At 66.9% G+C, this 461,373-nt stretch carries 417 protein-coding genes, 2 tRNA genes, 1 other RNA gene and 4 pseudogenes (1 of these 424 only partly in view); 180 read left to right on the top strand and 244 right to left on the bottom strand.

All coding sequences use genetic code 11. From position 1 onward, the window contains the following. Positions 1 to 319: the start of an amidase gene (locus P9A17_RS19235; RefSeq protein ID WP_278040293.1), read on the bottom strand. The gene continues 1,145 nt to the left of window position 1, outside the view; 319 of the gene's 1,464 nt are visible here — the first part of the coding sequence; its start codon is at positions 317 to 319; its stop codon lies off the left edge, out of view. Here P9A17_RS19235 and P9A17_RS33235 point away from each other — a divergent pair. Beyond that, positions 318 to 716: a hypothetical protein gene (locus P9A17_RS33235; RefSeq protein WP_347403847.1), complete on the top strand. Its 399-nt coding sequence runs from the start codon at positions 318 to 320 to the stop codon at positions 714 to 716. The two genes, P9A17_RS19235 and P9A17_RS33235, sit on opposite strands and share 2 nt — an antisense overlap. Positions 717 to 734: 18 nt before the next feature. On the opposite strand, the gene P9A17_RS19225 is transcribed toward P9A17_RS33235, so the two are convergent. Then, positions 735 to 983 carry a hypothetical protein gene (locus P9A17_RS19225; RefSeq protein WP_278040292.1) on the bottom strand — a complete coding sequence of 83 codons (249 nt, stop codon included), beginning with the start codon at positions 981 to 983 and terminating at the stop codon, positions 735 to 737. Positions 984 to 1,091: 108 nt separating this feature from the next. On the opposite strand from P9A17_RS19225, the gene P9A17_RS19220 reads away from it, so the two are divergent. Beyond that, positions 1,092 to 1,595, top strand: coding sequence for a hypothetical protein (locus tag P9A17_RS19220; RefSeq protein WP_278040291.1), 504 nt, complete (start codon positions 1,092 to 1,094; stop codon positions 1,593 to 1,595). A gap of 12 nt (positions 1,596 to 1,607) precedes the next feature. Here P9A17_RS19220 and yaaA read toward each other — a convergent pair whose 3' ends face one another. The 6 genes from yaaA to P9A17_RS19190 form a co-directional block, all read right to left on the bottom strand. After that, positions 1,608 to 2,354 carry a peroxide stress protein YaaA gene (gene yaaA / locus P9A17_RS19215; protein ID WP_278040290.1) on the bottom strand — a complete coding sequence of 249 codons (747 nt, stop codon included), beginning with the start codon at positions 2,352 to 2,354 and terminating at the stop codon, positions 1,608 to 1,610. A gap of 26 nt (positions 2,355 to 2,380) precedes the next feature. Continuing rightward, complete coding sequence (locus P9A17_RS19210; RefSeq protein ID WP_278040289.1) at positions 2,381 to 2,965, bottom strand: NlpC/P60 family protein; 585 nt, start codon at positions 2,963 to 2,965, stop codon at positions 2,381 to 2,383. Positions 2,966 to 3,233: 268 nt separating this feature from the next. Further along, positions 3,234 to 4,367 carry an alkaline phosphatase family protein gene (locus P9A17_RS19205; protein WP_278040288.1) on the bottom strand — a complete coding sequence of 378 codons (1,134 nt, stop codon included), beginning with the start codon at positions 4,365 to 4,367 and terminating at the stop codon, positions 3,234 to 3,236. A gap of 1 nt (position 4,368) precedes the next feature. Beyond that, entirely contained in the window at positions 4,369 to 4,809 is a 441-nt protein-coding gene (locus tag P9A17_RS19200) for a response regulator (protein WP_278040287.1), read from the bottom strand. Beyond that, the gene (locus P9A17_RS19195) at positions 4,806 to 6,395 is read right to left on the bottom strand and encodes a sensor histidine kinase (RefSeq protein ID WP_278040286.1); all 1,590 of its coding nucleotides are present in this window, start codon (positions 6,393 to 6,395) and stop codon (positions 4,806 to 4,808) included. Before P9A17_RS19195 ends, P9A17_RS19200 begins: the two co-directional genes overlap by 4 nt. Further along, positions 6,392 to 7,567: a SpoIIE family protein phosphatase gene (locus tag P9A17_RS19190; RefSeq protein ID WP_278040285.1), complete on the bottom strand. Its 1,176-nt coding sequence runs from the start codon at positions 7,565 to 7,567 to the stop codon at positions 6,392 to 6,394. The genes P9A17_RS19195 and P9A17_RS19190 overlap by 4 nt, the downstream gene beginning before the upstream one ends. 252 nt (positions 7,568 to 7,819) lie before the next feature. Between P9A17_RS19190 and P9A17_RS19185 the strand changes: the two genes are divergently transcribed. Together P9A17_RS19185 and P9A17_RS19180 are read left to right on the top strand one after the other, a co-directional pair. Beyond that, complete coding sequence (locus P9A17_RS19185) at positions 7,820 to 9,034, top strand: acyltransferase (RefSeq protein WP_278040284.1); 1,215 nt, start codon at positions 7,820 to 7,822, stop codon at positions 9,032 to 9,034. Between the two features lie 60 nt (positions 9,035 to 9,094). Continuing rightward, entirely contained in the window at positions 9,095 to 9,784 is a 690-nt protein-coding gene (locus P9A17_RS19180; RefSeq protein WP_278040283.1) for a GDSL lipase, read from the top strand. A 154-nt stretch (positions 9,785 to 9,938) separates the two neighbouring features. Here the strand turns inward: P9A17_RS19180 and katG are convergent, their stop codons facing one another. Both katG and P9A17_RS19170 read right to left on the bottom strand, forming a co-directional pair. Beyond that, positions 9,939 to 12,137, bottom strand: coding sequence for a catalase/peroxidase HPI (gene katG / locus P9A17_RS19175; RefSeq protein WP_278040282.1), 2,199 nt, complete (start codon positions 12,135 to 12,137; stop codon positions 9,939 to 9,941). A gap of 37 nt (positions 12,138 to 12,174) precedes the next feature. Beyond that, complete coding sequence (locus P9A17_RS19170) at positions 12,175 to 12,639, bottom strand: Fur family transcriptional regulator (RefSeq protein WP_278040281.1); 465 nt, start codon at positions 12,637 to 12,639, stop codon at positions 12,175 to 12,177. A 78-nt stretch (positions 12,640 to 12,717) separates the two neighbouring features. Here P9A17_RS19170 and P9A17_RS19165 point away from each other — a divergent pair, with 78 nt between their 5' ends. Continuing rightward, entirely contained in the window at positions 12,718 to 13,011 is a 294-nt protein-coding gene (locus tag P9A17_RS19165; RefSeq protein ID WP_278040280.1) for a Dabb family protein, read from the top strand. Between the two features lie 106 nt (positions 13,012 to 13,117). Beyond that, positions 13,118 to 13,492, top strand: a complete 375-nt coding sequence (locus P9A17_RS19160; RefSeq protein WP_278040279.1) for a group 1 truncated hemoglobin — start codon at positions 13,118 to 13,120, stop codon at positions 13,490 to 13,492. Positions 13,493 to 13,497: 5 nt separating this feature from the next. On the opposite strand, the gene P9A17_RS19155 is transcribed toward P9A17_RS19160, so the two are convergent. Together P9A17_RS19155 and P9A17_RS19150 are read right to left on the bottom strand one after the other, a co-directional pair. Continuing rightward, the gene (locus P9A17_RS19155; RefSeq protein WP_278040278.1) at positions 13,498 to 14,256 is read right to left on the bottom strand and encodes a glutamine amidotransferase; all 759 of its coding nucleotides are present in this window, start codon (positions 14,254 to 14,256) and stop codon (positions 13,498 to 13,500) included. Between the two features lie 13 nt (positions 14,257 to 14,269). Continuing rightward, positions 14,270 to 15,376 (bottom strand): ABC transporter permease, encoded by a 1,107-nt coding sequence (locus P9A17_RS19150; RefSeq protein WP_278040587.1) that lies wholly within the window; start codon positions 15,374 to 15,376, stop codon positions 14,270 to 14,272. A 45-nt stretch (positions 15,377 to 15,421) separates the two neighbouring features. Here P9A17_RS19150 and P9A17_RS19145 point away from each other — a divergent pair, with 45 nt between their 5' ends. Beyond that, positions 15,422 to 16,192: an O-succinylbenzoate-CoA synthase gene (locus tag P9A17_RS19145; RefSeq protein WP_278040277.1), complete on the top strand. Its 771-nt coding sequence runs from the start codon at positions 15,422 to 15,424 to the stop codon at positions 16,190 to 16,192. A 26-nt stretch (positions 16,193 to 16,218) separates the two neighbouring features. Here P9A17_RS19145 and aceA read toward each other — a convergent pair whose 3' ends face one another. From aceA to tenA, 5 genes are all read right to left on the bottom strand, one after another. Continuing rightward, a complete protein-coding gene (gene aceA / locus P9A17_RS19140) occupies positions 16,219 to 18,507 on the bottom strand; it encodes an isocitrate lyase ICL2 (RefSeq protein ID WP_278040276.1) in 2,289 nt (762 codons plus the stop codon). A gap of 36 nt (positions 18,508 to 18,543) precedes the next feature. After that, positions 18,544 to 19,173, bottom strand: coding sequence for a uracil phosphoribosyltransferase (upp, locus tag P9A17_RS19135; protein WP_278040275.1), 630 nt, complete (start codon positions 19,171 to 19,173; stop codon positions 18,544 to 18,546). 1 nt (position 19,174) lies between these two features. Next, a complete protein-coding gene (locus P9A17_RS19130) occupies positions 19,175 to 20,398 on the bottom strand; it encodes a URC4/urg3 family protein (RefSeq protein WP_278040274.1) in 1,224 nt (407 codons plus the stop codon). Beyond that, positions 20,395 to 21,627: a GTP cyclohydrolase II gene (locus tag P9A17_RS19125; RefSeq protein ID WP_278040273.1), complete on the bottom strand. Its 1,233-nt coding sequence runs from the start codon at positions 21,625 to 21,627 to the stop codon at positions 20,395 to 20,397. Before P9A17_RS19125 ends, P9A17_RS19130 begins: the two co-directional genes overlap by 4 nt. Before the next feature lie 62 nt (positions 21,628 to 21,689). After that, on the bottom strand, positions 21,690 to 22,388 hold the full coding sequence (tenA, locus tag P9A17_RS19120; protein ID WP_278040272.1) for a thiaminase II: 699 nt from the start codon (positions 22,386 to 22,388) through the stop codon (positions 21,690 to 21,692). A 103-nt stretch (positions 22,389 to 22,491) separates the two neighbouring features. On the opposite strand from tenA, the gene P9A17_RS19115 reads away from it, so the two are divergent. The 3 genes from P9A17_RS19115 (at position 22,492) to ripD (ending at position 24,539) form a co-directional block, all read left to right on the top strand. After that, entirely contained in the window at positions 22,492 to 23,175 is a 684-nt protein-coding gene (locus P9A17_RS19115; RefSeq protein WP_278040271.1) for a DUF899 family protein, read from the top strand. Positions 23,176 to 23,218: 43 nt separating this feature from the next. Beyond that, positions 23,219 to 23,716, top strand: coding sequence for a thiol peroxidase (gene tpx, locus P9A17_RS19110; protein WP_278040270.1), 498 nt, complete (start codon positions 23,219 to 23,221; stop codon positions 23,714 to 23,716). A 196-nt stretch (positions 23,717 to 23,912) separates the two neighbouring features. Beyond that, a complete protein-coding gene (ripD, locus tag P9A17_RS19105) occupies positions 23,913 to 24,539 on the top strand; it encodes an NlpC/P60 family peptidoglycan-binding protein RipD (protein ID WP_278040269.1) in 627 nt (208 codons plus the stop codon). Positions 24,540 to 24,665: 126 nt separating this feature from the next. Here ripD and P9A17_RS19100 read toward each other — a convergent pair whose 3' ends face one another. Further along, positions 24,666 to 25,622 (bottom strand): oxygenase MpaB family protein, encoded by a 957-nt coding sequence (locus tag P9A17_RS19100; RefSeq protein WP_278040268.1) that lies wholly within the window; start codon positions 25,620 to 25,622, stop codon positions 24,666 to 24,668. Between the two features lie 119 nt (positions 25,623 to 25,741). On the opposite strand from P9A17_RS19100, the gene P9A17_RS19095 reads away from it, so the two are divergent. Both P9A17_RS19095 and P9A17_RS19090 read left to right on the top strand, forming a co-directional pair. Then, positions 25,742 to 26,335 (top strand): TetR/AcrR family transcriptional regulator, encoded by a 594-nt coding sequence (locus P9A17_RS19095; protein ID WP_278040267.1) that lies wholly within the window; start codon positions 25,742 to 25,744, stop codon positions 26,333 to 26,335. 330 nt (positions 26,336 to 26,665) lie between these two features. Beyond that, positions 26,666 to 27,805, top strand: a complete 1,140-nt coding sequence (locus P9A17_RS19090; RefSeq protein WP_278040266.1) for a PE-PPE domain-containing protein — start codon at positions 26,666 to 26,668, stop codon at positions 27,803 to 27,805. On the opposite strand, the gene P9A17_RS19085 is transcribed toward P9A17_RS19090, so the two are convergent. Beyond that, positions 27,802 to 28,509, bottom strand: coding sequence for a CPBP family intramembrane glutamic endopeptidase (locus P9A17_RS19085; RefSeq protein WP_278040265.1), 708 nt, complete (start codon positions 28,507 to 28,509; stop codon positions 27,802 to 27,804). The two genes, P9A17_RS19090 and P9A17_RS19085, sit on opposite strands and share 4 nt — an antisense overlap. Before the next feature lie 9 nt (positions 28,510 to 28,518). After that, positions 28,519 to 29,061 carry a YdcF family protein gene (locus P9A17_RS19080; RefSeq protein WP_278040586.1) on the bottom strand — a complete coding sequence of 181 codons (543 nt, stop codon included), beginning with the start codon at positions 29,059 to 29,061 and terminating at the stop codon, positions 28,519 to 28,521. Positions 29,062 to 29,218: 157 nt separating this feature from the next. Between P9A17_RS19080 and P9A17_RS19075 the strand changes: the two genes are divergently transcribed. Beyond that, a complete protein-coding gene (locus P9A17_RS19075) occupies positions 29,219 to 29,767 on the top strand; it encodes a hypothetical protein (protein WP_278040264.1) in 549 nt (182 codons plus the stop codon). Positions 29,768 to 29,770: 3 nt separating this feature from the next. On the opposite strand, the gene P9A17_RS19070 is transcribed toward P9A17_RS19075, so the two are convergent. Further along, the gene (locus tag P9A17_RS19070; RefSeq protein WP_278040263.1) at positions 29,771 to 30,205 is read right to left on the bottom strand and encodes an MOSC domain-containing protein; all 435 of its coding nucleotides are present in this window, start codon (positions 30,203 to 30,205) and stop codon (positions 29,771 to 29,773) included. Between the two features lie 311 nt (positions 30,206 to 30,516). On the opposite strand from P9A17_RS19070, the gene P9A17_RS19065 reads away from it, so the two are divergent. Then, positions 30,517 to 31,812, top strand: coding sequence for a hypothetical protein (locus P9A17_RS19065; RefSeq protein WP_278040262.1), 1,296 nt, complete (start codon positions 30,517 to 30,519; stop codon positions 31,810 to 31,812). A 31-nt stretch (positions 31,813 to 31,843) separates the two neighbouring features. Here the strand turns inward: P9A17_RS19065 and P9A17_RS19060 are convergent, their stop codons facing one another. Further along, complete coding sequence (locus tag P9A17_RS19060; protein WP_278040261.1) at positions 31,844 to 32,596, bottom strand: alpha/beta fold hydrolase; 753 nt, start codon at positions 32,594 to 32,596, stop codon at positions 31,844 to 31,846. 111 nt (positions 32,597 to 32,707) lie between these two features. Here P9A17_RS19060 and P9A17_RS19055 point away from each other — a divergent pair, with 111 nt between their 5' ends. Then, positions 32,708 to 33,589, top strand: a complete 882-nt coding sequence (locus tag P9A17_RS19055; protein WP_278040260.1) for a TIGR03854 family LLM class F420-dependent oxidoreductase — start codon at positions 32,708 to 32,710, stop codon at positions 33,587 to 33,589. Here P9A17_RS19055 and P9A17_RS19050 read toward each other — a convergent pair. Further along, complete coding sequence (locus tag P9A17_RS19050; protein ID WP_278040259.1) at positions 33,561 to 35,102, bottom strand: class I adenylate-forming enzyme family protein; 1,542 nt, start codon at positions 35,100 to 35,102, stop codon at positions 33,561 to 33,563. The two genes, P9A17_RS19055 and P9A17_RS19050, sit on opposite strands and share 29 nt — an antisense overlap. Positions 35,103 to 35,163: 61 nt before the next feature. Between P9A17_RS19050 and P9A17_RS19045 the strand changes: the two genes are divergently transcribed. Beyond that, positions 35,164 to 35,676: a DinB family protein gene (locus P9A17_RS19045; RefSeq protein WP_278040258.1), complete on the top strand. Its 513-nt coding sequence runs from the start codon at positions 35,164 to 35,166 to the stop codon at positions 35,674 to 35,676. Between the two features lie 46 nt (positions 35,677 to 35,722). Continuing rightward, complete coding sequence (locus P9A17_RS19040) at positions 35,723 to 36,118, top strand: DUF4267 domain-containing protein (RefSeq protein WP_278040257.1); 396 nt, start codon at positions 35,723 to 35,725, stop codon at positions 36,116 to 36,118. Here P9A17_RS19040 and P9A17_RS19035 read toward each other — a convergent pair. After that, positions 36,098 to 36,646 carry a class I SAM-dependent methyltransferase gene (locus P9A17_RS19035; RefSeq protein WP_278040256.1) on the bottom strand — a complete coding sequence of 183 codons (549 nt, stop codon included), beginning with the start codon at positions 36,644 to 36,646 and terminating at the stop codon, positions 36,098 to 36,100. The two genes, P9A17_RS19040 and P9A17_RS19035, sit on opposite strands and share 21 nt — an antisense overlap. Before the next feature lie 109 nt (positions 36,647 to 36,755). Continuing rightward, positions 36,756 to 37,094: a DUF3253 domain-containing protein gene (locus P9A17_RS19030; protein WP_278040255.1), complete on the bottom strand. Its 339-nt coding sequence runs from the start codon at positions 37,092 to 37,094 to the stop codon at positions 36,756 to 36,758. Between the two features lie 115 nt (positions 37,095 to 37,209). Between P9A17_RS19030 and P9A17_RS19025 the strand changes: the two genes are divergently transcribed. Next, on the top strand, positions 37,210 to 37,476 hold the full coding sequence (locus tag P9A17_RS19025) for a hypothetical protein (RefSeq protein ID WP_278040254.1): 267 nt from the start codon (positions 37,210 to 37,212) through the stop codon (positions 37,474 to 37,476). A 58-nt stretch (positions 37,477 to 37,534) separates the two neighbouring features. Here P9A17_RS19025 and P9A17_RS19020 read toward each other — a convergent pair whose 3' ends face one another. Continuing rightward, positions 37,535 to 38,494 carry an alpha/beta hydrolase family protein gene (locus P9A17_RS19020; protein ID WP_278040253.1) on the bottom strand — a complete coding sequence of 320 codons (960 nt, stop codon included), beginning with the start codon at positions 38,492 to 38,494 and terminating at the stop codon, positions 37,535 to 37,537. A 158-nt stretch (positions 38,495 to 38,652) separates the two neighbouring features. On the opposite strand from P9A17_RS19020, the gene P9A17_RS19015 reads away from it, so the two are divergent. Next, positions 38,653 to 39,987, top strand: coding sequence for an NAD(P)/FAD-dependent oxidoreductase (locus tag P9A17_RS19015; protein ID WP_278040252.1), 1,335 nt, complete (start codon positions 38,653 to 38,655; stop codon positions 39,985 to 39,987). A 6-nt stretch (positions 39,988 to 39,993) separates the two neighbouring features. On the opposite strand, the gene P9A17_RS19010 is transcribed toward P9A17_RS19015, so the two are convergent. From P9A17_RS19010 to P9A17_RS19000, 3 genes are read right to left on the bottom strand one after another with little or no spacing between them, the layout of a single operon-like run. After that, a complete protein-coding gene (locus tag P9A17_RS19010) occupies positions 39,994 to 40,770 on the bottom strand; it encodes a DUF6498-containing protein (RefSeq protein WP_278040251.1) in 777 nt (258 codons plus the stop codon). A 9-nt stretch (positions 40,771 to 40,779) separates the two neighbouring features. Next, positions 40,780 to 41,145, bottom strand: a complete 366-nt coding sequence (locus tag P9A17_RS19005; protein ID WP_278040250.1) for a S4 domain-containing protein — start codon at positions 41,143 to 41,145, stop codon at positions 40,780 to 40,782. Positions 41,146 to 41,171: 26 nt separating this feature from the next. After that, complete coding sequence (locus P9A17_RS19000) at positions 41,172 to 42,257, bottom strand: alpha/beta hydrolase (protein ID WP_278040249.1); 1,086 nt, start codon at positions 42,255 to 42,257, stop codon at positions 41,172 to 41,174. A 387-nt stretch (positions 42,258 to 42,644) separates the two neighbouring features. Between P9A17_RS19000 and P9A17_RS18995 the strand changes: the two genes are divergently transcribed. Next, the gene (locus P9A17_RS18995; RefSeq protein ID WP_278040248.1) at positions 42,645 to 43,079 is read left to right on the top strand and encodes a hypothetical protein; all 435 of its coding nucleotides are present in this window, start codon (positions 42,645 to 42,647) and stop codon (positions 43,077 to 43,079) included. Positions 43,080 to 43,082: 3 nt separating this feature from the next. Here P9A17_RS18995 and P9A17_RS18990 read toward each other — a convergent pair whose 3' ends face one another. After that, positions 43,083 to 43,949: an EamA family transporter gene (locus tag P9A17_RS18990; RefSeq protein ID WP_278040247.1), complete on the bottom strand. Its 867-nt coding sequence runs from the start codon at positions 43,947 to 43,949 to the stop codon at positions 43,083 to 43,085. Positions 43,950 to 44,041: 92 nt separating this feature from the next. Here P9A17_RS18990 and P9A17_RS18985 point away from each other — a divergent pair, with 92 nt between their 5' ends. Further along, entirely contained in the window at positions 44,042 to 44,251 is a 210-nt protein-coding gene (locus P9A17_RS18985; protein ID WP_278040246.1) for a hypothetical protein, read from the top strand. A gap of 21 nt (positions 44,252 to 44,272) precedes the next feature. Here the strand turns inward: P9A17_RS18985 and P9A17_RS18980 are convergent, their stop codons facing one another. After that, positions 44,273 to 44,608, bottom strand: a complete 336-nt coding sequence (locus P9A17_RS18980; protein WP_278040245.1) for a hypothetical protein — start codon at positions 44,606 to 44,608, stop codon at positions 44,273 to 44,275. Positions 44,609 to 44,720: 112 nt separating this feature from the next. Between P9A17_RS18980 and P9A17_RS18975 the strand changes: the two genes are divergently transcribed. Beyond that, a complete protein-coding gene (locus tag P9A17_RS18975) occupies positions 44,721 to 45,563 on the top strand; it encodes an alpha/beta hydrolase (RefSeq protein WP_278040244.1) in 843 nt (280 codons plus the stop codon). A 3-nt stretch (positions 45,564 to 45,566) separates the two neighbouring features. Here P9A17_RS18975 and P9A17_RS18970 read toward each other — a convergent pair whose 3' ends face one another. From P9A17_RS18970 to P9A17_RS18960, 3 genes are all read right to left on the bottom strand, one after another. Further along, positions 45,567 to 46,082: an FKBP-type peptidyl-prolyl cis-trans isomerase gene (locus P9A17_RS18970; RefSeq protein ID WP_278040585.1), complete on the bottom strand. Its 516-nt coding sequence runs from the start codon at positions 46,080 to 46,082 to the stop codon at positions 45,567 to 45,569. Positions 46,083 to 46,149: 67 nt separating this feature from the next. Beyond that, on the bottom strand, positions 46,150 to 47,028 hold the full coding sequence (locus tag P9A17_RS18965) for a phosphotransferase (RefSeq protein ID WP_278040243.1): 879 nt from the start codon (positions 47,026 to 47,028) through the stop codon (positions 46,150 to 46,152). After that, positions 47,015 to 47,611: a TetR/AcrR family transcriptional regulator gene (locus P9A17_RS18960; RefSeq protein WP_278040242.1), complete on the bottom strand. Its 597-nt coding sequence runs from the start codon at positions 47,609 to 47,611 to the stop codon at positions 47,015 to 47,017. The genes P9A17_RS18965 and P9A17_RS18960 overlap by 14 nt, the downstream gene beginning before the upstream one ends. 110 nt (positions 47,612 to 47,721) lie before the next feature. Here P9A17_RS18960 and P9A17_RS18955 point away from each other — a divergent pair, with 110 nt between their 5' ends. From P9A17_RS18955 to P9A17_RS18945, 3 genes are all read left to right on the top strand, one after another. Continuing rightward, positions 47,722 to 48,804 carry a phosphotransferase gene (locus P9A17_RS18955; RefSeq protein ID WP_278040241.1) on the top strand — a complete coding sequence of 361 codons (1,083 nt, stop codon included), beginning with the start codon at positions 47,722 to 47,724 and terminating at the stop codon, positions 48,802 to 48,804. Between the two features lie 218 nt (positions 48,805 to 49,022). Continuing rightward, entirely contained in the window at positions 49,023 to 49,487 is a 465-nt protein-coding gene (locus P9A17_RS18950) for an SRPBCC family protein (RefSeq protein ID WP_278040240.1), read from the top strand. A 27-nt stretch (positions 49,488 to 49,514) separates the two neighbouring features. Then, positions 49,515 to 50,366 (top strand): virginiamycin B lyase, encoded by an 852-nt coding sequence (locus P9A17_RS18945; RefSeq protein WP_278040239.1) that lies wholly within the window; start codon positions 49,515 to 49,517, stop codon positions 50,364 to 50,366. 3 nt (positions 50,367 to 50,369) lie between these two features. Here P9A17_RS18945 and P9A17_RS18940 read toward each other — a convergent pair whose 3' ends face one another. The 4 genes from P9A17_RS18940 to P9A17_RS18925 all read right to left on the bottom strand — a co-directional run bounded on the left by P9A17_RS18940 (position 50,370) and on the right by P9A17_RS18925 (position 53,814). Further along, the gene (locus P9A17_RS18940; RefSeq protein ID WP_278040238.1) at positions 50,370 to 51,179 is read right to left on the bottom strand and encodes an LLM class F420-dependent oxidoreductase; all 810 of its coding nucleotides are present in this window, start codon (positions 51,177 to 51,179) and stop codon (positions 50,370 to 50,372) included. 60 nt (positions 51,180 to 51,239) lie between these two features. Continuing rightward, positions 51,240 to 52,925 (bottom strand): GMC family oxidoreductase N-terminal domain-containing protein, encoded by a 1,686-nt coding sequence (locus P9A17_RS18935; protein WP_278040237.1) that lies wholly within the window; start codon positions 52,923 to 52,925, stop codon positions 51,240 to 51,242. Between the two features lie 43 nt (positions 52,926 to 52,968). Next, positions 52,969 to 53,127 carry a hypothetical protein gene (locus P9A17_RS18930; protein WP_278040236.1) on the bottom strand — a complete coding sequence of 53 codons (159 nt, stop codon included), beginning with the start codon at positions 53,125 to 53,127 and terminating at the stop codon, positions 52,969 to 52,971. Positions 53,128 to 53,205: 78 nt separating this feature from the next. Then, complete coding sequence (locus tag P9A17_RS18925) at positions 53,206 to 53,814, bottom strand: TetR/AcrR family transcriptional regulator (RefSeq protein WP_278040235.1); 609 nt, start codon at positions 53,812 to 53,814, stop codon at positions 53,206 to 53,208. 90 nt (positions 53,815 to 53,904) lie between these two features. On the opposite strand from P9A17_RS18925, the gene P9A17_RS18920 reads away from it, so the two are divergent. Continuing rightward, positions 53,905 to 54,270 carry a hypothetical protein gene (locus P9A17_RS18920; protein ID WP_278040234.1) on the top strand — a complete coding sequence of 122 codons (366 nt, stop codon included), beginning with the start codon at positions 53,905 to 53,907 and terminating at the stop codon, positions 54,268 to 54,270. A 71-nt stretch (positions 54,271 to 54,341) separates the two neighbouring features. Here P9A17_RS18920 and thiD read toward each other — a convergent pair whose 3' ends face one another. Both thiD and P9A17_RS18910 read right to left on the bottom strand, forming a co-directional pair. Next, positions 54,342 to 55,187, bottom strand: coding sequence for a bifunctional hydroxymethylpyrimidine kinase/phosphomethylpyrimidine kinase (gene thiD, locus P9A17_RS18915; protein WP_278040233.1), 846 nt, complete (start codon positions 55,185 to 55,187; stop codon positions 54,342 to 54,344). Between the two features lie 54 nt (positions 55,188 to 55,241). Then, complete coding sequence (locus P9A17_RS18910; protein ID WP_278040232.1) at positions 55,242 to 55,901, bottom strand: hypothetical protein; 660 nt, start codon at positions 55,899 to 55,901, stop codon at positions 55,242 to 55,244. A gap of 337 nt (positions 55,902 to 56,238) precedes the next feature. Here P9A17_RS18910 and P9A17_RS18905 point away from each other — a divergent pair, with 337 nt between their 5' ends. After that, complete coding sequence (locus tag P9A17_RS18905) at positions 56,239 to 57,537, top strand: hypothetical protein (RefSeq protein WP_278040231.1); 1,299 nt, start codon at positions 56,239 to 56,241, stop codon at positions 57,535 to 57,537. Between the two features lie 58 nt (positions 57,538 to 57,595). Here P9A17_RS18905 and P9A17_RS18900 read toward each other — a convergent pair whose 3' ends face one another. Continuing rightward, positions 57,596 to 58,147, bottom strand: coding sequence for a YaeQ family protein (locus tag P9A17_RS18900; protein WP_278040230.1), 552 nt, complete (start codon positions 58,145 to 58,147; stop codon positions 57,596 to 57,598). A gap of 189 nt (positions 58,148 to 58,336) precedes the next feature. On the opposite strand from P9A17_RS18900, the gene P9A17_RS18895 reads away from it, so the two are divergent. Together P9A17_RS18895 and P9A17_RS18890 are read left to right on the top strand one after the other, a co-directional pair. Continuing rightward, the gene (locus tag P9A17_RS18895) at positions 58,337 to 58,573 is read left to right on the top strand and encodes a YlcI/YnfO family protein (RefSeq protein ID WP_278040229.1); all 237 of its coding nucleotides are present in this window, start codon (positions 58,337 to 58,339) and stop codon (positions 58,571 to 58,573) included. Further along, positions 58,570 to 58,869, top strand: coding sequence for a type II toxin-antitoxin system PemK/MazF family toxin (locus P9A17_RS18890; RefSeq protein ID WP_278040228.1), 300 nt, complete (start codon positions 58,570 to 58,572; stop codon positions 58,867 to 58,869). The genes P9A17_RS18895 and P9A17_RS18890 overlap by 4 nt, the downstream gene beginning before the upstream one ends. Positions 58,870 to 59,179: 310 nt before the next feature. On the opposite strand, the gene P9A17_RS18885 is transcribed toward P9A17_RS18890, so the two are convergent. Further along, positions 59,180 to 59,635: a hypothetical protein gene (locus P9A17_RS18885; protein WP_278040227.1), complete on the bottom strand. Its 456-nt coding sequence runs from the start codon at positions 59,633 to 59,635 to the stop codon at positions 59,180 to 59,182. A gap of 290 nt (positions 59,636 to 59,925) precedes the next feature. Here P9A17_RS18885 and P9A17_RS18880 point away from each other — a divergent pair, with 290 nt between their 5' ends. Both P9A17_RS18880 and P9A17_RS18875 read left to right on the top strand, forming a co-directional pair. After that, a complete protein-coding gene (locus P9A17_RS18880; protein WP_278040226.1) occupies positions 59,926 to 60,162 on the top strand; it encodes a type II toxin-antitoxin system prevent-host-death family antitoxin in 237 nt (78 codons plus the stop codon). A gap of 20 nt (positions 60,163 to 60,182) precedes the next feature. Next, entirely contained in the window at positions 60,183 to 60,581 is a 399-nt protein-coding gene (locus tag P9A17_RS18875) for a type II toxin-antitoxin system VapC family toxin (protein WP_278040225.1), read from the top strand. Between the two features lie 562 nt (positions 60,582 to 61,143). Here P9A17_RS18875 and P9A17_RS18870 read toward each other — a convergent pair. Beyond that, the gene (locus P9A17_RS18870; protein WP_278040224.1) at positions 61,144 to 62,226 is read right to left on the bottom strand and encodes a GGDEF domain-containing protein; all 1,083 of its coding nucleotides are present in this window, start codon (positions 62,224 to 62,226) and stop codon (positions 61,144 to 61,146) included. Positions 62,227 to 62,415: 189 nt separating this feature from the next. Here P9A17_RS18870 and P9A17_RS18865 point away from each other — a divergent pair, with 189 nt between their 5' ends. After that, positions 62,416 to 62,661 (top strand): hypothetical protein, encoded by a 246-nt coding sequence (locus P9A17_RS18865; protein WP_278040223.1) that lies wholly within the window; start codon positions 62,416 to 62,418, stop codon positions 62,659 to 62,661. A 54-nt stretch (positions 62,662 to 62,715) separates the two neighbouring features. Next, on the top strand, positions 62,716 to 63,492 hold the full coding sequence (locus P9A17_RS18860; RefSeq protein ID WP_278040222.1) for an SDR family NAD(P)-dependent oxidoreductase: 777 nt from the start codon (positions 62,716 to 62,718) through the stop codon (positions 63,490 to 63,492). Here the strand turns inward: P9A17_RS18860 and P9A17_RS18855 are convergent, their stop codons facing one another. Together P9A17_RS18855 and P9A17_RS18850 are read right to left on the bottom strand one after the other, a co-directional pair. Further along, complete coding sequence (locus P9A17_RS18855; RefSeq protein ID WP_278040221.1) at positions 63,493 to 64,776, bottom strand: EAL domain-containing protein; 1,284 nt, start codon at positions 64,774 to 64,776, stop codon at positions 63,493 to 63,495. It lies immediately after the preceding gene. Between the two features lie 135 nt (positions 64,777 to 64,911). Next, on the bottom strand, positions 64,912 to 65,508 hold the full coding sequence (locus P9A17_RS18850) for a TetR family transcriptional regulator (protein WP_278040220.1): 597 nt from the start codon (positions 65,506 to 65,508) through the stop codon (positions 64,912 to 64,914). Between the two features lie 50 nt (positions 65,509 to 65,558). Here P9A17_RS18850 and P9A17_RS18845 point away from each other — a divergent pair, with 50 nt between their 5' ends. From P9A17_RS18845 to P9A17_RS18835, 3 genes are read left to right on the top strand one after another with little or no spacing between them, the layout of a single operon-like run. Next, a complete protein-coding gene (locus tag P9A17_RS18845; RefSeq protein ID WP_278040219.1) occupies positions 65,559 to 66,683 on the top strand; it encodes a hypothetical protein in 1,125 nt (374 codons plus the stop codon). Continuing rightward, entirely contained in the window at positions 66,680 to 67,657 is a 978-nt protein-coding gene (locus tag P9A17_RS18840; RefSeq protein WP_278040218.1) for a TIGR03617 family F420-dependent LLM class oxidoreductase, read from the top strand. The genes P9A17_RS18845 and P9A17_RS18840 overlap by 4 nt, the downstream gene beginning before the upstream one ends. Before the next feature lie 4 nt (positions 67,658 to 67,661). Beyond that, positions 67,662 to 70,028 (top strand): PEP/pyruvate-binding domain-containing protein, encoded by a 2,367-nt coding sequence (locus P9A17_RS18835; protein ID WP_278040217.1) that lies wholly within the window; start codon positions 67,662 to 67,664, stop codon positions 70,026 to 70,028. 6 nt (positions 70,029 to 70,034) lie between these two features. Here P9A17_RS18835 and P9A17_RS18830 read toward each other — a convergent pair whose 3' ends face one another. Then, complete coding sequence (locus P9A17_RS18830) at positions 70,035 to 70,316, bottom strand: hypothetical protein (RefSeq protein ID WP_278040216.1); 282 nt, start codon at positions 70,314 to 70,316, stop codon at positions 70,035 to 70,037. 102 nt (positions 70,317 to 70,418) lie between these two features. After that, positions 70,419 to 72,428 carry a phosphotransferase gene (locus tag P9A17_RS18825; RefSeq protein WP_278040215.1) on the bottom strand — a complete coding sequence of 670 codons (2,010 nt, stop codon included), beginning with the start codon at positions 72,426 to 72,428 and terminating at the stop codon, positions 70,419 to 70,421. A 142-nt stretch (positions 72,429 to 72,570) separates the two neighbouring features. Here P9A17_RS18825 and P9A17_RS18820 point away from each other — a divergent pair, with 142 nt between their 5' ends. Next, positions 72,571 to 73,560, top strand: a complete 990-nt coding sequence (locus P9A17_RS18820; RefSeq protein ID WP_278040214.1) for an NAD-dependent epimerase/dehydratase family protein — start codon at positions 72,571 to 72,573, stop codon at positions 73,558 to 73,560. Here the strand turns inward: P9A17_RS18820 and P9A17_RS18815 are convergent. Next, complete coding sequence (locus P9A17_RS18815; protein ID WP_278040213.1) at positions 73,557 to 74,150, bottom strand: TetR/AcrR family transcriptional regulator; 594 nt, start codon at positions 74,148 to 74,150, stop codon at positions 73,557 to 73,559. The genes P9A17_RS18820 and P9A17_RS18815 overlap by 4 nt on opposite strands. A gap of 84 nt (positions 74,151 to 74,234) precedes the next feature. Here P9A17_RS18815 and P9A17_RS18810 point away from each other — a divergent pair, with 84 nt between their 5' ends. Further along, entirely contained in the window at positions 74,235 to 76,481 is a 2,247-nt protein-coding gene (locus P9A17_RS18810; RefSeq protein ID WP_278040212.1) for a molybdopterin-dependent oxidoreductase, read from the top strand. Here P9A17_RS18810 and P9A17_RS18805 read toward each other — a convergent pair. Then, positions 76,474 to 77,316 carry a peptidoglycan-binding domain-containing protein gene (locus P9A17_RS18805; protein ID WP_278040211.1) on the bottom strand — a complete coding sequence of 281 codons (843 nt, stop codon included), beginning with the start codon at positions 77,314 to 77,316 and terminating at the stop codon, positions 76,474 to 76,476. The two genes, P9A17_RS18810 and P9A17_RS18805, sit on opposite strands and share 8 nt — an antisense overlap. Before the next feature lie 4 nt (positions 77,317 to 77,320). Beyond that, a complete protein-coding gene (locus P9A17_RS18800) occupies positions 77,321 to 78,001 on the bottom strand; it encodes a GAP family protein (protein WP_278040210.1) in 681 nt (226 codons plus the stop codon). Positions 78,002 to 78,125: 124 nt separating this feature from the next. Between P9A17_RS18800 and P9A17_RS18795 the strand changes: the two genes are divergently transcribed. Further along, a complete protein-coding gene (locus tag P9A17_RS18795; protein WP_278040209.1) occupies positions 78,126 to 78,593 on the top strand; it encodes an SRPBCC family protein in 468 nt (155 codons plus the stop codon). Here P9A17_RS18795 and P9A17_RS18790 read toward each other — a convergent pair. Then, the gene (locus P9A17_RS18790) at positions 78,590 to 78,829 is read right to left on the bottom strand and encodes a hypothetical protein (protein WP_278040208.1); all 240 of its coding nucleotides are present in this window, start codon (positions 78,827 to 78,829) and stop codon (positions 78,590 to 78,592) included. The genes P9A17_RS18795 and P9A17_RS18790 overlap by 4 nt on opposite strands. Before the next feature lie 289 nt (positions 78,830 to 79,118). On the opposite strand from P9A17_RS18790, the gene P9A17_RS18785 reads away from it, so the two are divergent. Continuing rightward, entirely contained in the window at positions 79,119 to 79,517 is a 399-nt protein-coding gene (locus P9A17_RS18785) for a nuclear transport factor 2 family protein (RefSeq protein WP_278040584.1), read from the top strand. A 31-nt stretch (positions 79,518 to 79,548) separates the two neighbouring features. After that, positions 79,549 to 80,370, top strand: a complete 822-nt coding sequence (locus tag P9A17_RS18780) for a PHP domain-containing protein (RefSeq protein ID WP_278040207.1) — start codon at positions 79,549 to 79,551, stop codon at positions 80,368 to 80,370. Between the two features lies 1 nt (position 80,371). Here P9A17_RS18780 and P9A17_RS18775 read toward each other — a convergent pair whose 3' ends face one another. Continuing rightward, positions 80,372 to 81,196, bottom strand: coding sequence for an alpha/beta hydrolase (locus P9A17_RS18775; RefSeq protein WP_278040206.1), 825 nt, complete (start codon positions 81,194 to 81,196; stop codon positions 80,372 to 80,374). Positions 81,197 to 81,244: 48 nt separating this feature from the next. On the opposite strand from P9A17_RS18775, the gene P9A17_RS18770 reads away from it, so the two are divergent. Genes P9A17_RS18770 through P9A17_RS18760 form a run of 3 tightly spaced genes read left to right on the top strand, consistent with a single transcriptional unit; the run spans position 81,245 to position 84,736 of the window. Further along, positions 81,245 to 82,570 carry a nucleotide disphospho-sugar-binding domain-containing protein gene (locus tag P9A17_RS18770; RefSeq protein ID WP_278040205.1) on the top strand — a complete coding sequence of 442 codons (1,326 nt, stop codon included), beginning with the start codon at positions 81,245 to 81,247 and terminating at the stop codon, positions 82,568 to 82,570. Further along, positions 82,563 to 83,765 carry a glucosamine kinase gene (locus tag P9A17_RS18765; RefSeq protein WP_278040204.1) on the top strand — a complete coding sequence of 401 codons (1,203 nt, stop codon included), beginning with the start codon at positions 82,563 to 82,565 and terminating at the stop codon, positions 83,763 to 83,765. Before P9A17_RS18770 ends, P9A17_RS18765 begins: the two co-directional genes overlap by 8 nt. Further along, positions 83,762 to 84,736 carry an SIS domain-containing protein gene (locus tag P9A17_RS18760; protein WP_278040203.1) on the top strand — a complete coding sequence of 325 codons (975 nt, stop codon included), beginning with the start codon at positions 83,762 to 83,764 and terminating at the stop codon, positions 84,734 to 84,736. Before P9A17_RS18765 ends, P9A17_RS18760 begins: the two co-directional genes overlap by 4 nt. Here P9A17_RS18760 and P9A17_RS18755 read toward each other — a convergent pair. Further along, positions 84,714 to 85,871: an ankyrin repeat domain-containing protein gene (locus P9A17_RS18755; RefSeq protein ID WP_278040202.1), complete on the bottom strand. Its 1,158-nt coding sequence runs from the start codon at positions 85,869 to 85,871 to the stop codon at positions 84,714 to 84,716. The two genes, P9A17_RS18760 and P9A17_RS18755, sit on opposite strands and share 23 nt — an antisense overlap. A gap of 164 nt (positions 85,872 to 86,035) precedes the next feature. Between P9A17_RS18755 and P9A17_RS18750 the strand changes: the two genes are divergently transcribed. The 6 genes from P9A17_RS18750 to P9A17_RS18725 all read left to right on the top strand — a co-directional run bounded on the left by P9A17_RS18750 (position 86,036) and on the right by P9A17_RS18725 (position 91,665). Next, positions 86,036 to 87,553 (top strand): HNH endonuclease signature motif containing protein, encoded by a 1,518-nt coding sequence (locus P9A17_RS18750; RefSeq protein ID WP_278040201.1) that lies wholly within the window; start codon positions 86,036 to 86,038, stop codon positions 87,551 to 87,553. 66 nt (positions 87,554 to 87,619) lie between these two features. Beyond that, positions 87,620 to 87,928 (top strand): hypothetical protein, encoded by a 309-nt coding sequence (locus P9A17_RS18745; RefSeq protein ID WP_278040200.1) that lies wholly within the window; start codon positions 87,620 to 87,622, stop codon positions 87,926 to 87,928. Between the two features lie 15 nt (positions 87,929 to 87,943). Beyond that, positions 87,944 to 88,756: a siderophore-interacting protein gene (locus P9A17_RS18740; RefSeq protein WP_278040199.1), complete on the top strand. Its 813-nt coding sequence runs from the start codon at positions 87,944 to 87,946 to the stop codon at positions 88,754 to 88,756. Between the two features lie 4 nt (positions 88,757 to 88,760). Continuing rightward, entirely contained in the window at positions 88,761 to 89,810 is a 1,050-nt protein-coding gene (locus P9A17_RS18735) for an iron chelate uptake ABC transporter family permease subunit (RefSeq protein ID WP_278040198.1), read from the top strand. Then, complete coding sequence (locus P9A17_RS18730; RefSeq protein ID WP_278040197.1) at positions 89,807 to 90,859, top strand: iron chelate uptake ABC transporter family permease subunit; 1,053 nt, start codon at positions 89,807 to 89,809, stop codon at positions 90,857 to 90,859. The genes P9A17_RS18735 and P9A17_RS18730 overlap by 4 nt, the downstream gene beginning before the upstream one ends. Then, on the top strand, positions 90,856 to 91,665 hold the full coding sequence (locus tag P9A17_RS18725; RefSeq protein ID WP_278040196.1) for an ABC transporter ATP-binding protein: 810 nt from the start codon (positions 90,856 to 90,858) through the stop codon (positions 91,663 to 91,665). The genes P9A17_RS18730 and P9A17_RS18725 overlap by 4 nt, the downstream gene beginning before the upstream one ends. Here the strand turns inward: P9A17_RS18725 and P9A17_RS18720 are convergent. Next, a complete protein-coding gene (locus P9A17_RS18720; RefSeq protein WP_278040195.1) occupies positions 91,649 to 92,593 on the bottom strand; it encodes a methionyl-tRNA formyltransferase in 945 nt (314 codons plus the stop codon). The genes P9A17_RS18725 and P9A17_RS18720 overlap by 17 nt on opposite strands. A gap of 134 nt (positions 92,594 to 92,727) precedes the next feature. Here P9A17_RS18720 and P9A17_RS18715 point away from each other — a divergent pair, with 134 nt between their 5' ends. From P9A17_RS18715 to P9A17_RS18700, 4 genes are read left to right on the top strand one after another with little or no spacing between them, the layout of a single operon-like run. Beyond that, positions 92,728 to 92,976: an MbtH family protein gene (locus tag P9A17_RS18715; protein ID WP_278040194.1), complete on the top strand. Its 249-nt coding sequence runs from the start codon at positions 92,728 to 92,730 to the stop codon at positions 92,974 to 92,976. After that, complete coding sequence (locus P9A17_RS18710; RefSeq protein WP_278040193.1) at positions 92,973 to 94,700, top strand: ABC transporter ATP-binding protein; 1,728 nt, start codon at positions 92,973 to 92,975, stop codon at positions 94,698 to 94,700. Before P9A17_RS18715 ends, P9A17_RS18710 begins: the two co-directional genes overlap by 4 nt. Continuing rightward, positions 94,697 to 96,469: an ABC transporter ATP-binding protein gene (locus P9A17_RS18705; RefSeq protein WP_278040192.1), complete on the top strand. Its 1,773-nt coding sequence runs from the start codon at positions 94,697 to 94,699 to the stop codon at positions 96,467 to 96,469. The genes P9A17_RS18710 and P9A17_RS18705 overlap by 4 nt, the downstream gene beginning before the upstream one ends. Positions 96,470 to 96,513: 44 nt before the next feature. Next, positions 96,514 to 119,166, top strand: a complete 22,653-nt coding sequence (locus P9A17_RS18700) for a non-ribosomal peptide synthetase (protein ID WP_278040191.1) — start codon at positions 96,514 to 96,516, stop codon at positions 119,164 to 119,166. Between the two features lie 70 nt (positions 119,167 to 119,236). Here P9A17_RS18700 and P9A17_RS18695 read toward each other — a convergent pair whose 3' ends face one another. Then, positions 119,237 to 120,121 carry an iron-siderophore ABC transporter substrate-binding protein gene (locus P9A17_RS18695; protein ID WP_278040190.1) on the bottom strand — a complete coding sequence of 295 codons (885 nt, stop codon included), beginning with the start codon at positions 120,119 to 120,121 and terminating at the stop codon, positions 119,237 to 119,239. 382 nt (positions 120,122 to 120,503) lie between these two features. Here P9A17_RS18695 and panD point away from each other — a divergent pair, with 382 nt between their 5' ends. Beyond that, the gene (gene panD, locus P9A17_RS18690) at positions 120,504 to 120,911 is read left to right on the top strand and encodes an aspartate 1-decarboxylase (protein ID WP_278040189.1); all 408 of its coding nucleotides are present in this window, start codon (positions 120,504 to 120,506) and stop codon (positions 120,909 to 120,911) included. Then, positions 120,911 to 122,215 (top strand): SidA/IucD/PvdA family monooxygenase, encoded by a 1,305-nt coding sequence (locus P9A17_RS18685; RefSeq protein ID WP_278040188.1) that lies wholly within the window; start codon positions 120,911 to 120,913, stop codon positions 122,213 to 122,215. Before panD ends, P9A17_RS18685 begins: the two co-directional genes overlap by 1 nt. A gap of 4 nt (positions 122,216 to 122,219) precedes the next feature. Here the strand turns inward: P9A17_RS18685 and P9A17_RS18680 are convergent, their stop codons facing one another. From P9A17_RS18680 to P9A17_RS18665, 4 genes are read right to left on the bottom strand one after another with little or no spacing between them, the layout of a single operon-like run. Further along, complete coding sequence (locus P9A17_RS18680) at positions 122,220 to 123,065, bottom strand: acyl-CoA thioesterase domain-containing protein (protein WP_278040187.1); 846 nt, start codon at positions 123,063 to 123,065, stop codon at positions 122,220 to 122,222. A gap of 32 nt (positions 123,066 to 123,097) precedes the next feature. After that, positions 123,098 to 123,613 carry a phosphate-starvation-inducible PsiE family protein gene (locus P9A17_RS18675; RefSeq protein WP_278040186.1) on the bottom strand — a complete coding sequence of 172 codons (516 nt, stop codon included), beginning with the start codon at positions 123,611 to 123,613 and terminating at the stop codon, positions 123,098 to 123,100. A 10-nt stretch (positions 123,614 to 123,623) separates the two neighbouring features. Continuing rightward, positions 123,624 to 124,106, bottom strand: coding sequence for a TspO/MBR family protein (locus tag P9A17_RS18670; RefSeq protein WP_278040185.1), 483 nt, complete (start codon positions 124,104 to 124,106; stop codon positions 123,624 to 123,626). A 60-nt stretch (positions 124,107 to 124,166) separates the two neighbouring features. Further along, entirely contained in the window at positions 124,167 to 125,555 is a 1,389-nt protein-coding gene (locus tag P9A17_RS18665; protein WP_278040184.1) for a cytosine permease, read from the bottom strand. Positions 125,556 to 125,601: 46 nt separating this feature from the next. On the opposite strand from P9A17_RS18665, the gene P9A17_RS18660 reads away from it, so the two are divergent. Together P9A17_RS18660 and P9A17_RS18655 are read left to right on the top strand one after the other, a co-directional pair. Then, positions 125,602 to 126,783, top strand: a complete 1,182-nt coding sequence (locus tag P9A17_RS18660; protein WP_278040583.1) for a P1 family peptidase — start codon at positions 125,602 to 125,604, stop codon at positions 126,781 to 126,783. A gap of 38 nt (positions 126,784 to 126,821) precedes the next feature. Further along, on the top strand, positions 126,822 to 128,270 hold the full coding sequence (locus P9A17_RS18655) for an MFS transporter (RefSeq protein WP_278040183.1): 1,449 nt from the start codon (positions 126,822 to 126,824) through the stop codon (positions 128,268 to 128,270). Between the two features lie 10 nt (positions 128,271 to 128,280). On the opposite strand, the gene P9A17_RS18650 is transcribed toward P9A17_RS18655, so the two are convergent. Next, positions 128,281 to 128,712, bottom strand: a complete 432-nt coding sequence (locus P9A17_RS18650; RefSeq protein WP_278040182.1) for an SRPBCC family protein — start codon at positions 128,710 to 128,712, stop codon at positions 128,281 to 128,283. 349 nt (positions 128,713 to 129,061) lie between these two features. Between P9A17_RS18650 and P9A17_RS18645 the strand changes: the two genes are divergently transcribed. From P9A17_RS18645 to P9A17_RS18630, 4 genes are all read left to right on the top strand, one after another. Then, a complete protein-coding gene (locus tag P9A17_RS18645) occupies positions 129,062 to 130,183 on the top strand; it encodes an ABC transporter ATP-binding protein (protein ID WP_278040181.1) in 1,122 nt (373 codons plus the stop codon). A 63-nt stretch (positions 130,184 to 130,246) separates the two neighbouring features. Then, positions 130,247 to 131,434, top strand: a complete 1,188-nt coding sequence (locus P9A17_RS18640; protein WP_278040180.1) for a spermidine/putrescine ABC transporter substrate-binding protein — start codon at positions 130,247 to 130,249, stop codon at positions 131,432 to 131,434. Between the two features lie 4 nt (positions 131,435 to 131,438). After that, positions 131,439 to 132,314 (top strand): ABC transporter permease, encoded by an 876-nt coding sequence (locus P9A17_RS18635; protein ID WP_278040179.1) that lies wholly within the window; start codon positions 131,439 to 131,441, stop codon positions 132,312 to 132,314. Next, complete coding sequence (locus tag P9A17_RS18630; protein ID WP_278040178.1) at positions 132,311 to 133,168, top strand: ABC transporter permease; 858 nt, start codon at positions 132,311 to 132,313, stop codon at positions 133,166 to 133,168. The genes P9A17_RS18635 and P9A17_RS18630 overlap by 4 nt, the downstream gene beginning before the upstream one ends. Here P9A17_RS18630 and P9A17_RS18625 read toward each other — a convergent pair. The 4 genes from P9A17_RS18625 to P9A17_RS18610 form a co-directional block, all read right to left on the bottom strand. Further along, complete coding sequence (locus P9A17_RS18625) at positions 133,165 to 133,512, bottom strand: hypothetical protein (protein ID WP_278040177.1); 348 nt, start codon at positions 133,510 to 133,512, stop codon at positions 133,165 to 133,167. The two genes, P9A17_RS18630 and P9A17_RS18625, sit on opposite strands and share 4 nt — an antisense overlap. A 20-nt stretch (positions 133,513 to 133,532) precedes the next feature. Then, positions 133,533 to 134,399 (bottom strand): EamA family transporter, encoded by an 867-nt coding sequence (locus P9A17_RS18620; RefSeq protein WP_278040176.1) that lies wholly within the window; start codon positions 134,397 to 134,399, stop codon positions 133,533 to 133,535. Positions 134,400 to 134,459: 60 nt separating this feature from the next. Then, complete coding sequence (locus P9A17_RS18615; protein WP_278040175.1) at positions 134,460 to 135,776, bottom strand: hypothetical protein; 1,317 nt, start codon at positions 135,774 to 135,776, stop codon at positions 134,460 to 134,462. A 79-nt stretch (positions 135,777 to 135,855) separates the two neighbouring features. Further along, positions 135,856 to 136,671, bottom strand: a complete 816-nt coding sequence (locus P9A17_RS18610) for an enoyl-CoA hydratase-related protein (protein ID WP_278040174.1) — start codon at positions 136,669 to 136,671, stop codon at positions 135,856 to 135,858. 48 nt (positions 136,672 to 136,719) lie between these two features. On the opposite strand from P9A17_RS18610, the gene P9A17_RS18605 reads away from it, so the two are divergent. Then, positions 136,720 to 137,640 carry a LysR family transcriptional regulator gene (locus P9A17_RS18605; protein ID WP_278040173.1) on the top strand — a complete coding sequence of 307 codons (921 nt, stop codon included), beginning with the start codon at positions 136,720 to 136,722 and terminating at the stop codon, positions 137,638 to 137,640. Here P9A17_RS18605 and P9A17_RS18600 read toward each other — a convergent pair. Continuing rightward, positions 137,628 to 138,332 carry an MBL fold metallo-hydrolase gene (locus P9A17_RS18600; protein WP_278040172.1) on the bottom strand — a complete coding sequence of 235 codons (705 nt, stop codon included), beginning with the start codon at positions 138,330 to 138,332 and terminating at the stop codon, positions 137,628 to 137,630. The genes P9A17_RS18605 and P9A17_RS18600 overlap by 13 nt on opposite strands. 71 nt (positions 138,333 to 138,403) lie before the next feature. On the opposite strand from P9A17_RS18600, the gene P9A17_RS18595 reads away from it, so the two are divergent. After that, entirely contained in the window at positions 138,404 to 139,375 is a 972-nt protein-coding gene (locus P9A17_RS18595) for a DoxX family protein (protein ID WP_278040171.1), read from the top strand. A 7-nt stretch (positions 139,376 to 139,382) separates the two neighbouring features. Here the strand turns inward: P9A17_RS18595 and P9A17_RS18590 are convergent, their stop codons facing one another. Further along, the gene (locus P9A17_RS18590) at positions 139,383 to 140,120 is read right to left on the bottom strand and encodes a DUF4333 domain-containing protein (RefSeq protein ID WP_278040170.1); all 738 of its coding nucleotides are present in this window, start codon (positions 140,118 to 140,120) and stop codon (positions 139,383 to 139,385) included. 78 nt (positions 140,121 to 140,198) lie between these two features. Here P9A17_RS18590 and P9A17_RS18585 point away from each other — a divergent pair, with 78 nt between their 5' ends. Beyond that, the gene (locus P9A17_RS18585) at positions 140,199 to 141,083 is read left to right on the top strand and encodes a hypothetical protein (protein ID WP_278040169.1); all 885 of its coding nucleotides are present in this window, start codon (positions 140,199 to 140,201) and stop codon (positions 141,081 to 141,083) included. Positions 141,084 to 141,086: 3 nt separating this feature from the next. On the opposite strand, the gene P9A17_RS18580 is transcribed toward P9A17_RS18585, so the two are convergent. Genes P9A17_RS18580 through P9A17_RS18570 form a run of 3 tightly spaced genes read right to left on the bottom strand, consistent with a single transcriptional unit; the run spans position 141,087 to position 145,007 of the window. Beyond that, positions 141,087 to 141,413 carry a YnfA family protein gene (locus P9A17_RS18580; protein ID WP_278040168.1) on the bottom strand — a complete coding sequence of 109 codons (327 nt, stop codon included), beginning with the start codon at positions 141,411 to 141,413 and terminating at the stop codon, positions 141,087 to 141,089. Positions 141,414 to 141,429: 16 nt separating this feature from the next. After that, complete coding sequence (locus P9A17_RS18575) at positions 141,430 to 143,448, bottom strand: primary-amine oxidase (protein ID WP_278040167.1); 2,019 nt, start codon at positions 143,446 to 143,448, stop codon at positions 141,430 to 141,432. 41 nt (positions 143,449 to 143,489) lie between these two features. Further along, complete coding sequence (locus P9A17_RS18570; protein WP_278040166.1) at positions 143,490 to 145,007, bottom strand: carboxylesterase/lipase family protein; 1,518 nt, start codon at positions 145,005 to 145,007, stop codon at positions 143,490 to 143,492. 73 nt (positions 145,008 to 145,080) lie between these two features. On the opposite strand from P9A17_RS18570, the gene P9A17_RS18565 reads away from it, so the two are divergent. Next, positions 145,081 to 145,785, top strand: a complete 705-nt coding sequence (locus P9A17_RS18565) for a hypothetical protein (RefSeq protein WP_278040165.1) — start codon at positions 145,081 to 145,083, stop codon at positions 145,783 to 145,785. Positions 145,786 to 145,807: 22 nt separating this feature from the next. On the opposite strand, the gene P9A17_RS18560 is transcribed toward P9A17_RS18565, so the two are convergent. The 8 genes from P9A17_RS18560 to P9A17_RS18525 form a co-directional block, all read right to left on the bottom strand. Further along, the gene (locus tag P9A17_RS18560) at positions 145,808 to 146,389 is read right to left on the bottom strand and encodes a hypothetical protein (RefSeq protein ID WP_278040164.1); all 582 of its coding nucleotides are present in this window, start codon (positions 146,387 to 146,389) and stop codon (positions 145,808 to 145,810) included. A gap of 27 nt (positions 146,390 to 146,416) precedes the next feature. After that, a complete protein-coding gene (locus P9A17_RS18555; RefSeq protein ID WP_278040163.1) occupies positions 146,417 to 147,514 on the bottom strand; it encodes an LLM class flavin-dependent oxidoreductase in 1,098 nt (365 codons plus the stop codon). Between the two features lie 8 nt (positions 147,515 to 147,522). Next, on the bottom strand, positions 147,523 to 148,536 hold the full coding sequence (locus P9A17_RS18550) for an ABC transporter substrate-binding protein (RefSeq protein ID WP_278040162.1): 1,014 nt from the start codon (positions 148,534 to 148,536) through the stop codon (positions 147,523 to 147,525). A 25-nt stretch (positions 148,537 to 148,561) separates the two neighbouring features. Continuing rightward, on the bottom strand, positions 148,562 to 149,314 hold the full coding sequence (locus P9A17_RS18545) for an ABC transporter ATP-binding protein (protein ID WP_278040161.1): 753 nt from the start codon (positions 149,312 to 149,314) through the stop codon (positions 148,562 to 148,564). Continuing rightward, positions 149,311 to 150,108 carry an ABC transporter permease gene (locus P9A17_RS18540; RefSeq protein ID WP_278040582.1) on the bottom strand — a complete coding sequence of 266 codons (798 nt, stop codon included), beginning with the start codon at positions 150,106 to 150,108 and terminating at the stop codon, positions 149,311 to 149,313. The genes P9A17_RS18545 and P9A17_RS18540 overlap by 4 nt, the downstream gene beginning before the upstream one ends. 92 nt (positions 150,109 to 150,200) lie before the next feature. Further along, positions 150,201 to 150,860 carry a hypothetical protein gene (locus P9A17_RS18535; RefSeq protein WP_278040160.1) on the bottom strand — a complete coding sequence of 220 codons (660 nt, stop codon included), beginning with the start codon at positions 150,858 to 150,860 and terminating at the stop codon, positions 150,201 to 150,203. A gap of 83 nt (positions 150,861 to 150,943) precedes the next feature. After that, positions 150,944 to 152,170, bottom strand: a complete 1,227-nt coding sequence (locus P9A17_RS18530) for an alpha/beta fold hydrolase (RefSeq protein ID WP_278040159.1) — start codon at positions 152,168 to 152,170, stop codon at positions 150,944 to 150,946. Positions 152,171 to 152,211: 41 nt separating this feature from the next. Then, entirely contained in the window at positions 152,212 to 152,562 is a 351-nt protein-coding gene (locus P9A17_RS18525) for a hypothetical protein (RefSeq protein WP_278040158.1), read from the bottom strand. Between the two features lie 123 nt (positions 152,563 to 152,685). Here P9A17_RS18525 and P9A17_RS18520 point away from each other — a divergent pair, with 123 nt between their 5' ends. Further along, the gene (locus P9A17_RS18520; protein ID WP_278040157.1) at positions 152,686 to 153,021 is read left to right on the top strand and encodes an RNA polymerase-binding protein RbpA; all 336 of its coding nucleotides are present in this window, start codon (positions 152,686 to 152,688) and stop codon (positions 153,019 to 153,021) included. Between the two features lie 10 nt (positions 153,022 to 153,031). Here the strand turns inward: P9A17_RS18520 and P9A17_RS18515 are convergent, their stop codons facing one another. The 7 genes from P9A17_RS18515 to cobN are packed head-to-tail and all read right to left on the bottom strand — an operon-like array spanning position 153,032 to position 162,085. Then, the gene (locus P9A17_RS18515) at positions 153,032 to 153,817 is read right to left on the bottom strand and encodes a polyprenol monophosphomannose synthase (RefSeq protein ID WP_278040156.1); all 786 of its coding nucleotides are present in this window, start codon (positions 153,815 to 153,817) and stop codon (positions 153,032 to 153,034) included. Then, positions 153,814 to 155,517, bottom strand: a complete 1,704-nt coding sequence (gene lnt / locus P9A17_RS18510) for an apolipoprotein N-acyltransferase (protein WP_278040155.1) — start codon at positions 155,515 to 155,517, stop codon at positions 153,814 to 153,816. Before lnt ends, P9A17_RS18515 begins: the two co-directional genes overlap by 4 nt. Then, entirely contained in the window at positions 155,510 to 157,054 is a 1,545-nt protein-coding gene (locus P9A17_RS18505; protein ID WP_278040581.1) for an amidohydrolase family protein, read from the bottom strand. Before P9A17_RS18505 ends, lnt begins: the two co-directional genes overlap by 8 nt. A 44-nt stretch (positions 157,055 to 157,098) precedes the next feature. Further along, positions 157,099 to 157,605 carry an FxsA family protein gene (locus tag P9A17_RS18500; RefSeq protein ID WP_278040154.1) on the bottom strand — a complete coding sequence of 169 codons (507 nt, stop codon included), beginning with the start codon at positions 157,603 to 157,605 and terminating at the stop codon, positions 157,099 to 157,101. Positions 157,606 to 157,655: 50 nt separating this feature from the next. Then, positions 157,656 to 158,063, bottom strand: coding sequence for a PPOX class F420-dependent oxidoreductase (locus tag P9A17_RS18495; protein ID WP_278040153.1), 408 nt, complete (start codon positions 158,061 to 158,063; stop codon positions 157,656 to 157,658). A 7-nt stretch (positions 158,064 to 158,070) separates the two neighbouring features. Next, on the bottom strand, positions 158,071 to 158,454 hold the full coding sequence (locus P9A17_RS18490; protein WP_278040152.1) for a PPOX class F420-dependent oxidoreductase: 384 nt from the start codon (positions 158,452 to 158,454) through the stop codon (positions 158,071 to 158,073). Between the two features lie 19 nt (positions 158,455 to 158,473). After that, on the bottom strand, positions 158,474 to 162,085 hold the full coding sequence (cobN, locus tag P9A17_RS18485; protein ID WP_278040151.1) for a cobaltochelatase subunit CobN: 3,612 nt from the start codon (positions 162,083 to 162,085) through the stop codon (positions 158,474 to 158,476). Between the two features lie 31 nt (positions 162,086 to 162,116). Between cobN and P9A17_RS18480 the strand changes: the two genes are divergently transcribed. Both P9A17_RS18480 and P9A17_RS18475 read left to right on the top strand, forming a co-directional pair. Continuing rightward, positions 162,117 to 162,926 carry a helix-turn-helix domain-containing protein gene (locus tag P9A17_RS18480; protein ID WP_278040150.1) on the top strand — a complete coding sequence of 270 codons (810 nt, stop codon included), beginning with the start codon at positions 162,117 to 162,119 and terminating at the stop codon, positions 162,924 to 162,926. 19 nt (positions 162,927 to 162,945) lie between these two features. Next, complete coding sequence (locus P9A17_RS18475) at positions 162,946 to 163,359, top strand: VOC family protein (protein ID WP_278040149.1); 414 nt, start codon at positions 162,946 to 162,948, stop codon at positions 163,357 to 163,359. Between the two features lie 248 nt (positions 163,360 to 163,607). Here P9A17_RS18475 and P9A17_RS18470 read toward each other — a convergent pair whose 3' ends face one another. Genes P9A17_RS18470 through P9A17_RS18455 form a run of 4 tightly spaced genes read right to left on the bottom strand, consistent with a single transcriptional unit; the run spans position 163,608 to position 167,168 of the window. Beyond that, entirely contained in the window at positions 163,608 to 164,579 is a 972-nt protein-coding gene (locus P9A17_RS18470; RefSeq protein ID WP_278040148.1) for a glycine betaine ABC transporter substrate-binding protein, read from the bottom strand. After that, a complete protein-coding gene (locus P9A17_RS18465) occupies positions 164,576 to 165,355 on the bottom strand; it encodes an ABC transporter permease (RefSeq protein ID WP_278040147.1) in 780 nt (259 codons plus the stop codon). Before P9A17_RS18465 ends, P9A17_RS18470 begins: the two co-directional genes overlap by 4 nt. Continuing rightward, positions 165,352 to 166,524, bottom strand: coding sequence for a betaine/proline/choline family ABC transporter ATP-binding protein (locus P9A17_RS18460; RefSeq protein WP_278040146.1), 1,173 nt, complete (start codon positions 166,522 to 166,524; stop codon positions 165,352 to 165,354). Before P9A17_RS18460 ends, P9A17_RS18465 begins: the two co-directional genes overlap by 4 nt. After that, positions 166,521 to 167,168, bottom strand: coding sequence for an ABC transporter permease (locus P9A17_RS18455; protein ID WP_278040580.1), 648 nt, complete (start codon positions 167,166 to 167,168; stop codon positions 166,521 to 166,523). The genes P9A17_RS18460 and P9A17_RS18455 overlap by 4 nt, the downstream gene beginning before the upstream one ends. A gap of 180 nt (positions 167,169 to 167,348) precedes the next feature. Here P9A17_RS18455 and P9A17_RS18450 point away from each other — a divergent pair, with 180 nt between their 5' ends. Beyond that, the gene (locus tag P9A17_RS18450) at positions 167,349 to 168,269 is read left to right on the top strand and encodes a TauD/TfdA family dioxygenase (RefSeq protein ID WP_278040145.1); all 921 of its coding nucleotides are present in this window, start codon (positions 167,349 to 167,351) and stop codon (positions 168,267 to 168,269) included. Between the two features lie 5 nt (positions 168,270 to 168,274). Here the strand turns inward: P9A17_RS18450 and P9A17_RS18445 are convergent, their stop codons facing one another. After that, positions 168,275 to 168,571 carry a hypothetical protein gene (locus P9A17_RS18445; RefSeq protein WP_278040144.1) on the bottom strand — a complete coding sequence of 99 codons (297 nt, stop codon included), beginning with the start codon at positions 168,569 to 168,571 and terminating at the stop codon, positions 168,275 to 168,277. 314 nt (positions 168,572 to 168,885) lie between these two features. Between P9A17_RS18445 and cobG the strand changes: the two genes are divergently transcribed. From cobG to P9A17_RS18420, 5 genes are all read left to right on the top strand, one after another. Continuing rightward, a complete protein-coding gene (gene cobG, locus P9A17_RS18440; RefSeq protein ID WP_278040143.1) occupies positions 168,886 to 170,010 on the top strand; it encodes a precorrin-3B synthase in 1,125 nt (374 codons plus the stop codon). 4 nt (positions 170,011 to 170,014) lie between these two features. Next, positions 170,015 to 170,641 (top strand): precorrin-8X methylmutase, encoded by a 627-nt coding sequence (locus tag P9A17_RS18435; RefSeq protein WP_278040142.1) that lies wholly within the window; start codon positions 170,015 to 170,017, stop codon positions 170,639 to 170,641. After that, a complete protein-coding gene (locus P9A17_RS18430; RefSeq protein ID WP_278040141.1) occupies positions 170,638 to 172,128 on the top strand; it encodes a precorrin-2 C(20)-methyltransferase in 1,491 nt (496 codons plus the stop codon). Before P9A17_RS18435 ends, P9A17_RS18430 begins: the two co-directional genes overlap by 4 nt. 74 nt (positions 172,129 to 172,202) lie before the next feature. Next, entirely contained in the window at positions 172,203 to 172,820 is a 618-nt protein-coding gene (locus P9A17_RS18425) for a TetR/AcrR family transcriptional regulator (protein ID WP_278040140.1), read from the top strand. An 11-nt stretch (positions 172,821 to 172,831) separates the two neighbouring features. Beyond that, positions 172,832 to 173,920 carry an aminoglycoside phosphotransferase family protein gene (locus P9A17_RS18420; RefSeq protein WP_278040139.1) on the top strand — a complete coding sequence of 363 codons (1,089 nt, stop codon included), beginning with the start codon at positions 172,832 to 172,834 and terminating at the stop codon, positions 173,918 to 173,920. Here the strand turns inward: P9A17_RS18420 and cbiE are convergent. Both cbiE and P9A17_RS18410 read right to left on the bottom strand, forming a co-directional pair. Continuing rightward, a complete protein-coding gene (gene cbiE, locus P9A17_RS18415) occupies positions 173,883 to 175,070 on the bottom strand; it encodes a precorrin-6y C5,15-methyltransferase (decarboxylating) subunit CbiE (RefSeq protein ID WP_278040579.1) in 1,188 nt (395 codons plus the stop codon). The two genes, P9A17_RS18420 and cbiE, sit on opposite strands and share 38 nt — an antisense overlap. Continuing rightward, positions 175,067 to 175,810: an SDR family NAD(P)-dependent oxidoreductase gene (locus P9A17_RS18410; protein ID WP_278040138.1), complete on the bottom strand. Its 744-nt coding sequence runs from the start codon at positions 175,808 to 175,810 to the stop codon at positions 175,067 to 175,069. Before P9A17_RS18410 ends, cbiE begins: the two co-directional genes overlap by 4 nt. 35 nt (positions 175,811 to 175,845) lie before the next feature. Here P9A17_RS18410 and P9A17_RS18405 point away from each other — a divergent pair, with 35 nt between their 5' ends. Then, positions 175,846 to 176,259: a TIGR03618 family F420-dependent PPOX class oxidoreductase gene (locus tag P9A17_RS18405; protein WP_278040137.1), complete on the top strand. Its 414-nt coding sequence runs from the start codon at positions 175,846 to 175,848 to the stop codon at positions 176,257 to 176,259. Here the strand turns inward: P9A17_RS18405 and P9A17_RS18400 are convergent, their stop codons facing one another. Further along, positions 176,260 to 177,390: a Xaa-Pro peptidase family protein gene (locus P9A17_RS18400; protein WP_278040136.1), complete on the bottom strand. Its 1,131-nt coding sequence runs from the start codon at positions 177,388 to 177,390 to the stop codon at positions 176,260 to 176,262. A gap of 114 nt (positions 177,391 to 177,504) precedes the next feature. On the opposite strand from P9A17_RS18400, the gene P9A17_RS18395 reads away from it, so the two are divergent. Next, a complete protein-coding gene (locus P9A17_RS18395; RefSeq protein ID WP_278040135.1) occupies positions 177,505 to 178,479 on the top strand; it encodes a 5'-3' exonuclease in 975 nt (324 codons plus the stop codon). Between the two features lie 22 nt (positions 178,480 to 178,501). Here P9A17_RS18395 and P9A17_RS18390 read toward each other — a convergent pair whose 3' ends face one another. The 6 genes from P9A17_RS18390 to P9A17_RS18365 form a co-directional block, all read right to left on the bottom strand. Further along, a complete protein-coding gene (locus tag P9A17_RS18390) occupies positions 178,502 to 179,314 on the bottom strand; it encodes a DUF4333 domain-containing protein (RefSeq protein ID WP_278040134.1) in 813 nt (270 codons plus the stop codon). A gap of 46 nt (positions 179,315 to 179,360) precedes the next feature. Continuing rightward, positions 179,361 to 182,126 carry an RNA helicase gene (locus P9A17_RS18385; protein WP_278040133.1) on the bottom strand — a complete coding sequence of 922 codons (2,766 nt, stop codon included), beginning with the start codon at positions 182,124 to 182,126 and terminating at the stop codon, positions 179,361 to 179,363. Then, positions 182,110 to 183,060, bottom strand: coding sequence for a twin-arginine translocase subunit TatC (gene tatC / locus P9A17_RS18380; protein ID WP_278040132.1), 951 nt, complete (start codon positions 183,058 to 183,060; stop codon positions 182,110 to 182,112). The genes P9A17_RS18385 and tatC overlap by 17 nt, the downstream gene beginning before the upstream one ends. A 70-nt stretch (positions 183,061 to 183,130) precedes the next feature. After that, positions 183,131 to 183,400 (bottom strand): Sec-independent protein translocase subunit TatA, encoded by a 270-nt coding sequence (gene tatA / locus P9A17_RS18375; protein WP_278040131.1) that lies wholly within the window; start codon positions 183,398 to 183,400, stop codon positions 183,131 to 183,133. Positions 183,401 to 183,430: 30 nt separating this feature from the next. Beyond that, positions 183,431 to 184,417 (bottom strand): YafY family protein, encoded by a 987-nt coding sequence (locus P9A17_RS18370; RefSeq protein ID WP_278040130.1) that lies wholly within the window; start codon positions 184,415 to 184,417, stop codon positions 183,431 to 183,433. After that, the gene (locus P9A17_RS18365; protein ID WP_278040129.1) at positions 184,414 to 185,394 is read right to left on the bottom strand and encodes a YafY family protein; all 981 of its coding nucleotides are present in this window, start codon (positions 185,392 to 185,394) and stop codon (positions 184,414 to 184,416) included. Before P9A17_RS18365 ends, P9A17_RS18370 begins: the two co-directional genes overlap by 4 nt. Positions 185,395 to 185,497: 103 nt before the next feature. On the opposite strand from P9A17_RS18365, the gene P9A17_RS18360 reads away from it, so the two are divergent. Then, entirely contained in the window at positions 185,498 to 186,085 is a 588-nt protein-coding gene (locus tag P9A17_RS18360) for a class I SAM-dependent methyltransferase (RefSeq protein ID WP_278040128.1), read from the top strand. On the opposite strand, the gene pafA is transcribed toward P9A17_RS18360, so the two are convergent. Continuing rightward, positions 186,078 to 187,436 (bottom strand): Pup--protein ligase, encoded by a 1,359-nt coding sequence (pafA, locus tag P9A17_RS18355; protein ID WP_278040127.1) that lies wholly within the window; start codon positions 187,434 to 187,436, stop codon positions 186,078 to 186,080. The two genes, P9A17_RS18360 and pafA, sit on opposite strands and share 8 nt — an antisense overlap. 104 nt (positions 187,437 to 187,540) lie before the next feature. Here pafA and P9A17_RS18350 point away from each other — a divergent pair, with 104 nt between their 5' ends. After that, on the top strand, positions 187,541 to 187,819 hold the full coding sequence (locus P9A17_RS18350; RefSeq protein ID WP_278040126.1) for a hypothetical protein: 279 nt from the start codon (positions 187,541 to 187,543) through the stop codon (positions 187,817 to 187,819). Further along, positions 187,816 to 189,420, top strand: coding sequence for an alpha/beta hydrolase (locus tag P9A17_RS18345; RefSeq protein ID WP_278040125.1), 1,605 nt, complete (start codon positions 187,816 to 187,818; stop codon positions 189,418 to 189,420). The genes P9A17_RS18350 and P9A17_RS18345 overlap by 4 nt, the downstream gene beginning before the upstream one ends. A 25-nt stretch (positions 189,421 to 189,445) precedes the next feature. Here the strand turns inward: P9A17_RS18345 and P9A17_RS18340 are convergent, their stop codons facing one another. From P9A17_RS18340 to dop, 12 genes are all read right to left on the bottom strand, one after another. Then, a complete protein-coding gene (locus P9A17_RS18340; RefSeq protein ID WP_278040124.1) occupies positions 189,446 to 190,240 on the bottom strand; it encodes an IclR family transcriptional regulator in 795 nt (264 codons plus the stop codon). 12 nt (positions 190,241 to 190,252) lie between these two features. After that, positions 190,253 to 192,100: a putative nucleotidyltransferase substrate binding domain-containing protein gene (locus P9A17_RS18335; protein ID WP_278040123.1), complete on the bottom strand. Its 1,848-nt coding sequence runs from the start codon at positions 192,098 to 192,100 to the stop codon at positions 190,253 to 190,255. Next, on the bottom strand, positions 192,075 to 193,598 hold the full coding sequence (locus tag P9A17_RS18330; RefSeq protein ID WP_278040122.1) for a GMC family oxidoreductase N-terminal domain-containing protein: 1,524 nt from the start codon (positions 193,596 to 193,598) through the stop codon (positions 192,075 to 192,077). Before P9A17_RS18330 ends, P9A17_RS18335 begins: the two co-directional genes overlap by 26 nt. Further along, positions 193,591 to 195,114 (bottom strand): amino acid permease, encoded by a 1,524-nt coding sequence (locus P9A17_RS18325; RefSeq protein WP_278040121.1) that lies wholly within the window; start codon positions 195,112 to 195,114, stop codon positions 193,591 to 193,593. Before P9A17_RS18325 ends, P9A17_RS18330 begins: the two co-directional genes overlap by 8 nt. 22 nt (positions 195,115 to 195,136) lie before the next feature. Next, a complete protein-coding gene (locus P9A17_RS18320; RefSeq protein WP_278040120.1) occupies positions 195,137 to 196,627 on the bottom strand; it encodes an aldehyde dehydrogenase family protein in 1,491 nt (496 codons plus the stop codon). A gap of 24 nt (positions 196,628 to 196,651) precedes the next feature. Continuing rightward, positions 196,652 to 197,776, bottom strand: coding sequence for an aromatic ring-hydroxylating dioxygenase subunit alpha (locus P9A17_RS18315; protein WP_278040119.1), 1,125 nt, complete (start codon positions 197,774 to 197,776; stop codon positions 196,652 to 196,654). Continuing rightward, on the bottom strand, positions 197,773 to 198,915 hold the full coding sequence (gene solA / locus P9A17_RS18310) for an N-methyl-L-tryptophan oxidase (RefSeq protein WP_278040118.1): 1,143 nt from the start codon (positions 198,913 to 198,915) through the stop codon (positions 197,773 to 197,775). The genes P9A17_RS18315 and solA overlap by 4 nt, the downstream gene beginning before the upstream one ends. 30 nt (positions 198,916 to 198,945) lie before the next feature. Then, the gene (locus tag P9A17_RS18305) at positions 198,946 to 201,387 is read right to left on the bottom strand and encodes an FAD-dependent oxidoreductase (protein WP_278040117.1); all 2,442 of its coding nucleotides are present in this window, start codon (positions 201,385 to 201,387) and stop codon (positions 198,946 to 198,948) included. 244 nt (positions 201,388 to 201,631) lie between these two features. Beyond that, entirely contained in the window at positions 201,632 to 202,372 is a 741-nt protein-coding gene (gene prcA, locus P9A17_RS18300; protein ID WP_278040116.1) for a proteasome subunit alpha, read from the bottom strand. Further along, a complete protein-coding gene (prcB, locus tag P9A17_RS18295; RefSeq protein WP_278040115.1) occupies positions 202,369 to 203,286 on the bottom strand; it encodes a proteasome subunit beta in 918 nt (305 codons plus the stop codon). The genes prcA and prcB overlap by 4 nt, the downstream gene beginning before the upstream one ends. Then, on the bottom strand, positions 203,283 to 203,477 hold the full coding sequence (locus tag P9A17_RS18290) for a ubiquitin-like protein Pup (RefSeq protein WP_278040114.1): 195 nt from the start codon (positions 203,475 to 203,477) through the stop codon (positions 203,283 to 203,285). The genes prcB and P9A17_RS18290 overlap by 4 nt, the downstream gene beginning before the upstream one ends. Before the next feature lie 105 nt (positions 203,478 to 203,582). Then, complete coding sequence (gene dop / locus P9A17_RS18285; protein ID WP_278040113.1) at positions 203,583 to 205,091, bottom strand: depupylase/deamidase Dop; 1,509 nt, start codon at positions 205,089 to 205,091, stop codon at positions 203,583 to 203,585. A 58-nt stretch (positions 205,092 to 205,149) separates the two neighbouring features. On the opposite strand from dop, the gene P9A17_RS18280 reads away from it, so the two are divergent. Genes P9A17_RS18280 through P9A17_RS18270 form a run of 3 tightly spaced genes read left to right on the top strand, consistent with a single transcriptional unit; the run spans position 205,150 to position 208,069 of the window. After that, entirely contained in the window at positions 205,150 to 206,313 is a 1,164-nt protein-coding gene (locus P9A17_RS18280) for a hypothetical protein (RefSeq protein WP_278040112.1), read from the top strand. Beyond that, the gene (locus P9A17_RS18275; RefSeq protein ID WP_278040111.1) at positions 206,310 to 207,470 is read left to right on the top strand and encodes a hypothetical protein; all 1,161 of its coding nucleotides are present in this window, start codon (positions 206,310 to 206,312) and stop codon (positions 207,468 to 207,470) included. The genes P9A17_RS18280 and P9A17_RS18275 overlap by 4 nt, the downstream gene beginning before the upstream one ends. After that, a complete protein-coding gene (locus P9A17_RS18270; protein WP_278040110.1) occupies positions 207,467 to 208,069 on the top strand; it encodes a hypothetical protein in 603 nt (200 codons plus the stop codon). The genes P9A17_RS18275 and P9A17_RS18270 overlap by 4 nt, the downstream gene beginning before the upstream one ends. A 13-nt stretch (positions 208,070 to 208,082) precedes the next feature. Here P9A17_RS18270 and ugpC read toward each other — a convergent pair whose 3' ends face one another. Genes ugpC through P9A17_RS18220 form a run of 10 tightly spaced genes read right to left on the bottom strand, consistent with a single transcriptional unit; the run spans position 208,083 to position 218,886 of the window. Then, positions 208,083 to 209,162 (bottom strand): sn-glycerol-3-phosphate ABC transporter ATP-binding protein UgpC, encoded by a 1,080-nt coding sequence (gene ugpC / locus P9A17_RS18265; protein ID WP_278040109.1) that lies wholly within the window; start codon positions 209,160 to 209,162, stop codon positions 208,083 to 208,085. Between the two features lie 11 nt (positions 209,163 to 209,173). Then, positions 209,174 to 210,112 carry a carbohydrate ABC transporter permease gene (locus P9A17_RS18260; protein WP_278040108.1) on the bottom strand — a complete coding sequence of 313 codons (939 nt, stop codon included), beginning with the start codon at positions 210,110 to 210,112 and terminating at the stop codon, positions 209,174 to 209,176. Further along, positions 210,109 to 211,002, bottom strand: coding sequence for a sugar ABC transporter permease (locus P9A17_RS18255; RefSeq protein WP_278040107.1), 894 nt, complete (start codon positions 211,000 to 211,002; stop codon positions 210,109 to 210,111). Before P9A17_RS18255 ends, P9A17_RS18260 begins: the two co-directional genes overlap by 4 nt. 29 nt (positions 211,003 to 211,031) lie before the next feature. Next, complete coding sequence (locus P9A17_RS18250) at positions 211,032 to 212,312, bottom strand: ABC transporter substrate-binding protein (protein ID WP_278040106.1); 1,281 nt, start codon at positions 212,310 to 212,312, stop codon at positions 211,032 to 211,034. A 13-nt stretch (positions 212,313 to 212,325) separates the two neighbouring features. After that, positions 212,326 to 213,639: an alpha-glucosidase/alpha-galactosidase gene (locus P9A17_RS18245; protein WP_278040105.1), complete on the bottom strand. Its 1,314-nt coding sequence runs from the start codon at positions 213,637 to 213,639 to the stop codon at positions 212,326 to 212,328. Then, complete coding sequence (locus P9A17_RS18240; RefSeq protein ID WP_278040104.1) at positions 213,627 to 214,580, bottom strand: DMT family transporter; 954 nt, start codon at positions 214,578 to 214,580, stop codon at positions 213,627 to 213,629. Before P9A17_RS18240 ends, P9A17_RS18245 begins: the two co-directional genes overlap by 13 nt. A gap of 34 nt (positions 214,581 to 214,614) precedes the next feature. Then, positions 214,615 to 215,595 carry a BadF/BadG/BcrA/BcrD ATPase family protein gene (locus tag P9A17_RS18235; protein WP_278040103.1) on the bottom strand — a complete coding sequence of 327 codons (981 nt, stop codon included), beginning with the start codon at positions 215,593 to 215,595 and terminating at the stop codon, positions 214,615 to 214,617. Next, positions 215,592 to 216,716, bottom strand: a complete 1,125-nt coding sequence (locus tag P9A17_RS18230; RefSeq protein WP_278040102.1) for an SIS domain-containing protein — start codon at positions 216,714 to 216,716, stop codon at positions 215,592 to 215,594. The genes P9A17_RS18235 and P9A17_RS18230 overlap by 4 nt, the downstream gene beginning before the upstream one ends. After that, positions 216,713 to 218,026: a D-tagatose-bisphosphate aldolase, class II, non-catalytic subunit gene (locus P9A17_RS18225; RefSeq protein WP_278040101.1), complete on the bottom strand. Its 1,314-nt coding sequence runs from the start codon at positions 218,024 to 218,026 to the stop codon at positions 216,713 to 216,715. The genes P9A17_RS18230 and P9A17_RS18225 overlap by 4 nt, the downstream gene beginning before the upstream one ends. Further along, positions 218,023 to 218,886, bottom strand: coding sequence for a class II fructose-bisphosphate aldolase (locus P9A17_RS18220; protein WP_278040100.1), 864 nt, complete (start codon positions 218,884 to 218,886; stop codon positions 218,023 to 218,025). The genes P9A17_RS18225 and P9A17_RS18220 overlap by 4 nt, the downstream gene beginning before the upstream one ends. Positions 218,887 to 219,005: 119 nt before the next feature. Between P9A17_RS18220 and P9A17_RS18215 the strand changes: the two genes are divergently transcribed. Continuing rightward, positions 219,006 to 219,821 carry a DeoR/GlpR family DNA-binding transcription regulator gene (locus P9A17_RS18215; RefSeq protein ID WP_278040099.1) on the top strand — a complete coding sequence of 272 codons (816 nt, stop codon included), beginning with the start codon at positions 219,006 to 219,008 and terminating at the stop codon, positions 219,819 to 219,821. 11 nt (positions 219,822 to 219,832) lie between these two features. Here P9A17_RS18215 and P9A17_RS18210 read toward each other — a convergent pair whose 3' ends face one another. Next, entirely contained in the window at positions 219,833 to 220,150 is a 318-nt protein-coding gene (locus tag P9A17_RS18210; RefSeq protein WP_278040098.1) for a hypothetical protein, read from the bottom strand. Between the two features lie 134 nt (positions 220,151 to 220,284). Further along, on the bottom strand, positions 220,285 to 222,141 hold the full coding sequence (gene arc, locus P9A17_RS18205) for a proteasome ATPase (RefSeq protein WP_278040097.1): 1,857 nt from the start codon (positions 222,139 to 222,141) through the stop codon (positions 220,285 to 220,287). A 147-nt stretch (positions 222,142 to 222,288) separates the two neighbouring features. Here arc and P9A17_RS18200 point away from each other — a divergent pair, with 147 nt between their 5' ends. Further along, on the top strand, positions 222,289 to 222,789 hold the full coding sequence (locus P9A17_RS18200) for a hypothetical protein (RefSeq protein ID WP_278040096.1): 501 nt from the start codon (positions 222,289 to 222,291) through the stop codon (positions 222,787 to 222,789). Positions 222,790 to 222,830: 41 nt separating this feature from the next. Then, a complete protein-coding gene (locus tag P9A17_RS18195) occupies positions 222,831 to 223,358 on the top strand; it encodes a hypothetical protein (RefSeq protein ID WP_278040095.1) in 528 nt (175 codons plus the stop codon). A 79-nt stretch (positions 223,359 to 223,437) separates the two neighbouring features. On the opposite strand, the gene P9A17_RS18190 is transcribed toward P9A17_RS18195, so the two are convergent. Next, positions 223,438 to 224,265, bottom strand: a complete 828-nt coding sequence (locus P9A17_RS18190) for a tRNA (adenine-N1)-methyltransferase (protein WP_278040094.1) — start codon at positions 224,263 to 224,265, stop codon at positions 223,438 to 223,440. 84 nt (positions 224,266 to 224,349) lie between these two features. Between P9A17_RS18190 and P9A17_RS18185 the strand changes: the two genes are divergently transcribed. From P9A17_RS18185 to P9A17_RS18175, 3 genes are read left to right on the top strand one after another with little or no spacing between them, the layout of a single operon-like run. Next, on the top strand, positions 224,350 to 225,213 hold the full coding sequence (locus tag P9A17_RS18185; RefSeq protein WP_278040093.1) for a RecB family exonuclease: 864 nt from the start codon (positions 224,350 to 224,352) through the stop codon (positions 225,211 to 225,213). Then, complete coding sequence (locus P9A17_RS18180; RefSeq protein ID WP_278040092.1) at positions 225,210 to 226,004, top strand: thioesterase family protein; 795 nt, start codon at positions 225,210 to 225,212, stop codon at positions 226,002 to 226,004. Before P9A17_RS18185 ends, P9A17_RS18180 begins: the two co-directional genes overlap by 4 nt. After that, positions 226,001 to 226,510, top strand: a complete 510-nt coding sequence (locus tag P9A17_RS18175) for a DinB family protein (protein ID WP_278040091.1) — start codon at positions 226,001 to 226,003, stop codon at positions 226,508 to 226,510. Before P9A17_RS18180 ends, P9A17_RS18175 begins: the two co-directional genes overlap by 4 nt. Here the strand turns inward: P9A17_RS18175 and P9A17_RS18170 are convergent. The 6 genes from P9A17_RS18170 to P9A17_RS18145 all read right to left on the bottom strand — a co-directional run bounded on the left by P9A17_RS18170 (position 226,494) and on the right by P9A17_RS18145 (position 231,842). Further along, a complete protein-coding gene (locus P9A17_RS18170) occupies positions 226,494 to 227,864 on the bottom strand; it encodes an FAD-containing oxidoreductase (RefSeq protein ID WP_278040090.1) in 1,371 nt (456 codons plus the stop codon). The genes P9A17_RS18175 and P9A17_RS18170 overlap by 17 nt on opposite strands. A gap of 3 nt (positions 227,865 to 227,867) precedes the next feature. Then, the gene (locus P9A17_RS18165) at positions 227,868 to 228,350 is read right to left on the bottom strand and encodes a DUF4126 family protein (protein WP_278040089.1); all 483 of its coding nucleotides are present in this window, start codon (positions 228,348 to 228,350) and stop codon (positions 227,868 to 227,870) included. A 68-nt stretch (positions 228,351 to 228,418) separates the two neighbouring features. Then, positions 228,419 to 229,264, bottom strand: coding sequence for an ATP phosphoribosyltransferase (gene hisG, locus P9A17_RS18160; protein ID WP_278040088.1), 846 nt, complete (start codon positions 229,262 to 229,264; stop codon positions 228,419 to 228,421). Between the two features lie 2 nt (positions 229,265 to 229,266). Beyond that, entirely contained in the window at positions 229,267 to 229,548 is a 282-nt protein-coding gene (locus P9A17_RS18155) for a phosphoribosyl-ATP diphosphatase (RefSeq protein WP_278040087.1), read from the bottom strand. 36 nt (positions 229,549 to 229,584) lie between these two features. Next, the gene (locus tag P9A17_RS18150; protein WP_278040086.1) at positions 229,585 to 231,057 is read right to left on the bottom strand and encodes a sugar porter family MFS transporter; all 1,473 of its coding nucleotides are present in this window, start codon (positions 231,055 to 231,057) and stop codon (positions 229,585 to 229,587) included. A 101-nt stretch (positions 231,058 to 231,158) separates the two neighbouring features. Further along, complete coding sequence (locus tag P9A17_RS18145; protein ID WP_278040578.1) at positions 231,159 to 231,842, bottom strand: HAD family hydrolase; 684 nt, start codon at positions 231,840 to 231,842, stop codon at positions 231,159 to 231,161. 82 nt (positions 231,843 to 231,924) lie between these two features. Between P9A17_RS18145 and P9A17_RS18140 the strand changes: the two genes are divergently transcribed. The 6 genes from P9A17_RS18140 to P9A17_RS18115 are packed head-to-tail and all read left to right on the top strand — an operon-like array spanning position 231,925 to position 239,348. Next, on the top strand, positions 231,925 to 233,835 hold the full coding sequence (locus P9A17_RS18140) for a solute carrier family 23 protein (RefSeq protein ID WP_278040085.1): 1,911 nt from the start codon (positions 231,925 to 231,927) through the stop codon (positions 233,833 to 233,835). Then, positions 233,836 to 234,336 (top strand): 2-oxo-4-hydroxy-4-carboxy-5-ureidoimidazoline decarboxylase, encoded by a 501-nt coding sequence (gene uraD, locus P9A17_RS18135; protein WP_278040084.1) that lies wholly within the window; start codon positions 233,836 to 233,838, stop codon positions 234,334 to 234,336. Then, the gene (uraH, locus tag P9A17_RS18130) at positions 234,333 to 234,656 is read left to right on the top strand and encodes a hydroxyisourate hydrolase (protein WP_278040083.1); all 324 of its coding nucleotides are present in this window, start codon (positions 234,333 to 234,335) and stop codon (positions 234,654 to 234,656) included. The genes uraD and uraH overlap by 4 nt, the downstream gene beginning before the upstream one ends. A gap of 12 nt (positions 234,657 to 234,668) precedes the next feature. Next, positions 234,669 to 235,835 carry an FAD-dependent urate hydroxylase HpxO gene (gene hpxO, locus P9A17_RS18125; RefSeq protein WP_278040082.1) on the top strand — a complete coding sequence of 389 codons (1,167 nt, stop codon included), beginning with the start codon at positions 234,669 to 234,671 and terminating at the stop codon, positions 235,833 to 235,835. Between the two features lie 4 nt (positions 235,836 to 235,839). Next, positions 235,840 to 236,664: an FAD binding domain-containing protein gene (locus P9A17_RS18120; RefSeq protein ID WP_278040081.1), complete on the top strand. Its 825-nt coding sequence runs from the start codon at positions 235,840 to 235,842 to the stop codon at positions 236,662 to 236,664. Next, a complete protein-coding gene (locus tag P9A17_RS18115) occupies positions 236,661 to 239,348 on the top strand; it encodes a molybdopterin cofactor-binding domain-containing protein (protein ID WP_278040080.1) in 2,688 nt (895 codons plus the stop codon). The genes P9A17_RS18120 and P9A17_RS18115 overlap by 4 nt, the downstream gene beginning before the upstream one ends. 49 nt (positions 239,349 to 239,397) lie before the next feature. Here P9A17_RS18115 and P9A17_RS18110 read toward each other — a convergent pair whose 3' ends face one another. Both P9A17_RS18110 and metH read right to left on the bottom strand, forming a co-directional pair. Beyond that, positions 239,398 to 239,976 (bottom strand): pyridoxamine 5'-phosphate oxidase family protein, encoded by a 579-nt coding sequence (locus tag P9A17_RS18110; RefSeq protein ID WP_278040079.1) that lies wholly within the window; start codon positions 239,974 to 239,976, stop codon positions 239,398 to 239,400. A 7-nt stretch (positions 239,977 to 239,983) separates the two neighbouring features. Continuing rightward, positions 239,984 to 243,757, bottom strand: a complete 3,774-nt coding sequence (gene metH, locus P9A17_RS18105; protein ID WP_278040577.1) for a methionine synthase — start codon at positions 243,755 to 243,757, stop codon at positions 239,984 to 239,986. A gap of 265 nt (positions 243,758 to 244,022) precedes the next feature. Between metH and P9A17_RS18100 the strand changes: the two genes are divergently transcribed. Then, entirely contained in the window at positions 244,023 to 244,901 is an 879-nt protein-coding gene (locus P9A17_RS18100) for a PAC2 family protein (RefSeq protein WP_278040078.1), read from the top strand. On the opposite strand, the gene P9A17_RS18095 is transcribed toward P9A17_RS18100, so the two are convergent. The 9 genes from P9A17_RS18095 to P9A17_RS18055 form a co-directional block, all read right to left on the bottom strand. Beyond that, positions 244,898 to 246,370, bottom strand: coding sequence for a DUF1254 domain-containing protein (locus P9A17_RS18095; RefSeq protein ID WP_278040077.1), 1,473 nt, complete (start codon positions 246,368 to 246,370; stop codon positions 244,898 to 244,900). The two genes, P9A17_RS18100 and P9A17_RS18095, sit on opposite strands and share 4 nt — an antisense overlap. Further along, the gene (locus tag P9A17_RS18090) at positions 246,370 to 247,257 is read right to left on the bottom strand and encodes an SDR family oxidoreductase (RefSeq protein ID WP_278040076.1); all 888 of its coding nucleotides are present in this window, start codon (positions 247,255 to 247,257) and stop codon (positions 246,370 to 246,372) included. Before P9A17_RS18090 ends, P9A17_RS18095 begins: the two co-directional genes overlap by 1 nt. Positions 247,258 to 247,284: 27 nt before the next feature. Further along, positions 247,285 to 248,523: a cysteine--1-D-myo-inosityl 2-amino-2-deoxy-alpha-D-glucopyranoside ligase gene (gene mshC / locus P9A17_RS18085; protein ID WP_278040075.1), complete on the bottom strand. Its 1,239-nt coding sequence runs from the start codon at positions 248,521 to 248,523 to the stop codon at positions 247,285 to 247,287. A 66-nt stretch (positions 248,524 to 248,589) separates the two neighbouring features. Continuing rightward, a complete protein-coding gene (locus P9A17_RS18080) occupies positions 248,590 to 249,384 on the bottom strand; it encodes a 3'(2'),5'-bisphosphate nucleotidase CysQ (protein ID WP_278040074.1) in 795 nt (264 codons plus the stop codon). A gap of 17 nt (positions 249,385 to 249,401) precedes the next feature. Then, positions 249,402 to 250,214 (bottom strand): SCO1664 family protein, encoded by an 813-nt coding sequence (locus P9A17_RS18075; protein ID WP_278040073.1) that lies wholly within the window; start codon positions 250,212 to 250,214, stop codon positions 249,402 to 249,404. Further along, positions 250,201 to 250,785 (bottom strand): DUF3090 domain-containing protein, encoded by a 585-nt coding sequence (locus P9A17_RS18070; RefSeq protein ID WP_278040072.1) that lies wholly within the window; start codon positions 250,783 to 250,785, stop codon positions 250,201 to 250,203. The genes P9A17_RS18075 and P9A17_RS18070 overlap by 14 nt, the downstream gene beginning before the upstream one ends. Positions 250,786 to 250,822: 37 nt before the next feature. Further along, positions 250,823 to 251,515 (bottom strand): histidine phosphatase family protein, encoded by a 693-nt coding sequence (locus tag P9A17_RS18065; RefSeq protein WP_278040071.1) that lies wholly within the window; start codon positions 251,513 to 251,515, stop codon positions 250,823 to 250,825. Continuing rightward, a complete protein-coding gene (locus P9A17_RS18060) occupies positions 251,512 to 252,342 on the bottom strand; it encodes an undecaprenyl-diphosphate phosphatase (RefSeq protein ID WP_278040576.1) in 831 nt (276 codons plus the stop codon). The genes P9A17_RS18065 and P9A17_RS18060 overlap by 4 nt, the downstream gene beginning before the upstream one ends. Positions 252,343 to 252,396: 54 nt before the next feature. After that, positions 252,397 to 252,708, bottom strand: a complete 312-nt coding sequence (locus tag P9A17_RS18055; RefSeq protein ID WP_278040070.1) for a hypothetical protein — start codon at positions 252,706 to 252,708, stop codon at positions 252,397 to 252,399. A 175-nt stretch (positions 252,709 to 252,883) separates the two neighbouring features. Here P9A17_RS18055 and P9A17_RS18050 point away from each other — a divergent pair, with 175 nt between their 5' ends. Genes P9A17_RS18050 through P9A17_RS18040 form a run of 3 tightly spaced genes read left to right on the top strand, consistent with a single transcriptional unit; the run spans position 252,884 to position 255,173 of the window. Continuing rightward, positions 252,884 to 253,858: a hypothetical protein gene (locus tag P9A17_RS18050; protein ID WP_347403846.1), complete on the top strand. Its 975-nt coding sequence runs from the start codon at positions 252,884 to 252,886 to the stop codon at positions 253,856 to 253,858. 14 nt (positions 253,859 to 253,872) lie between these two features. Continuing rightward, positions 253,873 to 254,112, top strand: a complete 240-nt coding sequence (locus P9A17_RS18045) for a DUF5703 family protein (protein ID WP_278040574.1) — start codon at positions 253,873 to 253,875, stop codon at positions 254,110 to 254,112. Next, positions 254,112 to 255,173, top strand: a complete 1,062-nt coding sequence (locus P9A17_RS18040; protein ID WP_278040573.1) for a quinone-dependent dihydroorotate dehydrogenase — start codon at positions 254,112 to 254,114, stop codon at positions 255,171 to 255,173. The genes P9A17_RS18045 and P9A17_RS18040 overlap by 1 nt, the downstream gene beginning before the upstream one ends. 15 nt (positions 255,174 to 255,188) lie before the next feature. On the opposite strand, the gene P9A17_RS18035 is transcribed toward P9A17_RS18040, so the two are convergent. Then, positions 255,189 to 255,725: a YbhB/YbcL family Raf kinase inhibitor-like protein gene (locus P9A17_RS18035; RefSeq protein WP_278040069.1), complete on the bottom strand. Its 537-nt coding sequence runs from the start codon at positions 255,723 to 255,725 to the stop codon at positions 255,189 to 255,191. 23 nt (positions 255,726 to 255,748) lie between these two features. Next, positions 255,749 to 257,083, bottom strand: a complete 1,335-nt coding sequence (locus P9A17_RS18030) for a M20/M25/M40 family metallo-hydrolase (protein WP_278040068.1) — start codon at positions 257,081 to 257,083, stop codon at positions 255,749 to 255,751. An 80-nt stretch (positions 257,084 to 257,163) separates the two neighbouring features. On the opposite strand from P9A17_RS18030, the gene P9A17_RS18025 reads away from it, so the two are divergent. The 7 genes from P9A17_RS18025 (at position 257,164) to P9A17_RS17995 (ending at position 264,290) form a co-directional block, all read left to right on the top strand. Then, positions 257,164 to 257,249, top strand: a tRNA-Leu gene (locus P9A17_RS18025). A gap of 43 nt (positions 257,250 to 257,292) precedes the next feature. Continuing rightward, positions 257,293 to 260,022, top strand: coding sequence for an AAA family ATPase (locus P9A17_RS18020; RefSeq protein WP_347403850.1), 2,730 nt, complete (start codon positions 257,293 to 257,295; stop codon positions 260,020 to 260,022). Between the two features lie 60 nt (positions 260,023 to 260,082). Next, positions 260,083 to 260,928, top strand: coding sequence for an alpha/beta hydrolase (locus P9A17_RS18015; protein ID WP_278040067.1), 846 nt, complete (start codon positions 260,083 to 260,085; stop codon positions 260,926 to 260,928). Next, entirely contained in the window at positions 260,925 to 261,758 is an 834-nt protein-coding gene (locus tag P9A17_RS18010) for an alpha/beta hydrolase (RefSeq protein ID WP_278040066.1), read from the top strand. Before P9A17_RS18015 ends, P9A17_RS18010 begins: the two co-directional genes overlap by 4 nt. A 25-nt stretch (positions 261,759 to 261,783) precedes the next feature. After that, entirely contained in the window at positions 261,784 to 262,485 is a 702-nt protein-coding gene (locus tag P9A17_RS18005; protein WP_278040065.1) for an SDR family oxidoreductase, read from the top strand. An 89-nt stretch (positions 262,486 to 262,574) separates the two neighbouring features. After that, positions 262,575 to 263,867, top strand: a complete 1,293-nt coding sequence (locus tag P9A17_RS18000) for an acyltransferase (protein ID WP_278040064.1) — start codon at positions 262,575 to 262,577, stop codon at positions 263,865 to 263,867. Positions 263,868 to 263,951: 84 nt separating this feature from the next. Further along, positions 263,952 to 264,290 (top strand): hypothetical protein, encoded by a 339-nt coding sequence (locus P9A17_RS17995; protein ID WP_278040063.1) that lies wholly within the window; start codon positions 263,952 to 263,954, stop codon positions 264,288 to 264,290. Between the two features lie 116 nt (positions 264,291 to 264,406). Here P9A17_RS17995 and P9A17_RS17990 read toward each other — a convergent pair whose 3' ends face one another. Both P9A17_RS17990 and P9A17_RS17985 read right to left on the bottom strand, forming a co-directional pair. Beyond that, positions 264,407 to 268,354, bottom strand: coding sequence for a bifunctional nitrate reductase/sulfite reductase flavoprotein subunit alpha (locus P9A17_RS17990; RefSeq protein ID WP_278040062.1), 3,948 nt, complete (start codon positions 268,352 to 268,354; stop codon positions 264,407 to 264,409). Positions 268,355 to 268,357: 3 nt separating this feature from the next. Then, complete coding sequence (locus P9A17_RS17985; protein WP_278040061.1) at positions 268,358 to 269,785, bottom strand: nitrate/nitrite transporter; 1,428 nt, start codon at positions 269,783 to 269,785, stop codon at positions 268,358 to 268,360. Between the two features lie 176 nt (positions 269,786 to 269,961). On the opposite strand from P9A17_RS17985, the gene P9A17_RS17980 reads away from it, so the two are divergent. The 4 genes and pseudogenes from P9A17_RS17980 (at position 269,962) to P9A17_RS17965 (ending at position 273,893) form a co-directional block, all read left to right on the top strand. Further along, positions 269,962 to 270,315, top strand: coding sequence for a molybdopterin oxidoreductase (locus P9A17_RS17980; RefSeq protein WP_278040060.1), 354 nt, complete (start codon positions 269,962 to 269,964; stop codon positions 270,313 to 270,315). A 31-nt stretch (positions 270,316 to 270,346) separates the two neighbouring features. Further along, positions 270,347 to 272,814 (top strand): annotated as a pseudogene (gene nirB / locus P9A17_RS17975) (nitrite reductase large subunit NirB). Positions 272,815 to 272,842: 28 nt separating this feature from the next. Then, entirely contained in the window at positions 272,843 to 273,160 is a 318-nt protein-coding gene (gene nirD / locus P9A17_RS17970; RefSeq protein ID WP_278040059.1) for a nitrite reductase small subunit NirD, read from the top strand. Positions 273,161 to 273,227: 67 nt separating this feature from the next. Further along, a complete protein-coding gene (locus tag P9A17_RS17965) occupies positions 273,228 to 273,893 on the top strand; it encodes an NADPH-dependent F420 reductase (RefSeq protein WP_278040058.1) in 666 nt (221 codons plus the stop codon). On the opposite strand, the gene P9A17_RS17960 is transcribed toward P9A17_RS17965, so the two are convergent. Beyond that, a complete protein-coding gene (locus P9A17_RS17960) occupies positions 273,850 to 274,482 on the bottom strand; it encodes a TetR/AcrR family transcriptional regulator (protein WP_278040057.1) in 633 nt (210 codons plus the stop codon). The two genes, P9A17_RS17965 and P9A17_RS17960, sit on opposite strands and share 44 nt — an antisense overlap. A gap of 96 nt (positions 274,483 to 274,578) precedes the next feature. Here P9A17_RS17960 and P9A17_RS17955 point away from each other — a divergent pair, with 96 nt between their 5' ends. Together P9A17_RS17955 and P9A17_RS17950 are read left to right on the top strand one after the other, a co-directional pair. Continuing rightward, on the top strand, positions 274,579 to 275,517 hold the full coding sequence (locus tag P9A17_RS17955; protein ID WP_278040056.1) for a metal-dependent hydrolase: 939 nt from the start codon (positions 274,579 to 274,581) through the stop codon (positions 275,515 to 275,517). After that, positions 275,510 to 276,652: a hypothetical protein gene (locus P9A17_RS17950; RefSeq protein ID WP_278040055.1), complete on the top strand. Its 1,143-nt coding sequence runs from the start codon at positions 275,510 to 275,512 to the stop codon at positions 276,650 to 276,652. The genes P9A17_RS17955 and P9A17_RS17950 overlap by 8 nt, the downstream gene beginning before the upstream one ends. On the opposite strand, the gene P9A17_RS17945 is transcribed toward P9A17_RS17950, so the two are convergent. From P9A17_RS17945 to P9A17_RS17920, 6 genes are all read right to left on the bottom strand, one after another. After that, the gene (locus P9A17_RS17945; protein WP_278040571.1) at positions 276,607 to 276,975 is read right to left on the bottom strand and encodes a molybdopterin-dependent oxidoreductase; all 369 of its coding nucleotides are present in this window, start codon (positions 276,973 to 276,975) and stop codon (positions 276,607 to 276,609) included. The two genes, P9A17_RS17950 and P9A17_RS17945, sit on opposite strands and share 46 nt — an antisense overlap. Before the next feature lie 218 nt (positions 276,976 to 277,193). Beyond that, entirely contained in the window at positions 277,194 to 278,153 is a 960-nt protein-coding gene (locus P9A17_RS17940) for an alpha/beta hydrolase (protein WP_278040054.1), read from the bottom strand. A 23-nt stretch (positions 278,154 to 278,176) separates the two neighbouring features. After that, positions 278,177 to 278,575 (bottom strand): universal stress protein, encoded by a 399-nt coding sequence (locus P9A17_RS17935; RefSeq protein ID WP_278040053.1) that lies wholly within the window; start codon positions 278,573 to 278,575, stop codon positions 278,177 to 278,179. Then, positions 278,572 to 280,113 carry a tripartite tricarboxylate transporter permease gene (locus P9A17_RS17930; protein WP_278040052.1) on the bottom strand — a complete coding sequence of 514 codons (1,542 nt, stop codon included), beginning with the start codon at positions 280,111 to 280,113 and terminating at the stop codon, positions 278,572 to 278,574. The genes P9A17_RS17935 and P9A17_RS17930 overlap by 4 nt, the downstream gene beginning before the upstream one ends. Beyond that, positions 280,114 to 280,629: a tripartite tricarboxylate transporter TctB family protein gene (locus tag P9A17_RS17925; RefSeq protein WP_278040051.1), complete on the bottom strand. Its 516-nt coding sequence runs from the start codon at positions 280,627 to 280,629 to the stop codon at positions 280,114 to 280,116. It lies immediately after the preceding gene. Between the two features lie 2 nt (positions 280,630 to 280,631). Beyond that, the gene (locus tag P9A17_RS17920) at positions 280,632 to 281,633 is read right to left on the bottom strand and encodes a tripartite tricarboxylate transporter substrate-binding protein (RefSeq protein ID WP_278040570.1); all 1,002 of its coding nucleotides are present in this window, start codon (positions 281,631 to 281,633) and stop codon (positions 280,632 to 280,634) included. Positions 281,634 to 281,734: 101 nt separating this feature from the next. Here P9A17_RS17920 and P9A17_RS17915 point away from each other — a divergent pair, with 101 nt between their 5' ends. Together P9A17_RS17915 and P9A17_RS17910 are read left to right on the top strand one after the other, a co-directional pair. Then, complete coding sequence (locus P9A17_RS17915; RefSeq protein ID WP_278040050.1) at positions 281,735 to 283,339, top strand: ATP-binding protein; 1,605 nt, start codon at positions 281,735 to 281,737, stop codon at positions 283,337 to 283,339. Continuing rightward, positions 283,332 to 284,009, top strand: a complete 678-nt coding sequence (locus P9A17_RS17910) for a response regulator (protein WP_278040049.1) — start codon at positions 283,332 to 283,334, stop codon at positions 284,007 to 284,009. Before P9A17_RS17915 ends, P9A17_RS17910 begins: the two co-directional genes overlap by 8 nt. Positions 284,010 to 284,012: 3 nt before the next feature. Here the strand turns inward: P9A17_RS17910 and P9A17_RS17905 are convergent, their stop codons facing one another. After that, complete coding sequence (locus P9A17_RS17905) at positions 284,013 to 291,566, bottom strand: Calx-beta domain-containing protein (RefSeq protein WP_278040048.1); 7,554 nt, start codon at positions 291,564 to 291,566, stop codon at positions 284,013 to 284,015. A gap of 700 nt (positions 291,567 to 292,266) precedes the next feature. On the opposite strand from P9A17_RS17905, the gene P9A17_RS17900 reads away from it, so the two are divergent. The 3 genes from P9A17_RS17900 (at position 292,267) to P9A17_RS17890 (ending at position 294,742) form a co-directional block, all read left to right on the top strand. Then, positions 292,267 to 292,569, top strand: coding sequence for a hypothetical protein (locus P9A17_RS17900; RefSeq protein WP_278040047.1), 303 nt, complete (start codon positions 292,267 to 292,269; stop codon positions 292,567 to 292,569). A 166-nt stretch (positions 292,570 to 292,735) separates the two neighbouring features. Further along, the gene (locus P9A17_RS17895) at positions 292,736 to 293,971 is read left to right on the top strand and encodes a cytochrome P450 (RefSeq protein ID WP_278040046.1); all 1,236 of its coding nucleotides are present in this window, start codon (positions 292,736 to 292,738) and stop codon (positions 293,969 to 293,971) included. Between the two features lie 39 nt (positions 293,972 to 294,010). Then, positions 294,011 to 294,742, top strand: a complete 732-nt coding sequence (locus P9A17_RS17890; RefSeq protein ID WP_278040045.1) for a type 1 glutamine amidotransferase — start codon at positions 294,011 to 294,013, stop codon at positions 294,740 to 294,742. Here P9A17_RS17890 and P9A17_RS17885 read toward each other — a convergent pair. After that, on the bottom strand, positions 294,724 to 296,073 hold the full coding sequence (locus tag P9A17_RS17885) for a TIGR01777 family oxidoreductase (RefSeq protein ID WP_278040044.1): 1,350 nt from the start codon (positions 296,071 to 296,073) through the stop codon (positions 294,724 to 294,726). The two genes, P9A17_RS17890 and P9A17_RS17885, sit on opposite strands and share 19 nt — an antisense overlap. Positions 296,074 to 296,152: 79 nt before the next feature. On the opposite strand from P9A17_RS17885, the gene P9A17_RS17880 reads away from it, so the two are divergent. After that, positions 296,153 to 296,803 carry a phosphoribosyltransferase gene (locus tag P9A17_RS17880; protein ID WP_278040043.1) on the top strand — a complete coding sequence of 217 codons (651 nt, stop codon included), beginning with the start codon at positions 296,153 to 296,155 and terminating at the stop codon, positions 296,801 to 296,803. A gap of 3 nt (positions 296,804 to 296,806) precedes the next feature. Here the strand turns inward: P9A17_RS17880 and P9A17_RS17875 are convergent, their stop codons facing one another. The 20 genes from P9A17_RS17875 to P9A17_RS17780 all read right to left on the bottom strand — a co-directional run bounded on the left by P9A17_RS17875 (position 296,807) and on the right by P9A17_RS17780 (position 317,916). Continuing rightward, positions 296,807 to 297,139, bottom strand: coding sequence for a DUF308 domain-containing protein (locus P9A17_RS17875; protein ID WP_278040042.1), 333 nt, complete (start codon positions 297,137 to 297,139; stop codon positions 296,807 to 296,809). Positions 297,140 to 297,181: 42 nt separating this feature from the next. After that, the gene (locus tag P9A17_RS17870) at positions 297,182 to 298,012 is read right to left on the bottom strand and encodes a DivIVA domain-containing protein (protein WP_278040041.1); all 831 of its coding nucleotides are present in this window, start codon (positions 298,010 to 298,012) and stop codon (positions 297,182 to 297,184) included. 214 nt (positions 298,013 to 298,226) lie between these two features. Further along, positions 298,227 to 298,517 (bottom strand): YggT family protein, encoded by a 291-nt coding sequence (locus tag P9A17_RS17865; RefSeq protein ID WP_278040039.1) that lies wholly within the window; start codon positions 298,515 to 298,517, stop codon positions 298,227 to 298,229. Positions 298,518 to 298,625: 108 nt separating this feature from the next. Next, positions 298,626 to 299,267 (bottom strand): cell division protein SepF, encoded by a 642-nt coding sequence (locus tag P9A17_RS17860; protein WP_278040038.1) that lies wholly within the window; start codon positions 299,265 to 299,267, stop codon positions 298,626 to 298,628. Continuing rightward, a complete protein-coding gene (locus P9A17_RS17855; protein ID WP_278040037.1) occupies positions 299,264 to 300,091 on the bottom strand; it encodes a YggS family pyridoxal phosphate-dependent enzyme in 828 nt (275 codons plus the stop codon). The genes P9A17_RS17860 and P9A17_RS17855 overlap by 4 nt, the downstream gene beginning before the upstream one ends. After that, positions 300,088 to 300,804, bottom strand: coding sequence for a peptidoglycan editing factor PgeF (pgeF, locus tag P9A17_RS17850; protein WP_278040036.1), 717 nt, complete (start codon positions 300,802 to 300,804; stop codon positions 300,088 to 300,090). Before pgeF ends, P9A17_RS17855 begins: the two co-directional genes overlap by 4 nt. 13 nt (positions 300,805 to 300,817) lie before the next feature. Next, entirely contained in the window at positions 300,818 to 301,993 is a 1,176-nt protein-coding gene (gene ftsZ / locus P9A17_RS17845) for a cell division protein FtsZ (RefSeq protein WP_278040035.1), read from the bottom strand. A 191-nt stretch (positions 301,994 to 302,184) separates the two neighbouring features. Then, positions 302,185 to 303,114, bottom strand: a complete 930-nt coding sequence (locus tag P9A17_RS17840) for a cell division protein FtsQ/DivIB (RefSeq protein WP_278040034.1) — start codon at positions 303,112 to 303,114, stop codon at positions 302,185 to 302,187. Further along, positions 303,111 to 304,520 carry a UDP-N-acetylmuramate--L-alanine ligase gene (gene murC, locus P9A17_RS17835; RefSeq protein ID WP_278040033.1) on the bottom strand — a complete coding sequence of 470 codons (1,410 nt, stop codon included), beginning with the start codon at positions 304,518 to 304,520 and terminating at the stop codon, positions 303,111 to 303,113. The genes P9A17_RS17840 and murC overlap by 4 nt, the downstream gene beginning before the upstream one ends. Next, on the bottom strand, positions 304,517 to 305,653 hold the full coding sequence (gene murG / locus P9A17_RS17830; protein ID WP_278040032.1) for an undecaprenyldiphospho-muramoylpentapeptide beta-N-acetylglucosaminyltransferase: 1,137 nt from the start codon (positions 305,651 to 305,653) through the stop codon (positions 304,517 to 304,519). The genes murC and murG overlap by 4 nt, the downstream gene beginning before the upstream one ends. After that, complete coding sequence (ftsW, locus tag P9A17_RS17825) at positions 305,650 to 307,161, bottom strand: putative lipid II flippase FtsW (protein ID WP_278040031.1); 1,512 nt, start codon at positions 307,159 to 307,161, stop codon at positions 305,650 to 305,652. The genes murG and ftsW overlap by 4 nt, the downstream gene beginning before the upstream one ends. 4 nt (positions 307,162 to 307,165) lie before the next feature. Beyond that, positions 307,166 to 308,611, bottom strand: a complete 1,446-nt coding sequence (gene murD / locus P9A17_RS17820) for a UDP-N-acetylmuramoyl-L-alanine--D-glutamate ligase (protein WP_278040030.1) — start codon at positions 308,609 to 308,611, stop codon at positions 307,166 to 307,168. 1 nt (position 308,612) lies between these two features. Then, a complete protein-coding gene (mraY, locus tag P9A17_RS17815; protein WP_278040029.1) occupies positions 308,613 to 309,692 on the bottom strand; it encodes a phospho-N-acetylmuramoyl-pentapeptide-transferase in 1,080 nt (359 codons plus the stop codon). Continuing rightward, on the bottom strand, positions 309,689 to 311,206 hold the full coding sequence (gene murF / locus P9A17_RS17810) for a UDP-N-acetylmuramoyl-tripeptide--D-alanyl-D-alanine ligase (protein WP_278040028.1): 1,518 nt from the start codon (positions 311,204 to 311,206) through the stop codon (positions 309,689 to 309,691). The genes mraY and murF overlap by 4 nt, the downstream gene beginning before the upstream one ends. Continuing rightward, positions 311,203 to 312,720, bottom strand: a complete 1,518-nt coding sequence (locus P9A17_RS17805) for a UDP-N-acetylmuramoyl-L-alanyl-D-glutamate--2,6-diaminopimelate ligase (protein ID WP_278040027.1) — start codon at positions 312,718 to 312,720, stop codon at positions 311,203 to 311,205. Before P9A17_RS17805 ends, murF begins: the two co-directional genes overlap by 4 nt. Positions 312,721 to 312,750: 30 nt before the next feature. Beyond that, positions 312,751 to 314,589, bottom strand: coding sequence for a penicillin-binding protein 2 (locus tag P9A17_RS17800; RefSeq protein WP_278040569.1), 1,839 nt, complete (start codon positions 314,587 to 314,589; stop codon positions 312,751 to 312,753). 92 nt (positions 314,590 to 314,681) lie between these two features. Then, entirely contained in the window at positions 314,682 to 315,686 is a 1,005-nt protein-coding gene (locus tag P9A17_RS17795; protein WP_278040026.1) for a hypothetical protein, read from the bottom strand. A gap of 2 nt (positions 315,687 to 315,688) precedes the next feature. Then, positions 315,689 to 316,804, bottom strand: a complete 1,116-nt coding sequence (rsmH, locus tag P9A17_RS17790; protein ID WP_278040025.1) for a 16S rRNA (cytosine(1402)-N(4))-methyltransferase RsmH — start codon at positions 316,802 to 316,804, stop codon at positions 315,689 to 315,691. Continuing rightward, complete coding sequence (locus P9A17_RS17785; RefSeq protein ID WP_278040024.1) at positions 316,779 to 317,213, bottom strand: division/cell wall cluster transcriptional repressor MraZ; 435 nt, start codon at positions 317,211 to 317,213, stop codon at positions 316,779 to 316,781. Before P9A17_RS17785 ends, rsmH begins: the two co-directional genes overlap by 26 nt. Before the next feature lie 301 nt (positions 317,214 to 317,514). Further along, positions 317,515 to 317,916, bottom strand: coding sequence for a DUF3040 domain-containing protein (locus P9A17_RS17780; RefSeq protein ID WP_278040023.1), 402 nt, complete (start codon positions 317,914 to 317,916; stop codon positions 317,515 to 317,517). Between the two features lie 216 nt (positions 317,917 to 318,132). On the opposite strand from P9A17_RS17780, the gene P9A17_RS17775 reads away from it, so the two are divergent. The 4 genes from P9A17_RS17775 to P9A17_RS17760 all read left to right on the top strand — a co-directional run bounded on the left by P9A17_RS17775 (position 318,133) and on the right by P9A17_RS17760 (position 322,229). After that, positions 318,133 to 318,723, top strand: a complete 591-nt coding sequence (locus tag P9A17_RS17775) for a GNAT family N-acetyltransferase (protein ID WP_278040022.1) — start codon at positions 318,133 to 318,135, stop codon at positions 318,721 to 318,723. Between the two features lie 36 nt (positions 318,724 to 318,759). Further along, entirely contained in the window at positions 318,760 to 319,449 is a 690-nt protein-coding gene (locus P9A17_RS17770) for a DUF3153 domain-containing protein (protein ID WP_278040021.1), read from the top strand. A 91-nt stretch (positions 319,450 to 319,540) separates the two neighbouring features. Next, positions 319,541 to 320,620: a bifunctional (2E,6E)-farnesyl/geranyl diphosphate synthase gene (gene idsA2 / locus P9A17_RS17765; protein ID WP_278040020.1), complete on the top strand. Its 1,080-nt coding sequence runs from the start codon at positions 319,541 to 319,543 to the stop codon at positions 320,618 to 320,620. A 4-nt stretch (positions 320,621 to 320,624) separates the two neighbouring features. Beyond that, on the top strand, positions 320,625 to 322,229 hold the full coding sequence (locus tag P9A17_RS17760) for an alpha-(1->6)-mannopyranosyltransferase A (protein WP_278040019.1): 1,605 nt from the start codon (positions 320,625 to 320,627) through the stop codon (positions 322,227 to 322,229). Here the strand turns inward: P9A17_RS17760 and P9A17_RS17755 are convergent. Then, complete coding sequence (locus P9A17_RS17755) at positions 322,150 to 322,554, bottom strand: Rv2175c family DNA-binding protein (protein WP_278040018.1); 405 nt, start codon at positions 322,552 to 322,554, stop codon at positions 322,150 to 322,152. The genes P9A17_RS17760 and P9A17_RS17755 overlap by 80 nt on opposite strands. A gap of 66 nt (positions 322,555 to 322,620) precedes the next feature. Between P9A17_RS17755 and P9A17_RS17750 the strand changes: the two genes are divergently transcribed. Beyond that, complete coding sequence (locus tag P9A17_RS17750; protein ID WP_278040017.1) at positions 322,621 to 323,844, top strand: protein kinase; 1,224 nt, start codon at positions 322,621 to 322,623, stop codon at positions 323,842 to 323,844. A gap of 23 nt (positions 323,845 to 323,867) precedes the next feature. On the opposite strand, the gene P9A17_RS17745 is transcribed toward P9A17_RS17750, so the two are convergent. From P9A17_RS17745 to P9A17_RS17735, 3 genes are read right to left on the bottom strand one after another with little or no spacing between them, the layout of a single operon-like run. Next, positions 323,868 to 325,268 (bottom strand): 3-deoxy-7-phosphoheptulonate synthase class II, encoded by a 1,401-nt coding sequence (locus P9A17_RS17745; protein WP_278040016.1) that lies wholly within the window; start codon positions 325,266 to 325,268, stop codon positions 323,868 to 323,870. A gap of 41 nt (positions 325,269 to 325,309) precedes the next feature. After that, positions 325,310 to 325,789, bottom strand: coding sequence for a polyadenylate-specific 3'-exoribonuclease AS (locus P9A17_RS17740; RefSeq protein ID WP_278040015.1), 480 nt, complete (start codon positions 325,787 to 325,789; stop codon positions 325,310 to 325,312). A 1-nt stretch (position 325,790) separates the two neighbouring features. Continuing rightward, positions 325,791 to 326,681: a hypothetical protein gene (locus P9A17_RS17735; protein WP_278040014.1), complete on the bottom strand. Its 891-nt coding sequence runs from the start codon at positions 326,679 to 326,681 to the stop codon at positions 325,791 to 325,793. Between the two features lie 84 nt (positions 326,682 to 326,765). Here P9A17_RS17735 and P9A17_RS17730 point away from each other — a divergent pair, with 84 nt between their 5' ends. Then, positions 326,766 to 328,052 (top strand): glycosyltransferase family 87 protein, encoded by a 1,287-nt coding sequence (locus P9A17_RS17730; RefSeq protein WP_278040013.1) that lies wholly within the window; start codon positions 326,766 to 326,768, stop codon positions 328,050 to 328,052. Here the strand turns inward: P9A17_RS17730 and P9A17_RS17725 are convergent. The 5 genes from P9A17_RS17725 to P9A17_RS17705 form a co-directional block, all read right to left on the bottom strand. Next, complete coding sequence (locus P9A17_RS17725) at positions 328,049 to 328,771, bottom strand: lysophospholipid acyltransferase family protein (RefSeq protein WP_278040012.1); 723 nt, start codon at positions 328,769 to 328,771, stop codon at positions 328,049 to 328,051. The genes P9A17_RS17730 and P9A17_RS17725 overlap by 4 nt on opposite strands. A gap of 108 nt (positions 328,772 to 328,879) precedes the next feature. Beyond that, complete coding sequence (locus P9A17_RS17720) at positions 328,880 to 329,284, bottom strand: hypothetical protein (RefSeq protein ID WP_278040011.1); 405 nt, start codon at positions 329,282 to 329,284, stop codon at positions 328,880 to 328,882. Continuing rightward, positions 329,281 to 330,540 (bottom strand): ArsA family ATPase, encoded by a 1,260-nt coding sequence (locus P9A17_RS17715; RefSeq protein WP_278040568.1) that lies wholly within the window; start codon positions 330,538 to 330,540, stop codon positions 329,281 to 329,283. The genes P9A17_RS17720 and P9A17_RS17715 overlap by 4 nt, the downstream gene beginning before the upstream one ends. Continuing rightward, positions 330,533 to 330,970 carry an SRPBCC family protein gene (locus P9A17_RS17710; protein ID WP_278040010.1) on the bottom strand — a complete coding sequence of 146 codons (438 nt, stop codon included), beginning with the start codon at positions 330,968 to 330,970 and terminating at the stop codon, positions 330,533 to 330,535. The genes P9A17_RS17715 and P9A17_RS17710 overlap by 8 nt, the downstream gene beginning before the upstream one ends. A 72-nt stretch (positions 330,971 to 331,042) precedes the next feature. Then, positions 331,043 to 331,432 carry an SRPBCC family protein gene (locus tag P9A17_RS17705; protein ID WP_278040009.1) on the bottom strand — a complete coding sequence of 130 codons (390 nt, stop codon included), beginning with the start codon at positions 331,430 to 331,432 and terminating at the stop codon, positions 331,043 to 331,045. Positions 331,433 to 331,531: 99 nt separating this feature from the next. Between P9A17_RS17705 and P9A17_RS17700 the strand changes: the two genes are divergently transcribed. Then, complete coding sequence (locus tag P9A17_RS17700; RefSeq protein WP_278040008.1) at positions 331,532 to 333,346, top strand: long-chain fatty acid--CoA ligase; 1,815 nt, start codon at positions 331,532 to 331,534, stop codon at positions 333,344 to 333,346. Here P9A17_RS17700 and P9A17_RS17695 read toward each other — a convergent pair whose 3' ends face one another. From P9A17_RS17695 to P9A17_RS17680, 4 genes are all read right to left on the bottom strand, one after another. Beyond that, positions 333,347 to 334,483, bottom strand: coding sequence for a glycosyltransferase family 4 protein (locus P9A17_RS17695; protein ID WP_278040006.1), 1,137 nt, complete (start codon positions 334,481 to 334,483; stop codon positions 333,347 to 333,349). Beyond that, positions 334,480 to 335,313, bottom strand: a complete 834-nt coding sequence (locus P9A17_RS17690; RefSeq protein WP_278040005.1) for a peptidase — start codon at positions 335,311 to 335,313, stop codon at positions 334,480 to 334,482. Before P9A17_RS17690 ends, P9A17_RS17695 begins: the two co-directional genes overlap by 4 nt. Then, a complete protein-coding gene (gene ripC / locus P9A17_RS17685) occupies positions 335,282 to 336,460 on the bottom strand; it encodes a peptidoglycan hydrolase RipC (RefSeq protein WP_278040004.1) in 1,179 nt (392 codons plus the stop codon). Before ripC ends, P9A17_RS17690 begins: the two co-directional genes overlap by 32 nt. Positions 336,461 to 336,610: 150 nt before the next feature. Further along, on the bottom strand, positions 336,611 to 336,844 hold the full coding sequence (locus tag P9A17_RS17680; protein ID WP_278040003.1) for a hypothetical protein: 234 nt from the start codon (positions 336,842 to 336,844) through the stop codon (positions 336,611 to 336,613). Between the two features lie 117 nt (positions 336,845 to 336,961). Here P9A17_RS17680 and P9A17_RS17675 point away from each other — a divergent pair. Next, positions 336,962 to 338,740: pseudogene (locus tag P9A17_RS17675) on the top strand (DEDD exonuclease domain-containing protein); the annotation flags it as partial. On the opposite strand, the gene trpD reads toward P9A17_RS17675, so the two are convergent. Continuing rightward, a complete protein-coding gene (gene trpD / locus P9A17_RS17670) occupies positions 338,678 to 339,706 on the bottom strand; it encodes an anthranilate phosphoribosyltransferase (RefSeq protein ID WP_278040567.1) in 1,029 nt (342 codons plus the stop codon). The pseudogene P9A17_RS17675 and the gene trpD sit on opposite strands and share 63 nt — an antisense overlap. Positions 339,707 to 339,817: 111 nt before the next feature. Here trpD and P9A17_RS17665 point away from each other — a divergent pair, with 111 nt between their 5' ends. From P9A17_RS17665 to P9A17_RS17650, 4 genes are read left to right on the top strand one after another with little or no spacing between them, the layout of a single operon-like run. After that, positions 339,818 to 340,429 (top strand): heme-copper oxidase subunit III, encoded by a 612-nt coding sequence (locus tag P9A17_RS17665; protein WP_278040002.1) that lies wholly within the window; start codon positions 339,818 to 339,820, stop codon positions 340,427 to 340,429. Between the two features lie 56 nt (positions 340,430 to 340,485). After that, a complete protein-coding gene (locus P9A17_RS17660) occupies positions 340,486 to 341,292 on the top strand; it encodes a cytochrome c (protein ID WP_278040001.1) in 807 nt (268 codons plus the stop codon). Further along, complete coding sequence (locus P9A17_RS17655) at positions 341,289 to 342,458, top strand: ubiquinol-cytochrome c reductase iron-sulfur subunit (protein WP_278040000.1); 1,170 nt, start codon at positions 341,289 to 341,291, stop codon at positions 342,456 to 342,458. Before P9A17_RS17660 ends, P9A17_RS17655 begins: the two co-directional genes overlap by 4 nt. Next, positions 342,455 to 344,116, top strand: coding sequence for a cytochrome bc complex cytochrome b subunit (locus tag P9A17_RS17650; RefSeq protein WP_278039999.1), 1,662 nt, complete (start codon positions 342,455 to 342,457; stop codon positions 344,114 to 344,116). Before P9A17_RS17655 ends, P9A17_RS17650 begins: the two co-directional genes overlap by 4 nt. A gap of 104 nt (positions 344,117 to 344,220) precedes the next feature. Here P9A17_RS17650 and P9A17_RS17645 read toward each other — a convergent pair whose 3' ends face one another. The 4 genes from P9A17_RS17645 to P9A17_RS17630 all read right to left on the bottom strand — a co-directional run bounded on the left by P9A17_RS17645 (position 344,221) and on the right by P9A17_RS17630 (position 347,409). Further along, positions 344,221 to 344,904: a DUF2561 family protein gene (locus P9A17_RS17645; protein ID WP_278039998.1), complete on the bottom strand. Its 684-nt coding sequence runs from the start codon at positions 344,902 to 344,904 to the stop codon at positions 344,221 to 344,223. Positions 344,905 to 344,919: 15 nt separating this feature from the next. Further along, complete coding sequence (locus P9A17_RS17640; RefSeq protein WP_278039997.1) at positions 344,920 to 345,801, bottom strand: MmpS family transport accessory protein; 882 nt, start codon at positions 345,799 to 345,801, stop codon at positions 344,920 to 344,922. A 183-nt stretch (positions 345,802 to 345,984) separates the two neighbouring features. Next, positions 345,985 to 346,407 (bottom strand): cytochrome c oxidase subunit 4, encoded by a 423-nt coding sequence (locus P9A17_RS17635; protein WP_278039996.1) that lies wholly within the window; start codon positions 346,405 to 346,407, stop codon positions 345,985 to 345,987. 18 nt (positions 346,408 to 346,425) lie between these two features. Then, the gene (locus tag P9A17_RS17630; RefSeq protein WP_278040566.1) at positions 346,426 to 347,409 is read right to left on the bottom strand and encodes a cytochrome c oxidase subunit II; all 984 of its coding nucleotides are present in this window, start codon (positions 347,407 to 347,409) and stop codon (positions 346,426 to 346,428) included. Between the two features lie 175 nt (positions 347,410 to 347,584). Here P9A17_RS17630 and asnB point away from each other — a divergent pair, with 175 nt between their 5' ends. Next, a complete protein-coding gene (gene asnB, locus P9A17_RS17625; RefSeq protein WP_278039995.1) occupies positions 347,585 to 349,516 on the top strand; it encodes an asparagine synthase (glutamine-hydrolyzing) in 1,932 nt (643 codons plus the stop codon). 182 nt (positions 349,517 to 349,698) lie between these two features. Beyond that, complete coding sequence (locus P9A17_RS17620) at positions 349,699 to 350,826, top strand: PE-PPE domain-containing protein (RefSeq protein ID WP_278039994.1); 1,128 nt, start codon at positions 349,699 to 349,701, stop codon at positions 350,824 to 350,826. Between the two features lie 40 nt (positions 350,827 to 350,866). Here the strand turns inward: P9A17_RS17620 and P9A17_RS17615 are convergent, their stop codons facing one another. Beyond that, positions 350,867 to 351,838 (bottom strand): carbohydrate kinase family protein, encoded by a 972-nt coding sequence (locus P9A17_RS17615; RefSeq protein WP_278039993.1) that lies wholly within the window; start codon positions 351,836 to 351,838, stop codon positions 350,867 to 350,869. A gap of 198 nt (positions 351,839 to 352,036) precedes the next feature. On the opposite strand from P9A17_RS17615, the gene P9A17_RS17610 reads away from it, so the two are divergent. After that, positions 352,037 to 352,708, top strand: a complete 672-nt coding sequence (locus tag P9A17_RS17610) for a hypothetical protein (RefSeq protein ID WP_278039992.1) — start codon at positions 352,037 to 352,039, stop codon at positions 352,706 to 352,708. A 1-nt stretch (position 352,709) separates the two neighbouring features. Here the strand turns inward: P9A17_RS17610 and P9A17_RS17605 are convergent, their stop codons facing one another. Both P9A17_RS17605 and P9A17_RS17600 read right to left on the bottom strand, forming a co-directional pair. Next, complete coding sequence (locus P9A17_RS17605) at positions 352,710 to 353,087, bottom strand: iron-sulfur cluster assembly accessory protein (protein ID WP_278039990.1); 378 nt, start codon at positions 353,085 to 353,087, stop codon at positions 352,710 to 352,712. 116 nt (positions 353,088 to 353,203) lie between these two features. Further along, positions 353,204 to 354,283: a glycerate kinase gene (locus P9A17_RS17600; protein WP_278039989.1), complete on the bottom strand. Its 1,080-nt coding sequence runs from the start codon at positions 354,281 to 354,283 to the stop codon at positions 353,204 to 353,206. Positions 354,284 to 354,343: 60 nt separating this feature from the next. Between P9A17_RS17600 and P9A17_RS17595 the strand changes: the two genes are divergently transcribed. The 3 genes from P9A17_RS17595 to P9A17_RS17585 are packed head-to-tail and all read left to right on the top strand — an operon-like array spanning position 354,344 to position 356,798. Next, positions 354,344 to 355,021, top strand: coding sequence for a DUF3043 domain-containing protein (locus P9A17_RS17595; RefSeq protein ID WP_278039988.1), 678 nt, complete (start codon positions 354,344 to 354,346; stop codon positions 355,019 to 355,021). Continuing rightward, on the top strand, positions 355,018 to 356,064 hold the full coding sequence (gene cobT / locus P9A17_RS17590; protein WP_278039987.1) for a nicotinate-nucleotide--dimethylbenzimidazole phosphoribosyltransferase: 1,047 nt from the start codon (positions 355,018 to 355,020) through the stop codon (positions 356,062 to 356,064). The genes P9A17_RS17595 and cobT overlap by 4 nt, the downstream gene beginning before the upstream one ends. 5 nt (positions 356,065 to 356,069) lie before the next feature. Further along, on the top strand, positions 356,070 to 356,798 hold the full coding sequence (locus P9A17_RS17585) for an adenosylcobinamide-GDP ribazoletransferase (RefSeq protein WP_278039986.1): 729 nt from the start codon (positions 356,070 to 356,072) through the stop codon (positions 356,796 to 356,798). Here the strand turns inward: P9A17_RS17585 and P9A17_RS17580 are convergent. Continuing rightward, positions 356,795 to 357,898, bottom strand: a complete 1,104-nt coding sequence (locus P9A17_RS17580) for a branched-chain amino acid aminotransferase (protein WP_278039985.1) — start codon at positions 357,896 to 357,898, stop codon at positions 356,795 to 356,797. The genes P9A17_RS17585 and P9A17_RS17580 overlap by 4 nt on opposite strands. A gap of 32 nt (positions 357,899 to 357,930) precedes the next feature. Further along, entirely contained in the window at positions 357,931 to 359,028 is a 1,098-nt protein-coding gene (gcvT, locus tag P9A17_RS17575; RefSeq protein WP_278039984.1) for a glycine cleavage system aminomethyltransferase GcvT, read from the bottom strand. 58 nt (positions 359,029 to 359,086) lie between these two features. Between gcvT and P9A17_RS17570 the strand changes: the two genes are divergently transcribed. Next, a complete protein-coding gene (locus P9A17_RS17570; protein WP_278039983.1) occupies positions 359,087 to 360,607 on the top strand; it encodes a leucyl aminopeptidase in 1,521 nt (506 codons plus the stop codon). 9 nt (positions 360,608 to 360,616) lie between these two features. Here P9A17_RS17570 and P9A17_RS17565 read toward each other — a convergent pair. The 3 genes and pseudogenes from P9A17_RS17565 to P9A17_RS17555 all read right to left on the bottom strand — a co-directional run. Continuing rightward, positions 360,617 to 361,000 (bottom strand): annotated as a pseudogene (locus P9A17_RS17565) (SDR family NAD(P)-dependent oxidoreductase); the annotation flags it as partial. Positions 361,001 to 361,097: 97 nt separating this feature from the next. Continuing rightward, on the bottom strand, positions 361,098 to 362,582 hold the full coding sequence (locus tag P9A17_RS17560; protein ID WP_278040565.1) for an SDR family oxidoreductase: 1,485 nt from the start codon (positions 362,580 to 362,582) through the stop codon (positions 361,098 to 361,100). Positions 362,583 to 362,619: 37 nt separating this feature from the next. Continuing rightward, complete coding sequence (locus tag P9A17_RS17555; protein WP_278039982.1) at positions 362,620 to 362,973, bottom strand: oxidoreductase; 354 nt, start codon at positions 362,971 to 362,973, stop codon at positions 362,620 to 362,622. Positions 362,974 to 363,132: 159 nt separating this feature from the next. Here P9A17_RS17555 and sucB point away from each other — a divergent pair, with 159 nt between their 5' ends. The 6 genes from sucB to P9A17_RS17525 are packed head-to-tail and all read left to right on the top strand — an operon-like array spanning position 363,133 to position 370,059. Continuing rightward, the gene (gene sucB, locus P9A17_RS17550) at positions 363,133 to 364,917 is read left to right on the top strand and encodes a 2-oxoglutarate dehydrogenase, E2 component, dihydrolipoamide succinyltransferase (protein ID WP_278039981.1); all 1,785 of its coding nucleotides are present in this window, start codon (positions 363,133 to 363,135) and stop codon (positions 364,915 to 364,917) included. Between the two features lie 12 nt (positions 364,918 to 364,929). Continuing rightward, entirely contained in the window at positions 364,930 to 365,841 is a 912-nt protein-coding gene (locus P9A17_RS17545; protein ID WP_278039980.1) for a TIGR01777 family oxidoreductase, read from the top strand. Positions 365,842 to 365,851: 10 nt separating this feature from the next. Beyond that, a complete protein-coding gene (lipB, locus tag P9A17_RS17540) occupies positions 365,852 to 366,550 on the top strand; it encodes a lipoyl(octanoyl) transferase LipB (RefSeq protein WP_278039979.1) in 699 nt (232 codons plus the stop codon). Next, positions 366,547 to 367,500: a lipoyl synthase gene (lipA, locus tag P9A17_RS17535; protein ID WP_278039978.1), complete on the top strand. Its 954-nt coding sequence runs from the start codon at positions 366,547 to 366,549 to the stop codon at positions 367,498 to 367,500. Before lipB ends, lipA begins: the two co-directional genes overlap by 4 nt. Further along, entirely contained in the window at positions 367,484 to 368,236 is a 753-nt protein-coding gene (locus tag P9A17_RS17530; RefSeq protein WP_278039977.1) for a DUF4191 domain-containing protein, read from the top strand. The genes lipA and P9A17_RS17530 overlap by 17 nt, the downstream gene beginning before the upstream one ends. Before the next feature lie 8 nt (positions 368,237 to 368,244). After that, positions 368,245 to 370,059: an amidohydrolase gene (locus P9A17_RS17525; protein ID WP_278039976.1), complete on the top strand. Its 1,815-nt coding sequence runs from the start codon at positions 368,245 to 368,247 to the stop codon at positions 370,057 to 370,059. Here the strand turns inward: P9A17_RS17525 and P9A17_RS17520 are convergent. Beyond that, on the bottom strand, positions 370,056 to 370,523 hold the full coding sequence (locus tag P9A17_RS17520) for an RDD family protein (RefSeq protein ID WP_278039975.1): 468 nt from the start codon (positions 370,521 to 370,523) through the stop codon (positions 370,056 to 370,058). The two genes, P9A17_RS17525 and P9A17_RS17520, sit on opposite strands and share 4 nt — an antisense overlap. Positions 370,524 to 370,665: 142 nt before the next feature. On the opposite strand from P9A17_RS17520, the gene glnA (P9A17_RS17515) reads away from it, so the two are divergent. Both glnA (P9A17_RS17515) and P9A17_RS17510 read left to right on the top strand, forming a co-directional pair. Then, entirely contained in the window at positions 370,666 to 372,102 is a 1,437-nt protein-coding gene (gene glnA / locus P9A17_RS17515; RefSeq protein WP_278039974.1) for a type I glutamate--ammonia ligase, read from the top strand. Positions 372,103 to 372,197: 95 nt separating this feature from the next. Continuing rightward, positions 372,198 to 372,755, top strand: a complete 558-nt coding sequence (locus P9A17_RS17510) for a DoxX family protein (protein ID WP_278039973.1) — start codon at positions 372,198 to 372,200, stop codon at positions 372,753 to 372,755. Here the strand turns inward: P9A17_RS17510 and P9A17_RS17505 are convergent. From P9A17_RS17505 to P9A17_RS17470, 8 genes are all read right to left on the bottom strand, one after another. Continuing rightward, the gene (locus P9A17_RS17505) at positions 372,752 to 373,615 is read right to left on the bottom strand and encodes a TIGR03619 family F420-dependent LLM class oxidoreductase (protein WP_278039972.1); all 864 of its coding nucleotides are present in this window, start codon (positions 373,613 to 373,615) and stop codon (positions 372,752 to 372,754) included. The genes P9A17_RS17510 and P9A17_RS17505 overlap by 4 nt on opposite strands. Next, positions 373,612 to 374,241, bottom strand: coding sequence for a PaaI family thioesterase (locus tag P9A17_RS17500; RefSeq protein WP_278039971.1), 630 nt, complete (start codon positions 374,239 to 374,241; stop codon positions 373,612 to 373,614). The genes P9A17_RS17505 and P9A17_RS17500 overlap by 4 nt, the downstream gene beginning before the upstream one ends. Positions 374,242 to 374,245: 4 nt before the next feature. Further along, positions 374,246 to 377,230, bottom strand: coding sequence for a bifunctional [glutamine synthetase] adenylyltransferase/[glutamine synthetase]-adenylyl-L-tyrosine phosphorylase (locus P9A17_RS17495; protein WP_278039970.1), 2,985 nt, complete (start codon positions 377,228 to 377,230; stop codon positions 374,246 to 374,248). A 24-nt stretch (positions 377,231 to 377,254) separates the two neighbouring features. Next, positions 377,255 to 378,595, bottom strand: coding sequence for a type I glutamate--ammonia ligase (gene glnA, locus P9A17_RS17490; RefSeq protein WP_278039969.1), 1,341 nt, complete (start codon positions 378,593 to 378,595; stop codon positions 377,255 to 377,257). 45 nt (positions 378,596 to 378,640) lie between these two features. Continuing rightward, positions 378,641 to 380,173, bottom strand: a complete 1,533-nt coding sequence (locus P9A17_RS17485) for an alpha/beta hydrolase (RefSeq protein WP_278039968.1) — start codon at positions 380,171 to 380,173, stop codon at positions 378,641 to 378,643. A 56-nt stretch (positions 380,174 to 380,229) separates the two neighbouring features. Next, positions 380,230 to 380,679 carry a GNAT family N-acetyltransferase gene (locus P9A17_RS17480; protein WP_278039967.1) on the bottom strand — a complete coding sequence of 150 codons (450 nt, stop codon included), beginning with the start codon at positions 380,677 to 380,679 and terminating at the stop codon, positions 380,230 to 380,232. Beyond that, on the bottom strand, positions 380,673 to 382,205 hold the full coding sequence (locus P9A17_RS17475) for an alpha/beta hydrolase (RefSeq protein WP_278039966.1): 1,533 nt from the start codon (positions 382,203 to 382,205) through the stop codon (positions 380,673 to 380,675). Before P9A17_RS17475 ends, P9A17_RS17480 begins: the two co-directional genes overlap by 7 nt. Positions 382,206 to 382,269: 64 nt before the next feature. Beyond that, positions 382,270 to 383,673: a wax ester/triacylglycerol synthase family O-acyltransferase gene (locus tag P9A17_RS17470; RefSeq protein ID WP_278039965.1), complete on the bottom strand. Its 1,404-nt coding sequence runs from the start codon at positions 383,671 to 383,673 to the stop codon at positions 382,270 to 382,272. Between the two features lie 159 nt (positions 383,674 to 383,832). Between P9A17_RS17470 and panB the strand changes: the two genes are divergently transcribed. Further along, positions 383,833 to 384,675 (top strand): 3-methyl-2-oxobutanoate hydroxymethyltransferase, encoded by an 843-nt coding sequence (panB, locus tag P9A17_RS17465; RefSeq protein WP_278039964.1) that lies wholly within the window; start codon positions 383,833 to 383,835, stop codon positions 384,673 to 384,675. On the opposite strand, the gene P9A17_RS17460 is transcribed toward panB, so the two are convergent. Beyond that, entirely contained in the window at positions 384,672 to 385,451 is a 780-nt protein-coding gene (locus P9A17_RS17460; RefSeq protein WP_278039963.1) for an enoyl-CoA hydratase-related protein, read from the bottom strand. The genes panB and P9A17_RS17460 overlap by 4 nt on opposite strands. Before the next feature lie 25 nt (positions 385,452 to 385,476). Beyond that, complete coding sequence (locus P9A17_RS17455; RefSeq protein ID WP_278039962.1) at positions 385,477 to 387,258, bottom strand: fatty acyl-AMP ligase; 1,782 nt, start codon at positions 387,256 to 387,258, stop codon at positions 385,477 to 385,479. A 162-nt stretch (positions 387,259 to 387,420) separates the two neighbouring features. On the opposite strand from P9A17_RS17455, the gene P9A17_RS17450 reads away from it, so the two are divergent. Beyond that, positions 387,421 to 388,953, top strand: a complete 1,533-nt coding sequence (locus tag P9A17_RS17450) for a CYTH and CHAD domain-containing protein (RefSeq protein ID WP_278039961.1) — start codon at positions 387,421 to 387,423, stop codon at positions 388,951 to 388,953. Positions 388,954 to 388,962: 9 nt separating this feature from the next. On the opposite strand, the gene rnpB is transcribed toward P9A17_RS17450, so the two are convergent. Then, an RNA gene (gene rnpB / locus P9A17_RS17445) (RNase P RNA component class A) lies at positions 388,963 to 389,365 on the bottom strand. A gap of 78 nt (positions 389,366 to 389,443) precedes the next feature. Between rnpB and P9A17_RS17440 the strand changes: the two genes are divergently transcribed. Next, positions 389,444 to 389,860: a helix-turn-helix transcriptional regulator gene (locus P9A17_RS17440; protein ID WP_278039960.1), complete on the top strand. Its 417-nt coding sequence runs from the start codon at positions 389,444 to 389,446 to the stop codon at positions 389,858 to 389,860. Between the two features lie 25 nt (positions 389,861 to 389,885). After that, on the top strand, positions 389,886 to 390,320 hold the full coding sequence (locus tag P9A17_RS17435) for a VOC family protein (protein WP_278039959.1): 435 nt from the start codon (positions 389,886 to 389,888) through the stop codon (positions 390,318 to 390,320). 9 nt (positions 390,321 to 390,329) lie between these two features. Here P9A17_RS17435 and P9A17_RS17430 read toward each other — a convergent pair whose 3' ends face one another. Both P9A17_RS17430 and P9A17_RS17425 read right to left on the bottom strand, forming a co-directional pair. After that, positions 390,330 to 391,613 carry an HNH endonuclease signature motif containing protein gene (locus tag P9A17_RS17430; RefSeq protein WP_278039958.1) on the bottom strand — a complete coding sequence of 428 codons (1,284 nt, stop codon included), beginning with the start codon at positions 391,611 to 391,613 and terminating at the stop codon, positions 390,330 to 390,332. Further along, on the bottom strand, positions 391,589 to 392,470 hold the full coding sequence (locus P9A17_RS17425) for a bifunctional 5,10-methylenetetrahydrofolate dehydrogenase/5,10-methenyltetrahydrofolate cyclohydrolase (protein ID WP_278039956.1): 882 nt from the start codon (positions 392,468 to 392,470) through the stop codon (positions 391,589 to 391,591). Before P9A17_RS17425 ends, P9A17_RS17430 begins: the two co-directional genes overlap by 25 nt. 125 nt (positions 392,471 to 392,595) lie before the next feature. Here P9A17_RS17425 and P9A17_RS17420 point away from each other — a divergent pair, with 125 nt between their 5' ends. Next, positions 392,596 to 393,135: a GNAT family N-acetyltransferase gene (locus P9A17_RS17420; protein ID WP_278039955.1), complete on the top strand. Its 540-nt coding sequence runs from the start codon at positions 392,596 to 392,598 to the stop codon at positions 393,133 to 393,135. A 2-nt stretch (positions 393,136 to 393,137) separates the two neighbouring features. Here P9A17_RS17420 and P9A17_RS17415 read toward each other — a convergent pair whose 3' ends face one another. Together P9A17_RS17415 and P9A17_RS17410 are read right to left on the bottom strand one after the other, a co-directional pair. Further along, positions 393,138 to 393,755 carry a class I SAM-dependent methyltransferase gene (locus tag P9A17_RS17415; protein WP_278039954.1) on the bottom strand — a complete coding sequence of 206 codons (618 nt, stop codon included), beginning with the start codon at positions 393,753 to 393,755 and terminating at the stop codon, positions 393,138 to 393,140. Beyond that, entirely contained in the window at positions 393,752 to 394,660 is a 909-nt protein-coding gene (locus P9A17_RS17410) for an NAD(P)/FAD-dependent oxidoreductase (RefSeq protein WP_278039953.1), read from the bottom strand. Before P9A17_RS17410 ends, P9A17_RS17415 begins: the two co-directional genes overlap by 4 nt. A gap of 46 nt (positions 394,661 to 394,706) precedes the next feature. Between P9A17_RS17410 and P9A17_RS17405 the strand changes: the two genes are divergently transcribed. Then, positions 394,707 to 395,294, top strand: coding sequence for an XRE family transcriptional regulator (locus P9A17_RS17405; RefSeq protein ID WP_278039952.1), 588 nt, complete (start codon positions 394,707 to 394,709; stop codon positions 395,292 to 395,294). Here P9A17_RS17405 and P9A17_RS17400 read toward each other — a convergent pair. From P9A17_RS17400 to P9A17_RS17390, 3 genes are read right to left on the bottom strand one after another with little or no spacing between them, the layout of a single operon-like run. Beyond that, the gene (locus P9A17_RS17400) at positions 395,285 to 396,364 is read right to left on the bottom strand and encodes a bifunctional RNase H/acid phosphatase (RefSeq protein ID WP_278039951.1); all 1,080 of its coding nucleotides are present in this window, start codon (positions 396,362 to 396,364) and stop codon (positions 395,285 to 395,287) included. The genes P9A17_RS17405 and P9A17_RS17400 overlap by 10 nt on opposite strands. Next, positions 396,361 to 397,098, bottom strand: coding sequence for a C4-type zinc ribbon domain-containing protein (locus P9A17_RS17395; protein WP_278039950.1), 738 nt, complete (start codon positions 397,096 to 397,098; stop codon positions 396,361 to 396,363). Before P9A17_RS17395 ends, P9A17_RS17400 begins: the two co-directional genes overlap by 4 nt. Further along, on the bottom strand, positions 397,088 to 398,224 hold the full coding sequence (locus tag P9A17_RS17390; protein ID WP_278039949.1) for a Nif3-like dinuclear metal center hexameric protein: 1,137 nt from the start codon (positions 398,222 to 398,224) through the stop codon (positions 397,088 to 397,090). Before P9A17_RS17390 ends, P9A17_RS17395 begins: the two co-directional genes overlap by 11 nt. Before the next feature lie 65 nt (positions 398,225 to 398,289). On the opposite strand from P9A17_RS17390, the gene P9A17_RS17385 reads away from it, so the two are divergent. Genes P9A17_RS17385 through P9A17_RS17375 form a run of 3 tightly spaced genes read left to right on the top strand, consistent with a single transcriptional unit; the run spans position 398,290 to position 400,311 of the window. Then, entirely contained in the window at positions 398,290 to 398,979 is a 690-nt protein-coding gene (locus tag P9A17_RS17385) for an HAD-IA family hydrolase (RefSeq protein ID WP_278039948.1), read from the top strand. Next, the gene (locus tag P9A17_RS17380) at positions 398,972 to 399,466 is read left to right on the top strand and encodes a low molecular weight protein-tyrosine-phosphatase (RefSeq protein ID WP_278039947.1); all 495 of its coding nucleotides are present in this window, start codon (positions 398,972 to 398,974) and stop codon (positions 399,464 to 399,466) included. The genes P9A17_RS17385 and P9A17_RS17380 overlap by 8 nt, the downstream gene beginning before the upstream one ends. Positions 399,467 to 399,468: 2 nt before the next feature. After that, entirely contained in the window at positions 399,469 to 400,311 is an 843-nt protein-coding gene (locus P9A17_RS17375; protein ID WP_278039946.1) for an SURF1 family protein, read from the top strand. Here the strand turns inward: P9A17_RS17375 and P9A17_RS17370 are convergent. Next, positions 400,265 to 401,218 carry a cobalamin biosynthesis protein gene (locus P9A17_RS17370; protein WP_278039945.1) on the bottom strand — a complete coding sequence of 318 codons (954 nt, stop codon included), beginning with the start codon at positions 401,216 to 401,218 and terminating at the stop codon, positions 400,265 to 400,267. The genes P9A17_RS17375 and P9A17_RS17370 overlap by 47 nt on opposite strands. A 64-nt stretch (positions 401,219 to 401,282) precedes the next feature. Here P9A17_RS17370 and P9A17_RS17365 point away from each other — a divergent pair, with 64 nt between their 5' ends. Continuing rightward, positions 401,283 to 402,992, top strand: a complete 1,710-nt coding sequence (locus P9A17_RS17365) for an amidohydrolase family protein (protein ID WP_278039944.1) — start codon at positions 401,283 to 401,285, stop codon at positions 402,990 to 402,992. Positions 402,993 to 402,995: 3 nt separating this feature from the next. On the opposite strand, the gene P9A17_RS17360 is transcribed toward P9A17_RS17365, so the two are convergent. Further along, positions 402,996 to 404,648 carry a thiamine pyrophosphate-binding protein gene (locus P9A17_RS17360; RefSeq protein ID WP_278039943.1) on the bottom strand — a complete coding sequence of 551 codons (1,653 nt, stop codon included), beginning with the start codon at positions 404,646 to 404,648 and terminating at the stop codon, positions 402,996 to 402,998. Between the two features lie 48 nt (positions 404,649 to 404,696). On the opposite strand from P9A17_RS17360, the gene P9A17_RS17355 reads away from it, so the two are divergent. Next, a complete protein-coding gene (locus P9A17_RS17355) occupies positions 404,697 to 405,305 on the top strand; it encodes a heme-binding protein (RefSeq protein WP_278039942.1) in 609 nt (202 codons plus the stop codon). A gap of 61 nt (positions 405,306 to 405,366) precedes the next feature. After that, the gene (locus P9A17_RS17350) at positions 405,367 to 406,230 is read left to right on the top strand and encodes a hypothetical protein (RefSeq protein WP_278039941.1); all 864 of its coding nucleotides are present in this window, start codon (positions 405,367 to 405,369) and stop codon (positions 406,228 to 406,230) included. Positions 406,231 to 406,637: 407 nt separating this feature from the next. On the opposite strand, the gene P9A17_RS17345 is transcribed toward P9A17_RS17350, so the two are convergent. The 3 genes from P9A17_RS17345 to P9A17_RS17335 form a co-directional block, all read right to left on the bottom strand. Continuing rightward, positions 406,638 to 407,090: a phosphotransferase gene (locus P9A17_RS17345; RefSeq protein ID WP_347403849.1), complete on the bottom strand. Its 453-nt coding sequence runs from the start codon at positions 407,088 to 407,090 to the stop codon at positions 406,638 to 406,640. A gap of 540 nt (positions 407,091 to 407,630) precedes the next feature. Further along, positions 407,631 to 408,419 carry an RES domain-containing protein gene (locus tag P9A17_RS17340; protein WP_278039939.1) on the bottom strand — a complete coding sequence of 263 codons (789 nt, stop codon included), beginning with the start codon at positions 408,417 to 408,419 and terminating at the stop codon, positions 407,631 to 407,633. A gap of 63 nt (positions 408,420 to 408,482) precedes the next feature. Further along, positions 408,483 to 408,872 (bottom strand): antitoxin Xre/MbcA/ParS toxin-binding domain-containing protein, encoded by a 390-nt coding sequence (locus P9A17_RS17335; protein WP_278039938.1) that lies wholly within the window; start codon positions 408,870 to 408,872, stop codon positions 408,483 to 408,485. A gap of 516 nt (positions 408,873 to 409,388) precedes the next feature. Between P9A17_RS17335 and P9A17_RS17330 the strand changes: the two genes are divergently transcribed. Together P9A17_RS17330 and P9A17_RS17325 are read left to right on the top strand one after the other, a co-directional pair. Further along, positions 409,389 to 411,713, top strand: coding sequence for an AAA family ATPase (locus P9A17_RS17330; protein WP_278039937.1), 2,325 nt, complete (start codon positions 409,389 to 409,391; stop codon positions 411,711 to 411,713). Positions 411,714 to 412,174: 461 nt separating this feature from the next. After that, positions 412,175 to 415,915 carry a hypothetical protein gene (locus tag P9A17_RS17325; RefSeq protein ID WP_278039936.1) on the top strand — a complete coding sequence of 1,247 codons (3,741 nt, stop codon included), beginning with the start codon at positions 412,175 to 412,177 and terminating at the stop codon, positions 415,913 to 415,915. Positions 415,916 to 416,931: 1,016 nt separating this feature from the next. Here the strand turns inward: P9A17_RS17325 and P9A17_RS17320 are convergent. Further along, the gene (locus tag P9A17_RS17320; protein WP_278039935.1) at positions 416,932 to 417,402 is read right to left on the bottom strand and encodes a hypothetical protein; all 471 of its coding nucleotides are present in this window, start codon (positions 417,400 to 417,402) and stop codon (positions 416,932 to 416,934) included. A gap of 324 nt (positions 417,403 to 417,726) precedes the next feature. Between P9A17_RS17320 and mobF the strand changes: the two genes are divergently transcribed. Further along, entirely contained in the window at positions 417,727 to 422,313 is a 4,587-nt protein-coding gene (gene mobF / locus P9A17_RS17315; protein ID WP_347403845.1) for a MobF family relaxase, read from the top strand. 57 nt (positions 422,314 to 422,370) lie between these two features. On the opposite strand, the gene P9A17_RS17310 is transcribed toward mobF, so the two are convergent. From P9A17_RS17310 to P9A17_RS17300, 3 genes are read right to left on the bottom strand one after another with little or no spacing between them, the layout of a single operon-like run. Further along, positions 422,371 to 423,114, bottom strand: a complete 744-nt coding sequence (locus P9A17_RS17310; protein ID WP_278039933.1) for a hypothetical protein — start codon at positions 423,112 to 423,114, stop codon at positions 422,371 to 422,373. Next, positions 423,111 to 425,546 carry a hypothetical protein gene (locus tag P9A17_RS17305; protein ID WP_278039932.1) on the bottom strand — a complete coding sequence of 812 codons (2,436 nt, stop codon included), beginning with the start codon at positions 425,544 to 425,546 and terminating at the stop codon, positions 423,111 to 423,113. Before P9A17_RS17305 ends, P9A17_RS17310 begins: the two co-directional genes overlap by 4 nt. Beyond that, the gene (locus tag P9A17_RS17300; protein WP_278039931.1) at positions 425,546 to 426,073 is read right to left on the bottom strand and encodes a hypothetical protein; all 528 of its coding nucleotides are present in this window, start codon (positions 426,071 to 426,073) and stop codon (positions 425,546 to 425,548) included. Before P9A17_RS17300 ends, P9A17_RS17305 begins: the two co-directional genes overlap by 1 nt. 210 nt (positions 426,074 to 426,283) lie before the next feature. On the opposite strand from P9A17_RS17300, the gene P9A17_RS17295 reads away from it, so the two are divergent. Together P9A17_RS17295 and P9A17_RS17290 are read left to right on the top strand one after the other, a co-directional pair. Beyond that, positions 426,284 to 427,525 carry a hypothetical protein gene (locus P9A17_RS17295; RefSeq protein ID WP_278039930.1) on the top strand — a complete coding sequence of 414 codons (1,242 nt, stop codon included), beginning with the start codon at positions 426,284 to 426,286 and terminating at the stop codon, positions 427,523 to 427,525. Then, positions 427,522 to 428,802: a hypothetical protein gene (locus P9A17_RS17290; protein ID WP_278039929.1), complete on the top strand. Its 1,281-nt coding sequence runs from the start codon at positions 427,522 to 427,524 to the stop codon at positions 428,800 to 428,802. Before P9A17_RS17295 ends, P9A17_RS17290 begins: the two co-directional genes overlap by 4 nt. A gap of 6 nt (positions 428,803 to 428,808) precedes the next feature. On the opposite strand, the pseudogene P9A17_RS17285 reads toward P9A17_RS17290, so the two are convergent. The 3 genes and pseudogenes from P9A17_RS17285 to P9A17_RS17275 form a co-directional block, all read right to left on the bottom strand. Then, a pseudogene (locus P9A17_RS17285) lies at positions 428,809 to 429,405 on the bottom strand (recombinase family protein). 163 nt (positions 429,406 to 429,568) lie between these two features. Then, complete coding sequence (locus P9A17_RS17280) at positions 429,569 to 429,931, bottom strand: hypothetical protein (RefSeq protein WP_278039928.1); 363 nt, start codon at positions 429,929 to 429,931, stop codon at positions 429,569 to 429,571. A 389-nt stretch (positions 429,932 to 430,320) separates the two neighbouring features. After that, positions 430,321 to 431,070 (bottom strand): Emopamil-binding protein, encoded by a 750-nt coding sequence (locus P9A17_RS17275; RefSeq protein ID WP_278039927.1) that lies wholly within the window; start codon positions 431,068 to 431,070, stop codon positions 430,321 to 430,323. Positions 431,071 to 431,592: 522 nt separating this feature from the next. Between P9A17_RS17275 and P9A17_RS17270 the strand changes: the two genes are divergently transcribed. Next, positions 431,593 to 432,369 (top strand): methyltransferase domain-containing protein, encoded by a 777-nt coding sequence (locus P9A17_RS17270; RefSeq protein ID WP_278039926.1) that lies wholly within the window; start codon positions 431,593 to 431,595, stop codon positions 432,367 to 432,369. 37 nt (positions 432,370 to 432,406) lie between these two features. Here the strand turns inward: P9A17_RS17270 and P9A17_RS17265 are convergent, their stop codons facing one another. Next, entirely contained in the window at positions 432,407 to 433,258 is an 852-nt protein-coding gene (locus tag P9A17_RS17265) for an alpha/beta fold hydrolase (RefSeq protein ID WP_278039925.1), read from the bottom strand. Between the two features lie 67 nt (positions 433,259 to 433,325). Then, positions 433,326 to 434,432, bottom strand: coding sequence for a hypothetical protein (locus tag P9A17_RS17260; protein ID WP_278039924.1), 1,107 nt, complete (start codon positions 434,430 to 434,432; stop codon positions 433,326 to 433,328). Between the two features lie 292 nt (positions 434,433 to 434,724). Between P9A17_RS17260 and P9A17_RS17255 the strand changes: the two genes are divergently transcribed. Both P9A17_RS17255 and P9A17_RS17250 read left to right on the top strand, forming a co-directional pair. Beyond that, positions 434,725 to 435,354 carry a TetR/AcrR family transcriptional regulator gene (locus P9A17_RS17255; RefSeq protein ID WP_278039923.1) on the top strand — a complete coding sequence of 210 codons (630 nt, stop codon included), beginning with the start codon at positions 434,725 to 434,727 and terminating at the stop codon, positions 435,352 to 435,354. A 65-nt stretch (positions 435,355 to 435,419) separates the two neighbouring features. Further along, positions 435,420 to 436,070, top strand: coding sequence for a PaaI family thioesterase (locus tag P9A17_RS17250; RefSeq protein ID WP_278039922.1), 651 nt, complete (start codon positions 435,420 to 435,422; stop codon positions 436,068 to 436,070). Positions 436,071 to 437,275: 1,205 nt separating this feature from the next. Here the strand turns inward: P9A17_RS17250 and P9A17_RS17245 are convergent. Continuing rightward, positions 437,276 to 437,449, bottom strand: coding sequence for a hypothetical protein (locus tag P9A17_RS17245; RefSeq protein WP_278039921.1), 174 nt, complete (start codon positions 437,447 to 437,449; stop codon positions 437,276 to 437,278). A gap of 385 nt (positions 437,450 to 437,834) precedes the next feature. On the opposite strand from P9A17_RS17245, the gene P9A17_RS17240 reads away from it, so the two are divergent. The 5 genes from P9A17_RS17240 (at position 437,835) to P9A17_RS17220 (ending at position 441,523) form a co-directional block, all read left to right on the top strand. Then, the gene (locus P9A17_RS17240; RefSeq protein ID WP_278039920.1) at positions 437,835 to 438,029 is read left to right on the top strand and encodes a hypothetical protein; all 195 of its coding nucleotides are present in this window, start codon (positions 437,835 to 437,837) and stop codon (positions 438,027 to 438,029) included. Between the two features lie 66 nt (positions 438,030 to 438,095). After that, positions 438,096 to 438,689: a hypothetical protein gene (locus P9A17_RS17235; protein WP_278039919.1), complete on the top strand. Its 594-nt coding sequence runs from the start codon at positions 438,096 to 438,098 to the stop codon at positions 438,687 to 438,689. A gap of 335 nt (positions 438,690 to 439,024) precedes the next feature. Then, a complete protein-coding gene (locus P9A17_RS17230; protein ID WP_347403844.1) occupies positions 439,025 to 439,837 on the top strand; it encodes a helix-turn-helix domain-containing protein in 813 nt (270 codons plus the stop codon). A gap of 5 nt (positions 439,838 to 439,842) precedes the next feature. Further along, complete coding sequence (locus P9A17_RS17225; RefSeq protein WP_278039918.1) at positions 439,843 to 440,025, top strand: helix-turn-helix domain-containing protein; 183 nt, start codon at positions 439,843 to 439,845, stop codon at positions 440,023 to 440,025. A 121-nt stretch (positions 440,026 to 440,146) separates the two neighbouring features. Next, the gene (locus tag P9A17_RS17220) at positions 440,147 to 441,523 is read left to right on the top strand and encodes a site-specific integrase (RefSeq protein WP_278039917.1); all 1,377 of its coding nucleotides are present in this window, start codon (positions 440,147 to 440,149) and stop codon (positions 441,521 to 441,523) included. Positions 441,524 to 441,531: 8 nt separating this feature from the next. Here the strand turns inward: P9A17_RS17220 and P9A17_RS17215 are convergent, their stop codons facing one another. The 5 genes from P9A17_RS17215 to P9A17_RS17195 form a co-directional block, all read right to left on the bottom strand. Beyond that, positions 441,532 to 442,374, bottom strand: coding sequence for a hypothetical protein (locus P9A17_RS17215; protein ID WP_278039916.1), 843 nt, complete (start codon positions 442,372 to 442,374; stop codon positions 441,532 to 441,534). 138 nt (positions 442,375 to 442,512) lie between these two features. Continuing rightward, a tRNA-Val gene (locus P9A17_RS17210) sits at positions 442,513 to 442,584 on the bottom strand. 46 nt (positions 442,585 to 442,630) lie between these two features. Continuing rightward, a complete protein-coding gene (locus P9A17_RS17205; protein WP_278039915.1) occupies positions 442,631 to 443,092 on the bottom strand; it encodes a peroxiredoxin in 462 nt (153 codons plus the stop codon). Positions 443,093 to 443,094: 2 nt separating this feature from the next. Then, a complete protein-coding gene (locus tag P9A17_RS17200) occupies positions 443,095 to 443,523 on the bottom strand; it encodes a DUF3052 domain-containing protein (RefSeq protein WP_278039914.1) in 429 nt (142 codons plus the stop codon). Between the two features lie 98 nt (positions 443,524 to 443,621). Beyond that, positions 443,622 to 444,197, bottom strand: a complete 576-nt coding sequence (locus P9A17_RS17195; RefSeq protein ID WP_278039913.1) for a hypothetical protein — start codon at positions 444,195 to 444,197, stop codon at positions 443,622 to 443,624. 146 nt (positions 444,198 to 444,343) lie between these two features. Here P9A17_RS17195 and aceE point away from each other — a divergent pair, with 146 nt between their 5' ends. The 7 genes from aceE to P9A17_RS17160 all read left to right on the top strand — a co-directional run bounded on the left by aceE (position 444,344) and on the right by P9A17_RS17160 (position 453,882). After that, complete coding sequence (gene aceE, locus P9A17_RS17190; protein WP_278039912.1) at positions 444,344 to 447,133, top strand: pyruvate dehydrogenase (acetyl-transferring), homodimeric type; 2,790 nt, start codon at positions 444,344 to 444,346, stop codon at positions 447,131 to 447,133. Positions 447,134 to 447,172: 39 nt separating this feature from the next. Continuing rightward, complete coding sequence (locus P9A17_RS17185) at positions 447,173 to 448,462, top strand: PucR family transcriptional regulator (RefSeq protein WP_278039911.1); 1,290 nt, start codon at positions 447,173 to 447,175, stop codon at positions 448,460 to 448,462. A gap of 142 nt (positions 448,463 to 448,604) precedes the next feature. After that, positions 448,605 to 449,525, top strand: coding sequence for an ACP S-malonyltransferase (locus tag P9A17_RS17180; protein WP_278040563.1), 921 nt, complete (start codon positions 448,605 to 448,607; stop codon positions 449,523 to 449,525). Between the two features lie 63 nt (positions 449,526 to 449,588). Continuing rightward, on the top strand, positions 449,589 to 449,888 hold the full coding sequence (gene acpM / locus P9A17_RS17175) for a meromycolate extension acyl carrier protein AcpM (RefSeq protein WP_003933335.1): 300 nt from the start codon (positions 449,589 to 449,591) through the stop codon (positions 449,886 to 449,888). Next, positions 449,885 to 451,135 (top strand): 3-oxoacyl-ACP synthase KasA, encoded by a 1,251-nt coding sequence (gene kasA, locus P9A17_RS17170; protein WP_278039910.1) that lies wholly within the window; start codon positions 449,885 to 449,887, stop codon positions 451,133 to 451,135. Before acpM ends, kasA begins: the two co-directional genes overlap by 4 nt. Before the next feature lie 48 nt (positions 451,136 to 451,183). Continuing rightward, positions 451,184 to 452,437, top strand: a complete 1,254-nt coding sequence (kasB, locus tag P9A17_RS17165; RefSeq protein WP_278039909.1) for a 3-oxoacyl-ACP synthase KasB — start codon at positions 451,184 to 451,186, stop codon at positions 452,435 to 452,437. A 14-nt stretch (positions 452,438 to 452,451) separates the two neighbouring features. Then, positions 452,452 to 453,882: an acyl-CoA carboxylase subunit beta gene (locus P9A17_RS17160; protein ID WP_278039908.1), complete on the top strand. Its 1,431-nt coding sequence runs from the start codon at positions 452,452 to 452,454 to the stop codon at positions 453,880 to 453,882. Between the two features lies 1 nt (position 453,883). Here P9A17_RS17160 and P9A17_RS17155 read toward each other — a convergent pair whose 3' ends face one another. Next, positions 453,884 to 455,422, bottom strand: a complete 1,539-nt coding sequence (locus tag P9A17_RS17155; protein WP_278039907.1) for a glycerol-3-phosphate dehydrogenase/oxidase — start codon at positions 455,420 to 455,422, stop codon at positions 453,884 to 453,886. Further along, a complete protein-coding gene (locus P9A17_RS17150) occupies positions 455,419 to 455,997 on the bottom strand; it encodes a TetR/AcrR family transcriptional regulator (RefSeq protein WP_278039906.1) in 579 nt (192 codons plus the stop codon). Before P9A17_RS17150 ends, P9A17_RS17155 begins: the two co-directional genes overlap by 4 nt. A gap of 20 nt (positions 455,998 to 456,017) precedes the next feature. Between P9A17_RS17150 and P9A17_RS17145 the strand changes: the two genes are divergently transcribed. Then, positions 456,018 to 457,598, top strand: a complete 1,581-nt coding sequence (locus tag P9A17_RS17145; protein WP_278040562.1) for an FAD-binding oxidoreductase — start codon at positions 456,018 to 456,020, stop codon at positions 457,596 to 457,598. Further along, entirely contained in the window at positions 457,595 to 458,485 is an 891-nt protein-coding gene (locus P9A17_RS17140; protein WP_278039905.1) for a diacylglycerol kinase, read from the top strand. The genes P9A17_RS17145 and P9A17_RS17140 overlap by 4 nt, the downstream gene beginning before the upstream one ends. 6 nt (positions 458,486 to 458,491) lie before the next feature. Here P9A17_RS17140 and P9A17_RS17135 read toward each other — a convergent pair whose 3' ends face one another. The 3 genes from P9A17_RS17135 to P9A17_RS17125 all read right to left on the bottom strand — a co-directional run bounded on the left by P9A17_RS17135 (position 458,492) and on the right by P9A17_RS17125 (position 461,029). Then, the gene (locus P9A17_RS17135; RefSeq protein ID WP_278039904.1) at positions 458,492 to 459,004 is read right to left on the bottom strand and encodes a DUF3145 domain-containing protein; all 513 of its coding nucleotides are present in this window, start codon (positions 459,002 to 459,004) and stop codon (positions 458,492 to 458,494) included. Between the two features lie 130 nt (positions 459,005 to 459,134). Next, complete coding sequence (locus P9A17_RS17130) at positions 459,135 to 459,959, bottom strand: serine hydrolase domain-containing protein (RefSeq protein WP_278039903.1); 825 nt, start codon at positions 459,957 to 459,959, stop codon at positions 459,135 to 459,137. Positions 459,960 to 459,970: 11 nt separating this feature from the next. Further along, positions 459,971 to 461,029, bottom strand: a complete 1,059-nt coding sequence (locus P9A17_RS17125; RefSeq protein WP_278039902.1) for a class I SAM-dependent methyltransferase — start codon at positions 461,027 to 461,029, stop codon at positions 459,971 to 459,973. Positions 461,030 to 461,140: 111 nt separating this feature from the next. Here P9A17_RS17125 and P9A17_RS17120 point away from each other — a divergent pair. Beyond that, positions 461,141 to 461,373: alcohol dehydrogenase catalytic domain-containing protein (locus tag P9A17_RS17120; RefSeq protein WP_278039901.1), on the top strand; the 233-nt coding region annotated here is incomplete at its 3' end.

The raw sequence follows: 461,373 nt of genomic DNA, 5'->3' as shown, positions 1-461,373 counted from the left end.
CGTGCGCCCGCAGTGCGCGCGAACCCATGGCCTCGTGAGCACCGGCCAGTGAGGCGCCAAGGTCTTTGAGCAAGAAGGGAACTCCCGCGAGCACTCCTGCATCACCGGTCCGCAGAATCCCGGATTCGTCGAGAGCGCGGGCTTGGGTGCGGGCCCGATCGAACAGGTCGGTGACGACCGCGTTGAGGGCGCGCCCCGCTTCCAGTCGGATGATCGCGGCGTCGAGGAGGTCGGCGGCGGTGACCTCACCGGCGGCTGCCAGCGCAGCCTGGCCGACCGCATCGATGTCTGACAGCGCGAACGCCGAGGATGTGTCCATGACGCGGATCATGCAGCCAGCAGGGGTCACCGGCAACTCGTCGGCTCAGCCTACGGCAGCGGAGTACCCCACGATCCCGATGGACACCGAGAGCGCGCATAACAGGAGGGTGCCAACGGCGAAGGGGCCACACGGTTTTTCGCCGGATCAGCGCGACGACGGTGACGATCAGTCCGACCAGAGGGATACCCGCCGCGGCTGCCAAGGACGTGAACACCGCCTCGACGGCGCCGTCGACGCTGCAGGTTTCCGGCGGGCAGTGGTCGAGGAACGCGAGGGAGAACACTCCGAAGAAGGCCGCGGCGGCGCCGAACAGGACCGTCAGCAGCAGGACGACGATCGAGACCACGAGGTCGGCGGCCGACCGCTGAGGTGCTGCCGGGGGGGCGGCGCGTAGCCCGGGTGTCCCATGGGGTCAGCGTTCCAGGCCCCGGCGGTACCTGTCGGCTTTCTCGGCGGCTTCGCGATCCTTGCGCACCACCGACTCGGTCATCTGCAGGGCGATGAGTATGTCGCCGAAGGTGATGAAGAGCCCCCACCAGTACATCCACCGCAGAGTGGGATCGGGCTGGGCGAGGAAGTATCCGAAAAGGAAGATCGGCCCGACGATGCCGAAGACGAACATCATCAGCTGTATGCGGGCGTAGACCCAGAATGTCGACATCGGGGCGAAGTGTCCCGCGTCCGCACAGGTGCGTCAACGGGAGCAGCTGCAGGCTGCCGACGCGAGCGTATTCGCCCGCAGTCTGACAACCCCATCTAGCCTTGCCCTATGCATCGCACCGCTTTTGCCGCCGCTGTTGTCGCCGCCTTGCTGAGCGCTGGACTGGTTGGCGGGAACCCCGGAATCGCGGCGGCAGAACAGGGCGCGACCGCGGCGCCGGTGTCCCTGCCGTTCAGCCAGATACAGCGCCGGTGCGACTTCAGCCAATTCCAGTACCGCGGCGGCGGGTATTACGCGCGCGCCACCGCCGACGTGCGGATCGCGGGTGGTGAGATCGTCGCCGATGTCGTGCTGGTGACCGGCGCGCCCAACACGCACTACGACGTCAAGCTGATCCAGATGCCCCGCGACTCGTCGCGCAGCTGCAACGCCGGCGATCCCGGGGTGTCCGTCGCGGGCCTCATGACCGATGCCGGGGGCACGGGCAGGACCACGGTGCGTGGCCCTATCGAGTCGTGGGCTACCGGGGTCTGGGCATCCGTCACCCGGCCGAACGCGTTCTCGCAGAACCCGGAGGAGTTCTACACCTCGGACATGATCATCGAGTTCTGAGCGCAGGCCGAGTCAGGCCGGCACGACGACGGTCAGGTGGTTGTCGCGTCGTTCGACGCGCATGTCGGCGCGACGCGCCACCGCAGCGACCGCCGAGGCATCGGCCGGTTCCGATCGGGTGCTGACGAGTGCGCGGGCCAGTCGGCCCTTGTGCGCTTTGTTGAAGTGGCTGACGGTGGTGCGCCGGCCATCGGGGTGCTCGGCCACGACGTCGACGGTGACGGCGCCGGGCACCTTGCCCAGTGCTGCGTAGGAGCCGGACCGCAGATCGATGACGACCTCACCCTCGGCGACGCCGGACAGGACGGGCTCGAGGTCGGGCTTCCACCGTGCCGCCATCGTCGGACGGCCCGGCAGTTTCGATCCGGCCGAGAGCCGGTAGGCGGGGATGCGGTCGTCCGCCCGGATCAACCCGAACAGCGCGGACACCACCGCAAGCCGGGACTGCGCCCGCTGCGCGGCGGCACCCCGCAGCGACCCCACGTCCAGGGCGTCGTAGAGGACACCGGTGTAGCGGTGGATCGCGGGCAGTGTCGGCGCCGAGCGCAGCGCCGCGTTGCGATCGATCTCGGCGTCCTGGGACGCAGAGATGCCGAGCGCCTTGCGGGAGGCCGGCCGGTCGGCGGCCAAAGCGACCAGATCGGCGACGACCTCGTTTCGTGTCGCGTTCAGCGCGGGTGAGCTCATCGAGTCCAACGACAGGGCCGGGCCGTCTCCGCCGGGACGCTTGGTCTCCGACGGCGGTAGCAGGACGATCACGGCACAGACGCTATCGCCCGCCCGGTCTAGGCCGGCGGGGGAGGCGGAAGCGGCATGCCGGGCGGAGGTGGGGGGATCGGCGCACCGATCGGCGGCGGGGGCAGCGGAGCGCCGGGGGGCAGCGGCATCTCCTGGCCGGCGAGGACGACCGGCGCTCCGGGCGGCGGAGGGGGCGCCATCGGTGGCGGGAGCTGGTTGATGGGCGGTGCCATCATCGGATCGGGCACGGGAGGAACGTTCGCGGGCATCGGCAGGAACATGTGATTGGTGAACTGGTCCTGGTAGGCCCCGCCGCCGCCGACCTTCACGCCGCCACCTTCGCCCGAGGACACCGGGGTGCCGTCGGGCAGCGTCACGGCGGTGTGGCCGCCGTTCCACCCGACGACGAGGGCGCCCGGTTGCGTGCCGTACTGGAAGCCGCGCGCGAGAAGTGCGCTTTCGATGTTTCCGGTGTGGAATCGGTCGCCGTAGACCGGCCTGCCCGTCGCGGCGTTGGTCACCCACGACACCAGACCGGAACAGTCTGTGCCGGCAGCAGTGTCTCCGCCGACCACGTATGGAGTGCCTGACACCTGGTTGACAAGTGTCAAGAGCGTTGCGATAGCAAACATGCGGCCGAACGCTAGCAGAGGGTCTCTAATACGGCCAAAATCTGTGACGGCACACACAATCCGTGCCGCGGGTTCAGGTGTGTCACGAAATGTGTTGCGCGCGGCGCGCATTGGGCGTAGGGGAAAACTTGCTCGCGCGGCCTGTCAAACATGCTGCATTGCAAACATTTTCGACACCGTCAGATCACAATCACGTACAGCTGCGACGTGGGTGTGCGATGGCCGACGGCTTTGCCGGAGGCGGTCGGGGGCCGGCCGGTGACGGCGGTCAGCGGTGCGCAAGAAGCAGGGGAACCCGCTGCTCGGCCGAAGTCAGCGAGCCGTGCTGACCTACCAGCGAAGATTCGACCGGCTCCACGGTGCGGCGCAGCATCCCCGCAGACCCCGTCGCGGCGGCCACGACGTTGCCGATCCGCGGGCGCACGGTGTCTGCCACACGTTCGCCGAACCACCCCGCCTCAATCGCTTCCTCGCCGGTGACCACCCAGGCCATATCGCCCAGGGTTGCGCGCCACGCCGCCAGCACATCCTCACGTGCGCCGGCACGCGTATAGATGTGACGGGCACGCACCTCGCCGGCGATCGCCTCGGCGCCCGCGTGAAGCACATCACAACTGTCGAGGTCGATCACGTGCTCGTCCACATGGACCATGCCGTGGTCGGCGACGACGGCGAGCAGCCCTCCGGCGGGCAGCCCATCGACGATGGACTCGACGAGCTTGTCGACCTGCCGAAGCTGCAGCCGCCAGGCATCCGAACCGGGGCCGTGCAGATGACCGACCAGGTCGAGGTCGGCGTGGTAGCCGTAGCAGAAACCCCGGTCAGCGATCACCGAGCCGATGGTTGCGGCCAGATCACCCATGGTGTGCACGCCGGCGTACGTGCCGCCTCGCAGCGCCGCCCGTGTCAGCCCCGAACCGGCGAACTGGGCGCCGGAGATGACGCTGACCGCGACCCCCGTGGACGCCGCTTTCTCGAAGACCGTCGGCCGCGGCTGCACCTCCTCAGGTACCGCACGCTCGCGCAGGTCGTCACCCCAAGGATGCGGACGCCAGCGCAGCGCATTGATCACCCCGACGTCCGGCAGGCGAAACGTCATGCCGACCATTCCGTGTTCTCCGGAGCGGCACCCCGTGCCGATCGCTGCCAGGCCAGCGGCCGTCGTGGCGGGAAAGCCGACCTGCAAGGTCGGCCCGCGCATGCCGGCGAGCACGGGCGCGTCGTCGATGTACGCGTCGAGCAGCTCAGCACCCAGCCCGTCGATGAGAAGCACACAGGCCCCGCGGGCGTCGTAGGGCAGTGGGATCCTCGGCTCGAAGCCTGCGACACCCAATGCCGCGAGTACCGACGGGGTGACGTCGGCCAGATGCGGCAGGGTCCCATCGGGGCGGGGCACGTCCATGTCAGAACTGGGGAAGCCGGACCACCTGCACGAAGAACTCGTCGATCTGACGCACCGCATTCATGAACTGGTCGAGGTCGACAGGCTTGGTGACGTAGGCATTCGCGTGCAGCTTGTAACTGCGCAGAATGTCTTCCTCGGCCGACGATGTGGTCAGCACGACCACCGGGATGTGGCTGAGATCGGGATCGGATTTGACCTGCTCGAGCAGTTGCCGCCCGTCGTACTTCGGAAGGTTCAGATCCAGCAGGATCAGGTCGGGTCGCGGGGCGTCCTGGTAGGCGCCGCGGCGGTACAGGAAGTCCAGACCTTCCTCGCCGTCGTGCGCGACGTGCAAGGTGTTCTTGATCTTGTTGTGCTCGAATGCTTCCCGCGTGATCAGCTCGTCCCCGGGGTCATCTTCGATGAGCAGGACGTCGATGGCGCGTTCAGCCGGTGTCATGGTTCCGATCCTTCCAGGACGGTGGCCGCGCTGTCATCCGCCGACACCGGCAGAGTGAACCGGAAGCGCGTGCCCTCGGTGTAGGCGGTGTCGATCCAGATGGTTCCGCCGTGGTGCTCGACGATCTTCTTACACAGGGCCAGGCCGATTCCCGTACCGCTGTAGGCGTCGCGTCCATGCAGGCGCTGGAAGATCACGAAGACCTTCTCGGCGAACTCGGGTGCGATTCCGATTCCGTTGTCGGTCAACGTGAACGACCAGTTCTGGCCGTCGTCGCCGTTGCTTGCCGCGCACTCGATGACGATGCGCGGTTCGACACCCTCGCGCCGGAACTTCACCGCGTTGCCAATCAGGTTCTGCCACAACATCGCCAGCAACGTCGGGTCACCCTTGACCATAGGCAACCCGTCAGCCGGCCGCTCGACGGACGCACCCGACTCCTCCAGCGCCGTCGCGAGGTTGCCCAGTGCGCCGTCCAGCGCGCCGTCGAGGGCGACCTCGGTCTCGGTCGAATTGAGCCTGCCGACCCGCGAGAACGTCAACAGATCATTGATGAGGATCTGCATGCGTTTGGCGCCGTCGACGGCGAAACCGATGTACTCGGTACCTCTTTCGTCGAGTTTGTCGCCATACCGCTTCTCCAGCAGCTGGCAGAACGAGGCTACTTTGCGTAAGGGTTCCTGAAGGTCGTGCGACGCCACATAGGCGAACTGCTCGAGCTCGGCGTTGGACCGGCGCAGTTCCTCGGCCTGCAGGTCCAGCGACTCCGTGGCGGCGCGCGACAGCTCGAGTTCTTCGACGATGCGCTGCCGCATGAACTCGACGTCGAGGCTGATGAGCCGGATATCGCGCGGTCCATGCGGGACGATGCGTTCGCCGAAGTTCCCACCAGCAATTCGCCGGCAGGCCGCGGCCAGGCTGTCCAGCGGCCGGACCAGCGCCCGGCGCAGCACAACGGCAAGGAGCGCGATGGTCACGCCGAATGCGACGAGCATCGCGATCAGAACCACGTTGCGCTGGGAGCGAGCCTGTTCCAGGTCGTCACCCGCACGCTGGCGAGCCTCGACCAAGTTGGCATTCTGAACTTCGAAAAGCGCACGCAGCCGGTCGAATTCGGTCTTGCCGACCGCATTGAGCTCGGCTGGGAGCGGTCCTGGGCGACCGGGCGTTACCGCGGCGATCGCCGGTTCCGCGTAATTCGTGCGCCAGGATCCCGAGGCCTCTTCGATCGCATCGAGGTTCTCGAGCAGGTCGGGGCGGTTCTGTTCGAGCAATCTGAGATCGGCGGACACCTGCTGCTCGACCGCGCCACCGTCTTGATAGGGGACCAGGAACTGCTGGTCCGCGGCGATCACGTAACCACGCACCGCGGTCTCCTGATCGCGCAACGCAGCCTGCAATTGATAGGCGGCAATGCGCGAAGGCCCGATCTGTTCGAGCAGTTGCGCCGTCACCTGGTCGGTGCGATTGAGCAACATCGCGACAGCAATGCCTCCGATCAGCACCACCAAACCCATGACCGACAGCACCAGGTATTGCCAGCCCTGCACTGTCAGGGCGCGCGCCCCCCGCTGATCGGGGCTCACGAGGGCAGCGTCCGTTCTACCCGGACGACGGCGATGTCGTCGCTGATGCCGCCGTCGGACGCGGCGCGTTCCTCGACCGCGTTGATCAGCGCGTCGACGAAGGCGCGGCCCGGCAGGTGCGCGATCGAGCGCGCCAGCTCCAGCAGCCCCGCCTCGCCGAGGCGTTCGTTGCCGCGGCCAATGTGCCCTTCGAAAAGTCCGTCAGTGAGCAGCACGAGACCCTTGCCGTGCGGGAGCTCGACCTGCTGAGGCAGCCAGTCCCTGCCGTGCAGGCCCAGCGCGGGACCACCCGGCGGCTCGACCCAGTCCACCGTGCCTCCACCGTGCAGCAGCATTCCCGGGTGCCCGGCGCGCACCGCGCTGATCATCGATCCCGAGGGCGGTATACGCAGGCTGAGCACCGTCGCGAAGATGCCCCGGCCGGCACGCTCGGCACGCAGAATCCGCTCCAGCTGGTTCATCCGGTCCGAGCCGTACAGCCCGGCGAAGGTCAGCGTGCGCCACGCGATGCGCAACGCCACGCCGAGCGCCGCCTCGTCGGCCCCGTGCCCGGACACGTCGCCGATCATCACGTGCACCGTCCGGTCCGGCGTCTGGACGAAGTCGTAGAAGTCGCCGCCGAGCAGGGCGTTCTCCCGGCTGGGCCGGTACTGGCTGACGATCTCGACGCCGGGGTTGTCGAGCAGCAGCGGCGAAGGCAGCAGGCCGCGCTCGAGCCGGGCGTTCTCCTGGGCCCGCAGCTGGCTCGCGTGCAGGTCCACGGCGGTCAGCTCGGCGCGCTTGCGCTCGATCGCATACAGCACGGCCCGCCGCAGCATCTCGGGGTCGACGCGGTCCTTGACGAGGTAGTCCTGCGCGCCCGCCGACACCGCCGAGACGCCGAAGTGCTCATCGTTGAGTCCCGTCAGCACGACCACGGGGATGGTGCCGTCCTGTTTGGCGATCCGGTTCAGGCCATCGATTCCGTCTGTGTCGTGCAGATGGAGGTCGAGGAGGATGCAATCGGGGCGGGCGACGGCGATCTCCTGCTCGGCCCTGGCCATCGACTCGGCCCAGATGACGTCGATCTCCAGACCGGCGTCGGCGATCATCTCTTCGACGAGGATCGCGTCGGCGCGATCGTCCTCGACGAGCAGCAGCGACAACGTGTCGCCGTCAGTCGGGACAAACATGTTCCCCGGCACCGTTACGGACCCGCGCCCACCGCGGGGGCCCAAATGTTCGATTGACAATTTCTGGAGAATACCTGGGCGTCACGCCGGTTGGGCAACACCACGCGCGGCGTTGCGGGCCGCTGTGGGGGTACGGGCGCTGGTAACCTGCGACCGGTCGCCGGTTTCGCGGGGCCTCCAGGGACCGGCCTTTCACTTGTCGCCGAAACTGCCGCCTGAAACTGCCTGGAAGCCGATCGAAATCTTGACGAAATGAGTCGTGTGCGCACCGGAGAGATCAGAGCTTTGTCCGGCCTGCGCATCGTGGCCGCGCTCTGGGTGGTGCTCTTCCACTTCCGTCCGATCGTCGCCGAGGCGGCACCGGGGTTCAGCAGCGCACTGGCACCGATACTGAATGCCGGCGCCCAGGGTGTCGACCTGTTCTTCATCCTCAGCGGTTTCGTGCTGACGTGGAACTACCTGGACCGGATGGGCGAGTCGTGGAAGACCCGCGACACCCTGAAGTTCCTGTGGCTGCGGCTGGCGCGCGTCTGGCCGGTGTACCTGGTGACGATGCACCTCGCGGCGGCGTTCGCCATCTTCACGCTCTACGTCGGCGGGTTTCCGCTGCCGCCCCCGGTCATCGAGTCACTCAACGCTTTGAACTGGCTCAAACAATTCTTCCTGGTGCAGCTGTGGTTCCAGCCGTACTTCGACGGTTCGAGCTGGAACGGGCCGGCCTGGTCGATCAGTGCCGAATGGCTGGCCTACCTGCTCTTCGGCGGGCTCGTGCTGATCATCTTCCGGATCGCGTCGGCGACCCGGGCGCGCGGACTCATCTGGCTGGCGGTGGCTGCCGCTTTGGCGCCCACGCTGCTGCTGCTCGCTCACGGCGTGTTCTACACACCGTGGAGCTGGCTGCCACGCATCGTCATGCAGTTCACCGCCGGCGCGCTGGCCTGCGCGGCGGTGCGCAAACTGGTGCTGTCCGACCGGTCTCGCAAGGCGGCTGGGTGGACGTCGCTGCTGCTGGGCGGAGCCATCGTCGGCGGCCTCTACCTCCTCGACACGTGGCCGCCGGGAGAGATGATCGATGCGGGCGGCCTCGTCGACGTCCTCTTCGTGCCGCTGGTGATCACGCTGTCGGTCGGCGCAGGCACGCTGCCCGCGCTGCTGTCCACGCGCGTCATGGTGTACCTCGGTCACATCTCGTTCGGGTTGTACATGGTCCACGAGATCGTGCACACCATGTGGAACTGGGCTGTGCTGCAGTTCAGCATTCAATTGGTCCCGAGTTGGTGGGCCAAGCTCGTCGTTCTCGGGCTGATCGTGTTCGCCGGAATCGCGTCTGCGGTGATGTATCACGCCGTGGAGGAGCCCGCCCGGCGGTGGATGCGGCGCATGATCGAGCCCGACGGAAGACGCGCCGGCGTACCTTCGGACTCGGGTCCCGGTAGGCTTCAGTCCGTCGCGGCACGGGCCGGCTGACGGTCCGGCTCAGCGGCGAGTCGTCGGGGCAATTGAATCCACCAATTCTAGGCTGGTGAAGTGAGTCGCGTTCTGACAGTTGCGGTTTCCCTCGCTGTGCTCTTCGGTTCCGCGTATGGGCATGTCCCCGAGGTTCAGCAACATGACGTGAAGTTCACAGACTTCGCACGTAATCGCGTCGCGGTGATCGGGGACTCCTACACCACGGGAAGCGACCAGGGCGGCAACGGTCCTGAGGGCTGGACGCCGCAGGTCTGGGAGGAGCTGACCGAGCACGGCATCGCGGTGACCCCGACGGTTGCCGCCGAGGGCGGCGCGGGCTACTGCACGCGGGGCAATCGCGGGGGCGTGTTCGAGGACCTGACGGTCCGAGCAGTCAAACCCGATGACGCGCTGGTGGTGTTCTTCGGGTCGCGCAACGACATGCAGGTCGATCCGACGAGGCTGTCGATCGCGATGTACGGCACGCTGCGGCTGGCGCGCCAGATCGCCCGTTCGGCCGAATTGCTCGTCATCGGGCCGCCGTGGCCGACGACGACTCCGCCGCCGGAGGTGCTGCGCATTCGCGACGTGTTGAGCTACCAGGCCGATCTGGCCGGGGCGACGTTCGTCGACCCGATCGCCCAGCGCTGGTTCGCCGGGAAGCCCGAGTTGATCGGCAAGGACGGCGTCCACCCGACCGATGCAGGGCACGCATACATGGCGGAAAAGATCGCGCCGCTGATCAGCTCGCGCCTGCACCCGTTCTAAGCCAGCTGGGCCGACGAAACCCGACTTCTGCAGCAGAAGTGCGAGTAGCCGTCGGCAAAACTCGAATCTCGTCGTTCCCGAGCGACGACCGCACAAAAAAAAGAGGCGCCCGGCGTACCGGGCGCCTCTTCTCTTGTGGGCTGTCAGTCGAGTCTTAGCTCACGTCGTAGCGGTCGGCGTTGGCCACCTTGGTCCACGCGGCGACGAAGTCCTTGACGAACTTCTCCTTGGCGTCGTCCTCGGCGTAGACCTCGGCCAGTGCACGCAGCTGCGAGTTCGACCCGAAGAGCAGGTCGACGCGGCTGGCGGTGTACTTGTCCGCGCCGGTGGCACGGTCCTTGCCGGTGTAGGTGCCGTCGTCAGCCGATGAAGGTCCCCACTTGGTCGACATGTCGAGCAGGTTGACGAAGAAGTCGTTCGTCAACGCACCCGGGTTGTCGGTCAGCACACCGAGCTTGGTGCCGCCGTAGTTGGTGTCGAGCACCCGCAGGCCGCCGATCAGCACGGTCATCTCCGGGCCGGTCAGGTTCAGCAGGTTGGCGCGGTCGATCAGCTCGTACTCGGCCGGCAACGGCAGACCCTTGCCGACGTAGTTGCGGAAGCCGTCGGCCTTGGGCTCCAGGTAGGCGAACGAGTCGACGTCCGTCTGCTCCTGCGTGGCGTCGCCGCGACCCGAGGTGAACGGCACCGCGACGTCGAACCCGGCCGCCGCGATCGCCTTCTCCAGACCGACGACGCCACCGAGCACGACGAGGTCGGCGAACGACACCGCCACGCCGGCCGAGCCCTGGATCTCCTCCAGCTTGGCGATCACCTGGGACAGCTCGTCGGTCTCGTTGGATTCCCAGCTCAACTGCGGCTGCAGCCGGATCCGGCCACCGTTGGCACCGCCGCGCATGTCGCTGTGGCGGTAGGACGCCGCAGCCTTCCACGCGGTCGAAACCAGCTGCGAGACAGTCAAACCCGAGTCGGCGATGGCGGTCTTGAGCGTCGCCACGTCGGCGTCGGACAGTGGGGTGCCCGCCGGGACGACGTCCTGCCACAGCCAGGTCTCCTTGGGCACCAGCGGCCCGAGGTAACGGACAACCGGGCCCATGTCGCGGTGCAGCAGCTTGAACCAGGCCTTGGCGAACTCCTCGGCAAGCTCCTCCGGATGATCCAGCCAGCGGCGGGTGATCTTTTCGAAGCCCGGATCCAGCCGCATGGTCAGGTCGGTGGTCAGCATGCCCGGATGCGTCCGGCCGTTGCCCTGTGCCGTCGGCACGGAGTTGGCCCAGCCGCCGTCCTTCGGACGCCACTGGTTTGCACCCGCGGGGCTCTGGAACAGCTCCCATTCGTTGCCGTAGAGGATCTCCAGGAAGCTGTTGTCCCACTTGGTCGGGGTGTGGGTCCAGGTGACCTCGAGGCCGGAGCTGACCGTCTCGTTGCCGGTGCCGGCGTTGGCCCAACCGAGGCCCTGTTCTTCCAGAGTCGCGGCCTCGGGCTCCGGGCCGTTCTCGACCTCGGTCCCGCCGTGGGTCTTGCCGAAGGTGTGGCCGCCTATGATCAGCGCGGCCGTCTCGACGTCGTTCATCGCCATCCGGCCGAAGGTCTCGCGGATGTCGGTGGCCGCCGCCAGCGGATCCGGATTACCTTCTGGGCCTTCGGGGTTGACGTAGATCAGACCCATGTGGCTTGCACCGAGCGGGTTCTCCAGCTTGGTCCGGTCGCCGCCCGCGCCGGCGTAACGCTCCTGGCTGCCCAGCCACTCGTGCTCGGCACCCCAGTAGACGTCCTCTTCGGGCTCCCAGTAGTCGGGACGGCCGAACGCGAAACCGGCGGTCTTGAACCCCATCTTCTCCAGAGCGCGGTTGCCTGCGTAGACCAGCAGATCGGACCACGACAGCTGCTTGCCGTACTTCTTCTTCACGGGCCACAGCAGGCGGCGCGCCTTGTCGAGGCTGACGTTGTCAGGCCAGCTGTTGAGCGGGGCGAAACGCTGCATGCCCTTGCCGCCGCCGCCGCGGCCGTCTGCCACCCGGTAGGTGCCTGCAGCGTGCCACGTCATGCGGATGAAGAACGGGCCGTAATGGCCGAAGTCGGCGGGCCACCAGTCCTGCGAATCGGTCATCACCGCATCGACGTCGGCGGCCAGCGCGTCGACGTCGAGGGACTTGACGGCTTCGCGGTAGTCGAAGCCGGGGTCCAACGGGTTGATGGCTTCGGGATCCTTCTGCAGGATCTTGAGGTTGACCGCATTGGGCCACCAATCGCGGTTGCTACCGCCCTCGACCGGGGGCTTGATCAGCATCGGACATTGAGCCTCCGTCGGCTCGGTCTGCGCCTCACCGATGGGGGGACTGGTCTCGGGCAACTGGCTTTCCTTCCGTGGGTGGTGCGTTGGGCTGTGATCACGGGTGTGATCGGGAAATTTCCTTCGGCGACGTGTCCGAGGCCGAGCACTGAGGGCAGACGCCCCAGTAGACGACCTCGGCTTCGTCGACGACGAACCCGTCGAGACTGCCGACGGGGTCGAACGGGATGAGACACGGCGCCTCGCCGACCGCGCAGTCGACGTCGGCGATGACGCCACAGGAACGGCAGACGACATGGTGATGGTTGTCGCCGACCCGCGACTCGTAGCGGGCGACTGACCCCGAGGGCTGAATCTTGCGCACCAGCCCGACGGTCGTCAGGGCCGCGAGTACGTCGTAGACGGCTTGCCGCGACACATCGGGGAGCGCCTCGCGAACCGCAGCGAAGATCGTGTCGGTGTCGGCGTGTGGATGCCCGCCGACGACCTCCAGCACGGCTACCCTCGGACGCGTCACGCGAAGGTCCGCGCTGCGGAGCACTTCCGCGTAGTCCGAGGTCACGTAGACGTTCTACCCCCTTTTCTGGACTGAGTCAAGAATTTAATCGGGCGGATTATCACCCACTGTTAGGGTTCGTCCGTGATCCGAAATGTGGTGCTCGCCAAGCTCAAGGCGGGATATGACGTCGACGAGGTCGAAGCGATCCAGGACGGCCTGCGGAGTCTGAATCTTCCGGGCACCGTCCAGTACACCGTGGGGACGGACGCCGGCCTGCGGGACGGAAACTGGGATTTCGTCATCGTCGCCGACTTCTCGGACGTGACGGCCTACCGCGGCTACGACGCGGACGCCGCCCACAACGAGCTGCGCGCCCGGCTGGCGCCGTTCGTCGATCAGATCGCCCGTGCGCAGCTGGAGCTTCCGGACTCCTGAGCCGGCGCCGTTCTCACCGCCTGGGTGGCGCGCCGGTGAGGACAAGTTAACGCGTTCGGAAACCTTCGCGTGAGCAGGCGTTACCGGACGCGACCACCCTCACGAGATGAGCGTCTTCGATCTGATCGGCGGGCCTCCCGCCGTCACCGCAGCTGTCGATGATTTCTACCGCCGATTGATCGCCGATCCCGCGCTGACCCAGTACTTCGACGGCGTCGACATGAGACGCCTCAAAGGACACCAGCGTTCGTTGATCGCCGCGGCGATCGGCGGGCCCGAGCCGTATCTGGGGCGGGCGATGGGGGAGACTCATGCGCCGTTGAACGTTTCACCCGAACATTTCGACAAGGTCGTCGATCATCTGGTCGAGACCCTCACCGATCTCGGGGTGAGCGGGTCGATCATCGAACAGATCGGCTCCAAGCTCGCACCGCTGAAGGACGAGATCGTCTCTCCCGGCGCCTCTGCCCGCGCCAGCTGACCGACCTACTCAGAGCGCGCGTAGCGGGCCGCGAACCTGCGCAGGATCGCCATCGAGTGCGTCACATCCCACTGTCGCGCAGCATCTTTGAGCTCTTCGGCGGTCTCGGGTGCGAAGTAGCCGTGGTTCTTGTAGGCGTCGATGCGCGTGCAGATGCCGTTGAGGTCGAGTTCGGGGTGGAACTGCGTGGCGTACACATTCGCGCCGACCCGGAACGCCTGCACGGGACAGTCGACCGAGCTGGCCAGCCGGACAACACCGTCGGGTAGGGCGGCCGCCGATTCTTTGTGGCCTCCGAACGCGTCGAACGTTTCGGGCAGCCCTGCGAACAGCGGATCCGCCCGCCCGTCGTCGGTGAGGTCGACGGTCATGCCGCCGACCGGTTCACTGTGCGCCCGGTCGATCACGGCACCGACAGCGGAACCCAAAGTGCCGACTCCGTAACAACATCCGAGAAACGGGAAGTCCTCGGCGATGATGCGGTCGAGCAGGACCGCGAGTTCGGCCTCGACGCGCACCTGGGTCGATGACTTGCTCGCGGGTTCGTCGCTGACGTTGTAGGGCCCGCCGCCGAGGATCACACCCGACCAGCGCGACAGGTCGACGTCACCGAGTTCGCGGTGGGTGAGGCTGATCCGGTGCATGCCGGCCTCGTCGAGGCCCGTGAAACGCATCATCGCCCGGTACTCGTCGTGGGCGGCTTCGTCCTCACCGCGGATCGACAGCAGCAGAAAAGGCGCTGTCGGTGGATCGGAGCCGGCCACCGCGTAACTGTAGCTACCCGGCCGGTGGTTGCGGCTTGCGATAGGCCACCATTTCGCGGGACAGCAGCCGGCGGATGCGGGGTTCGCGGCTGCACGCCACCGCGAAGACGGTCAGCAGGATCCAGCTCAGCATCGCGCTGACGAGCACCAACATGAATGCCGCCCACGCCCCGCCTGCGAGTTCCGTGGAGGCTTTGTATCTGGCCCAGAGGCGCCAGTAGATCATCAGGTTGACGGTCAATCCGACGCCGTAGGACAGCGCGAACGACAGCAGGAACGGCTTCCAGGTGCCGTCGTGCAGCCGAGCGGAGACCGGCTCGTGGCGCAGCGGATAGAGCACGGACAGCACGTTTCCGACGCCGAGCCAGATGAACACCATCGTCACCAACTGGTCGATCATCGGGACCGGATTGACGTCCTCGGTCACCGTCAGGAACCAGATCACCGGCAGCCCTGCCAGCGTCACCATGGCGGCCATCGCGAGGTTCTTCGCGATGAGGATGCGCCACAGCGGCTCGCCCCGCCGCAACATCGCGCGGACCCGCTCGGCCTCGAAGCACAGCGCATTGGTGCAGATCACGCTGCCCACCACGGCGGAGAACAGGTACAGCGTGAGCCGCCCCGCGCCGTCGTACCGGGTCATCCCGGTGACGTGATAGAAGGTCACCAGCGCGAGCGCGATCGCAAGCGTGATGACCACCCGGACCAGCACCGCACGGGGCCGGTCGGCGAACAGGTGCCGCGTCTCCTCGACGACGGGCGCCGCGAGCGAGCGCAGGCGCCGACCCCACCCCGCGGCGATCGCGATGCGGGCCGGGGCGCCGGACGCCTCCGCGGTGGCCCGCCGGGCAGCCGCCACGGCGATGACGGCTTCCGCAACCGCGGCCCGCGCAAGCCCTACCGCGACAACGGCATTCGCGGCGAATTGTTCGGGTGTCCTTGGCTCCGAGTCGGCGGCCGCAGCGGCGATGTCGTCGCCCCCGGGCAGCGCCGCGAGTTCGTCGCGCGCCTCGGCTTCGGCGCGAAACAGTGCCGCATCGTCGTCCCAGTCCGCCGCCGCGGCCGCCGCGTCGATGCGGCGCAGGGAGTCTGCGAGGTGGCGCAACTCGTCGATCGGCATGGCGCTCACTCAACCACGTCGGCGACGGACTAACTTTGTCCGGCAATGAGAACGCTGATCGATTTCGACGACGCACCGGTATTCGCCATCCCGACCGCCGACGGCGTCCTGGAAGGCGTGCTTCTCGACGGGCCGCAGGGCTGGGGCGAGTTCAGCCCGCCGCCGGATGCCGACGACGCGCTCGCCGCTCTGTGGCTGACCGCGGCGATGGAACCGAGCACGGTCGGATGGCCGGATGCGATGAGGGGCCGGGTGCCGGTCGCCGACCGTGCTGCCCGTGCGGTGGTCGAGGTCGACGACGTCGACGCCGCCGTCGCTCAGATCACCGGCCTGGGTGCGGTGGAGTTGGTGGAGCTCGTCTGCCGAGATCCTGCGCAGGCGCGCGCGGTTCGCGATCGCGTGGATGTCCCGGTGGCCGTCGACGCTTGGCTGCTGGCGGTGGATCCGCAGTGCGCTGACGTCGCCGCCCTGCGGTGCGGCGAACTCGGGGGAGTGCGCCGGGCGTTGCGCCGCGCCGAGAAGCTGGGGTTGCCCGCGGTGGTCGCGTTCACGGGCACGACGAGTATCGGGCTGGCCGCCGACGTCGCGTTGGCCGCCGCGCTGCCGGATCTGCCGTTCGCCTGCGGGGCGGTTCCCGGCTGGGTGGCCGACGCCGACATCGTGTCGGCGTCGCGGTCGCTGGTGCCGGTGGACGGGTTCCTGCCCGCGGCACCGATGCCCGCGGCGCCCGAGCGGCTGGAACAGTTCCGGGTCACCGACCCCGAACGGCTGCGGCACTGGCGCGAGCTGCTGCACCGCGCCGCTGCGTTGCTCTAGTGTGCGTCCAGCTAGAACCGAAAGGCTCAGTCCTGCTTGCTGATCAGGCGGGTCAGGGCCTCCCGGTCGGGCGCCAGCAGTTCGTCGATCCGCGGCTGATTCACGTCGGCCACGATGATCTCGCCGACCTCCTGGTAGACGTCGCTGAAGATGCCGTGCGCCTTCATCTTCTCGGTCTGATAGATGTTGTCCTCGGTCGGCGTCACGTAGTAGACGATCTCGGCCTTGAACCGGTGGATCAGCCAGAGGTGGATGACGTCCATCAGTCGCTTCTTGCGTAGCTGCTCGGCGAACGTGTTCTGGTCGCGGATCGTCAGGATGCTACGGCCGTGCCGGTCCTTGATCGGGTCGACGACGACATTGGCAAGTGGTTCGGTTCCTTCGCCCAGAATCTGGAGATCCAGGATGTCGGAACCCGCCCGCCGCGGACGCAACTGCACGTGCAGCTTCTCGGGCAGCTCGTAGTGCTCGCTCCACAGACCGAGCCATTCTTCGAGCAGCTTCTTGGGCACCTCGGTCTGGACGAGATGCTGATGCTGGGTGGAGCCCTTACCCATGGACTTGGTCGTCGCGGTGCGGCCCGACGACGCGGCCAGCGCCGCGTCGCTGCGCGGGCCGCCGACCAGTGTTTGCGGTGTGCGGTAAGGCGATTCGACGAGCCTCATCTTGCGTTGCAGGCGCGCCAGAGCGAGCATGCCCTCCTGCCGCAGCGAGGTCGCGAACTCCTCGGAGGCCACGCCGTCGACCTGATGCCCGCCGTAGGTGATGAAGTTGAAGACGAAACCCAACTTGCCGATCTCCTCGGGGAAGGCGCGCATCTCCTCGTCGGACATGCCCGTGGTGTCCCAGTTGAACGACGGAGAGAGGTTGTAGGCCAGCATCTTGTCGGGATACACCGCGTGGATCGCGTCGGCGAACTCCTTGGCGTCGGCCAGATCTGCGGTCTTGGTCTCCATCCACAAGATGTCGGCGAACGGCGCCGCGGCCAGCGACTTGGCGATCGCGTACGGAATGCCGCCGCGGACCTGGTAGTAACCCTCCGGCGTCTTGACCCGTTCGCAATCCCACGCCGGGTCGGCGCCGAGTTCCTTGGCCTTCTCCCGTGCGTTGTACAGCGGTGCGCGTTCGGCGAATGCCCGCCATTCGGCGACGCTCATCGCCGCCGGCTCACCTTCACGCTCGCGGAACTCCAGCAGTTCGGCGACGGCTTCGCCGTAGGTGTTCAGACCCGCGTCGTCCTGCCAGGCGTCGACGAAGCGTGACTCGACCTTGTCGAAGGCGGCGTCGACGGAGGCTTCCGTGCCGTCCTGCCAGGCGGACGCGGTCTCGTCGATCACGGCCAGCACACCTTGCCGCTCCAGCCACGCCTCGGCCGTCGCGTACTCGCCGTCGGGCAGGGCGTAGAGCAGGTGCCCGTTCAGTTCGGTGACACCCTTGTCGTAGAAGCGGCGCACCATCGCCAGGAAGCACGACTTGTAGGACGGGATCTTCAGGTTGGTCGCGCCCAGCAGGAACGGCTGATCCCGCTCGTCGGCGCGGCTGTCGATCAGGTTGGCCGCCTCGGCGTCAGTGCGCGCGACGATGATGCCGGGCACGCGCATGATGTCGAGCTGGAAGCGGGCGGTGTTGAGCCGCTTGATCTGTTCGTCGGACGGCACCAGCACCTTGCCGCCCTGGTGGCCGCACTTCTTCGTGCCGGGGCGCTGGTCCTCGATGTGGTAGCCGGGCACGCCGTTCTCGACGAAGCGCCGAATCAGGTTGCGCACGTGGGGATCACCGCCGTGACCGGTGTCCGCGTCGGCGATGATGAACGGCCGGTAATCGTATTGTGGCGCTGCCGCACGTTGTTCGGGGTCCATCTGCAACCGCAGGTACTGCTGATTGCGGTCGGCGGTCAGTAGCGCGCGCACGATCCCCGCCGCCTCCTCTGGGACCTGGCTGAGCGGATAGCTCGCCAGGTCGGGCCCTGGATCCTCGCTGATGGATCCCTTGGCCGAGGTCGCCCAACCGCCCAGATAGATGCCCTCGATGCCCATCCGCTTCATGACGACGGCCTGGCCGGGGGAGTACGGACCGAACGTCGTGATGCTGCGGCCGTTACTGAACAGCTCACGCAGATGCGGATAGAACGCGGTCGCCGCCTCGCGCGCGACCGGATAGTCGGCGGGGATCGTGCCGCGCTGCTCGGCGACCTGGCGCGCCGTGTAGAGGCGGATGATCCCGTCGAAACGGGGACTGTCGAAATATTGCTGAGTCTGCGCGACATCACGCTCGAACGGTGTCTGCGCCTGGAGGTCAGCTTCGGTGATGGCCATAACCCACCCTACGGCGGCAGTCCACCGACGGGTGAGCTATTTCGTGCCGAAGATGCGATCTCCGACGTCTCCGAGGCCCGGCAGGATATAGCCGTGCGCGTCAAGCTCTCGGTCGATCGCCGCGGTGTAGATCGGCACCTCCGGGTGAGCCTCGCTCATTGCGGCGATGCCTTCGGGGCACGTCAGCAGACAGACGTACTTGATCGACTTGGGCTGGTATTCGCGCAGCCTCTCGACAGCGGCGATCGCCGAGTTGCCCGTCGCGAGCAGCGGATCCACGACGATGACGTCGCGTTCCCGCAGATCGCCGGGCATTTTGAAGTAATACTCCACGGCGATAAGGGTTTTCGGATCCCGATACAGGCCGATGTGTCCCACACGCGCCGATGGAACCACGTCGAGCATGCCGTCCAAGATGCCGGTGCCGGCTCGCAGAATGGACACGAAGACCAGCTTCTTGCCGTCCATCACGGTGCCGGTGGTGGTCTCCAGCGGAGTCTCCACCTCGACCTCGTGGACCGCGACGTCGCGCAGCACCTCGTAGGCCATCATCGCCGAAAGTTCGCGGACCAATCGCCGGAAGCTGTTGGTGGATGCCTCTTTTCGACGCATCAGCGTGAGCTTGTGCTGAACCAGCGGATGGTCGACCAGATGTACGTGGTGCATGTCAGAAAACCGTCCCGTCACTGGTGATCGACAGGGGTGGCAGGCCCCCGCGCAGGCGCTGCGCCAGAACGCGCCCGGCATTCCACGTGCCGCCCTCCAGCACGCACGCCAGTGGCATTTTCTGCTCGTCGACACCCAGCTTGTCGCGCACCAGCGGTGCGAGCTCGTCGAGCAACGCCACCGTCAGCGCCCGCCACTCGACGACCAACTCGTGGCCCGGGTCCCATGTCTGACCGGCCGCCGACGGGTCGCGAAGCCCCAGCACGCCGCTGTCGAGGAGAAGGCCCCCGTTGCGGTACTCGGGCAGGCCGGTCAGTGCGTCGATGTCCTGCACGTCGACGCCTGCCCACACGAAGGGTTCGATCAGTGAGTACGTCAGCCACTGCGACAGCTTGTGGAACGGCATCCAACCCGCGGTGAGACCGGGCCCAGGCACCGCGTCGTGGCGCCAGCAGTCGCCGACCGCGACGTCGCCGATCATGTTGCGCGACGGCCAGATCGGCGCGAACGATGCCAGCACGCGGGTGAGGATGTGGTCGGCGCGCACGGTGCCGGACGCCGCCAGCGCGTCGAACAGCGCGCCGGGCCTGGGGTGGTCACTGAACACGTCGGGCTGCGCCGACAGCGCGTCACCCAGCCGGTGGAGCAGGCGCAGCCGGCCGCCCAGGCCGACCAAGGGGTTGTCGGCGGTGACCTGGAACATCGCCGCGAGGCGGTCGCCGGTCAGCGCCCGCAGGCCGTCCGCGTCGGCCTGCAACGGCCGGCCGGGGTCACTGGAGAACGCGCCGGAGACGAACCCGTGCCAGCTGGCGACGCCGAGCCCTTCCGAGCGGGCGAACGTCGCGCGGGAGTCGCCCCGCGTCTCGACGTATCCCCAGTCCGCGCCCGCGCCGGCGTCGAGCAGGACGCTGATGACCGTCAGGTCGATCATCGACCGCGCGCGCTCGGTGGCATCCGCGGAGCCGAGCAGCGTGTCCAGCTCGGCCTTGCGGTCGACTCCGCCGACCTCAAAGTGGCGCCACCTGCTGTGATACGGGATGTCCAGGTTCGGGAAGCGGTCCCGGGTGATGGTCGCGACCTCGGCGGCCGCACCGTCGAGTGCAGCGTCGTCGACCGTGAACCACGACGATTCGCCGCGGCGGGCGCGCTCGAGCAGCGCAACCGAACGCTCGCGGATGGCAGCCGTGGTGCGCAACTCCGCTGCCGCCTCGGCAGGCGATGTCATAACCGTCGGCCCTTGGCCTTCTTCAGCTCGTCGACATCGGGCACCTCGCCGGGCGTGTAGTAACCGGCCGCCATCTTCGCGTCGATCTCCACCTGGGCGTCGGCCGGGATCAGCTCGTCGGGGATCGAGACGCGCTCGCCGACCTCGATTCCCGATCCGGTGATCGCGTCGTACTTCATGTTGCTCATCGACACGAAGCGGTGGATCTTGCGGATTCCCAACCAGTGCAACACATCCGGCATGAGTTCTTGGAACCTCATGTCCTGGACACCGGCCACACATTCGGTGCGGGCGAAGTACTGATCTGCCGTGTCGCCGCCGACCTGACGCTTGCGGGCGTTGTAGACGAGGAATTTCGTCACCTCGCCGAGCGCCCGCCCTTCCTTGCGGGAGTAGGCGACCAGGCCGACGCCGCCACGCTGGGCGCCCTGGATGCATTCCTCGATCGCATGGGTCAGATACGGCCGGCACGTGCAGATGTCGGAGCCGAACACGTCGGAGCCGTTGCACTCGTCGTGCACGCGGGCGGTCAGCTCCACCGACGGGTCGGCGAGGTCGCGCGGATCGCCGAAGATGTAGATCGTCTGCCCGCCGATGGGGGGTAGGAACACATCGAGGTCCGAACGCGTCACCAGTTCGGGATACATCCCGCCGGTCTCTTCGAAAAGTACTCGGCGCAAGTCGGTTTCGCTGCAGCCGAACCGCGCAGCGACGCCGGGCAGATACCAGACGGGTTCGATGGCCGCCTTGGTCACCTGGGCAGCACCGGTGTCGAGAAGCACCGAACCGTCGGGTGTCAGCCGTGCTTTCGCGATCGCGTCGTGGACTTCGGGCAGGATCACCTGCGCTTTGGTGACCGCGATGGTCGGGCGGATGTCGACGCCTGCGGCGATCTCGCGGGCGAAGACGTCGGCGACCATCGCGCCCCACGGGTCGAGGCTGACGATCGCTTCGGGGTCAGACCATTGGGGGTGCGGGCCGAAGTCGTCGGTCGGTGAGGTGTTGGTCAGGTCGGCGCGATGCTCGCGGGACAGCTTGCCCGCGGCGACGGCGAGCGCCCGGTAGACGCCGTACGCGCCGCTGTGGGTGCCGACGACGTTGCGGTCGGCGCGCTTGGTGGTCGTCCCGACGACGGGGCCTCGCGCCTCGGGTGTGGGCGCGCCCCAGTGCAGTTCGGGTGCGTCGATGCCGCCGCTGTGGGACGTCAGTCTGATGTGCCCGCCGGCCATACCCCTCCTCGCTCGAAGGAATCCGCCAGCATAGCCCCGTGTCTGTCGCCGTGCCGGGCTGATCAGACCGGCCAGGCCTCGCGGCGGTGGGCGGCGTCGAAGAACATCCACTCGTAGCGGGATGTCGTCACGAAATGGGCACGGGCGGTGGCCTCGTCGGCGGCGGTGAGGGTGGGGCCGATCCGGTCTGCCAGCGTCAGCACCTCGGTGACGGTGGCTGCGAACTCGTCACCGCCGTAGCTGTCGATCCAGCGCTGATAGCGGGGGTCGGTCGAACCGCGCTGGAGAAGTTCGGCTCCCACCTCGGCGTAGATCCAGTAGCAGGGGAGTACCGCGGCGAGGCCATCGGCGAAGGTTCCGTCGTAGCCGGTGGCGAGGAGATAGCTGTTGTAGGCCTGCGTCGTCGGCGACACCGGCGCGGCGTCGACGGCTTCCGTCGACAGCCCCAGGGCGGGCAGCAGCTCGCTGTGCAGCGACAGTTCGACGTCGAACACCTCGGCGGCGTGCCTGGCGAACATCGCGGTGTCGGCCAGCGTCGGCGCCTTGGCCGCGACAACGGCCAGCGCACGCGCGTAGGTGCGCAGGTAGTGCACGTCCTGTGCGACGTAGCCGGCGAACACATCCGGTGCCAGGCTGCCGTCGGTCAGGCCCCCGATGAACGGATGCGCCAGGATCGCGTCGAAGATCGGGCCGATCTCGTCCCACAGCGAGGTCGTCCAGGTGCCCTGCTGTCGGGGACCGATGCGCGGTGCCACGGGCATTCGATGTTCCTTTCCGCGATGAGTATTGGGGGCCCGGCCGGTCAATAAGAAGACGAAGTCAATACAACGACCAAGCCGAACTACCTGCCGGAGGGTGACTCTAATGACCGATACGACTGTGACGCCGCCTGTCGTCGACGCGCAGACCTGGCGCGCGGCCCTCGACGAACTCCGCAAGCGTGAGAAGGCTGCAACACGGGAGCTCGACGCGATCGCCGCGCAGCGGCGGCGCCTGCCCATGGTGGAGATGCCGGACTACACCCTGACCGGCGCGGACGGCCCCGTCCGGCTGGTCGACATCTTCGACGGCCGCTCACAGTTGATCGTCTACAACCACATGTGGAACGACGGCGCGGAGTGGCAGTGCGGTGGCTGCACCGGTTACACGAGCCAGTTCGCGCGGCTGGATTTCCTGGCCAACTACGACGCGAAGTTCGTGATCGTGACGGCGGGTCCGATCGGGGAGGCGCTGGCCTACCGGGACAAGGTCGGCAACCTGATGGAGTGGTATTCGTCGTCGGAAAGCCCGTTCGCCGCAGACGTCGACGCTGCTCCGGGCACGGGTTTCGGGATGAACGTGTTCCTGCGTGACGGCGACACCGTCTACCGGACGTGGCACACCAACGGACGAGGGACCGAACAGCTGAGCTACACGTTCCCGTTGGTCGACGTGCTTCCGTTCGGCCGTCAGGAGGAGTGGCAGGACTCGCCGGAGGGCTGGCCGAAGAGCCCGACGTACTCGAAGTGGCTGGACTCGCCGGACGTCGCGCGCCTCTACGGCCCCTAGCCCCGCCGCGACGGGTGCGACCCCGCTTGGCAGGATGGTGCCCATGGCACAGATAACTTTGCGTGGAAACCCGATCAACACCATCGGCGAACTGCCCTCGGTCGGATCTGCAGCACCCGGCTTCGCTCTCACGGGAACCGATCTCGGCACGGTCGGCGACGACCAGTTCCGCGGTAAGCCCCTGCTGCTCAACATCTTCCCGTCGGTGGACACCCCGGTGTGCTCGGCCAGCGTGCGGAAGTTCAATGAGTCGGCGGCCTCCGGTGGCGTGACTGTGCTGTGTGTGTCGAAGGATCTGCCGTTCGCGCAGAAGCGTTTCTGCGGCGCAGAGGACATCGAGAACGTGACGACGGCGTCGGCGTTCCGCGACAGCTTCGGCGAGGACTACGGCATCACGATCGTCGACGGTCCGATGGCCGGCCTGCTCGGCCGGGCGGTCGTGGTGATCGGTGCGGACGGCAATGTCGCCTACACCGAACTGGTGCCCGAGATCGGCCAGGAGCCCGATTACGACGCCGCATTGGCCGCCCTCGGTTCGTGACGGGCGACACACCCTAGAGGGCGACGCGCCGGTGTAGGTCACCGTTCGATCCCGTTCCCGCATCTCCTTGATCCAGCGTCCTGCGACGACGGAATTTCACCACTTCAAGTGGTGTAGAAGTTGTCATAGTGACTGTTGTTAATCAATGAGACCAGCGTCGACACAAGGCGCTGGCTTGCGGAAAGCGGGAAGTGCAATGCGACGCGTCTTGGTCTTGGTCATCGGTATCGCCCTGTTGCTGGCGACGCCGGGCTTGGCGATGGCTCAGCCCGCGCGGTCGGCGACCAACCAGAAGGCGGTCGAGGCGGTCATCGCACGGGCGCTGTCGCAGCGCGGCGTGCCGTTCGCCTACGGCGGCGGCGGCGCTTCGGGGCCCAGCAAGGGCACTGTCGCGGCGCCCGAAGCCGACCCCGCCGTGCCGGATCAGGCCGCGATCGATGCCCAGTCACTGCAGGTGACGCCGGGGCTGAACCTGCCTGGTGTCGACGCCGATACCGCAGTGCCGTCGTTCCCGTCAGCACCGACGCCCGCCCCGCGCATCGAGGTCGTCGGATTCGACGCATCGGGTCTGATGGTCTACGCCTTCGCGGGCGTCGGCGTGAAGCTGCCGCGCTCGTCGGGCGAGATGTACAAGGTCGGCCAGAAGGTGGCCCCGGGCATGGCATTGCCCGGTGACCTGATCTTCTTCGGCCCCGAGGGCACGCAGAGCGTCGCGCTGTTCGTCGGCAACGGCCAGATGGTGGAGACCACCGACGCCGGTGTCGCGGTATCGCCGGTCCGCACCAAGGACATGACGCCGTACCTGGTGCGCATCATCGCTTGATGTTTCGCCTCCGGCTCAGGGCCTGATGTTTCGCCTCCGGCTCAGGGCCTGATGTTTCGCCTCCGGCTCAGGGCCTGATGTTTCGCCTCCGGCTCAGGGCCTGATGTTTCGCCTCCGGCTCAGGGCCTAAGGCTTGATCGCGCCCGGCACCTTGTAGGCATACGACTTCTTCTGCCGTTCCTTCATCTTCTCCAGGCACTGGTGGTGCTTGCGGGCGTGATAGGCCAGCGGGAAGTAGGTCAGCCGGTCGGGCAGGACGCGGTAGGCGGTGCGGATCACACGGTAGATCCGGTCGAGTTGCCGCTGCTCCTCGGCACTCCACGTGACGCCGAGCTTGGCGCGTAGCCGCGGATCGAGCAGTCCGACGATCGAGAGATAGTTGAGCCGGATCCCCGGCCGGGCCGCGGCTCGGGCCAGTGGGTGCAGCACCTTCGGCAGCGACGCCGGCAGGTCCGCCTTTCCTGCCTTCATCTCCTCGATCAATTGCAGCGCCTGCGGCGTCGCTTCCAGCTTGTCGATCCACGATTCGAAGTACTCGTCCATCTCGGCGACGGTCTCCGGGTAGCCCCGCATCGGCACGTGCAGCAGGCGGGCGAGCCTACGGTTGTCACGCAGGAGTTCGACCTTCTCGGACTCGGTGAACTCGCGGCCGATCAGCAGTGGTCCGCCTTGGGCCGTGACGATGTATCCGGTGGCGATCACCCATTGGTAGGACTGGGTGTTCAGCGCGCTGATCTGCTTACCGGTGACGGCGCTCTTCATCGTGATCGGCTTGTGCATCGCGCGGACCCGGTTGCCCTCGGCGACGGCCTCGGTCCCGCCGTAGGTCCACCGCAGCACGGAATCGATGGAGCGGATCGCCCGGCCGCCCGGATCCCCTTGGAAAGCCGCCGAATACCGACCGGTCACCTCGGCGATCACCGGCTCCATCGCCTGCATCATGAATGCGGCGCCGTCGACGATCAGGAAGGTCCATCGGCCGGTGTGTTCTGCGGTCAGCGAGTCCAGCGGGACGAGTTCGGCGGGGGCGTCGTCGATCAGCGCAACGGCGTCGTCGAGCACGGTGTCATCGGTGGCGGTCATGGCCGCGAAGCTAATATGACTCCAAGGTCGCATTCAAGTCGCGTCGAGGGAGCACAATGGTTGGCGAAAAGCGCAGTTCAGCTCGCCGCAAGTTGCCCCAGCAAGAAAGATCCCGTGAGATGGTCGCAAAAATTGTGTCCACGGCGGCCGGCCTGCTCCTGAAAACCGACCCTGAGCAGGTGACGACCAATCTCATCGCCGACACGGCAGGCATCAGCAAGGGATCCATCTACCAGTACTTCACCAACAAAGAAGAGATCGTCAACGCCGCGATCGAGCGGCTGGCAGCCCAGCAGGCCCCAGCGATCGAGGACATGCTGAGATCGGTGACGCTCGATGCACCCGAGATAGCGATGCAGTCCTCGATCGACATCCTCATCGACTTCACGATCGCCAACCGCCGACTGATCCGGTACCTCGCCGAACGCCCCGACCATGTACGCACATTCGAGAACATCTCCGGGCTCAACGCCACACTCCTGGCGATGGCCACCTTGCACATGGGCCACTACCGAGATCAGTACCGCGACGAGCTGAGCGCACGCGCCCTGGCGTGGTTGTTCTTCAACATGGCGGTCGCGACGACCCTCCGCTACATCGAGTCCGACGACCCGATCAGCCTCGACGAGCTGCGCAGCGGGCTCAAGTTCGCCTCGATGGGCCTGCTCGCCGGCACCCGCACCGAGAATGTCCCACTGCCCCAAAGTGGCTAGGAGACAACAGTTTTGACGATGACGACGATTACCGCGCTGAAATCGGCGAGCAAATGTACAGCAAACGCAAGCAATCGTCTTTGACCTGGCCGTCAATAGTTGCGCAAAGGTTCGCTGGACGTGTTGCATGGGCGGGGTCGTCCCATCGGTGGACCGAGACAGGACCTGCTGCCCGAATCCGGTCCCGGCTTATAGCCTGTACGCACGGTTTTCGTGGGGAGTCACGAGTTCTCGCTAAATATTGTGAGATTGACGGCCGTCCACTAATCTCATCTCGCCTGGACCACCCGACTTCCAGCGTTGCTGGACTCCCGACGTTAGGACCTGAACATGCGCGGAGCGCTCGCTGTGGTCGGCGCCGCTTCAGTTGCTGCGATGACGCTGTCGACGCCAACCCCGAATGCTCTGGCAGCAAATGTCCTGACGGTCACGGGCTATACATTCGGCGGCAAGATCGACTGGGAGATGGACGAGATCTTCCAGGGATCTTTCTGCTCCGATTCGTCGGGTAACTCGTGCACGTCCGTCGACTACAACTCCGGGGTGTCCGAAGGGGCCGAGGAAGACGGACTGCGGGCACTGAAAGCGGCGATGGGCACGACGGCACCGCCGACGGTGGTGGTGGGCTTCTCACAAGGGGCGACCATCGCGACCCACTGGCTCGAGGAGAACGCAGGCACGCCGGGCGCACCCGCCGCGGAGGACCTGTCGTTCGTGCTCGCGGCCAACCCGAAGCGCAAGTACGGCGGCATCCGGTCCACCTTCGTCGAGCCCACACCGGACACCGAGTACGAGGTGCTCGACATCGCCATCGAGTACGACGGCGCGGCCGACTTCCCGACCGACCCGCGCAACGTGCTCGCGCTAGCCAACGCGTTGGCCGGCTTCGCCTTCTTCCACATCCCCGGCTACAACAACATCGACCTCGGCGCCGAGAAGCTGGTGTGGAAAGAGGGCAACACCACCTACGTGCTGATCCGGCGCGAGAACCTGCCGCTGCTGGAACCGCTGCGTGCCCTCGGTCTGGACGCGCTCGCCGACCGTCTCAACGCCCCGCTCAAAGCGATCATCGACGAGGCCTACGACCGCGACTACCCCGGCCTCATCGACCCGGAGGATCACGACGACGCCATCGAGGCAGTGTTGTCGACCGAGGACGCCGACGGCGCTGAGGAGGCGGAGGACGATGCTCGCGAGCCGGCGCGTTTCACCGCGTTCGCGGGGACAACGGCGATGCCCGACGCGCAGGAGTCAGACGAGCTCGAAACAGATTCGCCGGCAACCGATCTCGAGGACGATGCCGACACCGATGCGGATGACGCCGGCGAGGACGCCAAGGCGGCGGACGAGTCCGACGCCGACCGCGGCACGACGAAGGCCGACGCCTCCAAGCCGAGCGCGTCCGACGATTCCGCGAGCGACGCCGACAGCGACTCTGGCTCGGACAGCTCGGACAGCTCGGACGATTAGGCGGGCATCGCGCCGGCGACGCTGAACATCAGCACCAGCCCGGGCAGCAGATTGGTCACCTGGTGGGCCACGATGCTCGCCGAGAGATTGTCGGCGTACAAGCGCGCCAACCCGATCGGGATCGCCACGACCAGCAGCAGCGGAGTCCTGGTCAGTTCGAGGTGTGCCACCGAGAACACGACTGTCGAGACCCCGAAGGCGACCCAGCGTCCCCACCGCTGGTCCAGGGCGCCCCACAACAGCCCGCGATAGACGATCTCCTCGCAGATGGGCGCGGCGATCGCGATCAGGACGAAAACCGCGACGGCCCAGCCCCAGGTGCTGCGCGCCCCGCCGAAAATCTCACCCGCCGCGGAGTTGGCGCCCTCGCCGACGATCTGCATCCACAGCATCGACGCCGGAATGGTGACGAAGAGGCCGACGATACCGAAACCGAGACCGATTCCCGCTGCGCGCCAAGACCATTGCAAACGCAGATCGATTCGCGGCCCGTTGCCGCGCACCTGGGTGATGACCACAGCGAGGACGGCGGCCAGCAGGCTCGGCACGCCGACACCCACAAGAATCATCGAGATATGTCCGGGCCCCTGGCCTCCGAAGAGAAGCGCCAGCAGCAGCGACGCCAACAGGTAGACGGCCTCCACGACGACGAAAGCTCCAAGGCCCCATCGGTGACGGCGCACCGGCTTCTGGTCGACGACCACGGCTCAACGCTAGGTGACGGGGACGAACGGGCTGAGCACGTCCTTCACGAACTGGGTCACGTTGGTCGACGGGTTGTTGTCAGGGAAGCTCACCGTCGCCAGAATGTTGCCTCCCGCGTCGGCGAAGTTTCCGTCCGCCCGGTCCTGATGCGACGACGACGTGACGAGGATGATTCCGGACGTGCCGGCGTTCTTGGCGAGCGGCACCGAGAACGCCGCGTTCTGCACGGTGCTGTTGGCGCGGTCTTCGACGATGATCCGTTCCTCGGGGATGCCGTAGAGCCGCAACATCTTGCGCATCTGCCCGGCCTCCGTGTTCCCGTTGCGCGGGTTTCCGCCGGTGACGATGATCGGGGACTGCGGGAACATGTGTCCGATGGCCATTCCGGCGAGCACGCGGGTGTGCAGGATCAGCCGCATCGTGCCGTCGGGTTTGAGGCCATAGCCCAGGATGACGATCGCGGGCTTCGTGAAGTCCTTGGACACCACCGGTGCCGCCTGCGCAGTGCCCGCGGACGCGCCGCCGACCGCCACCAGTCCGAAGGCGAGCATCACGGCGACAATCACCGATGCGAATCGTTGAGTCATCAATCGGTTCATCGCCGGGGGTGCACCAGACATTACGGTCGGGTCTCGAAGCGCAAACGATGCGTGATCATCGACGGCTGATATTCGCACGATCCGCGATCGCGTGGTCTGGTGGAAGGTGATGCCTTCCCTCCGAGAGTTCCGCACCCGTTCCGCTCTGGCCGGCCTCACCGCGGTCGCCGCGGTTCCGTTGTTCCTCGTCGCGGCGCCGCCCGCCTCCTCGGCCCCGGACTACGACAGTCGGGGCTACACCGATTCGACGGCCCGCTGCGCGGCGCCGGACGTGATGGTCGTCTTCGGGAGCACCGAAAGTTCCCGCGTGGCGATCTGCCGGGACACCGACGGCGACTACGAGTACCGCGGTGTCCGGGTTCGTGACGGCGCCCGCCTGATCGTGCCTGCGTCGCAGACCTCCGACGGCGCGTTCACCGCGACCAACGACGGCATCGACTACCTGGTGACCTCGAGTGCTCTGGTGGTCAGTGCGGGGGAGAAGGTACTGCGCGACGAACCGATGGTCGACTTCCACCGCGCGAGTTCGTCGGAGACACCGGCAGAGTCGTCGGCAGAGACCCCCACCGAGAGCGCGCCGCCATCGACGTCCACGCCGACATCGACGACGCCGCTGCCGCCACCGCTGCCCGCTGAAGTCGGCGGCGGCGAGGGCTGATCGTCACTGCTGGGGGAGTTCGACGTGAGCCCCGACCGTGATCGGCCCTGAAGTAAGTACCCGGCACACCGAACCGCCGCGCTGACTCATCGCCCTGGCCGCGCCGGGCGCTATCCAGTCGTCGAGCAGGCGGCACGGTGCAGCCATGCGGACGACTTCGAGTTCGACATCGCCGATCTGGAGGCGAGCGCCGGGGCGGGTCGGAATGTCTCCGCTGTCCACGGTCAGGTTGCGGCGCGTCGCGCCGAGGTCGATGGGGTGGCCGAGGTCGGCGGCGGCCCGCTCGAGCAGCTCGCGGGATTGGATGGTCACGTGCCGGTGCCTGGTGCCGTGGTAGCGATCGCCGACGAGGCCCTTACCCGCTTCGGCTTCGACCGATTCGACGGAACGCGTCGGGATCTTCCGGCCGGGCGCAACGTGGATGGCGACGATCTGCACGGCACGCCAGTGTAGGCGTCACCGTCGCTCACACCAGCGCGCTGACGGGGCCGAACGGCGCCCGGGCGTCGAAATGGCCACCGAAGTCCGGGGCAACCGTGCGAACGCGTGAGCGCGAAAGGCGTATCGGCGCGGATTCCGCAGTCGCCGAGGCACGAACTTTGCTGCACGTCCATAGAAAATTAACTGACGTGCTAGTTAGCAAAGCAACACATTATTAGAGAATGCCTCATATAGGTGGACAACCCATCTCGGGCCGGTTACGTTTCCACCGGTCGGGGCCACCTATAGCAACTTGGAGGGGGCGCCTCATGCCCACAGCAGCACGTACCTATATCACCGCCGGAGTCGCGCTCGTTGGGGCGGGTGTCATCTCGGCGAGTCCCGTGACGACCCCGCAACTGCTGCAGCAGCGAAGCCTTGACGTGGCCTTGGCCGCCGCCACACTCGCCTGCGGGCCCGGCGATGCCGGCGCGTTGTGCGACAGCCCGGAAGGCATGCCCGCCACAAGTACGTTCACGCCGACCGCCGACAGCACAAATGCTCTCAACATCCCCGCCAATCTGTTCATTGCTCTGGCAAATGTCCCGTACAACGTCCTTTTCGCGATGGGCGAGGGCAATGTGCAATTGGGGTCCGACCCCGAGGGCGACTTCAGTTTCCAGCCGACCTACGAAGGGGTCACACTGACCCAGCCCGAGGGCAACATCGTGGGCCTCGGCAGGAACCTGCGCTACACGGGCAACTGGTGGCTCTACAGCCAGACCAACATCCTCGGGACCGACCCGGCGGACCCGTCCCGCTACCAGGCGATCACGAATATCCTCGTCCCCTTCCCCGCGTTGTCCGTGCCACTGGGCAACATGTTCGCCGCCATCGCAGCCTCCCAGCTACCGATGGACGTCGGCTGCAGCGGAACCGGACCCGGCGCGTGCGACAACGTCGAGGGAATTCTCAGCAAAATGTTCGACCTTCGACACGTTGCCGCAATGTTTTCGCCCGAGGGCTACACGTTCCCGACCACGCGCGCGCCGATCACGTGCAGCGAGGACGGCCAGTGCTACGTCAAGGACGAGAACGGTCCGGAGGTCCCGTGGTCGGGTGAGACAGTGAAGCTGGACCCGGCGGCACCGCTCACGAGCTTCTACGACAGCCTGACCGAGACCCCCGACGTCAACGACATCAAGCCGGTGACACCCGAGTTCGCCGCCGAGAGCGTGACGAGCCTCGCCACCGGGGTGAACACGGCTTTCAACCCGTTCGTGCTCGGCACGCAGTGCGCCATCTGCGCCCCCTTCGTGCCGAATCCGGACAACAAGCCGATTCCGGGACCGGTCTTCGAGGATCCGGACACCGCGGCGACATCGGCCGCTGCGGACGAGGACCCCGTCGAGATCCTGCCGCTACCCGAGGACAAGAGCCCCAGCGGTCCCAAGCACCGCAAGCCCACAGCCACCAGCGAGGCGGTGAAGAACGTTCGGGAATCGATCAATTCGACGGTGTCGAAGGTGACCGACAGCTTCAAGAAGGCGACGTCGCCCGGTGCGGACAAGACCGCGGACGCCGGCAAGGACGACAAGAAGACCGACGCGGGCAGCCAGGACTGAGAGCTGTGGCGCCGGCCCCCGCCTGTATGCGTCACAGGTAGGGGTCGGCCCAGGCGCTGATGATGCGTGCTGCGCGGGCCGCCTGGTTCTTGCCGGTCAGCAGATGATCGGCGCCTTCGAGCGAAACGAAGTTTCTGGGGTGCCGCGCCGCCCGGAAGATGTCGCTGGCGTTGGCGATCCCGACGGTGTTGTCGGTGGGCGAGTGCATGACGAGCAGGGCTCGGCGCAGTGTCTTGATCCGCTCCCGCAGATCCGCCGAGCGGACGTCCTCGATGAAATGGCGCCGCAGCGTGAGGGCTTTGCCTCCGACCAGGAACTGCGCCTCACCGTCGGCTTCGATGCGGTGCACGAGGGCGTCGTAGTTGTGTTCGACATGAGCCGGCTGAAAGGGCGCCCCGATGCTCGCCAGCGCAGCCACCGAAGGACACCCGTGTGCTGCCGCGATGACGGCCGCTCCGCCGAACGAATGCCCGACGAGCAGGCGAACATCGTGACCGCTGCCGTTCATGAACTCCACGGCGCGGATGGTGTCTTCCACCTTGTGGGAGAACGAACCGTCGCCCCAATCTCCCTCGGAGTGGCCGAGGCCGAGGTTGTCGAACCGCAGCATCCCGATGCCCTCGCTGGCCAGCTGCTTGCAGACCCGGCTCGCGGCCGGGCAGTCCTTACCGAGGGTGAATCCGTGCGCGAACACACCCCACCCCCGGGTCTCGCCTTCGGGAAGGTCGATCAGCCCGGCGAGCTTCGGCCCGCTGCTGCTGGGAAAGGTCACGCGCTCTGCCACCCGCTCATCCTGTCATCGCCGCGGCCACGCCACGGCCGAGGTCAGAGGAATCCGTCCGACGGCACAGACGTTGCGTGTCAGGGTGGAACATCGACGCAGGAGGACTACCTGGTGAAGATCCGTTTCGGAGTGGGACTCGGTCCCGATGTCGCGCCCGAGCAGTTGGGTGCCGTCGTCGACGACCTGGAAACGTCGGGTGTGGACTCGCTGTGGCTCTCGGAGCTGGTGTATTCGCCTGCGGTGGAACCCTTCGTCGGCATGACTTACGCGCTGGCCCGGACCGAGCGGTTGAAGGTCGGCACCTCGGTGGCGGTCCTGCCGGGGCGCCACCCGGTGCTGGTCGCCAAACAGCTCGCGTCGCTGGCGGCGTTGGCGCCGAAAAGGGTCCTGCCGGTATTCGGTCTGCGCTCGGCGTTGCCCGCCGAGCGTGACGCGTTCGTGGTGCCCGACGGCCAGCGCGCAGCGGTTTTCGACGAGGCACTTCGCTTGCTGCGCAGCGCACTCGATGACGACAAGGCCACATTCCAGGGCGAGTTCTTCACCGCCCGGAACATCGAAGTGTTGCCGAAACCGGCGTCACGCCTGGATATTTGGCTCGGCGGCGCCTCCCAGCCCGGGTTCACGCGGATCGGCAAGTATGCCGACGGGTGGCTGGGAAGCTTCGTCACACCCGACGAAGCCCGTACCGCCGTCGCCGCGATTCGCGAGGCAGCGGCAGAGGCCGAACGTGTTGTGCCCGAAGATCATTACGGCATCAACCTGGCCGTCGGCGACGGGGAGCTGCCCGCGCCGGTCATCGCCGCGGTCCGCAAGCGGCGCCCCGACCTCGACCCCGACCAGTTGATCGCCAGAGACTGGACTCAACTGCACCGTCAGATCGACGGCTACCTCGACGCCGGGCTGACCAAGTTCGTCATCCGGCCCGCAGGAGGCAGCGGCATCGACACGTTCCTGGAGAAGTTCGTCAGCGAGCTCCTGCCCCGGGAGAACTGACCCACTCGCGCAACGCTTTTCGGTTGAGTTTGCCGCTGGGCAAGGTGGGGATCTGCTCGCTGGACGCGGTGACCCAGCGCGTCGGGACCTTGTACGACGACAACGCCTCGCGGGTCCGTCGCGCCACCGCATCGACGTCGACGCTGTCGGTCGCGGGCACCAGTACGGCGCACACCTCCTCACCGCGGTCAGGGTCGTCGACCCCCACGACGACGCACTGGGCGATGTCGTCGAAACCCTCGATCACCGCCTCGACCTCCAGCGGCGACACGTTGGCGCCGGACGTCTTGATCATCTCGCTGGTCCGGCCGACGTAGAACAGTCGAGGGTCGTCGGCCTTGCGGTAGACGCGGTCCCCGGTGTGATACCACCCGTCGGCGTCGAAGGTGTCGCCGCGCTCGCGCTTGTTGTACCCGGCCATCACCCCGACACCGCGCACGAGGAGTTCCCCGACAGCACCGTCGTCGACCGGTTCGCCGGCGCTGTCGACGATCGCCATGTCGGTGTAGGCGAATCCTCCTGCGGTCTCGGACATGGTGCGGTGCACCGGGAATCCGTCGGGGACGTTGGTCATCGCGATATCGAGCGGACCGTCGCGCAGCATCGGCGCTGCGGACAGATCACGGTCACCGAAGCTGGGGTGTTCACGCAGCCGCTGGGTGAACGCCGGCCAGCCGACAACCCCGGTCGCCCTCTCACGCTCGGCGAGGTCGAGCGCGATCTCTGCGTCGAGGCGGGGGAGCACCAGCAGGGTGATCGGCTGGTGGAGGGCTCCCATCGCCGCCAAAACGCCGCCGATCCAGAAGAACGGCATCGCGGACAGGATCACCGGGTCGGCGGGGGATCCGGTGACGGCGCGGATCGCGTCGGGCCAGGTCGACGTCTGGCGCACGAGGGTGCCGTGGGTGTGCAGCACACCTTTCGGGTCAGCGGTGGAGCCCGAGGTGTGCACCATGATCGCGAGGTCGGCCGGGGTGACCTCGGCTTCGGCGGCCGCCTGAATCTCCGCGCCGACGACCTCACCGCCGGTCGGTGTCGCCCACGACGGACCGTCTCCGCCGGTCAGCACGATGGTCCGCAGGTACGGCGCGCCCACGATCTGCAGCCGGGCGTCACGCTGCCCGCTCAACTCAGGGAAGGCCTGCTCGAACCGTTGCGCGACGTCGATGTCGAGAACCTTCGACGGGGCGACGAGCATAGCGAGGTCGGCCAGCCGAACGACTTTCGCGATCTCGGGCGGCCGGTACAGGGTGCTCATCGGCACCGCCACCGCCCCGATGCGCGACGCGGCCAACCACCACGTCACCCATTCCGTGCCGTTGGCGAAGAACAGCCCGACCCGCGTGCCTTTGCCCGCACCGTGGGCGAGCAGCCAGCACGCGAGTGCGGCGGAGCGGCGGTCGGCGTCGGCGTAGGTGAGCCGTTCGGTCTCGGTGACCAGGTAGGTGTGCTCACCGAACTCACGCGAGGCGCGGGCAAGGAGGGCCGGAACGGTCAGGGCGTCATGGTGCACCCGAAGATCTTCCCCAATGCCGCGCCTCCGGTGTCGGATTCCGGTGGCAGGATCGGCAGCCGTGACTGCAAGCCAACGCGCGACGCCTCCGATGAACAGCGACGAACACACCACGCTGGAGGCGTGGCTGGACTTCCAGCGGCACACGTTGTTGCTCAGGTGCGAAGGTCTCGACGACAAACCGTTGCGCCGGGCGTCGGTGCCTCCGTCGCCGCTGACCCTCCAAGGCCTCGTCCAGCACATGGCGGAGGTGGAACGGAACTGGTTCCGCCGTGTCCTCGCCGGTGAGACCGCGCCGCCCATCTTCGATCCGTCGGCTGACACCGAGGGCCACGACGGCGGTTTCGACGTCTCCGATTCCGTGCCGTTCGCCGAGGCGGTGGCGATCTGGCAGCGCGAGGTCGACGCGGCCCGCGCCAACTGCGCGAGGTACGAGCTCGCCCACGCGAGCCCGTTCATGGGCACCGAGGTGTCGTTGCGATGGATCTATCTGCACATGGTCGGCGAGTATGCCCGACACAACGGTCACGCCGACCTGATTCGCGAACGGATCGACGGCGCCGCGGGTATCTGACCGAATTCGCTACTGGCGGTGTCGATATCCGCGTAGGGTGCCCGTCATGGCCGTGGATCGCGCAGCCCTGATCGTCGGCGGCATTCGCCTCGCGTCGGGCGTCCAATTTCTCGTTGACCCGCTCCGGGCCAACAAGCTGTGGGGTGACCCCGACGAGCCGCCTCCCACGGCAATGCTGCTGCTGCGGTCGATGGGCTATCGCGACGCGCTGATCGGGGGCATGCTCATCGCCTCCGGTGCGCGAGGACGCAACACTCGCGGCTGGTTCCTGGCGTCCGGCGGCGCGGACGCGGCCGATCTGTTGGGTGGCATGAGTGTGCACGACAAATTGGGGCAGTCCCAGAAGCTCATCGGCCTCGGCGGTGCCATCGTCGGGATCGGGGTCGGTCTGTGGGGTTCGGCGCTGCGGCGGACGAAGAAATCACAGCCTGCGGCCGAGTAGCCACGCGTCCCCGTCCGCCTCGCCCGCTCCGATCACATCGAGCGCCGAGAAGGCCTGCAGGAGTTCGCCGCGTCGGGCCCGGAACGGCCCAGGGGAGGCGCCGACCTCGCTCAGCACGCTGATCGCGAGGATCCCCCCGACCGCCAGCCGCCCGATGATGTCGCCGTCGAGTCGAGGGTCGCGAAACTTGTTACACAGCAGCACATCCGCCGGGACGCCGGCAGGCAGCCCGTCGTCGAGATCGACCACCTGGAATTCACAGCACTCGGCCTGACCGGCATGCTCGGCGAGCCGCTTGCCCTGCGCGATCGCCACTGGCGATATGTCGCAGGCCCAGACGTCGAGGCCGCGCCGGGCCAGCCAGACCGCCGCAGCCCCAGGCCCGCAGGCCAGTTCGACAGCACGCCCGGCGGTGGGGAAGTGGTCGATGAACGGCCGGAATACAGCGGGCAGGGCGATATCGCCGCTCGGCACTGGTTCCCGTTCGGCGTAGCGCCGGTCCCAGCGCACCCTGTCCGCATCTGCCACCCGTGAAGCTTAGGCACGACGCTTACCTCGCCGTGCACCGAGAGTGCGCTCAGAGCGTGATCACGCGCTCGTAGGCGATCTGGTCGCACTCTCGCGGCCCGTGTAAGCCTCAGGCGCGCTTGCGGATTCGGATCGGCCCACGCCACTGCGCTTGCGGGTCAATGACTTTCCCGCGTTGCATGATGTCGACGACGCCCGACGCCGCCAACTCGCGAGCGAGTTCGCGGGCCTCGTCCATCAACTCGCGCCACTGCGCACCGCCGACTGCGCGGGCAGCGTCGGAAGGACACGTACTGCTGGCTACTCCGCGGTGTTCGGCCAGTGCACAGATCGATGCACGCAGCCGCTTGCGGACAGGTCCACCGCCCAGCGCTGTGCGCGCTGACGCAGCACCCGGGCCGTCGCCGTCGGCGATCCGCACCAGTTCGTTGTGCCGCGCGTCCGCCATAGACCCAGTGTGCGACAGCCCATGCACTGCTTCGGCGTTTACCGCGGTCGCTTTCGGGATAGTTCTCCTGCGAGCCCGCTGACTGCGGGTCGTCACCCGGATTGGAGTTCTCACGATGAAGTTGAGCCAGGTCCTCGCCAGCGCAGCCGTCTTCGGCGGTCTCGCCGCGGGCGCGATGGGAGTTGCTTCCACGGCTGCCGCGCAGCCCGGCTGGACACCGCCACCGGCTCCCCCTGCGGGCCCGAACGCTGGAACGGCGCCGGCAGGCGCACCGCCGAAGCCGATCGACCCGCTGTGGGCCAACGGCCAGCCGCAGGTGTGGGATGAAGGTTGGCAGCATTGGGGCGTCTGGCTGAATGGTGTGTTCGTCCCGACGTACTGACGTGTGATCGACACCCGGGCCACCGCAGATCTTGGGATCTGCGGTGGCCTTCGGGTTGTCAGGCGCCGAGCACCCGCTGGATGTCGGGCTTCATCGCCGAAAGCTGCGAACCCCAGTAGCCCCAGCCGTGTGTTCCGTTCGACGGGAAGTTGAAGACACCGTTGCCACCGCCGGCGGCCTGGTACTGACGCTGGAACTCCCGGTTGCTGTCCAGCGTGATCGCCTCGAGGAGCTGGCCTGGCACATCGCCGCCGCCCCCGAGTTCGCCGGGCTTGCCGGTGCCGCAGTAGACCCAGATCCGCGTGCCGTTGCCGACGAGGCGGCCGACGTTGACGGTCGGATCGTTGCGCAGCCATGCCGAGCTGCCGCCGAGTCCCCACATCGCGACGGAGTTGAAGCCGCCGGCGTCCCGCATCGCGATGCTGACCAGCAGCGGCCACACACCCTCGGACAGATTCAGATATCCCGATAGGGAGCCGGCATAGCTGAACTGGCCGGGGTGGTACGCCGCCAGGATCAGTGCCGCGCTGCCCGACATGGACAGGCCGACGACCGCGTTGCCGCTGGGAGAGATGCCTTTATTGGCCGCCAGGTACGCCGGTAGTTCCGAGGTCAGGAACGTCTCCCACTGATAGTTGTACGAGGCGCCGTTGCCGTTGGCCGGGCCCTGCCAGTTCGTGTAAAAACTCGACATGCCGCCGACCGGCATGACGACCGACAGTCCGGATTCGAAGAAGGTCTCGAAGGCCGCGGTCTCGATGTCCCAGCCGCTGTTGTCGTCCCTGGCGCGCAAGCCGTCGAGCAGATAGACCGCCCGCGGACCACCACCCTGGAATTTCACCGGGATGTCGCGGCCCATCGCCGGGGACGGCACCATCAGCGTCTCGACCGGCAGCCCGGGCCGGGAGAACGCCCCTGCGGTCGCCGATCCGCCCGCCACCGTGATGAGTCCCGGAATGAGCAGCGCCACCAGTGCGCCTACAGATATTCGTTGTGCCATACGTCGCAACAGATTCATGAAGTTGCCCGTCCTTCTTGGGCGCGCCCGCCGACGCGCATGCCTGGATGCGTCGCGGTCCGACACCCCCGAAATCGGTGTGCCGCATCGAGTACTTCGTCATGTGACGATTCGTCGTTACGGGAGGCTCCCATGAGGGAGCGACTAGCCTCGGCGTGGTGAGCCAAGGTCGACTCAAGGTGCTGATCGTCGGGGGTGGATTCGGTGGGCTGTTCTGCGCGCGCCGGTTGGCGGGAGCGGACGTCGACGTGACGCTGCTCGACCGGGCGGCGGGCCACCTCTTCCAGCCGTTGCTGTATCAGTGCGCGACGGGCACGCTCAGCATGGCGCATATCAGTCGCTCCCTGCGTGAGGAGTTCGCCGGGCACCGCAACGTCACGACGCTGCTGGGGGAGGCGATCGAGCTTGATCCGGCGGCACGCACCCTGACGGCGCGGCGACCCGACGAGACGACGTTCACCGTCGACTACGACGTGCTGGTCGTCGCGGCGGGAATGCAGCAGTCCTATTTCGGGAAGCCGCATTTCGCGGAGTGGGCACCGGGGATGAAGACACTCGACGACGCGATGTGCATCCGTCAGCGGTTGTTCACGGCGTTCGAGATCGCCGAGACGTTGCTGCCGGGGCCGGAACGCGATGCGTGGCTGACGTTCGCCGTGGCGGGCGGTGGGCCGACGGGCGTGGAGCTGGCCGGGCAGATCCGTGAAGTCGCGACGCGCACGCTCGCCAACGAGTTCCACAGCATCGAGCCCGAGGAAGCCAGGGTGCTTCTTTTCGACGGCGGCGATCGCCTGTTGAAGAGCTTCGCGCCGGACCTGAGCGATAAGGCCACCAAGGCACTCCGGAAGCTCGGCGTCGAGACCCACCTCGGCGTCCACGTGACCGATGTGAGCCGCGACGGTGTGTGCGTGACGCCGAAATCCGGTGGCCAGGAAGAGCGCTACGACGCGCGAACCGTCATGTGGACCGCGGGTGTGGAGGCGGTTCCGTTCGCACGGCATCTGGCCGAGGTGCTGGGCGCCGACACGGACAGGGCGGGTCGGGTCGCGGTGCAGCCCGACCTTTCGGTTCCGGGCCATCCGCGTGTGTTCGTGATCGGTGATCTCGCGGGCCGCGACGGGCTGCCGGGTGTCGCGGAGAATGCGATGCAGGGCGGGCTGCATGTGGCGTCGTGTATTCGCCGCGAGCTCGAGGGCAAGCAGCGCCGCGAGTACCGGTACCGCGATCTCGGCTCGGCGGCGTACATCAGCCGCGGTAAGGCGCTACTTCAGGTCGGCCCCGTCAAACTCGCGGGCTTCACCGGGTGGGTCGCGTGGGGGCTGCTGCACATCGCGTTCCTCACCGGCGTGAGCAACCGGATCAGCACGCTGACGACGTGGCTGGCGACCATCGCCCGGGCGAGCCGCTACCACCGCGCTTTCATGCTCGGCGGGTCCACGGCGTCCGAGCAGCGCTACACGTGGACGAGTTGCGACGAACCGAAATCCGACTGAGAGGCTTCAACGACGCGTCGGCTCCCAGTGCTCTTCGTTGCGCTCGCGCCGCGCACGTTCGTCGTCGCGGTCCTTGGCCCAGAAGTCTTCGAAGCGCTCACCCGGATGCACATTCGGGACCCGATTCATGACCCTGCTCAGCCACCGTGGCGGTCGCGCCGGCTCCCATTGCGGCAGAACGAAACTCAACGATGCCAGGCTCTTCAGGACGACGAAGACCCCGAACAGCGCGCTGGAGGCGCCGGTGATGGCGACGCCGAACATGCCGAAGATCAGTGTGAGATGGACGACGACGACCCGACTGAACCCGCGCTGGGCCGTCTGCTCGATCTGCCAGAACGACCACCTGCGCAGGCTCAGCAGGTCGACGGCGAAATCGACGCACATGAATGCGACGACGGCGGCGCAGCCGTAACCGACACTGCGCCAATTGATCTCGGCGAGCTCAGGTTGACCGTTGCGGCCCAGCAGGAACACGATCGCCGCGAGGAACAGCCCGTGCACGGCGGTGAAGATCAGGCTCGTCATGAGAAAGCCCGCGGCGAACGATGAGCTGGAAGGGCTTCGGCGGGTCGTGGCTGATGCCACGTATCGGTAATGCCCGCGCTTGGGCGCCCACCGGCGATGGACCATGATCCGGGCAGCGATGATCAGCGAGCCCGCCAGCGTTTCGAACCAGTACACGACGAGCGTCGTCGCGCCTGACCAGCCGTCGACGAACCACCCCAGCGCCGGGACGGCGATGATGGCCAGCGCGGCCAACAGATGGGCGAGGCGGATCACGGTGGGCGTTCAGTCCTGCCGCGCGCGCCACTTGTCGAGGGCGCGCCGGTCCCGTTTGGTCGGCCGGCCTGCGCCGCGGTCACGGACGGCGACGGGCACGAACACGGTGGGCGGCGGGGGTGGAGTCCTGTCGAGGTAGCACGTGACGGCGTCGGCGGCGCCAACCCGTTTCTGGATGATCCGGGAGACCTGGACGACCTTGGTGGTGTCCCCGACGCGGGCGCGGACTTCGTCCCCGGGGGACACCATGGTCGACGGTTTGGCCTGCCTGCCGTTGACCTTCACCTGTCCGCCTCGGCACGCTGACGCGGCGTCGGGGCGGGTCTTGGTCAGCCGAACCGCCCAGAGCCATCGATCGACACGGGTGGACTCCATGGCTCCATCATGACCTGTTGCGACTGTCAGGCGCGCAGATGCGTGTCGAGAAATGCCAGCAACGCGTCGAATGTGGGCGCGGGATCGGACCCCGTGACGGTGACTCCTCTTTCGGTGTGCTTGACAGCTCGCCCCGGCGAGTAGTTCGGGGCGAACAGATACGCATCGGTGTGGCCGACGTCGGGCAGCAGCGCGAGGGTGGCTGTCGCGCCGGCTTTCGCGTATGCGTCGAACAGGATCTCGGATTGATGGGAGGGCACCAGCGGATCGGCGGTTCCGTGCGCGATGAAGATCGGTGGGCTGTCCGCGGTCACATACGTTGCCGGATTTGCCTTTTCGACCGCAACGCGGTCGTCCTGGATGGGGAATCCCATGAGTTCGGACTCGGGGGAGTCCGGTGCGTCGTGTACCTCCCCGTCGGGCAGCCGATGGGCGTCCATCGCGAGGAAATCGGTCGGGCCGAACAGATCGATCACGGCGCGAACCGAACTGGGCTGTCCGGGGTTGCCGAGATCGCCCTCCAGTTCGGCGATCCCGGACGTCACGCCGGCCATGGTCGACACCCACGCGCCGCTGCTGTTGCCCATCGTCGCGAAGCGCTCGGGGTCGAGGCCGTAGTTCTTGGCGTTCGCGCGCAGGAATCGGATGGCGGCTTTGACGTCGTGAACCTGTCCCGGGAACTTGACCTGGCTGCTGCTGCGGACGTTGAGTCCGACGACGGCGTAGCCCCGCGGCACCCACAGGGTCGCCAGCTGTGGCGCATCGATCATGCCGCCCGCCGACGGGGGATCTTCGATGTCGACACCGTCCCCGTCGGCCAGCGCCTTGCCTTTGGTGTCATCGCTTTTGAACGCCGAACCCATCTGGAAGATGACGACTGGCACCGGTCCTGCCGCGGCCAGCGGCACATACAGGTCGAGGAGGTGGCCCCGCTCGGCGGGGGCCGCGTATTCGAGGTTGGTGTGGACCAGGAAATGCTCGGCGATGTGCGGTTCCCGCTGCCGCGGACGCTCGGTGAGGTCGGGACTCGTGCACGCGACGCCGCCCGCAAGGCCGGCGATCACGGCGAGGCCGCTCCTGAGGAATGCCCGTCGGTGTGGTGCACGTGTCATTGCAACCTCTTCCACACCGACGGGATACTAGGCGGCAAATCCTATTGCCACACCCCTACTACCGACGGTAGTTGCACCGCGAGCGCGCGTGTCTGCGCACCGGCGCGCCGCGAAAACCTGGCATTTCACGCACGCTCGCGGGCGCTGGCGCCGGTCCGCGAATGACCAGGTGCTCCTGCAGGTCATCGTCAGCGTGGGCACGTTCTACTCGCTGAAGGTGCCGGCTGAGCGGCGCGCCGAGGTCGACGCGCTCATCGCCGAACTGGAGATGGCGCACCAGCGCGCGACGTCGCAGTCCGGGCGACCCCCGAGCCGAAAGTTGGGATCGGTAGGGGCGTCCCGCGGGTGTGATGGAGGCCCAATGTCGCGTCGCGGAAAGGATTTACGATGAACCGGACTGTGCGGTTCGCCGCGGGTGTCGCTGCCGCCGCGGGTCTCGTGTTGTCGGGATCAGCGCTGCCGATCGCATCGGCGCAGGGCCCGAGCTATCAGGGCGGCAACTGCCCGCCGGGGTTGACGTGCACGCATTGGTGCCCGGGTGATCCGACGCCGCCTGGCGGACAAGTTCTTTCGTGGGACTGGAATGTCTGCCACGATTGGTACTGGGACTCCTTCGGCATCACCGACGTCACCACCAACACCATGTACCCGTGGTCGGGTGCACCTCGCCCTGCGGCGCCACCGCCGCCGTTGCCTCCGGCGGCACCTCCGCCGCCGCAGCCGCCGCCGATGCCGTTCTGCAGTCCGCGCGGATCGCTGATCATCATCCCGCCGATCTGCGACGAGATCGGTATCGATTGGCCGCCCGGTTCCCTGCGCTGACCGTCAGCCCACTTCCAGCGGTACCGCCATCTCACGACCTCCGGAGCGCGATGCCCCGATTCCGGCGGCCACCACTGCGGCAATCCCGAAAAGTCCTGTCACTCCGGGATTCTGGTCGAGCAGAAGAAATCCGACGAGGACCGCGAACGCCGGCTCCAGGCTCATCAGGATGCCGAACGTCGCGGTGGTCAGCCTACGCAGCGCCAGCAGCTCCAGGACGTACGGGATCACTGGCAGCAGTAGAGCCATGCCGAGGCCGATCAGGATCAATTGCGGTGTCAGCAGCGAGAATGCGAGCTTGTCGACGAAGCAGGTGGCGACCAGGCCTGCGATCGGCATCGACACGGCGAGCCCGTTGATGCCGGCGACCTCGTCACCAACGCGTTGGGTGAGAAGGATGTAGATGGCCCAGCAGACCCCCGCCATGACCGCCAGGAACGCACCTTTGGGGTCGATACCGTCACCGAAGGGTTCGCTCAGGAGCACCACACCGGCCGCGGCGAAAGCCGGCCACGCCAACCGATGACGTCCGCTTCCGTGGATCACGGCTAGCACCAGGGGACCGAGAAATTCCAGAGCCGTCGCGGTACCGAGCGACAGACGGTCCAGTGATGCCATGAAGAACAACGTTATGGCGGCGGTGACGCCGCCGAGCACCACGCTCATGCCGAAGGTGCGCCAGGTGAACGCCGACGGCTTCGGCCGGACGACGACCAACAGCAGGATCCCTGCCAATGACAGTCGTAGCCAGGCGGTTCCATCAGAGCCGATCTGGTCGATCAGTCCGACGGCGACGACCATGCCCAGTTGGATGCAGATCTGGGCGGCGATCGCCATCAGGACGCCGGCGCGGGCCTCATCCGTGGTCACACATGCATTCAAAGTGACAAGGGCCTGTTTCGTCTTGCCATTCGGCGAGCGATATCGTCCAGGGCGATCCCATAGCGCGATAGCGTCATGTCATGTCGAATTCCGGCTTCCCGATGCCCTGGTGGCAGATCGTTGCGATCACGGCGGCGTTCGCGGTCGCCGCCGGTGTCTGTCTTGGCATCCTCACGTCGGTGGCGAACCTGCCGACCGGCTGGGCCACCCTCGGTGTCGGCGCCACCGCAGGCGCCGTCGGCGCGTACCTGATCAACCGTCGCAGGATGGCAGAGCGCGATTCCCGTTAGACCCGGCAGAGCGAAAGTGTTTCAGCAGTACTGGTATTCGATGTCCCAGTAGTTGCCCGCCCATGTCGCCACAAAGGGACCACCGAGCGCCGGATCGGCGTCGTGGATCATCCCCGAACCTCCCGCCGGTGTGAAGCCCGGCGGGTTCCAGGTGATCGATTCGAACGTAGCCGGCATGTCGGGCGTGCAGTTGATCTGCTTGGCGATATAGCCGTCGGCGATCGCGAACTCCGCGTTGTCCTGTGTCTGCACCGGCGTGTAGGGATCCGCGGACGCGAGCGGCGCGGAAAAGACGCACGCAGCGATCACAGCGAGCGGCACCAGCCGGCCGGCCCGGCGGCGATGTGAAGCTGTCATTGGTGATTCCCCTCGTCTGCGGTTGGCTGGAGTATGCGCCGAAATTGTCGGCCGCGCCGGTGAATCAGTGGCGACCGCGATGAATTCTGTGAGTCCGCCGAGTCCAACCGATATGGGAGCAACACCGTCGCGCAGCGGCCGCTTTCCGATCAACGGCCTCAACGTCTACTACGAGGTCTACGGGAATCTCGACGCCGCTCAACCGGCTTTGTTGCTGATCCCGGGCGCGTTCATGTCGGCAGGCTCGATGCCGGAGTGGGTGACGCGATTCGCCGAACGACGCCCGGTGATCACCTTCGATCAGCAGGGCCACGATCGGACACCGGACACGTCGCGGGCCATGTCCTACGAGCAGTTCGCCGACGACGCCGCGGAACTGTTGCGCGCGTTGGGCGTCGAGCGTGTCGATGTGATGGGTTACTCGCAGGGTGGTGGCGTCGCTTTACAGCTGGCGATCCGGCATGACGACGTCGTGGGCAAGTTGGTGTTGATGTCGGCCACCTTCCACAGGGATGGCTGGCATCCGTCGCTACCCGAGTCGATGGCGCACCTCGATGCCGCGGCTTTCGCCGGGACCGAAGTCGAGCGTGCGTTCCGAGCCCACACCCCGGATGACGCAGCGTTCGGCGCTTATCTGGAGAAAATGAAGACACTCAACGCCGAGGATCAGGAGATTCCCGAAGCGCAGGTGCGCGGCATCCGAGCCAAGACGATGGTCATCGTCGGCGACGCGGATTCTGTGAACCTCGACCACGCGGTGACGTTGTTCCGGCTGCGCGGCGGAATCGACGACGAGGCGGCAACGACGGGACTGCTCCAGAAGACGCCCGCAGCGCGGTTGGTGGTGCTGCCCGCGATGTCACACATCGGGCTCGCGGGTGAGGCTGCGATTCTCGTACCGATGGTGACCGCATTTCTGGACGATGTCGCGCCGACGACGCCGGACCTCTTCTGAGGTTCAGCCTGTGGCGCCGAGGATCTTGATCGCGAAGATCAGCGAGTCGCCCGGCAGGATTCCGGCGCCGGGCTGGCCCTGCGGGTAGCCGTCGGCCGACGTCATCGCGACGGCGACGGTCGAGCCGACGTTCTGTCCGGCGATGGCCTTCTGGAACCCGGTCACGACACCGTCGAGCGGGAAGTCGACAGGGGCTCCCCGCTGGTAGCTGCTGTCGAATACGGATCCGTCACGTCCGTTGACTCCCATGTAGCAGACGGACACGGTCGCGGCGGGGGAGACGACGGGGCCGGTCCCGGCCTGCAGCGTGTGAACCTGCGTCTCGGCCACGCTGAACGGCGGGGTCACGGTGACGAGCGGTGCCGCGGTGTCGGTGGATCCGGTTACGGCGACGTCGCCGGTCGCGCCCGGAAGCGTCCACTCGGGTGCGGTATCGCTCGCTGGCGCCGCGGCCGGACAGCCCGCGGCCGGGGCTTGCGCCTGCGAAGACGGCACCGCCCCGGAGCCGCAAGCGGTCAGTGTCAAGGCGAAGGCGGCGAATGCGACGGGGGCAACCAGACGGGGCGATTTCACCGTCGCCACGGTACTAGAAGAGCTCCAGGGCCTCGGCGATCATGCGGTGGCCCTGCTGTTCGAACGGCTCATCACCGACCTGATAGGCCCATGCGGCCGTGCCGATCGCTTCGTGGACCGCGAACATCCGCCACTGATCCGGTGTTCTGGGGTCCCCGCCGTAGCCAGTGAAGAATGCATCTTCGAGCCGGGGGTCATCGCGCCACTGCTGAGCAGCAAGCCGGCAGAAGTCGCTGACCGCAGGGCGCCACGCGAAGCGACCGAAATCGATGACCTGGACGGTGCCGTCGTCGTCGATGAGCCAGTTCCGTGGCTGCCAGTCACCGTGAGTGGGGACGACGGTCATCGGGCGTGGCCGGTATCCGGCGAGAATCACCCGCAGGTCCGCGACGGTCCCGGGCGCGATTCGATGCGGTTTGTCAAGCCAGCCAACCGATTTCGCCACCGCGCCGGCATCCCAGCCGGAATCCTCGCGGTGTGATTGATCATGGAACGTCCGGGCTATCATGCCCGCTTGACGGTAGGTCTCGGGATCGAACTCAGCAGCGTCACCCGCCACCAAGTACCCGCGAAGGTGTTCGAGGACAAGGAGATTGGCGTCCCGATCGTGGTGAAGCAACCTCGCGGCGCGGCCGGTCTGCGCCAGACAGTCCGTGAATGCCAGGAACGCTGTGATCTCGCGGCCGATGTGATGGTTGGCCGGGCCGCCGGCTTTGACGACGACCCGGCCCCGTCCGGAATCCACGTCGAGAACCGCCGTGTCGCCGAGGTTCCAACTCATGTCGTCGCGAAGACGGGGATGGGGAAGCCACCCGGAGATCAGTGCGGCCTGCGCGTCACCGAGGCGTCCCCCATGCCACGACTGCACATGTGCCACACTATCGCCGGTCATCCGTGTGCAGCAGAGCATTGAGAAGTCCGTCGAATTGCGTTGGCGGACAATTGCTTTGCGGCGTGGCATTCAGAACGCGCAGCAGCAGAGTCCCGATCAGGGCGTTGGCGATCGCATCGAGGTCGGCGTCTGCGCTCAGGCACTCGTCGGCCACCGCGCCCCGCAACCGGAGCATCAGCCCACTGTGCTGCGGGGCGCTCAGTAGTTCGTAGAGCGCCTCGTTGTCGATCGGTCGCGCGGCGGCGGCGGAGATCAGCGCGCGAATGAGCGCCGCGTTGGTGGGTTCGGCAATGAATTCTGCGTGCTCGACGAGCCACGAGCGGAGGTCGGCAGCGAGATCGCCGGTGTTGCGTACCTCGAAGGATCCGTCACGCCCGTAGGCGTCGAGGACGGCGTCGGCGACGAGTGCCGCCTTGGACGACCAGCGACGGTAGAGCGACTTCTTGCCGACTTGCGCGTGCGCGGCGACGCGCTCCATCGACAGGTCGTTGTAGCTGCCGTCGGCGAGCAGCGCGCGGGTGGCCTCAAGGATCGCGTTGTCGATCTGTTTGTCGCGCGGTCTGCCGCCCGCCGTCCCGGCCATGGCGTGAGCTTAAGGCGTCATTCCGTGGCGCAGCGCCGACCTTCTGAGGTAGCTTGCCGATAGTAACGACACGGTCCGTGTCGTTACTGCCGGGTAGTCAACGAGAGGCGATGTCTGTGAGCGCGGTGTCGATGCCGACGAGCTGGGAAGAAATGACTCCGGAGTGGATGACGGCCGCACTGTCTGACCACCATCCGGATGCCGTGGTCGACGGCGTCACCGTGGCACTGCGCGACGACGGCACGAACCGGCGCGCCCGCCTGGCGTTGAGCTATGCGCAGGGGAGCGGCCCCGCAACGGTTTTCGTGAAAGCCGCCGACCCGGACCACAAAGATTTGATCCGCATGACCAGTGGCATGTTCCATGAACCGCGGCTGTTCATGTCGGGTGTCGACCTCGCGCTCGAGCATCCGACCGTCTATGCGGCACTGATCGACGAGGATGCCTACGACTTCCTCATGGTGATGGAGGACCTGGCGGCACGAGGCGCCGACCCGCGAGATTCGCTGCACCCGTTGACAGCTGAGCAGGCCGGGTCCGGAGTGCGCGCCCTGGGCCGGATGCACGGCCGCCACTGGGGGACACGGGTCCTGAATAACCCGGACCTCGATTGGCTCGAGCCGTTCCTGCCGTTCGACGGGCTCCAATATGCGCCGCTGCCGTCAGCACTGGAACGCCTCGACGACGACACGCCACCGGAGGTGTTGTCGCTGGGCATCGACGAACTCGTCGAATCGATCTGGAAGCCCTACATCCGCACGTTGACGACATCGCCGCAGACCCTGCTCCATGGCGATCCACACATCGGGAACACCTACGTCACCCCCGGGAACGAGGTCGGATTTCTGGACTGGCAGATGGCCCGACGCGGCAACTGGTCACTCGACCTCGGCTACTTCCTGCAAGGGGCGCTCACGACCGAGGACCGGCGCGCACACGAGGGGCAGTTGCTCGAGCAGTACCGCGATGCGCTCGCGCTGCCCGCCGACGAGATGCCGTCGCTCGATGAGGTGTGGACGCGTTACCGGGCCTCGGTGGCTCACGGACTCGCCCTGTGGTTGTGCACGGCAAGCGCCGATGGCGGGTTGTGGCAGCGCGTCGAGGTGGCCGTCACGCTGGCACAGCGGTACGCCAACGCGTACGGCGATCTCGACTCGGCGGCAGCCATCTCCGCCATAGGTGGAAATAGTTAACTTCTGACACAGCATGGCCAGATGCGGCATTGTGCACACGATCAGGCATGTATCTTCGCTTTCGGGCAATCCTCCCGGACCGCCGCCGCCACCTCCGCCGCCGTGCATTCCACTCATCAACTGCCTGCCGGGGCTGACGCACCCCTGATCGAGCACGGCACGTTCGCGTTCTGACGCCCGACGTTTCCGGCCCGACAAGTCTGGGCACGCCGGAGAGTATGAGCGACAACGACAAGGTCACTGTTGAACGTACGATCGCGGCACCGGTTGATGCGGTGTTCGACATCCTCTCCAACCCCGAACGGCATCAGGCGCTCGATGGCTCCGGGTTCATCCGCAGCGTGGATCACGCCGATCGCATCCAGAAGGTCGGCGAGGTGTTCACGATGAACATGCAGGGCGACCATATGGGCGGTGAATACAAGACCGATAACCATGTGTCCGGCTACGTGAAGGACAAGCTGCTGGCCTGGAAGACAGCGCCAGCCGGCGTCGAGCCTCCCGGGTGGGAGTGGCTGTGGGAGTTGGAGCCGCAGGGACCTGACAGCACGCTGGTGCGCCACACCTATGACTGGTCGAAGGTCACCGACAAGAAGCTTCTCGAGAAAGTGAAGTTTCCTTTGGTCACCGAGGATCAGTTGGCCGATACGCTCGCGCGTCTCGACGCCGAGACGTCGGGCTGAGCGAAGCGGGGCTGTTAGCGTCGTGGCGTGAGCCGGGCCCTCGACATTCCTCTGCCAGGCGGGCCGTACGCCTTGTGCCTGGGGCCCGACGGCGCGTGCTGGGTGACTCTCGTCCACAGTGGCGAGATCGCGCGCATCGCCCCGGACGGTGGGGTGGATGTCCATCCGGTGCATCCGGATAGCAAGCCCTCGATCATCGTCGCCGGCCCTGACGGCGCGCTGTGGTTCACGCGCAACGGTGACGACCGGATCGGCCGTATCACGGTGGACGGTGCGCGGCGTGACATCGAGTTGCCTGACGGCAGTGCACCTTTCGGTCTGTGCGTCGGACCCGCCGACGCGCTGTGGTTCACGGCCATGGGATCCGGGGCGGTGGGCCGAGTCGGGTTTGACGGTGAGGTAGACGTGGCGGCGGTCCCACGGGGACGGCCGTCGATGATCACCTCGGGTCCCGACGGCGCCCTCTGGTTCACTCTCAACGAGAGCAGCGCCATCGGACGGGTGGATTTGGCTGGAAATGTGAGCATCCGGCAGACCCCGACGCCGTCGGCGGGACCGGTCGGCATTGCTGCGACGCACGATGATGCGGTGTGGTTCACCGAAATTCGGGCCAACAAGCTCGGCCGTATACCGATGAACGAGGCAATCCAGGAACTGGATCTACCGGGAAAGCCCCACGCCGTCGTGGCCGATCAAGCCGACGGGGTCTGGGTCAGCCTCTGGGAGACCGATCAACTCGCCCATGTCAGCGCCGACGGCGAGGTCACGATGATCGACCTCCCGGCAGACAGCGAACCGCACGGACTCGCAATGGCCGCCGACGGTGCGCTGTGGGTGGCACTCGAGGCTGGCTACGTTCTGCGTCTGCCCACCAGCTAGCGGTCACCCGTTGTCGCGCCAGGCGAGCACGTCCTTGAGGGTCGCCAGATCGTAGTCGTCGTCGGCGGTGAGTTCGATCTGGAACAGCGTGACTCCTGCCTCACGGAAGGCGTCGGCGTTGTGCGCGTCCCCCCAGAGCGTCGAGCGTTCGATGTCGGCGCCGTTGCGCCCGAACGAATCTGCCAGTTCGTCCACGCGGTCACTGGCCCTGCGGAACGCGTCGAGGTCCGCGAAGGCGTGCCAGATGTCGGCGTGGCGGGCGATGGCGGGCAGGGAGCGCTTGGGCCCGGTGCCGCCGATGAGGATCGGTAGTTTGCGTACGGGCGGCGGGATCAGTGCAGCAAGGCGGTTCTCGATACGCAGGAGGCTCTCGTCGAACAGGTCGAAGCGTGAGCCGAAGGTCCCGAAGTCGTAACCGTAAGTGGTGTAGTCCTTTTCGTACCAGCCCGCACCGAGGCCGAGAATGAGTCGGCCGCCGCTGATGTGGTCGACGGTACGCGCCATGTCGGCGAGCAGGTCCGCGTTGCGGTAACCGACGCCGGTGACGAGGAGGCCGATCTCGGCGTGGGAGGTGATCTCGCCCCACGATGCGAGTGCTGTCCAGCCCTCGAAGTTGGAGACGTCGGGTTGCTCGTCGAAAAGGATGGGCTTGCCGTCGACGAGGGCTTTCATCGCCGGGCGGTGGAAGTGGTCGTAACCGAAGATCACGTCGGCACCGAGGTCGTCGGCGGCCACCACGGCCTGGCGCCAGGTTGCGTAGTCAGGGGTGCCGCCGGGCTGGATCTGCACGGCGACGCGAACGGGACGGGTCATGGGGGAATGCTCCTGAGTCGGGGGAGGGCGACTCTCGAGCCAAGTTCGCCGGCGCCGGGTTTATTCCAGGATCGCCCGGGCCGCGCGCTCGGCGATCAGCATGACCGGGGCGTTGGTGTTCCCCGACGTGATGGTGGGCATCGCCGACGCGTCGACCACACGGAGGCCAGCGACGCGGTATACGCGGCAGTCGGTGTCGAGCACGGTGTGGGGCGACTGCGGCACTCCGTGCGTGTCGAAGGCTCCCATCGCGCACGTTCCCACGGGATGAAAGATCGTCGTACCGAGTTCGCTCGCGGCCTGCTCGAGGTCTTCGTCGCTGACCAATTGCGCGCCTGGTAGCAGTTCTTCCGGGTGGTACCGGGCCAGGGGAGACGTGGCCATGATCTGCCGGGTCATCCGGAGACCGAGGACGGCGGCATGACGATCAGCGTCGGTAGACAGGTAATTGCAGTTGATCTTCGGGTAGGTCATCGGGTCTGCTCCGACGATGCGGACGTGCCCACGCGAGGTGGGTCGCAGATTGCACACCGACGGGGTGATCGCCCCGAACCGGTGCAGCGGTTCGCCGAACTTGGCCAACGACAAGGGCTGCACGTGCCACTCCAGGTCAGGACTGGCCAGCGCGGGGTCACTCTTGGCGAACGCGCCCAGTGTCGAAGGCGGCATGGTCATCGGCCCCGAGCGCAACAACAGGTACTGGATTCCCATGCCGGCGCGGGTGAAAAGGTTGCGGTACAGGGTGTTGACGGTCCTGGCGCCCCGGATCTTGTACACCGTTCGCAGCTGCAAGTGATCCTGGAGGTTTTCGCCTACTCCGGGTAGATCGACGGCCACCGGCACGTGATGCTGTGCGAGGAGCCCGGCCGGACCCAGACCCGACGCCTGCATGAGATGCGGCGACCCGATCGCCCCGGCGCTCAGGATCACCTCGCGGCGGGCCGCGACGTCGACGACGTGCCCGTCTTTGAGCAGTAACACGCCGGTGGCGCGGTGTGCGGCCGTGGTCCATGCACCGCGACGCTGACCGTCGTGAACCTGCTCATCCATCAGGAGCCGCAAGGCCTGGGTGTTGGTGTAGACGGTCAGATTCGGCCGGCGGGCGACCGGATGCAGGTAGGCATCGGCCATCGACCAACGGCGGCCCCGTTTTTGGTTGACATGGAAGTACGCACTGCCGGCGTTGTCGCCGCGGTTGAACTCGTCGATCGGGGCAATGCCCAACTGGGCCGCGGCGTCCTGCCAGGCGTCCAGGATCTGCCAGCGCACGCGCGGTCGTTCGACGCGGATCTCACCCTCGGCGCCGTGCCATTCGTCGGCGCCGCCGAAGTAGTCTTCCAACTCCTTGTAGATCGACAGCGTCTCGCCGGGACCATCTCGTCCGCCCCAGAGCCACCGATCGTCACCGGTGGCCTGGGCCCACAGCTCGTAATCGCTTGCCTGGCCGCGCATGTGGATCATGGCGTTGATCGACGAGCAGCCGCCGATCACGCGGCCCCGCGCGTAGTGAATGCTGCGGCCGGCCAGACCGGGGTCGGGTTCGGTTGTAAAGCACCAGTCGGTGCGGGGATTGGCGATCGTGTACAGGTAGCCCACCGGCACCTTGATCCAGAACCAGTTGTCTTTGCCGCCGGCCTCGATCAAGAGCACACGGTGCTCAGGGTTGGCGCTGAGCCTGTTCGCGAGCAGACATCCTGCGCTGCCTGCGCCCACGATGACAAAGTCGAATTCGGCGACTGAGCTCACGCTTCCTCCATGGCGATAGCGTGCCGTACTGGACTCAGCATGCTCACTCGGGGGAGCGATCGTCCTCCTCGTTACGGCGGCGCGCAGCCTCGATGATCTCGGGCGGGGCGGGCTTCTGCAGCCACGCTCGTATGCGCAACAAGCCGCCGGCAATGACGCCGACGGCGAATATCGCGACCAGGATCCAGAGCGTTGTGGACATTGCGCCATTGTCCGCCTGTGGCCCGTTGTTCGGGCTGACATCGCACGACAGCTGCGTGATCGACGCCTTCAGACGTTGTCACGGAGCGGCCAAACTCGTTGCGACGCCGCGCGAGACGTCCTTGGACAGGTCGGCGGCAGAGACCTCGCGCGCCGTGGTGAACATCAGCATCGCCGTGCCGCGCAGCAGCCCGATAAGCGCCACAGCTGTGGTGGCGGGATCTACGTCGGACCGGATCGAGCCGTCCGCCAGGCCAGTCCGGACGTGGTCTTCGAGAACATGCCGAAACGCCGCGTCGCGCTCGGCGAATATCGGCGCCAGCGAGGATTCGGCCCCTGCTGATTCGGCCCACAGCTTGAGGAAGGCCTCGGAGCGAGGGGAGCGCTGATGCATCCCGCCCAGGTAGGCGCGAACGAAGTCGGTCACCCGGTCGAGCCCCAGGACGGCGTCGCCGGGCACGTCGAACTGCTGCGTGTACTCGATGAGCGCCTTCAGTAGTTGTGCTCGGCTGCCGAAGTGGTGATTGACGATTCCGCGGCTGTAGCCGGCCGCCTCACCGACGGCGGCCAATGACACCGAGCGCGACCCGTGTACTGCGACCAGCGACGTAGCAGCATCCAGCACGCGCCGCTTTGCCTCCGCGCGCCGTTCGGCCTGGGTGCGCCTGAGCGGCCGCGCGTCGTCCATGACGGAGATCTTTCCTTGTGGGGGCGGCTTGTCGGTACCACTCGGTAAGTTGCGTGTTGTATAGCAAGTAACTTACCAACAGGAGCTCTCATGCCAGCCTTCAATACCGCCGACCTCGAGCAGTTCGTCGCCGAAGACCCGACCGGCCCGGTCGTGATGCTCAACCTGATCAAGTTCGCGCCCGGCGGCGCACAGAAGTATCTGCAGTACATCGAACGGTTCGACAGTTCCGGGGTGAAAGAGCGCTACGGCGTGACCGTCGTCTACGGGGGGACGGGGCACGCATCATTGGTGGGAGCCGAGGGTGGGGACTGGGACATGGTCGGATTGTTCCGGTACCCGAACCGTCAGCATTTCGTCGACATGATCAACGATCCGGACTACCAGCAGTTCGAGCACCTGCGGGCCGAAGCCGTGACGACCGTGGTTTTGCAGCCGACCACGCCGGCGCTGTAGGAAGCTCCGCATGCCACGCGGGGCCGTCGACGGCGGCCCCGTGTGGTCGATCCGGGCGAGCACAACCACACTCACCGCGACAATCTGGCCATGCCGTTCACCGGGCCGTGCCCACGGCCCAGGGGATAGGCGGAGCGGATGCACTCAGTGACCCAGAGCTTGCCGAATCGGACCGCTTCGGGAACGGGGTAACCGTGCGCCAGCGCGGCGGTGATCGCCGCGGCGAGAGTGTCTCCGGCGCCGTGGTCATGTCGGGTGTCGACTCGTTCGGTCGTGAAGCGATGGAACTCGTGACCGTCGAACAGAAGGTCAGAGCTCGTCGGCGAGCTCCGAAGGTGGCCGCCTTTCACTAGTGCCCATTTCGGTCCCAACGCATGGAGCGCGCGGGCTGCGGCGCGTTGGGTCTCGTCGTCGACGACGTCGATGCCGACGAGTAGTCGAACCTCGTCGAGGTTGGGCGTCACCAGCGTGGCCGCAGGGATGAGATCGTCCCGGATGGCGTCGACTGCGCTGGCGTGGAGGAACGGCTGACCGATGTTGGACGCGCATACCGGATCGACGACCAAAGGGACGGTGTCAACGAGACCCTCAGACCGCCACGTCGCCACGACGGTTCTGATGATCTCGCTGGACGGCAGCAGACCGGTCTTGGCTGCCTCGATGCCGATGTCGGAAGTCACCGCGCTGATCTGTCCGGCGACGACGTCCACCGGGATGTCGTGAACCGCGCTGACACCCAACGTGTTCTGCACCGTCACGGCTGTCACCGCCGCGCACCCGTGCACGCCCAGCATCGCGAAGGCGCGCATGTCTGCCTGCAGGCCCGCGCTGCCGCCGGAATCGGAGCCTGCGATCGTCATGACTCTTACGGGAGTGCGTCCCGGAGCGGTCGGCGGAAGGTCGTGGACGTCGGCCATGGGATTGATTGTCACAAGAAGTCAGACGGGATGGATGAGCGATCGGCTGCTGCCTCATTCATCAGGGGGATCGTGGCTCCGCTCGGCCGCTCGGAGCACGCGCCTGATCGCGGCCTTCAGGCCGCTTCTCGAAGGCCAGCCCCCTGCGGCAGCGGCCTCGGGCCACGTTCCACCATCGAAGGCGATCTTCGCCGCACGCTCGAGTCGCTCCCGGTTCGGACGATCCTTGGGTCGATTCGCGAGCGCGGTGAGCACCTGATGCGCGCGAACGCGACGGATGTACGCCTGCTCCCAATCCAAGATCGCCGCAGTCTTCGCCAGTTCACCCTGCGCGTACGACTCCCACACCGGGCCGCCTGTGACGTTGAGCGGATTCGTTGATTTCCTACCGCGATTGTCCGTGATCCATGCGGTGATCACATGCTCGTACGCCAGGACGATCCAGAGGTAGTTCTCCGATTCGAGCATGGTGCGCAGCGACATGTACGCGATGCGCCCAGTGGACACAGCCGTTTCGACGGTGATCAACTCCCATCGCTGCGGATCGAAGTCGGCCAGATACTCGAGGGGAACGTCGCGTTCGTCGAAACGTGATCGTGCATGGGGTATCTCGAGACCGAGCCCGGCCAACGCGTTCAACTGCTCGCGGGCCATGTCGAACAGCCGCGGCGGACCGTGCGTGGCATGAAATCTGAAGGTGCGGACTTTGGTCATAATCGGATCAGGGTGACAGTTGCCACCGACAAGTCGGGTACGCAGCAGTACACCATAATGGTGGCGCTTCCAACCGCGAACCGGTCCCGGTCAGCAAATGCGGCTATAACGCGGGCCGAAATTGTTGGGCATAAGCGTGATTCGTGAACTACGGCGGACGTGGGTAGAGGCTCCGAGGAAACTGCCCCGTTTCGCCGCCTGGAGGGCCAATCTCATTGCAACACAACTCCATTGACCTGACGATTGCGCGCATCCATTGGGCTTCTCGCGCGTCACCTGGCGCCGTCAAATCTGTGCAATCGTCGCCGTGGACCTCGGTGCGGTTGACAATGGGCAAATGACACCGGACCGAGTTGCCTTCGCGTCTATAGCCACACAGAACTGCGGCCTGGCGGCATGGGATGCCGACAGCCCGATCGTGACCACCGCGTTCGACTACCGCGAGATGGGCGTGACACTCGTTCGCGCTGCCGATCCGAGGCGCAAGACGATGCTGTGGCATCGACGGGTCCTTGGGCGCCCGTATCCGCCACGTCTGACCAAGGCCGGCACGCTGTGGCTCGCTAATTGCAGCCCCAAGGGCGTGGTGATGATGGAGCTGAACGCCGAGGGCACTCGCGTCGATTCGATCAAACTTGAAAGCGACCCGTTGGAGGAGTTGGGAGCCTACGTAGTACTACCCGATGGAATCGTGGCCCTGTGGATACCCACTACACCTGGCCGCGTCCTCCCTCAGACTCGACGGGATCGTCTGGCGAGGTTCTTACCAACAAGACGGGGCCGTTCCATGCCGCGACATCGTCACGCTCGGGTCGCTCGTCACGACAAGGACGGCACCACACGGTGGTCGACATCCCTTCCTCTGACGGATATTTCGTCTCCCGGTGCGGTGCATACCGGACAAAGTACTGAAGGGGAGTATCGGCCGATGCCGCCGTGGACTTCCCGAACGTTGGAGGCCGGCAGAGATCCGCTTCTCGTATCACGTTCGCGGATCGCCGCGACGGTCGCGTGCGCAAGCAGCGGCGTCGCGGTTACGTTCTTCGTAGCGCTCGCGACCGGTCAACGGCTCGGCGAGACTGCCCCGGGCCCATCGCATCTGAAGGCGATCGCCGGGCCCGGCGAGTTCCTACTCGGCTGCCAAGGCTATGGGGAATTCCGCACTGCGCATCACGATGCGACCGGCGCGGTGATAGGCAAGTGGCCGACTCATGCACAGATGCTGATCGACGCGGACGGCGCAATTTCCGGTCCGGAATCGGAGAACATTGTGCCTTCGCGATCGCATTTCGTTCGGTTTGGTTCCGATGGAACGGTTCAGCGTGGTCCGGCGCTGAGCGCCTATCGCACCACCTACCCGGCCCTCGACCGCGGCGGCACCGCAGTTTTCTGGCGAGACGGTGCGCTGCGCGCCGTCGACGCGGACATGAACATGCGCGAACTCTTTGTCACCGGGCACGGGAATGCGACCCCAAGCAGGGTGCTGCTACTCGGGGACGGCTACGTCGTGTTCGCGTTGAACGATCAGCTGGTAGTCCATCACGAACCGGGGTTGGAACCGCTGAATGACGGCGTCTGGCCATGCGGCGAAGGTGGACTGCGTGGTAATCCCGTTGCCTTCCTGCAGGATTCGTAGGCCAACCCGGCGCTTGGATGTCTGCCGGCAGCCCAACCACCACCTCGGGGTCAGACGTTCACTTCAATGGCTCGGGCGCGAAGCTGACATCGACGTCACCCACGGTCATCGTCACCTGACCTTCCATCACCATCACCTGCGCCGGGACTCGCCGCTCGACAGTCTGGGCCAGTTGCTGCACCGGTGCGTGCGGTATCTGAACCACCGACAGGTTCGGCAGGCCCACCACTTTGGGGCCAACAGTGCGCCACCAAGTGGTCACACCCGCGGCAAACGGGAACAGCAGCACCTGTTCGGCCTGGCTGACCGCCTTGCCCAGGACGCGTTCATCGGGCTGGCCGACATTGATCCACTCCAGGATCCGGCCTGTGTAGTCCGCGAGCCGCAAGTCCGGCACGCCGGGAGTGGACAGGCCCGGCCCGAACGCCAACTCACCGTCGACGTCGCCGAGGCGGTGTGCGCGCAGCCCAAACGCCAACAGCCGCACCACCATCCGCTCATCGGTTTCACTGGGATGACGGGCCACGGTCAGCGTGTGATCGGAGTAGTAACCGTGATCGACATCGGAAACGCCGAGCTCGACTTTGAATACTGTTGCAGAAAGAGCCACGACCTAGTGTCCACTCTGGGGAGACCATCGCGATCGTGGGTTATTGGCGCGGCGCCTGAATTCAGGCTGCTGGTAACCCGCCGTATTCCTCGTTGACGGTGGTTCCAAAGCAAGCGCGTTTGCTGAGGCGTCCATGCAGTCGACAACCAGCGGTAGCGATTCGCATCCCATATCGGTACCATCGCTGTTGTGAGCAAGCAGATCGCCGTTCGACTTCCGGATGAAGTCGTCGACTTTATCGACAGGGAAGTGGACCAGCGTCACGTCGAAAGCCGGGCATCATTTGTCCTCAAAGCGCTCGAACGTGAGCGACGCCGCCTGATCGCCGCCCGCGATGCGGCCATTCTCGCCAAGCACACGACAACAGATTATGACTTCGATGCGCTTGCTGCTCATACGTCAACCTTCGAGCTGGATATCGATTGAGACCAATTCACGTAGCCCAACTCGACAAGGCTCGGCCGGTTCTCATCCTGACTCGGGAACTCGTGCGGCCACACCTGACCAGAGTCACTGTCGCACCGATCACCGGAACAGTCCGCGGCCTGTCGACCGAAGTTCCAGTAGGTGCGCGCAACGGGCTCAAGAAGGATTCCGTCGTCAGCGTTGACAACATCGTCACGATCCCGGTCGCGGCACTGGGGCGTCAGATCGGGTTCTTCCTTCCTGATCAGGAAGAATTACTGACAACGGCCATTCAGCACGCCTTCGATCTCGACTGACGAGCAAGGATGACTGCTTTGCAGAGATCCAATGCTGCCCGCAGGGGGCATCGATTCCCAGGAGAGCATGAGACTGGGATGAACGAAGGGGACAAGGGGTTCGCCTCGAAATCACTTGAGCGAGTTATGAACACGGCCTATCCATACTGGTAACCCGCCGTATTCGATTCGGCCGTATTCCCGAAGCGCGAAGCTAACCCCAGAATGGGTGGAGACCTAACTCCGGCTGAGCGACGAGAGTCCTTGGAAGGCCTGGCAGTTCGGCGAAGTCGGCCAAAGAACGGTCGGACCCGGATCGTCGCGCAGGCCCTCAAGCCCTGTCTTGTGGGCGCATCCGCCACAGCACCTCGACCACGTGATACGGCCTAGGCTCCACACTCGCGGCCTGGCTGGAAAACAAGCCACCCAGCTCGAGCGCCACTTCGATGTCATCGACGAGGCAATGTTCGTTGACCACTTGCTCGTTCGCGACGCTATTGCAGGACAGAGGCGAGCAGTCAAACCCCCCGCCGAAGTCGCTGTTGACGATGTCGTAGCCGATCGGCGCGTATGTCGACAGATCGGGGCAGACAGATAAGCCCGGCCAGTCGTCGGCGGGCGACCATGGCTCACTGTTCCCGTCGTCGAATCGGACGCAGACCACCCAGTACGCGAACAGCGTGTACGCGTACCGCTCGGCCTCTGGCACCACGCTCCACGCCGCATCCTCGGTGTCGTGGAGCTCGGCGACGTTGTGGCTGCGGCACTCAAGCCGACCGGGGTGCACTCGGCGAGATGTGCTCGCTGACACTGCAGACGTCGCCGATCGGCGCGTGCGCGAGGAACTCTGGGCGCGCAGCGACCTTCCGGGCCAGGAAGCCGACAAAGGCAGACTCGAACATGTTCGGGGCAGAGGCTATCGCGTGGGCGGAAAGCTATTGCAACGTTGCCGAAAACGACGGGGAGGAGTGGTGGTCCGGCAAGCCGGATAGGCATCATTTCGTCTTCTCGCGTGTGAAACGGCGCACTCTAATTAGGTACGTTACCTTAACGTCTCACCGGTGATACACTCCGAATGTGGATGCAGTCACGGTGCGCGAACTGCGCAACAGCGGAGGCGACGTCCTGCGCCGTGTCGAGCATGGCGAACGCATCGTCATTACTCGGGACGGAACACCTGTTGCTGAGCTACGGCCGCTGCCTCGTTCGAGTGCAGGACCTGCGGAACTGATTCGTCGCCGAAAGAATCTTCCGCCGGTGAACCCGGATGCCCTCCGACGCGACATCGACAATCTCATCGACCCGTCGCTGTGACGCAAACCCAGAACCGGGGAATGTTTGATACCTCCACGGTCATCCTCTTGGGTCAGCTATCTGATCCAGCCGAGCTTCCGGACGAATCGGTGATCAGCGCGATCACGCTGGCCGAGCTGTCCGTAGGTCCACACATCGCCAACGACGATGCAGAACGCAGTGCACGGCAGCAGCACCTACAGCAGGCCGAGGCGGACTTCGACGTCCTACCGTTCGACGGCGATTGCGCCCGGGCGTTTGGAGCCGTAGCGGCGGCGCTACGCGCGTCAGGCCGCAAGCCGGCCGCGCGCGCCTACGACGCACTCATCGCGGCCAGTGCAATCGCAGATGGAGTGCCGCTGTACACGTGTAACCCCGACGACTTCACAGGAATCCCGCGACTGGAGCTGCGATCAGTCACACACCCGCACCACCAGTAGGGGTAGCGCTCAAAAGCGTTGGGAGGCAGCGCAATACCCAGCGTGCATTACTTGACATAATGTGGCTTATCGGTAAAACGTTGAGCTCGACGAACCGCCGGCCGACCGACTGAGCGACCATCGACCAGACCGTCCGCCGACCCTCCTCGCGCGCCGCCGTCCTACGGCCCGCCATCGGCGGACAACCTCGCCCGCAGCGCGCCGGTATTGCTCACCGCGTCGCGAGTGACGCGGACTCCAGGAATCCAAGGATCGCGCCGAGGCTGCAACCCGCATGGAGTCGCGCGAACCCCGCCCGACCACTGCCCACCCCGACTGGCCGGCCAGGATTACGTCACTGTGACAAATTGGAGCTGCCGGGCTGGACGTCGAAACATCCTGCACAGCAGAGCTTTCCGGCGCCAACCAGGCTCCGGCAGTCTTGCCGACACGCGACTGCCCACCGCGAAACCCTCTCGGTGCGTCGGCGATCAAGGTCGCCCCCACCCGGCTTCAAGCCACCCGATTCGTCACAGTGACGAATTCTCTTGCTTGGCAGCAACTTTGAGAACCTTCGAGTTCACTACCCAACTTTGACGCGGTCTCCACCGGCGCGCTTCGCAAGGTACATCGCCTGGTCCGAGCTGGCGAGAAGCCGTTCGGTGAGTCCGATCGTGTCGACCACGACGCCGGGTGGCACGGTGATCGATGCGACTCCGAAGCTCGCGGTGAACTCTGTGTGCGCTGCCTTGATCGCGTTGCGGACGTTCTCGGCAACGCGCACCGCGCCGGCTGTCTCGCACAGCGCGACGATCGCGAACTCCTCACCGCCGATCCGCGCGATCACGGATCCGTCGGGACTCTTCGCACGCAGCATCGCCGCAAGGGCTACGAGGACCTCATCGCCGGCGGCATGGCCGTGGGTGTCGTTGATGTCTTTGAAATTGTCGATGTCGATCATGGTCACGCACACACCCAGCGGCCCCTCGTCGGGCGTCGAGCTGACTAGTTGACGGACCGCCCGGATCAGACCTCGTCTGTTGGCAAGCCCTGTCAGCGGGTCGATGTCCGAGACGACAGCCGTTTCGGCAAGCAGATCGACGAGGGTTCGAACAGTCATCGGCACCACCGTGACCAATGACAACCGAAGCAGACCGTCGGCGAGGCCCCCTGCCACATCGCCTGTCATTCCCGCGCTCACAATGCCGGCGACGATCACAGAAGACGCCAGAGTCAAGATCGCCACCAGCTGAGGGAGGGTGTGGACGCATGCCACGTAGCTCGCCGAAAGCGCGAAAGCCAAAGTACCGATGGTCGGCTTGCCTTGGATCAGGTAAGGCACGCAACTGATCGCGATGCTGCTGTTGAGGACGACCACGATGACCTTCGACTGTTGGTGCGTCGGCCAGCCGACAAGCCACCAACATCCCAGCAGCAGCGCCAGCACCCCGCAGCCGACGGACACAAGTCCGCCGAAGCCCGACGCCCTGTGTGGGCTCAACGCCATCAGGATCGGCCACATACCGATCGCCAGCGACCCCAGGGCAATGCCCAGCCGGGTCAGGAGGCCATAACCGTTTGTCTCCACCAGCGCGACGACCCAGTCGTAGCGACCCGGCGCGCGCCACCACCCCGCCATGGCATCGAACACACCCGCACGGCGCACGAGCCTCCCCTCTGCTGCCCTCACCCCGGCACGCCTGAAACCCATTCTCGATGAGGTGCGCGTGTGAGATGTCGGTATCGGTCCGATCGGTTGGCGCGGCGCGGTTTCGGTGACGCCATACCGGACGGTTGAACTCTCCGCAGAACGGGGTACGTGCCCCTTTCGTAGGCTCGCCCAAGGAGGTACCCAGTGAGCGACATTTCGAACGCGGCGCAGAACACGCCGAGACACGACGACGAGGCGACCCCAGCTGCCGCCGAACCACCGGTCACCAACCACGCCGTCGTCGGCAAGGGCCGGTTGGTCGCCGCGGCAGCCGCTGCCGTGGCCCTCGGAGTCGCCTGGATCGCCTTCCGATTCGCCAAGGCTTCGGCCAAACGTCATCCCGCCGTCCGGGTCACCCGCGCCGGCATCCACGCCGTACGCGATCGCTGACGAAGACAGCGCAACCGTCGTCGAGCGCCAGAACAGCTGATCTAGACTCACGCCGTGGACGTCAACGGAACAAGCGCAATTGTCACTGGCGGCGCATCGGGCATCGGTGCCGCGACCTCCCGGCTGCTGGCATCCAAAGGTGCCCGCGTCGTCATCGCCGACCTGCAGGCCGAGCGCGGTGAAGCCTTGGCACACGAGATCGGCGGTGCATTCGTCAGTGTCGACGTCACCGACACTGCCCAAATCGAGGACGCCGTCAACACTGCCGTCGATCTCGGGCCGCTGCGGGCTCTCGTCAACTCCGCCGGAATCGGTTGGGCGCAGCGGACTATCGGCAAGGACGGCGAGTTCGCCTCGGCCCACAACCTGGACGCGTACAAGAAGGTGCTCGCGATCAACCTCGTCGGGACGTTCGACTGCATCCGGCTGGCGGCAACGGCGATGAGCCGTCTCGACCTCACCGATTCCGGCGAGCGTGGGGCGATCGTGAACATGACCAGCGTGGCGGCGTTCGACGGCCAGATCGGTCAGGCTGCTTACTCGTCGTCGAAGGGCGGCGTCGTAGGGATGACTCTGCCGGTGGCGCGCGACCTGTCCGCGTCGGGGATCCGCGTGAACACTGTGGCCCCCGGTTTGATCGACACCCCGATCTACGGCGAGGGGCCCGATTCGGAGGCCTTCAAGGCGAAACTCGGTGAGTCCGTGCTGTATCCGCGGCGCCTCGGTAAGCCCGAAGAGCTGGCGTCGATGGTCGTCGAACTGATCACCAACTCGTACATGAACGCCGAAGTCGTGCGCGTCGACGGCGGAATCCGGATGCCTCCCAAGTAATCAGCGGACAGCCACTCCGCGCCGATAGGTGGACGGCCTCCCGAACAGATACCCCTGCCCTAGGTCGACTCCGAGATCCCGGAGAGCCTCGACTTGTTGTGGGTCCTCCACCGACTCTGACACCGTGACGGCGCCGAGCTCACCGCCGAGGCGCACGATCGACGAGGCAAGTGCGCGCCTTACCGGGTCTGATTCGATGCCGTACGTCAGATCCCCGTCGATCTTGATGATGTCGGGACGCAAACGAAGAAGTTGATTGAAGCTGGCGAATCCTGCTCCGGCGTCGTCGATCGCGAGCCGGATGCCGGCGGCCCGCAAGGGCGCCAGCGCTTCGGGTAAGTCGTCGGGGAACGGCTCGTGTTCGGTGATCTCGACGACGAGCGGCGGGTCTACGGAGAGCAGAAGCTCTTGTACCGACGGTTCCATCGCCGTCAACGGACTCAAGTTGACGGCCACGAACGCGCAAGGCGGAAGGTCATCGATGCCGTCAATCAACCGTCGCAATGCGGCAAGCTCCAGCGAGAGGCTGCGTCCGAGGCGGCGTGCCGTGTCGAACCATTGCAGCGGACTGAGGTTGGCGCCAGCGGGAAATCGGCTCAGGCCTTCGAAGCCCACCGATTCTCCCGACCGCAGATCGACGATCGGCTGAAAGACGATGTCGAGGTTGGCCTCGTTTTTCAGAAGAGCATCCATGCGTTTGTGCAGCTGATCATGCTGTGCGACATCAGGAAGCAACAGCGAGGCCAAGAACTGTGCGGTTGAGTCGTCATCGGCCGCGTACGGGTTGTCTAGGAAATTGTCGAGCGATGACGAGAGCTCGGTATGTGCACTGATGAGGCCCGAAATGAACTTGCTGGTTTCTGTCATCGCGGCGATGTCGCGTTCGTCGAATTTGTTCGGCGTTGTGGCCGAGATCGACAACGCTCCGATGGCGGTATCGCGGTGCAGCAATGGAATCACCACCAGCGTGCGGATCCCCAACCGAGAACCGATGGCACGCACGTCGTCCCTTAGCGTCTTATCCGAAGGCGCATCGGCACTGACCTGCGGGCGTCCGGTTCTCACCGCCCTTCCCTGGAACGTGTCCTCGACGGGGAGTGTCAGGCCGAGCACCGATTCCACCAGCCCGTAGGCGGAAACCACCACGAATTCATCGTTGGGCGTGAGGATGCTGACTGCCGCGCCATCGGCCTTCGGCGTGAACAGGCACATCTGCTCGGCGATCCTGCGCATCAGTGCGCCTTTGTCGATCGACGCGTTCACCGCCGCGATCAGATTGCGCACGGCTCAGTTCCGTTCGCTCGTGGTGCGGTCATTGTCCCCGTCCGCGGTACGACTGTCGCCCGCTCCCCTCCCCAGGAAGAGCTGAACCTCGATCTCTCGTGAGAGTACGACCTATTCATCGCGTACAACGCCGAATCACGCCCGCCACTGCTCGACGATCATGGCGGTCATGGACTCCACCCACACCTCGTCGAGCGCGGCGTCGCGGCGCACCAGGATGCGGAAGATCGCCGTACCTGCCACGACCTCGGCGAGCAGCGGCAGGTGGTCACCACCCCGACGCTCCTGACCGAACCGTGATTCGAATGCAGTCAAGTTGCCGGTGAGCCGGGCGATCATCTCGTTGTGCAGGTCTTCGTCGGCGACCGTGTCGGCGATCAAACCCGGTAGTGCTACGCGCACTTCGGGTCTGTCGAACATCACGCGAATGGTCTCGACCATCGCACGGACGTCCCGGCGGACGTCCCCGGAACCGCCCGGCGGGGAATCGCCCCCCTCTGACAGCACCGCTTCGTGCACGAGGTGGACCTTGCCCGACCACCGGCGGTAGATGGCGGCCGTCGTGGTCCCCGCCCGCGCGGCGATCGCGGACAGCGACAGCGCCGAATAGCCCGTCTCGACGATCAGCTCCCGCGTCGCGGCGATGATCGCGGCGTCGATCTTGCCGTCACGCGGCCGCCCGGGCGCGGCCCGAGCGGGTTCCTTGCCATCGCCGCGATCATCTGCTGTCATGTTGCTAGTCTAATTCCGATGCAATGCGTATCGTATTTAATGGAGATTCTGTGAGCCTCAGCCCGCTCGACGAGTACCCGATCCACCAGACCCCGGCACCGATAGCCTCGCCGGACACGTCGGATCGCAACTTCTACGACCGTTCGTATTTCAACGTGCTCGACCGCGACGGTCGTTTCATGGCACTGACCGGCATCGGTTACTACCCGCGTCTCGGCGTCAAGGACGCCTACTTCCTGGTCCGGCGTGGTGACACCCAGACCGCAGTACATTTCAGCGACGCGATCGACGACGACCGTCTCAACCAGAACGTCAACGGCTACCGACTCGATGTTGTCGAGCCGCTCCAGGAGCTACACCTGACGGTGGCTGCGACGGAAGGGATCTCGGCAGACCTGACCTGGCGCGGCCTGTTCCCCGCGGCCCTGGAACGTAACCACGAGATGCTGACAGAACGTCGAGTGACGTTGCAGGCGTGCCGTTTTGCCCAGGTCGGCACCTGGGAGGGCTGGATCGATGTCGACGGTGACCGGCTGACGGTCGACCAGACGTCCAGCGTCGGGAGCCGCGATCGATCCTGGGGCATCCGGCCCGTCGGCGAACCGGAGCCCGCCGCCCGACCTGACACGGCCTTTCAGGGCATGTGGTGGCTCTACCTGCCGCTGGCATTCGACGACTACCAGCTGTTCCTGATCCTGCAGGAGGATCCGGACGGCCACCGAAGTCTGTACGACTGCACGCGGCGGTGGCGCGACGGCAGAGTCGAACAACTCGACGGGGTGCGCGCCACGATCCACTACACCCCGGGCACGCGTATCCCCCACGGCGCCCACGTCGAATTCATGAACCGGGCCGGCGACCGAATCCAACTCGATGTCGAGTCGAAGTTGTTCGCACCCATCGCGTTCGGCTCCGGCTATGGCGGCGACTCGACGTGGGCGCACGGCACCTGGAAGGGCGGGCCGTTCACCGAACGCGTCAGCTTCGACCTCACCGACCCCGCCGTGATGGCGGGGGCACCGTTCAGCCTGATCGATCACGTCGGCCGAGCGATCTGCACCGAAGCCGACGGCAGCACCCGGGAAGGCGCCGGCCTGTTCGAGCATGGCGTCATCGGTCCGCACCATCCGTCGGGGTTCTCCGACTGGACCGACGTCTCGGAGGCGACGGCATGAAGGTCATGACAGCCCTGTACGGGCCGACCGACGCGGTCGAACGGGCTGCGCTGCTGCGCGAAGCCGGCGCCTCTGGCGTCTTCACGTTCGAGGGGCCCTTCGACGTGTTCACCCCGCTGGTGTTGGCGTCGTCGGTCAAGGGGCTCGACGTGATGTCGAATGTCGCGATTGCGTTTCCCCGCAACCCGATTCAGCTCGCTCACCAGGCCAACGATCTGCAGCTGCTCACCGAGGGCCGCTTCATCCTCGGGTTGGGCACGCAGGTGCGCGCACAGATCGAGAAGCGGTACGGCGTCGCGTTCGATCGTCCGGTCGAGCGGATGAAGGAGATGGTGGGCGCGCTGCGCGCGATCTTCGCCTCGTGGAATCACGGTGAACGACTCGACTTCCGCGGCGAGTACTACCGCCACACCCTGATGACGCCGACGTTCGTTCCCGGACCGAACCCCTACGGTCCGCCCCCGATCTACCTCGGCGCACTCGGTCCGCGTCTGACCCGGGCCACCGCCGAATTGGCCGACGGCTTGCTGGTCATGCCGTTCGGATCGAAGCGCTTCCTGCACGAGGTCACCATGCCGAACGTGCGCGACGGTCTCGCCGGCGCCGGACGCCGAGAAGAAGACTTCGCGGTGGTGCCCGAGATCATCGTGTCCGTGGGTGAAGACCACACGTCGACGCGAATGTTGTTGGCGTTCTACGGTTCCACACCCGCGTACAAGCCCGTGCTCGATGCGCATGGCTGGGGCGATCTTCAACCGGAATTGAACGCGATGTCCAAACAGGGGCGCTGGCAGGAGATGGCGACGCTGATCGACGACGAGGTGCTGCACACGATCGCCGCGTGCGGGTCGCCGGCCGAGATCGCCGACCATATCCGCGACAGGGTGGCCGGCGTGTCCGACCGGATCTGCCTGTACCAGCCGGGGCCTATCGAGGTCACCGCGATGGCCGAGATCGTCGACGCGCTGAGCTGACGACATGGCACCGACGACAATCGAATTCGACGACGTCACCGATGACCGTTTCGGCGGCAAGGCCGCCGGGCTCGCCGAGTTGCGCCGCCTGGGACTCGCCGTGCCCGCGGGCTTCGTCATCGCCGACGCGTCCGCACAGGGCCCGCTGGATGCAGCGACGGACCGGTTCAGCCACATCGGCGCACCCGTCGCCGTGCGCTCCTCCGCCGTCGGCGAGGACGGCGCCGACCAATCCTTCGCCGGTCAGTACGACACCACCCTGGGCGTCGCCTCCGCGGACGAATTCACCGCCGCTGTCCTCCGGTGCGCCGAGTCCGTGAAATCCCAACGGGCGACGTCCTACAGCGGTCAGTCCACAGCGACGATGCACGTGGTCGTCCAGCAGATGGTCGATGCCCGCGCCGCAGGTGTGGTGTTCACCGCGGACCCGGCGACGGGCCGGCGCGACCTCATGATCATCGATGCGGTCGCCGGCCTCGGCGAAGCTCTTGTGGACGGTTCGGCCTCCCCCGACCATGTCGTTCTCAACGCCGACGGCAGCGTCGCCGTCCACGACATCGGCATCGCCCCGGTTCTTTCGTCAGATGACATCGAGGCCATCCGATCCGGAGCTCTGCGCGCGGCCCACCATTGGGACAGGCCAATGGATCTCGAATGGGCAATCGATGCTGACGGCACCCTGTGGTGGCTGCAGGCACGGCCGATCACCACGCTGCCCGGCGATCTCAACGAGATGGACTCGCCGGTGACCGGCACCGCCGACGTCTACACCCGCTGCAACATCGGCGAGATGATGCCGGGAGCTTTCTGTCCGCTCACCGCATCGGTGTCGGGATTCGCCATCGACTACGCCATGCAGATGACGCAGGTGGTGGCTCGGGCTCAACCGAGCTATGCGATGCCGTGGCTCCAAGTTGGTTACTTCTACGGCCACATGTTCCTGAATCTTACCGAGGGCACGGCGCTGAGTTCCGGCATCCTCGGCAACTCGCAGGAGCAGTTCTCCATGTCCATCTGTGGCCGCGTCGTGGACGAACTGGAAGCCAGGCCGCCACAACCTTTCACCCGCAGACTCGTCAACACGATCCGACTCACCACACATGCACTGTCCGCGGGCCCGGCGATTCGCCGGCTCGGCGACCAGATCGCCTCGTCGCCGGTCCCGACCAGTGACGACCCCCGAATTGTGCTGCGGCAATTGGAGTCCGGCGTCGACCTGTATCGCGAAGTCACGCTGACCCATGTCCGGTCCTCGTCCCGGGCTGCCGTGGCCGCCAACATCCTGGAAAGCACGCTGGTCAAACAGGCGGTCAAGAGCGGCCGCAGCGAGGAGGATGGCCAGGCCGAGGCGATGCGCCTCATGGCCGGGGCGTCGAACGTCGAAAGCGCCGAGATGGTCGACCAGCTCAACGCGGTCGTACGGGTCCTGGCGGCCGATGCGGCGGCCGCCCAGAGGTTCCTGTCCGCCGCACCGGCAGATGCGGTCGCCGAGTTGCGGGATGCAACACACGCAAGCGGTATCGCATTGCGGCAGTTCCTGATCCAGCACGGTCACCGCGGCTACCGTGAACTGTGCATGCGGGATCCGTCCTGGGCCGACGACCCGAGTGGACTCGGTTCGATGATGCAGGTCATGGTGCGGTCGGCGCTGGAGTCAGGGAACCGCGGCCCTGTTCACCGCCGGCCGGGCGAACCCGCCTCGGCGGCCATCCGATTCCTCGCCCGCCTGGCGCAAGGTGGAGCCCGTGGACGCGAGGAGACCAAGTCCAAGATGGCGCTGATGGCGCACAGACTCAAGCGCGGCTACCGTCATCTGGGCGACGTGCTGGCCCGCTGCGGCCGACTTCCCGACGCCGATCTGGTCTTCTTCTTCGACCGCGCCGAGCTGCCCCGTGTGGTCGGTGACGACGACATCGCCGAACTGGTGCAGCGCGCGCAGGCACGTCGCGATGCACTGCCGTATCAGGATTCGCTGGAGTTCGAGGACGTCTCCGTCGGTCGCCCCGCTCCGCTCGTCGCTTCCCCGCCTGCAGTGTTCGCCGACGACCAGATCGTCGGCCGGCCGGCGAGCCGAGGAACCGTGGAAGGCGTTGTACGCGTGGCGAAGTCGATCCAGGACGCGCGAGACGTGCGACGCGGCGAGATCCTGGTGGCGCCCGTCACCGACGTCGGGTGGACGCCGTACTTCACCGTGATCGGCGCACTGGTGACCGATATCGGCAGCTCGGTGTCGCACGGCGCCGTCGTGGCTCGCGAATACGGTCTGCCCTGCGTCGTCAACACTCTGATCGCCACGCAGGTACTCAGGACCGGGGACCGCGTACGGGTGGACGGCGACCGCGGCGTGGTCACCCGACTCGACGAACCTTGAGTCGACTTAAGGCACGCTCGGCGGGCAGCTCACCGACACTGATGCGACCGGCTTCGCCGACGTGTTCACGCCCGTCACGGTGCACAACGCCAACGGCACGTTCGCGGGTTTTCCTTCGTCCCAGTTGATCTGGACGTCATAGCCCTGTTCGGCGAGCGTGTAGACCTCGCCGACAGGCGTGCCGGCCAACCCCTCGGGAGGCGCGGCCTGCGCCGACGGCGCCAACGCCATGACCGCGGCGCCCGCCGCAATGAAGAACGCGGTCATCATTCGTCGGGTGCGCGCCATGTCGATCCCTTTCGCCAAGCCGACAGTGCGTCAACAGTAACCATGACCGTCGCGAGGTTGCCCGCCCAAAGCACTGTGGGTTAGCTGTGGCGTTCCTGGCCGCTAGCTTGTCTGGGACTGGCTGCGATTCCATTCGATCCAGCCGACCCCGGTACGTCCGTCGGCGGTCCGCACGGTCCCCCAGGCTCTCGGGAAGCGGCTCAACCGGCCGTCGGCGGCGGTCAACAGGACCGGCGCGTGGCCTCGGATGTCGATGGTGGCGGTGATATCGCCTGGCGCGTAATGGAGTTCGGCGGTCACCGGCAACTCGTCGCGGCCGAAGGTGGTCCGTGCAGACACCGTGGCCAGTTCGATCAGCGGTTCACCGGCCCGCTGGATATAGCCGGCGGACAGCGGAGACATGCCGGGGATCAGTATCTCGACACCGTGGATGTGGGTGCCGTCATCGAGATGGAATGCGCTCCAGACCCAGTCCATGCTCCACCAGTCGCGTGACGCCCACGAGTGGTCGCGCTGCCCGGCCACACTGCTGAACCGGTAGCTGCGACCGTCGGCGGTCACGGTGCCCGTCACCGTGCACGGAATCTCATACCGCGGCGAGACCCGGTACTGATAGGGCTGGCCGACGCTGGTCCACGTCAGCTCCATGGTGATGTCGACGGGACGGCCGCCGGCCTCGCCCCTGAGCAACCCCGCGGGGTCGTCGTAGGCCTGCCCGCTGCCCCGCAACGACACCGCGAACGTCTGCAACGCCTCCGTGACGACATGGTCGAGCTCGAGGCCGTCGCCGCTGACCCGGGTGTGGTCGGCGGGCAGCGGGGCTTCGAAATCGAGGGCCGCGATGGTCGGCATTCCCGGGCCGCACAGCAGGCCGTTGATCCACGCGTGTCCCTGGTTGGGAATCAGGCCGAGGCGGATCCAGCCTCCGACCTCCTGAGCCGGGTCGACAAAGTCGAAGTACCAGCTCTCGCTCCACAGCGGTTCGTCGGTGGCCTCATGTCGTCCTTCGTCATCCGCGTTGGGCTGCAACGGTTCCGGTGGTGACGGGACGGGCAGTACATCCAACGCGCCGGTGTCGAGGACGTGCTGGCAGTGTCGGGAGATCATCGTCATGAACATCTCGTCGCCTCGTTCGGTGCGTTCCACGAGCATCGGCGACACGATCGCCATGAGCACGCCGAAGAAGCTCTGATGCCGCACGCCTTCCCGAACATCGTCGACGCTGACATCCGATGACGGGCCGAGGGCTTCGTGATAGGCGGCGAGCAACGCGTCGTAATGGTCGCGGCGCACGTCGATCGGCAGCGACCCGCCGATGAAGTAGGCGACGTCGGTGAAGGCCGGCCCCCACGTGACGGTCTGCCAGTCGACGACGGTGAGGGGCCGTTGCGCCCCCTCGAGCCCGAACAGCATGTTGTCGAGCCGGAAATCGCCGTGGATCATGCCACGAGGCGCTCCGCTCTCGTTCTCGGCGGCCATGTAGGCGTCGAACGACTCGACCAGGCGTTCGCACACATGTCGGTGGTCGTCGGAGATCTGGTCGCGGTACCGCTCGATGTATCCCGCATAGAGTGCGGCGACCAGCCCCTGGTTCACCGGGGACTCCCGGTTCAGTGAATCCGCCCCGTCCGGCGCCTGATCGCCCAGCAGCGGCCCGTGCACGAGGCCGAGCTGCGTCATTGCGAGCATCGCCTGTTCGACTGTGGCGCCGCGTATTTCGTCACCGACGGTGGCCGGCGCGGCGTCGGCGAGCAACAGATCGAAGATGCCGGTCGCCGGGTCGTAGGCGGCGTGGTGGCACGGAGAGACGGGACCGCCGAGCCCCGGGGCGATGTCGGTGTAGAAGCACACCTCGCGTTCGTAGAGCCCCATCGCCAAGCCCGTTTGCCTGCTGTTCGGGTCGGCCGCGGCGACCTTGAGAACCACGGACTCCGGCCCCTGGTCACGGTCGGCGTAGGTCAGCGCCACGCGGTAGCACTCGCTCATCTGTCCCGTGCCGATGCGGTCGACCGTGAACGCGGTGACGGTCCCCTCGCCGATCGCCGATGTCAGCCATTCGGCGGTCAGATCGGTCGGACGTTCGATCAACTGCGGACGCGTCGAGGGGCACACCCGGCCAACGTATAGCAGCAATCCTCCCCCTACGGTCACATCGACGGAATTACTTGACGGCCGTCAACTGCGGCTGCGGGGTGGGCGATGCACCCCACGGCGACTGCGGGTAGCGTCCGTCGCGTCGTCGATGGAGGGGCACATGAAGGTACTGATCACCGGAGGTACGGGGTTCGTCGGCGCGTGGACGGCCAAAGCGGCCCAGGACGCCGGCCATCAGGTGCGTTTCCTGGTTCGTAACCCGGATCGGCTGACGACCAGCGCCGCCAAGATCGGCGTGGACATCAGCGATTACGTGGTGGGCGACATCGCCGACGGTGACACGACCGGCGCCGCTCTCGACGGCTGTGACGCTGTCATCCACAGTGCCGCAATGGTTTCCACCGATCCCAATCGTGCCGACGAGATGCTCCACACCAACCTCGAAGGTGCCCGCCACATTCTGGGCGGTGCCGCACGGGCCGGCATCGATCCGATCGTGCATGTCTCGAGCTTCACCGCGCTGTTCCGGCCCGACCTCGACGTGCTGCATGCCGATCTGCCGGTTGTCGGCGGCAGTGACGGTTACGGCAGGTCCAAGGCCGCGGTGGAGGCGTACGCGCGAGGTCTGCAGGACGGCGGCGCCCCGGTCAACATCACCTATCCGGGCATGGTCCTCGGCCCGCCCGCCGGTGACCAATTCGGCGAAGCCGCCGAAGGGGTGGAGGCGTCGGTGAAGATGCGCGGGGTGCCGGGGCGAAGCGCCGCATGGATCGTCATCGACGTGCGCGACCTCGCGGACCTGCACGTGGCGCTGCTCGAATCCGGCCGGGGGCCGCGCCGCTACATGGCCGGCGGACGACGTGTTCCGGTCTCTGATCTGGCGACGATGATCGGCGACGCAGCCGGCCAGTCACTGGCCGTCTACCCGGTGCCCGACATCGCGTTACGCAGTGCGGGAAGGCTGCTCGACGTCGTCGGACCGTACATGCCGTTCGAGACGCCCATCAATTCGGCTGCCATGCAGTACTACACGCAGATGCCCACCTCTGACGACGGCCCCAGCCAGCGCGACTTCGGACTCACCCAACGCGATCCCGCCGTGACGATCGCCGACACCCTCAACGGTCTCCGCGACGTCGGTCGGCTCTAGGCGAGCACGCCCCGCAGCACCAGGTCGGCCAGCTGCTCGGCAGCGGCGTCGATGTCGGTCACCTTGCGGACCACGACGGCGTACCAGGCCGCGCCGGCCATGACGTCCATGACGGTGTCGGCGTCCACCGTCGCACGGACCTTCCCATCCACTACACCGTCGGCGAGTTGGTCGGCCAGCTGACGCCTGGCCGCCGCCTCCAGCCTGTCGTTGATCAGCTTGCGCATCGCCGGCTCGAGCCGGAGATCGTGGAGCAACCCCGGAACTGCCTCGCGCACAACGGGATCGGCATACATGGCCAGCGCGCCGCGGCACAGCCGGGTGATCTCGGCGACGATGTCGTCCTCACACGGAGCAGGTCCCAGGTCAGGGAATGCGGCTTCGTGGATCAGGTGCGCCTTCGACCGCCAGCGGCGGTAGATGGCGGGGCGGCTCACCTTCGCGGTGGCGGCGATCAGGTCGATGGAGGTGGCCGAATATCCGCGCGTGACGAGCAGCTTGCGGGTCGCTTCGAGTACGGCGTCGTTGATGGCCGGGTCGCGTCGCGATCCGTGGTGCCGGCGGGGAACGGCAGCCGTCGGTTTGTTCACCGATACGTCCCCTTCCGCCCTTTCCGTCGTTACAGTGTGGCATAGCGAGTTGTCGATACAGTCAGTCACTGCAAAGGCGGTCTCATGCCGGAAAACACCATGCAGTTGGCGGCGACCGGCGAGGACGGCCTGCACCTCTACACGTGTCCGCTGTGCGAGGCGATGTGCGGCCTGGAAATCCGCGTCGAGGACGGCCACGTCGCCGGCATCCGCCCCAACAAAGACGACACGTGGAGTCGGGGGCACATCTGCCCGAAGGGCGCATCGCTCGGCGAACTGCACGAGGACCCCGACCGCATCCGTCGGCCGATGATCAAGATCGACGGGCAGTGGCAGGAAGTCGACTGGGACACCGCGTTCCGTCGCTGCACCGAACTGCTCGCCCCGGTCATCGAGAAGTACGGCATCGGCGCGGTCACGGCGTACACCGGAAATCCACTCGCCCATTCGTTCTCGCTGGCCCGCTACGCCGGCATCCTGCTCGGCCTGTCCGGAATGCCGGTGACGTACTCCCCCGGCACCGTCGACCAGTGGCCGAAAAACCTGTCTTCCCACCTTATGTACGGCGGCTGGTGGAGCTTCCCCGTCCCTGACATCGAACGCACCGATCTGCTGGTCGTGATGGGCGCCAACCCGGCGGCTTCGCAGGGTTCGCTGCTGGCGGCGCCCGACGTGATGGGACTGATCGGTGCAATCCGCAAGCGAGGCAAGGTCATTGTCATCGACCCGGTGAAGACCGCCACGGCGGATCGCGCCGACGAATGGCTGCCGATCACGCCGGGTACCGATGCCGCTCTGCTGCTGGCGATCTCGCACACCCTGTTCGATGAGGGCCTGGTGAGCCTCGGCACGGTCGAGCCGCATCTCGACGGCCTCGACGTGTTGCGCGACGTCGTGGCCGACTGGTCCCCCGAACGCGTAGCAGACACCACGGGCATCGGCGCCGACCGAATCCGCAGCCTCGCACGCGAGCTCGCCGGTACACCGCGAGCGGTCGTGTACGGACGGATCGGCACCTGCAACCAGGAATTCGGGAGCCTCGCGAGCTGGCTCGTCGACGTCGTCAACATCCTCACCGGCCACTTCGACGTCGCCGGCGGGTCGATGTTCCCGACCCCGACAGCTTGGACCATCACGCTGCAACCAATCCCCGGACTCGAAGACGGGCTGCCCGAATTCGGCCGCTACCGCACCCGCGTCCGCGGCGCCAAGGAGGTGCTGGGCCAGGTCCCTGTCTCCTGCATGGCCGAGGAGATCGCGACGCCGGGCGAAGGCCAGATCAAGGCTTTGATCACCGTCGCAGGCAATCCCGTGCTGTCGACACCGGCCGGGCACAAGCTCGACGAGGTGCTGCCCGGTCTGGATGCGATGATCTCGATTGACCTGTGGCTCAACGAGACAACGCGGCACGCCGACGTCATCCTGCCCGGGTGCTCACCGCTGGAGCAGCCGCATCACGACGACCTGATTCTCAACTTCGCCATCAACAGCATCGCCAACTACTCGCCGCCGGTGTTCGACAAACCCGACCCGGATGCGCCCGACGAGTGGGAGATCCTGATCAGGCTGACGGGATTGTGCACGGGTACACCGGCCGAAGACGTCGACGTCGCCGCCATCGACGACGGCTTCTTCGACTACATGTGCTTCACGCAGGGCCTTGACGGCGCCGAGATCCGCTCTCACTACGAGCACGGCGGTCCCGAACGCACGCTGGACTTGACGCTTCGCAGCGGCCCGTTTGGCGACCGCTATGGGGAGAACCCCGACGGGTTGACCCTGGACAAGCTCAAGGCGACGCCGAACGGGATCAACTACGGGCAGATGGTGCCGCGGGTCCCCGAAGTCCTCGGCACGTCCGACGGCAAGATCCGGCTGGCGCCGCAGTACCTGCTCGACGACCTGCCACGGCTGGCGGGCAGACTCACCCGCAAACCCGACGATCTGGTGCTGGTGAGCCGAAGGCATCTGCGCTCCAACAACTCCTGGCTGCACAACGTCGGTCCCCTGATGAAGGGGCGGGACCGCTGCACACTGCTCATGCACCGCGACGACGCCGACCACAGGGGGCTTGCGAGCGGAGATCTGGTGGCGGTCCGCTCGACAGGCGGATGCATCGAGGTGCCCGTCGAAGTCACCGACGCCATCAAACGCGGTGTCGTGTCCATGCCACACGGGTGGGGTCACGGCCAACCGGGCACCCGCCTGGGCATCGCGAACGGATCCCCCGGCGTCAACACCAACATCCTGTCTCCGCCGGACTTCCTCGACGAGCCGTCGGGGAACGGTGCGCTCAACGGCATCCCCGTCGAGGTGACCGCCGTCAGATGATCAGCCGCAGGGCCGCGGCCGTGGCGGGACCGACGATGCCGTCGACCTTCAATCCCGGTGTCCGGCGCTGGAATTCCCGCACAGCCGCCTCCGTGTCGGGCCCGAAGATGCCGTCGATCTCGAGGTTTCCGGCATACGCGGCGTAGGCGTACTTGAGTCGGCGCTGCAGTTCGGTCACCTGCGGGCCGCGAACTCCCCGGTACAGCAGAACATCGGTGTACTCGCCCACCGGAACCGGAGGTCGCGGCGTCGGCCCTGGCCCGACGGTGCCGATCCGCGCCGCGATGTCGCCGCGCAGCTCGTCCATGTCGATCGCCCCTGGATCCCATTTGCCTTGTGCGCGACCGGCATACTCTTTGTGCCCGATGGTGCGCGAAGCGGGTTGCCCGAGCCGGCGATTGATGGCGGCGCAACTGTCGACCATCGCGAAGTACTGTGCGTCGGGCCAGTTCCTGCGGTGCGGCGCGGTCGGGTTCGTCCCGGAGTTGGCGCACTCGATGCCGATCGTGTGCCAATTGCCCATGTTCGCGGGCAGCCACGGATACATACCGACACCGGCGTGCCATGCCACTCCGGCCGCCACCACGGTCACGGTGCCGTTGCGGGCGATGTGCAGCTGGGACAGCGGACCCGCGAGATCGGGACGGCCGTGGGCGATCGACTCGGCGGACGCCAGATTCGAACCGGTGTGATGAACCATGACACCGCGGATGTCCTTGAACTCACCATGGCCGCGTTGCCGCCAGCCCGGGAATTCGACGACGTCGAGGCCTTCGGCGCGCAACACATCGGCCAACCAGACGGGGTCGCCGCGCCAGCCGCTGGGCTGTGGCATGCCCCTATGGAAACACGACGATGAGACCCGTGGTCACGATGGCTACACCGAGAGCCGCGAGCACGGCCGCCGCAATCGCGGTCTGGTGCCGCACGGCCTTCAGGCGCACGGCAGTCATGACGGCGTCGGCGCGTTCGGCGGCGATCATGAAACCCACCACAGGGACGATCACCGTCGATCCGGCCAGGGCTGTATAGCCGCCGACCGCGGCCGCCGTGCCTGCGGACCCGAGTGCCGCCGTGCCGATGACGAGCCCGGCCGCCGCCGTCGCGACCATCACCTTCGGGTTGAGGATTGTCAGCGAGACCGCCAAGGCCGCTGCGACTGTCGGAGTGATCCGCGTCAGCCCGGACAACCACGCGACCGATCTCCTGGTGCGCCCACGCTTTGTCCATACGTATCCGGCCAGCACGATCAGCAGGACGCCGAGCCCGATGCGAAACCACGCACCCGCACTGCCGGTGGACCATTCGAAGTCGCCGAGCAGGTGCGGGGTTCCGATGAACACCGCGGTTGCGGCCACCAACGACCCGACCGAGCCGACCAGGTAGGCCAGGCTGGTGGCACGCGGCCTCGCTGCACCGAAGGCGAGCGCAAGCGGCGGCAGGATCCTGACCGGTGACCAGGCGACCATCACCGCCAGCGGTATGAGCTGGGCGAGCAGCGTGGACAGTTCGTCGGACATGGCGACGACACCATGGCAGATCCGCAACGCGGTGTCACGAATAATTTGCGGCGCGCGTGGAAATCGGGCGTTTGTCTCGACCCGGGCCGGGTAGCCGCGTCAGGTGGCGGAAGAACCTCATGAGATGTCCGGCTCCCCGATCGTGCAGCGCGAAACGACAGCGTCGCGGCAGCGGGTATGGGACGTGTTGGCCGACGGGTGGACCTATTCGCAATGGGTCGTCGGGAACAGCAGGATGCGCGCTGTCGACCCGGACTGGCCGCAGCCAGGCAGCGTCATCCACCACTCGATCGGTGTGTGGCCGGCCGTCATCAACGACACCACCGTCGTCGAATCCTGCACTCCCGAGCATGAACTCATCCTCATCGCCAACACGAGGCCGTTGGGCAAGGCGCGCATCACGCTGCGCCTGCACGACATGCCCGAGGGGGGTTGTCGTATCGAGATGGCTGAGGTGCCGGTGACTGCGCCGCTGAAGTGGTTGCCGGACTCCGTCGCACTGGCAGGGGTCTTTCCGCGCAATCGCGAGACCACATGGCGCCTGGCAGCCATCGCCGAAAGACGGACCGACGACGATGCGGACGACAATTAGGGCGGCTCGATCCCTGGCGCGCGTCGCGGATCCCCAGGCGACGGCTGCGCTCCCGCCTGAAGTTCCCGCAACCTCGCTTCGAGGATTTCGAGAACAGGCACGCGGGCGGCGTGGCCCGCCTCGTGGGTGAGGATGGTGTTCAGCTCGTCCTCGTTCAGCGCGCGGACCCGGTGAAGGAGATCGCCGATTGCGACCTGATCGAAGTCGGGAATCGGCAAGTCCGGCGAGCCCGTCATCGGTCAGCCCGCGGATCCGCGACGTCGTCGCCGCCACCCAGGTCGTTGACTGTCTTTCCGTCGGTACTCACGGAGACAGCCATAGCCGCCCGCCGCGAGGACTAAACCCTCGGGCCGAGTCACTGTATTGACATACACCGCAGGGCATTTCCGCATGATCGACGTGATCGGTCACCTCCATCACCGCGGAAGGCTGCGGGACCGACTGTCCACCCCGTGGTACGAAGCTATACCGTCGTCATATCGAGCAGGCACCGACGTCTGCCCGACAGCAGAGACGAGGTCAGCGATGCATCCATTCCGGCAAGCCGTCGAAGCACGCGACGAGGCCGCAATCGAAGCGCTACTGGCAGACGACGTGGTCTTCACGAGCCCGGTCGCCTTCAAGCCGTACCCAGGCAAGCCGATCACCGCAGCCATCCTCCGCGGCGTCATGCGGGTGTTCGAAGACTTCCGCTACGTGCGCGAGATCGCCGACAGCAACGGGCGCGACCATGCGCTGGTGTTCGAAGCCACCGTGGACGGCAAGAAGATCACCGGATGCGACTTCCTGCACATCGACGACGACGGTCTGATCAACGACTTCGTCGTGATGGTGCGACCGCTGTCGGCAGCCACCGCACTGTCCGATGCGATGGCCGCGCAATTCCCCCGCATCCAGCAAGAGGCGATTGAACTCAGCTCCTGACCGCACAGACCGCGTGCGACGATCTATGGCGATGCTGCCTTCAGACAATCACGTCCATACGCGGTGGTCATGGGACACCGCCGAAGCGTCGACGACCGAACGCCAATGCCGCGCCGCGATCGAACGAGGGGTGCCGGCGGTCGCATTCACCGAGCATGTGGATTTCACGGCTTGGTCCGGAGGAGACAGAACAGCGTCGCTTGAGGTCGGCGACCGGCCGGGTGTTCTCCCGCTCGACATCGCGGGCTACACCGCCGAGATCGCGCGCTGCCGCGACATGTTCCCGGAGCTGCGGATCCTGTCAGGCATCGAGGCCGGAGAGCCGCACTACTTCGCGGCGAGTGTCGCAAATGTCCTCGGCGCGGGCAACTTTGACAGGGTGCTCGGCAGCCTGCACGCAATTCCTTTGCACGGCAGGCTCGAATGGGTCGATGCGGCGCTGTTCGCCCGGATCGACGCCCATGATCTGATGGATCGCTACTTCACCGACATGGTCACACTCGTCGAAGACTGCGACGTCTTCACGGTGCTCGCACACTGCGACTACCCACGCCGGTACTGGCCCGCCGACCGCGCAGGCCCGTACCGGGAGGCAGATTTCGAGGAGCATTACCGCACGGTCTTCCGCGGCCTTGCACCGTCCGGACGCGCACTCGAGATCAACACCCGTTCGCCCCTGGCGTCGGTGGAACTGATCCGGTGGTGGTGGGAGGAAGGCGGCGACGCCGTGTCCTACGGCAGCGACGCTCACGTGCCCGAACGCCTGGGCGACCAGTTCGAGCTGGCGGTCGACATCGTCGAAGCGGCCGGATTCCGACCCGGCCGCGACCGCTTCGACTTCTGGCGACGCTGAGTCAGGAGCGGATGAACTCCAACAGGTCGGCGTTGATCACGTCGGCGTGCGTAGTCGGCATGCCGTGCGGAAAACCCTTGTACGACTTCAGGATTCCGTTGGCCAGCAGTTCCGCCGACAGCGGTCCGGCATCGGCGTACGGCACGATCTGGTCGTCATCGCCGTGCATCACCAGAACAGGAATCTGAATCTTCTTGAGATCCTCGGTGAAGTCGGTCTGGGAGAACGCGACGACGCCGTCGTAGTGCGCCTTGGCCCCACCCTGCATGCCTTGGCGCCACCAGTTGGCGATGATTCCCTCAATCGGCTCGACGCCGTCCCGGTTGAAGCCGTAAAAGGGTCCCGACGGTAGATCCCGGTAGAACGCAGCGCGGTTGGTCGCCACCTGCGCCTGGATGTCGTCGAAGACCGACTTCGGCAGCCCGCCGGGGTTGGCATCGGTCTGGACCATCAGCGGCGGAACCGCAGCGATGATCGCCGCCTTGGCGGCGCGGCTCTCACCGTGGCGTGCAAGAAAACGCACGACTTCGCCACCACCGGTGGAGTGGCCGACGTGCACCGCATCGTGAAGGTCGAGATGCTCGACGACTGCGGCGAGATCGTCGGCGTAATGGTCCATGTCGTGTCCGTCGGCGACCTGAGTCGAGCGACCGTGGCCGCGACGGTCGTGGGCGATGACACGGAAACCCTGAGCGAGAAAGAACATCATCTGGGTGTCCCAGTCGTCACCGGACAACGGCCAACCGTGACTGAAGACGATCGGTTGTCCCGACCCCCAGTCCTTGTAGAAGATCTCGACTCCGTCGCTGGTGGTCACCGTAGGCATAGCGCCGACACTACGCCTGAACTGCGGCGGAAGGGTACGTTCGCAACCATGACCTCGGCGACACAACCACCCCTGACGGTGATGTTCTGGCCCGAATCGGCGTACGGGCCGACCAATCAGTGCATCGGTCTGGCGTCGATCCTGCGCGAGCGCGGGCACTCGATCGTCTTCGCCGCCGAGAGTTCCTGGGCGGGCAAGCTCTCCGCGCTCGGGTTCATCGAAGAACTCGTCGATCTCGCCGAGCCTGCCGAAGGCGCAGCCGACGACGACCCGGGCAAGTTCTGGACCGACTTCATCGCCGAGACCTCCCCGGAGTTCCGCAAGCCGACCGTCGAGCAACTGTCCACCTTCATCCAGCCCACTTATCAGGCGCTGATCGACGGAGCCAAGTACTGCGAACCGCGCCTTCGCGAGATCATCGCCACACATCGACCCGACGTCATCGTCGAGGACAACGTGGTGCTGTTCCCCGCGCTGGCCACCGCCGGCGTACCGTTCGTCCGCATCGTCTCCTGCAGTCCACTGGAAATCCCCGGACCCGATGTGCCCCCGGCATTTTCGGGCCTTCCCAGTGCCGACCGCACCCAGTGGGACGGCTACCGGGCCGAGTTCGACCGCACGCACCGTGCGATGTGGACCGACTTCGACGCCTGGGTTCAGGCCCAGGGAGCCGCGGCGCTGCCGGACCTCGAGTTCATGCCACGCACCACTGCCGCGAACCTGTACGTCTACCCCACCGAGGCCGATTATCTCGACGTCAGGCCGCTCGACGGCACCTGGATCAGGATGGACTCCAGCGTGCGGGAGAACGACGAAGACTACGTCGTGCCTGTCGAAGTCGCAGACCGGCCGGCGGACAGCGCGCTGATCTACCTGTCGTTGGGCTCGCTGGGCGGGGCCGACGTGGGACTCATGCAGCGCCTGGTCGACGTACTGGGCGCCACACGTCACCGCTTCATCGTCAGCAAGGGTCCTCAGGCAGATCGAATAACTTTGCCGAACAACATGGTCGGGGCGCAGATGCTGCCTCAGACCACGGTGATCCCCCAGGTCGATCTCGTGATCTCTCACGGCGGCAACAACACGGTGACCGAGACGCTGCACTTCGGCAAACCTCTCATCATCCTGCCGCTGTTCTGGGACCAGTACGAAAACGCCCAGCGGATCGACGAACTCGGATTCGGCACCAGGCTCGACACCTACGCGTTCACCGACTCCGAGCTGACGGCCGCGGTGGACCGGCTGCTCGCCGACGAGGCCCTTCGCAGCCGGCTCGCCGCCATCGGGGAGGCCGTACGCTCCCGCGACGGACTGCGTGTGGGGGCCGACGTCATCGAACGGGTCGGGCTGGCACACCGGACATCGGTTGCCTGACACCGTCGACGCGCTCGACCTCGCCGACGGCTGCAGGCTCGCCGTCGTGGCCGAGGGTGACGATCTCGCCGCCGTGCCGATGGTCCGCGACAGCGACGGCTGGCGCCGTGCCGTGCCTGGCGATGGCGCGGCCGCGGCTCTGCTCGAACTGATTGCAGGCCAACACGGTCCGCTGTCCCGCGGGAACTTCAGAATTCGGCCGTGGGCGAGTCGACGCGCGGTGGGCGAACGTCCGATGGGCGTCGACCAGACCAATGAATCGGTAGTCGTCGGTGATGTCGCCGTCGTCAAATGGGCGACGCACCTGCAGGAGGGACCGCATCCGGCGCCCTCGCGAATCACCGCGCTGAACCAAGCCGGTTTCACTGGCATGCCCGCCCCGTGGGGTTTGATCACCTGGAGCCGAGCCGACGCCGACGAAACCGTCGTCGCCTACGTCGACGAGTTTCTCCCCGATGCGGTGGACGGTTGGACGTGGGCCGTCGACCTCGTAACGGGAGCCGCCCGCGGCGAGGATCCGGCGACGCTGGCTGCGACGATCACCGACGTGGGGTCGCTGATCGCTGATATGCACGCCGCGCTGCCTGCCTCGGCATCACATGCCTCGCCGGACGACGCCGCACGATGGCATCGGCAAGCACTCGATACACTCGAAATCGCCTGCGACCTTACCGATTCTATGAGCGGCCAGGTGCTGCGCACTCATCGGGATGCGGTAGCTGCCGAACTCGCCTGCCTCGGAGATCTGGCCGGAATGCCGGTGCTCGACGGCCACGGCGACCTACACGTCGGACAGATACTTCGAAGCGGAAACCGCCTGGTGGTCACCGACTTCGATGGCAACCCCGTGCTACCGGCGGCACAGCGCATCCTGCCGATCCCGGCTGTCCTCGACGTCGCGGGGATGGCACAGTCACTGGCCCACGTGTCCGTCGTCGCGCGCAAGTACGCCACGCTCGACACCGGCGCACTCGCCGCCGTCGAGACGGCGGTGCGCACCACGTTTCTCGACGCCTATCAACACCGCCTCGCAGCGCTCGGTTACGCCCGACTGTTCGACGCACGTCCGCTGCCGGCGTTTCGCCTTCAGCAGGTCATGCGCGAGATGATCTACGCGGCAAGACATCTTCCGCGGTGGATGTATGTACCCGATTCCGCTCTGCCCGCACTACTCGACGAAGGGGCGTCATCGTGAAGCCGAACGGATTCCTGGACGACCTACGGCGCAAGCCCGAGAGCCTCGGCAGACTCGCGAGCACGCTGACTGCCGGCAACCCGTGGTCGGATGTCGTACCACCCGGCACGGACCGCGTCGTCCTGATCGGTATGGGCTCATCGGCCTATGCCGCCGATGTGGCAGCCGCCCGCATGCGGGCGCGCGGTGTCGTCGCGACATCCGAACTCGCGTCGTCCCGCTTGCTCCCCGATTGGGGCACCGGCACATTGGTGGTCGCGACGTCGGCCAGCGGCGGTTCGGTGGAGACCCTCGACGCGGTGCAACGCCTCCCGGACGGGGTCGCTACCGTCGCGTTGACCAACACCGCGGATTCAGCGATCACGACGCGCACCGGCACCGTCGTGACGCTCGACGCCGGGAAGGAGGTCGGTGGGGTCGCATGCCGCAGCTACCAAAACACGCTGGCATTGTTGCTGGCGCTCGAATGCCACCTGGCCGGGGTGGACACCGAGGAACTTGCCGCGACGGTGAGTGCCTGCGCGGACGCCTCGACTTTCCTGCTGGAGAACGAATCTGATTGGTGTTCAGAAGTTTCCGATCTCGTCCTCGGGCCGCACGGTACCCACCTAGCAGCACCCGCGCATCGCTTGTGCTCGGCGAAGCAGGGCGCGCTCATGCTCCGCGAAGGCCCGCGCCGGCCCGCTGTCGGGTGCGAGACCGGCGACTGGAGCCATGTCGACGTCTACTTGACGAAGACGACGGACTATCGGCTTCTGGTCTTCGCGGGATCACAGTGGGAACCGCAGATGGCCGAGTGGACCGCCTCCCGCGGCAGCACCGTGGTCGGAGTAGGTGGCGACGTGCCGGGCGCCGGTTACACCCTCCGCTACCCCCACGATTCGGACGACGACGTCGCGCTGCTGACCGAGGTGCTGGTGCCGGAGCTGATCGCCGCCCGCGCCTGGCTCACGGCCGAGTCGCAGACCTGAGCAGGTCGGCGGCTTCGGTCTGGTAGGCGTGTTCTGCCCAACCCTGCGGCGTGGCATCGAATCTGGTGTCGACGATCGTCGGGTCGGCCCCTGATGCGAGGAGTCTGCGGATCAGGTCGAGGTCGCCGTCCCACGCGGCGTGGTGCAGGGGCGTGGCGCCATCGTCGTCGAGTGTGTTGGGATCGTCCGGGATTCGCGGTTCGGTCATCCGCGCACCCGACGTGTCGATGCCGTGGCGGGCCAGCAGATCCAGTCGTCGCCGGAATCCGTGGTCAGCGGCCCAGGTGATCTGTCGCTGCCACATCTGTTCCCTGGTTTCCATGGCCTCGCCGAGTCGTCGCTCCCACGGGCCGGGTGCGGCGTCGGCCAGACCGTGCGCGAAGAGCAGCTCCAGGTGAGAGTCATCGTCCCGGAACATCCTGTTGTAGAGCGTCTGCTGGTCGACGGGATGGGCGCCTCGTGCAAGCAGCAGCGACGCAAGGTGGGCGGCGGCTCGGTGTCGGGGCTGACGTCTCGGCCCTTGCTCGCCTTCGCCGAACACGCCGGTGAGCGCCGTGAACGGTGTCGACATGCCCCGCCACAGGTAGCCGGCGTCGGGATCAGCTCCGGCATCCAACAGAAGTGTTGCGGCAGAGGTGATCTCGTCGTTCGATCCCGCCGGGCTGCGCGCGTAGCAGAGGTACAGCAGCGCAGGCCAGCCGAAGGGGCCGCCGTGTGAGTTCGCGTCGTCGCCACGGGCGAGATGTCGCGCCAGCGCCTCCGGGTCGGCGGCCGCCGCGGCGGCCCAGATGTGCGAGTCGACCAATCCTGGCTCCGCGGCGAGGATCTCCGACGCAGCCGCCCAGCGCGGCGGCGCGTCGCTGTCGCTGTAGCGCAACACCGACAGCGAGCAAAACCGGTCCGCCGCCGAAAGTGCGGCCTCGTCGACGCGATCAGGGTCCACGCTGAGCGCGGCGGCGACGTCGAGGTAGCGCACCAATGCCGGCCAACCGGTGAAGCCGTAGCGCCGCGCGACCGTCCGTTGCGCTTCATGCAGGGCCATGGGCGCCGATCCCGCGGACCGCTCACGCTGCAACGCACGCGCCTCGCGGCGAAGGTGCTCGAGTGACGGATTGTCGGGCAACGTGCTGGCCATGACGGCCTCCTCTCAAACGCCCGGCGTCCGCGAGGTCGGGCCGAGAAGAGGTCGGCAACGATCATCGTCAATGCAGGGAAGCTGAGCTTCTTCGAGCGGACATCGGGCGATCCTGCGCGCCTGCGGTGAGCCTACCTGGGGGCTCCGAATTTGTCGGTGGTCGAATGTATGTTCGAAGAATGTCGACCGGGGAGCTGCAGGCGAAGGTTGCCGCGCTGCGCTCCGCGTTCGACGACGTGGCGGCCGGCGATGTCGACCTGTTGACTCGGCACGAGTTGGTCTCTGCCCTCGATGAACTCGAGGTGCTCGGCTGCCGGCTGCCGTCGGTGAGTCATCGCCTGCTGGCGCGGCTGCAGGTGGAGTCGACCCCGCAGCAGATGGGCGCCAAAACGTGGAAAGAAGTGTTGTCGGTGCGGTGGCGCATCTCCACTTCCGAGGCACATCGCCGCCTCTCTGAAGCCGCGGTCCTTGCGCCGCGCCAACCGATCACCGGGCCCGCCCTGCCGCCGGTGCTGCACGCGACCGCGGTCGCTGCGGCCCAAGGGTTGATCAACGCTGAACACGTCACCGTCATCAGTAAAGCCGTCGCCAAGCTCCCCGGATTTGTGGATGCGGCCACCCGGGAGCAGTTCGAAGTGAAACTGGTGCGGACCGCGGTCGGCAACGGACCCAAAGAGGTCAAAGACGCCGCCGAGTTGATGCTGTTCCTGCTCGATCAGGACGGTCCCGAGCCCGACGACACCGAGCGTGGCCGTCGGCGAGGCGTCACGATGAGTAAGCAGAAGCCCGATGGCACGACGGATCTGACCGCGACGTTGACCCCGGAACTGCGAGCGATGGTGGAAGTGCTGTTCGCCAAGTACGCCGCCCCCGGTATGTGTAACCCCGACGATCCCGAACCGTGTACCTCGGGCACACCGACACAAGAACAGATCGACAACGATCACCGCACCCTGTTCCAGCGCCAACACGACGCCTTGACCGCGGTCCTGCGGATCGCCCTGATGAGCGGCGACCTCGGCCAACTCAACGGCCTGCCGGTCACCGTCATCATCCGCACCACACTGCAAGACCTGGAATCTCGCGCCGGGGTTGGAGTCACCGGGGGCGGCACGAAGCTGCCGATCGCCGACGTCGTCAAAATGGCCGGTCACTCGAATTGTCATCTGGCGGTGTTCGACAAAGCCACCGGCTCCGCCCTGGACTTGTTCCGCGCACGACGCGTCGCGTCGCCGGCGCAGCGGATCATGCTGATCGCCCGCGACGGCGGCTGCACCAAACCCGGCTGCACCATCGGCGCCTACGGCTCACAAGCCCATCATGTGGTCACCGACTGGATCAAAGGCGGCAACACCAACGTCGACGAACTCGGCCTCGCCTGCGGGTCAGATAATCGCAGCGTCACCGACGGCGGCTGGACCACCACCATGAACGACCAACATGAGGTCGAATGGATCCCACCCGAACCCTTGGACACCGGACAGAACCGGATCAACAACTACCACGTTCCCGAACGCCTCCTGCGCCCCGAAGACACTGAACCCGAACAGCATTCGGCGCCAGTAGCAGACACCGGCGCAGTGGCAAGATCCGACAACGACCCCGAAGCCGAAGGCCCACACCCCGTCGACGACCCTGGCGAACCCGGCGGCCCCGCACCACCGGACAACCAGGTGGCCTGACGGCCGGGCATGTGGCCGACCGCAACCTCCTGACCAGCGGAGCGCCAAAGGCGTACCATCCCCGATGTGTGGACTGCACGAGTGGTTGCGCCGACCGGGTTGGCCCTGGTGACGCTCGGTCTGGCGCTGTTTCCACAGACGCCCGAGGCTTCGGCTGACGTCTGCGGCTCGGTCGGCGGACGCCATGTCTCGGTCAACGCCTGCGGCAACGTCGCCGACGCGATCGCGCCCTGGGTTCCCCCGCCCGCGGCGTACGCACCGCTGCCCGAGGATTACAACGCGGCTCCCCCGCCGCCACCTCCGCCTCCCCCGCCACCGAATGTGAGCGTGTGCGCCAACGTCGGAAGGCGGATCTCCGTCAGCGGGTGTATTTAAGCTAGCCTCACCTAGGTGTCGTTCTCGTATGCCTCAGTCGTCGAGACCGCCCAGCTGAGCATTCGCCTGCAACGCATCGTGCTGCAGATCGACGACGCCGCGGCTCTCGACGTCAAATGCGCTGGTGATTCCGCGGTCGCTGTCTATTTCTCCGCTGACGACCACCCCGACGGCGAGGGCCGCAACTACTCGGTGCGTCACCACGACGGCGCACGCATCACCCTCGATGTCGTATTGCATTCTCGCGGACCAGGAACCGAGTGGGCCTCGTCGGCGACCACAGGCGAGCGCGTCGTGCTGGACCACGCACGATCCTGGTACCGGCCGCCTCCAGACACGGACTGGCAGCTGATTGTCAGCGACCTTTCAGGGTTACCCGCAGCGGCCCGCATCATCGAGGAGTTGCCGAACCACATCCCGGCGACGCTGATCATCGAAGTCGCGGGGTCCGACGATCTCGCCTACCTCCCACACCGGTCCGGCCTGACCGTGATTTCGAGTATCAGCACGGGAAATGGTTATGCACCAAGCAATCTCGCTCAAGCTATCCGCGAACTCGACATGCCGGAAGGCCGCGGATACTGCTGGTTCGCCGGTGAGGCTGCCGAATCCCGGACGGTGCGCAAGTACCTCCGCGGTCTCGGCTGGACCATCGACCAATACGACATCACCGGATACTGGCGCGTCGACTCCGAGACCTGGGATGCGCGGTTCGCCGAGGTCGAGGACAAGGTCCTGCCGATCTACGAGCGGGCGCTGACCGACGGCAAGGGTGACAAGGTGGCCTTCGAGGAATTCGACGATGCCTGTGAGCGGATCGGCCTCTGACGCTGTGACCACACACGCCCCGCTCTCCCCCACGCCCGAGGCTGCGTCGCGGTATCCGACGCAGCGCGGCAAGGTGGTCGGCCTTGTCGTCGCGACAGCGCTGCTGGGCGTCATGTGCGTGGCGAGCCTGGCGATCGGCACCGAGAACGTCTCGCTGTCCACCGTCTGGACCGCCGTCACCGACTACCGCGACATCGGCAATGAGTGGATCGTCCACGACCTGCGCATTCCCCGGACAATCCTCGGCCTGCTCGTCGGCCTCGCACTGGGACTGTCCGGCACTCTCATCCAGGCGGTCGGGCGCAATCCGCTCGCCGACTCGGAGATACTCGGAATCAACTCCGGCGCTTCGCTGTTCGTCGTCAGTGCGATCGCTTTCCTCGGGCTCAACGGCATCTGGGCCTACATCTGGTTTGCGTTCGCCGGCGCCCTGTTCGCCATGGTCATCGTGTACTTCGTCGGGATGTCGGGGCGCGCCACCGCAACCCCGGTGCGGGTCCTGCTGGCTGGTGTCGCGGTGGGCGCCGTGCTTGAGGGCATCGGCTTCGCCGTGCGCCTGCGTTATCCGCGAGCCTTCGACAACATGCGGTTCTGGGACTCCGGAGCCCTCGACGGCCGTCCCCTCGACGTGGCGCTGGCGATCAGCCCGTTCATCGCGGTCGGCGCGATCCTGTGCCTTGTGGTGTCGCGCTCACTCAACATCACCGCCTTCGGTGACGAGCTCGCGAAAAGCCTCGGCGGCAATGTCGTTCGCACGCAGGTCCTCAGCCTGGTCGGTGTCACCCTGCTCGCCGGAGCCGCGACGGCGGGCGCGGGGCCGATCGGGTTCGTCGGCCTGATGGTGCCGCACGCGGTGCGACGGTTCACCGGGCCGGACTGGCGCTGGATCCTCGCCTACGCCGTGGTCGCCGCACCGGCGCTGTTGCTGGCGGCTGACATCGTCGGACGCGTGGTGATCCGGCCCTCCGAACTACCCGCCGGAATCGTCACCGCGTTCATCGGCGCACCGGTACTGGTCTGGCTGATCCGCAAGCGGGGAGCCGATCGCACATGACCACGACTCCCGTGCAATTCGGTCAGCGGCAATGCGTCGTGCGCGTCGGCTCGGTCGCGGTGCGCGCATCGTGGCGGGCCGTCATCGCGGTGACGGCCATGGTGGTCGGCGCCCTCGTACTAGCCATTGTGGCAATAGGTTTCGGCAAGTACCACGTAGCGCCCGCGGATGTCCTCGGTGTGCTGGTCGGTACCAACAGTTCGTTCGACCGGGTGGTGGTCCTCGAATGGCGTATGCCCAGGATGCTGATGGCGTTGCTCGTCGGCGCGGCGTTCGGGGTGTCGGGGGCCATCTTCCAGGCACTTACCCGTAATCCGCTGGGCAGTCCCGACATCATCGGGATCAACGCCGGCGCCTATACCGGAGCTCTGGCGGTCATGGTGACCGTCGGCAGCGGCTACTACGCGGTCGCGGGCGGCGCTCTGGCCGGCGGGCTGGCGACCGCGATCCTGGTCTACGCACTGTCCTACCGCAACGGGCTCGCCGGGTACCGCCTCATCGTCGTGGGCATCGCCGTCAGCGCGGTCCTCAACTCCGTCAACCAGTGGATCGTCATCAAACTCGACCACAACACCGCAGTCACCGCCGCTGTGTGGCAACAGGGTTCGCTGTCCGGCATGACGTGGGCGCAGGTGGTTCCGATGACGGTCTGCCTCGCGGTGCTCCTGGCCGCCCTGCTCGTACTGGGCCCGCAATTGCCGGTCCTGCAGCTCGGCGACGACGCGGCCGGCGCCCTCGGCGTGCATCCCGACCGTGCTCGGCTCGGCTATCTGGTGGTCGGTGTCGGCCTAGTCGCGCTCGCCTGCGCCGCCGCCGGACCGATCGCGTTCATCGCGCTCGCGGCGCCTCAGCTGGCCCGCCGGCTGACCGCGAGCCCAGGCGTTGCACTGGTGCCTGCGGCCGCGATGGGCGCCGTGCTGCTTCTCGTCTGTGACGTCATCGCCCAGAGACTGTTCGGCGACAACGCAATTCCTGTCGGCCCGGTGACCGTGTCACTGGGCGGCAGCTATCTCGTGTACCTACTGATCACCCAGGCTCGGCGGAGATGAATACCAACACCAGACTGCAGGCGTCGGAGCTGTCCATCGGCTACGACGAGACGACGATCGTCAGGGATCTGTCCGTCGACATCGCCGAAGAGAAGATCACCGTGATCGTCGGCCCCAACGCGTGCGGCAAGTCGACGCTTCTTCGCGGGCTCGCCCGGTTACTGAAACCTGCTGCCGGGCAGGTCATCCTGGACGGCACCGATATCGCGACGATGCACACCAAAGAGGTGGCGCGGCGGCTCGGCCTGCTACCTCAGACGTCGATCGCTCCGGAGGGCATCAGCGTCGCGGACCTGATCTCGCGCGGCCGTTTCCCGCATCAGAAGCTGTTGCGCCAGTGGTCCACCGAGGACGAGGCCGCCGTCGCCGAGGCGATGCGCTGTACCGGCGTCACCGAGCTGGCGGGACGCCTCGTCGACGAACTCTCCGGCGGTCAGCGCCAACGGGTCTGGGTGGCGATGGTGCTCGCCCAGCAGACTCCGCTGTTGCTGCTCGACGAACCCACCACGTATCTCGACATCGCCCATCAGGTGGAGTTGCTCGACCTGTTCGCGATGCTCAACAGGGAGCGCCACCACACTGTCGTGGCTGTGCTCCACGATCTCAACCACGCCTGCCGCTATGCCGATGAGATCGTCGTCATGAAGGCAGGAAGCATTGTGGCCCAGGGTGATCCGGCCACGGTGATCACAGCCGACCTGGTGAACAGCGTTTACGGCCTGCAATGCCAGATCATCGACGACCCCGAGACCGGCACCCCGCTGATCGTTCCACGCGCCTCACCGCACCTCACGGCGCGGCGGTGAGATAGCCGCCTCCACGACCGAAGTAGTCCATGGCTGGGCGGTCGATGCCGTCCTCGGTGCGCACCACGTCGAGCACCAATCCGCGGGACTGGCCGCGGTAGGCGTCCGCGCCCGCGACGATCACCATGCCACCGCCTTCCTCGATGAAGACGCGCCCGGGTGTACCCCCATAACAGCATTCCGAAACATGGGCTTTGATCAGGCGTAGCTTCTCTCCGCGGAAGTAGGTGTAAGCGTTCGGATACGGATCCGACAGCGCCCTGACGAACCGGTCGATGTCGGCAGCCGGCCAGTCCCAGTTCACCAGGCTGTCACCGTCGGAACGCTTATGGAAGAACGTCCGCTCCGCGAGGTCCTGGGCCACCGGTTCAGCGGTGCCGAACTCGAGCCCGTCCAGCGCTTCTTCCAGCACGTCGGGAACCAGATCCAGCGTGTCGAAAACCAAGCTGGTACCGGTACTTTCCGGCGTGATCTCCACGGCACGCTGCACCAGCACCGCGCCGGTGTCGAGTTCGTCGTCCATCAGATGCGCGGTCAGCCCCGTGTGGCTCGCACCGCTGATCAACGACCAGATCACGGGTGAAAACCCGGTGAACTTCGGCAGAAGCGAATCATGCAGATTCACAGTGCCATAACGCGGAATGCCGAAAAGGTCCTTCGGCAGTTTGGTGCGCCAGTTGTTGGCGACCATCACGTCGGGCGCCAAAGCGGCCACCCGGTCGGCCAATTCGGGTGTGGGCCGCTTGGCGAGAAACACCTCGATGTTCTCCTCGCGCGCCAGGTCTTCCACCGAATCGGCCCAAATCGATTCGTATACATGCTCACTCGTGGGGTGTGTGACAACGAGGCATACCTCATGACGAGACTTCAGCAGAGCCTGAAGCGTTCGATGTCCCCACGTTTGGTAACCGAACATCACCACTCGCACAGCAACCTCCCAGGTTCGGGCTAGCCCCCTGTGGTTAGCCTTCCCTTTGATAGCATGCCTTCCGGTCGTGGCGGGCCCCAACATAACTCACGTCACGCGACCTTGACGGGGCCCCGACGTACGGGAGGAAAGTTTTGTCCAGCAATCCTTTTGACGATCAGGACGGCCGCTTCTTGGTGCTGGTAAACGGCGAGGAACAGTACTCTCTGTGGCCGACATTCGCCGAAGTGCCGACGGGATGGCAAACAGCATTCGGTGGTCCTGACGGAACAGATCGAGACAGCGCATTGCGTTTCGTCGAGGAGCAGTGGACCGACATGCGTCCGCGCTCACTGCGGGAACAGATGGATCGCACGAGCGCCGACGCACTTTCGCAGACTTGAGCGCCAATGGCACTGACGCTGATGTCAATTGGAGCGGCGTCGGTGTGCTGCGCCGCGCGATCACCCGTCACTGGCGGCAGCTGAGTTCCGGCTCGGCGCTGATAGCCGTCCACCAACTGTGCGAGGTATCGGTGCCGGTACTGATCGGCATCATCGTCGATCGCGCCGTTGCCACCGGCTCGGTTCCGGCGATCCTCACCTGGATCGCCGTCCTGGCGGCGTTGTTCGTCGTGCTCACGGTCGTCTACCGCTTCGGTGCACGCCTGCTGATGGCCGCGATTGCCCAGGAAGGGCACCTCCTGCGCGTCGAACTGTCCCGCAAGATCCTGAACCCGCTGGGTATCAGCACGGAATACAAGGTCGGCGAACTACTTTCGATCTCGTCAACCGACGCCGATGAAACCGCTTATCTCCTCGACTACATTCCGCGCCTCGTCGGTGCCGTGGTCGCGACAATCGCTTGCGGAGCGGTACTGCTGACCATTGATGTGCCGCTGGGTTTGATGGTCCTCGTCGGCGTGCCGATCGTGATGGCCGCACTCCAGCTCACAGCTCCGCTGATCGCCAGGAGGGTGGAGGATCAGCAGGCCGAAATCGGCCGCGCCACCGCACTGGCGACCGACCTGATCAGCGGCCACCGCCCGTTGCAGGGCATCGGCGCGCAGCACAACGCGGCCGCCCGGTACCGGCTGGCCAGCCGCCGCTCCCTGACCGCGACATTGCGTGCTACCCGGATCGAGAGCGCACATGCCGGGGCAGCCGCGGCCGCCGGTGCACTCACCGCGATGGTCGTCGCCGTCGCCGCCGCCTACTTCGCCATCACCGGAGACCTCACGCTCGGCCAGCTCATCACCGTCATCGGCCTGGCCCAGTTCCTTGCCGAACCCTTCGAGGTCCTCGCCATCCTCCCGAGTTCCGTCGCCGAGGCACGTGCGAGCGCCAACCGTGTCGCAGCCGTGCTGCGCGCACCGACCCGGCACAGGGCCGAATCGCCATCCGGATGCCCCGACCAGGACCGAGGCAGCCTGGCTGTGCACGATGCCCAGCACGCCGGCCTCGATGGCCTGTCTCTGCGTGTTCGCCCTGGCGAGTTCGTCGCCGTTCTCGCCGCGGAGTCACGCGACGCGACAGCGCTGATGGATCTGCTCAGCGGGACCGAGCGGACGCCCGAACTCGGCACGGTGCTGGTCAACGGCAAACGCATCGGTGAGATCGATGACGGACGGCGCCGCAGCACCCTTGTCGTCGAACACCATCAGGGCGACCTGTTCAGCGGCACGCTGGGCTCCAATCTGTCCATCTCGGGCGCATCCGCTGACGGTGATGCCGTCCGCGGCGCCCTGATCGCGTCGTGCGCGCTCGACGTCGTCGAGCTCTACGCCGACGGGCTCGACCACCCCGTCGTCGAACGCGGTGCGAGCCTGTCCGGCGGACAGCGGCAGCGGTGGACGCTGGCTCGCGCGCTCGCCGCAGACCCCGACGTGCTCGTCCTGCACGATCCGACCACCGCGGTCGACGCGGTCACCGAGCAGGCCATCGCCGACGGTCTGCGCGGCCTCCGATCCGCGCGCGGGCGCACGACGATCGTGCTCACCAGCAGCCCCGCGCTGTTGGCCGCGGCCGACCGCGTCGTGCTCATCAGCGAGGGCCGCGTGACGGGCGAAGGCACCCACGACGCCCTCGTCGACGCGCATTCGGCCTATCGAGGCTTGGTGACGCGATGACGATCAGCGAATCGAGCACTCCTCCGGTCCTGCCTGTCGCGACGATGTCGCGCACGTGGTCGTGGCTCGTCGGCGATCTGCGCACACGCCGAACCCAAACCATCGCGACCGTTCTGGTCGGACTCGTAGCGGCCGCCGTGGCGACCGTGCCGATCTACCTGTTGGGCTCACTCGTCGACCGGGTGGACGCCGGGAGCACCGTCGACAGCCTCGTCGGCCTGGCCACCATCATCGGAGCGGCCGCTCTGATCGGTGGGCTGGGCACCGGACTGTCCCGATACCTGATCACGCGTCTCGGTGAACACGCGGTGGCCGACCTGCGGGAGGACGTCCTGCGCAGGGCGCTGCACCTGCCCGCGACGACCGTCGAGGAGAGCGGCCGGGGCGACCTGCTTTCCCGCGTCGGGCCTGACGTCGCCGCCGTCGCCAAGGCCGTGTCGCAGGTACTCCCGGACATGCTCAACGCCTTCTTCCTCGGCGTCGTCACCCTCGTGGGCATGGCCAGCCTCGACTGGCGGCTGGGCCTCGCGGGTGCACTGTGCATCCCCGCCTACGTAGCGGGGCTCTGGTGGTACCTGCCGCGGTCGGGGCCCATGTACGCCGAACAGCGGATCGCGCTGGCCCGCCGCGCACAGGCCACCGTCGAGTCGATCCAGGGTGCCAGAACGATCGATGCCTACGAGGTGCACGGCACACACCTCGACGGCATCGAGCGCGCCTCGGCTCGCGCCCGCGACATTGAGGTCGGCGTGTTCACCTTGTTCACCCGACTCGTCGGCCGTGTCAACCGGGCCGAATTCATCGGTCTGACAGCCACATTGGTTGTCGGCTTCCTTCTGGTGCGGGGTGATGCGGTGACCGTCGGTCAGGTCACCGCGGCAGCGCTGATGTTCCATCGGCTGTTCAACCCGATCGGCATGATGATGTACAACTTCGACGAGATCCAAGCAGGCGCAGCATGTCTGGCCCGCCTCGTCGGTGTGATCGATCTTCGGCCGCCCGTCGAGGCGGCACCAGGTACGACCCGCACGCCCGCAGGCGCGGACGTCGAGGTGCGGAACGTGTCGTTCTCCTACGGCACCGGTCCCGAGGTGCTCCACGACGTCACGCTGTCGATCCCGGCCGGAACCCGCTGCGCGCTGGTCGGCACCACCGGAGCCGGGAAGACGACGCTGGCGGCCGTCGTCGCCGGGCTGTACCTGCCGGACCAAGGGCAGAGCTTCATCGGCGGAGTACCTGTCGCCGACATCGGCGACGACGAACTGCGCACGTGGGTGGCAACGGTCACCCAGGAGGTGCACGTCTTCTCGGGCGCGCTGATCGAGGATCTGCGACTCGCCGCGCCCGACGCCGACGAGAAGCAGATCTGGTCCGCACTGGACCAGGTCGGTGCCCGTGGCTGGGTGTCGGCACTCGACGACGGTCTCGACACCCTCGTCGGCGAGCAAGGCACGTCGCTGACCGCCGCACAGGCACAACACATCGCGCTGGCACGACTGGTGCTCGCCGATCCGAAGGTCGTCGTCCTCGACGAGGCGACCGCAGAAGCAGGCAGCGCCAACGCCGCCGAACTCGAGAGTGCGGCCATAGCAGCCACCGCGGGGCGAACCACTCTCGTGGTCGCTCACCGGCTGACGCAGGCCGCCACCGCCGACCAGATCGTCGTGATGGACGACGGTCGCATCGTGGAGCGGGGCACGCACGCCCAGCTGGTAACGCTCGGTGGACGCTACGCCCGGCTCTGGAACGCATGGAGCGCGCACAACTGACGCGCTACCCGACTCACAACTTAAACGAAGGAGGCGTGGGGTACGTGACCGCGGACTCGCTGGACATCGCCGAATTGCTCGAGGAGTGGAACAACCGGTCGACGCCGGATCAGACGTCGACGGTGCCCGAGCTGTTCGCCGCACAATGCGCGCGGACACCGGACCACGTCGCGGTCGTCGACGGCGGCCGCAGCTTGACGTACCGCGAGCTCGGTGAGCGCGTTTCCCAATTGGCACAGGCGATCACGCGGACCGGCGGCGAATCGGAATCCATGATCGCCATCGGGGTGCCGAGGTCGGCCGAGATGGTCGTCTGTGTACTCGCCTCGATGGTCGCAGGGGCCGCGTTCGTGCCGCTGGACCCGGGCTGGCCCGCTTATCGGCGGTCCCAGGTGCTCACGGACGCGGGGGCGCGGGCCGCGTTGGTTGCCGGATCCGACAGCAGTGACTGGGGCGTCGACACCCTGATGGTCGATCTTGCGGACTGGCGGTTCGGCGACGAACCCGCAACGCCGCCGGCAGTTCTCGTGCAGGAAGCACAACTCGCCTATGTGATCTTCACGTCGGGTTCGACGGGCAAGCCCAAGGGCGCGATGATCCGCCACGAGGCGATCGCGGAGCGGCTGCTGTGGCAGCGCGACCACATCCTCGGGTTCGGCGAGACCGATGCATCGCTGTTCAAAGCGCCACTGTCCTTCGACATCTCGGTCAACGAGATCCTGCTTCCCCTGGTCAGCGGTGGACGCGTCGTTGTCGCGGAACCCGACGGAGAAAAAGATCCCGACTATCTGCTCGGGCTGATCCGCGATCAGCACGTCACGTTCGTCTACCTGGTGTCGTCGATGCTCGACACACTGCTCGAGCTCGACCGTCTCTCCGGTGACAGCGCGCTCGCTTCCCTGCGCCACGTCTGGTGCGGTGGCGAGGTTCTCACGCCCAGCCTTTTCACCCGGTTCCGCAGTCAGCTGTCGACCACGCTGTACCACGGTTACGGTCCCGCGGAGGCGACCATCGGTGTCTCCCATGTCATCTACCGCGACACAGCCGAACGCATCGCGACATCGATCGGGCGCCCGAATCCGCACACGCAGCTCTATGTGCTCGACGAGGACCTGCGCCCCGTCCCCCCGGGTGTCGGCGGGGAACTCTACGCGGCGGGTTTCCTGCTGGGCCGCGGCTATGTCAACGCCTCGTCCCTGACCGCGTCGAGGTTCGTCGCGAATCCGTTCGACGACAGCGGTTCCCGAATGTACCGAACGGGTGACCTGGCACGCTGGAGCGACGACGGATCGCTGGAGTTCCTCGGCCGCGCCGACAACCAGGTCAAGATCCGCGGCCGCCGGATCGAGCTGGAGGAGATCGAGTCCCAGCTCGGCGATCATCCCGCGGTCCGCCAGGCCGTCGTGACCGTGCACCGGCAGGGCAATGCCGATCAGCTCGTCGGCTACATCGTGGCAGCAGACGGTTTCGACAACACCACGGACCTGCGTGCAGAAATCGGCGACTGGAGCCGGTCGCGTCTACCGGAGTACATGGTGCCCACCCAGTTGATCGGAATCGACCGGGTTCCGTTGACCGCCAACGGGAAAACCGACCGGCGCGCACTGCCCTCCCCCAACGCACCTGTCGCGTCCGGCGGCGGCCGCGAACCCCGCACGCCGCGTGAGATCGTGGTCGCCCGCGCGTTCGCCGAGGCACTCGATGTGGAGACCGTCGGTGTCGACGACGACTTCTTCAGCCTCGGCGGCGACAGTATCGTCGCGATCCGCGTCGTGAGCAGAGTGCGCGCTGCGGGCTACGCGCTGCGGCCCCGAGACATGTTCGCCCACCGGACCGTCGAGGCGCTCGCTCCTCTACTCGTCGAATCAACGCCCGTCGAACCCGAGGTCACCGACGCGACGGGACCTGCGCCCGCGACGCCGATCCTGCAGTGGCTCGACGAGGTCGGCGACGCCGCGAACGCCTCGACGCTCAACGGCTTCTATCAGGGCATGGCGCTGGTCACGCCGGCCGGCCTCACGCCCGCATCGCTGCGAGCCGTCGTCGACGCCGTCGTGGCACGCCATCACCTTCTCTCGGCTACGAGCACCGGCAACGCAGCCGAGCTGCATATCCCGGACATTCCCGCTCAGACCCCGCTGCTCACAGGTGATCTCGACGAGGGTGTGGCGTCGATGCGGGATCGGCTGCTGGCGCTGCTCGACCCCGCAGCCGGTGTGCTCGTCGCCTTCGGATGGCTCACCGGCGGCGCCGGATCCGGTCGACTGGTGGTGGTGGCCCATCACATCGTCGTCGACGGGGTTTCTCTGCGCATTCTGGCCGACGACCTCGCCGAGGCCCACCGGCGCTTCACCGAAACCGGCACCGCAGACCTGGCGCCCGTTCCGACGTCATGGCGCTCGTGGGCCCGCCAACTCACCGACGCGACCACACTGGGGACGTTCGACGGCGACCGGAAGTTCTGGGAAGTCGCCAGCGGTGTGGCCGAAACGCTTTGGGGCGAACGCACATTGGATCCCTCTGTCGACACTGTTGCCACCGAGGCGACGCTGACCGTCGAACTCGGCGCATCGGCCACCGATGCACTGCTGACGCAGGTACCCGGCCGCATCCACGGTCACGTCAACGATGCCATGGTGGCAGCCCTCTACCTCGCATTGCGGGGCTGGCTCGACAGCCGCGGAATCGCCGACGACGGACCGCTCCTGGTCGAGATGGAAGGCCACGGCCGCGAAGGACAGGTTGTCGGGGACGTGGACCTCGCCGAGACCGTCGGCTGGTTCACCACCCTGTACCCGGTCGTCCTCCACGCCGACGGCTTCGACTGGCGTGCAGCACTGACCGACAGCACGGTGCTCGGGGCCGCGGTGCGCTCGGTGAAAGATCAACTGCGGGCGGTGCCGTCGCACGGAATCAGCTACGGTGCACTGCGCTATCTCAACCCGACCGGCAGCGCGCTCGCCGTCACGCCGCAGGTGCTGTTCAACTATCTCGGCCGATTCGATACATCCGACCGGCCGTGGGCCTTCGCCGAGGCGGGAACCGCGGTGCTCGAAGGACGCGATCCTGCGATGCCGCTGCCGCGCCTGCTCGAAGTCAACGCCGAGGCGGCCGAGTCGGAATCAGGCACCGTGCTGCGCGCGACATTCAGCTGGCCCTCCGGCGCCGTGGCCGAATCCGACGTCACACAGCTGGCTCACCGCTGGGTCGAGCTGCTGGAGACCATCGCGGTCAGCGACGCCGTCTCCGGTCACAGCACATCCGATTTTCCGCTCGTGGACCTCGCCCCTGACGACGTGGCCGAGCTCGAGCTGCATTACCCGGGTCTCGCCGATGTGCTCCCACTGACCCCCGCACAGCAGGGCATCTACTTCCACTCGACGTTCACGACCCGCAGCGACCCGTATGTCGTGCAACAGCTCGTCGACATCCGCGGCCCGCTCGACGTCGAGCGCTTCCAGCGCGCCACCGAAACCGTCGCCGCACGACACCGGTCGCTGTCATCGGCCTTCACCACGCTCGCCGACGGCACGCCCATCGCGGTGCACGCTGCGCCGGGGCCACCGGATTTCGATGTCGTCGACGCCGGCGCGATGAGCGCCGATCGCGCCGACACCGTGGTGACCCAGCGCGCCGACTGGGAGCGGCGGCGCCGCTTCGACCTGGCCACACCGCCGCTGACCCGCTACACGCTGGTGCGCCGCAGTGACGAGCTGCACACGATGATCCAGACGGTGCACCACATCGTCGCCGACGGCTGGTCGGTCCCGCTCGTACTCGACGATCTGCTCGCCGCCTACACCGGCACCGACTTCGCCGGGCCAGCACCAAAATTCGCCGACTTCGTCCAGTGGCTCGGCGATCGTGACGTCGCGGCAGACCGCGCGGCCTGGGCCCCCGTGCTCGCCGGCATCGACGGGCCGACGCGCCTCGCGGCCTCCGACGGGATACAGATCAGCCGCCCCGAGCGACGCGGCTTCGGCCGCAGGACCGCCACTCTGACCGACCGCGCCACGGTCGCCACCGTGGCCGCGAGCGCGGGCGTGACCGTCAGCACCATGCTGCACACGGCGTGGGGGTTGACCGTCGGCTCACTGACGGGCCGCGACGATGTCCTGTTCGGCACCGTCGTCTCCGGCCGCGGCGGCGAACTGAACGGCATCGACACGATGGTCGGCCTGCTGGTCAACACCCTCGCGCTGCGGATGAGCTGGGCGCAAGGCGATGCCGCCACCACCGTGGCGGCCAAGCTCGCCGCGACGGAGTCAACACTGCTCGATCACCACCACCTGCCGCTGACTGAAGCCCACAGGATCGCGGGTGTCGACGAGCTGTTCGACTCGCTGGTGGTCATCGAAAACCTCGGTGCCACCGCGCATTCCGCAGGTGAGCTGCACCTGGGCGACATCAGCGTGGTCGAGGCCCCGCACTATCCGCTGACCGCGATGATCACCGTCAGAGACTCGATCTCCGTCACCGTGACCAACGACCGCGAGCGCGTGTCGGATGATTACGCCGACACAGTCGCTCAGGCGTTCGCCGACGTGCTCACCGCGATCACCGAAACACCCGAAATGCCGTGCGGAAGTATTCGCCTCGCCGAACCCGTTGCCGTCCAGCCGGTTTCCGGTGGCACGGTCACGGCACTGATCGGCGATGCGATCGCCGCCCATCGGGATACCACCGCGCTGGTGTCCGACACGGGATCCCTCACGTTCGCCGAGCTCGAGGCTCGCGCCGCCGCGCTGGCCCATCGTCTCGTCGATGCCGGCGTGCGGCGGGGTGACGTGGTTGCGCTCGGTATGTCGCGGTCAACAGACCTGGTGGCCGGCCTGTGGGCCGTCGTGCTGACCGGCGCCGCCTACCTGCCCGTGGACCTGTCGTATCCGCGGGCGCGGATCGACTTCATGCTCGGCCACGCCCGGCCGCGTGCCGTGCTGGTCGACGAGCGGGGGCGTGAACGGCTTTCCGAGATCGCCGAAGGCACCGTTATGGTCGACGCCGACAGTGCGGACATCTCCGGTCCAGCGTTCGTCCCCGTCACCGTCGACCCGCTCGACGCGGTGTCTGTGCTCTACACCTCGGGATCGACCGGTGAGCCCAAAGCTGTGGTGGGAACCCATGGCGCACTGGCGAACCGGCTCGCCTGGGCCGTCGCGGACTGGCCGGCCGAGGTTCGGTTGGCGAAAAGCTCACTGTCGTTCATCGACGGCACCACCGAGTTGCTGGCCGGCTTGGCGGCCGGCGCCGTCACCGTACTGGCCGGCGACGACGCCGTGCGCGACGGTCGCCGCCTCGCGGCGCTGATCACCGACCACGGAGTAGGCCAGCTCGTCGCCATTCCGTCGTTGGCCGCGGCGCTGGCCGAGGAGAACACCGCGCAAGTTGGTGCGCTCCAGCGCTGGATCGTCAGCGGCGAGGCCCTCACGTCGGAACACCTCTCCGCATTGCGCACCGCATGCCCGGGCGCCGACGTCGTGAACTCGTACGGCTCGTCCGAGGTGACCGGCGACGTCCTGACCGGGGTCCAGCACCCGGACGTGATCACGCTGGGCACCGCGGTACCAGGTACCGGTATCCGGATCCTGGGCCACGGCCTCACCGATCTTCCCGTCGGCGTCATCGGCGAGATCTACGTCAGCGGAGCCCAATTGGCCCGCGGATACCTGCGCCGGCCGGGCCAGACCGCCACCCGTTTCGTCGCCGCCCCCGATGGGCAGCGGATGTACCGCACCGGTGATCTCGGCGCCCGACTGCCCGACGGCCGCGTCGTCTTCGCGGGCCGCTCGGATGAACAGCTCAAGGTCAACGGCCACCGCGTCGAGCCCGCCGAGATCGAGGCCGCGTTGCGCCGAAGGCCGGGCGTCCTCGAGGCCTGCGTCGTCGCCGACGGATCCCGCCTGACCGCTGCCGTCGTCACCGACGGTGCCGCCCAGGGCGATCTGCTGTCGGAGATCGCGGCCGAACTGCCGCGGCACCTGGTCCCCTCTACTCTGACTGTCGTCGACTCGATCCCGTTGTTGCCCAACGGCAAACGCGACTTGGCGGTGCTGCGCCGAATGGTGGCCGGGCCGCCCGCCACCGGTGCCGCGGTCATCGCTGCGGCCGACGAACACCAGCAAGCCGTCCTCGATGTGATGGCCGACGTGCTCGGCGTCGATGTGCTCAGCGCCGGCGCCGACTTCTTCGCCAATGGCGGTGACAGCATCTCCGCGATCCGGGTCACGAGCCGGCTGGCACGGCTCGGTCTGCACGTGGCGACCGAGGATGTTTTCCGCGGGCGCAGCGCCATCGGTGTGGCGGCACTCGCCGACCGCGCGCAGGAACCCCATGACGAACACGAGACAGCGACGCGCTTCAGCACCGTCACACTGTCCGACGAGACACTGCGGCAGATCACCGATGCCGAGGCCGTCGAGGACATCTGGGCCATGTCGCCGCTGCAGCAGGGCGTCTACTACCAGAGCACCCTCGACGACTCCGCCAGCGCAACCTACGTCGCGCAGAACACCTTCGACTTCGACCGCCCCGTGGATGTGGACGGGATGCAGCGCGCGTTCACCGCCATGCTCCGTCGCCACCCGCAACTGCGGGCAGGTTTCCGCACGGTCGAACATGTCGAGGACGACCCGGCACCTGACGCCACCGGCCTCGTCCAGGTCGTCGTTGCCGACCCGCCGTCGGCGATCACCGTCGTCGACCTCAGCGCGCACACCGACGATCTCGGGAGCGCCGTGGCGCGTGTTGCCGATGCCGACCGTGTCACGCCGTTCGACATCGCGCATCCGCCACTGCTCCGACTGAGCGTGATCCGGCTGCCCGAGGGCCGCGATCGCATCCTGCTGACCTACCACTTCCTGTTGTTCGACGGCTGGTCCCGCGAGCTGGTGCTTCGAGAGTTGTTCTCGCTCTACGGTTCCGACGGCGAGACCGGCGCGATCGAGCCGCACGGTGAGGTCGTCACCCGGTACCTGCACTGGATCGACGCCATCGGGGAGGCAGAGGCCGGCGACGCTTGGCGCGCGCTGCTCGCAGGCCTGGCCGGACCCACTCTGGCCAGCGGCGTCGCCCCGGGCCATCCCGACGCCTTCGCCGGCACCGAACCGGGGCGCATCGTCGTCCAGCTACCCGAGCAGACCACACGGCAACTTCACACCACGGCAACCGAACTCGGCGTCACCCTGAACTCGGTGATCACCGCCGCGGTTGCATTGGTCACCGGCTACCACGCCGGAACCTCCGACGCCGTGATCGGCACGACCGTCGCAGGCCGTCCCGGTGAAGTCGTCGGCATCGACGAGACGATCGGGTTGTTCCTCAACACCGTGCCCGTGCGTGTCGATCTGTCACCCGGGAGGTCCGCCGCCCACACCGTCAAAGCCATCAGCGACCAACGGGTGTCAATGATGCGCCACGACCACCTCGGTCTCGGTCAGATCCAGCGCGCACACGGGGAAACCGCTGCCGCACTGTTCGATTCACTGCTCGTACTCCAGAACTTCCTCGGCGACGACACCTTCACCGATCTGGAATCCGAGCACGGCATCGTCGGTGTCGAGTATCACGACACCACCCACTTCCCCCTCACCTGGGTGCTGACACCCGGCCGGGAACTGACGGTCAAACTCGAACACCGCGTGATCGGTGACCGCCGCGCACACGAGATGGTGTCGCAGCTGCTCGCCGTGCTGACGATGCTGGCGCAAGTACCCGACACCGAGCTCGGCGGTATCCCGCTGACGGACCGCGACCGTGCCGACGCGCTGGAGCGGCGCTGGTCGGCGACCGGGCGTCCCGTCGAGCCGGTCACGGTCGCCGAACTGCTGGCACGGCAGGCCGATGCGCACCCCGACGACGTCGCGCTCGTCTATGGCACAGAGCGGCTGACCTACCGAGAATTCGACGACCGGGTGTCACAGCTGGCGCGCCACCTGAGAAACAACGGCGCCAGGCCGGAAACGTTTGTGGCACTCGCCCTTCCGCGTTCCATCGACATGGTGGTCGCACTGTTCGCGGTGCTGCGCGCCGGGGCGGCGTACCTGCCGCTGGAGCTGGATCTACCGATCGAGCGGCTACGGACCATCATCGTCGACGCCGGTCCGGCGTTGCTTCTCACCACCGCAGCCAACACGGAACTGGCCGAATGCGGTCGGGAACACGACGCCACGGTCGTCTCGATCGACGATCCGGCGACCCGCGAGACGATTGCGACGACTGCGTCCACACCGCTGACCGAGGCCGAGCTCGGTGCGTTCGCGTCGGGGGCCGAGCGGCTGCAGCACCCCGCGTACCTGATCTACACGTCGGGATCGACCGGCACGCCCAAGGGTGTGCTCACCGGCTATGCGGGCCTGACCAACATGTACTTCAACCACCGCGAGGCGATCTTCGCCCCTACCGTCGCGCGGGCCGCGGGTCGCAACACGCACTCGGACACACTCAATATCGCCCACACCGTGTCGTTCTCCTTCGACATGTCCTGGGAAGAACTGTTCTGGCTCGTCGAAGGACACCAGGTGCATGTCTGCGACGAGGAGCTGCGCCGCGACGCGCCCGCCCTGGTCGAGTACTGCCACACCCACCACATCGACGTGATCAACGTGACGCCGACCTATGCGCACCACCTCCTCGACGCCGGCCTGCTCGACGGGCACACGCCGGCCTTGGTGCTACTCGGCGGTGAGGCCGTCAGCGAGCACGTCTGGACGGTACTGCGCGATCACCCCGACACCGTCGGCTACAACCTGTACGGCCCCACCGAATACACGATCAACACACTCGGTGGTGGCACCGACGACAGCACGACCGCCACTGTCGGAGCGCCGATCTGGAACACCCGCGGGTACATTCTGGACGCCGCGCTGCGCCCGGTACCTGATGGCGCCGTCGGCGAGCTGTACATCGCCGGCGCCGGTCTGGCGCGCGGCTATCACCGCCGGCCCGGCCTGACATCAGCCGCCATGGTGGCCGACCCGTTCGTCTCCGGCGGCCGTATGTACCGCACCGGCGACCTGGTGCGCCGCCGCGACTCGACCGGTGAACCTGGAATCCTCGACTACCTCGGCCGCGCCGACGACCAGGTGAAGATCCGTGGCTACCGGGTCGAACTCGGGGAGGTCGAATCGGTGCTTGCGGGCGCTGACGGCGTCGGCCGTTGCGCAGTCGTCGTCAGGTCGGGGTCGGGCACCCCACCCGTGAAGTCACTTGCCGCCTACGTCATTCCAGCACACGAGGTCACCGACAACGCTGAGTTCATCACCACCTTGCGTGACCATCTGGCGGCCAAACTTCCGTCGTACATGGTGCCGACACGCTACGGCGTCGTCTCCGAGCTGCCGCTGACCATCAACGGCAAGCTGGACGTGTCTGCTCTGCCGGAGCCCGTCGCCGCCACCGCGGGGCAGACGCGCGCACCGCGCGGTGAGCGCGAATCGCTTCTGCTGGGCATCATCTCGACTGTTCTGGACATCGCCGGCGTCGGCGTCGACGACGACTTCTTCAGCCTCGGCGGCGACAGCATCTCGTCGATCGCGGTCTGCGGCAGGGCCAGGAAGGCCGGGCTGCACATCACCCCTCGCGACATCTTCCGACGTCGGACCGTCGCGGCCCTGGCCGCGGTCGCCGAACTGACTGGGCAGGACGCGTCCACAGGACCGGACACCGGCGTCGGCACTGTCTCCCCCACCCCGATGCTGGCCGAGACAGTGCAGGCCGCCACCCCGCTGGCCAACTTCTATCAGTCGATGGTCGTCGGCACACCTGCAGGCATCACCGAGCAGCAGCTGGCCGATCTGCTCGGCGCGCTGCTGGTCGCCCATCCCATGCTGAGGGCGACGCTCGACGAGACACCCGGCGGCTGGACGCTCACCGTTCCCGAGTCCGCCTCGGCCACGGCGCCGGCACTGACGCGCGTCGAGGGCGCGCTGACCGAGCCCGACGTCGACGCGGTGACGGCAGCCGCGGCGGCCCGGCTCGTCCCCGCCGACGGCACCATGCTGCAGGCGGTCTGGTATGACACCCCCGGCGCCACAGGGCAATTGCTGCTCGTCATCCACCACCTGGTGATCGACGGAGTGTCCTGGAGGATCCTGACCGAAGATCTCGCGCGTGCGTGGCGCGAAGTCACCGCCGGGCGGTCGGCCCGGCTCGACGACGTCGCCACGTCGTTCCGGACGTGGGCCGACGCCATCACGACGACCGATCGGTTCACCTCCGAAGCGCCGTATTGGAACGACATCCTGTCGACCCCCGACCCCGATCTGGGCCGCCGCGCACTCGATCCGGCAGTCGACACCGCGGAAACCGTTCGCAACCTGACGATCTCATTTCCCGCCGAGGTCAGCGGACCGCTGCTGTCCGCAGTGCCTGCAGCGTTCCACGGTGGTATCAACGACGTCCTGCTGTCGAGTTTTGCTCTCGCGCTCGCAAAGTGGCGCGACTCGGGGTCCGGCGCCGTACTCCTCAACCTCGAAGGACACGGTCGCGAAGCAGAGCTGGTACCGGGCGCACTGGATCTGTCCCGCACCGTCGGCTGGTTCACGTCGATCTATCCGGTGCGCGTCGATCCCGGGATGCTGGAGTGGGACGACGTCATCGCCGCCGGGCCGGCCTTGGCGGCCGCGGTCAAGTCGACCAAGGACCAGCTGCGCGCGGTGCCGAACCGCGGCCTGGGCTATGGCGTGCTGCGCTATGTGGACGGCGCCGCGCCGGTACGCGGTCAGGCACCGCAGATCCTGTTCAACTATCTGGGTCGGTTCGCGGGCGGATCGGGCCGCGCATGGGAGCCCGTCGCCGGAATCGGCGCTCTCCGAGAGGGTGTCGACCCCACCAACCCTGCCGGCGCTCTCGAGATCAACGCGCTGGCCGAAGACGGACCGGGCGGGGCCGTGCTGACCGCGACGCTGGCATGGCCGGAAGGCCTGTTCGACGAAGCCGACGTCGAGGAACTCGCCGGGCTGTGGCGCGACGCGTTGGAAGCGCTGACCCGCTGCGACGCCTTGACGGGTCACACACCGTCTGATTACCCGCTCGTCCGCCTCACGCAGGCCGATGTGGACGCGCTGGTTCGGACGGGCCCGGTCGAGGACGTGCTGCCGCTGCTGCCGTTGCAGGAGGGGATGTATTTCCACAGCGTGTACGGCGAGGGCGTGGACACCTATCAGGTCCAGCAGATCGCCACGCTGTCCGGAGCGCTCGACGTCGACGTGCTGCGCGCAAGCATCGACGCCGTGGTGGCCCGGCACCAGGCGCTGCGGGCCAGCTTCCGCGAACTCGAGGACGGCACGGTGGCGCAGGTGATCTGGGCGCACACCCGTGTCGAATTCGAGATTTCGGATGGACCGCTGGACACCGTTGCACATCAACAACTCTCGCGGACGTTCGACCTCGCCGACGCCCCGCTGGTCCGCTACACGCTCGTGTCTCTCAACGACAACGAGCACCGGCTCATCCAGACGATGCACCACATCATCGCCGACGGCTGGTCGTATCCGGTGATCTTCAACGACATCGTCGCCGAATACAACGACACGGATGCCCCAGCCATCACCGCCACGTTGCGCGACCACATCGAATCGGTGTTCAGCGGAGACCGGGAGGCTGCTCGGCACGCGTGGTCGGCCGCACTGGAAGACGCTGAACCATCTCTGCTCTACGGAGAAATTGCCCACGAGGTCGGAGAGCACCGCAGCCATGTCCGGCGGTTGTCTGCCGACCTGACCTCATCGCTGACGCGACTGTCGCGTGAGCGCGGGATCACGGTGTCGACGGCGCTGCACGGGGCGTGGGGACTGCTGCTGGGCAGGCTGCTCGACAGGACGCGGGTGGTCTTCGGATCCACGGTGTCAGGCCGCGGCGGAGACCTCACCGGCGTCGAATCCGTTGTCGGGCTGCTCATCAACACCGTCCCAGTACCGATGACATGGGACGCTCGGACCACCATCGCCACCGCGTTCGCCGAACTGCAGGAGCAGCAGAGCGCACTGCTGGATGCCCAACAGGTGGGGCTGGCCGAGTTGGCGCGCCTGGCCGGCGTACGAGAATTCTTCGACACGATGGTGGTCGTCGAGAACTTCCCGGCGACCGGGGAACACCAGGATGGCCGCACCCTGACGTTCGAGGGGTTCACCGGCACCGATGCACCGCACTATCCGGTTGCCTTCGTCGCCTATCTCGACGAGCAGCTGACCGTCGAGATCAAGTACGACGCCACCGTCGTCAGCGAAGCCGAGGCGGGCCGGCACGCCGAACGGATCGAGCAGATTCTGGCTGCCTTCGTCGAACGGCCCGAGGCCGCGGTCGGCGCGCTCGACGTGCGCACCGAGGCTGAGCGCCGGTTCACCGCCGATTCACTGTCGCGGCCCGGCCCGGCCCGCACCCTCGCCCAGGCGTTCGCGACCGCGGCACAGCGGAACCCGGGTGCCGTCGCCGTCACCGCGGGCACCCAGACGCTGACGTACGCCGAACTCGACGAACGTGCCACAGCGCTCGCCCGCGCCCTGGCCGCGTCGGGGGTTGCGCCAGGGTCCCGGGTCGCCGTCGCGCTTCCGCGGTCGACGGATCTCGTCGTCGGCCTCCTCGCCGTCATCAAGGCCGGCGCCACCTACGTGCCGCTCGACATCGACTCTCCCGCCGCCCGGCTGAGCCACATCGTCAACGACTCCGCGCCGTTGTGCGTGCTGACCGACCGCGCCGATCGCTTACCGGGAGTGTCCGCTCCTGAGATGCTGATATCTGTTGCTGCACAGCAGCATTCAGTAATGTCTGCGCTTCCGGCTGCCCACCCCGACGATGCCGCCTACATCATCTACACCTCGGGGTCCACCGGCGCACCCAAGGGTGTCGCGGTGAGCCACCGCAACGTCGCGGCCCTGTTCGACAGTGCCGCCGAACGTTTCGACTTCCGCCCTGACGACGTGTGGACGATGTTCCATTCGGCGGCCTTCGACTTCTCGGTATGGGAGCTGTGGGGCGCCCTGGTGCACGGTGGCAGGCTCGTGATCGTCGACGGAGCCGACGCCCGCGACCCCGAACGGTTCGCGAGACTGCTCGAGACCGAGCGGGTGACGGTGCTCAACCAGACCCCGTCGGCGTTCTACCCGCTGATCGGGGCCGACCGACGCATCCAACCGGCGCTGTCACTGCGCTACGTCGTATTCGGCGGGGAGGCATTGGATCCCGGTCGGCTGACCGGCTGGTACGAGCGCCACGGCGACGGGCCCGACGCACCGCTGCTGGTCAACATGTACGGCATCACCGAGACGTGCGTACACGTCTCCCACCGCCCGTTGTCCGCGGCCGACGCGGCGGGTGACCGCCGCAGCGTGGTCGGTGGCCCGCTCCCCGGACTGCGTATCCATCTGCTCGACCGGCAGCTGCGTCCGGTCCCCGCCGGCGTGGTCGGCGAGATGTACATCGCGGGTGGCCAGGTGGCGCGCGGTTACGTGGGCAGGCCCGGACTGACCGCGGCGCGCTTCGTCGCGAATCCGTTCGACGCCAACGGCGAACGTCTCTACCGCAGTGGCGACACCGCGATGTGGACCCATGACGGCGAACTCGTCTACGTCGGCCGCTCCGATCAGCAGGTCAAGGTCCGCGGCTACCGCATCGAACTCGGCGAGGTCGAATCCGCGCTCGCGGCGCTCGACGGTGTGAGCAACGCGGCCGCGTCCGTGCAGACCGACGACAACGGCCGCACGACCTTGGTCGGATATCTGGTTGCAGCTGATGCGCTCGACATCGGCAAGATTCGCGCCGTCCTCGCCGAACGGCTGCCCGACTACATGGTGCCGTCGTCGTTCGTGCCGCTGGCGGAGTTGCCGTTGACCGTCAACGGCAAGCTCGACCGCACCAAGCTGCCCGACCCTACGGTCACCCTCGCGAACGAACCACACCCCGCACCTGCCGGCTCCGATACCGCCGCCCAGATCGCGGCGCTGTGCAGTGAGATCCTGCACGCCCCTGTCGGAGTCGATGACGACTTCTTCACGCTGGGCGGCGACAGCATCGTCGCCATTCAGTTGGTCAACCGTGCCCGGCGGGTGGGTCTGCAGTTCACCCCTCAGAACGTCTTCGTCGCGCGGACACCTTCCGCGCTGGCAGAAATCGCAGCGGCTCCGGCTACACCGGTTGCTCCCACCCAGGAACCGGCAGCCGAACCCGGCGAACTGCCTCCGACTCCGATCGTGTTGCGGCTCGCCGAACTCGGTGGCTCGATCCGCCGGTTCAACCAGGCCGAGCTGCTGTTGACGCCCGCCGGTCTGCAGGCCGGCCATCTCGATGCCGCGATCGCGGCCGTGGTCGGCCGCCACGACGCCCTCCGGCTGCGGCTGGTGCGACCGGTGCCCACACTGTGGACGCTGGAAACCGTAGCCGAACAACCGGTTTCCGTCACCCGGGTGGACGCAAGCCGATTCGGTGACGATGAGCTGGCCGAGGCGATCGCCCAGCATTCCGATGCCGCCGCCGACCGTCTCGATCCGGAGGCGGGCCACGTCCTGCGGGCTGTCTGGTTCGACCGCGGCACTGCCGACCAGGGCAGGCTGCTTCTTGTCGTGCACCACCTCGCCGTCGACGCAGTGTCGTGGCGGATCCTGATCGACGATCTCAGCGAGGCGTGCGTGCAGGCCCGGTCGGGTCGGGCTCCGACGATTCCCGCGGTGCCGACGTCGTACCGGTCGTACGCCCGCGCGGTCAACGAGAATGCGCAGCAGGCCGCCAGGCTCGCCGAATTCGAGCACTGGACAACCACACTCGCGCCCGGCGGTGAGCTCGACCCGTCGTCCGTCGCGATCGGCCTGACCGTCGGCGCCACCCGTGAGCACGAGATCGCACTCACGGTCGACGAGACCGCGCCGTTGCTGACATCCGTTCCGGCGATGGCCAATGCCGACATCACCGAGACATTGGTCACCGCACTGCATCTCGCCGTGGGACGGTGGCGGGCTGCACGCGGCGGATCGGCGGATGCTCCGCTCGTGCTCGACCTGGAACGCCACGGGCGGGACCGCTGGGGCGACGCGCTCGATCTGTCCCGGACGGTCGGCTGGTTCACCGCGATCGCACCGGTGCGTCTCGACGCGCTCGGTTCTGACGACACTCTCGGTTCAGACGGCACGGTCAGTTCGGACGACATGGTCACCGCGCTCGCGACAGTCAAGGAGACGCTGCGGGCGGTGCCCGACGGTGGTGTCGGCTTCGGCCAACTGCGCTACTGCAATTCACGGACCGCCGCGGCGCTCGCGCGGATGCCGGCCCCGCAGGTGTTGTTCAACTACCTCGGCAGGTGGAGCTCCGGCGGTGACGGGGACTGGCAGACGGCCCCCGAGGAGCCGATGCTGCGGACGGCACCCGATCCCGACCTGGGGACACCGTATCTGCTCGAGATCAACGCCCATTGCGACGACACCGCGGACGGACCACGGCTGCGCGCCGTGTTCACCTACGCAGACGGCGAATCGGCCGGTGAACTGACCCAGGACGCCGTCGAGCAGCTCGCCGGCCATTGGGCTGCTGTGCTGCGCGACTTCGCCGACGTCACGGGCAAGCCCGCGTCGTCGGTGCTGACTCCGTCGGATCTACCGCTGGTGTCGCTGACCCAGCAGCAGATCGAAGCCGTCCTCGCGGCGGTTACTGCGCCCGTGGAGACGATCTGGCCGCTGTCGCCACTGCAGGAGGGCGTCTACTTCCAGGCCCGGTACTCCCCCGCGGCCGTGTACATCGTCCAGAACGTGTTCGACTTCGCCGAATCTGTGGATGTCGATGCGTTGCGTAGCGCCTACTCGGCGGTGATGCGCCGCAACCCGGTGCTGCGGTCGGCGTTCTGGGCCGATGACGTCCCGGCGCCGGTGGCCGCGATCGTCGCGGATCCGGTGTGCGAACCCGAGGTCGTCGACCTGACCGGACTGCCCGAGAACGAGGTCGCCGCGCGGCTGCAGCAGCTCACCGACGACGACCGGCTGCGAACCTTCGACCTGTCCGATCCGCCGTTGGCGCGGTTCACGGTGGTGCGTACCGACACCGTCGACCGGTTGATCTTCAGCTATCACTTCCTGCTGCTGGACGGCTGGTCACGTGAGCAACTGCTCCGTGAACTGTTTGCGCACTACACCGCTGCGCGGCGCGGTGAACCCGTCGATCTGCCCGCGCCACACGCCCAGTTCACCGACTATCTGCGATGGCTGCGCGGGCGGGACACCGCCGCGTCGGCCGGTCGGTGGGCAGACGCACTCTCCGGCCTCACGGCACCGTCGCTGTTGGTGCCCGCCGCGGTCGGCACCGAGCCGGCGCTGGCGCTACGCCTGGAGTTCATGCTCACCGACGACGAGACGGTGGCACTGACCCAGCGTGCCCGCGTGTGCGGAGTGACCCTCAACGCCCTCATCTCGACCTCGCTGGCGCTGGTGATCGGCTATGAAACCGGCAGCGACGACGTGGTTTTCGGGTCTACCGTGGCTGGACGGCCGACGGACATCGACGGTATCGACGACGTCATCGGCTTGTTCCTCAACACGGTGCCGACCCGGGTTCGACTACATGCCCGGCGTTCGGCGGCCGACACGATGCGGGCGGTGCAGAACGACCGCCTCGAGCTGATGGATCACGAGTACCTGGGTCTGGGCGACATCCAGCGCGCAGTGATCGCCGGCGACCGCGACAACGGCCTGCTCGCCGGAGGCAGTCCGCTCTTCGACAGCCTGTACGTACTGCAGAACTTCCTCGACGACGACACGTTCACCGACATGGAAACCGAGCACGGGATCGTCGGCCACGATTCGATCGATGCCTCGCACTACCCGCTCACCTGGGTGGCCTCACCGGGAAAACGGTTGTGGGTCAAGCTCGAATACCGCCCCGACGTGGTCGAACGCGCCCGAGCCGAACGGCTGCTGGCGCGGCTACAGCAGGTACTGCTGCATCTGGCGGCCAGCGACGACAGCGATCCGCTCGGCAATACGCCGCTGATCCTGCCCGCCGAACAGTCCGGCCTGGAAGCACTCGGCACCGCGACACGTCACGCTCTCCCACCGCAGACGGTGACAGATCTACTGGCCGAACGCGCCGCGCTATCGCCGGACCTCACCGCGATGGTGTGCGGTCAGGCCACCATCGGCTACGGCGATCTCCAGACCCGGGTCAACCAGCTCGCGTGGACGCTGCGCGGCCGCGGCATCGGGCCGGGATGCACTGTTGCGCTGGCGATCCCGCGCTCCATCGATGCCGTGATCGCGCTGTTCGCCGTACTGCGCGCCGGTGCCGCCTACCTGCCGTTGGAACTCGACTACCCCGACGACCGGCTCGCCGTCATGCTCGAGGACGCGGGTCCCGTCGGTGTGCTCACCGCCCGCGCGGTGTCCGAACGCATCGCTGCGCTCGTCCCGCCCGACTGCCCGCTGACCGTCCTCGACGACCCCGCGACCACCGCGGAATGCGCTGCAGCGCGGTCAGACTGGGATGGTTACAGCCCGGGCAGCGCGGAGCCTGCCTATGTCATCTACACGTCCGGCTCGACGGGCAGGCCCAAAGGCGTCGTCACGCCGCACCGCGGACTGACCAACATGCACCTGAACCACCGCGAGGCCATCTTCGCGCCGGCCATCGCGAAAGCCGGTGGTCGTCGCCTGCGTATCGCCCACACCGTGTCCTTCTCCTTCGACATGTCGTGGGAGGAGCTGCTGTGGCTCATCGAAGGCCACGAGGTGCACATCTGCGACGAGGACCTTCGTCGCGACGCCGAAGCGCTCGTCGCGTACTGCCACGAACACCGCGTCGACGTCATCAACGTGACCCCCACCTATGCCGCGGTGCTCTTCGAGCAGGGACTGCTCGAAGAGGCCGGGCACCCGCCGGTGCTCGTGCTCCTGGGCGGCGAAGCCGTGTCCGCCGCGGTGTGGAACCGGTTGCGTGACAGTGACACCACCTACGGCTACAACCTGTACGGACCCACCGAGTACACCATCAACACACTCGGCGGCGGCACCGATGACAGCGCCACTCCGACCGTGGGACAACCGATCTGGAACACCACGGCACACATCCTCGACGGCTGGCTGCGCCCCGTTCCGGATGGAACCGCCGGTGAGCTCTACATCGCGGGTGCCGGACTTGCCCAGGGCTACCTCGGCCAGCCCGCCCTGACAGCGGGCCGGTTCGTCGCAGACCCGTTCGCGATACCGGATGCCGACGTCGATGCCCGCATGTACCGCACGGGCGACGTCGTCATCCGCAGGCCCGATGGCAATCTCGAGTTCCTGGGCCGGTCCGATGACCAGGTGAAGATCCGCGGTTACCGCGTGGAATTGGGCGACATCGAATCCGCGATCACCGCGCATCCGTCGGTCGCGCAGGCCGCGGTGATCGCCCGGCCCGACCCGAGCACCGCAGGCGGTCACCGCCTCGTCGGTTTCATCGTCCCGACCTCGACCGACCCCGGCGATCTCGTCGACGAACTGCGCGGCCACCTGAAAACCGTGCTGCCGGCGTATATGGTGCCGTCGGCCATCGGCGTCCTCGACCGATTGCCGTTGACGGACAACGGGAAGCTCAACGTGCGGGCGCTGCCCGACGTCGCCGCGTCCGACGTCCAGGACTCCGGGAGGGCCCCGGAATCAAGCAGGGAGCACGCCGTGTGTGCACTGTTCTCCGACATCCTCGGTCTCGAGGTGACCGGCGTCGACGCCGACTTCTTCGCCCTCGGTGGCCATTCCCTGTCGAGCATCAAACTCATCAACGGGATCCGGACGGCACTGGGCGCCGAGTTGTCGCTGCGCGACGTGTTCGACCACCCGACCGTGGTGGAGCTGGCGGCCCATATCGCAGGAGAGCCGGCGCAGACGACCTCGAATCGCCCGACGCTGACCAGTGGTCCCCGACCGGACATCGTGCCCGCCTCTGCGGCGCAGGAACGCATGCTGATCGTCGACCGGCTCGGTGAGACCGGAACGGCCTACAACTATCCGCTGGTGTTCACCGTCGGCGGCCAATTGGACGTCGACGCGCTGACCGACGCCCTCGGCGACGTTCTCGATCGTCACGAATCACTGCGAACGGTCTACCCCGAACGCGACGACGACTTCACCCAACTGGTGAAGCCCGCAGGGACCCACGTTCCCGTCGACGTCATCGACTGCACAGCAACAGAACTCGCCGCCCAGATCGAGCGCCAAGTACAGCATCGATTCGATCTCTCGACGGAGATCCCGTTGCGCGTCACGCTGCTACGGCACGACGACTCGTGGACGGTGGTGCTGCTTCTGCACCACATCGCGACCGACGAGTGGTCCGACGCACCGTTCCTGCGTGACCTCGACAGCGCCTACCTGGCGCGTGTCGAGGGCAGGACACCGGACTTCGAACCGCTGCCCGTCCACTACGCGGACTACACCCTGTGGCAGCGCGACGTGCTGTCCGCGGTGGCAGACCGACAACTCGAGTTCTGGCGCCGGCAACTCGCCGGTGCGCCCGACGAACTCGCGCTGCCCACCGACCGTCCGCGCCCGACCGTGCCGACGGGCGCCGGCGCGACCCTGCACCACAACCTCTCCGCGCCGACCGCAACCGCGTTGCGGCGCCTGGCCCGAGACCGCCAAGCGAGCATGCTGATGGTGCTGCACGCAGCCGTCGCCACGCTGTTGCACCGCCTGGGCGCGGGTACCGACATCGTCGCCGGCACGCCGGTCGCCGGACGCGACGAGGCAGTCCTGAGCGAGGTGGTCGGGCTGTTCGTCAACACCGTGGTGCTGCGGGTCGACGTCGCAGGCAATCCGACGTTCGCCGAACTCATCGCGACGGTCCGCGACTCGGATCTGGCTGCGTTCGCCCACGGCGACCTCCCGTTCGACCACATCGTGGAGGACGTGAACCCGCCCCGGATCGCGGGCCGCAACCCGCTGTTCAACGTCTTCGTCGGATACCACCGCCGCGACGGTGGCGACGCGTCCATGTTCGGCCGTCCCGCGCGGTGGAGCGAACCGCCAACGCATGCAGCGATGTTCGACCTCGGGTTCACCCTCATCGACGAGTCCGACGGCGGATCGATGAGCCTCATGGCGGAGTACAGCGGCGACGTGTTCGACGCCGAGACCGTGCAGACGATCACCGGGCGTCTGGCCGCGGTGCTCGATGCCGCAGCCGCCGACTCCTCCATCCGCCTGAGCGAGATCGCCATCCTCCGTGATGCGGAACGCATATCCGTTGTCGTCGACCGCAATTCCACCGACCACGAGGTCGAGGACCTCTGGTTGGGCGCCCTCGTGTCAGCGCAGGCGCGGCGCACCCCCGACGCAGCGGCCGTCATCTGCGAGGACGAGCGCCTCAGCTATGCCGAACTCGACGCGTGGTCGGACAGATTGGCCGGCAGTCTCATCGGTCGCGGCGCCGTCCCGGGCACCATCGTCGGAGTGAGCCTGCGCCGGTCGGTCGACCTGGTCGTGGCGCTGGTGGCGGTGGCCAAGACCGGATCCGCGTTCCTGCCGCTGGATCCCGAGTACCCCGCCGACCGGTTGCAGTACATGGTGTCCGATGCCCGCCCCTCGGTCGTCGTCGACGACGCCGGTACGGTCCGTTCGGCACGCACCGGCGTCCCACCCACGCCGCTGACGAGTGTCGAGACGGCCGCATGGGCGTACGTGCTCTACACATCAGGCTCGACCGGAACCCCGAAGGGCGTCGCGGTGCCGCATGCGGGCATCGTCAACCGCATCGCCTGGTTGCAGCACGCCTATCCGCTCGACGGGACCGACCGGATGCTGGTCAAGACGCCGATCAGCTTCGACACGTCCGTCTGGGAGATGTTCTGGCCGTTGAGCGCTGGGGCGGCCCTGGTGATCGCGCAGCCCGGCGGGCACCGCGACCCGGCCTATCTCGCCGACGTCATTCGCCGACACGGAGTCACGGCGGTCGACTTCGTCCCGTCGATGCTTGAGCTGTTCCTCGACGGCCCCGCCGCACGGGACTGCACGTCGCTCACCCGCGTCACGGTCGGCGGTGAAGCGCTCAGCGCGGACGTCGCACGGCATTTCGCGCGCACGTTCCCAGGCACGCCGCTGCACAACCTGTACGGGCCCACCGAGGCATCGGTCGACGTACTCGGTTGGACGGCCGACGACGGCCCGGTCTCGCTCGGCGTGCCCGGGTGGAACGTGCATGCCTACGTGCTCGACGAGTACCTCCAGCCGGTGCCCGACAACAGTCCGGGTGAGCTCTACCTCGCCGGTGTCCAGCTCGCCGACGGCTATCTCGGCCGGTTCGCGCTGAGCGCAGAACGGTTCGTCGCCAACCCCTTCCACAGCGGAACAGGCCACGGCGACCGGATGTACCGCACCGGAGATCTGGTCCGCTGGCGTGGGACGGATCCCGCGGCGCTCGAGTATCTGGGGCGCACCGACGATCAGATCAAGCTGCGCGGTGTCCGCATCGAACCGGGCGAGATCGAGACGGTACTCGCACGGCATCCGGCCGTCTCGTCCGCGCGCGTCATCGTGCATCAGGACCGGTTGGTGGCCTACGTCGTCTGTCCGGCAGGCTGTGACACCGAGGCGCTGCGGGACCACGCCGCGTCGTCGCTGCCGAGCCACATGGTTCCGTCCGCCTTTGTGACGGTCGAGTCGTTCCCCTTGACACCGAGCGGCAAGCTCGACCGCCGGGCGCTTCCCGCACCGGAGTACAGCACCGTCACGGGGCAGGCACCGGTCGACGACGAGCAACGGCGGGTGTGCGCGCTGTTCGGTGACATCTTGGGCCTCGGCACCGATACGGTCGACGATGTCAACGCGGATTTCTTTGCACTGGGCGGTCATTCGCTGCTGCTCATCCGCCTTGCGGCGGCCATCCGTCGCGAGTTCGGCGTCGAGATGCCGATCACCGAGCTGATGACCGCGCCGACGCCCGCCGCCGTCGCGGCCCGGCTGACGGGCAGCGGCGCAGCCGCGGACAGTCTCGCACCGGTCCTCGAGTTGCGCGGCGCAGGATCGGCGCCACCGCTGTTCTGCATCCACCCGGCCAGCGGTCTGGGCTGGCAGTTCGCCGGACTCAAACGCTATGTCCCCGAGCAGATCCCAATCTATGCACTGCAGTCGCCGACGTTGCGCGGAGCCGCGCAACCAGAATCGATCGCCGAGCTCGCGGCTGACTACGCCGACCGCATCGCCGACATCGCCCCCACGGGTCCGATCCGTCTGCTCGGGTGGTCGTTCGGCGGATCGGCGGCCATCCTGATCGCGCAGGAACTTCGCCACCGCGGCCGCGACGTCAGTTTCGTCGGGATGCTCGACACCCGCACCGACGCTGACCCACAGGAGAATTTCGACGCCGAAGCGGTCTTGGGCTCACTGTTGCGCGAGATGGGTTTCGCAGTCGCACCCGGGAAGCGGATGACGGTCCCCGATGCCGTCGCGCTGGTCCGGGACAGCGACGATGCGATCGCGGTACTGGACGACGAGCAGATCGCGGTGGTGATCGAGAATTACGTCGCGGCCGAACGACTCACCGCCTCGGCCGAGTACGGCAGCTACAGCGGCGACGTCTGGTTCGTGGATGCGGTGCAGCTCGAGATGGACCTGCAAGGGATCGCCTCGGAGGGCTGGAGAGCCCACGTGGCCGGCGAACTGCGGGTGGTGCGCGCCGACTGCAGGCATTCCGAACTCATGGACTCGGCGACCCTGGAGACGATCGGACCGCTTCTGGCGGAACAACTTCAGTGAGACAGGCCCCCCGACAAGACCGAGCCCCGCCAGCGGACCGGCGGGGCTCGGAAACGTATGTGGAGAGGTGTCAGGCGTTCGACAGGTCTGCGACCGGCCGACCGTTGACCGCGTTGGCGAGCTGCGGGGTCAACACATCCAGTGCGTACAGCAGTGCGTCCGGACCGCTGTAGGTCAGCGCACCACTGAGATTGGATTCGAAAGTGGTGTACAGGGTGCGGTCATCACGAACGACACCGAGCCTGGCGAATGCCGGCGATGCAAGCATCTGCTCCTTGGTGGCACCGTTGACGAAAAGCACGTCGCGGTCGAGCAGGTCCAGCTTCTCTTCGCTCACGTCGCCGTCCACGTCCTGAGTCTTGAAACCCAGCGCCGTGAACAGTGATCGGCGCGGATCGTTCTCCGGAAGCAGCCAGTGTCCACCGTTCTCCGGCCCGAAATCCACCACCAGGGTTCTACCGTCGAACTGCGGATTCGCCTTGCGCGCTTCGTCGATGCGGCCCTGCACCGTGGCAACCAGCTTCTCCGCCTCGTCCTGCTTGCCCAGCGCCTTACCGGTGGTGAGCAACTGGACGTCCCACGGGGTTTCCTCGTCGGCGTAGTCAGCCGACTGGATGACGGTCGGCGCGATCTGGGACAACCGGTCGTAGGTCTCCTGGTCGATGCTCTCGTAGATGGCAAAGATCAGGTCCGGCTTCGCCGCGGCGATCGCCTCGAAATCGATCTCATCGGCACCCCAGGTGGGCACACCTTTACCGTCCGTTGCCGCCTTGACCCAGGGGTAATTGTCGTACTCCTCGAAGAACTCTCGCGAACTGACGGGGACGACACCGAACGGCAGGACGAAGTCCTGATCGGTCCAACCCACCGTCACCACCCGGCTCGGATTGGCCGGCACCTCGGTCTCACCGAACTTGTGGGCGATCTTCACCGCATCGACCTGTGGACTGCTCACCTGCTCAGAACCGCAGGCGCTCAATACGCCGATGGCGAGAAGTAACGTCGCGACAATCGCGAATGCCCGATATCGCCCCCCATGTTGCTGCTTCACGCGCAAATCCCTTCATTAGGCGTCGTTCTTCAAGAACGTTGCGCCAAAACCTTAGCTTAGGCTGCCTTCACCCAGATTCACCCGCCTCGCTATTTTCTGGACAGTCAATACACAGCAATCTCCCAGTGGCATAAGTGGCACAACAACTTTGGCCCGTTGGCCCGCACCGGAGGCCTTGCGCGCCATCGAAAATAAGTTAGCCTTCGCTAAGCGACATCACTGATGCCGTCATGTCGGCGAGCGGACCTCACTACCCGCCGGGGCGGCAGCGAGCCAAGGAGGCCGGATGCAGCGAACATTGCTCGGAGGAAAGATCCATAGGGCCACGGTGACCCAGGCCGATCTGCACTACGTGGGATCGATCACCATCGACGCCGATCTGATGACATCGGCGGGAATCATCGAAGGCGAGCAGGTGCACGTCGTGGACATCACGACGGGCGCCCGCATCGTCACCTACGCCATCACCGGAGCTTCCGGTAGCGGCGTCATCGGAATCAATGGTGCTGCAGCACATCTGATCTCACCGGGGAATCTGGTGATCATCATGTCATTCCTGCAGATCGACGAATCCCGCGCTCACGACCACCAACCCAAGGTAGTCCACGTCGATTCCGACAACCGGATCGTGGCGCTCGGATCCGACCCGTCCCAGCCTGTACCCGGGGCTGTCAACCAGATGGCAGGAGCGTGATGACGACCAACGACGCGTTGTCCACCAACGGACATCATCAGATTCTCGACGTCGTGGGGGTCGGCTTCGGACCGTCCAACCTCGCGCTGGCGGTGGCGGTGCGGGAACACAATGAGACTGCCAGCAGGCCGATCACCGCCGAATTCGTGGAACTGAAAGATGAATTCGGTTGGCACACAGGTATGTTGCTCCCCGGCACCACGATGCAGATCTCGTTCCTCAAAGATTTGGTGACGCAGCGCAATCCAACCAGTGAATTCACGTTCCTGAACTATCTGACCGAACGGGGACGGCTCACCGAGTTCATCAACTACAAGACGTTCTTCCCCACCCGCCTCGAATTCCACGACTACCTGACGTGGGCGGCGGACAAGGTCGAGGCGTCGGTTCGATACGGTTCGCGCGTCACGTCGATCCGCGAGGTCGACGGCGTCTTCGAGGTCGAGATCTGCGGCGGACAGACCGGCAGCCTGCGTGCGCGCAACGTCGTGATCGCCGGTGGGATCGAGCCGCACCTGCCGCCGGGCGTCGTCCGTTCCCCACGCCAGATCCACAACCACGGTTTCCTGCACGACCTTGAGCGCCTCCCCACGCGCAAGCACAATCGCTTCGTCGTCGTGGGTGCCGGCCAGAGCGCGGCGGAGGTCTGCGCCTACCTGCACGATCTGACCTCCGACAACGAGGTGCACGGCGTGTTCGCCAAGTACGGCTACAGCCCCGCCGACGACAGCCCGTTCGCCAACCGGGTGTTCGATCCCGATGCCGTCGACGACTTCTATTCCGCCACACCAGGTGTCCGGCGCCAACTCATCGACTACCACCGCAGCACCAACTATTCGGCGGTCGACCTCCCCCTCATCGAAGACCTGTACGCCCGAGAGTACGCGGAGCGGGTCGCCGACGACCGGCGGCTGTTCCTGCGCGGAGCATCGAGCATCTGTGCCACCCAGGAGCACGACGACGGCGTCCGCGTCGACATCCTGCACCACCCCAGCGGCGAAATCGACCAGATCGATTGCGACGCAGTCATCTACGCCACCGGGTTCGCCCCGGCATCGCTGCACGGGATTCTCGGCGATCTCTATCCCGCCCTGGTGCAGGAGAACGGCCAGCCCGTCGTGACCCGCGACTATCGACTGACCACCGATCCTCCGACGGCCGGTTCCCTGTACATCCAGGGCAATACCGAACACACGCACGGCCTCACCTCGTCACTGCTGTCCAATATCGCGATCCGCAGCGGCGAGATCCTCGAGTCGATCGACGCCGCCAGGCTGGCACCGATGGCCCGCGCGGCAGGCTGATCCGTTACTCGTAGTTGATGTCCCCGACGCTGAAGCGGCGCGTCGAAAAGTCGATCTGAGCAGCGGGATTGGCGATTGCCGTCGTCAATCCCGCCCCGAAGGGACCGAGACTGTCGAACAGCGTCGCGGTGCCCACGGCGATGCCGTCGGCGGCGTGATGGGAGTCGGCCTGGATGCCGACCCAGTCGTCGACCGGCAACCGCGACAACGCCACCGTCAGGTCACCGTTGATGTAACCGACGCCGTCACTACCGAGGTTCGTCACGAGGCTGGTCGCCTCGGCGACCATCGCGGACCGCACGAACGGCGAATTCTGGTCATTGGCAACAACTCTGACCCCGTCGTTGAAGAACCGCTTGCGCGACGCATTCTGGTGCTCGGCCGGCGAGCGAGTCCACCCGACATCGTCGCTGCCCACGAACGGCAGGATGGTGTCGTCCGGCTGTGGCACCCCCCGGGAGCCCCCGAACGTCTGCTCTGAGCGCCACAGCGTCCCGGGAGGCGCGGCCGACGGCCGGTACTGGACGAGGGTGGCCCTGGCGACCGGGCGATCGTCCTGCATCACATCGCATTCCGCACTGCGAACACGGCGACCGTCGCGGACCACCCGAATGTCGAGGGTCGTCGGGACGTTACGAGCGGCGCGGAAGAGATCGACCGTCAGCCGGGCCGGGCGGAACTGCGGGGACCCGCACTCGCGCTCAAGAGCGCGCGCGGCCAACCCGACGATGGCGGGACCGTTCAGATGGTCCTCGCCCCAGTGGCTCTGCGCGTAGCGGCTCGGCGTGTACGTCCCGGCCGCCTCGGTGAAATACGCCGCGATCTCGGCGGCGTCGCTGCTGTGCTGCACCGTCTCAGTAGACCGCGCGACACGATCGATCTTTACGTCGGGGCGTCCGACTCGTCCTTGACAGCCTTCGTGCCCGCGTCTTCGTGGCCCGGACGGCGTCCCCTCAAGATGTACGCCGCCACAGCAAGGACCAGCACAACGGCGCCCAGCACGCCGATCTCGACCACGGCGCGCGCGAAGTTGGGCCCTTTCTCGAGCAGGGTCGCCGCCTCCACCGACAGCACGACGATCTCCTTGATCGCGGCGAGCATCCCGACGATGAGAAACGGTTCGACGACGATCTCGTGGGAGCGCAACGACGTCCGCACAGCGTAGAGCAACTCAACGAAGATGAAGATGAGCAGCAGTCCGTCGAGGATTTCCAGCATGATCGTGTTCGTCGGCGTATTGCGCAGGCGCAGCATCGTATTGAACTGGCTGACCAGCAGAGCGCCCGAACCGATCACGAGCATCACCGCGATCGCCCAATAGATGGCGTCTTCGAACACGCTCAGAATGCGATCGGCCAGCCGCTGCCGCTCCTCGGTCTCCTCCTGCTGCCCGGCCACGAGAGTCCCCTCAGCGGTTCAGCTGCCAGATCCGCGTCGACAACGCGGTGGCGAATCCACACCACGCGGGATAGAGCGCCAGCGCCGCCCCCGCCTTCGGGTCGACCGAGCCCGCCCTGCGTGCCAGGTCGGCACTGCTGACCGTCAGCGCACCGGACAGCAGTGCTGCAGCGCCCAGCTTCCGGCGGTTGAAGAACACCCAACTCCATCCAGCGTTCAGCACGAGGTTGACGGCGAGCGCGCCCGTGTATTTTCGGGCCGCGTCGGTGTCGCCGCGATCGTTCAACGTGTCCAGGGTGGATGCCGACACCGCGGCGATGTCGGAGTACAGGATGTTCCACGCGATCGGGAACGCCTGCCGCGGAGGCTGGAAGCCGGGCTTCTTCAGGCGGGAGTACCACGACGACTGCACGGCGGGCCGGGTCGCCAGAGCACCGGCCGCAGCCGCGGCGAACGAGCCGGCCGCCGTCTTGGCAAGGGTCGAGGGGCGCATGATCTTCCTTCCGACGCAGCCTTTGCGAGTGTGTCAATACCCCGATCCCGGGGCGGTGAATCAGAGAGCCGCAGCGCTTTTCCGGGTCAGCAACCGGTATCCACCGTAGAGCGTCGCAGCCACCAGACCGTTGACGAAGTACGCGATGTCGGCGCCATGCCACGCCAGCGCGACGGGACCCTGGATCAGGGTCGTGTTCATGAACGGGATCGCCGCGGCGTAAGCGACGGCGAAGGCGATCAGCGCGGCGACGCCGTCGTTCCTGGCGGCGGTCTCCACGGTGGGGTCGAGTGTGCGCCGGCCCGCCGCACGCAGCCGCCAGTCGATCACGACGACGGCGACGAACGCCGGAATCCAGTAGCTGACCAGCAGCAGCACATCCGTGAATCGCTGCGCGGTGTCCGCGGCGTGCAACCACAAGATGAGCACAAAGGCCAGCACGGTCACGATGACCGCGGACAGCGGGCGCCGCACCCGGACCCCGATGGTCTGCAGCGCCAGCGACCCGCTGTAGTCGTTCATCACGCCCGAGCCGATCGAGGCGACGGCGATCACCAGCAATGCCAGCCCGCCGATCAGTCCGCCACCCATCACCTCCCGCACGCCGTCGACGGTGTGCTCTCCGACCACACTCGCCGCAGCGATGCCGACGCCCTGCACGAAGACGTAGCCGGCGGCCAATCCGGCGGCGGTGAAAGCGAATACGCGCGTCGTCGACACCCCGGTGGGCAGATAACGGCTGAAGTCGGCGGCGTACGTGGCCCACGAGATGGACAGGCTGAACGCGATCGTCACCTCCAGGACGAACGCACCGACCAGATCCGGCCCGGTCACCGTCGCCGGGACGATGACCTCGTGGCCGCCGACCAGCTTGGCCGCGAATACCACGAACGTCACGAACAGCACCACGGTCAGCACCGCCTGCAGTCGGTGGATCAGCTCGTATCCGAAGAACCCGACCACCCCCTGCACCGCGAGCACGATCAGCACCGCCGACCAGAACGGGATGCCGAGCAGCGCCGCCAACGCCTCCCCGCCGAACAGCCCGACCAGGGCGTCCCAGGCGATCGACGAAAGCCATTGCAGCGCAGCGGGAACCACGACCGTTCCACCGAAAGCCATGCGCGCGTTGGGCAGCTGACCGGCCCCGGTGCGCGGCCCCCACGTGGACAGGTATCCCACCACCAAGGCACCGAGCACGGTGCCGATGATCATTGCCAGCATGCCCAGCCAGAAGCCGAGGCCGAAGACGATCGCGAGCGTGCCCGTGAAGATGCCCGTCATGTTGACCTGCGGTGCGAACCACACCGTGAACAGCCGGCCCGGGCTGCCGTAACGCTGCGACCCGGGGACCGGCGCGATGCCGTGCGTCTCGACCGACAGATCGCCCGCTCCGGACGGCCGGTGCCCACTGAACACGTCGTTCGAGGTTCCTTGCGACATGGCCATATTCGACCACGCGGCGCCGGGCTCGACCCCGGTGCCCTCCCGCAGCATGATTGCCGACGTGACCGAACCCGATTTCTCGACCCACACCCCCGACGGCCGGCCGCGCGCCCGCGGCGCCGGAATCGAGCTGCCGGGCACGCCCGGACGGCTCAACGCGCTGACCGACGTCCCCGGCGTCGAGGTCGGCGTCACGACTCTCGTCGACGGCAACGGACCGCTCGTTGTCGGACAGGGCCCGGTGCGCACCGGGGTCACCGCCATTCTGCCCCGCGGACGGGCCGGCGTCGGCGCGCCGTGTGCCGCCGGCTGGTACTCGCTCAACGGCAATGGCGAGATGACCGGGACGACGTGGATCGATGAGGTGGGATCGTTCAACCTGCCTGTCGTGCTGTCGAATACGCACGCGATCGGCGCCTGCCACACCGGCGTGGTGCAGTGGGCCAACCGGGTCGCACCGCGGCTGGCCCGGCAGTGGCTGCTGCCCGTGTGCGCCGAGACATGGGATGGCTACCTCAACGACATCAACGGTGGCCACGTACGGCCCGAGCACGTGCAGGCCGCACTCGACAGCGCGGACAGCGGACCGGTCGGCGAGGGCTCGGTGGGCGGCGGGACGGGGATGAACTGCTACGACTTCAAGGGCGGCAACGGGACTGCGTCGCGCCTGGTCCCGTACGGATCCCGCACCTATACCGTCGCCGCCTTCGTCCAGGCCAACTTCGGGTCGCGCGCCGAATTGACCATCGCGGGACATCACGTCGGACCGAGCCTGCTCGAGGACAATCCGCTCGACGGCGACTGGTTCGCCCGCGATCTCGACTGCGCTCCGCCGGGCGCGGGATCGGTCATCGCGATCGTCGCCACCGACGCACCCCTGCTGCCGGGCCAGTGCAAGGCGCTGGCGCGGCGGGTCCCGTTGGGACTGGCGAGAACCGGAACCGCCGGCAGCCACTTCTCCGGCGACATCTTCCTGGCCTTCTCCACCGCCGACGTACCGGACCTGGCCAGCGCCTTCCCCCTGGGCCCGGTCGACGACAACGAGATCGGCTCGATCGCCTTCCTGCCATGGGGACGGATGGACGATCTGTACACGGCGGTCGTGCACAGCGTCGAGGAAGCCGTGCTGAACGCCCTCGTCGTCAACGCCGACATGGTCGGCCGCGACGGGCACCGCTCCCCCCGGCTCCCCCTCGACCGGTTGCCGTCGCTGTTGGGCCAAGCGCCATAATCGAGGAGAACTGAAGGTGTACTAACGATCGGAGCGATGTGGGGCAGACGGTCCGGCGCCCCCGCCTCCTCGTCATCGGGCTGAGCATCGTCGTACTCACCGTCGCCGTCCTGCAGACCGCCGTGGTGCCGGTGCTGGGCGTGATCGCCGATCAACTCGGCGCCTCCACAGTGGCCGTCAGTTGGGCGGTGACGGCCAACCTGCTTGCCGCCGCCGCGGCGACACCGCTGATCGGGCGTCTCGCCGACCTGTACCGCAAGAAGCGGGTGCTGCTCGGGGTGCTGGCCGTCGTGCTCGCCGGCTCGATCCTGGCCGCGGTCACCTCGTCGCTGCCTCTGCTCATCGTCGCGCGGGTGCTCCAGGCCGCCTCGTTCGCGCTGTATCCGATCTGCATCGCTATCTTGCGCGAGGAGCTGCACCCCGACCGGATGGTGTCGGCGATGGCGGTGCTGTCGGGCACGCTGGGTTTCGGCGGCGGCACCGGGCTCGTAGTGGTGGGTCTGCTGATGAGCGGTGATGCCGGCTACCACAGGGTGTTCTGGCTGACCACCGGGTTCACCGTCGTCGTCATCGGCATCGTCGTCGGCCTGGCGCCGAACCGCCCGCGCAGTGGGACGGGATCGATCGACTGGCTGGGGGCCGTCGGCCTCGCAGTCGGCCTGTCCGCGATTCTGCTGGCCATCACCCAGGGCAATTCGTGGGGTTGGGGCTCCCCGCGGACGATCGCCGGCGCCGGCGGCGGGGTCGCGGTTCTCATCGCATGGTGGTTCTGGGAGCGGCGCGCGTCGCGTCCGCTGGTGTCCATCCGGATGCTGGCGCAGCGGTCGATGCTGCTGACCAACCTCGCGACGATCTTCGTCGGAATGGGGTTGTATTTCGCCTTTCTCGGTCTGACGCAGTTCGTCCAGATCGAGCGCAGCGAGGCGGGATACGGCTTCGGCGCAACGGTTTTGGAAGCCAGCATCGTCTTCCTGCTGCCCGGCGCACTAACCGGTTTCGTCGTCGCGCTCGTCAGTGGGCGCTTCATCGACCGTTTCGGTGCGCGGGCGGTGCTGATCGTCGCCGCGGTTGCGGGCATCGTCGGATTCCTGCTCATCGCGTTCGTCCACGACTCGGTGTGGCAGGTCATCGTCGCCAACATCCTGGCCAACGCCTACATCAGCCTCGGCTACGGCGCGCTACCCGCGCTGGTGGTCGGCAACAGCGCGGCCGGCGAGACAGGTGTCGCGACGAGCATGAACGCGATCGCCCGCACCATCGGAAGTTCGACGGCGGCAGCGCTGGTCGCGGTGCTGCTCGGGCGCACGACGGCATCCGGGGTGCCCTCGGAGAGCAGCTTCACGATCATTTTCGTCGGCGGAGCCGGTACGGCCGTGCTCGTCATCCTGCTCATCGCTGCGACTCGCCCGACCCGCAGGCACCCGGAAGCCGAGGAATCAGAGGAGGCGCGCTACGAATCGCGCGCGATGAACCACGAGTGGGGCTAAATGCCAGCCCTCAGCGCAGTTCGGCGAGATTGCGCACCGAGCGATCGACGTCGCCCTTGATGACGCGCGCAACGACATTTCCGACGGGGGTGTTGAGCAGTCCGCCCGACAAATCAGCGATCACGCGGAACTCGGAGCCGTCGCGTTCATCCGGTTCGACCTTCATCGTCAGTGTGATCTGCACGCCGCCGCGGCCCCTGCCGACGAGCTCGATTTCTTTCGGTTCGTCGTAGCGCGTCACGCGCCAGTGGATGACGTTGCGGAAACCTTTGACCTTGATCAGCGATGACACCTGTGTGTCGACGTCGATCTCGGAGGGCACTTCGCTCTTCCAACCGCCGAAGATGGTCAGCCATTCGTCGAATCGTTGAAGATCCGACGCCAGCTTCCACGCGCGTTCGGGACTCAGATCGGACGTCACCGCCACATCAACTGCCGCCATGCTCATCTCCCTACCCCAGGCATGCGTGGGCGTAAACAGCCCCGGTTCCACTGTGCCTGCTGCCACACTTGAGATCGCAACAACGTACGGTGCCGGCCGGGATGGTCAGGCGACAGTGCAGCGCGCCCTCCTCCGCGGATTCTCTCGATCACGGGTCCGTTAGACAGCGGATTCCATTGTGGAAATGTAAATTCGTTGCGGAATCGCTTGCGCGTGACCGCGCGATCCGCGAAGGTTTATCCACGGCCATGGAGGCTGCACCCGAGGAGGACCCGCCCTGACCGGCACACACACCACCGCTGCAGACACGACGGCGGCATCCGCGACCACCCGCGCCAAGGGCGGTCCGGTGATCGAGATCGACCATGTGACGAAGCGTTTCGGCGACTACGTCGCCGTCGCCGACGCCGATTTCTCGATCGCGTCCGGCGAATTCTTCTCGATGCTCGGCCCGTCGGGCTGCGGCAAGACCACGACTCTGCGGATGATCGCCGGATTCGAGACACCGACCGAAGGCGCGATCCGGCTCGAAGGCGCGGACGTGTCGAAGACCCCGCCCAACAAGCGCAACGTCAACACGGTCTTCCAGCACTACGCGCTGTTCCCGCACATGACCGTGTGGGACAACGTCGCCTACGGCCCGCGCAGCAAGAAGCTCGGAAAAGGAGAGGTTCGCAAGCGCGTCGACGAGCTCCTCGAGATCGTCCGGCTCACCGACTTCGCCGAGCGCAAGCCCGCCCAGCTCTCCGGGGGTCAGCAACAGCGTGTCGCGCTGGCCCGAGCCCTGGTCAACTACCCCAGCGCGCTGTTGCTCGACGAACCGCTGGGCGCCCTCGATCTCAAGCTGCGCCACGTCATGCAGTTCGAGCTCAAACGCATTCAGCGCGAGGTCGGGATCACGTTCATCTACGTGACCCACGACCAGGAGGAAGCGCTGACGATGAGCGATCGCATCGCCGTCATGAACGCGGGCAACGTCGAACAGATCGGGACCCCCACCGAGATCTACGACAGGCCGGCGACGGTGTTCGTCGCCAGCTTCATCGGCCAGGCCAATCTGTGGGCGGGCCGCCAAACCGGGCGCGCGAACCGGGATTTCGTCGAGATCGACGTGCTCGGCACGACGTTGAAGGCACGGGCGGGCGAAACGACGATCGAACCCGGCGGGCACGCGACGTTGATGGTGCGACCCGAACGCATCCGGGTCAGCATGGATGCCCCCACTGGTGACGTCGCGGGAGTGCGCGCGACGGTCTCGGACCTGACGTTCCAAGGTCCGGTGGTTCGCCTGTCGATGGCCGCACCCGACGAGTCGACGGTGATCGCCCACGTCGGGCCGGAACAGGATCTGCCGCTGTTGCGCCCCGGCGACGAAGTGTACGTCAGCTGGGCCACCGATGCGTCCCTGGTGCTGCCGGGCGACGACATTCCCACCACCGAGGACCTGGAAGAGATGCTCGACGACTCCTGATTTTCCATCACGCCCGCGCGACCCCATCCCCCTCCCTGGAGCCGACGAAAGGCCTGCATCGCCATGTCCCGTGAGATCAATCCCCAACTGTTGGCCCGGATGACGGCAAGCCGGACCTCGCGCCGCCGCTTCATCGGTGGCAGCGCGGCGGCGGCCGCCGGTTTGACGCTGGGCTCGTCGTTCCTGGCGGCGTGCGGCTCGTCGGACAGCGGCTCCTCAGGCAGCGGCAGCACGGATGACGGCGGCCCCGCCAGCGGCACGCTGCGGATCTCGAACTGGCCGCTGTACATGGCCGACGGTTTCATCGCCGCGTTCCAGACCGCTTCGGGCATCACGGTCGACTACAAAGAAGACCTCAACGACAACGAGCAGTGGTTCGCCAAGGTCAAGGAGCCGCTGTCGCGCAAGCAGGACATCGGCGCCGACCTCGCCGTACCGACGACGTTCCTGGCTGTCCGGTTGAACCAGCTCGGGTGGCTCAACAAGATCAACCACGACGCCGTGCCCAACATGAAGAACATCCGCCCCGACCTTCTCGAAGCGAGCGTGGACCCGGGCCGCGAGTTCAGCGCCCCCTACATGTCCGGCCTGGTCGGTCTGGCCTACAACCGGGCGGCGACGGGCCGCGACATCACGAGCATCAACGACCTGTGGGACCCGGCGTTCAAGGGCCGCGTGAGCCTGTTCTCCGACGCCCAGGACGGCCTCGGCATGATCATGCTGTCCCAGGGCAACTCGCCGGAGAACCCGTCCACCGAGTCCGTCCAGCAGGCCGTCGACCTGGTGCGCGAGCAGAACGACGCCGGCCAGATCCGCCGGTTCACCGGCAACGACTACGCCGACGACCTGGCGGCCGGCAACATCGCTGTCGCCCAGGCCTATTCGGGTGACATCGTGCAGCTGCAGGCCGACAACCCGGACCTGCAGTTCATCGTTCCGGAGTCGGGCGCGACGACGTTCGTCGACACGATGGTGATCCCGTACACCACCCAGAACCAGAAGGCCGCCGAGGCGTGGATCGACTACGTCTACGACCGGGTGAACTACGCCAAGCTGGTGTCCTACGTCCAGTACATCCCGGTGCTGTCGGACATGACCGAGGAACTCGAGAAGATCGATCCGGAATCGGCCAACAACCCGCTGATCAACCCGCCCGCCGACGTCCTGGCCAAGTCCAAGGGCTGGGCCGCGCTGACCGACGAGCAGACGCAGGAGTACAACACCGCGTACGCCGCCGTCACCGGCGGCTGACGCCATGGCAGGTGTCGCTTCCAGCAGCCGTCAACGGAGCAAGATCGCCCCGTATCTGATGGTGCTGCCGGCGCTGGCGTACCTCGCGATCTTCTTCGTGGTGCCGTTCTTCTCGCTGGCGCGCACGTCGCTGTCGGAGACCGCGGGGTCGGTGTTCATGCCGACGCTGTCGTTCGCGTGGGACTTCGGCAATTACGCCGAGGCGTTCACGCTCTACCGGGAACAGATCTTCCGGTCGTTCGGCTACGCGTTCGTCGCGACGATCCTGTGTCTGCTGCTCGCCTTCCCGCTGGCCTACGTCATCGCGTTCAAGGCCGGGCGGTTCAAGAACCTGATCCTCGGGTTGGTGATTCTGCCGTTCTTCGTGACGTTCCTGATCCGCACGATCGCGTGGAAAACGATCCTGGCCGACGAGGGCTGGGTGGTGCAGGCGCTGGGCACCATCGGGCTGCTTCCCGACGAGGGACGGCTGCTGTCCACCAGCTGGGCGGTGATCGGCGGGCTCACCTACAACTGGATCATCTTCATGATCCTGCCGCTCTACGTCAGCCTGGAGAAGATCGACCCGCGGCTGCTGGAAGCGTCCAAGGATCTGTACTCGTCCACGCCGCGCGCGTTCGGCAAGGTGGTCCTGCCGCTGGCGATGCCGGGTGTGCTGGCGGGCAGCATGCTGGTGTTCATCCCCGCCGTCGGTGACTTCATCAACGCCGACTATCTGGGGAGTACGCAGACGACGATGATCGGCAACGTCATCCAGAAGCAGTTCCTCGTCGTGAAGGACTATCCGGCGGCGGCCGCGCTCAGCCTCGGGCTGATGTTGCTCATCCTCGTCGGGGTGCTGTTCTACACGCGGGCGCTGGGCACGGAGGACCTCGTATGACGACGCAGGCCGGCGCCGCGATCGCCACCGCCGCGCAACAGGATCCGGCACCGAAAAAGGTTCGCACCGGGCCGAATTGGGGCGACCTGATGCTTCGGGTCGCCGCCGGGCTGGTGCTGCTGTATCTGTTCCTGCCGATCTTCGTCATCGTGTTGTTCTCGTTCAACAAGCCCGAGGGCAAGTTCAACTACACGTGGCAGGGCTTCACGCTCGACAACTGGCTCGACCCGTTCAAGTACCCACCGCTGACGGACGCTCTCGTCCTGAGTCTCAACGTGGCCGCGGTATCCACGGCGGTGGCGATCGTCCTCGGCAGCCTGGTGGCCATCGCGCTGGTGCGCCAGCGGTGGCGTGGCCAGCGTGCGGTCGACACGTTCCTGGTGCTGCCGCTGACGGCACCGGAGGTCGTGATGGGTGCAGCGCTGCTCACGCTGTTCCTGGACCTCAACACTGCTGCCGGCTACACGACGATCCTGTTGTCGCACATCGCCTTCGAGGTCAGCTTCATCGCCATGACGGTGCGCGCGCGGGTCCGCGGATTCGACTGGACGCTGGAGGATGCGTCACTCGATCTGGGTGCGAGCCCGGCCCGGACGTTCTTCAAGGTGACGTTGCCGCTCATCGTGCCCGGCATCGTCGCCGCGGCGATGCTGTCGTTCGCGCTGTCGCTCGACGACTTCATCATCACGTACTTCGTCAGCGGTTCGGAAGTGACGTATCCGCTGTACGTCAACGCCGCGGTGAAGGCCGCGGTGCCACCCCAGATCAACGTGCTGGCGACCGCCATCCTGGTGGTGAGCCTGGTGCTGCTCGCCTTCGGAACCCTGTGGCGGCGTAAGAAATTCGAGGGTTAGAGCGCCACCTTCACCGTGACCCGGCCCCGCTCGTTGCGGGTCGCGACGGCGTGGCCGGCGCGATCGGCGCCGTCGAAATTCATCAACGTCAGTGGCGCGCCGTCGCCGGAGAAGTTGCGCCACCAGGTCTTCGAGTCGGGCGCCATCACGGTGATGATCACGCCGTCGGAGGTCCGCCGGTAGTAGATCGGGGTCTGGAACGTCCGGCCCGATCGTCGGCCCTCGTACCGGATTTCGACCATGCCGCGGCGCACGAAGGGTCCGACGACCGGGGCATCGATCAGCCGGGCGACCACCGCATTGAAGAGGTCCACCGCGCGGGTTCCGTACAGTCCGCTCGCCATGACATCCACGGTAGCCGCGGCTACCCCACTTCCAGCGGTACGGGTGCCGCCCTGGACCCGCGGCGGGCGGCACCGACGCCCGCAGCCACCACGAAGACGATGCCGACGATGCCCGGCACACCGGGGGCCTGGTGCAGGATCACGTAGCCCAGCAGCATCGCGAGTGCGGGTTCGAGCGCCATCAGCGTGCCGAACGCCGCGGTGGTGAGCCTGCGGAGGGCCATCAGCTCCAGCGCGAACGGCACGACGGGTAGCAGGATGGCCAGCCCGAGGCCGATGAGCAGGATCTGCGGTGTCAGCACGTCGACGATTCCGGGGCCCACGATCAGTGAGGCGACCAACCCCGCGACGGGCATGGACACGGCCAGGCCGTTGATGCCGGCGACTTCGTCGCCCACGCGCTGGGTGAGCACGATGTAGAAGCCCCAGCACGCTGCGGCACACAGCGCATAGGCGACGCCGACGAGGTCGACGTTCCCGCTCCACGGTTGCGTGAGCAGCAGCACCCCGGCCGCCGCCAGTCCCGGCCAGACCCATCGGCCCTGTCCCCGCCCCCTGGCCACGGCGACGCCGAGCGGTCCGAGGAATTCCAAGGCGCTCGCGGTGCCCAACGGGATGCGGTCCAGCGCGGCCATGAACAGCACCGTGATCCCCGCGGTGACGACCCCGAGCAGTACACACATCAGAAAGCTGTTGCGGGAGAACGCAGCTCGACGGGGTCGGACGATGATCAGGAACAGGACGCCGGCCCACGCCAAGCGCAACCACGCCGCGCCCTCGACGCCGATGTCGTCGATCAGCCCGACCACGATCGCGAGCCCGAGTTGGACGCACACCATCGAGCCCACCGCCATGAGGGCTCCGGTGCGGGCCTGATCTGTTGCCATGACTGCAATTGAACGGGACACCGACCGTTGCGGTCCACGTGATTTTCTTAGACATACCGTTCATGAATCGTGAACGGTATGGGCAATCCTGTCGTGCCCGGCGAGTCGACGGACCAGCTCCCCGATGTCGAATCCGCCCCAGACGTTCAAGACGTTGACGAGCATCTGCAGCGGCGCGCGCACAGCCTCGTTGCCTTTGATGCGTGGGTCGGTTCGCGCGGTGTCACCGTCGAGATCGGGCACCCGGGAACGGATTCGGGCGGGTACGTCGAGCAACCACGTCACCCCCATCAACACCGCATACAGCGCCAACTGCGGGCGCAACAGATCGGGGTCGAGCTCCGGACCGCCCATGCCACGCACCTCGGCGCAGAACACTCGGAGCAGATCGTCGAGATGGGCGTTCCAGAGGCCGGTTTCGGCCGCCGACAGCGCACCCCACAGCGCCATCGCCACATTCATCTGACTCACGCAGCCCCAGTCCATCAGCCCGCACCGCAGCGTCTGGTCGGCGTCGCGCCAGAACCACGCGTTGTCGACGTTGGCGTTCCAGTGACACAACGCGATGTGGTCGGTCGCGCCGGCCAACAACCGCCAGATCGCCGGTTCGGCCGCCACCACGGCATGCGCCTCGCGCATCAGCCGGCCGGACAACTCCGGTGCGCCGACGCTGCCGGGAAACAGCCCCGGGTGCTCGGCGATGAAATCGACCAGGCGGGCCAGCTTGCGGTCGAGCTGATCGGCGGTCAGCACACGTCGCTGCCCCACCGTGGCGGCTTGCAGGTCGACCGGGAAGCGGTCGACGAGCGCGGCAGGCAGCACACCGGCACGATGAGCCCCCGCGAGCCGGGCGAGTGACACGACCACCGCCCGGTAATGCTCGAACTGCTCGGGCATCTCGTAGTCGAGGCATTTGAGGTACTGCGGCTCTATTCCCTTGGTGCCGAACGGTATCCGTTCACTGATCAACACCCCCGTCCCCGAATCGCGGTGATAGTCGGCGAACTGCGTGGCGGGCACCGCGATGGGGAAGCCGGATGCCCGAGTCAGCTCCGCGAACCGGACTTCGGATTCCATCTGCGTCCTGCCGGCATCGCGGGTCTCGTCGTCGAGATCGCGGGAGAACTTGACGAACAGTTCCGTGGCCAGGCCCGGATGCGGCTTCTCGTAGCGCACCGACATCAGCGCTTTGCGTCCGGTGCTGCCGCCACCGACTTCCTCGAACCGGTCGATGCGCGCGACGTCGTTGTCGGCGCCCAGCACACCCCACGCGCGAAACGCCTCGCCCAGGAATCGAATACCGCTGTCGCGCAGCGCGTCGGGATGGGCGGGAAACACCAGACCCGTCGCGTCCCCGCGGACCCATGATTCGTTCACGATCCCGCCAGTGTGTCAGCGCGCACCAGACCGCGGGGCATTTGGACGGGTCGCTTAGCGAAGGACCAATTCGTTGCACCTAGTCCTCGACGTCCGGCAGCGCCGCCCACTGCCGAGACACCGACGCCGTCCAGCGCGGGGCACGCCGCTCCTGGAACGCCGCCACCCCCTCACGCGCATCGGCGCTGCCCATCACCCGGTGGTGCAACGCCGTCTCTAGTTGCGCCACCTGACGCGGGCGGTAGCCGTTGATCATCGTGTCCCAGAGCAATCTCTTGCTCAGCGCCGCCGACATCGGGGCGACGTTGGCGGCGATGTCGCGCGCGATCGACATCGCCTCGCCGAGGACGTCGGCCGCGGGAACCACACGGGTCGCGATTCCCATCGCGGCGGCTTCGGCGCCGTCGAACGTGCGCCCTGTGATCAGGAGATCGGCAGCGACCGAGCCGCCCACCAGATGGGGCAGCGTCCAGTGCGACATGCAATCCCCGATGACGCCGCGACGTGATTGCGCGACAGCGTATTTGGCGCCGACCGCCATGACCCTCACGTCGGCCTGCAACGCGATCGTCAGCCCGATCCCGATCGCGTGGCCGTTGACCGCCGCGACGACCGGGGTGCGGAGCTCGAAAGCGGCGGGGTTCGTGGGCGATGCCGTGAACGCGTCATCGGCGGCCGCGAACGGACTCTCCTGCGCCGAGAAGTCCGCTCCGGCACAGAAGGAATCACCGGCCCCCGTCAGCACGATCGCGCGCACGTCATCGTCGTCGTCGCACTCCCGGTATGCGGCGTTGAGCAATGCGCCCATCTCGCCGGTGTAGGCGTTGCGGTGGGCGGGCCGATTCAGCGTGAGTACCGCGACGCCGTCGGTGACATCGACGGTCAGGTCGGTCATGTGGCGAACTTACCGACTCCGTTGCCTCCGACTGGGGACAATTCCCGCATGGACACACGGCGTCTGGAACTGCTCCTGGCCCTGTCGCGGCTCGGTTCGATGCGCGCGGTGGCCGATGAGCACCACCTCACGACGTCGACGGTGTCCCAGCAGATCGCTGCACTGGCTCGCGACACCGGCGCGCAGCTGATCGAACCCGAGGGCCGCCGTGTGCGTCTGACCCCTGCCGGCAGGCGCCTCGCCGATCATGCGGTGACGATCCTCGCGGCGGTCGACGGTGCGCGCCGCGACCTCGATCCCGACTCCGAACCCGCCGGCACCGTCCGCGTCGGCGGGTTCGCCACCGGCATCAGGGTGTCGCTGCTGCCGATCATCGCCGACCTCTCCGATCGCTATCCGGACGTCGACGTCGTCATCAGCGAGTACGAACCTATCGAGGCGTTCACCCTGCTCAACAGCGACGACCTCGACCTGGCGCTGACCTATGACTACAACCTCGCCCCGGCGTCACCCGCGGCGAGCCTCGAAGCCATGCCGCTGTGGTCGATCGGGTGGGGTCTGGGCGTGCCCTCGGACACCCCCGAGGCGGCCGGACTCACCGCGTTCGCCGACGCGACGTGGATCGTGAACTCCCGCAACACCGCTGACGAGACCGCGGTACGCACTCTGGCGTCGCTCGCCGGCTTCACGCCGACCATCGCGCACCAGATCGACAGCCTCGATCTGGTCGAGGACCTCATCGTCGCGGGCTACGGGGTGGGACTGCTCCCCCTCGGCAGGCCGACCGGCGCGGGTGTTTCCGTCCTGCCCCTGCACAACCCGGACGTGACCCTGACGGCATACGCGGTGACCCGGGCGGGCCGCTCGGCCTGGTCACCGCTGCGGGCAATCCTGGACCGGATGCGTCCTCCGCCCGGCGCGCTGAGCAGCCCTCAATGGCCCCGTCCGGAGGCTGATCACGGCAGCTGACGAGCCAGCCAGTCGGCCTGCCGTCGCACGAATGCCGGGTCGACGATCGCACCGTGGCCCGGAATGAAGACCGCGGACTCACCGCCGGCCGTCAGGATCCGCGCGAGTGTCGCCGGCCAGGCAGCCACGTCGGAGTGCTCGTCGATGCACGGGTCCGCCGACTCCTCGACCAGGTCGCCGCAGAAGACTGCCGTACGGTCCCCGTCGGAGACCACGGCGATGAGATCGTGGCCCGTGTGCCCTCGCCCCGGGTGGCTGACCGTCACCACCACGTCGTCCCCGAGCCCGACGACGGCCTCGGTCACCGCCAGCGGCGGCGCGCTCAGCACGGCCAGCGCCGCGTCCACCTCACTCGCATCGGCGCCGTGATCGACGGCATCGGCGCGCAGCAGAGTCTTGTCGTCCGTCATCGTCCGTACAACGTCGGCAGCACAGTAGGTACGGGCCCCCGCGAACACCGAATGCCCGAGCACATGGTCGAAATGGTTGTGGGTCAACACAACATGCCTGACCGTGCTGCCGGTGAGCGCCGCGACGTCGTTCGCCACCGCCCGCGCCTCGGCAAGCGTCGTACCCGTGTCGACAACGAGCGCTTCGCCGTCGTTGTGGACGACGCCGACGGTGACATCGCAGAACGGAAGCCGGCACCGCATCACGTGGGGAGTGACCCGTTCCCACACCAGCGACTTCATGCCAGGAAGGTACTCCGGAGCTGCGTTGATGCCGGGGTTTGCAGCCCCGTCACCTTGGGAACACAGGCCCCATGTTGATCCGACGTGTTGCGCGCCCGATGCTGTCCGCAGTGTTCATCTCACGTGGGGTAGAGGCCCTGCGTAGCCCGAAACCTGCGACTGACGCGACCCGCCAGACCCTTGAGGGGCTGAGCAAGTTGCCCGATCCCGTGGGCACGAACGTGCCGTCGAATGCCGAGACCGTGGCCCGGGTGACGGCCGCCGTCCAGATCGGCGGAGGTCTGCTGCTGGCCACCGGCCGTCTGCCCCGCTTTGCCTCGGCAGCCCTGGCATTGTCGGTCGTTCCCAGCTCCCTTGGCGGACATGCGTTCTGGAACGAAGTCGACCCCCAGCGCAAGACAGAGGAGCGGCGCGCCTTCGTCACCGACATCAGCTTGATCGGCGGCCTGATCATCGCCGCCGTCGACACCGAAGGCAAGCCGTCGCTGGGGTGGCGCGGCCGCCGCGCCGCCCGCAAGGTTTCCGAAGCAGTCTCCTCGGCGCTGCCGGCAGGCGCTTCAGCGAGCAGTTCGCTCGCCGACAGCGAGCTCGCCGAGAAGGTCGGCCACGGTCTGCACGTCGGCGCCGAGCGCGGGCGCGAGCTGGCGCACATCGCGGGCGAGAGAGGCTCCGAGTTCGCCGAGATCGCCCGGGACCGCGGCGGGAAGTGGGCAGAAATCGCCCGCGAGCGCGGCGGCGAACTTGCCGAGATCGCGCGGGAGCGCGGCAGCGAATGGGCCGAGGTCGCCCGCGACCGTGGCGGTGACTGGGCCGAGGTCGCCCGCGACCGCGGCGGCGACCTCGCCGAACGAGCCCGCGACCGCGCGCCGGAGCTCGCCGAGGTGGCCCGCGATCGCGGCGCCGACTGGGCCGACCTGGCCCGCGGGCGCGCCGAGCTGGCCCTCGACCGCGCCGCTGAACTCGCCGATACCGCGGGCAAAGAGGCCAAGAAGGTGAGCAAGGAAGCCAAGAAGCAGGCGAAGAAACAGAAGCGCCGGATCTAGCTGACGCTCAGGAGCGCGGTGCGTAACTGAAGTCGATCTTGGTGCCGTCGACGGTCGTGACTGTCACGGTGAACGCGGCGGCCTCCGGGCCGGCGATCACCGTGCAGTCCACGGTGTTTCCCGGTTTGCCCTGCAGATCGCCGGCACAGGTGGCCGAGTCCGGCCTCCTACCCAGATGGCGGGACAAATCGGTCAGCAGAGAGTCCTCCACCTCAGCCTTGGTGAGGATGGGCACCAGGTCGAAGTTCATCATGAGCCCATCGACGCGTGTCACCTCCGCGGTGCGGCGCAACGTGACGCCCGCTGTGGTGACATCGCACTGGGCGGCCTCCCCCATCGCGCCGATCAGCCCATCCAGACACGTCGCCTGTGAGTCGGGCCGAGTACCCGCGTCGTCGACCAGCCGAACCACGGCTCGCTCGAGCTGTTCTTTGGACAAGGCGGGCACCAGCTCGTAGTTGATCGTCGCGCCGTCCACGCTCGTGACGGTGACGATCGGTTCGAAGCTGTTGGTCGGGCTCATCACCACGTCGCAACGGGCTGTCTGGCCCACTTCGCCGACCAGAGGGTCCTTGCACGACACCGATTGCGGTCGTTCGCCGGCCTCGGCAAAACGTTCGGTGATGTCGGATTGCAGGTTCTCCGTCGTGACGGCGGGAAGGCCGTCGGAGATGTCCATGGTGCAACCGGCCGACGAAGCGGTCACCGCCGCGACGACGGCAATCGAGCGAGAGACCTTCCCCATGTGGGCAGTCCTGTCACAGGTAGGAAGTTTGCGCAGCACCCTAGCAGACGGTGCACCCGGTGGTGATTAACTGCGTGGATGCCCAGATCCCACACACTCGCCCGACGTCTGCACGACCGCCTCGAGCCGGTGCACGCCGTCACGTATTTCGCACCGGAAGCCAGAACCGCCCTCGACGGACTGGGCTACAAGGGTTTCTGGATGGGGTACTTCGCGGCGCGGTCAGCTCCGTTCGGGAGGGTTCCGGCCGAGGTCGTCACCGCCACGTTCTACAACTTCGCTCCGGCGCGGGTCGCGAAGTCGCTGCCTGCGGCGTGGGAGGTGGCCGGACCCGAGGCGGCGCTGACGGCGCGCCAGGAATCTGCCGTCGCAGCCCTTTCACGCTCCGGGGTCGGCGACGACGAGGCCTCGACGGTGGCCGATCTGGTCGAGAAAGCCGTCGCGGGCATCGAGGTGAGCGGGCGCCCGTTGTTCGCCGCCAACGCGGCGCTGCCGTGGCCCGAGGAACCGCTGGCCCGGTTGTGGCATGCGACCACTCTGCTGCGGGAACACCGCGGCGACGGCCATGTCGCGGTGCTCACCACAGCGGGGGTGTCCGGCCGCGAATGCAACGTGCTGCACGCCGCGGCCGGGCGGGTGCCCGCAGAGATGATCATGCGGGCCCGCGATTACGACGAGGCGGCATGGGCCCACCACCAGGAACAGCTGCGCCGACGGGGTCTGCTGGACGACGGCGGCGAGCTGACCGAGGCCGGGCGCGATCTCAAGCGCGACATCGAGGACCGCACGGATGCGGCGGCGCTGCCTGCCTTCGCCGCACTCGACGACGACGAGGTCCAGGCGTTGTTCACGGCGCTGACGCCGATCACGCGCAAGGTCGTCGACGCCGGCGACGTGCCCGCCGCGACACCTATGGGGCTCAACCGCGACGAGCTCGACGACGACAGGGCGCACCTGACCTGACGGTCATCGCGGGGCGTACATGATCAGGCCGACGCCGGCCAGGCACACGGCGGCCCCGGTGATGTCCCAGCGGTCGGGCCGGAACCCGTCGGCGATCATGGCCCAGATCAACGATCCGGCGACGAACACGCCGCCGTAGGCGGCAAGCACGCGGCCGAAGTTCGCATCCGGCTGGAACGCCGCGACGAAACCGTAGGCGCCCAGCGCGATCACGCCTGCGCCGACCCACAGCCAGCCGCGGTGTTCGCGGATGCCCTGCCACACCAGCCAGGCACCCCCGATCTCGAGGATTGCGGCGAGGATGAACAAGAGGACGGACTTGAGGACCACGCCGTCTAGGGTGCCATCAGTGGTGGGCGCTGGTGGTCGGCGTGTGGCAGGCGTCTGGTGGACTGCCGACGACGTCGAGGGCGGGGTTGCGGTCGAAGAACCCGAAAGGCTTGAGCCAGAACGACACCACGTCCACCGGCATGATGGGCCAGTCCTCGGGTCTGGTGATGTGGTGGATGCCGAACACATACCAGAGCACCACGTCGGTGTTCTCGATCGGGCGATCGGCGGCCGTCCAGCGTGACAGACCGGTGTCGCGGACCGATTGGTTGACGAATTCCCCTGCAGGCCAACGCTCGTCGGGCTGATGCGGAGTGACCCACAGCGTGTGGGCGATGACCCCGGCACGCTCGAGGACGGGTGACCCGGGCTCGAACATCGGCGGGATCGCCCCGGTGGGCACCAGCTTGTACGCCGGGTGCGCGCCCAGACCCGTCACGACGTTGGGGTTGACCACCTTCCACGCGCGCTGCGTCGCGAAGTTCACGTCCTGCTTGGCCTCCCCCTCGGTGCGCAGCGGGGTGTTGCGGACGACCAGCGACAGCCCGTGCGGGTTGTCCGGTCCGATCGGCTCGGCGAAGGACTCCGACATCACGACGGTGTTGCCGGAGCCGTCGACGTCCATATCGAGCCGGGCGACCAGGAAATGCTGGTGGAACGGTGCATAGGTGCGTTCATCGACCAACGTGCCGTTGGGATTTGGCGCTCCCGGGGGCAGCGGTGTGGTCACCATGATGCCGGTCGCGCGGACCTCGCATTCAATGTTGCCGTCCTGGTACAGCCGCCAGTACACCAGGTATTCGTAGTTCGCGACGGTGACGTGGAACGAGATCGTGAGCCGGCGCATCCGCCGGACCTCCGCGCCGATCTCGTGATCCACGTGCTTCCAGAGCACCGCGTTGTCTTCCTCGTGGATGCAGATCGCGTTGGTGATGGTGTACGGCTCGCCCTTGCTGTTGTGCAGGACCGCGTTCAGGTAGCGGATTTCACCGAGGCAGTCGCAGCCGAGCTCAAGTGAGGTCGTCATGAAACCCAGACCCCACTCGCCGATGTCGAATGCCGTGCGGCGGTAGTGATCCGGTGACGGGTCGCGGTAGGGCACGATCATCTCCGCGAAGGACATGCGGTGGGCGACCGAGCGTTCCCGGTCACCGTCGCGGTAGCGCACCGTGTGCAGGGTCATGCCCTCGCGGTGGTTGAATCCGACCCGCAGCGACCAGTTCTGCCAGCGCAGCAGGTTGCCGTCAAGGGTGAACGAGGGCCCCTCGGGCTGGGTGATGTGCAGTGGCTTGAGCGGTTCGCGGCCGGTCGACAGGAGGCGTTCGGGAATGTGGGACGGGACGTACTCGCCCATCACCTGCGGCGTCGCACCGCCTCCGACGAAGGGTCCCTCGTCCTCGACCCGCAGCAGCTGCATCGCGTTCAGGTCGATGACGCAGTGCAATCCGCTGACCAGCTGCGCGTACGGGTTGGCACCGGGTGCGGCCTTGACCCAGCTGTCCGACCAGCCGATGCGACGGTCCCGGTATTCCGGTGGGGCGACCGCATCGCCGTAGGTCCACGTGTCGAAGAAGACCAGGCTCATGTCCGTGATCCCGCGGCTGCCCAACGCGGCGATGACGTCGGGGTGGCTGCGCAGCAGCTGGTCGCACTCGACGAACTCATCGACCGTGAAGTTGGCCTGCACCCCGGGGACGTGCTCGAACACCTCGACGCGCCCGTCGGTCAGCGACACCACGCTCTTGTAGGTGGCGTTGGCCGATCGGTCGAAACAGATCACCTCCGCGCGGCGCGGCGGCGTCGGTCCGCCACCCTCGAAAGCTGCCAACTCAGCCTTCGACGGTTCGATCATCTCGATCGAGGCGAAGCGCCAGCCCAGATCCGATCCCGGTGTGCCGGAACCGGGCTCGACCCCGCGGTCACGTCGCAGAATCGCGACGACGGCGGCGAACTCGTCGGCGGTGAGCGGGTCCAGAGGAAACGCAGCCGCAGGCGGCAGATCACTGAGCGCAGACACCGGACAACGCAACCACATCGGCAGTGCGGGGGCACGCCGAATCGCCCAACTCGGCGACCTCAGCGCGCGGCGGGGACGAAACCCTCCCAGGCCAGCCGACGCTCCGAGTGCGGGTCCAGCTCGACACGCCTGCGCCGGTCCAGAACCAGTACCGCGCGCTCGTCGCCGGTGTAGAGCGGCCAGTCCTGTCCGGGCACGCCGTGGTCGGCGAATGCCAGCCACCGGCGCTGGACGTCGTCGGTCACCTTCCGTGCGCTGCGGGAGTCGATGCCGGCGGCCAGCAGCTTGCCGAACCGGGACCGGTACACGTCGAACACCGCGAGCAGTTCGGTGGCGTGGGTGGCGCCCATCCCGGACAGGCGCAGCGCCGCAGTGGCGTAGTCGTAGCGGTAGACGTAGGTCGGCGCCCACTGCGAATGCGCCTGCGCGATCTGCCACACCGCGGAGCCGAAGATGAAGTCTCCGCCGAACCGCACGCATGCGTCGGATGCGGGATAGCCGGGATATGCGGCCAGAATCTGTTGCCGCGCTTCGGGTTCCAGATGCCCGAGCAGTCGCTCGATGGCGGGTTCGGAGGTCGGGAGGAGCTTGAGGAAGCGGGTGAACAACCGCCCCTCGTCGGCGTTGGTGCCGACGATCAGAGGTACCCGGTGGGCCGTCCCCGAGCGCATCGCTTCGACGGGGTCCGCGGGCAGGTAGGGCGTACCGAACGTCGGACCGATCGCGAAGGCACCGAGCATGTCGCGCTGCCCCTCGAGGACCAGCCGGTCCATGGCGTCGACGAGATCGGCCGGGCGGGCCGACATCACCTTCCGGGCGCCGTCACCGTCGACTGCTCCCAGTTGCCGGGCGAATCGGGCCGCGTAGTCCTCGGCGACGTCGGCACTCCCTATCATCCCGCTGGCAGGGCTCTGCGAAATCGCGCGCGCGAAAAGGCCTTTGGCATCGGGAGTGGCCACCAGCGTGGCCACCGCATGCGCCCCCGCGCTCTCACCGAAGATGGTCACGTTGTCGGGGTCACCGCCGAACGCGGCGATGTTCTCTTGCACCCACCGCAGCGCCATCACCAGGTCACGCAGGAACAGATTGTCGTCGATGGTGACCTCGGGTGTCGACAGCGACGACAGTTCGAGGCAGCCCAGGGCGCCGAGGCGGTAGTTCACCGAGACGTACACGCACCCCTTGCGGGCCAGCGATGCGCCGTCGTACACGGGAGTGGCCGAGCTGCCCAGCAGATAGCCACCGCCGTGGATGAAGACCATGACGGGCAGCGGCTCCCCGGCCGACTCCCGCGAGTCCTCGGGCGCCACCACGTTGAGCGTCAGGCAGTCCTCACTGGTCGGCTGGTACTTCCCCGGCGCCAAGATGGTGTACATCCGCTGCTGCGGGGCGCAGTAGCCGAATCCGTGGCAGTGACGCACGCCGGGCCACGGATGCACCGGCTGGGGAGCGCGATACCGCAAAGGACCCACCGGCGGACGTGCGTACGGGATCGAACGCCAGCGGTTGACGCCGTCGCGGGTGAACCCCTCGACGGTGCCCGAGGCGGTCTTCACCCGGACGGTGTGTTCGTGCATTCTGCCGACGGTAGCGAACCTTTGCCCGGCCTGCCTGACCATCGAATCCGTGTCCGCTCGCTAACCTGGCCGAATGCGCCTGGCTGTTGTGATCGCGGTGAGCGCCCTGGTGACGGCCTGCTCCCAATCGGTGGGTGGCGAGGCCGAGTCATCGGAGTCTCCGGCGCCGACACCGACGACCGCCTCCTCACCTGCCCCGACTCCGTCGGCAACACCCGTCCCGGGCTCCGGCGCACCCGCCGCCGACGCCTCGATCGACGAGGTCATCGGGTGGGTCGAAGCGGCCACGCCGGTCGATGCGGGCGGCTTCCACGTCGCATTCCGCGATGGTGTGACGACCAGGCTCGGGGACGACATCGCCTTCGTCAGCCCCTCGGGGGCACCGCACAGCACAACGCAGTGCCTCACCGACGCACGGCTGGCCGACGGCGCGCTGACCTGCCTGCTCGAGCTCACCGATCCCGCGCCGCCCCCCACTCAGACCGAGGGCATGTGGAAGCCGGGATGGATCAGTTTCTCGGGGACGACCCTGACGGTCGGTTCTCTGCGCGGCGATCCGGGCCCGTTCGTCAACGGCACGGGCACCGAACTCGCCGCGGGACAGTCCATGGCCTTCGGCGACAACCGGTGCCGCAGCGATGCATCGGGCCTGTACTGCGTCAACTACGCGCATCGTGCGGCGGTGCGGGTCGCCGCCGACGGGATCGTGCCGTTCGGGTGTCTGGCCGAAGTCACGCCACCGGCGGACGTGACCGCCTCCATCGCGTACAGCTGCTGAGCGGCAGACGGCCGCTGACCCGCTACGTGGCGGCGTCCTGGCGCGCCTTCTCCCGCGCCTTGGCCGGATAGGTCAGCGTCATGCCCACGGCGCCGACGATCACGACCACCGGGATGACGGCCTTCGTGAGGTGAACCGTCGCGGGCGCCAGCGCGGCCAGGTAGCCGAGCACCGCGATCAGCGCGAAGACGAGCGCCCACATCAGCGTCAGAACCTGGTTGGTGCGCCGGAAGGCGGCCTGCTCCCAGTCCTGGCGCGGCGCGCTCGCCGGGGCGTACTGGGCGGTGAACGGCTCGAATGCCAACGACGCCAAGGCCATCACGGCGAGCACGCCACTGGACAGTGTCGTGGCGTAGGTGTCCATCCAGTCGCGGTCATGCGCTCCGAGGATCAGGCCGGCAATCGTGACGCCTGTGAAGAACACCACAGTGACGATGTCGAGGAGCCGGACCCCGGCGAAGCCGGCCGACATTCCCATGATCAACGTCGCGATCACGGCGCATATCGCCCCGAACATCCAGGTACTGGGTCCGTCGGCGACCACCCAGTAGATGATCCAGGGGACGAAACCGACGAACGGGCTGCGCTCGAACCATTCGTCCACGACGACAGCTTTACCAGAGAGGCGCGATCAGGCGACACCTTTGCGCTTCAGGATCGGCAGAACGCCCTCGGCGAACCAGTAGGCCTCTTCCAGGTGCGGATAGCCCGACAGGATGAATTCGTCGAACCCGAGCGAATGGTATTCGGAGATCAGATCCGCCACTTCCTGATGACTTCCGACGAGCGCGGTGCCGGCACCGCCACGGACCAGACCGACGCCCGCCCACAGGTTCGGGTAGATCTCCAGCTGGTCGATGCGACCACCGTGCAGGGCCGTCATGCGGCGCTGACCCTCGGACTCCGAACGGGCGTGCAGCTGGGTGGCATTGGCGATCTGCTCGGGTGACAGCCCGGCGAGCAGTTCGTCGGCGACCGCCCAGGCCGCCTCCGACGTGTCGCGGCTGATCGTGTGCAGCCGGATGCCGAACCGGAGCCGGCGGCCCCGCTCGGCGGCCAGGGCACGCACCCTGTCGATCTTCGCGGCCGCATCGCGTGGCGGTTCACCCCATGTCAGGTACACATCGGCGTGCTCACTCGCGACGGGCAACGCGGCCGCCGAGGAGCCGCCGAAGTAGATCTGCGGCAACGGATCCGGCGCCTCTGACACCCGCGCGTCGGCCACGTCGTAGAAGTGGCCCTTGAAGTCGAGTTTCTCCTGCGACCACACCGACTTGACGATGTGCAGGAATTCGGCTGTGCGGGCGTATCGCTCGTCGTGGCCCACCCAGTCGCCGAACCGGCGCTGCTCGAGGTCGTCGCCGCCGCTGACGATGTTGAGAAGCACACGTCCTTCGGAGAACCGCTGCAGCGTCGCCGCCTGCTGGGCGGCCAGCGTCGGCGGGACGAGGCCGGGCCGGAACGCGACGAGGAACTTCAGGCGCTCGGTCTCGGCGAGCAGTGCGGCCGACGTGAGCCAGGCGTCCTCGCACCATGTTCCGGTGGGCGTCAGCACACCTTCGTAGCCGAGGCGGTCCGCGGCGCGTGCGACCTCGGCCAGATACCGGCGTGTGGGCGGGCGGTATCCGGCCGGAACCGAGCGCTGAGACGAGGCGTGAGAGGCGCCGACGATGGAGCGGCTGTCGCCAGCGGTGGGCAGGAACCAGTGGAATCTCGCTTGAACAGGCACAGATCCTCCTACGTGCGGTTCAGGTACAGAGGCGCGAGCGTTTCGCTGTACCGCTGATCCACCCAGTTCTTGAACTCGGGGGCCTCGGCGATCTGACCGGACTCGGCGAACAGGTCCGCCAGTTCCTGCTCGGAGTCGACGAGTTCATCGGACAGGGCGAACGGCAGTCGAAGGCTGCGGCCCTGCGCTGCGGATGCCACCTCGGGGGTCAACCCGACTGACGCCGCGTATCTTTGGGCCCAAACGTCTGGATGGTCTCGCGCCCACTGCGCGGCCTTGGCGTAGCGCACCAGAAGGTCGCTGATGGCGGTGTTGCGTTTCGGGTCTGCCAGCGCCTGATCGGAGGCGATACCGAACCCCGCTCCGTTGGTGACGCCGGTCGCCTCGGCGATGCTGCGCACCGGGATGTCGGCCTCGGCCTGCGCGGTGTAGGGATCCCACACGGCCCACACGTCGACCTGGCGCTGGGTGAACGCGCCGAGCGCGTCGGCCGGTTGCAGGAAGACCAGTTCGACGTCGGCGGGGGTGAGCCCGTTCTTCTTCAGTTGCGCCAGGACGTTGCCGTGAGCCGAGCTGCCTTTGGCGAGGGCGATGCGTTTGCCCCGCAGATCGGTGATCGTCTGGATGGACGAATTCTGGTGCACGAGAAGCTTGTCGCCGCGACCGCTGCCGTCATAGGCCGAGACCACCTTGACTTTGGCCCCCGATGCGGCGCCGAAGATCGGCGGGGTGTTGCCGGTGATCGCGAAGTCGATCTTGCCCGCCGTGGCCGCCTCGATCTGTGGTGGTCCAGATGTGAAGGTGGAGAACGCGATTTTGTAGGGCAGGTCGTCGAGCGCCCCTGCGGCGGTCAGCAGCGCTTCGGTGCCGCCTTTCTGGTCACCGACGGCCAAGGTGAGGCCCGTCAGGTCGCTGAGCGGGACGGCGTCGGGTGCCTGCTGCGCGCCCGAGGTGTCCTCGCGGGTGACGCAGCCGGTGAGCAGCAGGCTCACCAGCGCGAGTACAGCGAGAAACCGAGACATGAAAGTCCTCTCGTGGTCCGGTGTTTCAGAGCGCCACGCCGAGCTTGTCCAGCAGCTCTGCGCGGTATCGGTCGGTGTGTCCCTCGCCCGGCGCCTGCCGCGGGTCGGGAATGTCGAGCGTGTGAACGACTTCGCCGTCTTCGAGCACCAGCACCCGGTCCGCCAGGGCGACGGCCTCGTCGACGTCGTGGGTGACCAGCAGGACACCGAAGCCGTGCTCGCGCCACAGATCGAGGAGCAGGTGGCGCATCGACAACCGGGTGAGCGCGTCGAGAGCACCGAACGGCTCGTCGAGCAGCAACAGCTCGGGCTGAGCCACAAGAGCACGCGCGAGTGAAACACGTTGCGCCTGACCACCTGACAGCGTCAGCGGCCAGGCACCGCCGCGGTCGGCGAGGCCGACGTCGGCCAGCGCTTTCTCGGCGCGGGCCCGCGCCTGCGCCTTCGGCAACCTGATGCGGGTCAGGCCGTAGCCGACATTGGTGCGCACGTCGCGCCATGGGAACAACCGAGGTTCCTGGAAGGCGATGGCCGGTGCGCCGGCGACGGTGCGCTCGCCGGTGTGGTCGGTGGACAGTCCCGCCAAGACGCGCAGAACTGTCGATTTCCCTGACCCGCTTCGCCCGATCAGCGCGACGATCTCGCCGCGGGCGACGCGGATCGAGACGTCGGTCAGCACATGGTGCTCGCCATACCACTTGTCGACGTTGCGCAGCTCCCCCGCCCAGGTCGCGCTCCGGGCGGAAACACTGTTGGGCGCTTGTGAAGTCATGGTCATGCGCGATACCTCAGGGCTCGGCGCTCGAAGGCACGCACGATCGCGTCGGTGCCGATTCCGAGCAGGGCGTAGACGATCAGGCCGAAGATGATGATGTCGATGCGCAGGAAGTCGCGCGCATTCATGATGAGGAAGCCGATCCCCTTGTCGGCGTTGATCTGCTCGGCGACGATGAGCGTCAGCCACGCGATCGCCAGCGACTGCCGCAACCCGACGAGAACCTGGGGCGCCGCACTGGGAACGATGATCGACCGGAATCGTTGCCAGAACGAAAAGCCAAGAACCTGAGCGGTTTCGAACAGCTTGGGGTCTACCTGGCGGATCGCCGAGAATGTGTTGAGGTACAGCGGGAAGCTGACGCCGAGAGCGACGAGCAGAACCTTGGGGACTTCACCGATTCCGAACCAGATGATGAACAACGGGATGAGGCCGAGGTGTGGCAGCGCCCGCACCATCTGCATGGGCGGGTCGATGGTGGCTTCGAACCATTTCGACAGACCGACGACCGTACCGAGTGCGACGCCGATGACCCCGCCGAGCACCAAGCCCTCGATCACCCGGAGCCCCGAGATGGCGAGTGCGTCGACGAGTTGGCCGTTCTCGACGAGCTCGAGGCCGGCTTCGGCGATCAGCGACGGTGCGGGCAGCACATCCTGCGGGATCAGCCGCAGCGCACTGCCGAGCTGCCACAGCGCGAGAAGCACGAACGGGGATGCCAGCCGGATCAGACCCCATTTGCGGTCCGTCCAGCGGCCTGCGGCTGCGGGTTTGCCCTGGGCAAGCGGAGCTGCCAGGTCGGTGGGACGTGTCGCGGTGAGGCGACGTTACGTACCACCGGTCCGGGAGCGAAGGGTTTGATTCTGGATGAGGCGAACAGCGGTTCGCCTCAGGGGAGCCGGAACGTCCCGGTCACCAGGGTGGGCGTCACTCTGACACCGTTGATGGTGGCGCGGCGGTTGGTTCCTGGCGGGAACTCGATCGCGCCCGCCGGGCTGAGCTTGCGCTTGTTCCGGACGTCGTCGCGCACCTCGGAGTCGCTGAGCCCGTCCAGATCGGATACGTCGATCTTGCCGTCTTCGTCGGCGAAGCCGCTGAACTGCACACCGACGGCGGACCTGTCGGGACGCACCACCCACGATGCACGCACGCCGTCGGATTCGGCGGTGTACATCCCGGCGTTACCGGTGACCGACGCCGCGGTGAACGTGTACTCGGTGCCGTTCATGACCACGTCGCCGGTGACATCCGTGCCGTCGAACTCGGCGTCGAGGGTGTCGCGGAACCGCGACGTGAGACCGATCGCGCCGTCGGTCTGAGTGCCGAAAAACCATGCCTCGTCGTCGGTTCCGTTGCAGGAGTACGCAGCAACCTCGGCGCCGTCGACACTGATGCCGATCGTCATGGTCCTGCCGTCGGCCGCGGTCATATCGGCCATGTAGCGTGCCGACTGCGGAAACGGCGACGCAGCCGACGCTTCCGGCGTCTGACTGCCCGCGCATGCCGACAGTGTTCCGAACGCGACGAGGGCGCTGACCGCGACAACCACGCAACGGGTGTGCTTTCTCCTGTCATCAGCATGGTCGGCGCCGACGCGACGCACATGGAGATTGTGTGGAGATTACGTGGAGATCAGACCGCCAGGAATGCCTGCACCTCGTCGCAGAAGACCCGCCATGCCGGTTCGGCACCGATGAGCAGGTGGTTATTGCTCGACAGAGCGACCAGCCGGGAGTCCGGGATCAGGGTCGCCAGTTCCTCGCCGTACCGCATCGGCACCCGATGGTCGTCGCGGGAGTGCAGGATCAGCGTCGGGCACTGCACCTGGGCGCAGAGGTCGCGAACGTCGATCCGCGCGAACTCTTCGAGGAAGTGCACGGCGTTCTCCGGTGACGTCGTACGCCGCTGCAGCTGGTCGAACGCGGCCCAGTCCGCCCGCGTCCCGTCGGGCAGGAACTGGGCGGCGAAAACCTGCCGGAACGCCGGATCGTCACGGCCCCAACCCACCCGGGCGAGGTCGAGATCCAGTGCCGCAGCCCGCTTCTCGTCGCCCGTCATGGCTCGCACGGCACGGCCCCTCGCATAGGCGCCGCACAGCACCAGGCTGCTGACGTTGTCGGGGTGACGCGCGGCGTAGGCGACCGCCACAGCTCCGCCCTGCGAGACTCCCAGTAATGGAAAGCGTTCCAGGCCAAGGGCTTCCACGACGGACTCCAGATCGGTCACCCAATCGTCGAAGGTGAACCCGTCGACCTCCCAGTCCGACAGCCCGCATCCGCGCTCGTCGTAGCGGATGAACTTGTGCTGCAGCGACATCTCCCGCACCCAGTGCCGCCACACGGGGCTTTCGATGTCGTAACCCAGGTGCGTCATCCAGTTCGCCGCGCGCACCAGCGGCGGTCCGTCGCCCGACACCGCATAGGCCAGCCGGACTCCGTCCGCCCCGCGGGTGAACGCGATGTGCTGCCGCGGCGCCTCGGGTTCGGGTCCGGGTTCGGGTGCCTGCGAAGAGACCTCGGCCTGCAGCCGGCCGACGAATTGATAACCGCGTCCCCGCACCGTGCGGATGTAGCGCTGGGATTCACCGTCGTCGCCGAGCGCGCGCCGGGCCGCCTTGATCCGGCTCGTCAGGGCGGCTTCGCCGACGAATCGGCCGCCCCAGACGCTGTTGAAGAGCTCCTCTTTACTGACGAAGCGCTCGTTGTTGCTCACCAGTTGGGTCAACACGTCAAACACCTGCGGTTCGACCCGGATGACGGTATCTCCGCAGCGCAGCTCGAAGCGGCCGGTGTCGAGGACGAAGTCATCCCAGCGCCACACCCGCGGAGGCGGCGAAATGGCGGAATCGGCGCTGGTCACGCGCTAAGAGTACCGACTGACGGGTCCGTAAGCCGTGGTACTCAGCGCCACCCGTCCGCGGCTCTGGCCGCCTGCATCACCGCGTCGCACAGCTCACGCAGTTCGGCCGCGCCCGCGCCTTCTTCGAGGGCGATGGCCATGTCCTCGGCCGCGCACCGCACCTGATACACGCGGTCGGAGAGCACCGACGCCTCCTCGGCCGACAGCACCACCGAATCGGACGGCACCGATGTCCCCTTGACCAGGGCGCGCTGTTCGTAGGCACGCTGGCGGCACGACTGCCTGCAGTATTGGCGGCGGCGCCCCATACCGGCGTCGGCCACTTCGCGGCCGCACCAGCGACAGGTCTGGGGACGCCGACGGGTGGCGGTCGCGGGGCTCAGCGAGGTCACGAGGCCGACTGTAGACGGGGAGAACTCAATATCCCGGTATCATCGTCGGTCGAGTCGGGAACTCTACGACGTGTGACCGCGTTGACTATCCCGGATGAAAAACGTTTGTAGAGGAGATTGACGATGGCTGATCGTGTTTTGAGGGGCAGCCGCCTCGGAGCTGTGAGCTACGAGACGGACCGCAACCACGACCTGGCTCCGCGTCAGGTCGCCCGCTACCGCACCGACAACGGTGAAGAGTTCGACGTCCCGTTCGCCGACGATGCCGAGATCCCCGGCACGTGGCTGTGCCGCAACGGTCTGGAGGGCACCCTCGTCGAGGGTGACGTTCCCGAGCCCAAGAAGGTCAAGCCGCCGCGCACCCACTGGGACATGCTGCTGGAGCGTCGTTCCGTCGAGGAACTCGAGGAGCTGCTCAAGGAGCGCATGGAGATCGTCAAGACCCGCCGACGCGGGTAGCCGCGCCGGGTCAGGCGTTGCCGCGCGCGCGATCGATGCGTGCGCGCATCCCCCACTGGGCGATCTTGACGATCGCCTCCCGGATGGTCGACCCATCCATCTTCGACACGCCGTGCTCGCGCTCGGTGAACGTGATCGGCACCTCGACGACGGTGAAACCCGCGTTGATGGAGCGCCACGTGAGATCCACCTGGAAGCCGTACCCCTTCGAGTCGACGGCCGCGAGGTCGATCTTCTCCAGCACCTCTCGCCGGTAGGCGCGGTATCCGGCGGTGATGTCGTGGATGTCGACCCCGAGCAGGATGCGCGAGTAGGTGTTCGCGGTGCGCGACAGCACAAGTCGCCGGCGAGGCCAGTTGCGGACGTAACCGCCGTCCACGTACCGCGAACCGATCACCAGATCCGCGCCGGCGTCGATCTCGTCGAGGAGGCGATACAGCTCCTCGGGGGCATGGCTGCCATCGGCGTCCATCTCCACCAGGACGGCGTACTGGCGGCTCAGACCCCACGCGAACCCGGCGAGGTAAGCCGCGCCCAGGCCGTCCTTGGACGTGCGGTGCATGACGTGGACGCGGTCGGGGTCGGCGAGGGCGAGTTCGTCGGCCAACTCGCCGGTGCCGTCGGGGCTTCCGTCGTCGACGATCAGCACGTGCACGTCGGGCGCCGAGTCGTTGACGCGGGAGACGATCGTCAGAAGATTGTCGAGCTCGTTGTACGTCGGAATGATGACCAGGGTCCGCGCGCTGGGACGGTCAGCCTGTTTGGCGCCGTCGTCGATGCCACCGGGGACGCTCATGTGGCTCCTTTGCCGTCATCGGTGGTCGATCGCCGACCCCTCAATCTTGCGGGCACGAATGCACCATTGTGCAGCATGGACCAGAGAACAGCCGAAACGCCGATGGCGATCAGCAGGCCCTCGACGTAGGGGCCGAAACGTGTGGCGGGCGTCATGGTCGTCTTCAGGCGGATCTGTTGATCGAGGTAGGCGGCCTCGAACCATCCCGTTCGGGCGATCTCGTGGCCGTCCGGGGCGATGACGGCACTGATGCCTGTGGTTCCCGCCACTACGACGTACCGGTCGTGCTCGACGGCCCGCAACTTGCCGAACGCGAGCTGTTGCTCGCTCATCGCCTGGTCGAAGGTGGCGTTGTTGCTGGGCACGGCCAGCAGTTGCGCACCATTGCGCACGGATTCTCGGGCCGCCCGGTCGAAGATGACCTCCCAGCAGGTGGTGATGCCGACCGGCACGCCCGCCGCCTGCACGACGCCGTCGCCGTCACCGGGAACGAAATAGCCTGCCCTGTCGGCGTACGAGGAGAGCTTGCTGAAGAACGACCTCCAGGGCAGGTACTCACCGAACGGCTGAACGATGCGCTTGTCGTGGCGGTCCGACGGACCGGTTTCGGGGTTCCAGACGATGACGGTGTTGCTGGATACCGGGTTGCTCCGGCTGTAACCGGGCGCGGCGACGACACCGCCGACCAGGATCGGTGCGTCGATCGCCGTGGCAGCTGCGGAGATCTCCTGTGCCGCATCGGCATTGGCGATCGGGTCGATATCCGAGGAATTCTCCGGCCACACCACCAGCATCGGCTGCTGTGCGCGGCCCGCCCGGACGTCCTCGGCCAGCCGCATCGTCTCGCGGACGTGGTTGTCGAGCACGGCGCGGCGCTGCGCGTTGAACTCCAGGCCGAGCCGCGGGACGTTGCCCTGCACGGCGGCCACGGTGACGGGCGGCTCGTCGCCCGCGCCGAGGCCGGCCTTGCGCACGTTGGGCCACGCGAGCGCCCCACCCAACAACACCAGCGTGATGCACAGGCCGGGTAGGACCACCGCCGGTGCAGCGTCCGCGCGCGCCGCCGCGTCCCGGCGCCACCAGGCGACGATCTCGAGGACGAGTGCGGCCAGGCTGAACGACATCAGCACCAGCGCGAAGGAGACCAGCGGCGCGCCGCCGAAGTACGCCAGCGGCAGCAGCGGGCTTCCGGTCTGGGAGAACCCGACCACGCCCCACGGAAACCCGCCGAACGGGACCGTCGACTTCAGCCATTCCTGCGCCGACCACAGGCCGGCGAACCACAGCGGCCATCCTGGCAGCCTGCGCACGGCGACCGCCACCAGCCCGAACAGCGCAGGGAACAGCGCCTCCATGAGGCTCAGCGCAAGCCACGGCACCGGCCCGACAAGGCCGCTGATCCAGGGCAGCAGCGGCACGTAGAACGCGAGCCCGAACAGCAACCCGTATCCGGCGCCGCCCGCGACCGTCCTCGCGCCGCGTGTCAGCACCCAGCCGAACAGGGCGAACGCGAGGATGCCGGCGAACCACCACCCGAACGGCGGGAAGCTCACGCACAGGGCCAGGCCGGCGACGATCGTGACGCTCAAGGCGGCCAGACGGTCGACGATCGCCTGACCGAGCCGACGCAGCCGAGGCGGTTTCTCCGGTTCGTCGGTCGCGGTTTCGGTGTCTTCGGTGTCGGCGACTCCGTCAGCCATGAAGGACGCGACCTCGGTGCACGGTCTGGAGACACTGCGGAAGCCGACCGGTCAGCGCTGGCAGCACCGGCACCCGCGACCGGGGATCGGTGGACCACCGCGCCACCGCATCGGTGGGTGCGCTGACATCGAACCCATCGGCATCCCAGACGGCGTAGCTGGCGGGCGCACCGGGAACGAGCGTGCCCATGAGTCCGTCGCGCACTCCCCCCGCGCGCCAGGCGCCCCGGGTCGACGCCGCGAACGCCGCGCGCGCCGAGATCGCGCTGCCGGGGGTGCGGTGAGTGGTCGCGGAACGAACCGTGGCCCAGGGATTCAGGTCGGTGACCGGGCTGTCCGAACCGAAGGCGAGAGGCACGCCTTGGGATGCTAACAGCGCGAAACGATTCAGCCCCGCGGCGCGGGAAACACCGAGGCGCTGGGCATACATGCCGGTTTCGCCGCCCCACAGCGCGTCGAAGTTGGGCTGCATGCTCGCGATGACACCACAGCTGCCGAGCTTGGCGGCCTGCTCCTCGGTCACCATCTCCAGGTGTTCGAGTCGGTGGCCACACCGCGCGACAGCGGCGACGCCGAAGCGGTCGACGACGGTTCCGAGCGCCGCGGTGACGGTGGCGACGGCGGCGTCCCCGATGACGTGGAATCCCGCGGTGACACCGGCTTCGGTGCAGGCGCTCAGATGCGCGGTCACCGCGTCGGCGTCGAGGTAGGCGTTCCCCCTAGAAGCCGCAGATGCCGCGCACCCGTCGGCGATGTCGGCGTAGGGCTCGTGCAGCCATGCGGTGCGTGATCCGATGGCGCCGTCGACGAACAGGTCGCCCGCCAATCCCCGGGCCTGCGTCACTGCCATCAGCTCGCCGGCCTCCTCGGCGGTGCCCACTTGCTCGCCCCAGTAACCGACGACCTCGACACCGTGGTCGAGAGTTCGCAGTTCCTGCCAGTCGTCGAGACCGCCGATGTCGGGTCCGGCACATTCGTGGACGGCGACGATGCCGAGCGCGGCAGCGGTGTCCAGAGCCGCGATCCTGGCGCGGGTGCGCTGCGTCGCGGTGAGGCGCTCGCGTGCAGCGCGGCGGACCCGGTGGTGTGCGTCGGCGGTCAGAGCCTCGCCGTCGGCGACGCGAGCGACCCTGCGCATCGGTGTCGATGCGGCAGCCGAATGCACGTCGACGCGCGCCAGATACGCCAGCCGATCCCCGACGGTGGCATCGACGTCCGCGGTGCTGGGCGCGGACTGCTCGGGCCAACCGGATTCGTCCCAGCCGTGGCCCCAGATGACGCCGTCGGGATGCGAGCGCGCGTAGTTGGCGAGCAACTCCAGGCAGTGCCGCAACGAGTTGGCGCCGCGCAGATCGAGGCCGGTGAGCGCGAGACCGGTTGACGTGGTGTGGACGTGGCTGTCGACGAAGGCAGGCGCGACGAATGCGCCGTCGAGGTCGGTGACGGTCGCATCGGGGAACTGGGCGCGTCCGATGTCGTCGCTGCCCAACCAGGCGACGGTCCCGTTGCGTACCGCCATCGCTGTCGCGTCGGGCATGGCCGGGCTGTGCACGCGACCGTTGAGCAGCAGCGCGGTGGTGGTCACTCCGGCTGGTGGCGCTGTTCGATGGCCGGCCGTGCCTGCACGCCGCCGTTGTCGACGTCATCGTGCACGTCGATCACCTCGCCGTCGACGTATTCACCGCGCACACGGCGTCCCGCGGCGGCCGAGCCGACCGTGCCGACCCCGACGATCAATGGGGCGCGCCGCGCCGCCATCGCGGTGATGACGGGGCGGGCGGCCGCCCGAGTGGGCGGAAGGAGAAGAAGAGCGCCGAGGACGGAACTGGCCACACCGGGAATCACGACGAGCACCGTACCGAGCGCGACGAGCACGCTGTCGGTGACCGCCCCCTGTGCATCGGCCAGGGTCAGCCCCTTCTGCAGACGCTGGATGTGGCGGCGAAGTTGTGACCCCGCCAGAGCGAGTCCGAGCAGGAACGCACCAGCCACCAGCAGGACGGTCCAGCCGAAGCCGATGGTGGAGATCAACCCCACCAAGACAGCCAGCTCAACCAACACGTAGACCAGGAACAGCCGCATCGCCATAGCGTGTCAACGAGCGGGCGGTGGCCGTGGTTCCTCGGGGCGAGCGGTTCCTAGGAAGGCAGTGGCTCGACCTCGATGGCGGCGTGCACCTTGTCGATGCCGCCGCGGACGATGGCCTGCGGGATCCACCACCAGGCATGCCACCAGTAGCGCCGCGTCACCATGTCGAACACGCGCCGCGTGTCCGATTTCGGCAAGTTGCGGGCGACGGCCTCGACGGGCTCGCCCTTGACCTTGCCCAGCACACCGCACTTTTGGATCGTCACGCGCGGGGTGTTGTTGATCCGCTTCGTCTTCCAGGAGCCGTCATCGGTGCTGATGAGCAGCTTCCCCTCGTGCGGAACTCCCCACACCGGGGTGGGTTTGGGCCGGCCGTCCTTGGTGAACGTGGTCAGCAACAGGTACTTCTCGCGGTAGACGTCCTGGAACGTCGGCTTCTGCACAGACTGGTCGGTCACAGCAAGGCTAATTAACCGGTTTGATCTCGATCGAAACGTTCTTCTCCATGCCGCCGCGCAGCTTGGAGAAGAAGTTGAACGTCTTTCCCAGCAGCCCGTAGCGCTTGCCGAGGGCGTCGTAGGTGGCTTGGTTGGCGGATTTGTCGAGCACCCGTGCCGTCGCCTCCACGGCGTCGCCCTTCGGATTGCCGCGACGGTCGCATTCGGCGATCGTGACGCGCGCGGTGTTGCGGATGCGTTTGACCTTCCAGGACTGTTCCTGGGTGATCGCGACGAGCCCGTCGCCGGACGGGACCGCCCAGATCGCGGTGGGCTTGGGCCGGCCGTCCTTGGTGAATGTGGTGAGCAGGATGTACTCGGACTTGGCGACGTCGGCGAAGGTCAGGGGCATGCGGCCAGGCTAATGCCGTTCAGCCCTCGAGGTCGCCTTCGGTTTCGAGCAGCACCTGCTTGAGCCCGTCGAGCGTGGCCTGCTCAGGTGCCGACCACATGCCGCGGCCCGCGGCCTCCAGCAGCCGCTCCGCCATTCCGTGCAGCGCCCATGGATTCGACTCCGACATGAACTTGCGGTTCTCGTCGTCGAGCACGTAGCTCTGCGAGAGCTGTTCGTACATCCAGTCGGCCATCACCCCGGCGGTCGCGTCGTAGCCGAAGAGGTAGTCGACGGTCGCGGCCATCTCGAACGCACCCTTGTATCCGTGTCGGCGCATCGCGGTCATCCAGCGCGGGTTGACGACGCGGGCCCGGAAAACCCGGGTGGTCTCCTCGCTGAGCGTGCGGGTGCGCACCGCCTCGGGCCGGGTGTTGTCGCCGATGTAGGCCGCCGGATCCTTCCCGGTGAGTGCGCGCACGGTGGCCACCATGCCGCCGTGGTACTGGAAGTAATCGTCGGAATCAGCGATGTCGTGCTCACGGGTGTCGGTGTTCTTGGCCGCCACCTTGATCCGGCGGTAGGCCCTGTTCATGTCGTCGGTGGCCGGGGCGCCGTCCAGGCCGCGGCCGTAGGCGAAACCGCCCCACGCGGTGTACACCTCGGCGAGGTCGGCGTCGTCACGCCAGTTGCGGCTGTCGATCAGCTGCAGCAGACCTGCCCCGTACGTCCCCGGTTTGGAGCCGAAAATTCTTGTGGTGGAACGTCTTTGATCACCATGCTCGGACAGGTCGGCCTGGCTGTGGGCGCGCACGTAGTTGTCCTCGGCGGACTCGTCGAGGCCTGCGACGAGCTGGACCGCGTCGTCGATCATCGTCACCACGTGCGGGAACGCGTCGCGGAAGAACCCTGAGATGCGGACGGTCACGTCGATGCGCGGCCTGCCCAGTTCGGCGAGCGACATCGCTTCGAGGTCGACAACACGGCGGGATGCGTCGTCCCAGATCGGCCGGACGCCGAGTAGCGCGAGGACTTCGGCGATGTCGTCGCCTGCGGTGCGCATCGCCGAGGTCCCCCACACCGATAGACCCACCGACTCCGGCCAGCGGCCGTAGTCGGCGCGGTAGCGCTCCAACAGCGAATCTGCCAGTCCGACACCGGTTTCCCACGCCAGACGGGACGGAACGGCCTTGGGGTCCACGGAATAGAAGTTGCGACCGGTGGGCAGCACGTTGACGAGACCGCGCAGGGGCGATCCCGACGGGCCGGATGCGATGAATCGTCCGTCGAGCGCGCGCAGGATCTGGTTGATCTCCTGCGCGGTACCCGCCAGCCGCGGCACCACCTCGGTGGCCGCGAACCGCAGGATCGCCGCCACGCCGTCATCGTCGGTCAGCGAGTCGACTGCGTCGGCGTCCCACCCGCTCTTCTGCAGTCCCGCAACGAGTTCGCGCGCCCGGGCCTCGGCGGCATCGACAGCCGTGCGGTCATCTTTACCGTCCTCGGCGAGGCCGAGCGCCTCCCGCAGGCCCGGCACCGTCTGCTCACCGCCGAACAGCTGGCGTGCCCGCAGCATCGCCAGCACGAGGTCCAGTTGCGCTTCACCGCTGGGTGTTTCGCCGAGAATGTGCAGTCCGTCGCGGATCTGGACGTCTTTGATCTCGCAGAGCCAGCCGTCGACGTGCAGCAGCATGTCGTCGAACACGTCCTCGTCGGGCCGGTCCTCCAGACCCAGGTCGTGGTCCATCTTGGCGGCCCGCATCAGAGTCCAGATCTGCTGCCGGATGGCAGGAAGCTTGCCGGGATCGAGGGCCGAGATCGTGGAGTGTTCGTCGAGAAGTTGCTCCAGTCGCGCGATGTCGCCGTAGGTTTCGGCGCGGGCCATCGGCGGGATCAGATGGTCGACGAGCGTGGCATGGGCGCGGCGTTTGGCCTGGGTGCCCTCGCCAGGGTCGTTGACGAGGAACGGATAGATCAGCGGAAGATCACCGAGCGCGGCGTCGGTGCCGCAGGCCGCCGACATGCCGAGCGTCTTACCCGGAAGCCACTCCAGGTTGCCGTGCTTGCCGAGATGCACGACGGCATCGGCGGCGAATGCGTTGGAGAATCCGCGGTCGAGCCAGTGGTAGGCGGCCAGATAGTGATGGCTCGGCGGCAGATCGGGGTCGTGGTAGATCGCGACCGGGTTCTCGCCGAAACCGCGGGGGGGCTGCACGATCAGCACGACATTGCCCGATTGCATTGCAGCGATCACGATCTCACCGTCGGGATCTCGGCTGCGGTCGACGAACAGCTCGCCGGGCGCGGGCCCCCAGTGCTCGGTCACCGCGTCCGCGAGCTCAGCGGGCAGCGTGGCGAACCATTCGCGGTAGTCCTTCGCGGACACCCGGATCGGGTTGCCCGCCAGTTGCTCCTCGGTGAGCCAGTCGGGATCCTGGCCGCCGCGCTCGATCATCGCGTGGATCAGCGCGTCGCCATCCTCGGCCTCCAGACCGGGAACGTCGCCGACGTCATAACCGGCTTCCCGCATCGCCTTCAGCAGCCCGATGGCGCTGGCCGGGGTGTCGAGCCCGACCGCGTTGCCGATGCGCGCGTGCTTGGTCGGGTAGGCCGAGAAGACGAGGGCGACACGCTTGTCGGCGGGAGCGATGGACCGCAGGCGGGCATGTCGCACCGCAAGACCGGCGACTCGGGCGCAGCGTTCCGCATCCGGCACGTAGGCGATCAGGCCCTCGTCGTCGATCTCCTTGAACGAGAACGGAACCGTGATGATTCGCCCATCGAATTCGGGCACGGCGACCTGAGTCGCGACGTCAAGGGGCGACATCCCGTCGTCGTTCTCATCCCACTGCGCTCTCGACGATGTCAGACACAATCCCTGCAGGATCGGAATGTCCAGCGCCGCAAGGTGAGCGACGTTCCACGTGTCGTCGGCGCCGCCGGCCCCCACGGCCGCGGGCGTCGCGCCACCGGCGGCGAGCACCGTGGTCACCAGCGCGTCAGCCGTGCTCAGCAGTTCGATCAGCGAGGCCTCGGCGGTTCGCAGCGAGGCGCAGAACACCGGAAGCGCTACTCCCCCGGCACTTTCGATCGCGTCACAGAGCGCTTCGATGTAGGCGGTGTTGCCCGCCAGGTGTTGAGCGCGGTAGTACAGGACCGCAACCGTGGGACCCTCCGCCGGGCGCTTGTCGGCGGGGACCGGACGGTCCAGGACACCCCAGCCCGGCGTGGCGACCGGTTCACCGAACCCGAAGCCCGTCATCAGCAGCGTGTCCGACAAGAACGCGTGCAGGTTCGCGAGGTTCTCCGTACCGCCCTGAGCCAGGTAGATGTGCGCCTGCAGCGCCACCCCGGCCGGGGTGGTCGAGTAGTTCATCAGGTCGGCGTCGGGCGCCTGCTCACCGCTGACGACCACGGCGGGCACACCGCTGGACCGCACCGTGTTGATGCCGTCCTCCCATGCGCGGTACCCGCCGAGGATGCGAACGATCGCGACGTCGGCGCCACCGAGCAGTTCTTCCAGTTCGCCGTCGACCAGGCGCGACGGATTGGCCCACCGGAAGCGGGCACCGCTCGCCCGCGCCGTGATGAGATCGGTGTCCGACGTGGACAGCAGCAGTACGGTCGGAGCCTGGCCGGCGGGTTCGGTCACCACCTATTCGTACCGGACTACGGTGGGTGCCATGAGCGCGGGAGGCGCCGTCGGCACCCCGGATCCGTCGCTGCGCGACGTGGTGTTGCGCTACGAGGGGTTCACTACGCGCTGCGGCGTTCCAGCCCTCTTCCGCGAGCTGGCGTGTTCTTTCGTCCCGATCATCATCGACCTCGACGAGGGCTGGACGGTGGCGCACCGCGAGCACATCGGCGCCGAACCGCTGCGGCTGCGGTCTTTCGTCGCAGGTCTGACCGACGGACCGGTACTAGTAGGCCATGACGGCTCGGCCCGATGCCTGCAGGTGGACCTGACGCCGCTGGGCGCCCGCCGCATCCTCGGTATGCCGCTGTCCGAGGTGGCCAACACGACGGTGCCGATCGAAGCCGTCCTCGGCGGGGAGGGCACGGCCCTGGTGCAACGCATCGGGGATGCGCCGAGCTGGTCCGAACGCTTCACGCTCGTCGACCGAATACTGATCGAACGGCTAGGCCGGGCTGCCGACATCGACGCGGGTGTGGTGTGGTCTCTGGGGCGCATCACCGCGAGCGGCGGCAGGGTCCCGATCGGCACGCTCGCCGAGGACCTGGGTTGGAGTCACCGCCGGCTCATCGCGCGCTACCGCGACGCCGTCGGGTTGCCGCCGAAGACCGTCGCGCGGATCGTCCGCTTCGAGCGCGCATCGGCGCGCCTACTCAGCGGCGATGAGCTGGCGGCGACGGCGACCGAATGCGGCTACTTCGACCAGGCACACATGGCGCGCGAGGTGCGCGAATTCGCGGGCATCACACCGACGGAGCTGCGCGGCACCGTCAATTCCGTACAAGACGCAACCGTCTGACGTCCATAACGTCGAGGCCATGACGACAACCCAGACCTTCGCCGGCGCGGTGCCGATCGTGCCGTTCACCGAACCACGCACGGCCATCGAATGGCTGTCACTGGCATTCGGTGCGGAACCGATCCTGATCGTCCCGCCCGAGCCGGATCAGCCTCTGCAGCACGCCGAGGTGAGCATCGGGACGGGCGTCGTGATGGTCGACGACGCCGATCGCGACAGCGACTTCGCGCTGCCGGGACCGGTGATGGTCTACGTCGTGGTGGAATCCGCCGATGCGGTGGACGCGCTACACGACCGGGCTGCCGCGGCGGGCGCCGACATCGTCATGGGCATCACCGACCAGGAGTACGGGTCGCACGAGTTCGCCGCCCGCGACCCGTACGGCAACATCTGGAGCTTCGGCACCTACCGCCCGCCTTTGGGCCCGGCGTGACGTCAGCCGTTCCAGCGGCTGTACCAGGTGTGCCCGTACGGCGACCCGAGGGCAGCGATCAGCAGGAAGACGACCGCCGCGAAAACCATGAGTGCGAGCATGGCCCGCTCCTTTCAACACCCCGTTGTTTGACACGAGTTCAGTAAGCGAGACGGTACCGCCGGTACTGCAAGAAATGCGTGTTCTGTGCGGGACGGAATAGGCCGCGCAGCGAAGTGACAACCGTCACATCGCATGCTGACAACGACCTATTCGGCGGTGACGAACCCTTTCTCGACCATCCAGTCCCTGGCTACGACGCTGGGGTCGCGGCCGTCGACGTCGACCTGCTTGTTGAGGTCGATGATGGCGTCGTTGGTCAGCGCGGCGGTCACCGGCGCGGTGACCTCGGCGATCTCGGGGTGCGCGTCGAAGAAGTCGCGCTTCATCGTCACCGACGGGTTGTAGTGGGCGAAGAACTGCTTGTCGTCGGTGAGCACGGTGAGGTTCAGCGCGGCGATGCGGCCGTCGGTGGTGAACACCTCTCCGAAGTCACATGCGGTGCCATCGGAGGTGGCCTGGTAGATGATGCCGACCTGCAGGATGGGGGTCTGCGCACGCGCCGGATCGAACCCGTACGCGGCCGCCATGCCGGGGAACCCGTCCTGGCGGGCCCGGAATTCCGTGTCGACGCACGTGCGCGCCGCAGCGGGGTCACGCAGGACAAGAGCCGCGTAGTCGGACAGCGTCCGCACCCCGGTCCGCTCGATCGTCGCCGGGCTGGCCGCCAGAGCGTAGGTGTCATCCATCGGTCCGGGCTCGAGCCACACCATGTCGTTGCGCTCGAGGTCCTCGTCACGCACCGCTTCGTACTGTTCGCGGGTGTCCGGGATCGGCTTCTCGTGCCCGAGATAGTTGATCCATGCGTTGCCGGTGAACTCGTAGGCGACGTCGACCTGGCCGGAAAGCTGTGCCTCCCTTGTACTTCGGGAACCGACGATGCCGGTGAGGTCACGCACATCGGCGCCGGCGGCGGCGAGGGTGAACTCCAGGATGTATCCCATGATCACCTGCTCGGTGTACTCCTTGGAACCGACGGTGATCGGGACGCCTTCCAGACCGGGGGTCGGCTGGATGGTTCCCGGACCGACGCGCAGCGGGACGGTACTCCCCGAACCGAGCCCGCAGCCTGCCAGCGCGAGCACCACCAGCAACGCCACTGCCGCAAGTCGTTTCGTCACCGCAATCCCTTCGGGCCGACGAAGAACTCCGCGAGCCCGCCCAGCCAGTCGACCAGCAGCGCCAGGCAGACCGCGAGCACACTGCCGAGGATCAAGGTGACGTTGTCCTGCAACTTGTATCCGGTGTCGATCAGGATTCCGAGTCCACCTGCGTTCACGAGGAACGACAACGTCGCGGTGCCGACGGCGAGCACGAGCGACGTGCGGAGGCCGGCGAGGATGTAGGGCACCGCGAGCGGCAGTTCGACACGCAGCAACAGCGCCTGCCGCGACATCCCCTGCCCGAGACCCGCATCGATCAGCGCGCGGTCGACCTGGTCGATGCCCAGGATCGTGCTCGACAGGACCGGCAGCAGCGAGTACAGCGCGATCGGCAGCACCCCGATCCAGAATCCGGTCTTGGCGGTGAAGAGGAACAGCAGGACCAGAAGACCGATCGCGGGCGCGGCCTGGCCGATGTTGGCGATGCCGACGACTATGGGGCGCAACACTTTTGCCCGCGGCCGGGTGACGAGCACCCCGAGCGGGATGCCGATGGCCAGCACGATCGCGGTGACGGTCGCGGTGAGCAGGAGATGCTGCCAGATCAGCGTTGTGACGTTGCCCGGATTGATGTTCTCCTGCTGGGTGGCGGTCAGTTCACGGTTGAACGCCCAGAAGATCACCGCGGCAGCGACGACGAGGACGAGCACGGGCTGGATGAACAACCGGGCCCGCTCGGCCGGGGTGGTGGCCGGCGCGCTCGTCGCCTCGCCCGTTTCGGTGGCGGTGCTCACGAGGGGGCGTCCCCGGCTCCGGTGGTGGCTTCGGCTTCCGCGCGAAGCCGCGTGATCGTGCCGATGAGCGTATCCAGCGTGACGACGCCTTCATACCTGTTGCCAGGCCCGGCGACGACGGCCGACGCGTGCTGTTCGGCGAGGATCGCCTCGAGGGCGTCTTCGAGGGTCGAATGCGTGCTGACGAGATCGAGATGTTCGACGGCGTCAGCCAGTGAGCTCGCATGCCGCAGCTTGCTCTCCCGCACCCAGCTGACAGGGCGCTGCCGGTCGTCGAGCACGACGGCCCAGTCGTGGTCGCTGCCCGCGATCACCGACCGCACGTGCTCGACGCTGTCGTCACGGTGTACCGACGGACGTTCTTCGAGCGCGACGTCCTTGACCCGCAGCAGGCCGAGCTGCTGCAGGGACGCACCGGACCCGACGAATCCGGCGACGGTGTCGTCAGCCGGACTGGCCAGGATGTTCTGCGGGGTGTCGTACTGCAGCACCGCGGACTGCTGCCCGAGGACGGCGATGCGATCTCCGAGCTTGACGGCCTCCCCGAAGTCGTGGGTGACGAAGACGATGGTCTTGCGCAGCTCGGACTGCAGCCGCAGCAGTTCGTCCTGCAGAGTGCTCCGGGTGATCGGGTCGACGGCCCCGAAGGGTTCGTCCATCAGCAGAACAGGCGGATCTGCGGCGAGGGCTCTGGCAACGCCGACGCGCTGCTGCTGGCCGCCGGAGAGCTGGCGCGGATAACGGTCGGCGTACTGCGAGGGTTCGAGGCCGACGAGGTCGAGGAGTTCGTCGACCCTGTCGCCGATCCGGGCGCGGTCCCAGCCGAGCAGCCCGGGCACGAGGCCCACGTTCTGCCGGATCGTCATGTGCGGGAACAGACCGGCCTGCTGGATCGCATAGCCGATGGAGCGCCGCAACTCGGTCGGCTTGATCGACAGCGCATCTTTGTCGCCGATCAGGATGCGGCCCGACGTCGGCTCGCTGAGCCGGTTGATCATCCGCATCGTCGTCGTCTTCCCGCAGCCCGACGGGCCGACGAAGATGACGATCTCCCCCGCCGGGATCTCCAGTGAGACGTCGTCGACCGCGGGCTGTTTCGCGCCCGGGTAGACCTTCGACACGTGGTCGAGTTCGATGCGCACGCCGGTAGGAGCGGATTGTCCTGTCATCGAATGCCTTTCGACGTTGTGAGCCGCCCGACGAGAACGAGGACGGCGTCGAGCGCGAGCGCGAGGATCACGATGAGCAGGGTTCCGCTCAGCGCCATCGGCAGGGCGGTGGGACTGCCCACTCGCGCCAGACCCGCGAAGATCAGATTTCCCAGACCGGGCCCTTTCACATACGCCGCGATCGCCAGCACCCCCATCGACATCTGGGTGCTCAGCCGCATGCCGGACAGGATCGCCGGCCACACCAGGCGCAGTTCGACCCGCCGCAGGGTGTCGAGGCGACTCATCCCGATGCCTCGCGCGGCGTCGGTCAGGGCCGGGTCGACGGCGTTGAGGCCCACGATGGTGTTGCGGACGATCGGCAGCAGCGAGTACAGCACGAGTGCGGCGACGCTGGGGATCACCCCCAACCCGAACAGCGGGATGAGCAGGCCCAGCAGGGCGAACGACGGCACAGTGAGGATGACGCTCGAGGTGGCGGTCGCCAGGTTGGCTGCCAGCGCGTTGCGGTAGGTCAGCACTCCGATCGCGACGCCGATGAGTGTTGCGATCAGCACGCTCTGCACCACGGCGCTGACGTGCTGGTAGGAGTCGAAGATGAGCTGCGGGTAGTGCGCAGAGACGTAATCCCACAGGGAGTTCACTGCTCTCGACTTTCCGTCGGCGTCGGTTCCAGCGCGCGTCGCACTCACACGCTGACGGCAGTCCTTACCCGATCTTGACCCGCCCGAAACGGCACCGATTCGATTCCCGCTGAATCTAAGGGTGTGCGGCGGGGCCGCCGAGGGGCACGGTGGCAGGTCTGATCGCGTGAAGGAGGACCCGTGTCATCACTCAATGTCGTCAAACTCGGCGCCCATATCGGCGCCCGCATCGACGGTGTCGACCTCGCCCGCGGCGTCGACGCCGCGACAGCGGACCAGATCAACGCCGCGCTGATCGAACACAAGGTGATCTTCTTCCGCGGGCAGCATGATCTCGACGACGATGGCCAACTGCAGTTCGCCCGCGCCCTGGGCACGCCGACGACGGCGCATCCCACCGTCACATCCCGCGGCGCCAAGGTGCTGCCCATCGACTCCCGGTACGACAAGGCCAACAGCTGGCACACCGATGTCACGTTCGTCGACCGCATCCCGAAAGCGTCACTGCTGCGGGCGATCACGCTGCCGCCGTATGGCGGAACCACGACATGGGCGTCGACCGAGGCGGCGTACGACAGGCTTCCCGCACCGCTGCGGGCGCTCGCCGAGAACCTGTGGGCGGTGCACACGAACACCTACGACTACGCCGGTGATGCCGACGCACGTCTGGAGGACCTCGCCGACACCGAGCGTCAGTACCGAGAGGAGTTCGTCTCCGATTACTACGAGACCGAGCATCCGGTGGTGCGGGTGCATCCGGAGACGGGGCGGAAGGTCCTGCTGCTCGGCCATTTCGTCAAGCACTTCGTCGGACTCGGCCAAGCCGAGTCAGCTGCCCTGTTCCAGTTGCTGCAGAATCGGATCACCAAGCTGGAGAACACGATTCGCTGGAACTGGGAGCTGGGCGACCTTGCCGTCTGGGACAACAGGGCCACCCAGCACTACGCCGTGGCCGATTATGACGACCAGTTCCGCCGCCTGTCTCGGATCACCCTCGCCGGAGACATCCCCGTTGATGTCCACGGCGACCACAGTCGGGTGATCAAGGGCGACGCGTCGACGTACTCCCAGGTTGTGGCGCCGGTTCGGCTCGCGAGCTGAGTGCCCTAGAGCCGATCCATCATCCGGGACATCAGCGCGTCCTCGATGAACGCGTGGTGCCTCGGGTAGTGCTTCGGCGTGACGAGATCGCCGGAGCGGGCGCCGGAGGTGAACGCCGCGCGCACCATCGCGAGATAGTTGCGCCGCACTTTCGGGCCGGCCAACGCTGCGGCCGAACCGATGAGGACCTCCTGCTCAGTGATGAGAGTCAGCTCCGCCGTGTTCGTCACCTCGACGGCACCGCCGGCGATGGCGGGCCGCGGGTCCGGTTTCGCTTCCAAATCGGATGCCAGATCAGTCATTTCAATCACTCCCCCTGATGGGATATTTCGGAGCCCGACCCCCCGCCGGGCTCCTGATGTCCACAAAACTACGAGGGGATCGCGGGGATGACACGGGTAACCGGGTACTCGAAAAGTCAGCTACCGCGCAGGCAGTTACGTGCCCACCCGGCGCATCTACCTGCACGTTCCGCTGAAGTGACGCTGACCAGTGGTTTTCCGATCTTGATTTTTGCGAAGCGCCGCAGTACGCACCGGACGGCCTCGCGCCGAGTGCGCTCAGCAACCAGATGGCACGGACCGGACCAGCTGCTGTGAGCGAGTACCGTGGACGGGTGGCCCGTTTACGCGACGACGATGCGTGTCCCGGTGCACTGCAGACGCATAGCGCCGCGGATGGCGAGTTGGCCAGGCTGCGCCTGCCCGGTGGTGTGATGACGGCGCACCAGATGGAGTCGATCGCCCTCGCCGCCATCGACTTCGCCGCGTCGACGCTGGAGCTGACCTCCCGCGGCAACGTGCAGATCCGCGGGGTCCGCGACCCCGCGGCCGTCGCTGACATTCTCTCGGCGGAGGGATTGTTGCCCTCCCCGAGCCATGAACGGGTGCGCAACATCGTCGCTTCTCCACTGTCGGGACGCAGCGGCGGGCTCTGTGACACACGTGAACTCGTCGCAGACCTCGATGCGCGCCTTCGGCAGGATCCGCTCCTGGCCAGGCTGCCCGGACGGTTCCTGTTCGGGATCGACGACGGGCGTGGCGATATTTCGGGCCTCGGCCCCGACGTCGGGATCCACGCCGTCGACAACGCCACCGCGGCACTGCTTCTCGCGGGCCGCGACTCGGGAGTGCGGGTGGCGATTCCGGACGCAGTCGGTCAAATGCTGGAAATAGCACGACGATTCGCCGAGATCCGCGGAAAGTCTTGGCGTGTTCGCGAACTCGAAGACACGGCGGCCCTTCTGGACGGGCTCAGGCCGACGGCGCCGGCCGGGAAGACGTGGCCGGCTCAGAGCCGCCCGCCGGTCGGCTGGATCGAGCAGAACGACGGACGCATTGCGCTCGGCGCGGCGATACCGCTCGGGGTTCTCGACGCCGAGGTGGCGCGCTACCTCGCCGCCGTGGAGGCGCCGATCACCGTCACGCCGTGGCGGTCGGTCGTGCTCTTCGACCTGGACGAGGGCGTCGCCGATGTGGCGCTTCGGGTCCTCGCTCCGCTGGGGCTCGTCTTCGACGAGGACTCGGCCTGGCTCTCACTCTCGGCGTGCACCGGCAGCCCGGGTTGTTCACACTCGGTGGCCGATGTGCGGGCCGACGCGGCGGCGGCGCTCGACACCGACGTGTCCGTGCACCGGCACTTCGTGGGCTGCGATCGCGCCTGCGGCAGCCCACCAATCGGTCAGGTTCTGGTGGCTACCGCCGACGGATACCAGGTCCGGGGGAACTCCCCCGTAGGGTGATCGGGTGCTCGACTACATCCGCGACGCCGCCGAGATCTACCGGCAGTCGTTTGCCACCATTCGCGCCGAGGCAGACCTCGCACGGTTCCCCGAGGACGTAGCCCGTGTGGTTGTGCGCCTGATCCATACCTGCGGTCAGGTCGACGTCGCCGATCACGTGGCGTTCACCGACGATGTCACGTCACGCACGCATGCCGCGCTGGCCGGCGGCGCCCCGATCCTGTGCGATTCCTCGATGGTTGCCGCGGGGATCACGCGGCTGCGACTGCCCGCCGACAACGAGGTCGTCTCGCTGGTGGCCGATCCCCGCGCGTTCGACCTTGCCGCCAAGCTCGGCACCACCCGCTCTGCGGCGGGCGTGGACCTCTGGGCGGAGCGGATCCCCGGTGCCGTGCTGGCCATCGGCAACGCGCCTACAGCGCTCTTCCGGCTGCTCGAGCTCGTCGACGAGGGCATTGCGCCGCCGGCGTCGGTGCTGGGCGGTCCCGTCGGCTTCGTCGGCTCGGCGCAGTGCAAACAAGAACTCATCGACAACACCCGCGGTATCTCCTACCTGATGGTCACGGGGCGCCGCGGTGGCAGCGCCATGGCCGCAGCAGCGGTGAATGCGATTGCGGCAGAAGACGAATGACCGGCAATAAGGCACGGCAAGGCACCTTGTGGGGTGTCGGACTCGGTCCCGGTGACCCCGAACTGGTGACCGTCAAGGCGGCCAGGGTCATCGGCGCGGCCGACGTGGTCGCCTATCACAGCGCCCGGCACGGCCGGAGCATCGCGCGCAGCATCGCCGAGCCCTATCTGCGCGGCGGACAGATCGAAGAACACCTCGTCTACCCGGTGACCACCGAGACCTCGGATCACCCCGGCGGCTACGCCGGTGCGATGGAGGACTTCTACCGGGAGTCCGCCGAACGGATCGCCGAACACCTGACGGCGGGGCGCGACGTGGCACTGCTGGCCGAAGGCGACCCGCTCTTCTACAGCTCCTACATGCACATGCACACCCGGCTGACGGAACGCTTCGACGCCGTCATCGTTCCGGGCGTCACGTCGGTCAGTGCGGCGTCGGCGGCGATCTCGACTCCACTGGTCCAAGGCGATCAGGTGCTGACGATCCTGCCCGGCACACTTCCCCAGCAGGAACTCCAGCGCCGGCTCGCCGACACCGACGCCGCCGTGATCCTCAAGCTCGGACGCTCCTATCCAGCAGTGCGGCAAGCACTTTCGGCGGCCGGCCGTCTCGGGGACGCCTTCTATGTCGAACGGGCGAGCACCGAACGGCAGCGGGTCCTTCCCGCCGCCGACGTCGACGACGGATCGGTGCCCTATTTCGCGTTGGCCATGCTCACCGGGGACCGCAAAGGGCCGACTGGCACCGGCACTGTGGCGGTCGTCGGCCTGGGTCCCGGCGACACGAACTGGATGACACCGCAGAGCCGCCACGAGCTCGGCGCCGCCACCGATCTGATCGGCTACGGCCCCTATCTCGACCGCGTTCCGCCTCGCGACGGGCAGCGCAGGCACCCCAGCGACAACACCGACGAGCCCGCCCGGGCCCGGCTGGCCTGCGAGCTCGCCGAGCAGGGCCGCACCGTGGCCGTCGTCTCGTCGGGAGACCCCGGGGTCTTCGCGATGGCGACAGCCGTCCTCGAGGAGGCCGAACAGTGGCCGAACGTCGACGTCCGGGTCATCCCGGCGATGACGGCGGCCCAGGCGGTGGCAAGCCGGGTCGGCGCCCCGCTCGGACATGACTATTCGGTGATCTCGCTGTCCGACCGACTCAAGCCGTGGGACGTCATCGCGCGACGGCTGTCCGCCGCCGCCGCAGCCGACATGGTGCTGGCGATCTACAACCCCGCCTCGAAGACCCGGACGTGGCAGGTCGCCGCGATGCGCGACCTGCTGCTCGAACACCGCGATCCCGAGACCCCTGTCGTCATCGGCCGGGACGTCTCCGGGCCGCGGGAATCGGTCACGGTGGTGCGCCTCGGCGAGTTGAACCCCGCCGATGTCGACATGCGCTGCCTGCTGATCATCGGTTCCTCACAGACCCGATGGCACCGGGCCTGCGGCACCGACCGAGTGTTCACACTGCGCCGATACCCCGAGGGCGGCTAAGTTGACACCTGTCTCGCTTTATTGACAGTTGTCAGAAGTGCGGGTTAATCTCGCGCGTGCAGCGAGGACTACCGGTGCGCTCGCCCACCGATCGGCGCCAACCGCAGAAGAGTGATCTGCGTCGTGTGGCGATCCTGGAATCGCTGGACCACCATCTGCGCGAATCAGGGTTCGACGCCCTCAACATTGCCGACGTCACGCGCCGCGCCGGCGTCACCCGGTCGGCGTTCTACTTCTATTTCGAGAACAAAGCCGCAGCGGTGGCGGCCCTGCTCGAGCCGATGTACGACGACGGCTTCCTGGCGGGAGACCTGCTGACCAGCACGGCACAACCGCCGCGTGAACGCATCCGCGGCATGCTTGAGAAGCTGCTCGACACGGTGGACCAACACCGCTACCTGTTGCAGGCCATGCTGGAGGCCCGCGCCACGAATGCGACGATCCGCGAAGTCTGGGACGAAGCCCGCGACTCGTTCGTGCCGATCGTGGCCGGCATGATCGGTTCCGAACGCGCAGGCAGCGCAGCTCCCGACGGCCCTCCGGCGGAGGTCCTCGCCAGCATCCTGCTGGAATTCAACGACCGGTTGATGGAGCGCTACACGACCGGTGGGCGCCTATCCCGTGACGAGCTCCTCGCAGGAGCCGAAACCATCTGGTTACGAACCATTTTCGCCAACGACGGCGTGAACTGAAAGGTGACTCTGTGACGATCCCCCGCAGCCCTGAAGACCTCACCACGCAGTGGCTGGGGTCGGTGCTCGGCACCGATGTCACCGACGTTGCGGTGACGAGCATCGGCACCGGACAGACCGGCGCCACCTACCGGGTTGCGGCGACCTACCCCGCCGACGCGCAGACACCCACTCCACCGGCGACTTTCGCGGTGAAGCTGCCCGCGCAGGACGACGCGGTGCGGGAACGGGTGGCGCTCGGCTACCTGTCCGAGGTGGAGTTCTACTCCGCCGTCACCAACCAACTCGCCATTCCGGTGCCCGGCTGCTTCCACAGCGACATCTCCTCGGATGGAACAGATTTCGTTCTCGTGCTGGCCGATATGGCACCCGCCGAACAAGGCGACCAGATCGCGGGATGCACACCCGCTGAGGCGGCACTGGCCGTCGAGGCGCTGGCGGGGCTGCACGGGCCGAGCTGGGGAGACCGGCGCTTCTTCGACCTGCCGTCGATCGTGATGCCCAAACCCGGCGACGAAGCGGCCGCAAAGGGAATGGGTGACGTCGCGGTGATGGCCGCCAACATCACGCTCGAGAAGCTCGGCGGCTCGGTGACCGACGAAGACCGCGACACGCTCGTCACGTCGATGAGCCTGGTGGCGCCATGGCTGATGGCCGAGCCGGACCGGTTTTCACTCATGCACGGCGACTATCGCCTCGACAACCTGCTCTACGACCCCGACCGCACCCGCGTCACCGTCGTCGACTGGCAGACGATGGGGATCGGGTTGCCCGCTCGCGACCTCAGCTATTTCACGGCGACCAGCCTCGCACCGGAGGACCGCGCGGCGGTGGAGCGCGATCTCGTGGAGCGCTACCACGCCGCCCTACGCACGCACGGTGTGACCGGCTATGACGTCGAGACGTGTTGGCAGGACTACCGACTCGGCGTCTTCCAGGCGCCGCTCATCAGCGTGCTGGGCTACGCCTTCGCCGCGTCGACCGAACGTGGTGACGAGATGGTGCTCACGATGCTGCGTCGGGGCTGCCGCGCCGTCCGCGAGCTGGAAGCGATCGAGCTCGTCAGGTCGTATGAGGCTTCGTCGCAGACCACTGCGTGACGGGCATCGCCGCGCGCCAGCCCGTGAAGGAACCGACCGCGTCGCCGGTGTAGTGCTGGAAACGCCGGAGCTCACCTCCGACGCGTGAATACCATTGCGCAAGAGTCGCTTCGGACTCCACCGTGACGGCGTTGGCGACCAGCCGGCCGCCCTCGGGCAGCTTGTCCCAACAGGCTTCCAGCAGACCTGGTTGGCTCACGCCGCCGCCGACGAAGATGACGCTCGGCGGCGGGCAGAAGTCGAACGACTCGGGCGCGTCGAACGTGGCTTCGATGCGAACACCGAACGCAGCGGCGTTCTCGATGATCCGGGGGCGCCTGGTCTCGTCGCGTTCGAAGGCGATCGCCCTGCACCCGGGGCCGCTCAGGCACCATTCGATCGAGACGCTGCCCGACCCCGCGCCGACATCCCACAATAATTCGCCGGGCCGCGGGCCCAGTGCCGCCAACGTCGCCGCACGGATCATCTGCTTGGTGATCTGACCGTCGTGGGCGAACGCATCATCGGGCAGCGCCCCGAACCGGCGTTCGTCCGGCAGATAGCGGACAGCCATCACGTTGAGGCTGTCGACGTCACCGGGAGGGCGGGCCGCCCACTCCCGAGCGGTCGAGGAGCGCCGCAACTCCCTGGACCCCCCGAGCTGTTCGAGGATCGTCAGTTCGGAGTCGCCGCGACCGGTCGCCGTGAGCAGCTTGGCGAGTTCCGCCGGTGACGATCCGTCGCGCGACAGCACCACGGCCTGGCCACCGCGGCGCACCGCGGCGGCGGCGTCCTTCGTCACCAAGCTGATGATCTCGGTGTCGTGCACCGGCCAGCCGACCCGCGAACAGGCGAGCGTCACCGACGACACGTGCGGAAGGACAGCCACACGATCCGCGCCCAGAAGGCGGATCAGCGTGCTGCCGATGCCATGCAGCAGCGGATCGCCACTGGCCACCACATGCACATCCCCGTCGCTGTCGTCCATGAGCGCCCGCAGCGCCGGAAGCATCGGGCTCGGCCACGCCCGCCGCGATGCGGTGACGGAGTCGTCGAGCAGATCGAGCTGCCGCTGTGAACCGTAAATGACGGTGGCTCTTGCCAATTCGTCCTTCGACGCAGCTGCAAGGCCCGCCATGCCGTCCGCTCCGATACCCACCACGACGATCACCTCGGCAACCTCCGCCACAGTGCACGCGGCATCATCCGGAACGCGCACGCCAACACGGCCAACGAGCCCGGGACCCACACACTGCTGCGCCCCTTGCGCAGCGCCCGCACCGTCGCATCGGCGACCTGCGCCGGCGTGCTCGACAATGGGGCCGGGGACATGCCCTCGGTCATCCGGCCGATCACGAACCCGGGCCGCACCAGCAGCAGTCGCACAGCAGAGCCGTGCAGCGCGTCGGTCAGCCCGCTGCAGAACGCGTCCAGCCCCGCCTTGGCGGACCCGTACACATAGTTGGCGCGGCGCGCCCGCACCCCCGCCACCGACGAGAACGCGACGACGGTCCCCGAACCCGCGCTACGCATCGTGTCGGTGAGCACCGTGAGCAGGCTGACCTGTGCCACGTAATCGGTGTGCGCGACGGCCGCCGCATGCGCGGCGTCAGTCTCCGCACGCGTCTGGTCGCCGAGGATCCCGAAGGCGAGCACTGCCGTACCGATCGGACCGTGGGCGGCGACTATCGACTCGACCAAGGCAGGGTGTGCGGCGATGTCGTCCGCGTCGAACGCGATGGTGTGCACCGCCGCGGCGCCGGCCTGCTGGAGTGCGGCCACCTCGCTGTGGAGGTCGTCGGGTCGGCGGGCGGCCAGCACCACCGTGGCACCCGGGGCCAGTCGCTGCGCCACTTCCAATCCGATCTCGCTGCGGCCGCCGAACACGACGAGCAGTTTGGTGTCTTCCACGGCGACGATTATCTCCTGCGCTAGCGTGGACGCCGATGGCCAAGTCAACTACGCGACTCACCAATGACGCGCTGGCGTTCCTCACCGAACGTCACCTCGCCATGCTGACCACGCTGCGGTCGGATCAGTCTCCACACGTCGTCGCCGTGGGTTTCACCTTCGATCCGACCACCCACATCGCGCGTGTCATCACCTCGGGCGGCACCCAGAAGGCCGTCAACGCCGATCAGCGCGGCGTCGCGGTGCTCAGCCAGGTCGACGGGGCGCGGTGGCTGTCGCTGGAAGGCAAATCGACGGTGCGCACCAGCATCGAAGATGTCCGCGATGCCGAACTGCGCTACGCGCAGCGTTATCGGACGCCTCGGCCCAACCCCAAGCGGGTCGTGATCGAAGTGCGTGTCGAGCGGGTGCTGGGCTCGTCGAGCCTGCTCACGCACGACGAGGACTGATCAGGCCTGCGGCACCACGATCAGGTCGTGGGGCCGGTTGTTGACCGACAGTGCGCCGTCGGCGGTGACGATCACGATGTCCTCGATGCGGGCGCCCCACTGGCCCGGGAAGTAGACGCCCGGCTCCACCGAGAAGGCCATGCCCTCCTGTAGCGGCAATGCGTTGCCCGCCACGATGTAGGGCTCCTCGTGGACCGAAAGCCCGATCCCGTGTCCCGTGCGGTGGACGAACGCGTCGGCCAGCCCTGCGGCGGCGAGCACGTCACGCGCGGCGGCGTCGATCTGCTCGGCGGTGACGCCGGGCCGAACCGCATCGACGGCGACCTGCTGGGCCCGCTGCAGCACCGCGTACCGGCGCGCCACCTCGGGATCGGGTTCGCCGATGCTGTACGTGCGCGTCGAGTCGGAGTTGTAGCCGGGGTCGTACGGGCCGCCGATGTCGACGACGACGATGTCGCCGGCGCGCAGTTCCCGGTCCGAACACTCATGGTGCGGGTCGGCCCCGTTGGGTCCTGACCCCACGATGATGAATGCGACTTCTGAATGTCCTTCGGCGACAATGGCTTCGGCGATATCAGCGGCGACGTCTGCTTCGGTGCGGCCCGGCACCAGGAATTCGGGCACCCGCGCATGCACCCGGTCGATCGCCGCGCCGGCTTTGCGCAGCGCGTCGACCTCTGCGGGGTCCTTGATCATCCGCAGCGTCCGCAGCACGTCGGTGGCGAGGATGGGCACCGCACCGAGGACGTCGGCCAGCGGCAGCAGGTGCAACGCCGGCATCGAGTCGGTGACGGCGACATGGTGCGGCCCCTCGCCCGGCAGGACGTCGGCCACCAGCCGGTACGGATCGTCGCCGTCGACCCAATCACGAACGGCGACACCGAGATCGGTGACCGCGGACTCCTTCAGCGAGGCCAGTTCGAGCCTCGGCACGATGATCGTCGGATCACCTGCGGCCGGCAGCACGAGAGCGGTCAGGCGCTCGAAGGTCTGCGCACGCGAGCCGGTCAGGTAGCGCAGGTCGTAGCCGGGGGTGATGACCAGCCCCGCGAGCCCCGCGGTGGAGGCCGCGGCCGCTGCGGCCTGAAGTCGCTGTGCGTACACGTCGGTGTCGAATCGGGCGCCCGTCATGCCGTCCAGGCTAATCGGGCACCCTGCGCCCCGGCGAGCAGACACAAACTCACACCAATCGCCGCAAATGCGTGTGAGTTTGTGTCTGCTCGCGGGAAAAGGGCACCTGGCAGGATGGCCCGCATGGCCCGCACGTCCAATGAAGCTCCGCTGGTCCTCCTCGACGGTGCGAGCATGTGGTTCCGCTCGTACTTCGGTGTCCCGTCGTCGATCACGGCACCCGACGGCCGGCCCGTCAACGCGTTGCGCGGCTTTCTCGACGCCGTCTCCACGGTCATCACCCGGGAACGCCCGCGTCGATTGGTGGTGTGCCGCGACGACGACTGGCGCCCGCAGTGGCGCGTCGACCTGATCCCGTCCTACAAGGCGCACCGTGTCGAGGAGGAGACCCCCGGCGCGAAGCCCGACGTGGAGGAAGTGCCCGACGACCTGAGCCCGCAGGTCGACATGATCATGGAGATCCTCGACGCGTTCGGCATCGCCACCGCCGGTGCTCCACAGTGCGAGGCCGACGACGTGCTCGGCACCCTCGCCAGCCGTGAGACCAGCGACCCGGTGGTCGTCGTCAGTGGTGACCGCGACCTGCTGCAGCTGGTTCGCGATGAGCCGGTGCCCGTTCGGGTCCTCTATCTCGGCAAGGGGCTGGCCAAAGCGATCAAGTGGGGCCCCGACGAAGTGTCCGAGACCTACGGTGTTCCGCTCGACCGCGCCGGGCCCGCCTACGTCGAGCTGGCTCTGCTGCGCGGCGATCCGTCCGACGGGCTACCCGGCGTCCCCGGCATCGGCGAAAAGACCGCGGCCACGCTGCTGGCACAGCACGGCTCGCTGGAGAACATCGTCGCCGCCGCGCAGGACCCGTCGTCGAAGCTGTCCAAGGCGCACCGCAACAAGCTGCTCGCCGCGTCGGACTACATCGAGAAGGCGGGGCCCGTGGTGCGGGTGGCCACCGACGCAGACATCAGCTGGTCGACCGACGGCGACGAGCTTCCGCTGGCCGCGCGCCACCCCCGCAAAGTCGCCGAACTGGCCGAGCGCTACGGCGTGTCGTCGTCGATCGGACGACTCCAGACCGCTTTAGACAAGCTGTAGCCAAGCTCTAGACAAGCCCCGGTTACTTCGGGCGGCCGACCTCGTAGGTACCGCTGTCGTCCTGGAATGTCACGGTGACCTGACGCTTCGTGCCGTCGATGCTGACCTCGCAGTTGAAGGTGTCACCCTTCTTCACCGTCGGGCTCACGCCGCCGTTGCACTTGACGTCGTTGACGTTCTGCGCGCCGTAGCCGTTGGACTCGTCGGTCAGAATCTGCTCGACACCCGTCTGCGCGGCGTTGACGTCGAGTTTGGTGGTCACGAAGAAGCCCGGCTTCCAGAAGCCCAGCACCGCCACGACCACGACGATGACGAGGACGAGAGCCCCCACCACGCCGCCGATGACCGCCATCGAACGCTTCGAGCCCCCCTCGGGTCCCGGCGTGAAGCCGGGCGCCCCCGGGAACTGGCCGTACTGGCCTGGCTGCTGGCCGTACTGGCCCGGCTGCTGACCGTAGGCGCCCGGCTGACCGTACTGCTGCTGGCCGTAGCCGCCAGGCTGGCTGTACTGGCCAGGCGGCGGATACTGGGGCGGGTTGGCCGCCGGATTGTATTCCGTCGGCTGCTGCTGCCCGTACTGATCCTGCGGATACTGCTGCGGCGAGTAGGTGGGCGGCTGCGTCGGCTGCTGGTACTGCGGGTACTGCTGCGGCGTGTAGGCCGGCGGCTGCTGCCATGCCGGCTGCTCGGAGCCGGGAGCCTGCTGGCCCGCGCCCGGTGTCGGGGGCTGCCAGCCCTGGGTCGCCGCCGCATCGCCCGCCGGCTGGTCCGCCCCCTGGTCAGGCTGCTGGCCTGGCCACGGCTGCGTCGGATCAGATCCCTGCGGTCCGCTCATTTCTCTCCTTGGTCATCTGCGGCTTCGAAGCTGCTGGCACCACACACTACCCGGCATCAACAGCTACGACGCCGCGCCGAACGTCGGCGATTGCGCGTTTCGCGGTCGCCCGCAAAGCCGCCGACGGCGCGGCATTGCGTACCTGGTCAGCCAGATCGAGCACCTGGCGGCACCACCGCACGAAATCGCCCGCGGACATCGTCGAACCCGTTCCTGCGGTGTCGCTGGCGGCCAGTGCCGCGGCCAGGTCGCCGGTGCTGGCCCACCGGTGGACGGCTGCGACGAAACCGTCGTCGGGTTCGCGACTCTGCGTGATGCGGTGGCGTTGCTCATCGCTGCGCAGTTCCGTCCACAACCTGCGCGTCTGGTTGAGTGCGCGGCGCAGTCTGCCGGTGGGGATCTCGGATCCGTCGCCGGGGCCGCGGCCGTCGCGGCGCGATTCGTAGAGCACCGATGAGAGCGCGGCCGCCAGCTCGGCCGGGTCGAGCTCATCCCACACGCCCGCCCGGAGGCATTCGGCGACGAGCAGATCACTTTCGCTGTAGATGCGGGCCAGCAGCCTGCCGTCGTCGGTCACGATCGGCGCACTCCCTTCGCCATCGGTCGCGATGAACCCGCGTTCCGTCAGCAGCACCACGATCCTGTCGAAGGTGTTGGCCAGGGAGTTCGTCGCGGCGGCGATCTTGGTGCGCAGCTGCTCGTTGTCCCGCTCCAGGCGCAGGTAGCGCTCGGCGACCCGGGCCTGCGCTTCGCGGTCGGGCAGGCCGTGGGCCCGATGTGCCCGGACGCGGTCCCGGAGCACGGCCAACTCGGGATCGATGTCCCGGTCGGGTTCGGCACCGCTTCTGCGTCGCTGCGCCGACGGCACATCGAGGCCGGCGGCTGCGGATCTCAGAGCCGACGCGAGATCGCGGCGGGCCCGCGGATTGCGGTGCTCGATGCGTTTGGGCAGCGTCATCTTGCCGACGGGTCCTGCGGCGCCCGAGAAGTCGGCCGACGAGATCCGCCCGGCCCATCGATGTTCGGAGAGCACGAGCGGGCGCGGGTCCTCGTCGTCGCGGGCAGGTTCGAGCACGACGGCCAGCCCGCCCCGCTTGCCGCTGTTGATCGTGATGATGTCGCCGCGGCGCAGCGATGCGAGCGCATCGTTGGTGGCCTGGCGCCGCTGCAGCCGCGATGCCCGCGATTGGGCGCGTTCCTTCTCCGTGACCTGGGCGCGCAACCGCACATAGTCGAGGATGGCGGCGTCCCGACCGCCCAACTCGGCTGCGATGTCGGCGAGCATCCGCTCACCCCGTTCGACGCCGCGGACCAGCCCGGTGACCGACCGGTCGGCCTGATACTGCGCGAACGACCGCTCCAACAGCTGATGCGCCTGCGTCGGCCCCATCTGGTGGACGAGGTTGATGGTCATGTTGTAGGTCGGGGCGAACGAGCTGCGCAGAGGGAACGTCCGCGTCGATGCCAACCCGGCGACTTCGGCGGGGTCGACGTCGGGGTTCCAGAGCGCCACCGCGTGGCCCTCGACGTCGATCCCGCGGCGGCCTGCCCGGCCGGTGAGCTGGGTGTACTCCCCCGGCGTCAGCGGCAGGTGCTGTTCACCGTTGTACTTCACCAGACGCTCAAGGACCACGGTCCTGGCCGGCATGTTGATGCCCAAAGCCAGTGTCTCCGTGGCGAATACAGCTTTGACCAATCCCGCGGTGAACAGTTCCTCGACGGTGTGGCGGAACGTCGGGAGCATCCCCGCGTGGTGGGCGGCCAGGCCGCGCAGCAACCCCTCGCGCCACTCGTGGTAGTCGAGCACGATCAGGTCGGTGTCGTTGAGATCGGCGGTTCGGCGGTCGATCACCTCCGAGATGCGGGCCCGCTCCTCGTGGGTGGTCAACCGCAGCGACGACCTCAGGCATTGTTTGACGGCGGCATCACAGCCGGCGCGGGAGAAGATGAACGTGATGGCGGGCAGGAGTTCGGCCTGCTCGAGGACGCTGATCACCTCGGGCCTGCCGGGAGTGCGGTACAGGTTGGGCGGTCGGCCGGAGCGGCCGCGGCCGCGGGGTTGCCAGTCGACGAGCCGCTCGGCTTCACGCCGATGTGCGATGTGGCGCAACAGCTCCGGGTCGACGAGTAGGTTGCGCGTGGCCGGGCCGGAGGCGCGGTAGTCGAACAGGTCGAGGAGCCTTCTGCCGACCATGACGTGCTGCCACAGCGGGACCGGCCGATGTTCGTCGACGACGACCGTCGTATCGCCGCGCACCGCCTTGATCCATCCACCGAACTCCTCGGCGTTGCTCACCGTTGCGGACAGGCTGACCAGGCGGACGTCATCGGGCAGGTGCAGGATGACTTCTTCCCAGACCGCGCCGCGCATCCGGTCTGCCAGGAAGTGCACTTCGTCCATGACGACGTAGGAAAGGCCCTGCAGCGCTGGGGAATCCGCATACAGCATGTTGCGGAGCACCTCGGTGGTCATGACGACGACGTCGGCGTCACCGTTGATGTTCTGATCGCCGGTGAGCAGGCCGATGCGCTCGGACCCGTAGCGGCGCACCAGGTCGTTGTGTTTCTGGTTGCTCAGCGCCTTGATCGGAGTGGTGTAGAAGCATTTTCGCCCCGCGGCGAGCGCCAGGTGGACGGCGAACTCCCCGACCACCGTCTTGCCCGCCCCGGTGGGCGCACAGACCAGCACGCCGTGCCCCTGAGCGAGCGCCTCACACGCGCGGCGCTGAAATTCGTCCAGTGCGAAGGGCAGCAGAGCGGTGAACGCCGCGATGCTGTCCGAAGACTCAGGGGACTCAGGTTGCGTCGTCATCGACCTTGAGCCGCGACGGAGTCGGCACGGCCGTGGGTGCCTCGATCGGTTCCGCGGCTCCGATGGGCCCGGCGACGTCGTCAGGTATCTCCTCAAGGGCTGCGCGGCGCGCCTTGCGCTTGTCGCTGATCCGGGCGATCTGGATCGCGACCTCCATCAGCAGCGTCATCGCCAGTGCCAGCGCCAGCATGGAGAAGGGATCCGAACCGGGCGTGACGAATGCGCAGAAGATGAACAGGCCCATGATCAGTCCGCGCCGCCACGCCTTGAGCCGCTCGTAGGTGAGGATTCCGACGAGGTTGAGCATGATGATCAGCAGCGGGAACTCGAAGCTGATGCCGAAGACCAGAAGCAGGTTGATCAGGAATCCGAAGTACTGGTCACCGGACAGCGCGGTGACCTGGACGTCGCTACCGACGGTCAGCAGGAACGCCAGCGCTTTGGACAGCACCACGTAGGCGAGGATCGCGCCGCCGATGAACAGCACCGCGCCGACCACGACGAACGCGACGGCGAAGCGACGCTCCTTGGCGTAGAGCCCGGGGGTGATGAACGCCCACAGCTGATACAGCCACACCGGGCAGGCCATCACGACGCCCGCGGTCATGCCGACCTTGAGTCGCAGCATGAACTGGTCGAACGGCGCCGTCGCCAGCAGCCGGCATTCGCCGTCGGGTGTGATCGACGCCCGCGCGGAATCCGGCAGGGCACAGTAGGGCCCCCTGAGCCAGTCGCCGAGGCTGGGCAGCCCGAGGAAACCGTGGCTGTACCAGAGAAATCCGAGGATCGTCGTCGCCAGCACAGCGATGACCGCGATCAGCAGGCGGGTGCGCAGTTCGGTCAGGTGGTCGACCAACGACATCGTGCCGTCGGGGTTGACCCGTGAACGACGCTGCCGGGGATCGAGTTTCTTGAAGAATCCGGGTGTCTGCACAGGGCTGCCTAGATGTTCACAGGCGCGAAATCACGAACGCGGCCGGTGGCCGCGTTCACCAGTCGAGCGATCAGGCCGGGCGTTTGTCGGCCGACGATTCGGCCGCAGTAGTGGACCCGGTCGACGGATCAACGACGCGCTCGGATGCGATCTGCGTCGGCTGCTCCGGCTGATCGGCCTTGGCCCCGTTCGAATCGGACTGCATCTCCTTGATCTCGGACTTGAAGATGCGCATCGACTTACCCAGCGAACGCGCTGCGTCCGGGAGCTTCTTGGCGCCGAAGAGCAGCACGAACACGGCAATGACGATCAGCCAGTGCCAAGGTTGTAGACCACCCAATTTGGTTACCTCCAGACGTCGCGAACCAGCTTACTCGCCCGGTGACTCGATGCCGACCCGATAGGCCTCCAGCGCTGCACCGGCCGATTGCCGGACCCTGTCGGCCAATTCGGCCGGTTCGAGGACCTTGACCGCCGAACCGAACCCGAGGACGAAGCGCGCCATCCACTGGTCGGAGGCATACGTCATCGCCGCCTCACAGGAGCCGTCGGGGAATTCGCGCAGCACCCGCAGCGGGTAGTAGTCGAACATCCACGCCGCCGACCGGTCGATCAGCAGCGTCGCCGTCGGCAGGGACGGATCTGCGGTGTCGGGGTCGAACAGGGACGTGTCCGGGCCGGCTTGCACGGCGGGCGGGGGCGGCAGCGACGGTTCGTCGAGGACCCGCGCGTCGACGATCCGGTCGAACCGGAACAGCCGCACCCCTTCCGCGGTACGGCACCATGCCTCCAGATAGCTGTGGTCGGCGACCAGCACCACGCGAATGGGGTCGACGATGCGGCTGGACAGCATGTCGTGGGAGGCCGAGTAGTACTCGATGGCCAGCGCGCGGCCGTTGCGCACCGCGGTCCGTACGGCTGCCGCGGCGTCACTTTCCACCGGTGCGGGTTCCTCGACCGCGGCTCCTTCGACGTTGTGGCCGACTGCGCCTGCCGCGGATTCGATCTTCGCGATGGCGCTGCGTGCGGCTTCGGGGTCGACCATGCCCGGCACGTCGACCAGCGATCTCAGCGCCACCAGCACACCGGTGGCCTCCGGCGATGTCAGCCGGAGCGGGTGGTCGATGCCCGCGGAGAACGTGACTTCGATGGTGTCTCCGGAGAATTCGAAGTCGATGAGGTCGCCGGGACCGTAGCCGGGAAGGCCGCACATCCACAGCTGGTTGAGGTCGTCGCGCAGCTGCTTCACGCTGACTCCGAGGTCGGACGCGGCCTCGGTGTAGGTGATCTTCGGGTTGGCCTGGAAGTACGGCACCATGTTGAGCAGCCGCACCAGCCGGGCACTGATGGCCGTCACAGGTGCGCCTCCAGCCTCGCGATGACGTCGTGGCGCAGCGATTCCGGTTCCAGCGCCAGAGCATCGGCGCCGTACCCGGCGACCTCCCTGGCGAGCCGGTCGAACATGCCGATGTCCACGGTGATCTCGTCCCCCGATCGCCCACCTATCACTTTCGGACCGACGACCGTGCCGCGGCGACGCAACGCGGTGGCGCGGCCGTCGGCAACCCACACTCTGGCCTCGCCCGTCGCGGGCCAGTCCCCCACGACCTTGGCGACGATGGCGCGCAGGTCGACACCGTCGGGCTTGGCCACCGTGCCGGCCGCGCCGATCGGAGTCACGTCGGCCCCGATGCGCGAGAGCCGGAACGTCCTGGTGTCATCGCGATCGCGGTCATGGCCGACGACATACCAGCGTCCCCGGTCGGTGACCACGCCCCATGGTTCCAGGGTGCGTGTCACGTACGGTTCGCTGCGCGCGGGACGGTACCGGAACTGCACGGCGCGACCGGAATCGATGGCGGACAACAGGATTCCGAGAACTTCCTCCGAGCCCCGCAATCCGGGCAAGACCGCGGTGGACGTGATGGCGATGTCGTCGGCGGCGGCGTCGATGTCGGCGCCTGCCGCCCGCAGCTTGAGCAGGGCCCCCTGCGTCGCGGTGATCAGCTCGGGCGATTGCCACAGTTGGGTGGCGACGGCGACGGCGGCCGCCTCGTCGGGGTTCAGTTCCACAGCGGGCAGCGCGTACGCCTCGCGGTTGATGCGGTACCCCTCCGCGGGGTCTGTCGACGACACCCGTCCCGTCTCCAACGGGATACCGAGGTCGCGCAGTTCGTTCTTGTCGCGCTCGAACATGCGCGAGAACGCCTCGTCGCTTGCTTCGTCCGAGTAGCCGTAGACCGTCTCGCGGATCCTGTCAGCAGTGATGAAGGATCGCGTCGACAACAGTGCGATGACAAGGTTCATCAACCGTTCGACTTTCGAGATCGCCACGGCTTAGAGCTTAGGGCGCTGCGGTGGTCCCGCAGCGCGGCCATCTCGGCGCGTGTCGGCACAATGGACCGGTGATGAGCGCTGGCGCGAAGAACAGACTGATATGAGCTCTCGATGGCAGCGGTCCGACCGGCCCCGGGGTGACGACTACGACGCGCGTTGGCAACGTCTGGTGGAGTCAGGCGCGAGTGTGCACGGCGAGGCCGACCTGATCGAGCAGCTGTTGCGGGGATCCGGCGGTACCACTGTGCTCGACGCGGGATGCGGAACCGGAAGGGTCGCAATCGAACTCGCAGCCCGCGGTTTCTCGGTCGTCGGAATCGACGCAGATCCCTCGATGCTGGGCACGGCACGGGCCAAGGCGCCGGAGCTGCGTTGGGTCGAGGCTGACCTGGTGACGACCGACGAACACGTCGCGGAAACCTTCGACGTCGTCGCGATGCCCGGCAACGTGATGATTTTCCTGGACCGCGGGACGGAGGCGACGGTCGTCGCCCAGCTTGCGGCGCGGCTGGCTCCCGGCGGGCTGCTGGTCGCGGGTTTTCAGCTCGTCTCGGGACGGCTGACGCTGGATCGCTACGACGAGATCGCGAGCGCTGCGGGCCTGGACCTCGTCGACCGGTGGTCGACGTGGGACCGGAAGCCCTTCGACGGCGGCGACTACGCGGTGTCAGTTCACCGGTTCACATAGAAGCGATGAGCCGCTTGACCCTTTCGTCCACCGAGCGGAACGGATCCTTGCAGAGCACGGTGCGCTGCGCCTGATCGTTGAGCTTGAGGTGCACCCAGTCGACGGTGAAGTCCCGGCCGGCTTCCTGGGCGGCGCTGATGAACTCGCCGCGCAGCTTGGCCCGCGTGGTCTGCGGCGGGGTGTTGACCGCCGCCTCGATCTCTTCGTCGGTGGTGATCCGGGCCGCCAGACCCTTGCGCTGCAGCAGGTCGAACACGCCGCGACCGCGCTTGATGTCGTGGTAGGCGAGGTCGAGCTGGCTGATCTTCGGATCGGACAGCTCCATGTTGTAACGGTCCTGGTAGCGCTGGAACAGCTTGCGCTTGATCACCCAGTCGATCTCGGTGTCGACCTTGGCGAAGTCCTGGCTCTCGACGGCGTCGAGCTGGCGACCCCACAGGTCGACGACCTGTTCGATGTTGGTGTTCGGTTCGCGGGTCTGCAGGTACTCGACCGCGCGGGCGTAGTACTCGCGCTGGATGTCCAGCGCGCTGGCCTGCCTGCCACCGGCCAGCCGCACGGGCCGCCGTCCGGTCAGGTCGTGGCTGACCTCGCGGATCGCGCGGATCGGATTGTCCAGGGAGAAGTCGCGGAACGCGACGCCTGCCTCGATCATCTCCAGCACCAGCGACGCCGAACCGACCTTGAGCATCGTGGTCGACTCGCTCATGTTGGAGTCGCCGACGATGACGTGCAGACGCCGGTACTTCTCGGCGTCGGCGTGCGGTTCGTCGCGGGTGTTGATGATCGGACGGGACCGCGTCGTCGCGGACGAGACGCCCTCCCAGATGTGTTCGGCGCGCTGGGACAGGCAGTACGTCGCCGCCTTGGGCGTCTGCAGGACCTTGCCCGCGCCGCAGATCAACTGGCGCGTCACCAGGAACGGCAGCAGCACGTCGGAGATCCGGGAGAACTCGCCCGCCCGCACGATCAGGTAGTTCTCGTGGCAGCCGTACGAGTTGCCCGCGGAGTCCGTGTTGTTCTTGAACAGATAGATGTCGCCGCCGATACCTTCGTCGGCGAGGCGCTGCTCGGCGTCGATCAGCAGATCCTCGAGGACCCGCTCGCCCGCCCGGTCGTGGGTCACCAGCTGGGTCAGGCTGTCGCATTCCGCGGTCGCATATTCGGGGTGGCTGCCCACGTCCAGATACAGGCGCGCACCGTTACGGAGGAAGACGTTGCTGCTACGTCCCCAGGACACCACCCGGCGGAAGAGATAGCGGGCGACCTCGTCGGGGCTCAGCCGGCGGTGGCCGTGGAACGTGCAGGTGACACCGAATTCCGTCTCGATGCCCATGATTCGTCGCTGCACCTCACCGAGACTACAAGTTGTCTGGCTCACAGGTCGGCCGGACACCCGGGTCAGGGCCTGTGGATAACTCGGTCGACCTCTCCTCGCGCCTGCAAGCATGAGCCATGGGGGAAATCGCACACGTCGATCTGGACCGGTTGCGGGCGTTGGCGGACAGCTTTTGGGGCGTCGCGGCCGACGTCGAGGGGATGTCGTGGCCCGAGCCTGGCGGCTACGACCTGCACGGCTCGGCCGTCGGCGCGGTACCGGCGGCGGACCTGATCGCCGAGCAGGTCGCCACGGTGATCGCGGGCCTGAACAGCTGGGCGATGGCCGCGCGTGCGTCGGCCGAGGCCTTTGCACACGCGGACGCCGTCAACGGGGATCGGTTCGCGGTGCGGTGAGCCGTCCCACCGTCTCTCTGGCGCAGCAGTGGAGGCCCGAGGCACTGCTGACGCTGGCCCGGGACTGGGACGCGGCGGCCAGACGCCTGCGCGGACGGGTTGACGACGCCGTCGCCGACGCGGACCGAAGTCACGACTATTGGACGGGTACCGCCGCCGACGCCGCGCGGGAGAGCACACGACTGATTAGTTCGGACGCGGCGCTGGTGGCGCGTCGTCTCGTCGTCGCGTCGGTGGCGGCGCGCGACGGTTCCGTGCAGATGGTTGCGGCCCGCGACGAGGTTCTCGCCGGGGTGGACGCGGCGCTGCGGGACGGGTTCGCGGTGGCCGATGACGGATCGGTGACGGTTGCGGCAGCGGCGTCCCCGTTGTTGGTGGTGCTCGCCGGCGGCGACGACGCGGTGGCTGACGAAATGCGCGGGGTACGGGCCGCCGAACTGGGCGTCCGCATCGTCGACGCCCTGGACCGGCTCGAAGCCGCCGACCTCGACGCGGCCCACGACATCACCGCGGCGTTGACCGAAGGCGACAGCCCCGCACCGCGAGCGGCGACGGTTCCCGCCGGCGCGTGGCCCGTGGAGGCGGTCGATGTCGTCGACGCATGGCCCGCGATGAGCCAGGACAGGATCGCCACCCAGATCTCCGCGATGACCCCGGACCAGCGCAGCCGGCTGATCGCGGACTTCCCCCGCCAGGTCGGCAACACCGACGGAATCCCCTGGGACATGCGGATGGCCGCGAACCGCATCAACATCGCGGCCGCGATTCTCGCCGAGACCGGCACCGACCCTGTGTCCCGCCGTCGCATCGCCTTCTACCGCAGCCTGCTCGGCGAAGTCGACGACCCCGCGGGCCGAGGACGGATTCCCCGGCAGATCGTTGCGTTCGACCCCGCAAGGGCCTCACTCGTCGAGGTCAACGGGAACCTCGCTGCGGCACGCAGTGTCGCCGTGCTGGTGCCCGGAGTGAACACGACGATCGAAGGTTCGGCCACGACGACGGCCACGGCACGCCGTTTCGTGTCGGGGTCGCGCGGCGAGGTCGCCGTCATCACCTATCTCGGCGGGCCGTTCCCGCAGGTTCGCGCACCGGCCGCCGTCCTGCACGCCGCGGACGCGCAGTACGCAGTGGACATGGCTCCGCGCCTCGTCGCGTTCAGCGAAGACGTCGATCGCCGCGTCGCCGACGGGGTGCCGGTGACGGTGATCGGGCATTCGTACGGCGGGTCGATCGTCGGGACCGCGGAGACGATGGGGCTCACATCGGACCGCACCCTGTTCGTGGCGGCGGCAGGGGCCGGTGTCGGTGTCGACGACCCCGGCGACTGGCACAACAGGAACCCTGATGTCCTACGGTTCTCGATGACCGCGCCGGGTGACTTCATCGAGCTTGTGCAGGGCATTCCCGGCGGGCCCCACGGTGCCGACCCCGACGAGATCCCCACCGTAATCCCTTTGCGGACAGGCTTTTACGACGATGGCGCACCGGTCGAGGGTTGGGAGGCCCACTCCGGGATGTTGAACAGGCCGTCCGATTCGTGGCGGACGATCCTTGCCGTCATCACCGGCGATTCGCAGACCGTGCGTCGTGCCGTGTTGTGACATCGCCGAGCGTGCGCTCGACGACTCAGTCGCGTGCGGTCCAGCCCAACTTGCGGCTGATCTCGTCGGCGGCCGCGATCGTCTGCTTGGCGACCTCTTCGAACCGGTCGGGAGCCAGCCGGTAGGAGGGACCCGAAACACTGAGCGCGGCAACGACTTGCGAGTGCACGTCGTAGACGGGTGCGGCCACAGCGTTCAACCCCACCTCGAGTTCCTCGCTCACGCTGGCCCAGCCGCGTTCACGGACAGCGGCGAGTTCGTCGGCCAGACCGGCGAGGTCACCGACCGTGTACTCGGTGAACGCGAAGATCGGCGCCGCGACGCGGGAGCGGACATCGTTGGGGTCCAGGCCTGCCAGCAGCACCTTGCCGCTCGACGTGGCGTAGGCCGGGCAACTCTGTCCGACCCAGGTTCGCAGGGTGATCTCGGCGGGGCCGATCGTCTCGACGATGTTGACGATCCGGTCCTGGTCGAGGACGGCAAGATTGGCGGTCTCCCCCACGTCGACACTGAGAACGTCGCAGGCGTCCTGGCCCAGCTTGACCAGATCGCTCTGACTTCCCGCCACGTGAGCCAGCCGCGGGATCGCGAAACCCAAACGGTACTTGCCTCGCTCGGACACCTGCTCGACGTATCCGCGCGCCTCCAGCACGGCGATCAGTCGCGACACCGTCGACTTGTGGACCCCGAGTTCGGCCGCGATCTCGGTGACCCCGGCCTGGCCGAGCTGGGCGACGATCTCCAGCACCGTCAACGCGCGATCCACTGATTGCACGGCGGCCGGCGGATCGCCCGGTGACGTGGTGTCGTGCTTTGCCATTACGTGACCAGCCTATACGCCGGTGAGTCCGACATTGCCGACACGTCGGCGCACCGCCGCGATCTCGCGCAGCCCGTCGCCGAGGAGGCTGCGGTTCAGGGGTGACAACTCCGACATCGTGATGATGTCGTTGGGCGTATGACCGGCGGCCAATTGCTCGACCTGGTGAGCCAGTCGGAGCCGCTGCGCCATCGCGAACACGTCGCACAGCGTGCGGGCGTCCGACTCGCTGAGTGCGCCGGATTCGGCTGCGGCCTCCAGCCTGGTCGGGGTGGACGCGGTTGTGACGCCCGCACTCAGGCCACCCCACCGAGCCAGATTGACGATCGGTGTCACGGCGTGGTTCTTCAGGTCGAAGGTGCCGCCGCGCCGCGACAGCACGTCGCGCAGCGAACGAGTCCGCACCTTGCCCGACAGCACGTCGAGCAGTTGCAGCCGCAACGCATTCGGATACTGCTCACGGATCCGATGGAATGCCCCGGGCACCGTGTGCAGGGCGGGGTCACCCCAGACCACGCGCGCGTCGATCAGCAGCGATGACATGATCAGCCCCTGATCGCGCAGCGGGTCGTCCAGCCACCCATGCGCTGCGCTACGCCAATCCGATTGCGTGCGAGAGAATCTCGGGGAGGAAGCGATCGCCCCGTTGCGATCCTGCGGCAGACCGCAGGCATCCAGCAGATCGTGCACCTCAGAGGCGATCGCGCGTAGGTGCGCGGTCTGACCGGCCGCGTCGTCGCGTAGCGACAGGGCACTGTCGACATCGGAGGACGGCATGGCCTCGCGACGGGCCACACTGCCGGAAATCAGCCAGGCGAAACCGTCGATGCCCGCGTTATCCGGCTGCGCGAGAACCAGTTCCAGGGCTCGACGGACCAGGCTGTCGATGACGACGGACAGGATGGCGCTGGTGGCGGTAGCTTTGGTGCCGTTGCGGAACAGTTCGACGGCCGTGGTGGTCACCCGCTGCCCGACCTGCTGCAGCTGCGTCGCATCCGCGGCCTGGGCGATCGAGCGGCGCAGCATGAAGCTCTGCCGCGCCGAGGCGGCCAGCAGATCGGCGTCTTCGAGCACTCCGACGACGGCGCCGCGGGGCGTCAGTACCGGCATGTGCCGCAGCCCGCATTCCAGCATCTCCATCAGCACGCTGTCGGCGGTGAGGTCTGTGGTGACCGTGCGGGCAGGAGCACTCATCACGCGCTCGATGGCCACGTCGACCGGGAGCCCCGCCGCCACCACACGCGTGCGCAGGTCCCGATCGGTGAAGATCCCGAAGTGCCCGTCCGGCAGGCGGATCAACGCATACGACACGTGGTTCTCGGTCATCTTGACGACGACGTCGCGCACCCGGTCCGACGGTGCGACCACCAGCACCTCGCCGTGGACGAGTTCGGCGACGGGCCTGCTGTCGGTGGCGGGCGCGATGGTCGGCCGGTCCGCCGCGCGGGTCCAGCCCGACGACGCCAGGAACGCCAGGCCCGCCGGCTTGGCGAACTGCGCACGCACCAGCGCACCGGGCAGTCTGATCAGCGTGCTCGGCGTCGTCGTGCGCGCTTCGAAATCCATGCCCGCGCCTGTCAGCAGTGGCATGTAGCCGAAGATGCCGCCCGCGGTGACGACGTCGATCAGGGCGCCGTCTCCGCTGGAGCGCAACGTGACAGCTCCGCGGCACACCATCCAGATCTCGTCGGGCACCCGCGCCGAGTAGTCGGCCACCACGACGCCGGCGGCGAGTTCTTCTATCGACGCTCCGGCCGCCAGCTCGGCCAGCTCGTCGTCCGTCGAGCCCTGGAACGGGGTGTGCTCGGCCAGGAACGCCGGAAGGTCTTGCCGCTCAGGTGGCTTTGATGAGGTCGGCACACTTCTCCGCCATGGTCATCACGGTGATGTTGGGGTTGACCGCAGGAAGTTTCGGCATGGCCGAGGCGTCCACGACGCGCAGGCCGGACACACCCTTGACCCGCAACTGGGGGTCGAGCACCGCCATCGGGTCGGCCACCGATCCCATCCGCGCCGTGGCCGCCGGATGGTAGACGGTGTTGTGACAGCGGTGGATGTAGTCGAGAAGCTCGTCGTCGGTGACCGCTTCGGGGCCCGGCGCGAGTTCGCGGGCCACCCACGGCGCCAGCGGCGTCTGCGCGCCAATGGTGCGTGCGAGCTTGACGCCGGCCAGCATGATGCGGTCGTCGTAGCCGTCGGGGTCGGTGAAGTAGCGGGGGTCGACTCTGGCGCGGTCGCGGAAGTCCCGTGACCGCAACCGCACCGTGCCGCGCGACCGACCCTGAGTGACGTTGGGAGTCAGGCAGAATCCGTTGTCGGTGGTCGGGTAGCCGTGGCGCAGCGTGTTCATGTCGAAGGGCACGCTGCCGTAATGCATCATCAGATCGGGCTGCGTCACGCCCTCGTCGATGGTGGTGAACAGACCGATCTCCCACCACTGTGTCGACGTCGTCACCATCGGCTGTGACGCTTCCCAGAACACCAGTCCTTCGACGTGGTCGTCGAGGTTGGCGCCGACGCCGGGCGAGTCGACACGCACGTCGATGCCGATCTCACGCAGGTGGGCGGTGGGCCCGATTCCCGAGAGCATCAACAGCTTCGGGGTGTCGATGGCTCCCGCGGTGACGATCACCTCACGGCGCGCGGACACCGTGTCGTAGCCGGTGAGGTCCGGCCGCTGGTAGCGAACACCGGTGGCCCGCAGCGCATCGTCGAACAGGATCTCCGAAACCCAGGAATCGGTGCGAACTTCGAGGTTCTTACGGGTGTCGAGGATCGGATGGAGGAACGCTTTCGACGTCGAGTTGCGGATGCCGTCCTGGCCGCCGTTGATCTGGAACCAGCCCGCCCCGTTGCGGACCGTCTCGCCCCGGTTGAATGCCACCGTCGGCAAGCCTGCGAGTGCGGCGGCTTCCAAAACTGCTGTGCCACAGGGATCATCAGGCGGTACATCACGCAGTAGAACGGTCTCGGTCAGTCTCGAGACCAGCGGGAGCACGTCGGCCGCACCCCACCCCGCCGCGCCCATCTCGACCCAGTCGTCGAGCGCCTCGGCGGGCGGGTGGAACGCGATGCAGGAATTGTGCGACGAGCACCCGCCCAGCACCTTGGCCCTGGCGTGGCGCATGAACGAGTTGCCGCGCTCCTGCGGTTCGACCGGATAGTCCCAGTCGTAACCGGAGTCCAGCAGATGCATCCACTCCGACAACACCAGGATCGCGTCGTCACCGACGTCGGACGGCCCCGCCTCGAGCAGACAGACCGTGACGTCCGGATCTTCGGAGAGCCGCGCCGCGAGCACACAGCCCGCGGTGCCGCCGCCGGCGACGACGTAATCGAAAGTTCCCGCGTCACCCACCGGAGACCGTTTCGGCAGCGTGCGACTTCAGCGTGCCGATGTGGTTGCGGCCCTTGAGGAAATACCACAGCAGGCCGGCTCCCAGGATGACGCCGATGTACAGGAACGCGCCCCACGTGAAATACCAACCCTCGCCGTAGACCGCGACGCGCGGCCAGGCGAGGTTCAGCGCCATCCCGACGCCCCACACCACGGCAACGATGTTGACGGGCAGCCCCCACTTGCCCATCGTGAAGTAGCCGCCCTCCTTGAGGTCCTTGGGCGGCCACTCACCTCGGAGCCGCTTCTTGAGCAGCGGGCCGGTCACCATCAGGTAAGCCAGGTAGATCATGATGATGGCGATCGAGGTCAGGACCGTGAAGATCTGAATGTTCGCGATGTTGATGACCAAGATGAGCAGCGCGAGGATGCCGATGGTGACGGCCGGGACGATCGGCGTCTGCGTCTTCGGATTGACCGTGGCCAGCTTCTCCCCGAACGGCAACGCGTTGTCGCGCGCCATCGCGAAGGTCAACCGGATCGCCGCGGTATGCACGGCCAGGCAGCACACCGTGACCGCGATGACGATGCAGACAAGGAAGATCTTGCCCAGCGGCCCCCACATCACCTGCTCGACGATGTACTGCAGGCCACCGCTGCTCGCCCCGAGCTCCGGGTCCTCCAGGTCCGGTGCGGCCATGACCGCGAAAACCAGGATGCCGCCGCCGATCACGAAGGACGCCAGGATGGCCCGGGCGATCGCTTTGGGTGCGGTGCGGCGGGGTTCGACCGTCTCTTCCCCCAGCGAGCTCGCGGTGTCGAACCCGTACATCACGTAGCCCGATGCCAGCGACGCGATGAGGAAAGCCCCCAGGTAGCCCATGCTCTCTCCGGCGCCGTATCCGTTGGTGGAGAAGAACACCTGGGGTCCACGTTCGACGTTGACGGCGAGCAGGATGACGATCAGGACCGCCGCGATGAGCTCGATGAACACGCCGCTGGAATTGATCATCGCCATCAGCCGCACACCGAGCGCATTCACGATGGTGGTGAACGCGATCAGAATCGAACCGAGCAGCACGGCGTTGGCGGCGTAGTCGTATGTGCCACTGCCGTCACCGATGATCTGGAAGCCACTCCACAATCGCGGGAGGTTGAGCTGGTAGGCCAGTGCCACGGCGGAGATCGTGACGATCGACGCGGTGAGCATCAGCCATCCCGATGTCCAGCCGACGATCCTGCTGGCGAGCTTCTTGCTCCAGTTGTAGACCGACCCTGCCACAGGGTATTTCGCGGCGAGCTCCATGAAACACAGTGCGACCGCCATCTGGCCGACGAAGACGATGGGCCATGACCACAGGTAGGCGGGCCCGGCGGTGCCGAAACCGAAGTAGAAGAGCTGGAACGTGCCGGTCAGGATCGAGATGTAGCTGACGCCTGCCGCGAAGCTCGCGAACTTGCCGATGCTGCGGTCCAGCGACTCCTTGTATCCGAAATCCTCCATGCCGCTGTCTGCGTGCGGCTGTTTGATCACCATCGAATTGTCCTTCCCCATCGTGCTAGTTCTTGAACCAGCCCGCGGCGGTGGGAGCGGTGTTCTGCCAGATATGTTTGAGCTCTTGGTATTCCGCGAGTCCTGACGGACCGAGTTCGCGACCGTTGCCCGACTTTCCGAAACCGCCCCATTCCGCCGACGCGGTGTAGTAGCCGAAATCGTTGAGCCACACCGTGCCGTGCCGCAGTGCCCGCACCACACGTTCGCCTCGCGCCGAGTCCGATGTCCGGACACCGGCGGCCAGACCGTATTCCGTGTCGTTGCCGAGGGTGATCGCCTCGGCTTCGGTGGTGAATCGTTCGACCGTCAGGATCGGACCGAAGGTCTCTTCCTGAACGATCCTCATCGACCGGTCGCACCGGTCGAAGATCGTGGGGAGGTAGAAGTAGCCGTTGGCCAGGGCCGGATCGTCGGGCCGCGCTCCCCCGCAGACGAGGCTGGCTCCTTCCGAAATTGCCAGCTGGACATAGTTTTCCACCTTGTCACGGTGTTGCTCCGAGACCAGCGGCCCGGTTTCACTGGCCGGATCCACACCGTCGCCCACGACGATCTTGGCGGCGCGGGCGGCGATCGCGGCGACGAAATCGTCGGCGATGGACTCTTCGACGATCAATCGTGTTCCCGCCGAGCAGACCTGCCCCGAATGCAGGAACACCCCCGTCAGCACGTGGTCGACGGCGGAATCGAAATCACCGGCATCCCTGATGTCGGCGAACACGATGTGAGGGTTCTTGCCGCCCAGCTCGAGCGCGACCTTCGTGACGTGCTCGGCGGCGGTTTTGGCGATGGCGCGGCCGGTGTCCAGCCCGCCGGTGAAGGAGATGAAGTCCACGTCGGGGTTGTCGGTCAGCGCCGAGCCCAGCGTGGCACCGCTTCCCTGAACGAGATTCACCACGCCCGGGGGCACTCCCGCCTCGTCGAGAAGGTGGACGAACGCGATCGTGGTCAGCGGGGTCACCTCGCTGGGCTTGGCGACCATCGTGCAACCGGCCGCCAGCGCCGGAGCGATCTTCCACGACATCTGCAGCAGCGGGTAGTTCCACGGCGCGATCAGGACGCAGACCCCGATCGGTTCGCGCACCACCCTGCTGATCACCGCGGAATCGCCGACATCGACGACACGATCGGATTCGGCGCCGACGAGTTTGGCGTAATACCGGAAAACCGATGTGACGTCGTCGATGTCGATGCGGCTCTCGGCGAGTGTCTTACCGGTGTCTGAGGTTTCGAGGCGGGCCAGCGCTTCCTTGTCCCGTTGCAGCAGATCGGCGACGCGGTCCAGCAGCGCGGCACGTTCCGTGACCGGCGTGGCACGCCACGTTCCTTCGTCGAAGGCCGCCCGTGCCGCGGCGACGGCGGCCAACGCATCGTCGGGGGTGGCTTCGTCGACGACTGCGGCAACCCCGCCGTGAGCCGGGTTGACGATGTAACGGGTCCCCCCGTCGGAGGCGTGACGCCACGCCCCGCCGATACAGAGGTCGGGTTCACCATCCATCGCCTGTCGAACCCTCCTCGCCGTCTAGACCGCGGTGGCGGCCAGACGGGACATTACCCAGTCATGGAACTCCGCGATGTGGTGTTCCGCCGGAACGAGGACGCCGCCCTGGCGATACGCCCGCGACGACATGGCCGGCTGGGTGCGTTCGCATGCCTCGAAATCCTGGACGTTGACCCGGTGGAAGAGCTCGACGGAGCGGGATACGTCCTGCTCGGAGTTGACGACCTCACCGGTGTAGAGCCAATCACACTCCACCACCGTGCGATCCGGGGCCATCGGGAACATTCGGTGGAAGATCACGTGATCGGGCACCAGGTTGATGAACACCGTCGGCTTCACGGTGATCGCGTAGTAGCGGCGATCCTGGTCCTCGGTGATCCCGGGCAGCCGTTCGAAACCCGCTGCGCCGTCGACGGTGAATCCGTCGACCTCGGAGCCGAATTCCGCACCGAGACCGACGTTGGCCTGGGCGGCCAGCCCGCGGGCGAATTCCGGGAGAACCCCGACCAGTTCGGGGTGGATCGAACTGCAGTGGTAGCACTCCATGAAGTTTTCGACGATCAGCTTCCAGTTCGCCGCGACGTCGTAGACGATCCGGTGCCCGACATCGAGGCCGCCGATGCCGTAGCGATTGATCGCATCCGAGTCGCCGAGTGTCTTCGTCGCCTCGGCCATCACGTCCTCGAACGGCGGAGGGGTGTCCGAAAGGCAGACCCACGCGTAGCCGAGCCATTCGGTCAGGGCCACCGGCACGAGCCCGTACCGGTACCTGTCGATCGGCGCCCCGGCGTCGTCGGTCAACGTCCCGATGTTCGGTGCAGCCATCAGCTTGCCGTCGAGCGCATACGTCCAGGAGTGGTAGGGGCAGCGCAGGCTCCGCTTCACCTGGCCTTCGGGTTCCGTGCACAGCTGCGCGCCGCGGTGCCTGCACACGTTGAGGAAGGCGCGCAGCAGTCCGTCGCGTCCCCGCACGAACAGCACGCTCTCGCGTCCGATCTGGACCTTCTTGAACTTGCCGGGCAGCGCGAGGTCCGAGGAGCGCACAGCGCAGAACCACATGTTCTCGAAGATGTGCTCCTGCTCGGCGGCGAACACGTCGGGGCTGTTGTACAGCTTCCCGGCGAGCGTGGGAAGGAGGGTATTCATGTCGTCACCAATCTGCGAGGGTCGAACAGCGAGATCGGGTGCGTCGTTGCACCTGTGATGGCGAGATCGGCGAGGATCTCACCCACCACGGGAACGAATTTGAAGCCGTGCCCGGAGAAGCCGCACGCAACAGTCACATTCGCACTGTCGGGGTGGCGGGCGATCACGAAGTGCTGGTCCGGGGTGTTCGAGTACATGCATGTCGCCGAGTGCAGACAAGGGCCGTCGAGTGCCGGAAGCAGTTCTGCTGTGCGCTCGCGCATTTCGCGGATCTCGGAGTCGTGCACCGATCTGTCGATGGTTTCGGGGGTGCATTCCACGCCCTTGCGGAAGAAGGCCACCTTGACGCCGCCTTTCGGTCCGTCGATGGCGGGAAAACCGTAGATCTGCATGCCGGAGGCGTTCTCGTCGATGAAGATCGGATGGTCGACGAACGGTTCGGTGCCGCCGACGGGATCGAGCCAGTAGAGCACCTGGCGTTCGACGGTGATCGGGATCCCGAAGTCCGCGAGCAGTTGCGGGGCCCACGCGCCGGGGCAGATCACGACCTGCCCCGCCGTGTAGGTGCCTGCTTCGGTACGCACCGTGACCCCACCGGATGTCTCGGACCACTCCAGTACTTCTTCACCGAACCGCAGGGTGGCGCCGGCCTTTTCGGCGAGGTCGAGGTGTGCCTGCACGGTGAGCTCGGGGCGGGCGAACCCGGCTTTTGCCTCATACAGCGCGACGTCACCTGGTTTCGGGGTGAAGTTCGGGAATCTCGACCGGATCTCGTTGCCGTCGAGCAGGTCGTGCGGCAGATTCCACTCCTGGCTGGCACGCAGGCTGCCCGCGACGGTCAGGCAGTCCGGCGGTCCGATGAACAGGCCGCCGGTCATGCGATAGACATCGCGTCCGCTGTCCTTGGCGAGCTCGTCCCACAGTTCGTATGCGCGCAAGAGCAGCGGCACATACGCCGGGTCCTCGAAGTAGGACTGCCGGATGATGCGCGAACCGCCGTGGCTGGAACCCTTGTCGTGGGCGGGGGTGAACTTTTCCAGGCCGAGCACGCGCTGCCCGCGGGCGGCGAGGTGGTAGGCGGCGGCGCTGCCCATGCCACCGAGACCGATGACGATGACATCGAAGGTCTGCGAAGTCATCTGCTGTTCTGCTCCTCGCGTCCGCACCCGCTACCTCTTGATCCGGGACATCTCGGGGTCCACCACAGGTTCGGCATGCACGACGGCGCGATGGGTTTCTCCCCGGTAGGCGACGCTGACGGCATCCCCGACTGCTACCGAGGACGGCAGCCACGCATAGGCGATGGTGCGGCCGATGGTCGTGGAGAAGCCGGCGCTGGTGATGTATCCGACGCAGCGGCCGCCGACAGATACCGGTTCCTTGCCGAGGACCACCGCGGCGGGGTCGTCGAACACGATGCTGCGCAGCACATTCTGTGGCTCAGTCGCTTGCTCCAACGATGTTTTGCCGACGAAGTCGTCTTTGGTCATGCGGACCGCGAAACCGAGACCCGCTGCGGCAGGTCGATGTTCGGCGGTCATGTCGGTCCCCCAGCTGCGATAGCCCTTTTCGATGCGCAGGCTGTTGAACGCGATGCGTCCGGCCGGGATGATGCCATGGGGAGCACCCGCGTCGGCGATGAGATCCCACAGTGCCGAACCGTATTCGGCGCCGGCATAGATCTCCCAGCCGAGTTCGCCGACGTAGGACACCCGCATCATCGTCACCGGGATCGCGTCGATATAGGTGTGCAGCGCGCGGAAATACTTGAACCCCTCATGGGACAGGTCGTCGGGGCACAGCGGAGCGATCACGTCGCGCGCTTTGGGACCCCACACCCCGAGACAGCATGTGCCGCCGGTGATGTCACGCAGGACCACATCGGCAGGTTTGCGACGCGCGAGCCAGTCGAAATCCATCGGCGAGTTGGCGCCGACCTGGAAGATCTCAGGGCCGAGCCGGGCCACGGTGAGATCGCTGCGGATTCCTCCGGTTTCGTCGAGCAGCAGCGTGTAGGTGACCGATCCGACGCTCTTGTCGACGTTGTTGGTGGTCATGGTCTGCAGGAAGGCCGCGGCGCCCGGACCCGAGACTTCGTAGCGGGTCAGCGGGGTCATGTCGTACATCGCGACACGTTCGCGGGTCCAGTGCGATTCGGCGATCGAGATCGGTGACCAGAACTTCGACGCCCACTCGTCGCGCGGCGGCACCGCGAGGCCGTCGTCGAAGAGTTGTTGCGCCAGAGCGGCATTGGATTCGAACCAGGCCGGACGTTCCCAGCCGCCACCCTCGTAGAAGAAGGCGCCGAGTTCGGTCTGGCGGGCATGGAACGGGCTGGTGCGCAGACCTCGCAGGGCGGTGCGGTACTGGTGGGGATGGATGACGTCGTAAACCTCGACGAATGCTTGCGAGCTGGTCTGCAGGACGAACTTGGGGCTGCGCGCGAGGTCTTCGAACCGGTACAGGTCGCACTCGTGGGTGTCGATCGAGGGCGTGCCGTCGATGATCCACTCGGCAGTGGCTTTGGCGACGCCCGCCGAATGCGTGACCCACACCGCCTCGGCGACCCAGAACCCGGCCAGCTCGCGGTGTTCGCCCATGATCGAGAATCCGTCGGGGGTGAACGAGAAGATGCCGTTGAAGGCCTCCTCGACCTTCGAATCGTCCAGTGCAGGAATCAGATCGGCAGCCGCACGCCAGGCGGGAGCGAAATCCTCTTCGGTGAACGGCATCATCGACGGCATCGGTTCACCCGCGGTGTCGGCCAGCAGGGTGGTCATGTCGACGGGCATCGGCTTGTGGCTGTAGGAGCCGATGCCGAGGCGGTCGACGTGCTCACGGAAGTAGAGGTCCTGGTCTTGATGCCGCAGGATCGGCAGGCTCGCTTCGGAGAGTTCGGTGTTGCGGCCGACGAGGTCGGGGATCTGGCCGGTCCGCGCATACTGGTGGGCCATCGGCACCAGCGGCAGAACGAGCCCGACCTGGCGCGCGAACTTTGCACCCCAGAAACCGGCGGCGCAGACCACGATGTCGGCGTCGATGACACCGTGGGCGGTCTGGACTCCCGTGACGCGACGGCCGTTGTCGAGGATGCCGAGCACCTCGGTGTAGGGCCGCAGGGTGGCGCCTCTGGCTTCGGCGCGCCGCGCCTGGGCCTCGGCCGCACGCAGTGCCTTGGCGAGGCCGTCGGCGGGGGTGTGGAATCCGCCAAGGATGCAGTCCCGGTCCACCAACGGATGCAGCCGGGCGCATTCCGCCGGTGTCAGCAGGTGGCCTTCGATGCCCCACGACTGGGCCCAGCCGGCCTTGCGGTGCAGGTCTGCCAACCGCTCAGGTGTGGTGGCGACCTCCAGGCCGCCGACGGGGTTGAACGCCCAGCCGCCGGGGTGATCGAGTGCGTTGAACTTCTCGACGGTGTACTTGGCGAACGCGGTCATGGTCTTGGACGGGTTCGTCTGGAACACCAGCCCGGGGGCATGCGAGGTGGACCCGCCGGTGACGAACAGCGGCCCGCGGTCGACGACGGTGACGTCGGTCCATCCGCGTGCGGTCAGTTCGTCGGCAAGCGACGTGCCGACGATTCCAGCACCGATCACGACGACTTTGGGCATGCTGCGACCGCTTTCGAGAAATGGTGGAGGTTTTAAACCTACTTTGTTGCGTATTGCGCAACGCGATGCGTTATGCGCAACAAAATCATCCACCTTCGCGATGTCCGACGCAAGGTGGACACGCAAAGCGGTTCCTGTGAGAGTCCTGCGCATGACGCGCACGAAAGCCGCGTCACTGAGCGTGCACTCAGGGCGGAGTTATCGCCGATCTATCACCATCCGCGCACACTCGGCGCGGAAGGAGTTACTCGGTGGAAGTACCGTCTCCGGACTCGCCGGTCTCCGTGGCCGGGAGCAGCGCCTCCAGCGCCGGCCCCGTGATCCGGCGGAACGCGCGCCGCGGACGGTTCGCGTCGAGGATCGCCACCTCCAGCGTCGACGGCCCCAACGTCCGAGGCTCGGCGCCGTTGCCGCCGGCGCCGAGCGCACCCACGGCGATCGACACAGCGTCGTTCAGGCTCGCGTTCTCGGTGTACGACTCGTTGAGCGCTGCAGCGATCGGCTCAGTGGTACCGCCCATGACGACAAAATGCGGCTCGTCGGCGATCGACCCGTCATAGGTGATCCGGTACAGCTCAGGCGCTTTGGTCTCGCCGTAATGGGCAACCTCGGCCACGCACAGCTCCACCTCGTACGGCTTGGCCTGCTCGGTGAAGATCGTGCCCAGCGTTTGTGCGTAGACGTTGGCCAGCTGCCGACCCGTCACGTCGCGGCGCGAGTACGCGTAGCCCTGCGTATCGGCGAACCGGATGCCGCCGCTGCGAAGGTTGTTGAATTCGTTGAACCGACCGACGGCAGCGAAGCCGACGCGGTCGTAGAGCTCGCTGACCTTCTGCAGTGACCGCGACGGGTTCTCCGCGACGAACAGCACACCATCGGCATACGCCAGCGCGATCACGCTGCGTCCGCGCGAAATACCTTTGCGCGCAAGCTCGGAACGCTCACGCATCGCCTGCTCGGGCGAGATGAAATACGGGAAGCTCACAGCGCGTCACCTCGAACGGGCTCGGCATCGGGCCCGAACGTGTCTGCCCGCGAACGACTTTGAATGATCTCGCGGCATACCGCGGCAATCTGCTGTTCGGAGATCTCGACGGCACCATCGGCGCCGATAACCACGGCCGTCGGGAAGATTCCGCGCACCAGGTCCGGCCCGCCGGTGGCGGAATCGTCGTCGGCCGCGTCGTAGAGAGCCTCGATCGCCACGCGCAAGGCGGAATCCGCATCGGTCACTTGGGAATACAGCTTCTTCATCGACGACTTCGCGAAGATCGAGCCGGACCCGACCGACTGATATCCCTCTTCTTCGAGGTTGTGACCACCCGCCGCGTCGAAGGACACGATCCGTCCGGCGCCGTCGGGATTGGGGTCGTCGAGGTCATAGCCGGCGAGCAGCGGCAACGCGATGAAACCCTGCAGCGCCGCACCGAGATTGCCGCGCACCATCGTCGCGAGCCGATTCACCTTGCCGGGGAACGTCAGCGCGACGCCTTCGAGCTTCTCGTAATGCTCCAGCTCCACGGCATACAACCGCGCGAACTCCACCGCGATCGCCGCGGTGCCCGCGATACCGGTGACGGTGTAGTCGTCGGTGATGTACACCTTCTGCACGTCGCGGCTCGCGATCATGTGCCCCTGGGTGGCGCGCCGGTCACCGGCCATCACCACACCGCCGGGGTACTTCAGAGCCACGATCGTCGTGCCGTGCGGCACGGCGTCCGTCGGCTGCCCCAGCGACCCCGCACCGAACGTGCCAGGCAACAGATGTGGCGCCTGATGCCGCAGGAAGTCGGAGAACGACGACGGATTCACCCCGCCATGTGACATGGCCGAGGCGGCACTGAAAGCGCCGGGAAGTGCGGACGGAAAGGCGGACTTATCTCGATCCGACCAGGTCACTGTCCGCCCTTCTGCACATACGCACGCACGAAATCCTCGGCGTTCTCTTCCAAGACGTCGTCGATCTCGTCGAGCAGATCGTCGGTCTCTTCGGCCAGCTTCTCCCGGCGCTCTTGGCCGGCGCCCGTGCTGCCGGAGAGGTCGTCGTCTTCGCCGCCTCCGCCGCCACGCTTGGTCTGCTCCTGGGCCATCGCTGCCTCCTGCTCAAGTCTCGTCACCCGTTGCGGGCATTCGACCGTGTCCCCCGGTCTCACCACACTACCGGGCATCGATGCGATTGCTGGGGATAGCTCGCCTCAGGTTGTCAGCTGTTCAACGAGTTCCACGGCGCTGTCGACGGAATCCAGCAGCGCACCGACGTGTGCCTTGCTGCCACGCAGAGGCTCCAGGGTGGGAATGCGCACCAGCGAGTCGCCTCCGAGATCGAAGATCACCGAGTCCCAACTGGCGGCCGCGATGTCGGCGCCGAAACGCCGCAGACATTCGCCACGGAAGTAGGCGCGAGTGTCCGTCGGGGGGTTGTCGACAGCATCGATGACCTGTTGCTCGGTAACCAGACGCTTCATCGAGCCGCGCGCCACCAGCCGGTTGTAGAGGCCCTTGTCGAGCCGCACGTCGGAGTACTGCAGGTCGACCAGATGCAGCCGAGGGGCATTCCAGCCGAGGTTCTCCCGGCTGCGGAAACCCTCCATCAGCCGGAGCTTGGCCGGCCAATCGAGCAGGTCGGCACACTCCATGGGGTCACGTTCGAGCAGGTCGAGAACATGGGCCCAGGTTTCCAGCACGTCGCTGGCGCGGGGATCGGGGTCGCGGCTGTCGACCAGTTTGGCCACCCGGTCGAGGTAGATCCGCTGCAGTGCGAGCGCGGTCATCTCCCGACCGTCGGCCAGCGCGACCGTGGCACGCAACGACGGATCGCGCGACACCACATGCACCGCGTGCACCGGCCGGGCCAACGCCAGATCGGACAGATCGATCCCGATCTGCGGCCCCTCCTCGATCACGTCGAGGACCAGTGCAGTCGTACCGACCTTGAGATACGTGGACGTCTCGGCAAGGTTGGCATCGCCGATGATGACGTGCAGCCGGCGATATTTATCGGCATCGGCGTGCGGTTCGTCGCGGGTGTTGATGATGCCGCGCTTGAGCGTCGTCTCGAGGCCGACCTCGACCTCGATGTAGTCAGAGCGCTGAGAGAGCTGGAAGCCGGGTTCGTCACCGGACGGCCCGATCCCGACGCGCCCGGAGCCGGTGATCACCTGGCGCGACACCAGGAACGGCGTCAGGCCCGCGATGACCGCCGAGAACGGCGTCTGACGGCTCATCAGGTAGTTCTCGTGGGTGCCGTACGACGCGCCCTTGCCGTCGACGTTGTTCTTGTACAGCTGCAGCTTCGCGGCCCCCGGCACCGACGCGACGTGACGTGCGGCGGCCTCCATGACACGCTCGCCCGCCTTGTCCCAGATCACGGCATCCATCGGGTCGGTGACCTCGGGCGCCGAGTACTCGGGATGCGCGTGGTCCACGTAGAGCCGGGCACCGTTGGTCAGGATCATGTTGGCGGCGCCGACCTCGTCGGCATCGACCACCGGCGGTGGGCCCGACGAGCGGCTCAGGTCGAATCCGCGAGCGTCGCGCAGCGGCGACTCGACCTCGTAATCCCACCGGGTGCGCTTGGCGCGCTGGATGCCCGCGGCCGCCGCGTAGGCGAGCACCGCCTGGGTCGAGGTGAGGATCGGATTCGCGGTCGGGTCGGTCGGCGAGGAAATGCCGTACTCGACCTCTGTTCCGATGATCCGTTGCATGACGACCAGCCTAAAGGTCCGCGCAGTTGGCACTCCCGCGTGGTGAGATTTACCCGCCATGAACTCCAAGAAAGCGGGGACTCCCAAGACCGCGGACCGTCTTGCAGCCGAACGCTGGTTTCTGCGGCACGGCCTGCCCGCCGTGCTGCGTCCCGGCGTCCTGGTGCAGCGGGTGTGGACACGGTCAGCGCCCGCGCTGGCGGGCCTCGCCGTGATGATGACGTTCTCGATGATCGTCGTCGGCGTGACCGGCAAGTACACCGTCGACATCAACGGGGCGCCCACACGCACCGAGTGGTTCGTCATCGCCGTCATCCTGCTCGTCCTGCCATCCGCCGGTGTCGCGGGTTGGCTGGTGTCGCGCACCGACGATGTGCGCGTGCGGGCCGCGGTGTCCGCGGCATCGGTGGGCATAGCGACCCTGGGCAGCGTCTACGCGGGCCCCAGTGCCCGCGTCTTCGCCAACTTGGTCACCGAGTTCGTGGTCGTGGCGCTGATCTTCGTCTGCACCGCAACGGGAATCGGAGCAATCCTGGGGTGGGCGGTCCGCATGACGCTGGGCAACCTGGCGTCCATCGGCAGCCTGCTCATCGGGGCGCTGCCGGTGATGCTGCTGACCGTACTGGTGTTCTTCAACGGACCAGTCTGGACGATGGCCGGGACCATCAGCCGCGGCCGACTGTGGCTCGGACTGGACTTCCTGATGCTGATCGCCGTCGCGTTCCTGATCTCGGGCACGCTGAGCCGCGTCCGACCGATCCTGCGGCCGGACGCGAAACAGCCCGACGACGCCGAACGGTTGACGGGGACACCGTTCGCGACGATGCCCGACCGGCCGCGCCGGGTGCCGTTGTCCAAGCCGGAGCGACTCAATGTGGTCTTCGTACTGGCGATGTCGCAGATCGTCCAGGTGCTGACGGTCTCGGTGGTGACGGGTCTGCTCTTCTTCGCCCTCGGCCTGATCCTGATCAGCCCGGAGTTGTTGGCCGCGTTGACATCCAGTGGATCGCCCGACGGCCAGTTCCTCGGGATGACCCTTCCGGTGCCCGATGCCCTGATCCAGATCACGCTGTTTTTGGTCGCCCTGACGTTCATGTACCTGGCCGCGCGCGCTGTCGGCGACAAGGAGTACCGGGCGCAGTTTCTCGACCCGCTGATCGACGACCTCCGGCTGACGCTCGTGGCCCGGGACCGCTACCGCACCGTGACGGCCGCGACGTGAGCTCTCGCAGGACACCGGAGCTTCGGGCGATCCACGACTGGTTCCTGCACCGGGGACTACCGCTGGTGCTGACCCGGCGCGTCCGCGCGCGCAACCTGATCCAGCGCTCGGCGCCGATGGTCAGCGCGGTCGGCGCGACCACCGCGGTGACGATGCTGCTGGCCGACGTGACCGGCGAGGCACCCGACTACGGGTATGCGGCGCGGCTGGGCGCGATCGCCGTCGTGCTCGTCGCGGCGCCGTTCGTGCTGGAGATCCTGCATCGACTGGGCACCCGCGCCGGTGAGTTGCTGCGCCGGTGGGCCGCCGTTCTGGTGATGACGATCTTCGTGGTGGTCATGCCGTTGACGGTGAGCGGATGGTCGGGTGCCGCAGCGGCCGAAGCGCCGATCTTCGTGGTCATCTCGGCGGTGGCGATCTGGCTGACCTACCTCGGCTTCGGCTCGATCGCGCTGTGGGCCTTCCGATTCGCCTGGGCGCAGCTGGGTGCGCTGGGCACGTTGATGAGCCGCGCGTTGCCACTGTTGATGTTGACGGTGGTCGTGTACTTCACCGGAGAGCTGTGGCAGCTGTCGGCCCGGATGACGCGGGAAAGACTGTGGCAGACAATCGGATTCCTCAGTGCAGTGGCGTTGCTGTTCATGATCGCCACCATCCGCGACGAGGTCAGGGCGTTGCGCCAGGACCGTTCCGAACAGCAGGACCCGGCGGCTCTCCTCGCCGGCACACCGCTGGAGTCGGTGCGCGCCGCCGGACACACTCCCCTGTCGCGGGCCGAGCAGGTGAACGTGGTCGCGGTCATGGTGGTGTCGCAGGCGATCCAGGTGGTGTTGTTCACGGCCGGGCTTTTCGCGTTCTTCCTGGCCCTGGGCATCATCGCCATCCCGGACGACGTGACGGTTCTGTGGTCGGCCGAAGAGATGTGCGCGGTCGGCGAACCACCTTGTGCGGGAACCTGGTTCGGAGTTCACATCCCGATACCGCAGACGGTCGTGCACACGTCGCTGTTCGTCGCGGTGCTCTCCGGGCTCTACTTCACGGTGAGCACCAGTGTCGACCCCCTCTACCGGCAGCGATTCTTCGAACCGCTGATCTTCGACGTCGCGGTGAGCCTGGCAGGCCGCGACGCATACCTGGAATTGGAGCGCAGCTCATGACCAACGTCTTCGACAAGCGGTACGGCGAGGTCCTTCTCGTGCACATTGACGAAAACGGACCGCAGGCAACCGTTTACAACACCTATCCGCTCAACGATTGTCCCGCCGAACTGTGGAGAGAGCTCGACGCCCAGGCCATCGCCGCCGAACACCACGCCGTCGCGGCCCTCCTCAACGGCCCCCGCTACTGGCTGATGAGCCACATCGAGAAAACCGGCGGCACCGAAACGGAGCGACAGACGTTCGGCGGCATCGAGATGCTGCGCCAGGCGACGGTGGCGTTGTCGTCGATGAACCCGGCGCCGTACTCCGTCAACCGGGTCGACCGGAAGGCGGCATTCGTGTTCGACGCCGGAACCCCCGTCTTCGAGCTCGTGGACTCAGACGGCCGCCACTGGATCATGCAAACCTACAGTCAGACAGTCGATCCCACGCTCACCCTCGACGACCTGGCCGGCCTCGCGGGCCGGCTGACACTGCCGGAAGGCTGGAGCTACCGGACCCGCACACTCGATCAGCCGGTGCGGGTGGACACCACGACGGAGAAGGCCAGCGTCCTGCAGGACGATCTCGCCAACAGCTACTCGCTGCGGCTGTGATGGACCGCGCCGTTCAGAGCGAGATCCGCTGTCTGCTGGCGCTCCTGGCTTCGCCGGTCTGAACGTCGAAGTAGCGGTGGTGCGCCGGCGGCAACGTGAGGCCCACGGGCGTGCCCGAATCGAGTTGCAGCCCTGCCGGTGCAGTCGCGATCACGCGCGTGTCGCCGACTAGTGCTGTGACGAGGCAGTGGCTGCCCAGCGGCTCGACGAGATCCACCCGAGCGGGCACCGCGCCGGGGTCGGTGGCTGAACAGATCTGCACGTGCTCCGGCCGCACACCCACGGTCACCGGGCCGTCGGGTTCTGCCACCGGCGCCACCTCGGAACCGGCGACGTGAAGCAGGCCCTCCCGGATGTCGGCGGCGAGCAGATTCATCGGTGGGCTGCCCATGAACGCGGCGACGAAGGTGTTGGCGGGCCGGTGATAGATGTCGTCGGTGGTGCCGATCTGTTGCACCTTGCCTTCCGACATCACGCACAGGCGGTCCCCCAACGTCATCGCCTCGACCTGGTCGTGCGTGACGTAGATCGACGTGACGGGGAGCTCGCGGTGCAGGCGCTTGAGGTCACCGCGGACCTGGTTGCGGAGTTTGGCGTCGAGATTGGACAGCGGTTCGTCCAGCAGGAACGCCTTGGGCCGGCGGACGAGGGCGCGCCCCATGGCGACACGCTGGCGCTGGCCGCCGGACAGTTCGCCGGGCTTGCGGTCCAGCAGGTTCCCGATCTGCAGCAACTCGGCGGTGTCGCGGACCCGGCGGTCGATCTCGGCGCGAGGGGTCTTGCGCTGCCGAAGTCCGTACGCCAGGTTCCGGTACACCGACATGTGGGGATAGAGCGCGTAGTTCTGGAACACCATCGCGATGTCTCGTTCGCCTGGCGACAGCGAGTTGACCACCGAACCACCGATGCGAATCTCACCTGAGGTGGGGGTGTCCAGTCCGGCGAGCAGACGCAAGGCGGTGCTCTTGCCGCAGCCGGAGGGGCCGACGAGGATCAGGAACTCGCCGTCGGCGACCGCGAGGTCGAGACTGTCCAGCGCGACCACACCGCCGGCGTAACTTCGTGTGACGCCCCGGAATTCGACATCTGCCAATGCTCTGCCCCTCAACCCTTGATGCCGGTACTGGCCACCGACTGGACGAAATATCTCTGCGCACCGATGAACACGAGCAGCATGGGCACCAGGCTCATCACGTTGGCCGCCATCAGCAGTGGCCATTTGACGCGGTGCGCGCCCTGGAAGTAACTCAGCCCCAACGGAACCGCCATCTGGTCCTGTGAGGTGATCACGATCAGCGGCCACAGGAAGTCGTTCCACGATGTCAGCACGGTCAATGCCGCCAATGTCGACAGCGCGGGCAGCGACAGCGGCAGGATCATCTTGAAAAGCACTCCGAGGCGCGATGTTCCGTCGACCCGCGCCGCTTCCTCCAGTTCCACGGGAACGGTCATGAAGAACTGTCTGAGGAAGAAGATTCCGAACGCGGTCGCCAGGTTGGGCAGCATCAGCGCACCGATGTGGTCGATGCCCAGCCCTTCCCAGAGGTTGTCGCCGAACCATTTCACGATCAGGAACACCGGGATCATCGTGACCTGGAACGGCACCATCAACGTCGCCATCAGCGTCACGAACAACACACCGCGACCGAGGAACCTGATCCGCGCGAACGCGTAACCCGCCAGGCTGCACACCACCAGGTTGCTCACCAGCACCACGGCGGTGACGAGCAGGCTGTTGACGAAGAAGTGACCGAAAGGCGCTGCGGCCCAGGCTTCCGAGTAGTTCTCGAAGCGCGGATCGGCGGGGAGGATGACCGGCGGGAACCGGTTGGCTTCGCCTTCGGTCTGCAGGGACGTCGACAGCATCCACAGCAGCGGCACGACCAGCAGGAACGACACCGGGATCAGCACCAGATGCCACGGGCTGAACCCCAGTCTCGGGCGCGGCAGCCCTCGCCGGCGCCGAGGGGGCGGCGCCGGCGAGGCGGCGTTCTCCGCCGCCGAGGTGAGCGGCGGAAGTTCGGAGAGCTCCTGATCTGTCATGAGTAGTGCACATAACGACGGGCCAGCCGGAATTGGACGGCAGTGATGACCAGGATCACGACGAACAACGCGTAGGCCATGGCCGCGGCGTAGCCGGCGTCGAACTGCACGAAGGCGCGGTCCCACAGGTAGTAGACGATGACCGTCGTCGCCCGCAGAGGCCCACCCCGGGTCGTGGCGTAGACCTCGTCGAAGAGCTGCAGCGCGTTGATGGTCAGCCACACCAGCAGGAAGAGGTTTGCGGGGCCCAGGAGCGGCACCGTGATGGTGCGGAACCGGGTGGCCGCAGAGGCACCGTCGATCGCTGCGGCCTCATGCAGTTCGGCCGGAACACCCTGCAGCGCTGCGAGATACACGATGACGGTGAACCCGGTCCACCCCCAGATCGTCATGGCGACGATCACGAACAACGCCTGCGACGGCGATGCGAGAAACGGTTGGGCAGGCAAGCCGACCGCCGTAAGGCCGGCGTTGACCAGGCCGTAGTCGCGGTCGGTGAGCCACAGGAAGATGATGCCCTGCGAGATCGTCGACACCGCCATGGTGACGTAGGCGGCGGTCCGGTACACCGAGATGAACCGCACCGAACGGTTCATCGCCGCAGCGACCAGCAGCCCGACCACCATGGTTCCCGGCACGAACAGAGCGGTGTAGACGATCGTGTGCTTGACCGACTCGAGGAACATCGGGTCACTCGCGAGCTTGCGATAATTGTCGAATCCCACCCAGGGGGTCTTCTCCGACAACAGATCCGAGTCCTGGAACGACAGTTGCATCGACATCAGCACCGGCAGCAGGCCGAAGATACCGATCAACACCGCGGCGGGGCTCACGAGAGACCACCCGCTGACCGTGTCCGAGCGGGTCACCCGCCCTAACAGATTCGGCACCTGCCCTCCCTCCCCTCGCTTCCGCCGGTCTACTTCTCCGCCAGCGCAGTGTCAGCGGCCTGCGCCGCGGAGTCCAGCGCCGCCTTCGGTTGCTGCTCACCGAGGAGCACCGCGACGATCGCCTGTCCGAGTGCCTCGGACACCGCTGGGTACTGCTCCACGGTCGGGCGCGCCTTCTGGACGTTCGCCAGGTTCTCGACGAAGACGCTCACCCCGGGCAACCCCTCGTCGAGTTGGGCCACGAACGCCTTGTCCTCTCCGACCGAGCTGCGGGTGGGCAGATCACCTGTGCCCAGCGAGAAGGCCTTGACCTGTTCTGGTGCGGTCAGCCATTGGACGAAATCCACCGCGGCCTTCTTGCGGTCGTCGCCGTTGTCGAAGACGACCCAGTTGTCCGGCCCCGCGATCGTCTGGTGCCCACCGGATGAGCCCGCGAAGGTCGGCATCACCTGGACGCCATAGTCGATGTCGGAGAGCGAGGACAGATCCCACGGCCCGGTGATGAGCATTCCGATCTTGCCGCTGTTCATCAGCTTCGGGCCGTTTTCGTTGGTGGTGTCCAGATACAGCGACTTGTCGTCGACGGCCATCTGCTGCAACACGGTCAGTGCCTTGACACCGGCCTCGGAGTTGAATGTCGCGCGCTCGTTGTCCTCTGACAACAGATCTCCGCCGGCCTCCCACAACATCGGCACGTAATGCCAGACGGTGTCCTCACTGCCGTCCGCGGGAATCAGCCAGCCGTACTGGCCCTTCGCCGGATCTGTGAGTCTGGCTGCAGCGGAACGGAAATCGTCCCACGTCCAGTTGGCGTTGGGCGGCTCGATGCCCGCCTCGGCGAACAACTGCTTGTTGTAGACGATGGCAAGGTTGTCCACCAGGGCGGGAACTCCGACCACTTTGTCGCCGACGGTCGCAGCGGCGCGCTCGCCCGGGTAGAAGTCGTCCCACTTCCACGCCGGATCGGACACCTGGTCGGACATGTCCACCAGTTGCGGGATCTGGGCGATGTTCGGCGACCACGAGCCGAACATGTAGGCCACGTCGGGCGCGCTGTCGCCGCGCACGGCGGTCAGCACCTTCTGCAGCACGAGGTCATTGCTCGAGTACAGCTCGCTGACCTCGACGTCGGGATGCTCTTGGTTGTACTGATCGATCAAGGACTTGAACACGGTGCCCTCGGTGTCCTGGAAACCATGCCACACGGCGATCCTGGTGGGTCCGGACGAGGAGCTGTCACTGCCACCGCAGGCGGCGAGGACGAGAGCCAGAATCGCACCGAGTGCGACGAGTAGGCGTTGACGGGTCACAGCAGATTCTCCTTCATGGGCGGGCACGCAGTTCTCGGGGCAGAAGGTCACCGTGGGCGGCGGTGAGGTCGTCGCAAAGCGCCCAGATCTGGTCCACGGTCAGCGTGGCCGCGGTGTTGGGATCGACCATGGCGGCAGCCCGCACCAGGCGGGGGTCACCGTCGAGGGCGGCCTGCACCGTCAGATCCACCGGACCGAGGAAGTTCCGGTTGAGTGCCGCGCATTGCGGTGGCAGGTCACCCACCCGCACGGGGTGCGCCCCCAATGCATCCAGCACAGTGGGCACTTCGACCGCGAGGCCGCGGGGCAGGTTGGTGATGAGGTCATCGTTGGCGACGTTGGCAGAGATCATCCGCATGGTTCCCGTTTCGAGCGAGTGGATGACCTGGGGCGCGTACTCGGTCGAGCCCCGGTCGATCTCGATCGTCTCGGTGTGGGCTAATTCGTCACGCAGCCGCCGGTATTCGGCCAGATTCGCCTCGCTGATCGACACGTATTCGCCGACGGCGAGACGCAGCCGTCGTATCTCGTCGGGGTGGCGCAGATACCACGGCACGTATTCGCTGCTGTGTTCACTGGTTTCGGTCGGGTAATAGCCGAGCCTGCGATACATGTCCACCCGGACGCGGCGGCGCAGCTCAGGGTCCGCCTCGATGCGTTCGTCCAACAGCGGATACAGACTCTGGCCGTCACGTTCCCACGAGAGCACCCAGGCCTGATGGTTGACTCCCGCCGACCAGTAGGACACCTCGTCGTAGGGCACACCCACGAGGTCGCACAGCCCGACCATCGTCCAGTACACCGAATGGCACAGGCCGAGGACCTTCAGATCCGGGGCGATGCGGTGCAGGAACGTGACATTCATCGCCATCGGGTTGGTGTAGTTCAGCAGCCAGGCGTCCGGGCAGACGTCCTGCATGTCCCGCGCGATTCCGGCCAGCACGGGGAAAGTCCTGAGCCCGCGGAAGATCCCACCGACCCCGATGGTGTCACCGATGGTCTGGTTGAGCCCGTATTTCGCCGGGATCTCGAAGTCGCGCACGGTTGCGCCGTGCATACCGACCTGGATGACGTTGATGACGTAGTCGGCGCCCTCGAGCGCCATGCGGCGGTCCGGGGCCACGACCACTTCGGGGGTGGCTCTGGTGGCCCGCGCAGTCGCGTGGGTGATCGCTTCGGCCGTCGCGAGACGTTCGGCGTCGATGTCGTGCAATACGACTCGTACCGATCCGAGTTCGGGGAACGAGAAGATGTCCCCGAGAAGTTCGCGGGTGAATTCGACGCTGCCCGCGCCGATGATGACGATCGTGGGTTTCACTTGTGCCACGCCCCGCTCACCGCCGAAGACTCCGGCACCGCGGGTGTGGGGGCTTCACCGCGCTTCTCGTCGCTGTAAACCATGAGGGTGGAGCCCACCAGCGCGAGCACGATACCCACCGCGCCGTAGGGCGACGGCAGAGTCTGGTAGGCGATCAGCGAGACGACTATCGTCAGTGCGGGCGCGAGCGCGTTCGTGGTGGGTGCCACGATGGTCGCCTTGCCCCGGCTCAGCGCCATCACCAGGAACAACGCGCCGACGGCATTCAGGATCTGGGTGCCGGCCGCCAAAGCCGGCGCCTGCCAGGGGAAGTCCAGTGGGATCTCGCCGAGAGAGAACAGCGCCACAGGGATGAGGACGACCGCACTGACGGCCATCCAGCCGAACGTCGTGGCGTCGTTCACGCCGATCGTCGCCGTCTTGCGCATGAAATACGCCTGCACGCCCCACGCGATGCAGATCAGGATCGCCAGCGGCAACCACGGCCCTGTCGACGCATCGTCCTGCGCCCCGGTGACGCTGAACAGCACGATGGCGGCCAGCGCCGCCACGAGCCCGACGGCGGCCAGCTTCGAAATCCGTTCGCGGAGCAGAACCATCGCCATGAGTACCGTGATCGCCGGGGAGATCGACACGATCGGGAAGATCAGGTAGGCGGGCCCCATGGTGAGGGCCTGGAAGAGCAGCAGCTGACCGCCTGCGCCGGTGAGACCGATCAGCAGGCCGTAGATCGCGGCCTGAGGTCGCCGGTCGAACTGTTGCCCGCGCAGGGCGAAAGCAGCTGGGATGATCATCGTCAACGCCCAGATGCTGTAGATCATCTCGTCGGGATAGCCGTACTTGGTCGCCGGGAGTGCCGAGAACGCACCCCAGACGCCCCAGAACAGGATCAGGAGTGCGGCATAGAAGATCCAGCTGCGGGCTCTGGTGTCGCGGGGAGCGTAGGTCACGGGAGGCTCACCTCATCTGTCTGGTGGGATCGAATCACGGTCGGCTGGCGGCGAGTTGGTGCACGGCGGGGGCGGACAACGGGTGACCGCTGCGTTTTGCCGCGTAGAGCGCCGCACCCGCTGCGGGGTCGAGCAGAGGGACTTGCAGGTCGTACTTGGCGGGCAGGTGCGCCAGTGAACGCCGGAACGACTCCAGGAAGCCGGAGTCACCGAACATGCCACCGGAGTAGGACACTGGGATCCGGTCGTGTTCGCCGAAACCGACTTGAACACGGGTTGTCTCGACGAGCACTGCGAGTTCGGTGGTCGCGGCAGCGAGGATGGTGCGTGCGGTGTCGTCGCCGCCACCGGCGGCCTCACACACGGTGGTGGCCAATGCGGCGATCGAACTCCGGTCGCCGCCCCACTGTTCGATGACGAGGCTCACCGCGTCCAGGTCGCCGGCGATCTGCAGTCGGCGTCTCATAAACTCGTAGAGCGGACCTCGCGGCGCCCGTCCGTCGCTCATCCGACTGAATGCGTTGAGTCCCTGTGTGGCAACCCAATACGCAGAGCCCTCGTCGCCGAACAGCTCGCCCCAGCCCCCGACGCGCCGCCCGGTGCCGTGGCGCTCGCCGTAAGCCATCGAGCCGGTCCCGCAGATGACGTTGATGCCGTCCTCGCCGGCCAGGGAACCTGCCCAGCCGCACACCATGTCGTTGTCACACGCATAGCGGTCGTGGCCGAGCACGCGCCCCGGCACGGCGTCGAGGTTCGCGATGTCGGCGCTGGCCTCGCCGTACCCCGGCAGGCCGAAGAAGGCGAAATCGATTTCCGACGCCGCTACTCCGGCTGCGGCGCAGACCTCGAAAACGCCCTGGCGCAGCACACTTTCGACGATGTCGAAGCTCTGGTTGAAGTAGTAGGAACTCGCCGCGGTGGCACGGGCCAGCAGGTGGCCGTCGCCGTCGACGACCGCGAGCGCGGTCTTGGACCCGCCACCGTCGACTCCGAGGTACAGGGACACGCCGCTCACCCCTCCATCGGATAGATCGTCACTCCCCGCACGACGCGACTCACTTCGCCTGCGGGGAAAGGATTATCGGGAGTCTTGCCGTACTCCAGCGAGGTGAACAGCGCAAGGTATTGGGCGAACACCAAATACGCAACCGCCACCGCCGAATCACCGAGTCCGGCGAGGCCGGGCACCACGACCACCGGGCCGGACGCGTCGGGCACCGGCTCGGTGCTGAGCACGACGACGCTGTCGCTGCCGAGTTGCTCACGGATCTCGGCGACGATGTCGAGGTCGTAGCGACGGGTATAGGGGTCGGTGGACAGGTACACCACGGCGAGGGTGTCCGAGTCGAGCACCGACTTGGGTCCGTGCCGGAAGCCGAGGGGCGAGTCGTAGTAGGTGACGACTTCGCCGGCGGTCAATTCCAGGATTTTGAGCGCCGATTCGCGGGCCAGACCGCCCAGCGGTCCACTGCCGAGGTAGACGAACCGCTGCCGCTTCACCTGCGCCAGCGCCCGGATGTCGGCCTGCCGGTCGATGACGTATTGGCCCGCGGCGGCCACCGCCTCGACATCGCCGGCAGTGGCGCCGCCGAGCAGCAGCAGGCAGGACAGCATCATCGAGGTCAGGCTCGACGTCATCGCGAAGCCGGTGTCATTGGTCTGCTCCGGCATGTAGACGACCAGCGACCTCGGGCGGCCGGTGTGCTCCCGCGCCAGCTGACCATCCCTGCCGCAGGTGAGCACGAGATGCCAGACGTCGTCGACGAGCGCGTCCGCCAATTCTGTGGTCGCGGTGCTCTCGGGGCTGTTGCCCGAGCGCCCGAACGAGATCACCAGTGTGGGAGTGCGCCTTTCGAGGTGATCGTGCGGATTGGCGACGATGCCCGTGGTGGGAATCGCCTCGACGCGACGTCGGAGGTTTCTGCGCAATGCGGGCGCGACGATGTCGCCCGCGAAAGCCGAGCTGCCCGCTCCCGTCAGGACGATCCGCAGATCGGGCACCCCGAGAACGTCCCGCAGGAACTCCTCGGTTCGGGCATCGGTGGCAGCCGCGACTTCACGCCACGCCGCCGGCTGCTGCCCGATCTCCAGAATCGTTGCGCCGCCGTCTTTCTGAGCAGGCGTGATGGTGGTCATTGGACTTCTTCCGTGTTCATACAAGCGCTGGCATAGGGACGGAGCGCGTCGCGGACGTGGTCGACGACGAGGGCGTGCGGGTCGCTGTCGAGTGTTCCGGCACGGATCCGCTGGTACTGGCCGGGCAGGTACTGACTGATCAGCGGCAGCGGAACGCTGATTCTGCGAAGGTTGTCCAGCAACGTCATTCGCGCCGCGTTGATTTCGGGGTCGGGCCAGTAGTAGCGCAGGCGGTCGCTGTAGCTGTACCGGCGGGCAATCTGCTCGGCGGCCGCGTCGTCGGTGCCGCCGTAGTAGGACGCCCAATAGCGAGGCTCGGCCAGCATGCGTTGTTCGACGACGTCGATCAGGTTCGACCGGGAAGCGGCATCGACGAGCTCGTCTTCGATGTGGGCGAGCGCGAAGAGCGCCTCCCGCATCGCAAATGTGAGGCCCGGGCCGACTTTCAGGATTGCCCAGTGGTCTTCCACGAGTTCGCGCAGCTGACCGCCGCGCTGGTAGTCGGTGGAGTGGGCTTCGAACACCAGGTTTTCCTCGTTGTCGAGAACACGCCGCAACTCGGCGGTCGCGGAGTGCACGTAGTCGATGACGGCGAGGTGGTCGAACTCCACTCCGGGTTGCACGACCAGAGCGATGATCCGGGGCCAAACCTGCTCCAAAGACCGTGCCGCGAAGGCCGATTTGTGCGCATCGAGCGTGCGACGGGCGTGGTCTGCGGGGGTCGGGGTGAGCGCGGTCAGAGTCTCGTGGGCACCGCCCGGAACGGGCACCTCCGTGCCGATCACATAGACCGGTCCGGGCAGACCGGCAGCGGCGGCGGCCTTCTCGGCGACCTGCAGTAGCCGCGCCGCGCGGTCCGCGACGACCTCGTCGGTCAGTGTCGACGGATCGTCGGCGCAGGACATGCTGCAGTCCAGGTGAATCTTCGTGTATCCGGCTTCCACGTAGGCCCGGACCAACACCTCGGCGTTGGCCATCGCATCGCGCGCGCACAGGTCTTGCCAGCGATTCGGGCCGAGATGATCACCGCCGAGAACGACTCTGCTGCTGGGGAATCCGCAGCGGTCGGCGATCTGATGGACGTGGTCGCGGAAGTCCGTGGGCCGCATACCGGTGTATCCGCCGAACTGGTCCACCTGATTGGAGGTGGCCTCGATCAGAACGTAACCGTCGTCGGCGGCGGCCTGCTCGATCGCAGCCTGGATCACGGTCGGATGAGCCGAGCACACCGAGTAGATTCCGACGGGTTCGCCAGATTTGTGCCGCGCGATCGTGTCCAGGAGCGGGTTGATCAGCTGTGTTCGACTCACCGCGGTGCTGCCTTCCCCGCGGGCGCCGCGGCCACGACGCGGCACAGGTCAGCCACGGTGTCGCTGACGGCAGCACGCCCGGCAGCCAGGTACGGGCGCGGGTCAGAAGATTCTTCGTTGTCGGCCAACACCTTTCGAACCCCGCCCGTGAACGCGATGTTGAGCGCGGTACCGACGTTCAGCTTCCGGATGCCCGCCTCGGCGGCGCGGCGCAGCTGATCATCGGACACCCCCGACGATCCGTGGAGAACGAGCGGGACCTCCACGCTTTCGGCCAGGCGGTGGATCAGGTCATGATCCAACTGGGCCTCGCGGGTCGTCATGGCGTGAGAGCTGCCCACCGCGACGGCCAGTGCATCCACTCCTGTCGCCGCGACGAACGCCGCAGCCTCGTCCGGGTCGGTGCGTGTCCCGGCCGCGTGGGCGCCCGCCTTACCGCCGATCTCCCCCAACTCGGCCTCCACCCACAGCCCGGCAGCGTGGGCCTGCGCGGTGACCGCGCGGGTGCGTTCGACATTGGCGTCGTAGTCGAGGTGCGCGGCGTCGATCATGAGCGACGTGGCGCCGAGCGCGGCAGCTGACGCGACCGCCTGATCGACGAGGGCCATGTCCTGCAAGTGATCCAGATGGATGCCCAGCGGGGCGTTCGACTGGGCGGCGATCTGCGCACAGGCGGCCAGCAGCGGCGCGATCCGGCGCCCGTGGAACGCGATCGTGTTCTCGCTGATCTGGAGAATTGCCGCGCCCCCGGCGGTTTCGACTCCCTCGGCGATGCCCTCGGCATGTTCGATGGTGATCACATTGAACGCGAGGACCGCACCGCCCGCACCTGCTGCGGCGGCGACGAGATCGGATGTCACGGCAAGGGTCACGGCGTCGGCGACCAATCGGTGTGATCTGGATGACCCATGGGTTGATCATGGGAAGATCGCTCATAGCGCGCAACAGAACGCGGCGAAACGATCAGGAAAACTGATCGTTGGCATCATTCACCGAGGAGCGACGAGCGTTGTCGATCAAACGCACCGACAGGATGCGGGAAGTGCTGTCACTGTTGCGTGACCGGGGCGATGTGGCGTCGCAGGAACTGTGGGAGAAGCTGAACGTCTCGCCCGCGACGCTGCGCCGGGATCTGAGTGAGCTCGAGGAGCAGGGACTGCTGGTTCGCACCCACGGCGGAGCCCGCGCCGTGGATCCCAGCGGCAACGAGATCCCCGTGCGGCTGCGCGATCACCGCATGGTGACCATCAAACGCCGCATCGCGCAGCACGCCGCGGCGCTTGTGCCCGCGGGCCCGCAGGCAGTTGCCCTGACCGGAGGTGTCACCACAGGCGAGGTGGCGAAGTCGCTCAAAGGCAGACCGAACATCACCATCGTGACGAATTCCCTGACGATCGCGGCGAATTGCGCAGTGGATGCGCACATGAAGGTGATCATGACCGGCGGCCTGGTGCGAGCCAATTCCCTGGAGGCCGTCGGGCCGATGTCCGAGCACGCATTCCAGGTGATCACGGTGGGCACCGCGATCCTCGGGGCCGATGGGATGTCGGCCGAAGTGGGTGCGACGACGTTCGACGAGGCGGAAGCGCGCACCGCAATTGCCATGGCCGCCAACGCTCAACGCGTTGTCGTCGCCGTTGACGGTTCCAAGATCGGGAAGGTCACGCTGGCCAAGATGGCGTCTCTGGAACGGCTCGACCACTTGGTGACCGACTCGACTGCGGACCGGGAACAGCTACGGCGGATCGCGCATGTGGGCGTGCGCGTCCACGTCGTCGACGTCGTCGATTTCTAATTTGCCTCGGATCAGCACTGATTGGGGCGGGCCACCTCAAGCTCGGGCGGGGTGTCGTCGGAGATCTCCTCGCCGGCCTCCGGCGACTGCGCGCACACCACCCAGTTGGTGAGGTTGAGCTGCTCGAAGGGCGGTCCTGACGACACGGACGTCTCCGGGCTGACGGCGCCGTTGCTGGCCTCGAGCACGGCGTCCGTCGCGCTCTGCAGCAGTTCGCCCTCGACGCTGGGCATCGTCCACTCGTCGGCCAGAGCCGGACTGGCGGCACCGACAGCGGTGGCGAACAACAGAGACGTCGCACCGATGAGGCGCGCGGCGTAGATCTTCATGGAACTCCCCGATCTTGATGGCTTTGGCGCGAAAAATACGCGTGGCCGATGTCGATCGGGGGTCGGTGGCGTGAACACTGTGCGCGATTCGGGCCCGGGACGAAATCGTCGCCCCGGGCCCGGATCACGCTCTGCTACAGGTACTGCCCGAGGTTGGACTCGGTGTCGATAGCCCGGCTCGCCGACGAACTCTTGCCCGTGACGAGCGTGCGGATGTACACGATCCGCTCGCCCTTCTTGCCCGAGATCCTGGCCCAGTCATCAGGATTGGTGGTGTTGGGCAGATCCTCGTTCTCGGCGAACTCGTCGACAATCGAGTCCAGCAGGTGCTGGATGCGCAGACCCGGCTGGCCTGTCTCCAGCACCGCCTTGATGGCGTTCTTCTTCGCCCGGTCGACGACGTTCTGGATCATCGCTCCGGAGTTGAAGTCCTTGAAGTACATGACTTCCTTGTCACCGTTGGCGTAGGTGACCTCCAGGAACCGGTTGTCGTCGATCTCGGCGTACATCCGGTCGACGACCTTCTCGATCATCGCCTTGATCGTCTGGCCCCGGTCACCCGAGAACTCCGACAGATCGTCGGTATGGATCGGCAGTTGCTCGGTGAGGTACTTGCTGAAGATGTCCTGCGCCGACTCGGCATCGGGCCGCTCGATCTTGATCTTGACGTCGAGGCGGCCTGGCCGCAGGATCGCCGGGTCGATCATGTCCTCACGGTTGGAAGCGCCGATCACAATGACGTTCTCCAAGCCCTCGACGCCGTCGATCTCACTGAGAAGCTGTGGGACGACGGTGGTTTCGACGTCGGAGCTGACACCCGTGCCGCGCGTGCGGAAGATCGAGTCCATCTCGTCGAAGAACACGATCACCGGGGTGCCCTCGGAGGCCTTCTCCCGCGCGCGCTGGAAGATCAGCCGGATGTGACGCTCGGTCTCACCGACGAACTTGTTCAGCAGCTCGGGGCCCTTGATGTTGAGGAAGTACGACTTGGCGTCGCGCGACTCTTCACCGCGCAACTCCGCCATCTTCTTGGCCAGCGAGTTGGCGACGGCCTTGGCGATCAGCGTCTTACCGCAGCCGGGCGGGCCGTACAGAAGCACACCCTTGGGCGGCCGCAGCGAGTACTCGCGGTAGAGCTCCTTGTGCAGGAACGGCAACTCGACGGCGTCGCGGATCTGCTCGATCTGGCGACCCAGGCCGCCGATGTCGTTGTAGCTGACGTCGGGAACCTCTTCCAGCACCAGATCCTCGACCTCGGCCTTGGGCACACGCTCGAAGGCGTAGCCGGCTTTGGTGTCGACGAGCAGCGAGTCGCCGGGACGCAGCTTGCGCGGCCGGTCGTCGGTCAGGTCGTCATCGGTGGCGTAGGAGCCCTCAGGGAGGTGCTCCGCGGCGACCAGAGGTTCGGCGAGCCAGACGATCCGCTCCTCATCGGCATGCCCGACGACGAGCGCGCGGTGGCCGTCGGTCAGGATCTCGCGCAGCGTGCTGATCTCGCCCACGGACTCGAAGGTGCCGGCCTCGACGACGGTCAGCGCCTCGTTGAGACGGACCGTCTGGCCCTTCTTGAGCTCCTTGGTGTCGATGTTCGGCGAGCAGGTGAGGCGCATCTTGCGGCCGGAGGTGAACACGTCGACCGTGTCGTCCTCCTGCACCGACAGGAGCACGCCGTAACCGCTGGGCGGCTGCCCGAGCCGGTCGACCTCCTCGCGGAGCGCCAGCAACTGCTGCCGCGCTTCCTTGAGGGTGTCCATCAGCTTGGCGTTGCGCGCGGCGAGCGAGTCGATGCGGGCCTCGAGCTGGTGAACATCTCGTGCACTGCGCAAACCGCTCTGGGGACCTACAGCATTTTCCAGTTGTTCCCGCAGGGCTGCTGCTTCCCGCCGGAGTTGTTCGAGCTCTGCCGCGTCTTCGCTGGACAGGTGATTTTCAGGCGATGCCCCAAAGGCTTCAGGGCCATCGCTGGCGTCTGGACGCTCGGACTCACTCATGCTGAGCTCCTTTCCCACACCCGATGTTGGTGCGGTAACAACTTCAACGCTACCGGCGATTCAGTCATTGTGTGTGCTCTAGGAATTCGACACACCAGCAACACTGTTAGCCTCTGTAGATCAGTTCGGCCGAACGGAAGGACAGCCGTGACCCTGAAATCCCTCGTTACCAGCCTGACCGCTGGGGCAGCAGCCGCCGCATTGGTCGGTGGTGCGGCCGCGGGTGTGACCTCGATTGCAATCGGCGCCGGGATCGCAGGTGCCTCACCTGCCGCGTTCACCGCGCCCCTGCCCGCCGCTCCGGCGCCTGACCTGCAGGGTCCGCTGGTGTCGACGCTGGCAGCGCTGTCAGGGCCGGGATCCTTCGCCGGGGGCAAGTCCTCCTACATCCAGGGGGGCCTCGGCCGCATCGAGGCGAGGGTCGCTGACAACAGCTATGCCAACGCCGCAGCGCAGGGGTACTTCCCGCTGAACTTCGTGGTCGCCGACATCGACCAGAACGGCCCCGTGGCCACGGCCAACGTCACCGCGACCGCGCAGACGGGTGCCGCCGCGACCCAGAACGTCATGTTCGTCGCCGGCCCGAGCCCCACCGGATGGCAGATCTCGAAGCAGTCTGCTCTGGGTCTTCTCAGCGCGGTCGGCTGATCGCTTTCCCCATTCGTGTCCTGAGCGCCGCCACAGTCATTGTGGCGGCGTTCGGGCTGAGTGGGTGTTCCTCGGACGAGCACCCGGCCGCCACACCGTCTGCGCCGGCCGCCGCCTCGTCCTCGACCGCTCATCCGGATCCGATCCCAGATTCCCCGGGTGGGCCACCGCTGCCACCGGCCAACGCGCTGACCGACGTGATGGTCCGGCTGTCCGACCCAGCCGTGCCGGGTGACCAAAAAATCACGTTGATCGAACGAGGCACGCCGGACGAGGCGCCGGGCCTCGATCGCTTCGCCATCGCGCTTCGCGACAACGCGGCGCTGCCCCTGACGTTCGAGGCCCGAGATCTCGCATGGTCTCAGTCGGCCCCGGGCAATGTCGTGGCGACCATGGTCATCAAGATGGCCAATCCCGACGGCGGGGAGTTCCGTTATCCGATGGAGTTCGCCCCCGCGGACGGTTCGTGGCGCCTGACCCGGCAGACCGCGGATCTGCTGCTCCAACTGGATGCCGAAACCCCACCGCCGCCGCCTCCACCGCCGCCCGCCCCGACTCCGCCGCGCTGACGTCGCGAGATCTGCACACGGGCTGTTGCGTGCCGGCACTGACGACCACCGAGCAGAACTCGGCGACACAGCGAGCGCGTCAGGGCAGCCGTTTCTTGCGTAGCGGAACCGGCGCCACCGCACCGGGAGCCAGCTTGCGGGCGCTGATCAGGAACGCCGTGTGTCCGCGCATCGTGTGCTCCGGGCGCACAGCCAGGCCGACCACATGCCAGCCGCGCTGCATGCTCTCCCACGACCTCGGCTCCGTCCAGCACTGCTGTTCCCGCAGCGCCTCCACGGTCTTGGACAGCTGGGTGACGGTGGCGACGTAGACCATCAGCACACCTCCCGCGACGAGAGATTGTGCGACCGTCCCGAGAATCTCCCACGGCGCCAGCATGTCGAGCACCACCCGATCCACCTCGGGACCGTCGTAGTCGGCCAGGTCGGCGATCACCAGGTTCCAGTTGGGCGGCGCTTCACCGAAGAACGTCTCCACGTTGCGTTGGGCGTGTTCGGCGTGATCCTCGCGGACCTCGTAGGAGGTGACGAGGCCGTCGGGGCCCACCGCGCGCAGCAGCGAGCACGTCAGCGCGCCGGAGCCCGCACCCGCCTCCAGCACCCGCGCGCCGGGAAAGATGTCGCCCTCGTGCACGATCTGCGCCGCGTCCTTCGGGTAGACGACCTGGGCGCCGCGCGGCATCGACATCACGTAGTCGACGAGCAGCGGTCGCAAGACGAGGAACTGGTCGCCGTTGGTCGACTTGATGACGCTGCCTTCGGGCAGCCCGACGACGCTGTCGAGCGAAATGATGCCGCGGTGGGTGTGAAACTCACCGCCGGGCTTGAGCAGCATCGTGTAGCGCCTGCCCTTGGCGTCGGTGAGCTGTACTCGATCACCCTCGGCAAACGGACCGGTTCTGCGCACGGTTGTTCAGCCTGCCAGTAGACGCGCCCGCGTTCGCGCCCGGGTTGCCGGGGAATGTCGGGCCGCAGTCCTACTGTGACAAACATGGACAAGCCGGTGAGACGCCCCGCGTTGTCGCCGTCGCGTGCCGCCGACTTCAAGCAGTGCCCGCTGCTGTACCGGTTCCGCGCCATCGACCGGCTGCCGGAGCCGTCGTCGACGGCGCAGGTGCGCGGCTCGGTCGTACACGCCGCCCTTGAGCAGCTGTACGCACTGCCCGCGGCTGAGCGTGTCCCCGAGAACGCGACGGCGCTTATCACTCCCGCGTGGGAGCAGATCGTCGCCGAGCAGCCCTCGCTGGCCGACGAATTCGAGCCGGAGATCCGGGCCGAGATGCTGGAGCAGGCCCGCACGCTGCTGTCGGGGTACTACCGGCTCGAGGACCCCACACGCTTCGACCCGCAGAGTTGCGAACAGCGCGTCGAGGTCGAGCTCGCCGACGGCACGCTGCTGCGTGGCTTCGTCGATCGCATCGACGTCGCTCCGACCGGGGAGATGCGCGTCGTCGACTACAAGACCGGCAAGGCTCCACCCGCCGCGCGGGCCCTGGCCGAGTTCAAGGCGATGTTCCAGATGAAGTTCTATGCCGTGGCACTGCTGCGCTCGCGTGGGGTGCTGCCGGCCCGGCTGCGGTTGCTGTATCTCGCCGACCAGCAGGTGCTGGATTACACCCCCGACCTCGACGAGCTCGAGCGCTTCGAGAAGACGTTGACGGCGATCTGGCGGGCAATCCAATCCGCCGGAGCCACAGGCGATTTCCGCCCCAGCCCGTCCCGGCTGTGCAACTGGTGTGCCCATCAGGCGCACTGCCCCGTATTCGGCGGCACTCCCCCGCCGTACCCGGGCTGGCCGCAGGTCATCGACGACGGTGACCCCGACACGGTTCTTCGGGCAGAGCCGGCCGCGTGATCGACTGCATGTTCCGCCGGGTGGGCACCGACGGTGAGTTCTCGGTCTTCGAGTCGACCGACGGAACCCGGAGCAACTGGGATCCCCAGATACAGCACGGATCCCCGCCGTTGGCCCTGCTGACCAAGGCGATCGAGGACCTCGCCGCCGGCACCGGACTCCGCGTCGGCCGGCTGACGCTCGACATCCTCGGCGCGATCCCGGTGACGACGGTGCGCGTGCGGGCCCGGGTCGACCGGCCGGGCAGCCGGATCGCGATGATGTCGGCCGAGATGCTGGCCGACCGGCCGGACGGACAGCGCCGCGCGGTCGCACGCGTCACCGCATGGTTGTTGGCGCCCAGCGACACTCGCGACGCGGTCACCGACCGGTACCCACCGCTCGTCGAGGGAGGGTCCTCGGCGGTCACACACGCGTGGCAGGGCGCGCCCGGCTATCTGGAAGCCATCAGCTGGCGCGGGCAGCCCGATCAGGACGGTGCGTCCGTCGCGTGGTTGAGTCCGATTGTGCCGCTGGTTGATTCAGAGCCGACGACGTCGCTGCAGCGCCTCGCGATGGTGGTGGACTCCGCCAACGGCATCGGTGCGGCACTGGATCCGGAGCTGTTCCTGTTCATGAACACCGACACCGTGGTTCATCTCCATCGCCTGCCCGCGGGCCAGGACTTCGGGGTGCGCGCCCGCGGGTCGATCGGTCCCGGCGGGATCGGGGTGACGACCGCCGAGCTCTTCGACCGCGACGGTTTCATCGGGACGTCGGCACAGACCCTGCTGGTGCAGCGCCGGGGATGATCGACGAGATAACTCGCCAGTTCGACATCGCGTGGGCGCTGACCGAATTGCACCTGGCCGCGCTCGGCGACGACGACTTCCTCTGGGAGCCTGCAGAACACTGCTGGACCGTGCGCCGCGACTCCGCCGGGCTGTGGCACGCGGACTTCGCCGACGTGGAACCCGATCCGATACCGGTGCCGACGATCGCGTGGTTGACGTGGCACATCGACTTCTGGTGGAGCGCGGCGATCGACTCGTTGAACGGTCAGGCGCCTGCATCCGCCGCTCACGTGACCTGGCCCGGGACTGGCGAAGCAGCCGTCGCGCGTATCCGCGAGCGTGCCGTTGTATGGCGAAATACGCTGCCTCGGTTGAAGTTAGCGGACCCCGCGACATTCCCGTGGGGCGCTGAGGCCGGACGCACCGTCGCCGACACCGCACTGTGGGTGACGGTCGAGTTGACCAAGAACGCCTCGGAGATCGGCCAGTTGCGGCTGCTGCGCGCGGCTACGTCAGCGGCTTGAGTTCCTGCAGCATCGTCGGAACGAGTTCGCTGACCGTCGGGTGGATGTGCATCGTGCGCGAGATCGCCGTGTAGGGCAGCTTCGCGGTCATGACGTCGAGAATCAGGTGCACGACCTCGTCGCCGCCGACGCCGAGAATCGACGCCCCGAGGATCTCCTCGGTCTCGGCGTCGACCACGATCTTCATGAAGCCCTGCGTCTCGCCCTTCTCCACCGCGCGGCCGACCCGAGTCATGGGACGCTTGCCCACCAACGCTTTTCGGCCCGACCTGCGCACCTCGTCGGCCGTCATCCCGGCACGCCCCAGCGGCGGGTCGATGTAGAGCGCGTAGGTGGTGACGCGGTCGCTGACCCGGCGCGGATCGTCGTCGAGCAGATTCGCGGCGACGATCTCATAGTCGTTCCACGACGTGTGGGTGAAGGCGCCCTTGCCGTTGCAGTCGCCCATCGCCCAGATGTGGTCGACGCTGGTCCGTAACTGATCGTCGACGACGACATAGCCGCGGCTGTCGGTCTCGACGCCCGCGAGCTCGAGCCCGAGGTCGTCGGTATTGGGTTGCCTACCGACCGCGACGAGCACGTGGCTGCCGACAATCGGCTCCGCGCCGGCGCGCGGTGTGACGGCAATCCCGTTGCCGTGCTTGGCGAAACTGATCGCGTCGGCTCCGACGACGACGGTGATGCCTTCGGCCTCGAGAATGTCTCTGATCGCCGCGGACACGTCTTCGTCTTCGCGGCTGGTCAGCCGGGGACCCTTCTCGACGACGGTGACCTCGGCCCCGAACCGCCGGTACATCTGGGCGAACTCGAGCGCGATGTAGCTACCGCCGATGACCACCAGATGCTCGGGCAGGACGTCGAGGTCGAGGATGCCGACGTTGGTCAGGTAGTCGACGTCGGCGAGCCCGGGCATGTCAGGGGCGACGGCGCGGCCACCGACGTTGAGGAAGATGCGGTCGGCTTCGAGTAGTTGGTCGCCGACGCGGACGGTGTGGGGACTCTCGAAGCGGGCGTGCCCGCGAATCAGCGTCGCGCCGTCCATCCCGTCGATCCAGGATTCGACTCCCTCGCGGTCGCCGCCGCTGATCTTGTCCTTGCGGGCTTTGACCGCGGCCATGTCGACGGTGATCTCGCCGGTGCCGATGCCGAATTCGGCGCCGCGGCGCGCGACATGGGCGGTATGAGCACTGGCGACGAGCGTCTTGGTGGGGATGCAACCGTAGTTGACGCACGTGCCGCCGACGAGCTTGCGCTCGATGATCGCGACAGTCTGCCCGGCGGCGGTCAGCCGCGCCGCGAGCGGAGGGCCGGCTTGCCCCGCGCCGATGATGATCGCGTCGAAGTGCTGGGTCATCGGTCAGACGAAGCTGACGAGGAATGCGACGAGGAAGCCGCCGGCGACGGCGACGGCGTCCTCGAGGAACGCGCCGGGCCGGTCGTTGCCGTTATTGGCCTCGAACAGCTTGGTGCGAAGCGCTGCGCCGGCCATCGTGCCGAGCACCGCACCCACGACGCCGGCTCCGGTGGCCGAGAACGTGTGAAAGAACGCGCTGCCGATGACGGCGCCGGCGAAGCCACCGGTGATCAGGCGCGTGCCGAACTGCACGGGAACTTTGCGACTCGGCGTCTTCGGCAGCTGGTCGGTGATCAGTTCCCCGACCATCAGGATGGTCAGCACCGTGACGGTGATCGGATGCGCCATCCACTCCGACCACTTGTCGGTGACGTCGATCCAGCCGAGCATCGCACCCCACGCCACCACAGCGGGGGCCGTCATGGCCCGCGAGCCCGCGATCACACCGATCAACAAGGCCAGTATCAGAGCCAGAACCTGCGTCATCGAACCTCCATGCGGTGGATGGACTTCGGCGACGCTAACACGGCGAACGACGCCGCGAGCGATCTAGATCAGAAGCGGCAAAACCGGATGTCGGAGGCCAGAATCGCCTTCGCGCCGATCGCGGCGAGCTCATCCATGATCGAGTTGACGTCCCTGCGGGGCACGAGGGCGCGCACGGCCACCCAGGCCGGGTCTGCCAGCGGCGCGATGGTCGGCGATTCGAGGCCGGGCGTGACCTCGGTGGCCTTCTCGAGCACCGTTCGGGGACAGTCGTAGTCGAGCATCAGGTACTGCTGGCCGAACACCACGCCCTGCACCCTGGCCGCGAGCTGATCACGGGCGGGATCGGGATCGGAGTCGGCCCGCTCGATCAGAATCGCCTCGGAATCACACAGCGACTCACCGAATGCCACCAGATGGTGCAGCCCGAGGGTGCGTCCCGATCCGACGATGTCGGCAATGACATCGGCCACCCCGAGCTGGATGGAGATCTCCACAGCACCGTCGAGGCGGATGACTGTGGCATCGATTCCTTTGTCGGCCAGGTCTTTACGCACCAGGTTCGGATAAGCCGTCGCAATCCGCTTGCCCGCCAGATCGCCGATCTGCCAGTCCCGGCCTGCGGGAGCGGCGTAGCGGAACGTCGACGAACCGAAACCGAGCGCCAACCGCTCCTGCACCGGCGCGTCGGCATCGGCAGCCAGGTCGCGACCGGTGATGCCGAGATCGAGTTCGCCAGAGCCCACGTAGATGGCGATGTCCTTGGGCCGCAGGAAGAAGAACTCGACGTTGTTCGCGGGGTCGACGACGGTCAGGTCCTTGGGATCGGTGCGGCGGCGGTAGCCGGCCTCCGACAGGATCTCCGACGCCGACTCGCTGAGTGCCCCCTTATTGGGGACGGCGACTCTGAGCACGATCAGAGCTTCCCGTACACATCGTCGAGGGACAGGCCACGCGAGAGCATCAGGACCTGGGTCCAATAGAGGAGCTGGCTGATCTCCTCGGCGAGGGCGTCGTCGCTCTCGTGTTCGGCGGCCAGCCACACCTCACCGGCCTCTTCGAGGATCTTCTTGCCGATGCCGTGCACGCCGCCGTCGAGTGCGGCGACGGTTCCGCTACCGGCAGGACGTGTGCGTGCCCGTTCGCTCAGCTCGGCGAACAGCGCATCGAAGGTCTTCACGTTGGGCAATTCTGTCACGCGAGGGCAAACGGATTGCCATCGCCCAGCGTGGGATCAGTGCGCCGCGGATTTGTCTCCGTGCAGGATCTCGCCGTGCATGTCCTCCAGCGACACTCCCTTGGTCTCCATGACCCACTTCCAGACGAACAGACCCGACAGAACGGCGCACAGCCCATAGAAGCCGTAGGCGAGGCCGAGGTGGTCCCGCAGGCCCGGGAATGTGACCGTGATCAGCCAGTTCGCGGCCCACTGCCCGGCGGCGGCCAGGCCGAGGGCAGCGGCGCGGATCCGGTTGGGGAACATCTCGCCGAGCAGCACCCACACCACCGGGCCCCACGACATGCCGAACGCGACGACGAACAGGTTCGCCGCGATCAAGGCGATCACACCCGATGCCCCGGGCAGGCTCGGCGTGCCGTCCGGGTTGACCGTCGCGTTGGCGAAGATCACCGCCATCGTGATCAGCGTGACCGCCATCCCCGAGGAGCCGATCAGCAGCAGCGGCTTGCGGCCGATCTTGTCGATCAGCGCGATCGCGATCAGCGTCGTCAACACGTTGATGACCGACGTGATGACGGTGTAGATCGCCGATTGGTCGGCACTGAATCCGACGGCCTGCCACAGCACGTTGCTGTAGTAGAAGATCACGTTGATGCCGACGAACTGCTGGAAGATCGACAGGCCCAGGCCGACCCAGACGATGCCGTAGATCCCGCCCGTGGGCTTGCGCATGTCCTTCCAGGACGGCTTGTCCTCGCGGTCGAGCGTCTCCTTGATGCGGGTGATGGTGATCTCGAGGTTCTTCTGACCGAGCAGCATGCTGAGCACGCGCCGGGCTTCCGGGATCTTGTGGCTGGCAACGAGATAGCGCGGCGACTCGGGGATCGTGAACGCCAGCACCCCGTAGAGGACGGCGGGCAGGGCCATGGCGAGGAACATCCAGCGCCACGCGTCGAGCCCGAGCCACAGTGGCTCGTTGGCTCCGCCCGCGAGCCACTGCAGCAGATAGTTGATCGCGAACGACAAGAAGATGCCCGACACGATCGCGAGCTGCTGCAGCGAGCCGAGTCTGCCTCGGATGCCCGGCGGCGACGTCTCGGCGATGTAGGCGGGCGCGATCACCGAGGCGACGCCGACACCGATACCGCCGACGATGCGGAACAGCACGACCGTCCACACCTCGTGCGCGAAACCGGTGCCGAAGGCACTGATGAGGAACAGCACCGCGGCGATCTTCATGACGGCGATGCGGCCGATCTTGTCGGCGATCCGGCCTGCGGTCATCGCGCCGGCCGCGGCACCGAGCAGGGCAGAGGCGACCGCGAAGCCGAGCTCGGCGTTGCCGATCCCGAAGTCCTCCTGGATGGAGTCCACCGCTCCGTTGATCACCGCGCTGTCGTAACCGAAGAGCAGGCCGCCGAGCGCAGCCACCGAGGCGATCCGCACCGCGGTCTTGCCGGACGAGAAGTCCTGGCCTTCCTCGAAGATTTCCGGGCTTTCCCCGACTGGACCACCCTGACCGGCCATGAGACGACCTTTCCCGCCACGTTGCGTGATACGAATCACATTCAAGCACTCGAGTCTGACAGCCGGGGGTGTTCCCGAAAGTGAGTGGGACTACTCGTCCGTCAGGCGCTTCGTTCGCGCAATTCGCGGTCGATCTCGGCGTAGATGCGGCGCAGATCGGCGACCCCGAGACCGGCCAGCGATTCGATGTGCCGCCGGCGCAGACCCCCGGGCACGGGGACGTCGTTGGGCACCACGAGCACGGCGCAACCGGCCTTCTCGGCCGCGGCGGTTCCCGTCACCGAGTCCTCGACGGCGAGACAGTCGGCAGGTGGCACCCCGAGAAGTTCGGCCGCCCGGAGATAGGGGTCGGGTGCGGGTTTCCCGCTGGGCACCTCGTCGCCGCACACGGTGATCGAGAAGTAGTGCCGCCCAATGCTGTTGAGCGCACGCTCAGCCAGCGGGCGGGCCGTGTTGGTCACCAGTGCCATCGGAGTACGTTCCGCCACAAGGGCTTCCAGCATCTCTCGGGCTCCGGCACACCACGGCAGGCCTTCGTCGAACAACCCCGCGGTGTGGTCGTGGAGCCAGCGGATCGATTCCGCCATCGCGGCCGGATCCAGTTCCAAACCGATTTCCGAGTAGACGGTCACCATGGTCTCTTCGGCCGAAGCCCCGACCAACGCCGTCCTCGTCTCCCGGCTCATCGCCGAGTCGTAGGACGCATACAGCGCGGAAAGTGACACATCCCACAGCTTTTCGGAGTCGACGAGCGTTCCATCCATGTCCCACAGCACCGCTCGCACGGAAGCCATTCTGTCATGCGGTTGTTACACCGCGCTAACCGTCCGCCGTGCGAAGCACTGTGACCTGCCTGATCCTTGACCGATGACGGCACCACCGAAGGCTTCGTCCGGTAAGGCCACCCGTGTCCACCCGGTCGACGAGGTCCTGCCGATCCCGAAGCTGGCCACCTACGGTTTCCAGCACGTCGTCGCGTTCTACGCCGGTGCGGTGCTGGTGCCGATCATCATCGCCGGCGCCGTCGGACTGTCCCAGGAAGAACTGGTCAAGCTCATCACAGCCGACCTGTTCACCTGTGGCATCGCCTCGATCCTTCAGGCCGTCGGTGTGTGGAAGATCGGCGTGCGACTGCCGTTGTTGCAGGGCGTCACGTTCGCCGGCGTATCGCCGATCATCGCGATCGGGCTCGCCAACGGTGGCGGCTCGGCCAGCATGCTGTACGTGTACGGCGCGGTGATCGTCGCCGGCGTGTTCACGTTCCTGATCGCGCCGATCTTCATCAAACTTCTGCGCTTCTTCCCCCCGGTGGTGACCGGGACGCTGATCACGATCATCGGGCTGTGCCTCGTGCCCGTCGGAGCCCTGGACGCGGTCACCAACCCACACACCCACGACGTCGATCCCACCAACATCCGCTGGTTCCTCTATGCGCTCGGCACGATCGCCGTCATCGTCGCGATCCAGCGCCTGTTCCGCGGCTTCCTGGCCACCATCGCCGTTCTGCTGGGCCTGGTGATCGGTTGCGCGGTCGCCTTTGCGCTGGGGGACATGAACTTCGACCGCGTCGGGGAAGCCTCGGCGATCGGGTTCACCCAGCCGTTCCTGTTCGGCATGCCCAAGTTCGATGTCGTCGCGTGCCTGACGATGATCATCGTGCTGCTGATCACGGCCGTGGAGTCCACGGGGTCGACCATCGCCACCGGGGAGATCGTCGGTAAGCGGGTCAAGGCCTCCGATATCGGCAACGTGCTGCGCGCCGACGGTGTGGCCACCACCATCGGCGGCATTTTCAACTCGTTCCCGTACACCGCGTTCTCCGAGAATGTCGGTCTCGTGCGCCTGACCGGCGTCAAGAGCCGCTGGGTGGTCGCCGCGGCGGGCGTCATCATGATCCTGCTCGGCTTCCTGCCCAAGGTCGCCGCCATCGTCGCGTCGATCCCGAACCCCGTCCTCGGCGGAGCCGCGCTGACGTTGTTCGCGACCGTCGCCGTCGTCGGCATCCAGACGCTCGGAAAGGTCGACTTCACCGACCACCGCAACCTGATCATCGTGACCACCAGTCTCGCGCTGGCGTTGTGGGTGACGTCCTATCCCGACATCGCCAAGGCCATGCCGACCGGTCTCGACCTGATCTTCGGCAGCGGCATCAGCATCGGCGCGGTCAGCGCGATCCTGCTGAACATCGTGTTCTTCCACACCGGCGGTCACGGACCGCGGGTCGCCGGTGGCGGTTCGATCACCCTCGACGAGGTCAACGCCATGACGAAGGAACGCTTCACCGAGGTGTTCGGCCATGTCGTGCAGGGTGTCCCGTGGGCTGTCGAGCGGGCGTTCGAGCAGCGCCCGTTCGCCGACACGAAGGCACTGCGCGAGGCGTTCCAGGACGCGGTGCTGACCGGGACCTCCGACCAGCAACTGGAGCTGCTCAACGCGTTCCACGACCTCGGAGCCGAGGACGAGACGGGCCAGATCCTGGCGGTCGACCATGTCGCGCTGTCCAACCTCGACGAGGACGACCACAATGATGTCGTGCAACTGGCCGCCGCGTACCGCGAACACTTCGGCTTCCCGCTGATCATCTGCGCCCGCGAGACCGAGCATTTCGACCGGGTGATCAAGAACGGGTGGTCACGTATCGACAACTCCCCTGCGGCCGAACGGGCGTTCGCCCTGATCGAGGTCGAGAAGATCGCCAACTACCGGTTCAGCGATCTGGTGGCCGACGCCAATCCGATTGCGGCGGCACGGTTCAGCCGACTCAACGAACTCCAGTAGATGGCCATTCTCGGAATCGAAGGATTCAATCGCCTCACCGAACGGCAGCGCATGCACCTGCTCTACGAGGTGTGTTCGTCACCGATCTGGGCGCGCCGCGTGCTGGCCGGCGGACCGTTCCGCGATGCCGACGCCCTGTTCGACCGCGCCGAACGCGTGCTGGCCGAACTCCCCGACTCCGCTCTGGATGCCGCGCTCGACGGGCACCCGCGCATCGGCGCCAGAGCCGACAACGCGAGCTCGGCACAGGAGCAGGCGCGGGTCGCTTCGGCCGACGATTCGGTGAAAGCCGAGCTGGCCGAGAAGAATCGAGCCTACGAGGAGCGGTTCGGCTACGTGTACCTGGTGTGCGCCAGCGGCCGCACCGCCGAGGAACTGCTGGCGATCCTGACCGACCGACTCGGCAACGACCCGGACACCGAGCGGCGCGTGATGCGCTCCGAACTCGGCAAGATCAACCGCCTCCGGCTGGACCGCCTGCTGTCAAAGGAGACCGCATGACCACGCTCAGCACCCATGTCCTCGACGCCGTGACCGGAACTCCCGCCGTCGGGGTCACGGTGACGCTCTCGGATACCGCGTCCGCTGTCCTGGCCACGGCGATCACCGATGACGACGGTCGCGTCAAGGCCGTGTCCGGTGCTCTGACGCCGGGCGTCTACCGGTTGTTCTTCGACACAGCAAGCTATTTCGCATCGATCGACGTTGCCGCCTTCTACCCCGAGGTGGTGATCGCCTTCGAAGTGACCGACGCCGATGCGCACTGTCACGTCCCGTTGCTGCTGTCTCCGTACGCCTATTCCACCTACCGCGGCAGTTGACGAGGAGCGCATGTGAAGGCAGTCATCATCGGGGCGGGCATGGGCGGTCTGACCGCGGCGATCGCGTTGCGCCAGATAGGGATCGAGACGGAGGTCTATGACCGGATCACCGAGAACAAGCCTGTCGGTGCGGCGATCTCGGTGTGGTCGAACGGCGTGAAATGCCTGAACTATCTCGGTCTGGAGGCGCAGACCGCCCGGTTGGGCGGCATCGTCGACTCGATGAGCTACGTCGACGCTCACACCGGTGAGACGATGTGCCGCTTCTCGCTGGAACCGTTGATCGAGGAAGTCGGGCAGCGCCCCTACCCCATCGCCCGCGGTGAATTGCAGCTGATGCTGATGGAGGCCTACGGTGCCGACGACATCAAGTTCGGCATGAAGATGGTCAGCGTCACGGACGGCCCCGAGGCGGCCACGGCCACCTTCGCGGACGGGACGACGGTGAGTGCCGACGTCATCATCGGCGCCGATGGCGCCAGCTCGATCACTCGCGAGTACGTCCTCGGCGGACCCGTCACCCGCCGCTACGCCGGGTACGTCAACTTCAACGGACTCGTCGACGTCGACGAGCGCATCGGGCCCGCCACCGAGTGGACGACCTATGTCGGTGACGGAAAACGGGTTTCGGTGATGCCCGTGTCGGACGGGAGGTTCTACTACTTCTTCGACGTCGTCGAGCCACAGGGCACCCCCTACGACAAAGGCAGCGCTCGTGAGGTTCTGCGCGAGCACTTCCGGGGCTGGGCCCCCGGGGTTCAGGTGTTGATCGACACGCTCGACCCGACGGCGACCAACCGCGTCGAGATCCTCGACCTCGACCCGTTTTACACCTGGGTGCGCGGCCGCGTCGCGGTGCTCGGCGACGCGGCGCACAACACCACCCCCGACATCGGCCAGGGCGGGTGTTCGGCGATGGAGGACGCGGTGTCGTTGCAGTGGGCGTTCAAGGATCGGCCGGGAGACCCCCAAGGAGCTCTGCTCGCCTACCAGGCGGCACGAGCCGACCGCGCAGGAGACCTGGTGTTGCGCGCGCGGAAACGCTGCGACGTGACGCATGCCAAGGACCCCGGTACCACGGCGCAGTGGTACGACGAGCTGCGAAACGAGGACGGCAGCAACATCATCCGCGGTATCGTCGGCAACATCATGGGCGGACCCGTCACCCCGATCAGCTGAATCCATGGACCTCAACACCGTCGAGTCGACACGCTCCCCAACCCGCCGCGATGACCTGTGGCCGCTGCAGCCGGGTGACTCGATTCTCGCCGGCGGAACCTGGCTGTTCTCCGAGCCTCAGCCGAATGTCCGGGCGCTGGTGGACATCACCCGGTTGGGGTGGACGTCGGTCACCGTCACCGACGACGGAATCGAGCTGGCCGCGACCTGCACTGTCGCCGACGTCTCGCGGCTGTCGCAGGAACTGGCGCGGGACCGGCCCGACTGGAACGCGGCCCCGCTGTTCCACCAGTGCTGTACCGCCCTGCTCGCGTCGTTCAAGATCTGGGCGACGGCCACCGTGGGCGGCAACATCTTCCTGTGCCTGCCTGCGGGGGCGATGATCTCGCTCACCTCGGCTCTGGACGCCGAACTCACCGTGTGGCGACCCGACGGCAGTGACTACCGGGTGCCGGTCACCGAGTTCGTCACAGGTGCCGGCACCAACGTGATGGGTGCGGGAGACGTTCTTCGTTCGGTGTGGTTGCCTGCCAGTGCATTACGGTCCACCACGGCCTACCGCAAAGTTGCGCCGTCACCGCTGGGCAGGTCCGGCATCGTCGTGATCGGTCGACGGGATGTCGGCGGCGGCTTCGTGCTTTCCATCACGGCGGCCACCGTGCGACCGTTCGTTTTCCGCTTCCCGGCGGCGCCCACCGAGTCCGAACTGGCGGCAGCGCACGCCGTTATCCCCGGCGATGCGTGGACTCGCGACGCCCACGGCGACCCCGACTGGCGGCGCGGGGTGTCGCTGGTCCTGGCCGAACAGATCCGTCGGGAGCTGACGTGAGCATCCGCGTCAACGGTGAAGAGACAGAGGGCGTTCCGGGTCCCGGCCAGTGCCTGCGCACCTATCTGCGCGAGCACGGCCGCTTCGAGGTGAAGAAGGGGTGCGATTCCGGCGACTGCGGCGCGTGCTCCGTCCTGGTCGACGGTCAAGCCGTGCACTCCTGCGTGTTCCCGGCGTTTCGCGCCGACGGCCGCGACGTCACGACCGTCGCGGGCCTCGGGACACCGGACGACCTGCATCCCATGCAACGCCGGTTCATGGACGCCGGTGGTTTCCAATGCGGCTTCTGCACAGCGGGAATGATCACCACGGCGGCATCGCTGCCCGACGAGCAACTGGCCGACCTGCCGCAGTCCTTGAAGGGGAACCTCTGCCGCTGCACCGGCTATCGCGCGATCACCGACGCACTGAGCGGCACGATCAACGTCGAGAAGTCCGGCGGGGTAGGCCGGTCGGTCGGTGCGCCGGCCGCGATGCGGGTGGTGACCGGGACCGAGCAGTACACGATGGACTTCACGCCGGTGGGCCTTCTGCATTTGGCGGTGTTGAAGAGCCCGGTGGCACATGCCCGGATCGCCGCCATCGACACCGCAGCGGCCGAGGCGATTCCCGGCGTCCGCCTTGTCCTCACCCACCGAGACAGCCCCGCCGTGCCCTTCTCGACCGCGCGTCACCAGAATCGGCACGACGATCCCGACGACACCTTCGTCCTCGACGACACGGTGCGCTTCGTCGGACAGCGGGTCGCCGCCGTGGTCGCCGATTCGGTGGCGATCGCCGAGAAGGCCTGTCGCGCCATCGAGGTCGTCTACGACGAGCTTCCTGCGGTGTTCGAGCCGGAGGCGGCCGCCGCTCCCGGAGCCCCATTGCTGCACTGCGACAAGGGAACCGACTCGCGCATCGCCGACCCGACCCGCAACCTCGTCGCCGAGGTGCACGGGGGCGTCGGTGACATCGCCGCGGGGATCGCCGCGGCGACCGCCACCGGAGGTGCGGTGGTGCAGCAGCGCTACACCACGCAGCGCGTGCAGCACACGCACCTGGAAACCCACGGTTGTACGGGGTGGCGGGACGACGAGGGCCGGCTGGTGCTGCGGTCCAGCACGCAGGTGCCGTTCCTCGTCCGCGACGAGTTGTGCCACCTGTTCGGACTCGAACGCGACGACGTCCAGGTTTTCACGCGCAGGGTGGGTGGCGGTTTCGGCGGCAAGCAGGAGATGCTGGTCGAGGACATCGTCGCGCTCGCGGTGCTCCGGCTCGGTCAGCCGGTGCGCTACGAGTTCACCCGATCCGACCAGTTCACGGCGGCTCCGTGCCGGCACCCCTACCGCATCGACGTGACCGCGGCGGCGGGGGCCGACGGTGTGCTGACCGCCTTGGCGGTCGATGTGCTGATGGACGCCGGTGCCTACGGCAACCACAGCATCGGCGTGATGTTCCACGGCTGCGAGTCGGTGGCGCTCTACCGCTGCCCGAACAAACGGGTGGACGCCCGCGCCGTCTACACGAACAACCTCCCGTCAGGGGCGTTCCGCGGGTACGGGCTCAGCCAGATGACCTTCGCGCTCGAATCGGCACTCGACGAGCTGGCGTTGCGACTTGACCTGGATCCGTTCGACTTCCGCCGCACGAATGTGGTTGTGCCGGGTGATGATTTCGTCGACGCGCACAACAAGTCCGAGGCCGGCGAGGATCTCACATATGGCAGTTACGGCCTCGATCAGTGTCTCGACCTGGCGCAGCAGGCACTGCGCGACGGCACCGGAGTGGCGGCGCCGGACGGTTGGCTGGTCGGCGAGGGGATGGCGGCGGCGATGATCGCGACGATTCCGCCCAGCGGCCACTTCTGCGACGCGTCCGTGACGACGACACGGGACGGCGGCTATCTGTTGGCCATCGGCACCGCCGAGTTCGGCAACGGCACCACCACGGTGCATGTCCAGCTGGCCGCCACAGAACTCAGCACCACCCCCGACCGCATCGATATCGCCCAATCAGACACGCGGGCAACAGGTTACGACACAGGAGCGTTCGGCTCGACGGGCACGGTCGTCGCGGGCAACGCGGTGATGCTGGCCTGTCGCGACCTGCGGAGCCAGATAGTTCACGCCGCAGCCGAGCTCACCGGTGTCGGCGCCCAGAACTGCACCCTGACGCCCCACGGAGTCCAGTGCGCAAGCCGGCTGGTGGAGCTCTCGGAACTGCCGCCACTGACCGGGCATGGCCGCCACAACGGCTCGCCTCGCTCGGTCGTGTTCAATGTCCACGGTTTCCGGGTTGCGGTGAATCCCCCGACCGGCGAGGTGCGCATTCTGCAGTCGGTGCAGGCCGCGGACGCAGGCACGGTGATGAACCCGGAGCAGTGCCGCGGACAGGTGGAAGGCGGTGTGGCGCAGGCGATCGGGTCCGCGCTGTACGAGCAGATGCTGATCGGGCCGGACGGCGTGGTGAGCACGCAAACGCTGCGCAACTATCACATCCCCCAGCTCGCCGATGTGCCCGTCACCGAGGTGCTGTTCACCGACACCTACGACCAACTCGGACCGCTGGGAGCCAAATCGATGAGCGAGTCGCCGTTCAACCCGGTCGCGCCGGCGCTCGCCAACGCGATCGCGCGGGCGTGCGGCGCCCGGGTCCGCGACCTGCCGATGACGCCGGCGCGGGTGTGGCGCAATCTTCCGTGATTCAGGCGTAGTTGGTCACGCTGACGTTGACCAACTACGCCCAAATCGCTCAAGAGTGACGCGGCGGGGGCAGCGGGTGATCGGGGTCGAGCGCCGGCAGGCCGTCGATGCTGTGGCCGTTGTCGCCGGTGATCCGCCGGGCGAACTTCTCGCCGTCCACCTTCGCGTGGAAGTCGTCGAGAACGGGCCGCTCGTCGACCAGGTCGTAATAGGGCACCGCATATCCGCAGGCGTCGGCGATCCGGTCGACGTCGACGACGATCGCCGACCGGGTCCCCGGATGCAGCTCGCCGAAATGCGGGAGCAGCCGGGAGAATTCGGCGTCGTCGGGGCGGACCACGCGCCCCGTTCCGTACAGCCGCAGGATCCGCGAATTGCGGTCGAAGGAGCAGAACATCAGCGTGATCCGGCCGTTGTCCCGCAGGTGCGCAATGGTTTCCGCACCGCTGCCGAACAGGTCGAGATAGGCGACGGTGTGCTCATCGAGTATCGCGAAGGTGTCGCGATATCCCTTGGGCGACAGGTTGACCCGGCCGCCGTCTGACGGGGCGGTGGCGACGAAGAACATCGCCTGCGCCCCGATGAACGCACGCAGCGACTCGTCGATACCCGCGAACACCTTCGCCACAGCGGACTCAGTCCTCCGGGTTGTAGCCCAGGTTGGGCGCCAGCCAGCGTTCGGCTTCCTGCAGCGTCCAGCCCTTGCGCTTCGCGTAGTCCGCGACCTGGTCCTGCGCCAGCCGTCCCACCACGAAGTACTGCGACTGCGGATGCGAGAAGTACCAGCCGCTCACAGCGGCTCCCGGCCACATCGCCATCGACTCGGTCAGCTCGATACCAGTCCGCTTCGTCACGTCCAAGAGGTCGAACAGCGTGGCCTTCTCGGTGTGCTCGGGGCAGGACGGGTAGCCGGGTGCCGGCCGGATTCCGACGTACTTCTCGGCGATCAGCGCCTCGTTGTCCAGTTGCTCGTCGGGCTGATATCCCCAGAACTCCGTGCGGACCCGCTGGTGCATCCGCTCGGCGAACGCCTCGGCCAGGCGGTCGGCGAGTGACTCCAGCAGGATCGCGCTGTAGTCATCGAGATCCGCCTTGAACTCCGCAATCTTGTCGGCGCTGCCCAGGCCCGCGGTGACGGCGAAGGCGCCGACGTGATCCGCCAGACCCGTGTCCTTGGGGGCGATGAAATCACCCTGGGACTTGTTCGGGACACCGTCGCGGTGCTCGCCCTGCTGACGCAGGTTGTACAGCGTGGTCAGCACCTCGGTGCGCGAATCGTCGGTGTAGACCTCGATGTCGTCACCGACGGCGTTCGCCGGGAAGAAACCGATCACCCCGTTGGCGGTCAGCCACTTCTCTTTGATCAGCGTGTCGAGCATCGCCTGCGCGTCGTCGTACAGCTTGCGGGCCGCCTCCCCCGACGCCGGGTTGTTGAGGATGTCGGGGAAGCGCCCCTTCATCTCCCAGGCGTTGAAGAACGGCTGCCAGTCGATGTACTCCCGCAGCTCGGCGAGGTCGTAATCGAGGAACTCCCGAACGCCGACCCCTTGCGCGGGCACCGGCGGCGCGTAGCCGTCCCACTCGATCGGCGTCCGGTTGGCGCGCGCCTTCTCCAGCGTCAGCATCGGCCGCTCGTTCTTCTGAGCGTGCCGTTCCCGCAGCGCCGCGTAATCGGCCGCGGTGGCCTCCAGCAGTCCCGGACGCTGCTTGTCGTCGAGCAGCGCGGCGGCAACCGGCACCGAGCGCGACGCGTCCTTGACCCAGACCACCGGACCGCTGCGACGCGGCGAGATCTTCACCGCCGTGTGCGCGCGTGAGGTGGTCGCACCGCCGATCAGCAGCGGGATCTCCAGCCCCTCGCGCTCCATTTCGACGGCGAAGTTGGACATCTCGTCCAGCGATGGGGTGATCAGGCCGGACAGCCCGATGATGTCGGCGTCGTGCTCCTTGGCCGCATCGAGGATCTTCTGAGCGGGCACCATCACTCCGAGATCGATCACCTCGAAGTTGTTGCACTGCAGCACAACTCCGACGATGTTCTTGCCGATGTCGTGGACGTCGCCCTTGACGGTCGCCATCACGATGGTGCCGTTGGTGTCCTTGGCTGCAGCCGTACCGTTCTGCTCCTTCTCCTTCTCGATGAACGGAAGCAGGTACGCCACGGCCTTTTTCATCACGCGCGCCGACTTCACGACCTGGGGCAGGAACATCTTGCCGGAGCCGAACAGATCACCGACGACGTTCATGCCGTCCATCAGCGGGCCCTCGATCACCTCGATCGGGCGCCCTCCCGCCTCGGCGATCTCCGCGCGCAACTCCTCGGTGTCGTCGTCGACGTGCGCGTCGATGCCCTTGACGAGTGCGTGTGTGATCCGTTCGCGGACAGGGAGGTTGCGCCATTCGGCCGCGACAGGGTCTTCACCCTTTTCCTTGGAGTTGAACCGCTCGGCGATTTCCAGCAGCCGCTCGGCGGCGTCCTCGCGACGGTTCAAGACGACGTCCTCGATGCGGTCCCGCAGCTCGGGGTCGATCGAGTCGTAGGGCACCAACGCACCCGCGTTAACGATGCCCATGTCCAGACCGGCCTTGATGGCGTGGAACAGGAACACCGCGTGGATCGCCTCGCGGACCGGGTTGTTGCCGCGGAACGAGAACGACACGTTCGAGATACCGCCGGAGATGTGCACTCCGGGCAGGTTCTCCTTGATCCAGGCGCAGGCCTCGATGAAGTCGATGCCGTAGGTCGCATGCTCCTCGATGCCGGTGGCCAGCGCGAAGCAGTTCGGGTCGAAGATGATGTCCTCGGGCGGGAAGCCGACCTCCTCGGTGAGGATCCGGTAGGCGCGCCCGCAGATCTCCTTGCGGCGTTCCAGGTTGTCGGCCTGACCCTGCTCGTCGAACGCCATCACGACGACCGCGGCGCCGTACTTGCGGCACAGCCGCGCCTCACGGATGAACTTCTCCTCGCCCTCCTTCATGGAGATCGAGTTGACGATCGGCTTGCCCTGGACGTTCTTCAGACCCGCCTCGATGACCTCCCACTTGGAGGAGTCGATCATCACCGGAACGCGGCTGATGTCGGGCTCGGCCGCGATCAGCTTCGTGAACCGGTCCATCGCGGCGATGCCGTCGATCATGCCTTCGTCCATGTTGATGTCGATGACCTGTGCACCGACCTCGACCTGCTGCAGCGCCACCGACAGCGCGGTGTCGTAATCCTCGGCCTTGATCAGGTTGCGGAACCGGGCCGAACCGGTGATGTTGGTGCGCTCACCGATGTTGACGAACAGCGAGTCGTCGGTGATGTTGAGCGGCTCGAGGCCCGACAGCCGGGTGGCCACGTCGATGCTCGGCAGTTCACGGGGAGTCTTACCCTCGACGACCTTGGCGATCTCGGCGATGTGGGGCGGTGCCGTCCCGCAGCAGCCTCCCACCAGGTTCACCAGACCGGCCTCGGCGAATTCGGCGATGTAGCCGGCCTGACGCTCCGGCGATTCGTCGTATTCACCGAATGCGTTGGGCAGGCCCGCATTCGGGTAGCAGGACACGAACGTGTCCGCGATCCGTCCCATCTCGGTGATGTAGGGTCGCATCTCCGGCGCACCCAGGGCGCAGTTGAGTCCGACGGCGAGCGGCTTGGCATGCCGGATGGCGTTCCAGAACGCTTCGGTGACCTGGCCGGACAATGTTCGTCCCGACGCGTCGGTGATGGTGCCCGAGATGATCACCGGCCAGCGGCGGCCGCGCTCCTCGAACAGCGTCTCGACTGCGAACACCGCCGCCTTCGCGTTCAGCGAATCGAAGATGGTTTCGATGATGAGGATGTCGGAACCACCGTCGACCAGCCCGTTGGCCGCTTCGAGGTAGGCGGCGACCAGCTGGTCGTAGGAGACGTTGCGGGCCCCTGGGTCGTTGACGTCCGGCGAGATCGACGCCGTCCGCGTGGTCGGCCCCAGAGCGCCGGCGACATAGCGGGGCTTGTCCGGGGTGCTGAACTCGTCAGCGGCCTTTCGGGCCAGGGCGGCGCCGGCGTAGTTCAGCTCGTAGCTGAGCTCGGCCATGCCGTAGTCGGACAGCGAGACCGCGTTCGCGTTGAATGTGTTGGTCTCCAGGATGTCGGCGCCCGCGTCGAGATACTCGCGGTGGATACCTTCGATGATCTGGGGCTGCGTCAGCGTGAGCAGGTCGTTGTTGCCGACGAGATCGCTCGGCCAGTCCTTGAACCGCTCCCCGCGGTAGCCCGCCTCATCGGGGCGGTCCCGCTGGATTGCCGTGCCCATTGCGCCGTCGATCACCACGATCCGCTGCCGCAGTGCTGCCGTCAGCTCGTCGGTGCAGTCGGGCCGGATGTTCGGCTCAAATGTTGCGGAACCGTGGTCCGCTTTCAGATCAGGGGAGGTCACAAGCATTCCTTCCATAACGGAAGGCGTCCTTGACTCTGCCGAGCGTGGCGGTCCCACGGGAGAACCAAGCCCCCGGTTAACCGTTGCAACGCCTCTCGACCTCAGAAAGTCTACGTCGTCACCCGGTCGGCGTCTGGACGCCCACATCGTCGCTGCGCTCCCCAGGTTAACCAGATAGCTGCCGGAGGTATTTCGTCGTCTGCCGGGCGCCGCGAAGTTGAGCGCGGGTCGATGCCCGTCATCGAGCCGATGCAGGGCTTACGCTGACCTTGTGACACCTTCGGATTTCGGCGGTCCGAAACCATCCGACCTGCCCGACCTGCGCGACACGATCATCGTCGCTGCGTTCGAGGGCTGGAACGACGCGGGTGACGCGGCCAGCGACGCGCTGGAGCATCTGGACGACATCTGGGAAGCCGAGACGATCGTCGAGATCAACGACGAGTCCTATTACGACTACCAGGTCAATCGCCCGGTGATCCGCCAGGTCGACGGCGTGACGCGTGAGCTGGTGTGGCCGTCGATGCGAATCTCGCACTGCCGTCCGCCGGGTAGCGACCGCGACATCGTGCTGATGCACGGTGTGGAGCCCAACATGCGGTGGCGGACGTTCTGCGCGGAGCTGCTGGCCATCGCCGACAAGCTGAACGTGCAGACCGTCGTCATCCTGGGAGCTCTGCTGGCCGACACGCCGCACACGCGGCCGGTTCCGGTTTCGGGGGCGGCCTACTCCCCCGATTCGGCGAAGACGTTCGGCCTGGAAGAGACCCGCTACGAGGGCCCGACCGGCATCGCCGGGGTGTTCCAGGACGCCTGCGTCCAGGCCGGGATCCCGGCCGTCACGTTCTGGGCGGCCGTCCCGCACTACGTCTCGCAGCCCCCGAACCCGAAAGCCACCGTGGCGCTGCTGCGCCGCGTCGAAGACGTCCTGGATATCGAGGTGCCGCTGGCCGACCTGCCCGCCCAAGCCGAGGAGTGGGAACAGGCGGTCACCGAGATGACCTCGGAAGACGACGAGATCGCCGAATACGTGCAGTCCCTCGAGGAACGTGGCGACGCCGAGGTCGACATGAACGAGGCGCTGGGCAAGATCGACGGCGACGCGCTCGCTGCGGAGTTCGAGCGCTATCTACGCAGGCGCGGACGCTAGACCTTCGCGGGGACCGGCGCCTTCCAGGTGCCGTTGAGCGCATCCGGCTTCGGCCAGTACAGCCGCAGCACCAGAGCGAACGGCCCCTCCGGCGCGGGCAGCCAGTTGGCTTCCTTCTCGATGCCCGGCGATTCGTGCTGGACGTAGAGGGTGTAGCCGCCGTCGGGATCGGGCACGAGGCTGGGCAGCATCTCCGAGTTGATCAGGTAGCGCTTCATCGGGTTTTCGACGAGCTGGCTGGCGGGCAGCTGGTACATCGTCAGCGACCAGAACGCGTTGACGGGCGGCAGCTGGCCCGACGGGAAGCGGTAGACGTATGTGTTCGTGCCGGTGAGCGGGGCACCGTCAGCGTCGTTGAAGGCGCCCGGGTAGACGGCTTCGGCCGCGGTGTTGCCGTAGATGCCGAGCACCGCCCCCGCCATTCGGTACAGGTAGTTGCCCTTCAGATCCTCGGCGGTGCCGAAGAATTGGGCCGAACCCAGTTCGCCGGTGTCGACCTTGTCCTTCTTGAACCCGTTGAATTCGGCCCACGCATCGGCCATCCCACCCTCGATCGCGGATCGCATCTCGGGGCTCAGCGCGTCGGCGTCGAAACCGATTTTTCCCCCGTCGCTTCGCTCGCCCCGGGTCCCGATGCCGATCGTGCCGAAACGCTCCCGCAGCTCCTCCTCGCCGGGCAACACCGGCGCGAACCGCATCGCGAAGTCGAGAATCTCGAAGAACTGCGGCGAGGTCTTCTGCTGATCCGCCGTCAGCGGCGGCACGAAGTCGATGGTGGGCGCCGGTGCAGGCGACGGCTGGTTGAGATACACCGACAGCGGGGCCGCCTGGTAGCCCGCCTGGATCTTCTCGACCTCTTCGAGATCCGACGGCCCCATCAGCTGGGTGCGGTACAGCACGAACGCCAGTTCGGTGTCCGACCGGATCACCTCGTTGATCCCTTCGGGCTTCTCCCCCTGCCAATTGGGTCCTGCGAGTAGGTATTTCCCACCACCGTTACCAGTGGTGCGACTACCGACGTAGGCCATGTTGAAGGTGTAGCCGTCGACGAACTGCAGTGAGTAGTAGCGGTCCTGCTGGATCGGCGGCACCGTCAGGACCAGCGGCTCGGCCCGCAGATCGGCGCCGAGGAACGAGTACGGCGTATCCGAGTTCGGGGTCTGGATCGCGGTGTCGGCCGGGGTGTAGACGCGGGCGGTGTTGTGGATCTCGTTCCAGCCGCCCTTGTACTCCGGGTCTTCCTTGTCGACGAAGTAGCTGTACTGCACGCGGTAGTTGTCGACCATCGGGAAGCCGTAGATGTAGGCCTCTTTCGCGATGGCGCGGGCTTCATCCGGGGAGACGGAATCTTCGGCCGCAGGCGGCACCGGCGACGAGCTGGTGTCGGCGTCGTTGGTCGTGGCGCCCGAGCAACCGGCCGTCAGGGCGACGGCTGCGACTAAAGCGGTCAGAACGCGCAAGTTGCGCATCAACGGTCCTCCAGATCCTTGGTGCGGGTACCCATCGAACGGCCGAGCGCGGCCACCTCGGCATCCATCCGCGGCAGCAGGTCCGCCACGAACCTCCGCACCGGCATTTCCCCCAGCGGCGTCGCGAGAACAGGTTTGAGCCACCTGATCGCCCCGACCCAGCCGGGGCAGTTGACCTGCCGCTTGCGTTTCTCGATCCCGGCCACGAACGCGTCCCCGCAAGCTTCGACGGATGTGGTCTGGTTCAGCGGGAACGGCAGCTTGCTGATCATCTCTCCGAACGTGGACAGGTCTTTGCGCGTGTCGCGGACCAGCGGGGTGTCGATCCACGACATGTGGGCGGATCCGACGTCGACTCCCCGGTAACCCACCTCCAGGCGCAGCGCGTTCGCGAACTGCTCGTTGGCGGCCTTCGCCGCGTTGTAAGCGGCCAGCCCCGGTGCCGCGGCGTAGGAAGCCAGCGATGCGACGATCAGCACGTAGCCGCGCCGTTCGAGCACCGCCGGCAGCGTCGCGCGCACGGTGTGGAAGACCCCCATGACGTTGACGTCCATCAACGTCCTGAAGGCGTTCGGGTCCACCTGCAGCACCGACCCGTAGGACGCGATCCCGGCGTTGGCCATCACCACGTCGATGCCGCCGAACCGGTCGACGGCGCTCGCCGCGGCGTCCTCCATGGCAGACAGGTCCCGCACATCGGCGATGAGCGTGTGCACGCGGTTTCCGCCCAGGTGCTCGCGGAGCTCGGCCAGCGGTGGCTCGTCGAGGTCGGTGAGCACGAGGTTGGCACCCTTGGAGTGCAGCTGCCGGGCGACCTCGGCTCCGACACCGCGGGCGCCGCCGGTGATGAAGACGGTTTTTCCGGCGACGGACCCGGCAGAAGGCATGGCCGAAACCTACCCCGTCACGGTGCGCTAGAGCTGAATTCCCAACAGCGCGTCGACGGCCGTTGCGACCGTTGCGCCGGCCTCAGCGTCGTGCCCGCCGTAAGACAGTGCGTCGGTGGCCCAACCATCAAGGGCGGCAAGCGCTTTCGGCGTGTCCAGGTCATCGGCAAGGTAGCGCCGCACCCGCGAGACGACATCGGCCGGATCGGGAGCACCGTCGAGCGCGGTGGCGCTGCGCCACCGGTGCAGGCGCTGCTGCGCCTCCTCCAGCACCGCCGGGCTCCAGTAACGGTCCTCGCGGTAGTGCCCGGCGAACAACCCGAGTCGGATGGCGGCCGGGTCGACGCCGTCACGGCGCAGCTGCGAGACCAGGACCAAGTTGCCGCGGCTCTTCGACATTTTGTGCCCGTCCCAGCCGATCATCCCGGCGTGGACGTAGTGGCGCGCGAATCGCCGCTCGCCGGAGACACATTCGGCGTGTGCGGCCGAGAACTCGTGGTGCGGGAAGATCAGGTCGCTGCCACCGCCCTGGATGTCGACGACAGTGCCGATGCGGGTCATCGCAATCGCCGCACACTCCACATGCCAGCCGGGCCGTCCGGGTCCGAACGGCGACGGCCAGCTCGGCTCGTCGGGCCGCTCGGCCCGCCACAGCAGCGCATCCAGCGGGTCGCTCTTACCGGGCCGGTCAGGGTCGCCGCCGCGCTCGCTGAACAGCGCCATCATGGTGTCGCGGTCGTAGCCCGACTCGTAACCGAACTGTGTGGTCGCCCCGGCGTGAAAGTAGACGTCCGGGTACTGCGGGTCGTCGACGACGTAGGCCGCCCCGGAGGCCAGCATCTTCTCGACGACCTCGATGACCTCGGCGATCGCCTCGGTGGCGGCCACGTAGTCGCGCGGCGGCAACACCCGGAGGGCGGCCATGTCCTCACGGAACAGATCGGTTTCGCGGTCGCCGAGTTCGCGCCAGCCGATACCGTCGCGTGCCGCCCGTTCGAACAGCGGATCGTCGACGTCGGTGATGTTCTGGACGTAGTGCACGTCGTGCTCGCCGTCGCGCCACACGCGGTTGACCAGATCGAAAGTCAGATATGTGGCGGCATGGCCGAGGTGGGTGGCGTCGTACGGGGTGATCCCGCAGACGTACATGGTCGCGGCGGGGCCCGCACTGACCGGCCGCACGTGACGGTCGGCGCTGTCATAGAGCCGCAGCTGCGGTCCCCGCCCAGGCAGCACCGGAACACTCGGCGCCGACCACGATTGCATAGCCTCGACTTTAGACATCGACGTGTGCGACAACGTCGACGGCTGATTCATTCCCGTCATCCCCGTTCAGTCGCGTTTCGGTCCCTGGCCGGGCCGCCCGTAGGTCGCCCAGATCACCTCGAGCAGCGGCGCGGCCACCTCCGGCCTGCACATCAACAGATCCGGCAGATAAGGATCGCGGCGGTTGTAGATCAGCGGGGATCCGTCGAGCCGGGTGGCGTGCAGTCCGGCCGCCCACAGCACACCGGCGGGTGCCGCGGAGTCCCACTCCCACTGCCCGCCTGCGTGCAGGTAGGCGTCGACGTCGCCGCGCACCACCGCCATCGCCTTGGCACCGGCCGACCCGATCCGGACGAGCTGGATGTCGAGCTGGTCGCGGATGCGCCACAACACTGCCGGCGGACGGTTGGAGCTCGCGGTGATGCGGATGGGCCCATCGGCGCGCGGTGGTGGCGGCGCGACGGTGTCGGTGCGGTAGACCTCCCCGCGCGCGGGCAGGGCGACGGCAGCGTCGGTCAGCGCGCCCCTGCCGTCGGCTCCTGTGCGCTGCCACAGCGCGATGTGGACGGCCCAGTCCGCGCGCCCGGGCATCGAGTACTCGTAGGTGCCGTCGACCGGGTCGACGATCCAGACGCGGTCGGCGTCCACGCGGGACACGTCGTCGACGGCCTCCTCGGACAGGATCGCGTCGTGCGGGCGCGCGCGGTGCAGCCGGTCCAGGATCAGGGTGTTCGCGCGCATGTCACCGGCGTCACCGAGGTCGTAGGGGTCGTAGAACCCGAGCTGTTCGCGCATCTCGAGCAGCAGCTCACCGGCCTCCTCGGCCACCGCGGCGGCCAGTGCTGCGTCGGTGAGTGTCACCGGGTCAGTAGAACACGTCAAAACGCGGGCCATGGGATCGGCCGTCGCCGGTCTGGTGTCGGCATCACCGGATTACGCAGCAGGGCAACGACTCTGGAACGCAGTGCGGCGATCTCGCGGGGCGTGATGTGGTTGCACAGTTCGGCACCCAGATCTGCGTTGAGCTTCGTGCCGAGTTCGGCTACGTCGCGCAGGGTTTCGTCGTCTACGGGTTTGCCCGCCCAGCCCCACAGCACGGTGCGCAGCTTGTCCTCCTCGTGCAGCGTCACGCCGTGGTCGACGCCGTACACGCCGCCGTCCACGCCGTGCAGCACGTGACCCCCCTTGCGGTCGGCGTTGTTGATGATCACGTCGAACACCGCGATCCGGCGCAGCCGGTCGTCGTCGGCGTGCACGAGGGTGACCTCGTCGCCTGCGTAGTCGTAGGCCTGCAGCACGGGCAGGAAGCCCGGCGGGACCTTGCCCGCCGGAACCAGATCGATCAGGTCGAGTCCGTCGCCCTCGGCGTCGGGGTCGTCGTCACCGGGCTGGTCCACCCAGAGCTGCAGCATGCCGGGTCCCGCGGGGCCGTCACGAATAATGGTGTACGGCACCACATTCCAACCCAGCGCAGCCGACACCAGGTAGGAGGCGAGCTCACGGCCCGCGAGAGTGCCGTCGGGAAAATCCCACAGCGGCGCCTCACCGCGCTCGGGCTTGTAGACGCAGTGGGTCGGCTGCTCGGACACACCGGGAATCGAGGCCTCACACAGGAACGTGGCGTTGCTCGCGGAGCGGATCCGCCCGATCACGGTCAGTTCGCCGCGCTGCAGGACCTCAGAGCTCGTCATCGTCGGACCCGGACAGCGCACCGCGCCGGTACCCGTTGGTTCGCACGCAGATGTGCCCTTCCGGGTCCAGCGGCTCTTCGCACAGCGGGCAGGGCGGGCGCCCCGCCGAAATGACGCGGTTGGACCGGGCGGCGAACTGGCGGGCCGACTCGGGGGTCAGGAACACCCGCACCGCATCGGGCCCGTCCTCGGCATCATCGAGGACGACCGACGCATCGAACTCGGTTTCGGAGACCGCCAGAAGCTCGACGACCACGGTCTGCGCCTCGGAGTCCCAGCCCAGACCCATCGTCCCGACCCGGAACTCGGCGTCGACAGGGGTCACGAGCGGGCTCAGGTCGTCGATCTCGCCGGTTTCCGGCGGGATCGGCGTGCCGAACCGGCGGTTGATCTCGAGAAGCAGCGCCGCGATGCGCTCGGCGAGCACGGCCACCTGCTGCTTCTCCAAGATCACCGAGATGACCCGCTTGTCGTGAACGGCCTGCAGATAGAACGTCCGGTTTCCCGGTTGGCCGACGGTCCCGGCCACGAAGCGGTCGGGTGTGCGGAAGACGTGGATTTCGCGGGACATGGCAGTTTCCAAAATACCGGGAAGGGTCAGGATCGCTTCATTCGGTGGAACCACCGACCACGGCGTCACCGCTTGGAACGTCTTCGGTCTTGGCCGGCGGCTGGCTCAGCATCGAGTTCAGCGCGGCCCCGGTGTGGTTGACGTGGATCACGAACGGCCGCACCGGCGTGTAGCGCACCACACTCACCGATGCCGGGTCGGCGTTGATGCGCTGGAAGCTGTCCAGGTGGCTGCCCAGCGCGTCGGCCAGCACCGATTTGATGACGTCACCGTGGGTGCAGGCGACCCAGAGCACGTCCGCTCCGTGTTCCTCGGCGAGCCTGCGGTCGTGTTCGCGCACGGCCGTCACGGCACGGGCCTGAACCGCTGCCAGACCTTCCCCGTCGGGGAACACCGCGGCGCTGGGCTGCTGCTGGACCACCGCCCAAAGCGGCTCCTTGACCAGCTCGCCGATCTTGCGTCCGGTCCACGACCCGTAATCGACCTCGACGATGCGGTCCTCGACGACGGGCGTCAGTTTCAGCGCGGCGGCCAGCGGCTCGACGGTGCGCTCACAGCGCAGCAGGGGCGACCGCACGATGGCTTTGATCGGTAGTGCGCCGAGCCGGTCCACCAGCTCGGCAGCCTGCTCGCGGCCGCGGTCGTCGAGGTCGACACCTTCCGAGCGGCCTGCCAGGGTGTGGGCGGTGTTCGACGTGGACCGGCCGTGGCGCAGCAGCAGAACCGTCATATCGCGGCGACCGTTCCGGTCGCGAGCAGGATCAGCACCACGGTGCCCAGGATGATCCGGTAACCGACGAACCAGTACATGCTGTGGCGCACCAGGAATCGCAGGAACCAGGCGACCGCCGCGTACCCGACGACGAACGCGATCACCGTCGACACGAGCAGCTGCGCACCAGTGGCACTCATGCCCTCACCGACCGGGTTGAACGCATCGGGCAGGGAGAACAGCCCTGAGGCGAACACGGCGGGAATCGCGAGCAGGAAACCGAACCGCGCGGCGAGCTCGCGCTCCATACCCAGGAACAGGCCGGCGCTGATCGTCGCCCCTGACCGTGACACGCCGGGCACCAGCGCGAGGCACTGCGCGAAACCGACGATCACGCTGTCCTTCCACGTGAGTTGTTCCACGGGGCGGGTCTGCCTCCCGACGTACTCGGCGGCGGCGATGACGAACGAGAACAGGATCATCGCGGTCGCGACGATCCAGAGATTGCGTGCGCCCGTACGGATTTCGTCCTTGAACAGCAGACCGACCACGCTGATCGGGATCGTGCCGATGATGACCCACCAGCCGAGCCAGTAGTCGGCGTTGCGCGCCCCCGCCTTGAACAGGCCCGCGAACCACGCTTTGACGATCCGCACGATGTCGCGGGCGAAGAACACGAGGACGGCGGCTTCGGTGCCGAGCTGACTCACCGCGGTGAACGAGGCGCCGGCATCGTCTTCGAAGAACACTCTCGATGCGATGGCCAGATGCCCTGACGACGACACCGGCAGGAACTCGGTGAGACCCTGCAGGATCGACAGGACGACGACCTGCAGCCACGACATCTCCAGCACCCCCGTCACGACGACGACCGTACCGTGACGGGCTGCAGGCGGCTGTTAACGGCTGTTTCGCGCCACCGGCTGGGCATCGGCGACGGCGTCGCGCACGGTGGCGACCACGCTGCGCTCATCCGTCATGTCGACGTCGGTGAGCTTGCGGCTCGCCACGGCCACGATGTCCTCTGCCTGCGGGACCAGGCCACGCAACCGGGGCCGGTAGACCTCGACGACAAGCTCTTGCTTCTCCATGTGGAACGAGAAGCTGCGCCCGTCGCCGAGCTGGCCGAAGCCGCTCGCGTGCAATCCGGTGGTGACGTCCTCAACGGTGAATCCCTGACCGGTGACTTCGCTGTCCGTCGCAAGGGTCATGGTATGGACCATACCGCCGTTGGTGCTGCGGGGCCTCCCGGACAGCGGTTATTTGTGGTTACGGCGTTGCATAGACTGACTCGCGATCGGATTTCGACCCCTTCGAATCGAGAGAAACGCGTTGCTGCCACACCCCTCCACCCCAGGTCAGACGAGCCGTCTGGGGGTTGCCGTATTGACGCTTGTGCTTATTGCGGGGTGTTCGTCGAATCCGGCCGACACGCCGCCGCCCACCATCGCGCCGGCCCAGGCCGCTGACTCGCCGGTGGTGGCCGGGACCCCGCCGGGTGTGATCCGGCCGCTCGGCGCGCCCGCGCAGTCCGCCGTCTTCGATGCGGCGACGTCGTCGCTGGTGGTGTTGACCGGCGAATCGGCCGTCACCGTGATGTCGTCGACGGGCGACCAGGCACAGGTCGAACTGGAGAGCGCCGCGACGTCACTTGCCGGCGACGGCCAGGGACACGCCTACCTGTCCACCCGGGGCGGCTATTTCCGCCTCGACATCGCCGCCGGTGACACCGAACGGGTGGGCGTCGACGGCGAGGACGGTACCGATTTCACGGCGATCGCCCGCCGGGCCGACGGCAAGCTGGTGTTGGGCAGCGCCGACGGCGCCGTTTACACCCTGTCCTCGGATAAGGCGGTCGGCGCGCGGCTGAAGATCTTCGCGCGGGTGGATGACCTTGTCACACAGGGCAATACCGCGGTCGTTCTCGATCGCGGGCAGACCTCGGTGACGAGCCTCAACGACGAAGGCACCAACTCCGAGCACGCCCTGCGGGCCGGCGAGGGCGCCACCACGATGGCCGCCGACTCCGCCGGGCGGGTGCTGGTCGCCGACACCCGCGGCGGAGAGTTGCTCGTATACGGTGTGAACCCGTTGATCCTTCGGCAGCGCTACCCGGTGCCGGACGCGCCGTACGGGCTGACCGGTTCGGGAGACGCCTCCGGGCTGGCGTGGGTCGCACAGACGGCGACGAACACTGTTGTTGGTTACGATCTGGCGACCGGCATCCCCGTTGAGAAGGCCCGATATCGAACCGTGCAGCAACCGAACTCGCTGGCATTCGACGATGCGTCTGGCACCCTGTATGTGGTGTCGGGGTCGGGAGCTGGGGTTCAGGTGATCGAGGGAGCTGGTTCATCGTGAGCTCTCGAGGCAGGATGCCCGCCGCGTGGAGCAAAGCGGTGGCGGAGGACTCTGCCGACTACGAGTGGATTCCGCTGCGGCTGCCGCCCGATGTCACGCGCGTGACCGCGTCCATCCGGCTCTCCATCGAAGCCGAGTACCGCGGCTGGGAGCTCAATCGGGTGCGGCTGTACACCGACGGCTCCCGGCGGGTGTTGCTGCGGCGCAAGAAGCGTGCAGGCGGACCATCCGGACCGGATCAGCCGGCGCTGTGATGTACGCGGCGCTGCGCAAGGCCTTCTTCCTGGTGCCGCCCGAGCGCATCCACACGTGGGTGTTCGCCGGGCTGCGTGCAGCCACGACACCCGACCCGCTCCGCCGTCGCCTGGCCCGGCGGCTGGCACCGCGGGATCCGGTGCTCGCCAGCACCGTTTTCGGGGTGCGGTTCCCCGGGCCGATGGGGCTGGCCGCGGGTTTCGACAAAGATGGTCTCGGCATAAACACCTGGGGCGCACTGGGTTTCGGCTACGCCGAAATGGGAACGGTGACGGCGCAGGCTCAGCCGGGCAACCCCGCCCCGCGAATGTTCCGGCTGCCCGCCGACCGGGCGCTGTTGAACCGCATGGGTTTCAACAATCACGGCTCGGCCGCGCTGGCCGACCAACTCACCCGCAGCTCCTCCGACGTGCCCATCGGCGTGAACATTGGCAAGACCAAGGTGACGCCGCCGGAGCGCGCGGCGCAAGACTATGCCGAGAGTGCCCGCCTGCTCGGCTCGCTGGCCGCCTACCTCGTCGTCAACGTCAGCTCCCCCAACACGCCCGGCCTGCGTGACCTGCAATCCGTCGAGTCGCTGCGCCCGATCCTGTCCGCGGTGCTCGCCGAGACGTCGACGCCGGTGCTCGTCAAGATCGCGCCCGATCTCGCCGACGGTGATATCGACGACATCGCCGATCTCGCAGTTGAACTCGGCCTCGCCGGGATCGTCGCCACCAACACGACGATCTCCCGCGAGGGCCTCCTGACGCCGGGCGTCGACGCGCTCGGCGCCGGCGGCATCTCCGGCGCCCCGGTGGCCCGGCGCGCGGCGGAGGTGCTGCGCCGACTGTACGCACGCGTCGGCGACCGGCTGGTCCTCATCAGCGCGGGCGGCATCGAGACCGCCGACGACGCGTGGGAACGCATCACCGCGGGCGCGTCTCTGCTGCAGGGCTACACCGGGTTCGTCTACGGCGGGGGCCTGTGGGCCAAGAACATCAACGACGGCATCGCAGAGCGCTTGCGCGCCAACGGCTTTGCGTCGCTGACGGATGCGGTGGGCTCGGCAGCGCGTTAGCTCTCCGCTCGCCGTCTAGTTCTGTTCGTACGTCCCCGTGATCAGCGCGCGTGCGATCGCGTGGCCGAACAGATTGAAGCCCAGATACGCCGGGGTGCCCTCGGCAGGGATCTCGAGCTTCTCCACGTCGACGGCGTGCACGGCGACGATGTAGCGGTGCACACCGTGGCCTGCCGGCGGGGCCGCGCCGATGAAGCGCTTCAGGCCCGCGTCGTTGGCCAACGTGACTGCGTCGCCGGGGAATCCGCTCGCGCTGCCGTCGCCAACACCGGCGGGCAGGTCGGTGACCGTCGCCGGCAGGTTGAACACGGCCCAGTGCCAGAAGCCCGACGCGGTCGGCGCGTCGGGGTCGTAGACGGTGACGGCGAAGCTGCGCGTCTCCTCGGGGAATCCCGACCAGCTCAGCTGCGGCGAGACGTCCGAACCGCCTGCGCCCATGATGCCGCTGACCTGGTCGTTGCCCCACGCCCCGCCGTCGGTGAACGACTCTGACGTCACGGTGAACGTGGGCAGCTCGGGCAGGAAGGAGTAGGGGTCGTAATCAAAGGCCATGAGAGGAGATCCTTTCGATCGATTTACGAGTTCAGCAGGAAGTGCTCGAGGACCTGCGCGCCGAACGTCAACGCATCGACAGGTACCCGTTCGTCGACGCCATGGAACAAGGCGGCGAAATCCAGATCGGGCGGCAGCCGCAACGGCGCGAAACCGAAGCAGCGAATTCCCAAGCGGGCGAAGTGCTTTGCGTCAGTGCCACCGGACAGCATGTATGGCACGGTGCGCGCGTCGGGATCGGTCGCCAGGATCGCGTTGTTCATTGCGTCCAACAGCTCGCCGTCGAACGGTGTCTCATACGACGGCAGGTTCGTGATCCACTCCCGCTTCACGTCGGGCCCGATGATCTCGTCGATCTCACGCTCGAACTCGGCGAGCCGGCCCGGCAGCACCCGGCAGTCGATGACGGCCTCGGCCGTCGCAGGGATCACGTTGGCTTTGTAGCCGGCCTTGAGCATGGTCGGGTTGGCGGTGTCGCGCAGCGTGGCGCCGACGATCCTGGCGATACCGCCCAGCTTGGCGACGGTGCCCTCGATGTCGGGCGAGGCGGGATCGAACGCGTGCCCGGTCTCCTCCCCGACCGCAGTGAGGAACTGCTCGACCGATTCCGTCATGACGATCGGGAACTGGTGCTTACCGAGCTTGGCCACCGCTTCGGCGACGGCGGTGACGGCGTTGTCGTCGTGCACCATCGATCCGTGCCCGGCGCGGCCCCGGGCGGTCAGCCGCATCCACAGCATGGCCTTCTCGGCCGTCTCGATCAGATACAGCCGGCGCTCGCCGCCGTCGGCGCGCGGCACCGTCAGGGAGAATCCACCGACCTCCCCGACCGCCTCGGTGACGCCCTCGAACAGGTCGGGCCGATTCTCGACGAGCCACTTGCACCCGTAGTTACCGCCCGCCTCCTCGTCAGAGACGAAGGCGAACACCAGCTCGCGCGGCGGCACCGTGCCGGAACGTTTGAAGTGCCGGGCGACGGCGATCATCATCCCGACCATGTCCTTCATGTCGACCGCGCCGCGGCCCCACACGTACCCGTCCTCGACGGCACCGGAGAACGGGTGCACGCTCCAATCGGACGCCTCGGCGGGCACCACGTCGAGGTGACCGTGCAGCATCAACGCGCCGCGCGTGCGGTCGGCGCCCTCCAGACGGGCGAACACGTTGGCCCGGCCCGGCGCGCCGGCCTCGATGTACTCGCACGCATATCCGACTTCGGAGAGCTGATCGACCACCCAGCGCGCGCATTCCGCCTCACCCATGGTGGTCGCGGGGTCGCCCGTGTTGGAGGTGTCGAACCGGATCAGGGCGCTCACGAGGTCGACGACCTCGTCGGCAGGCGATAGTGGACCACTCACATGTCCCTTTCTAACACTGCACCGTTCGCCTGGTTTGGGCCCGGGGCGGCTCATCCGTTAGCCTTAGGCGCTCACATCGGGTCCGAGTGGCGGAATGGCAGACGCGCTAGCTTGAGGTGCTAGTGCCCTATTAACGGGCGTGGGGGTTCAAGTCCCCCCTCGGACACTCTTCTCATGCCGACGATGTAGAAGTGGCTTAGTCTCCTCCCATCGCCGCACCCACGCACCCACTGCTAGGCCGCTCGGCCGAGACCCGCCGACTCAACGCGCTCCTCGCCGGAGCACGCAACGGCTCCGGGGGCGCGGTCGCCGTCCTCGGTGAGCCCGGCATCGGCAAAACCGAGATGCTCAACGCCCTCGCAGCCGACGCAGTCGGTCTCGAGGTCCTGCGCGTCGACGGATACGAGGCAGAATCGAACATCCCCTACGCGGCTCTACAGCGGATGGGCTTACTACTCACCGGCCACCTGGACGTACTGTCCCCACGGCACCGACAGGCTCTGCGGGTCGCGTGGGGTGTCGACGACGGCCCACCACCGGACCGCTTTCAGGTCGGGATGGCGACGCTGTCGCTGTTCGCAGCCGCCGGAGTCGCCAAGCCCACGCTGTGCATGGTCGACGACGCGCACTGGCTCGATCCCGAGTCGTTCGCGGTCCTGACCTTCGTTGCGCGCCGTTTGACAGCGGAATCCACCGGACTAGTTCTGGCAAGCCGTGAATCATCCGACGATGACGCGCATTTCGCCGGTATCGACCGTCTGGTCCTCAAGGGATTGGACAAGATGTCGGCCGTCGAGTTGCTGCGTTGCTGCGCACCCGAAATCGTCGACCCACTCGTTGCGACACACATCGTCGAGGCAACCGGCGGCAATCCGCTGGCACTGGTCGACCTCGCACACGAACTCGACATCCGACGCCATGCGGATCCATCGGCGCAAGACCTCATTCCAGTGGGGCGCCGGCTGGAAACCCACTACCTACGCGAAATCCGCTGCGTCGACGAGGAAGTGCAACGCTGGTTGGCCATCGCCGCTGCCGCGGCAAGTCCCGACATCCGGCTGATCACCGTGGCGGCAGACGCCGAGGGCCTGCCGGCCGGATGCCCTGCCGAGGCATCGCGTGCCGGCTTCGTCAGCTTCGGGGAGACCGTGCACTTTCGTCATCCATTGGTGCGCTCCGTCGTCTACTCCGCCACGCCCGGTGAGCAACGCCGCAAGATCCACGCGGGGCTGGCCGCGGCAGCAGCAGCGCTCGGTTTGCACGACTTGCAGGCATGGCACAGCGCCGAAGCCACCGCGGGACTCGACGACAATGTCGCCGATGCCCTCGAACGGTCGGCCGCGCGCGCCAGTCGCCGGGGTGGTCGGCTGTCGGCGGCGAGGCTGCTGTCGCGCGCGGCGGAGCTGACCGCGTCCGGCAGTATGCGTAACGGGCGACTGCTGTCGGCAGCCGAGGCAGCCTCCGAAGCCGGTGCGGCCCATCTGGCATCGCAGTACCTCGACCGCGTCCATGCGGCGCACCTCGATGACGTGCAGCGGGGCAGGTTGACACGAGTCCGGTCCTCCCTGGCGTTGTTTCTCGCAGACCCCGACATGCTGGTGCGGGCAGCCAGCGAAACTCTGAACGCAGCAGCGTGTTTCCACGGCGCCGACGCGGACAGCGAGCAGCGAGCTCTACTTCAGGCGTTCGAGATCATGCTGGTCTCGGAAAATCTGACAGAGGGTACCGATCTTCCCGAGATGGGCAGACGCCTCAAAGCCGGTGCCGGCGAGGGCTTTCGGGGGGACCTGTTGCGCGGCATCTCCGCGCTGATCTTGCAGCCGTTCGATGACGCCGTGCCCGTGATGCGTACCGCGCTGGACACTCTTTTCGGCCTTGGTGAGGGCGACCTGATCGAGTGCGGCTTCATCGGATTCGTTTTCACCACAGCCTTGTTCGATGTGACCGCGTCGGAGCGTTTTCTCGACCGCCTGGCCACCGCGGCTCGTGACCGCGGCGCGCTACGGGTGCTCGATTCGGTGCTGTGGGTCCGGTCGCTGTTTGAGATCGATCGAGGGAATCCCTCCGCTGCAGGAACATTCGTCAGCCAGGTGCGAGAACTGCGACGCGCGAGCGGGTACGACGCAGAGAACGTCGTCAACGTGTCCTTTTTGGTGTGGACCGGGCTGCCCACCGACCAGGTCGAGGCAATCAGCGACATCATCGGAAGCACCGGATTCGGAGGTGTCCAGTCGGCCGCGCAGTTGGCGCTAGCGATCCGCGAGATCGCCGAAGGCCGCTACAACGATGCCTATGAACGCCTCAAACACTTGGTCGCTCAGCCCTTCCTGCAGGTGACCGACCATATGCTGGCCGATTATGTCGAGGCCGCCCTGCGCAGCGACCACCTCGACGATGCGCACGCTGCCGGCACACGCCTCTCGCTGCTCGCCGAGGCGACCGGTGAGCCCTGGATCGTCGGCCTGGATGCCAGATGCCGCGCGTTGCTGGCCGACGACGCCCACGCCGAGGATCACTTCGTGCGCGCCATCGAACATCTCGGGAAGGTCGACGTCCCCGGCGACCTCGGCCGTGGTCACCTGCTCTACGGCGAATGGCTGCGCCGGCGGAAGCGTCGACGTGACGCCAGAGCGCAACTCCGTCGCGCGGCCGAGATCTTCGACCGAGTCGACGCCCCCGCGTTCCGCGGCCGCGCACGCGGCGAGTTGGCCGCGACGGGCGAGAGACCTCACGAGCGTGCCGTGGTCGGTGGCGTCGAACTGTCTCCTCAAGAGGTTGCGGTGGCCAGACTTGCCGCCGACGGCGCGACCAATGCCGAAATCGCTGCGACGCTCTTCATCAGCACCAACACCGTCGACTACCACCTGAGAAAAGTCTTCGGCAAGCTTGGAGTGTCGTCCAGGCGTCAGCTTGCCGAACGGTTCGCCCCACCTCACTGACCCTCACGACTACGTGCCGCACGTGGTTCGGCGCAACCTTGAGGCCGACACACTCGACTCATGCCCTTCATCACGACCGAAGACGGCGCCCAGATCTTCTATAAAGACTGGGGACACGGCGTACCGGTGATCTTGAGCCACGGCTGGCCGCTGAATGCCGACGCCTGGGACGCGACGTCGTTGTTCCTCGCTCGCAACGGATTCCGGGCGATCGCCCACGACCGCCGAGGCCATGGTCGATCCACCCAAACCTGGCATGGCAACGACATGGACACCTACGCCGACGACCTGGCCACCCTCATCAATGCGCTCGATCTGAAGAATGCGGTGCTGATCGGCCATTCCACCGGCGGTGGAGAGGCGGTCCGCTACATCGCCCGCCACGGAAGCGACCGGGTAGCGAAGTTGGTGTTGATCTCTGCTGTACCGCCGCTGATGCTTCAGGCTGAAGATAACCCGACCGGCTTACCCGCCGCGGCTTTCGACGCACTCCGCGAAGGTCTACTCAGAGACAGTGCACGGACCTATCGCGACCTCGCCGACGGGCCGTTCTTCGGCCACAACCGAAATGGCACCGTGTCCAAAGGAATTCGGGACGGCTTCTGGCTTCACAGCATGGCGTGCGGATACCGCGCCGCCTACGAGTGTATCGCCGCGTTCTCGGCCACCGACTTCCGGCCAGACCTCAACCAGGTCGACGTGCCGACATTGGTGATCCACGGTGATGACGACCAGATCGTCCCTTTCCTGGTCGGCGGTCAGCGCTCCGCCGGGCTGATCGCCGATGCGCACTTGATCGTCTATTCCGGTCGGGGACACGGACTTCCCGACACCGACCGGGACAGGCTGCACGCCGACATTCTCGCATTTCTCGCCCAACCAACTGAAAGTGATACCTTGCGATGACCGAACAGCGTTGCGACACCATCGTTTTGATCCATGGCCTGTGGATGACCCCGCGTAGCTGGGAGGATTGGAAAACCCGGTACGAGGCACTCGGCTACCGCGTGCTGACGCCGGGGTATCCGGGTTTCGAGATCGAGGTCGAGGGCCTACGCGAGAACCCCGAGATCATCGCCGAACTCACCGTCCCCCAGACCGTCGATCATCTGGCCGGCGTCATCGAGTCACTCGAGACGCCACCGATCATCATCGGGCACTCCTTCGGTGGCACGCTGACCCAACTCCTGCTGGCCCGCGGCCTGGGTGCAGCCGCCGTGGTGGTGGATTCGGCCCCGACCGAGGGCGTTCGGGTGACCCCACTCTCGCAGGCGAGATCGCTGTTCCCGGCATTGAAGAACCCGGCGAACATCCACAAGGCTGTCGGCTTCACCGAGGCCGAATTCCACTACGCGTTCACCAACACGCTGACCCGCGAGGAGTCCGACCGGGTGTGGAAGCGCTACGCGATCGCCGCGCCGGGAAGCTGGGTCTGGCATTACGGCCTGCTCGCCAATTGGCAACCGGGTCATCAGGACACCTGGGTGGACTATTCGGCCGACCGCGCTCCGCTGCTGTTCATCGCCGGCGAGAAGGACCACATCATGCCGCCATCGGTGAACAAGTCCAACGCCAAGCACTATCACCGTTCCCCCGCCGTCACCGAGTACTTCGAGTTCCCCGGACGCGATCACTGGACGTGCGGAGCTCCGGGGTGGGAGGAGGTGGCCGACCACGCGCTGAACTGGGCTGTGGGTTACGCCGACCTCGCCCCGCGCGGTCTGCACCAGAGTTGATCAGACACTCGCCGAGAGAAGAGAGATGGTTTCGATAGCAGATTCGGTCGCCGTGGTGACCGGCGGACGTCAAGGATTGGGAGCTGCGCTCGTCGACGCGCTGCTGGAGCGTGGAGCGACGAAGGTTTACTCGACCGGCCGGCACCACTTCACCGATCCGCGGCCGCGGGTCTCTCCACAGGTCCTTGATGTGCGCGACGACCGGTCGGTCGCCGAGTTCGCCGCTGTTGCCTCCGATGCGACGATCGTCGTCAACAATGCCGGCATCTCCCTGCCGGGTCCGCTGTTGTCGGCTGACCTGGCCGACGCCCGAGAAATGGTCGAGACAAACGTATTCGGGCCGCTCCGGGTGACTCGGGCATTCGCCACCACCTTGGCGACCAACGGAGGTGGAGCGCTGGTCAACATCGCGTCCGTGCTGTCGTGGCTGGCAGGCGCCGGCGCCTACGGCGCATCGAAAGCGGCGCTGTGGTCCCTCACCAACTCGCTCCGTCTGGAGCTGACGGGGCAGGGGACCCAGGTTCTCGGCGTGCATGTGTCGTTCATCGACACCGAGATGGTCGCCGGTATCGCGGTCGCCAAGACGGCGCCCGCCGAGGTCGCCAGGCGCATCGCCGACGCGCTCGAAGCCGACGCCTCCGAGGTCCTGGTGGACGAGGCGTCCAAGCAAACCAAGACCGCACTCGGCGGACCCGTGGAAAACCTCGTCATCGATCGTTTCTCGTAGCGACGGACACGCGGCGGACAGCGCCGCGCGTCGGCACCGTCCTCGGTTACCGTTCCACCAGAAGTGGACGCGCCGGGAAGGGGCAGCGCATGGATGGCACCGGAGCCCCTTCGCGCGCAATCGCACTCGATCTGTATCGATCGGCCGCCGTCATGCTCGTCGTCATCGGCCACTGGCTGCTGTCGGTCATGACCTACCGCGACGGCGAGTTCGGCCGGGACAACCCGTTGGTGCTGCTGCCGTGGACGCAGTGGCTCACGTGGGGCTTCCAGGTGGTGCCGGTGTTCTTCGCGGTCGCAGGCTATGCCAGCGCGGTGTCGTGGACCCGCCATGACCCGTCCACGTCGCGCCAGGAGTGGATCCGGCGCCGCGTGGCCCGCACACTCGGGCCCACCGCGGTCTACGCAGGCTTCATCCTCGTCGTGATGGGAGTGCTGCGGCTGGTCGGTATCGACGGATCGGTGCTTGAGCTCGGCGGCTGGGCGGTCGCCATGCACCTGTGGTTCCTCGCCGTCTATCTGATGGTCGTCACGCTGACGCCCATCGCCGTTGCCGCACACCGCCGCTGGGGCCTCGCCGTGCCGGCCGCGCTGGCGGCCTGCCTGGTGCTCGTCGATGTGGTCGGGATCAGCACCGGCCATCAGGAGATCCGGATGGCGAACTACTTCTTCTGCTGGGCGGCGATCTACCAGCTCGGAATCGCCTGGCACGGTGGCCTTCTCGGCCGTCGGAACCTCCTGGGTATGGCTGCGGTGGCGGCGGTGACACTACCGATGTTGGTGACGTGGGGTCCGTATCCGATCCCGATGATCGGGGTGCCCGGCGACCGGGTGGAGAACTCCGCTCCCCCGTCGCTGGCGCTGCTGGCGCTGGCGACGGCACAGATCGGAGTCTTGTTCGCCCTCGTGCCGCTGCTGAATCGTGCGCTGGCACGGGGTGTCTGGCCCCGGGTGATCGCGGTCGCGAACAACAACGTGATGGCGCTGTACCTGTGGCACATGCTGCCGGTCATCGTCGTGACCGTCATCGCGTACCCGGCGGGCCTGCTACCCCAGCCGCCGCTCGGCTCCGGCATGTGGTGGCTGGCACGGCTCGAATGGGAGCTGGTGCTCGCGGTGGTGACCGCCGCGTTGCTGTGCCTGTTGTTCTGGCAGCGGCGGGTCTTCGCCGCACCGGTGCCGACGTTCGCCGTGCCACTTCCCGCACCGGCGGCGGAAGCGATGCTCTATGCCGGTACCGGGGCGTGCGCACTGGCGCTGAGTCTCCTGTCCGCCAACGGATTTGCCCCGGGCGGGCGGTTCCCCGTCGTGGCGGTCGCGCTGTTCGTGGGCGGTGCGGTGCTCGTGGCGGCCCGGCCGAAAGTCACGTCGGTGAAGACATAGCGTGCTCATAGCGAGGGGAAAGTCGGCGCCTAGCCACGGCCCGTAAACCGGTACGGAACACATTTCCGACCCGAGGAGACCACCATGGCGCGTCGCCTGCCCATTGCCATTCTCAGCGGTGCTGCCGCGGCTGCGGCTTTCGCACTGACCGCCTGCAGCACCGCCACCGCCGGACCCCCGGCTCCACCTGCAGATATCACCCAATGCCTCATCGACAATGGTGTGCCCGCCGCCGCGGCAACTCCGCCGGAAGGCCGACCCGGTGGGCCGGGCGGACCCGGCGGACCCGGTGGACCGCCGCCGGGCGGATCCGATGCGGGCGAACGACCCATGCCGCCCACGCCACCCGCGCCTGCCGGCGTCGACCAGGACACGTGGACCGCGGCATTTGGAGCGTGTGCGCCGCACGGTCCGGCGCACTAGACCGAACCGAGCATTGGCGGGAACGCGGTAGCGGTGACGCAGCGAGCGTGCGTGAAATGCCAGTGCTGGCCGGCGTGCCGGTGCGCAGACACGCGCGCTCGCGGTGCAACGGAGGGTCAGTACACGTCGCGGACGTAGCGCTTCTCGGCGACCATCTCGCGCTTGTAGTCACGGGCCGCGTCCGCGCTCACCCCGCCATGCTTACGGATGATCTCAGTGAGTGCGTCGTCGACGTCCCTGGCCATCCTGGTGGCGTCCCCACAGACGTAGAAATGGGCGCCGTCGTCGAGCCAGCGCCACACGTCGGCGCCGTAGTCAAGCATCTTGTGCTGCACGTAGACGCGCTTGGGCTGATCCCGCGAGAACGCGAGGTCGAGCCGGTTGAGGAAGCCGTCGTCGACCATGTCCTGCAGGTCGTCGCGGTAGTAGAAGTTCTGCTCGCGGTGCTGGTCGCCGAAGAACAACCAGTTGGGCCCGCGGTGACCGAGAGCGCGGCGTTCCTGCAGGAAACCCCGGAACGGTGCGATGCCCGTGCCCGGCCCGACCATGATCATCGGCCTGTCGGATTCCTCCGGCGGCCGGAAATGCGGGGATCGCTGCAGGAACACCGAGACCGGGGTGCAGTCGGGCAGGTCGGCGAGATAGGTCGATGCCACGCCGCCGCGCGGGCCACCATCGGCGCCGCGGTAGCGCACGATCGACACGGTCAGCTGCACTTCGTTGGGGCTCACCAGCGGGCTCGACGAGATCGAGTACTGCCGCGGCGTGAGCCGCACCAGCACCTCCTGCCACAGTTCGGGGTCGGTGCGAATGCCGAACTCGCGCACCAGGTCCACCCCGTTGCGGTTGACCAGCCACTTGTCGAGTTCGCCGGGATTGTTGCGCAGCCGTTTGGCGGCGCCGGCGTCCGGGCAGTGTTCCGCGACGAACGTGACCAGGTTCGACGTCACCTTGCAGATGTCGTAGTGCCACGTCAGTGCCTCGCGCAACGACAGTTGTGCGCCGTCGACGATCACGGCCTCGGCACCGTGGAAACCAGTTGCGGACAGCCAGCTTTCGACGGCGAAGCCCGAGTTGACGACCGACACGCCCAGCGAGTCCCCGACCGAGTACGTCACGTCGTGCCCGCTGATGTCGAACCCGAACTGCCGCACCTCCTTCGCGGCGTCGGGCGGGGTCAGCCGGACGTTGCGGCACAACGGAGCATCGACGGGCCGGGCGCGGGTGAACAGCACAGGCGCTGCCGGCGCAGTGGTCGGCGTCGCGGCCGGCGCTGAACTCACCAGCCCGACAACCGAATCCGCCCACTGCGTCATCGGCTGGTCGTCATACGCCTCACAGTCGGCGCGGTCGAGCATCCGCGTCGCACCGAGATCGGCCAGGCGCGCGTCGAGCGATTTGGCATGGCCGCAGAAGTTGTCATAGGAGCGGTCGCCGATGCCGAGCACCGAGTACCGCACACCGTCGAGCGTCGGCGCATCCGGTGATTCCAGGCGCTCCCAGAAGTCGGCGCCGTTGTCCGGCGGTCCGCCGTCGCCGAACGTACTGGTGACGATCACGATCTCGCCGGCGCCGGTGAGATCGGCGAGGTCGACGTCGTCCATGGCGCGCAGCCGTGCACCGCTGAGTCGCTCACCCAGCCGCCCGGCAAACTCCTCGGCGTTGCCGGTCTGCGACGCCCACAGCACCAGCGGCCCCCCGCCGGCTTCGGTAGGCGTCTCAGGGTTCTCCAGTCTCGAATACCGTCCGGCCAGCAACCCGTCGACCCACAGCCGTGCACGGGCGCTGACAGGCGCGTGCGAAGGCAACACCGGGACGCCGGGCAGGCCGTCCTCGATGCCGGCGAGAAAACCGGCCACATAGATCTTTTCGTCGTCCGTCAGTTCAGGTTCGCCCGACACAACGGGAATCGGCGTCAGCCGCACCGCGCACACCTTGAACTCCGGTTGCAGTGAATCCGGGTCGACGGCGTCGTTGGTCAGCGCGTTGATCGTCAGATTCTCGCCGTGCTCGTCGTTCCAGTGGAACGGCACCCACGTGTTGCCGGGACGGACCCGGTCGGTGACGACGGCAGGCAGGACCGCCCGGCCGCGCCGCGTCACCAGCTCCACGTCAGTGCCGTCCGAGATTTGCAGCGCGGCAGCGTCGTCGGGATGAACCTCGACGAACGGTCCCGGGTTGAGCTTGTTGAGCTTGGCGACCTTCCCGGTCTTCGTCATCGTGTGCCACTGATGTTGCAGACGACCGGTGTTGAGGACCATCGGGTAGTCGCCATCGGGCAGTTCGGCGGCGTCGACGTGCGGGCGGGCGTGGAACACCGCACGCCGCGAGGGCGTCGCGAACGCCAGTCGTGGCGTATGACCGTCGGTATCGGTGTACAGGTCCTGGGACACACCGTCGTTGAGGTACCGGATCGGGTTGCGGTCCGGGGTTTCCTCCGCAGCGCAGGGCCACTGGACGGGCGCACCGCGCAGCCGCTCGTACGTGATACCGCGCAGGTCGTATCCCGTTCGCGGATTGTGGAATCGGCGGATCTCGTCGAAGATCTGCTCGCTCGACTTGTAGTCGAAGTCGTCGCCGAACCCGAGATGCTGCGCCACCCCGCAGATCAGCTCCCAATCCGGCCGGGCGTCTCCGGCGGGCGGGATCGACTGCTGCAGCAGCGTCAGTGTGCGATCGGAGTTGACCATCACCGAGTCCGCTTCGGCCCACAGCGTGGCGGGCAGCATGATGTCGGCATAGCGGTTGGTGGCGGTGTCGACGTAGGTGTCCTGGGTGATGACGAGCTCCGCGGCCTCCAGGCCGGTGATCACGGTGTCGCGATTGGCCACGCTGGCAACGGGATTGGTGCAGATGATCCAGGCGGCCTTGATGTCACCGTCGCCGATCTGACGGAACATCTCGACGGTACCGGGGCCGACCTCGGTACGGATGGTGCCGGGCTCGAGATTCCACTGCGTTTCGACGAACGCCCGGTCGTCGGCCGACAGCACCGCCCGTTGGCCGGGCAGACCAGGTCCCATGTAACCCATTTCACGCCCGCCCATGGCGTTGGGCTGGCCGGTCAGCGACATCGGTCCCGCCCCGGGCCGGCAGATCGCACCGGTCGCCAGATGCAGATTGCAGATCGCGTTGGTGTTCCACGTGCCGTGGGTACTCTGGTTGAGCCCCATCGTCCAGCACGAGACCCAGTCCCCCGCCTCGGCGATCATGTCGGCAGCGGTGCGGATGTCGGCTTCAGGGAGCCCGGTGATGGCGGCGACGCGGTCGGGCGAATAGTCGGCGAGAAAGTCCGGCATACCCTCCCAGCCTTGGGTGTGCTCGGCGATGAATTCCTGGTCGATGGCCCCGATCTCGACGAGCACGTGCAGGATGCCATTCAGCAGGGCCAGGTCGGTGCCCGGCCGGATCGGCAGAAAGAGGTCGGCTTTGTCGGCGGTGGCGGTTCTGCGGGGGTCGACGACGATCAGCTTGGCTCCGGCCTTGAGCCGGTCGGCCATCCGTAGGTACAGGATCGGGTGGCAGTCGGCCATATTGGAGCCGATGACGAAGAACAGGTTGGTGCAGTCGAAGTCGGTGTAGGAACCGGGCGGTCCGTCGGCACCCAGTGACTGCTTGAAACCGGTGCCCGCACTCGCCATGCAGAGCCGGGAGTTCGACTCGATGTGCACGGTACGCAGAAATCCCTTGGCCAGCTTGGTCGCCAGGTACTGCGCCTCGATCGACATCTGCCCCGACACGTAGAGACCGACCGCATCGGGGCCGTGCTCGTCGACGATGGCACGCAGTCGCGCGCCGGCCTCCGCCAGCGCGTCGTCGACGTCGACGGCCACCGGATCCGCGTCCCGTGACGGCCGCAGCAGCGCCGTCGTCAACCGCCCGTCGGTCGCGGCCATCATTTCGGCGTGGGTGGCGCCCTTGGTGCACAGCCGCCCGAAGTTGGTGGGGTGCAGCTTGTCTCCGGACACCCGGGCGATCACCGGAACGCCCGATGCGGGGTCGGTGCGGGTCTCGACGGAGATCCCGCACCCGACCCCGCAATAGGAACAGGCGGTTCGCGTCATCTGCTAACCGACGGCAACCGGTTCCGCGGTCGACCGGCCGATGTTCTCGCCGGCGTGCGCCCGATGTTCCTGAAGGCGCAGGAACACGAACCAGGTGACGAACGCGCAAACGACGTAGAAGGCCAGGAACACCCAGAACGCCATCGTGGCCGACTTCGCGTCGCTGACGTAGGAGGCCCGGAGCACGACGTTGATGAACACGCCGCCGAGTGCGCCGACGGCACCGGCGAATCCGATCAGCGCGCCGGACATCGCCCGCGACCACGCCGCCTTCTCGTCCTTGCTGAGGTCGTCGCGGCCCTGCGCCTTGGCCTCGAAGATCGACGGGATCATCTTGTAGGTGGATCCGTTACCGAGCCCGGACAGGATGAACAGCAGGATGAATCCGGCGACGTAGCCGAACATCTGGCCGCCGCTGGGGGCCCCTGACTGGCTGTCGTCGAGAACCCCGGAGGCGACCAGGATGCCTGCAGCGAACATCATCGCGACGAACACCCAGAGGGTGATCTTCCCGCCGCCGACGCGGTCGGCGAGCTTGCCGCCGAAGGGCCGCGAGATCGACCCGAGAAGTGGTCCGAGGAAGGCGATCTGGGCGGCGTGCAGGGATGCCTGCGCGGCGGTGTCCCCGCCGGCGAGGAAGTTGATCTGCAGCACCTGTCCGAACGCGAACGAGAAGCCGATGAACGAGCCGAACGTGCCGATGTAGAGGAAGCTCATCACCCAGGAGTGCTTGAACTTCATCGCCTCGACGAGCGCCCCGAGATTGGACTTCTGGTTGCGCAGGTTGTCCATGTAGGTGGCGGCGCCGAGAGCGGCGATGCTAATCGCGACGAGGTAGATGGCACAGACGATCTCGGGACGGGCATTGCCGAGCGTCGCGATGACCAGCAGACCGATCAGCTGGATGACGGGGACGCCGATGTTGCCGCCGCCGGCATTGAGGCCCAGCGCCCACCCCTTGAGCCGCTGCGGGTAGAACGCGTTGATGTTGGTCATCGACGACGCGAAGTTGCCGCCGCCGAGACCGGCGAACGCGGCGATCACCATGTACGTCGTGTACGACGCTGGGTTCTTCATGTAATACAGCGTCAGCACCGTGGGGATGAGCAGCAGCAGTGCACTGACGATCGTCCAGTTGCGGCCGCCGAACTTGGCGGGGGCGATCGTGTACGGGATCCGCATGAACGCGCCGACGAGAGTGGGCACCGCGACGAGGTAGAACTTGCCCGCCGCGTCGATGCCGTAGACGTCCTGCGGCATGAACAGGACCATCACCGACCAGATCGACCACACCGAGAAGCCGACATGCTCGGCGACGATCGACCAGATCAGGTTGCGCTTCGCGACGGCCTTGCCACCGGACTCCCAGGCCTCGACGTCCTCGGGGTCCCAATGTTCGATGTCGCGGTTGCGGACTGCGGTTGTTGCCATGCACATAGTGAAAGCCCAGGTCATTCCCTGTCCGTTGCACGTCGATGACCCTCGTGAAAACTCACCCTCACATCGCAGGTCAGCTCACCGTGAGGCTGCGCGACTGTGATGGCCGGGATCCATAGGCGACTTGCAGGGGAAACGAACCGGAAACACGCTGCTCCTAGCGTCGACCTATGTCAGACGCAAGCAGCCCCCGTTTCCTGCAAGGCGCCTACGACTTCGACGGATCCGGATACGACAAGCCGGTGCCGCTGGACCCGTCGTTGCGTTATGTGGTGCCCACGGGTGCCACCACCCAGCCGGTGTATTTCCGCGGCGGGAACTCGACGAAACAGATGGTCAGCGTCGTGCTGTACCGCGACGGCGTGGCGATGCGGTACTTCCCGATCGCCGCCAAGGGCGCCACGCACGTCGCGCTGCGGGTGGTCGAAGACCTGCTCGCCGACACGGTGCTCGAGCTCTACATCGCGGCGCCGGACGGTGCGAAGGGGACGGTGATCGTCGACCTCGGTCTGGTGGAGTTCTGATGAGCGCTCGCGCGAAGAAGCGAGGGAACTGATGGCTCAGCGCTTAGTCGTGGTGGGCAACGGGATGGCCGGAATCCGCGCCATCGAAGAGGTACTCGCGCGCGGGGGTGGGGATCACTTTGAGATCACCGTGTTCGGCGACGAGCCATACGGAAACTACAACAGGATCCTTCTGTCCAATGTGCTTGCCGGAGTGGACGACCCGACCGAGATCTATCTCAACGCCCTGGACTGGTACACCGACAACGGCATCGACCTGCGGGCCGGCGTACGCGTCGTGCGCTTGGACACGTTCGCCCACGTCGTGCATGCCGATGACGGCACCACGCTGCACTACGACAAGCTGATCCTCGCGACGGGCAGCCGGTCGTTCTTCCCGCCGATGGCCGGGTTGTGGTCGGACAACAAGACTTTGGCCGACGGCGTCTTCGGGTTCCGGACGCTAGACGACACGGCGACGATGATCTCCGAGGCCGCGAACCGAACCAAAGCCGTCGTGATCGGCGGCGGTCTGCTCGGCTTGGAAGCCGCACGCGGGCTGCAGAGCCGGGGCATGGCCGTCGACGTCGTGCACGCGGGGCCGACGCTGATGAACGCTCAACTCGACGATCCGGCCGGCGCGATCCTGCGGAAGTCCGTGGAGGACCTCGGGATCGGTGTGCACACCGAGAAGCGGACCACCGAGGTGGTCGTCGGCGACAGTGGCCGCCTTGAGGGCATCCTGTTCTCCGACGGCGCTCGCATCGACTGCGACATGTTGGTGATCGCGGCGGCATCCGGCCCAATGTCGGCTTGGCCCAACGCGCCGGCCTGACCGTCGAACGCGCCATCGTCACCGACGACCACATGCGCTCGATCGACGACGACGACGTCTACGTCGTCGGCGAGTGCGCACAGCACCGCGGCCAGGTCTACGGTCTGGTCGCACCGCTCTGGGAGCAGGCCAAGGTGCTGGCCGATCATCTGACCGGGTCCGATCTGACGTCGGCCTACCGCGGATCCCGCGTCGCGACGAAGCTCAAGGTCGCCGGCGTCGACGTCGCGTCGATGGGCGTCAAGGGGCCCGAGCATCCCGACGACGAGTTCGTCCAGTACTCCGAACCCAAACACGGCGTCTACAAGACCGTCGTGATCCGGGACGGAAAGCTGGTGGGCGCCACGCTCGTCGGCGATGTGTCGAAGGTGTCGTTCCTGACCCAGGCGTTCGACAGCGGGCTGCCGCTGCCCGACGAGCGGGTGGCGCTGATGTTCGACATCGGCACCCCGGACGTCGGCGTCGGTGTCGCCGAACTCGCCGACGATGCACAGGTCTGCAACTGCAACGGCGTGTCCAAAGGCGCACTGGTCTCGTGTGTGCAGGGCGGTGATACGTCGGTTGCGGGCGTGATGGCGAAGACGAAGGCGGGCAAGGGCTGCGGATCGTGCAAGGAACTCGTCTGCCAGGTCGTCGAGTGGGCGGCCGGCGGTGCCGTCACCGAGGATCCGTCGGCGTCATGGTATGTGCCCGGAGTTCCGTACGACAAAGCCACGCTGATGCACCATATCCGCGAGCTTGAATTGCATTCGGTGTCTTCGGTTTTCGCCGCACTCGCACCGGATGGCAAGGAGGATGCGGGATCGAAGATGGCGCTGGCGTCGTTGCTGGAGATGATGTGGGCCGACGAGTTCGTCGACGAGCGTGACGCCCGCTTCATCAACGACCGCGTGCACGCCAACATTCAGCGCGACGGCACGTTCTCGGTGGTGCCACAGATGAAGGGTGGCGTCACCGACTTTGCGCAGCTGCGCAAGATCGCCGACGTTGCCGAGAAGTACGAGATCCCGATGATCAAGCTGACCGGCGGGCAGCGCATCGACCTCCTCGGCGTGCGCAAGGAGGATCTGCCGAAGGTGTGGTCGGACCTGGACATGCCGTCCGGCTACGCGTACGGCAAGAGCTTCCGGACCGTGAAAACGTGTGTGGGAAGCGACTTCTGCCGCTTCGGAGTCGGCGACTCGACCGCGCTGGGCATTGCGATCGAGGAACGCTTTCAAGGTTTGGCGAGCCCGGCCAAGATGAAGCTGGCCGTGACGGGGTGTCCGCGCAACTGCGCCGAGGCGCTGTGCAAGGACCTCGGCGTGCAGGCCATCGACGGCGGCCAGTGGGAGATCTATGTCGGCGGTGCCGCCGGGGCACACATCCGCAAGGGAGACCTGCTCGCACGTGTCGACAGCCCCGAGGAAGTCATGACCTTGACCGGCCGGTTCCTGCAGTACTACCGCGAGGGCGCCAATTGGCTTGAGCGCACCTACAAGTGGGTGCCGAGGGTGGGCATCGAGCACATCCGGTCAGTGGTCGTCGATGATGCCGACGGGCTGGCGGCGGGCCTGGACGCGCGCATGCAGAAGTCGGTGGACGCGTACCGGGATCCGTGGCTCGACGGCCGCGAGCCGGCATCGGTGGGACAGTTCAAACCGTCGCTGCCGTTACTGCCGCTCCCCCAGGTGCCTGTGCGATGAGCGCTTGCGCGAAGAGCCGAGGGCAGCGATGAGTGTAGGAGTCGCGATCGACATCGGCCCGATCGACGAGATACCGGTCGGTGAAGGGCGCACGTTCGCCATCGACGGCACGCAGGTGGCGGTGTTCCACCTGCGGGACGGCTCGGTGCGTGCGGTCGACGCGGTGTGCCCGCACAAGGGCGGCCCGCTGGCCGACGGACTCGCCGACGGCTGCGTGGTGGTGTGTCCGCTGCACAATCACACCTTCGACCTGAGCTCGGGCAGCGAGGTCACCGGCGCGGACATGTCGGTGCGCAGCTATCCGGTCGAGGTTGTCGACGGCGCGATCCGGCTGACTCTCTCGTGAAAGAGACCCTGTCCCGGTCAGACGGGAATAGTCGCGGGATCCCCGCAGTTTGGTGACATGTCATGCAATGCACCAGACCGAGGGGATCGTCATGCGCTACGCCATCATCGGAGCGGGAAACATCGGTACGGCGGTCGCCCGTCAGTTCGTCCGCACGGGTATCGAGGTGGGGCTTGCCGCCTCGCGAGGCATCGACGCGGTCCGTCCAGTCGCCGAGAGGATCGGACCGCAGGTGACCCCTGTCGATGTGGCCGACGCCCTCGACGCTGACGTGGTAATCCTCGCCGTCCCGTTCGAGGCCGTCCGCGAGCTGGTCGGCCGGGTGCCCGATTGGCAGGGCAGGATCGTCGTCGACGCCACCAACGCGATCGACTACTCGGACTTCTCCCCCGCGGATCTCGGCGGGCGTGCGTCGTCGGACCTGGTGGGCGAGTGGGCGACCGGGGCGCGGGTGGTCAAAGCGTTCGGCCATACCTGGGCCAAGGTGCTCGCCCGCGAACCGGGTGACGGTCACGGCGGCAAGCGGGTGCTCTTCGTCTCCGGCAACGATCCGAGCGCGAACGACGAGATCGCGCAGTTGATCTCGCGGTTCGGCTTCGATCCGGTCGACCTCGGACGCAACTCAGAGGGCGGTTTGCTTGCGCAGTTCGGCGGACCGCTGACCACCAAGAGCCTTGTGTCACAGGCTATCAGCGGCGCGGGCCCCGCCGAGATGGATTTGGTTGCGCCGTGATCGCGCTACCGAGCCAGCGCCGCACGAAGTAACGCAGCTCGTCGGGTGAACGGGCCGGGTCGTTGGGTGCGACGAAGAACGACAACATAATTCGCAACGTGAACTCGACCAGATCTCGCAGTGCGGCGTCGTCGTATCCGTAACCGTCCCAGTCCACGTCGAAGCGCGTGATCATCCGCATGCCGAAGTCCTGCGCCAGCGCGGACGCGACCTCGCTCGGCCCCGCAGCCGAACTCGGCGCGGACAGCACGATGCCCAGATGCGGTGTCGTCGCGACGGCATCGAGGGTGAACAGGACGCCTTCGGTCATCGCATCGGAGGGGTCGTGGATCCCGCGGACATGGGCCGCCAGCCGATCGAGGAAGCCGTCGACCGAGGCGATCGCGGCCTCACGCATCAACTGATCGGCCGTCGGGAAGTACCGGTACACCGTCTGCCTGATCACGCCGAGCGACTCGGCGACATCGGCGATGGTGATGGCTGTGCCGGTTTCGGCGATCAGATCGACGGCGGCCGCGACGATGCGCCGGGCGGCCTCCTCGTCGGTGGACGGCGGATCACCACCCCAACCACGGCGTTTACGTGCCATCGTGCCCCGAACCGTAGCACGGCCGTTGACGTTCACCGGACCATCCGGTAATCATACATTAATCGATTTATTTGTATGATTTGAGAAGTGGGGCCGATGACCGACCTGATAGTGCGCAAGCTCCGATTCGCCTTCGCCAGCAGCCCGGTGCCGTTCGTCTGGAACGAGGCCAACCCGGCGTTCTCGTCGATGGCGAACGCCGTGTCCTTCCTGGCCATCGGCTTCGAGAAGATGATCGGCAGCATGATTCCCGAGGCGATGCCGCACATCAAAGACCCCGCGATCGCCGAGGAGGCCGACGCGTTCGTGCGCCAGGAGGGCCAGCACTCGATGGCGCACCGACAGCACGCCAAGGGGCTGATCAAGGCCTACCCGGAGCTGAAGAGCACCCTCGACAAGGTCATCGACGCCTTCGACGACATGACGGCGAACACCCCACTGAAATATCGCCTGGCCTACACCGCCGATCTCGAGGCGACGTTCACGCCGGTGTTCAAGCTGATGCTCGACCACGACGACACACTGTTCGCCCCCGGTGACGACCGGGTGGCGTCACTGTTCCTGTGGCACTTCGTCGAAGAGGTCGAACATCGCAGCTCGGCGCTGATCATCTACGACGCCGTCGTCGACGATCCGTGGTACCGGATGCGAGTGGCACCGTCGATCTTCAAGCACGTGATGGCCATCATCAAGATGGCCTCCGAAGACTTCAACAAGTACGTCCCGGTGACCGACCGCAAGGTGGACGCGATGTCGACGTTCCGTATTCATCGTCGTAAGAAGGCTCTGCTGCAACGTCTTCCGTTTGTCGACGCGCCGGATGACGGGCCGTTCGCGAACGCGTTCAGCCATCTGCCCCTGCGCGAACAGCTCGTCGCACTCAACGGCGTCGTGCGCAGCCAGATCCCCGGACACGATCCGGCGCAGGAAAAGCTCCCGGCGCTCGCGCAGGAGTGGTTCGATCGCTACGACGCCGGCTACGACGTGACCCAGTGGTACACCGGCTCCACCCAGAACGAGGACGCCCATGTCTGATCTCTGCACGCCCACCTTCGCCGATCTCGCAGCCCGCCTTGGCTTTTCCTGCGAGACCGCGGGCGGCCTCGTCGAGGTCCGCAACCCGTTCGCCCTGGAGAACTGGACCCTGCCTGTTCTGGAGCTCACCGTGATCGTCGGCGCCGCGCTGGCGCTGTGGTACGCGATCGTGCGACTGCGCAGAGACAACGACCCGACCAACATCGTGCTGTGGTTCGGGGCCATCGCCTACCTGCTCATCATCGAGCCGCCGCTGTACTTCCCCGGCGCGTTCGGCATCTCGGAGTACGTCGACACGATGTTCGCCCACAACGTGTTCACCGTCGAATTCCTGTGGGGCCGGTTGCCGCTCTACATCGTGGCGATCTACCCGATGATGGCCACGGTCGCGTTCGAGATCGTGCGCAGCCTCGGTCTTTTCCGCCGCTACGGAACGCTCGTGGGCGCGGTGTGCGTCGGGTTCGTCCACCACGCGTTCTACGAGATCTTCGACCACCTCGGCCCCCAGCTGCGCTGGTGGGAGTGGACGCTGGACCACCCGATGAACCAGCCGTTCTTCGATTCGGTGCCGCTGCCGAGCGTGGTGGTGTTCGCCGCGCTGTGGCCGATGTCGCTGGCGCTGTGCGTGCAGTTCTTCGTCGGTCGGCACGTCGATGAGGGCCGGACGTTCACCGGCGGACAGATCGTGGTGCGCACCATCGTGATCGGCATACTGGCGTCCATCGGGACCGCGATTCTGCCGCTCCCGGCCACGGTGGCCGCGGGCGTGTCGGGCAGTACGACGGTCGGCGGCGTGGTCTACGCCCTCGAGCTGGTGGTCATCGCGGTGGTCGCGATTCCGGCTGTCTTCACGCAGTGGCGCCGCATGCGCAGTGAAAAGTCCGATTTACCAAGATTTCCCAACCGTCCGATCTTCGTGTACGCCGCGGTGTACCTCGGGGTGATGGCGGTGCTGTGGGTGACATCGCTGCCCGCCTACCTCGACGCCGCCGACGGCGTCACCACGGCAGGCGATCCCGTGGGCAGCCTCTGGTACACCGTCGTGTGCTTCGCGATCTCAGGTCTGTGCCTGGCTGCCGCGGCGAGCGCTCAGATCGGCATCCGGTACCCGAAGAACTCGTTGTCCTCGTTGTAACCGCCGTATCCTTTGCCGACATCGGTGAAGGTCTCGACGAAGTCGACGGCTGCGATCCACTTGATCTGTTTGAAGCCGAGCTCCACTTCGTTGCGTAGCCGCAGTGGAGCCCCGTGGGTCTCGGTGAGCGGTTCCCCGTTCATCTCGTAGGCGAGCAGCGTCGTGGGTTCCCGCATATGGCTGATCTTGTGGCAGTCGTAGTACGGCCCCGCACCGGGTTCCGGACCGTCGGCCAGGGAGTAGAACACCGCCCAGCGTGCCGACGGGAGCGGCTTGACGAGCTCCACGATGTCGGACATCCGGACGCCACCCCATTTGGCGATACCAGACCAGCCCCGGATGCAGTAATGCTGGGTGAAGGTGCTGCGCCACAGCGATTCCGAGGACCAGCGTGAGCACGGCGAGCGGGATCAGCCACAGCATGCTGAACCAGCGCCTGCCGATCCGGACGGACGGCACCGAGGCTCGTTCGTCCGATAGCCCGCCAGCCCATTCGTCGAGGTTGACGGCCATGGCCGGACGCTTACACGTCAGGCGCTGGTCACGCCTTGAATCCGCCGAACCAGGCGATGAGGGTCTCGGAGAACAACTTCGGGTCCTGACCGTGCATCGAATGACCCATCATCGGGAACGATTTGTAGGTCAGCTGCGCGCCGCCGCCCTTGACCAGTTGTGTCACGCGGCCGGCTTGGACGTCGGTGCACGCGCCGATCAAGCCACCTGACGCCTCGTCGGTCATCCGGAAGTGGTGGGTGAACAGCACAGGCACCTTGACCTTGCTCAGCATCACGTGGTGGGGGCAGCTGGCGGCGAAAGTGCCTGTGATGAAAGCCTTTCCCCACTCGGGGTCATATTCGCGCAGATTCTGTGCCGGTTCGGCGGTGCCGACTACGAGCGCGACGTGCGCCTGCCAGTCGGCGAGTTCGTCGGGCACCGCGGCAACGAAGCCGTCCCAGTCACCGACCGTCCACTGGTCGCCGAGGTAGCGGGCCCACATCCCGAACAGCGGCCCGATGCTCTCGGTGATCGGCGGCCCGACGACGGGCGAGGTCTCCGAGCTGAAGAACGGCGGATCCTCCCAGCAGGCGGCGATCACCTGCCCCGGCCTGGCGAAGGCGGACAGCCACGCGCTGGCGAGCCCGCCCGACGACAGTCCGCTGATGAACGCGGGCCGCCCGATCACGCCGTCGAGAAATCGCACGAGGTCGTCGCCGACGTTGTCGAGCGTGTACCGATGCGGCGTACGGGTGGAGCGCCCCTGCCCCCGCAGGTCCACCGCGTGCACGTGGAAGCGCTCGGCCAGCAGCGGCATCGCGACTTCGTAACCCCACCACGATTCCGACTGTCCCGGGATCAGCAGCAGCGGCGGGTTGGCCGCGTCACCGGCGACGGCGTAGTTCAGCCGGACTTCCCCGGTGTCGAACAGCTGCTCGGGGTAGCTGTGATCGACGTAAGTGGCCTCTGGTGCGTGCGGTCCGAAAGCGCCTGCGTAACTTCCCATCACTTCAGGCTGTCACACCCGGGTCAGTCCTCGGCGGGCTTGACCGCCAGCACCGGCTTCGGGCATTCCAGGATCACCTTCTGCGCGACGCTGCCGAGCATGAGCTTGCCTACCGGGTTGCGGTGACGGATACCGACCACCAGCAGTTGCGCGTCGGGGTCGCTCATCGCACTCAGCAGCTCGGCTGCCGGATCCACCCCGACCGGCTGCCTCAGCTCGAACGCCACCCCGCACTCGGCCAGTCGGTTCTCGACGTCTCCGACCTCAGCCTGGCCGGCGAATCGCGCGTCGACGTAGGACTCCCCCGACGTCGCGTTGATGACCAGCAGCCTCAGGCCGCGAAGCTTGGCCTCGGAGATGCCGTGCTCGAGTGCCGCGTGCCCGTAGGGATCTGCGGTGTATCCGACGACGATCGTGGTCATGAGTGGCTGGCCTTCTCTTTCTGGTCCTTGTCGTCCTCAACCACCAGCAGCGTCTCTTCGCTGCGGTTCATCAGTCGCAGGATCAGCGGCGCCAGAAGCAGCAGCGCCATCAGCACGTAGGTGACGATCGCGACGGGCTCGGTGAACAGGCTCCCCCAGTCACCGCCGCCGAGCTGCAGGCTCTGGCGCAGCTGCCGCTCGATGCGCGGCCCCAGGATGACACCGATGATCAACGGCAGCACCGGAAGTCCGAAGCGGCGCATCATCAGCCCCATCAGACCGAAGATCAGCAGCAACGCCAGATCCAGCGCTTGCAGGTTCACCGCGAACGCGCCGAGCGTGGCGAAGAACAGGATGCCTGCGTACAGGTAGGGACGCGGCGTGCGCAGCAGCTTGGCCCACAGGGGCGCCAACGGCAGGTTCAGCACCAGCAGCAGGAAGTTGCCGATGAACAGGCTGGCGATCAGCGTCCAGATCAGCAGCGGTTCCTTGTCGAACAGCGTGGGTCCGGGCTGGATGCCGTAGGACACGAACGCCGTCAGCATGACCGCCGCGGTCGCGTTGGTGGGCAGACCCAGGGACAGCATCGGCACCAAAGTGCCTGCGGCCGAAGCGTTGTTGGCGGCCTCCGGCCCGGCGACACCCTCGATGGCGCCCTTGCCGAACTCTTCGGGGTGCTTGGAGAGCTTCTTCTCGGTGATGTAGCTCAGGAACGTCGGCAGCTCGGCGCCGCCGGCGGGCAGCGCGCCGAAGGGGAAGCCGAACGCGGTGCCTCGCAGCCACGGCTTCCACGACCGGCCCCAGTCCTGCTTGCTCATCCACGGGCGTCCGACGGGGATGACGTCGGCGGGGCGGCGGCGCAGATGCGCTGCGACCCAGAGTGCCTCGCCCACCGCGAAGACGGCCACCGCGATGACGACGATGTCGATGCCGTCGGACAGCAGCGGGATCCCGAACGTGGCGCGTGGCTGGCCGGTCAGCGAGTCGATGCCGACGAGGCCGATGGCGAGACCCAGCAGCAGCGAGATCAGGCCGCGGACCTTCGACGAACCGAGGACCGCGGTGACGGCGACGAGCGCGAACAGCATGATCGCCAGGTACGACGGGGCGCCGAGGGTGACGGCGAAGCGCGAGATCGCCGGGGCGAACGTCGCGAGCAGCGCGGTGCCGATGGAACCGGCGACGAACGAACCGATCGCCGCGGTGGCCAGCGCTTGAGCAGCTCGGCCGGCTTTGGCCATCTTGTTGCCCTCGATCGCGGTGATCACCGACGACGATTCACCGGGCGTGTTGAGCAGGATCGAGGTCGTCGAGCCGCCGTACATGCCGCCGTAGAAGATTCCGGCGAACATGATGAACGCCGCGCTGGGGCTGACGTTGTAGGTGATCGGCAGCAGCAACGCCACGGTCATGGCGGGCCCGATGCCGGGAAGCACGCCGACCGCGGTTCCCAGCAGCACGCCGATGGCGGCGTACAGCAGGTTCATCGGGGTGGCGGCCTCGGCGAAGCCCTGCAGGAGCCAGTCGAAGTTCTCCATTTACAGAATCCCATCCAGAATGCCTGCGGGCAGCGGGATTCCGAGCCCGGAGTAGAACGCATAGAAGCTGGCGACCGCCAGGACGGCCCCGATCACGATGTTGCGCACGTAGTGCCTGCTGCCCAGGATCGTCGCGCAGCCGGCGAAGAACAGGGCGCCCGCGATGGCCCAGCCGAGCGGATTGACGAGCACGATCAACAGCACGAACATGCCGACGAGCAGTCCGACGGTGCGCCAGTCGCTGGGCATGTCGGGATCGATGTCCTCACCGGCATCAGCCTCTCCGCGCGACCCGCGCGGGATCGCGACCGCCAGCACGACCGCCATGATGAGTAGCCCCACCCCGATGACAATCGGAAACAGCCGGGGGCCAACAGGATCCACCTTGGCCCAGTCGCCGGGCAGCGACACCGCGTCGAAGATCAGGAATGCGCCCACGATGACCATCACGGCGCACACGATGTACTGCGCGTAATCGGGCTTGCCCGACGTCTTGTCATCCAATTCGGTACTCATACTCACACCAGCCCGAGATCGGTCAGCGTCGTCTCGACGCGCTGGTCTTGTTCTTCGAGGAATCTCTCGAACGGTTCCCCGGTCATGAACGCGTCGCTCCAGCCGTTCGTCACCAGCGCCTCCTTCCACGCATCTGTGGCGTGCAACTCTTCGAGGACCTTGACCATCGTGTCGCGGTCCTCGTCCGAAATACCCGGCGGGGCAAGGATTCCGCGCCAGTTCGTGAAGGTCAGGTCGATGCCGGCCTCGGTGAGCGTCGGTGCGTCAACACCCTCGACGCGCTCCTCGCCCGACACCGCGAGCACGCGCACCTGACCCGACTCGATCTGGTCGACGTACTCTCCGAGACCCGACGTGCCCGCCGCGATCTTGTTGCCCAGCAGGGCGGTGAGCAGGTCACCGCCGCCGTCGTAGGACACGTAGTTGACCGTGGTGGGGTCCACGCCCACGGCCTTCGCCGTCTCCATCGGGAACAGATGGTCGGGGCCGCCGGGGCTCGAACCCCCGCCGACGGCGATCTTCGACGGATCCGCCTTCCACGCTTCGACGAAATCGCCGACCGTACGGAACGGCGAGTCGCCGGGGACGAGGATGCCTTCCTGTTCCTCGACGACCTTGGCCAGCGCGGTCGCATCCGAGGCACGGGCCTTCGATCCATTGGTGAACGTGGCGCCCACGACGCCGAGGCCCATCATCATCATCAGGTCGCCGTTACCCTGCTCGTTCATCAGGCGGGCCATGGCGACGGTGCCGCCGGCGCCGATGACGTTGAACACCTCGATGCGGCCGGTGATGTCGTCGTCTTCCATGATCTTGACGGCGGTGCGTGCGGTGAGGTCGTAACCTCCGCCGGGACTGTTGGGCACCATCATCCGCAGGCGGTGCAGACCGGTCTGCTCGCCGCGGGTCACCCCGCACGCGGTGAGCAGTAATGCGGCGATCACGGCGATGGTCAAGCCGGTGATCACCCTGGCAGTAGCTGGGCGCCTGCCGGATGCGAACATGTCGTCCCCAATCACTTGGTTGTGATGCTCAGCAATACTGGACCCAGGCAGTGACCTACGTCACTGATGTGGACGCAAAGGAAATATTGGTCATTAAGTACATGCGCAGCCTGGCCGGCCAGTTCCTGGTGTTCCAGCTCGTCGTCGTCGCGGTCGTGCTGGTCGCGGTGGCCGCTGTGTCGGTGACCCAGTCCGAAGGTGAGTTCCGTGAGGTCCGCGGTCAGCGCATGATCGCCGTCGCCGAGAACATGGCGTCGACCCCGATCGTGCGCGAACGCACCGAGCAGACGCCGGCCGACCCGTTCCTGGCGCAGACGCTGGCCCCCGAGGTCGACAGGGCGGTCGCACTGTCCGGTGCGAGCCTCGCCGAGATCCTCGGCCCTGACGGCACCGTCCGGGCGTCCTCTGATCCGTCCCGGGTCGGCGCCCGGATGGACCTCGGACCCAGCCGGGCCGACGAGGGACGCGCGTGGTTCGGTGACACCGACATCGACGGGACGCACAGCCTGGTCGGTCAGGTGCCGCTGCTGTCCACGGACGGCGACGTGCTGGCCGTCGCGTCGGTCAGCGAGCGATACCCGTCGGTGTGGACCTTGCTCAGCGGCGCGGGTGAAGGTCTGCTCGTCTACCTCGGGTTGGGTGCCGCGCTGGGACTGGTGGCGTCATGGCTGTTGTCGCGGCGGATCAAACGGCGCACCCGTGGTCTGGAGGTCGCCGAGATCGCGAGCCTGGCCGATCACCGGGAAGCGTTGCTGCACAGCATTCGCGAAGGCGTCATCGCGGTCAACAACGACGGGGAGATCACCTTGCTCAACGACAGTGCCCAGGATCTCCTCGGTGTTGCCGGCGGCGCCGTCGGGCGCCGGGTTGACGACGTCGGCATCGACCCGGCGGTGGTGTCGCTGCTGATGTCGGGCATGGAAGGCCGAGACGACGAAGCCGCCGAAGACACCGTCATCGCGACGCGGACGCGTGTGCTGGCGCTGAGCCGCCGCACGGCCACCAGTGGAGGCACCCGCATCGGGACGGTGACGACGATGCGCGACAGCACCGAGTTGGCCGCCCTGCAGAGTCAGCTGTCGTCGCACAAGAGCGTGACCGACACACTGCGTGCCCAGACCCACGAATTCGCCAACCAGCTGCACACGATCTCGGGCCTGGTACAGCTCGGTGAGTACGATTCGGTCCGTGACCTGGTGGGCACGTTGACGCGTCGGCGCGCCGAGATCAGTGACGCGGTGACACAGCGGATCTCCGATCCGGCCGTGGCGGCGCTGCTGATCGCCAAGACCTCCTTGGCCGCCGAGAGCGGCGTCGATCTGCGACTGGACCCGCAGTCGCATCTGGCGGCACTCGATCCGGCGATGGCGACCGACGTCATCACCCTGCTGGGCAACCTCATCGACAATGCGGTCGACGTGTCCGTCGGCGCTGCGGACGCCTGCGTGACCGTCCGCGTCGATGACGGGGCCGGGTTGACGATCTCGGTGTCCGATACGGGACCCGGTGTGCCCGAACACCTTCGCGAAGCGATCTTCGCGCGCGGTGTCACCTCCAAGACCGAGGTGCCGGGCGGGCGTGGCATCGGACTGGCCCTGGTGCGACTGGTCGCAGCCCAACACGGCGGCACGATCGATGTCAGTGACACCCCCGTCGGCGGAGCGGAGTTCCTGGTGCGGCTGGGGGCGGTGACCGGCCATGCGTGACGGCTCGCGTCGTGTTCTCGTGGTCGACGACGATTTCATGGTCGCCGAGATCCACCGCCGGTTCGTGGACCGGGTGGACGGCTTCGAGGCCGTCGGTGTGGCCCGCAACGGCGAAGAGGCGCTGACCGCGGCACGGGATCTTCGGCCCCACCTGATCTTGTTGGACGTCTACCTTCCGGACATGACGGGCCTGGATGTGTTGCACCGCTTACGTTCCGACGCCGACCGCGTCGACGTCATCATGATCACCGCGGCCCGCGAACTCGACACGGTGCGCGGGGCGCTCGACGGGGGCGCCGCCGACTACCTGATCAAACCCTTCGAGTTTCCTCAGCTGGAGGCGAAATTGCAGGCTTTCGCCGCCCGGGCGGATGCCCTGCAGTCGGCGGGCGGTGCCGACCAGAACCTGATCGACACGCTGTTCGGCGGCCCGTCCGTCGCGCCCGCGAAGGTCATGCCCAAGGGTCTGGGCGCCGAGACCGGCGAGCTGGTGCTGGCCGCCGTCCGCCAGGCCGGGGAGGTCTCCTCAGCCGAATGCGCTGACCTGGTTGGGATTTCCCGGGTCAGCGCACGGCGCTATCTCGAACACTATCTCGGTACCGGCGCTCTCGAGCTCCGACTGCAGTACGGCGTTGGCCGCCCGGAGCGCCGGTACCGGATAGCGGGTTAGGGCTCAAACGGTCGTCGGCCGGTTCACGATGGTCCCCGCCCCCGTCCCATCGGCGATGGTGGCACCGGTCGGGCTCGACAGCGTCACGATGAAGCTCTCGTTGCCTTCCATCTGGGTGTCTCCGAAGACGACCACGTTGATGGTCTTGCGGGTCTCGCCCGGCGCGAACGTCAGCGTGCCTGTCGTGGCGGCGTAGTCGCTGCCGCCGGTGGCGGTGCCGTTCGACGTCGCGTAGGCCACGGTCACCGCCTGGGTCGACGGGGCGGCCAGCGAGACCACGAACTGGGCGAGCACACCCGGGCTGCTGTCGTCGAAGTCGAACTGGATCTGCTCGAGGTAGGCCATCTTGTTGGCGTTGACGGTCTTCCAGTCATCGGCCAGGATCCCGCCGGTATCGGTCGAATTCGGGTTCCACGACCAGAACGTCCACGACATGTCCTGCGTGCCCGCCGGGATGTCGATGGTGCCGTTGTTGTCGAAGTCGCCGGACAGGTACGACGTGATGGCCTCGTACCAGATGACGTCCTTGGGATCGTTCATCCGGGTGCCGAACTCGCCGAGATAGATCGGGGCGATGTTCTGCTCGTAGATGTACCCCCAAGCCTGCTCGAACTTGTCCGGCAGCGCCGCACCGAAGTTCGCCTGCTGGAACCACGGCTGGTTGTACACCGAGTTCGGGTAATCGTGCGGCGAGTAGACCACCCGGTTGGGCACGTTCAGCACTATCGGACGGTCCTTGACGCCCATCAGATTGCCACCCCACCAATAGTTCTGGCCCTGGTAGGTTTCCACGCCTTCGACGATGATCAACCAGTTGGAGTTCACCGACAGGACGGCGTTGCCCGCGCGTTCGGCGGCGGCCGCCCAGTCGGTCGCTCCCCCGCCGCCCCACGTCCCGTTGTGGGGTTCGTTGTGCAGGTCGGCGCCGATCACCGTGGGATTGTTGACATATCGCTGCGCGAGCATCTTCCAGTCGGCGATCCACGCCGCCTCGGTGTAGGAACCCTCGTACCAGAGACCGTTGTTGTTCGGGCCGGCGCCCAAGCTGCTGCGGTGGTGGTCGAGGATGACGCGCATCCCGATCTCGCCGGCGTAGGCGACGATCTTGTCCATGATCTGCAACGAGGTCAGGCCGACCAGGTCCGGGTTCTTGGAGAAGTCGATCCCGTTGGGAGCCGCTGTGGTGTGCAGCATCTCGCTGGAATACGCGAGCCGGATGGTGTTGAAGTCCAACGCCGCCATCTGGTTCATCATGTCCTTGTAGCCGCGTGTCCACAGGCCGTGCGGCGCGAAGGTCTCGCTCTCCATGCCGAACCAGTTGACACCAGCGATCTGCACCGGATTGCCCGCCGAATCGAGGATCTGGTTTCCGGACGTCCTGAACCAGCCGGGCGCGACACCGGTTCCGGGGGCACCCTCGGTCACCGACGCATCGGAGATGCTCAGGGACACGTTGGCCGGGATGTCGTCGTTGGTGATCGTGCCGACAGCGGAGCCGTCGGAGATCGTCGCACCGGTGGGGCTCGACAGGGTCAGCGTGATCGTTTCGTTCGGCTCGGCCACGGTGTCACCGGTGATGGCGACCTGGATCTGCTGCGTCAGCACCCCCGGCGCGAACGTCACCGTTCCCGACTTGGCGGTGTAGTCGACGCCCGCGGTGGCGGTACCGTTCGAGGTCGCGTACGTGACCGTGACCGGCGTGGTCGATGACTTGGACAGCGTGACGACGAACGTCATCTGCGTTGTGCCGCTGTTGGATTCGTTGACCGTGGTGTCGGCGACCGAGACGGTCGGCGGCTGGGTGGGAGCGCTCTGCCCGTTGACCGTGAAATTGGTCGCCGTCGCCGCGCCGGATGCCTGAAATCCGAACGTGACTGTTTTGCCCGCCGCCACAGCCGGATTCCAGGCGGCGTTACGCACCACGTAGTGGTTGCCGACGCGGCTGACGATCTCGGCGTTCCAGATGTTGCTGATCTGGGCGGGGGTGTCGAATTCGACGGTCCAGCCGTTCAGCGCCGACGTGCCTGCCGTGACGGTCACCGTCGCCGTGAAGCCCGAACCCCAGTTGTCGTTGACCACCATGGCGGCAGACGGGTTGCCCGGTGTCGGGGCCACGTCGTCGTTGGTGATCGTGCCGGTGGCGGTGCCGTCGGCGATCGTCAATCCGCTCGGGTTCGAGAGCGTCAGCGTGAACGTCTCGTTCTGCTCGACGGCGGCGTCACCGAGGATCGTCACCGAGATCTGTTGGCTGGTCACGCCGGCGGCGAACGTCAGCGTCCCTGCCGTCGCGGTGTAGTCGGTGCCCGCGATCGCGGTCCCGTTGGCGGTCGCGTAGGCGATGCTCACCGGCGCCGTGGCCGCCTTGTCCAGCGTCACCGTGAACACCAGGTTCTTGGTGCCGGCGTTGCCTTCGGTGACCGAGGCGTCGGCGATCGTGACCTTCGGCGGAACCACCGGCGCCACATCGTCGTTGGTGATCGTGCCGATCGCCGAGCCGTCGGCGATGGTCATGCCGTTCGGGTTCGACAGCGTGATCGTGAACGTCTCGTTCGACTCCACCGCCGTGTCACCGAGGACGGCCACCGAGATCTGCTGGCTGGTCACCCCCGCCGCGAACGTCAACGTCCCCGACTTCGCCGTGTAATCACTGCCCGCCGTAGCCGTCCCGTTCGACGTGGCATAGGCGATGGTCACCGGCGCAGTCGGCGCCTTGTCCAACGTCACCGTGAACACCAGATTCTTCGACCCGCTGTTCGACTCGGTCGTCGTAGCATCCGCGATCGACACCTTCGGCGGAACCACCGGCGCCACATCGTCGTTGGTGATCGTGCCGATCGCCGAGCCGTCGGCGATGGTCATGCCGTTCGGGTTCGACAGCGTGATCATGAACGTCTCGTTCGACTCCACCGCCGTGTCACCGAGAACGGCCACCGAGATCTGCTGGCTGGTCACCCCCGCCGCGAACGTCAACGTCCCCGACTTCGCCGTGTAATCACTGCCCGCCGTAGCCGTCCCGTTCGACGTGGCGTAGGCGATGGTCACCGGCGCAGTCGGCGCCTTGTCCAACGTCACCGTGAACACCAGATTCTTCGACCCGCTGTTCGACTCGGTCGTCGTAGCATCCGCGATCGACACCTTCGGCGGAACCGTGGTCGGGTTCTGACCGACCGGGACGCCGTTGACGACGAAGTTGGTGGCCGTCGCCGAACCTCCACCCGGGGAAGCCTGGAAACCGAAGCTCAGGGTCTGCCCCGCCGCGACCTGCGGGTTGTAGGCGACGTTGCGCACCACATAGTGATTGCCCACCCGGCTGACGATCTCGGCGTTCCAGATGTTGCCGATCTGCGCCGGAGTGTCGAATTCGACTGTCCAACCGTTGAATCCGGTGGTCCCGGCCGTCACCTCGACGGACGCGGTGTAACCCGAACCCCAGTTGTCGTTGACGGTGTACTTGACCGCGGCACTGCCCGGCGTCGGGGTGGAGCCGTCGTCGTCGGTGATCGTGCCGACGGCGCTACCGTCGGCGATCGTCGCGCCCGTCGGCGAGGACAGCGTCACGGTGAACGTCTCGTTCGACTCTACGACGGTGTCGCCGATGATGTCGACGTGCACCGTGCGTGAGGTCACGCCCGGCGCGAATTCGATGACGCCCGACGACGCGGTGTAGTCGACGCCCGCGATCGCGGTGCCGTTCGACGTGGCGTAGCGCACCGTCACCGCCTGCGTGGACGGCTTGTCCAGCGTCACGGTGAACATGAAATGCGCGTGGCCGCCATTACCCTCGGCCACCGCGAGGTCGGCGATGGAGATCGCCGGCGGTGGGCCCGAAATGGGGTTGACCGTGCCGTAGTCGTTGAAGACCGAGCTGTAGCCACCGGCCGGAGTGGTCGTGCCTGAGGTGTTCGTCGTCGCCTGGCCCACATTGCCCGGGTAGTCACGGTTGATCGACCACATCGACAGCATTCCCAGGCCTTTGGCGCGGGCGAAGTTCTCCAGCGCCTGAGCATCGGAGACGGTGAAGACCTCGGTCAGGACGTCGTTGACGCCGAGCATCGGCGTGACGCCCAACTGGCTGTAACCGAACGTCTTACCGAATCCGGCGTACAGCGTGGCCAACTGGGCGTGGGTGGACTCGGCTGCAGCAATCGCGTAGGCGCCCATCGTCTTTGCGTTGGGACCGCTGGTCGGCGCAGCCGACTCGCCGTAGTCCATCGCCATGATGTTGACACCGTCGAGCTTGACACCCGCTTCGAGAGCCTTGCGCACGACGTTGATGCCGTCGGCCGTGAGTCCGGAGGGCAGCACGGGAAGCGTGTACCAGATCTCCAGCTCGGGCATCTGCTGCTGAAGCAGCTTGAGTGCCTGCGCATTCAGGGCGATCGACGCGGGCTCTGCTGCCGCCGCGCCTTCGATGTCGAAGTCGATGCGGTTGAGGTTGTAGGTGGTGACAACACCGGCGTATGCGGTGGCCAGCGCCTGCGCGCTGAGCCCCCGTGCCACGTACCACTGCGCCAGACTGGTTCCGGATGCACCGCCCAGCGAGATCATCACGTCGCCGCCGGCGGCCTGCAGCGCGGCGATCGACTGGTTGATCGCCTTGGCTTGATCGAACGTGGAATCCGGGGTCAGCGCGGACAATCCGGCCCACGCCAGCTTGCCCTCGGGGGTCGCCTGCAGGAATCCGAGCGTCATCAACGAGGTTCCACGCTGCTGCGCCAGCGCCAGCAGGTTCGGCACCGGCCACGCGCCCATGTCCACGTACGGCGCGAAAAATGCCTCACCCCAGAGCTCGTCACCGGGGTTACCGGAATTGAGGCCGCCGACGCCCGGAGTGACGACGGTGTCGTCGTTGGTGATGGTTCCGGTGGCCGACCCGTCGCCGATCGTCGCTCCCGACGGGTTGGACAGTGTCACGAAGAACGTCTCGTTCGGCTCGACGATGCTGTCACCGATGACGTCCACGTGCACCAGCTGGGATGTGACGCCCGGTGCGAACGTGATCGTTCCGGTGGTCGCGCTGTAGTCGACCCCGGCGATCGCGGTGCCGTTGGAGGTCGTGTACGTGACGGTCACGGTCTGCGTCGAGGCCTTGCTCAGCGAGGCGACGAACATGAAATGGCTGTGCTCACCGTTGCCTTCGGTCACCGACAGGTCGGCGATCGACACACTCGGTGGCGTGCTCGGCGTCTGATCGACATCGTCGTTGCGGATGGTGCCGACGCCGGTGCCGTCGGCGATCGTCGCGTTGACGGGTGCCGACAGAGTGAGGGTGAACTGCTCGTCGAGTTCGACGAGGGTGTCACCGTTGACCGTGACGTTTACCGTCTTGGACGTCTGGCCTGGCGTGAACGTCAGCGTGCCGACGGTCGGCGAGTAATCACCACCCGCGACGGTGGCGGTGCCGTTGCTCGTGCTGTAGCTGACAGTCACCTGCGCGGTGGACGTTTTCGACAACGTCACCGTGAAGGTCACCGTCGACGTACCGTTGTTGCCTTCCGACACGCTGCCGTCGCTGACGGAGATCCTGGGCTGCGTATTTGACTGTCCCGCACTGTAAATGAGGTCCGCCCACTTGGTGCGCGCACCGTCGTCGAGGGCGACGATATTGCTCGTCGTGAGCTCGCCGATCGCGACACCGGTCAGCGTGTAGGACTGGTTGTTGGCGGTGATGGCGATCTTGGTGGACCCGCCGACCTCCGTGACGTCGAACTCGTGGGCTTTGAACCAGCCGAAGTCGAGCTTGTCCTTGCTTGGGTCGAAGTTCAGTGTGGTGTGGCTGCCGTGGAGCCAGTCGATCTTGGTGGTGGTGCCGGACTGACCGGTGGGAGGCTGACCGTTGCCCGCGGCGGTAGGCCAGTTGTTGGTGCCCGCGTATGCGACTCCCTGGGGCAGCACCTGGGAATCGGGGACCGTGCCGATGCCGAGTTGCAGATGGAGCCGGTCCTCGCGGACCTGGGCGCTGTGGAACACGAAGTTCTTCGCGGTCAGCTGACTCTTGGTGACGCCCTGCAGGATCAGCGCCTGCCCGGTGCCGGCGTTGGAGATGACGACACCGTCGGGCGTGTCGTTCATGAACAGTTGCTCGCGGGTGCCGAAGTAGCGGAAGTCGACGACGTCGGTCGCGGCGTTGAAAGCCACCCGGTCGATCTGCCCGACCTCGTGGGACCGCGCGTAGACGGTGTTCGCCTTCGGCGTGATGCCCTGCTCCCAGGCGAGCGCACCGGAAAGGTCCTGGCGCAGATGGTCGTTGATGACCGGGGTGAAGCTGTCGATGGTGAGCTGGCTCAGTGAGACACCCTGCAGGACCGCGGTCTCGCCCGACCACGGATTGCGGAAGCCCACGCCTTCGGGCGTGTCGACGACGATGAAGTTGTGCACGGACACATCACCGAGGTCGAGCTTGTCCTTGGCGGGGTTGAACCCGACGATGTCGGCTCCGGACGTTGTGAGGTGGTAGATCGTGCCCGTCGTCGCGGCGGCGACCGAAGCGGTGGACACCTTGGCGCTCCTGAGCACACTGGGCTGCGAAGACGCCTGGGTGACAACCCCGTTGGAGTCGACAGTGACGGTCACCGGAACCTCGGACTTGATCGGGGTCACCGAGATGAGGTGGAAGCCGGCGTCGCGCACACCGATGACGAACGTGTCGGTGCCTGCACCGAGCGCCGGATCGACGACGTAGGTGAACTTCCCGGTGCTGTCGACCGTGACGGTGCCCAGCGTGGGTTTCTGTACAACCGAATAGACGAGCCTGTCCCCCTCGGGGTCGGTGGCAGTCAACACGCCGGACAGGACGCCGGGCGTGGTTTGGCTGGTCGATGTGAGCGCCGCCGACGGTCCGTTGTTGGCGAACAGCCGGTCCATTTCACGGCGGATCGCGCCCAAGACCACCGTCACGAATTCGAACGCGGGCAGCGGTGCGGTGCCGTCGCCCGCCGACGACCCGATGCCCAGCAGTCCCAGGAATTTCGAGACGATGTCGGCGAGACCCGTGGTGGCCGGGGTGGCGGTGGTCGCCGTCGGCTCGGACGCTGCGGACCTCAGCGACACCGCGACGACCTCATCGCCGGAATCGGCGGAGCCGGTGGCGGAATCGTCGGGATGGGTGGCCGCCACGGCCGACGACTCCGACAGATCGGCAGCGTCGGTGTCAGGCTCCGCCGTCTCGGACTCGGGATCGTCGACGGCGCCGGTCGGCTCGTCCTCGGCACGCGAACCCGTCGACGCGTGAGCCGGGTCGTCGACGACGACCTCATCGGAGTCGTCGGCGGGCTCGCCGGACTCCTCGCCGGCCTCCTCCACGTCACCATCCGCCTCGGGATCGACCGAATCCTCCTCGACCTCAGCAGGATCCGTCGCGTCGGCATCCTCGGCTTCACCCGCCTCGTCGTCGGATTCGGCGTCGCCGGCGTCGGCTTCGGCCCGCGCGGCGGCTTTCGCGCTGGTGGCACCCGATTCCGTGCTCGAGGTCTCGGTACGGGACTCGCCCGCGGCGCTGTCGTCGCCGGTCTCGGCAGCCGCAACCGCCGGGCCGGCCAGGCCGATGCCCAGCGCCACAGCTAATACTCCGACTCGGCCGACAAATCTTCCGTAGCCCATCAGCGACTCACTCCCTGTCCATTCTTCACCCCCACCGGCGGGGCCTGTGGCTAATCGCACCCAAAATCACGAATGTGAAATTGACGACTCCGAAATGCATGAAACACCACCCGTCGCGGATCGTCAAGCAAACCGGTGCGGCGCCCCGCGAATGGCACAAGCCGACGACAGGCAAACAGGCCAGAAATGCATTGTTAGTCGATTTACCTGTGTAAAGTTGCTTTACACAGGGCCTGCTCCCCCTACAGCGAACTATTGAAATCACCGGGCGACCAACCCTCCAGCGAGCACCACAGGCTTCGCGAATAGTCGATTGTCAAATCTCTTAACAATGGACCGAGTTGCGCCAACACTGACGACAGCGAACCTCGGGAACGTCCTCGATCGCGCAAACACGGGTTGTTGACCGTCGACAAACTAAGGGTTGGCTGGCAAACCTACCGACCTCCACGGGCGTCGAACGCACGTACGACCTTGCGCGCCGGCTCAGGAAATCCCACCGGCGTGGTACTGCCAAGCGACCGCGAGATCCTGCCACCGGAATTTCTGGGGTGAGCAGCGGGTTCAACCAGACAGATCACGAGATCTCACAACAGAACAGAGTCGAAACCGCGAGACACGCTCCACGGCTCCGACCCGACAAGGGAAGAGCACCACCATGAAGAAGTTCAGCATCACCACAGCCGCAGTAGCAGGATTGTCGGCAGCCGTTCTCGGCCTCGCCGCTCCTGCGCTCGCCGCACCGACCGGATCCGGTGACGCGCAAGCCACCATCAGTCAGCTTGAGGCCGAAGGCAACCGGGTCATCGTCAAGAAGCTGTCCGATACTCCGCTGGCACAGGCCAGCGTCGTCGGAATCAACCGGGGCGCCCCGCTTCGCGGCACCGTCCGGGATCACTTCGGAGACAACACGTACCAGAACACAGTCACTGGTTACGTCTACTACGTCAACGTCCAGTAGCTTCCCTGAGCAACAAGGCCACCTCGACGGAGGTGGCCTTGTTGTATCGGCCCGCACGTAGTCGGCTCGCCCGAACCGAAAAGTCGAGTAGTCGATCACCCTAGGCCCACGTCGCTGCGCGGCCGAAACTCGCAGCATCGGCCGACGCCGCACAGGGGGAACCAGCATGACCATCGATCAACTCACCACCGCGACAGTGTTCGGCTCCGGAGTCGACCCCCTGCCGTCCGTCGCCTACGAACACGCCACCAGCCCGGCCGAGGCGCACCGCCTCATCGGTTCGGCGCGTAGCCGATCACCCATCGCCATCGGCCCGCACGGCCCGGAAGCACTGAGCTACGACGCCGTGCGCACCGTCCTGCGCGACGATCGCTTCGAAATCCCCGAAGGGGTTGCCCTGACCGCGCAGGGCGTCACCTCCGGCGAGCTGTGGGACATCGTCGTCACCGGGCTCCTGAGCCTCAACGGCGAAGTGCACCATCGTCAACGGCGGCTCGTCGCCAAGGCTTTCACGCCTCGGGCCGCCGGACGCCTGCGCACGTCCTGCGCCGACATCATCGCCGAACTGATCGATTCCGTCGCCGCCGCGGGTCGATGCGACGTGGTTGCCGACATCGCCAGGCGCTACCCCGTCCCGATCATCTGCCAGCTGCTCGGTACCCGCCGCGAAGACTGGAACCTGTTGTCCGCGTGGGCTGATGACATCTTCAAGGTGTTCGACTGGAACGTCGTCAACGATGCGCCCGTGATCGTGGGAGCCTGGCGAGCACTGGAAGGCTACCTCGACGACATGGTCGCCAACCGCCGGGAATCGCTCACCGACGACCTGTTGTCCGACATGATGCGCGCCGAGATCGAGGGCGACCGGCTCAGCCACCAGGAGTTGCTGACCTTGGCCGCGACGCTGCTGATGGCCGGAACCGACACCACCCGAAACCAGCTCGCGGCCGCGGTCGACGTGTTCTGCGACCATCCGGATCAATGGTCGCTGCTGGCCAGTCACCCCGAGCTGGCGCCGACAGCCGTCGAAGAGGTCATGCGGTACTCACCGGTCATCTTCACCACACTGCGCGTCGCCGTCGAGGATGTGGACCTCGCCGGCCACACCGTGCCCGCGGGCACCTTGGTGATCGCGAACACCGCGTCCGCCAACCGGGATCCGGCCGTGTACCCCGAGCCCGACCGGTTCGACATAACGTGCGACGGCGCGACCGCGATGCTGACGTTCGGCGGTGGCGTGCACTATTGCCTCGGCGCACACCTCGCCCGGATCGAACTGGCGGAGGCGCTGACGACGATGGCGCGCCGGATGCCCAAGATCCGGCGCGACGGCCCGACGGTCTGGAAGCCCATCACAGGCATCAGCGGCCCGGCGACTCTGCCGGTCGCTTTCGGGGCCTGACCGGAGTGACGATGCGCCACCCACACCTCCGGCGGGATAATGGCCGACGTGGCATCCAAGGTTCTGTTTCTACTCAACGAGCATCTCGCGACCCCGGCCCTGCTCGGTGACGCCTTCGCCGAACGCGGATTCGACGTCGAGGAGTTCGAGGTCGTCCCCGCCGAGAAGGCGGACAACCCCGCGGGTGAGGTGACATTCCCGGATCCCACCGACTACGACGTCATCGTCCCGCTCGGCGCGACGTGGCCGGTGTACGACGAAGCGCTGCTCGACACCTGGGTCGCCACCGAGATGCAACTGGTGCGCGAGGCCGCCGACGCCGGAATCGCCTTGCTCGGCGTGTGTTTCGGCGGTCAGCTGCTGGCCCAGGCGTTCGGCGGCACCGTCGCGCGCGGTCCGCAACCCGAGATCGGTTGGTACGACATCCCCACCGACCGGCCCGACGTGGTGCCCGCGGGCCCGTGGTTCCAGTGGCATTTCGACCGCTGGACGCTGCCGCCCGGGGCAACCGAGATCGCCAGAACCGCCAATGCATCGCAGGCGTTCGTCCTCGGCCGCGCACTGGCGCTGCAGTTCCACCCGGAGGTCGACACCGACCTGCTCAAGATCTGGCTCGCCGCCGACAGCACCGGCGACGTCGGCTCCGTCGGGCTGGATCCCGACGAACTACTCACCCGCACAACGGAACTCGCCGGCGACACCGGAACGAGGATCCGGCGGTTGGTCGACGGGTTCCTGACCCATGTCGCAGGTCAGCCGCGCCCGAGCTGATGCGCCAGCGCGTCGGCGACATCGGGGTGCCGGAACGTATGGTCGACGCCGAACAGCTTCGCAGGAATCACCCGCTGGTTCGCAGCAGCCAGCTCGCGCGCACCCTGCTCCCCCAGCAGCAGCCGCGGTCCGAATGAGGGCACCGGAAGCACGGCGGGACGGTGCAGCACGCGGGCCAGCTCCTCGGTGTACTCGGAGTTTCGCACCGGATCGGGCCCGACCGCGTTCACCGGACCGCTGAGCCGAGCGTCATACAGCGCACGGTGATAGATGTCGACCAGATCGTCGAGCCCGATCCACGACAGCCACTGCCTGCCACTGCCCAGCCGTCCCCCCAGCCCCGCAGCGAACAGCGGGCGCATCAGACGCAGCGTTCCTCCGTTGGCCGACTGCACGATTCCGGTCCGCACCGTCACCACGCGCAGCCCCGCATCAACTGCAGGCGTCGTCGCCGCCTCCCAGTCGGCGACGACGTCGGCGAGGAACCCGTCTCCGCGGGTGCTGTCCTCGGTCAACTGCACGTCGCCGCGGTCGAAGCCGTAGAAACCGATCGCCGACGCACTGACGAACACGCGCGGACCGTCATCAGATGCCGCCGCAGCTGCGGCCAGCAGCCGGGTCGGCTCGATGCGGCTGTCCCGGATCGCGGCCCGGTGCCCGTCGGTGAACCGGCCCGCGATCGATGCCCCCGCCAGGTGCACCACCGCGTCCACACCGCTGAGCAGGTCGGCCGCCGGGTCCGGCGGGTTCCATTGCCGCTCGTCGTCCCCCGTCGCGGCGCCGCGGACAAGCCGGATCACCCGGTGGCCGCCGCTGGTCAGGAATGCCCGCAGCGCGGAGCCGACGAGACCGGACGATCCGGTCAGCGCGACGACCATCGGCTCCATCCCGGCCTCGGCTGCGCGGCGGTGCGCGGCGAGGTCGTCGGCGATCTGCCGGTGCCGGTACACGAACGTCGACCGCAGACCAGCGGCAGGGACGACGGCGTCCACCTCATCGTGCACCCGGGTCTGCGCGCCGACATCGGCGAAGGTGTGGGTGTGCCGCCACCCGCCGATCACCCGCGGCGGCCACGACGTCAGGCCGTGCGACGACAACTCGTCGGCGAAGCGACTGCCCGGAACGTAGGCGGCCGGATCGTGGCGCGCCACCCAGCGCAACCCACCCGGCAACCCGAGCACCGCGACACCGTCGGACAACGACTGCGCCTCCGCCACCACGGTCATCGGCTGCCACGGCGGCACCAGCCGGGGCATCGCGCCCGGACGGCTGAACCAGTCCCACACCACGTCACGCGGATGGTCGACGACGGTCTCGTATTCGATGCCCATGGCCCTCCCTGGTTCCGGGGTGTGTATTGCCCCATAATCGAACAGGTACTCACGCCGAGTACACCGCACGAGACGCGCCATGAAACACGTCACCAAAACGTTCCGAGATCGCCGCGAGGCCGGTCGGGTGCTGGCATGCGACCTCGCGCGGTATCAGGGCCGGGACCACCTTCTCGTACTCGGACTCGCGCGCGGCGGTGTGCCCATCGCGTCAGAGGTCGCGCAGGCTCTGCATGCCCCGCTCGGCGTCTGCATCGTCCGCAAGCTCGGGGTGCCGCAGTGGCCGGAACTCGCCATGGGCGCGATCGCCACCGGCGGCGGCGTGGTGCTGAACTCCGAGCTGTTGCGCAGCCTCGGCATCGGCGACGGCGATGTGCGCGACGCCATCACGCGCGAGACGGCCGAGCTGCGGCGCCGGGAACGCGTCTACCTCGGTGACCGCGAGCCGCTCTCCGTCTCGGGTCACACCGTGATCCTCGTCGACGACGGGGTCGCCACCGGCGCCAGCATGGTCGCGGCCGTGCGGTCCGTGCGGCAGGCCGGCGCCGCGCACGTCATCGTCGGCGTCCCGGTCGGTCCGCCGTCGGTGTGCCGGTCACTGGGCGACGAGGCCGACAGCGTGGTGTGTTCGACCATGCCGACCCACTTCCAGGCGGTCGGACAGGTCTTCGCCGACTTCCACCAGGTCAGCGACGACGAGGTGCGCGAGTTGCTCGCGGCCAGTGGCTGACAGTCAGTTCTTCGGGGGCTCGTCCGTGGTGGCCGGCGCGACGTCGACCGCAACCGTCTCGTCGTCGCCCGGCGCCTCGTCGTACTCGTCGGCGATCGGCGCCTCGTCCGGATAGTCCTCGTAATCGGGCTCGTCGTCTGCCGAATCCGCTGTGTCAGAAGCAGTTTCGGCAGTGTCACCCTTTGAGCGGTCCCGGATGGCGTCGACGATCAACAACACCACGCCGATGACGCTGGCGACGATGCACACCCAGGCGATGAGCTCGTTGCTGGTGACGACAGCCATCACCAGGGCAGCGAGACCGATGACGGCGAGAACGAGCGCGACGATCAGCATGGGCCCACCCTAGGCAGTGTCATTAGCGGAGGCGCAGGCGCCTCAGTTGTTGCCCCGGTTGAACTGGTTGAAGCCGCCGTCGTTGTTGGCACCCGAATCCACCGGCGCCGCGGAACCGCGCTGGCCGAGCTCTTCGAGCTGCGATTCCAGGTAGGTCTTCAAGCGGGTGCGGTATTCACGCTCGAACGTGCGCAGCTGCTCGAGGCGGCCTTCGAGCACGGTGCGCTGCTGGTTGATCGTGCCCATGATTTCGGAATGCTTGCGCTCGGCGTCGGCCTGCAGCGCGTCCGCCTTCTCCTGCGCCTGGCGCAGCTGGGTCTCGGACCGGTTCTGCGCATCGGCCAGCATCGCGTCCGCGCGCTGACGGGCCTCGGTCACCGTGGTCTCGGCGGTCTGGCGGGCCTCGGTGACCAACTGGTCGGCCTGGGCGCGCGCATCGGCGAGCATCTTCTCGGACTCGGCCTTGGCGCTGCCGGTCAGGCGATCCGCAGTGTCCTGGGCGAGGCCGAGAATCTTCGCGGCACGCATGTGCTGGTCCTCGGTCACCGACGCGGCCGGCGCCTGCTGTACGGGCGGGGCCTCGTAGACGGGCTGCGGCTCGGGCTCCGGTTCCGGTGCGGGTTCGGGCTCCGGCTCGTAGACTGGGATGGTCTGAGTCGGCTGGGCGGCACCGCCGCCGGCACGGGCTCCGGACAGCTCCTGGTCCAGCTCAGCGACCCGCTGACGCAGGTCGGTGTTCTCCTCGATGAGGCGAGACAGCTCGTTCTCGACGAGATCGAGGAAGGCGTCGACCTCGTCCTCGTTGTAGCCGCGCTTCCCAATGGGTGGCTTGCTGAATGCCACGTTGTGCACGTCGGCAGGAGTGAGCGGCATTGTCTGCCCCCTTGAGGTCTGGACCGTCAACTGATCACGAAGTGTAAAGCCTTGCTGGAACGTAACTGGCGTCCATCCTGTCACACGCGACCCGGCGGTTGCAGGAGAGGCCGATAATTAATACCGAAACTCAACTTTCCAGGTCGTGGCCACAAACGCCGGAATGGCCGATCTCAGGCCTTTTGCCCGCACCGACGTCGCGTCCGCGAGGACGTCAGACGGCGGCGCCGAAAGCCAGCTGCATACCGATGAACGCCACCAGCAGCAACACCATGATCGACAGGTCGAACCGAACCGCACCTATCGTGAGCTGCGGAATTATCCGACGAAGAAGTTTCACCGGCGGATCCGTCAGCGTCATGATGATTTCCAGCACAACAACTGTCGCGCCGCGAGGGTGCCAGTCACGACTGAACGAGCGGATGAACTCCACCACGACCCGGGCGATGAGAAGCAGCCAGAAAACGAACAGCGCGAAACCCAGGATTTCGAAGAAGAGCGCCAACGAAGCCGACCTCACTCAGGCAGATGTGTGACTTTGACAACAGGCCGCGCACGGCCGTGGCCGCAACAGAGTGCGACGAAGTCAGCCTACCCGGGGTGGCGCCCCTAGCTACTGGTAGGCGTAGAAGCCCGCCTCGGCGATCCGGCGACGCTGCTCGGCAGTGACGTCCACATCCGCGGGTGACAGCAGGAACACCTTGGTGGCGACCTTGTCGAACGAACCCCGCAGCGCGAAGGCCAGTCCGGCCGCGAAGTCGACCAGCCGCTTGGCGTCGGCGTTGTCCATCGACACCAGGTCCATGATCACCGGGGTGCCGTCGCGGAACCGCTCACCGATGGTGCGGGCCTCGCTGTAGTCCTTCGGGCGCAGCGTGGTGATCTTGGCCATCGGGCTGCCCGCCTCGAACAGTTCCGCCATGCCACGCGGATCCATCGCCAGCGCGCCGCGGGTCGAGCCCCTCATCGCGCCGAAACGCGGTGGGGTGCGGTCGAATTCGCGCGGCGTGCGCATCCGGGACTCGAACCGGGCGTCATCGAAGCCGCCGGCCATCCCGCCGCGGTAACCCGCGGGCTCGTCGTACTCGCGGCGGTCGTCGTAGCCGCGGGTGTAACCCTCATCGTCGAGACGATCCTCCCGGGGCCGGCGGTAGCCGCGGGCGGGGCCGCGGTCGTCGTCCTCGTAATAATCGTCTTCGTAGTCGTCCATCGGCGCCATACCGAAGTAGGCCTTGACTTTGTGCAGTGTGCTCATTGTTCGGACCCTTCGTACGGTGGCGCTGCCTGAGGTTTTTCCAGCGAATCTGTTGTCTGTGATGAAGGTGTGACTGGTGTGACTACTTCCGGTGACGTTAGCGGTCGGGGTCCCATTAACGCGGTACCGACACGCACACACGTCGAACCATGTTCCACCGCGGCTTCGAGATCTCCCGACATCCCCGCCGACAGCCCGAGACGTTGCTGATAGCTCCCCTGCAGCCGCGCACGCTCGCGTTCCAGGCGAGCGAACGCTTCGCCGGCATCCGAGTTCAGCGGCGGAATCGCCATCAGTCCCACGAACTGCAACCCCGGCGCGGCGTCGACCGTGGCACACAAATCGTCGATACGACCGGTCGCGTCGACGTCGATACCGCCCCGAGCCTCGTCACCGTCGAGGCTGAGCTGCAGATACACCCTCAGTGGCTCGGTGCGGCGCCCGTCACCCAGCGCCTCGGTGGCCGCCCGGTCCAGTGCCGCAACCACTTTCGGGCTGTCGACCGAATGCGCCGCGTAGGCCCAACCGGCCACCGAGCGCGCCTTGTTGCGCTGGATGCGGCCGACCATGTGCCAGCGGATCTGCCCGGGTCCACCCAACCGGCGGACCTCCTCCACCTTGGCCGCGGCTTCCTGGTCTCGCGACTCGGCGAACGCCGTGCAGCCGAGCCGGGTCAGCGCGGCGACGTCATCGGCCGGGAAGAACTTGGTGACGGGCAGCAGCTCGATTTCGTCGACATCGCGACCCGAGGCCGCCGCGGCTCGCTCCAGACGAGCACGGACTTCGGCGAGTGCCCGCGCCAGTTCCTCCTCCCGCTCCGTCATCGCCTCGGCTCCAGCCAGATCAGCGACGCGAGCCGCCCGGTGGGGGCATCTCGACGATGGCTGAACAGATTCCGATCCTCGACCGTGCACCGCGGATCGATGTCGATCGCGCGGACACCGAGCGACCGCAACTGCGCGGCGATGCCTGCTCGAAGATCCAGGCCACGAGTGCCCCGGGCCGTCGTCGTCAGGCTCCCGGGCAGTGCGAGCTCGACATCGGCGGCCATCTCTTCGGGCACCTCGTAATTGCGGCCGCTGACGGCGGGGCCCAACAGCACCGAGACGTCACCGGCTTTTGCGCCCGCGCCGACCATCGCCTTCAGCGCGTTCGCGACGATGCCGTTGGCGGCACCGACCCGGCCGGCGTGGACGGCGGCCACCACCCCCGCCCGCGCATCGGCCATCAACACCGGAACACAGTCCGCGGTCACCACGGCCAGCGCCAGCCGCGGCACCGTCGTCACCAGACCGTCCGTGGCGGCGACAGTGTCACCGTTGGCAGCACCGTGGTCGACGACGGCGACGGTGGCGCTGTGCACCTGGTTCATCCAGACGATGCCGTCGGTCTTGATCGCCTCGGCGAGCCGACGACGGTTGGCGGCAACGGCATTCGGGTCGTCGCCCACGTGATCGCCGAGATTGAACGTCGCGAACGGCGGCTTGGACACCCCGCCCGCACGAGTGGTGGTGACGCGCCGAACCCGGAATGTCACGACCGCACGCGGGTCAGTGGCGCATGAACGGCGGCACGTCGACGTCGTCATCGGAGATGCCGTCGTCGCCTCCGCCACCGATCCGGACCGTCGCGCCGTTCGTATGCCCGGCGGGCACACTCGCGGCGTCCGACGGCTCGAAGATCGACGAGTTCACCCGGCCGGCCTTGCCCGGCGCGATCGGCTGGGCCGCCGCGGCGGCTGCGGCCTGCGTCTCACCGGTCACCGGCTTGCGACCGGGTCCGGCAGCGTCGAAGCCCGCAGCGATGACCGTGACACGGACCTCGTCGCCGAGGGAATCGTCGATGACGGTGCCGAAGATGATGTTCGCGTCCGGATGCGCGGAGTCCTGAACCAGCGAGGCGGCCTCGTTGATCTCGAACAGACCCAGATCGCTGCCGCCCGCGACAGAGAGAAGCACGCCCTGCGCACCCTCCATCGACGCTTCCAGCAGCGGGGAGTTGATCGCGATCTCGGCGGCCTTGAGCGCACGGCCGTCACCTCGCGCCGAACCGATACCCATGAGCGCGGTGCCCGCAGAACTCATGACGCCCTTGACGTCGGCGAAGTCGACGTTGATCAGACCGGGGGTGGTGATCAGGTCGGTGATGCCCTGCACACCATTGAGGAGCACCTCGTCGGCGCTGCGGAACGCGTCCATCAGCGAGACCGCGGCGTCGCCCATCTGCAGCAGCCGGTCGTTCGGGATGACGATGAGGGTGTCGCAGCTCTCGCGCAGCGCCTGGATGCCGTTCTCGGCCTGGTTGCTGCGGCGCTTGCCCTCGAAGGAGAACGGCCGGGTCACGACGCCGACGGTCAGCGCGCCGAGCTTGCGCGCGATCGACGCCACCACCGGTGCGCCACCGGTTCCGGTACCGCCGCCTTCGCCGGCGGTCACGAACACCATGTCGGCGCCGCGCAGCAGTTCCTCGATGTCGTCCTTGGCGTCCTCGGCGGCCTTGCGGCCCACCTCCGGATCCGCGCCGGCGCCGAGGCCGCGCGTCGAGTCACGACCGACGTCGAGTTTGACGTCGGCATCACTCATCAACAGCGCCTGCGCGTCGGTGTTGATCGCGATGAACTCGACGCCTTTGAGGCCCTGTTCGATCATCCGGTTGACGGCGTTGACGCCACCGCCGCCGATGCCGACCACCTTGATCACTGCGAGGTAGTTATGCGGGGGGGTCATTGGGTGCCCTTCCTGCCTTCGATTGCCTGTCTGGTTACGGATAACCGCTGGAGCAAACCCTCAACCTCAACAAGAGGCTTAGAGTTATGTCAAGTTGTTCCGCGCAACCAGAACGGTAGGGCCGGGTCGCACACACGCCGAGCAGGCGCGCCGAAACGACACGACAAAATCATTTGGGAATCTGCGCGGCGCTACTTGACGGTCGGCAGATCGGGGCTGGACACGTCGTAGACCTGGCCCGGCTGGGTGAGCAGCGCGGCCAGCTTGAGCGCCTTCTCCTCGGTGCGGTCGGTCGTCCCCCACACCACGGTGCGGCCATCGATCAACGTCAGCGTGATGGCCGCCATCGACGGCGCCGACACCCGACCCACCTGGCTCGCGACATCCGGGCGCAGCGACGTCATCACCTGCAGCGCCGCCTCGGTCGCCGGATCGTTCGGACCGGGGTTCTCGGTGTCGAGATACGGGATGCCCGGCGGCGGCGGAGCCGTCGCGAAATCGACGCCGTCCTTGTCGAACAGGTGCACACCGTCCGGATAGTCCCTGACCACCACCGGCACCCGCTCGACGATCGTGATCCGCAACGTCGACGGATACTGGCGCTGCACCCGCGCCGACGCGACACGACGGATCTCGGCGATACGTTCGGCCACGGCATCGGTGTTCACCTGCAGCAGGGGCGTCCCCGGCGCCACGGCCGCGGCGGCCACCACCTCGTCCTGCGTCACTGCCCCGATGCCCGTGACGACGATGGTGCGGGCCGACATGATCGGCGTGAAGTAGAGCAGCAGGCCCAGGCCCACCACGATGACGGCGAGCACGGCGGTCCACATCAGGACTTTGAGCCCGCGCACCGTGCCGCGGCCGATGGTCCTGGTCTGCGGCTCGGCCTGGCCGAGCACCTTGCGCTTGGCTTCCCGGCGGGCATCCTCGATGGCGGTGGCCCTGGCCTGAGCAGCCCGGCGTTCCTCACGCTCGCGCCGCGCGCGCCGGCGCGGGCCCTCGGTGTCGGCCGGGCCTTCGGACGCTTCGCCGGCCTCGGGTGCCTCAGCGGCGGGTTCAGCGTCCTCGGTGGACTCCGCGTTGTCGGTCGGCCCCGCGTTCTCCGTGGGCTCGGTCATGCCCTGGCCTGTACCTCGGCGAGGATCTCCCGGCCCAGCAAGGTGACGTCGCCGGCGCCCATCGTCACGACCACATCACCAGGCCGCACAGCCGCGGCCACCCGCGCCGCCACCGCCGAAAAATCCGGGACATACGTCACCGGCGCGGACACCGCGTCCGCGACGGTGGCGCCGCTGATCCCGGCCAGCGGTTGTTCCCGCGCGGCGTACACGTCGAGCACGAAGACCTCGTCGGCGACGCTCAACGCCTCCCCGAATTCCGTCGCGAAAGTCGCTGTGCGCGAATACAAGTGGGGCTGGAACACCGCGATCGCGCGGCCGTCCCCTTCGACCGCGGCACGCAACGCGGCGAGCGTGACGCGAACCTCGGTCGGGTGGTGCCCGTAGTCGTCGAACACCCGGACGCCGTCGGCGGTACCGACCAACTCGAAACGCCTTCGCACACCGTCGAACCCGGCGAGGCCGTCGAGCACGGACTCCACACCCGCGCCCGCCTCACGGGCCGCAAGCAGCGCCCCCAACGCGTTGAGCGCCATGTGCCTGCCCGGCACGGACAACCGCACCACCCGCGGTCGAGCCTCGCCGCGCAGCGCGATCTCGGCGACCGCCCCCGTCCCCTGCTGGTTCCACTCCACGAGCGTCGCGTCGAGATCGCCTGTGCCGCCGTAGCGCAGCACCCGCACACCGAGCGCTTGCGCGCGTTCCCCCAGTGCTGCCGCCCCTGGATCGTCGACGCACACCACCAGCGCGCCGTCAGGCGAGATGCGCCCGACGAACCGGTCGAAGACCGCCGTATATGCCTCGACACTCCCGTAGAAATCTAGATGATCGGCCTCGATGTTCGTCACGACCACGATGTCGGGGCTGTACTCGAGCAGCGAGCCGTCGCTCTCATCGGCTTCGGCGACGAAGGTCGAACCGCTGCCGTGATGGGCATTGGTACCCGCCTGCCCGAAGTCGCCACCGACGGCAAACGACGGATCGAATCCACTGTGCTGCAACGCGACAATGATCATCGACGTCGTCGTCGTCTTGCCATGGGTGCCGGTGACCATCACCGTCGTGTCACCGGCCATCAGCTTCGCCAACACGGCAGGCCGCAAGATGACCGGAATGCCGCGCTCGCGCGCCTCGACGAGCTCAGGATTGGTCTTCGGGATGGCGGCGTGCGTCGTCACCACGACGGTGGGACCGCCGGCCAGCATGTCCAGTGCGGACGGATCGTGCCCGATCCGGACGTGCGCGCCGCGGGCGCGCAACGCGATCAGGCCGCGGGAATCCTTGGCGTCGGATCCCGACACCTGGCCTCCGCGGTCGAGCAGAATCCTTGCGATGCCCGACATTCCGGCCCCTCCGATGCCGACCATGTGGACCCGCTGCAATTCGTCGGGCAGGTCCGCCGTCATCGGCGTGCCTCACGTGCCACGTCGAGCGCGACCTCGGCCACCCGACGCGCCGCGTCCGGGTGTCCGGCCAGGGTCGCCGCTGCGGTCATCGCCGTCAGGCGGGCGTCGTCGTTGAGCAGACCCGGCACCGTATGCGCCACGAATTCCGGTGTGAGGGAACGGTCGTCGACGACGATGCCACCGCCCGCCTCGACCACGGGCAGTGCGTTGAGCCGTTGCTCGCCGTTGCCGATAGGCAGTGGCACGTACACCGCGGGTAATCCGACGGCACTCACCTCGGCCACGGTCATCGCACCGGATCGGCACACCGCCAGGTCTGCGGCGGCGTACGCCAGATCCATCCGGTCCAGGTAGGGCACCGCCACATAGGGCGGATCGCCGGGCCTCGGCGTGCGCAGATCAAGGGTGTTCTTCGGACCGTGGGCGTGCAGCACCGAAATACCGGCAGCAGCAAGACTTTCCGCGGCACCGGACACGGCGCGGTTGAGCGACTGCGCGCCCTGCGACCCGCCGAACACCAGCAGCACCCTGGCGTCGTCGGCGAACCCGAAGTGGGCACGCGCCTCGGCTCTGAGCGCGAGACGGTCCAGCGACGTGATCGCTTCGCGCACCGGCACTCCGACCACCTCGACACGACCCAGACCCGGATCGGGCACCGCGGAGAGCACCCGTTGCGCCGAGCGGGCGCCGACCTTGTTGGCCAACCCGGCGCTCGCGTTGGCCTCATGCACCACGATGGGCACGCGGCGCCGCGCGGCGAGGTAGGCGGGAAGGGCGACGTAGCCGCCGAACCCGATGACGACGTCAGCGCGGACGTCGTCGAGGATGCCGCGCGTCTGCCTGACCGCTTCGCGCACCCGCAACGGCAACCGGAGCAGATCGGCGGAGAGCTTGCGCGGCATCGGCACGGGAGTGATCAGCTCGAGGTGGTAGCCACGCTGCGGGACGAGCCTGGTCTCCAGGCCGCGCTGCGTGCCCAGCGCCGTGATACGGACACTCGGGTCGAGTGCGGTCAACGCGTCCGCGACCGCCATCGCGGGCTCGACGTGGCCTGCCGTGCCGCCGCCGGCAAGAACGATGGAGATCCCCCGGTCGCTGCGCTCCTGCCCCGCCGGGACCGATATCCCCGTCACCCGTAACGCTGACCTTCCAGTGTGCGGGCCCTCCGGCCCTGATTGCGCTGGGTATCACCGTAACCGCCGGAGGCTCTGCCCGAGCGCACCGGGTGCCGGGCAGGCTGGGGCTTACGGGTGCGCGGTTTCTTCTCGGCAGGTTTCGCGGCCGCCTTTTTCCCCGGGCGCTTGCGCAGCCGGTCCCGCGCCGCCTCGATCCGGGTGGGCACATACGGTGCCGGCAACGGCAACCGCAGGATGCGGTTCACCCGGTCGTCACGGCCGGCGCGCAGCGCGGCGACCGCCTCGGGTTCGTGGCGCGCGGCGTTGGCCATGATGCCGATCATCAGCAGCGTGGTGGCCGTCGACGTGCCACCTGCCGAGATCAGCGGCAACTGCAGGCCGGTGACGGGCAGAAGCCCGACGACGTAGCCGACGTTGATGAACACCTGGGACAGGATCCACAGCGTGGCCGTGGCAGTCAGCAGACGCAGGAACGGGTCCGCCGAGCGTCGCGCGATCCGCATGCCGGTGTAGGCGAACAACCCGAACAGCACGAGCAGGCCGGCGGCGCCGATGAAGCCGAGTTCCTCGCCGATGATCGCGAAGATGAAATCGTTGTGCGCGTTGGGGAGATAGTTCCACTTGGCAGTGCCCTGGCCGAGGCCGTCACCGAACACGCCCCCGTTGGCCAGCGCGAAGCGGGCCTGGCGGGCCTGGTATCCCGAGCCCTGGGCATCGGCGGACGGATCCAGCCACGACTGCACCCGCGCCGAGCGGTAGCCCGCGGACATCGCCAGGATCGCGCCGGTGACCAAGATCAACCCCATGGAGCTGAGGAACACCCGCAGTGGCAGGCCCGCATACCAGAGCAGGCCGAGCAGGATCACACCCATCGACAACGTCTGCCCGAGGTCGGGCTGGACCACGACGAGGGTCAGCGCGATCACCGCGGCGGGCACCAGTGGCACGAGCATCTCGCGCAGCGAGGCGTGTTCCATGCGACGCGCCGCCAGCAGATGCGCGCCCCAGATGGCGAGCGCGATCTTGGCCAACTCCGACGGCTGCATGGAGAAGCCGGCGACCACGAACCAGCCGCGAGAACCGTTGGCCACCTTGCCGATTCCCGGGATGAGCACGAGGACCAGCAGGAACACGCTGAAGACGAAGCCTGCGAAGGCGAACCGGCGCATGACTGCCACCGGTATCCGCAGCGCAACGTAGAAGGCGAGCAGTCCGATTGCGGTCCACAGCAACTGCTTGCCGAACACCGCCCAGGGCGAACCCTCGAAGTCGTAGGAGTACACGCCCGATGCCGACAACACCATGGTCAGGCCCATCGTGATCAGCAGGGCGGTGATGGCGACGATCAGGTGGAACGACGTCATCGGCCGGCTCAGCCACGCGCCGACCCGGGTGCGGGGAAGCGGGATCGAGGCGGCTGCGGCGGCCACCGGGACGCCCGACTGGCCGTCGTCGGTACCCGGGTTCGCGCGTCGGTTGCGCAGCCGACCGAGGATGTTGCTCACGGAGCTACGCGGTCGCTGCGCGCACGGCGGCGGCGAACGCGTCCCCGCGGTGGCCGTAACCTGTGAACTGGTCGAACGACGCTCCCGCTGGAGCGAGCAGAACGGTGTCGCCCGGTCTGGCCAGGCCCCTGGCGGCGTCGACGACGGCATCCATGACGGCGTCGGCCAGCGGCTGTGTCCCCACCTGAACAGCGCGAGTCACACGAGTAACACCTGACTCATTGTTCTCATACACCACAGAATCCTCCCCCGTCACCACCTCGACGACGGGGACATCCGGCGCGTGTCGCAATAAGGCATTCCTGACAACCGCGCGGTCCTGTCCGATCAGCACCGCACCGGCCAGTCGATCCGCGGTCGCGGCGACCAGCTCGTCGACCGATGCGCCCTTCAGCAGACCCCCGGCCACCCAGATCACGCGGGGATAGGCGTTGATCGACGCCTCGGCGGCGTGCGGATTCGTCGCCTTGGAGTCATCGACATACGTGATGCCGTCCGACACCGCGACCACGGCCGCCCGGTGGGCGCCGACCTGGAAGGTCGCCAACGCCTCGGCGATCGCCTCGGCGGGCACGCCGACCGCGCGGGCCAGCGCCGCCGCGGCGAGGGCGTCGAGCACCCCGACCGGGCCGGCCACCGGAATGCTGTCGGCCGCGGCAAGCACCAGACCGTCGCCGAACGCGTTGTCGACCAGCATCCCGCCGCGCACCCCGAGTTCGCCCGACGCAGGCTCGCCGAGACGGAACCCGACCTTGACCGGGGCGGGGGCGTCGCGCAACAGACGGGCGGCCACAGCGTCGTCGAGTCCGCCGACCGCCACCCGGCCCGTCAGCACCCTGGCCTTGTCTGCTGCGTAGGCGTCCATCGAGCCGTGCCAGTCCAGGTGGTCCTCGGCGACGTTGAGCACCACGCCCGCCTCCGGCCGCAACGACGGTGCCCAGTGCAACTGAAAGCTGGAAAGCTCGACCGCCAGGACATCGGAGGGCCGGTCCAACATCGACAGCACAGGGTCGCCGATGTTGCCGCACAGGACGGCCCGCATCCCGGCGGCCTCCAGCATCGCGAACAGCATCGACGTCGTCGTGGTCTTGCCGTTCGTGCCCGTCACCACGAGCCATCTCCGCGGCGGCCCGAACCGGCCGGACTGGTCGATGCGCCACGCCAGCTCGACATCGCCCCACACCGGGATGCCTGCGACGGCGGCCGCGGCCAGCACCGGCGCGGTGGGCGGGAAGCCCGGACTGGTGACGACGAGGTCGAAATCGCCGATGTGCGCGACGGCACCCGCCGGATCGATGACCTCGACGCCCTGCTGGGCGAACGCCGTCAGCGCCGTCGGGCTGTCGTCGGTCAGCGTCGCACGCGCGCCCAGCGGAGTAAGTGCGGCCAGAATTGCCTGACCGGTGACGCGGGCGCCGGTGACCAGGACCCTGGCGTTCGACAAGTCCATGTCAGGCCCCGACTGTGGTCAACCACTCGCTGTAGAAGAGCGCGACACCCAACCCGCACGCGATGGCCGTCAGCAGCCAGAACCGGATGATCACCGTCGTCTCCGCCCAGCCGACCAGCTCGAAATGATGGTGGAACGGCGCCATCCGGAACACCCGGCGACCCGTCGTCCGGAAGGCCATGATCTGGACGACCACCGAGGTGACCTCGGCGACGAACAGGGCGCCCAGGACGACGGCCAGCATCTCGGTGCGGCTGGTGACCGACAGGCCGGCGATGATGCCGCCGAGTGCCAGCGAGCCGGTGTCACCCATGAAGATCTTGGCGGGAGCGGCATTCCACCACAGGAAGCCGATGCAGGCACCCGCGGTGGCCGCGGCAATGATCGCCAGATCCAGAGGGTCGCGCACGTTGTAGCAGCCGACGCCTGGGCTGGTCGCGCACGCGTTGCGGAACTGCCAGAACGTGATCAGCACGTAGGCGGCGCACACCATCGCCATCGCACCCGCGGCCAGGCCGTCGAGGCCGTCGGTGATGTTCACCGCGTTCGACCAGGCACTGACGATGACGACGCAGAACAGCACGAACATGGCCGGCGCCAGCGTCACCGTCGCGATCTCGCGCACGTAGGACAGCTCGGCACTGCCGGGGGTGAGACCGTCGGCGTTGCGGAACTGCAACGCCAGCACACCGAACAGCACGGCCGCGACGAGGATGCCGACGGTCTTACCCGTCTTGTTGAGGCCGAGGTTGCGGGAGCGCCGCAACTTGATCAGGTCATCGAGGAAGCCGACGACGCCCAGTGCCGTAGCGAGCCCGAGGACCAGCAGGCCCGACGCCGACGGGCCCTTGCCACCCATGATGACGCCGACGAGGTGCGTGCCGAAGTAGCTGGCCCATATTCCGGCAATGATCGCGACGCCGCCCATTGACGGCGTGCCGCGCTTCTTGTGATGGCTGGGCGGGCCGTCCTCGCGGATCTCCTGCCCGAAGCCCTGCCGGGTGAACAGCCGGATCAGCACCGGGGTCAGCAGGATCGACACCGCCACCGCGATCGCGACGGCGATCAGGATCTGCCTCATCGGCCGCCCTCTCGGGTGCCGTCGGCGGCCAGCGCCTCGGCCAGAGCGCCGAGGCCCGCGGAGTTGGACGCCTTCACCAGGACCACGTCACCGGATTGCAGCTCGGCGCGAAGCAGCGCCAGCGCGGCGTCGGCATCGGCGACCGCAGTGGCCTCGGATCCCCACGACCCTTCCATGACCGCACCGTGCAGCATGGCGCTCATAGGCCTCCCGGTTCCGACGACGATGAGTCGAGAGACATCTAAGCGCACCGCCAGGCGTCCGATGCGGTCATGCTCGCTTATCGCGTCGTCGCCGAGCTCGGCCATCTCGCCCAGCACGGCGAAACTGCGGCGTCGTGTCGAGCCGTCCCGGCTCATCCATGCCAGCGCCTTCAGCCCGGCGTTCATCGAATCCGGGTTCGCGTTGTAGGCGTCGTTGATGACCGTCACCCCGTCGTCGCGGGTGCTGACCTGCATGCGGTGTTTCGACACGGGACCCGCTCCGGCGAGCGCCGTCGCCACCTGTTCCGGCGTGGCGCCGCACTCGAGCGCGATGGCCGCGGCGGTCAGCGCGTTGGACACCTGGTGATCGCCGTGCACGGCGAGGCGCACAGGAACCTGTGCAGTGCCGCTGCGGGTGTCGGCGTGCAGCGTGAAGCTGGGCCGGGCCAGTGCGTCGAGGACGACATCCTCGGCTCTGACGTCGGCGTCCATCCCACGACCGACCCGGACGACCCTGGCTTCCGTCACGTCGGCCATCGCGGCCACGACCGGGTCGTCGGCGTTGAGGATCACCACGCCGGATGCCGGAACTGCCTGCGGCAGTTCAGATTTCGTTGCCGCAATGGCTTCGCGTGAACCGAACTCACCCAGGTGGGCGGTGCCCACGTTGAGAACGGCGCCGATCGACGGCGGCGCGATCCGGGCCAGCGCGGCGATATTGCCGGGGTGACGCGCCGACATCTCCAGCACCAGATAGTCGGTGGATGCGGTGGCCCGCAGCACCGTCCACGGATGACCGAGCTCGTTGTTGAACGACCCCGGAGGAGCGATCACCTCCCCCAGCGGCGCCAGCACCGCAGCGATGAGGTCCTTCGTCGAGGTCTTGCCCGACGAGCCGGTGATGCCGACGATCGTCAGCCCGCCCGACACCAGCTCTGCGGCGACCGCCGCCGCCAGCCGTGCCAGCGCAGCCAGCACCGCCGCACCGGAGCCGTCGGCGTCGTGTTCGAGCACCCCGGCGGTGCCGCGCGACTCGGGATCGCCGGCCACCGGATCGACGACGATCGCGGGCACCCCGACCGGACGGGCGGCCAGCACCGCGACCGCACCCGAGGCGACTGCGGTGGCCGCGAAGTCGTGACCGTCCGTCCGTGCGCCGGGAAGGGCCAGGAACAGACCGCCCGGCGCCACATTCCTGGAGTCGAACTCGACCGTGCCCGTCACGCGGGTCCGGTCCGCCTCCTCAGGCGTGATGTCGGCGAGTCGGCCTCCGACGATCTCGGCGATCTGGGTCAGCGTCAACGCGATCACGATCGGCCCTCCAGGGCTGCCGCCAGCTCGACACGGTCGTCGAAGGGCCTCGTCTCACCCTTGCTGGTCTGGCCTGCCTCGTGCCCCTTGCCCGCGATCAGCACGATGTCACCATCGCGAGCCCAGGCCACAGCATGGTCGATCGCGGCGCGCCGGTCGCCGATCTCCACGACATCGGCCGCAGCGCCCGCGGTGCCGCCGATGATCGCGGCACGGATCAGCGCGGGGTCTTCGTCACGCGGATTGTCATCGGTCACGACCACCATGTCGGCAAGCTCGGCGGCCACCCGACCCATCGGCTCGCGCTTTCCGGCGTCGCGGTTGCCGCCCGCGCCGAAAACGACCGCCAGCCGTCCGGAGGCCTGCTCTCGCAGGGTCTGCAACACCGCCCGCAACGCCCCCGGCTTGTGGGCGTAGTCGACGAGCGCAAGGAAAGGCTGGCCCCGGTCCACCGTCTCCAGTCGGCCGGGCACCGTGGCATCCCGCAGCCCGGGCGCGGCCTGCTCCGGCGACACCCCGACCGCATCCAGCAGCGCCACCGCGAGCAGACAGTTGGCGACGTTGTAACCGCCCGGCAGCCCGATCTCGAGATCGTGGTGGACCCCCGCCGGATCGACGGCGAGAAATTCCTGCTTGCCGCCGGGTGCGGCACGGACCTGCTCCACCTGCCAGTCGGCGGGGCCCGTCGTGCTGACGGTCACGGGGTTCGCCGCGCGACCGGCCATCGCCTGACCCCACTCGTCGTCGACGCAGATGACCGCCGTCGCCGCGTGGGTCGGCGATCCCGGCTCGAAGAGGCGGGCCTTGGCGTCGAAGTAGTCCTCCATCGTCGGATGGAAGTCCAGATGATCCCGCGACAGGTTGGTGAACCCACCGGCCGCGAACGACACGCCGTCGGCCCGGCCCAGAGTCAGTGCGTGGCTGGACACCTCCATCACGACGGTGTCCACCCCCTGTTCGAGCATGACGGCCAGCAGAGCCTGAAGTTCGGGCGCTTCCGGCGTGGTCAGGCCGCCTGGCTGCTGGCGCCCATCGATCCTGACGCCGACGGTACCGATCAGTCCTGCGACGCGATCCGCGGCACGCAGCCCCGCCTCGACGAGATAGGTGGTGGTGGTTTTCCCGGAAGTGCCGGTGACGCCGATGACCCGCAGCCGCTGCGACGGCCGTCCGTACACGGCGGCAGCGACTTCGCCGAGCACCGCGCGCGGTTGCGGGTGGACCACGATCGGCACGCTCAGACCGCCGCACGCGGCGATCTCGGCGACGCCGTCGCTGTCGGTCAGCACCGCGACAGCACCCCGTCCGACCGCGTCGGCGGCGAAGCGGGCCCCATGGGCCTTCGCGCCGGGAAGCGCCGCGAACAAGTCACCGGACTGGGCGTTCTGCCCGCGCAGCGTGACACCTGTGACCCGGATGCCGGGCACCGGGCCCGCGTCGGCGGACGCCGCGGAGACCAAGGCGGCCAGCGCATCGAGGGACATGCCGACGGGATGGCTGGGGCGCAGATTCATGGCCATGACACAGTACCGACCGCCCTGAGGTCACCCCGCCTGAAGCGTCAGCCGTGCACCGGGATCGGCGGACAGCGGGACGTTCTCCCGCTGCAACAGCCACGAGGCGATGTTGTGGAACAGCGGCGCGGCGGACGATCCCGGCGACCCGTCCGCAGCGCGGTGCGGGGCGTCGAGCATCACGCCGATGACGTAGCGGGGCTCGTCGGCCGGCGCCATCCCGGCGAACGTGATCCAGTAGACGTCGCTGTAGTAGCAGCCGCAGGCCGGGTTGATCTGCTGCGCCGTCCCGGTCTTGCCCGCGATCTGGTAGCCCTCGACGGCAGCCTGCGGGCCGGTGCCCTGCTGGACGCCCATCGGGTCGCGTTGCACGACCGCGCGGAACATGTCGCGCACGGTGCGCGCCGTCTGGGCGGACACCACCCGGATACCTTCGGGGCGCGGCTCCGAGGTCGCAGTGCCGTCGGGCGCCACAGTTTCCTTGACTATGCGCGGCGGGATCCGGACACCGTCGTTGGCGATGGTCTGGTAGATACCCGTCATTTGCAGCAGGGTCATCGAAAGACCCTGTCCGATGGGCAGGTTGGAGAACGTGCTGCCCGACCACTGGTCGATCGGCGGGACCAGTCCGGAGCTCTCACCGGGGAGTCCGACACCGGTGCGCTGGCCGAGCCCGAACATCCGGAGCATCTCGGCGTACTTCTCCGGGCCGAGGCGCTGGGCCAGCATCAGCGTGCCGACGTTCGACGACTTCCCGAAGACGCCAGTTGTCGTGTACGGCATCGTGCCGTGCTCCCACGCGTCCCCGACGGTGACGCCGCCCATGTTGATCGAACCGGGAACCTGCAGCACCTCGTCGGGTGTCGACAGCTTGTTCTCGATGACGGCGGCGGCGGTGATCATCTTGTTCACCGAGCCGGGCTCGAACGGTGAGGACACCGGCAGATTGCCCAGCTGCCGGTCCTGCTGGCGGCTGACATCCTGCGCGGGATTGAAGGTGTTGTCGTTCGACATCGCCAGCACCTCACCGGTTTTGGCGTCGAGCACCACCGCGGAGGCGTTCTTGGCGCCGGAGGCGTCCTTGGCCATCTGCACCTGCTGCTGAACGTAGAACTGGATGTCGTCGTCGATGGTCAGCGTGACCGTCGACCCGTTGACCGCGTCATGGCGGTTGCGGTAACTGCCGGGGATGACCACGCCGTCGGAACCCCGGTCGTAGGTCACCGATCCGTCGGTGCCCGCGAGAACCGAGTCCATCGAATCCTCAAGGCCCAGCAGGCCGTGTCCGTCCCAGTCGATACCTCCGACGATGTTGGCGGCGAGCACACCGCCCGGATACTGGCGCAGATCCTGGCGCTCGGCGCCGACCTCGGGGAACTTCGTGGTGATCGCATCGGTGATCGTCGGGTCGACCGCGCGCGCCAGATACACGAACGTCTCGTTGCTGCGCAGCTTCTTGAGCAGCGTCGCGGTGTCGGGCTTGTTGCCGAGCCGCTTCGAGATGTCGACGGCGATCTCCCGAAGGCGCGCATCGGGTTCGGGCGCCTCGTCGGATTTGGCGCGCGCCTCTTCGAGCTGCTGGCGTACCCTGACCGGCTGGAAGGTCAGCGCCCGCGCCTCGATCGTGAACGCCAGCTTGTCGCCGTTGCGATCGACGATCGATCCGCGTACCGCCGGGTCGATGTCGGTGACCTTGAGCTGCCCGGCGGCTTGAGCGCGCAGCCCCTCGGCGCGCGGCACCTGGAGCGTGAACAGCTGCGCGGCCGCCACGACCAGAAGCAGGAAGATCACGGCGTTGCCGGCGCGATGGCGGAACACGAACGACGCACTGCGCAAACCGTTTTGGGGAAGCGGCTTCGGCTGCCGGATGCGCCGAGCCCGCGCCGAACGTTCCTGACTGGGGGACTTCGCCGCGTTCTTCGCGACAGCCTTTCCCGGCGTGGCCTTCTTGGGCTCGCGGCTCACCCGGGCGCTCCGGGAACCGGTGCCATCGGGGCGAGGGGTGCGGGCGCGACAGGGGCGACGAGGGCCGGCACCGGCACCGGCGCCACCGGAGCGGGCGCGACAGCGGCGGGCGCAGGGCCCGGAATCGGCAGCTGACCCGAGATCGCGTGCGGCACTTCGGTTCCCGGCACACCCGGAATGGCAAGCGGGCTCGCTGCTGGCGCACCGGGGACCACCGCGAGGGGCATAGTTGCCGACGGTATACGTACCGGCACCTCGCGCGGCTCTACGACACGCTGCGCGGGAGGAGCAGGCGGTGCCGGATCCGGAAGCGGTGCGTTGAGCGGTGGCGGCGGAACGCCTTCGGCGGGTTTCGGCGTACCGACCACGACCCAGTTGCCGGTGGCGTCCTGGACCAGATGCGCGGTGTCCCTGGACGGGATCATTCCGAGGCCGCGCGCGGCCTCGGCGAGTGCGGGTGCGGCCTGCGCCTGCAGCACGTCGCGCTCGAGCGCTTCCTTCTGCTGCATCAGCGCCTGGTTGAGCTCGCGTGCGCTTCCGAGCTGATACGACCGCTCGGCGGCGTCGGTGGACAGCCACAGCGTCACGCCGAGCCCGACGCCCAGCGCCGAGATGATCAGCACCACGAACGGCACACGCGCGACGAGCCGACGCGGATTCAGTTCGATGGACGCGAGCCGGACCAGGATTCGTTCGCGAAGTGGTGGACGAACGACCTTGGGAGCCTTGGCTTTCCGCGCTTTGGCGCGCGCCTTGGCCTGGCTGGCGCTCTTGGGGCGGGCCGGCGTGTCGACGGGTCGCGCGATCGGCGTCGTGCGCGGCGCCGAGCGCTGCGGACGCGTGTCGCGGGTCGCCTTGCGAGCACCACGCGGCTGCGCATCGACAGGGACGCGCTTGGCCTCGCGCGCTCCCCTACCCACGCGGCGGGTGGGCTTCTTGGCCGTGTCGCGCGAGCGCGACGCTGCGGTCGCCTTGGCGCGCGCTGGCTTCTTTGCCTTCATCGCTACTGTCCCCCAACTTTCTCGACTGCGCGCAACCGAACCGGGGCGCTTCGCGGATTACGTTCGATCTCTTCGGCGTCGGCACGTTCGGCTCCACGGGTCACTGCCACGAATTCCGGTCCGTACCCGGGCAATTCGACAGGCAGACCGGGAGGGGTCCGCGACGCGGTGGCGGCGGCGAACGCGGTCTTGACGATCCGGTCCTCCAGCGACTGGTACGCCATCACCGCGATCCGGCCCAGCGGACTCAACGCGTCGAGTGCCGCGGGGATGGCGAGTCGCAGCGACTCCAGCTCTGCGTTGACCTCGATGCGCAGCGCCTGGAACGTCCGTTTGGCGGGATGCCCGCCGGTGCGCCGCGCCGGCGCCGGGATGGCGTCGTACAGCAGCTCGACAAGTTCACCGGTGGTGGTGAACGGTGTCGTCGCTCGGCGCCGGACCACAAAGCTGGCAATCCGTCCGGCGAATTTCTCCTCGCCGTACTCGCGCAGCACGCGGGCCAGCGCCCGCTCGTCGTAGGAGTTGAGGACCTGAGCCGCGGTCAGGTCGGATCCGGAGTCCATCCGCATGTCCAGCGGCGCGTCGTTCGCGTAGGAAAAGCCGCGGTCGACCCGGTCGAGTTGCATCGACGAGACGCCGAGGTCGAACAGGATCGCGTCGACCTGGGTGTCCAACGCGCCGGCGATCCCGTCGTAGCGGGTCCGCACGAGAGTGACTCGTTCCCCGAACGGGGCGAGCCGATCGCCGGCGATCTGCAGCGCGTCCGGGTCACGGTCCAGACCGATCAGACGTAGACCGGGGAACTGGGTGAGGAAGCGTTCGGAATGGCCGCCCGCACCCAGGGTGGCGTCGACGAGAGTCGCGCCCGCACCGTCGGCGTTCGCGCGAGTCAGCGCCGGCGCGAGAAGTTCGACGCATCGGTCGAGAAGGACCGGGATATGAGGCTCGTCCACCATCACTGAACCCTGAGGGATTGGGGCGGCCCCTGCAGTGAGGTCCCTGCCCGAGAGAGTGGACCTGACGTCGGGGAAGTACGTCAGGGCCGGTTCGGGCAGAGGCCGCACGGCACGGGCCTGCGGGCCGGTGGCCAGATCAGAGGATGTCGCCGAGTGCTTCATCGCTGGCCGCGGAGAAGTTCTCTTCGTGAAGCTCCTGGTAGTCCTGCCATGCCTGGGCATCCCAGATTTCCAGGAACCCGATCGAACCCGTCACCACGCACTCCTTCGTCAGGTTCGCGTAGCGGCGGTGCTCGGTGGACAACGTGATGCGGCCTTGTGCATCGGGGTATTGCTCGTCGGTACTTGCGGCCAGGTTGCGCAGGTAGGCGCGAGCCTGGGGGTTACCGCGCTTGGCCTTCGCGGAGACCTCGGCGATCATCTCCTCGAACTCGGCCCTCGGATGGACAGCAAGGCTGTGATCTTGGCTCTTGGTGACCATCAACCCTCCTGCCAGCGCGTCTCGGAACTTGGCGGGCAACGTCAGTCGCCCCTTGTCGTCGAGCTTGGGCGTGTAGGTGCCGAAGAACATCTCGCCACCTCGCAGACCTTGCTCAAGCCTTGCTTGAACGGAGCCCCGGTCGCTCCGTTGTCCGCCACTTTACCCCACAATCCCCCACTTTGCTCCAAATAGCGGCGCGCGTTTCGCCCCTACACCCCACCATCAGGGCAATCATCATCACTCGTCCCGCGCGGCCGGTGGCGCAACGAATCGCCCCGCTTCTCAAAATCCCAGTTCACAGGCACAGGAAGGACCGATGGGAGCCCAGTGGGGCGATGTGGGGCAAAAAAAGGGACAGCCCTATGGGCTGCCCCGCCTGGAGAACGTCCGGTTACTCGTCGAACCGACGGCGGAACCGGTCCTCCATCCTGCTGGTGAACGAGCCACCGTTGCCTTTGGCACGCTTCTGCCGCTGAGCAGCGATGTCGTTGGGCATCTTGTCGCCCTTGCCCACCCGAGGCCCGGTGATGGCGAACACGACGCCGCCGAACATCACGATGAATCCGATCACCGACAGAATCGGGAAACTCCCGATCATCGTCGCCTTGAACGCCACACCCGAGACCAGCATCGCCAGGCCGAGCACGAACAGCGCAGCACCTTGGAGGCGGCGCCGCGTGGACGGTGCCCGCAAAGTCCCGCCTCGTACGCTCGACGCGAACTTGGGGTCCTCGGCATAGAGCGCGCTCTCGATCTGGTCGAGCATGCGCTGCTCATGATCGGAGAGTGGCATTCGTCCCTCCCTCTTGCCGTGGGGGCGTCGCAGTCGTTCAAAATCAGGGGTGCCCGCGTGTACGGGCACTTAACAGTAATGATACGAGCTGAATCTGAGCCGTACCACCTTGTTCGCCGCCCGATTCTATGACGTGCACCGCCGATGGGAGTCAGCGCCTCGCCTTCTTGATAATGGAGGCGGGCCGCACGATCCACTCGAGGGAGGGGCAGACACTTGGCGACACGTCTGATCGATCTGTCGCCAGGCGATATGCAGCAGCGACTCGGCGACGCGCTCGCCGTGTACGTCGACGCCATGCGCTACCCGCGCGGCACCGAGGACCAGCGAGCCTCGATGTGGCTCGAACACATCCGCAGGCGCGGATGGAAGGCGGTCGCCGCGATCGAGGTCCCCGACGGCCCCGAAGCCGGCGCACCGCCGGCCCCCGCTCCGATGCTCGGCATCGCCTACGGCTACTGCGGTGCGCCCGATCAGTGGTGGCAGCAGCAGGTGATCTCCGGTCTGAGGCGCAGCGGTGCAGACCGGGAGCGCATCACCGAGCTGATGAGCAGCTATTTCGAGCTCACCGAACTGCACATCCACCCCCGCGCGCAGGGCCGCGGTCTCGGGGAGGCGTTGATCCGCAAGCTTCTCGGCGACCGCACCGAAGCGCAGGTGCTGCTGTCCACTCCGGAAATCAACGGCGAAGCAAACCGGGCATGGCGCCTCTACCGCCGCCTCGGATTCTCCGATGTCATCCGCGGCTATCACTTTGCGGGCGACCCGCGCGCCTTCGCCATCCTCGGGCGCGCGCTCCCCCTCTAGATCTCCACGCGGGGCAGGATCTGGCACGATATCCAGGTGCTGAAACGTCATCGCACCCGCCGACGTCTGGTCGCGATGGTGTTGTTGCTGTTGGTGGTGGCGCCTTCGCTGATCGGCTGCGTCCGCCTGCGGGCCTCGATCACGGTGTCCCCCGATGACCGGGTGTCCGGCCAGATCGTCGCGGCGGCCATTCCGCGCGACGACAACGACAAGGGTCCGCAACTGCTCAACAATCTGCCGTTCGCGCAGAAGGTCGCCGTCTCCGAATACAGCCGCGACGACTACGTCGGATCGCAGGCGGTCTTCTCCGACCTGACGTTCGCCGAGCTCCCGCAGCTGGCCAGCATGAATCGCGACGCGGCCGGAGTGGACATCTCGCTGCGCCGCGCCGGCGACCTCGTGATCCTGGAAGGCCGCGTCGACCTCACGTCGCTGAGCGACTCCGAAGCCGACGTCTCGCTGTCCGTCGCCTTCCCCGGCGAAGTGACGTCCACCAACGGTGACCAGATCTCCTCGACGGTCGTGGAGTGGAAGCTCCGGCCGGGCGTGGTGAGCACCATGAACGCCCAGGCCCGCTATACCGATCCCAGCGCCCGATCGTTCACCGGTGCGGCGATCTGGCTGGGCGTCGCATCCTTCCTGGTCGCAGGCATCACCGGCTGGCTGGCTTACGCAAGCCGCGACCGGTCCCCACGGCCCGGCGAACCGCTGGAGCAGACGCGCTAGTCCTTACTTGCTCGTTCCGGGGTCACAGGCTCTACGCTGAACACCCGGGGGCCGTAGGAAACGAGACCACAGAAAGGGGTGCCCGCTGAGCGTGGATGCAGCGGCACCGTCGGCACTTGAGCTGGCAGCGGCCGTCACCGAACAGCTGCGTGATTATCTGCGCGAGCGCCGCCGAGACGCCGCGTACATCGGCGCGGATTACGCCGTCCTCACCGAGGCCGTCGAGGAATTCGTGCTGCGCGGCGGCAAACGGCTCCGCCCGGCATTCGCCTACTGGGGCTGGCGCGCCGTCGCCGGAACCGAGCCCAGCCCCGACGTCCTTCGCCTGTTCTCGGCGCTCGAACTCCTGCATGCCTGCGCCCTCGTCCACGACGACGTCATCGACGCATCGGCCACCCGCCGCGGGCTGCCCACCGTGCACAAGATCTTCACCGAGCGGCACCGCGCCAACAACTGGCACGGCTCGTCCGAGCAGTTCGGTCTCTCGGCGGCGATCCTGCTGGGTGACATCGCGCTGGTGTGGGCCGACGACATCGTCGCCTCCGCCGACATAGGCGTCGACGCGCACCGCCGCGTCCAACGGGTCTGGGCCGCCATCCGGACCGAGGTCCTCGGCGGGCAGTATCTCGACATCGTGAACGAGTCCAGCGGCTCCGAGACGGTCGCGTCGGCGCTGACCGTCAACATCTACAAGACCGCGTCCTACACGATCTCGCGCCCCTTGCAGCTCGGCGCGGCCGCAGCCGCCGACTGCCCGGAGATCCTCGAGGCGTTCCACGAGCTCGGCACCAGCCTCGGGGTGGCCTTCCAGCTGCGCGACGACGTCCTCGGCGTCTACGGCGATCCCGCGGTCACCGGTAAACCGTCCGGCGACGACCTCCGCTCCGGCAAGCGCACGGTGTTGCTCGCCGAAGCCATCGAGCTCGCCGAGAAGCACGATCAGATCGCGGCCAAGCTGCTACGCACCTCCGTCGGCACCGACCTGACGGATGCACAGGTCAAGGAGCTGTGCCAGGTGATCGAATCGGTCGGCGCGCTGGCCGCCGTCGAGAGCCGGATCGACACGCTGACCCGGCGGGCACTCCAGATCCTCAACAGCGCACCGATCGACGTCCAGGCCAAGGCGGGGCTCGCCGAGCTCGCGAGATTGGCCGCGAACCGGTCCGCCTAGGAGCATGACAACCCCCGCCGCTGCCCAGGCCCCGAAACCCGGCCTGTCGGACCGCTTCGTGACGCACCTGCGTCGCCTGCAGGCCTTCACCCTGTCCCCGGAGGCGCGGCCCGCACTCGTCGGCGCGCTGGGCGCGATCCTGCTCACCGCGGGCGGCCTCGGCGCGGGAAGCACCCGGCTCCACGACCCGCTGCTGGAGTCGTTGCACCTGTCCTGGTTGCGGTTCGGGCACGGGCTGGTGGTGTCGTCGCTCCTGCTGTGGGGCGGCGTCTCGCTGATGCTGATCGCGTGGCTGTGGCTGGGCCGGCGGGTGATCGATCGGTCAGCAACCGAATACACGATGCTGGCCACGACGGCGTTCTGGCTCACCCCGCTGCTGCTCAGCGTCCCGCTGTTCAGCCGCGACACCTACTCGTATCTGGCGCAGGGCGCCCTGCTCCGCGACGGGTTCGACCCCTACCTCGTCGGACCCGTCGACAACCCGAATTCCCTGCTGGACAACGTCAGCCCGATCTGGACGACGACGACGGCTCCGTACGGCCCGGCCTTCATCCTGGTGGCGAAGTTCGTCACAGTGATCGTCGGCAACGACGTCGTGGCCGGGACGATGCTTCTGCGGTTGTGCATGCTCCCGGGCCTGCTGCTGCTGATCTGGGCGGCACCCAGGGTGGCCCGCCATGTCGGCGCGAGCGGGGCCGCCGCGCTGTGGATCTGCGTGCTCAACCCGCTGGTGATCATCCATCTGATGGGTGGCGTCCACAACGAGATGCTGATGGTCGGCCTGATGATGGCAGGCATCGCGTTGTGTTTCTCCGGACGCAACGTCTCAGGCGTCACGTTGATCGCGGTGGCAGTGGCGGTGAAAGCCACAGCGGGACTGGCGCTTCCGTTCATGGTGTGGGTGTGGGCGCGCAGGCTGCGCGACCGGCGCGGATTCACCCCGTTGAAAGCGTTCGCCGCGGCCACCGCGGGATCCCTGCTCGTGTTCGTGGCGGTCTTCGCGGTGTTGTCGCTGGCCGCCGGCGTCGGGCTCGGATGGCTGACCGCACTCGCCGGTTCGGTGAAGATCATCAACTGGCTGACCGTGCCCACCGCCGTGGCGAATCTGGCCAACTCACTCATCGGTCTCATCACCCCGGTGAACTTCTACGCGGTGCTGGAGACCACCCGCATCGTCGGCATCGCGATCATCGCGATCTCCGCACCGCTGCTGTGGTGGCGGTACCGCCGCACCGACCGCGACGCCCTAATGGGCATCGCCCTGGTGATGGGCGTGGTGGTGCTGTTCGTGCCCGCCGCCCTGCCGTGGTACTACACGTGGCCACTTGCCGTCATCGCCGCCCTCGCCCAGTCACGGCAGTCCATCGCGGTGATCGCCGGCTTCTCGACGTGGATCACCGTCATATGGCGCCCGGACGGCGCGCACGGCATGTACTCGTGGGCGCACGTTGGACTGTCGCTGCTGTGCGCCGGTGGCGCGTGGTACTACCTCTACAAGAGCACGGCGCCCGACGGGCCGGACGTGGAGGTCAGTACGCCATCGCCTGAGCGCGGCGAACCACCTCACGAGCCTGATGCGAGTGCAACGCATCGACCGGGCGGGCGTTAGCCTGCCCCTCGGTGGCGCCGTCGCGACGGATCGTCAACGACGAATCCGGGGTGAAAAGCCACCGCACGATCTCGGTTTCGGTGTAACCGCCGTCATGCAGGACGACCAGTAGGCCGGACAGTGCCTTCGCCACGTGGCCGGTCGCGTCGAAGAACACCTGCGGCACCACCACGGTTCCGTTGCGTTTCACGGCGACCAGGTGCCCTTCGCGGAGATGCTGGTGCACCTTCGTCACGGCGACACCCATGAGTTGGGCCACCGCGGGCAGGTCGTACACCGCTTCGTCGGGATCGAGAACATCGTCGGCAGTCGGAATGCTGCTCATCGCACAGAGTCTAGGACCATACCGTGATGTTCGGCCCCGACTCTTCTCATGATGGAGCCTCGTACCATGAGTCCGATGGAGACCTACCAGCAGCCGAGCCCCCTCACGGGCGCAGTGCTGGACGGTCGCTACCGGGTGGACACGCTGATCGCGACCGGCGGAATGTCCGGCGTGTACCGCGGTCTGGATTTGCGACTGGATCGACCCGTGGCGCTCAAGATCATGGACTCGCGCTATGCCGGCGACGAGCACTTCATGACGCGTTTCCAGCGGGAGGCGCGCGCCGTTGCGCGCCTCAAGGATCCCGGCCTGGTTGCGGTCTACGACCAGGGTCTGGATGGGCAACATCCGTTTCTGGTGATGGAACTCGTCGAGGGCGGCACGCTGCGCGAACTGCTCCGCGAGCGTGGCCCGATGCCGCCCCACGCCGTCGCGGCGGTACTGCGCCCGATGCTCGGAGGGCTCGCCGCAGCGCACCGCGCCGGCCTCGTGCACCGCGACATCAAGCCCGAGAATGTCCTGATCAGCGACGACGGCGAAGTCAAGCTCGCCGACTTCGGACTGGTCCGCGCTGTCGCCGAGGCCAAGATCACATCGACGAGCGTCATCCTCGGCACCGCGGCCTACCTGGCCCCCGAACAGGTCGCCAACGGCGAGACCGACGCCCGCGGTGACGTGTACGCCGTCGGCATCCTGGTCTACGAACTGCTGACCGGGCGAACCCCGTTCGTCGGCGACACCGCGCTGGCAGTGGCCTATCAGCGGATGGATCGCGACGTCGCACCGCCCAGCACCGCGATCCAAGGCGTACCAAGGCAATTCGACGAGTTGGTGCTGTGTGCCACGTCGCGCGATCCGGACCGCCGGTTCGCCGATGCTGCCGAGATGGCCGACCAGGTCGACACGATCGCGCAAGAATTGGCGCTTCCATTTTTTCGGGTGCCCGCCCCGAAGAACTCGGCGTCGCACAATTCGGCGAGCACGGCCGGCGCCCACCTGGGGATGCAGGACACCACCGCCAACCTCGACAAGCCGCCCACCGCGCCGCACCGCAACACCAAAGTCTTCACCCGCGACGAACTGCCCGCCATCACCGACGATATCGATGACGACGACGAATACCCTTCGGAGGCAGGGCGATTCGCGGGAATCGACCTCGAGCAGTTCTACTGGGCGCGACAGCGTTCTCGACGGGCGCTGTTCTTCTGGGTGGTCGCCGTGATCACGCTGGCAGGTCTGGCCGCGGCCGGCGCGTGGACGCTCGGGGCGAACCTACCCAACCTGCTCTGAATCCCCGGTCGCTTCGCTCAGGCCTAATCGCGGAGCATCTCCGCGACCAAGAACGCGAGCTCCAGCGACTGCTGGGTATTCAGCCGCGGATCGCAGGCAGTCTCATAGCGGCCTGCCAGGTCGGTGTCCGAAATGTCTTGTGCGCCACCGAGACACTCGGTGACGTTCTCCCCTGTGATCTCGACGTGGATGCCACCCGGGTGTGTTCCGAGAGCGTGGTGCACTTCGAAGAAACCCTGCACCTCGTCGACAATCCGATCGAAATGCCGTGTCTTGTAACCGGTCGACGATTCGTGGGTGTTGCCGTGCATCGGATCGCACTGCCAGATGACACGGTGCCCCGAGGCCTGCACCTTCTCGATGATCGGCGGCAGGACATCGCGAACCTTGTGGTTGCCCATGCGGCTGACAAGAGTGAGCCGGCCGGGTTCGTTGTTCGGGTCGAGGCGTTCGACGTACTCGACGGCGAGCTCGGGCGACGTCGTCGGTCCGATCTTGATGCCGATCGGATTCGAGATCACCTCGGCGAACGCGACGTGCGCGCCGTCGAGCTGACGTGTGCGCTCACCGATCCAGACGTAATGCGCCGACAGGTCGTAGAGCTTGGCACTAGGGCCTTCGGCGTCCGCATCAGGAACGTCCATCCGCAGCATCGCGCGCTCGTAGTCGAGCACCAGGGCCTCATGGCTGGCGTAGATCTCGGCGGTCTGCAGATTGCGGTCGTCGACGCCGCAGGCACCCATGAAACGCAGTCCGCGGTCGATCTCCCCCGCCAGCGCCTCGTACCTGGCGCCGGCCGGCGAGGTCCGCACGAACTCCCGGTTCCAATCGTGCACCTTCTGCAGCGACGCCATCCCCGAGGACGTCAGCGCCCGCACCAGGTTCATCGCGGCGCTGGCGTTGGCGTAAGCGCGCACCAGACGCGACGGATCATGCTCGCGCACTCCGGCATCCGGTGCGAACCCGTTGATCATGTCGCCGCGATAGGACCGCAGGCCGAGTGCATCGATGTCGGCCGAACGCGGCTTGGCGTACTGGCCGGCGATCCGCGCCACCTTGACCACCGGCATGCTCGCGCCGTAGGTCAGCACGACGGCCATCTGGAGCAGTGTGCGGATGTTGGCGCGGATGTGGGGCTCGGTGTTGTCGACGAACGTCTCGGCGCAGTCGCCGCCCTGAAGCAGGAACGCCTTGCCCAGCGCGACATCGGCCAGGTGGGCCTTCAGCCGTTCGATCTCCGACGGCACCGTGACGGGAGGCACGCTCTCGAGCACCTTGCGCATCGCCGCGGCCTGACCCGGATCCCAGGACGGCTGCTGCAGCGCCGGCTTGGCGAGCGCGGCGTCGAGGCGCTGCCGCAGGTCGTCGGGAAGCGGCGGGAGCGCAGGCAGCTGATCGATGGGCACATCGACGGTCCAGTTCACCCGTTTATCGTAACTGCGCGGCAAAACCGCACGTCACGCGCTCACAGGCCGGTCATCAACCGGAAGCGCACCAGGTTGTGCTTCGCGTCGACGAGCGCGTCGTGGGCGTCGCGGGGACGCGGCGGCATCCGGGGTGAGCCGCGCTCCTCCCAGAATTGGCGCAGTTCGCGAGTGAACCGCGGAATCGCGGGCGGCAGGTCGGTCATCGGCCCCCACAGCTGGCACAGCACCACGTGGTCATACGCGCCGACCCACGCCCACAGTTCGATCGGCTCGTCACCGTCGACGCCGAAAAAATCCTCCAGCTCGGAGCGGATCTGCCTGCGCGAGCGCCACAGCGGCGACGCCGGCGACGGCAGCTTGGGCAGCACGTTCTTGCGCACCCAGCGGCCCGCCCGCTCGGGATCGAATTCCGTTGATATCGCGTAGTACTCGCGGCCGTCCTCGGCGGCGACCCCGATGGAGATCAACTCGATGGTGCGCCCGTTGTCGATGAACTCCGTGTCGTAGAAATACCGCAACTCATGAAGCTTTCTGCTCGGCCGGCTCGCGACCAGTCGGCGCGGGCGCTGCGTGGATCTCGCGGTCGAGTTCTTGGTCGACCAGCGCGTCGTCGGGAAACTTCGGCATTCCGGAGATCGCGTCCTGCAGCCACAGCTTGGCCTGCACGACCGGGCGGCGCAGCCAGCGCTCCCGTTCCAGTGCCTTGTGCATCTTGCGGGGCCGTTTCGTGTATCGCCAGCGCGCCCAGGGCGCGTGCGGCCGCGACAGCCTGATCGCTCCGATGAACAGCAGCGGCGTGATGAACATGCCGATCAGACCCGTCCACACCTTGCCCTTGAGCAGGACGATCACCGCCAGCGCCAGGATCAGCAAGGCGGCAACGACGACGACGGTGCGCATCCCCACGGTCGGGTCGTCCTCCCACGTCCCGGCGTCGAAGAACGACAGCGGATTCAGGCCGAGGATCAGCAGCCCGCACACCGCCACCGCGACGAAAACCGCGTCGACCGACGCGCGACCGTCCTCCGCCCAATAGACATCTTCCAGGTGCAGGATCAGGGCGAACTCGTCGAGGACCAGTGCGGCACCGACCCCGAACAGGATTGACGCGGCCGTGAACTCGGGTACACCCCCGTCGACCGCCATCGTGACCATCGACACCCCGGAGACCATGACCAGGACCACACCGATCACGACGTGGTGGATGTGCAGCCCGCCGCCGCCCGAGATGTTGCGCGGTTGCCACCACTTGCGGGGCGCGTCGCTGCCCGCTGTGCGGCGGATGTACCGCACGATCGTGCGGGTGATGGCGAACGTGACGATGAACGCGATGAGGCACCACATCAACGGTTGCCGGGACTCCGGGACATGCAGGGACAGGTCCCAGTCGAGGTCGAGGTCCGAGAGCACGCAGAAAACTTACGCCGACCTGCGTGTGTCGAGGACGGGATACCCGACGACTCGCCGGTCCGCCCCGATAGTCTGGTGCCCGACATGAGTAATCGGCGGTCGCCCGGCGGGGCTGGTTGGGGCCCAACGCTGGCCTGGCGGCTGTTTCAGATACTGACGCTCGCGGCGTTGGTTGCCGCCGCGTGGAGCCTGCTCGGCCACATCCCGTACCGCATCGACATCGACGTCTACCGCATGGGCGGACAGGCCTGGCTCGACGGCCGGCCCCTGTACGCCGACGGACAGATGTTCCAGACGCAGGGCGGCCTCGAGCTGCCGTTCACGTATCCGCCGCTTGCTGCCGTGGCTTTCGCGCCGTTTGCGCTGTTGTCGCTGAACGCCGCCAGCGTGGCGATCACGGCCACCACGCTGATCCTGCTGGTGGTGTCGACGGTCATCGTGCTGACGCGCCTCGATGTGTGGTCGACGACGTCGATCACCAGCGAGCCGGCCTGGATGCGCCGCTGCTGGCTGGCGGCGGCGATCGTCGCGCCCGCGGTGATCTACCTGGAACCGATCCGTGCGAACTTCGATTTCGGCCAGATCAACGTGGTGTTGATGACGCTGGTCATCGCCGACTGCGTGCCGCGCCGCACGCCGTGGCCGCGCGGCATGCTGCTGGGCATCGCGATCGCGGTCAAGCTGACGCCCGCGGTGTTCCTGCTGTACTTCCTGCTGCGCCGAGACATTCGCGCCCTGCTCGTGACGGCGGCCTCGGCGGTCGTGGCGACGCTGGCGGGGTTCGCGTTCGCGTGGCGGGATTCGTGGGAGTACTGGTTCGAGACCCTGCGCGACACCGACCGCATCGGCACCGCAACGCTGAACACCAACCAGAACATCGCGGGCGCGCTGGCCCGGCTGGGTGTCGGTGAGGGCCCGCGGTTCGTGCTCTGGGCGGCGCTGTGCTTCGCCGTCCTGGGGCTGACCGTGTGGGCGGCACGCAGAGCGTTGCGTGCCGAGCAGCCGGTGCTCGCGTTGCTCAGCGTCGCGATGTTCGGCCTCGTGGTGTCGCCGGTGTCGTGGTCGCACCATTGGGTGTGGATGCTTCCGACCGTGGTGGCGACCGCCGTCCTTGCGGTGCGACTGCGCCACGTCGCGCTCGGCGCCGTGTCCGCGATCGGGCTGGCCCTGATGGTGTGGTCGCCGCTCACGCTGCTGCCCGAACATCGCGAGACCACCGCCCCGCTGTGGAAGCAGTTGGTGGGTGGCTCTTATCTGTGGTGGGCGCTGGCGGTGATCGTCGTCATCGGCACGATGAGGGCCCGCACGCTCGGCAACGACGCCGCGGAGGCCGACGCGGCGGAACCCGCCGCGAAGGTGCTCAAGGCCTAACCGGCCGCAGACTCCGGCAGGCGGGCCGGCGGCGCGGCCACCGCGTCAGCTTTTCCCAGTTTGACGTCCGCGGCATAGAGGTCGACGTATTCCTGGCCGGACAGGCGCATCAGTTCGTACATGACCTCGTCGACAACCGCCCGCTCGATGAACCGATTTCCAGCGAGGCCCTCGAAGCGAGCGAAGTCCATCGGCGCACCGATGCGGATCGTCACCCGGCCGAAGCGCAGCCCTTTGCCCGGCGGGTTCACGTCATCGGTTCCGATCATCGCGACCGGAATCACGGGTACCTGCGTCTGCAGCGCCAGCCGGGCCAGGCCGGTCTTGCCCTTGTACAGCCGGCCGTCCGGCGAGCGCGTCCCCTCCGGATACATGCCGAGCAGCTTGCCCTGACCGAGAATCCGCTCGGCGGTGACCAGCGCCGCCTGCGCACTGTCAGCGTCGGTGCGGTCGATCGGCACCTGGCCGACGGCGGTGTAGAACCACGCCAGGAATCGCCCCTTCAGACCCGTGCCGGTGAAGTATTCCGCTTTCGCGAGGAACGTGATCCGGCGACGCACCATCAGTGGCAGATAGAAGCTGTCCATCACCGCCAGGTGGTTGCTGGCCAGGATGGCCGACCCGCCGGGCGGGATATGTTCCAGCCCTTCGATTTTGGGTCGGGCGATCAACGCCAGCAGCGGCCCCAGAAGGACGTACTTGAACAGCCAGTACCACATGGACCCTCCGGATGACCCGACCGCGGCGCGGTCAATATGCTCTGCGACAACTTTACCCACGGTGTGTGCATGCGACCACATAGCGGGCTGAGTAGTTCTACTCGACTGCTATTCGTCGAAACTCACCGGGATGTGCTCGTACCGTCCCGGTGGCGGCGGTGACGGCGGGCCGGGATCGTCGTCGGGCGCACCGCCGGGACCGGACGGATCCGGAGGGGGCGGACCGGGGGCGGCGGTGTCTGCCCCGGAGTCCATGGTGTCGACCATCGCCTTCACCAACGTCAGCAGCGCCACGCTGTGCTCGGCGACCACGTCGAGCAGCGGGTGCTGCTCACCCGAGATCAGCGCGGCCAGCGCGCAGACGGGGCACCACACCTGCTGGCACCGCCCGGGGCTGTTTCCCGCCGATTGCGCACGGGCGGCGGCGAGCCGGATCGCGGGATCGAGTTTGTCCAGGATCGACTGGGCGAGAGCTCGCAGTTCAGGCCCCAGATCGGAGTGCGCCCCACTCACCGCGGCCACACCTCCGGATTCGGTCGGAATCGCACCGTCAGCTCGCTACCGCGCAGTTGGGCGCCGGTGACGATGCACCGCCGCAACACCGACGCCAGGCGAACCCGGCGCCGCATCCCGCCGACGCCGACGATCAAGTCGTCATCGACCCTACCCAACGACAGTTCCGACGACTCGACCTGAGGCAGCTCCAGGCGCAGCCGGTACACCGCATCCAGACCGGTCCCCGACTCCCGGTCCACGATCGGCCGCAACGGCCCGGGCGGCGGCGAGCCGTCACGCCTGCGCGCGCACTCGAGCAGTTCGCCCAGCGCCTTGGGCCCGATCGGCTCGCCCGGCAGGTGGGGCACCATGACCAGCGCGACATCGCCGATGGCGCGGTCGAGGTCGTCGAGGACGGACTTCTGCTCGGAGATGCGCTCCGAGTACCAGTCGAACGCCGGGTGGGCGGGAAGATTACTGTATTCGAACGAATCGTCCTGCACCAGAATCTGATTCACGATGAGCTCGGCCACCTGCACGCCCATCAGGCTCAGCGTCCCCAGCGTGCGGACCGCCTCGGCGGCGACGACCCGTTCCGCGGTCATCACCAGGTGTGCACTGACCCGCGACCCGTCGGTGAGCAGAGTGCTCAGCTCTTCGGTGCCTGCGCCGATTCGCTCCAGCAGGCCGACGACCAGTGCCGTGCGGGGGTCGTCAGCACTGGACAGGCGACGATGACGTGGCCAGGCGCGTTCCAGGTAGAGCGCGAACGTCGCAGGCAACGTCAGCATGCGCATGGCGTCGGCGGTGGAGGCGCAATCGACGACGACGAGGTCCCAGCTCCCCGAGGTCGCGAGCTCCCCCACCTCGTGCAGGCCGAGCACCTCCTGGACGCCCGGCAACGCCGAAAGCTCTTCTGAGGCAATGTCTCCGACATCGGAATCGGGGAAGCGCTCGGCCAGCGGGCTCGCGATTTCGCGCCACCGGCCGGCGAGCAGCGCCAGCGTGTCGAGGGCCAGCGCGTCCAGATGGCCGCCACCGGATTCGGCGGTGTCGAGGTCGGCCAGCACCCGGGTGGGTTCGCGCCGCCCGGTCGGGACGAGGCTTACCCCGAGCACGTCTCCGATGGAGTGCGCCTGATCGGTGGACACCAGAAGGACCCGCATCCCGGCACGCGTTGCACGCACTGCCGTCGCGGTCGCCAGCGTCGACTTACCTACGCCACCCTTGCCGACGAACAGACTGATTCGGGCAGCATCCCTGCCCTCAATCAGCCTCGACTCGTTTCTTCAGGTCCTTCAGCGCGGTATCGGTCAGCCGCCGCTCGGCCTTGCGTTTGAGCAGGCCGATCATCGGGATGATCAGGTCGACCGACAGCTCGTAGGTGACGTCGGTGCCAGAACCCTTGGGCGCCAACCGATATGCTCCGTCGAGCGACTTGAGCAGCGTGCTCGACACCAGCGACCAGGTCACCGAATTGCGATCCGCAGGCCACTCGTAGGCCAGCACCATGTTGTCCTTGAGGACGGCGGCGTCGAGAAGCAGCCTGGCGACTTTCGGGAAACCTTCGTCGTCGGCTTCGAGAACCTCGGTCTCCTTGTACTCCGCGACCCAATCCGGGTAGGAGCCGATGTCGGCGATCACGTCCATCACCGTGGACGGATCGGCATCGATGTAGATGGTCTGCGCCGTCTTGTCTGCCACTGGAACCTTCCCCGCTATGGTCTGGTCGCTGGCCAGAAATCTACTCTTCTGAAATGGGGATGGCCCCGCACTTCAGGCCTGCCAGGACACCCCGACCGGACGACCGGCCTCCAGCCTGCGCTTGACCTCGAACGCCATGTCCTTGCCCGCCACGCGCCTGCGGTGGTTCAACTTGGGCAGGTTCATCTTGGCGAGTTCATGCGCCGCCGCCCCGGACGGCTCGGCATGCAAGAAATAGTGCAGCACGACCCCGTCGAGAACCTTCTCCAGCCAGATCTCCATGGTGCCGGTCACCGCGCCGGTGACCGTCCAGCGCTGCCCCGCCTCACCGCGGTCCTCGACCACGACCAATCGCAGGTCAGGCCACCACCGTGACCAGCTCGCCCGGTCCGCCACCGCCTCACCGACGGCCACGGGATCGGCGGCGATGAACGTCTCGTCGGCGATCTGGAAGCTGTTCATGACAGACAAGCTTCACACATGCCCGGCCGCAGCCCGGCAACGGACGACTACGCTGTACATCACATTACGGCCTGTAAAGCGAGAGGGTCTCCAACTCCGATGACTGCGCGTGAGTTCAGCATTGCCGCACCGTTCACCGTCGCCGAGCACGACAACATCGTCAGTGGTGTCTACTCCCACGAGCGAGACGACCCGGATCACGTGATCCTCCAGCGTCTGGTCGACGGCAACTGGGTCGACGTGACGAGCCGGCAGGCGGCCGAGCAGATCCGTTCGGCGGCACGGGGTTTGATCGCTGCGGGGGTTCAGCCCGGCGACCGGGTCGCGCTGTTGTCGGCGACGCGCTACGAGTGGCCGATCCTGGACTTCGCGATCCTGTCGGTCGGCGCGGTGACCGTGCCCATCTACGAGACGAGCTCGGCCGAACAGGTGCAGTTCGTGCTCAACGACTCCGCGGCCGTCGCCGCGGTCGCCGAGACGGATGCGCACGCGGCGCGCATCGAGGAGCAGCGCGACACGCTGCCGCAGCTGCGCAAGGTGTACGTCATCGACGGCTCAGGGACCCCGGCGCTGGAGGAGCTCGCCGAGGCCGGTGCGAGCGTGGACGCCGCCGCGGTCGACGAGCGTGTGGCCGCTATCAAGTCCTCCGATGCCGCGACGCTGATCTACACGTCAGGCACCACAGGCCGGCCGAAAGGCTGCCAGCTGACCCATTCGAACCTGCTCTACGAGATCCGCGGCGCCAAGGCCTGCTTCCCCGATCACCTCGCCAAAGGCGAGAAACTGCTGGTGTTCCTGCCGCTGGCGCATGTGCTGGCGCGTGCGCTGACCATCGGCGCCTTCACCAACGGGGTGACGCTGGGATTCACCAGCGACATCAAGAACCTGGTGCCGATGCTCGCGGTGTTCAAGCCGACGCTCGTGGTGTCGGTGCCGCGGGTGTTCGAAAAGGTGTTCAACACCGCCGAACAGAATGCCGAAAGCGGCGGCAAGGGAAAGATCTTCGCCGCGGCCGCCGAGACGGCGATCGAGTGGAGCAAGGCTCAGGACACCGGCGGTGCCGGTCTGCTGCTCAAGCTCAAGCACGCGGTCTTCGACAAGTTGGTCTACGGCAAGCTGCGCGCCGCGCTCGGCGGAAACTGTCACGCCGCGATTTCGGGCGGCGCGCCACTGGGCGCGCGGCTCGGCCACTTCTACCGCGGCGTCGGTCTGTCGATCTACGAGGGCTACGGCCTGACCGAGACGAGTGCCGCGATCACCGTGAACCGCGTCGGTGACCTTCGGGTGGGTTCGGTCGGCAAGCTGGTGCCCGGCAACAGCATGAAGCTGGGCGATGACGGTGAGTTGCTGGTCAAAGGCGGCGTGGTGTTCAACGGCTACTGGGGCAACGAGGAGGAGACCAAAGCCGTCTTCACCGGCGACTGGTTCCACACCGGCGATCTCGGCGCGATCGACAATGACGGCTTCCTGTCGATCGTCGGCCGCAAGAAGGAGATCATCGTGACCGCGGGCGGCAAGAACGTCGCCCCCGCCTTGCTGGAGGACCGGCTGCGTGCCCACCCGCTGATCAGCCAGGCGATGGCCGTCGGCGATCAGCAACCCTTCATCGCCGCACTGATCACGATCGATCCCGAGGCGTTCCCCGGCTGGAAAGACCGCAACAGCAAGGGTTCCGGCGCTTCGGTGGCCGACCTCGCCGACGATCCGGACCTGCGGGCCGAGGTCGAACTGGCCGTCAAGGATGCCAACCAGGCCGTGTCGAAGGCCGAGCAGATCCGCAAGTTCCGCATCCTGCCGGTCGACTTCACCGAGGACACCGGGGAGCTGACGCCGACGTTGAAGGTGAAGCGCAAGGTCGTCGCCGAGAAGTTCGCCGCCGACATCGACGCCCTCTACAGCAAGGCAGGCGACTAGCTAGAGCAGCCGGGCCAGCTTCTCGGCCTGACTGCTCCACTGCCAGTTGCCGACGGCCCACTGCCTGCCCGCGGCGCCCATCGCAGCGGCGTGGGCGGGGTCGGCGAGCAGATCGCCGACGGCGGCCGCGATCGCCCCGACGTCCTCGCCGTCGACGACGTGCCCCGTCTCGCCGTCGACAACGGTCTCCGGCGCCCCGCCGGACCGGCCCGCCACCACCGGCACCCCGGTCGACGACGCCTCCAGATAGACGATGCCCAGCCCTTCGACGTCGAGGCCTGATCCCCTGGTTCGGCAGGGCATCGCGAACACGTCGGCCATGGCGTGGTGGGCGGGCAGTTCGTCGCCGGGCACCCCGTCGGTGAACACGACGTGCTCGGCGACTCCGAAGTTGTGGGCGAGCCGATGCAGCGATGTCCGGTACGGGCCGCCACCGACGATGACGAGCGCCGCGCCGGGGACTCGCTGGCGGATGGCGGGCAACGCGCGGATCAACATGTCCTGGCCTTTGCGCGGCACCAGCCGCGACAGACACACCACGACCGGCCGGGTGCCGAGTCGGTAGCGGGCCCGCATCTCGGCGCGCGCAACCTCGTCGGGCACGAAGCGGTCGGTGTCCACACCGGGCGGCACATTCTCGAGCGCAGCCTTCGGCCCGAAGGCCGACGCGAACCGGCCGCGGGTGTAGTCGCTGATGTAGGTGACGACGTCGGTGTCATTGCCGATGCGCCGCAACGCCGTTCGAGCCAGCGGCAGCATCGACCAGCCCACCTCGTGGCCGTGGGTGCTGGCGACGACGCGCTGCGCTCCGGCCGCCCGCGCGAGCGGCGACATCAGTGCCAGCGGCGCCGCCGCGCCGAACCACACCGTGTCGATGTCATGCTCGGAGATCAGCCGGCGCATCCGCATCGCGACGGTGGGCTCGGGCACCATCAGGGTGCCGGGATGACGGACCACCGTGTAGCCGGTCGATGCAGCGACGCAGTCGTAGTCTTCGGCGCCCTTCCACTTCGGCGCGTAGACCGTCAGCGCATACTCGTCGGAGGCGACCAGGTGACCCACCAACGCCTCGAGGTACGACTGGATGCCACCGCGGCGGGGCGGAAAATCGTTGGTGACGAGCAGGATTCGTTTCACCGGCCGAGCACTTCGGACAGATCCACACCGAGAGCGGCCCTGGTCGCGGTCGCCATGTCGGCATGACCGTGCCCGCACGCCGCGATGTATAGCGCGCGCAGCTTCTCGGCACCGTAGGTGTCGGCGACATAGGTGGCGAACTCCCACGCGCGGTCGTAGGCGGCCGACCGCCCCGGTCCGGGGGTGGCCAGCTCGGCGTCGGTCGGCAGCGCGACGGGCGCCGCGGGCGGCGTGGGAGCGGGCGGGCGCCCGACGTAATCGGCAACGCCTTCGGTGAGCCACACCGGGGCGTCGGAGGCGGTGTCCGTCCTGGCCGCGTAGTGAAAGAGCTCATGGCGCAGCACTATTCGCAGATCGTCGTCGTTCATCGACGTCGCCCCCGGCGAGAACATGATCCGTTCAGCCGTGGTGGTGGCCGCGATGTCCGGTCCGCCGCCGGCCAGTGTGGCGAACTGTTCGGCGGAGCCTGCGACGACGATCGAGATGTCACGACGCCAGTCCGGTCCCCAGAACGCTGTGACCGCTTGGGTGGCGCCGGGCAGTTCGACGGCGATGCGGTCCAGCAATGCGGCTGCACCTGCGGCGCCTAGGTCGACAAGTTCCGCGGAGCGGCCGTCAGGGGTGGACACCGAACGGGTGCCGGGCAGCTGGGCGGGGCGGGCCTCCGAGGCCGGGGCTGCGACGGCAGGGCCCGGCGTGGCCAGCTGCGGACCGCTGACGAGGAATACCGCGCAGATCAGCTCGGCAGCGAGGACGGCTCCGATTCTGCGACGCGCGGTCTCAGTACCGGCGGACGCCTCAGTACCTACGAACGTTGTAGATCGGCGCATTGTCCACCGGAGCGACGCGCACCGGGGTGCCGTAGGTGGAGGCGTGCACCATCATGCCGTCGCCGATGTAGATGCCGACGTGTGAGGCGTCGGAGTAATAGGTGACGAGGTCGCCCGGCTGCATCTGGTCCATCGAGACGGACTGCCCGCCACGGGCCAGTGCCTGGCTCGAGTGCGGCAGCGAGATGCCTGCCTGCTGGAACGACCACATCACCAGCCCGGAGCAGTCGAACGCGCTCGGGCCGGACCCGCCCCACGAGTAGGGGGAACCGATGCGGCTCAGCGCCGCCTGGATGACGGTGTTGGCTGCCGGAGATCCGGGCGGAGCGATGTCGCCGGGTGGGATCGCGCCGGGCAGTCCCGGTGCCGGCGGTGCGCCCGGGGGCGGTAGGCCGGGAAGCGGGGGTGCGGCCAGGATCGCCGGATCCTGTCCGGGTGGCGGAGGCAACGGCGGCAGAGGTGCGGCGGCCGGAATCGGAGGCGGCGGAGGTGCGGCCGCCAACGCCTCGCGCTGGGTGGGCGTCAGGGCCTCATATTGGGCCTTCACGATCGCGATCTGGGTCTGCAGCTGACTCTGCTTGGACTGCAGATCGGCACGCACCGCGGCGGCCTGCTCGGCCGCGGTCTTGGCTTCAGCGGCCGATGCCGCCGAAGCCTGCTCGGCGATCTCGGCGCGCTGTCCGGCGTCACGGAAGGCCGTCATCTGCGCCTGCATCTCGGTGGCCATGACGCGCTGCACCGATAGCTGGTCGATGAGTCCCTGCGGCGAGGATGCGGTCAGCATCGCGTCGAAACCGGACGGGCGGCCACCCATGTACTGGGCTGCCGCGAGCCTGTCGACCTTGCTCTGGAAGTCGGACAGTTGCGCTTTAGCGGATTCCATCGAGGCGAGGTCACTCGCATGCTTGGACTCGGCGGCCTGCTGAACGACCAGCTTGCTGTCCAGATCCAGCTCCGCCGAGTGCATCGCCTCGGTGGTCTGCTCGGCCTGTCGAGAAAGATCGTTCAACTTTGCCAGCGCGTCCTCGGCGGGATCGGCGACGGCGTGTCCTGTGAGGACCGCGCCGATTACGGCCAGGCCCGTCATGGCCACGATGAGGGGTTGCCGGATACGGCGGGTGCTCCAATGCGCGCGGTCGAGCGTCAAGATTTCTGCGTCCTTCAACTGCCGTAACGAGCCGCCTCGAACTCACTTAGGTCTCGGATAGGTTACGAAACGGCAACGGCCTTGTCCAACGGAAGACGCAAATCTAGCAGCCCTCCCTGAGGAACGGAGGCCGTCGCTCGACGTGTGTCGTCACGCGACGCCGGTGTCACTCTGCCGGTGAATCGGCACCAGCCGCAGCCGGGGAGCCAAACCCACCTCGGCGAGGACTTCCAGGGCGCGACGCTCGTCGACGTGGAGCGTCTCCGGCACCCCGAGAAGCACGCTGACCACGCAATCCTGGCATCCGGGCCCCCGTACGGCGCAGTCGTCGCAGTCGATCTTCACTGTGCCGCCGTCGTCCGGCGGCCGCTGATTCTGTGCCATCGCACCTGTGTCCTCTCGATTGCAGTCGTCCGCACGGTATCGACGGCCACCGACAAGCCGGGGCGGGCTCGGCGCCGCTTCACCGGAGTTGTCACCGCGGGCGCCTACCTTCAGCACATGGGTCAGCTGAGCTTCTCGGACGTCGACCCATCCGCGGACCCGACGCTGCGCGAGACCACGTTCGTCGTGGTCGATCTGGAGACCACCGGCGGCCGGCCCTCCGGAGACCGTCACGACGCGATCACCGAGATCGGCGCGGTCAAGATCCGCGGCGGCGAGATCATCGGCGAGTTCGCCACGTTGGTCGATCCCGGTCGCGCGATCCCCCCGCAGATCGTCGCGCTGACGGGCATTACGTCGGCGATGGTGTACGACGCACCGAAAATCGAGGCGGTCTTGCCCGCCTTCCTGGAGTTCTCCCGCGGCGCGGTGCTCGTGGCCCACAACGCCAGGTTCGACATCGGATTCCTGCGCGCCGCCGCCGAACGCAACGACCTCCCGTGGCCCAAACCTCCGGTGCTGTGCACGGTCACGCTCGCGCGCCGGGTGCTGACCCGCGACGAGGCGCCGAGCGTGCGGCTGTCCGCGCTGGCGCAGCTGTTCAGCGCGTCGACCACCCCGACGCACCGCGCCCTCGACGACGCCCGCGCCACCGTCGACGTCCTGCACGGGCTCATCGAGCGCGTCGGCAACCAGGGCGTGCACACCTATGCCGAACTGCGGGCCTATCTGCCCGACGTGACGCCTGCGCAGCGCGGCAAGCGACACCTCGCCCGCGGCATGCCGCGAAGCCCCGGCGTCTACCTGTTCCGGGGACCGTCGGCCGAGGTGCTCTATGTCGGCACCGCGAAAGACCTGCGCCGCCGCGTCGGGCAGTACTTCAACGGCGCCGACCCGCGCACCCGGATCAAGGAGATGGCGTCGCTGGCGACGGCCGTCGACCACGTCGTGTGCGCCCACGAGCTGGAGGCTGGGGTGCGCGAACTGCGGCTGCTGGCCGCGCATGCGCCGCCGTACAACCGCAGATCCAAGTTCCCGCACCGGTGGTGGTGGGTGAGGTTGACCGACGAGGCCTTTCCCCGGTTCTCCGCGGTCCGCACCCCGCGCACCGAGAGCGTGGTCGGCCCGTTCCGGTCGCGCGCCGACGCCGTCGAGACGGCGTTCCTGATGGCCCGCTTCACCGGCGTGCGGACGTGCACGAATCGGCTGGGCCGGTCGGCCGTCCACGGCCCGTCGTGCCCGGAGCGCGAGGTGTCGCCGTGCCCGGCCGGGCGCGGCGTCGACGCCGCCGCCTACGGGGTCGCCGCAGAAGCCGCGCTCGCACTGATCGACGGTCGGTGCGGTCGCGCACTGGAAGCGGCGCTGGCCCAGATCGCCGACCTGGCGGAGCGGCATCGCTACGAGACCGCGGCGCGGCTGCGCGATCACACCGCCGTCACAGTCGATGTGCTGTGGCGCGGACAGCGCCTGCGCGCATTGACGGCGATCGGCGAACTCGTTGCCGCCCGCCCCGACGGTGACCGCGGCTGGCAGCTCGCCGTCGTCCGCCACGGTCAGCTCGCGGCGGCCGGGGTCGCGCCGCGCGGCGTGCCGCCGATGCCGGTCGTCGACGCCCTGACCGCGGCCGCGCAGTCCGTACTGCCCGATTCCGGCCCTCTCGGAGGCGCTTTGGTCGAGGAGACCGCCCTGATCGCGCGATGGCTGGCCGCGCCCGGGGTGCGGATCGTGCGCACCGACACGGGGTACTGCTCACCGATCGCCGCGGCGGGACGGTGGGCCGCCTGGTCGGCCACCGCGCGCTCGGCGCGGCTCGCCGCAGAACAGCTCGACGGGTCAGAGCTGTTGGGTGAACCGCACCCAACGCGCGAGCAGCTGTTCGGCCGCGCCGGAGTCGATGGCGTCCTTCGCCCGCGCGAGCCCGGACTCCCAGGCCGGGACCCACTGAGCGTCGCTGGATAGCCCGGCATGCGACACGAGCGCTCCAGCGGCATTGAGTACGACGGCGTCGCGTACCGGTCCCGCGGCTCCGGCCAGCACGTCTCGCGCCGACGCCGCATTCGACGCGGCGTCGCCCCCTCGCAGCGCCGAGATGTCGGCGCGCTGGAATCCGAACGCGGCCGGGTCGAATCGCAGTCGCTCCACCGTGCCCGCCTGCACCCGCCAGATCGTGCTCGTCGTCGTGGTCGTCAGCTCGTCGAGGCCGTCGTCGCCGTGAACCACCAGCACGCTCGAGCCCCGGGTCGCGAAAACCTCTGCCATCACCTCGGCGAGGTCGCCCCAGGCGCAACCGATCAGGCCCGCCCGCGGGGTCGCCGGATTCGTCAGCGGGCCGAGCAGGTTGAACACCGTCGGGACGCCGATCTCGCGACGGGCCACCCCGGCGTGCCGGTAGGACGGATGGAATTGCGGAGCGAACGCGAAGCCGATGCCGACCTCGGAGACGCAGCGCGCGACTTCGTCGGGACCCAGATCGATCCGCAGGCCCAGAGCTTCGAGTGTGTCGGCGCCACCGGACAGCGACGACGCGGCACGGTTTCCGTGCTTGACCACCGGGACACCTGCCGCGGCGACCACGATCGAAGCCATCGTCGACAGATTCACGGTGTTGGCGCCGTCCCCGCCGGTGCCGACGACGTCGACGGTGGCGGTCCCGATCGTGTCGGTCGGCACCCGGCGCGCGTGCTTGAGCATGATCTCGGCGAGCTCGGCGACCTCCGCCGACGTCGGCCGCTTCATCTTCATCGCCACGCCGAACGCGGCGATCTGGGCGGGCGTCGCGGCGCCGGTCATGATCTGGTCCATCGCCCAGGCCGCCTGCCCCGGCAGGAGGCCCTGCACCGTCGTCAATCTGCCGAGAATCATCGACCATGTCGGAGTTGGGGACGTAGGCGTAGGCGTAGTCACGAACGCGATTATGACGAATTGCTCCACCCGGGTGGAGTTCAACAACTACAAAGCGTCATACTTGCTCCTGTGACGAGCGCTGTAGGGACGTCGGGAACCGCAATCACGTCGCGCGTGCATTCGCTGAACCGGCCCAATATGGTCAGTGTTGGCACCATCGTCTGGCTTTCCAGTGAACTGATGTTCTTTGCTGGACTGTTCGCGATGTATTTCACCGCGCGTGCCCAGGCCCACGGTGACTGGCCGCCGGAGCCGACCGAATTGAACCTTGCGCTGGCAGTGCCGGTGACGCTGGTCCTCATCGCGTCGTCGTTCACGTGCCAGATGGGTGTTTTCGCCGCCGAGCGCGGCGACGTCTTCGGGCTGCGCCGGTGGTACACGCTGACCTTCGCGATGGGCCTCTTCTTCGTCCTCGGGCAGGCCTACGAATACGTTCACCTGGTCGAGCACGGCACCACCATCCCCGGCAGCGCCTACGGCACCGTCTTCTACCTGGCGACCGGCTTCCACGGCCTGCACGTCATCGGTGGTCTGATCGCCTTCATCCTGCTGCTGGCCCGGACGAAGATGAGCAAGTTCACGCCCGCACAGGCCACTGCCGCCATCGTCGTGTCGTACTACTGGCACTTCGTCGACATCGTGTGGATCGCCCTGTTCGCCGTCATCTACTTCGTCCGATGACCGACTCGCCGGCGCGTCCGATGCCGAACTCACAGCCCGAGAACAGAAGGGGTTCGATGACCAGCAAGTCGCGTAGGCGGCTTCGCCGCCGCGTCACGGCAGCGCTGCTGTTGCTGAGCGGATTGGTGATGGCCGGCGGTCTGGCAGCCACCCTCACTCCGACCCCGCAGGTGGCTGTCGCCGATGAGTCGGCATCGGCGATGCTGCGCACTGGTCAGCAGCTCTACGACACGTCCTGTGTGTCCTGCCACGGCGTCAACCTGCAGGGTGTCGCCGACCGCGGTCCCAGCCTGATCGGCGTCGGCGAAGCGGCCGTGTACTTCCAGGTCTCGACCGGACGTATGCCCGCGATGCGCAACGAGGCGCAGATCATGCGCAAGGATCCGGCGTTCGACCCGGAGCAGATCGATGCGCTCGGTGCCTACGTGCAGGCCAACGGCGGCGGCCCCGTCGTCCCCCGCGACGAAAACGGCCACGTCGCCGAACAGTCCCTGATCGGCAACGACGTCGCCCGCGGCGGCGACCTCTTCCGCCTCAATTGTGCGTCCTGCCATAACTTCACGGGTAAGGGTGGCGCGCTGTCGTCGGGCAAGTACGCGCCCGACCTGGGCCCGGCGACGCCGGCCCAGATCTACACCGCCATGGCGACGGGCCCGCAGAACATGCCCAAGTTCTCCGACCGTCAGCTCTCCCCGGAAGAGAAGCGCGACATCGTGGCCTACGTCCGCGAATCGGCGGAGACACCGACGCCCGGCGGCCTCGGCCTCGGCGGCTTCGGTCCCACGTCGGAAGGCATGGTCGCCTGGATCGTCGGAATGGTGGCAATCATCGCCGCCGCCCTCTGGATCGGAGCACGGGCATGAGTGCAAAGCCTGACGTCCCCAACCCGAGCGACGCCGAACTGGCGAAGATGTCGCAGGAGGAGCTGCTCGAGCTCGGCGGCAGAATCGACGGCGTCGAGACGATCTACAAGGAGCCGCGCTTCCCCATTCCCGGCACGAAAGCCGAGAAGCGTGCGGAACGCACCGTCGCGTACTGGTTCCTGCTGGCCGGATTCGCCGGTCTCGCACTGCTGCTGGTCTTCCTGTTCTGGCCGTGGGAGTACGTGCCCTACGGCGAAGAGGGCGAGTGGCTCTACTCGCTGGCAACACCGCTCTACGGCCTGACGTTCGGTCTGTCGGTCCTGGCGATCGGTGTCGGCGCGGTCCTGTTCCAGAAGAAGTTCATCCCCGAAGAGATCTCAATCCAGGATCGCCACGACGGTCGCTCCCCCGAAATCGACCGCAGGACCGTCGCGGCCAACCTCGGTGACGCGCTGGACGGCTCAACCATCAAGCGACGCAAGATGATCGGGCTCTCACTCGGTATCGGGTTCGGCGCCTTCGGCCTGGGCACCGCCATTGCGTTCATCGGTGGCCTCATCAAGAACCCGTGGAAGCCGGTCGTACCGACCGCCGAGGGCATGAAGGCCGTGCTGTGGACGTCGGGGTGGACGCCCCGCTTCCACGGCGAGACGATCTTCCTGGCCCGGGCCACCGGCAAGCCGGGCGAGTCGCCGTTCGTCAAAATGCGTCCCGAAGACCTCGACGCGGGTGGCATGGAGACGGTGTACCCGTGGCGTGAATCAGACGGCGACGGAACGACTGTCGAATCCGAGCACCACCTGACCGAGATCGCCATGGGCGTGCGCAATCCTGTGATGCTGATCCGCATCAAGCCGCTGGACATGACGCGCGTCGTCAAGCGCCGCGGTCAGGAGAGCTTCAACTTCGGCGAGCTGTTCGCCTACACGAAGGTCTGCTCGCACCTGGGCTGCCCGTCGTCGCTTTACGAGCAGCAGACCTACCGCATCCTGTGCCCGTGCCATCAGTCGCAGTTCGACGCGCTGCACTTCGCCAAGCCGATCTTCGGCCCGGCGGCGCGCGCGCTCGCACAGCTACCGATCACGATCGACCAGGACGGCTACTTGGTCGCCAACGGCGACTTCATCGAACCCGTCGGACCGGCATTCTGGGAGCGGAAGTCATGAGCCCACGTCCAAGCGCAGGCGAGATCGCCGGCAAGCAGGGTGATGCCATCGACTCGAGGTACCACCCCTCGGCCGCGGTGCGCCGCCAGCTCAACAAGGTCTTCCCGACGCACTGGTCGTTCCTGCTCGGTGAGATCGCGATGTACAGCTTCCTGGTGCTGCTGCTCACCGGTGTCTGGTTGACGCTGTTCTTCGACCCGTCGATGATGCACGTCACCTACGACGGTGTGTACCAGCCGCTGCGCGGTGTGCAGATGTCGCGGGCCTACGAGACCGCACTCGACATCAGCTTCGAAGTCCGCGGTGGCTTGTTCGTCCGGCAGGTCCACCACTGGGCGGCGCTGCTGTTCGCGGCGTCGATCATGGTTCACCTTGCCCGCATCTTCTTCACCGGCGCGTTCCGCCGCCCGCGTGAGGCGAACTGGGTGATCGGTTCGCTGCTGCTGATCCTGGCCATGTTCGAGGGCTTCTTCGGTTACTCGCTTCCCGACGACCTGCTGTCGGGCACCGGTATCCGCGCCGCCCTGTCGGGCATCACGATGGGCATCCCGGTCGTCGGCACCTGGATGCACTGGGCGCTGTTCGGCGGCGACTTCCCCGGCGAGATCCTGATCCCCCGCCTCTACGCGCTCCACATCCTGCTGATCCCGGGAATCATCCTGGCGCTCATCGGTGTTCACCTCGCGCTGGTGTGGTTCCAGAAGCACACCCAGTTCCCCGGCCCCGGCCGCACCGAGACCAATGTGGTCGGCGTGCGCGTCATGCCGGTGTTCGCGGTGAAGTCGGGCGCGTTCTTCGCGGTGACGGTCGGCATCCTCGGCCTGATGGGCGGTCTGCTGCAGATCAACCCGATCTGGGTCCTCGGCCCGTACAAACCGTCCCAGGTGTCTGCCGGTAGCCAGCCCGACTTCTACATGATGTGGACAGACGGCTTGATCCGGTTGTGGCCGGCGTGGGAGTTCTACCCGTTCGGACACACCATCCCGCAGGGCGTGTGGGTTGCCGTCGGCATGGGCCTGATCTTCGGACTGCTCGCGATGTATCCGTTCATCGAGAAGAAGCTCACGGGCGACAACGCGCACCACAACCTGCTGCAGCGTCCGCGTGACGCACCGACGCGCACTGCGGTCGGATCCGCCGCCATCGCGTTCTACATCGTGCTGACCTTCGCGTGCATGAACGACATCATCGCGCTGAAGTTCCACATCTCGCTGAACGCGACGACGTGGATCGGCCGCATCGGCATGGTCGTGCTGCCTGCGATCGTCTACTTCGTCGCCTACCGCTGGGCGGTGGCCCTGCAGCGTAGCGATCGCGCGGTGCTGGAGCACGGGATCGAGACGGGCATCATCAAACGTCTCCCCCACGGCGCCTACGTCGAGCTGCACCAGCCGTTGGGACCGGTCGACGACCACGGCCATGCCATTCCGCTGGAGTACCAGGGCGCGGCTCTGCCCAAGCGGATGAACAAGCTGGGATCTGCCGGTGCGCCCGGCAGCGGCAGCTTCCTCTTCGGCGATCCGATGTCGGAGCACGAGGCGATCACCGAGGCCGCACACGAGGCCGAGCACAAGGCGCTCACCGCGCTGCGCGATCACCAGGAGCGCAGCAGTGCCTCCAACGGCTCGTCGAATGGCTCGTCCAACGGGCATCACTGAGCCGGACAGTCTCGCGTAAACAATTCCGCCCCAGCCGATACGGCTGGGGCGGAATTGTTTTTACGTCAGCACTGCACGCCGCAAAGGCGCTCGACGGCTGAGACTCAGCGGTCCAGTTCGCCGCGCAGTTCGCGCAGGAAGTACCAGGGAATGGCGGCCATCCCCACCGTCACGACGCCGGCGACACCGTAGAGCACCCAGGAGACGGTGTCGCTGTCGACGGCCATCAGGTAGGTCGCGGCCGAGACCAGCAGTGTGGCGGCTCCCATCGCGCAGAACAGGGATGCGCCGGTGCGGAGCCAGATCCGGTCGACGGCCGGTGAATCAGCCGCGGCGAGCACGCCCGGCGACTGCAGGATCCGCGGCAGACACCCGCTGTTCGTGTCGACGACGGCGGGCGGGACACGCAGCTTCTCGGTCGGCGCGTCCCCTGTGCGGGCGGGGGTTTGTGCCCGCTCAGCGGCCTGTTGCGCCAGCCGTCTCTCCACCGCAGTCGGTTCGCTGTCGCCGGTGCGCCGAGCCCGCAGCAGCAGCGGTACGGCTGCGACGATCACCGCGGCCGACACCCCGATGATGGTGTAGAGGATCCACGGAGTGCCCGAGTCAGAAACTTGCGCTGCGCGGGTGTTGGCCAGGTCTACGAGCGCGACCGTCGCCGCGACGCCGGCGCCCAGGGCGGCCAGCCAGACGGCGACACAGCCTCCGAGGAGCAGCCGGTCGGTGCGGTCGAGTGCGCCGGCGTCGAAGCCGGGGCTCGGCCGGTTCGCGGTGTCGGTGAGTGGTGTCATCGGCGGTGAGGTGGCCTAACAGTTTGTCTGGGCGGCGTTACCGGTGTTGGAGGACAACACGGTTCCGTCGCTCGTGGTGATCGAACAGTTCAGCCGGCTTACCAGGAACAGGCTCGACGCCTGCACGGAGCCGACCTCGGACTGGGAGATCGGGGTGACGGTCAGAGACCACGGGATGTACACGTTGCGCTGGGTGCGGCTGCGCCCGGAGGCATCGATGTAGGTGACGGTGATGATGTCGCCCGGCGCTTTGGTCCCGGTCACCGAGTAGGTGACCTGGCGTGGTCCGGGTCGCGGCGTGGTGGTCGTCGGAGGCGGGGGCGCCTCTGTCGTCTGGGGCGGCGGGGGCGGCGCCTCGGTGGGCGGCGGTGGCGGCGGTGGCGGTTCGGTCACCGTGACGGTCTCAGGCGGCGGAGGCGGTGGCGGCTCCGTGGTGGGCGGCGGAGGCGGTGGCGGGGGTGGCGGCGTCGTCGGCAGGATCTCGTCCTGGATGGGCGGCGCCGGACGGGTGGTCGTCTCCGGGGTGGCGAGACTGTCGGTGTCGGTACGGGTCACCAGCACGGACACCGACACGACGAGAGCGATGGCGGCGACGATCGCGACGACGCCGACGACCCACGGCCAGCGTGGCGGGGCTGCGTCGGTGTCGGGTGTCGACTCGTAGTTGTCGTAGTCGTAGGGAACGATGTCCGAGCCGCCGGCGTAGGCGCTGCTGAGGAACTGTTCCGACTCCGGTGCGGAATACGCGCGCGAATAGAAGTCGGTATGGCCGGTGTCGGGGTTGTCGCCGCTTCCTGCGGAGACGTCTCTGGTGACGTCCGACGTGGCGTCGCCTGGCTCGTCATCTGGAAAACCAGAGCTGCCAGAGTCCCGCCCGGGAGGATTCGGCCCGCTCATCTACGTCTGTCCTTATCGACTGCTTCTCCGGCGCCGGAGGTTGCCGTGACGGCTCATGGCGCCTCGGCAACACTACCCAACGGCGACACCCGAACGGATCTCCCGAGGCGGGTTGCGGGCGAACCTCTGCCTGATTGTGACCTTGCCCCAAGCACAGGCGCCCCAAGCACGGCCGACAGCAGGTCAGTGCTTTTCGGGCCCCGTGTGGTACTCGAAGACCAGGCCGGACACCGTCGTCAGGATGAAGCACACGCCCGCCACGATCAGCCAGGGCAGCCACATCGCCATGCCGACCGCGGTGATGGAGCCCGACAGCGCGATCATGATCGGCCACCAGCTGTGCGGGCTGTAGAAGCCGAGCTCGCCGGCGCCGTCAGCGATTTCGGCGTCTTCGTAGTCTTCAGGCCGGGTGTCCAACCGCCGTGCCACGAACCGGAAGAACGTGCCGGTGATCAGCGTCAGGCCGGTCGTCAGGGCCAGCGCGGTGGTGCCCGCCCATTCGACGCCACCGGGGTCTTGGAACATGTGCGTCAGCACGGCGTACACGACGGTCGACAGCGCGAAGAACGCGGTCAGGAACTCGAACAGTCTGGCTTCGATATGCATGTGCTGTCTTGCCTTTCCTTACCTGTTCGCCTCGGGCACCTGCGGTGCCAGTTCGCCGCGGCGGCTGTCGAACGGTTTGGTGGTGACGGCCAGCGGATCCTGGTTGATCGCCTGCAGCGCTTCGGCATTCGTCTTTCCCGCCTCGCGCTGTTCGAGGTAGGCCTTGAAGTCGTTGGGCTCGACGACACGCAGTTCGAAATTCATCATCGAGTGGTACGTGCCGCACATCTCCGTGCATCGGCCGACGAAGGCACCCGTTTGCAGGATCTCGCTGATCTGGAAGATGTGGTCGGAGTTGTTCTCGACCGGGTTGGGCAGCACGTCGCGCTTGAACAGGAACTCCGGAACCCAGAATCCGTGGATGACGTCGGCGGAGGCGATCTGGAATTCGATGCGCTTGCCCGACGGCACGACCAGGACCGGGATCTCCGACGACGAGCCGAGGGTCTCGACCTTGTCGAAGTTCAGGTAGGTGCGGTCCTCGGGGTTGAGTCCGTGCAGCGCGCCGACCTCTTCGACGCCGTGGCTGTCCTTGCCCTCGGGGCGCGACGTCATGGCTTCTTTGCGCTCGTTGTCGACGCCGTCGTAGCTCAGGGTGCCGTCGGCGAATTCGACCTTCTGGTAACCGAACTTCCAGTTCCACTGGAACGCCGTGACGTCGATGACGACCTCGGGGTTGGGCTCCTTGTTCAGGATCTGCTCCTGCACCACCACGGTGAAGTAGAACAGCACCGAGATGATGATGAACGGGATGACCGTCAAGGTCAGCTCCAGCGGCATGTTGTAGCCGAACTGGCGCGGCATCTCGGTGTCGGTGGCCTTCTTGCGATGGAAGGCCATCGTCCAGAACAGCATCAGATACGTGATGCCGCCGACGACGAACGCGGCGATGACCGATCCGATCCACAGCTCGCGGTTCAGATGTGCCTCGGGGGTGATGCCGTTGGGCCATCCCAGGCCCAGGACCTCAGACCAACTGCACCCGCTGAGTAGCACTGTCATCCCGCCCAGGAGCAGGGACAATGCCACCAACTTCAGGCCGCGAGCGGACACGTTGGCGCCTCCTACTAAGTCGATTGACCGGCGGGCGGTCAGACGGCTGCACTGAATACTACGCAGCGTAGACCACGCCACGGCGCAGGCGCGAAGCGACCGCGCGATTGGGCATACTGGCGCGGTGTGCGGACTGCTTGCGCTGGTAACCGACCCGTCGGCTGAGGTCTCCCCCGGCGTCGTCGACGCAGTGTCGGGTGCGACCGCCCAGATGCGCCATCGCGGCCCTGATGAGCCCGGTACCTGGAACGACGCCCGCGTGGTGTTGGGCTTCAACCGGCTGTCGATCATCGACATAGCGCACAGCCACCAGCCGCTGCGGTGGGGACCAGCCGATCAGCCCGACCGCTACTCCCTGGTGTTCAACGGGGAGATCTACAACTATCTGGAGTTGCGTGACGAGCTCGCCGCCGAGCACGGCGCGGTCTTTCACACCGACGGCGACGGCGAGGCCATCCTGGCCGCCTACCACCACTGGGGCGCCGATGCGCTGCCGCGGCTGCGGGGCATGTTCGCGTTCGCCCTGTGGGACACCGTGGCCGAGGAGATGTTGTGCGCCAGGGATCCGTTCGGCATCAAGCCGCTCTACATGGCGACGGGGTCGGGCGGGACGGTGGTCGGCAGTGAGAAGAAGTGTCTGCTCGACGTCGCCGGCACGCTGGGCATCGACCTGACCATCGACGAGCGCGCCGTGCAGCACTACACCGTGCTGCAGTACGTCCCCGAACCCGAGACGTTGCATCGCGGCATCCGAAGGCTGGAGTCGGGCAGCTATGCCCGCGTGCGGCCCGGCGCCGAGCCTGTGGTGACGCGGTACTTCAAGCCCCGGTTCTCGGCGGTGCCGTTCTCGGTGGGCGCAGAGCAGGCCCGCTACGACGAGATCACCGCTGCGCTGGAAGATTCGGTGGCCAAGCACATGCGCGCCGACGTCACGGTCGGCGCGTTCCTGTCGGGCGGCATCGACTCGACCGCGATCGCCGCGCTGGCGATGCGCCACAACCCGCGGCTGATCACGTTCACCACGGGCTTCGAGCGCGAGGGCTTTTCGGAGGTCGACGTGGCGGTGGCGTCCGCGGAGGCGATCGGCGCCCGGCACGTGACGAAGGTCGTCGGCCAGGAGGAGTTCGTCGCGGCGCTGCCTGAGATCGTCTGGTATCTGGACGAACCCGTCGCCGACCCGGCTCTGGTGCCGCTGTATTTCATCGCCAAGGAGGCCCGCAAGCACGTCAAGGTGGTGCTGTCGGGCGAGGGCGCCGACGAACTCTTCGGCGGATATACGATCTATCGGGAGCCGTTGTCGCTCAAGCCTTTCGACTTTCTGCCGCGAGGCCTTCGCAAGTCGGTGGGCAAGATGGCGGGTCCGCTGCCGGAGGGGATGCGGGGCAAGAGCCTGCTGCACCGCGGTTCCTTGACGCTCGAGGAGCGCTACTACGGCAACGCTCGCAGCTTCTCGGACGCCCATCTGCGGGCCGTGCTGCCCAAGTTCCGCCAGGACTGGGTGCACACCGACGTCACGGCGCCGGTGTACGCGCAGTCGCAGGGCTGGGATCCGGTGGCACGGATGCAGCACATCGACCTGTTCACGTGGTTGCGGGGCGACATCTTGGTCAAGGCCGACAAGATGACGATGGCCAACTCGCTGGAGCTTCGGGTGCCGTTTCTGGACTCCGAGGTGTTCGCGGTCGCGTCGCGGCTGCCGTACGACCAGAAGATCACCCGGTCGACAACGAAGTACGCGCTACGCCGCGCGCTGGAACCCATCGTCCCGGCACATGTGTTGAATCGGCCGAAGCTGGGTTTCCCGGTGCCGATCCGGCACTGGCTGCGGGCGGGTGAACTCCTCGACTGGGCGTACGGGATGGTCAGCTCTTCGGGGGCCGGCGAATATGTAGACCTCGTCGCTGTCAGGACAATGCTTGACGAACATCGAAGCGGCACAAGCGATCACAGTCGACGACTGTGGACGGTGTTGATCTTCATGTTGTGGTACGCGATCTTCGTCGACAAGACCGTCACCCCTCGGATCAGCGAGCCGACCTACCCCGTCCAGCTCTAGTCCGGGGCCCGGCTGCCGAGAACAAGGGAATTCCCTGATTCCGTTCCAGCAAAGTGCGGCGTAGCGTTCAGTATCAGGATCAGCGGTAGCGCCGAAGGCACCTGGGGAGGGAGCCTTCGACGCCCGCGCTCTGCGATGTTGCAGGCCTGATCGTCTGTTCACTTTCAGAGGGGGATTCGACAATGGACCGTCACGCACAGCAGCCTCGTCAGCCGTGGGCGGCCCTCGCCGCGAGCGCGGCTGCGCTGTCACTGTTTGCTGCGCCGACCGCGGGCGCCGCCACGGTGCCCGCGGTGCCGGGCCCGGCCACCGTGTTGACCGTCTTCCCGTGGGAAGGGTCGATGAAGGACGAACTGCGCGGAACGCTGTGCCAGGCGCCGAACAACTGCGTTCGCGTTGATCAGTTCCTCTGGGATCCCAACGGAATCGCGACAATTGAAGCGACCATCGACGCCACGCCAGGAACCAAGATCGTGTTCTCTTACAGCGAGGGGGCCCGGACGGTCACCGACTGGCTGGTGGCGCACGCTGGCGACGCGGATGCCCCGTCGCCGGACGAGTTGTCGTTCGTCGTGATCGGCAACCCCACGCGCGCGTACGGCGGCTCGGACAGCGACGTGATGCCGCAAACCCAATACCAAGTGATCGACATCTCGCGCCAGTACGACTTCGCCTCCGACTTCCCCGACAATCCGCTGAACTTGTTGACGCTGCTCAACTCGTTGATGGCGTTCACGATCATCCACACCGATTACGAGAACGTGGACATGTACGACCCGGCCAACATCGTGTGGAAAGAGGGCAACACCACCTACGTCTTCGTGCCGACCGAAAACCTTCCACTTCTCCAGCCGCTGCGGAATCTGGGGCTGACCGACTTGGCGGACGCACTGAACGCACCGTTGAAGGAATTGGTGGAACGCGGCTACGACCGGTCCTATCTGCCGGCGGCCGAGGAGGAGCCGACGACACCAGAGCCGACGGACGTCCGCCGAGACTCCGGCGACATCGACAGCCTCGCTGCCGAATCAGAGTCGGACGTCGCCGACGACGACGACGTCGAAAAGCCCTCCACCTCTCCGTCCCGCGACGCCGACGAGGGCGACATCGAGACCGACGAAACAACGGTGTCGGAGGGCTACGCGAAGCACGCGAGCGGCACGCGCCATCAGAAGGCGAGCGCCCCCGCCACCGACGACGCGCCGGATGCGACCGCCGCGGACGCTGACGCCGAGACGGACGGCACCGCGACACGCAAGCAACACCGGGATGGCGACTCGTCGGGCGAGTCCAGCGACGGCGCCGTGTAGCCTTCAGGCGCTAAAGCGCCTCTCAGGTGCTCTGTCGGCGCTACAGCGCCTCGGCGATCTCCCGGCCTGCGTCGGCGCCATAGGCGTCGGTCAGCCGCTGCACCGCAGCGTCTTTGTCCCAGGTCCATTCCTGCGGACCCGGCGCTTCGAGGACCAGTGTCGCGACCAACGACGCGAGCTGTGCAGCGCGCTCCAGGGACAGGCCGGCGTCGCGGCCCGTCAGGAAGCCCGCGCGGAACGCGTCGCCGATTCCGGTCGGGTCTTCTTTATGGGTCTCGGGCACGACGTCGACGTGGACGAACGTGCCGTCGCGGCCGACGAGGTCGACGCCCTTCTCCCCGAGCGTGGTGACGCGCAGCTGAATCTGGCTCATCACCTCCGCCTCGGACCAGCCCGACTTCTGCAGCAGCAGATCCCACTCGTAGTCGTTGGTGAACAGGTAGGTGGCGCCGTCGATCAGCTTGCGGATCTCCTCGCCCGAGAGCCTGGCCAGCTGCTGGCTGGGATCGGCCGCGAAGGACAGTCCTAGGGCCCGGCATTCCTCGGTGTAGAGGAACATCGCATCGGGGTCGTTGGCGCCGATGATGACCAGATCCGGTGTGCCCGTTGCCTTGACGACGTCGGCGAGCTTGATGTTGCGGGATTCCGACATCGCACCCGGGTAGAAGGACGCGATCTGCGCCATGTCGACGTCGGTGGTGCACACGAAGCGGGCGGTGTAGGCGGTCTCGGAGACGAGCACGCTGTCGCAGTTGACGCCGTGCGAGGTGAGCCACTGCCGGTAGTCGTCGAAGTCGGCACCCACGGCACCGACCAGTGTCGGGTTGCCACCGAGCACACCCATCGCGAACGCCATGTTGCCGGCGACTCCCCCGCGGTGCATCACGAGGTCGTCGACGAGGAAGCTGAGCGACACCTTCTGGAGGTGGTCGGCCAGCAGCTGCTCCGAGAACTTGCCCGGGAAGCGCATGAGATGGTCAGTGGCAATCGATCCGGTCACCGCGATGGTCACGCAGTCTCACCCTTCGTCGTTTTCGGCATTTCGGCTTGCTCGTTCAAGCACGTCGTTTCAAGCATCGTCGCACGCAGCAGCGTTGGCAGGGGCACCGCCGGTGGTTGCGCTAACCTGCCTATGAACACCTGCCTATGAACACCTGCCTGGTCACTGTAGATGCCGCAGGATCCGACCGAACTTCCCGGGAGCACATCGATGACTGGTCCTTACCCGCCCCCGTATGGCGCTGGACCGGCCGGCCCCCACATGTATCCGGAGACGTACCCGCAGCAGGGATACCCGACTCCCGCGCAGCCTTATCCCGCCGGCGGCATCGGTGCCTCGTATCCCGGAACGCTGCCTCCGCCGGTGCCGTACCCGAAACGCAGCCGCAAGCCGTGGATCGCGATCTCGGTCGCGGCGGTGGCGATCCTGGCGGTCGTCGGGGTGATCACCGCGGTGGCGCTCAGCGGAGGACGTGAGGAGCAGGCCGCCACCGGCGCGCTGACGGATGCATCGGCGCAGGTCGCGATCCAGGATTACCTGGACGCGCTGTCCTCCGGTGACGACGAACGCGTCGCCCGCCACACGCTGTGCGGCCTGTTCGACGCGGTCAAGGAACGCCGGTCGGACCTGGCGCTGGCCGGACTGTCCAGCGATGCGTTCCGCAAGCAGTACGAGGAAGCCGAGGTGACCTCGATCGACAAGATGGTGCTGTCGTCGCCGACGCAGGCCCAGGTGTTGTTCACGATGCGGGTCATCCCGGCGAGCGGGTCATCGCGCAATCAGCCGCAGGAGGCCGACGAGCAGGCCGTCGCCCAGCTGATCTCGATCGACAACGAGATCCTGGTGTGTTCGTACCTGCCGCGGACGGCCGGGCAGTACTAGCTCAGTTGAACGAGTCGCCGCAGGCGCAGGAGCCGGTGGCGTTCGGGTTGTCGATCGTGAAGCCCTGCTTCTCGATCGTGTCGACGAAGTCGATGGTCGCGCCCTGGATGTACGGGGCGCTCATGCGGTCCACCGTGAGGCCGACGCCGTTGAAGTCCACGACCAGGTCGCCGTCGAGCGAGCGGTCGTCGAAGAACAGGTTGTAGCGCAGGCCGGCGCATCCGCCCGGCTGCACGGCGATGCGCAGAGCCAGGTCGTCACGACCCTCCTGGTCGAGCAGGGCCTTCGCCTTGGCAGCCGCGGCATCCGTCAGGGTCGCGCCGTGCGCCGCCTCGGTGGTCTGGCCAGCCTGCACAGCCGACTCGTCCTGAACAGTCATGGAATCTCCTGTGTGGATGTACGTGGGTGGGCCGGTCTCCCCCGCAGTCTCGGGTGGCCCTACAACATCAACGGTACCTGGTTCCGCCGCTATTCCTCATCTTCTCAAGCGCCGGGTCATCGCCAGGCCGCTGCCACCTCGGTGGCGAGTCCGGTGAGCTGGTTGGCCGCATCCTCGATCGCCTTCTCCACTGAACCGGCGTGGTCGGTGATCGAATAGGCCGATTGGATGCCGGCGGCCTGCAGAGCGGACTGTCCGAGCGTGACCTGGCCTGCGAGGACGAGGACCGGTATCTGGTTGGAGCGAGCACCCGCGGCGAGTGCGCTGACGACCTTGCCGTGCAGCGACTGGTCGTCGAAGCGGCCTTCCCCGGTGATGACGAGGTCGGCGGTGGCGACGTCGGAGCCCAGCCCGGTGTGTTCGGCGATGATCGCGGCACCGGATTCGCGGCGGCCACCGAGTGCCAGCAGCGCCGCGCCGATTCCGCCTGCCGCGCCGGCGCCGGGTTCGTCGGTGATCGACCGACCTGCGGCGGCGTTGAGTTCTTCGGCCCATGCGGTGAGCCGCGCTTCGAGCACTGCGACGGTTTCGGCGTCGGCGCCTTTCTGAGGTCCGAAGACGGCGGCGGCGCCCATCGGGCCGAGCAGCGGGTGTTCGACATCGCTGGCGACGATGAGGTCGACGCCGTCGAGTCGTTCGCGGGCGACTGTGAGCCCGCCGAGCGCTTCGATCATGGCGCGCCCTCCGTCGGAGCTGCCGCTGCCGCCGAGTCCGACGACGATGCGGCCGGCGCCGGCTTCCAGGGCTGCGGCGATGAGCTGCCCGACTCCCCTGCTGTGCGCGTCGAGCGCGGTGCGCACCGTCGGGGGGCCACCGAGCAGCGCAAGGCCGCACGCCTGGGCGCATTCGATGTAGGCGGTCACGGGCGGGTCGGCGTCGAGCACCCAGTGCGCCTCGACCTCGAGGTCCAGCGGACCGCTGACGGTCATCGTCCGGATCTCGCCGAGCCGGCTCGCCAGCACCTCGACGAATCCCGGGCCACCGTCGGACTGCGGGGCCAGCATCAGCGCATCGCCGGGACGCGACGTCCGCCATCCCTGCGCGATCGATTGGGCGGCCTGAACGGCGGTGAGGCTGTCCCCGAAACAGTCGGGGGCGATCAGCACGGTTCTCGGGGAGTTTTCGGCGCCTGCCACCACGGAAGACTATCCCGCGCGAATTGGGCCCGCCGTACGCGGAGAAGTAACCTGGGAGCCGTGAAGCTGCTGGGCCGCAAGAACGATGATGCCGGTGATTCCGGCGAGGAGTCCGTTCCCGTCACCGACACCGCCGAGGCGGCGGCGGCCGAACGCACCGCGACGGCGCCCAAGGGCAAGCCGACCCCGAAGCGCAGCGAGGCCAGCCGCAAGCGTGGCCCCGTCGCGCCGGCCCCGATGACGAGCGCGGAGGCAAGGAAGCGCCGCAAGGAGTTGCGCGGCCCGAAGCTGTCTCGCGAGGAACGCAAGGTCGAGCGCGCCGAACGTCGCTCCGACATGAACCAGCGCCGCGAGAAGATGATGTCCGGCGAGGACGCCTACCTGTTGCCCCGCGACAAGGGGCCGGTGCGCCGCTATGTGCGCGACATCGTGGATGCGCGGCGAAATCTGCTGGGCCTGTTCATGCCCGCCGCGCTGGGCATGATCTTCATCATGCTGGCGGTGCCGTCGGTTCAGGTGCAGGCGCTGATCTCGCCGGCGATGCTCGTGCTGGTGCTGATCATGGTGGTCGATGGCTTCGTCCTCGGCCGCAAGGTGAACAAGATGGCCGACGCCAAGTTCCCCGACAACACCGACACCGGTTGGAAGCTCGGTTTCTACGCGGCCAGCCGCGGGTCGCAGTTGCGCCGGATGCGCGCCCCCCGGCCTCAGGTCGAGCGCGGCACGCGCGTTGCGTGACGCCGCAGGTGGCCTACTTTCCTGACATTCCCGTGCCCGATCCCGACGCCGCCGCGGCGGCGCGGGACCGGCAGGCGGTGCTGACCAAACCCACGGGCGCTCTCGGTCGACTGGAGGAGCTTTCGGTGTGGGTGTCGGCATGCCAGGGCGTCTGCCCGCCGAAGCAGTTCGAGCGGGCCAGGGTCGTGGTGTTCGCCGGTGACCACGGTGTCACCACGTCGGGGGTTTCGGCCTATCCGGCGGAGGTGACGGCCGCGATGGTGGCCAACTTCGCGGCGGGTGGCGCCGCGGTGAACGTGCTGGCCGAGGTGGCCGGCGCCGGCGTTCGCGTCGTGGATGTCGCCGTCGACAGTGACGAATCGCTGTCTGACGCCTACAAGATCCGCCGCTCCAGCGGCAACATCGCGGTCGAGGATGCGTTGACGCCTGAGGAGGTGGTGGCGGCGATCGATGCCGGTCGCGCGATCGCCGACGAGGAGGTCGACGCGGGCGCAGATCTGCTCATCGCGGGCGACATGGGTATCGGCAATACGACGCCGGCGACGACGCTGATCGCCGCCCTGACCGATTCCGAACCCGTGGTCGTGGTCGGCCGGGGCACCGGTATCGACGACGCGGGGTGGTCGCGCAAGACGGCGGCGATCCGCGACGCACTTTTCCGGACCCGCAGGATCACCGCGGATCCTATTGCGCTGCTTCGCATTTGCGGTGGTGCGGATCTGGCTGCGATGACGGGATTTCTGGCGCAGGCCGCGGTGCGGCGCACGCCGGTGCTGCTCGACGGGGTCGTGGTGACGGCGGCGGCGCTGACCGCAGAGAAGCTCGCCCCAGGCGTCCGGCAGTGGTGGCGGGCCGGACACCGTTCCACGGAACCCGCCCATACGCTGGCTCTGCGCCAGCTCGACCTGACGCCCATCGTCGAACTCGACATGCGCCTCGGCGAAGGCTCCGGCGCGCTGGTCGCGCTGCCCGTGCTGCGCGCGGCGGTGGCCACGCTGGCGTCGATGGCGACGTTCGAGGAAGCCGGGATCACCGGAGAGTAGGGCCCGTGATCCGTTCCCTTACAGGCGCTTTCGCGTTCTCGACCGTTCTGCCGATGCCGTCCAGGCTCACCCCGAACGTCGGCCGCGGCGTGTTGACCGCGCTGCCCGTGGTGGGCGTGATGCTGGGTGCGGTGGCCGCGGGCGTGTGGTGGGTGGGCTCGCTGGCGTTCGGCGCGGGCAGCGTGCTGGCCGGTGCGGTCACGGTGGCTGTGCTGCTGCTGGCCACGCGCGGGCTTCACATCGACGGGCTTTCCGACACGACCGATGCGCTGGGCTGTTACGGGCCGCCCGAGCGGGCGCTGGCCGTGATGCGCGACGGCAGGGCGGGGCCGTTCGGGGTGGCCGCCGTCGCCGTGACGGTGCTGGTGCAGTCGCTGGCGTTCACCCAATCGGGGTGGCAGGCCGTGTTGGTTGCGGTGGTGGCGGGCCGGGTGGCTGTGGTCGTCGCGTGCCGGCGCGGGGTCCCCGCGGCGGCGGGCAGCACCCTCGGCGGATTCGTCGCGGGCACGCAGCCGCTGTGGGTGGTCGCGGCGTGGACCGTGGCGGTGGCAGGCGCGGCGACGCTGGTGACCGACCGCCCCTGGCAGGGGCCGCTGGTCATGCTGGTCGCCCTGGGGTGCAGCGCGCTGCTGGTCGCGCATTGCGTGCGCAGGTTCGGCGGGATCACCGGCGACGTGCTGGGTGCCGCGGTCGAGGTGACGACGACGGTCGTGGCGCTGGGCCTGGCCGTCTAGGACAGCCGGGTCATCCATCCGTGGGTGTCGGCGAAGGTACCGCGCTGGATCCCGGTCAGGGTGTCCCGCAGCGCCATCGTGATCTCGCCCGGTTCGCCGTCGGCGATGGTGAACTCGCCCTCACCGAACTTGACGTGCGACACCGGGGTGATGACGGCGGCGGTCCCGCACGCGAACACCTCGGTGATCTCGCCGGCGGCGGCCTTCTTCTGCCATTCGTCGACGTCGATCTTGCGCTCCTCGACCGCGAACCCCGCGTCAGTTGCCAACTGCAGCAACGAATCCCGCGTGATCCCCGGCAGCAACGAGCCGGACAGCTCCGGCGTCACCAGGCGGGCGGTGCCGCCGCTGCCGAACACGAAGAACAGATTCATGCCGCCCATCTCTTCGACGTAGCGGCGTTCGATCGCGTCCAGCCACACCACCTGATCGCAGCCGTGCGACGCGGCTTCGGCCTGCGCCAGCAGCGACGCGGCGTAGTTGCCGCCGAACTTGGCGGCACCCGTCCCGCCAGGAGATGCGCGCACGTATTCGTGGGACAGCCACACGCTGACCGGCTTGATGCCCCGCGGGAAGTAGGCGCCCGCGGGCGACCCGATCACCAGGTAGCGGTACTCGTCGGCGGGTCGGACACCGAGGCCGGGTTCGGTGGCGATGATGAACGGCCGCAGGTACAGCGACTCTTCACCACCCGCGGGCGGCACCCACTGTTCGTCGACGGCGATCAGTTGACGCAGCGACTCGATGAACACGTCGTCGGGCAGCTCGGGGATGGCCAGCCGGCGCGAGGAGTTGCGCAGCCGAGCGGCGTTGGATTCCGGGCGGAACGACACGATGGATCCGTCGGCCCACCGGTAGGCCTTGAGCCCCTCGAAGACCTCTTGCGCGTAGTGCAGGACGATGGCCGACGGGTCGAGCTCGATGGGCCCGTACGGGAGCACTCGCGCGTCGTGCCAGCCCTCACCGCTGGTGTAGTCGATCGACACCATGTGGTCGGTGTGAAACTTGCCGAACCCCGGATTCGCCAGGATCTCAGCGCGTACCTCGTCGCCCGCCGAATTCGCATTGCGATCAACGGTGAACTCGAGGCCAGTAGTCATGCAGGAGATTGTATAACCGGCCGGCCAGCGAATTACCGCGTGCGGGTGTCGACGAACGGGGGCTTGACCACGACGCATTCGACCTTGCGGCCCCGGACGTCGACGGCGACGGTGGCCCCGTCGGGGATGTCGGCTGCGGTGTCGATCAGCGCCAGCGCGATACCGACTTTCACAGTGGGAGAGAAGGTTCCCGACGTGGTGACGCCGACAGGAGTGTCCCCGGAGAGCACGGTCAGCTCCGGGCGCAGCACGCCCCGACCGGTCGCCTTGAGTCCGCGCAGGGTCCGGCGTGGCCCGGCCTCCTTCTCGGCGAGCAGGGCGTCGCGTCCCCAGAAGGCCTCTTTCTTCCATCCGATGGCCCAACCGGTGCGCGCCTGCAGCGGCGAGATGTCGAGCGACAGTTCGTGACCGTGCAGCGGGTAACCCATCTCGGTACGCAGCGTGTCGCGGGCGCCCAGGCCCGCCAGTTCGCCGCCCACGAACTTCACGGCCTCGACCAGCTCGTCGAACACGACGGCGGCGAGGTCCCACGAGGGCAGCAGTTCATAACCTTGTTCGCCGGTGTAGCCGGTGCGGCACACGCGGACGTCGACACCGGCGAACTGGGCGTCGGCGTAGCCCATGTAATCCATGTCGGTCGGCAGTCCCAGAGCTCCGAGGACCAATGCCGACTTGGGTCCCTGAACGGCGAGGACGGCACGCGATCGGTGTTCGTCGGTGATCGTCAATCCGGCGGGGGCGTGCTCCTGCAGGGCGGCGACGACGGCGGCGGTGTTGGCCGCGTTGGGGACGAGGAAGATCTCGTCGTCGGAGATGTAGTAGGCGATCAGGTCGTCGATGACTCCGCCGGATTCGGTGCAGCACAACGTGTACTGCGCTTTGCCCGGGCCGATGCGGCGCAGGTCGTTGGTGAACGCGGAGTTGACGTACTCAGCGGCACCCGGGCCTTTCACCAGCGCCTTGCCGAGGTGGCTGACGTCGAACAGCCCGACTGTCGTCCGGGTCGCGGTGTGTTCGGTGACAGTGCCCGCGTAGGACACCGGCATCAGCCATCCGCCGAACTCCGCGAAGCTCGCACCGAGCTCGCGGTGACGGTTCTCCAGGGGTCCGGCCAGCAAGTTGTCGGTCACGACCAACCACCCTAGTAGCGCGCGACGGTTTCGACCCTGATGGCTAGGGTGAATCCCCGTGAGCACCTCTGCCGGTTACCTGTCCCCTGCCGTCGCGGTCGCCAGTGCGCTGCCCAAGCGCCGGGTCGACTCGTCGGTCCTGATCGTCGCCGTGGTTTCCGGGGCCGACGACGGTGACCGGGCCACGGTGGTGGCCAACCCGTATCTGGACGCCGAAGCGGTGGGCGAGATCGAGGTCGCGCTGGAGGCGCTGGGCGCCAAGGGCGGCAACGAGTCGCTGACCCGCGTCGTCGTACCCGCACTGCCGGTCAGCAGTGTCCTGGCGGTCGGCCTGGGCAAGTCCCGCGACGAGTGGTCGGCCGAGACGGTGCGCCGCGCCGCCGGGGTGGCCGCCCGTTCGCTGTCCGGCATCGAGAACGTGTTCACGACACTGTCGGACCTCGACCTCGGGGCCGCCATCGAAGGTCTGGTGCTGGGCTCCTACCGGTTCTCGGCGTTCCGCAGCGAGAAGACCGCACCGAAGGACGCGGGCGTCCGCAAGATCACCGCGCTCACGCCCGACACCAAGGCGGCGACGAAGGAGGCCGCGACCCGCGCCGAGGCGATCGCGAACGCGGTCGCGACGGCCCGCGACTTCGTCAACACCCCGCCCAGCCATCTCTTCCCCGCCGAATTCGCCAAGCGCGCAAAGGCTTTGGGCGAGGACGCCGGTCTCGACGTCGAGGTGCTCGACGAGAAGGCGCTGGCCAAGGACGGCTACGGCGGCATCATCGGCGTCGGCAAGGGCTCGTCGCGCCCGCCCCGGCTTGTGCGCCTGGCCCACCGCGGCGGCGGGCGCAAGGGCAAGAAGGTCGCGCTCGTCGGCAAGGGCATCACGTTCGACACCGGCGGCATCTCGATCAAACCGGCCGCCAACATGCACCACATGACCTCCGATATGGGCGGTGCCGCGGCGGTCATCGCGACGGTGGTGCTCGCGGCGCGCCAGAAGCTGCCGATCGATGTCATCGCCTACGTGCCGATGGCCGAGAACATGCCCTCGTCGACGGCGCAACGGCCCGGCGATGTGCTGACGCAGTACGGCGGCATCACCGTCGAGGTGCTCAACACCGACGCCGAGGGCCGCCTGATCCTGGCCGACGCGATGGTGCGGGCATGCGAGGACGGGCCCGACTATCTGATCGAGACGTCGACGTTGACGGGGGCGCAGACGGTCGCGCTGGGTGCGCGCACACCGGGCGTGATGGGCAGTGACGAGTTCCGCGACCGGGTCGCCGAGATCTCCCAGGGCGTCGGCGAAAACGGCTGGGCGATGCCCCTTCCGGAAGAGTTGAAGGACGACCTCAAGTCCGCGGTGGCCGACCTGGCCAACGTCAGCGGATCGCGGTACGCGGGCATGCTGGTGGCCGGAACCTATCTGCGGGAGTTCGTCGCCGAGGGCGTCGAGTGGGCGCACATCGACATCGCGGCTCCGGCCTACAACTCGGGCGGGCCGTGGGGCTACACCCCCAAGGGCGGCACGGGGGTGCCGACGCGGACGATGTTCGCGGTCCTGGAAGATATTGCCGTGAACGGTTAGACACCGGAATTAGACGAAGTTGCCGCCGCGGGCGGTGCTGCGCAGCGCCTGCGGAAGCACATGCGCGACGCCGTAGACGAAGTGGGCTTCGGGGGCGACGGGGCGGATCGCCGTGTTGCTCTTCACCGCGGCGACGATCGCGTCGGCCACCTTCTCGGGTCCGTAGTGCCGCGCCGTGAATCCTTTGCGGGCCCGGGCGCGCAACTCCTCGCCGTCGCGTCCCTCGCCCAGTGAGAACCTGGTGGTGTCGACGATGTTGATGCTGATGAATCCCGGGCAGATGGTGGTCAGCCCGACGCCGAACGAATCCAGCTCTGCGCGAAGGCAATCGGAGAACATGAAGACGGCGGCCTTGGACGTGCAGTAGGCGTTCATGACGTTGACGGGCGTGTAGCCGTGGGGCTACACCCCCAAGGGCGGCACGGGGGTGCCGACGCGGACGATGTTCGCGGTCCTGGAAGATATTGCCGTGAACGGTTAGACACCGGAATTAGACGAAGTTGCCGCCGCGGGCGGTGCTGCGCAGCGCCTGCGGAAGCACATGCGCGACGCCGTAGACGAAGTGGGCTTCGGGGGCGACGGGGCGGATCGCCGTGTTGCTCTTCACCGCGGCGACGATCGCGTCGGCCACCTTCTCGGGTCCGTAGTGCCGCGCCGTGAATCCTTTGCGGGCCCGGGCGCGCAACTCCTCGCCGTCGCGTCCCTCGCCCAGTGAGAACCTGGTGGTGTCGACGATGTTGGTGCTGATGAATCCCGGGCAGATGGTGGTCAGCCCGACGCCGAACGAATCCAGCTCTGCGCGAAGGCAATCGGAGAACATGAAGACGGCGGCCTTGGACGTGCAGTAGGCGTTCATGACGTTGACGGGCGTGTAGGACGCCATCGATGCGACGTTGACGATGTGGCCGCCGGTGCCGCGGTCGCGGAGCAGCCTGCCGAACGATCGGCACCCGTTGACGACGCCGCCCAGATTGATGTCGAGCACCCTGTCGAATTCCTCGGCAGGGGTGTCGAGGAAGAATCCCGCGTGGCCGACGCCGGCGTTGTTGACCACGATGTCGGGGACCCCCTGTTCGGCGGTCACCTGCTCGGCGAACGCCTCGACGGCGGCTGCGTCGGCCACGTCGACGATGAAGGGGTACGCCTGGGCGCCTTCGGCCGCGACGAGGCGGGCGGTCTCCTCGAGTCCGGTGGCGTCGACGTCGCTGACCACCACGTCGGCCCCGTCGCGCGCAAAGGCCAGCGCCGTCGCGCGGCCGATTCCGCTGGCCGCGCCGGTGACGGCGACGAGCATGTCGCCGAACGCCTTTCGCGGCCGGCCGACCTGCGCGCGCAACAGTTCCCTGGCGGCCGGGGCGCCGTCGAGGTGGTCGACGAGCTGGGTGACCGCCCGCGCGAGCAGCTGCGGATGGGTCGCGGGCGTCACGTGTCCGTCGACGACGTCGCGGCGCCACAGGCGCGACGCCCACGCCGTCGTGTCGTCGTAGAGCCGGGAGCTGACGTACGGGTCACCGGTGGCGACGATCACCTGCACGGGGGTGTCGACGGGAACCGAGCCGGCGTCGGCGCGGGCGATGTTGGCGCGAATTGCTTTGCTGGTCAGTGCTTTCGGCGCCGCGACCGCGAGTCGCGCGAGCTGGCCGAGGCCGCCGGCGAAAGCGCGGGGGCGGTGCGGCCGGCTCAGCGTGTCGCGCAGATAGCGCGCGACGTGCTCGGGCGCGGGTCCCGATACGGCCGTGAACGAGGCGACGCGGTCTCTCGAGCCGGCGCGCGCCAGGTACTGCCAGACGGCCGCGGAGCCCCAGCCGTGCGCGAGGACGTGGACAGCGTCGCCTTCGATCCCGTCGAGCGCTGCCGCGACCTCACCCGCGTCGTAGCGCACGATCCGGAATCGTCCGGACAGCAGCTCGACCACAGGATCCCACACGCGTGGGTTGTCGGGATGCCCGTGCACCAGGACGAGGATGGGTTGCATGCTCACGGGCGCACAGGTTACTGCTGCGAGGTCGGCGCTAGCGGTCGAGTTCGTCCCGCGCGGCGCGCTTGCGTTCGATACGGCGACGGGCGTCGTAGTCGCGCATCCGCTGCGGATAGCCGACTTTCTGGACGTCGTAGACGGGGATCTTCAGGCGGTCGGACAGTCGCCGGGCGCCGGCGTCCCCGCCCGCCCGGCGCCGGGTCCATTCGCCGTCGGCGGCGACCAGGACGACCGTGACGTCGGTGACGGTCGTCTGAGGCTCGATGAACGCCTCCACGCCGGTGTGCGTGGCCACCCACTGCTGGAGGTAACGCAGGTCGGCCGCGGGATCACTGGTTGCTGTACCACCGCCACGGCGTCGACCGCGAAGCTTGTCGAACAGTCCCACCTGGGCTTGCTCCTTCCGGCCATCCCCTCGCCATCTTCCTTTCGATAGTGCCAGAGCTGCCAGTACACCCGTCCGCGACGAAACGTCACCGCGGACGTGACAGGATGGAACCCGACAGCTCAGATACCTCGACAGACCGTGCAAGGGAGCCACGAAACTATGGCCATCTCCGTCCAGATGCCCGCACTCGGAGAGAGCGTTACCGAGGGGACAGTCACCCGCTGGCTGAAGCAAGAGGGAGACACGGTCGAGGAGGACGAGCCACTGCTTGAGGTGTCGACCGACAAGGTCGACACCGAGATTCCCTCGCCCGCCGCGGGTGTGCTGAAGAAGATCGTCGCCCAGGAGGACGACACCGTGGAGGTGGGCGGCGAACTCGCCGTCATCGGTGACGCCGATGAGAGCGACGACAGCGGCAGCGACGACGGCGAGGACGAGCCGGAATCCGAGGACGCCGAGCCCGAGCCGGAATCCGAGCCCGAGCCCGAGCCCGAAGCAGAGGCTGACGAGGAGCCCGAGCCTGAGAAGAAGCCCGAGCCCAAGAAGTCGTCCGGCGGATCGAGCTCGTCGGGGTCGTCGACACCGGTGCTGATGCCGGAGCTGGGCGAGTCCGTCACCGAGGGCACGGTCACCCGCTGGTTGAAGAAGGTCGGCGACAGCGTCGAGGTCGACGAGCCGCTCGTCGAGGTGTCCACGGACAAGGTGGACACGGAGATCCCGTCGCCGGTGGCCGGCACGCTGGTGTCGATCACTGCCGAAGAGGACGACACCGTCGAGGTGGGCGGCGAGTTGGCCAAGATCGGCGACGAAGGCGCCGAGGCCGAGTCCGAGCCGGAACCCGAACCGGAACCCGAGCCCGAGCCGGAACCTGAGCCCGAGCAGAAGAAGCCCGAGGCGAAGCCGGCGGAAGAGGCCAAACCCAAGCCGGAGCCGAAGCCGGAGCCCAAATCGGAGCCCAAATCGGAGCCGAAGCCGGCCGCTGCCGAATCGTCTGCCGACGGCCCGTACGTCACGCCGCTGGTGCGCAAACTCGCCGGCGAGAACAACGTCGACCTCGCGTCCGTCAAGGGCACGGGAGTCGGGGGACGCATCCGCAAACAGGACGTCCTCGCCGCCGCCGAAGCCGCGAAGGCGCCCAAGGCCGAACCGGCAGCCGAGGCTGCGGCGCCTGCTGCCAAGAAGTCCGCGCCGGCACCGGCTCCCGAAGGGGCGCTGGCCCACCTGCGCGGCACCACGCAGAAGGCCAACCGGATCCGTCAGATCACCGCGAAGAAGACCCGCGAATCCCTGCAGACGACAGCGCAGCTGACCCAGGTACACGAGGTCGACATGACCAAGATCGTGTCGCTGCGGGCCAAGGCGAAGGCGAGCTTCGCCGAGCGCGAAGGTGTCAACCTGACGTATCTGCCGTTCATCGCGCGGGCCGTCATCGACGCGTTGAAGATCCACCCGAACGTCAACGCCAGCTACAACGAGGAATCCAAGGAGATCACCTACTACGACTCCGAGAACCTCGGTTTCGCCGTCGACACCGAGCAGGGGCTGCTCTCGCCGGTTGTCAAGAATGCCGGTGATCTGTCGCTCGGCGGGCTGGCGCGCGCCATCTCCGACATCGCGGCGCGGGCGCGGTCGGGCAACCTCAAGCCCGACGAGTTGTCCGGCGGCACGTTCACGATCACCAACATCGGCAGCCAGGGCGCGCTGTTCGACACGCCGATCCTGGTGCCGCCGCAGGCGGCGATGCTGGGCACCGGCGCCATCGTGAAGCGGCCGCGGGTGATCGTCGACGAGTTCGGCAACGAGTCGATCGGTGTCCGGTCGGTGTCGTACCTGCCGTTGACGTACGACCACCGTCTCATCGACGGCGCCGACGCCGGACGGTTCGTCACGACGATCAAGCGTCGCCTCGAAGAGGGTGCGTTCGAGGCCGACCTGGGGCTGTAGACAGCAGTGTCGTTGCCATCGGATTCTGTCGTCGCGATAGCGGGGTCATCCGGTCTGATCGGTACCGGGCTCGTGTATGCGTTGCGCGCCACCGATCACCGGGTCATCCGCCTTGTGCGGCGGCCGCCGTCGAACGCCGACGAGGTCTTCTGGAATCCGGCTACCGGCGAGTTCGACGCGACCGCTCTGCACGGGGTGGATGCCGTCGTCAACCTGTGCGGCGTCAATGTCGGGAAGAAGCGGTGGTCGGGGGCGTTCAAGCAGAGCCTGCGCGACAGCCGGATCGGCCCGACGGAGGTGTTGGCCAACGCCGTCGTCGAGGCTGGCGTGCCGGTGCTGGTCAACGCGAGTGCGGTCGGCTACTACGGCGATTCAGGCGCCACCCCGGTCGACGAGTCGGCCGGGCCGGGCCACAACTTTTTGGCCAGGCTCGCCATCGATTGGGAAGCCGCGGCGGGCGTAGCAGCCCATGCGGGCGTTCGGGTCGTGCTGACGCGGACCGGTCTGGTGATGGCGCCGTCGGGCGGGATGCTGAGCCGAATCAAGCCGCTCTTCTCGCTGGGGTTGGGTGCCCGGCTCGGCAACGGCAGGCAGTACCTGTCGTGGATCAGCCTCGAGGATCAGGTGCGGGCGCTGCTGTTCGCGATCTCGCACGACGAGCTGTCGGGACCGGTCAACGTGACGGGTCCGGCGCCGGTCACCAACGCGGAGTTCACGACGGCGCTCGGGCGTTCGGTGAACCGGCCGACGGCGTTCGTCGTCCCCGGGTTCGCGTTGCGGGCGGCACTCGGCGAGTTCGCCGACGAGGGCGTCCTGGGTGGTCAGCGGGCCATCCCGGCGGCACTGGAGCGGGCGGGTTTCGAGTTCCACCACAATACGATCGGTGAGGCGCTGGCGTTCGCCACGAACTCCAACCGTGAGTAGCGTCGAGAAGATGGCGGTATCGATCAGATCGCGCACCGACCCGGTGGCTGTGCGGGCGCTCGGGGTGCTGGAGTACCAGGCGGCATGGGATCTGCAGCGGCAGCTGGTCGACGAGCGCGTCGCGGGCGGGCCTGACCACCTGTTGCTGTTGCAACATCCTCCCGTGTACACGGCGGGCAAGCGCACCCTCCCCGAAGAACGCCCGATGGACGGCACGCCCGTCGTCGACACCGACCGCGGCGGCAAGATCACCTGGCACGGTCCCGGACAACTCGTGGGCTACCCCATCATCGGATTGGCCGAGCCACTCGACGTCGTGAATTTCGTTCGCCGCCTTGAAGAGTCGTTGATCACAGTGTGCGCGTCGTTCGGCCTCGAGACGGGCCGGGTGGAGGGCCGCTCCGGCGTCTGGGTGGCGGCCGACGGCCTGCGGCCGGCGCGCAAGGTCGGCGCGATCGGCATCCGGGTGGCGCGGGCGACGACACTGCACGGGTTCGCGCTGAACTGTGACAACGACCTGGGCGCGTTCGGCTCGATCATCCCGTGCGGGATCGCCGATGCCGGCGTGACATCGCTGACCGCTGAACTGGGCCGGACCGTCGCGGTGGAGGACGTGATCGATCGGGTCGCCGATGCCGTTCTGGACGCGCTCGACGGCCGCATCGCGGTCGGTGTCGCGCCGGCCGCGCGCGTAGAATCGGCCCAGTGAGTATCGCTCCTGACGGCCGCAAGCTACTGCGCCTCGAAGTGCGCAACGCCGAGACGCCGATCGAGCGCAAGCCGCCGTGGATCAAGACGCGAGCGAGAATGGGTCCGGAGTACAAAGAGCTCAAGGGACTGGTCCGCCGCGAGGGTCTGCACACGGTGTGCGAAGAAGCCGGCTGCCCCAACATCTACGAGTGCTGGGAAGACCGCGAGGCGACGTTCCTGATCGGCGGCGAGCAGTGCACCCGCCGCTGCGACTTCTGCCAGATCGACACGGGCAAGCCCGCCGACCTGGACCGTGACGAGCCGCGCCGGGTCGCCGAGAGCGTGCAGGCAATGGGCCTGCGCTACTCGACCGTGACGGGTGTTGCCCGCGACGATCTCCCCGACGGCGGGGCGTGGCTGTACGCCGAGACGGTCCGCCAGATCAAGGCGCTCAACCCGAACACCGGTGTGGAGCTGCTGATCCCGGACTTCAACGCGATCCCCGAACAGCTCAACGAGGTCTTCGAATCGCGTCCGGAAGTGCTGGCGCACAACGTCGAAACGGTTCCGCGCATCTTCAAGCGGATCCGGCCCGCCTTCCGCTACGAGCGCAGCCTGTCGGTCATCACGATGGCGCGCGACTTCGGTCTGGTGACCAAGAGCAACCTGATCCTCGGCATGGGTGAGACACCCGAAGAGGTCCGCACCGCACTGGACGACCTGCACAACGCGGGCTGCGACATCGTCACCATCACGCAGTACCTGCGCCCGTCGCCGCGCCACCACCCGGTGGAGAGGTGGGTTCATCCTGAGGAGTTCGTCGACCATCAGCGCTACGCGGAGGGCATTGGCTTCGCCGGTGTACTCGCTGGTCCGCTGGTCCGTTCGTCGTACCGCGCCGGAAAGCTGTACGCGCAGACGGTGGCCAGTCGGTCGGCCGTATCCTTGACCAATGGCGAAATCGCGTAACCCGGCCGAGGCCAAGGCGGCCAAGGCCGAGGCGAAGGCCGCCCGCAAGGCGGCATCCAAGCAACGGCGCAGTCAGCTGTGGCAGGCGTTCCAGATCCAGCGCAAAGAGGACAAACGCCTCCTGCCGTACATGATCGGCGCGTTCGTGCTGATCGTGGCGCTGTCCGTGGTGGGTGGCGTCTTCGCCGGCGGCTTCACGACGTACATGCTGATCCCGCTCGGGGTCGTGCTCGGCGCGCTTGTGGCGTTCATCATCTTCGGGCGGCGCGCGCAGAAGTCGGTCTACAAGAAGGCCGAGGGGCAGACAGGCGCGGCCGCGTGGGCGCTCGACAATCTGCGGGGTAAGTGGCGCGTCACCCCCGGTGTCGCCGCAACCGGACACTTCGACGCCGTGCACCGCGTGATCGGACGCCCGGGCGTGATCTTCGTCGGCGAAGGCTCGCCCGCCCGCGTCAAGCCGCTGCTCGCGCAGGAGAAGAAGCGCACCGCGCGACTCGTCGGCGACGCCCCGATCTACGACATCATCATCGGCAACGGCGAGGGTGAGGTTCCGCTGGCCAAGCTGGAACGGCACCTGTCCAAGCTGCCCGCCAACATCACCGCCAAGCAGATGGACTCGCTGGAGTCGCGCCTGGCCGCGCTCGGCACCAAGGTCGGCCCGGCGGCGATGCCGAAGGGCCCGTTGCCGCAGCAGGCCAAGATGCGTGGCGTGCAGCGCACCGTTCGGCGGCGCTGACACACCCGATGTGTCTCGCGTGCGAATGGGCTCCGCGCTTTGCCGCGTTCGGGCGCCGCGAGTCGGTGTCCCGCCGCACCGTCCTGCGGACTGCAGCCATCTCGGCGGTCGTCGTGACCGCCGCGGCCTGCGCGACGGAGCCGGCCTCCAGCTCTCCGTCCTCCTCGACTGAGACAGCTCCCGCCGATTTCGTCTTCCACAACGGCCGCGTCTACACGGTGGCCGGCTCCGTGCCGTGGGCCGAGGCCGTCGCCGTCACCGGCACGACGATCACCTGGGTCGGAGACAGCGCGGGCGCGTTGACGTTCGCCGGCCCCGACACCCAGGTGATCGATCTGGACGGCAAGCTGTTGATGCCGGGCTTCGTCGAGGGTCACATCCATCCGTTCCTCGGGTCGTTCCTGTCCACCGGCGTCGACCTCCAGGTACCGACCGGTCAGGACGCGCTGGACGCGATCGCCGCCTATTCCAAGGCCAATCCGACCGGCCCGGTGCGCGGATTCGGTTGGCGCGTGGACATGTTCGGGCCGCAAGGCCCCACCAGGACGGACCTGGACAAGGTGTTGCCCGACCGCCCCGGCTTCTTCTTCGCGATCGACGGCCACAGCATGTGGGCCAACAGCAAGGCCTTGGAGATCGCCGGTGTCAACAAGGACACCCAGGACCCGATCCCCGGGTTCAGCTATTACGTGCGCGACGAGAACGGTGAGCCGACCGGCTACGTGCTGGAAGTCGATGCGGTGCTCGGCTTGGTCGATGCGATCGAGCCGATATCGGCGGACTCGATGGAGCAGCTGCTGAGGGCATGGCTGCCGAAGGCGTCGACGGCGGGCATCACGTCGGTGTTCGACGCGGGCGTGCCTCCGGTCGGCGGTGACCAAGCCGCGCTCATCGCCTTGTACACGGACGTCGAGAAGCGCGGCGAACTTCCGTTCCGGGTCGTCGCGTCATACAGCGTGAAGTCACCGCCGGTCGACGACGCCGTCGCGCAGCTGACCGACATCCGCAACCGGATCTCCACCGAGCTGGTGAGCGTCGGCGCCGTCAAGATCATCGGCGACGGCACTCAGGAGGGTTACACCGCCTGGCTCATCGAGCCGTACGCCGACAAACCGGATTCGATCGGCGGTTCCCCCTTTACCGAGGACCAGTGGCGCCAACTGGTCTCCGAGGTCGACGCCGCAGGATTCGACGTGCATGTCCACGCCTGCGGTGAGCGCACCGCCCGGGTTGCCCTGGATTCCATCGAGGCGGCCATGGCGGCGAATCCGCCACGCGACCGCAGGCATACCGTGGCCCACCTCGTCTACGTCGAGGACCCCGACAGTCGCCGGTTCGGTGAGCTCGGCGTCATCGCGCAGTTCTCCGCGAATTGGATCTCCGCCGATCCCGACACGGTGCAGAATCTCGCCGCCCGGTACGGCAAGCCGCGTCAGGACCTCTTCTACCGCACCCAGGACGTGCTGAAGTCCGGCGGGCGGATCTCGCTGGGCACCGACTGGCCCGCCGCGGGCTACTTCTCGACCTACAAGCCGCTCGATTCGATCCAGATCGGCGTCACCCGGCAGTTGGTGAGCGTGCCGGACGCGGCTGTGCTCGCGCCCGCCGATCAGGCCCTCACCGTCGAGGAGGCCGTGCACGCCAACACGCTCGGCGCGGCCTACCAGATCCGGCTCGACGACAAAGTCGGGTCAGTCGAAGAAGGCAAGCTGGCCGATCTGATCGTGTTGGACCGCAACATCTTCGAGATCGACCCGCACGACATCCACACCACGACCGTCACGTTGACGATGATGAACGGCCAGATCCGCCACCAGGTTTAGCGCTTCACCACGGCGGTCTTGGTCGCCAGATCGTGCAGTCCACGAAGATCCGAGTCCGTGAACAGCGCCGGGATCACCAGGGTGATCAGCAATCCGCGGGCGAGCGCCCGCCCCGATCCGACGTGCTCGCGGTTGTCGACGGCAATCACTTTGAGTCCGAGGACGAGCTGGCCGGGGCTGAAGCCGAATAGGCGCACCGACAGGATGCCGAGGACGAGCCACACGACGAGCTGCGTGGTCTGCACGTTGGCGGAGCTGATCCACCCGAACGCCAAGGCAAGGCCGGCCAGACCCAGAGCCACCACCCAGTCGACGAGCAGTGCGGCGATGCGACGGCCGAAGCGGGCGATCGACCCGGGGCCGGTTTCGGGAAGGCCGAGACGCTCGCCTGGAAAGGTGGCCCGGTGGTCGGGATCGTTGGATTGCGTGGGTCCCGATAACCAGGAGCCGATCGTGCGGGCCATACGCCAAGGATATGCGTCGGCCGATAGTGTCAGGCACCGGTACAGACGGCATGCGTAACGTCCACGCAACATGCGGTTGACTGCCGTGCAACATCAGGTCCATACCGTCGCCAAGGGCTACCACGTCAAAGGAGAATAATCAGTGGCTGAAACGACCTCAGACGACATCTTCAAGCTGATCAAGGATGAGCAGGTCGAGTACGTCGACATCCGGTTCTGCGATCTGCCCGGTGTTGTCCAGCACTTCTCGATCCCCGCTTCGGCATTCGACGAGAGCGTGTTCGAGGACGGCCTCGCCTTCGACGGCTCTTCGGTGCGCGGCTTCCAGTCCATCCATGAATCCGACATGATGCTGCTGCCCGACCCCGAGACGGCGCAGATCGATCCGTTCCGCGCTGCCAAGACGCTGAACCTGAACTTCTTCGTCCACGATCCGTTCACGCGGGAGGCCTACTCGCGCGACCCGCGCAACGTCGCCCGCAAGGCCGAGAACTACCTGGCCAGCACCGGCATCGCGGACACCTGCTTCTTCGGCGCCGAGGCGGAGTTCTACATCTTCGATTCGGTCAGCTTCGACTCGCGTATCAACGGCACCTTCTACGAGGTCGACTCCGAGTCGGGCTGGTGGAACACCGGTGAGCCGCTCGAGGCCGACGGCAGCCCGAACCGTGGCTACAAGGTGCGCCCCAAGGGTGGCTACTTCCCCGTCGCTCCCTACGACCACTACGTCGACCTGCGCGACGAGATGGCCACCAACCTGCAGAACGCGGGCTTCACGCTGGAGCGCGGCCACCACGAGGTTGGCACCGCCGGCCAGGCCGAGATCAACTACAAGTTCAACACGCTGCTGCACGCGGCCGATGATGTGTTGCTCTTCAAATACATCATCAAGAACACCGCATGGGCCAACGGCAAGACCGTCACGTTCATGCCGAAGCCGCTGTTCGGTGACAACGGTTCGGGCATGCACGCCCACCAGTCGCTGTGGAAGGACGGCAAGCCGCTGTTCCACGACGAGTCGGGCTACGCCGGGCTGTCGGACATGGCACGCCACTACATCGGCGGCATCCTGCACCACGCGCCGTCGCTGCTGGCGTTCACCAACCCGACGGTGAACTCCTACAAGCGTCTGGTGCCGGGCTACGAGGCTCCGATCAACCTGGTGTACAGCCAGCGCAACCGCTCCGCCTGCGTGCGCATCCCGATCACGGGCAACAACCCGAAGGCCAAGCGCCTCGAGTTCCGCTGCCCCGACAGCTCGGGTAACCCGTACCTGGCGTTCGCGGCGATGCTCATGGCCGGCATCGACGGCATCAAGAAGAAGATCGAGCCGCTGGCTCCCGTCGACAAGGACCTCTACGAACTGCCTCCCGAGGAGGCCGCGAACATCCCGCAGGCGCCGACGTCTCTGTCGGCGGTGATCGACAAGCTCGAAGAGGATCACGAGTACCTCACCGAGGGCGGCGTGTTCACCGAGGACCTCATCGAGACCTGGATCTCCTACAAGCGGGAGAACGAGATCATGCCGGTGCAGATCCGTCCTCACCCGTACGAGTTCTCGCTCTACTACGACGTCTAAGTCGAAGCTGTACGAAACAGCCGGGCGCCTTCGGGCGTCCGGCTTTTTCGTGCCTCACCTGCGTCGTCGACGACGCGAATGGGTACTCCCGCGCCATGACGACCTTCGACGCGCGTCTCGCCAGCTTTTCCTCACCGGCATTGAGCATCTTCCGCATCGTGTTCGGCTTGGTCTTCACGCTGCACGGAACGATGAAGCTGTTCGGCTGGCCCCTCGGGCAGGCCGTCCCGGTCGGCACCTGGCCGTTCTGGTTCGCCGGTGTCATCGAGCTCGTTCTGGGCATCTTGATCACGATCGGCTTCTTCACCCGGATCGCCGCGTTCATCGCCTCGGGAGAGATGGCGGTGGCGTATCTGTGGCAGCACTGGGGCATCCTCGGCGGCGAGCAAGTCAAGTTCTGGCCGTTCGATCCGGCTGCCGGCGGCAACGGCGGCGAGGTGGCGCTGTTGTTCTGCTTCGCGTTCCTGCTGCTGGCGACCATCGGTGGCGGCGCCTGGTCGGTCGACGGCAGTCGGCAGGTCGCGGGCGGGTCGGGCGTGCGGCGCAATCGGGTCGTCACGGGGACCGCTGCTCCCCCGGTCACCGCAGCGCCGGCGGCCCAACCCGTGCGCCGCGGCGGGCTGCTGAGCCGGTTCCGCCGACCGCGGTACTAGTCGTCGTCTATCCGCAGATCCTTGCGGAACCGGCGCATCCCGTCGATCTTGTCGGCCAGGGATGCGTCGGGTCCGCTGTAGAACATCCACGGCATCGTGATGTTGCCGGTGATCCCGCCGGCTTCGGCGCGCGCGAAGTGCTCTGGCGTGAACGCATCGGTGAGCGGTGTGATGACCTCGAAATCATCCATGCTCAAGCCGTTTTCGGCACGCAGCGCGCGCACGAACGACACCCGCTCCAACGCGTGGTCGAGGGTGATCAGATCCCCGATCCACCCATCGTGGCGCGCGGCACGGCGTAGCGCGATGTCTGACAGCCCGCCGACGTAGATCGGGATCGGCGGCGGCGTCGGTTCCATCTCTAGGCGTGGCGCGGTGTAGAACTCGCCGGAGAACTCCGTCCAGCCCGGCGACCACAGGGCCTTCATCAACTCCAGCATCTCGTCGGTGCGCTTACCGCGTCGTTCGAACTGCTGTCCCAGCAGCTCGAATTCCTCGCGGCACCAACCCACTCCGATGCCGAGCTCCAGCCGGCCGCCTGCCAGCACCGCCGCGGTGCCGATCGCTTTGGCCGCCGAATACGGGTCACGCATGGCAGGCAGGTACACCGTCGTCACGAACTTCAGCCGCGATGTCACCAACGCAACGGCGCCGATCATTACCCACGGGTCCGGCCAGTCGGTGAACGCCTCCCAGCGCCGCTTACCGTCTTTGGTGTACGGGTACGGCGTCTTTAGCGTTTCCAAGTTGATGACGTGATCGGGGATCGCCATCCCGTCATAGCCGAGATCGTCTGCCGCCCTGGCGATCTCGACCGCCTCCCGGGTATCCAGGAACGCGGTCGACACATAGAACTTCATCCGGCGTCCCGCGCCCACGCGGGCGTGATGAACACACCTTCGGCTTCCACGGTCACCCCGTCGGCATCCCGCAGATATCCTCGCGCGAACGTCTTGACCCCTTCGGAGCGCTCGACGAAGGCCTCGGCCCGAACCGGACCCAGATGAGTGCCGCGGTGGTAACGCAACGTGATCGTGCCGGTGAACCGAGGCTGGGTCAGGCCGCCGCTGGCGACCTCTCCGAGGATATGGTCGAGGACCAGCGCCCCGATCCCGCCGTGTACCCACCCGGGCGGGCCCTCGTAGGCGGGCCCGAGCGTGAACTCGCTCCAGCAGCTGCCGTCGGCTTCGTGGTGGATGATCATCGGCGGCGCGATCGCATTGCGCAGTCCCACAGCCGGATTCGCCCACGCGACCGGACGCCCGGTGTCGGCGTGCCGCAGCGTCGAGCGGCCGGTGCGTTGTTCACGGCTCAGCAGTTCCTCGGCCGCCGCCAGATGCCCCATCGCTTCCTGCACCGTCGCGTCGTCGGCCTCGGTGTGGATCCCGACGTCGATGAGTCGGCGCAACGCATCGGTCAGCGGCTCGTAGCTGCTGCGCTGCCGCTCGAACTCGTCGGCACTGATCGCCTCGAAACTGAAGTCCACCTACTTAGCCTCCGAACACTCTGAGCACCACGGCTTTTGCCCGACGCGTCACCCGCAGGTAGTTGTCGAGGAACTCGCCGCCGTCTCCGCCCTGCCATCCGGCGGCCACCGCCACCGCGTTGAGCAACTTGCCGGGCCCGGGCAGCTGATCGGTGGGCTTGCCGCGGACCAGCACCAGCGCATTACGGGCGCGGGTCGCGGTCAGCCAGGCATCACGCAGCAGTTCGATGTCGCCCTCGGCGATGAGTTCGGCCGCGCCGATCGCGTTGAGGCTCTCCAATGTCGAGGTGGTGTGGAGTGCCGGAAGCTTGTGCGCGAAGCGCAGTTGCAGCAGTTGCACGGTCCACTCGATGTCGGCGAGTCCACCGCGGCCCAGCTTGGTGTGGGTCTTCGGGTCGGCGCCACGGGGAAGCCTCTCGGCGTCCACGCGCGCCTTGATCCGCCGGATCTCCTGCACGGTCTCGGCGGAAACCCCGCCGGCCGGGTACCGCGTCTTGTCGACCATCAACAGGAACCGCTCGCCCAGTTCCATGTCCCCGGCTACCCGATGCGCCCGCAGCAGTGCCTGGATCTCCCACGGCTGCGCCCACTGCGTGTAGTACGCCTCATAGGAGGCCAGCGTGCGAACCAGCGGACCGTTGCGGCCCTCGGGTCGAAGGTTGGTGTCGACCTCGAGCGGCGGGTCGGCACTCGGAGTGCCGAGCCGCGCGCGGACCTGCTCGGCCACGGTCACCGACCACTTCACCGCGACCGATTCCTCCACGCCCGCATGGGGTTCGCAGACGAACATCACGTCGGCGTCGGAGCCGTAGCCGAGTTCGCCACCGCCGAGGCGGCCCATCCCGATGACGGCAACCCTTGCGGGCGGATTGCCTTCGGGCGCGTTCGCACGGATCACCGCATCGAGTGCTGCCTGCAGCACGGCGACCCACACCAGGGTGAGTTGCTTGCACACTGCCGTCACATCGAGCATGCCGAGGAGGTCGGCCGACGCGATGCGCGCCAGTTCGCGGCGCCGCAGCGACCGCGCCGCTGCGATCGCCCGCATCGGGTCGTTGTGACGGGCCGCCGAGGCGACCAAAGACTTTGTCACGGTTTCGGTATCGACGTCACAGAGCTTCGGGCCGTTGGGACCGTCGGCATACAGCTGAATCACCTCGGGAACTCGCATCAACAATTCGGGCACATACGCCGATGTGCCCAGGACATGCATCAGTCGCTTCGCGACCGCGCCCTCGTCCCGCAGAGACGCGAGATACCACCGCGCGTCGGCAAGCTCGTCGCTGATCCTGCGGTAGTTCAACAGCCCGGCATCGGGGTCGGGGGTGTCGGAAAGCCAGTCCAGCAGGGTCGGCAGCAGCACCTGCTGCACGCGGCCTCGCCTGCCGGAGCTGCTGGTGAGCGCAGCCAGGTGTGTCAGTGCGCTCTGGGGCCCCTCGTAACCGAGCGCGGCGAGCTGCCGTTCGGCGGCGTCGGTACTCATGCCGTCCGAAATGCCCAGGGACGCTTCGCCGACCGATTCCAGCAGCGGTTGGTAGAACAGCTTGGCGTGCAGTCGCGATACCCGGTGGCTCTGCCGCTTGAGCTCTTCGCGGAGCACACCGAGCGCGTCGTGGCGGCCGTCGGGTCGCATGTGTGCGGCGCGGGCCAGCCAGCGCATCGACTCCTCGTCGTCGGCCTCGGGCAGCATGTGGGTGCGCTTGAGCCGCTGCAGTTGCAGTCGGTGTTCGAGCAACCGCAGAAACTCATACGACGCCGTCAGGTTCGCGGAGTCGTCGCGTCCGATGTAGCCGCCGTCCCCCAGTGCGGCCAGCGCGTCGACGGTGGACGCGACATGCAGCGAGTCGTCGTTGCGGCCGTGCACCAGCTGCAGCAGCTGGACGGCGAATTCCACGTCACGCAAACCACCTGTGCCGAGCTTGATTTCGCGCGTTCGCACGCCGGCGGGCACCAGCTCCTCGACGCGCCTGCGCATAGCCTGGACCTCGGGTACGAAGTCCTCACGATCCGAGGCCGTCCACACCATCGGCATCAGCGCCTCGATGTAGCGGCGTCCGAGGTCCATGTCGCCCGCGGCGGGCCTCGCCTTCAGCAGCGCCTGGAACTCCCAGGTCTTGGCCCACCGCTCGTAATAGGCGACGTGGGAATCGAGCGTCCGGACGAGCTGCCCCTGTTTACCTTCCGGCCGTAGCGCGGCGTCGACCTCGAAGAACGCATCAGAGGCCAACCGCATCATCTCGCCGGCGATCCTGGTCGCCAGCGCGAGACTGCTGTGTGCGCCGTCGTCGGTGACGAAGATGACGTCGACGTCGCTGACGTAGTTCAGTTCCCGCGCACCGCACTTGCCCATCGCGACGACCGTCAGCGCGGGCGCGGGCTTGTCCCCGCACACCGACGCCGTCACGACGCGAAGTGCCGCTGCCAGTGCCGCGTCGGCGAGATCGGAGAGGTGTTGGCCGACGACCGGGAACGGCAGGACGGGTTCGTTCTCCACGGTCGGGGCGACGTCGAGTGCGGCCAGGACGAGCAGGCGGTCGCGGTAGAGAGAACGCAGCGGCGGCACGGCGGCAGGCGTGGAACCGCTTGCCTTGTCGGCTTCTTCGGCGAACAGGTCCCTCAGTTCCTGCGCCGCCGGCAGCCTGACGTTGCCGGCGAGGAGATGCCACGATTCCGGGTTGGCGATCAGGTGGTCGCCGAGCGCCAGTGAGGTTCCGAGCACACCGAACAGTCGCCCGCGCAGTCCGCGGTCCTTGCGCAGGGCGCCGTCTAGTTCACCCCATCGGGGGCCGAGTGCCTCCGCCAGCCGCACGATCGCCTTGAGGGCGATGTCGGCGTCCGGCGCGCGGGACAGCGACCACAGCAGTTCGACGTGGGCATCGGTGTTCCATCCGAGCCCGGCAAGGTCGGCCTGCGCCTTGGGTTCCACGAGCCCGAGTCGACCGACGCCTGGCAGCTTGGGTCGCTGCGTCGCGGGTTTGGGCACGCTCATCAAGGTAGCGCGGAGCGCCCTTGCTCAGAGCGACAGGTAGGTCTTCAACTCGTACGGGGTCACGTGGCTGCGGTAGTTCTCCCACTCGCGGCGCTTGTTGCGCAGGAAGAAGTCGAACACGTGCTCGCCGAGCGCTTCGGCGACCAACTCGGAGTTCTCCATCTCGCCCAGCGCCACGCCGAGGCTGCCGGGCAGCTCCTTGTAGCCCATGGCCCGGCGCTCTTCCGACGTCAGGCTCCAGACGTTGTCCTCGGCCTGCGGCGCGAGGACGTAGTTCTTCTCGATACCGCGCAGACCGGCGGCGAGCAGCACCGCGAATGTCAGGTACGGGTTGCAGGCCGAATCGGGGCTCCGGACCTCGACCCGGCGCGAGGACACCTTGTGCGGCGTGTACATCGGGACGCGCACGAGCGCGGACCGGTTGGCCGCGCCCCACGACGCCGCTGTGGGCGCCTCGCCGCCGTGGACGAGACGCTTGTAGGAGTTCACCCACTGGTTGGTGACGGCGCTGATCTCGTTGGCGTGTTCGAGAATGCCTGCGATGAACGACTTTCCGACCTCGGAGAGCTGCAGTGGGTCGTCCGGGCTGTGGAAGGCGTTGGTCTCGCCTTCGAACAGGCTCATGTGGGTGTGCATCGCCGAACCGGGATGCTCGGCGAACGGCTTCGGCATGAACGACGCGCGCACGCCGTCACCCAGGGCGACCTCCTTGACGAGGTAGCGGAAGGTCATGACGTTGTCGGCCATCGACAGCGCGTCGGCGTAGCGCAGGTCGATCTCCTGCTGCCCGGGAGCGCCTTCGTGGTGGCTGAACTCGACGGAGATGCCCATCTGTTCGAGCGCATCGATGGCGTGGCGGCGGAAGTTCGGCGCCGAATCGTGGACGGCCTGGTCGAAGTAGCCACCGTTGTCCGCGGGGACCGGCGGGGTGCCGTCGTCGGGTCCGGGCTTGAGGAGGAAGAACTCGATCTCCGGGTGGACGTAGCAGGAGAAGCCGAGGTCGCTGGCCTTGGACAGCTGACGGCGCAGCACGTGCCGCGAGTCCGCCCACGAGGGGGATCCGTCGGGCATCGTGATGTCACAGAACATCCGCGCGGAGTGGTGCTTGCCGGAGCTGTCGGCCCACGGAAGTACCTGGAATGTCGACGGGTCGGGCCGCGCCACCATGTCGGCCTCGGAGACGCGGGCGAAGCCTTCGATCGAGGATCCGTCGAACCCGATGCCCTCTTCGAAGGCGCCCTCGAGTTCGGCAGGGGCGATCGCGACCGACTTCAGGTATCCGAGGACGTCGGTGAACCACAACCGGACGAAACGGATGTCGCGTTCCTCCAGCGTGCGCAGCACGAATTCCTTCTGCCGATCCATGGTCGAAGCCTAAGTTCCGCCTGTTAATTCTGTGTTACGGCGCTGCTAGCAGCGCAATCCGGTAGGCGGCTGCGTCATGTCCGTGAGGAACCGGACGATGGCGCTGTCGACACACGCGTCGCCGTTGAACACCACGGTGTGCTGGGCGCCGTCGAACGTGATCAGGCCGGCGTCCATCTGCCGGGCCAGATCGACGCCCGCCTTGTACGGCGTTGCCGGATCTCCGGTGGTGGACACGACGACGACCTTGCCCGGTCCCGGAGACGCTACGACGCCGACCACCGACGTCGGCGGGACCGGCCACATCGCGCAGGTGTCGCGCGGCGCGTACCCGGTGAAGGTCCCGTAGGAGACGAATGGGGCGACCTCGCGCGCGCGGCGGTCGGCCTCGGCCCACGTCGCGGGGTCAGTCGGGAAGTCGGCGTCGACACAGCGAATCGCCGTGAACGCATCCTGGCGGCTCTGGTAGTGCCCGTTGCGGTCGCGCTGCTGGTAGTCGTCGGCGAGCAGCAGCAGGTCACTGGGATCGGCGCCGCGCTGCAGTCCGAGCAGGCCGCTCGTCAGGTACGGCCAGAAGCGCGGCGAGTACAGGGCGCTCACGGTGCCGGTGATGGCGTCCTGGTAGCTGAGGCCACGGGGGTCCGCCGTGGCGGCAGGACGGGCGACCAGCGGGTCGACGAGCTGCTGGAAGCGCGCGACGAACTGGGCCGGATCGGTGCCCAACGGGCACCCGGCGGACTGGGCGCAGTCGGCCGCGTACTTGTCGAAAGCCTGTTGGAACCCGGCCATCTGGTTGAGGCTCTCGGTGACCGGGTCGAGGCTCGGGTCGACGGCGCCGTCGAGCACCATGGCGCGGACGCGGTCGGGGTAGCGGGCTGCATAGACCGCACCGATCTGCGTGCCGTACGAGAACCCGAGGTAGTTGATCTGCGCCTCGCCGAGCGCGTCCCGCACGACATCCATGTCCCGTGCGGCGGTCGCGGTGCCGACGCTGGCGAGGAAGTCGGCGCCCATCCGGTCCACGCACTGCGTGGCGAACCCGCGCATCACATCCTCGATGTGGGCCACGCCTGCGGGGCTGTAGTCGGCCAGGGGTTCGGCGCGGTAGGCGTCGAACTCGGCATCGGTGCGGCACCGCAACTGCGGGGTGGAATGCCCGACGCCCCGCGGGTCGATGCCGACGAGGTCGAATTGCTCGGCGATCGGTGAGCCCGCCAGCGCGGCGCCCATCGCGGCGACGGTGTCGACGGCGGATGCGCCGGGCCCGCCGGGGTTGACGATCAGCACACCGATACGCCGTCCGGTCGCGGGCACCCTGATGACGGCCAGGTGCGCTTGGGCCCCTTCGGGATTCGCGTAGTCGACGGGGACGTCGACCGTTCCGCACTGCGCAGAGGGAACCCGAACCGGGCCGACGGGGAAGAACTGGCTGCATGAACTCCATACCGGCACAGCGGAATACGGCTCATCGATGGCGACGGGCGCCGCCGACGCGGACGGTGACAGCGCCGTGAAGGCCAGAACGGGGAGGCAGACGAGCGCCATCACGGTCCGAACGGCGCGCAGCATGGCAGCCATCGTTGCATGGAACCGCGCCGCGGGTCGTCCCCCGGCACCCAACAGAGACCAGGCTGTTATCCGGCGTCGAGCTCGTAGGTGAACCAGGTCGACTTCTCGGCTCCGATCCCGTCGTAAAGCCGTTGCGCCGTCGTGTTGTCCGGCGCGGTCTCCCATACGAGCTTCTCGGCGCCACGGTCGCGGCACAGCTGCAGGCCGTGGGCGATCAGCGCCCTGCCGGTGCCTGTCCCCCGCGATTCGGGGGTCACGTAGAGGTCGTTGAGCACGCCTACGCGGGCGGCGTACAACGTCTGCCAGGTCCAGAAGATCGTCGCGAAGCCCAGGGCAGTTCCGTCCTCCCGCCGCGCGATCAGCTGCAAACCTTCATCGGGGTCGGCGATCAGTGCCCGCGACATCGCGGCGAGCTTGTCGTCGGCCGGGTCGACCTCGTAGAAGTCGCAGTACGCGCGCAGCATCGGGGCCAGCTCGGCAAGGTCGGCTTCGCCGACGACCGAGATCGTCAGCATCGGGTGTCCGGGGGCGGGACCGTCACGTCGACAAGGTAGCGCGTCGCGATGTCGTCGATGCAGGAATCGCCTTGCAGCGCAACGGTGTGCTGGGTGCCCTCGAACGTCACGAGGGTGCCGCCGAGCTGGCGGGCAAGGTCCACACCGGCTTGATACGGGGTGGCGGGATCGTTGGTCGTGGAGACGACGAGGATCGGGGGCAGCCCGGTCACACTGATCTCGTGCGGCGTGGTGGTGGGCGGGACAGGCCAGAACCCGCATGTCGACATCGGCGCCAGGCCGGTGAACTCGCCGTAGGACATGAACGGCGCGGATTCGCGGACGCGGCGGTCCTGTTCGACGAGGGTCGCCCGGTCGGTGATCGCCGGCTTGTCGACGCAGTTGACGGCGACGCGGACGTCGGTGCCGTTGTTGTAGTGCCCCTGCGCGTCGCGGCCCATGTAGAGGTCGGCGAGCGCGAGCATCGTGTCGCCGCGGCCCTCCTTGATCTCGGTGAGCGCCTGGGTCAGATGACGCCACAGTCCGGGGGAGTACAGCGGCAGGATGGTTCCGACGATGGCGTCGTTGTAGCTCAGGCTGCGGGGGTCGCTCGTCTCGGCCGGCGCATCGACGAGTGGCCACACCATCGACTGGTACACCTCGACGGCTTTGGCGGGGTCGGTGCCGAGCGGGCAGTCGGGATCGATGGCGCAGTCGGTGGCGTAGTCGTCGAACGCCTGCTGGAATGCGGCTGCCTGCCGCACGTCGGCCTCGACCGGGTCGGCGTTCGGGTCGATGGCGCCGTCAAGGATCATCGCGCGCACGTTCTGCGGGAATTCCTCGGCATAGCTTGCGCCGATCCTGGTGCCGTACGAGTAGCCCAGGTAGGTCAGCTTCTCGTCGCCGAGCGCCTGGCGCAGAGCGTCGAGATCCTTGACCACACTTGCAGTTCCGACGTTGGCGAGGAAATCCTCGCCGACCTTGTCGACGCAGCGCTGGACGAACTCCTTGGTGAGGTTCTCCAGATGTGCCACCCCTTCCGGGGTGTATTCGACGACGTTGTCGGCGCGAAGCCGGTCGTTGTCGGCGTCGCTGTTGCACCACACCGCGGGCGTCGAACTGGCGACCCCGCGAGGGTCGAATCCGACGATGTCGAACTTTTCGAGCACCTCGGCGGGCAGCGTCCCCGCCATCGATGCGGCCGATTCTTTGCCCGACTTGCCGGGCCCGCCGGGGTTGACGAGCAACGACCCGATCTTCTCGCCGGTCGCTTTGACCCGCAGCAGCCCGATCTGGGCGACGTCGCCGTTGGGATCGTCGGCGTTGTCCCAGTCCACCGGGACCGACAGCATGCCGCACTCGGCGCCGGCAGGAACACTCAGGTTGTCGGATGCGCCCGACTCACAGGGTCCCCATTCGATGGGTGTTCCGGGCCGCGGTACCGAGATCAGTGCGCTGCCGTCCACCACCTGGCTGCAGCCGGCGACCAGCAGCACCGGCAACGACAGGAGGAGGCCGGGCCGCACGACCGCGGTCTTGAACTTCATGGGATCACATGCTGCCATGGACGGCCATCTGCGCTGGCGAGGCGCGTGGCTAGCGGCCGGACGCTCAGCGCGTCGCGGCGAGCAACTCCTGCAGCGCGATGTCGAAGCCGTCGGCCATGTCCCACAGGTCGGGTACGAGTTCAGGGCAGGACACGATGCCGACGTCGAGGTTGCCCGACAGCGACATCACGGTCATGTTCAGACCGGACCCGTGGAAGATCGGCCCGAGGGGGTACATGGCCTTGACCTCGCAGCCCAACATGTACAGCTGTCCCTGCGGTCCGGGAACGTTGGAGATGACGAGGTTGTGGACGGGCCGGGCTCCGCTGAGCCTGCTGTTCGCGTAGACGCGCATCGCCACGCCGAACACCGCGGGCGCGGCGAACTGCGTCCAATCCTGCAGCAGGGTCGCCGAGATCGCCGAACTGTGCTGCTTGGCAACGACATTGGCGTCTGCAATGGCTCGGAGTCGCTTGGCTGGATCTTCGATGCTCGTCTCCAGCGTCGAGAACATGCCTGAAACCTGGTTGCGCCCAGGGCGATCAGATTTCTCGTGCACCGAGACCGGAACCATCGCCACCAGCGAGTTCTCCGGTAGCTGACCCCGTTCGAGGAGGAAGGAGCGCAATACCCCGGACACCAGTGCCATCACCACGTCGTTGACCTTGACGCCGAAGTAGTTCTTCACGGACTTGACGTCGTCGAGGTCGAGGTGGGCGAACGCGACGTTGCGGTGGGTGGTGACGTTGGCGTTGAACGGTGTCTTGGGAGCCATGAACGGCGGCTTCATCGCCTGGCCGCTACGGGCGCGTTTGACGGTGTCGATCACCGTCGTGAGCGTGCTGGGCACGACGTTGACCAGCTTGAGCGGCCTGGTGGCGAACCGGACGGCACCGCTGACCGCGATCTCCAGATCGCTTCCCCCGCCCGGCCCGTCAACCGGGTCGGGCGGCGGCGCGTCCGGCTCCGTGGTGCAGAGCTTCGACATCAGGTTCGCGCCGGTGACGCCGTCGACGGCGGCGTGGTGCACCTTGGTCATCACCGCGATGCGTCCGCCGTCGCCGTCTGCGTCTTCGCCGGGGGCGCCCCCGACGTTCTCGATCACCCACATCTCCCACAACGGGCGGCTCCGGTCCAGTGGCAGCGCCGCGATGTGCCCGCAGATCTCGGCGAGCTCGTTGCGGCCGCCAGGCGACGGCAGACCGATGCGGTGCAGGTGGCGATCGACGTCAAAGTCGTTGTCCTCCACCCACACCGGGTGATCCAGGTTGAACGGTGTGTCGGCGATCCGCTCTCTGAATTCGGGCATCGCCCTGATGCGCAGCGACAGTTGTTCGCGCAGCGCGTCGAACGTGTAGCCGCCGGGCATGGTGGACGTGTCCAGCTCGAGGATCGAGCAGACGTGTAGCGGCTGAGCAGCGGTTTCGAGGTAGAGGAAGCTGGCATCGAGACCGCTGAGCCGTTGCATGCGCCGATCGTATGCCCGGAAGAATCGGGTGTGAGGAAATCCACTTAACGCGCTGTTCAACTTCTGGTGACGTGGTGGCACACTTGTTGTGTCAGCGAACCCGGGGACCGATTTCGGCCTCGAGGATTCACAACGACCAAACCCGATGAGGGGACAATGATGTCTGAGCAGTCCGTTTATGGTGCTGTCGTCGAGACCTCCAAGCCGCGCCAGAAAGTGCGCACCCACCACCTTCACAAGTGGAAGTCCGAAGGCCACAAGTGGGCCATGTTGACCGCCTACGACTATTCGACCGCCGCGGTGTTCGACGAGGCGCAGATCCCGGTGCTGCTGGTCGGCGATTCGGCCGCCAATGTCGTCTACGGCTACGACACGACGGTTCCCGTGACCATCGACGAGCTGATCCCACTGGTTCGCGGCGTCGTCCGCGGCGCGCCGCACGCACTCGTCGTCGCCGACCTCCCGTTCGGCAGCTACGAGGCCGGTCCGCAGCAGGCGTTGGCCACGGCCACGCGCATGCTCAAGGAGACGGGCGCGCACGCGGTGAAACTCGAAGGCGGTGAGCGCGTCGCCGATCAGATCGCGGCGGTCAGTGCGGCCGGCATCCCGGTCATGGCCCACATCGGCTTCACCCCGCAGAGCGTCAACGGCCTCGGCGGTTTCCGCGTGCAGGGCCGCGGCGACGCCGCCGAGCAGACCATCCACGACGCGATCGCCGTCCAGGAAGCGGGGGCCTTCGCCGTCGTGATGGAGATGGTTCCGGCCGAGCTCGCCACGCAGATCACCGGCAAGCTGACGATCCCGACCGTCGGTATCGGCGCGGGACCGAACTGCGATGCGCAGGTTCTGGTTTGGCAGGATATGGCAGGCATGACCAACGGCAGGACCGCGAAGTTCGTCAAGCGGTTCGGTGCCGTCGGGGATGAACTGCGCCGTGCCGCGACCGACTACGCGCAGGAAGTCGCGACGGGCACCTTCCCCGCCGAGGAGCACTCCTTCTAGAGGAATTCCGGCTTGCGTTTGGCGAGGAACGCGTCGACTCCCTCACGGCCGTCGGCAGATTCGGCTCGCTGGGCGATGAGCCGGCCTTCGAGTTCCATCTGTTGTTCGAGGCCGTTGGAGAACGTGTCGAGCAGCAGCGCCTTGATGCCACCGTTCGATCCGGCGGACGTCTTGGCCATCGTCGCGGCGAGCTGATCGGTGCGCGCGGCGAGTTCGTCGTCGGCGACGACCTCGGTGACCAGTCCCCACTGCGACGCTTCGTCGGCCGACAGGGCGCGGTTGGTCAGCATCAACTCCTTCGTCTTGGCGATGCCGACGAGCCGCGGCAGGTAGTAGGACGCACTGCCGTCCGGGCTGAGCCCCACGCGGGTGTAGGCCATCGTGAAAGACGCGGACGCGGCGGCGAGCACCAGGTCGCCGGTGACGGCGAGCGAGAAGCCGGCGCCTGCCGCGGTGCCGTTCACGGCGGTGATGGTAACGGCGTCCATCCGCGCGAACGTCGAGATGGCGCGGTGCAGATCGTCGGCGACGCCTTTGATGTGCCGGCTACGGCTGGGTGCGGCGGCGAAATCCTTGAGGTCGCCGCCCGCGCAGAAGAACCGTCCGGACCCGGTGATGACGACGACCTTGGTGGTCGGGGTATCGCAGCGGGCGGCCGCGTCGGCCAGTTCCCGAGTCATCGTGCCGTTCATGCCGTTTGCGGCGTCGGGCCGGTTCAGGGTGATCCGGGCGACGGCACCGGTCTGATCGAGCGTGATGGTCTGGTAGTCAGTCACACCCCGGACTGTAACGCCCGCCGGTTCAGAGAGTTGCTTCGAGATAGCCCGTCCGGCACGCGCGGCGCGCCAGCTTGCCGCTACTTGTACGCGGAATCTTGCCCGCCGCAACGAGTTTGACCTCTTTGACGGGAATCGCGTGGCGCCGCGACACTTCGGCGCGGATGGCTTCCTGGATGGGCGTGGCGTCGGCGCGGCCGGAACCGGGCGCGCGCTCGGCGACGATGACCACCTCTTCGCGCCCGTTTCCGGGTACCGAGAATGCGGCGACGAATCCGGCCCGCACCGAGGGCGACGCCTCGGCCGCGGTCGCCTCGACGTCCTGCGGATAGTGGTTGCGGCCGTCCACGATGATGAGGTCTTTGATCCGGCCGGTGATGTAGAGCTGCCCGTCGAGGTACACACCGAGGTCGCCGGTGCGCAACCAGAATGCGCCCTCGTCGGAACCCTCGGCGTGGCTGCCGTGCAGCAGACGGGACTGCAGCTTGTTGTGGAACGTCAACTCGGTCTCGTCGGGCCGGCCCCAGTAGCCACGGCCGATGTTGTCGCCGTGCAGCCAGATCTCTCCCACCCGGCCGTCCGGCTGTTCCGACTCGCTTGCCGAATCGACGATGATGGCCCATTGGCTGCGCGCCACGGTGCCGCAGGACACCTGCACGGTCGCGTCGGGATGGTCTGCGTCGACGGGGACGGCGTGCCCGGCAGTCAGCTGCTTGCGGTCGAGGTAGACCGCCGCGGCCTCGGCCTCGCGGTCGGTGGTCGAGACGAAGAGCGTGGCTTCGGCCATGCCGTAGGACGGCTTGATGACGTTGGGTGCCAGTCCGTACGGGGCGAACGCGGCGTTGAAGGCTTCCACCGAGGCGATGTTCACCGGCTCCGAGCCGTTGATGAGCCCGGCGACGTTGCTGAGGTCGAGCGTTTCGTCGGCGGGCGGCAAGCCGCGCTGGGCGGCCAGCGCGAAGGCGAAGTTCGGCGCCGCCGCGAACGTCGGGCTGTCCGAGGCGCCGAGTTCACGAATCCACCGGTAGGGACGGCGCACGAAGGCCACGGGTGACATCAGGGTGATGTGCCGACCGGCGATCGCCGGGAACATGATCATCAGCAGGCCCATGTCGTGGAACAACGGCAGCCAGCTGACGCTGCGGATCTCCGGATCCAGTCCGACGGACAGGATCATCTGCAGGATGTTGGTACACGCCGAGCGGTGGGTGATCTCGACGCCGGCGGGGGCGCGTGTCGATCCCGAGGTGTACTGCAGGTAGGCGACGTCGTCGGTGTCCAACGGCGCGGGTTCGAAGTCCGCGCCCACCGAGTCGGGGACGGCGTCCACGGCGAGCACGCGCGGGCGCCGCTCGCGCGGCAGTTCTTTGAGGAAGGTTCGGACAGATTCGGCGGCCGATGTGGTCGTCAGCACCACCGTCGGCTGCGCGTCGGACAGCACCGCCTCGAGCCGCTCGGCGTGGCCCGGCAGTTCGGGGGCGAACAGCGGGACCGCGATCGCGCCGGCCTGGATGGCGGCGAAGAATCCCACGACATATTCGACGCCCTGCGGCGCGAGCACTGCGACGCGATCACCTGGTTGGGTGACCTGCTGCAACCGGGCGCCGACGGCCTTCAACCTCGTCCACAGCTGGGTCCACGTGAGCTCGACCGTGCGATCACGGTCGAAATCCAGATACCGGTATGCCGGTGCGTCGCCCTGCTCGGCGGCATTGCGATCCAGGAATGAGGTCAGCGTGATGCCGGCCGGAATCGCTATGGCGCCTTCGCGGTCGAGATAGTCGTCGAGCCCCATCCCTAGACTCATAAGAGAATTGTAAGAGAACATCGCAGAAATTCATGCAACCACGCGGTCGCGAGTCGTTTTTCGCCGGCGAGGCGCTGAATGCCGGCGCAGCCGACGGGCAGGCCGATTCATCTCTGTGTGGCAGGCTATGGTCCCCGAACCACGCCGAAAACAAAGGTGACCATGGCCCCTAAATCGCCCGAAACCTCCAGCTACACGGAGACCGAGCGCAAGTTTGAGGTGGTCGAGTCGACTGTCTCTCCGTCCTTCGACGGACTCTCCACTGTCGCCCGGGTCGAGCGGTCACCATCACAATCTCTGTCAGCTGTGTACTTCGACACGCCCGACCGAGACCTCGCGCGCAACAAGATCACGCTGCGCAGGCGCACCGGCGGCACCGATGCGGGATGGCATCTGAAGTTGCCGGCGGGCGCCGATACCCGCACCGAGGTGCACGCGCCGCTCTCCGATGACGAATCCCGGGAACAGCCCGAGGTGCCGGAGAGCCTGCGCGACGTCGTGCTGGCCATCGTCCGTGACCGCCCCGTCGCCCCGGTGGCACGGATCGACACGACGAGGATCGTCGAACTGCTGTACGCGCCGGACGGTTCGGCGCTGGCCGAGTTCTGCGACGACCATGTGACGGCGAGCGCCATCGGAGGTAACGAGCTGTATTGGCGGGAGTGGGAACTCGAGCTGCGGCCCGGCGCCGACGCCGCGACCTTCGACCGGCTGACCAATCGTTTGCTGGACGCCGGTGCGGCGCCTGCCGGGCACGGGTCGAAGCTGGCGAGAGTTCTCGCGTCGAGCAAACCGGAGTCCGAGGACGATTCCGAAGAGGGCGCCGTCGAGCCCGTTCCGGCTTCAACCGATCCGGCCCGCCGCGCCGTCGCGAAGAACATCGCCGAACTCATCGAGTGGGACCGCGCGGTGCGGTCCGATGTCTGGGATTCGGTGCACCAGATGCGGGTGACGACACGCAAGATCCGCAGCCTGCTGCAATCGTCGGAAGGCTCGTTCGACATCGGCGACCACGAGTGGATCCTGGACGAGTTGCGCGAGCTCGCCGGGGTTCTGGGCGTGGCTCGTGACGCCGAGGTGCTGGCAGAGCGCTACGAGCGCGCGCTCGACGGGCTGCCCGAATCGAACGTGCGTGGACCTGTGCGGGAACGCCTTGTCGAAGGCGCCAAGAGGCGCTACCAGACAGGATGGCGGCGATCGCTGACGGCGATGCGCACGCCGCGCTACTTCCGTCTGCTCGATGCACTCGAAGCGCTGGTCGCCACCGCCCCCCCCGCGGCGGCCGCCGGCGAGGAGCCTGCCGAGCTGACGATCGACTCCGCGTACAAGCGTGTCCGCAAGGCCGCCAAAGCCGCGCGGGCCGCCGCGAAGGATCCGGAGCTCGATTCCGACGAATCGAACGAAGCCCTGCATCGGATCCGCAAGCGCGCCAAGGCTCTTCGCTACACGGCGGCCGCCACCGGTGATTCGAAAGTGGCCGACCGCGCGAAAGTCATCCAGACACTGCTCGGCGATCACCAGGACAGTGTGGTCAGCCGCACGCACCTGAGCCGTCAGGCCGAGGTCGCGCACACTGCGGGTGAGGACACGTTCACCTACGGGCTGCTGTACCAGCTGGAGGACGACCTCGCCGCGCGCTGCGAGGAGCAGATCGAGGACGCGCTCAAAGCGCTGGACAAGTCCGTCAAGTCCTGACGCCGGGGGCGGATGAGCTGGCCTGTAAGCCGGATTCTGTTCCTTGCCGCCGTATCCGGCGGCAAGGCGGCGACCATCCATCTGGACACACCGTCGCCGGGTGCCTCAAGCGGCCTACCCGCAAGCTCGGGCGAGCAGCCCTCGAACGCTCGCGCAGCCGCGACCAGGTCGCGACCTTCTTGGCCTTGCTTCGGGTGGGGTTTGCCTAGCCACTCCGGTCACCCGGAATGCTGGTGCGCTCTTACCGCACCTTTTCACCCTTACCACCTCTTCGCCCGAAGACTCCGTGGTGGCGGTCTGTTTTCTGTGGCACTTTCCCGCGAGTCGCCTCGGATTGCCGTTAGCAATCACCCTGCTCTGTGAAGTCCGGACTTTCCTCGACACTGGGTGCCGCGGCCGCCCGGCCAGCTCATCCGCCCTAACACGGTAATGGTTCGGATGCCGATTGAGGTAATGAACGCCGCGCGTCTGCGCAGGCCATACTGAGCCCATGGCGCAAGCCCCTCCCGCGCGCTACCTGATGCGTGCCAAGGACTTCGTCGATGCGCGGTATTCCGAGGCGATCACGGTCGACGATCTCGCGGCGGCTGCGGGGTTGTCGCGGGCCCACTTCAGCCGGATGTTCACCCGAACCTTCGGTGAGTCGCCGCGCGCATATCTGCAGACCCGCAGGCTTGAGCGCGCCGCATCGCTGTTGCGCCACACCGACAGATCGGTCGCCGACATCTGTGTGATGGTCGGTCTGCAGAGCGTTGGCTCGTTCACCACCACATTCGCCCGCACGTACGGCATGCCGCCGGCCGCCTACCGCGCATCGATGCCGCCCGCGGCGGTGTATGCCCGTATCCCCAGCTGCATCCTGGCCCGCGACACCCGCAAGACAGCACACGCGGAGAAGACGGGCTGACCGTCACGGCCGTAGCGTCGTCGGCATGATCAAGATCGCAAGCGCCCATCTGTGGGTTCACGACCAGGACGTCGCCTGCAAGTACTGGACCGAGAAGGTCGGTATGGAAGTGCGCCAAGATGTTTCGCTTCCCGACGTCGACGGCATCTTCCGCTGGCTGACCGTCGGGCCTCCCGGCCAGGACGACGTCTCCATCGTCCTGATGGCGGTGCCGGGCGAGCCCGTTATGGACGAGGCCACCAAGAAGCAGGTCCTCGATCTCACCGCGAAGGGTTTCGCCGGCACCGTCTTCCTCACCACCGAGGACTGCCAAGCCAGCTACGAGCAGCTCAAGGCGCGAGGCGTCGAGTTCACCGAGGAACCCCATGAGATGCCCTACGGCATCGACTGCGGATTCCGCGACCCATCGGGCAACAGCGTGCGACTCACCCAGCTCGCCGAGATCCCTGCGGGCGCATAATTCCTCGACTCAGGCGGCTTCGAAGGTGACGAGGTCGATGCTGAGTTGGCCTTCGACGAGGCTGATCTTTTGGCGTACCGGCACCCCGGGCAGTGGCGGGGCCAGGGAGTGGTATCTGGCCCCGGTCGGGGTGAGGAACTCGGCGTGGTGGGCGCCGTCGCGCATACTCGTGCTCACCCGCCAGCCGGGTGCTTCTTTGGCGTAATTGCACGCCTCGCAGACGCCGAGTCCGTTGACCGCGCTGGTCTTTCCGCCGCCGCGGTCGGGGGTGGCGTGGTCGAGGTGGCGGATCGGGGCGTTGCAGTAGGGGGTGCGGCAGGTGCGGTCCCGCACCCTGATCAACGTGGCCAGTCCTGTCGGGAAGGTCCGCGACCGCGACTCCATCGCCACCAACTGCCCGCTGCGGGGATGACGGTAGAGCCGGCGCAGCGTCGCTTTGGCGTCCTTGTCGGCGACCGCATCACCGGTGAGCTGGCAGGCGAACCCGGCCGGGATCGGGCCGTAGCCGTCCAACCAGGCCGGCTCGGTGTCATCACCGGCCAGCGTCGTATCGGCCATCACCAGGTTCAGGCTCACATCCACCGGTACGGTCGCGCTGCGGCCCGTCACCCGCTCATAGGCGGTGTCGCACATGAACTGGCCTTGCGAGCGGCCATCGCCGTTCATGTCGGCTCCGCGTTTGAGTGCGGCGTACATGCCGATGCCCTGAGCCAGCGGCATCAGGAACGTCACGTACACCATGCCGTTGGGGGCAGGCCGAGTGGTGACATGACGGTCTTTGACCGCCTTGGTGTTGCGTTCCACCACCGCCGCGGCATCCAAACGTGCGGTGATCTTGGCGGCCTCGGCGGCGACCCGTCGGTCACCCCACCCCACCAACCTGGCCGGGTCCGCACAGAGTTCGGTGTCCAACTGCTGGCGGTCCTGCCGCGACAAACAAGCCGACTCGCGCACGATCAGCGTGGCCCGGCACTCCGAGAGCACCCCGGCCTCCAACGCCGCCAGCGTGTACGGCATCTCGTAGACCAGCGCGTTGGCGAACCCGAGATGCTGGTTGCCCTTGACCGGCGCGTCATGGCGAGCCAACGCAATCTCCGACGCCAGCCCTTTCCCCCGTCTCTTCGCGGCCAGCCCGGCAGCCTGCTCGGCCGCGGCACGCTTGGCCGCCCACAACGCGGTCGCTCGAGCCTGCGCGGCCGCAGCTTTCGACTTCAGCTCCTCGAGGTGCTCGACGAGGACCCGGAGTTCCTTCTCGGACGCCTCCGGATCTACTTCGAACAAATGTTCGACCACACACCTGACGCTACACCCAGCCCCCGACAAGTCGCTGCCCTGACGGTCTGCTCCAGCAGAACCGCGATCGTCGTTGGGCCGACTCCCCCGGGCACCGGCGTGATCAGCCCGGCTCGTTCGGCCGCGGCGGCGTACTCCACGTCCCCGATGTTGCCTGCGTTGTAGCCGGCGTCGATGACCACGGCCCCCGGTTTGATCCACTCGCCTCGTATCCGCTCGGGGCTCCCCACGGCGGCCACCACGAGATCCGCAGACGCGACGACCCGCGCCACATCGACCGTCTTCGAATGGCAATAGGTGACGGTCGCGTCGCGAGCAAGCAGCAGCATCCCCACCGGCTTGCCCAGGATCGGGCTGCGCCCCACCACCACGGCGTGCAATCCGGCGGGGTCGACAGCGTAGGCCCCGAGGAGATGCATGATCCCGGCCGGCGTGCACGGGTGAAAGCCGATTCCTCCCAGGGCCATCGATGCGAACGACGCCATCGTCACCCCGTCGACATCCTTCGCAGGGTCGATGGCCTCGAAAACGGCACGCTCGTCGACCTGCACCGGCATCGGATGCTGAACCAGGATGCCGTCCACCCCGGCGTCGGTGGACAGGCTACGCACCAACGAAACAACCTCGTCGGTGGTCACCGACGAGGGAAGGTCGCACCGTCGCGAGTCGAGGCCATGGGTACGGCACCGGTTCACCTTCATTCGCACGTACGTGTGCGAGGCCGGATCGTCACCAACCAGAACTGTTGCCAGACATGGCTTTTGTCCGGATTCGACTTCGAACGCCGCCGCTCGCGCGCGAGTGGCGGCGAGTATGGCGCCGGCGACATGCGTGCCGTCGATGATCGTTGCGGCCATGGCAGTGCTCCTCACAAGGTGAGGAGCACCCAGGCGGTCGATGCGTCCCGTGCGTCGCTTCCCGGTGGTGTCCCACCTGCGCCAGTCGCCATCCCGAATGCTACCGGTCATGTCAGGGTGGAGCCATGCTCGAGGTGTCCGTCGTCGAACCCGGCGAGCTCAGCGAATCCGACCTGACGATCGGCGAAGCCTTGGTGCGCAGGGCATTCGGTTCCGGCTTTCGATCACACGACTGGCTTCACGGCGTCGACGGCGTCCACGTGGTGATCAGCGACGGAAACGAGATGCTCGCTCACGCTTCGGTGGTGACGCGGATGCTGCGGCACAACGACAACGTGTTCCGAACGGGGTACGTCGAAGCCGTCGCCGTACGCGCCGACCAGCAGGGGCGGGGCCTCGGCCGACTCGTGATGGATCATGCCGAATCCGTGATCCGGGTCCGCCATGACCTCGGCGCCCTCAACGCGGTGAAGGCCGCCGAGGGTTTCTACGTCGCGCGTGGGTGGGTCCTCTGGGACGGTCCGACCCGTGCCGACGCCTCGTCCGGCACGGTCGACACCTACGACCCGGTCGACCTCATCTATCTCCTGCCCGCGAACGCGGCCGTACCGCTCGACACCGAGACTCCGCTGATCTGCGATTGGCGGCCAGGCGACCTCTGGTAGCTCTACAACCGCCGCAGCACGATCAGGTTGTCCAGCAGCACGCCGGTCTCCCCGTCCGGGCCCATGGCCTCGCGCTCGACGGCAGCGACGCGAACCTGCTCCCACTCCCCATCTCCGAGGTCTATCGTCGCCAGCACCTCGTCGACTCCGGGGAACACGTGATCGTGGATGTGTTTGGCCCACGGCGGTGCCGCACCGTGATCGACAACCACGAGGAGCCCGCCCGGTGCCACCGCCGACGCCGCCGCCGCGAAGATGCGCTCCCGATCGAGGTGCACCAGCGATTGCAGGAACTGCGCCGACACGAGGTCGAACGTGCCGTCGGGGAACGCTTCCGACAGATCGATCTGCAGCAGCGTCACCCGATCCGCGAGCCCGCGCTTGCCCGCCTCGTCGCGAGCGCGCCCCAATGCGGTGTCCGAAATGTCGACGCCGGTGACCTGCCACCCCTGCTCGGCAAGCCACAGCGAGTCACCTCCCTCACCGCAGCCCAGATCCAGTGCGCGGCCGGGTGCCAACGGCTCGGCGACCTCGGCCAGCCACCGGTTCACCCGTCCACTCCAGATCCGGTCCCGCTCGCCATACCGGTCTTCCCAGTGCTGTTTGACCTCGGATGTCATCTCTTCTCCTCCAGAAAACTTGCCACCACCGATGCCGCCGCGGCCGAACCGGCCGCGATCGACGCCGCAACCTGCGGCATCTGCGCACACACATCACCCGCCGCGAACACCCCGGGAACCGAAGTCCGGTACATCGCGTCGACCTCGATCATTTCGGCCGAAATCGGCCCTGCCGCAGCGAGGTTCACGCCCAGCTTGGCGGCCAGCGCGGACCGCTGATGCAGCGTGGTCGCGACCAGCAGGCCACCGCGGGCCAAACTCGTCCCGTCGGCGAACTCCACCGCCGCCAACGCCCCATCGTCCGACGACAGCCCAACGACCGCCCGCTCGTCGACCGTCACTCCGGCGTCCTTGAGATGAGCGCGCTGCTCTTCGGACAGCGACGCGGTCAGCAGCGCGACGTCGTCGCTCCAGCCGCGCAGCATTGTCGCCATGTGCACGCCGCGGTCACCGTCGGCCAGCACCGCCAACGGCTTGTCGCGGACCTCCCAGCCGTGACAGAACGGGCAGTGGAAGACCGAATTGCCCCACAGCTCAGCCAATCCGGGCACTTCGGGCGATTCGTACCGCATCCCTATGGCCAGCAGGATCCGGCGTGTCTGTACCGCCTTCCCGTCGGACAGTTCCACCGAGAAGCCGCCGTCACCGGCCGCCGCGGTCACCACTTCACCGTCACGCACCTCGACGCTCGGATAGGCGGTCAACTCCTGGCGGCCCCGTGCATAGAGCCGGGCGGGCGGCACGCCATCGAATCCGAGGAGTCCGCCGATGCCGTGCGCGGCAAGGTTGCTCGGTGCGCCTGCATCGACCACCAGGACGCGGCGCCGAGCCCGTCCCAGCACCAACGCGGCACTCAACCCGGCGGCCCCACCGCCGACAATCACGCAATCCCACATCTTGTCCATGACACGACCTTGCCCGGCTCAGCGCATTCTGCCAAGCTGATTTGCCATGAAGGCAAATGACGACGAGGAGGGTGTCGACGCGCGGGTGCGGCGCCGCCTGCGGGATCTTCGTGTACAACGCGGAATGACCCTTGAGGACGTCGCCACCCGCTCCAGCATCGACATCTCGACGTTGAGCCGTCTTGAGTCCGGCAAGCGGCGACTCGCGCTCGACCATCTCCCCCGGCTCGCCGCTGCGCTGTCGGTCAGCACCGATGAGTTGCTCCGCACGCCCGAGGTCGAGGACCCACGTATTCGCGGCCAGTCGCACACGCACAACCAGATCACATTCTGGCCCCTGACGGGTCAGGGCCCGGCGGGAGGATTGCACGCCCACAAGATCCGGATCAGCGCCCGAAGGCGCACCCCGCCGAAGGAACTCCCGGTGCACGAGGGCCACGACTGGATGTACGTGCTGTCAGGGCAGCTGCGTCTGATCCTCGGGGACCGCGATTTCACGATCAAACCCGGTGAGGCCGTGGAGTTCTCGACGTGGACGCCGCACTGGTTCGGGGCGGTGGACGGTCCTGTGGAGGCCATCGCGCTGTTCGGGTTGCATGGCGAGCGTGTCCACCTGCACACCGATCAGAGGTAGGCGGTCTGGTTCACCAGTCGGACCGAGGCCGCACCGTCGGGGTAGAACTCCGCGATCGACAGCGATGCGAGATCAAGATGCAGGCGGTACAGGATCGCCGGGCCGGCATCGAGTGCCATCCGCAGCAGCGTCTTGATCGGCGTCACATGCGAGACCACGAGTACCGTCTGCCCCGGATGGTCGGCGATGATCCGTTGCTGGGCCCGCAGCACCCGCGCTGCGACCGCGTCGAAGCTCTCGCCGTTCGGCGGCGGCACCGACGTGTCCCGCAGCCAGCGCCCGTGAAGTTCGGGGTCATGCTCGGAGGCTTCGCGGAATGTGAGCCCTTCCCACGCACCGAAATCCGTCTCGATCAGATCCTCGTCGACGGTCGCGTCCAGACCGAGCGCCTTGGCTGCTGCGCCCGCCGTGTCGTGGGCGCGCTGCAACGGTGACGTGAGGACGACGTCGACGCCACCCCGCTCCCCCAGATACCGTGCGGCCGCATCGGCCTGTCGCCTGCCGAGTTCGGTCAGCTCCGGATTCCCGCGGCCCGAGTAGCGGCGCTCCACCGACAGCGCAGTCTGCCCGTGACGCAACAGCAGCAGCCTGGTCGGCGCACCCTTGGCGCCCGTCCACCCCGCCGGGTTGGTGACGACTTCGGTTTTGGCAGAGGGCTTCTCGATACCGGCCGCCTCGTCCATCGCCTCGTTGGCGAGCCGGTCGGCGTGACTGTTCTGAGCGCGGGGAATCCACGTGTAGTCGATGGAGGAGAACTGTCGCGCGAGATTGGCCGCCTGCCGCTGCAGCGGGATGAGATCGGAATGCTTGACGCGCCACCGGCCCGACATCTGCTCGACGACGAGCTTGGAGTCCATGCACACCGCGACGTCGGTGGCACCGGCCCCGGCCGCGGCCTCCAGGCCCGCGATCAACCCGCGATACTCGGCCACGTTATTGGTCGCGGTGCCGATCGCCGACTTGGCTTCGGCAAGAACGGAACCGCGGTCCGCGGACCACACCACCGCCCCGTAGCCGGCAGGCCCCGGGTTGCCGCGGGATCCACCGTCGGCCTCGACGATCACCTTCACTTGCGGAAACCACTGACACGCAACAGGATCGCCGCGCACTCGGGGCACCGCACGACGTCGTCGTCGGCGGCCGCCGCGATCCGCGCCGACCCACCCTGGTCGATCTCGATCCGGCATGCGCCGCACCGACGACCCTGCAGAGGCGCCGCTCCGACGCCGGTGCGCGACCGCTGCCGCTCATAGAGCGTCACCAGTGCCTCGTCGATTTCCGATACCAACTCGGCGCGCCTGACCCCGGACTTTTCCATCAGGGCAGTCAGCTCGGCGCGGGCGTCGTCGCAGGCACGTTGGGCATCGGCGAGCGCACTCTGCAGTTCCTCGATAGCCGCCAGTTCGCGGTCCTGATCCGCAGCCAGCTCCTCACGCCTCTCCATGACCTCCAGCTGCGAATCCTCCAGGCTGGCCTGCCTGCGCTGCAGCGTCTCGAGCTCGTGCTGAAGGTCGTTGAGCTGCTTGGGGTCCACCGAGCCGCCGGCCAGGAGCGCGCGGTCACGGTCTTCTCGCTGCCGCACACCGTCGATCTCGGTCTCGAGCTTCGCCACCTGCTCGTCGATGTCGGCCAGCGCGATCTGCAACGCGGCGAGACGGTCGGCGGCCTCGCGGTGGAGCGCGTGGGCTTCCTCCACCGCCTTCTGCTCGGGAAGGTTCTTCGTACGATGCTCGGCCCGGCTGACCTCGGCATCCAACTCGGCCAGCTTCAGCAGCGAGTGTTGTTGGAAAACATCAGCTTTCATGTGGACATCCTTCGACATTCCATGGATCTGTACGCACGTCGGACACCGTGACCGGTAGCGACGCACCGAAATGCTTGCGCAGCAGCGCCGCGGCCTGATGGCACCACGGGTACTCGCTGGCCCAGTGCGCGACGTCGACCAGGGCGACGTCGGAGACTCGGCGGTGTTCGTCAGCGGGGTGGTGTCGCAGGTCTGCCGTCACGTAGGCCTGCACACCGGCCGCTGCCACCTCGGCCAGCAGTGAATCTCCCGCGCCTCCGCACACCGCGACACGTGACACCATCGCCGTGGGGTCGCCCGCCGCGCGGATCCCCCACGACGTCGCCGGCAGCCCGTCGCGTACGCGGGCGACGAACGCCGACAACGGTTCCGGCTGGGCCAGCGTCGCGATGCGTCCCAGTCCAACATCGCCCGGCGGCGTCTGCAACGCGATGAGGTCGAAGGCCGGCTCCTCGTAGGGATGTGCGGCGCGCAAGCCGGCGAGCACCGCGGCCCGCCGCGCCGCGGGCGCAACCATCTCGACGCGGTCCTCGGCCACGTGCTCGACGGCACCTACCGTGCCGATCGCCGGCGAGGCGCCGTCGCCGGGAAGGAATTGCCCCGTGCCTGGCACGCTCCAGCTGCACTGCGAGTAGTCGCCGATTTGGCCCGCACCCGCCGCGAACATCGCCTCCCGCACTGCGGCGGCACTCTCGGCCGGGACGAACACCGCCCACTTGTCAAGAGGCGGGCCTGCCGGAACCGGCGACAGCACCTCGGCGACGTCGAGACCGAGCGCGTCGGCCAGTGCGTCGGACACCCCCGGCGACGCGCTGTCGGCGTTGGTGTGCGCCGTGTACAGCGCCCGGCCCGTGCGGATCAGGGAGTGGATCAGCCCGCCTTTGGCTGTTCCGACCGCGACGGTGTCGACACCGCGCAGAAGCAGCGGATGATGCGCGAGCAGCAGCCCACGGTCGGGCACCTGGGCGGCGACGTCGGTGGTTGCGTCGACGGCGATCGTCACCGATTCGACGGGGTCTGCCGGGTCTCCGCAGACCAGCCCGACGGAGTCCCAACTCTGCGCCAAACGCGGAGGGTAGGCGGCCTCGAGCACGTCGATGATGTCGACCAGCCGGACAGGTGCCACCCCACGACAGTAGTGCTGCGGGGCCGCCGACCCGGGCAGCCACCCATCTCAGGGACAATGGACTCGTGACAGACACGCTGGACAGCACTCGCGGCACCGTTCCGGTGCGCCGCGGCGATCTGGTGCTCTTCGATCTCGACGGCACCCTGACCGACTCGGCCGAGGGCATCGTCGCCAGTTTCCGTCACGCTTTGCAGGCTGTCGGCGCACCGATTCCCGACGGGGACCTCGTCAGCCGTATCGTCGGCCCGCCGATGCACCTCACCCTTCAGAAGATGGGGCTCGGCGCGCAGGCCGACGCCGCGATCGCCGCCTACCGCGCCGACTACACGACGCGCGGCTGGTCGATGAACAGGCCGTTCGCCGGTATCCCCGCTCTGCTGTCCGACCTGCAGGCAGCCGGTGTCCGGCTCGCGGTGGCGACGTCGAAGGCGGAGCCGACCGCGCAGCGCATCCTTGCCCACTTCGACCTCGACTCCCGCTTCGAGGTCATCGCCGGAGCCAGCCCGGACGGGACCCGCTCGTCGAAGGCCGACGTCGTCGCTCACGCGTTGAGCCAGTTGGCGCCGCTGCCCGAGCGGGTCGTCATGATCGGGGACCGATCGCACGACGTCGAAGGTGCCGCCGTGCACGGCATCGGCACGATCGTCGTCGGCTGGGGATACGGGCACAACGATTTCACCGGTGGCGACGGCGGTGGTGCGCTCGTCCACGTCTCCGACGTTGCGGACCTGCGGGAGGTGCTGGGTGTCTGAACTGCTGCACGTCACGTTCATCTGCTCCGGCAACATCTGCCGCAGTCCGATGGCCGAGAAGATGTTCGCCCACCAGATCAGCGAGCGCGGGTTGGCCGACGTGGTCAGGGTGAGCAGCGCCGGGACGGGCCACTGGCATGAGGGTGAGCCGGCCGACCGGCGCGCCGGCCACACCCTGCGCGAGCACGGCTACCCAAGCGCGCACCGCGCCGCACAGATGAACGACGATCACCTGTCCGCCGACCTCGTCATCGCGCTGGGGCGCAACCATCTGCGCATGCTGCAACATGCGGGCGTGCCCGCCGACCGGCTGCGCCTCCTCCGTTCCTTCGATCCGCGGTCGGGCGCGCACGCCGACGACGTCGAGGATCCGTACTACGGCTCCCAGGACGATTTCGAGGTGACGTTCACCGTCATCGACGCGTCCCTGCCCGGGCTGCACGACTGGGTCGATCAGCAGCTGGCCGACACCGAGCAGGCCGGCTGACGATGCGCCGTCTGGCCTTTCTGCTCCGGCCGCAATGGCTGGCGCTCTACGTCGTCGTCCTCGCGTTCGCCTATTTGTGTTTCACGGTGCTCGCGCCGTGGCAGCTGGGCAAGAACACCAAGACCTCGCGCGAGAACTCCCAGATCTCCCGCTCCCTAAACGCAGAGCCGGTGCCGGTGACGACGGTTCTGCCGCAACAGGATTCGTCGGCCCCGGACGAGCAGTGGCAGCGCGTGACGGCAACCGGTCGCTATCTGCCCGACGGCCAGGTGCTGGCCCGGCTGCGGCTCATCGACGGTGATCCCGCGTTCGAGGTGCTGGCGCCGTTCGCGGTGGACGGCGGGCCTACCGTTCTGGTGGACCGCGGCTACGTGAAACCCGTCGAGGGTTCCGGGGTTCCGGAGTTCGACGCGCCGCCCGCCGGCACCGTGACGATCACCGCCCGGCTGCGCGACTCCGAAGTTCTTGCTCGGGACAAAGCGCCGTTCGAAGCCGATGGGGTGCAACAGGTCTACTCGATCAACATCGAGCAGATCGCCACGCTGACCGGCGTGCCGCTGGCCGGGTCCTACCTGCAGCTGACGGACGGTCAGCCCGGCGGGCTCGGGGTGATCCCACTACCCCACCTCGATGCCGGACCGTTCCTGTCGTACGGCATCCAGTGGATCGCGTTCGGCATCATCGCGCCGATCGGCGTCGGCTACTTCGTCTATTCCGAGCTCAAGGTGCGGCGCCGGGAGAAGGCTGTCGCCGATGCGGCGGCAGCTGCCGTCACCGACAGCGAGACCGTCGCACCGGTCACGACCGAGCAGAAGCTCGCCGACCGGTACGGCAAGCGACGCTGACCGCGAGCGCAGCCGCGAGCAATTGAACGGCCCGCGACAGCCGAACGGCGCGCGCCAGGTCGTCGACGTCGGGCACCCGTCCATCGCCGAGACTCGGCCGGATCTCCAGCTCGTGGGCGTACTGCGTGGGACCACCGAGACGCACACCGAGCGCTCCGGCGAACGACGCCTCGGCGACGCCTGCGTTCGGGCTCGGGTGCTTGCGGGCGTCACGGCGCCAGGCCCGCCACGCATCGGCAGGCGACCCGCCGACCACCGGCGCGCACGCCACCACGAGCAGGCCGGTGAGCCGCGCGGGCGCGAGATTGACGAGGTCGTCGAATCTCGCTGCCGCCCAACCGAACCGGGCATAGCGCGGCGACTTGCTTCCGATCATCGCATCGAGGGTGTTGGCGGCGCGGTAGACAAGCACGTCCGACGTACCCCCGATGGCGCCCCACACCAGCGGCCCGATCTGGGCGTCGGAGGTGTTCTCGGCGATCGACTCGAGCGCCGCGCGGGTCAGGCCCTCGGTGTCGAGCACCGACGGATCCCGCCCGCAGAGCGACGGAAGCAACCTCCGCGCGCCGTCGACGTCCCCAGCCCTGAGCAGGCCGACCATCTCGTCTCCGGTCCGGCACAGCGTCGTCCCGCCCGCCGCGACGAACGTCGCCGCCGCGACGCAGGCCGCCTCACCGAATGCGCCCCGATGACGCCCCGCCCGCTCGGCGGCCAGGCCCGCGGCACCGACGGCGACGAGCAGCGCCGCGGTGTGCCGCACACCCGCCCACCGCTCGTCGGCGTAGGTCCGGCGCTCCAAAGCCGCTGCACCGCTGCCGAAAACGGCCACCGGATGACCACGTCGCGGATCTCCGAGAACGAAGTCCGCGCCGACGCCTGCGGCGATGCCTAATGCACGAGCAAACACCCCGGCAGCGTCTCACAGCCCGAATTGCCCGAGCCCACGAGGTTGGAGATGACACACTGTGCGCATGGGCGACGTGATCCTGACCGCAACGACGATCATCACGATGAACGAGGACGCGCCCCGTGCGCGGGCGGTGGGGGTGTCCGGCGACAGGATCGTCGCGGTCGGCAGCGTCGACGAGTGCCGTGCCGCCCTCCCCGACGCCGAGGTCGTCGATACCGGCGCAGCCGTGCTGGCACCGGGTTTCATTGAGCCGCACAGCCATCCGTTGATCAGCGGGGTCGCCACCCAGGCACCGGCCAGGTCGATCGCCCCGTGGGACTGCCCCACCTGGGCCGACGTGCTGAAGGTCTTCGACGAGACGGTGGCCACCACCGATCCCAGCGAGCCGCTGTTGTTCGCCGGCTTCGACGCGCTCCTGCACCGTCATCCGAAGCCCGACGCCGCCGAGCTCGACGAGATCTTCGGCGACCGTGTCGCGCTGGTCGCCGACAACTCCGGGCACGGCATCTACTTCAACTCCGCGCTGATCCGCAGCTACGGCTGGGACACCAACCCGCCCGCCGACCCAGTCGCCTCGCACTACGGCCGCAACGCCGACGGGTCGCTCAACGGGCAGGGCTTCGAACTTCCCGTCCTGACCGCGGTGACCGGACCCATCATGGCCAAGCTCGGCAACCCGCTGGTGGCAGCGGCCCTCTACTTCGCGACGATGTCGCGCGGGGGCTACACGTCGACGTCCGACATGACCTACGAGCCGAAGTTCGCCGCCGGCTACGAGGCGCTCGCGGCGGCGCCGTCGTGCCCGTTGCGCGTCAGCATGTGGGAGGTGTCGACCTCCGATTCTTATTGGGAGCCACGCACTTTCACGGCCGGTGACGACTGGCTGACCAAAGCGGGTGTCAAGCTGTGGACCGACGGTTCCCCGTGGGTCGGCAACATCGCGATCTCGTTCCCGTATCTGGACAGCGAGGCGAACCGCACCGCCGGCATCGACCCGGCGACGGCGGGCGGCGTCGACTCGATGAACTACAGCCGTGAGCAACTCGACGCGATCCTCGACCGCGCCGTTCCCGCGGGTTGGCAGATGGCCTTCCACGCCAACGGCGACCTGGCGCTCGACCTCGCGCTCGACGCCTACGAGGATGCGCTGACCCGCCACAACCTGCTGGGCACCGACCACCGCTGGCGACTGGAGCACTGCGGGGCAGGCACCCGGGAGCATTTCGACCGCGCCGCGCGCCTCGGAGTGCATGTGTCGATGTCGCCGTTCCAGTACTACTACTGGGGCGATCTGCTCGACGGCGCGATCTTCGATCACGAGCACGGGTCCCGGTGGGCGGCGTTCAACGACGCGGTCAGCTCGGGTGCGTGCGTCTCGCTGCACAACGACGGTTCGGTGTCGCCGCCGACGCCGGTGGTCAACATCGCCACCACCGTCACCCGGCGCACCCGCGACGGCGGCGTGCACCATCCCGAGCAGGCGATCACGCTGGATCAGGCATGGCGCGCCCAAACCATCGACGCCGCGCGCACGCTGAGCCGCGACCATCTGGTGGGTTCGATCGAGGTGGGCAAGCTGGCCGACTTCGTCGAGCTGACCGCCGACCCGTGGACTGTCGACCCCGAACGGCTCATCGACGACGTGACCGTCGCCGGCACGTGGCTGGGTGGGCGCAGGATCAATCTCGACGAGTTCCTCGTCGCGCTCGGGGACGTCGACCACGCCGAGCACGCGCATCTCGCCGAACGTCCTGCCAAGGGCTGCTGCTGAGGCTCACGTGCTGTAGAGGGTGTTCGCCGCCTCGTGCAGCAGCTTCGGCAGCGGCGGGGATTCGTAAGTACCGGTGACGATCTCGATGTAGCACGCCCGGCCGCCGGACCCGGCGACCGTGAGAGCCTCGTCGAGTTCGCCGAGGGTGGTCACGCGCGGGGTGTACCAGTCCTCGCAGCCGAGCGCGTGAGGCAGCTCGGTGTAGTTCCATTGCGCGAGGTCGTTGTACTCGATGTCGGGGTCTTTGCAGAGCAGCCGCTCGATCAGGTAGCCGTTGTTGTTGAGCACGAAGACGATCGGTCTCAGGCCGTGCCGAGCGAACTGGCCGATCTCCTGCGCGGTCAGCTGGTGCGAGCCCTCGCCGGTGATCAGCACCAGCCGCTTGTCCGGGGCCGCGACGGCCGCGCCGAATGCCGCCGGGGTCGCCCAACCGATTGCGCCCCAAAGCGTTTGGTTGTGGTAGCGCGCGCCGCGCGGCAGCGTGGTGAACGCCAGCCCCATCGATCCCGTACCGGTTTCCCCAATGAGGATGTCGTCCTCCCTCAGGAAGGCCGCCCAGCGCGGGTACAGGGTGGCCGCGGTGATCGGCTCCGACCCTGATCCTGTCACGGGCCCGAGCGTCGGCAGCGGGATCTGGGGCAGCGCACGCTGCCGGTACGTGCGCCCGGCGAGTTCGGTGAGCAGGTCGCCCATCTCGACGTTCGGGTACACGGTCGTCCCGACTCTCGTGCGGTGCAGCTCGATGTCGATCGCGCGCGCCGGATCCAGCGTCGCGGTGAACGCGCCGGTGTTGAAATCGCTCGGAAGGGTGCCGAGGGAGATGACGACGTCGGCACTCTCGACGTATTCGCGGGCGGGTTCGTCCATCAGCTTGCCGTCGTACATGCCGACGAAGTTCGGGTGCGCCTCGTCGAGGACGGACTTGTCGGCGAACATCGTCGCGAACGGCAGGTTGGCGGCCTCGATGAACGTCCCCGCCACGTCCCGCAGACCGTGCCGGTCCACGACCAGGCCCGGCAGGACGACGCCCGTCCCCGCGTTGTCGATCGCGGCGGTGACCGCGTCGGCCGCCGCTGCCAGTGACGCCGGATTGCTGCCCGGCAGCGTGATCGGCTGGACCGGCGCGAAGACGGGTTCGTCGACGATGTCGGCCGGAAACGCCATGTAGACGGGACGCCTGTTGTAGAGCGCTTCGGCGATGAGCCGCTCCGTCTCGACGACGGCGTTGGCCGGAGTCATGATCGCGCTGGCGCCGACCACGGTGTCGGCCATCCTGCGGAACAGCTCGAATTCGCCGTTGCCGAGCGTGTGGTGCACGATCGCGCGGTGGGCCTGCGTGGCCAGGTTCGGCATACCGGTCAGGTGGAAGACCGGGACGTTCTCGGCGTAGGAGCCGGCGATCGCGCTGATGGCGCCCAGTTCACCGACGCCGTAGGTGGTGTTGACAGCGCCCACACCCCGCACCCGCGCGTATCCGTCGGCAGCGTAGGCCGCGTTGAGTTCGTTGCAGCAGCCGACCCAGTTGATTGTGGGGTGGGCGACGATGGCGTCGTTGAGCGGAAACGCGAAATCGCCTGGGACACCGAAAATATCGGTGACGCCGATTTCGCTCAGTCGGTCGAGAACGTACTGGATGACGGTCCGCGTCTCGGTCATGCCTTCAACCTAGCGATAGATCGCGCCGCGGACGGGTACCTCTAGCGCATGTTCAGCATCGCGAAACAGATCGTCGAAGGCGTCGGCGGATTGGTCGGTATCCGTAGCGGCACGGAGGAGCCCTTCTACGTCCTCGTGGAGTTGGTCGGCGATGTTGCGGTCCGCCGGTACGGACCGCGGATCGCGGCGCAGACGTCGGTGTCCGGGGACGAGGAGTCCGCGCGCAGCGACGGGTTCCGGCGCCTGGCCGGCTACATCTTCGGCGGCAACACCCGTCAGACCACGATCGCGATGACGGCTCCGGTGGCACAGCAGAGCGACAAGATCGCGATGACGGCTCCGGTCGCACAGTCGCGCGGAGCCGACGGCGAGTCGTTGATCCGGTTCTTCATGCCGTCGAAGTGGTCGATGGATCTGCTTCCCGAACCCGACGACGACCGGGTGGAGTTGGTCGAGGTGCCCGGTGAGACGTATGCGGTGCTCCGGTTCAGCGGGGACCGCAGCCCCGAGGCAGTCGCCGCGAAAACCGACGAGCTGCTGGAGGCACTGCGTGGCAGCAACTTTGCGCCCACCGGCGAGGCCGTCGCCTGGTTCTACGATCCTCCGTGGACGCTGCCGTTCCGGCGGCGCAACGAAGTCGCGGTGCCGGTGGCCTGATCAAGAACGGGGAAGCCGATAATGTCGCAACGATGCGGGGAGTCGGACACCACTGAGGCGTGTGCTCGCCCTGGCGGGCGTTGTGCTGATCGCCGCCGCCGGGTGTGGCAGCGCACCGGAACAGCAAGATTCGACACCGACTGCGGAGGCATCACAAAGCCCGAACTGGCCGTCCTCGATGGACGGCACCCGGTTCCGGTGGAGCGCCGCGCCCGGCATCGACCTGCTCAGCGGTCCCGCGGTGCCGCTGCGCGCCTACGTCGAATCCCGCGAGCTCGCCTCGAAGATGATGTCGATCACGGCGGCCTATCCGGGATTCGCACGCGCTGTGCCCTTCCCGCCGTGGCAGCCGCGGATGAATTCGCCGGCGGCCTACATGCCCGACGAACCCACTCCCTACGATCTGCGGTTCAAGGACACACGTCTGTTCGGCAACGACAACTACCGCATCATGGCGATCACCCCGCAAGGCGATGGGCTGCGCGCCGTCGTCTGCCTGTACCGGCCCTACCGGTACGCGTTGACCGATGACGGCAGGTACGAACTGTTCGGCTACGAGGACGGCAAACCCCACTCAGCGCCCTACATGCTGTCGGCCGTGGATTTCACCCAGGAGGATCCGCGTCACGGACCGAATCCCCCGCCGAATCCGACGGTGCCGCAGGAAGGCTCGCTGCCCGCTCCGGTTGACGATGTGTTCGGCGACTGGGTGTTCACCGCGCTCAGTGGGTCGTCGTTGAGCTGGTGGATCAACAACGGCGAGACCACCACCGAGACTCCGCCGGAGTACCACGAGCTCCTACAACGCTGCACCGCCGAGATGCCCGTGCCCGAGGATCAACGGGCCGATGTCGTCGCTCCGTATCGCGACACGCCGCCGCCGACACTGCCGGCCTACCCGGGTTGGCCCGCGCGAGTGCAGTGACACCGGCCGTGGTGGGCGCGGACGGTTTCGAACCGCCGACCGCTGGTGTGTAAATCCCGCCGGCTGGCGTCTCAGGCACTCGCGGTAGTCGCATAACTGTCCTTAAGTCCAGCTCAAGCGTCTCAGGCATGTCGTGCCGTCCGATTCTTCTGCACCCCTACTTGCGCGTCTTGGCACACCGGTGGCACACCCGGGGGTTCTTCCGTCGACGTTTCTTGCTGTGCGCGCCGAAGCGCGAACGCAGGACTCGCACTCGGTCCGGGCGACGAAGCGCTATGCACAGCGACCAGCGATTCCACGCCCACGAATGGCAAGATTGCGGATGGACCACCGCAGTCGAGTACGTCGATCTACGTCAATAAGGACTAGCTGTTGCTCTTGGAGGCGACGCCGCCGGACCCAAATGCTCAGTCGGAGACCAGTTCAAGCGCCTCAGCGATCATCTGGTGACCTTGCCTCTCAAAAGGCTCATCGCCGACCTGGTGCGCCCACGCCGCCGTGCCAATGGCCGCATGGATGGCTGCCATTCGCCATATCTCCGGCGTTCGAGGGTCCGGCCCGTAACCGGCAAAGAACACCTCTTCAAGGCGGGGGTCATGCTGCCATTGCTGGGCTGCGAGTCTGTTGAAATCACTCACGGCGGGCCGCCACGCAAATCTGCCGAAGTCGATGACCCTGACAACGCCGCTACCGTTGAGCCAATTCCTGGGCTGCCAATCGCCGTGAGTGGGGACGACGATCATCGGTTGTGGTCGGTAGTCCAGCAGCATCGTCCGCAACCGCACCTCGGCATCTGGCGCAGATCCTGTGCGGCTTATCAAGCCATGCAATCGATTTCGTGACTGTAGCGGCGTCGACATCGGTATCGATCCGCTGGGCTTGACCATGGAATGATCGGCACAGCTTGCCCGCCTGGAGGTAGGTGTCCGGAACAAACTCGACCTCATGGCCCTCGACCAACGACCCGTCCAATAGCCAGAACCTTGGCATCGCGGTCGTGGTGCAGCAGCTGCGCTGCTCGCCCGGCCCGCTCCAAGACACCGGTGACGCCCTGATGGGCCGTGATCTCCCGCCCGATGTGACGGTTGTCGGGGCCAGCAGCCTTCACGACCACCCGCCGCTACCGGTGTCAACGTCGAGTACGACCGTATCCACTAGGTCCCGACTCATGTCTTTCAGCAGACGCCCGGCCGGGAAACCAACAGGCGACCAACTCAGCCTGCCGATCACTGAGTCGACCACGATGCCACGCCCCCACCCCGCCACGGCATCGCCAGCGCTCCGCGATTCACACCCGCAAAACAGCATGCCATCGAAAAGCGCCAAGCTGCATCAGGTGGGTCGACTCCCGAGACCCCGAGAGGGTCAATTTTCAGAGACCGTTGACACCGTCATCGTAGTTAGAAGATTTGCATTCCTCGGAGTTTAGCCGCATCGACGAAGGGCTTGGTGTGACGGCCGATGTTGGAGGTGTCGATCAGCTCTAGCGGATCGGAGCCGGTCCCATCGTCTGTGCGCCGCAACCACATAGCGCAGTTGTCACCTAGCGTGGTTCCCCACTTTGAGGGGTAGATAACTCCGTGCGGACGCGCCCCGTCGTCCAGGACGATGGATTCTCGAATCCAGGTCGCGATGCCGGTAGTCAACTTTTTGAGGACTGCTGCGGAGCTGGTGAGTTCACTGAGCGTGAGCTCCTCGACACCGCATTCGGCCAGCAGCGTCGGGCCCAGCCATTCAGAAACGACGGATATCGAATTTGCACCGGTGACGTCGACCAACCAACCGTCCTGCGGCAGGCGGAGTTCGTACAAGGAACGCCCTTGTCTCCAGCCCTGCGAGATGGACCGGTAGGGCATCCCGCCGTGCGCGGGCAGCTCTCGTGCGACTTGCTCGGCGAATGTGCCCGCATCGTTTACGTCAACGTCGTCGAACAGTTCAGTCAGCCGCGTCTGTGGCGGATCGGGCCTGATGTACTCCAAGACTTCGACAAATGCGCCAGTCGCGGAGGTGCATCCGTAGATCGTCCGTCCCGGGGTGTCCCACCGCGACCAGTCCTCCACCGGGTGCTCTCCCGGAATTCGGGGTGGCGGGTTGATCGCACCATACTGCGTGCGGGCTACTCGGAAGATGGTTTGACCAGTGGAGGCGACGATATTGAGTCCCGTTGACGTGCAGATGGCCGCATCCATGAACGACACCTGCTCCTACCTCCCCCTACACAGCGATCGGGCTGAGTATAAGGAGACGCCAGGTCAAGAGTTGTATGTGTCGGTGATGAATGCGTCCGCGGCACGATAGACGGCCGGGATCATGTCTTCGCGCAGGAGCTCAGAAGGGGTAACCCCGTCCAGGCGCGGGTTGGCCGAGACAAGCCAGCTGCGGGCGACTTGGTCATTCTCGGCTTCCTCGATCAGCACGAACACCGTGTGCGCCGCCTTTAGGCGACGTGCCTTTTCAACGGAGGGTTCAGCGTGTGTGCTGTCCCCAGGAGGAGCAGCCCACCGAGCAGGCATCGCACGGCTCTTGGAACCCGCGATGTAGGCGGTCAGCGTCCGCCCGAGGCGGGCCAACAAATAGGCGACGACCTCGTGAGTGTCCATCCGCGCAGTGTCGTCACCAGCCTTGACCAACAGGTCAGACATATCGCGGAGCACCTCCTTAGTTCGCGAGTCTTTGACTATAACCACTAAAGAGGCTCCGAACATCCTCGAAGTGACCCCTTAGTGCTCCCTAATGTACCTCCGTTGACCGTCGAACTCGATCTCGACTTCGTCACATGTCGACGTGCCTAGTCAGCCAGCGTGGATGGACCGGTATCGGCGGCGACTACAAGTCGACTCGGAGACCGCCTTGCGGGAATAGCAACCGCCCTGCTCAGCGGCGTGCGAAGTACCGCCCTGCGAGCCCACCGTGGACTACCAGGTACTAGGCGCGGACGCGGAACGCGCCCAACCGACGAAAGTTCTGCGACGTTGCCGGACACCCTGTCGGGCCTCCCCGTTACCCTCCAATTGCCGTCGTCTTCTGGAGGATCCGTGCTACTGACTCGAGTGTTGGTTCGGTTTTATAGGTCATTCAATTATGACCAGGAAGCGAAGGTGGTTCGAGCTAAGGAGTACGACTGGGAGGTGATTCAGGGCCGCGGGTGGTTCCCGTTCGTGGAGATCGATATCGACCCCGAAGTTACCGCGGTGGTTGGCGCGAATGAATCAGGCAAGAGCCATCTCATCGGCGCAACGATACGCGCCCTGAATGGAACAAGTATTTCATCAGCGGATTTCTGTCGTTACTCGCGGCTGTACTCCGTTGAAGTCGGAGAGATTCGTAGCCCAGATTTCGGCGCGGAGTTCATGGTGACGACGCAGGACGACGTGGATGCCCTGCGAGCGGCGGGCGTAACGCTAGCTCTCGACGACCGCTTCATGCTATTGCGTATGGGGGGTGGGCAAAACATACTGATCCGGAAAGGTAGTGCACCCGTATCGCTCGATGACACCAAACTCGCCAGTGTGCAAGCTGTCTTGCCAAGGCCATTTCAGTTGGAGACCCGGGCGAAGATCCCGGATGTCATCTCGTTCGATTCTCTCCTGGGCCGGCAGCCTGGCCTTTTAAGCAGGAGGCGCGACCGATTCAACTTTGACGAAAATTTGCGCGCAGGTGGGATTTTGTCTTGGCCTCAATTAATCAGTGGCATTGCCGGTGTAGCAGCGCCGAGTGAGAATTCGGACGAAAATGAAGACGCGTCGGTGGCGAAGTCGGACCAGCTCGGACGTGACCTATTGCTCAATGTAGCGCGGATTTCCCAGAGCAAGTTCGTGGAGCTGGAAGGCGCGATTCGAGATGGCAAGGAGGGGCAGGTTGGTGCACTGATCGAGCAGATGAACCGTTCAATAGCACGCCATCTTAACTTTCGTCGTTGGTGGCGTCAGGATCGAGACTTCGAGTTGCGCCTCGCCCCGCGCGAACGAGAGGTCGCATTCACTATTCGCGATAAGACGGGCACGGACTATTCTTTCAGTGAGCGCAGCAGGGGGCTTACCTACTTTCTTGGCTACTTCGTACAGTTGCGAGCTCATGAGCGTTCACCGAAGCAGACCGAAATTCTGCTTATGGACGAACCTGATGCATATTTGTCGAGCGCCGCTCAGGCTGACCTTTTGAGGGTTCTGGATGAGTTCGCGCGACCAGAAGCGGGAGGACGTACGGACCAAGTGATCTATGTGACTCACTCGCCTTTTCTGATCAATAAGAACGCAGGTCACCGGATCCGAGTTCTCGATAAGGGGACGGACCAAGAGGGCACCCGACTCGTTAAGGACATCGTAAATAATCATTACGAGCCTCTCCGGACTTCGATCGGCGCTCACGTTGCGGAAACCGCCTTTATTGGTGGCAATAACCTGCTGGTCGAAGGCCCCACAGACCAGATCCTGCTTACTGGCGCCTTGGCGCTGCTGCGCCGGCGGGGCCTGCCGCCGAGCACACTAATCGATCTCAACGAGGTGACGATCGTCCCGTGCGCGTCCGCTAGCCATGTGCCCTACATGGCCTACCTGGCGCGCGGACGTGACACTCTCAAGCCTCCATGTGTTGCCTTGCTTGATGACGATGACGCAGGCCGCGAAGCAATTGTAAAACTGGCGCAAGGTGAGGCAGACCAACGGCGAATACTCCAGGATCGTCACATTGTTAATCTGGGCGATTGGGCGAAGGGAGCTGACATCACAGTGGCGCCTGAAGTGAACGTGACTGAGCCCGAGGACCTGATTCCAGTGGCCATTGCTGTCGAAGCCGCTCGATTCTACGCTCGTCGATTTTTGGGGATCCCTGCGCAAGATGTGACGTCGCTTCGAGCAGAACACGTGAATGCGGTCCTGGTAAGCAGCGGAGGCAGCATTTTCCCGGCTCTTCAAACCGCCTTCTCAAGCCAATTTGATTCAAAGAAGTTGCAGAAGGTTGGGTTCAGTAAGGAATTAGTGCATTACCTTGAGAATGCGGTTGCGGCCAGCCCAAGGCCTACGGGGTTGCTCACGTTCGAAAACAACTTCGCGGCGCTAATTGCTTACCTTCGGGATAAGCTTGACGATGCAGCGTCTTCCGAATCCAATGATCGCGACCTCGACCGCGCCGAACGAGTTATAAGGTCCTTCGTGCGTGATCACGCCGACGGAATGTCTCGCGACGCAGCAAGTAGAGTCCTACGCGATATTGAAGCGGTCCTCGAAGACAGCGACGAGCACGATCCAATCCGCCAGCGAATTAACGAACTCCGTAGACGCCACAAGTTGTCTACAGATCCGCTCCAGGCCGTCGACGACGGCGCAGGCTTCCTGGAGTCGCTGCCAGAGCTGTTGAAGCTGCCTCGGCTGTTCTTCCGCGACCAGCTCGGAGTCGAAAACGCCGCAGGCACGGCAAAGCGAGCAGCACCACAGCGAGAGCCTTCGAAGCGCGGGCCGACTACTGACGCCCCATCTCCGCCTTAAACGTCCTGCGGGCTCGGACTCGGCGCGGCTTTCGGCACCGCCTGAGACGTCCGCGTCGGTGAAGTGCGGAAATTCGTGGGCCCTTATTAGGTGCGACGACACAATCTGAAGATCGCGCTGCCCTCTAAATGATACAGAGGCCAAGACCGGCAATCGAGAGGACCGAATGTCCGACGTCTAGGTCGCGGACACAAGAATGGTACCCACGACAACGGGCACGGCCGACCCCGACCGCCGCACTGTCACCACCGGGGGTACCAGCGCAGAACGCACAATCCAGTGACACTGACGGCCCCCGGCAGCCTCAAGCGCAGCCGCGGCCAACTGGATCGATGTACATGTCGCCCAGGTGTCATCGACGAGCAAGACCTTCTTCCCCAGGACTCCGGACCGCCACTTGTCCGGCACCGCGAAGGGAGCGGCGTTGGCGACGCGCGAAACATTCACCGGACCAAATCCCCATGATGCAACACTTGGGGTATGACACCGGCGGCAATCGGCTCAAAATTGTGAGTGGACGTTATGGGGCCGGGAAGCCCGCGACTGAGCAGCCAGGTAACAGTTTTCGGTACCTGTACTGGCGTTTAAGTAACGGGGAGTTTCAGCAACTCTGCGGCGCTCTGCTGCGTCGTAAGTACCCGGGAGTCAACTGCTATCCGGTTGGGATGGCGGATAGGGGTGTAGATGCCCGCCGCGGGGACATCGTTTACCAGGTGAAATGGAGTTCAAAACTCCTGCAAGATCCCGCGAGCTGGCTAAGAGCCACAATCGAGGACGAAAGGGACAACCTGGTGCGCTTCGGCAAGCAGGGAGTTTCGGAGTACATCCTCATGACTTCGGTCGCCGGCACTACAACCGCGAATAACACCGGCACTATTCAGCGGCTTCAAATTGAACTGGACAAGTACACCGCAGAGTTCGGGATCAAGGTCGAATGCTGGTGGCAGTCCGACATTGATGCCGAGGTTGACGTGGCCCCCGACTCCATCAAGTTCTCGTACCAGGAGATGCTTGCCGGCTCCGATGCCATCCGGTACCTCATGGAAGGGTCCGGTGTCGACGCGCAGGCGGCTGAGATGAGAACAACCCTCGTCGCCATGATGGGTAGACAATGGACCGAAGACTCTAAAATCAAGTTCGCCCAACTCGATCTCAATCTCGTCGACTTGACTGAGCTATTTGTGGACGTCGAGGCGTCGCTTGTCGCCCAGCCGCTGAATGCCGCGGAACGCTTCTCGCGCCATCAAAACTATGAAGTCCACGGCTCACAGGGCGCTGCCCAGTACCTCCTTAGTACCACTGCACCGTTGACCTACTTGTTGGGCGTTCCAGGCCAGGGAAAGTCGACGCTCGCCCAATACGTCTGCCAATCTCACCGCGCAGCACTTATGCCAGGGGACATGTACGGCAAGGTCGAAAATCACCCCATACCGGCTACTAATCCACGCCTGCCGATTCGAGTTGACCTTAAGGATTTCGCCACCTGGCTCGGCGGGCGCGACCCCTTCTACACCGAAGACGACGACGTCGACCCAAAAGAGTCAAGAATAAAGCGAGACCAGCGCTCACTCATAGAGTTCCTCGCCGCGCTCTGCCGCAAGAAGAGCGGCGGACGAACTGTCACCGTCAAGCACGTCCACAGTGTTCTGGATCGGTACCCCTGCCTGCTCGTATTCGACGGCCTCGACGAGATTGCTGACGCCGGCCTTCGACTAAAGGCTGTACACGAAATCAACTCTCTAGCAATGGAAATGGGCGGTCAACATAAGGTTCGCACCTTCCAGTTCATCGTTACGTCCCGGCCAAATGCGTCGGGATTGGCCGAACCTAATCCTGAGATATTCCAAACGCTGCAACTGCAGGCTCTGTCGCCAGAACTGCAGAGTGTGTTTGTCGAGAGGTGGGCAGATCTCCACCAGATCTCAGGATCGGATAGAACAAAGCTACGTAAAGCGTTCCGGAGCAGGGCTGAAGCCGATCATGTCGCGCAGCTCGCCGACAACCCAATGCAACTCACAATCCTTCTGTACCTCATGCACAAGCATGGGGAATCGGCCCCGGTCGGAAGGACCGAGTTATACACGCACTACGTCGAGACGCTTCTCAGTCGCGAGATCAACAAGGACCAGATAGCGAAGGCACAGGCCAACCTCGTCCAGCAGGCGACTGCCTTTCTCGGTTGGCATATTCAGTCGGGCGTTGAAATCGAGCCAAGCATGGAGAGATTAACGAAGAAGGCGATCGAGAATGCAGTCATTCTCTACTTGCGGGAAATTGATGGCCCCTGGCAGGACGTCCCTGCGCTAGTATCCGCTGCGACAGACCGACTTTGGGCGTTATCCAGCAAGGTCGACGGCACCTTTGAGTTCGCGGTGCAACCGCTAAAGGAGTTCTGCGCTGCGCTCTTCTTGTCCGACTACGCCGGCCTCACATTGCCAGATGGGATACCGCGAGGGGAGATGCTCGCCGAGCTGATCGATCGGCCGTACTGGTTGAATACCGCCCGCTACTACGCCGGATTCGCGAAGGTGAATGAGCGAGCGGGCTTGAAGTACGGACTCGAGGAAGCGCTCGATCGTGGAGCTCACCCATTGCAACAACGTACAGCGACCTGGGCTCTCCTCAGTGATGGAATTTTCGCCCAAGCTACGCCTGTCCAACGCGACGTTACGAAGCTACTTACCGACCCGCTCAGTGTCCGGCTAATAGCTGACGGCTACGGCAGCTACACAAATTTTCCTCCCCTTGCTAACGGCAACGGCGGATCGCATCTCGCGGAGCATCTCAAGACCAGTCTAATTGCTTCCCCCGACAGTGCATTGAGTCGCCCACGGGCGATTGTGCTGCGGCACCACCTCCAGAGCGATTTCAGATCAGTGCATGAGTGGTGGCAACAGCATTTGCAGACAGCCATCGACAGCGGCGCTCAGGACGACTGGCTCCGAATAGGCTCCTCGCTAGACCTACCGCGGCTGATGGCGCCGCTGGCCGACGCACTGACCGCGGACTCACCCGTGTCGTCGAGACTGGCTCTCGGATGTGGCGCAACACCGAGCCCCGAAGGTGAGGTGGCGCGCGCTCTTCTACGAAACGTTCTGGACGGGCACTGCTCCGATGTCCGTACCTCAAGCACGTCAGAGGCCGGTGCTTTGCTCAAAGCGGCTCGGCCGCAATGGATGTTGCAGCTGCCCGACGACAACCGCCACGGTCCAACGATCGCGAACGAGCATCTCTGGATGAAGGAAAAGGACCGGAACACGCGTTCTTCGAGTTTCGGTCTGCTTGAACGATTTGATGGCGAGTACGCGCGCATCAAGCGGGCCGCGAACGCGCGGGCGCAGGGTCAGCAAGGGACAACGGAGCCGTGGCAGAACCTCGCTCGCGAGATCGCGAAGATGCACGGGCCGTGCTGGTTGGCCGCTGAGATTGCAGTCACGGGTGCTGCGAACAGAAAGGCTTCGCCACAAGGTTCCTTCGATCCCACCGGCACACCATTCGGGGCACAGGTCGATTACGGCACTTTGACGATGACAGTTCGTCGTCGCCCTGAACCGGCCTGGTGGCCGGAAACTTTCGACCGGTACTCCGACGAACTCTCACGACGCACGTGGAGCCTAGCGTTGATGGCCGCAGGTCCCGAGGACGTCGTAATAGCCCACCTTGGCAAGATCAACGACGTCCTCACCGACTTAGACGCCGACACGTACGCCGCCACCATGGCGTCGTCCAGCAGAATCGGTATTTCGAGTCTCGCACGCAGACTTTCGTCCGACTGCTTCGCAGCCGCTGCCAACCTGGCGCCACGAACACTCCTCATGCTTAGCCATTTCGCCTACGGGCTCGACAGTCACGATTCCATGTATGCGTTGTCTGATGAATTACTTCTCGACATGGCAGAGCTCTCGGGAGGCACCGCAGCGAACTGGCCGGTCGCGAGGGAACTAACGGGGCGAATGATCCTCCACCCCGACGAACATCTCATGCGTGGACTCAGAGACATCGGTCCGGAAAGCTGGGTTGAGGTGACACCGGACTTGGCTAACTTACCGCCGAACCTTGCTTCCAACATTCTCGGCGACCCCACGCTCTACCCGTCCGGGTGGTTGGGGGTTGCGGAGTACCTTCACTCACAAGGCAATGAGCCGGCACCCCTCCGGGAAGCGCTGGCGGACCGCAACTGGGTTCCGGCCTGGTCGCTGTAGATAGCAACTGCGACGTCGCGCGAACTTCGCCTCATACACACAACGCAACGGTGGATATCGTCGGAACCGAGTCGACACTTGAACGAGACACGGCGAGAGGACCGGCGCTAGCCGCAGTCCGCAAGTCCGGTGATTGGCCAGCACCGCATCTGCTGGACCCGCACAGCCGGCGTGCGCGCGCTGCCCGTGTGGTTCGACGCCAACACGGTGCAACCGCCCCGCAACGCGACGATCCTGCTGGGCGGCTAAAGACTTCTGCGCCACTCACCCTCAGTACGACACCAAACTCACCACAAAGCGGGCTGGTCGCCAAGCAGCGCCGCCGGCACCGCAGCGGCATCCCAGCCTCCTATAGCGCCACCGATCGCTCACGCCGTACACCGCGACTGTCGCAGCGACGCAACGCATGGCGACCACCACCGCGACGCATCCGCGCCATCCGCTCCATGTTGTAGCCCTGAGAGCCCGACACGACGTGCTGCTGCGCGTCGGTGTCAGCCACAATCTTCACGCACACCGGGTTGTCGCATTCTCGCAGCCCGAGCACGCCCCGCGGCGACGTATCCGGCGGCAATGGGGAGCGCGTGACGATGCGGACGCACACAGAACCCCACGCCGTCGCGGGTGAGGTAGAACCGTCCGTAGCCATCGGCGCCGATGGCCTCGGTTGACATGTTGCATCCGAAGGTGTTGGCCCGCAGACAACGTGGCTGTGGAAGCGCGCGATTTCGGCGGCGTGCACCTGCCAATTCACGACCAGCTGACCCGCGCTTCTCATGACTGCTGACCCCAGAACCGAACACCGACATATGGCCGCGCCGCCACTGCTCACGAAGCCGCCCCGGAGTGCCCTCCGCGGACCAGAAGCTGACCGCCGTGGACGGTGCTGCCTCACCGCGTGTTGGACCGCTCGACGCCGCCCGCTCGCGTCGCACCGCGAGCCACGCTGCGCGGCCGGGTGGTTACCGCACCTGCGCCCTAGGCCGGAGGCGCAGCGCCGCAAGCCATCTCCACCATCACGCCGAAGCTGTCCGCGGCCTGTCGGCCTCACCGTCGCCACGGCCCGGAGGCGAATCAGTCTGAGCACCACCGACGCCTAGTGCGTGCGAACCGTCGCTGCGAGCAGTCTTTTCGTTCTTCGAAGCATGCCCCAGCATCGTCCGAACAATGCCGATCCCGACGTCGGAGTTCTCAGCAATCGTCGTCAGCGTCTCACCACGGTCCTGCATGCGTGCGACCGCCGCGCCGGCCTTGGCCCGGTGGGTAGCCACCTTCTTGGCCGCTTCGGCCTCGACCTGCTCGCGCAGCAGGACGAGCCGCTCCTTCTTCCATAATTCAATTTCGACGATCTTGCCGACCTCGTACATGAACGTGGTCGCGTCTTTGACGTTCGCTTTGTCTCGCGCAGCGCGCGCTTCGTTAGCGCGCCGGTTCGCTTCCACGGCCCGTCGCCGGGCTTCCAACTTGGACGTTCCTGCTGCTGTCATGACCGGGACACTAGAACCGGACGTGGCCGATGCGCCACCACCACAGCCACATTGGCCACCCACCAAAATTCTTGGTCGCCGCCCTACCGCACCCCCGCACCCCGCTCACCATCCGTGCAGCCCGTGCCCTCACCGCTGCCGCACCGCCCACTCAGCTCACCCCCTCAAGGCCCCTTTCAGGACCCAAAGAAACGCCACACACCTTTTGCATTTAGGTCACGGTTTGGTAACGGCGGTCGGGAATGTTGGCTCTGGTGGTGGCTTCGGCAGGGCTGATCTTGAGACGGTCATGCGCATGCGGGCCGAGGGGTGCATGCGGCGGTGATGTCGATGCACAAGCTGACCGCCGGGGACGGTTACCTGTACCTGGTGCGCCAAGTTGCGGCCGCCGACAGCACCGAACGGGGCCGCTCCGGCCTGGCTGACTATTACTCGGCCAAGGGTGAATCACCGGGCCGCTGGATGGGCCGCGGCCTGGCCGCGTTGTCCGACACCGGAGCCCGTGAGGTCAGCGACGAAGTGCGCCAACAGGTGTGGGCCGTCGAAGGCGGATCGGTGGTCACCGAGGAGCAAATGAAGGCCTTGTTTGGGCTGGGTTGGCACCCCAACGCCGACAAGATTTTTGCCCATCTGTCCCCGCGATTGCGCGTTCAACCCGCGACCGCGGCCGCCCAGTTGGGCCGTAAGTACCCTGTGCGGGAGGAGCCCTCGTCGGAGTTCACCCGTCGTGTCGGGAAAGCGTTCCGCGCGCACAACATCGAGGCCGGTCTGGCGGGTAACGCCACCATCGACGATGACGTGCGGGCAGGCATCCGTACCCAGGTGGCCACCGAGATGTTCGCCGAGGAATTTGGCCGCGCCCCGGTCGATGAACGGGAGCTGTCAGGGTTCGTTGCGCGGGCTACGCGGGCGCGCACTACGGCGGTGGCCGGCTATGACTTGACGTTCTCTCCGGTGAAGTCGATTTCGGCGATGTGGGCGATCGCCCCGCCGGAGATAGCAGAGCAGATCGAGGCCGCTCACGAGGCCGCGGTGGCCGACGTGTTGGAGTGGCTGCAAGACAACGCCGCCTTCACCCGTGTGGGCACAAACGGTGTCGCTCAAGTCGACACCGAAGGGCTCATTGCCGCGGTGTTCACCCATCGCGATTCTCGTGCCGGGGACCCCGATCTGCACACCCATGTCGCGATCTCCAACAAGGTGTCTTACCTCGACCACAATGGGGTGCGCCGCTGGCTCGCCCTGGATGGTGACCCGTTGCACCGGCTCATCGTGGCGGCCTCGGAGATGTACAACACCCGCATGGAAGTTCACACCATCGACCGCCTCGATGTGGACTTCGCCGAGCAGTCCCGCGGACGCGGGAAACGAGCCGTCCGCGAGATCGTCGGGATGTCAGCGAAATTGATGACGCGCTGGTCCAGTCGCGGTATCGCGATCAAGGCCCGCACCGCCGAGTTGGCCAAGCAGTTTCAGCACGATCACGGCCGCGAACCCACCACCAAAGAGTCCCTCGCGCTGGCCCAACAAGCGACTCTAGAAACGCGCGAAGCCAAGCACGAACCGCGCTCACTGGACGAGCAGCGCCACACCTGGCGCCACCAAGCCGTCGAGGTCCTGGGCCACGATGGAGTAGAGCGCATGCTGGCCGGCGTCCTGACCGCCGAGCGCGGCCACACGACGACACCGGACATCACCGACGACTGGGTGGCGTCGCAGGCTGGCGCACTGATCGCCACCGTGTCCGAATCGCGCGCGACCTGGCAGCGTCATCACGTGCGCGCCGAAGCGCTGCGGGTCGTGCGGAATGCGGGTGTCGCACACGTGTCGCAGCTTGTCGAACGGCTCACCGCCGGCGCACTGTCCGAGGCGTTTTCGGTGCCCCATGCCCGCGTCGACGACGCCGAGTTGGGCGAGCCTGTCGCGTTGCGTCGCCGCGACGGTTCCAGCGTCTACAGCCGCCACGGAACCGCGACCTATACGAGCCGGGAGGTGCTCGCTGCCGAGGCTCGAATCCGCGCCGCGGCGCGCCAACTCGACGGCCGTGTCGCGGCCACTGCGGACGTGAGGTTGGCACTCGCGGATGCCGCCGCGCGCGGCAAACCCCTCAACGAGGGCCAAGCCGCTCTGGTGGCCCAGATGTCCCTTGGCGGCCGCCGCGTCGCGCTTGCGTTGGCTCCGGCGGGGGCGGGTAAAACCACCGCCATGGCGGCCCTGGCGCACGCCTGGCGCAGCTCCGGCGGACAGGTCCTCGGACTGGCCCCCACCGCGGCCGCGGCGATCACGCTCGGCGAAGACCTGGACGCGGCCACCGACACCCTCGACAAGTACGTGCATTGCACCAATGAGAACCACGCCGCGATCTACGGCACACCGGACTGGTTCGACCAAGTAGGACCTCAGACGTTGATCGTGGTCGACGAGGCCGGGATGGCGTCGACCGCCGGTCTGGACGCGATGATCAGCCACGCCCTCAGCAGAGGCGCGAGTGTGCGACTGGTCGGTGACGACGGCCAGCTCGCCTCCATCTCGGCCGGCGGGGTGCTACGCGACATCGCTACCTCCACCGGAGCCCTCACGCTCTCAGATGTGGTGCGGTTTCACTCCCGCGCCGAAGCTGCCGCGTCGCTCGCGCTGCGTGGCGGGGACCCCGCCGGGATCGGCTTCTACATCGACTCCGGCCGCATCCACATCGGCACCGAACAGACCGCCGCCGACGCCGCCTTCACCGCCTGGCAGACCGACCAGGACGCCGGCCGCGACAGTCTGCTGCTGGCTCCCACCAACACCGCCGTCAACGAACTCAACGCCCGCGCCCGCACCACCCGGCTGGCCGCGGCGCTCGAGGGAGACCCGCACGCGACGCCGGGCCGCGAGACCGTCCTGTCCGATGGCCTGACCGCCAGCGTCGGGGATGTCATCCGCACCCGGCGCAACGCCCGCCAGTTGCCCCTGTCGGCCACCGATTACGTCCGCAACGGCTACACGTTCACCATCGTCGACATCGCCACAGATGGGGCACTGAGGGCTCGCCACCGCCGCACCGGCCGCGAGATCACCCTGCCGGCGGACTACGTCACCGACCACGTGACCCTGGGCTACGCGGCCACCATCGACGCCGCCCAAGGCTCCACCGCCGGGCACGCCTGCCACGTCGTCGGTGCCGAACATCTGACCCGCCAGCACCTGTACGTCGCGCTGACCCGCGGCCGCTCCGAAAACCACCTCTACCTGTCGACTGCCGAAACCGACCCGCACCGCATCCTGGCCCCCAAGGCCACCCACCCCGACACCGCCGTCGATGTCCTGTCCCGGATCTTGGCCCGCGACGGAGCCCAGGTCTCGGCCACCACCACCGCCCGTCAGGCCGCCGACCCCAGCCGCCGTTTGGCCGCGGCCGCGGACATGTTCACCGACGCCCTCGGCGCCGCCGCAGAACACCAGCTCGGCGCCGGGGCACGCGAGCACCTCAACGCGCGCGCTGACTCACTGCACCCCGGTCTCACGACCTGCGCCGCGTGGCCGGTGCTGCGCCGCCACCTGGCCATCCGGGCACTTTCCGGTGATGATCCCAGCGACCTGTTGGCGGCCGCGCACGCCCGCGGCGGCCTCGCTGATGCCGCCGACCCGGCCGCCGTCTTGGACTACCGCATCGACCTCACCAGCGGCGGTGGCCGCGCTTCCGGGCCGCTGCGGTGGCTACCCGCCATCCCCACCCCCCTGGCCGAAAACCCGCACTGGGGTGACTACCTGCGCCGCCGCGAACACCTCGTCACCGACCTCGCCGACCAGATCCGCGACCACGCCCGCTCTTGGACCGCGCAGGCCGCACCCGCTTGGGCGCGGCCGCTGATCACCGCCAAAGCCAACCCCACCCTGACCGCCGAGATTGCCGTGTTCCGGGCCGCCACCGCCGTCGATGACGCCGACACCCGCCTCACCGGTGCCCCGCAGTACCCGGTGGCCACCCGCGCCATGCAAGACCTGCTGCAGCGCCACGGCATCGACGCCATCGCACACCACCGGCCCGACACCACACAGTGGCACGACCTGCTCGACGCGATCGACCCCCGTATCCGCGCCGACGAATACTGGCCCACCCTGGCCGGACAACTCGCAGAAGCCGCCCACACCAACGACATTCACCAACTGCTCACGCAGGCTGCACACAACGGGCCGCTCCCCGACGAGATGCCCGCCGCTGCCCTCTGGTGGCGCATCACCGACACCCTGACCCCCACCGCCACCGTGCCTGAACCGCAGCAGTCCGTCGAGCATGCATCCGATCGCGCACTCGTCGAGGTCCTGGCCGCAGCCCACCGCAACGGCGACCCACTGCGCCTGCCGACATCCCTGCCGACACCACCGCAACCCGATCCCGTCGCCGTCGCGCTCTCAGCGCCCTACGTCATGACCACCGTGGCGGCCGAGCGCTATACCCCCGACCTCGCCGAAGCGATCCACACAGCGGCCACCGAGGCCCACCGCCACCACGTCTGCGTCACCGCGACACCACAGCCCAACCGACTGAGCCTCAACCACCTCGCCGAGCAGATCGCCATCCACCCGCCAGATCAGCGCGGACCCGTCGTGGTCGTCGAGGACGCCGCGGCCGCCAACCCTGACGCGCTCGCGGCCGTGGTCACCGCCCTGGTCCCCGCGCACGGTCGGCTCGTCCTCGTCGACACCGGAGAGCCCGGCAGCGCCCGACGACTCCTGGATGGAGTCACCCTGCCCTGGGCTGGCAACACCCACCCTGCACCAGATATCGCAGACTCCGCGCTAGCGGCCACCGCCGACCACTACCGCACCATCGCCGCGACCAGCTGGCGACGGCTCACCACCCGACCCGGCCGCGACCGAGGACGCGACCGAACCCGAGACCAGGGCTACGGCCTCGACATCGACTGACCCCGACGTCGCCATCACCGCCACCTAACCCTTTGCGGCATCGTGTCTTTCGGGTGGTCAGGAACGCCTCGGCGTCGGCTGCCACTTGTGCGGCATGGCTGAGCACTCTGCGACGGCCTCGGGAAAGGTCTCACCTATTCGGCGCAAGAGCGGCTCGCAGTTATCTTCATCAAATCCAATGCAGGTCAACATCTTTAGGCGCGAGGCGATGATGTGCGGGAGTGTTGATGCGGGTACTTTGCGGTAGACGTCGGCCACCACCGCGTCGGCGTAGGCGTCGCGCATAGCGGTGTAGGCGGTTTCGAGGAGTTCCTGGACAACCGTGGTGTACCAGCCCAGTTTGAGTTGAAGTTCCGGGGTATCGATGTCATCACGTGAGGCCAGATAGTCCTCGGCATGGGTGAGTGAGTTACGCCAGCGGTCCTGATGGGTGACGCGGTAACGACTCCGCGGCTCTAGCCCCACTAGATACTGGACCGCTTCGACCTCTGATGGGAAGTGTGCCTGCGTTGTGGGCTGTTGCATATGTTGAGGTGAGCCACTATTCGGGCTAGGAGGTGAGGCCGTCACTCCCGCTACCGCCGCGGCAAGCCCTGTATGAACAGTCTCCAACGCGGCGGCATATGACGTCAGCGGCTGCACGATGTCCAGATCGGTGAGCTGGTCATTTGAGACGGCTGTTTGATAGGCGCGGGTCCACTGAGCTGCCAGGGCGACGTAATGCGCTAAGTCGGCATGGCGCAGGCCAAGCTCTAGGCCCTGGTACTCGGCGTCCACATAGGAGTGCTCTTCGATCGTCATCGCAGGCCCAGGTCATCTTCGACGCTGACCAGAGCCCTGACGATCACGTCGCGCAGATGAGGAGCGTCGCCGGTAGCGGCCGCGGCGAAACACATATCGGGCAGCGGCAACGGCCGCCTGGACCATCCGCCGATGTGCTCGGCGGTACGCGCAACCAGCCAATACGCCCGATAGACGGCCCGCTCCTGCAGAGTGTCGCCGGGATCAGCGGTGCAACCGTTGACGAACGCCGGCCGGAAGATCGCCGTGGTCGCGTTGAAACTCTTGGCGGCGGCGTCGTAGTCCGCCCACTGCTGCACGGTTGGTTCGCGGTCACCGCCCCCGGCCATCCAGACCTCGCGAATCGAGTCGGGGATGCCGCCGTCGACCGCCTGAGCCTGGGTGGTCGCCGAGCGCATCAGCGATGCGCTCACCCCCGCGACGATGCGGTCCTGAAAAATCGGGTCGGCGTCCATGACGCGCAGCAGCCGTGGATACACGTCGGGCCACAGCACCGCCAGGCGATGCTCATGCATGCCGTCCAGGACCGGAGCGGGGACCTCGACGCCCTGTTGCCGCCACGGGTTGGTCAGACGCGTGCAGGACGGCGGATGTTCAACCCCGGCATCCCGCAACACGTTGACCACGCCTGTCGTCGCGGCCGCGACCAGACGCCATCCCATCTCAGCACGCAACTTCGCGTACTCAATGAGGACACGCGCCGGATCCCCCCACCCGAACCAAAGTTGCCGAAAATGGTCGTCCACCAACGAATCTGTGGACAGCACCCGCACAGAGCGAGGAACGAACACCCCGGCCGGGATGTAGCTGGCTCCGTCATTAGAGGTGATGACGGTTTCCGTGCCGCTCGGTGAACGGAAGACTCCTACCGCCCATTCAATCGGATACTCGACCTCATGAGCCGCGTGCTGCAGCTTCCACGCCAGCTCCTTGGCCGCCGCCGCGTCAGCGGACTCGCGGCGCTCACGTGCCGCCGCCGTCTGGCCTGCGGCGACCACACTGGCCGGGATCAGCGTCGGGCCCGCAGCAGCACCCGTGGTCGACGGTGGAGCCGCCGCGGTGGGGGCGTTCGTTGAGCCGGGAGCGGCCGCCGGGATGGTCGGCGCTAGCGGTGGAACCGCCCCCGCTGGCGGTCCCATCGAACCGGGGGGAAGCATCATCGGTGCCCCTCCCCCGGTACCCATTCCCGCCCCGGCGGGAGCTGCGGCCGGAGCGGCCGGTGAAACCATGCCTGGCTGTGCCCCGGCCGGGGCCACACCGCCGCCCGAGGTCGCCGAGACCGGGGCCGCGTGCCCGCCGCCGGCCGATAAGGCCGGCGAGGGACTCGCCGGAGCCGGTGGGGGCGCCGCCGGCATTCCGCCGCCAAGACCGGAAGTGGTCGACAGTCCTTGATTGAACGCCGACAACCGCGCTCCGCTACCCGTGCCTGATCCCGCTGCCCCGCCAGCACTCGACAAACCGCTTCCCGCACCAGGCATTTGGCCTACATCACTACCCAGAGGATCAGAGCCCGCCCCCGGCATACCGCCGCTTCCCAGGCCGCCGGGCATCTTCGGAAGTCCACCACCGGAACCCATCCCCCCGCCACCACTGCCCAATCCACCCATCGACGGTGCACCACCGCCCAATGGGGAGGCTGCTGGCCGCGGCGAGGCAGCCCCCGGCGTCGCCTGAGTGATCGGACCCGCCGCCGTGAGGCCCTCGTCGCCTGCGGCCGTCTTGATTTCACCGGGACTAGCCCAAGGCTGGGTGCTCGGTGTGCCTGAGGCCGGATCCGTTGGCGCGTCGGCTGTAGCTTCGGGCGCGTCGGCCCCGGCTTCCCGTTTCTCGGTGTAGCGGTAGGGGTTTTTGTCCTGTTCAATGCCGGGCGACGTGTGGTCGACGGGCTGGACTGGTGGAGCAGCGGGAACATCGCCCCACTTCGTTAAAAGTTCTAGCGCCCTTGTATTTTCGGTACTCTTCTTGAACGAAGTATGCGATGCCATTGCTGCTGTCACGCCCGCCGAGGTCTGATATCGGGCTATGCCGTGGTACTGGGTCACCAGTGCTTCGGCTTCGCCGGGGAGCTTCGCGCTCGCGATCTTGGCATCCGCCTCGCGGACGAGCTGCTCTTGCCCTGAGCGCGTCTCGCGCAGCACCGTGGCGATATCCGCGCACTTATCTGCCGCCTTGGCGTGCCACTCGGCAATCGTCTTGGCTTCCTCGGCTAACACCGCGTTCACCCGGTGAACCTCGTCGAAGCCTTGCGAATCGGCGGCATCACGAAATCTCGCGCTATCAGTCACGATCTGCTGGTGGATTCCATCCCACGACGTCGCACCCGCTCGATAAGTCTGCTCCTGGGCATCCCAATGCGCGGCATCCGGTGGCTCCATGTCCGGCGTAACAATCAGCCGCCCATACGATCCCGCAGACCGCCCGACAGTAGGCATCAGCGCAACCCGCACTCGGCCGTGATGACATCGATCACATCGTTACCGCGGTCTAGTTCGCGAGCGGCCTCGTCCCAGTGCCGCATGTTCAACGCGTGCAACATGTCGATGTTGGCCGCCATCCAATCGTGCAGCGGTATCGCCGTCGACGCTGGTGTGGCGTCAGTCATCTGCGTACGCAGATACGAAACCGCAGCCGCACCGGTACGTTTCTCCGTCGCCAATGCGGCGAGGCTCTCCGGGCTTGTCCAGCTCTGCTCCAACGACGCGGCGCTAGCTCTGCTCGCCAACGCCGTCGAGCGCGCCACTTGGTCCCACGCGGTGCAGGCGGCCGCCTTCGCGGCTTCGGTTTCACTGCTGCTGTAGGTGGCCGGCGGGGGTGCGACGACGTTGACGGTGTGACGAGCGGGCTCCATCGGATGGGCCAGAGCCAGGCCGCTGGTCACTGCCGCGGCCGCGGCGATCACCAACGCTGCTGACACCACGGCCAGCCCAGTGCGCGGAGACCGCCGGTACCCCATGGTCATGACGCGACGGTATCGCGAGCAAGTGACACCGGGCCACCGCCGCGGGCGCATTCGAGATAGCGACTTTCCGCAGGTCTGTTGCCTATAGATAACACCCGGCAAATCACTGCAGGTGACAGGGGTGGGTCTAAAATGACGGGTTTAGACACACTGCGGGGTAGCTCGGCCGCCGTCAAACGTTGACGACGTGAAGGGCCATGGCGGTGACGGATGTTGGAAACGGTTGTGATGTCGTGGGGTGCCGTTAGCGTGGTGGCGGTGGACGGTGTGCAGGTACAAAAGAAGCTTGAGCTCTCGGCGGACGAGGACTTCATTCTGACGGCATGGCAATACCGGATGATGCAGCGCGATATCGCGGCGTCGGCTGGAGATTACCTCGCGGCAAAGCGGGACATTCGAAATAACTTCCGCATAGCCGCAGTCCAGGGCATTGAGAGCCGATCTGAAGACGTCTGGTCGCATCCAGTTGCTGAGGTTGTCCGTCGAATTGCGGCGTCTGGTGATGGTCCAGATCTTGAGGCGCTCGAAGATGCAGGCCCGGAAATCTCAGGTGTGGTCGCGAAACGGTCGCGGGCACTGCTGGTTCTGATCGATTTGTATGGTTTCGAGCCTTGGGTGGAGGGCAAGTGGGACAGCGGCGTGCGAGCCAGAACCCTGTCTGAGGCTCATCAGGCCCTGGACCAGCTGCACCCCGAAGATCTCGCGGCTGTGGAAACCGCTTATAGGGACGCAATCAAGAAGTTGTCGTCGGTGGGTTCATGGACGAAGTACGCGCTCTTGGCCGGTGCAGGACTAGGCCTGGGGCTACTGACCGGGGGGCTCGCCGCGCCCGCAATCGCAGGAATCTACGGTTCCCTCGTCCTTGGCTATTCAGGCGCGGTCGCGACCACTGCCGGCATGGCGGCCCTTGGCGGCGGGTCGATCGCCGCGGGAGGTTTCGGTATGGCTGGCGGCGCGGCACTGATTACGGGACTCACCGGTGTCGCTGGTGCAGGTGCCGCAACGCTCAGTGGTCGCATGTCGGGTATCACTCTCGCCTGCGTCGCGGCTGATGCCGTACGTTTGCACGTCGTCACCCAGCTTGTTTTGCGTGATGTCGATGGCAACGAGGAAGCCGCAAAGGCCGTCATTGTCAGCTTCCGTGAGCGTGTCGACAATCTGGGAAAAATTGTGGTGACGCTCAGTGAGCGGATCGAACAACTTCGTCTCCAGCTCGAATCGAAACAGGCGCAGGTTGATGCAGAGCGGGAGAAGCGGCTAGAGGCCGAAGACCGCCTGGCGCGTTTCCGCGCTGTCACTGACAAGCTCATTGAGCGGGTTACCGGCCCCGAGGACGCCGATCTTCAAGTGATCCTTGCCGAGATGGAAGAACTCAAAGACGAACGGGGTGCTGCGGAAAAGCTTGCTGAGGGGGTTGCCGCTCTCGCTGATGACCTCGAGGAAGCTGCATGAGCGCCGACCGCAGTGAGAGTGGCGACCCAAAGTTGGTGGTCGACGCTGATTTCGTGGAGAACCTTGACGCCCTGGGGCGAGATCTCGACGACGTTGAGGCGCTGGCGAGGGCGGCCCTGGCCGGACAACCGCTGGATCATGAACTAGCAAAGCGTGTGTCGCAGGCGCCAACTGCCCTCAGTTACACCGCGATCACTGAGCACAACCGCGAGCGCCGCCCGGCCGAGGCATGGGGTGAGGCCGATCTAAACGACATGATTGATCCCGTCGCCGCCGAGCAACTCACAACATGGCGGTCAGCGCAGCGAATTGACTGGGAGCCCAGCGATTTCGCCGTCGTCGGTATCGCAGGGTTTCTCGGCGCCCTCGCGAACCTCTACGACCATCAGATCGATTCGGCCGTTCTGGGTGGCCTGTCTTGGCTGAAAAGGACCGACTTTCTCCGTAGATGGGAGAAAGAGGCAGCGCGCCTGCCCATCGACTACACCGGACCAAAGTTCGGGGGACCCGCCCACCGAGTGCGATCAGCCGGCCACGATATCGGCCGCTTCCTCGAAGGACTCAACCAGATCCGCTCCGGCACATTCAGGGGCACCGTGTGGGAAGACGGCGAGCGCATCGCCGCAGTCGTGACCACAACCCGTTCTGGTCTGCCGTTCGTTCAGGCAACGGAGCTCCATCTTGCAGCCGCGTTGCTACTCAAGCACTGGGCAGCAGACTTCGTCACGCCTATGAGCCTTCCCCTCCCTGGCTGGTCGCTCCTCTACGACATGCCAGACCGAGACCTACGGAAATTCGCCCACGAGGCCTATGCAGGAACAAACTCTGGTGACGGTTTGAACCTGCGCTCGGGAGTGCTTACCCCTGGTCTCGGCATGTTTGCCACCGAACTGATCATTCGCACCCACACACATTTGATGGCCTATTGCGACGGAGGCAGTCCCCGGCTTTCCACGGCGGCTGCAGCCAAGCGCACCGAGATGCTGCTTGCCTCCCATGCCGTGGCTGGTGCGGCCACGCTGTCGAAGACAGTGGCCGCGGGTATTGCTGGCGAAACAATCCTGGCAGTGAGACATCTCAACGTTCCCGTGCTGGTTCGGGTCGGGATCTTGGCGCTCAAGGTACGAGCAGATGCCGCTGACCGCGCAACCGCTGAAGCGCCGTCGTGGATGCAGATTCTTGCTGACGAGGCATCGACGTGGACTATGCCCGAAGCGATCGCTATTGCCGATCTGCTCGCAGACTCTCCAAATGACCTGAGAGATGGCGCGGGCTGAGTCGACCTATCCCCCGCCGGCCTTCACAGCATGGCTGTCTACGGGCGCGGAGAGATACCGATACGCCGTCGCTCGGCTGATTCCGAACGCTTGGGCGAGTTCGTGAATGGGTTCTCCAGTCTCGGCGAGACGACGGAGCTGTTGCTGTCGCTCATGGGTGAGTTTGGCGGGCTTGGTGGCCGGTAGGCGACGGGCTCGCCTGGATTCACGGGAAGCTGCGCGGCGCTCGCGGCCGAGTTCGAGTTCCAGTTCGGCAAGGGTGGCCATGATGGCAGCCACCGCCCGGCCGGTCGGCGTGCCGGTATCTACGCCCTCGCGTAAGGCGCGCAACAGGATTCGACGCTCACCCAACTCTGCGATGGTGCGAGTGACTTCGGCGACGGAGCGTCCGAGTCGGTCGATGGCGGTGACGACAACAGCGTCACCCTCACGGGCGTAGTGCAACAGCGCCGCCAGGCCCGGCCGTTCAGTGTTCACCGCGCCCGAGAGCTTGTCGGTGAAGATGTGATCTGATTCGACGCCCTAGGCCGCAAGTGCGGCCAGTTGCGGATCAAGGTCTTGGCCCGCGGTGCTCACACGGGCATATCCGAGAAGTGCTGCCACTCCCCTACCGTCTCATTGGACTCTGACATCAAGGATTAGAGACACGCGGTGTGAGACAGGAAATGAGACAGCGCGACCTGGGGCTATGTGGTGGCGTGTTGCGGACGCTAAAGGTGTCTCTTTTCTCTAGAGACGAGACAGCTCTTAGCTCGATTGTGTCGGTTCAGCTGCAGCGTCTGAGTCCGCCGGGCTCGCATTGCAGGGGGTAGGGCTGGACTGGCACGGGAAGTGGTGCGGTGTAAGTGAGGGTGAAGGGTTGTTCGGTGAGGCTGGGTTGGGACCCGCACGCGCCGCTCTGGGATATTGACGCGGTTCCGTGCAGGGTTTCGCCGTCGAATCGGTAGGTGGTGAGCAGTGAGGCGGTTGTGCCGTCGGGGCAGGTGAGGCCCATGTAGTTGTCGTCGATGAACTGCCACCGTCCTCCGCTCAAGCGGGCCCGCCCGCTGCGGCTGGTGGAGGTGCTGATGTTCAGGCCGCATCCAATCGGCAGGTTCAATGGCTCGCGGAGGTCGCCGACGACCGGCACGCAGCTGGGCCATATGTCCCATGTCGCCGTGTCACCGTTTGACGCGCTGTAGGTGTAGACGCCTTGTGGCACGGTGTCCGCTGATGCGGGGGGTGCTGGTGCGATTGAGAGGCCGGTGACGACCGCGCAAGAGACCGCTACCGCTGCGGATTGGCGTAGCGCACTTCGGCTAGTGCGGTGCTTTGTGGGCGCTGCTCGGCTGTGGTCGTGCGAAAGTTCGCGACGGGCGCTCAGTCGTTGGTTGACCACCATCGTGGGCTCCTGATGAGGGTGTGGGCCAGGGGCGGCCGGATCGTCAGGCGGGCATACCGGCGGTGCACGGTCAACGGGGAGTGCAACCTCGGATCGAGGCGTGCCGGTCCTCGGCCCGAAGTTGCGACGGGGCTTCGCTACCGCGTTGTGGTTACAGCCGTCGCCGCGGGCCGCCCATCTGCAGGAGGTGTTGCAGATGAGGCGTTTTCGAGGGCTTGGCGGCGATAGAGGTAGCCGATCTGCGCGGCGACCAACGGCAGCAAGACGATGGGCGCAATCAGCCAGGCCACGTTGTCGTAGATGAAGATGATGGCAATGTCCCAGAATCCCTTGCGGACGTTGGCGAATCCGTTGCGCACTTCGCCCATGTAGTAGACGACGAAGATCGTGAGCATCGCCGACATCGAGGCGAAGCTCAACCACTGCAAGCGGATACGTTGGGCGATGTCGCCGTTGCCCGCCTTCCGGATTCTCCAGCCGGCGAACAGAAGGACAAGGGACAGCCCGACGACGGTGAGTTCCATGCCGTAAAGCGCGGGGTCGCTCTTGAGGTAGCGGGTGTCCACCTGGTTGTAGAAGTAGAAGAAGTACCCCCAACGGTCATCCGCGGTGAGGTCCATCTTCCCGAAGGCGTCGAGGATGAGCCACGGTAGTTCCCAGGTGATTTCGCTGCCGAATGCGGCGATGAAGCACCAGATCATCTGGAACTCGTTGGCCTTCTCCAGCTTGGTCCGGTTCTCGCCGGGGGCATCCCCCCACCACGCCGTGGCCAACGCGACGTAGAACGGGGTGACGAAGAACATCGACCCGATGTAGGCGGCGGCCGGCGAGTTCGGCACGAAGCCGGTTCCGACACCCACCACGAAGAAGATGATGGCTACCGTCATAACCGTGGTGCATGCGAGATAGATGCGTGCGCGCCGTTGCGCCACCGGCCGAGTGAAGTCATGTTGTTCGAGCACTGAGGACTGTCCTTCCCTTAAGGCCGGGCGCGCCTCGCGCCGGGCAGATGCCGATAGTCGTGTCACAACCCGATGACCGTGGTCTCACGTTGCGCGACGACGAATGAGCGATAATCGACCATCCCCCTAAACAGAACGACGGTTCTGCAAAATCTAGCACTCACAGTCTGTCGAGGCAACGGTCAACTGTCAGCGGGGTGCCGAGCGCACAATCCCGGTTACCTCGCCGTGGGATGTTGAAACCGAGCTCGAATACAGGTATTAAGCGCATGGATCGGCCTGGACAACCGGTGGTGCTGGGCGGCGAACGTCGCCCGCATTTCGAGAAATCCTAGATGCGTTGATTAGAACGGCTATTCTCGTTTATCGAACGCCTGGTACCGTCGGCGAGTCGATGCGACCGGGCAGTATCCGCTGAAATCGCCGATGATGAGGAGGTGGCCACCAGTGGCCCCACAGATACCCCCGGGTGCGGCGATGGACCGGACTCAGGAGCTGCTGAACCCGTCGTGGTCGGCTGCGCTGGAGGTCACCGACCACGGTTATGGCGATCTGCTCGGTGACGAGGAACCGCCGACGCGGCGGTTCATTCAGCGGCTGATGCGTACGAACTTGTATTCAGGGGTCTACCAGTTGGGGCGCACGGTGATTCGGCGGTTCGTCGATTCGACCTCACCTGCGCGGGTTGACGATCGCGCACGCATCGTCTCGGCGCTGAGACTGACACCTGGCTCCACGGTGGTCGACATCGGGTGCGGCCCGGGTTTGTTCACGAGCCTGTTCGGCGCCGCGGTGGGCGAGTCGGGCTTGGCCATCGGCGTGGACGCCTCCCATCAGATGCTTCGCGTGGCCAGCACCGATCACGCCAGAGACAACGTCGCCTATCTGCGCGGGGACGCCGAGAACCTTCCGTTCACCGATCACAGCGTCGAGGCGGCGGCCTGCCTGGCGGCGCTGTATCTGTTCAACGATCCGTTCCGGGCACTCGACGAGATGGCCCGGGTTTTGCGCCCCAGGGGCCGGCTTGTCATCTTGACCAGCTTGGCGCCGGGGGGTCACCGTGACGACCTGGGCAGCAAGGCGGTGGAGGCGTTCAGCGGATGCCGGATGTTCGGCCGCGACGAGATCGTCGACCATTTGCGCAGCCGCGGTTTCCTCGACGTCGACCAGCACACCGGCGGTTTGGCGCAGACCGTCACCGCCACCAAATCCGCGGTTCAGTAGATCGTCCACGCCGGGTCAAGGGCGACGTGGGTGTGCGCTACCTGGAGGCAAACAGTTCGGTGAGGAAGCTCTGCTGATCGATCATCACCTCGTCGAAATGCGTTCCGCCGGGCCACACGTCGAAATGGTCACTGTCGTATTTACGTACCTCCGCTGCGGCTTTCGCGGCCGCCCGCGCGGACGCCTGCGGTGGTGCGCTGCGGTCACGGTCACCGATCTGCACCAGCACCGGGCACCGGATGCGCGACGCCAGATGGGTGGGGCGGTAGCGCAGCAACTCGAAACCGATGGCCGCGTCGATCTGGTTGCACCAGGACGGGCCGGCGAGCGAGACATAGCGCTCATAGGCGTCGCCCAGATTGATCGCTGCATCGTGACCAGGTGGCGCGACGATCGGGAAGGTCACCGGCTGCCCACCTTGGGCGGTCGAAATGCGGCTCTTCACCCCGGCCAGGGTGCAGCGCGCCACCGATGACACCGTGCGATGACGCAACGCGAGCACCGCTGCGGCCCACCCATCCACCAACGGGGTCAGCGCGATTACCGCGGAGATGTCGGGGCGTTGCGCGGCCACCGACAGCACGTGCCCTCCGGCTAGTGAGACGCCCCAGAGTGCGACACGGAACTCGTCGACGCCGGGGAGTTGGCGGGCCGCCGTCACCGCCGCGTGATAGTCCTCGATCTGGTCGCGCATCGACACCGACTGCCGCGGGTGCCCGCCCGATCGGCCGAACCCGCGATAGTCGAAGGCCAGCACGTCAACACCGCTGGCGCACAGCATTTCCGCGAACTGGTGGAGTCCAGTGTCGGCGGTCGCGCCCACGCCGTGGGCCATCACCAGCACCGGCCGTCCCAGGGTTTGGGCGAGCTGATCGTGGGACGCCCTCATGTGCCATCCTCGGCACGCCCCGGTGCCGGACCGGAATTCGACGTCGATCACCGTCACAGCTGGCTGGTCACGATCCGGCGCCCGCCGGCGCTTCCTGGTGCATCTTCTTGCCCCACAGTCCGGTGTAGAGCGGCATGTCCAGATAGCTGCGCAGCCCGGGCGGCGCGGCGCACAATGCCGGGATCGCGTTGACCGCGTTCATCGCCGTCCCGATGATCCCGTCGCGCATGTGCTGGGTCGGGTCGCCGTCAGCGGGGGCGCGCAGACGCATCTCCAGCTCAAGGCTGGGTTCTCCGGTGATCTCGATGCGGTGCACGCCGTTGGCCTCGGCATGCTCGGCGGCGAAGTTGGGCTCCAGATCCGGTGCAGCCCACCACGTGACGTTCATCGCCATCACCGTCTCAGCGCCGGCCTTGTACTCCCAGCGCGCCTTCTGCCCCGCGATGGTGCCCGCCTCGAACGTCATCGCCGCGCACTCCACCCGACGCGGGGTGACCGCGTAGTCGACGGTGACGACGCGGTCGGTGATCTCGAAGCCCATCGCGTCGGCGATGACGTCGAGTGCGTCGTAGAGGAACCCGTCGAACATCTCGGCGAACACCGGTCGCTCGATGGTGCCATCGGCATCGGGAATCTGACCCCAGCCCAGCATCCCGAAGAACGCCGCAGACGGGTAATGCGACAGGTCAGCGGCCTCGAACATCTCCACGAAGTCGACGTGACTGTTGATCGAGGCCATCAGCAGCGGGAAGGCGGTCACGAACCCCGGGTTGTACCCACCACCGAACAACGACGCGCCCCCCGAGCGAGCGGCCTCCTCGATGCGCCCCCTGGCCTCGGGCATCCCCAACGAACCCAGATAGTCACCGCGGAAGAAGTTCGACGTCGTGACCACGTTGATGCCGGCTTCCAGGAATCGAACAATCAGGTCCAGGTCCGGCAGAATCGGCGTGTAGCAGATGCAGTCCGGTGCCAACCCGATCAGGGCGTCCAGGTCATCAGTGGCCAACACCCCGGTGGTCTCCCCGCTGCCGCACAACACACCGGCATCCACCCCAACCTTGTCCGGGCTGACGGCATACACCCCCACCAACTCCAGGTCCGGCCGGCGCCACATCACCTGCGCCGCGACCGCCCCCACGTTGCCGGTCGTCCATTGCACCACTCGCAGCATTGCGTTCCACCCATCCCAGAAAAATCGACCCACCCGAGCTTACGCAGAATTAGAATTCTGCATAGTAATACGTCGCAACACCCGGAAACTGGCGGTTACCATCCGCCGCAGCCACCGATAACAGGCTTGTGTACACGGATCTTGCCTCGACACACACGACTGTTGCCCTGAGCAGACGAAAGAGCGCACGGCAGCCGATGGCATGATCGGCTACTGTCGTGATCGATGGATTCTGCTGAAGATATGGAGTGTTCTGCACATGGGAGCAGCGAAATCAGGCGGGGTTCCGAGCATGCGCGATGCCCGACGCCAGATGTACCGCCAGCAGATCCTGATCGCCGCCGAATACGAATTCGCCCGCACGGGGTTCACCGAGTCCAAGGTCACCGCGATCGCCTCGGCCGCCGGCGTCTCGCTGGCTACGGTCTACAAGAACTTCGAGGGCAAAGACGAAATCTGGGACGTCCTGCACGCACAGCGGATGAACGAACTCGTCGACTCAGTCCGGGTGGTCGCCACGACCGTCACCTCGCCCCTGGAACGACTCACCCTGGGGGCACGTGCCCAGGTGGAGTTCTTCGCCGCCCACCCGAACTACCTGGCCCTGCACGTCAAAGAAGGTTTGAGTTGGGCCACCGCCATGGGCGGCGGAGACGCCGGCCGCGGCGGTCAACGCTCGACCTGGCGGGCCGGCCTCGAGATGCTGACCCACGGCGTGCAAGCCGCCATCGACGCCGGAGAACTGCCGCCACGCAAACCCACGATCGTCGCCGCACTGATGATCTCGGCACTGCAGGTCTGGCTGACCGACTGGTTCGTCAACGACCGAGACCGCCCCGCTACCGACGTGGCCGACGACTTCCTCGACTACCTCAACGCTGCACTACTTCACCCCGCAAAGAATTTCGTCGAGCGCACCTAACGACGCAGCCCCCAAGACGAAAACCCGCAAGCCGTGCGTTGCGCACCTCCACCGACAGGGACACCATGACCGACACCGCCCGCACTTCCAAGAGCATCACCCTGCCACCCACCGACACCAACGGCGCCGACTTCCCGTCCTACCAACCCGCCACCGCCAGTGCGGACTTCGCCAGCTTCATCGACGCCGCCCGCCGATTCCAGGACCTCGCCAGCTCCAGCGCCCCCGACGACGACACCTGGCGCGCAGCAACCGAACACCTCGACGCCGCCAACGCACTACTGCAACCTCACCAAGCCGCCGAAGGACACCCACCCGCAGGGCGAGCGCTCGAATTACCCGGCATGGGCAACCCCCTCCTACCGGCATGGAGCATCACCTCCGCCAGCCCCGAAGGCGTCACCCTGCACGGGCAATTCAGCAGGTTCTACCTCGGCGCGAACAACATCGTGTTCGGCGGGGCACTACCCCTGCTCTTCGACTGGACCTTCGCCATCGCCAACGCCGCCGCCGGCCGGCCGCTGAGCCGCACCGGCTACCTCCACCTCGACTACCGGAAACCCGTGCCCATCACCACCGATCTCACCGCGACCGGCCAGACAACCCACATCGACGGACGCAAAACCACCCTCCACGCCACCCTGACCGACCTCACCGGTTCCGTGCTTGCCGAAGCCGAAACCCTGACGATCGGCATACACGCCCACAACCGCTAGGAAGTCACACACGGCAACCGAACACTCGGCTGGTCTTCACAATTGGTTCGGTGTCTCGATTCTTTAGGAACGAGACAGTGGAGCGACAACCTAGGATTGTCTCCAGCCCTGGGGGACTCTCCGTGGAACGATCTCACGATGTTTTTCACACCGGGCTGGGCAGCCATACTGACAGTCGCCGGCACGCTCGGCGGCGTGGCCATTACTCAGGCAGCCAACTCCGCCGTCAGCTGGCAAACCACGCGCAGGCAATGAAATGACGCAATGATCGCCGCCGTCAGCGACGTGATTGCCGCCAGTCACGGCTGGGTGTACGCGGTGAGCGCGCAAGAACAAGACCTGTTACATGCGGTAGCGACCCGCGTCGCTAGTGAACAATTGCAGAGGCAGCTGGAATCTTTGCGCGCATCCGTCTATGCGGCCCAGCTTGAATACGGAAGAGCGATCGCGCGAGTCCGCCTTACGAGCCCAAAGCGGGTCGCGAGCGCAGCGGAGGACCTAACCGCCGCCTCCAGGATTTCGAAGCGACATGCCGGGCGAAGGTAGGTGCAGCACTGGACGGGCAGGGGGTGGCGGACTCGACGAAGCCCATCGACGTAAATCCTCACTTAAACAAGTTGGTCAAAGAGGCCAGGAAGGCAGCTGGGCACGGCCCGGCAGCTTGATGTCGGCAAAGCCCCCTCCTGACATCGGGATCAGTCGCGCCAGAAAGCTGCGCAGCAGAGTAGCCCGCACCGAACTAGCGTTCGCAGCATGAGAAATCAGATCAGCACCCAGTGGGTGCTCATCGAAGCAATTCGGGCTAATGACATTCTTTTCGATCAGGACTCCGAGTCCAGCTGGCGAGTCCAAAGCTGCCAACCACATCCGGTACAGCACTGGCGGCGTCTGGTGTCGGGTGAGCCTGGTTCGGGTCGATGCCTCGATGCCGAAATCGGTACATGGGTCCGTCGTGTGATCCGGTAGGCCGCCCGCGACTGGCCGCCGGTCCGCCACGTGTCGGCTTATGCGGGCTCCCCGATGAGGGGCCTGGGCGTGTTTTGGCATGAAAAAGCCTCGCGCGTCGAGATCGAGACTCGACGACTGCGAGGCGAAAGCCAGCGTGGTGTGCGCGTGGAGCCGCTGACGGGGCCGTCCGGCGCGCAGGCGGTTACGGCGGCATCGGCAGGTTTCTCCCGGCGTAGAGGGCGCTCATTTGAGGAGGGCTACCGGAGCCACTCGCGGAGCGCGGCCGCGGCGGCGGCGACGATCCCGGCGAACCCGCCGAGGATGGCCACGATGCGTTCTGACGGCTCATCGCGCCGGCAGAACACCGCTTGGTAGACCATCACCAGCACAGGCAGAATCCAGACCAGATTCCACGCGCCTGAGACGACCATATTGACCTCCTTGTGAGGTGTGCCAACAGAAAGTGCCCGGCCGGGGGCCGGGCACCAAAAAAGCCGGGAAGACCCGGCTTCGACGCGCAAACTAGCGCGCCCTCTCATGGGTTAAACCATGAAAAGATCAGTCCAGCAGTATATTTAGCGGCTGGATAACTTCCGGTACTGACTGTGTGCGCAGTTGCTTGATGAACCCGCAGCAGGGCGCGGGAGAGCAGGTTTCGCGGTAGCGACCGGATGTGGGCACAGTCGTGCTTACGCATCTGTGCGGCCAAGCGTGCCCGTATCGGGCTACGCGGGATGAAGAAGTCTGGGGAACGTGCTGGCGCTAAATGGATTTTGGGCGCACTAACGGCACTCCATTCACCGTACCCGCAGGTAGATGGGCCCGATTGGAGGCCAGCAGCCTGGGCGTGTCGCACTACTGCGTGAGCGAGCCGCTTCTGGCGCGCTGGATGTCCCGACTTCCCCGCGTCGTTTCGGTCAACTGCCCGACCTTGCGGTCCGAGATGACTTCGACAACCCACTCTCCGAGACGGAGTTGGACATGTGGGAGGGCCGCGCCGAGGAGGCCTGAGCGGGCCCGCGAGGTCGCGCCCGCATTTAGATCAGGCCGGGGGTCGCCGTCTTCGTCGAGCGCGATGTGCCGATCGCCGCGCTGAAGCGCGTCGAGCGCAAGGTCAATCGAGCGCGGACCATCACCCAGTGTTTGCAGGGCAAGGCGTGGCGGATGTCATTCAGCAGGGGTGGCTACAGGGTCGAACGCCTCGCCCGCGTTGAATTCGTCTTCGAGGCGGTCGCACAGGTCAGCGATCGCCTTTCGAATGAACCGCTGCTGGTGACCTATCCCGGTGTAGGGCCGCGTCCACGCAATAGTGTTGACCATTCGATCTTTCAATTCGATAGGCAACGACAGCAAGATGTCGGCGGACTCACCGCTAGGGCTGATCTGAGGCATCTACAAATCTTGCCTGCCCTTTACTCAGGCTCGCGCGCTGTTGCCAAATTCATCGACGCTCCCGTCAGGAACCACGCGGCTTATCCTTCAACTATGGCGGAAGACAACAGCGGCGTCGAAAGTCGGTCCACTCCGCCGCGCCAGTTCAGTCAGCGGATCGACATAGTTGTCCCGGCTGACTTCGATGAACCCTTGCCTCTCGAAGAGATCGAAGCTTGGGAAGCGCCTCGCGGGAAACCCCAGACCCAAGTGGCTAACGAAAGTCTTGGCGACGGCTAGCCGCTGACACCACGCAAAGCCTCCGTCACATACGGAGTCGAGGGCCCACGCCGCAGCCAGCATCTGGCGTAAGCGCAACACTCTGAACGATCACCTGTAAAAATCGTCGCAGAATTGAAGACGAGTGAAGACAGACGACGAATATGAGCCGAATGTGGCTCAGGTGTTGGACTGAGGCTCAAGCGTCGACATACGTTACGCCCCATGCAAGGTCACCTGCGAGAGACGCGGCTCGATCGTCGGAAACAGTCGATTCGATCAACGCCTCGTGCTCGTCGCAGCCCTGCCGTACAAGCCACTTTTGCGCGCGCCTCAGCTCCGACCCCTAACGGCCTATGAGCTGGAAAGCCCTTGACTGGGCAACTGATAGTGACATCGGCACACCGACGATGAAGCTCATCCTTATCCTCCTTGCCAACAAAGCCGACGAGCGATTCTCCTGCTTCCCCTCAGTCAAGACGCTCGCGGCGGAATCGGGAGCTGGAAGGAGCACTGTCCTCAACGCGCTCAATATGCTCGAGAAGGCAGGGCTCATCACGCGAGTCGCCCAGTATCACGAGTCCGGGGCGCAGCGTCCCAGCCGATATTTCCTGAATCATCCGCAGGCGCCACACGTGTTGGCCGGTCAAGATCCTGATCACCCGGGTCCAGATCCCGGACGGGGGCCGTCTCGGCGCAAGACCGGGGGGGTCCACCATTCGGACCCCCCGAGGGTCCAGCAACAGGACGCCTTTAATCCCCCAATAGAACCCCCATCCGAACCGACAAAACTGTTGCGACACCTGCCGAATCCGTGGCGGCTCAGTCATCAAGATGTAGTGCGACTTTCACCTGCAGTCGAGCGTGCCCTGGCATCGGGATGGACAATGCCGAGTCTGCAGGCTCATTTATCGCAGAACCCAGGCGGTGTCCGGAATGCCGCCGCGGTTCTGACCCGCCGACTTGCCGAACTCCCCCACCCACCCACGGCGTCGAATCGGAGTCGCGCGCCGTGGTGCGGGGAATGTGGAGACGATCGTTCACGAACCATCAGCATCACACTCCCTGACGGCACGGACGCAGTGCAATTCTGTCCTCGCTGCAGTCCCCAATCGCAGTCTCAGTCGACCAAGCCGCATATCTCAAGATTTCAAACAACTGAGGAGTAATACAAATGGAGAACAGCGTTTTCGACCAATTGCCGCTACTGCTCGCGGTCCCGCGTGCTGCCGCCATCCTGGGAATAAGTCGCGCCTCGGCCTACCGGCTTGTGGCCACAGGCGAGCTCCCGTCTCGGCGACTTGGCGGCCGCGTGTACGTCGTAACCGCGGAACTGCGTGACTTCGTGGCTGCCTGACCCCTCAGCGCGCATCCGAGGGCGGACGCACCTAGCGGGCCGCCCAGCAATGCTTACGGTGCAAGATCGACCTAGGCCACCGCCATTCCAAAGGACTAAGCGATGAGCAGTGACGCCAACAATGAATGAAGAGCCGCAACGACGCACACGCCGCGCCGAACCCATCTCCCGCAAGGTTGCCCGTAATGGCAGGGTCGCCTACACATTTCAGACTGACGTCGGTACCCGCCCCGACGGTAGCCGCGACCGGCAACGCTTCACCTACTCCACCCTGGCCGAAGCCAGACGCGAGTACCGACGCATCAGCACGGAGGCTGCCGCGGGCACATTCGTCAAACGTCATCAGGTCACAGCGGCCGAATTCTTGACCGAATGGCTCGACGGCCGCCGCGACGTTCGGCCTAACACCCTCGCAGGGTACCGATATTCGCTCAAACCGGTGATCGACCACCTGGGCGCAATCCCCCTGCAACACTTGAGGACGGCTGACATCGACGGCCTGGTGACGGTACGGCTCAGTGGTGCACCGGTGGCCCAGCGGGACAAGCGCGGGCGCCGCGCCGCGGAGGTCTTGACGCTCCTCCGGCAGCACGCTGACGGCCTGCAGTACAGCGACATTCAGGCCGCGCTGGGCAATCCCGGCATCAAAGCACTGGACCGGCTGGTCGCCGCCGGAGAGGTGTTGCGGCCCGGCCGTGGGCGCTACCAAGCCGCCAGCTCAGCCGATCCGGAACGCCCCAGCGTGTCGGGCGGAGTCAGTGCCCGCACCGTGGTCACCATGTTGGTGGTGCTGTCGTCGGCTCTGGACGATGCAATGAAGCAAGGCCTCGTGGCCCGCAATGTCGCGCGGATGGTCAAGCGCCCGGCAGTAGAGCACCACGAGATGGCTACCTGGACGCCCGAACAAGCGGCGAAGTTCCGCGACCATGTGCGCGACGATCGACTATTAGCCTGCTGGCTGCTGACACTGGCAGGGCTACGCCGGTCGGAGGTACTGGGGCTGCGTTGGTCCGATTGCGATTTCGCTGCGGGCACCGTGTCGGTGGCCCAGGGCCGCGTGGTCGTCGCTGGTGCAGGCACGGTAACCGGCGACCCGAAGTCGAAGCGGTCCCGACGCGCGCTGCCCATGCCCAGCGACGTAATGGTCGCGCTGAAAGCGCTGAAGATTCAGCAGGCCGAGGAACGGCTTGCGCACGGCGCGGGGCACCCCGATACCGGCCTGGTCGCACTCAACGCCGACGGCTCCCCCATTCGGCCGGAAACCTACTCCTTCGAGTTCACTCGGCAGGCGAACGCCGCTGGAGTGCCGGCGATCCGCCTGCACGACGTCCGGCACACCGCGGCCACCATGCTGCTGGACAGCGGGACCACACCATCTGCAACGGCCAAGTGGCTGGGTCATGACCCGGCCATCACGCTGCGGGTCTACGGACACGTTTACGACGACGCGCTGGCGGCAGCGGGCGATGCCCTGCTCGGCCGGTCGCGATCCACGTAGGACCGGGGTTATTCAGTCTCGTTGTCGGTCTGCTGACGCAATTCGTGAATGAAGTCGTACGCCGGACGGAAGTGTGGCGGCACCGGTCCTCCATCAGCCGCATCGCCGATATACGCCCCCACCTCGGCCTCGTAGAGCGCGCCTTCTACCACAAACTCCGTCACACGAACTGCCACAGGATCGCTGAAAGTGCCTACTGGCAGCGCGATCTCGTCGAGCTCGACAAGCGCGTTGATGTAATGCAACGTCTCGATAGCGACGACCGCTATGTGCGAGAACACGCCCACTGCGGCCCGATAACGCTCAGTGACGTCGAAGTAGCCCGTGCTGACTTCGTCGCCATGCGCAACGTCCTGATAGAGCCACGCATAAGCAAGGTCGACGTCTGTAAACCGGCCCCGCCCGGCCTCACCGTCCTCGCCAGCGACATAGCTACTCCAAAACGCACGCGTGTGCGAAGTGCGGTCGGTCGCCTCAGTCCACTCTTCCCGAATGTCTCGTGACGAGGCGCTTAGCGTCGGGTCATCCATATTCGTCAAGCGATCAAGGGCATCGAGGGCCTTCACCCAGAAGAGACGGTCTGACGCCAGGGTGAACGCGCGCACGCGGGTGGCCAGCGACTCGAACTGGACCTCGTCCGGCAACCGGGTTCGCAGTGTGGCGGTGCCGTCGCTGCGCACCTCGGCCTCGACTGGCACTCGCATCAGTTTCCGAAGGAGGTCGCCCGGCATCGGCTGTTCCTCACCTACCGCTTCGTCTAGAGCGAGCGGGTGCAGTGCGACGCGCCGAAGGCGGCGAACGAAGTCGGCCACCACAGCGGTGTCGTTGTCTCGCTGCCGTAGGGCGGCCATACCTACGACGGTAGGTCTCAGCGCCCACATGCAGAGTAGGAACGCCCCCCGGGCAGTTGGCACGCTCTTGGCACAGTGGGGGGCTTTGCGGGAGTGAGAAGTATCAGGAGTACGGAATTGGACCTGCAAAGACATCGGTGGGCGCGGACGGTTTCGAACCGCCGACCGCTGGTGTGTAAAACCAGAGCTCTACCCCTGAGCTACGCGCCCGATCCCGGGCAGGTTACCTGCATTGGCTGCCCATTCGGAAATTCGTTCAGCCCCTCAGCGCGGCCAGTGCCGCCGTCCAGCCGGCCTGATCGCGGGGCTCGCCCGGCTCCTTGCATTCGGCGAACCGCACCACACCGGACCGGTCGATGACGAAGGTGCCGCGGTTCGCGAAACCGGAAGCCTCGTTGAACACGCCGTAGGCCTGGCTGACCGCGCCGTGCGGCCAGAAGTCCGACAGCACGGGGAACGTGTATCCCCGATCGGTGGCCCAGACCTTGTGGGTGGGCGACGGCCCCACCGAGATCGTCAGCGTCGCCGTCTCGTCGTTGACGAAATCACCGAGATGATCCCTGATCTCGTCGAGCTCGCGCTGGCAGATCCCGGTGAAGGCGAGGGGGAAGAAGACCAGCACGACATCCTTGGCACCGCGAAAACCAGACAGCGTCACCAGCTGGTTGTTCTGGTCCTTGAGGGTGAAGTCCGGCGCGATGTCACCGACCCCGAGCACTGCTACCGCTGCTTCGTGATGGCCTTGGCCTTCGGTTGCACCAGGCGGCTCGCGATCCAGTCCCCCAGGTTGGCCGACGAGGTCTGCATCAGCCCGGCCGTCGGCGCCGACTCGGCGATCTCGGCGGGCTGCACATGGCCGGGTTTGCCGGTCTTGGGAGTGACGACCCAGATGACGCCGTCCTCGGCCAACGGCGTGATGGCGTCCATCAGCGTGTCCACGAGGTCACCGTCGGTGTCGCGCCACCACAGCAGCACCACGTCGACGACCTCATCGGCGTCTTCGTCGAGCAGGTCGGCGCCGCTCTCGTCCTCGATGGCGAACCGGATGTCGTCGTCGGTGTCGTCGTCCCAGCCCAACTCCTGCACAACCTGGTTTTTTTGGATGCCCAGCTTTTGGGCGTAGTTCGGGGAGTCACCCGCCGACACCACGGTCAGTCCTCCTTCAATTCAACCGGGCGCACTCTGCGCCCGGTCATTGATCTATCGTCGCATGCCCACGCCATACAGCAAGCCATCTAGCGGCAGGTTTATCGGTATGCCGCGTCGCAGCGGTCCAAAGCGGTGGTCTTGGCGTCGTTCAGCCGGGCGATCGCGTCGTTGAAGTCGTCTGTTCCGTAGTTCCCGGCGATCGCCGTCGCAACCCCGCGAGCGGCATCCACCCACGCGTTGAGCGAGTCCCGCAACTCCGGGGTCAGTGGGTCGGAGATGCTGCCTGCGACCAGGTCCGCGCTGTGGTTGAGGGCATCCACGGCCGGGCCGGCGGCCCGCAAGGCGTCGGCGGGGTTGGTGTTGAAGGCATCGACGTAGCTGTTGACGGCGCCGATGGCCTCCGCACTGCTGGAGCTCATCGCCTCGCACGACGTCCGCACCGCCTCTACGGTGAGCGTGGCCTGCCGTTCAGACTCGCGGGCACTTGAGCTGGCCGCCGACTCTTCGATGGACGCGGTCACGGACGCGCGATACAGCGGCGCATCCCCCGGAGCCACCGAGGCGTCACCGTCGGTGACATTCGTGCACCCGACGACAACCATCGCCAGCGCAGCGAACGTGCCTGCAACAGCCGCGGCGAGCCGCACACGGGCGCTCGGCCACCCCATCAGCACAGTCTGCAGACGTTACCGGGTCCGGGCCCACCCGCTAGTGCGTATCCGGCAGGATTAGACAAGGATGGAAGTCGCACGCCGAATGTGAAGTAACCCGCTGAGCCCAAGCGTGCGCGTATTTTCCACCGCCTAACAAGGAGCGGAAGTTGACCACCGAGTTCGTGCGCCAGGACCTGGCCCAAAACTCCAGCAGCACAAGCGATCACGATCGCGTCCGGGTGATCCGGGAAGGCGTCGCGTCGTACCTGCCCGACATCGATTCCGAGGAGACCGCCGAATGGCTGGAGTCGTTCGACCAGTTGGTTGAGCGGTCCGGACCGGCGCGGGCGCGCTACCTCATGCTGCGCCTCCTCGAACGCGCCAGTGAGCAGCGCGTCGCGATCCCCGCACTCACGTCCACCGACTACGTGAACACGATTCCGACGGAGTTGGAGCCGTGGTTCCCCGGCGACGAGGACGTCGAGCGCCGCTACCGCGCCTGGATCCGCTGGAATGCCGCGATCATGGTGCACCGCGCGCAGCGCCCGGGAGTCGGTGTGGGCGGCCACATTTCGACGTATGCGTCGTCGGCAGCGCTGTACGAGGTCGGCTTCAACCACTTCTTCCGCGGCAAGTCCCATCCCGGCGGTGGTGATCAGATCTTCATTCAGGGCCACGCCTCCCCCGGCGTGTATGCCCGCGCGTTCCTCGAGGGCCGCCTGACGGCCGACCAGTTGGACGGATTCCGCCAGGAGCATTCCCATCCCGGCGGCGGATTGCCGTCCTACCCGCACCCGCGCCTGATGCCCGACTTCTGGGAGTTCCCCACGGTGTCGATGGGGCTGGGCCCGATGAACGCGATCTACCAGGCGCGGTTCAACCACTACCTGCACGACCGCGGCATCAAGGACACCTCCAAGCAGCATGTGTGGGCGTTCCTCGGCGACGGCGAGATGGACGAGCCCGAGAGCCGGGGCCTGATCCAGGTGGGCGCCAATGAGGGCCTGGACAACCTGACGTTCGTCGTGAACTGCAACCTGCAGCGCCTCGACGGCCCGGTGCGCGGCAACGGCAAGATCATCCAGGAGTTGGAGTCGTTCTTCCGCGGCGCGGGCTGGAACGTCATCAAGGTGGTGTGGGGACGTGAGTGGGACACCCTGCTGCACGCCGACCGTGACGGTGCGCTGGTGAACCTGATGAACACCACCCCCGACGGTGACTACCAGACCTACAAGGCCAACGACGGCAGTTACGTGCGCGATCACTTCTTCGGGCGCGACCCGCGCACTAAGGCGCTCGTCGAGCCGATGACGGATTTGGAGATCTGGAACCTCAAGCGCGGCGGCCACGACTACCGCAAGGTGTACGCCGCCTACCACGCGGCGATGGAGCACAAGGGTCAGCCGACGGTGATCCTGGCCAAGACCATCAAGGGCTACACGCTGGGTAAGCATTTCGAGGGCCGCAACGCCACGCACCAGATGAAAAAGCTTGCGCTGCAAGACCTCAAGGATTTCCGTGACGCCCAGCGCATCCCGCTCTCCGATGAGCAGCTGGAAAACGATCCGTATCTGCCGCCGTACTACCACCCCGGCCCGGAGGCTCCCGAGATCCGCTACATGCTCGATCGTCGCCGCGCCCTCGGCGGGTTCCTGCCCGAGCGGCGCACCAAGACCAAGGCGCTGACGCTGCCGGGCCGCGACACTTACAAGGCGTTGAAGAAGGGGTCGGGCAAGCAGGAGGTCGCCACGACCATGGCGACGGTCCGTACCTTCAAGGAACTGTTGCGGGACAAGAACATCGGCTCGCGCATCGTGCCGATCATCCCCGATGAGGCGCGCACGTTCGGGATGGACTCGTGGTTCCCCAGCCTGAAGATCTACAACCGCAACGGCCAGCTGTACACGGCCGTGGATGCGGAGCTGATGCTGGCGTACAAGGAATCCGAGGTCGGCCAGATCCTGCACGAGGGCATCAACGAAGCTGGATCGACATCGTCGTTCACCGCGGTGGGCACGTCCTACGCCACGCACAACGAGCCGATGATCCCGATCTACATCTTCTATTCGATGTTCGGGTTCCAGCGCACCGGCGACGGGCTGTGGGCCGCGGCCGATCAGATGGCCCGCGGTTTCGTGCTGGGCGCAACAGCCGGGCGCACCACGCTGGTCGGTGAGGGTCTGCAGCACGCCGACGGCCATTCGCTGCTGCTGGCGGCGACCAACCCGGCCGTCGTGGCGTACGACCCGGCGTTCGCCTACGAGATCGCCTACATCATCGAGAGCGGCCTGGCCCGGATGTACGGGGAGAACCCCGAGAACGTCTACTTCTACATGACGATCTACAACGAGCCGTACGTGCAGCCCGCCGAGCCGGAAGGCATCGACGTCGAGGGGCTGTTGCGGGGTATCTACCGCTACCAGGCGGCTCCGGAGACGAAGTCGAACACGGCCCAGATCCTGGTGTCCGGCGTCGCCATGCCCTCAGCGCTGAAGGCCGCCGAGATGCTCTCCCAGGAGTGGGATGTGGCCGCCGACGTGTGGTCGGTGACCAGCTGGGGCGAACTCAACCGCGACGGGGTGGCCATCGAGAAGGAGAAGCTGCGCTACCCGGACCGGCCCACCGCCACCCCGTACATCACCCAGGTACTGGCGGACGCGACCGGACCCGTGGTGGCGGTGTCTGACTGGATGCGGGGTGTGCCCGAACAGATCCGGCCCTGGGTGCCCGGCACCTACGTCACGCTCGGCACGGACGGGTTCGGCTTCTCCGACACCCGTCCGGCGGCGCGGCGCTATTACAACACCGACGCCGAGTCGATCGTCGTCGCCGTCCTCGAAGGGCTTGCCCGCGACGGCAACATCGACATCTCGGTGGCCGTCGAGGCTGCGCGCAAGTACGAGATCGACGACGTGATGGCGGCACCGGAACAGACGTCTGATCCGGGCGTCGCCTGACCTGGAGGGTTCGCACAAAACCAGGCGTAGATTTTAGGGATGTCCGACAACAATCGGTTCATCCCGCCGAAGTCGACCGTCGAGGTGCTGGAGGTGGTCCCCGACTCCGTGCTGCGCAGGATCAAGCAGTACTCGGGCCGGCTGGCCACCGAAGCGGTCCAGGTCATGGGTGAACGGCTGCCGTTCTTCGCCGACCTGGAGGCATCGCAGCGGGCCAGCGTGCAGCTCGTCGTGCAGACGGCGGTGGTGAACTTCGTCGAGTGGATGCGCAATCCGCAGAGCGACGTCAGCTACACCGCCCAGGCGTTCGAGGTGGTGCCGCAGGATCTGCGCCGGCGCATCGCGCTGCGGCAATCGGTCGAGATGGTGCGCGTGACGATGGAGTTCTGTGAGGAAGTGGTGCCGCTGCTGGCCCGTTCCGAAGAGCAGCTGACCGCGCTCACGGCCGGGATTCTGCGCTACAGCCGGGATCTGGCGTTCGCGGCTGCCACCGCCTACGCCGATCAGGCCGAAGCGCGCGGCGCGTGGGACACCAGGATGGAGGCGAATCTGGTCGACTCGGTCGTGCGCGGCGACACAGGGCCCGAGCTGCAGTCCCAGGCGGCGGCGCTGAACTGGGATGCGACGGCGCCGGCGACCGTCATCGTCGGGCTGCCGCGTCCTGATCGGGTCGATTTCGTCGGTGAGGACGTCCACGAACTGGCCAGCCGCAACGGGCGTGCCGCGCTGTCCGACGTGCACGGCACCTGGCTGGTCACCGTCGTGTCGGGAGGACTGTCGCCGACGGACCGCTTCCTGGCCGAGCTGATGAGGGTGTTCGCCGACGGGCCGGTCGTTATCGGGCCCACCGCGCCGACGCTCACCGCTGCGCATCGCAGCGCCAGCGAGGCCATCGCAGGCATGAATGCGGTCGCAGGCTGGGCGGGTGCGCCGCGCCCCGTCGCGGCACGCGAGTTGCTCCCGGAACGCGCGCTCCTCGGCGACGTCACCGCAGCCGAGGCCCTCGACGCGGACGTGATGCGGCCTCTGGCGGACGCCGGTCCGGCCCTGATGGAGACCCTCGACGCCTACCTCGACTCAGGTGGCGCGATCGAGGCTTGCGCACGCAAATTGTTCGTTCATCCAAATACTGTCCGGTACCGCCTGAAGCGGATCGCCGACTTCACCGGCCGAGATCCCACCGTTCCGCGCGATGCCTATGTGCTGCGGGTGGCGTCCTCGGTGGGCAGATTGAACCGGCACGTCAGCTTATCGACGCCTGCGACATCAAGATCGGGGCAGCTCACCGGTGTTGCTTCGGTCACATCGACGGACGAACTCCGGGGTTGAGATGTTGCGGCGAGGTCTCGGTGACGTCGCATCACATGCAAATTTGTGGGCTCCCCACAAAAACCTAAGACGAGGTTCATAATCTCTTACACCGCGAAAATCCTCCTTCATAAGGTTCTCTTAAGAAGTGCCCGACAAGACTGTGCTCGCATTCCTTGCGCCCGGACAGGGCTCGCAGACCCCCGGCATGCTCGCCGAGTGGCTGGAGCTGCCGGGTGCGGCCGACCGCATCGCAGGATGGTCGGAGATCAGCGGACTGGATCTCGGGCTGCTCGGCACCACGGCTACCGCTGAGGAGATCACCGACACCGCGGTGACCCAGCCTCTCGTCGTGGCGGCCACGCTGCTCGCATTCGAAGAACTCAAGAAGCGCGAGGTTCTCACGGGGGAAGAGCAGATCGTCGCCGCCGGGCATTCGGTCGGCGAGATCGCCGCCTACGCCGTCGCGGGGGTCATCTCCGCCGACGAGGCCGTCGCGCTCGCCGCGACCCGCGGTAAGGAAATGGCCAAGGCCTGCGCGCTGGAGCCCACCGGGATGTCGGCGCTTCTCGGCGGCGACGAGGCCGAGGTGCTGGCGCGACTGGAAGCACTCGATCTGGTCCCCGCCAACCGCAACGCCGTGGGCCAGATCGTCGCCGCCGGTGCCGTCGCGGCCCTGGAGAAGTTGGCAGAGGATCCGCCGGCACGTGCCAGGATCCGTCCGCTGGCCACCGCAGGTGCGTTCCACACCCAGTACATGGCCCCGGCGCTCGACGAGTACACCCGCGTCGCCGACCGCGTCGATCCGGCCGACCCGTCCGTCACGCTGCTGTCGAACTCCGACGGCCGTCCCGTGTCGTCGGGAGCTGACGCCATGGCCAAACTGGTGGCCCAGATGATCCGGCCGGTGCGCTGGGATCTGTGCACCGAGTCCATGAAGGAGCTTGGTGTCACGGCGATCGTCGAGTTCCCGCCCGCGGGGACGCTGACCGGAATCGCCAAACGAGAACTTCGGGGAACGCCGACGCACGCCGTCAAGTCCCCCGCTGACCTGGACGGGCTCGCCGAGACACTGCGCGCCTAGTCCAGAAATATCCACAGCTCGATCACATCCAGTTGAAGTAACCAAGAAATAGAAGGAGCCATTGTGGGCGCCAGCCAGGAAGAAATCATCTCGGGTCTCGCGGAGATCATCGAAGAGGTCACCGGTATCGAGCCCTCCGAGGTGACCCCTGAGAAGAGCTTCGTCGACGACCTGGACATCGACTCGCTGTCGATGGTCGAGATCGCGGTGCAGACCGAGGACAAGTACGGCGTGAAGATCCCCGACGAGGACCTCGCGGGCCTGCGCACCGTCGGTGACGTCGTCGCCTACATCCAGAAGCTCGAAGAAGAGAACCCCGAAGCCGCCGCGGCCATCCGGGCACAGATTACGGGCGACAAGTGACCAAACCTTCCACTGCTAACGGCGGTTTTCCTAACGTCGTCGTGACCGCCGTCACGGCGACCACCTCGATCGCACCGGATATCGAGAGCACGTGGAAGGGCCTGCTGGCGGGCGAGAGCGGCATCCGCATTCTCGAAGACGAGTTCGTCGAGAAGTGGGATCTTGCGGTCAAGATCGGTGGGCACCTCAAGGAGCCCCTCGATCCCCTCATGAGCCGGCTGGAACTGCGACGCATGTCGTACGTCCAGCGGATGTCGAAGTACCTCGGTAACCAGCTGTGGGACAGCATCGGGCGTCCGGAGGTCGATCCCGACCGGTTCTCGGTCGTGATCGGCACCGGCCTCGGTGGTGGCGAGAAGATCGTCGAGACCTATGACGCGATGAACGAGGGCGGCCCCCGCAAGGTGTCGCCGCTCGCCGTTCAGATGATCATGCCGAACGGTGCGGCTGCCGTCGTCGGTCTGGAACTGGGCGCCCGCGCCGGGGTCATCACCCCGGTGTCGGCGTGCTCGTCGGGTTCGGAGGGCATCGCCCACGCCTGGCGCCAGATCGTCATGGGTGATGCCGACATCGCCGTCTGCGGCGGCGTCGAAGGCGGTATCGAAGCGCTGCCCATCGCGGCGTTCTCGATGATGCGCGCGATGTCCACCCGCAACGAGGATCCAGAAGGCGCATCGCGGCCGTTCGACAAGAACCGTGACGGCTTCGTCTTCGGCGAAGCGGGTGCGCTGATGGTCATCGAGACCGAGGAGCACGCGTTGGCTCGCGGCGCCAAGCCGCTGGCTCGGCTCATGGGTGCGGGCATCTCGTCGGACGCCTTCCACATGGTGGCGCCGGCGGCCGACGGCAAGCGCGCCGGTTATGCGATGCAGCGGGCGATGGAGACGGCAGGGTTGTCCCCCAAGGACATCCATCACGTCAACGCGCACGCCACGTCGACCTCGATCGGCGACGTCGCCGAGGCGAACGCCATCCGGGTCGCCGGAGTGGAGCACGCCGCGGTGTACGCGCCGAAGTCCGCTCTGGGCCACTCCATCGGTGCCGTAGGAGCACTGGAGTCGATCCTGACGGTGCTCTCACTGCGCGACGGGGTCATCCCGCCGACACTGAACTACGAGACGCCCGACCCCGAGATCGATCTCGATGTCGTCGCGGGCGAGCCTCGATACGGCGACTATCAGTACGCCATCAACAACTCGTTCGGTTTCGGTGGACACAATGTCGCTCTGGCCTTCGGGCGTTACTAAGAGAGCATTCAGCACCTAGAAGCACCCAGAAAGGACGCGCTGCGCAGTATGGCTTCGCCGACAACAGGTAATGGTTTGCCGGACGTCGTGGTCACGGGCATTGCCATGACCACGAGTCTGGCCACCGACGCCGAAGCCACCTGGCAGTCGCTCCTGGACGGTCAGAGCGGCATCCGTCTGCTCGGCGACGACTTCGTCGAGCATTTCCAGCTGCCGGTCAAGATCGGCGGACATCTGCACGAGGACTTTGAATCCGAGCTCAACAAGGTTGAACGTCGGCGCATGTCCTACGTGCAGAAAATGGCCACGGTGCTGGGCCGGCGGGTTTGGGAGAATGCCGGTTCACCCGAGGTCGACACCGAGCGGCTCCTCGTCTCGATCGGCACCGGCCTCGGTGGCGCCGAGGCTCTGGTGTTCGCCTATGACGGACTGCGGGAGCGGGGCCTTCGCTCCGTGTCCCCGCTGTCCGTGCAGATGTACATGCCCAACGGCCCGTCCGCGGTCGTCGGGTTGGAGCGGCACGCCAAAGCCGGTGTGGTGACCCCGGTTTCGGCGTGCGCCTCCGGTTCGGAGGGCATCGCCCAGGCGTGGCGCAACATCGTGCTCGGCGAAGCCGACATCGCGATCTGCGGTGGAGTGGAGCAACGCATCGAGGCGGTGCCGATCGCGGCGTTCGCCCAGATGCGCATCGTGTTGTCGAACAACAACGACGACCCCGCCGGCGCGTGCCGTCCCTTCGACAAGGACCGTAACGGCTTCGTCTTCGGTGAGGCGGGCGCTCTGCTGGTCATCGAGACCGCGGAGCACGCCAAGGCCCGCGGCGCCAAGCCGCTGGCGCGGCTCATGGGAGCCAGCATCACCTCCGACGGCTTCCACATGGTGGCGCCCGACCCCGACGGAGAACGTGCCGGCTACGCGATGACGCGTGCCATCCAGCTCGCCGGTCTCACGCCCACCGACATCGACCATGTCAACGCACACGCGACCGGCACCAGCGTCGGCGACGTGGCGGAGAGCAAGGCCATCAACAACGCGATGGGCGGCCACCGCCCCGCGGTATACGCACCCAAGTCGGCACTGGGTCACTCGGTCGGCGCCGTCGGCGCCGTCGAGTCGATACTGACAGTGCAGGCGCTGCGCGACGGGGTCGTCCCGCCGACGCGGAACTTGAAGAACCTGGATCCAGAGATCGACCTCGACGTCGTCGCAGGCGTTCCCCGGCCCGGCAACTACGAGTACGCCATCAACAATTCGTTCGGATTCGGCGGGCACAATGTCGCACTCGCCTTCGGCAAGTACTAGGACGCAGGAGAACCATGACGACGATTGAGAACCGCCCCGCCCCCGATGTGAACGAATCCGTCGACCCCCGCGACCCCCTGCTGCGGCTGTCCAACTTCTTCGACGACGACAGCGTCGAGTTGCTGCACGAGCGCGACAAGTCCGGCGTCCTCGCGGCCGCGGGCACCGTCAACGGCGTGCGCACCGTTGCCTTCTGCACCGACGGCACCGTCATGGGCGGCGCGATGGGCATCGAGGGTTGCAAGCACATCGTCGACGCCTACGACGTCGCGATCGAGGAGCAGAGCCCCATCGTCGGCATCTGGCATTCCGGTGGTGCGCGCCTCGCCGAGGGCGTGAAGGCGCTGCACGCGGTCGGTCTGGTGTTCGAGGCGATGATCCGGGCTTCGGGGTACATCCCGCAGATTTCCGTCGTCGTCGGCTTCGCCGCGGGCGGCGCCGCCTACGGCCCGGCACTCACCGACGTCATCGTCATGGCCCCGGACAGCAAGGTGTTCGTCACCGGCCCCGACGTCGTGCGCAGCGTGACCGGTGAGGACGTCGACATGGTCTCGCTGGGAGGCCCCGAAGCTCACCACAAGAAGTCCGGCGTGTGCCACATCGTCGCCGACGACGAGGCCGACGCCTACGAACGCGGTCGCCGCCTGGTCGGACTGTTCTGCCAGCAGGGTCATTTCGACCGTGCGAAAGCCGAAGCGCAGGACTCCGACCTGAAGGCGCTGCTGCCCGAGTCGGCTCGCCGCGCCTATGACGTGCACCCGCTGGTCGAGGCACTGCTCGACGAGGGCGTGCCGTTCGAGGAGTTCCAGTCGCGTTGGGCACCTTCGATTGTCGTCGGCCTGGGCCGGCTGGCCGGTCGAACGGTCGGCGTGATCGCGAACAACCCGCTGCGCCTGGGCGGCTGCCTGAACTCCGAAAGCGCCGAGAAATCAGCACGTTTCGTGCGCCTCTGCGACGCGTTCGGCATCCCGCTGGTCGTCATCGTCGACGTGCCCGGCTACCTGCCGGGCGTGGATCAGGAGTGGGGCGGCGTGGTCCGCCGCGGCGCCAAGCTGCTGCACGCGTTCGGCGAGTCGTCGGTCCCCCGCGTCACGCTGGTCACCCGCAAGATCTACGGCGGCGCCTACATCGCGATGAACTCGCGGTCGCTGAACGCCACCAAGGTGTTCGCGTGGCCCGAGGCCGAGGTCGCCGTCATGGGCGCCAAGGCCGCAGTCGGCATCCTCCACAAGAAGAAGCTGGCGGCCGCTGCACCCGAAGAGCGTGAGGCGCTGCACGAGGCTCTGGCTGTCGAGCACGAGAGGATCGCGGGCGGTGTGGATTCCGCGATCGAGATCGGTGTGGTCGACGAGAAGATCGATCCTGCACACACGCGGTCGCGGGTGACCCAGGCGCTGGCGGAGGCCCCGATGCGCCGCGGCCGCCACAAGAACATCCCACTGTGATCTAGCGGGCGGTGGCCAGCAACTCTTCGGCCGTCGCCTCTGCTTTCGCGCGGTCGTCTGCGACGAGCCCGATCCGGGTGCGGCGGTCGAGGATGTCCTCGACCGTGAGCGCACCCTCGTGGGTGACTGCGTACTCGAATTCCGCTCTCGTGACGTCGATCCCGTCGGCGACCGGTTCGGTGGGGCGCTCGCAGGAGGCGCGGGCGATGACGTTCGGCGCTTCCGCGCCGAACCGCGCCACCAGCGATCCCGGCAGCGGGGCCGGCGAGCGCAGTGTCGCAACGGGATTCGACGGTGCCCCGACCAGCGGCAGGTTCCGGGTGCGGCAGACGCCCGCGGTGAGCCCGCGCAGCTCAACCGTGCGGTTCACGACATCCTCGGCCATGTAGCGGTATTCGGTCAGCTTTCCACCGATGATGCTGATGACGCCCGACGGCGACTCGGTGACGGCGTGCTCGCGCGAGACGTCGGCTGTTCTGCCCGCACCGGCGTCGATCAGCGGCCGCAGTCCGGCATACGAGCCCTTCACATCAGCCGTGGTCAAGGCGGTGTTCAGGGCGGTGTTGACGGTGTCGAGCAGGAACGTGACCTCAGCCGGCGTCGGCTCGGGGACATCGGGAATCGGGCCGGGCGCGTCCTCGTCGGTCAGCCCGAGATAGACCCGGCCGAGCTGTTCGGGCATCGCGAACACGAACCGGTTGATCTCACCGGGGATCGGAACCGTCAGCGCCGCAGTCGGATTGCCGAATGCCGCGGCGTCGAACACCAGGTGCGTGCCGCGGCTGGGCCGCAACTTCAACGAGTCGTCGACCTCTCCCGCCCACACGCCGCAGGCGTTGACGACCGCGCGCGCGGACACTCGCAGGGATTCGCCGGTGAGGGTGTCCGTCAGTGTCACGGAGTCGCGAGACGCGTCCGACGCCGCGACGCGCGTCAGGATCCGCGCACCGTTCTGCGCCGCGGTGCGCGCGACGGCCGTGACCAGTCGCGCGTCGTCGATGAGCTGACCGTCGTAGGCCAGCAGGGCACCGTCGAGACCGTCGCGGCGCACCGTCGGTGCGAGTGCGACGGCGTGGGCCGCGTCGACGCGCCGCGAGCGGGGCAGTGTGGATGCCGGAGTTCCGGCGAGCCTGCGCAGGCCGTCGCCCGCGGCGAAGCCCACCCGCACCAGCGCCCTCGACGCGGCATTCATCTCGGGAAGCAGCGGAACCAGCTGCGGCATCGCGTGAACCAGATGCGGCGCGTTACGGGTCATCAGGATGCCGCGCTCGACCGCGCTCCTGCGGGCGATCCCGACGTTGCCGGTCGCCAGATAGCGCAGCCCTCCGTGCACGAGCTTGGAACTCCAGCGGCTGGTGCCGAACGCCAGATCGTGTTTCTCGGCCAGGACCACCGACAGCCCGCGTGTCGCGGCGTCGAGCGCGATGCCCGCACCGGTGATGCCGCCGCCGATCACGACGAGGTCGACGGACGCCCCGTCGGCCAGCGCGGCCAGCTCGGACGCACGCCGAGAGGCATTCAAAGCCGTTGCGCCACTCACGGTTTCAGGTATCCGTTCAGCGAGTGCGCGAGCTCGACATTGAGCGCGTCGCGGTCGAGGATCTTCTCCACCATCTGGGCGGACTGGATCGTCGACTGCGTGATGAGCAGGCACATGGCGCCCATCTGGAGGGGGTCACCCTCGCGCACACTGCCGTCGTCCTGGCCCAGCTTGATCGCGATGGCGAGCGAGTCGACGAGCAGCTGCTGGCTGGTGCCGAGACGCTCGGTGATGTAGACCATCGCCAGCGTGGGCGCATTGAAGATCACCGACATGACGATCTCGTCGCCGCGGAGATGTTCGGCGATCGCGACGACCCGGTCGACGAGGTCCTCTCGGCTGACCCCCACGTGCGGAACGGCTTCGAGGACACCGGAGATCCGGACGGTGAGCAGCTCGGCGATGACCCAGCGGATGTCAGGCCACCGACGGTAGATGGTGGGCCTGCTGACGCGGGCCCGGCGCGCGATCTCGGTCATGGTGGTGCGCTCCACGCCGAAGGCGAGGATGCACGCCGCAGCGGCGTCGAGAATGCGCTGCTCGACGCTCGCCTCTGAGTTACGGATTGACACCATCTGTAATACTGTAACGCATGATGCAATGGAACGCCTGGGGCGACCCCGAAGCAGCGAAGCCGCTCTCCCCCGGGATTCGGTCGTTGCTCGACCAGGCGCTCGGCATCGACGGCACCGGCGTCGATGAGCCCACCCGTGAACAGGTCCGGCTGCGGCCGTCCGCGCTGTCCAAGGCGGACCGCGATGGGCTGAGCGCGATCGTCGGCCCTGAACACCTGGCCATCGACGACGGAGCCCGGCTCCTGCGAGCCGGTGGTAAATCCACGCTGGACCTGTTGCGCCGCAGAGACTTCGGTGTCCAGGACGCGCCCGATGCCGTGCTGGTGCCCGGCAGCGAAGCAGAAATAGTCGAAATCCTGCGTTTCTGTGCCGACCGCAGCATCGCGGTTGTCCCCTTCGGTGGCGGCACCAGCGTCGTCGGCGGGTTGGACCCGACGCGCGGCGACTTCAAGGCCGTCATCTCACTGGACCTGCGCAGGCTCGACGAGGTGCACTCCGTCGACGACGTCTCCTGGGAGGCGGAACTCGGCGCGGGGCTGACGGGCCCCGAGGCAGAGCGCCTGCTCGGCGAGCGCGGATTCTCGCTGGGCCATTTCCCGCAGAGCTTCCTGTTCGCCACGATCGGCGGCTTCGCCGCGACCCGGTCCTCGGGTCAGAATTCGGCCGGCTACGGGCGGTTCAACGACATGGTGCGCGGGCTGCGCGCCGTCACCCCGGCGGGCATCCTCGATCTGGGCCGAGCGCCGGAATCGGCCGCCGGGCCGGATCTCCGTCAGCTGCTGATCGGCTCCGAGGGAACACTCGGGATCATCACCAGGGTCCGCGTCCGCATCCATCCCGTGCCGGAGGCCACCCGGTACGAAGCGTGGACGTTCCCCGATTTCGCGACGGGTGCCGACGCACTGCGCACGGTGGTGCAGACCGGCACCGGACCGACCGTGATCCGGCTCTCCGACGAAGCCGAGACCGGGGTCAACCTCGCGACCACCGAGAGCATCGGCGAGCAGACAAACCCCGGCGGTTGCCTGGCCATCACGGCCTTCGAAGGCACCGAAGCCCACGTTGCGAGCCGCCACGAGGAGACGCGGAACCTGTTGCTGGCCAAGGGCGGAACTTCGCTGGGCGAAGGCCCCGCAGAAGCCTGGGAGCACGGCCGGTTCAACGCGCCGTACCTGCGGGACGCACTGCTGTCGGCCGGGGCGTTGTGCGAGACCTTGGAGACCGCGACCAACTGGTCGAACGTTCCTGCGCTGAAAGCCGCCGTCACCGAGGCACTGACGAAGTCGCTGGAGGATTCCGGCACGCCAGCGCTCGTCCTGTGCCACATTTCGCACGTGTACCCGACCGGAGCTTCGCTGTACTTCACCGTCGTCGCGGCACAGCGCGGCAACCCGATTGAGCAGTGGCGCAAGGCCAAAGCCGCCGCGTCCGATGCCATGGTCCGCACCGGGGCGACGATCACCCACCACCACGCCGTGGGCGCCGACCACCGGCCGTGGATGCGTGACGAGGTCGGCGACCTCGGTGTCACGGTGCTTCGGGCCGTCAAGGCCGCGCTCGATCCGGCGGGAATCCTGAACCCGGGCAAGCTGATTCCATGACACGCGTGACGGTGCTGACCAACCCGGCCTCGGGTCACGGCAGCGCACCGCACGCCGCCGAGCGCGCGATCACGCAGTTGCACAGGCGCGGTGTCGATGTCGTCGCCATCGCGGGTCGCGACTCCGCCCATGCCCGGCAGCTCGTCGAGGGCGCGCTGGAACGGGGCATGGACGCACTCGTCGTCGTCGGCGGGGACGGCATCATCTCGCTGGCGCTGCAGGTGCTCGCGCAGACCGACATCCCGCTGGGCCTCATCCCGGCCGGTACCGGCAACGACCACGCGCGTGAATTCGGCATCCCCACCAAGGATCCCGAGGCGGCGGCCGACGTCATCGTCGACGGGACCGCTGACGCAGTGGATCTCGGCCGCATCTCGGGCGCCGATGGCACGGACCGGTGGTTCGGCACGGTGATGGCCGCGGGCTTTGATTCCCTGGTGACCGACCGAACCAACCGGATGACCTGGCCGCATGGCCGGATGCGCTACAACCTGGCGATGGTGGCCGAGATCTCGAAGCTTCGGCTGCTTCCGTTCCGGCTGTCGTTCGACGGGGGTGCCGAGGTCACGACCGAGCTGACTCTCGCGGCGTTCGGCAACACGAAGAGCTACGGGGGCGGGATGAAGATCTGTCCTGGCGCCGACCCGCGGGATGGCCTGCTGGACGCCACGATGGTCGCGTCCGCGTCGCGGACGCGATTGATCCGGCTGTTCCCGACGGTGTTCAAGGGCACGCACGTCGACCTGGACGAGGTGACGACGAAGCGGGCGCGGACGATCTCGGTCGACTCCCCCGGGATCAACGCGTACGCCGACGGCGAATACGTATGCCCGCTGCCGGTCGAAGTTTCGGCCGTCCCGAAGGCGCTGAAGATCCTGCGGCCGTAATCTACGTCAGCCGACTCCCCTGCTCAGCCAGCTGACCTCGGCGCCCTCGCCGCCGTCACGGTAGGCCTCCAGCGCCTCGTCCCACGCCGTCCCGAGCACCGTGTCCAGTTCGGCGGCCAGCATGTCCGCACCCGAGGCCATCAGGGTCCGCAGTCTCATCTCGCCGACCATCACGTCACCGTTGGCGCTCATCGCACCACTCCAGAGTCCGAGCTGCGGGGTGTGGCACCACCGGCTGCCGTCGACGCCGCTGCTGGGGTCCTCGGTCACCTCGAAGCGGAGCACCGACCACGAGCGCAGCGCGTTTGCCAGCTGTCCCCCGGTGCCGACGGGGCCGACCCAGTTGGTGACGGCGCGCAACTGTCCCGGCATGGCCGGCTGCGGGGTCCACTTCAGATTCGCCCTCGAGTTGAGGGTCGACGACAACGCCCACTCCACATGCGGGCACACCGCCGCGGGCGAGGCATGGATGTACACCACGCCTGTCGTCGCGTCGGCGAATTGGTTCGCTGCACGCATCCTCTACTCCTTCGGTTCCACGAGGGACGTCTTCCCCAACGACCTGGTGGTTTCCGAACGGATTCGAGCGCTGCATAGCAATGAAGTTGTGGCTTGCGGGTCTATTGTGCCTTGTGAGGCGCATGTTGCGCTAGTCCGCCCTAAACACTCTTAGGACTTCATCAGACAGGGCGGGCATCACCGAATGCGCCCACTCCCCGAATTTGCGGTCGGTCAACACGACGAGGGCCAGCATGGCCTCCGGATCGACCCACAGGAACGTCCCGGACTGGCCGAAATGGCCGAACGCGCGCGCCGAATTGGACGCGCCGGTCCAGTGCGGAGACTTGCTGCCACGGATCTCGAAACCCAGACCCCAGTCGTTCGGGCGCTGCACCCCGAAACCCGGCAGCACGCCGTCCAGCCCCGGGAACTGCACGCTGGTCGCCTCGGCGTGCATCTGCTCGGACACTGTCTCGGGCGCCAGCAGGTCGCTCGCGAACGCCACCAGGTCGTCGACGGTCGACGTCGCGCCATAACCGGCGGCCGCGGTGCCACCCTCGAATTCCGTATCGGTCATGCCGAGCGGTTCGAACACCGACTCGGCGAGATAGGCGGTGAACGGGATCGACGACTCGGCTTCGAGGACGTCGGCCAGCGCGGTGAAGCCGTAGTTGGAGTAGATCCGTCGGGTGCCCGGCTGGGCGAGCACCTTCGGCGAGGTCATCTCGTAGCCCCCGGCATGGGCGAGGAGATGACGAACGGTGGCGCCCGGCGGGCCCGCTTCGGTGTCGAGCTCGAGCGCGCCCTCCTCCACCGCGATCTGCGCCGCCCGCGCGACGAGCGGCTTGGTCACCGAGGCCAGCGGGAAACGTGCCCGGGTGTCACCGTGGCGTTCCAAAACGCCGGAAGGCCCGACCACCGCGGCTGCGGCAGTGGGGACCGGCCAGTCGTCAAGTGCATCGAGAGCGCTCATCGCGCTTGAGCCTACTTACGGGCGACGTAATAGAAGTTGATCGGATCGGAGTCGATCTCCCTCACCTCGACGTCATCGAATCCCGCCTCGGCGAGCATCGACACCGCGAGCTCGCGGCCCCAGCAGGTGCCCAGCCCGTCTCCGTCGAGGCCGAGCGACACGCTCATGCAGTGCATCGTCGACACCGTGTGCAGGTAGGTGGCCAGCGGCACACCGACGTTGTTCTCCACGCGGCTCGACGATTTGATGTCGACCATCAGGAACGTCCCTCCGGGACGCAGGGCGCGATGGATGTTGGCCAGCACGCGGGCCGGGTGGGCCTGGTCGTGGATGGCATCGAACGCCGTGATCACGTCGAAGGTGTCGGCCTCGCCGTACTTGGCGACGTCGGCAGCCTGGAAACGCACGTTGTCGAGTCCCAACCGCCGCGCCTCGCTGACACCGACGCCCAATCCCTCGTCGGAGAAGTCGATGCCGACGAAGCGGCTGGCCGGGAACGCCTGAGCCATCACATTGACGGCGTGCCCACTGCCGCAGCCGAAGTCGGCCACGTCAGCACCGGCGCGAAGGCGTTCGGGGAGGCCGTCTGCCATCGGGAGGATGCCGTCGACGAGCGCGGCGTCGAACACTTCCCCGCTCTGTTCGGCCATCAGCGTGTGAAAGCGCGGGTACTCGGCATACGAGAGTCCGCCACCGCGGCGGAAGCATTCGATCACCTTCTGCTCGACCTCGCTGAGCAGCGGGATGAACTGCGCCAGGCGGGCCAGGTTGTCCGGGCCCGCTGCCCGGGTCAGTACGGCGGCGCGTTGCGGTGTAAGCGAATACGTCTGGGCAGACGGGTCGTAGTCCACGATCTGGCTCGCGACCATGCCGCCGAGCCATTCGCGCACATACCGCTCGTTGAGTCCGGCGGCGTCGGCGATCTGCGTGCTGGTGGCGGGCGGCAATGTCGCCATCGTGTCGAAGAGTGCGGTCTGGTGGCCGATCGACAGCAGCAGCGCGACGCCGGCGTCGTCGATGGCGCCGGCGATGCGTTGCGCGAAGTCCTCGGTGGCCTCAAGCGTCGTCATGTGATCACGGTAGGCGGACCACGTTGTCCAGAAAATAGTCTGCCGAGACAGCTTGATGGACATCCGTATGGACACTGTTCCAACAAAGCATCGACCCATTAGGGTTGGGGCATGTCTCAGACTGTGCGTGGTGTGATCTCCCGGAGTAAGGCTGCCCCGGTGGAGGTGGTCGATATCGTGATCCCCGATCCCGGCCCCGGCGAGGTGATCGTCGACATCCAGGCATGCGGGGTCTGCCATACCGACCTGACCTACCGCGAAGGCGGCATCAACGACGAATTCCCCTTCCTGCTCGGCCACGAAGCCGCCGGCATCGTCGACACCATCGGCGAAGGCGTCACCAA

The sequence above is a fragment of the Mycobacterium sp. 236(2023) genome (genome assembly GCF_029623955.1).
Lineage (GTDB): Bacteria > Actinomycetota > Actinomycetes > Mycobacteriales > Mycobacteriaceae > Mycobacterium.
This window is presented reverse-complemented; position numbering and strand designations above follow the sequence as displayed.

What these genes read in the sequence shown, in the direction of transcription:
- P9A17_RS17300 (WP_278039931.1), bottom strand. Translation starts at nt 426,073, where the DNA reads ATGACCATGGGGTACCGGCGGTCTCCGCGCACTGGGCTGGCCGTGGTG.
- P9A17_RS18075 (WP_278040073.1), bottom strand. Translation starts at nt 250,214, where the DNA reads ATGACGAGCTCTGAGGTCCTGCAGCGCGGCGAACTGACCGTGATCGGG.
- P9A17_RS17935 (WP_278040053.1), bottom strand. Translation starts at nt 278,575, where the DNA reads ATGACCACGATCGTCGTCGGATACACCGCAGATCCCTACGGGCACGCG.
- P9A17_RS18460 (WP_278040146.1), bottom strand. Translation starts at nt 166,524, where the DNA reads ATGACAGGACAATCCGCTCCTACCGGCGTGCGCATCGAACTCGACCAC.
- mraY (WP_278040029.1), bottom strand. Translation starts at nt 309,692, where the DNA reads ATGAGGCAGATCCTGATCGCCGTCGCGATCGCGGTGGCGGTGTCGATC.
- P9A17_RS17805 (WP_278040027.1), bottom strand. Translation starts at nt 312,720, where the DNA reads ATGAATCTGCGCCCCAGCCATCCCGTCGGCATGTCCCTCGATGCGCTG.
- P9A17_RS17355 (WP_278039942.1), top strand. Translation starts at nt 404,697, where the DNA reads ATGTTCAGCATCGCGAAACAGATCGTCGAAGGCGTCGGCGGATTGGTC.
- P9A17_RS18780 (WP_278040207.1), top strand. Translation starts at nt 79,549, where the DNA reads ATGCTGCCTTCAGACAATCACGTCCATACGCGGTGGTCATGGGACACC.
- P9A17_RS18350 (WP_278040126.1), top strand. Translation starts at nt 187,541, where the DNA reads ATGGGGGAAATCGCACACGTCGATCTGGACCGGTTGCGGGCGTTGGCG.
- P9A17_RS17520 (WP_278039975.1), bottom strand. Translation starts at nt 370,523, where the DNA reads ATGGCCCGCACGATCGGCTCCTGGTTATCGGGACCCACGCAATCCAAC.
- P9A17_RS18270 (WP_278040110.1), top strand. Translation starts at nt 207,467, where the DNA reads ATGACCAACGTCTTCGACAAGCGGTACGGCGAGGTCCTTCTCGTGCAC.
- P9A17_RS17365 (WP_278039944.1), top strand. Translation starts at nt 401,283, where the DNA reads ATGGGCGACGTGATCCTGACCGCAACGACGATCATCACGATGAACGAG.
- P9A17_RS17265 (WP_278039925.1), bottom strand. Translation starts at nt 433,258, where the DNA reads ATGAGGGCGTCCCACGATCAGCTCGCCCAAACCCTGGGACGGCCGGTG.
- P9A17_RS17950 (WP_278040055.1), top strand. Translation starts at nt 275,510, where the DNA reads ATGTCTGATCTCTGCACGCCCACCTTCGCCGATCTCGCAGCCCGCCTT.
- P9A17_RS18600 (WP_278040172.1), bottom strand. Translation starts at nt 138,332, where the DNA reads ATGAAGTCGCTGGTGTGGGAACGGGTCACTCCCCACGTGATGCGGTGC.
- P9A17_RS18705 (WP_278040192.1), top strand. Translation starts at nt 94,697, where the DNA reads ATGACGATCAGCGAATCGAGCACTCCTCCGGTCCTGCCTGTCGCGACG.
- P9A17_RS17895 (WP_278040046.1), top strand. Translation starts at nt 292,736, where the DNA reads ATGACCATCGATCAACTCACCACCGCGACAGTGTTCGGCTCCGGAGTC.
- murC (WP_278040033.1), bottom strand. Translation starts at nt 304,520, where the DNA reads ATGACGGCGGACCTGCCCGACGAATTGCAGCGGGTCCACATGGTCGGC.
- P9A17_RS17450 (WP_278039961.1), top strand. Translation starts at nt 387,421, where the DNA reads ATGGCCCCTAAATCGCCCGAAACCTCCAGCTACACGGAGACCGAGCGC.
- P9A17_RS33235 (WP_347403847.1), top strand. Translation starts at nt 318, where the DNA reads ATGACGCGGATCATGCAGCCAGCAGGGGTCACCGGCAACTCGTCGGCT.
- P9A17_RS17325 (WP_278039936.1), top strand. Translation starts at nt 412,175, where the DNA reads ATGATGCAACACTTGGGGTATGACACCGGCGGCAATCGGCTCAAAATT.
- aceA (WP_278040276.1), bottom strand. Translation starts at nt 18,507, where the DNA reads ATGGCCATCACCGAAGCTGACCTCCAGGCGCAGACACCGTTCGAGCGT.
- P9A17_RS18920 (WP_278040234.1), top strand. Translation starts at nt 53,905, where the DNA reads ATGCCAGCCTTCAATACCGCCGACCTCGAGCAGTTCGTCGCCGAAGAC.
- P9A17_RS17375 (WP_278039946.1), top strand. Translation starts at nt 399,469, where the DNA reads ATGCGCCGTCTGGCCTTTCTGCTCCGGCCGCAATGGCTGGCGCTCTAC.
- P9A17_RS18060 (WP_278040576.1), bottom strand. Translation starts at nt 252,342, where the DNA reads ATGTCGTGGCTGCAGGTCGTCGTCCTGTCGATCCTGCAGGGTCTCACC.
- P9A17_RS18010 (WP_278040066.1), top strand. Translation starts at nt 260,925, where the DNA reads ATGACCGAACAGCGTTGCGACACCATCGTTTTGATCCATGGCCTGTGG.
- P9A17_RS18625 (WP_278040177.1), bottom strand. Translation starts at nt 133,512, where the DNA reads ATGGCGAGCGGACTGTACGGAACCCGCGCGGTGGACCTCTTCAATGCG.
- P9A17_RS19115 (WP_278040271.1), top strand. Translation starts at nt 22,492, where the DNA reads ATGACCGATACGACTGTGACGCCGCCTGTCGTCGACGCGCAGACCTGG.
- P9A17_RS18000 (WP_278040064.1), top strand. Translation starts at nt 262,575, where the DNA reads ATGGATGGCACCGGAGCCCCTTCGCGCGCAATCGCACTCGATCTGTAT.
- P9A17_RS18120 (WP_278040081.1), top strand. Translation starts at nt 235,840, where the DNA reads ATGGACCTCAACACCGTCGAGTCGACACGCTCCCCAACCCGCCGCGAT.
- P9A17_RS17395 (WP_278039950.1), bottom strand. Translation starts at nt 397,098, where the DNA reads ATGAAAGCTGATGTTTTCCAACAACACTCGCTGCTGAAGCTGGCCGAG.
- P9A17_RS18400 (WP_278040136.1), bottom strand. Translation starts at nt 177,390, where the DNA reads ATGACGGGCGCCCGATTCGACACCGACGTGTACGCACAGCGACTTCAG.
- P9A17_RS17215 (WP_278039916.1), bottom strand. Translation starts at nt 442,374, where the DNA reads ATGGCCGCCCTACGGCAGCGAGACAACGACACCGCTGTGGTGGCCGAC.
- P9A17_RS18985 (WP_278040246.1), top strand. Translation starts at nt 44,042, where the DNA reads ATGTCGAATTCCGGCTTCCCGATGCCCTGGTGGCAGATCGTTGCGATC.
- P9A17_RS17220 (WP_278039917.1), top strand. Translation starts at nt 440,147, where the DNA reads ATGAATGAAGAGCCGCAACGACGCACACGCCGCGCCGAACCCATCTCC.
- P9A17_RS17250 (WP_278039922.1), top strand. Translation starts at nt 435,420, where the DNA reads ATGACCGACACCGCCCGCACTTCCAAGAGCATCACCCTGCCACCCACC.
- arc (WP_278040097.1), bottom strand. Translation starts at nt 222,141, where the DNA reads ATGAGTGAGTCCGAGCGTCCAGACGCCAGCGATGGCCCTGAAGCCTTT.
- P9A17_RS19160 (WP_278040279.1), top strand. Translation starts at nt 13,118, where the DNA reads ATGAGCGTCTTCGATCTGATCGGCGGGCCTCCCGCCGTCACCGCAGCT.
- P9A17_RS19205 (WP_278040288.1), bottom strand. Translation starts at nt 4,367, where the DNA reads ATGGACGTGCCCCGCCCCGATGGGACCCTGCCGCATCTGGCCGACGTC.
- P9A17_RS17655 (WP_278040000.1), top strand. Translation starts at nt 341,289, where the DNA reads ATGAGTGCAAAGCCTGACGTCCCCAACCCGAGCGACGCCGAACTGGCG.
- uraH (WP_278040083.1), top strand. Translation starts at nt 234,333, where the DNA reads ATGACCACGCTCAGCACCCATGTCCTCGACGCCGTGACCGGAACTCCC.
- P9A17_RS17980 (WP_278040060.1), top strand. Translation starts at nt 269,962, where the DNA reads ATGTCAGACGCAAGCAGCCCCCGTTTCCTGCAAGGCGCCTACGACTTC.
- P9A17_RS17870 (WP_278040041.1), bottom strand. Translation starts at nt 298,012, where the DNA reads ATGCCGCTCACTCCTGCCGACGTGCACAACGTGGCATTCAGCAAGCCA.
- P9A17_RS17580 (WP_278039985.1), bottom strand. Translation starts at nt 357,898, where the DNA reads ATGACTACTGGCCTCGAGTTCACCGTTGATCGCAATGCGAATTCGGCG.
- P9A17_RS17890 (WP_278040045.1), top strand. Translation starts at nt 294,011, where the DNA reads ATGGCCGACGTGGCATCCAAGGTTCTGTTTCTACTCAACGAGCATCTC.
- P9A17_RS17940 (WP_278040054.1), bottom strand. Translation starts at nt 278,153, where the DNA reads ATGGGAAGTTACGCAGGCGCTTTCGGACCGCACGCACCAGAGGCCACT.
- P9A17_RS19075 (WP_278040264.1), top strand. Translation starts at nt 29,219, where the DNA reads ATGCCTTCCCTCCGAGAGTTCCGCACCCGTTCCGCTCTGGCCGGCCTC.
- solA (WP_278040118.1), bottom strand. Translation starts at nt 198,915, where the DNA reads ATGACTTCGCAGACCTTCGATGTCATCGTCATCGGTCTCGGTGGCATG.
- P9A17_RS17725 (WP_278040012.1), bottom strand. Translation starts at nt 328,771, where the DNA reads ATGTGGTACTGGCTGTTCAAGTACGTCCTTCTGGGGCCGCTGCTGGCG.
- P9A17_RS17650 (WP_278039999.1), top strand. Translation starts at nt 342,455, where the DNA reads ATGAGCCCACGTCCAAGCGCAGGCGAGATCGCCGGCAAGCAGGGTGAT.
- P9A17_RS18725 (WP_278040196.1), top strand. Translation starts at nt 90,856, where the DNA reads ATGAATACCAACACCAGACTGCAGGCGTCGGAGCTGTCCATCGGCTAC.
- P9A17_RS18995 (WP_278040248.1), top strand. Translation starts at nt 42,645, where the DNA reads ATGAACCGGACTGTGCGGTTCGCCGCGGGTGTCGCTGCCGCCGCGGGT.
- P9A17_RS18820 (WP_278040214.1), top strand. Translation starts at nt 72,571, where the DNA reads ATGAAGGTACTGATCACCGGAGGTACGGGGTTCGTCGGCGCGTGGACG.
- P9A17_RS18940 (WP_278040238.1), bottom strand. Translation starts at nt 51,179, where the DNA reads ATGACCCGTCCCGTTCGCGTCGCCGTGCAGATCCAGCCCGGCGGCACC.
- P9A17_RS17305 (WP_278039932.1), bottom strand. Translation starts at nt 425,546, where the DNA reads ATGCCTACTGTCGGGCGGTCTGCGGGATCGTATGGGCGGCTGATTGTT.
- P9A17_RS18875 (WP_278040225.1), top strand. Translation starts at nt 60,183, where the DNA reads ATGTTTGATACCTCCACGGTCATCCTCTTGGGTCAGCTATCTGATCCA.
- P9A17_RS17560 (WP_278040565.1), bottom strand. Translation starts at nt 362,582, where the DNA reads ATGCAACCCATCCTCGTCCTGGTGCACGGGCATCCCGACAACCCACGC.
- P9A17_RS19005 (WP_278040250.1), bottom strand. Translation starts at nt 41,145, where the DNA reads ATGGAGTCCACCCGTGTCGATCGATGGCTCTGGGCGGTTCGGCTGACC.
- sucB (WP_278039981.1), top strand. Translation starts at nt 363,133, where the DNA reads ATGGCCATCTCCGTCCAGATGCCCGCACTCGGAGAGAGCGTTACCGAG.
- P9A17_RS19200 (WP_278040287.1), bottom strand. Translation starts at nt 4,809, where the DNA reads ATGACACCGGCTGAACGCGCCATCGACGTCCTGCTCATCGAAGATGAC.
- P9A17_RS17495 (WP_278039970.1), bottom strand. Translation starts at nt 377,230, where the DNA reads ATGAGCGTGCCCAAACCCGCGACGCAGCGACCCAAGCTGCCAGGCGTC.
- P9A17_RS17680 (WP_278040003.1), bottom strand. Translation starts at nt 336,844, where the DNA reads ATGGCACAGAATCAGCGGCCGCCGGACGACGGCGGCACAGTGAAGATC.
- P9A17_RS19190 (WP_278040285.1), bottom strand. Translation starts at nt 7,567, where the DNA reads ATGTTTGTCCCGACTGACGGCGACACGTTGTCGCTGCTGCTCGTCGAG.
- P9A17_RS17885 (WP_278040044.1), bottom strand. Translation starts at nt 296,073, where the DNA reads ATGGGCATCGAATACGAGACCGTCGTCGACCATCCGCGTGACGTGGTG.
- P9A17_RS18230 (WP_278040102.1), bottom strand. Translation starts at nt 216,716, where the DNA reads ATGACCACCATCACGCCTGCTCAGAAAGACGGCGGCGCAACGATTCTG.
- P9A17_RS17255 (WP_278039923.1), top strand. Translation starts at nt 434,725, where the DNA reads ATGCGCGATGCCCGACGCCAGATGTACCGCCAGCAGATCCTGATCGCC.
- P9A17_RS18805 (WP_278040211.1), bottom strand. Translation starts at nt 77,316, where the DNA reads ATGCCACAGCCCAGCGGCTGGCGCGGCGACCCCGTCTGGTTGGCCGAT.
- P9A17_RS18545 (WP_278040161.1), bottom strand. Translation starts at nt 149,314, where the DNA reads ATGACCATGACTTCACAAGCGCCCAACAGTGTTTCCGCCCGGAGCGCG.
- P9A17_RS18065 (WP_278040071.1), bottom strand. Translation starts at nt 251,515, where the DNA reads ATGACGGTTCTGCTGCTGCGCCACGGCCGGTCCACGTCGAACACCGCC.
- P9A17_RS18550 (WP_278040162.1), bottom strand. Translation starts at nt 148,536, where the DNA reads ATGTCTCGGTTTCTCGCTGTACTCGCGCTGGTGAGCCTGCTGCTCACC.
- P9A17_RS18565 (WP_278040165.1), top strand. Translation starts at nt 145,081, where the DNA reads ATGCGCCTGGCTGTTGTGATCGCGGTGAGCGCCCTGGTGACGGCCTGC.
- P9A17_RS19130 (WP_278040274.1), bottom strand. Translation starts at nt 20,398, where the DNA reads ATGACATCGCCTGCCGAGGCGGCAGCGGAGTTGCGCACCACGGCTGCC.
- P9A17_RS17875 (WP_278040042.1), bottom strand. Translation starts at nt 297,139, where the DNA reads ATGCTGATCGTCGCGCTCGTTCTCGCCGTCATCGGTCTCGCTGCCCTG.
- P9A17_RS18150 (WP_278040086.1), bottom strand. Translation starts at nt 231,057, where the DNA reads ATGGCCGGTCAGGGTGGTCCAGTCGGGGAAAGCCCGGAAATCTTCGAG.
- murD (WP_278040030.1), bottom strand. Translation starts at nt 308,611, where the DNA reads ATGGACTTGTCGAACGCCAGGGTCCTGGTCACCGGCGCCCGCGTCACC.
- P9A17_RS17780 (WP_278040023.1), bottom strand. Translation starts at nt 317,916, where the DNA reads ATGCCACTCTCCGATCATGAGCAGCGCATGCTCGACCAGATCGAGAGC.
- P9A17_RS18070 (WP_278040072.1), bottom strand. Translation starts at nt 250,785, where the DNA reads ATGTCCCGCGAAATCCACGTCTTCCGCACACCCGACCGCTTCGTGGCC.
- P9A17_RS18305 (WP_278040117.1), bottom strand. Translation starts at nt 201,387, where the DNA reads ATGCCCAAAGTCGTCGTGATCGGTGCTGGAATCGTCGGCACGTCGCTT.
- P9A17_RS19065 (WP_278040262.1), top strand. Translation starts at nt 30,517, where the DNA reads ATGCCCACAGCAGCACGTACCTATATCACCGCCGGAGTCGCGCTCGTT.
- rsmH (WP_278040025.1), bottom strand. Translation starts at nt 316,804, where the DNA reads ATGAAGCACTCGGCGACATCCTCTGATCTGGCCACCGGCCCGCAGGCC.
- P9A17_RS18635 (WP_278040179.1), top strand. Translation starts at nt 131,439, where the DNA reads ATGGCAGGTGTCGCTTCCAGCAGCCGTCAACGGAGCAAGATCGCCCCG.
- P9A17_RS17485 (WP_278039968.1), bottom strand. Translation starts at nt 380,173, where the DNA reads ATGGCTGCCATGCTGCGCGCCGTTCGGACCGTGATGGCGCTCGTCTGC.
- P9A17_RS18975 (WP_278040244.1), top strand. Translation starts at nt 44,721, where the DNA reads ATGGGAGCAACACCGTCGCGCAGCGGCCGCTTTCCGATCAACGGCCTC.
- P9A17_RS19030 (WP_278040255.1), bottom strand. Translation starts at nt 37,094, where the DNA reads ATGGCGGACGCGCGGCACAACGAACTGGTGCGGATCGCCGACGGCGAC.
- P9A17_RS17295 (WP_278039930.1), top strand. Translation starts at nt 426,284, where the DNA reads ATGTTGGAAACGGTTGTGATGTCGTGGGGTGCCGTTAGCGTGGTGGCG.
- P9A17_RS19220 (WP_278040291.1), top strand. Translation starts at nt 1,092, where the DNA reads ATGCATCGCACCGCTTTTGCCGCCGCTGTTGTCGCCGCCTTGCTGAGC.
- P9A17_RS18515 (WP_278040156.1), bottom strand. Translation starts at nt 153,817, where the DNA reads ATGAGCGTCCCCGGTGGCATCGACGACGGCGCCAAACAGGCTGACCGT.
- P9A17_RS17915 (WP_278040050.1), top strand. Translation starts at nt 281,735, where the DNA reads ATGCGCAGCCTGGCCGGCCAGTTCCTGGTGTTCCAGCTCGTCGTCGTC.
- P9A17_RS19025 (WP_278040254.1), top strand. Translation starts at nt 37,210, where the DNA reads ATGAAGTTGAGCCAGGTCCTCGCCAGCGCAGCCGTCTTCGGCGGTCTC.
- P9A17_RS17525 (WP_278039976.1), top strand. Translation starts at nt 368,245, where the DNA reads ATGTGTCTCGCGTGCGAATGGGCTCCGCGCTTTGCCGCGTTCGGGCGC.
- P9A17_RS17130 (WP_278039903.1), bottom strand. Translation starts at nt 459,959, where the DNA reads ATGAGCGCTCTCGATGCACTTGACGACTGGCCGGTCCCCACTGCCGCA.
- P9A17_RS17360 (WP_278039943.1), bottom strand. Translation starts at nt 404,648, where the DNA reads ATGACCGAGACGCGGACCGTCATCCAGTACGTTCTCGACCGACTGAGC.
- P9A17_RS18325 (WP_278040121.1), bottom strand. Translation starts at nt 195,114, where the DNA reads ATGGTGATCAAACAGCCGCACGCAGACAGCGGCATGGAGGATTTCGGA.
- P9A17_RS18095 (WP_278040077.1), bottom strand. Translation starts at nt 246,370, where the DNA reads ATGCGCAACTTGCGCGTTCTGACCGCTTTAGTCGCAGCCGTCGCCCTG.
- P9A17_RS19185 (WP_278040284.1), top strand. Translation starts at nt 7,820, where the DNA reads ATGAGTCGTGTGCGCACCGGAGAGATCAGAGCTTTGTCCGGCCTGCGC.
- P9A17_RS18040 (WP_278040573.1), top strand. Translation starts at nt 254,112, where the DNA reads ATGTACGCGGCGCTGCGCAAGGCCTTCTTCCTGGTGCCGCCCGAGCGC.
- P9A17_RS17785 (WP_278040024.1), bottom strand. Translation starts at nt 317,213, where the DNA reads ATGTTCTTCGGCACCTACACGCCCAAGCTCGACGACAAGGGGCGACTG.
- P9A17_RS18500 (WP_278040154.1), bottom strand. Translation starts at nt 157,605, where the DNA reads ATGGCGATGCGGCTGTTCCTGGTCTACGTGTTGGTTGAGCTGGCTGTC.
- panB (WP_278039964.1), top strand. Translation starts at nt 383,833, where the DNA reads ATGTCTGAGCAGTCCGTTTATGGTGCTGTCGTCGAGACCTCCAAGCCG.
- ftsZ (WP_278040035.1), bottom strand. Translation starts at nt 301,993, where the DNA reads ATGACCCCCCCGCATAACTACCTCGCAGTGATCAAGGTGGTCGGCATC.
- nirD (WP_278040059.1), top strand. Translation starts at nt 272,843, where the DNA reads ATGAGTGTAGGAGTCGCGATCGACATCGGCCCGATCGACGAGATACCG.
- P9A17_RS17345 (WP_347403849.1), bottom strand. Translation starts at nt 407,090, where the DNA reads ATGTCGACGCCGCTACAGTCACGAAATCGATTGCATGGCTTGATAAGC.
- P9A17_RS18610 (WP_278040174.1), bottom strand. Translation starts at nt 136,671, where the DNA reads ATGACCGACCTGACCGTCGATGTCACCGACGGCGTCGCGGTACTCACG.
- P9A17_RS17635 (WP_278039996.1), bottom strand. Translation starts at nt 346,407, where the DNA reads ATGCATATCGAAGCCAGACTGTTCGAGTTCCTGACCGCGTTCTTCGCG.
- P9A17_RS18840 (WP_278040218.1), top strand. Translation starts at nt 66,680, where the DNA reads ATGAAGGTCATGACAGCCCTGTACGGGCCGACCGACGCGGTCGAACGG.
- uraD (WP_278040084.1), top strand. Translation starts at nt 233,836, where the DNA reads ATGGCCATTCTCGGAATCGAAGGATTCAATCGCCTCACCGAACGGCAG.
- P9A17_RS18965 (WP_278040243.1), bottom strand. Translation starts at nt 47,028, where the DNA reads ATGACCGGCGATAGTGTGGCACATGTGCAGTCGTGGCATGGGGGACGC.
- P9A17_RS18670 (WP_278040185.1), bottom strand. Translation starts at nt 124,106, where the DNA reads ATGCGCCCCTCGACCCTTGCCAAGACGGCGGCCGGCTCGTTCGCCGCG.
- P9A17_RS18660 (WP_278040583.1), top strand. Translation starts at nt 125,602, where the DNA reads ATGATTGCCGACGTGACCGAACCCGATTTCTCGACCCACACCCCCGAC.
- P9A17_RS18505 (WP_278040581.1), bottom strand. Translation starts at nt 157,054, where the DNA reads ATGCCCGACGCGACAGCGATGGCGGTACGCAACGGGACCGTCGCCTGG.
- upp (WP_278040275.1), bottom strand. Translation starts at nt 19,173, where the DNA reads ATGCACCACGTACATCTGGTCGACCATCCGCTGGTTCAGCACAAGCTC.
- ripD (WP_278040269.1), top strand. Translation starts at nt 23,913, where the DNA reads ATGCGACGCGTCTTGGTCTTGGTCATCGGTATCGCCCTGTTGCTGGCG.
- metH (WP_278040577.1), bottom strand. Translation starts at nt 243,757, where the DNA reads ATGCTTGTGACCTCCCCTGATCTGAAAGCGGACCACGGTTCCGCAACA.
- P9A17_RS17420 (WP_278039955.1), top strand. Translation starts at nt 392,596, where the DNA reads ATGCTCGAGGTGTCCGTCGTCGAACCCGGCGAGCTCAGCGAATCCGAC.
- P9A17_RS18630 (WP_278040178.1), top strand. Translation starts at nt 132,311, where the DNA reads ATGACGACGCAGGCCGGCGCCGCGATCGCCACCGCCGCGCAACAGGAT.
- P9A17_RS19100 (WP_278040268.1), bottom strand. Translation starts at nt 25,622, where the DNA reads ATGACCGCCACCGATGACACCGTGCTCGACGACGCCGTTGCGCTGATC.
- P9A17_RS17620 (WP_278039994.1), top strand. Translation starts at nt 349,699, where the DNA reads ATGGACCGTCACGCACAGCAGCCTCGTCAGCCGTGGGCGGCCCTCGCC.
- P9A17_RS18925 (WP_278040235.1), bottom strand. Translation starts at nt 53,814, where the DNA reads ATGGACGACGCGCGGCCGCTCAGGCGCACCCAGGCCGAACGGCGCGCG.
- P9A17_RS19210 (WP_278040289.1), bottom strand. Translation starts at nt 2,965, where the DNA reads ATGTTTGCTATCGCAACGCTCTTGACACTTGTCAACCAGGTGTCAGGC.
- P9A17_RS17125 (WP_278039902.1), bottom strand. Translation starts at nt 461,029, where the DNA reads ATGACGACGCTTGAGGCCACCGAGGACTTCGCGCAACGCATCGCCGGC.
- P9A17_RS18320 (WP_278040120.1), bottom strand. Translation starts at nt 196,627, where the DNA reads ATGGATGGTGAACCCGACCTCTGTATCGGCGGGGCGTGGCGTCACGCC.
- P9A17_RS17755 (WP_278040018.1), bottom strand. Translation starts at nt 322,554, where the DNA reads ATGAGCAGCATTCCGACTGCCGACGATGTTCTCGATCCCGACGAAGCG.
- P9A17_RS17440 (WP_278039960.1), top strand. Translation starts at nt 389,444, where the DNA reads ATGGCGCAAGCCCCTCCCGCGCGCTACCTGATGCGTGCCAAGGACTTC.
- P9A17_RS18570 (WP_278040166.1), bottom strand. Translation starts at nt 145,007, where the DNA reads ATGCACGAACACACCGTCCGGGTGAAGACCGCCTCGGGCACCGTCGAG.
- P9A17_RS18475 (WP_278040149.1), top strand. Translation starts at nt 162,946, where the DNA reads ATGACGACAACCCAGACCTTCGCCGGCGCGGTGCCGATCGTGCCGTTC.
- P9A17_RS17435 (WP_278039959.1), top strand. Translation starts at nt 389,886, where the DNA reads ATGATCAAGATCGCAAGCGCCCATCTGTGGGTTCACGACCAGGACGTC.
- P9A17_RS17245 (WP_278039921.1), bottom strand. Translation starts at nt 437,449, where the DNA reads ATGGTCGTCTCAGGCGCGTGGAATCTGGTCTGGATTCTGCCTGTGCTG.
- P9A17_RS18955 (WP_278040241.1), top strand. Translation starts at nt 47,722, where the DNA reads ATGTCTGTGAGCGCGGTGTCGATGCCGACGAGCTGGGAAGAAATGACT.
- P9A17_RS18520 (WP_278040157.1), top strand. Translation starts at nt 152,686, where the DNA reads ATGGCTGATCGTGTTTTGAGGGGCAGCCGCCTCGGAGCTGTGAGCTAC.
- P9A17_RS17530 (WP_278039977.1), top strand. Translation starts at nt 367,484, where the DNA reads ATGGCGAAATCGCGTAACCCGGCCGAGGCCAAGGCGGCCAAGGCCGAG.
- P9A17_RS18605 (WP_278040173.1), top strand. Translation starts at nt 136,720, where the DNA reads ATGGACACACGGCGTCTGGAACTGCTCCTGGCCCTGTCGCGGCTCGGT.
- P9A17_RS17275 (WP_278039927.1), bottom strand. Translation starts at nt 431,070, where the DNA reads ATGACGGTAGCCATCATCTTCTTCGTGGTGGGTGTCGGAACCGGCTTC.
- P9A17_RS18390 (WP_278040134.1), bottom strand. Translation starts at nt 179,314, where the DNA reads ATGAGCGGACCGCAGGGATCTGATCCGACGCAGCCGTGGCCAGGCCAG.
- P9A17_RS18755 (WP_278040202.1), bottom strand. Translation starts at nt 85,871, where the DNA reads ATGGCCAGCACGTTGCCCGACAATCCGTCACTCGAGCACCTTCGCCGC.
- P9A17_RS17995 (WP_278040063.1), top strand. Translation starts at nt 263,952, where the DNA reads ATGGCGCGTCGCCTGCCCATTGCCATTCTCAGCGGTGCTGCCGCGGCT.
- P9A17_RS17730 (WP_278040013.1), top strand. Translation starts at nt 326,766, where the DNA reads ATGAGTAATCGGCGGTCGCCCGGCGGGGCTGGTTGGGGCCCAACGCTG.
- P9A17_RS18790 (WP_278040208.1), bottom strand. Translation starts at nt 78,829, where the DNA reads ATGACGGGCTCGCCGGACTTGCCGATTCCCGACTTCGATCAGGTCGCA.
- P9A17_RS17310 (WP_278039933.1), bottom strand. Translation starts at nt 423,114, where the DNA reads ATGACGATCGAAGAGCACTCCTATGTGGACGCCGAGTACCAGGGCCTA.
- P9A17_RS17690 (WP_278040005.1), bottom strand. Translation starts at nt 335,313, where the DNA reads ATGCGCCGATCTACAACGTTCGTAGGTACTGAGGCGTCCGCCGGTACT.
- dop (WP_278040113.1), bottom strand. Translation starts at nt 205,091, where the DNA reads ATGCAACGGATCATCGGAACAGAGGTCGAGTACGGCATTTCCTCGCCG.
- P9A17_RS17705 (WP_278040009.1), bottom strand. Translation starts at nt 331,432, where the DNA reads ATGAACAGCTTCCAGATCGCCGACGAGACGTTCATCGCCGCCGATCCC.
- P9A17_RS18480 (WP_278040150.1), top strand. Translation starts at nt 162,117, where the DNA reads ATGAGCGCGGGAGGCGCCGTCGGCACCCCGGATCCGTCGCTGCGCGAC.
- P9A17_RS18260 (WP_278040108.1), bottom strand. Translation starts at nt 210,112, where the DNA reads ATGACAGATCAGGAGCTCTCCGAACTTCCGCCGCTCACCTCGGCGGCG.
- P9A17_RS19020 (WP_278040253.1), bottom strand. Translation starts at nt 38,494, where the DNA reads ATGAATCTGTTGCGACGTATGGCACAACGAATATCTGTAGGCGCACTG.
- lipB (WP_278039979.1), top strand. Translation starts at nt 365,852, where the DNA reads ATGGCGGTATCGATCAGATCGCGCACCGACCCGGTGGCTGTGCGGGCG.
- P9A17_RS17610 (WP_278039992.1), top strand. Translation starts at nt 352,037, where the DNA reads ATGACTGGTCCTTACCCGCCCCCGTATGGCGCTGGACCGGCCGGCCCC.
- P9A17_RS17335 (WP_278039938.1), bottom strand. Translation starts at nt 408,872, where the DNA reads ATGTCTGACCTGTTGGTCAAGGCTGGTGACGACACTGCGCGGATGGAC.
- P9A17_RS17640 (WP_278039997.1), bottom strand. Translation starts at nt 345,801, where the DNA reads ATGAGCGGGCCGAATCCTCCCGGGCGGGACTCTGGCAGCTCTGGTTTT.
- P9A17_RS17480 (WP_278039967.1), bottom strand. Translation starts at nt 380,679, where the DNA reads ATGCTGACGATCTCGGTCGTCGGCGAAGCCGACCTTGCCGAGCTGGCC.
- P9A17_RS17415 (WP_278039954.1), bottom strand. Translation starts at nt 393,755, where the DNA reads ATGACATCCGAGGTCAAACAGCACTGGGAAGACCGGTATGGCGAGCGG.
- P9A17_RS17955 (WP_278040056.1), top strand. Translation starts at nt 274,579, where the DNA reads ATGACCGACCTGATAGTGCGCAAGCTCCGATTCGCCTTCGCCAGCAGC.
- P9A17_RS17260 (WP_278039924.1), bottom strand. Translation starts at nt 434,432, where the DNA reads ATGCTGCGAGTGGTGCAATGGACGACCGGCAACGTGGGGGCGGTCGCG.
- P9A17_RS17990 (WP_278040062.1), bottom strand. Translation starts at nt 268,354, where the DNA reads ATGACGCGAACCGCCTGTTCCTATTGCGGGGTCGGGTGCGGGATCTCC.
- P9A17_RS18650 (WP_278040182.1), bottom strand. Translation starts at nt 128,712, where the DNA reads ATGGCGGCAGTTGATGTGGCGGTGACGTCCGATCTGAGTCCCGAACGC.
- kasB (WP_278039909.1), top strand. Translation starts at nt 451,184, where the DNA reads ATGGCTTCGCCGACAACAGGTAATGGTTTGCCGGACGTCGTGGTCACG.
- P9A17_RS17930 (WP_278040052.1), bottom strand. Translation starts at nt 280,113, where the DNA reads ATGGAGAACTTCGACTGGCTCCTGCAGGGCTTCGCCGAGGCCGCCACC.
- P9A17_RS18185 (WP_278040093.1), top strand. Translation starts at nt 224,350, where the DNA reads ATGGACAAGCCGGTGAGACGCCCCGCGTTGTCGCCGTCGCGTGCCGCC.
- P9A17_RS19150 (WP_278040587.1), bottom strand. Translation starts at nt 15,376, where the DNA reads ATGCCGATCGACGAGTTGCGCCACCTCGCAGACTCCCTGCGCCGCATC.
- P9A17_RS18595 (WP_278040171.1), top strand. Translation starts at nt 138,404, where the DNA reads ATGTTGATCCGACGTGTTGCGCGCCCGATGCTGTCCGCAGTGTTCATC.
- P9A17_RS17475 (WP_278039966.1), bottom strand. Translation starts at nt 382,205, where the DNA reads ATGAAGTTCAAGACCGCGGTCGTGCGGCCCGGCCTCCTCCTGTCGTTG.
- P9A17_RS18800 (WP_278040210.1), bottom strand. Translation starts at nt 78,001, where the DNA reads ATGTCCGACGAACTGTCCACGCTGCTCGCCCAGCTCATACCGCTGGCG.
- P9A17_RS17700 (WP_278040008.1), top strand. Translation starts at nt 331,532, where the DNA reads ATGACTGCGCGTGAGTTCAGCATTGCCGCACCGTTCACCGTCGCCGAG.
- P9A17_RS19225 (WP_278040292.1), bottom strand. Translation starts at nt 983, where the DNA reads ATGTCGACATTCTGGGTCTACGCCCGCATACAGCTGATGATGTTCGTC.
- P9A17_RS17840 (WP_278040034.1), bottom strand. Translation starts at nt 303,114, where the DNA reads ATGACCGAGCCCACGGAGAACGCGGGGCCGACCGACAACGCGGAGTCC.
- P9A17_RS17880 (WP_278040043.1), top strand. Translation starts at nt 296,153, where the DNA reads ATGAAACACGTCACCAAAACGTTCCGAGATCGCCGCGAGGCCGGTCGG.
- P9A17_RS18850 (WP_278040220.1), bottom strand. Translation starts at nt 65,508, where the DNA reads ATGACAGCAGATGATCGCGGCGATGGCAAGGAACCCGCTCGGGCCGCG.
- P9A17_RS17925 (WP_278040051.1), bottom strand. Translation starts at nt 280,629, where the DNA reads ATGAGTACCGAATTGGATGACAAGACGTCGGGCAAGCCCGATTACGCG.
- P9A17_RS18395 (WP_278040135.1), top strand. Translation starts at nt 177,505, where the DNA reads ATGGCCCGCATGGCCCGCACGTCCAATGAAGCTCCGCTGGTCCTCCTC.
- P9A17_RS19040 (WP_278040257.1), top strand. Translation starts at nt 35,723, where the DNA reads ATGGCCGTGGATCGCGCAGCCCTGATCGTCGGCGGCATTCGCCTCGCG.
- P9A17_RS17645 (WP_278039998.1), bottom strand. Translation starts at nt 344,904, where the DNA reads ATGACACCACTCACCGACACCGCGAACCGGCCGAGCCCCGGCTTCGAC.
- P9A17_RS17795 (WP_278040026.1), bottom strand. Translation starts at nt 315,686, where the DNA reads ATGAAGGCAAAGAAGCCAGCGCGCGCCAAGGCGACCGCAGCGTCGCGC.
- P9A17_RS18950 (WP_278040240.1), top strand. Translation starts at nt 49,023, where the DNA reads ATGAGCGACAACGACAAGGTCACTGTTGAACGTACGATCGCGGCACCG.
- trpD (WP_278040567.1), bottom strand. Translation starts at nt 339,706, where the DNA reads ATGATTCTCGGCAGATTGACGACGGTGCAGGGCCTCCTGCCGGGGCAG.
- P9A17_RS18750 (WP_278040201.1), top strand. Translation starts at nt 86,036, where the DNA reads ATGTATGTTCGAAGAATGTCGACCGGGGAGCTGCAGGCGAAGGTTGCC.
- P9A17_RS17900 (WP_278040047.1), top strand. Translation starts at nt 292,267, where the DNA reads ATGAAGAAGTTCAGCATCACCACAGCCGCAGTAGCAGGATTGTCGGCA.
- P9A17_RS18810 (WP_278040212.1), top strand. Translation starts at nt 74,235, where the DNA reads ATGCCGGAAAACACCATGCAGTTGGCGGCGACCGGCGAGGACGGCCTG.
- P9A17_RS17185 (WP_278039911.1), top strand. Translation starts at nt 447,173, where the DNA reads ATGTCCGACAACAATCGGTTCATCCCGCCGAAGTCGACCGTCGAGGTG.
- P9A17_RS18140 (WP_278040085.1), top strand. Translation starts at nt 231,925, where the DNA reads ATGACGGCACCACCGAAGGCTTCGTCCGGTAAGGCCACCCGTGTCCAC.
- P9A17_RS17240 (WP_278039920.1), top strand. Translation starts at nt 437,835, where the DNA reads ATGGGCCCGATTGGAGGCCAGCAGCCTGGGCGTGTCGCACTACTGCGT.
- P9A17_RS18045 (WP_278040574.1), top strand. Translation starts at nt 253,873, where the DNA reads ATGCCCGCCGCGTGGAGCAAAGCGGTGGCGGAGGACTCTGCCGACTAC.
- P9A17_RS19090 (WP_278040266.1), top strand. Translation starts at nt 26,666, where the DNA reads ATGCGCGGAGCGCTCGCTGTGGTCGGCGCCGCTTCAGTTGCTGCGATG.
- P9A17_RS18175 (WP_278040091.1), top strand. Translation starts at nt 226,001, where the DNA reads ATGATCGACGAGATAACTCGCCAGTTCGACATCGCGTGGGCGCTGACC.
- P9A17_RS18960 (WP_278040242.1), bottom strand. Translation starts at nt 47,611, where the DNA reads ATGGCCGGGACGGCGGGCGGCAGACCGCGCGACAAACAGATCGACAAC.
- P9A17_RS18055 (WP_278040070.1), bottom strand. Translation starts at nt 252,708, where the DNA reads ATGACCCTTGCGACGGACAGCGAAGTCACCGGTCAGGGATTCACCGTT.
- P9A17_RS18165 (WP_278040089.1), bottom strand. Translation starts at nt 228,350, where the DNA reads ATGACGCAGGTTCTGGCTCTGATACTGGCCTTGTTGATCGGTGTGATC.
- P9A17_RS18980 (WP_278040245.1), bottom strand. Translation starts at nt 44,608, where the DNA reads ATGACAGCTTCACATCGCCGCCGGGCCGGCCGGCTGGTGCCGCTCGCT.
- P9A17_RS18830 (WP_278040216.1), bottom strand. Translation starts at nt 70,316, where the DNA reads ATGGCGCGCACCCGACGAATGATGACCGCGTTCTTCATTGCGGCGGGC.
- P9A17_RS17320 (WP_278039935.1), bottom strand. Translation starts at nt 417,402, where the DNA reads ATGACAGCAGCAGGAACGTCCAAGTTGGAAGCCCGGCGACGGGCCGTG.
- P9A17_RS18445 (WP_278040144.1), bottom strand. Translation starts at nt 168,571, where the DNA reads ATGACTGATCTGGCATCCGATTTGGAAGCGAAACCGGACCCGCGGCCC.
- P9A17_RS17855 (WP_278040037.1), bottom strand. Translation starts at nt 300,091, where the DNA reads ATGACGGAGCGGGAGGAGGAACTGGCGCGGGCACTCGCCGAAGTCCGT.
- P9A17_RS17510 (WP_278039973.1), top strand. Translation starts at nt 372,198, where the DNA reads ATGACGACCTTCGACGCGCGTCTCGCCAGCTTTTCCTCACCGGCATTG.
- P9A17_RS18430 (WP_278040141.1), top strand. Translation starts at nt 170,638, where the DNA reads ATGACCGGCAATAAGGCACGGCAAGGCACCTTGTGGGGTGTCGGACTC.
- P9A17_RS17965 (WP_278040058.1), top strand. Translation starts at nt 273,228, where the DNA reads ATGCACCAGACCGAGGGGATCGTCATGCGCTACGCCATCATCGGAGCG.
- P9A17_RS17750 (WP_278040017.1), top strand. Translation starts at nt 322,621, where the DNA reads ATGAGTCCGATGGAGACCTACCAGCAGCCGAGCCCCCTCACGGGCGCA.
- P9A17_RS17160 (WP_278039908.1), top strand. Translation starts at nt 452,452, where the DNA reads ATGACGACGATTGAGAACCGCCCCGCCCCCGATGTGAACGAATCCGTC.
- P9A17_RS18280 (WP_278040112.1), top strand. Translation starts at nt 205,150, where the DNA reads ATGAACTCCAAGAAAGCGGGGACTCCCAAGACCGCGGACCGTCTTGCA.
- P9A17_RS17985 (WP_278040061.1), bottom strand. Translation starts at nt 269,785, where the DNA reads ATGGCAACAACCGCAGTCCGCAACCGCGACATCGAACATTGGGACCCC.
- P9A17_RS19080 (WP_278040586.1), bottom strand. Translation starts at nt 29,061, where the DNA reads ATGCTCGCCTTCGGACTGGTGGCGGTCGGCGGCGCGTCCGCGGGCACT.
- P9A17_RS18385 (WP_278040133.1), bottom strand. Translation starts at nt 182,126, where the DNA reads ATGACGACGCAACCTGAGTCCCCTGAGTCTTCGGACAGCATCGCGGCG.
- P9A17_RS17760 (WP_278040019.1), top strand. Translation starts at nt 320,625, where the DNA reads ATGACAACCCCCGCCGCTGCCCAGGCCCCGAAACCCGGCCTGTCGGAC.
- P9A17_RS18015 (WP_278040067.1), top strand. Translation starts at nt 260,083, where the DNA reads ATGCCCTTCATCACGACCGAAGACGGCGCCCAGATCTTCTATAAAGAC.
- P9A17_RS17505 (WP_278039972.1), bottom strand. Translation starts at nt 373,615, where the DNA reads ATGAAGTTCTATGTGTCGACCGCGTTCCTGGATACCCGGGAGGCGGTC.
- P9A17_RS18290 (WP_278040114.1), bottom strand. Translation starts at nt 203,477, where the DNA reads ATGGCCCAGGAGCAGACCAAGCGTGGCGGCGGAGGCGGCGAAGACGAC.
- lnt (WP_278040155.1), bottom strand. Translation starts at nt 155,517, where the DNA reads ATGGCTGACGGAGTCGCCGACACCGAAGACACCGAAACCGCGACCGAC.
- P9A17_RS18665 (WP_278040184.1), bottom strand. Translation starts at nt 125,555, where the DNA reads ATGGCCATGTCGCAAGGAACCTCGAACGACGTGTTCAGTGGGCACCGG.
- P9A17_RS17910 (WP_278040049.1), top strand. Translation starts at nt 283,332, where the DNA reads ATGCGTGACGGCTCGCGTCGTGTTCTCGTGGTCGACGACGATTTCATG.
- P9A17_RS17860 (WP_278040038.1), bottom strand. Translation starts at nt 299,267, where the DNA reads ATGAGCACACTGCACAAAGTCAAGGCCTACTTCGGTATGGCGCCGATG.
- P9A17_RS18575 (WP_278040167.1), bottom strand. Translation starts at nt 143,448, where the DNA reads ATGTGGTTGCGTTGTCCGGTGTCTGCGCTCAGTGATCTGCCGCCTGCG.
- P9A17_RS17630 (WP_278040566.1), bottom strand. Translation starts at nt 347,409, where the DNA reads ATGACAGTGCTACTCAGCGGGTGCAGTTGGTCTGAGGTCCTGGGCCTG.
- P9A17_RS17225 (WP_278039918.1), top strand. Translation starts at nt 439,843, where the DNA reads ATGGAGAACAGCGTTTTCGACCAATTGCCGCTACTGCTCGCGGTCCCG.
- mshC (WP_278040075.1), bottom strand. Translation starts at nt 248,523, where the DNA reads ATGCAATCGTGGTCGGCGCCGAGTGTTCCGGTGCTGCCTGGGCGGGGA.
- P9A17_RS18785 (WP_278040584.1), top strand. Translation starts at nt 79,119, where the DNA reads ATGCATCCATTCCGGCAAGCCGTCGAAGCACGCGACGAGGCCGCAATC.
- P9A17_RS17920 (WP_278040570.1), bottom strand. Translation starts at nt 281,633, where the DNA reads ATGTTCGCATCCGGCAGGCGCCCAGCTACTGCCAGGGTGATCACCGGC.
- P9A17_RS18910 (WP_278040232.1), bottom strand. Translation starts at nt 55,901, where the DNA reads ATGACCAAAGTCCGCACCTTCAGATTTCATGCCACGCACGGTCCGCCG.
- P9A17_RS19000 (WP_278040249.1), bottom strand. Translation starts at nt 42,257, where the DNA reads ATGACACGTGCACCACACCGACGGGCATTCCTCAGGAGCGGCCTCGCC.
- P9A17_RS18035 (WP_278040069.1), bottom strand. Translation starts at nt 255,725, where the DNA reads ATGGCCTTTGATTACGACCCCTACTCCTTCCTGCCCGAGCTGCCCACG.
- P9A17_RS17405 (WP_278039952.1), top strand. Translation starts at nt 394,707, where the DNA reads ATGAAGGCAAATGACGACGAGGAGGGTGTCGACGCGCGGGTGCGGCGC.
- P9A17_RS17135 (WP_278039904.1), bottom strand. Translation starts at nt 459,004, where the DNA reads ATGCGTGCAGCGAACCAATTCGCCGACGCGACGACAGGCGTGGTGTAC.
- P9A17_RS18685 (WP_278040188.1), top strand. Translation starts at nt 120,911, where the DNA reads ATGACGACCAACGACGCGTTGTCCACCAACGGACATCATCAGATTCTC.
- P9A17_RS18730 (WP_278040197.1), top strand. Translation starts at nt 89,807, where the DNA reads ATGACCACGACTCCCGTGCAATTCGGTCAGCGGCAATGCGTCGTGCGC.
- P9A17_RS17410 (WP_278039953.1), bottom strand. Translation starts at nt 394,660, where the DNA reads ATGGACAAGATGTGGGATTGCGTGATTGTCGGCGGTGGGGCCGCCGGG.
- P9A17_RS18620 (WP_278040176.1), bottom strand. Translation starts at nt 134,399, where the DNA reads ATGGCAACAGATCAGGCCCGCACCGGAGCCCTCATGGCGGTGGGCTCG.
- P9A17_RS17660 (WP_278040001.1), top strand. Translation starts at nt 340,486, where the DNA reads ATGACCAGCAAGTCGCGTAGGCGGCTTCGCCGCCGCGTCACGGCAGCG.
- P9A17_RS17960 (WP_278040057.1), bottom strand. Translation starts at nt 274,482, where the DNA reads ATGGCACGTAAACGCCGTGGTTGGGGTGGTGATCCGCCGTCCACCGAC.
- P9A17_RS18490 (WP_278040152.1), bottom strand. Translation starts at nt 158,454, where the DNA reads ATGCCCCTGACCTTCGCCGACGTCGCCAAGTCCGAGTACATCCTGCTC.
- P9A17_RS18360 (WP_278040128.1), top strand. Translation starts at nt 185,498, where the DNA reads ATGAGCTCTCGATGGCAGCGGTCCGACCGGCCCCGGGGTGACGACTAC.
- P9A17_RS18090 (WP_278040076.1), bottom strand. Translation starts at nt 247,257, where the DNA reads ATGCCTTCTGCCGGGTCCGTCGCCGGAAAAACCGTCTTCATCACCGGC.
- P9A17_RS17605 (WP_278039990.1), bottom strand. Translation starts at nt 353,087, where the DNA reads ATGACTGTTCAGGACGAGTCGGCTGTGCAGGCTGGCCAGACCACCGAG.
- tpx (WP_278040270.1), top strand. Translation starts at nt 23,219, where the DNA reads ATGGCACAGATAACTTTGCGTGGAAACCCGATCAACACCATCGGCGAA.
- P9A17_RS18640 (WP_278040180.1), top strand. Translation starts at nt 130,247, where the DNA reads ATGTCCCGTGAGATCAATCCCCAACTGTTGGCCCGGATGACGGCAAGC.
- P9A17_RS17455 (WP_278039962.1), bottom strand. Translation starts at nt 387,258, where the DNA reads ATGAGTCTAGGGATGGGGCTCGACGACTATCTCGACCGCGAAGGCGCC.
- P9A17_RS18170 (WP_278040090.1), bottom strand. Translation starts at nt 227,864, where the DNA reads ATGACCCAGCACTTCGACGCGATCATCATCGGCGCGGGGCAAGCCGGC.
- P9A17_RS19125 (WP_278040273.1), bottom strand. Translation starts at nt 21,627, where the DNA reads ATGGCCGGCGGGCACATCAGACTGACGTCCCACAGCGGCGGCATCGAC.
- tenA (WP_278040272.1), bottom strand. Translation starts at nt 22,388, where the DNA reads ATGCCCGTGGCACCGCGCATCGGTCCCCGACAGCAGGGCACCTGGACG.
- P9A17_RS17290 (WP_278039929.1), top strand. Translation starts at nt 427,522, where the DNA reads ATGAGCGCCGACCGCAGTGAGAGTGGCGACCCAAAGTTGGTGGTCGAC.
- P9A17_RS18405 (WP_278040137.1), top strand. Translation starts at nt 175,846, where the DNA reads ATGGCCAAGTCAACTACGCGACTCACCAATGACGCGCTGGCGTTCCTC.
- P9A17_RS17145 (WP_278040562.1), top strand. Translation starts at nt 456,018, where the DNA reads ATGCAATGGAACGCCTGGGGCGACCCCGAAGCAGCGAAGCCGCTCTCC.
- P9A17_RS18210 (WP_278040098.1), bottom strand. Translation starts at nt 220,150, where the DNA reads ATGAAGATCTACGCCGCGCGCCTCATCGGTGCGACGTCTCTGTTGTTC.
- P9A17_RS17340 (WP_278039939.1), bottom strand. Translation starts at nt 408,419, where the DNA reads ATGGATGCGGCCATCTGCACGTCAACGGGACTCAATATCGTCGCCTCC.
- P9A17_RS17470 (WP_278039965.1), bottom strand. Translation starts at nt 383,673, where the DNA reads ATGCAACGGCTCAGCGGTCTCGATGCCAGCTTCCTCTACCTCGAAACC.
- P9A17_RS18770 (WP_278040205.1), top strand. Translation starts at nt 81,245, where the DNA reads ATGACCTCGGCGACACAACCACCCCTGACGGTGATGTTCTGGCCCGAA.
- thiD (WP_278040233.1), bottom strand. Translation starts at nt 55,187, where the DNA reads ATGGCCGACGTCCACGACCTTCCGCCGACCGCTCCGGGACGCACTCCC.
- P9A17_RS18930 (WP_278040236.1), bottom strand. Translation starts at nt 53,127, where the DNA reads ATGTCCACAACGCTCTGGATCCTGGTCGCGATATTCGCCGTCGGCGTC.
- P9A17_RS19095 (WP_278040267.1), top strand. Translation starts at nt 25,742, where the DNA reads ATGGTCGCAAAAATTGTGTCCACGGCGGCCGGCCTGCTCCTGAAAACC.
- mobF (WP_347403845.1), top strand. Translation starts at nt 417,727, where the DNA reads ATGTCGATGCACAAGCTGACCGCCGGGGACGGTTACCTGTACCTGGTG.
- P9A17_RS17150 (WP_278039906.1), bottom strand. Translation starts at nt 455,997, where the DNA reads ATGGTGTCAATCCGTAACTCAGAGGCGAGCGTCGAGCAGCGCATTCTC.
- P9A17_RS17230 (WP_347403844.1), top strand. Translation starts at nt 439,025, where the DNA reads ATGAGCTGGAAAGCCCTTGACTGGGCAACTGATAGTGACATCGGCACA.
- panD (WP_278040189.1), top strand. Translation starts at nt 120,504, where the DNA reads ATGCAGCGAACATTGCTCGGAGGAAAGATCCATAGGGCCACGGTGACC.
- P9A17_RS18590 (WP_278040170.1), bottom strand. Translation starts at nt 140,120, where the DNA reads ATGGGGAAGGTCTCTCGCTCGATTGCCGTCGTCGCGGCGGTGACCGCT.
- P9A17_RS18835 (WP_278040217.1), top strand. Translation starts at nt 67,662, where the DNA reads ATGGCACCGACGACAATCGAATTCGACGACGTCACCGATGACCGTTTC.
- P9A17_RS18795 (WP_278040209.1), top strand. Translation starts at nt 78,126, where the DNA reads ATGTCCGGCTCCCCGATCGTGCAGCGCGAAACGACAGCGTCGCGGCAG.
- P9A17_RS18905 (WP_278040231.1), top strand. Translation starts at nt 56,239, where the DNA reads ATGACACCGGACCGAGTTGCCTTCGCGTCTATAGCCACACAGAACTGC.
- glnA (WP_278039969.1), bottom strand. Translation starts at nt 378,595, where the DNA reads ATGGATCGGCAGAAGGAATTCGTGCTGCGCACGCTGGAGGAACGCGAC.
- P9A17_RS18340 (WP_278040124.1), bottom strand. Translation starts at nt 190,240, where the DNA reads ATGGCAAAGCACGACACCACGTCACCGGGCGATCCGCCGGCCGCCGTG.
- P9A17_RS19145 (WP_278040277.1), top strand. Translation starts at nt 15,422, where the DNA reads ATGAGAACGCTGATCGATTTCGACGACGCACCGGTATTCGCCATCCCG.
- P9A17_RS18585 (WP_278040169.1), top strand. Translation starts at nt 140,199, where the DNA reads ATGCCCAGATCCCACACACTCGCCCGACGTCTGCACGACCGCCTCGAG.
- P9A17_RS18775 (WP_278040206.1), bottom strand. Translation starts at nt 81,196, where the DNA reads ATGCCTACGGTGACCACCAGCGACGGAGTCGAGATCTTCTACAAGGAC.
- P9A17_RS18005 (WP_278040065.1), top strand. Translation starts at nt 261,784, where the DNA reads ATGGTTTCGATAGCAGATTCGGTCGCCGTGGTGACCGGCGGACGTCAA.
- P9A17_RS17140 (WP_278039905.1), top strand. Translation starts at nt 457,595, where the DNA reads ATGACACGCGTGACGGTGCTGACCAACCCGGCCTCGGGTCACGGCAGC.
- P9A17_RS18315 (WP_278040119.1), bottom strand. Translation starts at nt 197,776, where the DNA reads ATGAATACCCTCCTTCCCACGCTCGCCGGGAAGCTGTACAACAGCCCC.
- P9A17_RS17425 (WP_278039956.1), bottom strand. Translation starts at nt 392,470, where the DNA reads ATGGCCGCAACGATCATCGACGGCACGCATGTCGCCGGCGCCATACTC.